This is a genomic window from Flavihumibacter petaseus NBRC 106054 (assembly GCF_000974785.1).
In the GTDB taxonomy this organism is placed as follows: domain Bacteria; phylum Bacteroidota; class Bacteroidia; order Chitinophagales; family Chitinophagaceae; genus Flavihumibacter; species Flavihumibacter petaseus.
Map to the genome: position 1 here is coordinate 1,842,315 of NZ_BBWV01000001.1, position 461,373 is coordinate 2,303,687.

General features: G+C 49.4%; 348 protein-coding genes, 4 tRNA genes, 2 pseudogenes and 1 riboswitch (2 of these 355 running past the window's edge). Of the genes and pseudogenes, 202 read left to right on the plus strand and 152 right to left on the minus strand.

Annotation, left to right across the window (positions count from 1 at the left end; genetic code table 11):
- Window positions 1–895, plus strand: partial view of a M61 family metallopeptidase gene (locus tag FPE01S_RS07825; RefSeq protein WP_052955590.1) — the end only. The gene continues 1,067 nt to the left of window position 1, outside the view; only the last 895 of its 1,962 coding nucleotides appear in the window; its start codon lies off the left edge, out of view; the stop codon is at window positions 893–895.
- 327 nt (window positions 896–1,222) lie between these two features.
- Complete coding sequence (locus tag FPE01S_RS07835; RefSeq protein WP_046368193.1) at window positions 1,223–1,627, plus strand: GNAT family N-acetyltransferase; 405 nt, start codon at window positions 1,223–1,225, stop codon at window positions 1,625–1,627.
- A gap of 27 nt (window positions 1,628–1,654) precedes the next feature.
- On the opposite strand, the gene FPE01S_RS07840 is transcribed toward FPE01S_RS07835, so the two are convergent.
- On the minus strand, window positions 1,655–2,572 hold the full coding sequence (locus FPE01S_RS07840; RefSeq protein WP_157473928.1) for a hypothetical protein: 918 nt from the start codon (window positions 2,570–2,572) through the stop codon (window positions 1,655–1,657).
- A 391-nt stretch (window positions 2,573–2,963) separates the two neighbouring features.
- Between FPE01S_RS07840 and FPE01S_RS07845 the strand changes: the two genes are divergently transcribed.
- The 3 genes from FPE01S_RS07845 (at window position 2,964) to FPE01S_RS07855 (ending at window position 5,312) form a co-directional block, all read left to right on the plus strand.
- Window positions 2,964–3,662: a hypothetical protein gene (locus FPE01S_RS07845; protein ID WP_046368195.1), complete on the plus strand. Its 699-nt coding sequence runs from the start codon at window positions 2,964–2,966 to the stop codon at window positions 3,660–3,662.
- A 61-nt stretch (window positions 3,663–3,723) separates the two neighbouring features.
- Complete coding sequence (locus FPE01S_RS07850) at window positions 3,724–4,365, plus strand: vWA domain-containing protein (protein ID WP_046368776.1); 642 nt, start codon at window positions 3,724–3,726, stop codon at window positions 4,363–4,365.
- Between the two features lie 383 nt (window positions 4,366–4,748).
- Entirely contained in the window at window positions 4,749–5,312 is a 564-nt protein-coding gene (locus FPE01S_RS07855; protein WP_046368196.1) for a hypothetical protein, read from the plus strand.
- 47 nt (window positions 5,313–5,359) lie between these two features.
- On the opposite strand, the gene FPE01S_RS25855 is transcribed toward FPE01S_RS07855, so the two are convergent.
- From FPE01S_RS25855 to FPE01S_RS24705, 4 genes are all read right to left on the minus strand, one after another.
- Complete coding sequence (locus tag FPE01S_RS25855) at window positions 5,360–5,512, minus strand: hypothetical protein (RefSeq protein WP_157473929.1); 153 nt, start codon at window positions 5,510–5,512, stop codon at window positions 5,360–5,362.
- A gap of 17 nt (window positions 5,513–5,529) precedes the next feature.
- Entirely contained in the window at window positions 5,530–6,786 is a 1,257-nt protein-coding gene (locus tag FPE01S_RS07865; RefSeq protein WP_046368198.1) for a tetratricopeptide repeat protein, read from the minus strand.
- Between the two features lies 1 nt (window position 6,787).
- A complete protein-coding gene (locus tag FPE01S_RS07870) occupies window positions 6,788–8,137 on the minus strand; it encodes an AAA family ATPase (protein ID WP_245623961.1) in 1,350 nt (449 codons plus the stop codon).
- Window positions 8,138–8,556: 419 nt separating this feature from the next.
- Window positions 8,557–9,903 carry a hypothetical protein gene (locus FPE01S_RS24705; RefSeq protein ID WP_052955592.1) on the minus strand — a complete coding sequence of 449 codons (1,347 nt, stop codon included), beginning with the start codon at window positions 9,901–9,903 and terminating at the stop codon, window positions 8,557–8,559.
- 132 nt (window positions 9,904–10,035) lie between these two features.
- Between FPE01S_RS24705 and FPE01S_RS07880 the strand changes: the two genes are divergently transcribed.
- Window positions 10,036–10,710, plus strand: coding sequence for a TIGR02117 family protein (locus tag FPE01S_RS07880; protein WP_046368200.1), 675 nt, complete (start codon window positions 10,036–10,038; stop codon window positions 10,708–10,710).
- A 21-nt stretch (window positions 10,711–10,731) separates the two neighbouring features.
- On the opposite strand, the gene FPE01S_RS07885 is transcribed toward FPE01S_RS07880, so the two are convergent.
- On the minus strand, window positions 10,732–11,241 hold the full coding sequence (locus FPE01S_RS07885) for an RICIN domain-containing protein (RefSeq protein ID WP_052955593.1): 510 nt from the start codon (window positions 11,239–11,241) through the stop codon (window positions 10,732–10,734).
- Window positions 11,242–11,317: 76 nt separating this feature from the next.
- Between FPE01S_RS07885 and FPE01S_RS07890 the strand changes: the two genes are divergently transcribed.
- On the plus strand, window positions 11,318–12,052 hold the full coding sequence (locus FPE01S_RS07890; protein WP_046368202.1) for a hypothetical protein: 735 nt from the start codon (window positions 11,318–11,320) through the stop codon (window positions 12,050–12,052).
- Between the two features lie 22 nt (window positions 12,053–12,074).
- On the opposite strand, the gene FPE01S_RS07895 is transcribed toward FPE01S_RS07890, so the two are convergent.
- The 5 genes from FPE01S_RS07895 to FPE01S_RS07915 form a co-directional block, all read right to left on the minus strand.
- The gene (locus FPE01S_RS07895; RefSeq protein ID WP_052955594.1) at window positions 12,075–13,880 is read right to left on the minus strand and encodes an adenylate/guanylate cyclase domain-containing protein; all 1,806 of its coding nucleotides are present in this window, start codon (window positions 13,878–13,880) and stop codon (window positions 12,075–12,077) included.
- The gene (locus FPE01S_RS07900) at window positions 13,880–14,260 is read right to left on the minus strand and encodes a response regulator transcription factor (RefSeq protein WP_046368203.1); all 381 of its coding nucleotides are present in this window, start codon (window positions 14,258–14,260) and stop codon (window positions 13,880–13,882) included. The genes FPE01S_RS07895 and FPE01S_RS07900 overlap by 1 nt, the downstream gene beginning before the upstream one ends.
- Before the next feature lie 86 nt (window positions 14,261–14,346).
- The gene (locus tag FPE01S_RS07905) at window positions 14,347–19,299 is read right to left on the minus strand and encodes a response regulator (RefSeq protein WP_169749139.1); all 4,953 of its coding nucleotides are present in this window, start codon (window positions 19,297–19,299) and stop codon (window positions 14,347–14,349) included.
- Window positions 19,300–19,421: 122 nt separating this feature from the next.
- Window positions 19,422–19,889 carry a CYTH domain-containing protein gene (locus tag FPE01S_RS07910; protein WP_046368204.1) on the minus strand — a complete coding sequence of 156 codons (468 nt, stop codon included), beginning with the start codon at window positions 19,887–19,889 and terminating at the stop codon, window positions 19,422–19,424.
- 131 nt (window positions 19,890–20,020) lie between these two features.
- Window positions 20,021–20,476 carry a type II toxin-antitoxin system RatA family toxin gene (locus FPE01S_RS07915; RefSeq protein ID WP_046368205.1) on the minus strand — a complete coding sequence of 152 codons (456 nt, stop codon included), beginning with the start codon at window positions 20,474–20,476 and terminating at the stop codon, window positions 20,021–20,023.
- Between the two features lie 100 nt (window positions 20,477–20,576).
- Between FPE01S_RS07915 and FPE01S_RS07920 the strand changes: the two genes are divergently transcribed.
- Together FPE01S_RS07920 and FPE01S_RS07925 are read left to right on the plus strand one after the other, a co-directional pair.
- The gene (locus FPE01S_RS07920; RefSeq protein WP_046368206.1) at window positions 20,577–22,175 is read left to right on the plus strand and encodes a M60 family metallopeptidase; all 1,599 of its coding nucleotides are present in this window, start codon (window positions 20,577–20,579) and stop codon (window positions 22,173–22,175) included.
- 3 nt (window positions 22,176–22,178) lie between these two features.
- A complete protein-coding gene (locus FPE01S_RS07925; RefSeq protein ID WP_052955596.1) occupies window positions 22,179–22,514 on the plus strand; it encodes an EF-Tu C-terminal domain-related protein in 336 nt (111 codons plus the stop codon).
- Between the two features lie 479 nt (window positions 22,515–22,993).
- Here the strand turns inward: FPE01S_RS07925 and FPE01S_RS07930 are convergent, their stop codons facing one another.
- Both FPE01S_RS07930 and FPE01S_RS07935 read right to left on the minus strand, forming a co-directional pair.
- On the minus strand, window positions 22,994–24,064 hold the full coding sequence (locus FPE01S_RS07930; protein ID WP_046368781.1) for an IS110 family RNA-guided transposase: 1,071 nt from the start codon (window positions 24,062–24,064) through the stop codon (window positions 22,994–22,996).
- A 170-nt stretch (window positions 24,065–24,234) separates the two neighbouring features.
- Window positions 24,235–29,658: an alpha-2-macroglobulin family protein gene (locus FPE01S_RS07935; protein WP_046368207.1), complete on the minus strand. Its 5,424-nt coding sequence runs from the start codon at window positions 29,656–29,658 to the stop codon at window positions 24,235–24,237.
- 33 nt (window positions 29,659–29,691) lie between these two features.
- Here FPE01S_RS07935 and pbpC point away from each other — a divergent pair, with 33 nt between their 5' ends.
- Window positions 29,692–32,052: a penicillin-binding protein 1C gene (gene pbpC / locus FPE01S_RS07940; protein WP_046368208.1), complete on the plus strand. Its 2,361-nt coding sequence runs from the start codon at window positions 29,692–29,694 to the stop codon at window positions 32,050–32,052.
- Window positions 32,053–32,095: 43 nt separating this feature from the next.
- On the opposite strand, the gene FPE01S_RS07945 is transcribed toward pbpC, so the two are convergent.
- The 3 genes from FPE01S_RS07945 to FPE01S_RS24710 form a co-directional block, all read right to left on the minus strand.
- Window positions 32,096–32,584, minus strand: a complete 489-nt coding sequence (locus tag FPE01S_RS07945) for a hypothetical protein (protein ID WP_046368209.1) — start codon at window positions 32,582–32,584, stop codon at window positions 32,096–32,098.
- Window positions 32,585–32,920: 336 nt separating this feature from the next.
- Complete coding sequence (locus FPE01S_RS07950; RefSeq protein WP_046368210.1) at window positions 32,921–33,673, minus strand: LytR/AlgR family response regulator transcription factor; 753 nt, start codon at window positions 33,671–33,673, stop codon at window positions 32,921–32,923.
- Window positions 33,670–35,790 (minus strand): tetratricopeptide repeat-containing sensor histidine kinase, encoded by a 2,121-nt coding sequence (locus FPE01S_RS24710; RefSeq protein WP_052955598.1) that lies wholly within the window; start codon window positions 35,788–35,790, stop codon window positions 33,670–33,672. Before FPE01S_RS24710 ends, FPE01S_RS07950 begins: the two co-directional genes overlap by 4 nt.
- 206 nt (window positions 35,791–35,996) lie before the next feature.
- Between FPE01S_RS24710 and FPE01S_RS07960 the strand changes: the two genes are divergently transcribed.
- Window positions 35,997–37,295 (plus strand): metal-dependent hydrolase family protein, encoded by a 1,299-nt coding sequence (locus FPE01S_RS07960; RefSeq protein ID WP_083990166.1) that lies wholly within the window; start codon window positions 35,997–35,999, stop codon window positions 37,293–37,295.
- A 408-nt stretch (window positions 37,296–37,703) separates the two neighbouring features.
- Here the strand turns inward: FPE01S_RS07960 and FPE01S_RS07965 are convergent, their stop codons facing one another.
- From FPE01S_RS07965 to FPE01S_RS07985, 5 genes are all read right to left on the minus strand, one after another.
- The gene (locus FPE01S_RS07965; RefSeq protein ID WP_046368211.1) at window positions 37,704–38,630 is read right to left on the minus strand and encodes a glycoside hydrolase family 5 protein; all 927 of its coding nucleotides are present in this window, start codon (window positions 38,628–38,630) and stop codon (window positions 37,704–37,706) included.
- 66 nt (window positions 38,631–38,696) lie between these two features.
- A complete protein-coding gene (locus FPE01S_RS07970) occupies window positions 38,697–39,353 on the minus strand; it encodes a YdcF family protein (protein WP_046368212.1) in 657 nt (218 codons plus the stop codon).
- Between the two features lie 33 nt (window positions 39,354–39,386).
- Entirely contained in the window at window positions 39,387–40,154 is a 768-nt protein-coding gene (locus FPE01S_RS07975) for a LytR/AlgR family response regulator transcription factor (RefSeq protein WP_046368213.1), read from the minus strand.
- Window positions 40,151–43,204: a ligand-binding sensor domain-containing protein gene (locus tag FPE01S_RS07980; RefSeq protein ID WP_046368214.1), complete on the minus strand. Its 3,054-nt coding sequence runs from the start codon at window positions 43,202–43,204 to the stop codon at window positions 40,151–40,153. The genes FPE01S_RS07975 and FPE01S_RS07980 overlap by 4 nt, the downstream gene beginning before the upstream one ends.
- A 26-nt stretch (window positions 43,205–43,230) precedes the next feature.
- Window positions 43,231–43,680, minus strand: coding sequence for a globin domain-containing protein (locus FPE01S_RS07985; protein WP_052955599.1), 450 nt, complete (start codon window positions 43,678–43,680; stop codon window positions 43,231–43,233).
- 241 nt (window positions 43,681–43,921) lie between these two features.
- Between FPE01S_RS07985 and FPE01S_RS07990 the strand changes: the two genes are divergently transcribed.
- Together FPE01S_RS07990 and FPE01S_RS07995 are read left to right on the plus strand one after the other, a co-directional pair.
- Window positions 43,922–44,365, plus strand: coding sequence for a hypothetical protein (locus tag FPE01S_RS07990; protein ID WP_046368216.1), 444 nt, complete (start codon window positions 43,922–43,924; stop codon window positions 44,363–44,365).
- A 31-nt stretch (window positions 44,366–44,396) separates the two neighbouring features.
- Window positions 44,397–45,149 carry a hypothetical protein gene (locus FPE01S_RS07995; RefSeq protein WP_046368217.1) on the plus strand — a complete coding sequence of 251 codons (753 nt, stop codon included), beginning with the start codon at window positions 44,397–44,399 and terminating at the stop codon, window positions 45,147–45,149.
- A 548-nt stretch (window positions 45,150–45,697) separates the two neighbouring features.
- On the opposite strand, the gene FPE01S_RS08000 is transcribed toward FPE01S_RS07995, so the two are convergent.
- The gene (locus FPE01S_RS08000; RefSeq protein ID WP_052955600.1) at window positions 45,698–47,302 is read right to left on the minus strand and encodes a M1 family metallopeptidase; all 1,605 of its coding nucleotides are present in this window, start codon (window positions 47,300–47,302) and stop codon (window positions 45,698–45,700) included.
- Between the two features lie 115 nt (window positions 47,303–47,417).
- On the opposite strand from FPE01S_RS08000, the gene FPE01S_RS08005 reads away from it, so the two are divergent.
- The 4 genes from FPE01S_RS08005 to FPE01S_RS08020 all read left to right on the plus strand — a co-directional run bounded on the left by FPE01S_RS08005 (window position 47,418) and on the right by FPE01S_RS08020 (window position 50,956).
- The gene (locus FPE01S_RS08005) at window positions 47,418–49,028 is read left to right on the plus strand and encodes an OmpA family protein (protein ID WP_052955601.1); all 1,611 of its coding nucleotides are present in this window, start codon (window positions 47,418–47,420) and stop codon (window positions 49,026–49,028) included.
- Window positions 49,029–49,058: 30 nt separating this feature from the next.
- Complete coding sequence (locus FPE01S_RS08010) at window positions 49,059–49,742, plus strand: DUF4412 domain-containing protein (RefSeq protein ID WP_046368218.1); 684 nt, start codon at window positions 49,059–49,061, stop codon at window positions 49,740–49,742.
- A gap of 61 nt (window positions 49,743–49,803) precedes the next feature.
- Window positions 49,804–50,289 carry an RNA polymerase sigma factor gene (locus FPE01S_RS08015; RefSeq protein WP_217998177.1) on the plus strand — a complete coding sequence of 162 codons (486 nt, stop codon included), beginning with the start codon at window positions 49,804–49,806 and terminating at the stop codon, window positions 50,287–50,289.
- A complete protein-coding gene (locus tag FPE01S_RS08020; RefSeq protein ID WP_046368220.1) occupies window positions 50,276–50,956 on the plus strand; it encodes a hypothetical protein in 681 nt (226 codons plus the stop codon). The genes FPE01S_RS08015 and FPE01S_RS08020 overlap by 14 nt, the downstream gene beginning before the upstream one ends.
- A 58-nt stretch (window positions 50,957–51,014) precedes the next feature.
- Here FPE01S_RS08020 and FPE01S_RS08025 read toward each other — a convergent pair whose 3' ends face one another.
- The 7 genes from FPE01S_RS08025 to FPE01S_RS08055 form a co-directional block, all read right to left on the minus strand.
- A complete protein-coding gene (locus FPE01S_RS08025) occupies window positions 51,015–52,322 on the minus strand; it encodes a RagB/SusD family nutrient uptake outer membrane protein (RefSeq protein WP_046368221.1) in 1,308 nt (435 codons plus the stop codon).
- Between the two features lie 19 nt (window positions 52,323–52,341).
- Entirely contained in the window at window positions 52,342–55,290 is a 2,949-nt protein-coding gene (locus tag FPE01S_RS08030) for a SusC/RagA family TonB-linked outer membrane protein (RefSeq protein WP_046368222.1), read from the minus strand.
- A gap of 25 nt (window positions 55,291–55,315) precedes the next feature.
- Complete coding sequence (locus tag FPE01S_RS08035; RefSeq protein ID WP_046368223.1) at window positions 55,316–55,867, minus strand: carboxymuconolactone decarboxylase family protein; 552 nt, start codon at window positions 55,865–55,867, stop codon at window positions 55,316–55,318.
- 17 nt (window positions 55,868–55,884) lie between these two features.
- Window positions 55,885–56,430, minus strand: coding sequence for a carboxymuconolactone decarboxylase family protein (locus tag FPE01S_RS08040; protein ID WP_046368224.1), 546 nt, complete (start codon window positions 56,428–56,430; stop codon window positions 55,885–55,887).
- A complete protein-coding gene (locus tag FPE01S_RS08045) occupies window positions 56,417–57,664 on the minus strand; it encodes an MFS transporter (protein ID WP_046368225.1) in 1,248 nt (415 codons plus the stop codon). The genes FPE01S_RS08040 and FPE01S_RS08045 overlap by 14 nt, the downstream gene beginning before the upstream one ends.
- Window positions 57,651–58,226 carry a carboxymuconolactone decarboxylase family protein gene (locus tag FPE01S_RS08050; protein WP_046368226.1) on the minus strand — a complete coding sequence of 192 codons (576 nt, stop codon included), beginning with the start codon at window positions 58,224–58,226 and terminating at the stop codon, window positions 57,651–57,653. Before FPE01S_RS08050 ends, FPE01S_RS08045 begins: the two co-directional genes overlap by 14 nt.
- Window positions 58,227–58,298: 72 nt before the next feature.
- Window positions 58,299–58,844: a hypothetical protein gene (locus FPE01S_RS08055; RefSeq protein ID WP_046368227.1), complete on the minus strand. Its 546-nt coding sequence runs from the start codon at window positions 58,842–58,844 to the stop codon at window positions 58,299–58,301.
- 103 nt (window positions 58,845–58,947) lie between these two features.
- On the opposite strand from FPE01S_RS08055, the gene FPE01S_RS08060 reads away from it, so the two are divergent.
- The 11 genes from FPE01S_RS08060 to FPE01S_RS08110 all read left to right on the plus strand — a co-directional run bounded on the left by FPE01S_RS08060 (window position 58,948) and on the right by FPE01S_RS08110 (window position 76,507).
- Window positions 58,948–59,340 (plus strand): hypothetical protein, encoded by a 393-nt coding sequence (locus tag FPE01S_RS08060; protein WP_046368228.1) that lies wholly within the window; start codon window positions 58,948–58,950, stop codon window positions 59,338–59,340.
- 32 nt (window positions 59,341–59,372) lie between these two features.
- Entirely contained in the window at window positions 59,373–61,904 is a 2,532-nt protein-coding gene (locus tag FPE01S_RS08065) for a Kelch repeat-containing protein (protein ID WP_046368229.1), read from the plus strand.
- Window positions 61,905–62,033: 129 nt separating this feature from the next.
- The gene (locus FPE01S_RS08070; RefSeq protein ID WP_046368230.1) at window positions 62,034–64,274 is read left to right on the plus strand and encodes a GH92 family glycosyl hydrolase; all 2,241 of its coding nucleotides are present in this window, start codon (window positions 62,034–62,036) and stop codon (window positions 64,272–64,274) included.
- Window positions 64,275–64,408: 134 nt separating this feature from the next.
- Window positions 64,409–67,573, plus strand: a complete 3,165-nt coding sequence (locus tag FPE01S_RS08075) for a SusC/RagA family TonB-linked outer membrane protein (protein ID WP_046368231.1) — start codon at window positions 64,409–64,411, stop codon at window positions 67,571–67,573.
- A 10-nt stretch (window positions 67,574–67,583) separates the two neighbouring features.
- Window positions 67,584–69,422 carry a RagB/SusD family nutrient uptake outer membrane protein gene (locus tag FPE01S_RS08080; protein ID WP_046368232.1) on the plus strand — a complete coding sequence of 613 codons (1,839 nt, stop codon included), beginning with the start codon at window positions 67,584–67,586 and terminating at the stop codon, window positions 69,420–69,422.
- 18 nt (window positions 69,423–69,440) lie between these two features.
- The gene (locus FPE01S_RS08085; RefSeq protein ID WP_083990167.1) at window positions 69,441–70,148 is read left to right on the plus strand and encodes a DUF3823 domain-containing protein; all 708 of its coding nucleotides are present in this window, start codon (window positions 69,441–69,443) and stop codon (window positions 70,146–70,148) included.
- Entirely contained in the window at window positions 70,145–71,458 is a 1,314-nt protein-coding gene (locus FPE01S_RS08090; RefSeq protein WP_052955602.1) for a glycoside hydrolase family 99 protein, read from the plus strand. Before FPE01S_RS08085 ends, FPE01S_RS08090 begins: the two co-directional genes overlap by 4 nt.
- A 61-nt stretch (window positions 71,459–71,519) precedes the next feature.
- Complete coding sequence (locus FPE01S_RS08095; protein WP_157473930.1) at window positions 71,520–73,190, plus strand: hypothetical protein; 1,671 nt, start codon at window positions 71,520–71,522, stop codon at window positions 73,188–73,190.
- A gap of 68 nt (window positions 73,191–73,258) precedes the next feature.
- Window positions 73,259–74,245: a family 43 glycosylhydrolase gene (locus FPE01S_RS08100; RefSeq protein ID WP_046368235.1), complete on the plus strand. Its 987-nt coding sequence runs from the start codon at window positions 73,259–73,261 to the stop codon at window positions 74,243–74,245.
- Window positions 74,246–74,247: 2 nt separating this feature from the next.
- Window positions 74,248–75,225 (plus strand): family 43 glycosylhydrolase, encoded by a 978-nt coding sequence (locus FPE01S_RS08105; RefSeq protein WP_083990168.1) that lies wholly within the window; start codon window positions 74,248–74,250, stop codon window positions 75,223–75,225.
- 1 nt (window position 75,226) lies between these two features.
- Window positions 75,227–76,507, plus strand: coding sequence for a glycoside hydrolase family 99 protein (locus FPE01S_RS08110; RefSeq protein WP_245623962.1), 1,281 nt, complete (start codon window positions 75,227–75,229; stop codon window positions 76,505–76,507).
- A gap of 126 nt (window positions 76,508–76,633) precedes the next feature.
- Here FPE01S_RS08110 and FPE01S_RS08115 read toward each other — a convergent pair whose 3' ends face one another.
- The 4 genes from FPE01S_RS08115 to FPE01S_RS08130 form a co-directional block, all read right to left on the minus strand.
- Window positions 76,634–77,944: a GntP family permease gene (locus FPE01S_RS08115; protein ID WP_046368236.1), complete on the minus strand. Its 1,311-nt coding sequence runs from the start codon at window positions 77,942–77,944 to the stop codon at window positions 76,634–76,636.
- Window positions 77,945–78,020: 76 nt separating this feature from the next.
- Window positions 78,021–78,524: a hypothetical protein gene (locus FPE01S_RS08120; RefSeq protein ID WP_046368237.1), complete on the minus strand. Its 504-nt coding sequence runs from the start codon at window positions 78,522–78,524 to the stop codon at window positions 78,021–78,023.
- A gap of 90 nt (window positions 78,525–78,614) precedes the next feature.
- A complete protein-coding gene (locus FPE01S_RS08125; RefSeq protein ID WP_046368238.1) occupies window positions 78,615–79,355 on the minus strand; it encodes a LytR/AlgR family response regulator transcription factor in 741 nt (246 codons plus the stop codon).
- Window positions 79,348–82,386, minus strand: a complete 3,039-nt coding sequence (locus FPE01S_RS08130) for a ligand-binding sensor domain-containing protein (RefSeq protein WP_169749140.1) — start codon at window positions 82,384–82,386, stop codon at window positions 79,348–79,350. Before FPE01S_RS08130 ends, FPE01S_RS08125 begins: the two co-directional genes overlap by 8 nt.
- Window positions 82,387–82,548: 162 nt before the next feature.
- On the opposite strand from FPE01S_RS08130, the gene FPE01S_RS08135 reads away from it, so the two are divergent.
- The 16 genes from FPE01S_RS08135 (at window position 82,549) to FPE01S_RS08210 (ending at window position 113,703) form a co-directional block, all read left to right on the plus strand.
- Window positions 82,549–82,818 (plus strand): hypothetical protein, encoded by a 270-nt coding sequence (locus FPE01S_RS08135; protein WP_046368240.1) that lies wholly within the window; start codon window positions 82,549–82,551, stop codon window positions 82,816–82,818.
- A gap of 84 nt (window positions 82,819–82,902) precedes the next feature.
- Window positions 82,903–83,433: an RNA polymerase sigma factor gene (locus FPE01S_RS08140; protein WP_157473932.1), complete on the plus strand. Its 531-nt coding sequence runs from the start codon at window positions 82,903–82,905 to the stop codon at window positions 83,431–83,433.
- Window positions 83,434–83,496: 63 nt separating this feature from the next.
- A complete protein-coding gene (locus FPE01S_RS08145; RefSeq protein ID WP_046368242.1) occupies window positions 83,497–84,687 on the plus strand; it encodes a FecR family protein in 1,191 nt (396 codons plus the stop codon).
- Window positions 84,688–84,947: 260 nt separating this feature from the next.
- Window positions 84,948–92,360, plus strand: coding sequence for an Ig-like domain-containing protein (locus FPE01S_RS08150; protein WP_169749141.1), 7,413 nt, complete (start codon window positions 84,948–84,950; stop codon window positions 92,358–92,360).
- A gap of 16 nt (window positions 92,361–92,376) precedes the next feature.
- Entirely contained in the window at window positions 92,377–96,528 is a 4,152-nt protein-coding gene (locus FPE01S_RS08155) for a gliding motility-associated C-terminal domain-containing protein (RefSeq protein WP_169749142.1), read from the plus strand.
- Window positions 96,529–96,565: 37 nt separating this feature from the next.
- Window positions 96,566–99,862 (plus strand): T9SS type B sorting domain-containing protein, encoded by a 3,297-nt coding sequence (locus FPE01S_RS08160; protein WP_169749143.1) that lies wholly within the window; start codon window positions 96,566–96,568, stop codon window positions 99,860–99,862.
- 37 nt (window positions 99,863–99,899) lie between these two features.
- Entirely contained in the window at window positions 99,900–100,904 is a 1,005-nt protein-coding gene (locus FPE01S_RS08165; RefSeq protein ID WP_046368246.1) for a PorP/SprF family type IX secretion system membrane protein, read from the plus strand.
- Window positions 100,905–100,912: 8 nt separating this feature from the next.
- Window positions 100,913–102,892 carry an OmpA family protein gene (locus tag FPE01S_RS08170; protein WP_046368247.1) on the plus strand — a complete coding sequence of 660 codons (1,980 nt, stop codon included), beginning with the start codon at window positions 100,913–100,915 and terminating at the stop codon, window positions 102,890–102,892.
- A gap of 3 nt (window positions 102,893–102,895) precedes the next feature.
- Window positions 102,896–103,915, plus strand: coding sequence for a PorP/SprF family type IX secretion system membrane protein (locus FPE01S_RS08175; protein ID WP_046368248.1), 1,020 nt, complete (start codon window positions 102,896–102,898; stop codon window positions 103,913–103,915).
- A 60-nt stretch (window positions 103,916–103,975) separates the two neighbouring features.
- Window positions 103,976–107,608: a SusC/RagA family TonB-linked outer membrane protein gene (locus tag FPE01S_RS08180; protein ID WP_046368249.1), complete on the plus strand. Its 3,633-nt coding sequence runs from the start codon at window positions 103,976–103,978 to the stop codon at window positions 107,606–107,608.
- A gap of 10 nt (window positions 107,609–107,618) precedes the next feature.
- Window positions 107,619–109,088, plus strand: coding sequence for a RagB/SusD family nutrient uptake outer membrane protein (locus FPE01S_RS08185; protein ID WP_046368250.1), 1,470 nt, complete (start codon window positions 107,619–107,621; stop codon window positions 109,086–109,088).
- 11 nt (window positions 109,089–109,099) lie between these two features.
- On the plus strand, window positions 109,100–110,029 hold the full coding sequence (locus tag FPE01S_RS08190) for a zinc-binding metallopeptidase (RefSeq protein ID WP_046368251.1): 930 nt from the start codon (window positions 109,100–109,102) through the stop codon (window positions 110,027–110,029).
- A 2-nt stretch (window positions 110,030–110,031) separates the two neighbouring features.
- Window positions 110,032–111,351 carry a DUF4302 domain-containing protein gene (locus FPE01S_RS08195; RefSeq protein WP_046368252.1) on the plus strand — a complete coding sequence of 440 codons (1,320 nt, stop codon included), beginning with the start codon at window positions 110,032–110,034 and terminating at the stop codon, window positions 111,349–111,351.
- 41 nt (window positions 111,352–111,392) lie between these two features.
- Window positions 111,393–111,947 (plus strand): collagen-like triple helix repeat-containing protein, encoded by a 555-nt coding sequence (locus FPE01S_RS08200; RefSeq protein WP_046368253.1) that lies wholly within the window; start codon window positions 111,393–111,395, stop codon window positions 111,945–111,947.
- 256 nt (window positions 111,948–112,203) lie between these two features.
- Window positions 112,204–113,109 carry a hypothetical protein gene (locus FPE01S_RS08205; protein WP_046368254.1) on the plus strand — a complete coding sequence of 302 codons (906 nt, stop codon included), beginning with the start codon at window positions 112,204–112,206 and terminating at the stop codon, window positions 113,107–113,109.
- Between the two features lie 60 nt (window positions 113,110–113,169).
- Window positions 113,170–113,703, plus strand: coding sequence for a hypothetical protein (locus FPE01S_RS08210; protein WP_046368255.1), 534 nt, complete (start codon window positions 113,170–113,172; stop codon window positions 113,701–113,703).
- 1 nt (window position 113,704) lies between these two features.
- Here FPE01S_RS08210 and FPE01S_RS08215 read toward each other — a convergent pair.
- Window positions 113,705–113,777 (minus strand) — tRNA-Gly (locus FPE01S_RS08215).
- A gap of 197 nt (window positions 113,778–113,974) precedes the next feature.
- Between FPE01S_RS08215 and FPE01S_RS24715 the strand changes: the two genes are divergently transcribed.
- The 9 genes from FPE01S_RS24715 to FPE01S_RS08260 all read left to right on the plus strand — a co-directional run bounded on the left by FPE01S_RS24715 (window position 113,975) and on the right by FPE01S_RS08260 (window position 125,680).
- The gene (locus tag FPE01S_RS24715; protein WP_052955603.1) at window positions 113,975–115,456 is read left to right on the plus strand and encodes an OmpA family protein; all 1,482 of its coding nucleotides are present in this window, start codon (window positions 113,975–113,977) and stop codon (window positions 115,454–115,456) included.
- A 70-nt stretch (window positions 115,457–115,526) separates the two neighbouring features.
- Window positions 115,527–117,878 carry a ChbG/HpnK family deacetylase gene (locus FPE01S_RS24720; RefSeq protein ID WP_052955604.1) on the plus strand — a complete coding sequence of 784 codons (2,352 nt, stop codon included), beginning with the start codon at window positions 115,527–115,529 and terminating at the stop codon, window positions 117,876–117,878.
- Window positions 117,865–119,703 carry a cellulase family glycosylhydrolase gene (locus FPE01S_RS08230; RefSeq protein ID WP_052955605.1) on the plus strand — a complete coding sequence of 613 codons (1,839 nt, stop codon included), beginning with the start codon at window positions 117,865–117,867 and terminating at the stop codon, window positions 119,701–119,703. Before FPE01S_RS24720 ends, FPE01S_RS08230 begins: the two co-directional genes overlap by 14 nt.
- 23 nt (window positions 119,704–119,726) lie before the next feature.
- Window positions 119,727–121,163 (plus strand): glycoside hydrolase family 30 protein, encoded by a 1,437-nt coding sequence (locus FPE01S_RS08235; RefSeq protein WP_046368256.1) that lies wholly within the window; start codon window positions 119,727–119,729, stop codon window positions 121,161–121,163.
- A 15-nt stretch (window positions 121,164–121,178) separates the two neighbouring features.
- On the plus strand, window positions 121,179–122,114 hold the full coding sequence (locus FPE01S_RS25620) for an SRPBCC family protein (protein WP_083990171.1): 936 nt from the start codon (window positions 121,179–121,181) through the stop codon (window positions 122,112–122,114).
- A 55-nt stretch (window positions 122,115–122,169) separates the two neighbouring features.
- Window positions 122,170–122,763, plus strand: a complete 594-nt coding sequence (locus FPE01S_RS08245; protein ID WP_046368257.1) for a DUF502 domain-containing protein — start codon at window positions 122,170–122,172, stop codon at window positions 122,761–122,763.
- A gap of 147 nt (window positions 122,764–122,910) precedes the next feature.
- Window positions 122,911–123,666, plus strand: a complete 756-nt coding sequence (locus FPE01S_RS24725) for an OmpA/MotB family protein (protein ID WP_052955606.1) — start codon at window positions 122,911–122,913, stop codon at window positions 123,664–123,666.
- A gap of 29 nt (window positions 123,667–123,695) precedes the next feature.
- Window positions 123,696–124,664 (plus strand): DUF6515 family protein, encoded by a 969-nt coding sequence (locus FPE01S_RS08255; RefSeq protein ID WP_046368258.1) that lies wholly within the window; start codon window positions 123,696–123,698, stop codon window positions 124,662–124,664.
- Window positions 124,665–124,885: 221 nt separating this feature from the next.
- The gene (locus FPE01S_RS08260; protein WP_046368259.1) at window positions 124,886–125,680 is read left to right on the plus strand and encodes an SDR family NAD(P)-dependent oxidoreductase; all 795 of its coding nucleotides are present in this window, start codon (window positions 124,886–124,888) and stop codon (window positions 125,678–125,680) included.
- Here FPE01S_RS08260 and FPE01S_RS08265 read toward each other — a convergent pair.
- From FPE01S_RS08265 to FPE01S_RS08285, 5 genes are all read right to left on the minus strand, one after another.
- The gene (locus FPE01S_RS08265; RefSeq protein ID WP_245623963.1) at window positions 125,661–126,335 is read right to left on the minus strand and encodes an HD domain-containing protein; all 675 of its coding nucleotides are present in this window, start codon (window positions 126,333–126,335) and stop codon (window positions 125,661–125,663) included. The two genes, FPE01S_RS08260 and FPE01S_RS08265, sit on opposite strands and share 20 nt — an antisense overlap.
- A 25-nt stretch (window positions 126,336–126,360) precedes the next feature.
- Window positions 126,361–127,560, minus strand: coding sequence for an AI-2E family transporter (locus tag FPE01S_RS08270; RefSeq protein ID WP_072053960.1), 1,200 nt, complete (start codon window positions 127,558–127,560; stop codon window positions 126,361–126,363).
- Between the two features lie 21 nt (window positions 127,561–127,581).
- A complete protein-coding gene (locus FPE01S_RS24730; protein WP_052955607.1) occupies window positions 127,582–128,196 on the minus strand; it encodes a COG3650 family protein in 615 nt (204 codons plus the stop codon).
- On the minus strand, window positions 128,180–130,627 hold the full coding sequence (locus tag FPE01S_RS08280; RefSeq protein WP_169749144.1) for a mechanosensitive ion channel domain-containing protein: 2,448 nt from the start codon (window positions 130,625–130,627) through the stop codon (window positions 128,180–128,182). Before FPE01S_RS08280 ends, FPE01S_RS24730 begins: the two co-directional genes overlap by 17 nt.
- 158 nt (window positions 130,628–130,785) lie before the next feature.
- Window positions 130,786–131,607, minus strand: coding sequence for a M57 family metalloprotease (locus tag FPE01S_RS08285; RefSeq protein ID WP_046368260.1), 822 nt, complete (start codon window positions 131,605–131,607; stop codon window positions 130,786–130,788).
- 162 nt (window positions 131,608–131,769) lie between these two features.
- Here FPE01S_RS08285 and FPE01S_RS08290 point away from each other — a divergent pair, with 162 nt between their 5' ends.
- The 5 genes from FPE01S_RS08290 to FPE01S_RS08310 all read left to right on the plus strand — a co-directional run bounded on the left by FPE01S_RS08290 (window position 131,770) and on the right by FPE01S_RS08310 (window position 139,997).
- On the plus strand, window positions 131,770–134,298 hold the full coding sequence (locus FPE01S_RS08290) for a S8 family peptidase (protein WP_046368261.1): 2,529 nt from the start codon (window positions 131,770–131,772) through the stop codon (window positions 134,296–134,298).
- Window positions 134,299–134,354: 56 nt separating this feature from the next.
- Window positions 134,355–135,458, plus strand: coding sequence for a Gfo/Idh/MocA family protein (locus FPE01S_RS08295; protein WP_046368262.1), 1,104 nt, complete (start codon window positions 134,355–134,357; stop codon window positions 135,456–135,458).
- 109 nt (window positions 135,459–135,567) lie between these two features.
- A complete protein-coding gene (locus tag FPE01S_RS08300; RefSeq protein ID WP_046368263.1) occupies window positions 135,568–137,286 on the plus strand; it encodes a hypothetical protein in 1,719 nt (572 codons plus the stop codon).
- 19 nt (window positions 137,287–137,305) lie between these two features.
- Window positions 137,306–138,883, plus strand: coding sequence for a carboxylesterase/lipase family protein (locus FPE01S_RS08305; protein WP_046368264.1), 1,578 nt, complete (start codon window positions 137,306–137,308; stop codon window positions 138,881–138,883).
- Window positions 138,873–139,997, plus strand: a complete 1,125-nt coding sequence (locus tag FPE01S_RS08310; RefSeq protein ID WP_046368265.1) for an acyltransferase family protein — start codon at window positions 138,873–138,875, stop codon at window positions 139,995–139,997. Before FPE01S_RS08305 ends, FPE01S_RS08310 begins: the two co-directional genes overlap by 11 nt.
- On the opposite strand, the gene FPE01S_RS08315 is transcribed toward FPE01S_RS08310, so the two are convergent.
- Together FPE01S_RS08315 and FPE01S_RS08320 are read right to left on the minus strand one after the other, a co-directional pair.
- Window positions 139,987–140,802 (minus strand): NAD(P)H-binding protein, encoded by an 816-nt coding sequence (locus FPE01S_RS08315; RefSeq protein WP_046368266.1) that lies wholly within the window; start codon window positions 140,800–140,802, stop codon window positions 139,987–139,989. The two genes, FPE01S_RS08310 and FPE01S_RS08315, sit on opposite strands and share 11 nt — an antisense overlap.
- 66 nt (window positions 140,803–140,868) lie before the next feature.
- Window positions 140,869–141,645: a helix-turn-helix domain-containing protein gene (locus tag FPE01S_RS08320; RefSeq protein ID WP_046368267.1), complete on the minus strand. Its 777-nt coding sequence runs from the start codon at window positions 141,643–141,645 to the stop codon at window positions 140,869–140,871.
- A gap of 44 nt (window positions 141,646–141,689) precedes the next feature.
- On the opposite strand from FPE01S_RS08320, the gene FPE01S_RS08325 reads away from it, so the two are divergent.
- Both FPE01S_RS08325 and FPE01S_RS08330 read left to right on the plus strand, forming a co-directional pair.
- Complete coding sequence (locus tag FPE01S_RS08325; RefSeq protein WP_046368268.1) at window positions 141,690–142,418, plus strand: outer membrane beta-barrel protein; 729 nt, start codon at window positions 141,690–141,692, stop codon at window positions 142,416–142,418.
- Window positions 142,419–142,616: 198 nt separating this feature from the next.
- A complete protein-coding gene (locus tag FPE01S_RS08330) occupies window positions 142,617–143,195 on the plus strand; it encodes a porin family protein (RefSeq protein ID WP_046368269.1) in 579 nt (192 codons plus the stop codon).
- 67 nt (window positions 143,196–143,262) lie between these two features.
- Here the strand turns inward: FPE01S_RS08330 and FPE01S_RS08335 are convergent, their stop codons facing one another.
- Together FPE01S_RS08335 and FPE01S_RS08340 are read right to left on the minus strand one after the other, a co-directional pair.
- Window positions 143,263–144,552, minus strand: a complete 1,290-nt coding sequence (locus FPE01S_RS08335; RefSeq protein WP_046368270.1) for a Xaa-Pro dipeptidase — start codon at window positions 144,550–144,552, stop codon at window positions 143,263–143,265.
- Window positions 144,553–144,579: 27 nt separating this feature from the next.
- On the minus strand, window positions 144,580–145,860 hold the full coding sequence (locus FPE01S_RS08340) for an NAD(P)/FAD-dependent oxidoreductase (RefSeq protein WP_046368271.1): 1,281 nt from the start codon (window positions 145,858–145,860) through the stop codon (window positions 144,580–144,582).
- Between the two features lie 130 nt (window positions 145,861–145,990).
- Between FPE01S_RS08340 and FPE01S_RS08345 the strand changes: the two genes are divergently transcribed.
- A complete protein-coding gene (locus tag FPE01S_RS08345) occupies window positions 145,991–147,718 on the plus strand; it encodes a hypothetical protein (protein WP_052955609.1) in 1,728 nt (575 codons plus the stop codon).
- Between the two features lie 35 nt (window positions 147,719–147,753).
- Window positions 147,754–148,956: an exo-beta-N-acetylmuramidase NamZ family protein gene (locus tag FPE01S_RS08350; RefSeq protein WP_046368272.1), complete on the plus strand. Its 1,203-nt coding sequence runs from the start codon at window positions 147,754–147,756 to the stop codon at window positions 148,954–148,956.
- A 13-nt stretch (window positions 148,957–148,969) separates the two neighbouring features.
- Here FPE01S_RS08350 and FPE01S_RS25400 read toward each other — a convergent pair whose 3' ends face one another.
- Window positions 148,970–150,397: a hypothetical protein gene (locus FPE01S_RS25400; RefSeq protein ID WP_072053961.1), complete on the minus strand. Its 1,428-nt coding sequence runs from the start codon at window positions 150,395–150,397 to the stop codon at window positions 148,970–148,972.
- A 43-nt stretch (window positions 150,398–150,440) separates the two neighbouring features.
- A tRNA-Lys gene (locus FPE01S_RS08360) sits at window positions 150,441–150,513 on the minus strand.
- 44 nt (window positions 150,514–150,557) lie between these two features.
- On the opposite strand from FPE01S_RS08360, the gene FPE01S_RS08365 reads away from it, so the two are divergent.
- From FPE01S_RS08365 to FPE01S_RS08390, 6 genes are all read left to right on the plus strand, one after another.
- On the plus strand, window positions 150,558–153,230 hold the full coding sequence (locus tag FPE01S_RS08365; protein WP_046368274.1) for a glycoside hydrolase family 2 protein: 2,673 nt from the start codon (window positions 150,558–150,560) through the stop codon (window positions 153,228–153,230).
- A gap of 17 nt (window positions 153,231–153,247) precedes the next feature.
- Entirely contained in the window at window positions 153,248–153,757 is a 510-nt protein-coding gene (locus FPE01S_RS08370; protein WP_046368275.1) for a YdeI/OmpD-associated family protein, read from the plus strand.
- Between the two features lie 39 nt (window positions 153,758–153,796).
- On the plus strand, window positions 153,797–154,474 hold the full coding sequence (locus FPE01S_RS08375) for a response regulator transcription factor (protein ID WP_046368276.1): 678 nt from the start codon (window positions 153,797–153,799) through the stop codon (window positions 154,472–154,474).
- A gap of 9 nt (window positions 154,475–154,483) precedes the next feature.
- The gene (locus FPE01S_RS08380; protein WP_046368799.1) at window positions 154,484–155,770 is read left to right on the plus strand and encodes a sensor histidine kinase; all 1,287 of its coding nucleotides are present in this window, start codon (window positions 154,484–154,486) and stop codon (window positions 155,768–155,770) included.
- A gap of 56 nt (window positions 155,771–155,826) precedes the next feature.
- Window positions 155,827–157,812 carry an LTA synthase family protein gene (locus FPE01S_RS08385; protein ID WP_046368277.1) on the plus strand — a complete coding sequence of 662 codons (1,986 nt, stop codon included), beginning with the start codon at window positions 155,827–155,829 and terminating at the stop codon, window positions 157,810–157,812.
- A gap of 78 nt (window positions 157,813–157,890) precedes the next feature.
- Window positions 157,891–160,299 (plus strand): TonB-dependent receptor, encoded by a 2,409-nt coding sequence (locus tag FPE01S_RS08390; RefSeq protein ID WP_046368278.1) that lies wholly within the window; start codon window positions 157,891–157,893, stop codon window positions 160,297–160,299.
- 19 nt (window positions 160,300–160,318) lie between these two features.
- On the opposite strand, the gene FPE01S_RS08395 is transcribed toward FPE01S_RS08390, so the two are convergent.
- Window positions 160,319–160,744, minus strand: a complete 426-nt coding sequence (locus FPE01S_RS08395) for a lipocalin-like domain-containing protein (RefSeq protein ID WP_046368279.1) — start codon at window positions 160,742–160,744, stop codon at window positions 160,319–160,321.
- Between the two features lie 229 nt (window positions 160,745–160,973).
- Between FPE01S_RS08395 and FPE01S_RS08400 the strand changes: the two genes are divergently transcribed.
- A complete protein-coding gene (locus FPE01S_RS08400) occupies window positions 160,974–162,077 on the plus strand; it encodes a DmpA family aminopeptidase (RefSeq protein WP_046368280.1) in 1,104 nt (367 codons plus the stop codon).
- A gap of 68 nt (window positions 162,078–162,145) precedes the next feature.
- Here FPE01S_RS08400 and FPE01S_RS24735 read toward each other — a convergent pair whose 3' ends face one another.
- A complete protein-coding gene (locus FPE01S_RS24735) occupies window positions 162,146–162,928 on the minus strand; it encodes a class I SAM-dependent methyltransferase (protein ID WP_052955610.1) in 783 nt (260 codons plus the stop codon).
- A gap of 116 nt (window positions 162,929–163,044) precedes the next feature.
- On the minus strand, window positions 163,045–163,923 hold the full coding sequence (locus tag FPE01S_RS24740) for a helix-turn-helix domain-containing protein (protein ID WP_052955611.1): 879 nt from the start codon (window positions 163,921–163,923) through the stop codon (window positions 163,045–163,047).
- A 101-nt stretch (window positions 163,924–164,024) separates the two neighbouring features.
- Between FPE01S_RS24740 and FPE01S_RS08415 the strand changes: the two genes are divergently transcribed.
- Window positions 164,025–165,503: a pyridoxal phosphate-dependent decarboxylase family protein gene (locus FPE01S_RS08415; RefSeq protein ID WP_046368281.1), complete on the plus strand. Its 1,479-nt coding sequence runs from the start codon at window positions 164,025–164,027 to the stop codon at window positions 165,501–165,503.
- 417 nt (window positions 165,504–165,920) lie between these two features.
- On the opposite strand, the gene FPE01S_RS08420 is transcribed toward FPE01S_RS08415, so the two are convergent.
- The 4 genes from FPE01S_RS08420 to FPE01S_RS08435 form a co-directional block, all read right to left on the minus strand.
- On the minus strand, window positions 165,921–166,571 hold the full coding sequence (locus FPE01S_RS08420) for a hypothetical protein (RefSeq protein WP_046368282.1): 651 nt from the start codon (window positions 166,569–166,571) through the stop codon (window positions 165,921–165,923).
- A gap of 4 nt (window positions 166,572–166,575) precedes the next feature.
- Window positions 166,576–166,845: a hypothetical protein gene (locus FPE01S_RS08425; RefSeq protein ID WP_157473934.1), complete on the minus strand. Its 270-nt coding sequence runs from the start codon at window positions 166,843–166,845 to the stop codon at window positions 166,576–166,578.
- A 218-nt stretch (window positions 166,846–167,063) separates the two neighbouring features.
- The gene (locus FPE01S_RS08430; RefSeq protein ID WP_083990175.1) at window positions 167,064–170,411 is read right to left on the minus strand and encodes a VCBS repeat-containing protein; all 3,348 of its coding nucleotides are present in this window, start codon (window positions 170,409–170,411) and stop codon (window positions 167,064–167,066) included.
- The gene (locus FPE01S_RS08435) at window positions 170,411–171,442 is read right to left on the minus strand and encodes a LacI family DNA-binding transcriptional regulator (protein ID WP_046368284.1); all 1,032 of its coding nucleotides are present in this window, start codon (window positions 171,440–171,442) and stop codon (window positions 170,411–170,413) included. The genes FPE01S_RS08430 and FPE01S_RS08435 overlap by 1 nt, the downstream gene beginning before the upstream one ends.
- A gap of 577 nt (window positions 171,443–172,019) precedes the next feature.
- Here FPE01S_RS08435 and FPE01S_RS08440 point away from each other — a divergent pair.
- The 5 genes from FPE01S_RS08440 to FPE01S_RS08460 all read left to right on the plus strand — a co-directional run bounded on the left by FPE01S_RS08440 (window position 172,020) and on the right by FPE01S_RS08460 (window position 180,577).
- A complete protein-coding gene (locus tag FPE01S_RS08440; RefSeq protein WP_052955612.1) occupies window positions 172,020–175,163 on the plus strand; it encodes a SusC/RagA family TonB-linked outer membrane protein in 3,144 nt (1,047 codons plus the stop codon).
- Window positions 175,164–175,194: 31 nt separating this feature from the next.
- Complete coding sequence (locus FPE01S_RS08445; protein ID WP_046368285.1) at window positions 175,195–176,712, plus strand: RagB/SusD family nutrient uptake outer membrane protein; 1,518 nt, start codon at window positions 175,195–175,197, stop codon at window positions 176,710–176,712.
- 61 nt (window positions 176,713–176,773) lie between these two features.
- Entirely contained in the window at window positions 176,774–179,005 is a 2,232-nt protein-coding gene (locus tag FPE01S_RS08450; RefSeq protein WP_046368286.1) for an FG-GAP-like repeat-containing protein, read from the plus strand.
- Window positions 179,005–180,123, plus strand: a complete 1,119-nt coding sequence (locus FPE01S_RS08455; RefSeq protein WP_046368287.1) for an alpha/beta hydrolase-fold protein — start codon at window positions 179,005–179,007, stop codon at window positions 180,121–180,123. The genes FPE01S_RS08450 and FPE01S_RS08455 overlap by 1 nt, the downstream gene beginning before the upstream one ends.
- Before the next feature lie 160 nt (window positions 180,124–180,283).
- The gene (locus FPE01S_RS08460) at window positions 180,284–180,577 is read left to right on the plus strand and encodes an NIPSNAP family protein (RefSeq protein ID WP_046368288.1); all 294 of its coding nucleotides are present in this window, start codon (window positions 180,284–180,286) and stop codon (window positions 180,575–180,577) included.
- A gap of 4 nt (window positions 180,578–180,581) precedes the next feature.
- Here FPE01S_RS08460 and FPE01S_RS08465 read toward each other — a convergent pair whose 3' ends face one another.
- Window positions 180,582–182,000 (minus strand): DHA2 family efflux MFS transporter permease subunit, encoded by a 1,419-nt coding sequence (locus FPE01S_RS08465; RefSeq protein ID WP_046368289.1) that lies wholly within the window; start codon window positions 181,998–182,000, stop codon window positions 180,582–180,584.
- 55 nt (window positions 182,001–182,055) lie between these two features.
- Window positions 182,056–182,151, minus strand: a riboswitch (TPP riboswitch).
- Window positions 182,152–182,516: 365 nt separating this feature from the next.
- On the opposite strand from FPE01S_RS08465, the gene FPE01S_RS24745 reads away from it, so the two are divergent.
- The 4 genes from FPE01S_RS24745 to FPE01S_RS08485 are packed head-to-tail and all read left to right on the plus strand — an operon-like array spanning window position 182,517 to window position 186,383.
- Window positions 182,517–183,260 carry an energy transducer TonB gene (locus FPE01S_RS24745; protein WP_052955613.1) on the plus strand — a complete coding sequence of 248 codons (744 nt, stop codon included), beginning with the start codon at window positions 182,517–182,519 and terminating at the stop codon, window positions 183,258–183,260.
- Between the two features lie 19 nt (window positions 183,261–183,279).
- Complete coding sequence (locus tag FPE01S_RS24750) at window positions 183,280–184,026, plus strand: energy transducer TonB (protein ID WP_052955614.1); 747 nt, start codon at window positions 183,280–183,282, stop codon at window positions 184,024–184,026.
- 27 nt (window positions 184,027–184,053) lie between these two features.
- A complete protein-coding gene (locus tag FPE01S_RS08480; protein WP_046368290.1) occupies window positions 184,054–184,704 on the plus strand; it encodes an alpha/beta hydrolase family protein in 651 nt (216 codons plus the stop codon).
- 56 nt (window positions 184,705–184,760) lie between these two features.
- Complete coding sequence (locus FPE01S_RS08485) at window positions 184,761–186,383, plus strand: GH35 family beta-galactosidase (RefSeq protein ID WP_046368291.1); 1,623 nt, start codon at window positions 184,761–184,763, stop codon at window positions 186,381–186,383.
- Here the strand turns inward: FPE01S_RS08485 and FPE01S_RS08490 are convergent.
- The 4 genes from FPE01S_RS08490 to FPE01S_RS08505 are packed head-to-tail and all read right to left on the minus strand — an operon-like array spanning window position 186,377 to window position 193,340.
- On the minus strand, window positions 186,377–187,759 hold the full coding sequence (locus tag FPE01S_RS08490; RefSeq protein WP_046368292.1) for a glucuronyl esterase domain-containing protein: 1,383 nt from the start codon (window positions 187,757–187,759) through the stop codon (window positions 186,377–186,379). The two genes, FPE01S_RS08485 and FPE01S_RS08490, sit on opposite strands and share 7 nt — an antisense overlap.
- The gene (locus FPE01S_RS08495; RefSeq protein WP_046368293.1) at window positions 187,756–189,738 is read right to left on the minus strand and encodes a sialate O-acetylesterase; all 1,983 of its coding nucleotides are present in this window, start codon (window positions 189,736–189,738) and stop codon (window positions 187,756–187,758) included. The genes FPE01S_RS08490 and FPE01S_RS08495 overlap by 4 nt, the downstream gene beginning before the upstream one ends.
- Window positions 189,707–190,795 (minus strand): glycoside hydrolase family 43 protein, encoded by a 1,089-nt coding sequence (locus FPE01S_RS08500; protein ID WP_046368294.1) that lies wholly within the window; start codon window positions 190,793–190,795, stop codon window positions 189,707–189,709. The genes FPE01S_RS08495 and FPE01S_RS08500 overlap by 32 nt, the downstream gene beginning before the upstream one ends.
- 19 nt (window positions 190,796–190,814) lie before the next feature.
- Window positions 190,815–193,340, minus strand: a complete 2,526-nt coding sequence (locus FPE01S_RS08505; protein WP_052955681.1) for a glycosyl hydrolase 115 family protein — start codon at window positions 193,338–193,340, stop codon at window positions 190,815–190,817.
- Between the two features lie 87 nt (window positions 193,341–193,427).
- On the opposite strand from FPE01S_RS08505, the gene FPE01S_RS08510 reads away from it, so the two are divergent.
- Window positions 193,428–194,477, plus strand: a complete 1,050-nt coding sequence (locus FPE01S_RS08510; RefSeq protein WP_046368295.1) for a LacI family DNA-binding transcriptional regulator — start codon at window positions 193,428–193,430, stop codon at window positions 194,475–194,477.
- Here the strand turns inward: FPE01S_RS08510 and FPE01S_RS08515 are convergent.
- The 4 genes from FPE01S_RS08515 to FPE01S_RS08530 form a co-directional block, all read right to left on the minus strand.
- The gene (locus tag FPE01S_RS08515; protein WP_046368296.1) at window positions 194,461–195,492 is read right to left on the minus strand and encodes a LacI family DNA-binding transcriptional regulator; all 1,032 of its coding nucleotides are present in this window, start codon (window positions 195,490–195,492) and stop codon (window positions 194,461–194,463) included. The genes FPE01S_RS08510 and FPE01S_RS08515 overlap by 17 nt on opposite strands.
- A 125-nt stretch (window positions 195,493–195,617) precedes the next feature.
- A complete protein-coding gene (locus tag FPE01S_RS08520) occupies window positions 195,618–196,844 on the minus strand; it encodes a hypothetical protein (RefSeq protein ID WP_046368297.1) in 1,227 nt (408 codons plus the stop codon).
- Window positions 196,841–197,290, minus strand: a complete 450-nt coding sequence (locus FPE01S_RS08525; RefSeq protein WP_046368298.1) for a Rieske (2Fe-2S) protein — start codon at window positions 197,288–197,290, stop codon at window positions 196,841–196,843. Before FPE01S_RS08525 ends, FPE01S_RS08520 begins: the two co-directional genes overlap by 4 nt.
- Before the next feature lie 21 nt (window positions 197,291–197,311).
- Window positions 197,312–198,514, minus strand: a complete 1,203-nt coding sequence (locus FPE01S_RS08530; protein WP_157473935.1) for a di-heme oxidoredictase family protein — start codon at window positions 198,512–198,514, stop codon at window positions 197,312–197,314.
- A gap of 133 nt (window positions 198,515–198,647) precedes the next feature.
- Between FPE01S_RS08530 and FPE01S_RS08535 the strand changes: the two genes are divergently transcribed.
- Complete coding sequence (locus FPE01S_RS08535; RefSeq protein ID WP_046368299.1) at window positions 198,648–199,310, plus strand: metal-dependent transcriptional regulator; 663 nt, start codon at window positions 198,648–198,650, stop codon at window positions 199,308–199,310.
- Window positions 199,311–199,328: 18 nt separating this feature from the next.
- Here the strand turns inward: FPE01S_RS08535 and FPE01S_RS08540 are convergent, their stop codons facing one another.
- Complete coding sequence (locus tag FPE01S_RS08540) at window positions 199,329–201,809, minus strand: heavy metal translocating P-type ATPase (RefSeq protein ID WP_046368300.1); 2,481 nt, start codon at window positions 201,807–201,809, stop codon at window positions 199,329–199,331.
- Window positions 201,810–201,963: 154 nt separating this feature from the next.
- Between FPE01S_RS08540 and FPE01S_RS08545 the strand changes: the two genes are divergently transcribed.
- Window positions 201,964–202,713 (plus strand): carboxypeptidase-like regulatory domain-containing protein, encoded by a 750-nt coding sequence (locus FPE01S_RS08545; RefSeq protein ID WP_052955616.1) that lies wholly within the window; start codon window positions 201,964–201,966, stop codon window positions 202,711–202,713.
- Window positions 202,714–202,716: 3 nt separating this feature from the next.
- On the opposite strand, the gene FPE01S_RS08550 is transcribed toward FPE01S_RS08545, so the two are convergent.
- Window positions 202,717–203,373 (minus strand): hypothetical protein, encoded by a 657-nt coding sequence (locus FPE01S_RS08550; RefSeq protein WP_046368301.1) that lies wholly within the window; start codon window positions 203,371–203,373, stop codon window positions 202,717–202,719.
- Window positions 203,374–203,376: 3 nt separating this feature from the next.
- Window positions 203,377–203,754: a hypothetical protein gene (locus FPE01S_RS24755; RefSeq protein ID WP_052955617.1), complete on the minus strand. Its 378-nt coding sequence runs from the start codon at window positions 203,752–203,754 to the stop codon at window positions 203,377–203,379.
- A 102-nt stretch (window positions 203,755–203,856) separates the two neighbouring features.
- On the opposite strand from FPE01S_RS24755, the gene FPE01S_RS08560 reads away from it, so the two are divergent.
- The gene (locus tag FPE01S_RS08560; protein WP_046368302.1) at window positions 203,857–204,909 is read left to right on the plus strand and encodes a sialidase family protein; all 1,053 of its coding nucleotides are present in this window, start codon (window positions 203,857–203,859) and stop codon (window positions 204,907–204,909) included.
- Here FPE01S_RS08560 and FPE01S_RS08565 read toward each other — a convergent pair.
- Window positions 204,863–205,891: a helix-turn-helix transcriptional regulator gene (locus FPE01S_RS08565; RefSeq protein ID WP_046368303.1), complete on the minus strand. Its 1,029-nt coding sequence runs from the start codon at window positions 205,889–205,891 to the stop codon at window positions 204,863–204,865. The two genes, FPE01S_RS08560 and FPE01S_RS08565, sit on opposite strands and share 47 nt — an antisense overlap.
- A 223-nt stretch (window positions 205,892–206,114) precedes the next feature.
- On the opposite strand from FPE01S_RS08565, the gene FPE01S_RS08570 reads away from it, so the two are divergent.
- From FPE01S_RS08570 to FPE01S_RS08590, 5 genes are all read left to right on the plus strand, one after another.
- A complete protein-coding gene (locus tag FPE01S_RS08570; protein ID WP_046368304.1) occupies window positions 206,115–207,533 on the plus strand; it encodes an RtcB family protein in 1,419 nt (472 codons plus the stop codon).
- 118 nt (window positions 207,534–207,651) lie between these two features.
- Window positions 207,652–208,446, plus strand: a complete 795-nt coding sequence (locus FPE01S_RS08575) for a glycerophosphodiester phosphodiesterase (RefSeq protein ID WP_217998178.1) — start codon at window positions 207,652–207,654, stop codon at window positions 208,444–208,446.
- A 67-nt stretch (window positions 208,447–208,513) separates the two neighbouring features.
- Window positions 208,514–211,543: a ligand-binding sensor domain-containing protein gene (locus tag FPE01S_RS08580; protein ID WP_046368305.1), complete on the plus strand. Its 3,030-nt coding sequence runs from the start codon at window positions 208,514–208,516 to the stop codon at window positions 211,541–211,543.
- A 55-nt stretch (window positions 211,544–211,598) separates the two neighbouring features.
- On the plus strand, window positions 211,599–212,228 hold the full coding sequence (locus tag FPE01S_RS08585; RefSeq protein ID WP_046368306.1) for a response regulator transcription factor: 630 nt from the start codon (window positions 211,599–211,601) through the stop codon (window positions 212,226–212,228).
- 93 nt (window positions 212,229–212,321) lie between these two features.
- Entirely contained in the window at window positions 212,322–213,863 is a 1,542-nt protein-coding gene (locus FPE01S_RS08590) for a hypothetical protein (protein ID WP_046368307.1), read from the plus strand.
- Between the two features lie 79 nt (window positions 213,864–213,942).
- On the opposite strand, the gene FPE01S_RS08595 is transcribed toward FPE01S_RS08590, so the two are convergent.
- Both FPE01S_RS08595 and FPE01S_RS08600 read right to left on the minus strand, forming a co-directional pair.
- The gene (locus FPE01S_RS08595) at window positions 213,943–215,103 is read right to left on the minus strand and encodes an FAD-dependent oxidoreductase (RefSeq protein WP_046368308.1); all 1,161 of its coding nucleotides are present in this window, start codon (window positions 215,101–215,103) and stop codon (window positions 213,943–213,945) included.
- 9 nt (window positions 215,104–215,112) lie between these two features.
- Window positions 215,113–215,856 carry a helix-turn-helix domain-containing protein gene (locus tag FPE01S_RS08600; protein WP_046368309.1) on the minus strand — a complete coding sequence of 248 codons (744 nt, stop codon included), beginning with the start codon at window positions 215,854–215,856 and terminating at the stop codon, window positions 215,113–215,115.
- Window positions 215,857–216,025: 169 nt separating this feature from the next.
- On the opposite strand from FPE01S_RS08600, the gene FPE01S_RS08605 reads away from it, so the two are divergent.
- From FPE01S_RS08605 to FPE01S_RS08620, 4 genes are all read left to right on the plus strand, one after another.
- A complete protein-coding gene (locus tag FPE01S_RS08605; RefSeq protein ID WP_046368310.1) occupies window positions 216,026–219,277 on the plus strand; it encodes a SusC/RagA family TonB-linked outer membrane protein in 3,252 nt (1,083 codons plus the stop codon).
- Window positions 219,278–219,303: 26 nt separating this feature from the next.
- Window positions 219,304–221,052 carry a RagB/SusD family nutrient uptake outer membrane protein gene (locus FPE01S_RS08610; protein ID WP_046368311.1) on the plus strand — a complete coding sequence of 583 codons (1,749 nt, stop codon included), beginning with the start codon at window positions 219,304–219,306 and terminating at the stop codon, window positions 221,050–221,052.
- A 75-nt stretch (window positions 221,053–221,127) separates the two neighbouring features.
- Entirely contained in the window at window positions 221,128–224,703 is a 3,576-nt protein-coding gene (locus FPE01S_RS08615; protein WP_046368312.1) for a VCBS repeat-containing protein, read from the plus strand.
- Window positions 224,704–224,761: 58 nt separating this feature from the next.
- Complete coding sequence (locus FPE01S_RS08620; protein WP_046368313.1) at window positions 224,762–225,892, plus strand: NAD(P)/FAD-dependent oxidoreductase; 1,131 nt, start codon at window positions 224,762–224,764, stop codon at window positions 225,890–225,892.
- Here the strand turns inward: FPE01S_RS08620 and FPE01S_RS26425 are convergent.
- Genes FPE01S_RS26425 through FPE01S_RS08645 form a run of 5 tightly spaced genes read right to left on the minus strand, consistent with a single transcriptional unit; the run spans window position 225,860 to window position 230,268 of the window.
- Complete coding sequence (locus tag FPE01S_RS26425; RefSeq protein WP_052955618.1) at window positions 225,860–226,966, minus strand: DUF6688 domain-containing protein; 1,107 nt, start codon at window positions 226,964–226,966, stop codon at window positions 225,860–225,862. The two genes, FPE01S_RS08620 and FPE01S_RS26425, sit on opposite strands and share 33 nt — an antisense overlap.
- Before the next feature lie 30 nt (window positions 226,967–226,996).
- Window positions 226,997–227,578: a hypothetical protein gene (locus FPE01S_RS08630; RefSeq protein WP_046368314.1), complete on the minus strand. Its 582-nt coding sequence runs from the start codon at window positions 227,576–227,578 to the stop codon at window positions 226,997–226,999.
- Entirely contained in the window at window positions 227,579–227,971 is a 393-nt protein-coding gene (locus FPE01S_RS08635) for a putative quinol monooxygenase (protein WP_072053962.1), read from the minus strand. It abuts the gene before it with no gap.
- 15 nt (window positions 227,972–227,986) lie between these two features.
- On the minus strand, window positions 227,987–229,507 hold the full coding sequence (locus FPE01S_RS08640; RefSeq protein WP_046368316.1) for an ArnT family glycosyltransferase: 1,521 nt from the start codon (window positions 229,505–229,507) through the stop codon (window positions 227,987–227,989).
- Between the two features lie 17 nt (window positions 229,508–229,524).
- A complete protein-coding gene (locus FPE01S_RS08645; protein ID WP_046368317.1) occupies window positions 229,525–230,268 on the minus strand; it encodes a hypothetical protein in 744 nt (247 codons plus the stop codon).
- A 598-nt stretch (window positions 230,269–230,866) separates the two neighbouring features.
- Between FPE01S_RS08645 and FPE01S_RS08650 the strand changes: the two genes are divergently transcribed.
- Window positions 230,867–231,757, plus strand: a complete 891-nt coding sequence (locus FPE01S_RS08650) for an SDR family oxidoreductase (protein ID WP_046368318.1) — start codon at window positions 230,867–230,869, stop codon at window positions 231,755–231,757.
- Between the two features lie 101 nt (window positions 231,758–231,858).
- Here FPE01S_RS08650 and FPE01S_RS08655 read toward each other — a convergent pair whose 3' ends face one another.
- The 3 genes from FPE01S_RS08655 to FPE01S_RS08665 all read right to left on the minus strand — a co-directional run bounded on the left by FPE01S_RS08655 (window position 231,859) and on the right by FPE01S_RS08665 (window position 235,265).
- Window positions 231,859–234,315, minus strand: a complete 2,457-nt coding sequence (locus FPE01S_RS08655) for an arylsulfatase (protein ID WP_245623964.1) — start codon at window positions 234,313–234,315, stop codon at window positions 231,859–231,861.
- 160 nt (window positions 234,316–234,475) lie between these two features.
- Window positions 234,476–234,856: a nuclear transport factor 2 family protein gene (locus FPE01S_RS08660; RefSeq protein WP_046368319.1), complete on the minus strand. Its 381-nt coding sequence runs from the start codon at window positions 234,854–234,856 to the stop codon at window positions 234,476–234,478.
- A gap of 76 nt (window positions 234,857–234,932) precedes the next feature.
- Window positions 234,933–235,265: a YegP family protein gene (locus FPE01S_RS08665; RefSeq protein ID WP_046368320.1), complete on the minus strand. Its 333-nt coding sequence runs from the start codon at window positions 235,263–235,265 to the stop codon at window positions 234,933–234,935.
- A gap of 162 nt (window positions 235,266–235,427) precedes the next feature.
- Between FPE01S_RS08665 and FPE01S_RS08670 the strand changes: the two genes are divergently transcribed.
- The 8 genes from FPE01S_RS08670 (at window position 235,428) to FPE01S_RS08705 (ending at window position 245,236) form a co-directional block, all read left to right on the plus strand.
- Entirely contained in the window at window positions 235,428–237,914 is a 2,487-nt protein-coding gene (locus tag FPE01S_RS08670) for a bifunctional YncE family protein/alkaline phosphatase family protein (RefSeq protein ID WP_046368321.1), read from the plus strand.
- A gap of 91 nt (window positions 237,915–238,005) precedes the next feature.
- Window positions 238,006–238,581, plus strand: a complete 576-nt coding sequence (locus FPE01S_RS08675; RefSeq protein ID WP_046368322.1) for a DUF4136 domain-containing protein — start codon at window positions 238,006–238,008, stop codon at window positions 238,579–238,581.
- 335 nt (window positions 238,582–238,916) lie between these two features.
- Window positions 238,917–239,399, plus strand: a complete 483-nt coding sequence (locus tag FPE01S_RS08680) for a c-type cytochrome (RefSeq protein WP_046368813.1) — start codon at window positions 238,917–238,919, stop codon at window positions 239,397–239,399.
- A 19-nt stretch (window positions 239,400–239,418) separates the two neighbouring features.
- A complete protein-coding gene (nosZ, locus tag FPE01S_RS08685) occupies window positions 239,419–241,437 on the plus strand; it encodes a Sec-dependent nitrous-oxide reductase (protein ID WP_046368323.1) in 2,019 nt (672 codons plus the stop codon).
- Window positions 241,434–242,465, plus strand: a complete 1,032-nt coding sequence (locus tag FPE01S_RS25865) for a nitrous oxide reductase accessory protein NosL (RefSeq protein WP_046368324.1) — start codon at window positions 241,434–241,436, stop codon at window positions 242,463–242,465. Before nosZ ends, FPE01S_RS25865 begins: the two co-directional genes overlap by 4 nt.
- Window positions 242,462–243,694: a nitrous oxide reductase family maturation protein NosD gene (gene nosD, locus FPE01S_RS08695; RefSeq protein WP_046368325.1), complete on the plus strand. Its 1,233-nt coding sequence runs from the start codon at window positions 242,462–242,464 to the stop codon at window positions 243,692–243,694. The genes FPE01S_RS25865 and nosD overlap by 4 nt, the downstream gene beginning before the upstream one ends.
- Window positions 243,691–244,458, plus strand: a complete 768-nt coding sequence (locus FPE01S_RS08700; RefSeq protein ID WP_046368326.1) for an ABC transporter ATP-binding protein — start codon at window positions 243,691–243,693, stop codon at window positions 244,456–244,458. Before nosD ends, FPE01S_RS08700 begins: the two co-directional genes overlap by 4 nt.
- Before the next feature lie 10 nt (window positions 244,459–244,468).
- Window positions 244,469–245,236, plus strand: coding sequence for an ABC transporter permease subunit (locus FPE01S_RS08705; protein ID WP_046368327.1), 768 nt, complete (start codon window positions 244,469–244,471; stop codon window positions 245,234–245,236).
- Here the strand turns inward: FPE01S_RS08705 and FPE01S_RS08710 are convergent.
- Window positions 245,166–246,410 carry a hypothetical protein gene (locus FPE01S_RS08710; RefSeq protein ID WP_046368328.1) on the minus strand — a complete coding sequence of 415 codons (1,245 nt, stop codon included), beginning with the start codon at window positions 246,408–246,410 and terminating at the stop codon, window positions 245,166–245,168. The two genes, FPE01S_RS08705 and FPE01S_RS08710, sit on opposite strands and share 71 nt — an antisense overlap.
- Before the next feature lie 128 nt (window positions 246,411–246,538).
- On the opposite strand from FPE01S_RS08710, the gene FPE01S_RS08715 reads away from it, so the two are divergent.
- The 6 genes from FPE01S_RS08715 (at window position 246,539) to FPE01S_RS08740 (ending at window position 252,826) form a co-directional block, all read left to right on the plus strand.
- Entirely contained in the window at window positions 246,539–248,902 is a 2,364-nt protein-coding gene (locus tag FPE01S_RS08715) for a TonB-dependent receptor (RefSeq protein ID WP_046368329.1), read from the plus strand.
- A 130-nt stretch (window positions 248,903–249,032) separates the two neighbouring features.
- The gene (gene ric, locus FPE01S_RS08720) at window positions 249,033–250,019 is read left to right on the plus strand and encodes an iron-sulfur cluster repair di-iron protein (protein ID WP_046368330.1); all 987 of its coding nucleotides are present in this window, start codon (window positions 249,033–249,035) and stop codon (window positions 250,017–250,019) included.
- Window positions 250,019–250,831, plus strand: a complete 813-nt coding sequence (locus FPE01S_RS08725) for a DUF2249 domain-containing protein (RefSeq protein ID WP_046368331.1) — start codon at window positions 250,019–250,021, stop codon at window positions 250,829–250,831. Before ric ends, FPE01S_RS08725 begins: the two co-directional genes overlap by 1 nt.
- The gene (locus FPE01S_RS08730) at window positions 250,828–252,087 is read left to right on the plus strand and encodes a hypothetical protein (RefSeq protein WP_046368332.1); all 1,260 of its coding nucleotides are present in this window, start codon (window positions 250,828–250,830) and stop codon (window positions 252,085–252,087) included. Before FPE01S_RS08725 ends, FPE01S_RS08730 begins: the two co-directional genes overlap by 4 nt.
- On the plus strand, window positions 252,068–252,391 hold the full coding sequence (locus tag FPE01S_RS08735) for a metal-sulfur cluster assembly factor (protein WP_046368333.1): 324 nt from the start codon (window positions 252,068–252,070) through the stop codon (window positions 252,389–252,391). Before FPE01S_RS08730 ends, FPE01S_RS08735 begins: the two co-directional genes overlap by 20 nt.
- A 3-nt stretch (window positions 252,392–252,394) precedes the next feature.
- Entirely contained in the window at window positions 252,395–252,826 is a 432-nt protein-coding gene (locus FPE01S_RS08740) for an RrF2 family transcriptional regulator (RefSeq protein WP_046368334.1), read from the plus strand.
- A 1-nt stretch (window position 252,827) separates the two neighbouring features.
- On the opposite strand, the gene FPE01S_RS08745 is transcribed toward FPE01S_RS08740, so the two are convergent.
- The gene (locus FPE01S_RS08745; protein ID WP_046368335.1) at window positions 252,828–254,408 is read right to left on the minus strand and encodes a receptor L domain-containing protein; all 1,581 of its coding nucleotides are present in this window, start codon (window positions 254,406–254,408) and stop codon (window positions 252,828–252,830) included.
- Window positions 254,409–254,488: 80 nt separating this feature from the next.
- Between FPE01S_RS08745 and FPE01S_RS08750 the strand changes: the two genes are divergently transcribed.
- Window positions 254,489–255,451 carry a hypothetical protein gene (locus tag FPE01S_RS08750; RefSeq protein ID WP_052955619.1) on the plus strand — a complete coding sequence of 321 codons (963 nt, stop codon included), beginning with the start codon at window positions 254,489–254,491 and terminating at the stop codon, window positions 255,449–255,451.
- Window positions 255,452–255,456: 5 nt separating this feature from the next.
- Here the strand turns inward: FPE01S_RS08750 and FPE01S_RS08755 are convergent, their stop codons facing one another.
- The 4 genes from FPE01S_RS08755 to FPE01S_RS08770 form a co-directional block, all read right to left on the minus strand.
- Window positions 255,457–257,079: a glycoside hydrolase family 16 protein gene (locus tag FPE01S_RS08755; protein ID WP_052955620.1), complete on the minus strand. Its 1,623-nt coding sequence runs from the start codon at window positions 257,077–257,079 to the stop codon at window positions 255,457–255,459.
- A gap of 86 nt (window positions 257,080–257,165) precedes the next feature.
- Entirely contained in the window at window positions 257,166–258,683 is a 1,518-nt protein-coding gene (locus FPE01S_RS08760) for a RagB/SusD family nutrient uptake outer membrane protein (RefSeq protein WP_083990178.1), read from the minus strand.
- Window positions 258,684–258,702: 19 nt separating this feature from the next.
- Window positions 258,703–262,113: a TonB-dependent receptor gene (locus FPE01S_RS08765; protein ID WP_169749145.1), complete on the minus strand. Its 3,411-nt coding sequence runs from the start codon at window positions 262,111–262,113 to the stop codon at window positions 258,703–258,705.
- Window positions 262,114–262,330: 217 nt separating this feature from the next.
- Window positions 262,331–263,563, minus strand: coding sequence for a FecR family protein (locus FPE01S_RS08770; protein ID WP_052955621.1), 1,233 nt, complete (start codon window positions 263,561–263,563; stop codon window positions 262,331–262,333).
- Between the two features lie 132 nt (window positions 263,564–263,695).
- Here FPE01S_RS08770 and FPE01S_RS08775 point away from each other — a divergent pair, with 132 nt between their 5' ends.
- On the plus strand, window positions 263,696–264,316 hold the full coding sequence (locus tag FPE01S_RS08775; protein ID WP_046368337.1) for an RNA polymerase sigma factor: 621 nt from the start codon (window positions 263,696–263,698) through the stop codon (window positions 264,314–264,316).
- Window positions 264,317–264,394: 78 nt separating this feature from the next.
- Here the strand turns inward: FPE01S_RS08775 and FPE01S_RS08780 are convergent, their stop codons facing one another.
- Window positions 264,395–266,749 (minus strand): ABC transporter permease, encoded by a 2,355-nt coding sequence (locus FPE01S_RS08780; RefSeq protein ID WP_046368338.1) that lies wholly within the window; start codon window positions 266,747–266,749, stop codon window positions 264,395–264,397.
- Window positions 266,750–266,926: 177 nt separating this feature from the next.
- Here FPE01S_RS08780 and FPE01S_RS08785 point away from each other — a divergent pair, with 177 nt between their 5' ends.
- Window positions 266,927–267,979, plus strand: coding sequence for an NAD(P)H-dependent flavin oxidoreductase (locus tag FPE01S_RS08785; RefSeq protein ID WP_052955622.1), 1,053 nt, complete (start codon window positions 266,927–266,929; stop codon window positions 267,977–267,979).
- A 78-nt stretch (window positions 267,980–268,057) separates the two neighbouring features.
- Here the strand turns inward: FPE01S_RS08785 and FPE01S_RS08790 are convergent, their stop codons facing one another.
- Complete coding sequence (locus FPE01S_RS08790; RefSeq protein WP_046368339.1) at window positions 268,058–269,389, minus strand: alpha-L-fucosidase; 1,332 nt, start codon at window positions 269,387–269,389, stop codon at window positions 268,058–268,060.
- A gap of 80 nt (window positions 269,390–269,469) precedes the next feature.
- Window positions 269,470–270,321 carry a PIG-L deacetylase family protein gene (locus FPE01S_RS08795; protein WP_052955623.1) on the minus strand — a complete coding sequence of 284 codons (852 nt, stop codon included), beginning with the start codon at window positions 270,319–270,321 and terminating at the stop codon, window positions 269,470–269,472.
- A 320-nt stretch (window positions 270,322–270,641) separates the two neighbouring features.
- Here FPE01S_RS08795 and FPE01S_RS08800 point away from each other — a divergent pair, with 320 nt between their 5' ends.
- Window positions 270,642–270,905 carry a CBU_0592 family membrane protein gene (locus FPE01S_RS08800; RefSeq protein ID WP_157473938.1) on the plus strand — a complete coding sequence of 88 codons (264 nt, stop codon included), beginning with the start codon at window positions 270,642–270,644 and terminating at the stop codon, window positions 270,903–270,905.
- Here the strand turns inward: FPE01S_RS08800 and FPE01S_RS08805 are convergent.
- Window positions 270,891–271,484 (minus strand): TetR family transcriptional regulator, encoded by a 594-nt coding sequence (locus tag FPE01S_RS08805; RefSeq protein WP_046368341.1) that lies wholly within the window; start codon window positions 271,482–271,484, stop codon window positions 270,891–270,893. The two genes, FPE01S_RS08800 and FPE01S_RS08805, sit on opposite strands and share 15 nt — an antisense overlap.
- Before the next feature lie 288 nt (window positions 271,485–271,772).
- On the opposite strand from FPE01S_RS08805, the gene FPE01S_RS08810 reads away from it, so the two are divergent.
- Genes FPE01S_RS08810 through FPE01S_RS08825 form a run of 4 tightly spaced genes read left to right on the plus strand, consistent with a single transcriptional unit; the run spans window position 271,773 to window position 279,008 of the window.
- Window positions 271,773–274,997 (plus strand): SusC/RagA family TonB-linked outer membrane protein, encoded by a 3,225-nt coding sequence (locus tag FPE01S_RS08810; RefSeq protein ID WP_046368342.1) that lies wholly within the window; start codon window positions 271,773–271,775, stop codon window positions 274,995–274,997.
- Between the two features lie 10 nt (window positions 274,998–275,007).
- Complete coding sequence (locus tag FPE01S_RS08815; protein ID WP_046368343.1) at window positions 275,008–276,813, plus strand: RagB/SusD family nutrient uptake outer membrane protein; 1,806 nt, start codon at window positions 275,008–275,010, stop codon at window positions 276,811–276,813.
- Window positions 276,804–277,742, plus strand: a complete 939-nt coding sequence (locus tag FPE01S_RS08820; RefSeq protein ID WP_083990181.1) for a metallophosphoesterase family protein — start codon at window positions 276,804–276,806, stop codon at window positions 277,740–277,742. Before FPE01S_RS08815 ends, FPE01S_RS08820 begins: the two co-directional genes overlap by 10 nt.
- 9 nt (window positions 277,743–277,751) lie before the next feature.
- A complete protein-coding gene (locus FPE01S_RS08825) occupies window positions 277,752–279,008 on the plus strand; it encodes an alkaline phosphatase family protein (protein ID WP_083990182.1) in 1,257 nt (418 codons plus the stop codon).
- 115 nt (window positions 279,009–279,123) lie between these two features.
- On the opposite strand, the gene FPE01S_RS08830 is transcribed toward FPE01S_RS08825, so the two are convergent.
- The 4 genes from FPE01S_RS08830 to FPE01S_RS08845 all read right to left on the minus strand — a co-directional run bounded on the left by FPE01S_RS08830 (window position 279,124) and on the right by FPE01S_RS08845 (window position 282,772).
- A complete protein-coding gene (locus FPE01S_RS08830; protein WP_157473940.1) occupies window positions 279,124–279,882 on the minus strand; it encodes a hypothetical protein in 759 nt (252 codons plus the stop codon).
- Window positions 279,883–279,919: 37 nt separating this feature from the next.
- A complete protein-coding gene (locus tag FPE01S_RS08835) occupies window positions 279,920–280,528 on the minus strand; it encodes a hypothetical protein (RefSeq protein ID WP_046368345.1) in 609 nt (202 codons plus the stop codon).
- Window positions 280,529–280,742: 214 nt separating this feature from the next.
- Window positions 280,743–281,906: an AraC family transcriptional regulator gene (locus tag FPE01S_RS08840; RefSeq protein ID WP_046368346.1), complete on the minus strand. Its 1,164-nt coding sequence runs from the start codon at window positions 281,904–281,906 to the stop codon at window positions 280,743–280,745.
- Window positions 281,907–281,938: 32 nt separating this feature from the next.
- Window positions 281,939–282,772 (minus strand): ROK family protein, encoded by an 834-nt coding sequence (locus FPE01S_RS08845; protein ID WP_046368347.1) that lies wholly within the window; start codon window positions 282,770–282,772, stop codon window positions 281,939–281,941.
- A 224-nt stretch (window positions 282,773–282,996) separates the two neighbouring features.
- On the opposite strand from FPE01S_RS08845, the gene FPE01S_RS08850 reads away from it, so the two are divergent.
- The 3 genes from FPE01S_RS08850 to FPE01S_RS08860 all read left to right on the plus strand — a co-directional run bounded on the left by FPE01S_RS08850 (window position 282,997) and on the right by FPE01S_RS08860 (window position 288,018).
- Window positions 282,997–286,050 carry a SusC/RagA family TonB-linked outer membrane protein gene (locus FPE01S_RS08850; protein WP_072053963.1) on the plus strand — a complete coding sequence of 1,018 codons (3,054 nt, stop codon included), beginning with the start codon at window positions 282,997–282,999 and terminating at the stop codon, window positions 286,048–286,050.
- Window positions 286,051–286,070: 20 nt separating this feature from the next.
- A complete protein-coding gene (locus FPE01S_RS08855) occupies window positions 286,071–287,516 on the plus strand; it encodes a RagB/SusD family nutrient uptake outer membrane protein (RefSeq protein WP_046368348.1) in 1,446 nt (481 codons plus the stop codon).
- A 94-nt stretch (window positions 287,517–287,610) separates the two neighbouring features.
- Window positions 287,611–288,018, plus strand: a complete 408-nt coding sequence (locus tag FPE01S_RS08860) for a hypothetical protein (protein WP_046368349.1) — start codon at window positions 287,611–287,613, stop codon at window positions 288,016–288,018.
- 11 nt (window positions 288,019–288,029) lie between these two features.
- Here the strand turns inward: FPE01S_RS08860 and FPE01S_RS08865 are convergent, their stop codons facing one another.
- Window positions 288,030–291,527 (minus strand): VCBS repeat-containing protein, encoded by a 3,498-nt coding sequence (locus FPE01S_RS08865; RefSeq protein WP_052955626.1) that lies wholly within the window; start codon window positions 291,525–291,527, stop codon window positions 288,030–288,032.
- A gap of 170 nt (window positions 291,528–291,697) precedes the next feature.
- On the opposite strand from FPE01S_RS08865, the gene FPE01S_RS08870 reads away from it, so the two are divergent.
- Entirely contained in the window at window positions 291,698–293,338 is a 1,641-nt protein-coding gene (locus tag FPE01S_RS08870; RefSeq protein WP_046368350.1) for an MGH1-like glycoside hydrolase domain-containing protein, read from the plus strand.
- Window positions 293,339–293,345: 7 nt separating this feature from the next.
- Here the strand turns inward: FPE01S_RS08870 and FPE01S_RS08875 are convergent, their stop codons facing one another.
- Complete coding sequence (locus FPE01S_RS08875) at window positions 293,346–293,630, minus strand: hypothetical protein (protein WP_046368351.1); 285 nt, start codon at window positions 293,628–293,630, stop codon at window positions 293,346–293,348.
- Between the two features lie 10 nt (window positions 293,631–293,640).
- On the minus strand, window positions 293,641–294,036 hold the full coding sequence (locus FPE01S_RS08880; protein ID WP_046368352.1) for a VOC family protein: 396 nt from the start codon (window positions 294,034–294,036) through the stop codon (window positions 293,641–293,643).
- 258 nt (window positions 294,037–294,294) lie between these two features.
- Between FPE01S_RS08880 and FPE01S_RS08885 the strand changes: the two genes are divergently transcribed.
- The 5 genes from FPE01S_RS08885 (at window position 294,295) to FPE01S_RS08905 (ending at window position 302,693) form a co-directional block, all read left to right on the plus strand.
- Window positions 294,295–294,885: an RNA polymerase sigma factor gene (locus FPE01S_RS08885; protein ID WP_046368353.1), complete on the plus strand. Its 591-nt coding sequence runs from the start codon at window positions 294,295–294,297 to the stop codon at window positions 294,883–294,885.
- Window positions 294,886–294,965: 80 nt separating this feature from the next.
- Complete coding sequence (locus FPE01S_RS08890; RefSeq protein ID WP_046368354.1) at window positions 294,966–296,174, plus strand: FecR family protein; 1,209 nt, start codon at window positions 294,966–294,968, stop codon at window positions 296,172–296,174.
- A gap of 125 nt (window positions 296,175–296,299) precedes the next feature.
- Window positions 296,300–299,638: a TonB-dependent receptor gene (locus tag FPE01S_RS08895; protein ID WP_052955627.1), complete on the plus strand. Its 3,339-nt coding sequence runs from the start codon at window positions 296,300–296,302 to the stop codon at window positions 299,636–299,638.
- A gap of 23 nt (window positions 299,639–299,661) precedes the next feature.
- On the plus strand, window positions 299,662–301,296 hold the full coding sequence (locus tag FPE01S_RS08900) for a RagB/SusD family nutrient uptake outer membrane protein (RefSeq protein WP_046368355.1): 1,635 nt from the start codon (window positions 299,662–299,664) through the stop codon (window positions 301,294–301,296).
- Between the two features lie 134 nt (window positions 301,297–301,430).
- Entirely contained in the window at window positions 301,431–302,693 is a 1,263-nt protein-coding gene (locus tag FPE01S_RS08905; protein ID WP_169749146.1) for an aryl-sulfate sulfotransferase, read from the plus strand.
- Here the strand turns inward: FPE01S_RS08905 and FPE01S_RS08910 are convergent.
- From FPE01S_RS08910 to FPE01S_RS08920, 3 genes are all read right to left on the minus strand, one after another.
- Window positions 302,653–302,946 (minus strand): hypothetical protein, encoded by a 294-nt coding sequence (locus FPE01S_RS08910; protein WP_046368356.1) that lies wholly within the window; start codon window positions 302,944–302,946, stop codon window positions 302,653–302,655. The genes FPE01S_RS08905 and FPE01S_RS08910 overlap by 41 nt on opposite strands.
- 144 nt (window positions 302,947–303,090) lie before the next feature.
- Window positions 303,091–303,645: a GNAT family N-acetyltransferase gene (locus FPE01S_RS08915; protein WP_046368357.1), complete on the minus strand. Its 555-nt coding sequence runs from the start codon at window positions 303,643–303,645 to the stop codon at window positions 303,091–303,093.
- Between the two features lie 10 nt (window positions 303,646–303,655).
- Window positions 303,656–303,967 carry a hypothetical protein gene (locus FPE01S_RS08920; protein ID WP_157473941.1) on the minus strand — a complete coding sequence of 104 codons (312 nt, stop codon included), beginning with the start codon at window positions 303,965–303,967 and terminating at the stop codon, window positions 303,656–303,658.
- 162 nt (window positions 303,968–304,129) lie between these two features.
- Here FPE01S_RS08920 and FPE01S_RS08925 point away from each other — a divergent pair, with 162 nt between their 5' ends.
- The gene (locus FPE01S_RS08925; protein WP_217998179.1) at window positions 304,130–306,406 is read left to right on the plus strand and encodes a hypothetical protein; all 2,277 of its coding nucleotides are present in this window, start codon (window positions 304,130–304,132) and stop codon (window positions 306,404–306,406) included.
- Window positions 306,328–308,748 (plus strand): hypothetical protein, encoded by a 2,421-nt coding sequence (locus FPE01S_RS08930; protein ID WP_157473942.1) that lies wholly within the window; start codon window positions 306,328–306,330, stop codon window positions 308,746–308,748. The genes FPE01S_RS08925 and FPE01S_RS08930 overlap by 79 nt, the downstream gene beginning before the upstream one ends.
- Here the strand turns inward: FPE01S_RS08930 and FPE01S_RS08935 are convergent.
- The 4 genes and pseudogenes from FPE01S_RS08935 to FPE01S_RS08950 all read right to left on the minus strand — a co-directional run.
- A pseudogene (locus tag FPE01S_RS08935) lies at window positions 308,745–309,506 on the minus strand (Fic family protein); the annotation flags it as partial. The gene FPE01S_RS08930 and the pseudogene FPE01S_RS08935 sit on opposite strands and share 4 nt — an antisense overlap.
- Before the next feature lie 48 nt (window positions 309,507–309,554).
- Window positions 309,555–311,129 carry an ATP-binding protein gene (locus tag FPE01S_RS24775; protein ID WP_052955630.1) on the minus strand — a complete coding sequence of 525 codons (1,575 nt, stop codon included), beginning with the start codon at window positions 311,127–311,129 and terminating at the stop codon, window positions 309,555–309,557.
- Window positions 311,130–311,137: 8 nt separating this feature from the next.
- Window positions 311,138–312,370: an FIST signal transduction protein gene (locus tag FPE01S_RS08945; protein ID WP_046368360.1), complete on the minus strand. Its 1,233-nt coding sequence runs from the start codon at window positions 312,368–312,370 to the stop codon at window positions 311,138–311,140.
- A 110-nt stretch (window positions 312,371–312,480) separates the two neighbouring features.
- Window positions 312,481–312,972, minus strand: coding sequence for a lipocalin-like domain-containing protein (locus FPE01S_RS08950; protein ID WP_046368361.1), 492 nt, complete (start codon window positions 312,970–312,972; stop codon window positions 312,481–312,483).
- Window positions 312,973–313,030: 58 nt separating this feature from the next.
- On the opposite strand from FPE01S_RS08950, the gene FPE01S_RS08955 reads away from it, so the two are divergent.
- Both FPE01S_RS08955 and FPE01S_RS24780 read left to right on the plus strand, forming a co-directional pair.
- Window positions 313,031–314,044 (plus strand): nucleoside hydrolase, encoded by a 1,014-nt coding sequence (locus FPE01S_RS08955; protein WP_052955631.1) that lies wholly within the window; start codon window positions 313,031–313,033, stop codon window positions 314,042–314,044.
- Window positions 314,045–314,072: 28 nt separating this feature from the next.
- Window positions 314,073–314,801, plus strand: a complete 729-nt coding sequence (locus FPE01S_RS24780) for an MliC family protein (RefSeq protein ID WP_052955632.1) — start codon at window positions 314,073–314,075, stop codon at window positions 314,799–314,801.
- A gap of 27 nt (window positions 314,802–314,828) precedes the next feature.
- Here FPE01S_RS24780 and FPE01S_RS08970 read toward each other — a convergent pair whose 3' ends face one another.
- A complete protein-coding gene (locus tag FPE01S_RS08970; RefSeq protein ID WP_046368362.1) occupies window positions 314,829–315,893 on the minus strand; it encodes a T9SS type A sorting domain-containing protein in 1,065 nt (354 codons plus the stop codon).
- 83 nt (window positions 315,894–315,976) lie between these two features.
- Window positions 315,977–316,444 (minus strand): hypothetical protein, encoded by a 468-nt coding sequence (locus FPE01S_RS08975; RefSeq protein WP_157473943.1) that lies wholly within the window; start codon window positions 316,442–316,444, stop codon window positions 315,977–315,979.
- Window positions 316,445–316,613: 169 nt separating this feature from the next.
- Between FPE01S_RS08975 and FPE01S_RS08980 the strand changes: the two genes are divergently transcribed.
- The 4 genes from FPE01S_RS08980 to FPE01S_RS08995 all read left to right on the plus strand — a co-directional run bounded on the left by FPE01S_RS08980 (window position 316,614) and on the right by FPE01S_RS08995 (window position 323,147).
- A complete protein-coding gene (locus FPE01S_RS08980; RefSeq protein ID WP_157473944.1) occupies window positions 316,614–317,498 on the plus strand; it encodes a hypothetical protein in 885 nt (294 codons plus the stop codon).
- 101 nt (window positions 317,499–317,599) lie between these two features.
- Complete coding sequence (locus FPE01S_RS08985; RefSeq protein ID WP_169749147.1) at window positions 317,600–319,930, plus strand: PDZ domain-containing protein; 2,331 nt, start codon at window positions 317,600–317,602, stop codon at window positions 319,928–319,930.
- Window positions 319,931–319,967: 37 nt separating this feature from the next.
- Entirely contained in the window at window positions 319,968–320,693 is a 726-nt protein-coding gene (locus tag FPE01S_RS26230; RefSeq protein WP_046368364.1) for a cupin domain-containing protein, read from the plus strand.
- Window positions 320,694–320,807: 114 nt separating this feature from the next.
- Window positions 320,808–323,147: a hypothetical protein gene (locus FPE01S_RS08995; protein WP_046368365.1), complete on the plus strand. Its 2,340-nt coding sequence runs from the start codon at window positions 320,808–320,810 to the stop codon at window positions 323,145–323,147.
- Window positions 323,148–323,176: 29 nt separating this feature from the next.
- Here the strand turns inward: FPE01S_RS08995 and FPE01S_RS09000 are convergent, their stop codons facing one another.
- Window positions 323,177–323,923 (minus strand): hypothetical protein, encoded by a 747-nt coding sequence (locus FPE01S_RS09000; protein WP_052955635.1) that lies wholly within the window; start codon window positions 323,921–323,923, stop codon window positions 323,177–323,179.
- Window positions 323,924–324,337: 414 nt separating this feature from the next.
- Here FPE01S_RS09000 and FPE01S_RS09005 point away from each other — a divergent pair, with 414 nt between their 5' ends.
- Window positions 324,338–324,664, plus strand: coding sequence for a LytTR family DNA-binding domain-containing protein (locus FPE01S_RS09005; protein ID WP_046368366.1), 327 nt, complete (start codon window positions 324,338–324,340; stop codon window positions 324,662–324,664).
- Between the two features lie 42 nt (window positions 324,665–324,706).
- Here FPE01S_RS09005 and FPE01S_RS09010 read toward each other — a convergent pair whose 3' ends face one another.
- Window positions 324,707–325,126: a MarR family winged helix-turn-helix transcriptional regulator gene (locus tag FPE01S_RS09010; RefSeq protein ID WP_052955636.1), complete on the minus strand. Its 420-nt coding sequence runs from the start codon at window positions 325,124–325,126 to the stop codon at window positions 324,707–324,709.
- 84 nt (window positions 325,127–325,210) lie between these two features.
- Between FPE01S_RS09010 and FPE01S_RS09015 the strand changes: the two genes are divergently transcribed.
- On the plus strand, window positions 325,211–325,690 hold the full coding sequence (locus FPE01S_RS09015; RefSeq protein WP_052955637.1) for a quercetin 2,3-dioxygenase: 480 nt from the start codon (window positions 325,211–325,213) through the stop codon (window positions 325,688–325,690).
- Window positions 325,691–326,027: 337 nt separating this feature from the next.
- Here the strand turns inward: FPE01S_RS09015 and FPE01S_RS09020 are convergent, their stop codons facing one another.
- The 9 genes from FPE01S_RS09020 to FPE01S_RS09060 form a co-directional block, all read right to left on the minus strand.
- Window positions 326,028–326,450 carry a VOC family protein gene (locus FPE01S_RS09020; RefSeq protein ID WP_046368837.1) on the minus strand — a complete coding sequence of 141 codons (423 nt, stop codon included), beginning with the start codon at window positions 326,448–326,450 and terminating at the stop codon, window positions 326,028–326,030.
- A 31-nt stretch (window positions 326,451–326,481) separates the two neighbouring features.
- Entirely contained in the window at window positions 326,482–326,691 is a 210-nt protein-coding gene (locus FPE01S_RS09025; protein ID WP_046368367.1) for a hypothetical protein, read from the minus strand.
- The gene (locus tag FPE01S_RS09030; protein ID WP_046368368.1) at window positions 326,688–327,185 is read right to left on the minus strand and encodes an SRPBCC family protein; all 498 of its coding nucleotides are present in this window, start codon (window positions 327,183–327,185) and stop codon (window positions 326,688–326,690) included. The genes FPE01S_RS09025 and FPE01S_RS09030 overlap by 4 nt, the downstream gene beginning before the upstream one ends.
- Window positions 327,182–327,499, minus strand: a complete 318-nt coding sequence (locus FPE01S_RS09035; protein ID WP_046368369.1) for an ArsR/SmtB family transcription factor — start codon at window positions 327,497–327,499, stop codon at window positions 327,182–327,184. Before FPE01S_RS09035 ends, FPE01S_RS09030 begins: the two co-directional genes overlap by 4 nt.
- A 136-nt stretch (window positions 327,500–327,635) precedes the next feature.
- Window positions 327,636–328,175, minus strand: a complete 540-nt coding sequence (locus FPE01S_RS09040) for an ORF6N domain-containing protein (RefSeq protein WP_046368370.1) — start codon at window positions 328,173–328,175, stop codon at window positions 327,636–327,638.
- Window positions 328,176–328,259: 84 nt separating this feature from the next.
- Window positions 328,260–329,249, minus strand: a complete 990-nt coding sequence (locus FPE01S_RS09045) for a HupE/UreJ family protein (RefSeq protein ID WP_046368371.1) — start codon at window positions 329,247–329,249, stop codon at window positions 328,260–328,262.
- On the minus strand, window positions 329,246–330,091 hold the full coding sequence (locus FPE01S_RS09050; protein ID WP_046368372.1) for a peptidylprolyl isomerase: 846 nt from the start codon (window positions 330,089–330,091) through the stop codon (window positions 329,246–329,248). The genes FPE01S_RS09045 and FPE01S_RS09050 overlap by 4 nt, the downstream gene beginning before the upstream one ends.
- Window positions 330,092–330,109: 18 nt before the next feature.
- Entirely contained in the window at window positions 330,110–331,987 is a 1,878-nt protein-coding gene (locus FPE01S_RS09055; RefSeq protein ID WP_052955638.1) for a DUF3604 domain-containing protein, read from the minus strand.
- A 55-nt stretch (window positions 331,988–332,042) separates the two neighbouring features.
- Window positions 332,043–334,460: an ABC transporter permease gene (locus FPE01S_RS09060; protein ID WP_046368373.1), complete on the minus strand. Its 2,418-nt coding sequence runs from the start codon at window positions 334,458–334,460 to the stop codon at window positions 332,043–332,045.
- 230 nt (window positions 334,461–334,690) lie between these two features.
- Between FPE01S_RS09060 and FPE01S_RS09065 the strand changes: the two genes are divergently transcribed.
- Both FPE01S_RS09065 and FPE01S_RS09070 read left to right on the plus strand, forming a co-directional pair.
- Complete coding sequence (locus tag FPE01S_RS09065) at window positions 334,691–335,011, plus strand: hypothetical protein (RefSeq protein ID WP_046368374.1); 321 nt, start codon at window positions 334,691–334,693, stop codon at window positions 335,009–335,011.
- 39 nt (window positions 335,012–335,050) lie between these two features.
- On the plus strand, window positions 335,051–335,911 hold the full coding sequence (locus FPE01S_RS09070) for a sigma-70 family RNA polymerase sigma factor (RefSeq protein WP_046368375.1): 861 nt from the start codon (window positions 335,051–335,053) through the stop codon (window positions 335,909–335,911).
- Window positions 335,912–336,064: 153 nt separating this feature from the next.
- On the opposite strand, the gene FPE01S_RS09075 is transcribed toward FPE01S_RS09070, so the two are convergent.
- Window positions 336,065–336,138, minus strand: a tRNA-Asn gene (locus FPE01S_RS09075).
- 245 nt (window positions 336,139–336,383) lie between these two features.
- On the opposite strand from FPE01S_RS09075, the gene FPE01S_RS25420 reads away from it, so the two are divergent.
- A complete protein-coding gene (locus FPE01S_RS25420) occupies window positions 336,384–337,880 on the plus strand; it encodes an arylsulfatase (RefSeq protein WP_046368376.1) in 1,497 nt (498 codons plus the stop codon).
- A 1,254-nt stretch (window positions 337,881–339,134) separates the two neighbouring features.
- Here the strand turns inward: FPE01S_RS25420 and FPE01S_RS26235 are convergent.
- A pseudogene (locus tag FPE01S_RS26235) lies at window positions 339,135–339,755 on the minus strand (ArnT family glycosyltransferase); the annotation flags it as partial.
- Window positions 339,689–340,306 (minus strand): phosphatase PAP2 family protein, encoded by a 618-nt coding sequence (locus tag FPE01S_RS09090; RefSeq protein ID WP_052955642.1) that lies wholly within the window; start codon window positions 340,304–340,306, stop codon window positions 339,689–339,691. The gene FPE01S_RS09090 and the pseudogene FPE01S_RS26235, both read right to left, overlap by 67 nt.
- Window positions 340,307–340,505: 199 nt before the next feature.
- On the opposite strand from FPE01S_RS09090, the gene FPE01S_RS09095 reads away from it, so the two are divergent.
- On the plus strand, window positions 340,506–343,376 hold the full coding sequence (locus FPE01S_RS09095) for a TIM-barrel domain-containing protein (RefSeq protein WP_046368377.1): 2,871 nt from the start codon (window positions 340,506–340,508) through the stop codon (window positions 343,374–343,376).
- A gap of 358 nt (window positions 343,377–343,734) precedes the next feature.
- Here FPE01S_RS09095 and FPE01S_RS09100 read toward each other — a convergent pair whose 3' ends face one another.
- The 6 genes from FPE01S_RS09100 to FPE01S_RS24795 form a co-directional block, all read right to left on the minus strand.
- Window positions 343,735–344,049 carry a Rieske (2Fe-2S) protein gene (locus tag FPE01S_RS09100; protein ID WP_046368378.1) on the minus strand — a complete coding sequence of 105 codons (315 nt, stop codon included), beginning with the start codon at window positions 344,047–344,049 and terminating at the stop codon, window positions 343,735–343,737.
- Between the two features lie 12 nt (window positions 344,050–344,061).
- Window positions 344,062–345,285: a GTPase HflX gene (hflX, locus tag FPE01S_RS09105; protein WP_083990185.1), complete on the minus strand. Its 1,224-nt coding sequence runs from the start codon at window positions 345,283–345,285 to the stop codon at window positions 344,062–344,064.
- A 142-nt stretch (window positions 345,286–345,427) separates the two neighbouring features.
- On the minus strand, window positions 345,428–346,207 hold the full coding sequence (locus tag FPE01S_RS09110; RefSeq protein ID WP_046368379.1) for an outer membrane beta-barrel protein: 780 nt from the start codon (window positions 346,205–346,207) through the stop codon (window positions 345,428–345,430).
- A 413-nt stretch (window positions 346,208–346,620) separates the two neighbouring features.
- Window positions 346,621–346,992 carry a response regulator gene (locus tag FPE01S_RS09115; protein WP_052955644.1) on the minus strand — a complete coding sequence of 124 codons (372 nt, stop codon included), beginning with the start codon at window positions 346,990–346,992 and terminating at the stop codon, window positions 346,621–346,623.
- A 69-nt stretch (window positions 346,993–347,061) separates the two neighbouring features.
- Complete coding sequence (locus FPE01S_RS09120; protein ID WP_046368380.1) at window positions 347,062–347,700, minus strand: response regulator; 639 nt, start codon at window positions 347,698–347,700, stop codon at window positions 347,062–347,064.
- Window positions 347,697–350,588: a PAS domain-containing sensor histidine kinase gene (locus FPE01S_RS24795; protein ID WP_083990186.1), complete on the minus strand. Its 2,892-nt coding sequence runs from the start codon at window positions 350,586–350,588 to the stop codon at window positions 347,697–347,699. The genes FPE01S_RS09120 and FPE01S_RS24795 overlap by 4 nt, the downstream gene beginning before the upstream one ends.
- Window positions 350,589–350,795: 207 nt before the next feature.
- Here FPE01S_RS24795 and FPE01S_RS09130 point away from each other — a divergent pair, with 207 nt between their 5' ends.
- The gene (locus tag FPE01S_RS09130; protein ID WP_046368381.1) at window positions 350,796–352,382 is read left to right on the plus strand and encodes a T9SS type B sorting domain-containing protein; all 1,587 of its coding nucleotides are present in this window, start codon (window positions 350,796–350,798) and stop codon (window positions 352,380–352,382) included.
- 435 nt (window positions 352,383–352,817) lie between these two features.
- Here the strand turns inward: FPE01S_RS09130 and FPE01S_RS09140 are convergent.
- A tRNA-Ile gene (locus FPE01S_RS09140) sits at window positions 352,818–352,891 on the minus strand.
- Between the two features lie 193 nt (window positions 352,892–353,084).
- Between FPE01S_RS09140 and FPE01S_RS09145 the strand changes: the two genes are divergently transcribed.
- The 12 genes from FPE01S_RS09145 to bglX all read left to right on the plus strand — a co-directional run bounded on the left by FPE01S_RS09145 (window position 353,085) and on the right by bglX (window position 375,613).
- Window positions 353,085–353,669 (plus strand): RNA polymerase sigma-70 factor, encoded by a 585-nt coding sequence (locus tag FPE01S_RS09145; protein ID WP_046368383.1) that lies wholly within the window; start codon window positions 353,085–353,087, stop codon window positions 353,667–353,669.
- A 71-nt stretch (window positions 353,670–353,740) separates the two neighbouring features.
- The gene (locus FPE01S_RS24800; RefSeq protein ID WP_052955646.1) at window positions 353,741–354,910 is read left to right on the plus strand and encodes a FecR family protein; all 1,170 of its coding nucleotides are present in this window, start codon (window positions 353,741–353,743) and stop codon (window positions 354,908–354,910) included.
- Between the two features lie 216 nt (window positions 354,911–355,126).
- On the plus strand, window positions 355,127–358,465 hold the full coding sequence (locus tag FPE01S_RS09155; protein WP_052955647.1) for a TonB-dependent receptor: 3,339 nt from the start codon (window positions 355,127–355,129) through the stop codon (window positions 358,463–358,465).
- Between the two features lie 26 nt (window positions 358,466–358,491).
- Window positions 358,492–360,018, plus strand: a complete 1,527-nt coding sequence (locus FPE01S_RS09160) for a RagB/SusD family nutrient uptake outer membrane protein (protein ID WP_046368384.1) — start codon at window positions 358,492–358,494, stop codon at window positions 360,016–360,018.
- A gap of 20 nt (window positions 360,019–360,038) precedes the next feature.
- The gene (locus FPE01S_RS09165) at window positions 360,039–360,881 is read left to right on the plus strand and encodes a LamG-like jellyroll fold domain-containing protein (protein WP_046368385.1); all 843 of its coding nucleotides are present in this window, start codon (window positions 360,039–360,041) and stop codon (window positions 360,879–360,881) included.
- A gap of 73 nt (window positions 360,882–360,954) precedes the next feature.
- Window positions 360,955–364,239 (plus strand): VCBS repeat-containing protein, encoded by a 3,285-nt coding sequence (locus FPE01S_RS09170; protein WP_046368386.1) that lies wholly within the window; start codon window positions 360,955–360,957, stop codon window positions 364,237–364,239.
- Window positions 364,240–364,247: 8 nt separating this feature from the next.
- A complete protein-coding gene (locus tag FPE01S_RS09175) occupies window positions 364,248–365,693 on the plus strand; it encodes a glycoside hydrolase family 30 protein (RefSeq protein WP_245623965.1) in 1,446 nt (481 codons plus the stop codon).
- Window positions 365,693–367,360, plus strand: a complete 1,668-nt coding sequence (locus FPE01S_RS09180; protein ID WP_046368388.1) for a glucoamylase family protein — start codon at window positions 365,693–365,695, stop codon at window positions 367,358–367,360. Before FPE01S_RS09175 ends, FPE01S_RS09180 begins: the two co-directional genes overlap by 1 nt.
- Window positions 367,361–367,385: 25 nt before the next feature.
- Complete coding sequence (locus FPE01S_RS09185; protein ID WP_083990189.1) at window positions 367,386–368,807, plus strand: glucoamylase family protein; 1,422 nt, start codon at window positions 367,386–367,388, stop codon at window positions 368,805–368,807.
- A gap of 11 nt (window positions 368,808–368,818) precedes the next feature.
- Complete coding sequence (locus FPE01S_RS09190) at window positions 368,819–370,513, plus strand: GMC oxidoreductase (RefSeq protein ID WP_046368389.1); 1,695 nt, start codon at window positions 368,819–368,821, stop codon at window positions 370,511–370,513.
- Complete coding sequence (locus FPE01S_RS09195) at window positions 370,510–372,717, plus strand: family 43 glycosylhydrolase (RefSeq protein WP_083990190.1); 2,208 nt, start codon at window positions 370,510–370,512, stop codon at window positions 372,715–372,717. The genes FPE01S_RS09190 and FPE01S_RS09195 overlap by 4 nt, the downstream gene beginning before the upstream one ends.
- Window positions 372,718–372,745: 28 nt before the next feature.
- Window positions 372,746–375,613: a beta-glucosidase BglX gene (gene bglX, locus FPE01S_RS26135; RefSeq protein WP_169749148.1), complete on the plus strand. Its 2,868-nt coding sequence runs from the start codon at window positions 372,746–372,748 to the stop codon at window positions 375,611–375,613.
- Between the two features lie 65 nt (window positions 375,614–375,678).
- On the opposite strand, the gene FPE01S_RS09205 is transcribed toward bglX, so the two are convergent.
- Complete coding sequence (locus FPE01S_RS09205; RefSeq protein ID WP_046368390.1) at window positions 375,679–376,551, minus strand: AraC family transcriptional regulator; 873 nt, start codon at window positions 376,549–376,551, stop codon at window positions 375,679–375,681.
- A 216-nt stretch (window positions 376,552–376,767) separates the two neighbouring features.
- Here FPE01S_RS09205 and FPE01S_RS09210 point away from each other — a divergent pair, with 216 nt between their 5' ends.
- From FPE01S_RS09210 to FPE01S_RS09255, 10 genes are all read left to right on the plus strand, one after another.
- Complete coding sequence (locus FPE01S_RS09210; protein WP_083990192.1) at window positions 376,768–379,824, plus strand: SusC/RagA family TonB-linked outer membrane protein; 3,057 nt, start codon at window positions 376,768–376,770, stop codon at window positions 379,822–379,824.
- A gap of 19 nt (window positions 379,825–379,843) precedes the next feature.
- Window positions 379,844–381,502: a RagB/SusD family nutrient uptake outer membrane protein gene (locus FPE01S_RS09215; RefSeq protein WP_046368391.1), complete on the plus strand. Its 1,659-nt coding sequence runs from the start codon at window positions 379,844–379,846 to the stop codon at window positions 381,500–381,502.
- Between the two features lie 110 nt (window positions 381,503–381,612).
- Window positions 381,613–382,392 carry an SDR family NAD(P)-dependent oxidoreductase gene (locus FPE01S_RS09220; RefSeq protein ID WP_046368850.1) on the plus strand — a complete coding sequence of 260 codons (780 nt, stop codon included), beginning with the start codon at window positions 381,613–381,615 and terminating at the stop codon, window positions 382,390–382,392.
- Window positions 382,393–382,412: 20 nt separating this feature from the next.
- Window positions 382,413–383,639, plus strand: coding sequence for an enolase C-terminal domain-like protein (locus FPE01S_RS09225; protein ID WP_046368392.1), 1,227 nt, complete (start codon window positions 382,413–382,415; stop codon window positions 383,637–383,639).
- The gene (locus FPE01S_RS09230; RefSeq protein ID WP_046368393.1) at window positions 383,636–385,288 is read left to right on the plus strand and encodes a sodium:solute symporter; all 1,653 of its coding nucleotides are present in this window, start codon (window positions 383,636–383,638) and stop codon (window positions 385,286–385,288) included. Before FPE01S_RS09225 ends, FPE01S_RS09230 begins: the two co-directional genes overlap by 4 nt.
- Window positions 385,289–385,301: 13 nt before the next feature.
- Window positions 385,302–386,612: an alpha-L-fucosidase gene (locus tag FPE01S_RS09235; protein ID WP_046368394.1), complete on the plus strand. Its 1,311-nt coding sequence runs from the start codon at window positions 385,302–385,304 to the stop codon at window positions 386,610–386,612.
- Window positions 386,613–386,621: 9 nt separating this feature from the next.
- On the plus strand, window positions 386,622–387,050 hold the full coding sequence (locus tag FPE01S_RS09240; RefSeq protein WP_083990193.1) for an L-rhamnose mutarotase: 429 nt from the start codon (window positions 386,622–386,624) through the stop codon (window positions 387,048–387,050).
- Between the two features lie 16 nt (window positions 387,051–387,066).
- A complete protein-coding gene (locus FPE01S_RS09245; protein ID WP_046368395.1) occupies window positions 387,067–388,569 on the plus strand; it encodes a crotonobetainyl-CoA--carnitine CoA-transferase in 1,503 nt (500 codons plus the stop codon).
- 74 nt (window positions 388,570–388,643) lie between these two features.
- Window positions 388,644–389,450, plus strand: a complete 807-nt coding sequence (locus FPE01S_RS09250) for a 3-keto-disaccharide hydrolase (RefSeq protein ID WP_245623966.1) — start codon at window positions 388,644–388,646, stop codon at window positions 389,448–389,450.
- A 542-nt stretch (window positions 389,451–389,992) separates the two neighbouring features.
- Window positions 389,993–390,598: an HAD family hydrolase gene (locus FPE01S_RS09255; RefSeq protein WP_169749149.1), complete on the plus strand. Its 606-nt coding sequence runs from the start codon at window positions 389,993–389,995 to the stop codon at window positions 390,596–390,598.
- Here the strand turns inward: FPE01S_RS09255 and FPE01S_RS09260 are convergent.
- Window positions 390,595–390,858, minus strand: a complete 264-nt coding sequence (locus tag FPE01S_RS09260; protein WP_046368397.1) for a hypothetical protein — start codon at window positions 390,856–390,858, stop codon at window positions 390,595–390,597. The two genes, FPE01S_RS09255 and FPE01S_RS09260, sit on opposite strands and share 4 nt — an antisense overlap.
- Before the next feature lie 212 nt (window positions 390,859–391,070).
- On the opposite strand from FPE01S_RS09260, the gene FPE01S_RS09265 reads away from it, so the two are divergent.
- The 8 genes from FPE01S_RS09265 to FPE01S_RS09300 all read left to right on the plus strand — a co-directional run bounded on the left by FPE01S_RS09265 (window position 391,071) and on the right by FPE01S_RS09300 (window position 404,746).
- Complete coding sequence (locus tag FPE01S_RS09265) at window positions 391,071–391,541, plus strand: LSm family protein (RefSeq protein ID WP_046368398.1); 471 nt, start codon at window positions 391,071–391,073, stop codon at window positions 391,539–391,541.
- Between the two features lie 11 nt (window positions 391,542–391,552).
- The gene (gene nusA / locus FPE01S_RS09270; protein WP_046368399.1) at window positions 391,553–392,800 is read left to right on the plus strand and encodes a transcription termination factor NusA; all 1,248 of its coding nucleotides are present in this window, start codon (window positions 391,553–391,555) and stop codon (window positions 392,798–392,800) included.
- Between the two features lie 51 nt (window positions 392,801–392,851).
- A complete protein-coding gene (infB, locus tag FPE01S_RS09275; RefSeq protein ID WP_245623967.1) occupies window positions 392,852–395,857 on the plus strand; it encodes a translation initiation factor IF-2 in 3,006 nt (1,001 codons plus the stop codon).
- Window positions 395,858–395,949: 92 nt separating this feature from the next.
- A complete protein-coding gene (locus tag FPE01S_RS09280; protein ID WP_245623968.1) occupies window positions 395,950–397,404 on the plus strand; it encodes a peptidylprolyl isomerase in 1,455 nt (484 codons plus the stop codon).
- 98 nt (window positions 397,405–397,502) lie between these two features.
- Window positions 397,503–401,756 carry a PAS domain S-box protein gene (locus FPE01S_RS09285; RefSeq protein ID WP_046368401.1) on the plus strand — a complete coding sequence of 1,418 codons (4,254 nt, stop codon included), beginning with the start codon at window positions 397,503–397,505 and terminating at the stop codon, window positions 401,754–401,756.
- 1 nt (window position 401,757) lies between these two features.
- Window positions 401,758–402,399 carry a response regulator gene (locus FPE01S_RS09290; RefSeq protein WP_046368402.1) on the plus strand — a complete coding sequence of 214 codons (642 nt, stop codon included), beginning with the start codon at window positions 401,758–401,760 and terminating at the stop codon, window positions 402,397–402,399.
- A gap of 150 nt (window positions 402,400–402,549) precedes the next feature.
- Complete coding sequence (locus tag FPE01S_RS09295; RefSeq protein WP_046368403.1) at window positions 402,550–403,977, plus strand: MATE family efflux transporter; 1,428 nt, start codon at window positions 402,550–402,552, stop codon at window positions 403,975–403,977.
- A 58-nt stretch (window positions 403,978–404,035) separates the two neighbouring features.
- On the plus strand, window positions 404,036–404,746 hold the full coding sequence (locus FPE01S_RS09300) for a murein L,D-transpeptidase catalytic domain family protein (protein WP_046368404.1): 711 nt from the start codon (window positions 404,036–404,038) through the stop codon (window positions 404,744–404,746).
- A gap of 12 nt (window positions 404,747–404,758) precedes the next feature.
- On the opposite strand, the gene FPE01S_RS09305 is transcribed toward FPE01S_RS09300, so the two are convergent.
- Window positions 404,759–405,403: a hypothetical protein gene (locus FPE01S_RS09305; protein WP_052955648.1), complete on the minus strand. Its 645-nt coding sequence runs from the start codon at window positions 405,401–405,403 to the stop codon at window positions 404,759–404,761.
- Window positions 405,400–406,884: an RNA polymerase factor sigma-54 gene (gene rpoN / locus FPE01S_RS09310; protein WP_046368405.1), complete on the minus strand. Its 1,485-nt coding sequence runs from the start codon at window positions 406,882–406,884 to the stop codon at window positions 405,400–405,402. Before rpoN ends, FPE01S_RS09305 begins: the two co-directional genes overlap by 4 nt.
- 111 nt (window positions 406,885–406,995) lie before the next feature.
- Here rpoN and FPE01S_RS09315 point away from each other — a divergent pair, with 111 nt between their 5' ends.
- On the plus strand, window positions 406,996–407,310 hold the full coding sequence (locus tag FPE01S_RS09315) for a hypothetical protein (RefSeq protein ID WP_157473946.1): 315 nt from the start codon (window positions 406,996–406,998) through the stop codon (window positions 407,308–407,310).
- A gap of 3 nt (window positions 407,311–407,313) precedes the next feature.
- On the opposite strand, the gene FPE01S_RS09320 is transcribed toward FPE01S_RS09315, so the two are convergent.
- The 5 genes from FPE01S_RS09320 to FPE01S_RS09340 form a co-directional block, all read right to left on the minus strand.
- Window positions 407,314–407,910: a carboxymuconolactone decarboxylase family protein gene (locus FPE01S_RS09320; RefSeq protein ID WP_046368407.1), complete on the minus strand. Its 597-nt coding sequence runs from the start codon at window positions 407,908–407,910 to the stop codon at window positions 407,314–407,316.
- Window positions 407,911–407,929: 19 nt separating this feature from the next.
- Complete coding sequence (locus tag FPE01S_RS09325) at window positions 407,930–408,484, minus strand: peroxiredoxin (protein ID WP_046368855.1); 555 nt, start codon at window positions 408,482–408,484, stop codon at window positions 407,930–407,932.
- A gap of 193 nt (window positions 408,485–408,677) precedes the next feature.
- Complete coding sequence (locus tag FPE01S_RS09330) at window positions 408,678–409,970, minus strand: glycoside hydrolase family 10-like protein (protein WP_072053966.1); 1,293 nt, start codon at window positions 409,968–409,970, stop codon at window positions 408,678–408,680.
- Between the two features lie 10 nt (window positions 409,971–409,980).
- Window positions 409,981–410,436, minus strand: coding sequence for a MarR family winged helix-turn-helix transcriptional regulator (locus tag FPE01S_RS09335; RefSeq protein WP_046368408.1), 456 nt, complete (start codon window positions 410,434–410,436; stop codon window positions 409,981–409,983).
- Window positions 410,437–410,493: 57 nt separating this feature from the next.
- Window positions 410,494–411,516, minus strand: a complete 1,023-nt coding sequence (locus FPE01S_RS09340) for an SPASM domain-containing protein (RefSeq protein ID WP_046368409.1) — start codon at window positions 411,514–411,516, stop codon at window positions 410,494–410,496.
- Window positions 411,517–411,550: 34 nt separating this feature from the next.
- Here FPE01S_RS09340 and FPE01S_RS09345 point away from each other — a divergent pair, with 34 nt between their 5' ends.
- A complete protein-coding gene (locus tag FPE01S_RS09345; RefSeq protein ID WP_046368410.1) occupies window positions 411,551–412,318 on the plus strand; it encodes a glycoside hydrolase family 25 protein in 768 nt (255 codons plus the stop codon).
- Window positions 412,319–412,330: 12 nt separating this feature from the next.
- Complete coding sequence (locus tag FPE01S_RS09350; RefSeq protein WP_046368411.1) at window positions 412,331–412,567, plus strand: hypothetical protein; 237 nt, start codon at window positions 412,331–412,333, stop codon at window positions 412,565–412,567.
- Here the strand turns inward: FPE01S_RS09350 and FPE01S_RS09355 are convergent.
- Window positions 412,554–414,131, minus strand: a complete 1,578-nt coding sequence (locus tag FPE01S_RS09355) for a hypothetical protein (protein WP_245623969.1) — start codon at window positions 414,129–414,131, stop codon at window positions 412,554–412,556. The two genes, FPE01S_RS09350 and FPE01S_RS09355, sit on opposite strands and share 14 nt — an antisense overlap.
- Window positions 414,132–414,805: 674 nt before the next feature.
- Here FPE01S_RS09355 and FPE01S_RS25870 point away from each other — a divergent pair.
- From FPE01S_RS25870 to FPE01S_RS09370, 4 genes are all read left to right on the plus strand, one after another.
- Complete coding sequence (locus tag FPE01S_RS25870) at window positions 414,806–414,961, plus strand: hypothetical protein (RefSeq protein WP_157473947.1); 156 nt, start codon at window positions 414,806–414,808, stop codon at window positions 414,959–414,961.
- 88 nt (window positions 414,962–415,049) lie between these two features.
- The gene (locus FPE01S_RS09360) at window positions 415,050–416,135 is read left to right on the plus strand and encodes a DNA topoisomerase IB (RefSeq protein ID WP_046368412.1); all 1,086 of its coding nucleotides are present in this window, start codon (window positions 415,050–415,052) and stop codon (window positions 416,133–416,135) included.
- A 46-nt stretch (window positions 416,136–416,181) separates the two neighbouring features.
- Window positions 416,182–418,524 (plus strand): ATP-dependent helicase, encoded by a 2,343-nt coding sequence (locus FPE01S_RS09365; RefSeq protein ID WP_046368858.1) that lies wholly within the window; start codon window positions 416,182–416,184, stop codon window positions 418,522–418,524.
- A 27-nt stretch (window positions 418,525–418,551) separates the two neighbouring features.
- Entirely contained in the window at window positions 418,552–418,992 is a 441-nt protein-coding gene (locus FPE01S_RS09370) for a nuclear transport factor 2 family protein (RefSeq protein ID WP_046368413.1), read from the plus strand.
- On the opposite strand, the gene FPE01S_RS09375 is transcribed toward FPE01S_RS09370, so the two are convergent.
- Window positions 418,993–419,226, minus strand: coding sequence for a hypothetical protein (locus FPE01S_RS09375; RefSeq protein WP_046368414.1), 234 nt, complete (start codon window positions 419,224–419,226; stop codon window positions 418,993–418,995).
- A 160-nt stretch (window positions 419,227–419,386) separates the two neighbouring features.
- Here FPE01S_RS09375 and FPE01S_RS09380 point away from each other — a divergent pair, with 160 nt between their 5' ends.
- Window positions 419,387–419,827, plus strand: coding sequence for a hypothetical protein (locus FPE01S_RS09380; RefSeq protein WP_046368415.1), 441 nt, complete (start codon window positions 419,387–419,389; stop codon window positions 419,825–419,827).
- A gap of 33 nt (window positions 419,828–419,860) precedes the next feature.
- Window positions 419,861–422,017 (plus strand): hypothetical protein, encoded by a 2,157-nt coding sequence (locus tag FPE01S_RS09385; RefSeq protein WP_046368416.1) that lies wholly within the window; start codon window positions 419,861–419,863, stop codon window positions 422,015–422,017.
- Window positions 422,018–422,022: 5 nt separating this feature from the next.
- On the opposite strand, the gene FPE01S_RS09390 is transcribed toward FPE01S_RS09385, so the two are convergent.
- A complete protein-coding gene (locus tag FPE01S_RS09390) occupies window positions 422,023–422,388 on the minus strand; it encodes an arsenate reductase family protein (protein ID WP_046368417.1) in 366 nt (121 codons plus the stop codon).
- Between the two features lie 28 nt (window positions 422,389–422,416).
- On the opposite strand from FPE01S_RS09390, the gene FPE01S_RS09395 reads away from it, so the two are divergent.
- The 3 genes from FPE01S_RS09395 to FPE01S_RS09405 are packed head-to-tail and all read left to right on the plus strand — an operon-like array spanning window position 422,417 to window position 423,983.
- Window positions 422,417–422,839: a YybH family protein gene (locus FPE01S_RS09395; RefSeq protein ID WP_046368418.1), complete on the plus strand. Its 423-nt coding sequence runs from the start codon at window positions 422,417–422,419 to the stop codon at window positions 422,837–422,839.
- Window positions 422,840–422,890: 51 nt separating this feature from the next.
- Complete coding sequence (locus FPE01S_RS09400; protein WP_046368419.1) at window positions 422,891–423,379, plus strand: RNA polymerase sigma factor; 489 nt, start codon at window positions 422,891–422,893, stop codon at window positions 423,377–423,379.
- On the plus strand, window positions 423,372–423,983 hold the full coding sequence (locus tag FPE01S_RS09405; RefSeq protein WP_046368420.1) for a hypothetical protein: 612 nt from the start codon (window positions 423,372–423,374) through the stop codon (window positions 423,981–423,983). The genes FPE01S_RS09400 and FPE01S_RS09405 overlap by 8 nt, the downstream gene beginning before the upstream one ends.
- Window positions 423,984–424,061: 78 nt before the next feature.
- On the opposite strand, the gene FPE01S_RS09410 is transcribed toward FPE01S_RS09405, so the two are convergent.
- On the minus strand, window positions 424,062–426,359 hold the full coding sequence (locus tag FPE01S_RS09410; protein WP_169749150.1) for a T9SS type A sorting domain-containing protein: 2,298 nt from the start codon (window positions 426,357–426,359) through the stop codon (window positions 424,062–424,064).
- Window positions 426,360–426,582: 223 nt separating this feature from the next.
- On the opposite strand from FPE01S_RS09410, the gene FPE01S_RS09415 reads away from it, so the two are divergent.
- Window positions 426,583–427,677, plus strand: coding sequence for a glycoside hydrolase family 18 protein (locus FPE01S_RS09415; protein WP_046368422.1), 1,095 nt, complete (start codon window positions 426,583–426,585; stop codon window positions 427,675–427,677).
- 67 nt (window positions 427,678–427,744) lie between these two features.
- Here FPE01S_RS09415 and FPE01S_RS09420 read toward each other — a convergent pair whose 3' ends face one another.
- Genes FPE01S_RS09420 through FPE01S_RS09440 form a run of 5 tightly spaced genes read right to left on the minus strand, consistent with a single transcriptional unit; the run spans window position 427,745 to window position 434,204 of the window.
- Window positions 427,745–428,617 carry an OmpA/MotB family protein gene (locus FPE01S_RS09420; protein ID WP_046368423.1) on the minus strand — a complete coding sequence of 291 codons (873 nt, stop codon included), beginning with the start codon at window positions 428,615–428,617 and terminating at the stop codon, window positions 427,745–427,747.
- A gap of 50 nt (window positions 428,618–428,667) precedes the next feature.
- Window positions 428,668–429,261, minus strand: a complete 594-nt coding sequence (locus tag FPE01S_RS09425) for a 1-acyl-sn-glycerol-3-phosphate acyltransferase (RefSeq protein WP_046368424.1) — start codon at window positions 429,259–429,261, stop codon at window positions 428,668–428,670.
- Between the two features lie 6 nt (window positions 429,262–429,267).
- Window positions 429,268–430,431 carry a copper resistance protein NlpE N-terminal domain-containing protein gene (locus FPE01S_RS24805; protein WP_052955649.1) on the minus strand — a complete coding sequence of 388 codons (1,164 nt, stop codon included), beginning with the start codon at window positions 430,429–430,431 and terminating at the stop codon, window positions 429,268–429,270.
- 50 nt (window positions 430,432–430,481) lie between these two features.
- On the minus strand, window positions 430,482–430,946 hold the full coding sequence (locus FPE01S_RS09435; protein WP_046368425.1) for a DUF4920 domain-containing protein: 465 nt from the start codon (window positions 430,944–430,946) through the stop codon (window positions 430,482–430,484).
- Window positions 430,947–430,982: 36 nt separating this feature from the next.
- The gene (locus tag FPE01S_RS09440) at window positions 430,983–434,204 is read right to left on the minus strand and encodes a S41 family peptidase (protein ID WP_046368426.1); all 3,222 of its coding nucleotides are present in this window, start codon (window positions 434,202–434,204) and stop codon (window positions 430,983–430,985) included.
- A 172-nt stretch (window positions 434,205–434,376) separates the two neighbouring features.
- Here FPE01S_RS09440 and recA point away from each other — a divergent pair, with 172 nt between their 5' ends.
- Entirely contained in the window at window positions 434,377–435,378 is a 1,002-nt protein-coding gene (recA, locus tag FPE01S_RS09445; RefSeq protein WP_046368427.1) for a recombinase RecA, read from the plus strand.
- A 77-nt stretch (window positions 435,379–435,455) separates the two neighbouring features.
- Here the strand turns inward: recA and FPE01S_RS09450 are convergent, their stop codons facing one another.
- From FPE01S_RS09450 to FPE01S_RS09465, 4 genes are read right to left on the minus strand one after another with little or no spacing between them, the layout of a single operon-like run.
- The gene (locus tag FPE01S_RS09450; protein WP_046368428.1) at window positions 435,456–436,742 is read right to left on the minus strand and encodes a hemolysin family protein; all 1,287 of its coding nucleotides are present in this window, start codon (window positions 436,740–436,742) and stop codon (window positions 435,456–435,458) included.
- Between the two features lie 30 nt (window positions 436,743–436,772).
- On the minus strand, window positions 436,773–437,354 hold the full coding sequence (gene gmk / locus FPE01S_RS09455) for a guanylate kinase (RefSeq protein ID WP_046368429.1): 582 nt from the start codon (window positions 437,352–437,354) through the stop codon (window positions 436,773–436,775).
- A complete protein-coding gene (gene murA / locus FPE01S_RS09460) occupies window positions 437,354–438,658 on the minus strand; it encodes a UDP-N-acetylglucosamine 1-carboxyvinyltransferase (protein WP_046368430.1) in 1,305 nt (434 codons plus the stop codon). Before murA ends, gmk begins: the two co-directional genes overlap by 1 nt.
- Window positions 438,655–439,383: a DUF4290 domain-containing protein gene (locus FPE01S_RS09465; RefSeq protein WP_046368431.1), complete on the minus strand. Its 729-nt coding sequence runs from the start codon at window positions 439,381–439,383 to the stop codon at window positions 438,655–438,657. The genes murA and FPE01S_RS09465 overlap by 4 nt, the downstream gene beginning before the upstream one ends.
- 81 nt (window positions 439,384–439,464) lie before the next feature.
- Between FPE01S_RS09465 and FPE01S_RS09470 the strand changes: the two genes are divergently transcribed.
- From FPE01S_RS09470 to murI, 14 genes are all read left to right on the plus strand, one after another.
- Complete coding sequence (locus FPE01S_RS09470; protein ID WP_046368432.1) at window positions 439,465–440,556, plus strand: glycosyltransferase; 1,092 nt, start codon at window positions 439,465–439,467, stop codon at window positions 440,554–440,556.
- Window positions 440,557–440,579: 23 nt separating this feature from the next.
- Complete coding sequence (gene gldC / locus FPE01S_RS09475; protein WP_046368433.1) at window positions 440,580–440,930, plus strand: gliding motility protein GldC; 351 nt, start codon at window positions 440,580–440,582, stop codon at window positions 440,928–440,930.
- Between the two features lie 18 nt (window positions 440,931–440,948).
- Window positions 440,949–441,398, plus strand: coding sequence for a GatB/YqeY domain-containing protein (locus FPE01S_RS09480; RefSeq protein ID WP_046368434.1), 450 nt, complete (start codon window positions 440,949–440,951; stop codon window positions 441,396–441,398).
- 2 nt (window positions 441,399–441,400) lie between these two features.
- Entirely contained in the window at window positions 441,401–441,922 is a 522-nt protein-coding gene (locus tag FPE01S_RS09485; protein ID WP_046368435.1) for a CvpA family protein, read from the plus strand.
- 32 nt (window positions 441,923–441,954) lie between these two features.
- A complete protein-coding gene (locus FPE01S_RS09490; protein WP_046368436.1) occupies window positions 441,955–442,731 on the plus strand; it encodes an alpha/beta fold hydrolase in 777 nt (258 codons plus the stop codon).
- A 39-nt stretch (window positions 442,732–442,770) separates the two neighbouring features.
- Window positions 442,771–443,433 carry a CBS domain-containing protein gene (locus FPE01S_RS09495; protein WP_046368437.1) on the plus strand — a complete coding sequence of 221 codons (663 nt, stop codon included), beginning with the start codon at window positions 442,771–442,773 and terminating at the stop codon, window positions 443,431–443,433.
- A gap of 61 nt (window positions 443,434–443,494) precedes the next feature.
- Window positions 443,495–444,982, plus strand: coding sequence for a BamA/TamA family outer membrane protein (locus FPE01S_RS09500; RefSeq protein ID WP_046368438.1), 1,488 nt, complete (start codon window positions 443,495–443,497; stop codon window positions 444,980–444,982).
- 32 nt (window positions 444,983–445,014) lie between these two features.
- Complete coding sequence (locus FPE01S_RS09505) at window positions 445,015–445,896, plus strand: NAD kinase (RefSeq protein WP_046368439.1); 882 nt, start codon at window positions 445,015–445,017, stop codon at window positions 445,894–445,896.
- 66 nt (window positions 445,897–445,962) lie between these two features.
- A complete protein-coding gene (gene porG / locus FPE01S_RS09510; RefSeq protein ID WP_046368440.1) occupies window positions 445,963–446,817 on the plus strand; it encodes a type IX secretion system protein PorG in 855 nt (284 codons plus the stop codon).
- A gap of 53 nt (window positions 446,818–446,870) precedes the next feature.
- Window positions 446,871–447,626: an undecaprenyl pyrophosphate synthase gene (gene uppS, locus FPE01S_RS09515; protein WP_046368441.1), complete on the plus strand. Its 756-nt coding sequence runs from the start codon at window positions 446,871–446,873 to the stop codon at window positions 447,624–447,626.
- Window positions 447,627–447,678: 52 nt separating this feature from the next.
- The gene (locus tag FPE01S_RS09520; RefSeq protein WP_046368442.1) at window positions 447,679–450,399 is read left to right on the plus strand and encodes a BamA/OMP85 family outer membrane protein; all 2,721 of its coding nucleotides are present in this window, start codon (window positions 447,679–447,681) and stop codon (window positions 450,397–450,399) included.
- 30 nt (window positions 450,400–450,429) lie between these two features.
- Window positions 450,430–450,942, plus strand: a complete 513-nt coding sequence (locus tag FPE01S_RS09525) for an OmpH/Skp family outer membrane protein (protein WP_046368443.1) — start codon at window positions 450,430–450,432, stop codon at window positions 450,940–450,942.
- Window positions 450,943–451,011: 69 nt separating this feature from the next.
- Entirely contained in the window at window positions 451,012–451,518 is a 507-nt protein-coding gene (locus tag FPE01S_RS24810) for an OmpH/Skp family outer membrane protein (RefSeq protein ID WP_052955650.1), read from the plus strand.
- A 63-nt stretch (window positions 451,519–451,581) separates the two neighbouring features.
- Window positions 451,582–452,409 carry a glutamate racemase gene (gene murI / locus FPE01S_RS09535; RefSeq protein ID WP_046368444.1) on the plus strand — a complete coding sequence of 276 codons (828 nt, stop codon included), beginning with the start codon at window positions 451,582–451,584 and terminating at the stop codon, window positions 452,407–452,409.
- A 10-nt stretch (window positions 452,410–452,419) separates the two neighbouring features.
- On the opposite strand, the gene yidD is transcribed toward murI, so the two are convergent.
- From yidD to dusB, 8 genes are all read right to left on the minus strand, one after another.
- Window positions 452,420–452,650 (minus strand): membrane protein insertion efficiency factor YidD, encoded by a 231-nt coding sequence (yidD, locus tag FPE01S_RS09540; protein WP_046368445.1) that lies wholly within the window; start codon window positions 452,648–452,650, stop codon window positions 452,420–452,422.
- Window positions 452,647–453,060 (minus strand): ribonuclease P protein component, encoded by a 414-nt coding sequence (rnpA, locus tag FPE01S_RS09545; RefSeq protein ID WP_052955651.1) that lies wholly within the window; start codon window positions 453,058–453,060, stop codon window positions 452,647–452,649. The genes yidD and rnpA overlap by 4 nt, the downstream gene beginning before the upstream one ends.
- A gap of 72 nt (window positions 453,061–453,132) precedes the next feature.
- Complete coding sequence (gene rpmH, locus FPE01S_RS09550; RefSeq protein ID WP_046368446.1) at window positions 453,133–453,288, minus strand: 50S ribosomal protein L34; 156 nt, start codon at window positions 453,286–453,288, stop codon at window positions 453,133–453,135.
- Between the two features lie 136 nt (window positions 453,289–453,424).
- Entirely contained in the window at window positions 453,425–454,012 is a 588-nt protein-coding gene (locus FPE01S_RS09555) for a putative periplasmic lipoprotein (RefSeq protein ID WP_046368447.1), read from the minus strand.
- A gap of 56 nt (window positions 454,013–454,068) precedes the next feature.
- Entirely contained in the window at window positions 454,069–454,674 is a 606-nt protein-coding gene (locus FPE01S_RS09560) for a superoxide dismutase (protein WP_046368862.1), read from the minus strand.
- A 132-nt stretch (window positions 454,675–454,806) separates the two neighbouring features.
- On the minus strand, window positions 454,807–455,172 hold the full coding sequence (locus FPE01S_RS09565; RefSeq protein ID WP_046368448.1) for a hypothetical protein: 366 nt from the start codon (window positions 455,170–455,172) through the stop codon (window positions 454,807–454,809).
- Between the two features lie 67 nt (window positions 455,173–455,239).
- Entirely contained in the window at window positions 455,240–455,683 is a 444-nt protein-coding gene (locus FPE01S_RS09570) for a nucleoside deaminase (protein WP_281176193.1), read from the minus strand.
- Between the two features lie 44 nt (window positions 455,684–455,727).
- Window positions 455,728–456,762 (minus strand): tRNA dihydrouridine synthase DusB, encoded by a 1,035-nt coding sequence (dusB, locus tag FPE01S_RS09575; protein ID WP_046368449.1) that lies wholly within the window; start codon window positions 456,760–456,762, stop codon window positions 455,728–455,730.
- A gap of 11 nt (window positions 456,763–456,773) precedes the next feature.
- On the opposite strand from dusB, the gene FPE01S_RS24815 reads away from it, so the two are divergent.
- The 5 genes in view from FPE01S_RS24815 to FPE01S_RS09600 are tightly spaced (at most 42 nt apart) and all read left to right on the plus strand, a layout consistent with a single transcriptional unit that may run on beyond the window.
- Window positions 456,774–457,733: a CPBP family intramembrane glutamic endopeptidase gene (locus FPE01S_RS24815; RefSeq protein ID WP_052955652.1), complete on the plus strand. Its 960-nt coding sequence runs from the start codon at window positions 456,774–456,776 to the stop codon at window positions 457,731–457,733.
- 8 nt (window positions 457,734–457,741) lie between these two features.
- A complete protein-coding gene (locus tag FPE01S_RS09585) occupies window positions 457,742–458,563 on the plus strand; it encodes a phosphatidate cytidylyltransferase (protein WP_046368450.1) in 822 nt (273 codons plus the stop codon).
- Window positions 458,564–458,605: 42 nt separating this feature from the next.
- Window positions 458,606–459,637 carry a phenylalanine--tRNA ligase subunit alpha gene (gene pheS, locus FPE01S_RS09590; protein WP_046368451.1) on the plus strand — a complete coding sequence of 344 codons (1,032 nt, stop codon included), beginning with the start codon at window positions 458,606–458,608 and terminating at the stop codon, window positions 459,635–459,637.
- 17 nt (window positions 459,638–459,654) lie between these two features.
- Window positions 459,655–460,500: a 3-hydroxyacyl-CoA dehydrogenase family protein gene (locus FPE01S_RS09595; protein WP_046368452.1), complete on the plus strand. Its 846-nt coding sequence runs from the start codon at window positions 459,655–459,657 to the stop codon at window positions 460,498–460,500.
- Window positions 460,497–461,373, plus strand: partial view of an SDR family NAD(P)-dependent oxidoreductase gene (locus tag FPE01S_RS09600; protein ID WP_046368453.1) — the 5' portion only. The gene runs 125 nt beyond the window's last position; the window shows 877 of its 1,002 coding nt (coding positions 1–877); the start codon lies at window positions 460,497–460,499; the stop codon falls past the right edge of the window. Before FPE01S_RS09595 ends, FPE01S_RS09600 begins: the two co-directional genes overlap by 4 nt.

Sequence of the window (461,373 nt, forward strand, 5' to 3'; positions counted from 1 at the left end):
AGAAACATTCCTGGGTGAATTGGTGCGGAAAATAGTCATGTCGCGGAACCAGTTCAATGATAAACTTCCCTTTACGGTATTGAGTAAAGAGAGTGCCGGAAAATATGCTGACCAGTATGTGAATGTTTACCAGAAGGGCGCACTGATCGCTGCCTGCCTGGATTTGCAGCTGTTGCACCGTTCGCAGGGCCGGTATGGCCTGCGGGAGCTGGCACGCGACCTTGGTAATCGTTACGGGAAGGATAGCGCGTTTAATGATGCGGAATTGTTCGGGGAGATCGGGCGGCTTACCGGGCCGGAAACGGAAGCATTTCTGCAGCGGTATGTGGCAGGCGGGGAGCCCATCCCTTATGAATATTATTTGGGACTTGCGGGCGTAAAATATGCCGCAGAGGCCCGGGAAGAGGTGTATACGCTGGGTGGATTTGGTACCTATCAGGATGCCGGCGGATGGCTGTGGGTGGATGACACGTCGGAGCTGAATGCATTTGGTAAGAAGATGGGATACCAGCCGGGAGATAAGATCGTGTCGGTCAACGGTGAGCTGATGCGGGGCAACCAGGTGCCTTCCCGCCTGAGTAATGTCAAAAAGCAGTTGCACCTGGGTGATACCTTACGGGTAAGGGTGGTGCGTAAGAGTGATTCCATTTGGCTGGTACAGCCTGTTGAGAAAGTCACCGTCATCTACAAAAACCAGATCTCCCTGCAGGCCGATGCGTCCGCTGAAGCGCTGGTGGTGCAGCAGGCCTGGCTCAAGCCGGCGGCGTCATTTACAACAACCGGTTTTGTGCCACAGGATACAACCCAGGTGGGATCCACTGACGCGTATCCGGACAGTGGAGCCGCATTACCAGTTCCGGCTGATCTTAGGACTGAAGGCGAAATACATCGATGAGCAACCAGGAGGCTGGCATTAATCAGATTGCAGTTTTATCTGTTGATGAGTATCTGGTTCGTTGTGCTAGTTGTGAAAGTGACTCCCGGGCAGATGTGATGATTGTTTCCGAATACTGGCATATTTACTGGATCCCGATATTTCCCATCGGGAAGGAGGCCAATGTGATCTGCCAGGAATGCGGACTTAAACGCTGGGTCCAGGTATCGTCACCGTTGGTTCCTGTATATTGGCGGCGCAATTATCGCGGCTGTTGTTTTACTTGGCATATTGATTACGGCGATAACCTGATCCGGTGTTGGCTATATTTATGATCCAATCAGACTTATGAACATCAACTATTATTCAGACCGGATACCCGCAGCGGAACAGGTCATAGCGCTATACGATCTCGCCGGACTACCACGCCCGACCAACGATCCCGCACGCATACAAAGGATGATCGACAATTCAGACCTGATCGTCACTGCCTGGGATGGCGATTTACTGGTCGGTGTCTCCCGTGCCATCACTGATTGGGTATGGAGCTGTTACCTCGCCGATCTGGCGGTACACCCCCATTATCAGCAAAAAGGAATCGGCAAACAACTGGTAAATCTCACAAAAGAAAAAGTGAGCGAGCAGTCTATGGTGCTGTTGCTTTCCGTTCCTTCGGCTATGGAATATTATCCGAGGATCGGCATGGAAAAGTTGGACAATGCTTTCCTGATCAACCGTAAACCCTGGCAATAAGGCTCTCCGCTTCCAGGCAAAATTTTGCTATTTCAGTTTCTGACGGAGTTCCTCAATATTGTTTTCCATATAGGAGTAAGGGAGAATTGATAGCGGAAAACGTTCATCCATTTCCTTCAACAGTTTTTTCGCCTCAGCAGTTTTACCTTTTGACAGCAGGAACCCTATATTCGTGCAGTAAGTTGACCGATACAGGTTCAACAGCGAAACGGCATCCGGGGATCTTCTTATATCGCTTTTATTCAAGTATTTGATAGTATACGCCGACAAATTTTCTGATAGAATTGCCCTGGGATCATTGATGTCATTTTTGTCTGTAAGAACTAGGTCAACAAGGCCATCATCAACGATATAGTCAGTCAGGAAAAGATTAATAGAAGTATCCGCGCCACTTGAAAAATAAAGGTCTCTGTCAAACATGTTTTTCCTGAAAATATCCAGCAGAATCCTGTCTCCCCTGAGTACGTATTCGCCATAGTAGGTGGCGTTCATTGTCCAACTAACAGCTTTTCCCGCGAACCTGGGGTTGGGAATAGTGATCCGTTGAGGTGACCATAGCGCGTAACTCAGTGTATCAAGCTGATCATTGGCATACCCCATTTTGAGTTTCTTTTCCTGCTTCAGAAATTGCGGGTACCAGACAGTATTGAGTAAAGTCGCATCCACCACAGTTATATCCGTCCTGTATTGTTCAATTGTTTGCAGATACCAGGCGGGAAATGTGATGATATCGCCATAAGTAACCAGTATGGCATTCTTATGACAACTATTCAGTAACTGCCGGCTGATTGAAAGGACGGGTTCGATGAACCCGCCTCTTCTTTTGCCTTCGCGGAATGCCCATTTTGCTGAATCCGGCTGGCCCTTTGTCAGGTATGCCTGTGCGAGGCTTGCCCAGGTTGATGTGAGTTTGGAATAGGGGTCCAGCAAAATCCTTTCACCCATATATTCCGGTTCAAGCTGATTGACCAATTCAAACTGAGCACTTATCTTTTCTGCCCGTGATCTCGACGACAATGTGAGACCACGACCATCAAAAATGGTCATGCGATCCATTGCATAACCGAGAAAATAGTGTGCTTCAGCGTTTTGGGGATCCAGTTTTACTGCGCTATCCAACTGTAGAAAAGCACTACTATAGTCAGCGGTGTCCGTTCTTTGGGATTCGGCTTTAAACGCAGTAATACCACTTCTTAAGAGGGTCTGAAAGTTACTAATTTGAGAATAGGATAGCTGAAATGCAAGGACCAACAGAGCCGCAAAAAGGTTCTTTTTCATCATAAGGTGCGTGTAATATAGGGAAGATTCGAGTCAACTGATTTCCCTAAATTGCTGCATGCCCAAAAGCAAAGCATTTCACCGAAGAATCCAGGTGCTGGATCGTTGCCTGCGCCGCCGTCAGCGGTTGTGGACGGTCAATGCTTTGCTGGGGGCAACCAATGAACATCTCACGGAAAACGGCTACCCGGAAGTTTCCCTAAGAACCATCTATGACGACCTGCAATACCTGCAGTCGACGCTCGATGCCCCTGTAGAACGCTTTCAGCAGGGCAAATCAGTTTGTTACCGCTACAGCGACCCGACCTATACGCTGGTCAACTCGCCGTTGTCTCCTGGGGAGAAAGAAATGCTCCGGAAAATGCTGGCCTACCTGAAGGCAAACAACTTGCCGATGCAGGTTGAACTGGAAGGGCTGCTGGATCGGCTTGGCATGCTGGAGCTGGAGGAAGCAAAAGCAGATCAACGTGCTGCCCGCGAAATCAATCCTGATCTGGCTCCCGGACGCAGTCCATTTGAAGAACTTTCTGCTCCGCCAGCCGCCGCACCGGCTTCGTCAGAAGTACATTATTCTCTGCGAAAAAAATCGGAAAGTGCACCGGCAAAACCTGTAGCTGTTTCCGCGAAAATTGTCGTTGCAGTGCCTTCAATTGAGGAGCTGATCCTGAACCGGCTCGTCCTGCGTATGGAAGACGATAGCTATTCAGGCTTCTCAAAAGAATTCTGGCTTTGGCTGGAAGATGAATCTGACGATTAATTTGGTTTGCAGATAGGCTGCAAACATGCCTTTTAGGTTTGTATCAACAAAAACTGATACAATGCCAGCAATCAAAAAAATCTACAACCTCATTATCCTTGATGAAAGCGGTTCAATGGCTTCGATCCAGCAGCCTACCATGAACACGTTTAACGAACTGATCCAGTCCATCGTTGGCGAAACCACCCGTAAATCCGACCCGGAACAATGGATCAATTTCTTCAGTTTCAACGGAAATGGCATCAAGGAACAGATCCCGCTACAGAAGGTATCCAGCCTCAACCTGCTGAACGAAGACAATTACCGGCCGGATGCGTCAACCCCGCTGTTCGATGCCATCGGCCATGCTGCGGGGAAGCTCAGGCAGGTTGCCGAAAAGGAAAACGACTACGCTGTGTTGGTAACTATCCTGACAGACGGCGAGGAAAATGCTTCAAGGGAGTATTCAGGAGAGAAGATCAGTGCGCTCATTAAGGAGCTGAAGAAAAAGAACTGGGTATTCACTTACATCGGCACCAACCAGGATGTTGCCAGGGAAGCTGCAAAGATCAGCATCACCAACCACCTGTATTTCGCCGCACCCGAAATGGCCAGCAAGGCGGTGCTGTCAAAGGAGCTGAACGCAAGGAAAAGGTTTTACAAAAAGCTGGAGGAGAATCCCGGCAGTGCGATGCAGGACAGCTATTTTGATCCGGAGAGCTAGCATCGGCGGGCTTTTGTTGGTTGTCAATTCTACCCTATTGGTATCCTGATGCCACCCCAATGCATAGCTGTTGGTACCCCGGCCCTTAGCCAGAATTTACCCGGATTCTACCCGGTTTTCATAGGTAAAACGGGTCAATTCCGGGTAAAACCAGGGGTGCCAATGGGGTTCCAAAGACTTATCAACAGGGTAGTATTGTGGATGATGTAGAAAAAGATAAAGGTTCATCTTGCTTGTTTCATATTAAATGAAAATATAATTTTGCGGCCGGTTTTTGAAAAGTGGATGGTCGCAGGAACCATGGGAGTGCGACCCCATGTTCTTTCCGCCGCTCAGAAACCACGTCGGAAACAATATTTTTTAACCATTTAAATCCAATTTTTATGGCAACTGTAAATGACAGTGTTGTAACTAAAGGGTGGAAAGGCATGCTCAACAAGGAGGTCGTGCTCCGCAATTGGGATAACAAAACCGTGGTGTCTAAAGCACCGGGAGCGCGCGAGGGAGATCCTACACAACACCAGGTGCGGGTGCAGGACAGGTTCCAGATGGCTTCGCGGTATGGCAGGGCTATACTGGGCGATCCCGACCTCGCTGAAGCATACGCCAGGGTATTAAAACCCCGGCAGAATGTGTACAGCAGGGCAATGCAGGACTATCTCAACCCGCCCAAAGTCGTGGGGATCTCTACCAGGGATTACAACGGCAATGTGGGGGATCAGATCAGGATAAAAGCCTGGGATGATTTTCGGATTACGAATATGTATGTGGAAATATATGCACTCAATGGCGCCCTTCTGGAGAAGGGCAAAGCCTTGATCGATACGTTTACGTACGATTGGTACTATACCGCCAGGCAACCGAATATCGAGTTGCAGGGGATTAAGATCATCGCTATCGCAACCGACCTTCCCGGAAATGAAGGCATGCTTGAAATCACACTCTAAGGAGTTTGGACCACAGGTGCACCAGCATTGGTGCGCCTGTTTTTTCTTCAATCGAATTTGCGGGTCACTTCTATCCTGCCGACAATATTCGAATTGAACTCATCCAGTTCTTCTGCAGGAACCCAAAACTCATTGTGGATGGCCCCACCTACATTTTGGTTTACCGGCCTGTATAAAAAAGTTGTTTCTTTTGAAGTCATTCCAGGATTATTTAACTCTACGCTTTCCCCTCTTTGATCAGGAAAAAATTGCCGATCCACTGGAAGGCTATAAATGCAATAACAAATATGCCCGACCACATATTGAACAATTCACCGGTAGCAAAGGTGTCTATAATGGCCAGCACACCCACCGCCGCCATGGCAATCGTGTAAATGAATAGTACATTTTTTGGCTTTGTTGCAGAGAACATCACGCCGCCGGGCAGCATCATCGCAAAGCCGAAAACGGCAACCGCCAGGAAACGCGCATCTGACAATGCGAAATACAGCGCTACTCCTGCCAAAAATGTTCCCAGCGCAGCGGCCACCACATTGGAACTCATCCGCTCCTTCTTATCCAGCAGCAACTGCCCGTACCGGTTGAACCGCAGGAACAGGTTGCTGATCGGGGTCATGATCCAGGTGGAAAACGCCACCAACGCCACGGCGATGATCAGCGGTGCCAGGTAAGGCCGCAGGGTTTCGTTGGATTTGGCAATGCTTCTCAGCACCCGCATGGCTACATAGATCCCGATGATCACTCCCCACTGGTACCGCGACGTGAGATTGCTCATGAAGAAGGAATATTTCAGGAATAGCCGGTAGACGGGGTTAGAAGCCTTGATGGCTTCCAGCATACCGCTCTGCGCATAGGTGAAATTGGGATTGGTCTTCAGCGCCTCCCGGAAATGCTCCATGGCTTTTTTATGATCTCCCTTCTCCAGAAGTGCCCATCCATAATTCGCATGTGTATAGGCGTTATTCGGATCCTCCCGCAACGCACCCTCGATGGTAGTGAAAGATTCCTCTTTCCGGTTGAGTTTCAGCAATGCCGTGCTGCGTATATTCAGGCCAAGCAGGTTCTCGGGGTCGAGGCTCAGGGCCTCATCGGCCTGCTCCAATGCACCTTCGTAATCCTTTTTAGCCAGCCGTACATTGCCCAGCATAGCGAAATAGTCCGCATCGTATGGGTCAAGGGCGAGCGCCTGGCGCAGGGAACTTTCGGCCGAAGTATAGTCATCCTGCTGGATAAAAATCCGCGCCCGCAGATAATACAGGTGGGGAGAATCAGGCGATATCCCGATGGCGCGTGCGATGATCTCGCCGGCAACATCAAATTTATCCTGCTGCAGGTTGACTTCGGCCAGCAGGCCCAGGTATTGAATATTGTTAGCGTCTGTAGCCAGCAGGTCCCTCAGTTCTTTTTCGGCGTCTGCAAATCGTTGTTGTTGTAAAAGGATGTCAATCCGGGATAAGGTCAGGTCAGTGCTCATGTTATTTTTTGATTTTCATATAGGCCAGGATCTCGTCATACAGGCCGTTGTCATTGGCAAAAAGGGCAAAATTCCGCGCTGTCAGGAACCATTCCTGTGTACTGGGCTGATGTTTTTTCAGCGCTGCCAAAAGATCTTTAGTTTCAAGAGGTTTGGGAATGCCATCGGCAAATGCCGCTTCCAGCTTGCCTTCAATGGCGATGTCGATTACGGCATCTATATCGGCGCCGGAATAGTGTTCCGCTTTTTTGGCAATGCTGCTGACATCAATCGCTGAAGTCGGTTTGTTTTTCAGTTTGAGGCGGAAGATGGATTCGCGGCTGGGCAGATCCGGTGGCGGCACAAAGATGATGCGGTCAAAGCGGCCGGGACGGCGAAAGGCCGGATCCAGGTTCCAGGGGGTGTTGGTGGCGCCGAGCACCAGGATGCCTTCATTGCTGCTGTTGATCCCGTCCAGTTCCTGCAGGAACTGGTTGATCAGGTGTCTGCCGGAAGACTGTTTCATGTCGCTGCGGCTGGCGCCCAGGGCATCGATCTCGTCGATGAACAGCACACAGGGACTATTTGCCCGGGCCAGTTCAAAGATGTCGTGCAGGTTCTTTTCACTGTTGCCGATCCACATGTCGAGAATATTGGCCAGGCCCACATTGATGAATTTCGCATTGACCTGTCCCGCGGTGGCTTTGGCCAGGTAGGTCTTTCCGCAGCCGGGAGGGCCATACAACAGGATCCCGCCCCCGGTCTTTTTACCGTAGGCTTTATAGAGATCGGGATGCAGCAGCGGTTTGATAATCTTGAGTTCAATTTCCTTTTTTACGGCATCCATGCCGCCGACATCACTGAAATTGATCTCCGGTTTTTCCAGGAAACGGTTGTCGATCTCCTCGTCTTCTTCATCGACTGCCTCGAAAATATGCCGTACCCGAAGCTGGTCGTCCAGCTCGGGATCGCCGGCAGGATCAAGCAGGATGGCCTGCTTATAGGCTTCCCTCGCTTTGCCGATCGCGTTTTCACGGATCAGCGCTTTGGCATAAAGGATAAAGATCCCTGCATTGGCCCTGCCCTGTTCGATGGCAGCTTCCAGGATCACCACGCAGGCCGAGATATTGCCCTTGCGGAAAAAGATATCGGCCAGCGCGGCTTGTGTATCGGCATCGTTGGTGTATTTCAGGAGGATGGCATATTCTGTTTCTGCCTCGTCGAGCCGGTTGGCTGCCAGCAATGTTTCTGCCAGCAGGCGCCGGAGGGGTATATTGTCCGGGGAATGCTTCAGCGCTTCCCGGAGGCTATTGATGGTGGTTTCGTTCATGGTGTATACTGAGGTGAGCGGGCTTCCGTAAGGAAGAGACAAAAATGATATATGAAGAAATACTTCATGGAGGGGTATAGGGATAGCTACCAGGTAAGGTTTGCGTGCAAAATAAGGGAAAGTAGCCGACCGTGCAAGCGCACCGGAATGACACATTGAAACGCTCTGCCTATCCAGAATGATACTGTTTGTTATAGTCAGCTGAATGAGATGAAAACACTTTCGGCTGCAGCAACAGACAGTCTTACGGATATCCTCTATAATGTCGGATACAAAGGACCCGTGCAGTTTCGGAAAGTTGTTTGCCTATATAGAAATCTGTTTTCAGTGCAGTCGATACGAAACAAGCTCAGTACAGGCCAGCAAAACGAATACAGCAACAAGTGGTATTTTTCGCAGCACTTGTAAATGTAATATTTGCGTGACCGTGATTTACCTGAATTGTGTTGAAAGGTAACTGTCTACAATGACCGTATCGTCCTGAAACGGACCGTTAGCCTCTGCTTGTCGTACTGTTGGCAGCCGTCAGGCCCGATCCCTTTGCCAGTATAGAGCAGTCCACCGAATTCACCTTCCACGGGTTCGCCTATGCCACCCAGTTTGCGCAGCACCAGTGTTCCGCTGGAATAGGCAGCATGCGGCGTGGGATCACATTCCTGATACTGCGACCCAAAGCTGAAAGAGGTAGAGGGATTCAGGCTGTAATTGGCAGTGGTCATGCTGTTTCCGGGGATCGTCATATCGCCTGACGGAAATCCGGAATCGGTGGTGCCATTGGTTGTAAATCCAACGGAGATATTAGTGCCGTGAGCGGAGATGTTGATCTTGTCATTTACCACCAGTGCTGTCACATCACTGATGTTAATGTCAACTGGTCCGAAAGTGCCGATCATATACGTATTGGCTACCAGGTCGATCGGGGTTGTCAGGATCATCTGCTGAAATTCACGTTTGCCTCCCGGTGCCAGGGAGTCGGGGATGGTGATCTTTCCGTCTACAGCGACGGCGATCACCGCCTTACCGGGACCGTTTACGGGTACTGGGGCGTGATATTCCATTGCAGTGATGAAATTTCCGGATCCGGCGTTGCCATCTGCCATTCCCAGATTGCCGGGGCCTTCCCACACCTTCCAGTCCCGCACGGCTGAAATGTTGCCGCTCCAGCCCGACGGGCTAAGTACAGCCAGCAGGTCTTCGTCGTCGTGGTTCACCCCCATGATCATCACCCGGGAATGTTCCCCGGCGGCCAGGGCGTGATAAACAGAAGTGAGCCAGAGTTCACCCGTAAGCAGCCAGTCGGAAAAATGCGTAGTGGAAAGAGAAAGCGTGTGTGTGGTTTTATTCAATGCAGACGGAACTGCCTTCCAGGAGCCATCAGGTTGCTGCCAGGCAGCAACAAGCAGGTCTTCAGGGATGCGGTCCAGGTCCTGAGCATCGTAGTGAAAACTCAACTGCACCGGATGAGTGAAGGTTAGTCCCTCCGGCAAAAGGCGGTAGGCGGGTGCGGGCATATTGGTATCGAGTGTATTCCGGATCGGCTGGATGCTGAAGGTCGTATTGCCGCTGACCGCACCGGGCGGAACGGTCAGGGAGATCCGGCCATCGTCACTGGTCAATGAACCACCGGCAGCGCCAATGGTGGCGGTGACCGGTGACCCGGTTGCATTTCCTTTTGGGGTAATGATCGGAGATGGGCCAACAGGTGTTTCTCCCGGGTTTTTGCTGCAGCTGGTAAACAGGAAAGGAATTGAAAACAGTAGCAGGAGGATCAGGCGACGGTACTGGTTAACCGGAAATTGATGGCGCATGGTTGTAGATTGGTTCCTGCAAAGACAAAAACAAGTAAGGAGGGCCATGCTGTTCAGCATCTGAAATGACCGTTTTGCTTGCTGAAGTGGTACAATTGGTTACTTTAGTCGCCGAACCGTAAACCACCTGGATTGAAACGGATTTTGAAAATTATAGGATATGCCCTGCTGGGCTTCATTGCCTTCGTGGGCTGCTATCTTCTGATTGCCTTTACACTTTCCCGGATCACGATCGACCGGGAAGCCGGGGCAAACGGCGATGTAGCGATCTACATTATGACCAATGGCGTGCACACCGACCTGGTGGTTCCGGTAAAAAATGACCAGGTGGACTGGAGCAAAGAGATCCGGTTCGACAACACGACTTCAAAAGACTCAACGGCGCAATTTCTCGCTATGGGATGGGGGGATAAAGGTTTTTACCTGGAAACGCCGACCTGGGCCGACCTGAAATTCCGCACGGCCTACCGCGCGGCTTTTGGGCTGGGAAGTACAGCGATCCATGCGACTTTCTACAAAAACGTAACTGAAAATGCCAGTTGCCGGAAGATCATGGTGAGCCGGGATCAGTACGCCCGCCTGGCCACCTATATCACCAGCAGCCTGCAGCATGATGAAAATGGCCACGCTATTCCTATTAAGACCAATGCCAATTATGGCAAAACAGACAGTTTCTACGAAGCCAATGGCAGTTACAGCATGTTCAGAACCTGTAACAGCTGGGCCAACAGGGGACTGAAGGCCAGCGGACAAAAATGCTGTTTATGGACCGCGTTTGATACCGGCATCTTTCTCAAATACAAATAATGCCGGACCTGCTGGCGGTTATCATATTGTCGGATGCTGTTCGTGTAATGTCCAGAGTTGATTTTTCGTTTCGGTAAATGTTGCCAGGTAAACCGGGTCATTCGTGCCGGCACTGGCGCTCATGGTCATATACAGACCAGTATTCTTGTGCCGGATGCGATACTGGTCTTTTCCTGCCGGAATAAATTCATACAACTGGCTGGCACTGCCTTTTTGAACCTGCTGTTCAAAAAGTTCCTGTGCACTGGCTTGTTGCTTCGTGTGGTTACTGCCGGCAAGTCCCAGTGTCTTATGTGAAAAGAGGTTGACCAGCTGCCAGGTAGTTCCTGCATCAGGTTTTAATTCCCAGGTAACACATTTCCAGTTCACAGGATCATAGGCAACGATCGGTGTTCCTTCGGCGCTATTGGCATCTTTGATGCGCACATACATGCCGGTCTCCACATTTTTCAGGGCGAAAGTTCCGGGCTTTACCTGTGCGAGTGCATCGTTTGTTAAGAAGAGGAGGAAAGAAAATAGTATTGCTTTCATATACAGAATTTGTACAGACAGCAGCTATTCCAAGATACAGAATAAATGGGTACTTTAGTTACAAACCTGAACTCCTTTGAATTTCTGCGAAACCTTTCACAATCGTGTACGTGTATCACTGGTCACCCTTTTTGTAGCTCAATCGATTAGTGTCAATGCACAAGATTTCCGCCCGGTGGATAAAAAGGAATTTAAACAATGCCTGAAGGTGCTTGACCAATTCGACACCACCGATGTTTTCAAAAACTATTTTTGCGAAAACGCTTCAGAAAGGATTGGAGACTATTACCATGAAAAAGGTGATTTTCTCAAAGCAATCGCCTACTATGATTCTGCTGATAACAAGTACAGGAATGCAGCCCAATTCTGCGGAAATGGGGATTATATTTTTTTCGTACCCAGAAAATTCAAGGTTTCAAAATGTTATAAGCTTCTTGGAGATACGAAAGCGGCGCTTGCTGTGATAACTCCCCTTGTCTTTGATGAATTCATTTCAGGATATGTTGACAGTACAATGTTGGAATACTATGTCTCCTTGCTTTACAGCCAATTCACCCGGGAGGAGATCAGGAAGGAAATTCAGATTACCGTTAATCAGCTGGCTTATATCACTGAACCGGTTTCGTTGGGAGACGGCCCCAAAGATTATATTAAGATAAGCTGCACCCTGAAGTTTTTTGAATACAACCTGGAATTCGCCACGCATATTTTTAAGTCTTCGGCTGCCGGGAGTATGCCATTGCTCTTCACCCGAACCTATTACCTGGAACAGGTACCGAATTTGCCAATCTACAAGCGAATAATGGAATGATTTTCGGGCTGTTGGTCGCGAATTACTTCTCCCACATCTCTTCTACACCATCCCAGTCATCAGGCACACCCGTGCTGATGTATTTGGCTGTTTTTCCCAGGAAGAAATGTGCAGTGAGATCGTCGGGATTCTGTTCGATCACCTGCTGGAAGGAAAGGAAGGCATTGGTGAAGGAGCGATGCAGGTAACTGTTGATAGCATGATTGAACAACTCCAGGGTCGCCAACTTTTTCGGCTGGGCGATGTCGGTGCGCGTACCATTCGACGAAACGCCCGATGTTTCGGCAGGTGCGGTCGCTGAAGGGGGTTCAGGGTAACTGCTGCGTCTGGGTTGTTCAGCAATATGGGCGGAGGGTTCGGCGATAAAGCAATCAAAAATCCCGATGGATTCTTTTTTTCCTTTCACCTGTACCTTGCCCAGCGGCCGTAAATGGAATGGCGCGTCTGTTTCAATGCCACGGGCACAGGCTTCCGTCACCAGTATATCTGCTTTATAATACTTGGTCAGGCTCTCAATGCGGGAAGCCGTATTGACGGTGTCGGAGATCGTGGCGGCATCCAGGCGCTCGTCATCACCTGTAATTCCCATGATGAGCGGGCCAGTATGCATGCCAATGCCGATCTGGATATGCGGATAATTCTTTTCGTGCCGGCGGCTGTTCAGGTCGGCAACCGCCTGCTGCATTTCCAGCGCCGCTTCAATGGCGTCCTGTGGCACCAGCGGGAAGATCGCCATGATGGCATCGCCCAGGTACTGGTTGATAAAACCATTGTGCTTCCGGATGATCGGTCCCATCTTTTCATTGAAGGAACAGATAAACCCGAAATTGTCTTCCGGTGTCATCTTTTCCGAGAGCGTCGCGAAACTCCGGATATCCGTAAATAGAACGGTCACCACTTTCTCCACCTGGTCGCCCAGTTTCACATCCGTAATCCGTTCATGTCCGAGTGACCCGATAAAGGCATACGGCACAAATTTCTCGGCTGCCTGGTATACCCGCCGCATGGCCTGTTCCCGCTCCTGGGCCTCGCGGATGCTTTTCTCATACAACAATGAGTTTTCGATAGAGGCCGAACATTGCAGTGCGAAAGTCACCAGCAATTTGAGATCAGAAGCTGTAAAGGCGGGAGATTGATGTGCAGCCAGTATCACGGCGCCCATCACACGATGTTTCACTTTCAGGGCAGCGTACAAAATGGTTTGTACTTCCGGCGGCACCAGGTTGGCGCTCCACTCCGGATGGGAGCTGTCTATAATCTCAGACTGCCCGCTCTTAAAGATTCGCACCAGGGCATCGAGGTGCTGGTTGAGGTCTTCGCCTTCGGGAAAGAATTCACCTCTTCCGGCAGCCAGCTCCAGTTGCTGCGTGGTCTCGTTCCACAATACGATCGCTGCCCGGTCGTAAGGAATCACCCGTTGCGCTTCTTCCAGGGTTGTCATGGCAATGGCATTCAGACCGATGGACTGTGCCAGCTTCTCAGAAAAGTTAAAGATCTGGTTTACCTCCCTGTACAGGCTCAGCACCTCATTGCCCACTTTTTTCCGCTCCGCTTCCTTGTCCGCAAAAAGGCTGATCAGCGCTGCCACCAACTGTGCCTGCGGATTGCCGTTCACCCACCCGATCGTTTCTTCGTCGCAGCAGATGGGAAATCGACTGGTGTTGTCAGGAAAGGGTGTGCCACCAGGTAAAGGGTCGACAGCCAGCAGCGATGTACCGGCCAGATCCTCCACATTCACGGGAATGCCCATGCGCTCGATCAGCGAGAGCAGCTTCGCGGACGCGGCATGCCGCCGGTGGATGATATTTTTCAGCTGTATCGGTGCCATCACGATAATCCCAGTACAGAACGCGCTTTGCTGAGGATTACTTCGGGGTCAAAGGGTTTGGTCATGTAGATGTCCGCACCCACGTCCTGCCCTTTTTGGCGATCGAGTTCCTGCCCCTTTGCCGTCAGGAGGATGATGTACACATCAGTCAGCGATAATTCCTTTTTTACGCGGCGGCAAACCTCCATGCCATTGAGCTTCGGCATCATCACATCAAGAAAAACCAGCTGGGGTTGCTCCGCCTGGATAATCTCCAGCGCTTCTTCACCATTTGAAGCGGTGAAGAACAATACGCCGTCATCTTCCAGTTCTTCCAGGGTTTGCTCGATCAGCATCCGGATGTGTGGTTCATCGTCGACGATCAGTATTTTTTGGTCCATGCTTAATTTCAGTTTATAAGTTTAGCGGTTTAATTGATTCGCCCACCTACGCTAAAGCTTCGGTGGGTGATATATTGCAGAAGTGGTTATTGATAGACGAGGAAGAGTACGTTCTCCATGCCTTTTTCGAAGCGGAGCGACTGTACGATTTCCTGGTTGCCTGACAGCAGTGAATTGATGATCACAATATCGGGCTGTGCAGAAACAACTTTTTCGGCTAGTTCCTGCCCGTCGGATTCCACCACTACATATCCTTTCGCCTGCAATACTTCACTCAGTGTTTTGATGGCCGCACTGTCTTCATCTACCACCAATACTTTCTTCCTCGATTTACCCTGTTCGAGTAAGTGTCCCACTTCTGCAAACAGCTCAGCTGTATTGATCGGCTTGGTCAGGTAGCGGTCTACCCCGATGCGATACCCGCGGGCCTTGTCCTGCACGATAGACAATACAATGATCGGGATGTCCATGGTCTGCGGATCATTCTTCAGGATCGCGGCCACATCAAAGCCATTCATCTCGGGCATCATCACATCGAGGATCACAAGATCCGGCCGTTGTTTACGGATCGCGGCAATGGCTTCCTTACCATTAGTTGCAGCATCCACCTGGTAGCCGGCATCACTGAGCTCCTGCTGCAGTAATGACCGGATGGAATTGTCGTCATCCACCACGAGAATGGTTGCTGTGCCATTGTGCAGGGCAGTGGCGGCCATCTGTTCGCGGAGTTGCTGCAACAGTGAATCGAACTGCAGGGGCTTCCGGCTTCCGGCGGTCTCCTGGATCAACGGAAGCGAAAAGATGAAGGTACTGCCCTTGCCGATCTCGCTTTCCAACCAGATTTTACCACCGTGGTGTTCGATAATTTCTTTGCAGATGGGCAATCCCAGGCCGGTCCCTTTTGGCTTGTCGGTAAGCGTATCTCCGCCCACCTGCTTGAATTGTTCAAACACAGCGTCATGATCTTCCGGCGCAATACCGATACCCGTATCGTGCACACTCATTTCCAGGTGATCGCCATTCACCCTGGCACTGCAGGTAATCTTACCATCGCCGGTAAACTTAACAGCATTTGAAATCAGGTTTACTACCACCTGGATCAGTTTGTCGTGGTCGCCTGTCACGAAAGGCAAATCGGCCGGAATATCCTTTTCAAGGGGTAGTTTTTTCTGTTCAAAGAGAGAAGACGTTGCGGCAATAGCCCTTTCCATCACTTCGCCCATCGACACCTGTCCCATATTCCATTCCATCTTTCCGGCTTCAATCTTGGCCAGGTCCAGCACGTCATTGATGAGGTTGGTCAGCCGCTCGCCTTCAGAGATCACTACATCGAGGTTCTCGCTAACCTGTGCGGCAGTTTTACCGGTACGGGGATCAGACGCATCGATATTCGGGAACACTTTTTCTTCCAGGCGTTTCTTGATGATCTTGGCAAACCCCAGCACAGAAGTGAGGGGCGTGCGGAGTTCATGGCTGACGGTACTCAGGAAGGCGCTCTTGGCAGTATTGGCTTTTTCGGCGATCTGGCGGGCTTCTTCGGCCTCCAGCTTGGCAGATTGCACCTCATCAAAAAGTTTGGCTTTGCGGATCGCCATCCCTACCGATGCCGCGATCGTGGTGAGCAGCCGCTGGTCATCGGACGTGAACCGGTTGGCCTGGGAGGTGGACTGCACGCTGAGCACGCCGATCACTTCTTCCCCCACCGGAATGGGCACCCCGAGATAGGAAGCGGCAGGTATGCCCACCGGTGCAATACCCAGCCGGTCGCCGGCACGGGTCACATCGCCATTGATCAGGAGCGGTTCGCCGGAATTGATGATCCTGGAGGTCAGTCCTTCTCCGAGTCGCAACGGCGCCATATTATCCCCAACCTGGTACGGGAAGGAGATGATCTGGGTCTTTCTGTCGAGCAAAGCAATATAAACGATGTCGGCTTTGAAGAGTTCCAGCAGGTGATCACCCACCAGCTTGATGAGTCCGTCGAGACTAAGCTGCGACACGAGCGCTTTGCTAATATGGTTCACGGTGCTGAGCTCACTGGCGCGCTGGGTGGTTTCGGCAAAGAGCCTTGCATTCTGGAGGGCAACACTAAGGCTGTTGGCCAGGGTTTCCACCAGGCGGATATCCGGTTCCGTAAAGGCATTTTCCTTGTTGTGGTCGATGAGCCCGATATAGTGCGTGATGTTTTCTCCTGTGGTGAGCGGAATATAAAAGGCTGATTTAGGCGGGGTGGAGGATGCACTGAGCGATGCCGCACCTTGTGAACCGTTGGTGATCACTTTCTGGTTTTGCCGGAACAGGCTCGCCCTTTCGGGATCCAGCTTGCGGGGTTCCGGATAGATCCTTTTCCCGTTTTCGGCTGCATAGGCGAAGGATTCCCGGCTGGTTTGCGGGTCAATTTGTGCGATCACCACTTCCTGGTTACTAAATACCTCACGAAGGCGGTCGCCGACCAGTTCATAGATGTTCTGCACTTTCATTTCCCGCACGAGGGCTTCCTGTACGCTGTTGATCACGGCCAATTCTTCCACGCGCTGGCTGAGCTGGTAAGTGCGTTCAGATACGATCTTTTCCAGTTCCTTATGCTTATCACGCAGGTGCCGGGTGCGGTAACGAATCAGGCCATACAGAATACCGATCCCCACCAGTGCATAAAGGGCATATGCCCACCAGGTGCGCCACCAGGGTGGCAGGATGGTAAACGAATACACTGCTTCTTCACTCACTTTCCGGAATACGTTTTGGGCGCGTACATGGAAATGATAGGTCCCTTCCGGCAGGTTGGTGTATTCCTTGTAATAGGTATTGTCCCAGCTGCTCCATTCTGATTCAAAGCCTTCGAGCCAGCTCTGGTAAACCGTCTTGTCTTCTTTTTCATAAAACGGTGCGGCAAATTCAAAACGGAGGGCGTTATCCTTATACGGAAGAGAAATGGACTTCTCCTGTGCGGGACCTAGTTCAACCGGCTGGTTATTGGCGGTAACACGCCTGATCAGGGTGGAATATGACTGGTCAAAATCCTTTTGGATCTTGCTGTCGAACCGTACGATTCCGTCGGTGGTACAAAACCAGATGATGCCGTCCTTATCGGGATAGATCTTGGAAAGGGTGGACTGTTCAGCAATGGGCAACAGGGTGCGGCTGTCAAGTGCATACCGGCCATCTGCCTGTTTTGTGGCGATCACCGTTTCGGTACCGAACCTGATCCAGATCCGACCGGTCTCATCTTCCACCATTTCGAATTGTTCCAGGCCCTTTCCGCTCCATTTGCCGAAAAGGGTGTCTTTGTAAAATTTTTCAGTTTGCCGGTCAAACCGGTAGATGGCAGAATCTGCAGGAAAGAAGTTGTCACCCGCTACCCGCCAGACACCACCTAGCGCTGATTTTAGTCCCTGAGCCTCTCCGAACTGCCGGTAGGTGAATCTCCCCAGGTCGGGATAACCATTCTGATCAAAAGCCGGCATAATCATATAAGCGTTGCCGTTCTGGGAACCGGCCCAGAAGGTGCTGTCATTTTTACCGGCATGTTCTGCGAAAGTCCAGATCTGATCCTGCAGTTTGGGAACCCTGCCGATATATTTAAACACCTCCCCCGGCTTATCCCTTGCAAAGACCGCTACGCCGAAGGTGGATCCGGCCAGCATCATGTTCGGATACATTTGCGGATGGACGTTTCCCGTGATCTGCAGGTCGCCGCCATTGGATGCGGCGACTACTTTCACCTTGCCGTTTTCTATCATGAACATGCCATCTGAAGGCACATACAGTCTGTTGTCAGATTGCGTGAGATTGAAGGTCTGGTTTTGCGGAATGTCGTTGACTGGCTCGAAAAACCGGCGGGATGAATCGAACCTGATCAGTCCGTTGGTGGTTCCGACCCAGAGTGCTCCCTGGTAGCGGATCATGCCCAGTGTTGCAGTGACGACGCCGCTCTGGATATTAAAAGTGGAAAACGGGGAAGCCAGTTCCACTTTAGAAATTCCGTTGTCCAATGCCAGCCAGATATTGCCTTTGCTGTCGGGGTACATGGCATACACCGATTCATCCTGCATACCTGTAGCGCGGTTCAGCATCTGGATGATCTTTCCAGTACTGTCTACGATGGCCAGGCCCCTGCCTGTAGTGGAAAAGGCATAATTGCCATTGGCGAACTGTAGACCTTTGTACAGGGTTGAGTTAGTCACCAGGTCGTTAACGTCCGACCGGAAGGGCGTGAAAGTAGTTCCATCATAAAGATAGAGTCCGCTATAGAAGAGGCCGATAAGGTATTTGTCTTTTCCGTAAGGCACCATTACCTGCATGCGCTCCTTGCCGGCGAATTCACTGCCGGGGATCAGCTGGAGTTTGTCGTCGACCAGTTGCAGAATTCCAACGTTCTGTTCGTGAACGAAGAATTTACCATTTACATAAAAGGAATACATGAACCGGGTAGAAGGTGTCCAGGTTTTGACCTCATTTTTTGCATTGATGCGGAAGATGCGTTCGCGGCTCTGAAAATAGATGCCTTCGTCGGAGGTGTAAATGGACCAGACATCAAAGAAGTTGCGGAGCGAATCAGGTACCAGGTGCAACAGCGAGACAAGGCTTGTCTGGCCCACACTGTCTTTGTCGAGATACCCGAAATTGCCCAGGTCGCCGAAGTAGATCCGGCCGTTTTTGTCCTTTGCGAAGCAGCGGATAAGGCCGTTTCCGGTAGCGTTGGTAAAGGTTTTGCGCCAGCGGACCCCGTCGTATTCCAGCAGGTTGCTCTGTACGCCGAAGTACATGATGCCATCATTTCCCTCGATCACTGAAAAGCTCTGGGAGGATGCCTTATACGTTTTCGGATTGTAGTTGGTGATGAAGGGCAGGCCCTTTTCCGGGTTATTCTGTGCGCGGGCGGGAACCGGCAGCAGCGTAGTCAGGGTGGTCAGGCTGATCAGGATGATCGGGATGGTCAGACTGACAGCGATTCTTTTAACAGCAATACAGGTAGCGGTCAGAAATGCTTTTGCGGGCCGGCGGCAGGGCGATGGCAGCAACGGGCAGGGTTGTCCCATGGTGTAGGCGTTGGTTAACATACTGTCTGGAAGTGCAGGTGAAGTTTACCAGGGGACGAGCGCGTTTTCTCTATTTTACGCTAAAGCAGGGCGGCAGATAGGGTAAGTGAATATAAGTTTTTTTACCAGCTTTTAAAAGGCCTGCGGCTCAGGCTGGCATTGTAATATTTTTCTTCTTCGGTTACTTCGCGGCCGATCCAGCCTGGCAGTTCAAATTGCTCATTTTCATCGTCCAGTTCAATTTCCGCAACAATGAGGCCTTCGTTGTCCCCCAGGAAAACATCCACCTCCCATGTTTGCCTGGCGTGTTCAACCAGGTAGCGCCTTTTGGCGATGATATTGTCACAGAGGGTGTCCAGCAGAGTTTCCGCGTCTTCCCTGGGGATGGTGTATTCAAATTCAGCCCGGGCTGCACCCGTGGAAATGCCTTTAATGGTAAGAAAGCCTTCTTTTTCCGTTGCCCGCACGCGAACGATCCTTTTGGGATCAGCAGAAATATAACCCTGCCGGAGATAAGAAAATTCATTAGCCGCCAGCTGCCACCAGCGTGCGTCATCAACCAGGAATTTTCTTTCTATTTCTACGCCCATGTTATTCAGAAATTCTTGATGCCATCAGCAGGATATTCCAAAGTGCGAACAGATCGTTCCCTTTAGACGCGTGCAAGGTAGTGCTTTGGTCATCCATCCGACTAGTTATGGTATTCAAATTGCCCGGCTCGTCACTGTAGCGCTTCAAATGACGGTGCTTCCAGGGCTTTTTTCAGGTCTGCCAATCGTTGCTGCACATTCGCCTGAAGGTTTCTTTTGACTGGCGCGCTGATGAGATTTAAAGGAAAACGCAGGGCGAATGAATACAGGAAAACTACTTCCGTTTGTGCTGGTGTGATGGCTTTAAAATTCCAGGAGCCCAGGAACGATCTGAAAAACCAGGGCCCGGATGTCATTTTGATAGCAGTTTGTTTCGGCCTGTTGAAGGTGACATATTTAGTTACCATGCCGAGGCCGTTTTTAGCAACACAGTATGCTTTGACACCGATGCCGGCTGTAGTTACACCATCCATCAGGTCGGCGCGTTTCAGGAATGTGTCCCAGCTGAGCCGCCGGCTGTAGTCCTGAGTATAGTCGAAGGCGGTGACAGCACTGCAGTTGATGATGATTCGCTCCGTAAATTTCATGTGACTACATGGATTAGCAGCTGCAAGCTATCAAATTCATGCAATCGTTTGTACGCTCAACTGGGACACTGCGGGGTTATTTTCAGGAAAATATTGCTGCATGATCCGCTTCCGCCTGGTTGGCGCCCTGCTACTGTTCACCGCTGGCAGTTTCGCCCAATCTGCTTCTATAACGAGTGCTTCGCTTCCCGTTGACGCTGACGTTCAGCAGGACCTGAAAGTATTCCGTGACCCTCTTGCTACCCGGTTAAAATCAGGTATAACGGCTGCTACAGTAACGGCCATGAAAAATGAACAGCTGCGACGGGTAGCCCAACAGCTCCTCGACAAGAAGTATGCAACGCAATACCGGCTCGCGACCTATCATGCTTTTCTTTCCCCCACTACCCTGGGCGAACAACTTATGATCGGTGACGGCTACAGCAAATATGAAAACATTACCGGCATCTTTCTGCCTGCCGGCAGGCATGTGGTGCTGGTAGAAATGCCCAAGGGAAAAGATGTCGGCCTGCTCATCCCCAACTGGAACCGCCGCGCACCGGCCGGTATCGAACCCACGGAAGATCCCGCCGGTTGGGGGATTATCCGCCAGGAATTCAAACTGCATGCGGGCGTTAACGTGATCGAAGTGAAAGAAGCCGGTGGTCTGGCTTACCTCGATTACTATTCCGATCAGCCGAAAAAAGAAAAAGCCATCACGGTCCATTTTGTAAACGGTGCAGTCAATGGCTATTTTGACATTGCCAAAAACACCGACCAGGATTGGAACAACCTGATCGATCATGCGGTTTACCCGGTGATCGATGCCCGGGGAAAACATATCCAGATCGTTTATCCTGCTGCCGCCTGCAAACAATATGCGTACAACCGTGGTAAGGAACTGATCAGCAATTATGATTCACTGGTTTACCGGCAGCATCGCCTGCTGGGACTGATCAAATACAATAAGGTTCCGGAAAACCATATCCTCGCCCGCGTGAATTACAATTACTACATGTTCCGTGATGGCGATGGTGTTGCGTATATGGGCACACAGCCGGGCAATGCCATGCCGCTGGTAGTGGATCCCAGCCGTGTGATCAAAGGCGATCCCTGCTGGGGCTTCAGCCATGAAGTGGGCCATGTGCACCAGGTGCGCCCGGCACTGAACTGGGGCGGACTGGGTGAAGTGAGCAATAATATCTTCTCGCTTTACGTCACTACTTCCTTCGGCAACCGCAGCCGCGTATCGGAACAGAAGAATTACCAGAAATCCAAAGACAGCATCATCGCGCGCCGCATCTGTTACCTGCAGGACAAAGACGTATTCAACCGTGTGATTCCTTTCTGGCAACTGCAACTTTATTTTGCCGGTCCCGGTGCCTACGCCGATTTCTACCCCGATCTTTTTGAAGCCTTCCGTCGCCAGGGTGCAGCTGCTGAGAATGGCAAATCCGGCAAAGGCGGTTGGGGAGACAGGGGTGATAATCCTGCAGTATTTCAGCTCGAGTTTGTGAAAACGGTATGTGAAGTCAGCAAGACCGATCTTACTGAATTCTTTGAACAGTATGGATTCTTTTACACCGGTGAATTTCAGTACGACGACTACGGCGATTATCATTATAAGCTGACGCCGGAAATGGCTGAAGCCTGCAAGGCTTCCATCCGTGCGATGAATCTGCCCAAACCCAAAGTTGATCTCACCACCCTTAGCGATTAAGCCATGCACGACCTGATTACGATTACTGCCAGAATAGATTTGGTAGCCACCCGGGACGGTGGAAGACAGAAAGGTATCCGAAGTGGATACCGTCCGAACCACGTTTTTGAGAAGCCGCTGGTAGCCGGAAAACTGACCTCCTATCTCGGGGAGATAAAATTTGACGACAAAGAAACGCTTGAGCCCGGTCGCAGCCGGGTGGTGCGCGTGCAGTTCCTGAAAGTGCCCGCTGTAAAACGGTTTATGAAGCCGATGCGCCGCTGGTACCTGCATGAGGGAACGAAACTTGTGGGTTATGGAACGATTCTGGAAGTGAAGGGGGAGCAGGAAAGTAAATAACGGTTTGAGGTCTGAAGTTTGGGGTTTGAGGTTGGGTTTGAAGTTGACAATATCCAACCCACAAACAAAATCATACGGGTTTACCTTTTGCCCTGGCATGGCTTCTTCCTGCGGTCTCCCGGCCGCAGGCCGGTAAACTTTTCGGCTACTCGAAATACCACCTAATAAAACTAATCGGCACCTCCGCAACAAAACCAAATTCTTCTTTGCGCCTCCTATGTTTCATCTGATTGGGTTTTGCTTTTGGATAGGCTTTGTACTGCTGTAATAAATTCACTCTCCTATTGGCAGACAGGCAGTTGGCCGCTGCAGGATTTTGTTCAGGTTCATTAGAAGCTGCGCACTCTTTGCTAGGCAGACGATCCTTGTTGGTTGCTGCAGGCGCAAATTAACGTTGGCAGCTTTTTGGAAAATTTTATTTCGCAGCAAAAGTTTTAATCCGTTTCCCTATAAAACTAGATACCTATACTTTGGCGCCATCAGGATACAGTTTCAATCTGATAGGGTTGTTCATTGATCAGTACAAAGCGGACCCGGTTCAGTAGTTTTTTGGCGATCCTCAGAATCGCCTTATTGTAGTGCATACGCCCCTTGAGTTGGTAGTATGACTGAGTGAGCGCGGGGTCTTTTGATATAGCCATCCAGGCACATTCTACCATTGTTTCCCGAAGCAAATGATTGCAGTGATGGGTAATGCCCTTTACGCTGCTTTTTTCTGCTGAAGAGTAAATGTCGGGTTTAAAACCTACATAACTGGCCAGGTGATCAAAGTTTTTGAACCTTCTGATATCCTCAAGTTCGGTAAGGATGATTAATGCGCTTAGCCACCCAATGCCGGGGATGGTCATGAGTAAACCCATTTGCTTTTGATAGGCATCACTTTTCGCCAGGGTTTTGAGCGCCCGGTTTACCTCTAAGAGTTGACCGCGGATGGCCTCTAACATGCTGAGTTTCACTTTTAAGGCAGCTCTACTGTGCCCGGGTAAATCCAGTTGCTCCAGCCACTTCAGGAACGCCCGGCTAAAATGAGTGCTTTTGGTGAAGTTTTCAGGAACAGCAACCCCCATAAAATCCAAAAACGAGTGAATCCGGTTCTTATAGCGGGTCTGGTCCTTCACCAGTTGCTCGCGGCTGCGCACCAGACTACGGTTCTCTATGGTAATGGGCTGTGGAATATGAATAAAGTTTAAAGAGCCCTTACTTAATTCCCAGGCTAATTTACGGCAGTCTGCCGGATCGGTCTTAAAGCGTCGGTTCTTATCGGTCTGAGGCACATCGGAGGCATGCACAATCCGGCAGTCGAAGCCTCTGCCACTCAGCTTCTGTTGCGTCCAATAGCCACTAAAACCGGCCTCATATACCAGTTGAATGCTGGCCCCCGGATAGGACTTGTTAAGGCGATCCGATAGCAATTCCGGATCCGGATTTTGGGTGTAGCACTGAAGCTCCCGATCGGCAGTCCGCAGGCAAACGCTCCAGGACTTTTTGTGTACATCAATACCACAAAAAATCGACTGACCGCCTAAGTCCAATTTCTTACCTTGTGTCATGGCTTCTGTTTTTAAGTGTGATAGATTGATTTTGACAACCAAAAGTTACACCTAATACAGAAGCTTCTTTATTGCTAATGAAAGCATGAAATCTCTGCTCCTTTGCGAGCCCAGCGTGAAAAAAAAGGACCCCGAAGGGGTCCTTTAAAATTTATCAGCAACACTGCGAGCTACTGCTCCACGATGATCCTTCCCGCCCCGTGGTAGCTATGGTATTCGCCATTGTACATCGCATCGGCACTTGCCGGGCCCATCTGGAACACTCCGGGAGAAACTGCCCGTACCGCATAGTAGTAGACCTGGCGGGAATCGTGCGCGTTCACGAAGAAATGGATGCGGTCATCCCGTACATCAAAAGCTGTTGGCGTATCACCGTCTTTGATCCAATCCATTCCGGGAATTTCTTTGGTCCGCGGATTCTCAATCTCAAATCCAGCGGGCAACAGATCAGTAAGTACAACGTTTTCTATGGATCCGCTGTAAGATTTTTCCAGGGTCAGTTGCACGATGATCAGGTCATTCTGTTTGAAGAGGTTGCCGCTTACCGGCGATCCGTTCCGTGTGAAGAAACGGCGACGGATCTTCAGGTAATTATCTTCCTCCTTATAGGCGCCCGTAGCGCTGATGCCTTCACTCTGCCACCAATAGTACAGTGAAGCGGATCCAGTGTTGTTGATGGAAACATTGTTGCTGCCCAGCTGACCCTGATCCAGGCTGAGCGCATTGTTGTCGATTTTGGCAACGCTTTTGCCACCGGCGGTGATGTTTCCGGAGGCGTTGCCACGGTTGGAAATCTCTGCAAGTTTGCCCATCGCCAGGAAGGCAAAGGCGCTTTCCTGCGTACTGTACCAGTAACGTTGTTTCAGCTGATTGACCAGCGCGCGCGCCATGGAACCTACCTGCGGGTGTTGCGGATCAACTTCCAACAGCGCATTCAGCGCGATGGCCAGGTCACGCACCGGGGAGTAAAAGCTACCGCCAGTTTGTGCTACTGATTCCTCGCCGGAAAATGCCGAGGGCAACATTTCGCGGAAGCGACTCTTGTCGCCTCCCAGGGCAAAAGCGGCTGCCAGCAGGTATTTGCTGTCCAGCGCCAGCTGTTCGGGACGGCTCTTGTAATAGTTCATCGTGGCGATATTGGGCCTGCCCGCAATGGCCAGCACATACAGGGAATAGGCCACCTCTTTCGGCGCGATCTTTTTCTGCTGGTCGCGGTTGTACCAGTACGTGATCATGGTTTTATTGGCAAGCCGGCCATTGATGTAATTCAGCAGGCCATTCAGCAGGCCGTCTTCCACATCGAAGCCGGCTTTCTTTGCCTCCAGCAGGAAGTGCGCGGCATAGATGCTGGCCCACCAGTTCTCCGTATCGGCATTATCCCACATCGTAACAGCACCCGTATACAACTGCCGCATTTTGATCTTGCGGATAGCTTCCTGCACGTTTGCCGTAGACATGCTCGCGGGTTTGACGGTAGTGGATGCAGCCCGGCCACCGTTATCCAGGGCGGATCGCCTTGCCAGCGCTGCCAGGTCGGCGAAATACAATTGGGGCAGTGCCGCCGAAACCGTCTGCTCTGTACAACCATATGGATATTGCACCAGGTAACCCAGCTGGTTCCCGATCTCCAGTACGGGACTCTTGCTCACAACGATTTTGTATTTGCCACCCGGCAGAAAGTCAGAAGTGCCGATCGCCACCTGTTTGGCAGCACCTGCAGGCAGCACACCGCTGCCGGACAGCTGTTGCAAAGTAGAGGCGGGCCGCACCGTGATGTCGGTCTCGTCCTGGTACTTTCCGGATGCCGTCGACACCTCAATGGAAATTTTACCGGCACCGATACCCGGAGCTGCCACCACCCGGAACACCGCCCGGGCTTCTGCGTTTGCGGGCAGGGTCACAGTAGTAGCCGCTTCGCCGAGCACCTGCAGCGGTCCCTCTACCCGGATGGTAGCCGTAGCATTGCCGCCGTTAGCCGTTGTATTGGTCAGCGTTACAGGAACGCTGATGGTGTCGCGGGGACTCAGGAAGCGCGGTAATGCTGTGCTGAGTACGAGGGGATCCGCCACTTTCATGGTTTTCTCGGCGGCACCGAACTGGTTTCCTTTAAAGGCAACAGCCATCAGGCGCACTTCACCGGAAAACTGCGGGATCTCAATATTGAAGCTGGCTTCCCCATTGCCACCAACGGTACTGAGCCCGCTCCAGTAGCTGAGGATTTTGATGCGCTTGTTCTGCATGGGGTTCACCCGCTGGTCCATTTTCAGGTCAGCATCACCACCGGAACTGCTGCGTTTTGCAGCCAGCTCAGGGAAAAGGAAGGGATAGATGTCGTAAGCATTCACACCCAATGCCCGCTGGGAGTAGAACCAGGCATAGGGGTCGGGACTATTGAATCCTGATACCTGGAGGACGCCGTTATCTACCGCAGCAAGTGTAACACGGCTGCCGGCGGGAGCTTTTACGGAGATCTTTTGTGTGAGCCTTGACCTGCTGCTGGCAGGGGCAACAATTTCAGTGGCAAGGCGGCGTGACCCATCCTGCAGAGGTACGTTGATGAAGCCGTGCGCAACCGTCAGGGGAATCTCGCTGGTGGTATGCGGCTTGAACAGGGTAGCGGTGATGTACACATTCGGCAGGTGTGCTTCCGTGAGGGGAAGGTCGAGCGTAGCGGTGCGGTTGGCAACATCCACATATTGATAACTCAGTACCTGGTCTTGTTCCATCGTCACCAGCATCCGGCCGCTGAAAGGCGTCTTGAACAGCACTTTTACCTTCTCACCGGCAGCATATTTTTCTTTGTCGAGCGCCATATCAATTTCGCCTTCCGTATTCACTTCGAAATCGTTCTGACCGCCGCCCCAGTAACCGTAACTGTAAAATTCACGGGCAACATAAGAGGCACTACCGGGAATGGCCACCCGCAATTCATAGTTGCCTGGCGTTCGGGGTACAAAACTGAACGCGGCATTTTCACCGGAAACCGTTACCTGCTGCTGGGCAATATTTCTTTCTTCCTTTTGTGAATCATACCGGAAATAGCCACCCTCTTTTGTCAGAACGGTGTGGTATTCCGTTTTAATCACGGTGACAGTTGCTGCAGCACCGCTTAGCAGTTTTCCTGTTTTGTCGAGTGCGATCAGCGGAAAGCGGATGGCCTGGTTCAGGGGAAAATAGTCATAACCATTCTCGCCAATGCCGAAAAATTTATCCTGCGTATAAATGCTGGCGACAGATTTGCGGCTTACCGGACGACCAGTTTCATCAAATACCGTCGTATAAAAGCTGGCCTGCAGCAAGCCGATGTTTTTATAGAGCTCCGGCACTGTATAACCTTCTGATGACTGGCCATTCTCATTGGTGGTACCTTCGCGGAGGTCTTTATCAAAAAAGCTGGTCTGATTCTGCAGGCCAAAATTGTAATTGCGGTATTTAGCGGAAGTGAATTGTTGCTGTTTCACCTGGATCTCCGTTTCATACTTGCGGTTGGCCGCCGGTGGCCCGAAGAAATTCACCGCGGAAATCGACAACAACGTTTTCTGACTGGCGATGAGTGATTCCTGGTCGAGTTTGGTGGTCACTTTGATCCTGTCGGGCACGAATTCTTCAATCATGAAGGGCATGCTGGTCAGCAGCACATCGTTGCCCGAATAAGCTTCCAGGGTATAGGTGCCGGTGATGGCTGCTGCCGGGATATCAATGGAACCATCGGTTCCCCCTTCGGCATCAAGGGTCTTGCGGAAATTTTTCAGCTCCTTGCCATTTGGCAGCAGGAACTTGAATTTCACGGGGATTTCGCCCGGCTGCTGCCACTGGTAATTGCGGGCAATAAAAGCGAAGTGCACCTGTTCGCCGGGGCGGTAGATATCGCGTTCGCCATAGAGGTAAGCATCCAGGCCGGTGCTGTTAAGCCGTTTCCCGCCCACTTCAAACCTCGAGGTATTGACACCGCTCTGGCTGAACAACAGGTAGTTGAAATCTCCGGCTGTTTTGGCAATCACGAGGGCGGGCTTAAAGCCGGCAAAAGGTTTTCGGGTATACGGGATCGTGGCAACACCATCAGCGTCCGTAGTACCCATGCCCAGCAACTGGTTGTTGGCACCATAAACGGTCACCTTCACATCAGCCAGTGCTTTTGCTGTCTGGATGCTGTTGGCAAAAACGAAAAGTTTGTCACGGCCTTCTTTTGTGATCAGGCCGATATCAGACAGGGAAATAAAACGGCTGTCGTTGATCCAGTAATCTTCGGTAGAGCGGATCTTGATATGGTAGCTGCCTTTGTCGTCGGGAAGGCGGTCGGTAATATTGAACTGGAAGAGACGGGTGCCATTGGAAAGCGGCAGGGAACGGGTGTCGATCTCCTGTTCATAGATAATATCACCCAGGGTGGCATCACCACCACTTTCATATTCGTACTCCTCATTTTCCTGTCCGCGTTCGTCCGGGTAATATCCATAGCGCCTTGCTGCAATGAGATTGCTCTCATAGATCTTCGAGACGATCACCTTTACTTTGGCCACATTGGTGATGCGTACCGCAATATTCCGGTTGCCATTGGCGGACAGGTACAGGCCCTTGCTTCCTTCAAAGCTGATGGCTGGTTCGAGCTGACCAAAAGCGATGCTGTTTTTGTAGGATTCCCGCAGCGTACCGCCAAGGCGGCCGCGCAGTTTATTGTTGAGGCTGATCTCATAGGCGTCTTCCATTTTGAAAGCGTCCGAACTGATCACAAAACCGTCGTCAGTAGCTTCCGCAGAAAACTTCAGGGCCGGATCAAAGCGAACGGCACTATTAATCGTTGACGCTTCGACCGGTTGACTGGTAGTCACATAAACCTTGCCGACGGTTCCGTCATGTTCGGTGCGGAGGTCCTGGATCAACAACACAAACGGCGAGGGCAACAGTAATTCTGAAGCCTGGGCTTCCGTAGTGGGATTGGAACCACCCGGGGGGAGTAATCCTTTTTCGAGGGTTACCTTCAGCAGCACATCTTTGTCTGCGGGCGTTAGGGAAGGCAACCGTAACTGGATGTCTTCCGTAGTACCCGTGGTAACTGCCTGGTAGTCGACAGCCTTGCCATCTGCGGTGACAGATAGTTTGTCTCTCAGCTGTGCGGCATCCACGGCGTAATTGAAATGCAGGCTCACCTGCGCAACAGCGCGCCGGCTGCTTTCTTCTGCAACGGCCCAGGAAGCGAGGCTGGATTCAAGGGAAAGGCCGGGAGTAGAGAAGGTGATCTCATTTCCCTTGTCAAACCCGGAAAAGCTGGAATTCGCGAGCAGCGCTTTGGTAAATTGCGCCTTATAAGTGGTGGCAGGTTTTAAAGGCTGTGCAGGGGAAAAGACAAGCAGATCCGGACTTTCCCAGCGGAATCTGCCCCTGATTTCCGGTTCAAAGCGGATGTACGCTGTCGAGTCCCACCGGTTGAGCAGGGAGTCTTTTACTAAGGGATGGTTAAATCGGAAAGTAAGGTTCTGTAAAGGTTGTACAGGTTTTCCGGCATTTGTAAATTCAACGGAAACAGTGGAACGGTTACAGGACAAGGTGATTACTGCAAGGCATGCAAGCAGTAAACGCAACGGTTTGGTGAACATAAGAGGGGGAGAATTGTGCCCTAAAATTATTATATGGTTTCACGGAAACAAAATGAAAAGAGAATTGCAATCAATAATCCTTTGTTAAAGACAATTGCCATCCGGATTTTGGGTTGCTGCGCAGGGTTGATTTTGTTTTTCTTCCTGCTTACCCTGCTGTTTCCCCTGCCGCAACCGAAACTGTATTCCACTATTATTACTGATGATGAAGGAAAGGTGATTCATGCATTTCTGACAGCGGATGACAAGTGGCGCATGAAAACGGAGCTGGGAGAGATTTCTCCCCTGTTGCAGAAAGCCATTGTTGAAAAAGAAGATAAATGGTTTTACCGTCATCCGGGTCTGAATCCCGTGGCTATGGTCCGGGCATTTTTCAATAACCTCTTTACCGGAAGACGTACCTCCGGCGCAAGTACCATTACCATGCAGGTTGCCCGGGCGCTGGAACCCAAACAACGCACCTATGCGAACAAGTTCATTGAAATGTTCCGTGCGCTGCAATTGGAAATGCGGTACAGTAAGAAGGAGATCCTGCAGTTATATCTCAATACCGTCCCGTACGGAGGTAATATCGAAGGTGTGAAATCGGCAGCCGTGCTGTACTTCAGGAAGAATCCGGATCATCTTTCCCTGGCAGAGGTGGTGGCTTTGTCTGTTATTCCGAATCGGCCGAGTTCGCTGGTGATCGGAAAGACCAACAATGATATTATAGTAGAACGCAACCGGTGGCTGAAAAAATTTGAAGCCGAGGGTGTTTTCCCTGCAACAGAGATAAGGGATGCTATGGACGAACCACTTACAGCCACCAGGCTGGAAGCACCGAAAGAAGTACCGCATCTTTCCTGGAAGCTGAAATCCAGCGGTAATGATATCCAGCGCACCTGGATTAACCTGAATACACAATGGAAAGCGGAGAAGCTGGTAAAGGATTATGTAAGAACACTGCAGTTCAGGGATATTCACCAGGCTGCGGTGATGGTGGTGGACAACCGCAATCACCATGTGATCGCCTATGTCGGCTCAGCTGATTTTGCAGACACTACTGATGCCGGGCAGGTCAATGGTGCTGCTGCCATCCGCCAGCCAGGCAGCACCTTGAAGCCATTCCTGTATGGTAAATGCATTGACGCCGGTCTGCTTACCCCCAGGATGGTGCTGGCAGACGCGGCGGTTAACGTTAACGGGTATGCGCCGGAAAATTACGACCGGCAATTGAATGGATACGTCACCATGGAATACGCCCTGGAACATTCCCTTAATATTCCTGCGGTAAAGGCATTGAGAATGCTGGGGAAAGATGCGTTTGTTGAAGACCTGTCAGACGTTCATTTCCGGCAGATCCAGAAAGACCGCAGGAAACTGGGATTATCGCTGATCCTGGGCGGTTGTGGCGCAACACTCGAAGAGCTGACCGCCCTGTTTGCCGGATTATCACAGGAAGGAAAATACCAGTGGCCGGAATACACGCAACCCGGGCACGACCCGGACAAAAAGGCTAAAGCCGTTACACAGCAGATGCTGAGCCCCGCGGCTGCTTTCCTGGTGAACGATATTCTTTCAAAAGTGAATCGCCCGGATTTTCCATTGAGCTGGACCAGCACCGAAAAGATGCCCAAGATTGCCTGGAAGACCGGAACATCCTATGGTCGCCGCGATGCCTGGAGCATCGGGTATAATAAACACTTCACCATTGGCGTATGGGTGGGCAACTTTTCAGGAAAAGGCGTTCCTTCCCTGAGTGGCGCAGAAGTTGCGACGCCGCTGTTGTTCAGGTTGTTCAACACGATCGATTATGATTCCGGAAAGGATTGGTTTGAAGCACCGGCAAGTCTGTCCACCCGTTCAGTTTGTACTGCAACGGGATTGCCGCCGGGGCCGCATTGTACGGAAACTGTGAGCGACTGGTTTATTCCATTGGTTTCTTCCACCCAGACCTGCCAGCATATGCAGGAGATTGCAGTGAATCCCGAAGAAAGCATTTCCTATTGCAGGATCTGCCAGCCGCTGAACGGGTACAGGAAGAAGCTGTATGCGGTTATTGATCCTGATATGCAGGCCTGGATGCAGGACCACCATGTTGCGTACCAGCATATTCCCCCGCACAATCCTGATTGCGAATCGGTATTTCGTGGCGGGGCTCCCCGGATTGTTTCTCCTTCCAACGGCGGCGAATACCTGATCTACCGCAAGAACCCCGAGCCGCTGCAGCTGGTATGCCAGACAGGCAACGAAGTGGGTAAGGTATACTGGTATATCAACGATGCCTTTTATAAAACCGCCAGCGCAGGAAACAAGTTGTTCTTTCAGCCGGAGGAAGGTCCCGTCAAGATCTCCTGCACCGATGACAAAGGAAGGAACAGGGACATCTGGATAAGAGTCAGGATGGTGGATTAGCCAATAAAATTGCAGGCAGGGTCAGCAGCTTTTGCGGGACTGATCATTTTGAAACTTGAGCTTTTAAAGCATCTGCCATTTTTTTAAATGCTTCCCAGTTTTCCTGACGGGCGCTGATCAGGTAAGTTTCACCATGTTTAAAGATGAGGGACAGGCTCCCTATACCTGCTCCAATAGCCCCACCAAGGAGTATACCGCCTACGATGCCTTCGCCGGTGGTATATCCCAGAAAATCATCGGGATCAGCTGAAGCAGCTCCTGCGACCGCGCCGATCAGGGCACCGCTTGCCACGCCAATACCAATATTGTTGCCCGGGGAATGTTTGGTTTTGATTTTACCAATTTGCCGCAAAGGAATCTCAGCGGTATCCTTATTGGTCAATAGTAAAACGGAACTGTCCGTGGCCTGTAAGAGTTTACCTCTGGCGATCCTGACTTCCTGTATGTCGAATACGCGGATAAACAAGGATTTCTGGGCTGTAGTATAAAAGACAGACAGGCAGCAGGCGAGTGTGGCGAGAATTTTTGTCATGTTATGTGCGCTGTGGCACAGATAGCAGTTGTTCTACAGTATATTGGCGGGTGAGCGTTTCATTAAGCTACAACAACCCAGGCGGATTTCAAAGCGATGCCGGGTATTCTTCACCGTAAATCACCAAATGGAAACTGCCTCCAACAGGAGGCAGTTTCGGGGTTTAGGGGCTAAACTGCAGCGTTTAAAACTTATACGCCACACCAGCTACGAAGTTGATCTTTTTCTGTCGATTCACACTCCAGTAACCAATATAATATTGTTTGTTCATCAAATTATTTCCGTTGAGGGCTGTCCGAAAACCGGAAAACGTGTAAATCGCTGGTATTTTGCGGTCTAATGCTTATCGGGTTTCAGCCTGCGGAGCAGCGTATCTTTCCGGCTACGGCTGACGTCAATGCTTGACCCATCGCTCATTACCAGGTAGCCACCCTCGCCCCGGACATACTTGTTTACTTCATTGAGGTTGATCACACTGGAATGATGCACGCGGATAAAATTGAATTCTTCCAGCATTTCTTCCACCTCTTTCAGGGTTCTGCTGATCAGGATTTTCTGGTTGCCTTTCAGTGAAAAGAGCGTGTAGTTACTTTCCGAACCGCAACTGATAATAGAATCCACTGCTATCATCTGGAGGCCTTCCAGGGTAGGCAGGGCGATTTTGTAAAAAGGCATTGAATGCGGATGGAGGTTTTTCAGGAGAATATCGAGCTGATCCAATGCGTTGTGTGGCCTGGCCTGTACGCATTTTTTTACGGCAGCCTGTAGTTCATCGCGGTCAATTGGTTTGAGCAGGTAGTCGAGGGCGCTGAAACGGATGGCCTTGATGGCATACTGGTCGAAACTCGTGGTAAAGATCAGGTGAAAATTAAAATCTCCTATCCGTTTGAGCAGTTCAAATCCATTCATTTGCGGCATCTCAATGTCAAGGAATAGTATATCCGGCGGCTTTTCGTGTATCACTCGCAGGGCCTCCTTGCCGGAATGGCAAATATGGGTTACTGTTATTTCAGGACAATATCGTTCGATCAGCAGTTGAAGGGCTTCACAACAATACGGTTCGTCGTCTACCAGTATGGCGCTATTCATGACATTCTGTTTACGGGGTGAAAGTCATTTTCAGCATAAGCAACAGTAAGTGTCACCTTCGTGCCGGACGGATTGCCGTGCATATCGTAGAGGTCATCTACATCAACACTGGCCTGCTGCATATTGCGGTTGAGCAATTCAATGCGGCCGGTGGTGATGTGCATCCCCATGGATTTTTGTTTTTCCGTGGATTTACTGTTCAATTTCCGCGCCATGGCGCGGCCGATGCCATCATCGGTAATGGTGCAGGTCAGGATATGGCCCACCAGGCGGATTGCAATTTCGAGATGGCCTTTTTCCTCCTTGTGCATGAGGCCGTGCCAGATGGCATTTTCTGCAAACGGCTGGATGAGTAACGGTGGCAGGTATATTGCGGCAGTGTTGAAACGGTTGTGAAAACAGATGGAGTAGTCGAATGCATTGCGGAACCGGAGTTTTTCCAGGTCGAGGTACAATTTCAGGGTTTCCAGTTCGTCTTCGAGCAGGATGGCACTGCGTTGCGAGTGATTCAACACCATCCGGATCAGGCGCGAAAATTTGGTAAGGTAGCCGGAGGCATCGTCGGATTCATTTTTCAGAATGAAACGGTTGATGGAATTCAGGCAGTTAAAAATGAAATGCGGGTTCATCTGGCTGCGCAACGCCTGCATTTTCAGTTCGGTTGCCTGTTGCTGCAATTCAGCCTGTGATTTTTTGGCTTCTATGGATTGTATTTCCAGTTCATGCGAAAGCCGCATTTTTTCGTTCCGCCTTTTCAGCTCCGCAATTCTCACAGAGATCATGCCGAGCATCAGCACGAGTGCCAGACCTCCCAGCAATGCATTGCGCATCAGTGACGCGCGGTCCAGGGCCGACTGCTGGATAGTATTGGTTTGCCTGAGCATTTCGATCTGGCGTTCATAATCATAGGCGGCGAGTTTCCCCTTCAGTACGTCATCGGCCACGGATTCTTTCTGCACCACATACTGCCGGTAATAATGATAGGCGCTGTCTGGCTGTTTCTTCCGGTCGTAAATACTATAAAGCAGCTGATAGGCGTCGCGGATGCGCTGGCGCGCGTGGGTATTGCCGGCAAGGGAAAGCGCTTTCCTCGTGATGAACAATGCTTCCGGAAGTGAATCCGTATTGAGGTACGCATTGGCGATGTCTGTCAGCAATCGCAATTCGACCGTGATGTCATGTGCCTGCTTTGCCAGTGGCAGTGCCGGAAGCAGATAATCCAACGCTTTATGGTCCTCGTGCCGGGAGAGCAGGAATTCTCCCATACTGGTGAGATAAAAGCGACGGTCATGGGTGGTCAGTGCGGAAGAATCGATCAGATTGTAATAGTGCCTGGCTGAGTCGGACTGACCGTTCAGAAAAAACAGTTCCGGAAAACATACCCGAAACCATATGTTTTCGTGACTCAGCGTAGCCGGGTTTACAACTTTGCGGTAGTATTGGAGCGCTTTTTCATAATTGCCAAGACACCTGTTCAGTTCTGCAAGCAGGTAGTTTTCGAGCCAGGGAGAGAATTCCCGGTTATTTTGTTTCTGGAAGTATTTAAAGCTTCGCAGCCATTCAAAGCACCGGGCATATTCACCGGCATCCCGTAAGGGCTCATATCTCGCTCCCAGCGCATTTTCCATCCAGGCAGTGTCTTTGTACAGCCTTGCCCAGCCGAAAGCTTTGTCATAATACTGGAGTGCTTCCTTCCATTGATTGCGCCGGGCTTTGGCAATTCCCAGCTGGAAGAACGCGACTTCAATTCCTTTTTTGTTGGTGACCTTTCCAAACCAGTAGAGTGCCTTCCAGGTGCTGGCTTCAGACTCTTCCACCGGCCTTTCCGTAAAGTTGTACAGCGATGCCCAACACAACCAGGTTAACGCAATGCCCCTAGTATACCCGCATTGTTCTGATATCTCCTGCATTTGCCGGATATAGTGCCGCGCTGAATCCGTGTTGTCTGAAAATTCGTAACAGATGTTGATTCCAAACAGGTAGTCTACCCTGGCTGAGTCCCGCAATGTACGGGACACGCTATAGAGACTATCCAGATTCCGTGCCTGGCAAATGCATGCAAGGGCGAACATGGTCAGACACAGAAAGAGGGCCTTATGGTAAAGCCACTTTATCATGTCCTTAATTTATTACGGGTATGCGAATAATCGGGCCGGAATGAGCCGTTGACCGGTTAAGTCTGTCAATTGGTAAACTGGTCGGTACAACCAGTGGACGGAGTAGTCGGAATTGCACCAATAAATTACGCTTTATCGGCAAGAAAACAATGCTTCGATTATGAAATCGGCGGCCAAACTTTTATCTTTTATCCAAATATTAATGCATGCGTCTGCTTGTAAGTATTCTTCTCCTGACCGGTGGACTGCCGCTCCTGTCTGCCATTACTGTTTCCCGCAAGGTTCCGCAGCCTGCAGTAACCGCTGCCGATGCCTACCTGCTGCTGGCAGCAAGGGTTTTTGACGGCGAGGAAATGCATCCAAACTGGGCAGTGCTGGTAGAGCAGGAAAAAATCACTGCAGTTGGTCCCGTTTCAGGGATAAAAGCACCAAAAGGCGCTACCCGGATCGACTTTGGCGATGCGACCCTGATGCCCGGTTTGATTGAAGGTCATGGGCATCTTTTTCTCTATCCCTACAATATCCGCTCCTGGGACGACCAGGTGCTGAAAGAAACGGATGCTTTCCGTACTATCAGGGCAGTACAACATGCGAAAGCCACGCTGCAGGCAGGGTTTACCACTTTGCGGGACCTGGGGACAGAGGGCGCGGGTTATGCCGATGTTGCACTCCGTGATGCCATCAGCCAGGGACTCGCCGAAGGCCCGCGGCTGCTCGTTGCCGGCCGGGCTATAGTAGCTACCGGCGCCTACGGGCCAAAGGGTTATGATGACGACAGTCATATCATGCTGGGCGCTGAAGAAGCGGATGGCAACAACGTGATCAAAGTGGTGCGCGGTCAGATGGGACATGGTACTGACGTGGTGAAAGTATATGCCGATTATTTCTGGGGTCCCCAAAAGGAGGATCTGCCCACTTTTTCAGAGGAAGAGCTCCGCCTGATGGCCGTAACTGCAAAGAGCGGCGGCCGGCCCCTTGTCGCCCATGCAGGAACCAATGAAGGTATGCGCCGGGCTGTGGAAGCCGGCGTGGAGACCATCGAACACGGCGATGAAATGGATGAAACAACGGCTGCTTTACTCAAAGCACACGGCGTATACTATTTCCCGACGCTGGCGGCTACAGAGGCAGTCGCCCAATACCGTGGCTGGAGAAAAGGTGCCGGTGAGAATGTGGCGGTGAATGGCAAGAAAAAGAGTTTTGCAATAGCCCGCAAAGCCGGCGTGCGGATAGGCATGGGCGGTGATGTAGGGGTATATGGACACGGCACTAATGTGATCGAAATGGAGCTCATGGCAGAATATGGAATGGCCCCGCTCGAAGTTCTGAAAGCAGCCACCAGTGTGAACGCCGATGCCTTTCACCTGGAGAAGCTGTGCGGCCGCATCAAACCGGGGCTCATGGCGGATCTCATTGTGGTGAAAGGTGACCCTTCGAAACAGGTAAGTGACTGCCGCCGCGTCAGTTTTGTAATGAAAGGCGGGATTGTTTTCCGAAAAGATTAGTTGCTACCGGGGTTGTTTCCTCCCGGAAAAGCAGGAGGTATTAAATTTTCAAAGTGGGACAATTTATAAAACTTAGTGAAATGAGCCACCAGGCTGGGTTTTATAAGCGTATGTGTATTAGGCGTTTCCATCATCGTTTTTAAACGAATAATTTATTCTGCCCCAACTGAAGAATCTGTATTTGCCATATCAGCAAAGTATGCCAATGCTTGTGTTGACACCATTACCAGGTAAAGTACTATAGGTATAAAAACGTTTAAGTCTGTGAAATGTAGTGTGGTGGCTCATTTCACCGAATTCCACAAATTACCCATTTTCAAGAAAACAACTCCCACCTACGCTAAAGCTTCTGTCCTTCGCTGCGCTTCGGCAGACAAAGACGGTGGGCAAAATCAAAAACAGTAGCCGCTACCTTGTTGTTGCCCTGTTGTAATACTTCAGATAGTCTCTTGCTTTGATACCCGACTCCTTGATGTCGCGAGTACTCCAGTTGCCGGAGGAGTCTGCACTGGGTTTCAGTACGGAACAGGTTTCATCCTTATCTGATACGCTCCACGTGACCCAGCTGATGTTTCTGCCTTCCGCCCATTCGATCCAACGCTGCCATTCGGCTTCATCGATCGGGCCATTTCCGGAAGCTTCCATTCCTGCACACTCGGAGATAAAAAGCGGAATGCCCTTATTAAGGGCATAGTCGCCACGGTCGCGCAGCCCTTGTTTGTGGGTGGCTGCATAGTAATGCAGGGTGTACATGATATTGGTGAAACCTTTCAGCGGATCGTTGGCAACAACATGAAGGTCCTGGTCCCAGTGTGGGGAACCAACCAGGATGATGTTGTCAGGATCATTTGCACGGATGGCTTTGATAATTTCAGCAGAATAGGTTTTTACATCTGCCCAGGTTTCCTGGTCAGGCTCATTGAAGATCTCATAAATGATGTGGGGATACTTCCCGTAGGCAGCTGAAATCTCGGTGAAAAAGGCTTTGGCTTCAGCCGTATTGATGTTGTGACTGTGCCAGTCAACAATAACATAAATATTGTCTTTGATCGCCTGGTCGATCACTGCACGGATCTTTTCTTTTGACCAGTCAGGTTTTTTGAGGTAGCTGTCCGGTCCCAGTTCGATACCCATGGCGGCCCGCACTACCGACACGTTCCAGTCCGTCGTGAGCCAGTGTACGCTGCCGGCATTATAGAAGCGTGGCCAGAGGCAATGCCAGCCATAGCTCATGCCCCGTAGCACTACAGGTTTGCCTCTCTCATTCACGAGCTGCGTTCCTGATACAGCGAGTTTGCCGTTGTCTGAAACCGGTTGTGCGTGCAATGCCTGCATGGGAAATAATTGCAAAAACAACAATTGTGGGGCCAAGACTAATCTGAGCAGGTTCATAGGTCTACTTTAATCTTTTATGAGGTGTTTGTTGAAACCCAGGGCAACCAGCTGTTCCCACGCTGACCAGACATCATCCGGTATTTCCTGGGGGATCTGAAAACCTTTGTCCGGGTAAACTTTGATCCGCTGCAGGTCGCCGACCATAATGTTGATCACCCTTTCCATCGGGATCTCATCACTAGGGTATTCTTCAAGACTGAGCTGCGGTGAAGTGACGAGCAGTTCCTTTTCCGGCCACCAGTTCATAAAAGTGGCATAGCTGCGTCTTTCCATATAGGGTTTCTGCACCACGATGAAAGAAAGAGGATCCATACCGTTTTCCTTCAGCAGTTGCTGGGTGAACATGATATTTTCACCAGTGTTGGTTGATTTGTTTTCCACGAGAATGGCACTATCGGGAACGCCTGAACGCTTCGCGATGGCGGCAAACTGGTCGGCTTCGGGAACTGTCCACATATCCTGGGTTAAATTTCCCAGTCCGCCGGAAAAGACCACCAGCGGCGCATATCCCTGCAGGTAAAGTGTTGCTGCACGATCTGCCACGCGGAGATCATGGCTGCCGAGGGCAAGGATGCAATCGACAGGTTTCAGCACATGCTTCATTAAATGAAAGTCCCATAGCTGCCTGGCAAGTGACAGTACGGTATCTGAAAGTTCCGGCATGCGACGAAATTAATGCCTGCAATGGTCAATGCATCATCTTTCAAACCATTTTTTGAAACCCGGTGCTTTTTCACGGCTGATATCCGCTTCGATTTTCAGGGGAGCTTTCAGGGTGAGTGTGAGTTTCTGATTTTCATGCGGCTTAACACTCTGTATGGCATCAATGTGCACGATGTACTGCCGGTTGGCGCGATAATAAACGCGGGGATCAAGCAGTTCCTCAATCTCTTCCAATGTGGTATAATCGAGAATGTACTTGTCGCCACTGAAAGTGTGGAGGTAATTCAGGTTGTCGCGGTAGAAGCAGGCGATATCACGGGTAGGAACAGGTATCCAGTTGTTGCGCACATTAACGATGAATTTCTCTTTGAACTGCGCGGCAGCTGCCGGATGTTGCATGTATTGCAGGAGTTCCTTCAGGGAGTCGCTTTGCGGCGTAGGGCTGGCAATGCGCTTCCGGCTTTTTTCGATTGCCCTTTCCAGGTCACGTATATCTACCGGTTTAAGCAGGTAGTCGATGCTGTTCACCCGAAATGCCTGTATGGCATATTCGTCATAGGCAGTTGTAAAAATAATGGGGCACTCGATCTGAAACGCTTCCAGGATCTCAAAGCTGGTGCCGTCACTCAGCTGGATGTCCATAAAGATCAGATCGGGTTCGGCATTGGCAAGGAACCATTTCCGTGCCATCTTGAGACTCGAAATGGTTTCAATAATCCGGATATCCGGCGCTACCTGGCTGATTTTCCTGGCCAGCTCGCGTGCGATCAGCGATTCATCTTCCACGATGACTGCATTCATATCAGGGGAATTTTTACGGTGAAATGGGTAGCGGATTCTTCCACCACCAGCGGGCGCGGACTCAGGTATTGATACAAGGAAACCATGCTTTTCAAACCTTGTTTGTTGCTGGTTTCCACAAAACTTTTTTTCTGAAGGTTGTTCCTGACCACCAGGTAATCATCTTCCACAAACAATTGTATCTCCAAAGGTATTTCGTCGTCGATGCGATTGTGTTTGATGGCGTTTTCCATCAGGTTCTGCAGGGTGACCGGTGCGATTTTCCGGTGAAGTGCCTCTTCGCAGATATTGAATCCGACTACCAGCCCGGATTCGAAACGGGTTTTTTGCAACTGGATATAGGTCTCCGCAAATTTCACTTCATCCGACAACAGCACCAGTTCTTTGTCCTTGCTTTTCAGAATGTAGCGGTAGATCTTGCTCATCTGTTCCAGGAAATCTGCTGCAAGCTGCTGATCGAGGGTGATCAGGCTGCCCAGTGAGGTCAGGGAATTGAAAAGGAAATGCGGGTTGAGATGCTGGATCAGGTTTTCATACATCACCTGGGTCTTTTCTTTTTCGAGTACCTGTGCGCGGTTCTGTAGGAGGAGGATCTGGCGCTGTTTTTCCAGTCGGAAACGATAGAATCCATACATTGCCAGGGCCAGGAAACCGAGTACCAGGGTTACAAACCACCATGTCTTGTAAAACGGTGGGTGAACGAACAGGGGAATCGTCATGGGCACACGGCTCCATTCGTCGCTGTTGTCGGTCGCCTTCACCTTGAACGTATAGGCGCCACCGGGTAGATTGGTATAACTTACAAACCGGCGGCTGCCCGAATAGATCCAGTCTTTATCAAATCCTTCCAGCATGTAGGCATATTGCTGCTTGTCTGGCCGGTCAAAATCGAGGGCTGCAAATTCAAAGGAGAATATGTTTTCGTCCGGCTGCAGTTCCAATACCGATTTGCTTGTGCCGGGGTCCGGGATACTGCGGTCGTGGTCATTTACGCGGAAGGCGGACAAAACGAGCGGTGCGGCTTTCCGGCGGGACAGCACGGAGTCGGGGTTAAACTGAAAATAGCCGGCCTGGGAACAGAGGATAATATCCCCGTTCGCCGCCAGGGTGCTTTTTTCAATGATCTGGTTCTTGAAAAGACCATCCTGTTTGCCGTATTGTGCGATCTGGCCGATGGCAGGTTGCAGCATCACCAGGTTTTCCATGGTGGTGCACCAGATGCGGCCGCGGGGATCTTCCAGTATGGAAAAGGTGATATCACTCCGGATACCATCCCGGGCAGTATATAGTTTTGTCGCAGTGGGGGTTGCCGTGTCGGAACGGATCTGTTCCAGTCCCCGGTCGGTGCCGGCCCAGATATTTCCCTTCCGGTCTGCCGCAAGCGAAAACACACGGTCATACTGGAATGCTTTGAAGGGACTGCCCTGCGATTCGAAGTAGCCCAGCATGCCACGGCTGCCGCCGATCCAGATCCGTTTCCTGGCATCCATGGCCATGGGGCCGGTCACATTACTGGAAAGTTTTGCGGTTGCGGTGTTGAAGTGCCGGAACGTGTTTGACTGAGGGTTATAACAGAATACGCCGTTGCGCCGGGAGCTGATCCAGATATTGCCAGCAGCGTCTTCGAGCAGTTTTTCAAAATAGTTCGAAGGGCGATCGGGGGCATAGACCGGAAAGCTGGTGGTAGGTTGAAGGGTGAGCTGCTGCGGATCAAGGCGGTAGAGATAGTCGCGGCTGAGCACCCAGATATTGCCTTTCCGGTCTTTGAGGATATCATGCAGCACCTGGTAAGGTTCTTCGCCCTGTAGGATCTCTACCGGCAAGATCTTTTCTTTTCCCGTTGATTTGTTCACCACGTGGAGGCCATCGGCCAGGGTGGTGGCGATATACTGGCGATCCGGTTCATCCAGCACGGCAGTCACTTCATAATACTGCTGGTTGTCGGAACGTTGCACTTCGATTCCTTTATAGCGGAACCGCTTCGGCCGCATTTTGAGAAGGGTGATGCCGTTCTCATGCTGAATCCACAGACCATTGTCACGATCGGTGATAACGTTCGTGCACATGTTGTTCGGGAGACCTTTGTGAAACTGGTCGTTGAATAACATGAATTTTTTGTAGGCAGTATTGAAAAGGACAAGACCCTGGTCTTGCGTGGCGAGCCAGAGTTGCTGGTCTTTGAGTGGTGTGATGCCCTGAACAATATTGGTGGTGCCCAGGTTGGTTTTCACGGAATCATAGAGGTAACGGGTAAACTTTCCGTCTTTGAAGTCATAAAACTGGAGGCCCCCTCCCCAGGCGCCGAGCCACAATCCGGTTGACGTCGGATAGATGACTTTATACAGGTCGTTGCGGAAACCTCCATTGCGAACAGGGCTCATCCGGACCGGCTCCAATTGACGGTTGGCAGGATCAAAACGGTACAGGCCATCGTGGGTAGCCAGCCAGCAGCGGCCCTGCCGGTCCTCCGCCATGTGGTAAACATTATTGTAAACGGACCTGAATTCCGGCGAATAGTGACTCGTTGTGTCGGGAACGATATCGAGGTGATCGGCGATCCTTCCTCTTTCGTCGATGCGGAACAGGCCACGCTGGTGAACACCGATCCAGAGCCGGCCTTTCGCATCAAAGTGCAGCATATTGATGGTCGGTATGGCGCCGGTTCTGGCAATTTCCTTCAACGGGTAGTTGGTGAACTTACCTGTCGCAGGGTCATAACAGCTGATCCCGCCACGTTGAAAACCCATCCAGATACGGTTCCGGCGATCTTCTACCAAACGGGTCACATGGCTGTTGCGGATACTGTTGCTGTCGGCGGGATCGTTGCGGAACGTTTTATAACTATACCCGTCAAAGCGGCTGACGCCGTCGGCTGTAGCAAACCAGAGAAATCCCTGGTGATCCTGCAGCATGTCTGCGATAGCGTGACTGGGCAGCCCTTGCGTTTCATCAAAATGTTTGATGCTGAATTCCACTGCCTGTTGAGCGGAGACCATGTTGTGGCTGCCTATGCAGCAAATCATGCAGAGCAGGAACAGGCAGCGGGGCATTAACAGGGGTTTATTTTACAATTTAATCAATTCCTTTCGCTGCCGGTATCCAGGTGAAAGGGCCAGATATAATTTCCCTGTCCCTGCATCATGGCTTCGAAGACGATGGTGAGAAAATCAATCCATGCCGCTTTTGTTGCGCCGGTCCATTTTTCACCGAGTTGTTGCTCAAGGGTTGCTATAAGAGATTCACCGACGATGGCGTAGTATTCCGGTTTCACTTTATACTGGTTGTGGCGCTGACCGAGCCGGTGTAGGTCGCCGCGCACATCCTCCAGGCGGTCGAGGTGGCTGATGATATGGGTGAACATCTGGGTAAGCTTGCAGGCCTGTTCTTTAATGTCAGTTTTGAAAAGGTGTTTTACAAGGGGTTCGGCAGTGAAGAGTTTGCGGTAAAAGGCTTCACCAAGGGTCTGGGAAACCGGTATCACGGTCACCCACGTTTGCTGTACTAATCGGATAGCTTCTTTTGTCATGATGCGTTGCTGTTCTCTTACGAAAGTAGGCAGCAGGGCGGGTCACAGGCAATTTTTCCGGACGAACCGGGGCAAAATCAAAATGAAGCGTTCTGCGATACGGAAATGCGGCTGAATCAGTAAAACCTACATTTCAATAAGTATTTACCCCTATACACCCTGAAGGGTTTGTATGGCGGTCTGCCGCGATGCAACTTTGTGGAGCAAATCAGAAATGCATTAACCATTAACCTTAATTTTTATGAAAAAGTTTCTCTTCATCGCTGCGCTGCTGATCAGTGGAATCTGCCTTGGCGCTGCTACCCGCCCTGTAAGCAGGGAAATCCTGGCATCTTTTAACACCGATTTCAAAGGCAACCAGAATGCGCAATGGACCTACCTTTCTGAAAGCGGCCTGTACCAGGTCAACTTCACGTACCAACAGGAAAACCTGAACGCCTTTTATGATGAAAGCGGACAAATGATCGCCATTATCCGCGAGATCGGGGAAGACCGCCTGCCGATGGCTGTGTTGTTTGAAGTAAAGCGGAAATATCCCGGAGACAGCATCACAAGGGTGCTTGAATCCACCCTCCAGGGCGAAACCAAATATTTCGTTACCGTTTCCAACGCCCAGGGCAGCATCCTGCTGCAGAGTACAGTAAGCGGTGACATCAGCATTTTCAAAAAATCAGGAAACAGGTAAACTGTAACCACCAAAACCTTCATCTACGTTTATGAATCAGTCATTAACAGGAGCAGCATACTCCTTCAGGAAACCTTTTGCCTTCAGCGCAATGATCACCTTCGCCCTCTATGTGTATTTCCGTTTGTTCTTCAGGGAGTTCGGGCTGAACCTTATCGAGGAAGTAGCCTATTTCGCCGGATTCAACCTGCTGGGCCTTTCCCTTCTCATGTTTTTCTTCATCCTTGCGGAATATGGCAGCAACAAGGTTTTCCGCCTGGAGATGAACCGCAGGGCAAAGAATTTCCGCCCGGGACGCAGCTGGCTGCCCCTCCTGCTGGCGATCATGGTTGCTTTTGGCTCTTGTAAACATAAAACCATCGCGGGCTTCAAAAAGGATGCAGGTACGGGTGTCTTCACCAAGTACGCCAACCTTGAACCTGAGGATGTATTGATCGTGATGAACGGGGAAGTGATCAATCACAACACCGTTCCGTTGGGTCAGGATTTCATTCTCATCAACAAAAATGTGCAGGGATTCGAAGTGCGTGACAATAAGATCTCTATTGGTTGTTCGCTGCAGATCAGGGACGAACAGGGAAAGCTGATCATGGATGAAGCCGACCTGTTCAAAGGCAAATCAGAGTTTGATCCTACAGATGCGGGATTGCTGAAATGCCATGTGAATACCGGTCAGCCGATGGAATGGCAGAAGCAGTACCGTGTGAGTGTGCGCTTCTGGGATAAATATGGCGACGGAAAGATCGAGAATGATTTTACCATCGACATACAGGACGAAGGATAGGTTTGGTCAGGTTTAATAGGTCAGAAGGCCGTCCCGGGAGGGGCGGCTTTTGATTGTTTGATTGTTTGGGAGTTTGGGAGTTTGGTTGTTTAGAAGTTGGCATCTCAGGTGCGGAAGAGAGATCAGGACTGAAGTTTGAAGTCTGGAGGTAACGCATAGGCGGGAGGTATCTATTTTCAAAATAGTGCAATTCATAAAACTGAGTGAAATGAGCCACCACATTGAGTCTCAGAAGCGTATGCGTATACTTGTTTAAATTCCTTTTTCCTAAAAGGGTAAATTGTCAAAAGGAAAAATATTAGCGTTTACGAGTTCCCGCGTTGGCACATAACACGCTTTTGCAAAAACCATATACAAGCGTTTCGTTTTGTGAAATGCAGTGTGGTGGCTCATTTCACTCAGTTTTATGAATTGCCCACATTCAAAAAAGTAAACGCCTCCTTCGCTATAACTTCGGAGGGCAAAGTCGGGCGGGAAAAGTCCAGAAAGCCATTGGCTTATCAGTGATTTTTTCCCGGACAACAACAACCCGGAACCTCAGACATTCCTTACTCATACGACACTGTCTTCAGATAAAAGCCCGTCCTGTCCACTTCAGGCAGCGTTGTGCTGCTCACCTCCACACCTTTGGCATCCAGGAGCATCGTCTTTGTGCCGGTGCTGGTGAGAATTTCCATCGGCAGGGCCTGCTCGAAATTGGTAAGGCTGACCTGGTATTTGTCATCGGACTTGCGTTTGACTGAGATGGCGAACTTATTGGTGGTACGCAGGTAAAAATCAAAAAAGGGCTTAAGAGTTTTACCGGAAGCCTGGCTGAACAGGGCTTCCACCTGGTCGGTGTTAACCATATTGTCGTAAGTATAGGCCGGATCAGTGGCAAGTTTTTTCAGGGTCGGAAAAAAGATGCTGTCGCCGATGAGATACCGTAGGCTATGCATGAAGAAAGCTCCCTTGCCATAGATATCGCCGGTATATGCGAGGTCCGAATCCACCACATCTCCCATCATCACCGGCTTGCCACTGAGGTGCCGCATTGTATTGCGCATGCGGGCCTGGTAAGCTGCCTCGCCATCCATATCCCGGATATATAATGCGTCACCATAGGAACAAATGCCTTCCTGGATCCACATATGCGCCCAGTCTGAATTGGTCACCTTATTGGCCCACCATTCGTGGCCGAATTCGTGGTTCAGCAGCCAGTCGAAATCGTATCCCCCCGCTTTTGTATACCGGAATTTGTTGCCGTAAGCTACCATGCTCTGGTGCTCCATACCCAGGTGCGGCGTTTCTACCAGGCCGATCTTTTCGTTTGCCCATGGATATTCGCCAAAATATTTTTCCAGCACATGACAGGTCCTTTCCATCATTTCCAGGAGGTGCGGTCCTTTTTCAGCATGCTCCCGCAATACATAAAACTCCATCGGGATCTGTTTTCCGGTTTCGCTCGTATAGGTTCGGGTAACCTTCGCGTAGTCGCCCACGTTGGGAATAATACAATAGTTGCTGATGGTATATTTCGTCCGCCAGTGCCAGGTAGTTTTATTGCCCTTTGACTTTGAACTGATCAGCAGCCCGGGTCCGGCGCCAACAAGTCCCTTCGGAACGGTGATCAGCAGATCAGCGCCTTCGTTGGGTTCATCACTGGGATGGTCTTTACAGGGAAAGAAGATCTTGCCGCCCTCGCCCTGGCATGTAACAGCGATCCAGGGGTGACCTGTAGAATCCTTTTCCCACTGGAATCCGCCTTTCCATGGCGCGCGGGGAGAAACATAAGGTTTGCCGCCATAATAGATACGCACTTTGGTTTTTCCTGCCGGCCAGTTTTGCTGAGCGGGTATTCGAATCATGTCGTCAGTATGGGTGTATGCTGTCTTTTTTCCATTGACCTGCACTTGTTTTACGGTCAGCACATTGGTCAGGTCGAAAAGCAAGGTTGGTGCAGCTTCTTTAAGGAGAAGGTCGATTTCTGTATAGCCATCAATTGCCTGGCTGTCGGGCATGATGTCGAGGGCCAGCGTATAATGCCGGATATCCATATTGGCCTGTTCGGGTTTGAGCGGGCCACCGGATTTGAGGTCCTGCGCGGAAACATTGACAGCCACCAGGAGGCAGAGGGACAGTATTACCGGTAGTTTTGCGATGAAATGACGCATGAAACGGGGTTTGTTGGTAAAAATGCAAGTTTATCTGACTTGGCCGGACTTTTTTTTACCACTCATGTAATGATCACCCCGGGAATGGCGTTTTAAGGGAGTAAAATCCAAACTGTTGAAAGCTTTTATATCCCTGATCCTGGCTACAGCCTCTGTGGTACCCGTTTTGGCGCAGCCTTTGAACGACTCGTTGCCGAAGCTGGTGCAGCAAAAGGACAATATCATTACCGCCAATACGATCATCAAGATCGAAAATATGGGTCCGAACATCAATTCCGAATTTGCGGAGTTGCGGCCCACGATTTCCCCTGATGGCACCCTGTTGTTTTTCGTGTGTGAGAATCATCCCTCCAATACCAAGTACAATTCAGTTCCCAATTCCCAGGATATCTGGTTTGCGGAAAAAGACACTGTAACCGGCAAATGGATGGAAGCGCATCACCTGCCCTATCCCCTGAATACAGTGCACTACAATGCGGTGTATTGGGTGTCGCCGGATAACCTGCGGATCCTGATCCGCGGGGCATTTTACAATGGCGCTTATAACGGGCGCGGGGTAAGTATGTGCACGCTCCAGGAAAACGGAAGGTTCAGCGAGCCGGAAGCATTGAGGATCAAAAATTATGAGAAGTATGATCGCGGGCGTCAAAGCGGCGCTACCATGGGCCAGGATGGGAAGACCCTGTTGCTGTATATGACACCGGAACAGGGCGGGGCTGCGAATGACATTTTCGTGTGTTTCCTGCAACCCGACAGAACCTGGTCTGAACCGAAATCACTTGGCAAGAAAATTAACCTGCCGGATTTTGATGAGATGACACCATACCTGAGTGCTGACGGAGTAACACTCTACTTCAGCAGTAACCGGCCCGGTGGCCTGGGTGACAACGATATTTACCGGACCCGCCGCCTTGATAACAGCTGGCAGAAATGGTCTGATCCGGTTAACCTCGGTGCGCCCATCAACACTGAGAACTGGGATGCCTTTTTTACTCTTGATGCCGGTGGTGAATATGCCTACCTGACCAATTCCGAGAATACTTTGGGAGAAAGTGACATCGTTCGCGTGCGGTTAATGGAACAGGAAAAGCCTGACCCGGTAGTAATGCTTACGGGTAATGTATATAACAAGAAGACCGGACTGCCGATCAGTGCCAACCTGGTATATGAAACACTGCCAGACGGCAATGTTGCAGGTAACGGACTGAGCAGTCCGTTCGACGGCGCCTTCAAGATGGTATTGCCCTACGACAAAAACTACAGCATCCGGGCAACTGCGGATCATTTCTTTGCCATTTCCGAAAACCTGAATCTTGACTCTCTGGTGAAACAGGGCTTTAAGGAAATTCACAAAGATCTCTACCTTGTACCGATCGAGATCGGTTCGGTCGTGCGCCTGAATAACGTCTTCTTTGATTTCGATAAATGGGCACTTCGTCCGGAAAGTTTCCTGGAGCTGGACCGGGTCGTGAAACTGCTGGAAGAAAATCCCACCATCGAGATCGAACTCAGCGCACATACAGACAGTCATGGTTCAGACGAATACAATTTCAAGCTTAGTGATAACCGGGCCAGGTCGGTCATGGAATATATTCTTAGCAAAGGAATTGCGAAGAGCCGCCTGACTTCACAGGGTTATGGTGAAGGCAAACCGATCGTTCCCAATGATACGGATGAGAACCGCCAGCTGAACCGCCGTGTTGAATTCAAAATCGTGAAGAATTGAGTACCTTACCGGACAGCTAATTCAGAAATCATGGTCAAATCATTGTTGTGCTGCCTGATCCTTGCCTGTACTGGCGGGCTGCTGCTTGCGCAGTCCAAAACCCCCGCTCCCGAATATATTTTCAAGCTTGGTGTTGCTTATGAAATGAAGTCCGGTGATGGCCGTACCAACCAGATGAATGTATGGTTTTCCAACAGCGACTATTCCGGCATAGGCACGGGAGAAATGAAGGGCATGACCATGGTCTATGACCTGGGCAGAAAAATTGCCGTCACTTTTATGGAGGCACAGAAGATGTACATGGTGATGGATCTTGACAAAATGAAGCAACAGGCAGAAGCAAAACAGAAAACGGAGACCCCGAAATCTGATCCTGCAAAAGATGTTAAGATTACAAAAACCGGCAAAACCGAAACCATTCTTGGTTATAAATGTGATCAGTACCAGGTAATTAATAAAACTACTACCATGCTGATCTGGGTTACTGCTGCCCTTGGCTCCGGGTACAGCAACTTCCTGCAAAGTCTGAGCTCCATGAAGGGTGGTTTTAACATCCCGGAGGCAAAAGGACTCGGTTCGGGGGTGGTGATGAAAATGGACGTTTCCGATACTGCAGAAAAAAGCAAACTGTCACTGCTGGCCACTTCGGTCAATAAAGACGGTATGGTCATAAAGACGGCGGGATACAAGGGCATGAATGTACCCGGCCAGTAATTTTTGGTGCGCCTGTAATTTTCTGTAATAATTTTCTCCCTGGTGCATCCAAAGAAAGCATTTGGACCAGCAATTCACGGCATTATATCAGCAACATAGTCCCGGCATATATAAAGTCTGCCTCGGGTACACCGGCGATATTTCCCTCGCGCAGGACCTGCTGCAGGAAACTTTCCTGTCGGCCTGGCGGCACCGCCACCAGTACCGGGGTGAAGCACAATGGAGCACCTGGATCTACCGGATTGCAGTAAACACCTGCCTGGGTCACCTGCGTAAAAAAAAGGACCGGGTCACTGACCCGGAAGTGCTGGCGGCACTGCCTATGATGGCGGAGAGTAATGAAAAAGAGCAACAGGTGCAGCTGCTCTACCGGTGTATCAGCCAGCTTCCTGAGGCGGACAGGCTGATCATTACCCTTGTGTTGGACGACAAGCCCTATGCAGAGATCGCAGGAATTACCGGTATTACGGAAAATAACCTCAGGGTCAGGATTCACCGGATAAAAAAACAGCTCACGGAAATATATAACCGATATGAACAGCTTTGACGACCTGAAAGAAATCTGGCAGTCATCGGATGAGCCAGGACTGATCCCGCTGCATGAAGGCATGCAGGAGCTGGCGCCACTGCCGGCGGAAACAACCTGGCCTGTTGTTCCGGTTCTGCCCAGGCGCGGGAAGTCCGCCTTTCCCTCGCGGAATAAGCTGGAACGGCAACTGAAGTTTGGAGCTGCTTCACTTTTCATAACCGGGTTATTCGTGTTCTGGCTGGGCTATTTTTCCGGGATACCGTTTCAAAGCAAGGTGACTTATGCAGGCGTCGTTGTTATCGGGCTGGTCTGCTGGGCACAATCGGTGCTATTATTGTTTACCTGGCTCCGGTTGCATGGCATTGATGAAACTGCCCTGCCTGCTGTGCACCTTCAACAGTGGGAAGCCTATTACCGCTTCCGCAGGAAACAGGCAGCCTGGAATGTACCCCTGTATTTTATCGCACTGAACCTTGGCATGGGATTATACTGTATTGAGATTTTTAGTGGCCGTAAGCCGTTGAACGTCGCGCTTTTCCTGCTCATTTATGGTGCCTGGATGATTATTGCCTATTTCGTGATCGGGAAGCGGAACCTGAGAAATGAAGATGCACGGCTAAAAAGCATCCTGGACAATGTGCGCGATCTCAAACAGCAGTTTGATAAAGAAGAAGTCCCGGTGTAGACACACCGGGACTAAAGTTAAAGGCTCTGATTAGTAGCTATATCGACAGAAGACCTTATCAGCCCTCAGTATTCGGCAACGGAAATTGAATCCAGATATCATCATCAGTGCGGTCTTTCGGCAGCTCGTTAGTGCGGTCATAACGGCGGAGATCGATCCAGCGGTGTCCTTCATAGAACAGCGAGTATCGACGCTGATACAACAGTTCGTTTAACAGTGCAGACTGTGTTACACCGCCAGCATAAGGCGTCATGTTGTGTTTTCCTCGGATCACATTAAGCGCAACGATGGCATCGGGCAAAGCATTCTGCTGAATTTTGCTTTCAGCATAGATCAGGATCAATTCTTCATTCCGGATCATCGGCAAAGAAGCAGTGCTTGAAGTATACACCCAAACATCGCGGTTGCTGCTCAGTCCCTGCAGGGAAGCTGTGCTGGTGCGGAGCGTGGCTTTGCTGATGCGATCATCTCCCGGAACAATGTCAGTTGCAAAGCTCGGGTGAGCAGGCCTGATCTCGCCATTCTGATTCTGCGGAATAAACATACCGTTCAGCTGGTCGCCTGATCCGGTGCTGTATTCATGCGTAACGCCCGTGTTGAGGTCTCCGTTGAGATCAAAGAAAGACTCATTGAGATTGCTGAGTGAAGCAGTATAGTTCTTCTGGTATAACGCTACCCTTGCTGCCAGTGCGCGGTTGAATTTGATGAGTCCGGCAGCATCATTGAATCCGCTGAAGCCGGAGCTGAGCGGAAACGACACGGTCGCGCCGGTAAGGTCGGTCTTACCTGCATCGAGCAGGCTGATGATCGCGGCCAGGCCATTGTCGTAGGATACGATCGGACCCAGATTATTGGGATCAGATACGTCCACGCGGATACCATTCTGATAGGTGAGGTTCAATGCCAGGAGCAATTGATACGCCCGGATGGTTTTGGCGAATCCTGAGTATCCTTTTTTCTGTTCAGCCGTGATCTGTGTACTCCGGTTAGCGGACGCTTCCAATACATCGCAGTTCTTGATCACGCGGTACCTGGCCGCCCAGGGGTTGGTCGTATAGAATGCATTATTGGTCAGCTGTGCTTCGTTGGCACCGAGCAGGTCGGTCACATAGCGTGGTTCTGAACCAGAGAAACGATATCCTTCCCGGCCAATGGTGGCAACATCATCGAGGTAGAGCGTGATTTCATTCCGCATGCCGGATTCCGTACCACTCACGAGATTGTTAAGCTGACTTTGTGTGGCGTCTTTGAGAAAGTCCTCCACTGTGGGACTATTCAGGTTGCCATATTCTTTTTTGCAGGCGCCCAGGAACATTACAGATCCCAGCAACAGCAAAGCTATTTTAAGGAGCATATTGTGTTTCATATCAAATGTCTTTGTTGAATTAGAAGTCGATGGAAATATGGAAAGTAGCGCGCTTGCTGGCGGGGTAAGGCAATACATCGATACCACTGGAGAAGCCGGTACCGAAGTTGGATACTTCAGGATCGTAGGCCTTGTAGTTGGTGATCGTGATGTAGTTGTTCAGTGAAGCGCCAACACGGAGACCCTTTACAAACTTGATCGAAGGGATAGTGCCGAAGTTGTAATACAACGCAATTTCACGCACCCGGAAATAGCTGGCATCTTTTACGAAAACTTCAGCTGTGGAACCTACCTGCATGATGCGGTAAACACCGTCAGGCAGACCCTTGTCGTTGGTAACATCATCATAGTCTGCACTGGTGCCACCGAAATCGTTCTGCATGGAAGTAAGGTTCACGTTTTCGCCACCTTTTTTCCAATGCAGGAGGAAACGCAGGCTGAGTTTGTTGAAGAAAGTCACCTCGTTGTAGCTGTTCATCTGGAAGTCAGGCTCTGCATCACCCAGCACGCCTACGCCCTGTCCATTCAGACCCACCAACTGTGTGGCAGATTTGCCTTCTTCGATCTGGTAAGTTCCGAGGACGTAACCGAAAGAACCCAAAGGCGTAGAAGGCACAGTCAGTTTCGTCACTTTGCTGCGGTTCAGCCAGAAATTGACGGAGGTATTCCAATTCACCTTGCGGTTGCTTACCGGTTTGGCATTGATGCCGATTTCCACACCCTGGTTCTGGAGGTCACCTGCGTTGGTCCACTGTGTGCTGAATCCAGAGGATGCGGGAAGGCCAGCCAGCATCAGGAAGTCGTAAATTTTCTTGTTGTAATATGTGGCGCTGAGTCCCAGTTTGCCACCCAGGAAGGCGATGTCAAATCCGGTTTCCAGCTCTGTCTGCTTTTCCGGTTTGATATCAGGATTACCGCGCTGGATATTGACCAGTGAACCGGGATAGCCCTGGATATTGGAAACTACCATGGAAGTGAACTTACTGCCATAAGCAGGGGTATTGTTGGCCTGGCCGTAAGCAGCACGCAATTTGAAATCTTCCACCACACCCTGTTTGATCACATTCAGGCGGGTGAGGTTAACGGAAAGCCCGGCTTTCGGGTAGGCATAGTATTTCGACGCGTCACCATTGTTGGAGGACTGGTCGAACCGGACTCCGCCGGTGACGGTGATCCCATCGCGGATCAATGCTTCTTCCTGGATAAAGAAACCGCTGTTCTGGAATTTGGTGCGGAACTGTGTGGCAGAAAGTGCACCGGCCTGGCTCACATTAGATTGGTCGGTAATTACCTGGGTAGCCACATTGAGCAGGTTGTTGTAGTCGCCTTTTTCCTGCGTGATCCCTGCAGATGTGGTGAGGTTGAGCTGCTCACCTGCGCGGAACTGGTTCACCAGCGACAGGATGAAGTTGGTATTGAGATTTTGGGTGTTGCCCTGCATGCTGGTTCCCTTATTCACTGTCTGGAACTGAAGCTCGGCGGGGAAGAGTGCATTGGTTTCGAGCTGGTAGAAGTCGAAGCCGCCCCTTCCAATAAAACGTGTTGTGCTGCGGTCAGATTTCTGCAGGGTGGCATCGAGGGTAAGACCCGTCAGAAAACGGTTTACAGACTCGTTGTTGCGCATCAGCGCTACTGTTTGCAGCGGGTTGGAAGCAGCAAAAGTGTTGTTGGGATACTTGCCGTTTTCGTCTGGATGCAGTTCTGCAAAGCCCGGAGTGGAGGACAGGGCGATACCCAGGGTCACACCGGCATTATCGTTGCCGGTGAGGGAACGGTCTGCTGAAGAATTGATGTAGTTCGTTGCGATGCCGATTTTGATATTGTCTGTCAGTTTGTGGTCGAGGTTGAGGCGCAGGCTGGTGTTGCGGTATCCGGTACGTTTCACGATGCCATCCTCTGCTTTCTGGGAGGCTGAAAAGAAGAAGCCGGTCTTTTCACTGCCGCCGTTGAGGCTGAGGGTAGTGTTGCGCGCGAAGCCCTTGTTGCCGTAAACTTCTTTTTCATAATCATAGATCTTTCCGGCGGCTTCTGCAGCAATGAATTGCTGGCGGAGTGCTTCGCTGGTAGCAGGGTCAGAAGAAAGGCTGGCTGCTTTGTCGGCATCGAATTTTCTTACGCCGAGCAGCTTCCGGGCTGAGATCACCCCCAGATCCTGGGAGATATTGACCCTGGTGCGTCCCTGCTTGCCACGTTTGGTGGTGATGATGATCACCCCGCCGGCGGCTTTTGATCCGTAAATGGCAGCTGCGGAAGCGCCTTTCAGGATCTCGACGTTTTCGATGTCTTCGGCACGGATATCGGCGATCCGGCTGGAGGGGTTATCCTGGGTGGACGTAGCGCCGGTGGAAGCGGCACCGGTAACGGTGTTGATCCCTGCACTGGTTGCGGTGTTGTCTACGAAAACGCCATCCACTACATAAAGCGGTTGTGTATTACCGTAAACAGAAGTAACGCCACGGAGTTTTACAGAAAGGCCGCCACCGGGGGCGCCGGTATTGGCATTGATATAGGCACCGGGAATCTTTCCATTAAGGGCAGCATCAAAGGTCTGGGCGGGCGCCACACCATTGAGTTCATTACTGGAAATGGAAACCACCGCGTTGGCAAGGTTGCGGCGCTTCAGGCTGGTGGCAAGACCGGTAACGACCACTTCGTCCAGCTTCGCAACATCTTCCACGAGGGTGACCTGGCTGCCGCTGGCCAGTTTTGCTGCCGGAATAACCTGGTTGCGGAAGCCCGTGTAACTGATGACCAGGTTGCTGTTCTCCGGAACTTCCAGGCTGAACTGTCCGGCCGCATCCGTCATAGTTCCGCGGTTTGTTTTTTCAACAGTCACCGTGGCATTGGGAATCGGGTTTCCTTTATTGTCAGTAACCTTGCCCGAGATGGTTTTTTGCTGGGCAAGAAGCGAGGGTACCCACAGCCAGCTGAACAACAGGGCTGCAAGGTAGGGGAGCAATTTTTTCATTTGAAGCTTTTGGTTTTGGTGTCAATCATTTGTATAAATCAAAATTGAGGTAGCCTTCGGCAGCCCTGCGGGGACCGCGATCTACATAGATCTGCCGGTCGCGCGGCGCTTCTGTTGCGAGGCCATCCACGTAGCGGTTGAACATGCAGAATGCGGCGGCGATAAGTACAGTGTCATGTATTTCCTTGTCGGTTGCTCCGTTGGCTTTGGCAGCATCCACCTGTTCAGTAGTTACATATTTACCGCCTTTCTGTACGCTGCCGGCGATCTCCAGCAATGCTTTCAGTTTATCGCTGAGGGGCATGGACCGGAAATCAGCTTTTACCTGGTCGATAAAATTGATGTCGCATTGCAGGTAATGCTGTGCAATACCGCCGTGCGCATTCTGGCAGAAAAAGCAATCATTCAGTGCGGAAACATAAGTTCCGATCAGTTCGCGGTCACCGCGTGAAAGGGAGTTGTTGTCGTCGCGCAGCAGGATCTCTGCCAGCTCATTGAGTGGCTTGGCGGTTTCGGGGCTGAACGCCATTGGACCGCGTATACCGGGAAGTCCCTCCGGAAGTTTGATGTGTGGCATATTGCAGGTTGGTTTTTTCAGGGCTTTTTGGGTGGATTGTAACCGTGTTCCGCCAGACGTTTACCCATGGCGGCGTAGGTTTCGGGATCGGTAGGGGTAAGCGTGGCGAGGCCGTCAACATACCGGTTGAACATGCTGAAGGTTGCGGCGATCAGCACGGTGTCATGGATAGCGCGGTCATCCGCACCTGCGGCTCTTGCTTTTTCAACATCAACGGGCAATACCTGTTTGCCGAGGATCTGCACTTTCCCGGCAATGTTCAGGAGCGCATCCAGTTTTTCACTGATGGGTGCATGTGAAACATCTTCCAGAACTGCATCAACCGTTCCGGCTTCGTCCCCGAACAGGCATCGTGCAGCCGCAGCATGACTGCTCATGCAAAAGACACAATTGTTACGGGAGGAAACATAGGCGGCGATCAGTTCGCGTTCTGCCGGTGACAGTGTTGAGGGGCCACGAAGCAGCACTTCAGCAAGTGCATAGAGGGGGCCGGCAGTTTCAGGCCGGAACAAAGCGAGGCTGCGGATACCGGGCACGCCGGCTTCCAGTTCAATATGTGCCATTTTCAGCAGGTTTTGGTGTGGTGAATAGAAGTGTAAAGAGACCGATGAGAAATACCATGGAAAAAACGAAAAGTGAATTGCCATAACCGCCCAGTTCGGTAACGAGTACGCCAACGAAAAGCACGGCTGTGGCGGTCACCAGGCGGCCTGCATTAAAACAGAAGCCTGTGGCGGTGCCCCTGATGGCAACAGGAAACAATTGCGGAATATAAACAGAAAGAACACCCTGGCTGGCACCGAAAAAGAGTGCAATCACCAGGATCTCAGCATAGATCACAGCGCTGAAAACAGTATTGGTCTTGAACAGTATAAATGAAAGAATGGTGCAGGCGGTGAAACAAAGCACCATCGATTTGCGTACACCGATACCATTCATGAGCCAGCCCGACAAAAATCCGCCAGCCAGTCCACCTATGCCCAGCATCATCATGCTGATACCTCTTTCCTGCTGGCCATCGCCTTCAGTAATCAAAGTCTGGATCCAGGTAGGGATCCAGGAGAATATTGCCCACAGACCGATCAGCATCGAACCAAAAATTACTGAGCCGGACAGCAGGTCGCGACCATGGTTACCCGAAAAGATACTTTCGCTGGCCGAAATGTCTCCGGGGCCTCCTGAAACAGCTGGTTTTGACCTGTTTTCCAGCCAGGAACGGGATTCCCTGAGCAGTTTTACGGAAACCAGTGACAGCACAAGGGGGAGGTAACCTACATTGAATCCTTCCCGCCAGGAATGGAAGATATATTGGGTTACGCCGGCTGAAAAGATGCCGATGGGAATGGAGATGGAAAGGATCCCAAGGAAGATCGCCCTCGATTTTGCAGGCCATTCTTCCATAATAATTGTCGTGGTGGTGACGAGAACTGCGCCCAGGCCAAATCCGCTGAAAAAGCGGCAGATCAGCACGCCTGTCCAGTATTGCATGTGGCCGGTAGCGATCGTGAAAATGGCGTAACTCGCAATGGAAATGATCACTGCAGGTTTGCGGCCGAAGCGGTCGCTGATCCAGCCGCAGGCAAAACCGCCGAAAGCACCGCCGAAAATAAAGATGGCACTGATGTAGGCACTGATGCGGTTGAGCGCAGCATCATCCTGGGTTCCTAACAGGTCTCTGACGGCAACCGGCAGGTAAACGGACATAAGGGTTGATATGGTTCCTGCGAATGCAGTGCCGAGAAAACAGATGGTAAACAGCACCCAGTGATAAGGGGTGATGCGGTCATTGTTGCTCATGTTGCTTTTTTAGATGGTCATAGCCCTGGGGCAGGCGATTGTAGCCATTGTCTTTCAGGCGTTGCCCCAGTGACTGGTAAAAATTCGGATCCTGGGGAGTAACGGTGGCGAGTCCGTCAACATAGCGGTTGTACAGGCAAAACAATGCGGCGATCAGCACCGTATCATGGATCTCAGTATCAGAGGCACCGGCAACCTTTGCCGCCAGCACAGCGTCATCCGTTACTGATTTGCCGGACTCCTGAACCATTGAAGCAATCGTAAGCAGAGCCTTCATTTTTGCGCTCACGGGAGCAGTGGTGATATCCTGTTTGATCCGCGTTGTGGTATTGGATTCACCCAGCAGGATATCTGCTGCTGCTGTGTGGGCAGTGGCGCAAAAGTGGCACAGGTTGCGGTGGGACACGATGGTGGCGATCAGCTCTCGTTCACCCTCAGTTAATGTGTTAGGGCCGCGGAGGAGGAACTGTGTAAGTTCCCGGATAGGCTCCGCAGTGTCTTTACGGTACTCGAGCAGGCCGGTAATGCCCGGCAGGTGCTCTTCCAGTGGAATGTATGGCATAGATGGATTTGTGAACAGCATAGTATGGCAACGCAAGCTTAGCCGCCAGTTGCCGGAATGTAAAAGTGCTTATCAGCCTACCGCTGGGGGGTGAAGCAGTTGCAGGCTATAGCCATTACAGGGAAGTTCTGACAGCAATGCGAAATGCAGCTGATCAGGTAGTATAACCGGTTGCGTTACCTGGAGGGAGTGGCTTTCATTGTACTCAAATCCGAAACCGCCTTTTTTGGAGGTGTCATGTTGTTTTTTGCCGGCAGGCAGATCATTGGCAGTATTGACGAAACGGGTTTTATCTTTTACCAATCTTGATTTCTGCGCATTGGGCTTGCACTTCAGGTATAACGTATCGTTGGAGATGCGTTTTTTTACGTAACTGTAATGAATGTCGTTGATGACAATTTCTCCTTCTACCGTTTCGAATTCGGGTTGATCCGTATAATAAGGAAGGTTAAGCGCCACTTTTAGTTCGGTAAGGTCCGATTCGTCGAACAGCTGGTTGTCTCTCGCCTGGGCAAAATGCCAATCGGCCTTTTCTATCAGGTAATTAAATACCAGATTATATCCCACCAGGTTAAACAGGAAGGCAGTTAGCAGGAATATGGCGAAAACACGTTTCAACCTGTTAAATATAGGGGAATTTCCAATTCCGGGAATAGGATGACCGGTAACCGGCCTGATGCAACCTTTTTTCTTTTCAGGAGGTCAACCCGAAAAAGGCTTTATGAAATATATGGTTGGCAATATAGCGGGTAGCAGATGGCTGATCCTGCTGGTGGCATGCCTTTCATTCGCCCTGGCTTCCTGCAAAAAAGATGAAGCAGCACCGGCTGCCGATGTAAATGGGGCATATATAGAACTGTCACCCATTCCAGGCCGGATGATCATCAACTTTACCGGTGAAAACCAGATGAGCATCCAGGCCGCCGGCAGTGACCATGCCGATGTCTTTTATTATGAGATCACCGGAGACTCGATCCGGCTTACACCGGTATCAGATCAATACGGAATTACAGTAGTGTATTTTAAATGGCTGACGGATGTGAAATTCGAGATTGGCAACCTCCTTCCTTCGATACCGGAACTCCCTGCGGTAAATATGGTTTTCAGCAAATAGGTTCCTATTTTAGCGGTTGTCTTTTCCGCCGTATGATAAGATACCTGCTTAGTCTCTCCCTTTTGCTGCTGTCTGCTGCTTACCTGAATGCCCAATCATACGGACTGGCGTTCAACAGTCATGCTGTGGTACAGGAGAACCGTACGGCACTTGATCTTTCTCCCAATGACTCCCTGTGTTTCGGATCTGTTATGCAAATGGATTTCGACCTCAATTTCCTTTCGGGCCAGCAGATCTATTTCGGGTATATCGTCCGGTTGGTGAACAGCAATCAGAACATCGACCTGGTCTGTACGCAGAATACGTTTAAAGTGGTGGTTGGCCAGCAGCTGACCAGTATCGTATTTAGTCTTGATTCAGCGGCACTGTTCAAGAACTGGAGTCACTTCAGTTTTACCGTTGATGCAGGGAAGCAAACCATCTCACTGAAGGTGAACGGAGAGGACAGGGGCAGTCAACAGGTTGCTATTAAAGGCAATTGCTATAAGATCCTGTGGGGCGCCAATGACCATTACCGGTTCAATACCCGTGACCTTCCGCCCATGCAGGTAAAGGATATCCGCCTGCTGGACGAAGGAAAGGAAAAATATTTCTGGAGCCTGGCAGATACCAGCGGTGTGAGCAGTACAGATCGCTGGGGAAACAGGGTGGCAGCGGTTAAGCATCCGGTGTGGATCAAACCCAGACACCAGTACTGGGAAGAATGGGGAAGTTTTGTAGTGGGCGGAAATGCCGCCATTGCCTATAATGTTCAGGCTGACCGGTTGTATATCGCCGGTAGTGATTCCCTGGGAGTGGTCAATCCTGCTATACGCAACAATGTGGAGTGGTTGGTGTCCGGTCATCCGAATTTCCAGCTGGGCAACCAGGCGGTATTCGATCCCCTCACTAATAGGATCTATGATTTCTCCGTCGACCAGCGCCGGGTAATTTCTCTCGACCCGGCTGATCATTCCTGGTCGGGGGCGATGCATGATTCAATTCTGACCGAATTCTGGCACGCGAACAAATTCGTATCACCCATTGACACCGCTTTATATATGGTAGGCGGTTACGGCCAGCTCAAATACAAGAACTCCATATACCGATACGGACTGACCGATCACCGATGGGAAAAGGTTGCCGTATCAGGTGATGCATTCACACCCAGGTACCTGGCTGCACTGGGAACAAACCCGACTGGCGATACAGCATTTATCCTTGGCGGCTATGGAAGTCCCACAGGAGACCAGATGCTGAACCCGGGTAATTATTACGATATGTTTGCATACGATGTACGGCAGCGGAAGTTCAGAAAGCTTTTTGCAATTGACAGCGCCAACCCCCATCATGTTTTTGCAAACAGCCTGGTAATGGACCCGGATAACAAAAGTTACTACGCACTGATATTCGAAAATGGCAGCTTTGATACGCATTTGCAGCTGGTAAAAGGGGGGTTGGATGGCAGTGCACTGGTTCACCTGGGCAACCCGATTCCTTATGCATTTTATGATATCCAGTCGTTTGCCGACCTGTATTTCTCTCCCCGGAGCAGCAAACTGATCGCTGTTACGCTGTTTTCTTCTCCTGAAACGGAAAAAAACAAAACCACGCGGGTCCGGATCTATACCATCGATTTTCCCGCGGAAGCCATCATGGCTGGTGCAAAGGGAGTGGATGGAAGTACGGGGAAAGAGAAGTTCTGGTGGGTGGCTGGCGCCCTGGTACTCGCAGCACTTTTTGGATTATGGTGGAGGGAACGGGCCCGGCAGCAACAGAAAGTAGCGGTAATGCCTGGACAGCGCGAAGAAATCAAACATGAAGAAACACGGGTAGCCGAAATGGTGGCGCCAGCAGACCCGGCGAGTAGAGTTCAGCTGTTCGGTCAGTTCCTGGTAACCGACAGTGAAGGTAATGATATCACCAAGTCGTTTACCCCGTTATTAAAGGAACTGTTCCTGCTGATCCTGATCTATACTTACCGGAATGGCAAGGGAATATCTGCTGACGCGTTGACGGAAATGCTCTGGCACGACAAATCTCAGAAGGACGCCAAAAACAACCGCTCGGTGAACCTGGCCAAGCTGAAGACCGTTCTGGAAAAAACCGGACATGGCATTTTCAACCGGGAAGGGGGATACTGGCAGTTTGTTGCCGGAACAGCAGGCAATGTGGATTATCAGCAATTCACCCGGCTGCAGAAGGAAAATCAGGTTATAGATAATAGTTATATGAGCCGGTTGCTTTCCATTGCAGAACACGGACCTTTTTTACAGCAGACGGAGTACAACTGGCTGGACGATATAAAATCTGACGTGTCCAACCAGGTGATTGATGACAGCCTCCGTTATATCCGCCAGGTTAACCTGGCCGAGGAAGCTGAGCCGGTAATTGAGATTTGCAACTGTATTTTTCAGTTTGACCGATTGAACGAAGATGCCCTTGAGTACAAATGCAAGGGCCTGATCCAGCTGAAGCGTCATGCTTTGGCCAATACGACCTACGTTAAATTCACCAAAGAGTACAAGGAGATCTATGGTGAGGATTTTGCCAAAAGCTTCAATGAAGTAGTCAGGAACGCCTGATTTTTCCTTTTTTCCTGTTTTTTTTCAAAAAAATCGATATTAATACGGCCATTAAGGGGTTTGTTAGGGGGTTTGTTAAGGCTTCAAGGGTTTATTGCAGTGTTATTTTTCGTAAACCTTTGCTTGCGTATGAGAAGACAATTGACCTTTGTCGGGTTCCTGGTAGCGATTGCCTTTCCGGCCCTTTCACAGAAATCCGTTCCTGCCTCCAACCTTGAATGGGTTGACCCCGTCATCGGAAATGTGGGGCAACTCCTGGAGCCTACACTTCCTGTGGTTCATCTGCCGAACCAGATGATCCGGGTGAGTCCCCAACGTAAAGATTACCTGGACCAGTATATCAGTAGTTTTCCCCTGAACATTGTTTCCCATCGCCTTGGCCAGGTATTTTCACTGAAACCGGCTGTTGGTGATATTACTGCAGCATCCTGGGACAACCGGATGCGGTTTGACCATGATCTTGAGGAGCGGCATCCCTGGTGGTATTCCACCTGGCTGCTGGATGATGAAGTAGGGGTTGAGTTCGCGCCTGGCGAAAAAACCGGTGTTTACCGGTTCAGCTTTCCGGAAGGCGCGTCAAAAAGCCTGTTGTTTTCCACCTATAATGATGGACCAGCCAGTTTTCAGTTTACGGAAGGCAGGGTCTTCCGGGGAATGGAGACGTATCATGGAGACATCGCTGTTTATACCTATGGAGAATTCAGTGTAGCCGGCAAACCCGGTGTGCTGAAGGGGGGGCAGGTAAGTGAGTCGGATGCCATAACGGGGCAATCCCCACGCGCGCTGATCCGCTTCGAACCCGCCATCAAAAAGGTAGAATTCCGGTATGCGATCAGTTATATCAGTGCAGAACAGGCCAAAAGGAACTTTGATAAGGGGGTACGTGCAAAATCTTTTACGGATGTGCAGGCCCATGCAAAAAGGGAATGGGCCACCCGGCTGGATCAGATCCAGGTAGAAGGGGGAACCCCTGCCCAGAAGCGGGCTTTCTTTACCGCGCTCTACCGTACCATGGAAAGAATGGTGAACATCACCGAAGACGGCCAGTATTACAGCGGCTTTGATAAAAAGATCCATCAGGACAATCGCCCTTTTTATGTGGATGACTGGACCTGGGACACCTACCTGGCCCATCACCCCCTGAGGATGATCCTGGATCCTGCCCAGGAGTCGGACATGCTGCAATCCTTTGTGCGCATGTATGAGCAGGGCGGTTGGATGCCAACATTCCCGGTTCTCTTTGGAGACCATGCCTGCATGAATGGCTTCCATTCCTCCATCGTTTTCCTGGATGCATACAGGAAAGGTTTGAAGGAGGTGGATTTTGCCAAAGCCTATGAAGGCATGCGGAAAAATGCCACCGATGCTACGATGATTCCATGGGTAAATGGTCCCAAAACTTCACTGGACGATTATTATCAGACCAATGGCTATTTTCCGGCGCTTGCGCCAGGCGAAAAGGAAACTGTCCCCGCTGTGCATCATTTTGAGCGCCGCCAGGCCGTTGCTGTTACCCTTGGGCACAGTTATGACGACTGGGCGGTTGCCGAAATGGCCAGGGAACTGTCAAAAGCAGATGACTGGAAAAAATTTGAACCCCGTTCCCGCAACTACAAGAACCTGTGGCAGGAAAAGAACCAGTTTTTTATGCCCCGGAATGATAAAGGTGAGTGGATTGGCATCGATCCATTGTTTGACGGCGGAAAAGGTGGCCGCGATTACTATGATGAAAACAATGGCTACACCTATCTCTGGCAGGTGCAGCAGGACATTCCCGGGCTCATCAACCTTATGGGCGGCAGGAAAGCCTTTGAAAAGCGGCTCGACCAGTTATTTTCTACCGGGCTGGGCCGTTCGAAGTATGAGTTCTGGAATGAGTTTCCGGATGCCACCGGACTGGTGGGTCAGTATTCTATGGGTAATGAGCCCAGTTTTCATATTCCGTACCTGTACAACTTCACTGAGGCGCCATGGAAGACACAGCAAAAAGTACGTTTCCTGCTGGATGTTTGGTTCAAGGATAATATTTTCGGTATTCCGGGAGACGAAGATGGCGGTGGCATGACGGCATTTGTGGTGTTCTCCAGCATGGGTTTTTATCCCATTACTCCGGGGTTACCCCTTTACACCATCGGCAGCCCATTGTTCAGCAAGGTCAGCATCCGCTTACCTAACGGGAAGAGCTTTATCCTCAATGCAAAAAACTGTTCAGTTAAGAACAAGTATATCCAATCGGCAACGATCAACGGCAAACCACTTGACGGGCCATGGTTCACGCATGAGCAACTCATGCAGGGCGGCAGGGTTGACCTGCAGATGGGACCATACCCGAACAAGAAATGGGGTACCGCGGGACGTGCCGGTTTCTAACGATTTAATTAACCAAAATACCACTGCTATGCCATTCTGCCATCTACTACCACCATGAACAATCGTTCCGGCAGCGGTCTGCTGCCCGGCGATATCAGCCCATTATTTCATTCATTCCTACTAACAAAAAAATTATGAGAATCATACGTCACCTGTTGATGCTGATCTGCGTGCTCCCCGCATGCCTGATGGCACAGCAGAAAACGATTATCGGAAAAATTACCAATGCCACGAATGGGGAACCACTTGCCGGCGTTACCGTAACTGTTTCCGGTTCTACCACCATCACTGCATCCACCAATCCGGAAGGTCGATACTCTATTACCGTTCCGGATGCTTCGACAAGGATCGTTTTCACCCATGTGGGTATGAAAACAGTATCAGAAGAGATCAAGGGAAGAACTGCCATCAACATTGCCATGGCGGGTAATGAGCAAAGCCTCGACAATGTGGTGGTAGTGGGTTATGGTACCCAGAAGAAGACGACGCTCACCGGCGCAGTTTCACAGATCACCAGCAAAGAACTGACGGTGACCAAGAACGAGAACGTTGCCAACATGCTGACCGGTAAGATCCCGGGTTTGCGGATGGTACAGCGGACTGCTGAACCTGGCGCGTATGAAAACAGTTTCGATATCCGCGGTTATGGCGGTTCGCCGTTAGTTGTAATTGATGGTGTTCCCAGGGGAGGATTCGAGCGGATGGATCCCAATGAGATTGAAAGCATTTCAGTGCTGAAGGATGCTGCTGCAGCAATCTATGGTAACCGTGGTTCCAACGGGGTGATCCTGATCACCACCAAAAAAGGTTCAGCACGTGCCAACAAGTTCGACATCACCTACTCCTTCAACCAGGGCTGGCAACAGTTTCTTGGAATGCCGGATGGCGTTGGGCCGGTTGACTACATGATGCTGACCAATGAAAAAATGAAACGGGATTTTGCGAACAATTTTGTGTCGAATGCTCCACCTGCCTATTCGTATGAGGATATCAAGCCCTGGATGGATGGAACCTACCAGGGCGCTGACTGGATCGGTGCAGCTTTCAATACGGTAACACCCCAGCAGCAGCATAACCTGAGCATTTCTGGTGGTACAGACAAAGTAACCACCTTCCTGAGTCTGGGTTATATGAAGCAGGATGGTCTGATGAAGTCCAACGACATGGACTACAGCCGGTGGAACCTGCGTTCCAACACCACCGTGAAGATCAATGACCGCCTTCGTGCAGGATTGTTGCTTTCCGGTGTGATGGATGAAAAGAACCAACCCTACCAGGATTTGTGGACCATCTTCAAATATACCTGGAACCAGATCCCCATCAACCAGATTTACGCGAACAACAATCCTGAGTACCTGAATGTGATGCCGGACAATGCCAACCCTGTTGCCATCTCCAATTCAGACTATGTGGGTTTCCGCAAGCGTACGCAGAAAAACCTGCAGGCACAAGCCAACCTGGAATACGATATCCCTTTCGTGAAAGGACTGAAGGCGCGGGGTATGTTCAACTATGGCTATACCGTTGACGACAATTCAGATTACAAGAAGGCCTATAATCTTTATACCTATGATGCCAATACCGATAAGTACCTGGTGTCTAACGTAAACGGACCCTCTAACCTGGGCCGCACATATGGAACGGGTTTTCAGACGCTCAGTCAATTGGCGCTGACCTATAACAACACATTCAGCGGTAAGCACAATGTAACGGCAGTTGCGTTGCTGGAGGAGAACCATACCAAAAGCGATAACTTCTTTGCATCCCGGAATATGTCTATTCCAATGGATTACTTATTTGGCGGGGATGATGCAGGTCAAATCGGCAATACTTCTTCAGGCGGCGTTAGGGAAATTACCATGCGCTCCTGGGTTGGCCGGGCTACCTATGACTACCTCGGCAAATATCTCTTCGAAGCGACAGTACGTTATGATGCCAGCAATAAATATAGTCCAACCAACAAAAGCAGGTGGGGCCTCTTTCCAGCCTTCATGGCAGGCTGGCGGATCAGCGAGGAACCATTTTTCAAGAAACTGGTACCATCGAGAATTATCTCCAACCTGAAGCTCCGTGGCAGCTATGGCGAACTGGGTAACGACGCCATATTTGAATTTGCTTATGTTTCGGGTTACAACTATCCCACCATCAATCCAAACGACAATTCTATTTGGGGATATATTTTCAATGGTGGGTTCATCGGCGGTGCTGAAAATCGCGGTGTTGCCAATCCGAATGCGACCTGGAGTGTTTCCAAAACCAAAAACATCGGCCTTGATTTTGGTTTATTTGATGGAGCGCTGGAAGGCGTCGTGGAATTATATCGGCGGGACCAGACCGGATTACCGGGAACCAAATCAGTGACGTTGCCAGGAACTGTGGGGGTCGAAATTCAGCCGGAAAACCTGCAAAGTGACCGGGTACAGGGTTGGGAGCTGCAATTGACTCATAGAAACCGGTTCCGGGATGTTGGGGTGCTTATCAGTGGGAACGTTTCTTACGCACGTCGGCTATACAGTGATAGGATACAGGGTGCTTTTGGAAATGAGTATGACCAATGGAGGAATAGACAGCAAGATCGGAATATGAATATCTGGTGGGGTGTTGACTATGGCGGACAATTCCAGAATTACCAGGAGATCTATACTGCCAAGACCAATAATGGCGGAGGAAACAACAATATCGTTCCTGGAGATTATTACATGCAAGACTGGAACGAAGATGGCGTGATCAATGGAGATGATTATCATCCCATCGCTACCTATGATCTGCCATTGATCAACTATGGCTTCAATATCAGCCTCAATTACAAGGGATTTGACCTGAGTGCCCTGTTTGCAGGTGCCACTGGTGTATGGGTGCAATACGCGGAACAATATGCTGAACCCCTCATGTATGGTCGCAGTTCATTGACCAAGTTCCTGGACAGCTGGCATACTGTCAATCCCGACGACAATGTTTTCGATCCCAACACACAATGGGTTTCCGGAAAATACCCGGCGATGGGCTACAACTATGGATTGATCAACAATTCTACCAAAGCAGTGATGGATGCATCCTACCTGCGTTGTAAAACACTGGAATTTGGCTACAGCTTCCCCCGTATGTGGATCAGCCGTATCGGGATGAAAAATGCCAGGCTCTATGTAAACAGTTATAACCTGTTTACTATCAGTGGCCTGAAGGACAGTGATCCGGAACACCCCGGACAAATTCCAGGCGCCAGCTTCGACTACGGCCTGGGCGGTTATAAGTATCCACTCAACCGCACATTTAATGTGGGCGCTTCAGTTACCTTCTAAAATTTATTGCATGAAAACTATTAACAGAATAAGCATCTTCTTGATAACGGGTATCCTGGTAATAATGGGATCCTGTCAGAAGCTGGATGTTGTGCCGAATAACTTGTTGTCAGACGATCAGATTTTCAGCAGCGAAGCGGGAATCAATGTATACCTGGCACAAGTGTACCGCAAGCTGCCGATTGAAGACTTTACCTACCGCCCTGCGGGCCGTGACGGACAGTCGGGTTTTAATCTCCACCATGAATGGGAACATTTCTGGCACTCCGGCGCTGCCTGCGGTGAAATGGTAGGTCCATGGGGCGGAATGGATATTGGCGGTGGCTTCGGCTACTGGCCATACAAGGATATCCGCGCAGTGAACTATTTTATCGAAACGCTTCCCAAGTACTCCGCCAATTTTGCCGGCAATAAAGTAAATGAACTCCTGGGTGAAGCGTATTTCCTGAGAGCGTATTATTATTTCGCACTGGCAAAACGCTATGGCGGTGTTCCCCTGATTGCCGTTACCCAAAACTACCCGGATCAATCCATTGAAGAACTGCAAGTGCCCCGCAACACGGAGGAAGATACCTGGAATTTTATCGGGAACGATTGTGACCAGGCTATTGCCATGCTTCCTGAAACCAATGTTGCGGAAAGGGCTAACAAATATGCCGCCGCTGCTTTGAAATCAAGGGCCATGCTGTATGCAGGAAGTATTGCTAAGTATGGTTCCCAGAACTTTGTAGATGGTGATGCACGTGCCATGGGTTTTGTTGGTATTGCAGCAGAAAAGGCTGACGGATTTTTCCAGAAAGCTATTGAAGCAGCAAAACAACTGGAAGGCAAATACTCATTGTACAGCGCAAACACCAACAAGGAACAAAACTATGCGGATGCTTTTCTCGATGACAAAAGCCCGGAAAACATCCTCGTACGCAACTACTCTATTCCGAGCCGCACGGCGCACAGCTGGGACGCAACTTTCTCCCCGCGTTTTATGACAGCCAATGCGCTGAGCCGCGCATATCCTACGCTGGAATTTGTTGAGCGTTCCGGTGCGCTGAATGTTACCAATGGTGATGGCACGCCTACGCGTTACACCAACCTGGCTGACGCATTCCAGGGGCTGGAACCACGTCTCCGTGGCACCATCTATTTCCCGGGTGATGTTCTGCGTGACCGCAGGTTCGATGTGCAGCGTGGTCTCTATCCTTCTTTCAGCGGTACTGCCGCTGATGAGGTAGCCAAAGATCCCAATTCCCGGAAATACATGTTGTCCGGAGATCCGAATACCACGTTCGAAGGGAAGACCATAATCGGACAAACCGGTATCAGCACGTCCGGCGACGACAAAACCCGCACCGGTTTCTATGTACGCAAATACATCGACTACCGCCGCCCGCAGGCAGATGTTGACCTCTTCACCAGCACCACGCACTGGATCGAATTCCGGTATGCTGAAGTATTGCTGAACCGTGCCGAGGCAGATATAGAGACTGGCCAGCTGGACGATGCGCTGGCTGCGCTGAACCTGATCCGCAACCGCGCAGGTGCCACACCGCTTACCATGGCCGATATGACTGTGGATGTTGTACGCAACGAACGTTGCATGGAGCTTGCTTTCGAAAATCACTACTGGTGGGATCTTAAGCGCTGGCGCACTGCTGATGTGGTATTGAACAATGCCCGCTTCAAGGGACTGATGCCTTACTTCGTGATGAACGAAGGCAAATACATCTTCCTGAAAGAGCCGGAGACGTTCGGGCGCAACTACAATTTCGAAAAGCGGTTTTATTACGAGCCCATCCCGGGCGGCGAGTTGGGCAAGAATCCGAATCTCTATCCCAATAACCCCAATTACTAGTCATAAAAATTCAAAGTCATGAAACTAAGAATGGGTAAACTTTTGCTGGGCGCCTGCATCCTGCTGGCAGCATCCTGTGTGAAGCCCGACAACTATGATGGTCCGGATGCTTCTTTTGAAGGCAGTGTGCTGAACGAAGGATTCAAACAGAATCTTCAGACCTGTACCGGCAACTTCGCGATCCGCCTGGAACAATTGAGCTGGAGTGAAACACCATCCCCCCAGGATATACCAATCAAGTATGATGGCACTTTCAAGAATTCCAAACTGTTCTCCGGACATTACCGGGTATCGCTGAAAGGCGGCGCTTTCTGGCCGATCCCGCCGGTTGAGCTCGATATCAGCAAAGGCACCACCTACGATTTCCAGGTGACACCCTACCTGAACGTGGAAAATTTCACGTATGAGCTGGACGGTACTACGCTGACATTGCACTTCAATGTGTCGGCTCCAATTGATGGCATTCCTAATGTGATCGAGGTGCAGCCTTATGTGAATACTACTGAGATCGTTGGACCAGGTGCTTCCATCTATGATTTTTCCGATGTGTTCCGGAAGACCGTGAACAAGGCCTATACCGACCTCAGTGAAGAAGACAGGACAATCACGATCGAAGATCTCATTCCCGGCCGCACATTTTTTGTGCGGGTAGGTGTAAGATTCGATAACAGTGACAAGAGTTCCAATCTTTCCGAAATCATCAAAATAGAAGTGCCGCAGCAATGATAACCACGATCTATAAGATGCTCACCGGTGCGCTGCTGTGCATGGCTTGTTCCCGCGGATCAGACGGTCCTTCCGGACCGGTGGATCCACCCGGCAATGACTATGTGTATGATACAGTCGGCCTGTTGTACAAGTCATACTCCGGACTCGTAATGGCAGGTTACCAGGGATGGTTTGCGGCAGAAGGAGACGGTTCAAACCGCGGCTGGTATCACTACCAGGGCCATGGCGGTTTCTATCCGGGAAACACCAACGTAGATTTCTGGCCGGATATCACCGAATACACCAAACGGTATAAGTCCCCTTTCAAATTTGCCGATGGATCAGATGCTTACCTCTACAGCCCCTATGACGAGGAGAGTGTAGACCTCCATTTCAAATGGATGAAAGACTATGGCATCGACGGCGTACATATGCAGCGGTTTGTTGGTGAAGTGAAATCCACCAACCCCTCCGGTAAAAGGCATTTCAATAAAGTGCTCGCCAACGCACTCAAAGCTGCAAAGAAATACGGCCGTGCCATCAGTGTGATGTATGACCTCAGTGGTTGCACCAGCGGCGATCTTGATTACCTGGAAGCAGACTGGAAGGAACTGCAGACTTTGTTTAAGCTTTCAGACAACAAAGAAAATCCCACGTACCTGTACCATGGTGGCAAACCGCTGGTAACGATCTGGGGAGTTGGCTTCAACGACAACAGGAAGTATACCATCGACGACGTCAACAGGCTTGTGGACAAGCTGAAGGGATCTGATAACCGCTATGCGATCATGCTTGGTGTTCCCTATTACTGGAGAACGCTCGGCTCAGATACTGAAAAGAACCCGGCCCTGCATGAACTTATCAAAAAGTGCGATATCGTGATGCCCTGGGCGGTTGGCCGCTACAGTTCCACCAATTATGAGCCGCGTAATGTGTATGATGATCAGCAGTGGTGTAAAACCAACAAGGTGACCTACGTGCCGCTGGTATTTCCGGGATTCAGCTGGGGCAATATGCATAAGGATGCCTCCATTTACAATGCCATTCCCCGGCTTAAAGGAGATTTTCTCTGGCAGCAGGTGGCAGGTGCCAAAGGCGCCGGAGCGCAATCCCTGTATGTGGCCATGTTTGACGAAATCGATGAAGGCACCGCCATTTTCAAGACTGCGAATCAGTCCAATACTCCCGTTAACGGTACAGAAGGATTGCGTTTCGTAGGCATCGAAGACGGCCTGCCCACCGATACCTATCTCTGGTTAACCGGTCAGGCAGCCAGCTGGTTCCATGGCGCTACCGGGTATGGACGGGCGAAACCTGTCCGCGATTAGGCAATTTGCCTGAAGGGACCAACCAAAACAAATTGTAACGACTCATTTTAAAACAATGACAATGAAATTGATCACTTCCATCCTGCTGAGCACCTGCATTGTGGTGTTGCTTGGCCTGGCCGGTTGCCAGAAGGAAACGTACACCTCCCGGGATACCAGTGGATTGAAGCCCACGCCGGTTGATCCGCCGGATCCACCAGATCCCACACTGGTTTCCTTTGATCCTGCCGATGCCATGGATGACTGGGAAATTGCGGGCCCCGGGCCAAAGAATGCAGAAAAAGTAGGCGCCAAGGAAGGTGAAGCCTGGTTGAAATCTGCGATCAAAAACGGAGAAGACTATATCCACTTTATCAAACGCCGGCCTGCTGTGGTTGATGCGAAGCTTTCTGAGGAGGATGGCCAGTTTGTATTCTGGTTTTATTGTGCTGATGTGACCCAGTTGAAAGCAGACGGGCAGATTGAGATGACCAGTTCGGGCGAATCCGACAAGAAAGAGTATTCCTGGAACCTGGCAGGAATCATCCCGACCCTTAAGAACGGCTGGAATGAGATTGCCCTGAATTTCAGTGATGCTGCAAAATCTGACGGTGATGGCGGCCCGGATATCCATGCCTTTAATTTCTTCAGAATGTACTTCTGGACCAATGGCAAGGATCACGCTGACCTGGATGTGGGTGTCGATGATCTGCGTTTCCGCAAGAAACCTGCAACGCCGGTTAATCCCGCTATCCTTTTTGATGCAGCCGACAAACTCCTGGATTGGGAGATCGCCGGACCAGGGGCAAAAACAGAGGAAAAAGCCGGTAAAAAGGAAGGAGAAGCATGGCTGAAATCAGCGATCATGTCGGGAGAAGATTATATCCATTTCATCAAACGCAGGCCAACGCCTGTGGATCCCAACCTCACTGAACAGAATGGCCAGTTCGTATTCTGGTTTTATGTTGCCGATGTCGCTTCCCTGAAAGAAGACGGACAAATCGAGCTGACGAGCTCGGGAGAATCCGATAAAAAAGAATACTCCTGGAATATTGCGCCGTTGATCCCATCCCTGAAAAACGGATGGAATGAGATCCGCCTGAACTTCAATGCTGCTGCCAAATCCGATGGCGATGGCGGTCCGGACATCCATGCATTCAATTTCTTCCGGATGTATTTCTGGACAAAAGATAAAGCGCATGCGGATATGGAAGTGGGTGTAGACGGTCTTCGTTTTGAAGAGCGCCAGATCGTTTCCGTTTCATTCGATAACTGTGACCTCATCGACAACTGGGAGACAGCCGGCGGAAAAGGCACTATCGAAAAGCCCGGAAAAAAAGAAGGCGAAGGCTGGTTGTCTGCGCCAATTACCAACGGCGAGGACTATATGCACTTCATCAAGCGTCGTCCTGAAACGCTCAATCCCAATCTGACCAAAGCCACCGGCGCGCTGAAGTTCTGGTTTTATGTAGAGGATGTGAGCAAGATCAAGGATGATGGCCAGTTTGAGCTGACCAGCTCGGGTGAATCAGATAAAAATGAATACTCCTGGAATCTTGGCCCCATGCTTCCCAATCTGAAAAATGGCTGGAATGAGCTGACCCTGAACTTCAGCGACGCAGCCGAATCCAGCGGTGATGGCGGTCCGGATGTAACCAAGTTCAATTTCTTCAGGTTGTACATGTGGACATCGGGTAAGGATCATCCGGATGTGAAGATTGGCCTGGATGACCTCCGCATCGTTGAAAAATAAGTACCTAAGATTAACCATAACAGGAAGGCAGCCAGTCGCTGCCTTCCTTCACCTGGAAAGAAAGTGGAATGAAAACAAAAACGATCAATTTTACAGCCCTGCTGTTGGCGGCTGTTTCGTGTTTTCCGGTTGCGGCGAATTCGCAGGAAAATAAGGCAGCTGAACCCGTGGGTAATCCTTTTATCCGTACCATGTACACTGCCGACCCCTCTGCGCATGTGTGGGCTGATGGCCGGCTGTATGTTTATGCTTCCCATGACATCGCACCGCCACGCGGTTGTGACCTGATGGATCAGTACCATGTATTTTCGACGGATGATATGATCCACTGGAAGGATCATGGGGAAATATTGCGTTCCAGCCAGGTGCCCTGGGGCCGCAGGGAAGGCGGATTTATGTGGGCGCCGGATTGTGCCTATAAAAACGGCACCTATTATTTCTATTTCCCGCACCCAAGTGGCACAGAATGGAATGCCACCTGGAAAATCGGTGTCGCCACCAGCAAGCAACCAGCCAGCGGATTCACAGTACAGGGATACATCAACGGTTTGGAATCCATGATTGATCCCTGTGTTTTTGTCGATGATGATGGCCAGGCATATTTCTATTATGGCGGTGGTGGTACCTGTAAGGCCGGCAAGCTGAAGGACAATATGATGGAAATTGATGGCGAGTTGAAGAAGATGGAGGGCCTTGAAGATTTCCATGAAGCTACCTGGGTACACAAAAAGAACGGGCTGTATTATCTTTCCTATTCCGACAACCACGATAAAGACGGAAAGCATAACCGCATGAACTATGCCGTTAGCAAAAGTCCCCTGGGGCCATGGACCTACAAGGGGATCTACATGGAACCCACGGACAGTTACACCAACCATGGCTCGATCGTGCAGTTCAAAGGCAAGTGGTATTCTTTTTATCATAACAGCGCGCTTTCCAATCACGATTGGCTGCGATCCGTCTGTGTAGACAAGCTTGAATACAATGCTGACGGCACCATCAAGATGGTTCAACCTTCCCCTGGTATTAATCTTCAACCCGTTGCCGGTAACTGATCATGAGTCGTCATCAATATTTATTACTGGCAGTGTTATTCCTGTCGGTTGCAGGCTGCAGTTCCCATAAGGATGAACCGGTGCCCGAACCTGAAAAGCCGGATCTTTTTGATACGGAACATCGTAATCCTTTTGTGACCAGCCTGTATACTGCTGATCCGTCTGCCCATGTATGGGCGGATGGCCGGCTGTATGTTTATCCTTCACATGATATTGACCCGCCGAGGGGATGTGACCTGATGGACCAGTACCATGTATTCTCTACGGATGATATGGTGCACTGGACGGATCATGGTGAAATCCTGCGCGCTGCTGATGTGCCCTGGGGAACACCGGATGGGAATTTCATGTGGGCACCGGATTGCGCTTACAAAAACGGCACTTACTATTTTTATTTTCCGCACCCGGATGGAACGCCATGGAACCAGCACTGGAAAATTGGTGTAGCCACGAGTTCAAAACCGGCTAGTGACTTCACCGTGCAGGGATATATTGAAGGGCTGGAATCATTGATTGACCCCTGCGTGTTTGTTGATGATGATGGGCAGGCATATTTCTATTACGGAGGCGGCGGTATTTGCAAAGGTGGCAAGCTGAAGGACAATATGATGGAAATTGACGGGACGGTGCAGCCGATGACCGGGTTGATCGATTTTCATGAGGCCACGTGGGTGCACAAAAGGAACGGACTTTACTATATGTCCTACGCCGACAACCATGATGCAAACGGAAAACACAACCAGCTCCGCTATGCGGTCAGTGAAAGTCCGCTTGGACCCTGGCGGTATAAAGGAATTTATATGGATCCTACTGACAGTTACACCAATCACGGTTCCATTGTGGAGTATAAGGGCCAATGGTATGCTTTCTACCACAGTTCCAATTTATCGGGTGGCCACGACTGGCTGCGGTCTATTGCAGTAGACAAGCTTTTCTATACAGCTGATGGAACAATTAAAAAAGTTATCCAAACCAAATAACATGTTCAAAGACATTTTTCGATCCTGGTACCTGCAGGCTGGCGGTTTAGCCTTGTGTGCGGCAATGGCCCTGGCAGGTTGCTCCAAAAACAGCGACGGCCCACCGGATGATGGTGATGAAGAGCCGGTGGTTCAATGGCCTTCCCCGCCGGGAGACGTGGTGGGGAAGATCACCGTTGGCTACCAGGGGTGGTTTGCCTGCAAGAATGATGGCAGTCCTATCAATATGTGGTGGCACTGGACGCAGGACTGGGGAAAGACGCCTTCTCCCACGAACAAGGGCATGAAGTCGTGGCCTGATGTGCGGGACTATACCGAGACATTTGCCACTGATTTTCAGGCACTCGGAAATGGTGATGCGGCAACAGTATTTTCGTCATTCAGTGATCAGACCGTTGATGTTCAGTTTTCCTGGATGAAACAGTACAATCTTGATGTTGCGGCACTGCAACGGTTCAACCCGAACGGTATTGAGGGACCTGTGCGGGATGCGATCACCGCCAAGGTCAAAACCGCTGCCGAGAAACATGGGCGGAAATTCTACATCATGTATGACGTGAGTGGCTGGACCAACATGCAATCGGAGATAAAGTCTGACTGGACTAACAAAATGAAGAAGTATGTCGCTTCTGCCGCATATGCAAAGCAGAACGGCAAACCTGTGGTGTGCATCTGGGGATTCGGTTTCAATGATGGTAATCATCCCTGGAATGTGAATACCTGCCTTGAAGTGATCACCTGGTTCAAAGAACAGGGTGTTTACCTGATCGGTGGCGTTCCGACGCACTGGTTGAATCAGAACAGCGATTCCAGGCCGGGATTTCTGCCGGTTTACAAGGCGTTTAATATGCTTTCTCCCTGGATGGTTGGACGTATCGGACGGGCGGTGGATTCTGACAATTTTTTCGCCAGTGTCAATACACCGGATATCAACTATTGCAAGCAGAACGGCATCGACTATCAGCCCTGTGTATTGCCCGGCGATCTGCAGGAACGTCAACGGGCACACGGGGACTTCATGTGGCGGCAGTTTTACAACATGGTCAGGCTGGGTAGCCAGGGCATCTATGTTTCTATGTTTGATGAATACAATGAAGCCAACCAGATTGCCAAAACCGCGGAGGATCAGAGTATGGTTCCCGCGGGTGGAGGCTTCCAGACGCTGGATGAGGATGGCACCAAATGTTCCTCGGATTATTACATGCGTCTGAGCGGAGACGGTGGCAAGATGCTCAAGGGGCAGCTTCCGCTGACAACGGTTCGTCCCACACCGACTCAGTAGGGGACAACAAAATCGTCATTGCAGTCAAAATACCATATAGCAGCAGTACGACTATGGTACCAATCCCACCCCCCCTGTGTCTACAGGGGGGCGGATTGGATTTTTCGTTTTCACTATTAGGTATTTTCAGTGAAGCAGCATCCTGAGCAATAACAATACAGTAAAGGCAGTGATACCCATAAAAAAAGTGGCAACAGTGTAGACCCTGAACATAGTTTTCATGTCGATTTCACTGAAACGGGCAATCACCCAGAAATAGGCATCATTGGCATGCGAGAGGAACATAGATCCGGCGCCCATTGCCAGTACTGCCAGTAATGGTCCGTCGTTACCGGCCAGCCCCAGGCCAGGCAACAGGGGCGCCGTGATGGTAGCTGCAGTGATAATGGCCACTGTTGAGGAACCCTGGGCAGTTTTAAGTAAAGCCGTGATCAGGAACGGCAGCCATAAGCCCCATTGGCCGAGATCAATTGACCGGCTGACCTGTTCACCCAGCCCGGATTTGGCGAGTATGGCACCGAAAGCGCCACCTGCACCGATGATCACCAGTATACCGCCGGCTTTTTCCGCAGCCTCCTGTAATAGTGTTCCGGTTTTGATGGTACTATGGGTAGGAGTTTTAATATGTCGGAATAGCGCAACCAGAATCCCGGCAGTGAGGGCGATAACCGGATCGCCCAGGAACCGGCCGGGAGTTCCTTCTGGCGTGAAGGAGTGGAGGCTGATCATTGCAATCGGTAAAATAATGGGTAGAAAAACAGCGATCCCCGGCTGTTCTGACGCAGCTACCTGTTCTCCTGTTTCCTGCTGATGCGGGGCATCGTGTTTACCGGAGAATCTTACCCAGCACCAGCCCGCGATGCTTGCCGGAACGGCAATAATGATCCCGTACAGCACCAGCCGTCCAATCTCAACGCCCAGTATCCCTGCAGCGGCTGCGGCGCCGGGATGGGGAGGAATCATGCAGTGAACGGCATACAACCCACAGGCGAGTGAGCCTGCCACAACTGCCATCGGCATTCCGGAGCGCCGTGACAATGAGTTTCCCAAACCACTTAATACGATGTAGCCGGAATCACAGAATATGGGCAAGCCAACGATCAGGCCGGTGAGGTTCATGGCGGCACTGACATTGTTGTGGCCGATCCTGTTCAGGATATAATTTGCCATCAGGGCAGTACTGCCACTTTTTTCCAGGATCACGCCCAGGCAGGTGCCCAGTACAATGATCAGGCCTAATGCAGACATGATATGTCCAAATCCATCTTTTACAGTGGCGATGATCGTCTCAACCGGCATACCCAGCCCTGTTCCCATCACGAAACTGCAGATCAGTAAGGCAAAGAATGGGTGCAGGCGGTAGCGGGCTGTCAGGACGACCATGATGAGGATGGCAACAGACAGGCATAGTAATATGCGCCAGAGGGAAACTTCCATCCCATAATTTACAAGGTATGGTGCAAAATAAAAAAAGGGGTGCCGTCTACACCCCTTCCTCTTTTTTTATTGACCCTCATTTTGCATAGACCTCTAACTCATCTATGTCCTGGTCGCTTACGCGGAGAGTCTTCCAGGAAGTCTTGTCTTCTATTTTCACGAGATAAATGGTTTCTTTTCGTGGAATTTGAAGTTCCTGAACCAGAAATATATTGTAGTCAAGATATTCAGAACGAACGCGGAGACGTACTTCAGTCGGCAGTTGTTGTTCACTATAGGTGCGGATAAGTTGTAAAAATGTTCCCGAATTGGTATAGTCAGCCATACAACTGACACCATTCTTTACAAATTTTATGCGCTGACCATCCCTTGTGCTGTACCATTTTTCTTCGGAGACATCGCCGAACTTCTTTTTAAAACTTCTGGCTGCACGGGTATCGGCAAAGTACATGGCGTCTGATGAACCGGGTACGGCCGTTTCTGCCGTGTTTTCCGCAATCATACGCGGACCCTGCTGCGCTGATACATTACCGATAGTTGCTGCAATCACTGTCAACGTGGTGAATATTGCTCTTTTCATGGCGATAGGTTTTAAACAAAACTACTTGCATGCTGTAGGCAAATCCAGTGCTGTTGAGCAATCTGCGGGATTAACCGGGTAATTGGTCTGTTAAAACCATTTTAACAGCGATTCTTTCCGGCTGCGGGACACATTTACCGTTGATCCATCGCTCATGGAAAGATAACCGCCCTCACCACGGGTATACTTGACAATTTCGTTGAGGTTTACAAGAAAGGAGTGGTGTACACGCAGGAAGCAGGAGAATGGTTTCAGTTGTTCTTCGATATCTTTTAACGTTCTGCTGGCAACTACTTTTTTGTTGTTCCGTAGAAACAGGTAGGTGTAATTGTCATCTGCCTCACAGCGTATAATGTCATTGGCAGGGATAAGTTCAAAGCCGTCTGTTGTGGGAACGGCCAGTTTTGTAAATGGATTATTCCTGCCATTTACCTGTTCGAGGAGAAACCGCAACTGTTCTGCTGCAACGGTCGGGCGCTGCTGGTAATATTTTTTAACAGCCGATTCCAATTCGCGGGGATCAACCGGTTTCAGCAGGTAATCAAGGGCGCTGTACCGGATCGCGCGGATGGCGTATTGATCATAGCTCGTGGTGAAAATGACGGAGAAATTAAAATCGCCCAGTTGTTCCAGCATCCGGAAACCATTCATGTTCGGCATTTCCACATCAAGAAATACCAGCTCGGGTTGAAATTGCCGGAGGGCTTCAAATCCCTGTGCTGCGGAGCGGCAGGTGGCCAGGAGCGTCACTTCGGGACAATATTCCTGGAGCAGCAAAGACAATGTTTCCAGGCAACGGCCCTCATCGTCTATGGCAATAGCTTTAATCATATCTCAATGGTATTTGAAGAATGACCTCTGTACCACCGGAAGAGCCGTCGGCCAGGGTCAGGTCATTAATGTAAATGCTGGAAGCCTGCGGATTTTCGCCTTTGAGCAGTTCAATGCGTCCTGCTGTGATGTGCATACCCATTGACTTATGTGTGTTTGCAGACTTGCTTTTCAGGGCCGCAGCTTGTTGTCGTCCGATGCCGTCATCCCTGATTACACAAAAGAGGAATTTGCCTTTTTTGTAGAGTTCAATTTCCAGGAGTCCGCGTTCTTCCTTGTGCATCAGTCCATGCCAGATGGCATTCTCCGCATATGGCTGAATAATAAGCGGAGGTACAAGTATCGATCCCGGATCAAGGAAGGGATCTACCCGTATCGTATAGGAAAAATGATGATCAAACCGGACTGCTTCCAGCTCGAGGTAGAGCTCCAGTGATTGCAGTTCCTTATCGAGTGTTATCTGCTGTTGTTCCGAATTCTGGAGGATAAACCGGATCAGTCTGGAGAATTTGGTAAGGTATTCAGAGGCCTGGGCCTTGTTGTTTTGCAGGATGAAGCGGTTGATGGAATTGAGGGAATTGAAGATGAAATGAGGATTCATTTGTGAACGCAGTGCCTGCATTTCCAGTTCAGATGACCGGCGTTTGAGCTCTGACAGTTGTTTTTCGGTTTGTGATTTTTCCAGTTGGCGTTTGAATTGTTGTTTTGTGCGCCACCGGATAAAGGCATATAGCAACAGGACAAGCAGGGCTGAGGCCGTTATCCTGAACAAGGACGTTGTCCACCATGCCGGTACTATCTCAATTGGAATGGAATGTTCGGACCAGATGTCTTCATTGTTGGCCACTTTAACGCGAAAAGTATATTTGCCCGGCGGCACATTAAAGTAATAGGCAGTTCGTTCAGCTCCGGCTTTTCTCCAGTCGGGGTCATAGCCTTCCAGTTTATAGAGGTGGGTATTCTCACCGGGATTACTGAAATGAATGCCTGCAAATCCAATGGAGAAAATATCCTGGTCATGGTTCAGCCTGATGGATTTCTTATTGTCCAGCTGAACAACGAGCTGACCTGCAACCGTAAGGTCTCTCAGAATGATCTGGGGTGCCACCGTCTGAAAGGCATCATCCTTCGGAACAAAGGAATAAAAACCATTTTTTGAACCGACCATGATCCGGCCGTCTGTGGTGCGGTAAATTGCCTGTGTCAGGGTGCTGGGGTTGACACCCTGGTTAAAACCATATCCGCGGATCCGGGTTCTTTCTTTGTTGATCTGGAAAATACCGGAACGGGTGCTGACCCAGAGCAGTCCGTTTTCGTCTTCCTGCAATCCATTGATATCTGTACTGCCTATCGGACTGCCCTGTTTCCAGAAGGGCTCAAAATCCTTGTTGGGATCAGGTTGCCAGATAAGGCCGTTGGGAGTGCCCGCCCAGAATCTGCCATTTTTATCCTGATAAATAGTATTGATAGACCGACCCTTTGCGAAAGTGCCCGCCGTATTTCCGTTTGCCAGCCTGACCAGGCCTTCCTCGTTCATGCCCCCAACCCAGGTATTTCCCTGTCCATCGCGATAAAGGGCAGACACACTCATGGGCGGCGTACTGACTTTTTTCTTTTCTGCATTATCCGGATTGAACTCGTACAACCCAGAGGCGGTTGTCATCAGATATTGTGATTTGTTCAGGGGAATTACCTGGTGGATCAGATCGGAATCTGAAAAAATTGCATTGATCCTCTGGCTGGCGAAGTCAAACCGATAGAGCCTGCCCCCCAGCAATACCATGTCTTTACCGGGTTCAACGGGAAAGAACCTGCTTTGCCTGGAAAACGTAAAACTTTTAAAAGGCTGATCTCCGACGGTCAGGTATTTGGGCTTGCCCAGGTCGTTCATCTGGTAGATCCCTGTATTAGTGCTGAACCAGATATCTCCCCGGCCGTTCTCCTGTATACCCATCAGGTCACCATCTACGTTATGCATGAAATGAAATGTCTTTTTCAGGGGATCCATGCGGTACAGGTTCGACGACTGGGTGCTGAACCACAACACTCCTTCTCTTGAAGTAAAAGCCTGCCAGCCGCTATTGTCCAGCAGTCCCTGTCCGTTCCCGAACCTGGTAATAACCCGATTGGTTGGGTCCATCCTGACTATTCCCGACTCAAAAGTGCCGATCCAGATTGCTCCCGCACCGTCTTCCTGAATAAAAGTGATATGATCAACCGGACTTGAGGGCTCGGGCATCATGTCCTGCTCTTCAAACCCATCAGTTTGTTTATTGTAGAGAAATAATTTATTGCCGAGGGCACCTACCCAGAGGTTCCCGTGGCTGTCTTCGCGGATCGCCCTGATCTTGTGATTACCCAGGTAATGGGTAAAGTCCTGCGTTTCCGGGCGGAACCGATTCAGCCCGCCAGCTATATTACCTTCCCAGGGAATGCCTGTTCCAGCCCACAGGTTTCCCTGCTGGTCTATGCACAGGCTTCTGACATTATTCCCCCAGAGAGAGCTGCCGTCATGGGGGTTATAGCGGAAATGCTGAATTCCGCCGGATTCAGGATCAATAACATCGAGCCCATTGTGGGTGCCTACCCATAATTTTCCGCTCCGGTCCATCACCATCACATTGACGGTGTCGCTGCTGATGGTATTCGGATCGTCTTTGCGGTGCCGGTAGTGCTGGAAAATTTCCGTGCGGGAATTAAACCGGTCAAGCCCCATTCCATAATATCCAACCCAGATGTATCCTTTTGCGTCAGCATATACTGTTTCGGGATAAGATCCGCCCGGGCCTCCCGGGTTGGCCGCATCATACCGGTAACTTTTCATCGAATAGCCATCAAAGCGGGTAAGCGCATTTTTGTCCTGGTCGGTAAACCACATATATCCCTGAGGATCCTGGGTAATACCGGTGATCTTGCCCAGTGAGATCTCGCCCACGCTTTCCACCAGGTTAAATCTGATTTGCTCCTGCTGGGCGGTTGCCAGCAAACTGCACAACATTGCTGAAAGCAGCAAAAGGGAGCTTTTGCGCATGAGGAAGGTTTGGCTAAAGTTACCCATAATAAAAAGGTTCGTGATGCCGCTGGTAAAATAGCTTTCTGCCGGGTATTTGTCATTTAGCAATGAGCAGCCGGCGCCAATGATTGGTATTTGGAAGAAATTCACACTATATTGTGAGTCTAAACCTTATCCCGGATGGTACAATTTCTGAAAAGACAATCCCTCAGTCTTGCTGCCCTGGCTGCCTGCTGTACATTGGGCACTTACCTATTTCTTGGAGAGTCGGCAATGCTCACTGCAATGAGCATCATTTCGGTGGCGATGCTGCTGCTCGTTATCCGATATAATGTAATTGATGGTAAATCATTGAGAGTCCGTAAAAGTGAGGTCGATTTCCGGGCTGCAGCATCGGTGGCAGTAGCGGGTGCAGCGATTATATTTTTTCTGGCTTTGCTGGGGAACTGATAATGTATTGTCGCATCTGCTTTTTTCGTTCCATCTTTTCCTTTAATTTAGGCCGTTTAGACGTGTACCCATTTGCAGGAAGAGATGGAAGATCAGGAAATTCTCAGCCTCATTCAGTTAAATGATATTGCAGGGTTCAAGGCCGCTTTTGATAAGTACTATAAGCCGCTTTGCACCCAGGCATTTCTTTTGCTGCGGGACGAAGACCAGGCGCAGGACCTGGTACAGGAGCTGTTCATACAGTTATGGCAGAAGGGCCGGCTGGCACAGGTGCAGCAATCACTTTATGGCTATCTGAGCATTTCCGTCAGGAATAATTGCCTGAATGCATTAAAAAAACAGCAGCAACAGCAGGAAAAGGAGACGGCGTTTCTGGCCGGGACTAGCTGGTTTGAAGAGAAGAATGCCCTGGAGTTGGCAGAACTGTCTAAAGAACTGGAAAGTGCTGTAGGAGAATTGCCGGACAAATGCCGCCAGATTTTTCAGATGGTTTTTGTAGAAAATAAAAAATACCAGGAAGCGGCAGATGAAGCAGGAGTGTCGATCAATACGGTAAAGACACAACTGAAGCGCGGGCTGGTGAAGTTACGGGAGCAGCTTGGTAAAATAAGATAGTTGGGGTGCTTGTCACCTGATTGAACGATTTTTTTGTCATATAAGAATAAGGAGCTTTTCCCCATGGAGCACCAGTTGGACCATATTGAAGAACTGGCCATCAGAAAGCTGGCGGGAGACCTTTCGCCCGCTGAAGATGCCAGGTTCCTTGAATTAATTAATGCAGACGCAACCGCTGCGGCAACCTGGTATTCCCTGGAAAGGGCACACCGGATGCTGCAAGGGGCAAAATTTGCTGAAAAGATTGATGCTGGTGTGGCCTGGCAGGCAATAGCTTCCCGTTTGTCAGCAGACCGGCAGAACGCACTGGCTGAGGAAAACGGAGCGACTGTCATATCCCTGGAAAAAAGGAAGCGCCGCACAGCCTGGTGGTGGGCTGCCGCAATCGCCCTGCCCCTGATGGCTGGAGGCGTTTATTGGTGGCAGCAGGCGCGGGATACCTCACCCGCTGATGGCGTTGCAAGTTCTTCTGAAATAAGTATCACCACTGCCGACGGCAAAACGATCAGCCTTCAAAAGGAAAAGGAACTACTGGTGGATGGTGAAAAGTCTGCATTAAAAACTGCAAAAGGAGAAATATTATACAATGTTGGGAACCATGCTTCGGTGGTAACTGCCATGAATACGCTGACTGTTCCCACAGGAAAGGATTATCACCTTGTGTTATCGGATGGTACGGAAGTTTGGCTCAACGCGGCTTCCAATCTGCATTTCCCCACTGCCTTCAATGAGGTTAACCGCGAAGTGGCGCTGGAAGGCGAAGCCTTTTTCAAGGTCACCAAAAATCCGCAGCATCCTTTCCTTGTAAAGACAAACGGAATGACCGTCCAGGTACTGGGCACCTCGTTCAATGTAAAGGCATACCCGCAGGAAAAAATCCAGACTTCCCTGGTTGAAGGGAGCGTTGCGATTGATGCAGGCGCCGGGAAACTGGAATTGCATCCGGGTGAAGCTGCTATTATGGAAACAGCCGGTGCTGCTCCGGTTAAGGAACAATTCGATGAAACGGAAATTCTTGCCTGGATGAAGGGGTTGTATTATTTCAAGAATGAACAGCTTAGGGATATCCTACCGGTTCTGCAACGCTGGTACCAGATGGAATTTGTACTGAGTGACCCGGCCCTTGGTGCGATCCGTTATTCCGGCGCACTGAACAGGCATAACACCGCTACTTATTTTCTTGATATTCTGCAGTCCTCGTCTGGTATAACTTACCGGCAGGAAGGTAATAAGGTGATCATTTCCAGTCAGTAAAACTCACATCCTTTTTATTGCTATCTGTAACGCGCTGGGTTAACCGCCGGCGTGATGAAATCATTGTGACAATCACAAAGGTTTTTTGATCGTTCGTCCTTGAAAAAGATCAGTTCGTCCTTAACTACTCTAAGGTTGTGAAAAACCCGGGTCCATCGGTCACCCGTAACCGAAAATCAGGTGTCATAAAAAGGTATACTTGCGCCTAACCAAACACTGATGCCAAAACACAACCTGTAATGAGAAAATCATGCCCCCCTGTGCAATGCAGGACTCTCATCTTACTTTGTCTTACTGCCATTTTTTCTTTGGTCAACGCTGTTGCTACTGCACAGACCGATTATAAGATCGGTTCCGGTACCGGAAGCAACGGTGCTTACGATTATCCCTGCCCGTTGCCGGATCTGAATGGCAGCCGGGCACAATACCTGATACGGGCCAGTGAAATGACGGCTGCTGGTATGACAGCGGGAGGGATCACTGCGCTCAAACTGAATATAACTGGTCAGAATGGAGCAGGACAACTCGACAATATCCGTTTTCAGATCGGCCATACCGGCATCAACGCAATCAATACAACCCAGTGGGCGACATTTACCGGTACACCGGTAGAAATTCCTGCGGCCAATTATACGCTCGCAGATGGAATAAATACGTTTACGCTTCCCTCGATGTTCCTTTGGGATGGTGTAAGCAATATCATGATCGAAATGTGCAGCGGTACGGATATGCCGTGGCAGACCTCAGAGAATCCCAGTGTGGAATGGACTACCGGGCTCCCTTTTAATGCACAGCATACTGCAACAGTCGGAAGTTGGTTCGGCGGCAACGGGTGTGGGTTGAACGATGCCTTTAACTCCGGCAATGCCCGGACGCGCCCAAATTTTACTTTAACGTGGCAAACTGTTCCAGCTTGTTCCGGCCAGCCTGTTCCCGGAACCGTGGTATCAGATAAGACATCCACCTGCGGGTCTGAGGTATTCCATCTCACCCTCAGCGGGAATGCGGTAGCTACCGGGCTGAGTTATCAGTGGCAGATTTCAGCTGACAACACTACTTGGAACAATATTCCTGATGCAACGAACCCGGCTTATGCAGGAAGCCAGCTGAGCGGCAATTATTACAGGGTTGCTGTTACATGTGCCAATGGCGGACAGTCAGCGAATTCTGCAGCTGTCCATATTACTGCAACCCCGACCGTGTCCGGAACTTTCAGCATCGACAATTCAGTTCCGGCATCAGGTAGTGGTACTTTCAAAACGTTCAATGAGGCATATGACTTCATAAAATGCGGCATTGGCGGCCCGGTTATTTTCAACGTAAAAAATACCGGTGTTGATTACAACGAGCAGCTGATCATGAAAGATATTCCCGGTGCGTCAGCAACCAATACAGTGACGTTCAACGGGAACGGGGCGACGATCTCCTGGCAGGCAAGTGATGAAAGCCGCAGCATTATCAAACTCGATGGTGCTGACTATGTGACCATTGACAGCCTGGTCATCAAATCGTTGGGATCCGACGAATGGGCAGACTATGGATATGGTGTTGTATTAAACAATGATGCAGATTTCAATACCATTAAGCGATGTCATATTAACGTGTTCAGTATCGGTACAAACGGAAATTTCCTGGGTATTGCCATTACACCGCAGGAATCCTGGATTTCCTCCGGCATTACCAATTGCGACAACAACACATTTGATCACAATACGATCACCGGTGGCTACTATGGCATCGCGATCGCCGGAGATGACAATGTGCCTGTAGCCAATAACAAGATCACCAATAACAAGATCATTGATTTTTATTACCAGGGTATTTATGCGACCGGAACTTACAATACGCTTGTAGAACACAATGACATTTCCCGTCCGATGCGTACTGCAAGCAGTTATACCGTTTCCGGTATTATATTCGAACAGGTGAACGTAGGAGCGAAAGTGATCGGCAACCGCGTGCACAATCTTTATGATTCGCATACCACCAATACAGACCGGAGCAATGGCATCATCTTCAGCAATGCCGATGCTGCAGAAGGTGCTGAAAACCTGATCGCCAACAACATTATCTATAATATATATGGACTGGGAGAGCAGTATGGTATCGTTGTTAGCGGCACCTCCTATACCCAGGTATATCATAATACTATCTCTTTTGACGAAACCTCCAGTGTTTCATCCAAACCCACCTATGCACTCTACGGCGGATGGTCCGAAGCTTTCCTTGATGTAAAAAACAATATCTATTCCATACATAAAGGAGGTACGGGCGAGAAGTTTGCCGAATATTTCTCTACGCCGCTACAGGCCGGAAGCGTTAACTATAACAACTTTTTCCTGGCCGATCATGGTACGATCAGTGCAGGGTACTACAATGCCAAAGCCTACCAGACGCTGGCGGAATGGAAAAAAATCATTGACAACGCAAATGATACCAGTTCACTGGATATTGATCCCGGATTTAAGGACCCTGCCAATGGAAATTTTGAACCCAACTCTGCGCTCCTGGCAGATAAAGGTTTACCAGTGGCTTCAGTAACTGCGGATATCAACAATATTGCCCGCAGTACGACTAAGCCAGACATCGGCGCATATGAATACACCCTGCCCGGATGTCTAACCTCCTTTACGGCAGGCGATGCGTATTCCAGCGTGGGACTCGTTACCTGTCCCGGTAAGAAGACCACCCTCAACCTGAAGAACAACGACGTAGGTATGGGGATGACCTATATCTGGGAAAGTGCCCCCTCTTCAACGGGTCCTTGGACAGCAATCTCCACAGCGCTTCAGGCAGCGCCTTTCAACTATGTACTGGGAGACCAGCCGTTGTATTACCGCGCTGCGGTGAGCTGTAATGGCGGTACGGCAGTCTATTCGACTGCAATCCAGATCAATGTTGGCGGAGCATTCCCGGCGGGTACCTACACCATTGATAAAACTCAACCTTCTGATCCTTCAGGCACGAAGAACTTCAACAGCTTCAGTGAAGCGGTAGCTGCCCTGAATTGCGGTGTAGCCGGTCCGGTTATCTTCAATGTTAAGGAGAACACCTACGAAGAGCAGATCCGTATCGGTGACATCAGGGGTACTTCTGCTGCCAATACGGTAACCTTCCAGAGCGAAAGCGGCAATGCCACGGGAACCATTCTGACCTTTAATGGTACAGATGTGACCAAAAACTATACCCTGCGCCTGGACAGTGCCAGTCACTTCATCTTCCGCAACCTCACCCTGGCCGCAACCAGCGATAATGCGGGACGCGTGCTGGAAATACTCAGCATGAGTAAGGGAGACAGCATTGTTAACAACATCATTACTGCGCCTGAAGTAACCGGGTACTACGACACTTACAATAATCCCATGCAGTCTGCCGGCATCATCATGAATGCCAAACTGACTGGCGGTGACCACGTAATCTCTGGCAATACTATCACTGGTGGTGTGAAGGGAGTTCACCTGGAAGGCCGCGCTCAGGCCACACCGAGCACCAATAATGAAATCAGCAGCAATATTTTCAGCAAACAAATACTGCACAGTATATATGCAGCCAATGCTGCGGGCATTAAAGTCCGGAACAACACGATCGACTTCAATGCGACCCAGATGGTTTGGGGGAATGGAGCTTCTGCCGGGATCTACATTACTGCAAGTGACAGCAGCATCGCAGTAGATGGCAACACCGTTACGATTGGCAACTGGGCAGGTGGAAATACCGCGGCCATCAGCGTAAACAACAGTGACGCACCGGTGCATAAGCGCGCTTCCTTTAAAAACAATACGATTACAGCCAATGATGTGGCCAACAGTTCTCCTGTTGCCGGTATGGATTTCGCCGGTGTCCGGAATTTTGATGTCTTCAACAATACAGTAGTAGTTGGTTCTGCGTCTTCCGGTTCCTACAGCGGAGAAGCTACTAACGCGCTGGCATCCAACAATGCTTTTGGAACACATTACTACAACAACAGTTTAGTAAGCTATGCGACAGTTGCTGAAGCATATAACGCAACGGCATATTTTGATCACCAGTATTACCAGGACGGTGGCGAAGCAGAAGCGTATAACAACATTATCAGCAATGCTGGTGGCGGCCCGGCAGTATTTCACAACTATAGCCCTGCTTTTGTTCGAAGTGACTACAACCTGTTCCATACCAGTGGAGCCACGCTGATTAAGGTTGGCCCTCCGAACTATATGCTGGAAAAGGATTTTACCTCGCTTGATACATGGATCAAGGCGTTCAGCATCGACCTGAACAGTATAGTATATGAGCCGGCATTTGTAAGCGCTTCGGACCTGCATCCTGATGCCTCCAAAGCTGCTTCATGGGCCATGCAGGGCAGAGGAGTACAAATTGCCGGTAACGACAAGGACAAAGAAGGTAATGATCGTGCGGTAACCCTTACCACCGGCGTTCCGGACCTTGGCGCCTTCGAATTCCAGCCAACCGTAGCACCTCCTGTACTAACCGGAATACCAGCAACACCTGCAGCAGGCACAACACAGCATTTCCTGATGGGCAGCGATACCGTTGCGTCAATCATCTGGGCTCCGGGTGCGCCTGTGCCATCGGCCCTCACGCTACGCCGGTATTCCGGTGTATTACCAGACGGATTGAGCGCCGCGGATAAATCCATGTATTATTATGTTGCTGCACAACCTGGCACCAACGGAAATTTCAACTTCCACATCCGCCAGCACTATGTGGGCAGCTGGATGCGGAACCTTTCTCCTGAATCAACGGTTAAACTGGGTCGCACCGATGCTGCCCAGGTTTGGACAGCCAGCGGTACCGCGGTAATTGATTCACTGGCCAATGTAATGATCGATTCTTCACTTTCATTCCTGGATAAGTTCACGGGAATGACAGATGGAAAATTCCCGGACAAGCCAGTATTTACCACAACTGCTGACAGCTCCAACAAGGGAACACGTTTCTGGGCACCCTATGCGCTGAATACAAGTTTCTTCCAGGGCAATGACCAGGAAATGCTTTTCCGTATCGCTGCAGACCAGTCTTCAACTGTTACCGTAAAGGTGAACGGAACCAGTTACAGCAAAACCTATAGTGTCGCCGCAGGAACCGTATTGAAAACCGATCCCCTTCCCAAAGTTGGTGCGCATGACGCCCGTATTACTGATGAAGGAAAATATGTGACCGGTGTGAGTATCGAAAGCGATAGGCCTGTTGCCATTACAGCAGTTACAACGGGCTTCCAGGATACCTACGCCATGCTGCTCCCGACAGGAACTTATGGTTATGAATACGCCGCATTGGGATACCGCCAGAAATCTTCCTACAACCCTGCAATATTTAAAACTTCGGCAACAGTAAACGTAATTGCAGATCATGACAACACCGTGGTTGAGATTACACCATCTGTAGATACAAAAGGTGGACAGAAAGCAGGTGTTCCCTTCCAGGTGACCCTTCAAAGAGGTGAAGTGTATCAGGTTCTAGGTGCGGATAAAGGCCAGTCGATTGTAGATGGTTATGATCGCTACTATTTCGGAACAGACCTTACCGGTACAACCGTTAAGGCAATCGCCAACCCTGCGGGCGAGTGTTATCCGGTTGCTGTCTTCTCCGGAAGCGCCAGCACAGGATTTGATTGCAAAGAGAACGAACTGGAAGGAACTGCAGACGAGTTCTTCATCCAGCAAAACCTTCCGGCACCGGCATGGGGCAAGCACTATCTGACAGCCGGCAACACAACTTCGGATGGAACAGAACCGGTGTATTATGTATACCGTATCCAGGTGAACAATGCGCAAACCATTGTGAAGCGTAATGGCACTGTAATGACAGGCCTGGACAATAAGGTTTATGAATTCACCAGCAACCAGCCGGAGTATATTGAAGCAGATCAACCTGTTCAGGTCGCTCAGTTCGGCGCAGCAATGATGAGTTGCGGCAATGAAGCCTGGTTTGGCAAAGGTCGATTCAACTCTGTGGTTTACCTTACACCGCTTGGACACGGCATCAAAGACGCGAAATACCTGCGTGAAACAGAGCAATACCCGCAGACCGAAACTTATAATGACCTGCAGGTCTTAATACCGGATGCCGGATTAGCATCTCTCAAAGTCAACGGTCAGAATGATTTTACGGTGACAGCGCATCCCGGCATGCCCGGATACAGCATTGCCATGAAGCGCTGGCCAATGAATGAAGAACTGATGCATGTTTCAAGCGATACAACGTTCTATGCCATCAGCAATACCATTATTGCTCCGGGAATCGGAACAAGATTCAATCTCGGAATGACCATCCCCCGGATTGAAGTGAAAGACCCTGCCGTCAGAAATACACTGAATATAGCAACTGAACAGAATGCCTACACCTGTGACAGTACGCCATTCCGTGCCACAATCATGTTGCCGGTTGCCGCAAAATCCATCATATGGGCATTGAGCCAGGTAACCGGTGCGCAGCCAGCTGGTGATATCATTGAAAACAACCCGACACCGGTAGACACCGTTGAAGTAGATTTCACGGATTACTATGTATATCGAATATCTCAAGACATCCGCATTGACGGTACTGGTGTGTTCCAGATCCCTGTAACCATTACCTACGGCGGAAGTGGTCTTGGTTGCGACAAATCGATCACTGATTCCTTCGCAGTAGAAGTGATCGAAGCTCCTGTAGTGAATTATACCACAAACTACAACCATTGTGTGAACGGTACCGCCACCTTTGAAGCGTCCGGTTCAGCACAACGGGGAGCGATCGTTGACCGCTGGAACTGGAACTTCGGTGACAATACAACCAGCGATATCCAGAGACCCACGAAAAAATGGAACACAGCTGGGAATTACCTGGTAGCGCTAGAAGGTATTGCCAATGACGGTTGCGTCGGCTACCATAACGAGACAGTAACAGTAAACCCGCTACCGGTTGTTGCTGTGAAGAAAGACACCGTCCGGATCTGTAAAGATGATGTGGTGACCTTTGAAATCAGCAACCCTGATGCAAATACTACTTACGAATGGTTTACAGCAGCAACAGGTGGTAGCCCGATCTTTACAGGTACTACCTTCACCAGTGGTGCACTTAATGGGGATTCAGCCTTCTATATCGGTGCAACTGCCAACGGATGCGGACCCGATCAAAGACTGAAAGTGGTCGCTGCAATCAAGATCACTCCGGAAGCACCGGTAGTAACAGTTGATTCTGTAACGACCAATATGATCCGCTTCGAATGGAATGCTGTTGCCAATGCAACCGGCTATGAGATGTCCACTGACGGTGGCAGCACCTGGAGTGCTCCATCATCCGGAAGCAATGGTACCTACCATATGATCACCAACCTGCGTCCGTCAACCACTATTACTATCCAGGTTCGTGCGACAGGTGGTTGTGAGTTTGAGGTATCCTCACCTGTATCTGCAACGACGCTCACAGACAATGTGTTCATCCCGAACAGCTTTGTGCCCGGCGGTATCAGTCCGACCTTCAGGGTGTATGCTAATAACGTGAAAGAGATGAAGATGATGGTGTTCAACCAGTGGGGACAGAAAGTGTTCGAAACATCTTCAATGGGTAGCGGATGGGATGGTCGCTTCAATGGCAAGGATCAGCCGAGTGGAGTATACGTATATGTGTGCCGGATCATATTGAACACCGGCGAAGAAATCAATAAGAAAGGCAGCGTAAACCTGATTCGTTAAAATGTTCAGAAAAACCATGACAACCATAATCCTGGCAGCTTGTCTATTGACGGGCTGCCAGCTTTATGCCCAGAATATATCCAACCGCGGAAAGGAATTCTGGGCGGGATTTGGTCATCATGGGAATATGGAATGGCCTCAGAATTCACTTTTCCCTGATGAATGGCCTGCCATGAAGCTGTTCTTCAGTGCAGAAGAAAAGGCGCATGTTGTTGTTACTGTAGAAGGTACTGCTTACAGGAAAGAATATGATGTACCGGCCAATTCCGTTATTACATCCGACTTTATTCCGAGTGGCACCGGCGGGCCAAATCCAGACCCCCAGTTTATTGATGCGCGGTTATGGACCAGAACCTCCGCTTTTGGCGGCAACAATTCTGAAGGTCTGTTCCAGAACAAGGGTATTCATATAGTCAGTGATGTGCCCATTGTTGCCTATGCCTTTGAGTACGCCGCTTTTACACAGGCCGCTTCCATGCTCCTGCCCGTAGAATCCTGGGGATATGGTTACCGGGTGCTTACGGCAAAACAAGATGCTAACGGCAGCGATGTGTACAACTATTCCTGGGTTTTTGTAGTTGCCGCAGAAAACGATACCCGCCTTCAGGTCACTCCTTCTGTTAAAACCAGGAATGGGCGGCTGGCAAATGTACCCTTCGAGGTGACGCTTCAGAAGGGAGAGATCTATCAACTGTTGGGTGGTGGCACGAACAATTCAAGTATGGGAGAAATGTCGGGTACTTCAATCCGTTCCTTGCCGAACAGTTCAGGGAAATGCCTGCCTTTCGCCACTTTCACAGGAAGCAGCGGTACGTATGTTGCCTGCGACGATTATGGTGTTTCTCCGTTTCCACCGGAAGAATGCCTGTACCAGCAATTGTTCCCAGTCCAGGCGTGGGGGCGCGCGTATCTTACAACGCCATCGCAGGTAGATACAGATCCGAAAAAGCACAACAACAACATCTTCAGGGTGATGGTTTCTGATCCTTCAGGGGTTGTAAAAAGAAATGGAGTTCCGCTTACCGGGATGACTACGCGCAACTTCTACGAGTTTACCAGCAAAACTGCTGACTATATCGAAAGTAACGTGCCCATTCAGGTGTTGCAGATCTTTCCGTCGATGGGATATTGTGACACGGAAGGCAGCGGTGATCCAGAGATGATTGTGCTGAGCCCGGTCGAACAGGGTATTAAGCGGGTGGGTCTCTACCGGAATGAAAAAACAGTGATCGACTGGAATTTCGTTGCATTGACTATTCCGACAGAGGGCCTGAATTCCCTGACCATTGATGGCGGTAAAACATTTGATTATTCTTATCCACACCCCTATAAAACCGGATATTCAGTAGTCATCAAACGCTGGCGTACACTTGCTGCGCCAAAAGCACCTGCGCAAGCCATTATCCAGAGTGATTCCGCATTTACACTAATTACCTATGGACTGGGCAGTGCTGAAAACTACGGGTATAACGGCGGGGCATACCTGAAAAACCTGAACGGTTTTCCTGAATTGCACAACCAGTACAATACCTCCGATACTGCTAATTCCTTCACCTGTGCCAAAACGCCGGTGAAATTGTCGGTGTTGTTGCGGTACAAACCCAGCAAGCTTGACTGGCGCCTCAGCCAGATGGCCGACAATATTTCTCCCGCCGTTGATGTGATCATGAACAATCCGGCAGAAGACGGAATTGAGTATCGTAATGGTCTTCCCTATTACCGGTACAGCCTTACAGGCTATTATACCTTTAAGCATGCGGGGTTGGACACTGTCCCGGTATTTGCTTCCAGTGTAGTAGTGGAGAACTGTTCGCAGGAAGAACCCATTTTTTATGAGATCGATGTGCACGACGCAAAAATTGCTGACTTCGATATTGAAATGATTCCCTGTAAACCGACTGAGCCGGTTAAGTTTATTGGAGATGAAAAATTCACTGATCAGACTGATGTAAAACGCTGGATCTGGACATTTGATAACGGTGGTGCCATCAGCAACGCAGAAGGCAAGGATCAATCCCTCATATTCAAATCCGGCAATAACAGTGCAAAAATGATCGGAGTGGACGAACACGGTTGTATTGTGGATACCACCAAAACTTTCATGGTGGCAGATGCATTCGGCAAACCTGATTTTTCTGTAGTGGGTAGTGCATGCGAGGGAAGTACGGTAACATTCAGGGCAACCGTACCTCAGCCGGATGCCTTGTCGTGGTACTGGGATTTTGGGGATGGCACCACCAGAACAATAACAGACAATGGCGATGAGCAGATCAATACTTATAAAAAGGCTGGTACCTATGAGGTAAGACATGCCGTGAAATACAATGCCGGTTGTGCCAGCGATACAACAACCAAGACAATTGTTGTATATGCAAATCCGTTGCTGACAGTTGACTATCCGCTTGGCTGTCTGCCTTCGGATGGCAGAATTAATTTCAATGGCGGTGTTACCGTGCCGGATAGTCAGCCTGTTGAAGCACGCAGTTATGCCTGGAACTTTGGCGATGTGAATGCTACACCGGCAAACCCCAATACAGCCAATACACTTAATGCCAGTCATCGCTATACCACTGCCGGCAGCTATACCATCCAGTTCAAAGCAGCTACCGTAAACGGCTGCACTGCAGCGCTGGAAGTAGAAGCATCTTTAAACCTGAAACCTGTCATCAGTTTTCCTGCACTTACGGCGGTGTGCGAAAGTGCTACCGGTGTTACCGTGGCAAAAGCGACTGTTACCAATGGAGTCGGTGGAACGGGGGTATACAAGGGCACCGGCGTAGACGCCAACGGGATTTTACACCCTGACATTGCCAAAGCCGGAACACATACTGTGTGGTATCTTTTCACTACAACCGAAGGTTGCCAGGATTCCGCATCACAAACCATTACAATACTTCCGCAACCTGGTGCAGATTTTACTGCGACGCCGGATGTTTGTCTCGATCAGGCCACTAATATCAGCTTCACTGTTGCGGGCGGACCGATGGTAACGCGCTGGGAATGGGATTTCGGTAATAATATCACAGATACCCGCCTCAACGGTAGTCCTTTTACTGTTACCTATGTAAAGACCGGCACCTATACAATCACCCTGACGACTACCGGCAACAACGGATGCAGTAGCGCTCCGGTAACCAAAGTGGTAAATGTGAATGCCAATCCGACGGCAGCATTTACTGCTCCATCGGCCATATGCCTGCCTTCTGGGGTAGCTGCCTTTACGAATACCTCAACCATCGCTGATGGCAGTGTGCTGAATTACACATGGAACTTTGGCGACAATAACCAATCGACAGTAGCTAGTCCGAACCATACCTATGCCGGACCGGGCAATTACACTGTTGTGCTGAAAGCGACAAGTGCCAAGGGATGTTCCGCTACTGCGAGCCAGGTGCTGAATAAATTCCTGACACAACCTGTCGCAGGGTTTGACATGAACAGTACAGAAGTTTGCCAGGGAGCGGTGATCAGTTTCACCGACAAGAGCACGGCTTCTGGAAGCGGTGTGGATAAATGGACCTGGAATTTCGGAGATGGTACCACGTCTGTTGAGAGAAATCCTGAAAAAACCTTTTCCCAGGCTGGACAGTTCACCATTTCGCTGATGGTAACGAGCAAAGATGGATGTCCGTCGGCGCCAGTGCAGAAAACAGTAACAGCTTACCTGCAGCCGGTCATCAATGCCGGGCCCGATTTCGCTGTGCCAGAAGGGAGTGTGATCCGTTTCCAGGCAACAGCCAATTCAACTAACCTGCAATTCCGCTGGAGTCCGTCAGCGGGTCTGAGTGACCAGGCTGCGTTGCAGCCCACGCTAACTGTTCAGAACGACGGTCAGTATATGTTGACGGCAACGGGTGAACACAATTGTCAGGCAACCGATATGTTGAATGTACTGGTTCAACGACCCGTCGGCGTTCCGAATGTATTCAGCCCGAACGGTGATGGCGTTAATGACACCTGGCAGATAAAAAATATTCAGCTCTACCCCTCCGCGATAATAGAAGTATTCAACCGGTACGGCAAGGTTGTTTTCAGCTCGCATGGCTACTCAAGGCCGTGGGACGGAAAAATGAATGGGGCGCCCCTTCCGGTTGGTACGTACTATTATCTGATAAGGCTGGGTAACGGCGATGCACCGCTGAAAGGATCCGTAACCATTTTACGATGAACGGGCAATGGGAATGGTGAAAAAAATAATAGGGTTAATGTTACTGATAAATGCACATAACGTTTTGGCTCAGGACCTTTCCAACAAGGGGAAAGAGTTCTGGGTAGGTTATGGCCATCACCAGTACATGGAACCCGGGCACAGTGGTTCTGCGCCTGTGAACAGCCAGGAAATGGTATTGTATTTCAGTGCAGAAGATCAACCGGCTACTGTTCGGGTGACCATTCGGGGTACCGCATATGAAGAAATTTACCAGGTGCCCGCGAATACCGTCATTAGCAGCAAACCCATTCCCAAGGGTGGAAACGGAAACATAGATGCCCGGCTGTTTACGCTTCCGGGAGGTGCAGGCACATCATCAGAGCAGCTGTTCAGCAACAACGGAATTCATATTGAAAGCAATACGCCCGTAGTGGCCTATGCGCATATCTATGGGCAGGAGTCCAGCGGTGCTGCGATGCTGCTTCCCGTTGAAACCTGGGGCCATGCTTATGTTTCGCTGACTACACGCCAGTATTATAACTCCAACCGTGATTGTTTCAGCTGGATCTGTATCATTGCCAGTGAAGATGGCACCAGGGTTCGTATAGTTCCCACCGTCAACACCCGTCGCGGAAGGAAGAAGAATATTCCATTTGAGATAGAATTACAGCAGGGCGAGGTGTACCAGCTTCTCGGCGAGTCGATCAACAGCTATGAGAGTGCCGAGCTTACCGGAACTTCTGTTACGGCAATAGAAGGCGCAGACGGAAAATGTCATCCCATTGCGGTATTTACCGGCAGCAGCCGGACAGGAATTTCCTGTGCGGATGAAGATGGTTCCGGAGATAACCTGATCCAGCAGATGATGCCCTTCAAAGCCTGGGGCAAGCGATACCTGACAGCGCCTACCAGTGTGCTGACAGCTCCCCAGCAGGCTAACATGAACGTGTATCGGATTGCTGTAAGGGATCCGAATACGATTGTCAAAAAGAACGGCCAGCAATTGTATGGCATCAACGGATTTTACTACGAATATCAAAGCAATACTGCCGATATTATCGAGGCAGACCAGCCTGTTATGGTTGCACAGTTCCTGCCTTCTTCCAATAGCTGCGGTTATATTGGCGAAGGGGACCCCGAACTGATCTATCTGAGTCCGCTGGAACAGGCAGTGACCCGCACCGGTTTCTATCGTAATGACCTGCAAAAAATTGATGCAAATTTCGTGACACTGATCATACCCGATTCCGGACTTGCAACACTGCTGATCGATGGAGCAGCCAATGCATGGAATCACAGGTATACACACCCCCAATTGTCCGGTTACAGTGTGGTGGTGAAGCGCTGGAAATCCGCCCGGGCCCAATGCATCGTCAGCAGCCGGGCACCATTCACAGCAATCACCTACGGTCTCGGCGTGGCGGAAAGCTATGGATACAATGCAGGCACAAAGTTGAACAGCCTCAATGGATTGCCCTGGTACCGCAACAGCTTCGCGCCGGATAATCAACCTGGGTCGTATACCTGCGTAAACAGCCCGCTTGAATTTTCCATACTCCTGCGTTTTCAACCGGTAAAATTAACCTGGCACCTTAGTGAACTGAATGGTAACCTTGATCAGCCGGCAGACCAGGTACAACTAAATCCGGTTGCTAGCGGAACGCAGACCATCAACGGCATTTCCTATTTTCAATATACCCTGCCGGGAACATTCCGTTTCATGGCTGCAGGCTTGCAACAATTCCATGTAACAGCAACAGGTACGGGAGTGGAAAACTGCGATCGGACAGAAACTTTGGCTTATCCCGTTGACGTAAGGCCTGCATTGTCTATTGCATATACAACTGAATTTGAGCATTGTGTTCAGAAAGCGCCGGTAGCCTTTGATGCTGCCACCACTGCTGGTGACGGCTCGACAATTACCGGCTGGAAATGGACAACGCTGAACCACGATGGCTCATTCCATTCGGGTGCGTCGGGCAGAACCTGGCAGCAGGAATTCACTGCCGGAAAGTACAGTGTTCAGTTACAGGCAAATGATGCCAATGGCTGCGTTGCAGATACAACAACGCTGTTCGAACTGGCGGCAAAACCGGAAACACCTTATTTCAACCTGGTTAACCCAGTCGCATGCGCGAACAGGAAACTCCTGTTGATCGAGAACAGTCCGAATGCAGGTGTTCAACGATGGTACTGGGACCTGGGCAACGGTGATACCGTTTCGCTGTTCAGTGAAGGTCAGCAATATGCAGCCAGCAGCAAGTTGCCGGATACGCTGATCATCAAGCATGTAACAGCATACAGCAACACCTGTGTAAGCGATACTGCAGTTGCAAAAATTGTTGTTTACGCAAATCCGGTTACTTCAACAACAGTACCTGTAACCTGTTTCCGAACGAACGACCCCATTCCTTTTGAGACAAAAGTATCTTTTGAGGATGATCAGCAGCTGAAGGAGGTTTCGTGGACTTTTGGCGATGGTTCCAGTGCGCACACGCTTTCGGGGCATCACAGCTGGCCGGCACCGGGAAGCTATCCTGTTTCTTTAACCGTAACCGGAGAAAGCGGTTGCGTTTCAACAGTGGACTACCACCAGGCTGTACACCAGGAGCCGACCATCAGCTTTCCGCTAATGGAACCTGTATGTTCAGCTGCTGGAATAATACCCATTGCAAATGCAAGTATTACCAATGGTGTTGCCGGCAGGGGATGGTACGGAGGGGATGGGGTTACAGCGAATGGAAGCTTCGACCCCGCCAAAGCCGGACCAGGCAGCCATGAGATCTTGTTTGTATATGAGAGTGGTGAAGCCTGCCGGGATACGGCACGCAACAGTATCACGGTTTTTCCAAGCCCCACGCTAACCATGCCGGCACCGGTTTATGCGATTGCCGGAACGGTGATCATCCTGGAACCGAAAGTGAATAGTTTGCCGGATCTGCAATATTCATGGACGCCGCCAACCGGATTGTCAAGTGCTTTGGTATTGAAGCCTCAACTGACTGTCGATCGGGACCAGGAATACCGCTTCGAAGTAAAAACCCCGCATTGCAGTGTGACGGGAATGACGGCGGTGCATGTGCTTAAGGCAGTAAAAGTGCCGAATGTGTTTTCTCCAAACGGAGACAATATCCACGACCGCTGGGAAATTGAGAACCTTGCCGGATATCCGGGTTGCTTAGTGGAAGTATATAACCGTTACGGGCAAATGATCTGGAGGAAGACCGGGTACGAAACACCCTGGGACGGCCGGGTGAATGGCAATCCGGTTCCCGTGGGAACATACTATTATATCATCGACAGGAAGAACGGCTACAGCCGCCTCAGCGGATCTGTTACCATCATTAAATAACCTAACAAGAGAACTAAAACCAAAGCGAAACAGCAAAATGAGAAAATCTGCATGGATGACTGCCCTGGCGCTGGTAGTGCTGGGACTGGCAAAGGAGGTGAAGGCGCAGGATCCGCACTACACCCAGTATTATGTGTATCCCTCGTGGCTGAACCCTTCACTCACCGGTGTTTTTAACGGTGATTACCGGGTGGCAGGAATATACCGCAACCAGTGGGGGAATATCACGACACCATTTTCGACCCCGGGTGTTTCGGTGGATGTCAATACCGGAAAGAATGCAAGTTTTGGTATCAGCGCATTGCGGCAGAAGGCAGGCAATGGCGGTTACTATTATACTACCGCTTATGCGAGCATGTCATACAGCGGGGTTCGTTTCGGAGCAGATGGAAATCATCACCTGAACATGGGTTTTCAGCTGGGAATGATCCAGCGCGGATTCGATATGTCAAAGATGACATTTGGTGATCAGTGGAATCCGGTGACTGGTTATAATCCCTCGCAGGTAACATCGGAATCGCTTACGCGTACCAAGTCCACCAGTTTTGATGCCGGTGTAGGAATCCTCTATTTTGATGCAACACCCGGAAAGAAGGCTAATATATTCGCTGGCGTATCTGCTGCGCATATCAACAGGCCCACAGATCAGTTCTCCACAGACGGGGATGCCAAACTCCCCGTGCGGTATAATTTTCATGCAGGCGTGCGCCTGATGCTGAACGAAGTATTCAGCCTGACACCCAATGCATTGTACATGCGGCAGGGGTCTGCAGAAGAAAAGATGATCGGTGCTTATGGCCAGTTGAAAGTAAACGAGGAAACTGATTTCCTGCTTGGTGTAAACTACAGGATCCAGGATGCTGTGTCTCCCTTCGTTGGGGTCTATTTTAAGAACATGACACTGGGATGCAGTTATGATGTAAATACTTCAGATCTCAGTAAGATGGCCAGGGGATCCAACAGCTTTGAGATCTCACTCACTTTTATCGGCCGTAAAAAGACAGCCACACCGGAAACAGAATTCATCTGCCCAAGATTATAACCCACCACATGAAAAAGATCTTGCTATCCGCCGCGCTGATGGCGGCATTCCATCTCTCCCACGCACAGGTCAGCTTTGACTATCTGCGTGCTGCCGATGCTTATTACCGGAAGGGAGATTACGCATCTGCTGCTGAATATTATGAGAAATATCTGCAGGGTAACGGAAAAGGAAAAAAGACGCAATACGATCCCTATTCGGTGCAGTCGTTGAGTAAAAATCAACAACTGCAGCTTTCAAGCCGTCAGCAGTCTGTTTACCGGCTGGCGGAAGCTTATCGCCTGCTGCACTATCCTGCAAAAGCAGCACCTTATTATGAACAGGCGATCACATTTGACCCGGCAGCTTACCCGCTGGCTGGCTTTCATTATGCGAATACATTGAAAGCGCTCAGCCAGTTTGATGCAGCAGAAAAGCAATACCAGGCCTTTCTCGACAGCTACAAAAAAGATGACGGGTACACACGTGCTGCAAAAAGGGAGCTACAGAATATTGTTTTCCTGAAAGAACAACTGCGGCGTAAGGATACGGTGCTGTATACACTCGACAAAGCGAATTTCAATGCGCCCGGAGCGAGTTATGCTCCTGTCTGGATCAATGATCAGACGCTTTGGTTTACTTCTACCCGCAAAGAAGAGGCTGCTGCAAAAGACGGCCATACCAATCGGGTATACCAGGCTGCATTCCAGAACAATACCGCAAGCGGTGTCAGCAGGGTTGACCTGCCCCAGGGAAAGGGTATTGAACAGGGTGCCGTCAGCATTACTCCTGATGGTCAAACGATCTTCCTCACCCGCTGGAGTGATAACGGCAATAAGAAAGCCGCAGGTATTTTCAGCAGCCGTAAGGAAGGAAGTGGCTGGTCGGAACCCGTTTCAATTGGCGATCAGATCAATACCCCGGGTGGCAACAGCCAGCAGCCGGTGGTAACACCTGATGGCCGTTTCCTGATCTACTCAAGCGACCGCTCCGGTGGCCAGGGAGGTTTCGATCTTTGGTATACTCCACTTGATAAGGGCAAAACTGGTACGCCGGTCAATATGGGTTCCGTGATCAACACTGCCGGTGATGAACAGGCGCCTTATTTCCATGCCGCCTCAAATACACTGGTCTTTGCAAGCAATGGTCGTGTAGGCCTGGGCGGATTCGATCTTTACACCAGCCAGGGCGGTTTTGAACAATGGAATGAACCGAAGAACCTCGGCTATCCTGTGAACTCAGTAAAAGATGATATGTATTTCGCAAGCAGGGGGGATGCTAAAAATATGCTGGCGGATGTGTTGTTGAGTTCCGATCGTGCTTCTGAATGCTGTTTTGATCTTTTTGTGCTGCATAAAAAATTGCCGCTGAAAAATATCCGTGGCCAGGTTCGTGATTGCGGTGATCAGCGTCCGCTTGGTGGAGTGGCACTGGCAGTTGTGGGTGCTGACAACAAAACCATAGTTACCCATCGTACAGATGGAGAAGGTCGATATAGTTTTGAACTGGAGGAATGGCAGGCGCTCACCCTGCAATCCAGCATTGCCGGTTATCAGGCAGGAAGCCTGCAATTCGGTAAAGGACTGCCGGAAGACCAGCTTGATCTGGACAATCCTGTACTCTGCCTGAACAGGATCCCGGATGTAGGCGGCAAGACGGTAGTCAACAACATGTATTATGAATTGAACAAGGCAAATATCCTTGATGAGTCCAGGCCAGCTCTGGACGACCTCGCTCGCACACTTGCCGATAGTCCAAACCTCGTGGTGGAAATCAGCGGTCATACCGACAATACTGGATCACCAGTATACAACCAGCAACTTTCCGAGCGCAGGGCCCGCAACGTGAAAGCATACCTCGTTTCCAAAGGCATTGATTCATCGAGAATCAGTACCGTGGGTTACGGTGATACACAGCCGGTTGAACCGAATGTTAATGCGGATGGCAGCGACAATGCGGAAGGCCGCCAGAAGAACAGGCGTACTGAAATGAAAGTGCTTAAAAAATAAATTATGCGTAAACAGGTTTTTTGTCTGTTATGTGTAGCGATGGTGTTGTGTGCGAGCGGGCAGCAAAAACCTCACTATACCCAGTATCTGCTGAATCAGTATATAATCAATCCTGCACTGACCGGTATTGAAAACTATATTGATCTGAAGATGAGCCATCGTCAGCAGTGGGCAGGCCTTCAGGATGCACCGGTCACTACTTACCTGACGGTACATGGCGCTTTGAATAAAAAAGATTACCGAACAACAGCGACATCCTTTGATGTGCCGGGTGAAAACCCGAGGGGCAACAGCTACTGGGAATCCTACCAGGCTGCTGCCCCGCATCACGGGATCGGGCTGCAGGTGATCAATGACAAGACTGGTCCGATCAACCGGTTCAATGCGAACATTACCTATGCCTATCACCTTGGCCTGACCCCCAAGACCAGTCTGGCCATGGGTTTCGGCGCCGGGATCTTCAATGTGTCTCTGGATGCTTCCAAGCTGGATTTCGGCAACACCCAGGTGGACCCTGCAGTATATGGAAATGGTAATATCAATTCCATAAAACCCGATTTCAATGCGGGCATTTACATGTACAGTGCAACCTATTTCGTGGGCCTTTCTGCCCAGCAGATCATTCCACAGACCATTGATTTTTCAGATAATGTAGTAGCGCCTGTAGACGGTAAAACCGTGCCGCATCTTTTTGCGACTGCCGGTTATCGATTCGGACTGGGTGACGATTTCAACCTGATTCCATCCGTGATGGTCAAATACGTGAAACCTGCGCCGGTACAGGTTGATCTGAATGCGAAGCTGCAGTATCGCGATCTGCTTTGGCTCGGCACCGGCTACCGGCTGGATGACGGCTTCAATGCGATGGTCGGCATGCATCTTTTCAACACCTTCAACTTCGGTTATTCTTACGATTATACCATTACGAGGATGAACCTGGTAAGCAAGGGAACCCATGAAATCGTAATTGGTTTTATGCTGGGAAACAAGTATGATGATTCCTGTCCTAAAAATATCTGGTGAATAGTTCACCCGTTTTCATCTGATCGATGTCTTTTAATTGAATCCTAAACGAACTGATTTATGAGCGGATCAAGGCTAAAGAAGCTTTGGAATGGTTTGGCTGTAGCATTACTGATTGTAGCGGACTTGTCAATCTCCTATCCTCTGTTTGCCAATCAAGAAAACACAGTTTCACTGCGCGTCCAGAATGCTCCATTGCATAGCGTTTTCACAGAAATACGCAAGCAGACGGGGTTGATCGTTTTTTACAATAACCAGGTATTGAACGATAAAGATCGTGTGAGCGTAAACGTTGTGAATGAAAGAATTGAAAAGGTGATGCATCAGTTGTTGCGGGGCAAATCCGTTTCATTCCGAATCGACAATGAATACATTATTATTTCCAGGCAGGAAGCGGAGAAACCAGCTGAAAAAACTTTGGTTGCGGATACGATACCTGGCCGTACCGTGGTGGGTAAAGTGGTGTCCAAAGAAGATGGAAGTCCGCTGCTTAATGTAACTGTCATGATTCCATCTAGCGGCAGGGGGACAGCCACCGACGCTAAAGGTCAGTTTCGCCTGGTTGCCGAACCCGGCGATTCGATCCGCTTTTCATATGTGGGCCGTTCTCCGGTTACCGTGCTGTACAGCGGGCAACCGATGATGTCTATTCTCATGGAATCCGGAAGTGAAAACATGCTGAATGATGTAGTGGTTACAGGCTTTCAAAATATTGATAAAAAAAAGTTTTCGGGTGCTGCCACCCGTATAAAGGCAGATGATGCGAAACTAAATGGCGTTGTGGATGTTAGCCGTATGCTGGAAGGAAGGGCGGCCGGTGTCTCTGTACAGAACGTGTCAGGCACCTTTGGTACGGCACCTAAAGTGCGGGTGCGGGGCGCCACCTCCATCAACGGCGACAATAAACCGCTTTGGGTGGTGGATGGCGTTGTGCTGGAAGATATCGTCAACATCTCCAATGACCAGCTGACCAGTGGTGATCCTACAACCTTGCTGGGGTCTGCTGTTGCCGGTCTGAATGCCAATGATATTGAAAGCTTTGAAATTCTGAAAGATGCTGCTGCAACAGCGCTCTACGGTGCCAGGGCAATGAACGGCGTGGTGGTAATCACGACCAAGCGTGGAAAGGCCGGTAAACCTGTAATCACCTACACCGGTAATTTCAGCACCTACCTTAAGCCACAGTATGCTGATTACAACATCATGAATTCCGGCAAGCAGATGTCTGTTCTTGCTGAACTGGAAAGGAAAGGGTTGCTTACCTCAGATATACTTTCACGCGGTGACGTTGGTGTGTACGGAAAGTATTTCGACCTGTTGAATGATTACAGTGAATCCGGCTTCCCGGTTGAAAATACGCCGGAGGCCAAACAGGAATTTTTGCTGCGCTATGCAAAAGCTAATACCAACTGGTATGACCTGCTCTTTCAGAACAATTTCATGCAGGAACATTCGGTCAGTGTTTCTACCGGAACTGATAAATCACAGTCCTATTTCTCCACCAGTTATTATGGTGACAACGGTTGGACCATCGCGGATAAGGTTAGCCGGTATACCCTGAACTTCAGGAACAACTATAAATTTTCCGATAAAGTTTCAACGGGATTTTCAACGCTGGCCAGCATGCGCCGTCAAAAGGCCCCTGGCTCACTTTCCCGGAACAGCAATCCTGTCGAAGGCCAGTATGACCGTGAATTCGACATCAATCCCTTTAGCTATGCGCTTAATACGAGCCGTACGCTGACCGCCTATGACGAACACGGAAACCTGGAATATTTCCGCCGGAACTTTGCACCTTTTAATATTATCAACGAACTGGAGAACAATTATATTGACCTCAATATTCTTGATGCAAGGCTGCAGGGCGACCTGAGTTGGAAGATCAACAGAAACCTGCGTTATGAATTTGTTGGCGCCCTTCGTTTTGTCAAGTCCTCCCGGGAACACCAGATTACAGAGAAGTCGAATATGGCGAATGCCTACCGGGCCAATGAAAATGCAACCATCGCCCAGAACAACAAATTCCTCTACAGGGATCCGGAGAATCCTAATGCAGAGCCCCAGGTAGTGTTGCCTTATGGCGGTTTCTATAACCGAACCGAAGACCAGATGTTCAACTACGATATCCGGAATAACCTGAATTTCAACAAGACTTTTAACGAAGTACACAATATTAATGTACTCGTAGGGCATCAGGTGAAGTACACTGACAGACAGAATGCCTCCAACACGGGATACGGCTATCAATATGGTAATGGCGGAAATCCCTTCATTGATTACCGGATACTGAAGCAGACCATTGAGAGCAATTTCCCCTATTACAGCATGATGAAGGATTATGATCGTTTCGGTGCATTTTATGCAGACGCTCATTACACCTTCAACAACAAGTACAATATCGGTGGAACGGTGCGTTATGAGGGATCCAACAAACTGGGAGAATCTGAGAGTGCCCGTTGGTTGCCCACCTGGAGTGTTTCCGGCTCATGGAATGTGGACCAGGAGAAATTCATGCGGAATGCAGACTGGCTGGATTACCTGACTGTTAGAGGCAGTTATGGATTGACAGCGAGTATGGGACCAGCTACCAACTCTGGTGTTGTGTTGCAGAATGCCAATACCAACCGGACCCATCTTAATGAAAGAGAATCTGTAATCAAACTCATGAACTTGCAGAATGATGATCTTACCTGGGAAAAGTTGTATGCGGGTAATATCGGATTTGATGCAGGATTCCTGAAACGCCGCCTGACGCTGACGCTGGACCTATACGACAGGAAGAGCTTTGACCTGATCAGCATCATCAAGACCTCCGGTATCGGTGGGGAAATGTATAAGGCGGCCAACTACGCCGATATGAGCTCTAAAGGACTCGAAGTAATGATAGGCGGGGAAATCATCAGGAAGAAGGACTGGGGCTGGCGTGCGAACTTCACCATGGGATATAATACCAATAAGATCACTACAGCCAAAAACATTCCCACCATCTTTGACCTGGTTGGAGCTGAAGGCGGTAATAAGGAAGGTTACCCTGTTCGCAGCCTGTTTTCCATTCAATATAAGGGCCTTGATCCGAACAGTGGATACCCGCTGTTTCTGAACGAAAAAGGTGAGATCAGTCCCAGTGTTTACCTGCAGGATGACTCGACGCAGTTCCTGAAATATGAGGGGCCTGTGGATCCTCCCTATACCGGGGGCCTTAACAATACTTTCCGGTACAAAAACCTTTCGCTCAACATCTTCCTTACCTACCAGTTTGGCAACAGGATCAGGCTGTACCCTGCGTTTCGTACGGCTTATACTGATTTCGATGCCATGCCCAATGAGTTTTTTGACCGCTGGGTGCAGAAGGGTGAGGAGGCGCAAACTAGTGTGCCATCCATCGTGGATGCCTTTGAGCAATTGCTGATCTCAGGTGCTTATCCATACAACAACTACAATTATTCAGATGCGCGTACGGCCAGTGGAGCATTTGTGCGGCTGAAGTCTGTATCGCTTTCTTATTTGTTGCCCAACCGGCTGATGGGACGTACAGGGATCAACAATGTATCATTTGCCCTGTCGGCAAATAATCTCTGGCTGATCTATGCAGACAAGAAGCTGAACGGACAGGACCCCGAGTTCTTCAATACGGGTGGCGTTGCACAGCCTATCCAGCGGCAGATCACATTTTCCGTAAAAATGGCGCTCTAAACTAACTATAATGAACAGACGTATATTATTCCTGCTCCTCGTAACAGTCATGATGGCTGCCGGTGGGTGTAAAAAATTCCTGGATCAGGCTCCGGACAGCACGAGGACGCAGCTTGACTCGCCGGAGAAGGTGGCGCAATTACTTGGTACGGCATATCCGCAGTCGAATTATATCACTTTTGCAGAAGCGATGAGTGATAACGTAGCGGACAAGGGACCCGACAAAGGCATCCTGACGCTGGTAAACCGGGATCCTTTTTATTTTGAAGATGTAAAAGACAACCAGCAGGATTCCCCCGAAGCTTACTGGGCGGCCTGTTACACGGCTATAGCCGCGGCTAACCAGGCATTGGAAGCCTGTGAGAAGGCAACAAATCCGGAAGCGTATGCTGCACAACGTGGTGAGGCGCTGGTGGCCCGTGCCTATTCCCATTTTATGCTGGTTAATTTCTTTTCGAAATTCTATGATTCCACCACGGCGGCGACTGATCCCGGCATTCCGTATGTGACTGTTCCTGAAACCGTGGTATTTAAACCCTATGATCGTGGTACTGTGAAGCAGGTCTATGACCTGGTGGAGAAAGATCTTCTGGAAGGAATGACCATGCTGCGTGACGACGAATACGCCGTTCCCAGGTACCATTTTACACAAACCGCGGCCCATGCATTTGCAAGCCGGTTCTACCTCTACAAAAGAAATTACCAGAAAGTGCTGGAGCACGCGGAGAAATCGATCATGGGCAATACCATCAGTGAATATCTGCGTCCCTGGAATACCAAATACAGCACGATGACCTACGAGGAGTTGTGGGACCTGTATACCAGTGCGGAGGAGCCTGCCAATCTCCTTCTTGTGGAAACATTATCCGAATATGGACGTTCCTGCCCGTTGTTCCGTTATGGAATGGACTATGCCCGTCAGCAGGAGATTTTCAGCTCAGCGCAGCTGACCAATGCAAGTGCCACCTGGGCCTATTCGATTCTCTACTATGGTGAGCCCAATTACTTCGTTCCGAAGTTCCTGGAGTATTTTGTGAAGACCTCGGTGAATGCCAATATTGGTTATCCCCATATCATGATGCCGTTATTTACCGCAGAGGAGGTTCTTTTCAATCGTGCGGAGGCCAATACCTTTTTAGGCAATACCAGCCAGGCCATCAGTGATCTGAATCTTTTTGCCAGCAAGCGGATCAGGAATTACAGCACAGCCAGTCACACGATCACCACTACCAAGCTTAAAAACTACTACGGTACCAGCGATATAAAATTGGCGACGCTGGTTGCAATCCTCGATTTCCGCCGTTCGGAATATGTTCAGGAAGGGATGCGGTGGTTCGATATCCTGCGTTATAAACTTCCTGTAGAGCACCGGGACCGCGAAGGTGAGGTCGTCGCTTCACTGGCCTCAGATGACTTACGTAAAGTGTTGCAGATGCCTGAGTCAGTGAAAACCTCAGGTCTTCCTATGAACCCCAGATAATTTAAAAGAGCATGAAAAAGATTTCAGGAATACGCAGATGGTTCCCTGCTTTGACACTGATCATTACGTCACTTGTTTTGTTCAGTTCCTGTGCAAAGGAAGACGCCGTGACTACCGATGACATTCTCGGCCTTGGTGGCGACACCTGGACGAAAACGGGCCTTGACCAATGGTTATACGATACCCTGGTCGTTCCCTATAATATTCAGGTTAAATACAAATGGGATCAGTTTGAATTTGAACTGGATAAAACGCTGGTTCCACCCCGTGAAGATGTGGTCAAACCCGTGATGCAAAGCATCAAAAAGGTGTGGATGGATACCTATATCAATGCTGCCGGCCTTACTTTTTTTAACACGTACAGCCCCAAGTTCTTTGTGCTGTCAGGAAGCGCCGCATATAATGACAACGGAAGCATTACGCTCGGTACTGCCGAGGGTGGCCGAAAAGTGGTCCTGTACAAGCTGAATGACTTCAAAACAATGCAGACACCGGGATATGTACCTGCTGATTCCGCGGTTCTGAAAGAAATGTTCCATGTAATCGAACACGAGTTCACCCATATCCTTCATCAGAATATTATGTATCCCTATGCGTTCAAACAGATCACACCCGGACTTTACCGCGCCGACTGGACAAACGTGGCGGAAATGGAAGCAAGAATGGATGGTTTTGTGTCGGCTTATGCAATGTCGGGCTATGATGAAGATTTTGCTGAAATGGTATCACTGATGTTTGTGGAAGGCAGTGATGGATTTGATGCCATTGTGAACAGTATTCCCGATGGAACCAGTATCAATGGTACCGACAAGGCAACTGCCCAAGCCAGGCTTCGGAAGAAAGAAGCCATTGTGGCGGATTATTTCAAACAAGCTTATAAAATTGATTTCTACCAGTTGCAGGCCAGCAAACGTGCAGCGATTGAATCCTTAATTCAGTAATCATGAAACAGCGAATATTACTTTTTGCCCTGCTGACCGCCTTGCTGGCTTCCTGTAACAAACAAAAGGATCCGGTTTTTGACGAGTCACCAGACAAGCGGCTCCAGGAGACACTTGACAAGTTTCAAAGCACGCTGGAAGGAGCTCCCTTCGGATGGAAGGCACTCTTAAAACCAGCAGGGTTGCCCAACGGTATTTATAGTTTTTATTTTAAATTCAAAGGCGGAAACCGGGTGGATATGTTCTCCGATTTCAACGCTGCATCCGCCGCCACAGAGATGGAAAGCAGCTATCGTTTCAAAGCCCTCCAGCAACCCTCATTAATTTTCGACACTTATTCCTATCTGCACGTTCTTGCTGATCCGGATGCATCAAAAAACGGTGGCACCTACGGCAGGGGGCTTGGATCAGATTTTGAATTTGCAATGGAAGGCATCAGTAACGACAGTGTGTTTCTTAAAGGCCGGTTTAATGGTACCCGGGTGACACTGGTCAAAGCAACACAAGAAGAAGCTGATGCATATTACAACGGTGACTACCGCAACCGAGCCTTTGAACACATCAGCGACTACCTCACCTACTTCAAGAAGCTCCAGTATGCTAATCAGCAGTACGATATCACCGCCAACATTCAGGCACATACCCTGATCTTCAACTGGAAAGATGGAGCAGGAAATCCTTTTTCGGATACTACCGGTTTTTATTTCTCGACAGACGGGATAATTATCGAACCTGCTTTCCGGGATGGGAACACGGTTATTTCCAGCCTCGATGAAATGGAATGGAATGCCACTGTCCGCAAACTTACGTTTACTATTAACGGCAACAGCAGCAGTATCCTGGAGTCCGTTAAGCCGGTGTATGTTGATAAAAATGCCGCAAGAACCTGGTGGAACCTGGCAGCCGCAAATGGTTTTGTGTGGAGATCATGGAAAGGTTTTCATGTAGATGGAGTCGATGATGCTTATGGCATTACAAAAACAGCTGACTTTAACAGCCTGATATTCATTCCGCAGTTTGATGCTCAGGACAATATCACCTACGATCTCCTAGGTGGGGTGATAGAGCAGTCGGGAGCATTAGGGTTGAGTTACGGCCTGGCTACACAGCCGCCGCGTTTCCTAAATGACGGACGCGTGGTGTTTCCTGAGTTCGGCGTTCTGGGTGAGATCCCGGAAGCGGATGCTGCTGCTATTGAGAATACGTTCGTGGCTTTCCTGGAAAGCGAAGGTTTTTATGTTATGGCCACCGGAGAAAATACTGCTGACCTGGTCAGTGCAAAGGATGCCCGTTCCTGGATATCATTCGTAGTGTGGTACTGATGTTCTTGAGTCAATCAATTTCTAATCGTAAAAAAACAACAATGAAACTGTTTAACACATCAAAGGTTCTGAGTCTGGCTATGGCAGCCATGGTATTGTTTACAGCATGTTCAAAAGATGGTGACCAGGGGCCGCAGGGCGAAACTGGTACAACTGGGCCCCAGGGTCCTGCTGGCCCTGCTGGTGAGTCCGGCATTACGGACGTTTATTATTCTGACTGGAAAGATGTAACGTTCCAGGCTATTGATCAGAACGGGGATGAGCAGCCGGAAGCGTTTATCTCCCTGATTGATGTGCCCGAAATTACTGAAGATATCATCGGCGGCGGCGAAATCAAGGTATATATCAACGTAGGGTCTGATACAGAACCTGAAATCATGGCATTACCCTATCTCGATCAGATCATCCCAACTTTTTCTCTGGGAAGCATTAACCTGGTTGCCTTTGGAAACTATGGCACTTTTGAAGAGGAAGGTCAAACCTTCAATCAATACCGGTATGTAATCATTCCTGGTACGGTGAAACTGGCGTTGGAGAACAAAAAAATTGACATCAACAACTACCAGCAGGTAGCGTCAGCCCTGCACCTGCAATAATTTTTCTCATGTGTGTACGCGATTGCGCAGCCGCCTCTCGGTTGTTGCAATCGCTTTTATTTGTTGTCTGACGCTTGTGCATACACGGCAGCAAACAAAAAATATCATAATTAACAATATATGTATGTGTATTGCATTTGTTATAAGTGATATAAGTAAACAATGTATTAAATATGGCGGCAAGCGTCAGTGATCCACGTTAAAGCGGGTGTTCAATATGCAATAGGGACTTACCTTATGCCGTTATCCGGTAACTATGAAAATCTCCCACCTACTGGCGCTCCTTACCTCTATTGTTACTGCAGGGAGCGCTGTCTTCGCCCAGTCAGTCCCGCCGGCTGTTCGGACTGTTTCGGATACTGTAATTACCATCGACGGGAAATCCGAAATGAAGTTGTACTACCAATTCACGAAAGGTGACCGGATTATTTATCATTTCGAAGAAACCAATGGCAAAACACTGAAAGAGGTGGAGATAAGTGAAAATGCGGATATCACCCGTTTCCTTGAATATGACAGCAAGGAACTCGACAAAGTGCTGGACGTAAGCCGCAAGGTCATTTTTCATTTCCGGTTCAGGAATACAACAGGCGGCAAACGAACCTGCCATCTGCAGATCGGACGGGTGCCTTCCTCCGCAGCAACAACCGATTTTGTGACCGCCGTTGAACCGTGGATGCTGGGCGATACTACGAATCATGCAAAGAACAATGCCTTGCTGCTTCAGAAAACCAGGAAAAAGATCCTACTCATGTCTCCAACGAACTATGTGCTAAGCAGCACAAGTAACAGCGTATTGAAGGGATGGAAGTCAAAAATCGCGGTGCCAATTGAATTACCCTTGCATACAGTTGAGTGGTATTACAGGTTTTCTGTCGGTTCAGCTAATGACAGCACATTTTCCGGTACCAGCTTTACCGGAGGCGAAACCTGTGATATTTACCTGATTGACAAACAAAACCTCACCAGCTTCGAAACGGATCCTGCTTTCCCGTTTTATGAAAGCGGAATCCAGGTGGATGCGCACGAGGGACTTGTAAAAATGGAACCTTTTCAGAAACACCAGCTGCTTATCGGCCTGATCAACCCAAATAATATAAAAGGCATAACCGTTCGTCTGGAAGTGGTCGCCTTTGTGGAAGAATCCGCAGGAACGCAATAAGGGAAGTTGCAGGTATGAAAAATTTATTGCATATTAGCGGTAGCAACCAATCCAGAAGATATGTTTGTGGAATTTCGTACCCGAGTGATCGTAGGGGCGATGCTATGCGTATTTGCCTCCTGCCATAAGGATATTCAATTCGATCCCATTCCTCCTGAAATAAGTCCCCATCTAACCGCATTTATCGACCAGGACAGTATCAGTTTTCCGACCGGAATGAGCGCCAGTATTGTAAAGGAAGGCTCTAATTATACCCTGCGGATAAAGGGCAGGCAGGCGAAAATAAGTATTGAGCTTGAAGCCATTTCCTATATGGACAATTTCTGGCCCGGAAAGAAATTCACAGAAAACAACGTCGCAGGGATTCCTCCCAGCAGTATTACCCTCGTGATGAATACTGAGAGTGATTCCATTCCCTTTTCAAGTTATTACGAACCCTCACCCGGATATGTAGACGAAAGAATGGAGATCATCATTACGGAAAGAACGGAGGAATATATCGAAGGCATTTTTTGTGGTGATCTCTACGAAGAAACATTTCCTTACTACCATATAAAGGTAGTTTCTAACGGCACTTTCAAGGCGCAGTTCTGAGAGCGGAAGACGGGACTCGAACCCGCTGCCTACAGCTTGGGAAGCTGTCGCTCTACCAGGTGAGCTACTTCCGCTTAGCCTGAATTTAATGCATTTTTTATGGTTAACCCCTCTCTTTATTAAAGATGGCCCGTTAATTGCAAACGGTTCGTTAAGAAGGGTAAACATATTTGCAATAAATTTGCGTTAGTCCCTTCCCCAGGCGACACCGCCTTTAATACAACTGTTAGTGTTCTGATGGTAGCACGTTTTGAAACTTAAAAACAATTGTATGAAAAGATGCTTATTCCTGCTCCTCTCCCTCTGTTCCGGAATTATGGGTTTCTCGCAGGATACTACCATGACCACTGCAGCAGCTGGTACTGCAGCTGCCACCAATTCACAAACACTTCCCCCTCTCAAAATCGTTAAAGAGCATTATACCGTTTCTGGTGGTATACTGGGTGCATGGAATTATAACCGTTTCCGTACAGACGGTGACAATCCCAGCAACATCGATTTCGACTGGAAAAGCGGCTGGTCAGCAGGTCTTTGGGTAAATTTCCCACTCGGTAAGGTGATTTCCATTGAGCCGCAGGCCATGTACAGTTCTTACCCGATCAGTCCCAAAACCAATACTGCGGGCATCCTGAACGGAGACATGGACTATATCTCCGTTCCTTTGCTCGTAAAATTCCATCTTGGACCCAAATTCGCGATCACTGCCGGTCCGCAGTTCGACTTCCTGACCAGGGTGAAAGACGACAACAACAGCGGCCTGGATAAAGACGATTTCAAAAAAACCAGCACAGCGATTACGGGTGGTATCGAAATCCTGCCGCATGCGCGCGTAGTGGTTTTCGCGAGGTACATCCATGGCCTGACCGACATGAACGAGGCACAATTACCCGGAAACCAGAACATCAAATTTTACACCCAAACGATACAGGCGGGCTTGAAGCTGAGGTTATTTGGACGTCTCGTACCAGCTGATTCTGATGGTGATGGAGTGATCGACAAAGAAGACAGCTGTGCTTCCGTTCCGGGTTTTGCGCGTTACAAAGGCTGCCCGATCCCTGATACTGACGGTGATGGTATTAATGACGAACTCGATAAATGTCCCACCGTTGCCGGTACCCAGAAGTATGAAGGCTGTCCGATTCCCGACCGTGATAAGGATGGTGTAAATGACGAAGAAGATAAATGTCCTGATACACCAGGTCTTGCCAAATACAATGGCTGCCCCATTCCAGATACGGATAAAGATGGTATCAATGATGAAGAAGATAAATGTCCCAACGAGCCGGGTGTAGCCAAATACAATGGCTGTCCGATTCCGGATAAGGATGGTGACGGTGTGAATGATGATGAGGACCGTTGCCCGGATATTGCCGGACCTGCAGACAACGGTGGTTGCCCGAAACTGGAAACTTCCAAATTCAATGCATCCAATGTTCAGTTCGTAACAGGCAGTGCCACACTGACCGCTGCGGCGAAAAAAGAACTGGATAAAGCAGCGAGGATCCTGAATGAACAGTATCCGCAACTGAAAATGGAAATTGCCGGGCATACCGACAATACCGGCAAGGCAGACAAGAACATGACGTTGAGCCAGAAACGCGCAGATGCCGTGAAAGCTTACCTCGTGAAGAAAAAAGTAGATGAAAGCAGGTTGACCGCTACCGGTTACGGTCAGGAACAACCGATAGCAGATAATGCTACTAAGGAAGGCAAAGCGCAGAACCGCCGGGTTGAGTTCAAAGTAAGCCAGTAAGACAGCAACAATACAGATACAACCGAAGCAGGCCGTAAGGCCTGCTTCTTTTTTTGAAATATATTTAAGTATGAAATACCTGATGATTGCCATTGCCGTTCTGGGCAATATTTCGCTGCTTTCCGCACAGACCTCCCTTCCACGTAGCACGCCGGAAGCCGAAGGTGTGGCCTCTGCCGACATCAGCCGCCTGCTGGATGCTATGGAAGGCAGCACCCACCAGTTTCATAGCCTGATGATCCTTCGACATGGAAAAGTGATTACCGAAGGTTGGTGGAAACCCTATGATAAAGACCTGGTGCATACCATGTACTCGGTCAGCAAAAGTTTTACAGCGACGGCCATTGGATTCCTGGTGGCTGAAAAGAAAATTACCGTGGATGACAAGGTGATCAGCTTTTTTCCGGATGACCTTCCCGATACCGTATCAGTTAACCTGAAATCCCTTCGTATCCGTGACTTGCTGACCATGAGTGTTGGTCATGCCACTGAGCCCACCTTTGCAACGGTGAGCAATGACAATTGGGTAAAAGCTTTCCTGGCGTGGCCGGTACAGTATATGCCGGGTTCAAAGTTTCTTTATAATTCACTCGCCACCTATATGCTGAGCGCCATCGTTCAGAAAGTGACGCGAGAGCAGTTACTGACCTATCTGCAGCCCAGGCTATTCACGCCCCTGGGTATCACCGGTATAGACTGGGAAACAGATTCGCGCGGTATCAATACCGGTGGCTGGGGTTTACGACTTAAAACGGAAGATATGGCCAAATTCGGCCAGCTTTTTCTCCAGAAGGGCCAATGGCAGGGCAAACAAATTCTTCCTGTTTCGTGGGTTACGGAAGCGACCACCCGAAAGATCTGGCAGGATCCGGATGCGCCATCTTCCAGGAAAGACTCCAGCGACTGGCTTCAGGGTTACTGTTACCAGATGTGGCGTGGCAGGCACAACAGTTTCCGGGGAGATGGTGCTTTTGGTCAGTATATTCTGCTGTTGCCTGATCAGGATGCTGTGGTGATCATTACTTCCGAAACGGCAAATATGCAGGGAGAACTCAACCTCATCTGGCAATACCTGCTGCCGGCCTTCCGGGAAGGGAAATTAAAACCGGCTAAAAAGGAGCATCAGGCATTGCAAAAAAGATTGCAACATCTTTCGGTAAAAGCCGAGGGGATAACTGGCACTGATGGCAATGAAACAGAAAAGCGTATCAACGGAAAGCAGTTCGGCATTATCAGTGCTCAGCGGGGGTTCGACAGCATTTCGATCTCGTTCTCCGGAAACCGCTGTTTGGTGAGGTTCTGCACTGACAGCGCTGTTCATCCGGTTATTTTCGGGAAAGACTCCTGGGAGAAAGGTGCCACTACCCGCAGGGGGCCATATCTCGTGGAACATGCCAGAAACAACCGGGCAGCTTATCCCCCCATGCGGATCGCAGGGAACTATCACTGGCAGTCGGCAAACACGCTCGATCTTAATATACTCTATTACGAATCCCCGCATACGGAAACGATCAGGTGTCACTTTCAGGGTGATGACCTGGTACTGGAAGATATTTCTTCGTTCGACAAGCAGCATCCAAAAAACCTGACAGCTATAGCCATCACGCGGCGTACCAACCCTCCCCGGCTCATCATCCGGGGTGATGATATGGGTTACTCCCACAGCGGCAATCTTGCCTTGATGCAGTGTTATGAAAAAGGAGTGGAAACGAGCATTGAAGTGATCGCTGCATCGCCCTGGTTTCCCGAGGCTGCACGCATGCTTTCAGCCCAACCCAATGTGGAAGTTGGCCTGCACTTTGCGATTACCAGTGAATGGGATAATGTGAAATGGCGGCCGCTGACCACAGCCGCAAGCCTGAGGGACGAAGACGGCTATTTTTATCCCATGCTCTGGACGAACAAGAATTATCCCGGTCAGGCGGTAAAAGATAATCCCTGGAAACTTGAAGATGTAGAAAAGGAGTTGCGTGCGCAGATCGAACTGGTAAAGAAATATGTGCCGCGCGTGAATCATATTTCCGGCCATATGGGCAGTCAGAACCTCAGCACAGATGTTGCCCGGGTAGTGAAAAAGCTGGCCGCTGAATATGGGCTTGATGCTGCTGATTTTCCTGTAAACAAACCATTGCTGTACTTTCCTGCTGACCTTGGTGGGCTCCGCGGCGATGCAAAGATCGACGCTTTTCTGAAAGGCCTTGATGCACTGGAAGAGGGCAGGACGTACCTGTTTGTTGAGCACCCCGGACTCGACAATGAAGAGTTGAGAGCAATTCACCATATCGGCTATGAAGACGTCGCTGCAGATCGCCAGGGCATTACAGATCTCTATACAGACCCGCGTGTAAAAAAAGCGATCGTGCAAAAAGGGATTCTTTTGACGGGTTACCTCCCCAAAAAACAGGCATATGAAGCGAAATAGGTGGCAGAGGAACCTGGTGGCCGCAGTACTTGCAGTCGCTTCCGCCAAGGTGAGCGGACAGGTGGCTTTTGATCATAGTGCTACCGTTCATCCGCAAGCCAAAGGCTTTGTGCATGCTATGGGGCAAAAGATCGTTGATGGCAGTGGTAATGATCTTTTGATCCGGTCCATCGGCCTGGGGGGCTGGATGTTGCAGGAGGGCTATATGTTGCGGCTCCGACAGGAGGGGCAACAATACAAGATACGGGAGCGGATCGAAAAGCTTGTGGGTGAAGAAAAAGCTGAGCTATTTTATCAGGCATGGCGTGACAATCACTGTACGCGTACTGATGTCGATTCACTGAAATCATGGGGTTTCAATGCCGTGCGGCTTCCTATGCATTTTGCGCTATATACGCTGCCCGTTGAAAAGGAACCTGTAGCCGGAAAACAAACCTGGCTGGAAGAAGGTTTCCGTAGAACCGATAGTCTCCTTGCCTGGTGCCGCGCCAGCGGGATCTACCTGATCCTTGACCTGCATGCCGCGCCAGGGGGGCAGGGGAATGACCTGAATATAGCAGACCGCAATCCGGATCTGCCTTCCTTGTGGCAATCTGCGGCCAACCGTGAAAAAACAGTTGCCCTCTGGAAAAAACTTGCGGAACGATACCGTGATGAAACCTGGATAGGTGCCTATGACATTATCAATGAGCCAAATTGGGGATTCACCGACCCTGAGCGTGACAAGAATGGCACACAGGAACCAAATAATGCACCGCTGCGGGAGTTGCTGGTGAATATCACGAACGCCATCCGGTCGGTCGACAGAAATCATATGATTATCATCGAGGGAAATGGCTGGGGAAACAATTATCGTGGTGTTTTTCCGCCTTGGGATAAGAATCTCGCGGTGAGCTTTCACAAATACTGGAATTATAATGACCTGAATGCAATCAGGAATATGCTGGAGACCCGAAGTCGCTACGATGTGCCTGTATGGGTCGGTGAAACAGGGGAGAATTCCAATGTCTGGTTCCGTGATGCGGTCAAATTGCTCGAATCGCAACAGATCGGGTGGGCGTGGTGGCCCCTGAAAAAACTGGGAACCAATAACCCGTTGGAAGTACCGGCACCAACGGGTTATGAACAACTGCTGAAACACTGGCAGAAAAATGCACCGGCACCGGATGACTCATGGACCATTCTGAAGGCGCTTGCGACCAATACCAGGATCGACAAAAATCTGTTGCACTACGATGTGCTGGATGCGCTGTTCCGGCAACAGCATGATCCAACGGCAAGGTCATTTCAGGTGCATGCTCCGCAGCAATTCCGGCTGGCGGCTGATGCCCTGAAAAGTTCTGCCCCGATCACCATACCCGCAGTGGCATATGATCTTGGGCCGTCGGGAGTCGCCTATTTCGATCTTGATTCCGCTGACTACCATGTTTCTCAGACCAACAGCAAAGGAGGAAACCTGGGCCGCCAGTATAGGAATGATGGTGTGGATGTTTACCGTGACAGTACCAGCGGCTATTTTTATGTCGGGCATACCGAAGTGGGTGAATGGCTTCAGTATACCTTTCAGGTACCTGCGGCCGGGAAGTACAGAATAAGTTTTTTGGCAGCGGCGCCGGAGCCGGGAACAAGTTTCCGCCTGGCAATAAATGGAAAACCTGCTGCGGAAATGTTTAGTGTTGCGGCAACGGGGTCGGAAACCAGCTGGAAAGAACTGCCCGGAGAAGTGCTGACATTACCTGCGGGGGAAGCGAAGCTTCGCCTGACGACAGTAAGCGGGGGCTACCAACTGGCTGCGATCATGCTTCAACCCGTTAAGAAACAATAATCGAAACATAAATCTTGCAACATATGTCATCCATAAAAATCTACAGCGGCCTGTTTAGTTGCCTGCTGATGACGACGACTTTACAGGTGATGTCGCAAAATTCGGCAACCGTGTATACCACGGCAAAAGGCACCCCGATGCGGCTTGCAGAAAGCGGGAAACTGGAATTCAAGCCCTTCGGACAACCGGTAGAAACACAGATTTGCATTTTTGTGGATGATGACCGCTCCTTCCAGACATTTATGGGAATTGGTGGTGCGTTGACTGATGCCTCTGCTGAGGTCTATGCCAAACTGCCGACTGATAAACAACGCGAGCTGATCAAAGCTTATTATGATCCGGTCAACGGAATAGGTTACCGGCTGGCCAGGACAAATATTGCCAGTTGCGATTTTTCCAGCGGGAGCTACACTTATGTTTCGGAGAAAGACGCAGAACTGAAAAGTTTTAACATACAGCATGACCGGCAATACAAGATTCCACTCATTAAGGCGGCGACACAGGCAGCCGGAGGTAAACTTCCGCTTTATGTGAGTCCATGGAGCCCTCCTGCATGGATGAAAGACAACAATAGCCTTATCCAGGGCGGAAAATTACTGCCGCAATACAGGCAGGCCTGGGCCAATCATTACGTAAAGTTCATCCAGTCTTATGAGGCGGAGGGCATGCCGGTGTGGGGACTTTCCGTTCAGAATGAGCCGATGGCGAAGCAACGATGGGAAAGCTGTATTTATACAGCAGAGGAGGAGCGGGATTTTATCCGGGACTATCTTGGACCTACCCTGGAACGGTCAGGAATGGGAGAGAAAAAGCTAATTGCCTGGGACCATAACCGCGACCTGCTTTACCAGCGGGCCAGCACTTTGCTGAAAGACGCAGCCGCCGCGCGGTATGTTTGGGGAATAGGTTTTCACTGGTATGAAACCTGGACCGGCAGTGCCATGCAGTTTGAGAATCTGAAACGCGTACAGGAGTCTTTTCCCGACAAGAACCTGATTTTTACGGAAGGCTGCGTTGAAAAGTTCGATTTCAAGCGCGTGAATGACTGGACATTGGGTGAACGTTATGGATTGTCGATGATCGGTGATTTCAATGCCGGCACCGTAGCCTGGACAGACTGGAATATTCTGCTTGATGAAAACGGAGGACCCAACCATGTCGGGAATTTCTGTTTTGCCCCGGTAATCGCAGATACCCGCAATGGAAGCCTTATCTATACCAACGCTTATTACTATATCGGCCACTTTTCGAAGTTCCTGCAACCGGGCGCGAAAAGGATTGTGGCATCCAGCAACCGGGACCTGCTGCAAACCACAGCTTTCCGGAACCCTGATGGCACCCTGGTTGTTGTAGTGATGAATACAAGTGATAATACGCTTGATTTTCAGCTCTGGAAAAATGGCAACGCTGCTCCTGCGAAAAGCCTTCCGCATTCTATGATGACGTTTCTGATACGTTAATCTAAAACAAGTACCATGTTAGGTCAGATTATAAAAACTTCCGAAAGCGACTGGCAGGTGCGCTATGAAAGAATCTTACCACATCCAATTCATGACGTTTGGACCACTATCACACATCCGGACCTGATGCAATACTGGTTCACAGACATTGATATGGATTTCCGCGAAGGCGGCACCATAAAGATTTACTTCCGCGATCAGGATAAAACGCTATCTACTGCAACGATCCTGAATATCCAGGCACCCAATCAATTCAGTTATAATTGGGAAGGGGAGCAGGCTGTGTGGGACCTGGTGCAGATCGATTCCGCAACTACGCAACTGACTTTGACCTATTCCAAATTGTCAACGGAAATGGTTAAACGTGTGCCTGCAGGCTGGCATGCGTTGCTGGATCGACTGGATGCAACGCTGAACGGGCAACGAATGCGTTATCCCTTTGGTGCGGAGCAGGACAATGCGGTATTGCAGCAGTTGCAGGTTCGATATGCCAATCAGCTTTCCGAACAATATCCGGACCAGGAAAGCGGAAAATCGGTAGTGCTGGAGAAAGTATTTGACGCGGCACCCGGAAAAATCTGGAAAGCATTGACAGATAAGGGGGAAATGAGGAAATGGTATTTTGACCTTAGTGATTTCAGGGCGGAGCCGGGATTTCAATTTAGTTTTCCCGGTCAGGGGGCGAAAGGTGAACAATACATGCATCGCTGTGAAGTACTGGAAGCAGTGCCTGAGCGAAGGCTCCGGTATAGTTGGGCTTACGATGGGCATCGCGGCTATTCGGTTTTAACTTTCCTGCTGAAGCCGGAGGGTGGGGGCACACGTTTGAGGCTGACACACCGTGGCCTCGAAACATTCCCCGATGGTCCTGATTTTCAAAGAGAAAGTTTTCAGGCAGGTTGGACCGAATTGATTACCAAACATCTCGATATTTATCTGAAGGAGAATTAATAAATTCGACGTGAGTCCGGCCCGGAAACTGCTTTTTTCTCCTTAAATCAACACCATGAAAAGCATCGGCCAGTTTGTTAAGAACACCATTATCGGAGGTCTGTTGCTGATGATCCCCCTGGTTTGCGTTATTCTCGTGGGTGGTAAAGCCCTCCAATTGGTGAGGAAACTTATCTCCCCGATTACAAACAGGCTGCAGGATAGAAACATTGCCGGCGTTGGGCTGGGTTTTATTCTGACGGCTGTGGTTTTGATATTCCTTTGTTTCATCGCAGGGCTGCTGATGAAAACACCTACTGCGAAAAAATTCAAACAATTCCTGGAGAACCAGGTGCTGGTGTATATCCCGGGCTATTTTTACATACAGGCGATATCCAATGAGAAGCTGGATACGGCGGCAACAAGCAACTGGAAACCAGCTGTTTTTATAGCAGATGAAAATGAAACCATTTGTTTTGTAACGGACGAATCACCCGGACACTATTCGATTTATATACCGGCTTGTCCTTCGCCTTCAACAGGCTCAGTTGTGTCGCGGAAAAAAGAAGACGTGCGTTTGCTGCCAATTACGGTGCCGGAAGCCCTCAGTATGATCAGGCAATTTGGCAAGGGTGCCGCTACTGCCGTAGAAAAGCGGATGCCGAACTAATCTTTTTTTCCAAAATTAATTGAGCTATATTTAAGCAGGTTTTCATCCCCTGTTACTCCGTACTATTCCTTCCCCCCTTTGTCTCTGAGTAGCAATAACCAGTAAATGGTTAGGTGTTTTGCGATGCATTATTGAAAATCGATTCATATGAGAAAGTTCACCGTATGGGTAGTGCCACCCGTATTGGCCCTGTTGTCTTGCGGTACCAGCAAGAAACTTGAAAAAGCGATGGCTGACAATGCGCAGCTTCAATCGCAGGTTACGGCGTTGAATCAGAAGGTAACCACTTACGAAGCCGATATCACCCGTCTGAAAGAGGAAAATCTACAGTATGGTAAGGAGGCGCAGGAATGCCGGGAAGTACAAGCGGCGATCGAGCGCAATCTTCAGCAAATGAACGACGCACTTGCAGCGAATTCCTCAACATTCCGGAAGATCAGGGATCGGGCTGAGGCTGACCTCGAACAGCTTGGAAATGCGGGCGCAACAGTTACGTATGACCAGGGATTGGTACGGATTTCCATGAATGACCGGCTGCTATTCAAAAGCGGCAGTGCCGTATTAAGTAAGGATGGTATTGATGCCTTGCAGGTAATTGCCAATATACTCAATGAATATCCAAAACTGAAAACATACGTAGTAGGTAATACGGACGATGTTTCGGTTCGGTCAGGATTCAAAGATAACTGGTCGCTCAGCACGGAAAGAGCAAATTCCATTGTTCGCATTCTCCGTGATAAATACCAGGTAGATCCTTCTCGGCTGGTATCCGGAGGAATGGGGAAATACAATCCGGTTGCTGATAACAGTACGCCCGAAGGAAAGGCTTTGAACCGGAGGACAGATTTTGTATTGAATCCCGATTTTTCCCGTCTCTGGGAAGTCGCCCAGGAACAACAGTAAACCTTTTCAATTATCGTAAACCAACCATTATGATCCGTCATCAAAAAACCTTAGCCGGTCTCAGTTTGCTGCTGGTGATCTGGACCTTTATGCCGGTAATGGCAGATGCTCAGCATCGCCGTCCGGCTGGCGGCGGAGGCGGTGCCCGGCCTCATCCGGCCCCGGCCAATAACAGACCATCGCATAATAGCCGCCCGGCCACCAACAACCGGCCAGCCAATAATTCCCGTCCGGCTAATAACAGTGGCACGCGCAATAATAATTCCGTTAATAACAATGCCTCCCGCGAGGTAAACAAGAACAAAAACAATATCAACAACAACAGCGGTAACCGCAACAGCGGAAACACCAATATCAGTGGTAATACGCGGAACGTTGACAAGAGCCGTGATGTAAATATCAATATCGATAACAGTAAAACCTTTAACAACTACAATCAGCGCAACACCGTGGTGCGGCCACGCCCGGTAAGCTATTATCCAAGACCACCATATTATTGGGGTGGCAGGCGGTATTACTGTTATCACCCTTATGTGTACAGGCCATTTGTGCCTTATGCTGCCTGGGGACCGGCCTGGCATCCCTGGGGCTTTTTTGTAGCCGCACTTGCCACTACGGCAATTATCGTCGCCGTTGCAGATGCCCAGTATCACTATGATCAGGGCGTGTGGTATGCTGAAAGCAATGGTGGATATACTGCAGTGGCAGCGCCTGTAGGCGGAACAGTCACGACGATTCCTGCGAATCATGAAACGGTTGTGGTCAACAATGTGACCAACTATTACTACGCGGGAACTTACTATGAAAAGGATGGTCAGAAATATACCGTTGTACCACCACCTGCAGGTGCCGTAGTGGAGAAACTGCCTGAAGGCGGCACTGAGGTCAAGGTAGGTGATCAGACTTATGTGAAGGTGGGTGAAACTTATTATGCACCGGTTCAGGACGATGGCAAGAATAAATATGAGGTGGTACAGGTGGAGGAAGAAAAGAAGTAGAAAGGAAAGTTTGAAGTTTGGGGTTCGTGGTTTGAAGTTGGTGATACAGTTTATGGTTTGAAGTTCTTTAGGGTCAACTTCAAACCTGACCTCAAACGATTTTTACTCCTATCTGTTTGCCAAAGTTTTTCCATGGTGGGGATCGGTCGCTGAAGTGGTAAAATGGACAATTGCAACAATCTCCTGCCATCGTTGTTAACTACTTTCTTTAATAGTTACCTATGGATTTACAACTGGAGGGCAAGAAAGCATTTGTCAGCGGATCAACGGCAGGTATTGGTTATGCGATTGCGGAGCAGTTGCTCGGGGAAGGCGTGGCGGTAACCATTAATGGACGTACAGATAAATCAGTGCAGGAAGCCGTGGCCGCATTGCAGAAAGACTTCCCGGGCAGGGAGGTGAACGGTATTGCAGCTGACTTTGCCAATGCCGGCGACGTTTCCCGATTGATCAGCCAGCTTACCGATATTGATATTCTCATCAACAATGCGGGCATATTTGAACCGAAACCTTTTACGGAAATACCGGATGAAGACTGGTTCCGGTTTTTTGAAGTAAATGTAATGAGCGGTGTAAGGCTGTCCCGCCATGTATTCCCTAAGCTTCTCGAAAAGAACTGGGGACGGATCATATTTATCAGCAGCGAATCGGCTGTTTTTATTCCGGATGAGATGATCCACTATGGTATGACAAAAACGGCACAGCTGGCGATCAGCAGGGGGCTGGCAGAATTGACGCGCGGAACGGGCGTAACTGTGAATTCGATTCTGCCAGGGCCGACACGTTCAAAAGGAGTTGGTGGATTTCTGGATGATCTTGCGCGAGCCGGCAATCAAACTGCAGCTACTGTGGAAGAGGACTTCTTTAAAAACATGCGGCCAACTTCACTACTACAGCGTTTTGCAGACGTGAAGGAGGTAGCGGCTACCGTTGTCTACTATTGCAGCCCGCTGGCATCCGCCACTAATGGGGCATCGATCAGGGTTGAAGGTGGGCTTATCCGTTCAATCCTGTAGGTAGCTTTCCTTCCCATTCGCGGTAGAACTGATTGAGGAACTGCTCCATGAACTGATGGCGTTCCTGTGCCATAGCGCGACCAGTTGCAGTATTCATTTTGTCTTTTAACAGCAACAGCTTTTCGTAGAAATGGTTGATAGTTGGTGCATCACTGTTGCGGTATGCCGTAGCATCTGCATAATCAGCCGGAGGCACTGAGGGATCGTAAAGTTTACGGTTTTTGAAACCGCCGTAATGGAAAGCACGCGCGATTCCTATTGCACCAATGGCGTCAAGCCGGTCAGCATCCTGTATGATATCAAGTTCGATTGGGCGGTGTGGTGTAGTAGATTTTCCGCCTTTGAAGGAGATGTGTTCAATGATGAAACGGATTTTCTCGATAGTAGCTGCCGGAACGCCCTGAGTTACCAGGAAGTCACCCGCAATTCGCGGGCCGATTGATTCATCTCCGTCATAAAATTTCGCGTCAGCAATATCGTGCAGCAGCGCGGCCAGTTCGATTACCAGCTGATCGGCATATTCGTTTTCCGCCATAGTGCGAGCTGTTTTCCAGACGCGCTCGGTGTGAAACCAGTCGTGTCCTGCTTCTGCGTTCTCCAGCGTCTGTCTCACAAATGAGACGGTATTGTTGATAACGGTTCCCGTGTGCATCATAAAGTTGCAGTGATACATTAAGTAATCAGGCTGATGTCTGGGTGGGCATGGAGCTGGCATCCTGTACTTCCGTAACCTGATCCTGGTCAGGCGTTGGTTCCTGTACTTTCAGGGTGAAATGATCATCCATATTGGTGCCAAGAAGCCTGCCCCAGGGTTGCAATATTTCGATCCGGTCAAATATTATCTTGCAAGTGGCAATGAAGGGGATCGACAGGAACATGCCAGGAACCCCCCATAAAGCGCCGCCCAGTAAAACAACAACAATTGAAGCAAACGCATTCACCTCAACTTTTGACGAAACAATTTTCGGCACCAGGATATTATTGTCAATAAACTGGATCAGCAAATAACTACCGATTACCAGCAATGGAGTAGTCAGGCTACCGTCGCCCGTGATGACGGCCATGAGTACCGGAAGTGTAATCGCTATGATACCACCGATATAGGGAATAAGGTTCAGGATGGCACCGAGCGCGCCGATCAGTACGGCATATTTTACACCCAGCAACAACAATGCTACTGAGTTCATGATGGCGACGATCACAGTTTCAATGAGCAACCCAACGATATAACTCTGAACAGCTGATTTGGATTCATTTAGTACCTCTGTGACTTTTCCTTCATGTTTGTCGTCGATCACATCATAAAAAAAGCGGAGGAGAAGCGGTTTGTAGTAGAGCAAGAGGAAAGTGTAAATCGGCAAAAGCACTACCACACCCAATACCCCCATCAATGTGCTTAAAGTTTGCCCCAGGTATGCCTGGCCATTCTGGAGCGCATCATCCAGCATTTTCTGTTGTTTCCTGATCGGAACATTGAACGTAGACTTAATCCAGTTCATGGCTTCTTGAAGCAATTTGGCGCCACGTTCCCGGAATTGCGGGGCGAGCTCCGAAAAACTTGCCAGTTGCGAAGAAATAAAGATCACTATGGCCGCCACAAAAATGGCTGCAATCAGGATGGATAAGATGATGGCTACCGGCCGCGGAACTTTCAACAGGATCAGCCGGTTGGTGAGGGGATTAATTAAAATGCCGATAAGTGCTGCAAAACAAATGGGCACCAGAATGTCTCTGAGCAGCACCAGGATGTCAAACAGCAGGAATAATCCCAGCAGTATCATCGTCGCTTTAAAATAGAATGGCCGGTTATCAAGCGACGGTGTTTCCAGGCTTGTCACGGGGGATTTCCGGGTAGATTTTCTGATCAGGTTTCCAAACATGGAAAATAAATTATTTACGGACTAAAACAGGGGTTTGACTTTGGAGTGGTCCGGATCCAACGCGCGGGTTAGCGTTGCGGCCGGTGCTTCTTTGGCAACGGGCAACACGCTTGGATTGGAAGGATATTTTTTCCCGTCATATCTGGCAAGATGCCATTTGCCACGGCTTTGTAGGAAAAGATCTTTCCAGCCATTAGTGTTGGTGCTGGCAATGATCAATGGTGGTTCTGTGACAGTAATCGTACTGATCGGCTTTCCTTCGGATGATAACACGAGGATGGTACAGCCTCCTGATCCGCAGAAGTAAGATCCGGATAATCCTACCAGAATCTCAGATTTTCCATCGTTGTTCAGATCAGTTTCAAAAATGCTGAAGGTCCTGCTCGCAGAATCAATCAGTCCCTTTTTAAGGTCATCTGCATAAATCATCCGCAATGCAGCCTGCGTGGCAACGATAGCGCCTGTGTTGCTATAGGCGGAATCAGGCATTGTTGCGGAATCAGCAACAGTCGCCTGTTCTGTTGCAGACGGTGAGGAGTCGCCGGCATGCTGCTGATCGGTTTCGCCGGGCTGTCCGCATGAAGCATACACTGAAATGCCCATGGAAACAAGAGCAATGTTAATCAGCCTTTTCATCAGAATGGTTTTGTGTAAATAAATCTTTGGGATAAGTACGCAGGTGAAGATCTGTTTGCGGGAAGGGGATGACGATCCCGGCTTCATGAAAAGCCCGGTGAACCTGGTTGATAACATCGCTTTTGATCTGAAAACTCAGGGCGAAGTCATTGGCCCAGAACAATAGTACAAAGTCTACTGAACTGGTATTGAAGGCGGTGTTGAGCACGCGGTACGACGGATTTTTAAGTATCCGGGTGTCTGCTTCAAGAATGCCCTGCAATATTGCCTTTGCATTATCAAGGTCGGTGCCATAGGCAACGCCAACGGTTACTTCGAGCCGCCGTAAATTCCGGTTCATGCTCCAGTTTACCATATGCTGACCCAGCAGGTCGCCATTGGGAATAACAAGGCTTGACCCGTCTTTCAGGGTGATAATGCTGCTGCGGAAGCCAATGGACTTCATTGTTCCTGTCATGCCCTTGATTTCTATGAGGTCACCTACGTTCACCGGTTTCTCGAATGCAATGATCAGGCCGCTTACAAGGTTGTTTACAAGTCCCTGTAAACCAAGACCGATACCGACACTCAGCGCGCCAAAAATAATGGTCAGCCGATCCAGCGGAATGCCGGCAGCTGCGAATGCCAGGAACAGGCCGCCACTGATAACAACGATGCGGACGAGCAGCATCCAACTGCCGATGGTCGCCCTGGGTTTTGCGTTTGGATCTGTTGCAGCGAGTGCTTCGGGCTCATCTGTAAAGAAGGAAATGACTCTTGATAGTATCATGGCGCCCAGCAGGATGACGATAAAGATCAAAATTCCCTTTATAGTAAAGCTGTAACTGCCTACCGTTACAGGGTCGTCCAGAAACTGATTGACCGGATCCGTCAATTGCCGGAAAGCATAGAAATTTCGACCAACCTGAACCAGCCAGCCGATCACCATGAGGAAATAAAAAAATGAGGGTACTCTGTCACCGATCTTTTCAAAATTAATATAAAACAACTTCTTGCTGCTGAGCCGGTAGACCCGGGAGGAGAGTGCAAGTGCCTCATTGCTTAACCTGATCGTCCACAGGAAAAGTAGTGCAATCACAAGGCCGAAAAAGCCGGCCATGAAAAGTGCCTTACTGAGATTGTACCTGCCGGCAATGTTGAAAAAGAAGGCAACGGTTTCGCAAAAAACCATAAACAGTACAAAATATTTTGTGCGCACTTCTTTTAAGGCGGCAGCATGTTTTCCGGAGAGTAAGGAAATGCCATAGATGGCGCCGGCCAGAGAAATTATCAGCAGATACCAACGTTCGGTCCTTGAAGCCTGCAATATGATGTCTGCTGTCACAGCCAGCAAATAAAAAGTAAGAATAATCCAGCAAAAGCGAAGCCAGAAAGCGGAGATATATCCACGGAGAATCAGGGTAAGGGAAATCATGGCGACCAGCCAGAGACAGCAATCGAACAGGATGGGCGGATTAATAAAGATAAACTGGAAGATCGAAAAGATCAGCACAATGGCAGACAGTAATGGATACCGGATAACCAGTTGACCTTTATAATCATCGGTGGTAAGTTGTCCTTCTTCACGCATTCGCTTCTTGAGAATATACAGCATCAGTGCGTCCAGCAAAACAAGGCAAATCAGGATAGCTATTTTTCCTGCATTCTCTTCAATATAGTATTTAAGGGCAGTAGTTGTTTTGGCAAGTGAAAACCAGGCAATTTCCTTGAAAGGACGTTTATGCAGGGGCTTGTTCCAGAGATCCGGGGCTTCTTTATTGAACAGGTTACGGGTGTTCTCCTTTTGAAGTTTTTCAAGGTCATCCACAATCAGTCGGACATCGTTCTGCAGTATTTCGATTTTGGCAGTATAGGTCTCTAGATGCTGGATATGCTGGTTCAGGGCCGTGTCAAGCGGGGAAATGGTTTTCGATGTAGAAAGCAACTGATGGAAATAGGACAGCATTTTCAGGGAATCCCTGGGGAAAGAATAGACCGCTGAATCTGTTCCCAGCGAGTCAAGTTTGTCGCGGTAGCCGTCAAGGCGGGCGAGATAGGCGTCAACCTTTGCATGCAGGCTGGAAATGCGGTTGTATAATTCAATAGCGAGTGAATTACTTACTGCCAGATTCCGCGAAGTTTGTGGTATGCCCTCATGAATAAAAATGCCATCCTTGATCACTTCGAGGTTTTCCCTTCCTCTATGAAGTTCCCGGGTAATGGCAGCGGTGTCTATGCCGGAATGCATGGCGGCTTTAGCATCCTGTGCTGTTTTCACACTGGCCTGTATGATCTGCCGTTGCCTTAGCGCTATCCGGCCTTCGCGGTATTTGTCGATGCTTTTCTGGTGCTCCCTGGATATGAGGCTTTGCATCCGGTCAAATGTGCTGTCGCTGAAACTGCGGGCAAAAACCGGTAATTGTGTAGAATCCCTCCGGTTTTGCGCATTCAAGGTTAGCTGGGATAGGGCGAAATACAGCAGTAAAACAGGAAGCAAACAGTTATGGTAGTGGTTGTGCGGTCGCATCAGTTTTAAAACTAAGCAAAATGCTGAAATAAAAAGGCTGCATCACAGGGATGCAGCCGTACCAATATGCGACAATATTTTGACTAGTACAGATAGTTCAATGCTATGATATCGTTCGCATTGAAAGTTCGGTTGCTGCCATTTGAACAGGCGAGCATAAAACTGTTGGCATCCGGACCGCTTGGGGTGCCCGGAATCAGCACCGCGCCAAGTCCGCTTTTGGGTTTCTCTTCATTCACTCTTCTTCCACCGCAGCTATAGGAGCGATCCATATAATCGGTATGGCGGAAGCCAATGCAATGGCCAATCTCGTGTTGCAGTACGCTGGCTACATAATTGAGGTTTGGATTGCTGCCATAGGCAGCTTCATTGGTATTCATCTTGACCTGGTTGTAGGGATTTCCGCTGGAAGTCGGAAATCCTGATGAACCGAGTGTAATATAACCGCCACTGGGTCCCTGGTTGAATCCGATAATATCTATAGCTCCACCGGATTGAACGCGCTGGAAAGTGAGTTGCAGTCCAAGCGTGTTGTAACGGCGGATCGCTTCATTGGTGGCATCACTGTAAACCGTTGGAAGATTGGTAACTGATATAGTAATTACCCTGGGCAAACCTGTCACCAGGTTAAAGGTTCGGTACTGTTCTGTTTCAGCGATACGCAAAACCGGTGAAGAGACCAGTTCATCCAGCCGGCTTTCTGACAAGAATATGTCTCCTTCGATGAGGTAACCTCCTTCTGCTTTCTGCATCCATCCGGCATCGAGACCAAGGGCGCTTACTTTGGCTTTTACATCGGCACTGATTTCATCAGGCGGAGTAGTGGTTTTACCATTTTTACTACAGGAGGTAAGAATAGTAGCTGCAGCAAATACTGCAAGTGTCGCACGTTTCAAATGACTCATGTGTGTAGGTTAATTGTTGGTTAGTGGAATTAACTGCCGCAATAATTGGGTTGTTTAATTTAAAGCATTTTTCTGAAATTGGGAGTTATGAGAGCTGCCTTTTCGTTTATTGTCTTCCTTTGGTGCTTAAGCGCGGCAGCACAAGTTGTATCTGATCCATGGATGGGAAAAATTTCCCTGGAACTTCGTCGGTTACCCGCTGAACAGCTGCATCAATCAGCTGATTTTCTGGTGGCTGTTAAGGACACATCTGCGGTATTAAAGCATTTGAGGCAAAAAGGTATCTGGGTAAAATACAGTTACGCTTCCGGAAAATTGATGGTGGTTCATGCGAATTTCCAGCAGTTGCAGGAAACTATTCCAGCGGAGAATATAATCGCGACAAGCAGGTTGAGAACGGCGAAAGAAGAATTGGCACTCAGTAATTTTGACTTGTCGGTCAATGGCGGAAATGCAGCGCACCGCGTTTACCCGGGTATTACAGGGGAAGGAATTAATGTCTCGGTCAAAGAACAACTCCCCGATACCGCGGATATCGATATTAAAGGCAGATGGCGCACCACGTCCGGCGCTCCCACCATCTTCAGTACGCATGCCACCAACATGGCGACAATTATTGCCGGTGCGGGTAACAGTTTTTATGAAGGGTATGGTGTGGCGCGAGGGGCTATGGTCAGCGCAGCTGATTTTAACCGCCTGATTCCTGAGGAGGACGCCTTTTACAGGCGGTATGGCATCTCTGTTCAGAATCATTCTTACGGAACAGGATTAGAAAATTACTACGGAGCAGATGCTGCGGCATATGATGCCAGTGTTGTGGCTAATCCATCACTTTTTCATGTTTTTTCAGTGGGAAACAGTGGCGGAGAAACCGATACGATCGGTACCTATGCCGGTGTTCCGGGCATGGCCAATATTACCGGCAGTTTCAAGCAATCTAAAAACAGCCTTGCGGTGGGGCACCTCGATTCTTTTTACCACGTGTTGCCGGCCAGCTCACGGGGACCTGCATATGACGGTAGGATAAAGCCTGAACTTGTTGCGTTTGCTACTGATGGCAGTTCAGGGGCAGCCGCTTTGGTATCCGGTGCGGCTGCCCTGCTGCAACAAAAGTATTTTATACAGGAGGGGGTGCTGCCGGATGCTGCGCTGGTAAAGGTTTTACTGATCAACAGCGCTGCTGATGCCGGAAAGCCAGGTCCTGATTATCACTCCGGCTTCGGTAACCTGCAAGTGCTGCGGGCATTACAAAACCTTGATCACAAACAATATTTTTCCGGCACAATTGCAGGGGCACAAACGAAAGTCTTCCGGCTGACAGTTCCTGAAGGGATATCGGCATTGAAATTAACATTAAGCTGGACGGATCCGCCGGCTGCTCCGCTGGCAGCCAGGGCTATCGTGAATGACCTGGATCTGTCTGTGTCCTATGGCGGATCAGAAGAGACCTGGTTGCCCTGGGTTCTTGACAGCCATCCTGATGCAGATCTGCTGAACGCAGATGCTGTAAGGGGAAGAGATTCCCTGAATACCTGTGAGCAGGTTACCATTTCATTTCCCCGCGCCGGGGAATATGCAGTGCAGATAAATGGAAATGTAGTTCGCGAAAACGCACCGCAATCTTTTTTTATTAGCTACCAGTTTGATACAGCGAATATTATCCGCTGGACTTTTCCGGTGGCAGAGGATGCATTGCACAGCGGTCAGGCTGAAGTGCTGCGGTGGTATTCTGGGTTCGGCACAGCGATCGGCCGTCTTTCATTCAGCAGGGATTCAGGCAGCAGCTGGGTGGATGAGCCTAATATCGTTGAGCTGTCGAAGGGGTATTACACCTGGATCACACCTGCCGGAAACGGGCCGTTGCTGCTGAAAATAACTGCTGGTAACCGTGAATTCATTTCGGATCAGGTTGCACTGTCACAGCCACCGGCATTAAAAGTCGGCTTTGACTGCCCCGACTCTGTTTTGCTTTACTGGCAACGGCAACCAGGTGCAGATGCTTACAGGTTGTTCCACCTGGGTGATAAGTATATGAATGGGATTTTGACAACAGCAGATACAGTTGTGGTCATGGCCAAAGACGAACTCGTTTCAAATCATTTTGCCGTACAGCCGGTTTTTGCCGGAAATGCAGGCTTCCGGTCTTTTGCAATTGACTACACGCAACAGGGGGTAGCCTGTTACTTCCGTCAATTGTTGGCGGGGGTCAACGGTGACTTAGTGAAACTGGAGTTGACGCTGGGTACATTATACGGGCTGGATTCAATTATCTGGGAGAAACGGCGTAACGGAAGGTTCGAACCTATCGGCAGACAACCGGCAACTTCTGTGGAGCAAAGTTTCACAGACGATCAACCTGTAAATGGTGCCAATATTTACCGTGTGCGCCTCGTGTTGCATTCCGGAAAGCGGATCGTCAGCGAGCCGGTAACAGCGTGGGTAGTGGCGACGGCATCCTACCTGATTTATCCCAATCCGGTTGTTCAGGGAAGCAACGTTACCATTCTGAGCAAGGAATGGCCGGCGGCTGAACTTGCTCTGTATGATGCCATGGGCAGACAGGTTCTGGTTCAGGAACTGAATTCGCAGCATACCATATTTTCTACAGCCCGCCTCCGAAATGGCGTATATTATCTGATCATCCGCCAAAGCGGAAAAGAAACCACCCGGCTGAAACTGGTTGTTTTGTAAACTACCGGCAGTTCACCGGGAGTATACAATTTGTAACTTTCAGGAAACGATTGGTCATGAGCAAGCTATCCAGGAGGCAGGTCATCAAATCGCTCGCCCTGAGTACCGGTGCGATTGCGTTTTCGGCAAACCCATTGTTGTCGTGTACTTTCCGGCAACCCAAAAAGCTGGGCGTTGCGCTGGTTGGTCTGGGGTATTACAGTACAGACTTGTTAGGACCGGCCTTACAACAAACAAGGAACTGTTACCTGGCAGGCATTGTGACAGGTACACCTTCTAAGGCGGATGCCTGGCAAAAGAAATACCAGATCCCTGACGGGAATATTTACAACTACAATAATTTCGACAGTATTGCCAATAACAAAAATATCGATGTAGTGTATGTGGTACTACCGCCTTCAATGCATGAAGAATATGTTGTGCGGGCTGCTGCCGCCGGTAAACATGTGTGGTGCGAAAAGCCGATGGCCATGACCGTCAGTGCCTGTCAGCATATGATTGATGCCTGCCGTTCGGCTAAACGCTCGCTTGCTATTGGCTATCGCCTTCAGCATGAACCCAATACGCAGGAATGGCGGGGTATCATCCATGACAAAAAACTTGGCGCCGTAAAGCAGGTCAATTGCGCAGCAGGATATCGTGACAACCGCATTGATCACTGGAAGCAAAAAAGAGAAATGGGAGGAGGCGTGCTGCTTGATATGGGCGTATACGCCATCCAGGGGGCAAGGCTGGGTACAGGTAAGGAACCTGAATTCATAGTTAAAGCTGTCACTTCCACCACACGACCGGAGATCTACAAAGACGGGTTGGACGAAACGGTAGTGGCTACACTGGAGTTTCCGGGAGGTGTGATCGCGGACATTAAAACCAGCTTCGGAGAAAACATCAATTTTCTGGATATTACCTGCGCACAGGGAAAGATCCATATGGACCCTTACTCCGGATATGCAGGTGTGCAGGGTGAAAGCCCGCTCGGCAGGATCAACCATCCTTATGCGGTGCCCTGGCAACAGGCAAACCAGATGGATGATGATGCCCTTGCCATCATGCAAAGCAAACCGATGCTCGTGCCGGGGGAGGAAGGACTCCGGGATATCCGGGTCGTAGAGGCAATTTATGCAGCTGCACGTGCTGGAGGAAGCGTGAGGATCAGCTGATCAATTCCTGTTCATTCCACTTATTGCACAATTCGTTACGGCTTTGGTTTATAAGGTTATCTCCCATTGTTAGTATTGCGTCGTCATTGAACTAACAACAACCTTATTTATGAAACGAATCAACCGGTGGTTCAGCGTAATGCTGTTCACTATTCTCTTTTCCTGTTCCAAAACTGATCAACCGGAACCTGTTAGCAATACCCCGCTCATTACGTTGCCAGGCCAGCCGGATGGACCATCAGTAACGAAATCCATCGGAACCGCCGGTGGCACAATCAGCACTGCAGATGGACGCATTCGACTGGAAATCCCCGCAGGAGCGCTCGCTGAAGAAAGAACGATCTCTATACAGCCCGTGTCCAATCAACTGCCCTCCGGATATGGCAAAGCCTACCGGCTTGAACCACATGATATCCAATTTCAGCAGCCGGCAAGAGTTACTTTTCATTACGACACGGCAGCCATCAGAAACACCGTGCCTGACCTTCTGGGTATCGCTTACCAGGACAGTTCGGGGTCCTGGCTGCTTGCGGGTGAGCCGGAATTAGACAGGGAGCTGCATACGCTGTCAGTTAATACCACACATTTCAGCGACTGGGGTTTCTTTCCCTTTGTATATATCGATCCCTGGGAGGCTACCATCGATCCCGGCGGCCAGCTTGACCTTCGGGTTATGTGTACACTTCCGGAAGATTATCCCGAAATCATCATACCGGGACAAACCCCCGTAAACGAGCCCGCCCCTGTTAAAAGCCGGTTCCTGGGAGCATGGGATTATTCCGGGGATGGCATACTTGAAGGTGAAGGTGGCAGAAGGCACTATACTGCTCCCAACCAGGCTCCTAGAATAAACCCTGAAGCCATAAGTGTTGAAGTAAAAATGAAGCGGAAAGCGCAATTGATGCTGGTGTCCAATATTACTATCCGCACCGAGTTTCATATCGACTATATGCAGGTAGATGAAACGGAAATGAATCACCCTCAGGCAACCTATCCCGGGCGGTTATGGATCTACGGCAGTTTCGGCGATGATCCGGGTGTTGCAAAACGCTCCGTGAAGGTTAATAACGAGGCCCTGAATGTTGTGTTCTGGACAGCAGGTATGATCCTTTGCGATATACCTTCCGTCGGCACATCAGCTTCCGGCCCGGTTGTGGTTGAATCGACATCCGGCAGTGACAGCAAAGTACTCAATGAATGGATTGTAAACATGCACTACGACAAAGTGGAAAGCCCGGGTGGAAGTCTGACTAAAAAAGTAGCGCTTTACCTGAGGTTTCGCGCTGATGCGGATGGTTGGTTCAAGATAGGACAGCAGCCAATGCTGGAGGAAACAGACCTGAATGACAGGAGTAAAGGAATCATTGCCATGCCTGATGGCAGCTATACCAGCCATGTTACCGTAGACGCCTGTGGTGATTATACCGTCAAATGGAGCCGGATACCGGAGTACCTGGAGCCTCGCCGCAAAAATTCAGAAGGGGAAGGCCTGCGAGGTTGGGTCGTTTATAAATCAAACGGCATCGATCTTAAACTTGCATTTGTTTCGGAAGATATCCTGGTAACCAGGCGTATTTTCAAAGATTGCCATTCGGGTGGATCCGACATGGAGGTAAAGGACAACATTGAGATCATGGGATTTCATGAATCAATTATTCCGCTTCGGTTTTCCAAAAGAGGGAAGGACGCGTCTATACTGGGTGGAGAAATGCCGCTGCAAACCGGAACGGGTGTTGCATCTGGTTTGTTTTTTGATCCGCAGGATATAAACAACGATATGTATACAACCCGGTTGAGGTGGGATGCAGCTGAGCCGAAGTATCGTTGAATACATTAGATTTGGAAACATGAAAATTCGTTTCCGGCTTATCTTTTTATGCTGCGGCATAACCTTATCCGGGTCCAACCTGATTGCTGCAACACCGGTTGCTGACACCGGACTGGTTGTGAAAACCAGGTCAGGTTTAGTGGAGGGCACCTACGAATCAGGGCTCCGGGTTTTTAAAGGAATACCCTTTGCTGCGCCACCTGTAGGGCAGTTACGCTGGCGGGAGCCGCAACCAGTGCAACCATGGTCAGGCATCAGAAAGGCACTGGCATTCGGACCCCGTGCCATGCAGCCGCCGATCTTTGGTGATATGATGTTTCGTTCCAACGGCATGAGTGAAGATTGCCTCTACCTGAACGTCTGGTCGCCGGCTGCAAAACCTGACGAGAAATTGCCGGTGCTGGTTTATTTCTATGGCGGTGGATTGGTGGCCGGAGACGGTTCTGAGTTCCGTTATGACGGTGCAGCCATGGCCAGAAGGGGAATCGTCACCCTGACGGTGAACTATCGGCTGGGCGTATTCGGTTTCCTGTGTTTGCCCGAATTGACCAAAACATCTCCCCTGCATGCCTCAGGAAATTATGGGTTGCTTGATCAGGCAGCAGCTTTACGATGGGTAAAAGACAATATCAGTGCTTTTGGCGGTGACCCCGGAAGAGTTACGATTGCCGGCGAATCTGCAGGATCTATTTCAGTCAGTGCACAGATGGCGTCCCCGGTTTCCCGGAACCTTTTTGCAGGTGCCATCGGAGAAAGCGGTGCAGTAATGGGCAGCCTTGAAGCGATGCCTCTGGCGGCCAGGGAAGAGCAGGGAAAACAATTTATGACCAGTGTCAAAGCCAAGGACCTCGCTGCACTCCGGCAGATGGATGCCAATGCTGTTATGGAAGCTGCACGGGCCCACCAATGGGAGTGGTTTGGTATAGCTGTTGACGGTTATTTCCTGCCGGAACCGGCGGATAAAATATTTGCATCAGGAAAACAGGCGAATGTGCCCTTGCTGGCCGGGTGGAATTCAGAAGAATCCGGCAGCGCTGCAGTGCTTGGAAATGCTGCGCCGACCCGCGCCAATTTTGAGAAAGCGGTAGGCAGATTATATGGCAACCTGGCCGGAAAAGTGATGGAAGTTTATGCACCGCCGACAGACTCAGGCGTAGCTGAAGCGGCCCGTGACCTGGCTGGTGACCGGTTCATTTCTTTCGGCACCTGGAAATGGATAGATATGCATGCCTCCTATAGTATTCAGCCGGTTTACCGGTACCGGTACGACAGGCCGCGCCCGGCAACAAGAGACGGAAAAGAGCCGGCCGGGAAAGGTGCCTCACATTCTGCCGAAATTGAATATGCTCTTGGCAATCTCCCATCTAACCGGGTATTTGACTGGCAGCCGGAGGATTATACCGTTTCGCTCATCCTCCAGGAATATTTTGCCAATTTTGTTAAGACCGGCAATCCCAATGGCATTGCATTGCCCTTATGGAAACCGGTTGTAGCCAGGCAACCTGCACCGGTAATGATCATCGATGTTCGGACCCGTCTTGAAACAGAAACAACAAGAAATCGTTACCTACTGCTCAATCAGATCCATGGCCGTTAATCTGAACGTCTATCAGCGACTTGCATCCCTTGATTTTCTCAGGGGACTGATCATGTTATTGCTGGCATTTGATGCAACAGGCATTTATGAATGGCTGGACCACCAGACTGAAGGCCATATAACGAATTACCTGGCGCGGCAGTTTGTGCATCATCCCTGGAACGGACTCCGCTTGTGGGACCTGGTGCAGCCGGCATTTATGTTCATGGCAGGCACAGCCATGGCCTTTTCATTAAAGAAGCAATGGGAGGCAGGTGTTTCCTGGACGGCTACTTTCAGAAAAGCCTTGAAAAGATCCGGCTGGCTTTTTTTCTGGGGCGTACTGGATTATGCGGTACGGCCGGAAGGATTATCGTTTGAGCTCTGGGACGTCCTGACCCAGTTGTCGTTTACCACATTGATCGCTTTCCTGATCTTTCGCTGGTCCGTAACGGCCCAGATCAGCGTTTGTGCCGGACTCCTCCTGCTGACGGAATGCCTTTACCGGTTTACCCATGTACCCGGATTCGATCAGCCGTTTACGGATCAGCATAATTTCGGCAACTATATTGACCTGCTTCTGATGAACAAGATCAACAGCGGCGGATGGGTGGCCATTAATTGCATTCCGACCGCCGTTCATACGATCGGCGGGGCGCTGGCCGGTAAGCTCCTGCAGCAGCACATGACTGGCAATGCCCAAAGTTCCCGCAAATTGTTGCAGCAACTGTTTATGTGGGGTGCGGCTGTTATGATACTTGGTTACGGGCTTGACCTGGCTGGTATTACCCCCATCATTAAACGTATTGCTACCAGTTCTTTTACCCTGGCTTCCCTCGGCTGGTGCCTGTGGTTCCTGGCAATCTCCTATTGGTGGGTCGACCTGTTGCAGCACCGCAAGGGATTACTGATCGTGAATGTGTTCGGGATGAACGCCATTTTCATTTACCTCTTCTTTGAGATCGTTGGTCATGGATGGTTCAACGGTTACATAACGGCAATAACCAACGGCGTACTGGATTGGTTTAATGCGGGAGAAGACTTCAAAGTGGTGATTGCGGCAGTGGCCATTGTGGCACTTGAGTGGTTACTTTGCCTGTTCCTTTACCGGCGTAAAATTTTCTTCAAGTTGTAACCGGGAGCAGTGAATTCCTGACAAAGCTTTCAAAACTCCGGGGTGGATGGCCCGTCAGTTTCTGAATATCCTGCGTGACGCTTTCATTGCGGCCATCAAGCACCTCTGAAAAAAGATAGCTGATCAGTTGAATGTAATCCTCCGGAAGTCCGGCTGCTTCTAATTGTCCACGGAAAGCTTCCATGGAAATATCATGATAACGGATTGGCTGCCTGGTTATATTGGTGATGATTGCCGTTGCATCCCTGAAATGAAGCAGTTCCGGACCAGTAAGGGACCAGGTCTTCAGATGGTGGGTTTTATGAAGCAGCACTTCGACAACGGCGTCCGCGAGATCCTCTGCGTCAACAAAAGGTTCGCGTGCCAGCCCTTCCGGAAGCTCGAGTATACCTGAAGCAAGGGAGCCAGCGAGAAAACCTTCGCTGAAATTCTGCATAAACCAACTGGCGCGCAGGATCGTCCAGTCGATTCCGGAAGCCTGCAGTACTTCCTCACAGTTTTCGGCTTCCTTTTCGCCCCTTCCGGATAATAAAACCGCGTGCTCTACACCCGCTGCTTTCATTTGCCTGGCGAATTCCGCGATGATCTCCGAAGCTCCGGGAACGGCAAGGTCAGGTTGAAAACAGATGTACACCTGCGAAATGTCTTGTAATGCTTCGGGCCATGTGGCGGGATCATACCAATCGAAGGAAGGATTACTTTTCCTGGAACCAATGCGATGGGGAATTCCATTTTCCTGTAATCGTTGACTTACCCTTTGGCCGGTCTTTCCGCTTCCACCGGCTAACAGAATGTTGTGTTTCATGATGATGAGTTGAAGACACAAAGCTATCGTTGCTGTCACGGGCGAAATTGAACAAACCCGACAATCCTAGTTGTCAGTTTTTCTCATTAGCCGGGAGGGAATATGGCCGGTATATTTCCTGAATCTGCGGATAAAATGTGACTGATCCGCATAGCCGTTTTCAAATACAATGTCGGTCAGCCGGGGTGCAGGGGAAGCTATAACCTGTTGAAAGGATAGGTCAAACTGCACGATCTGTGCGAACTGTTTGGGGGAGATTCCGATCTGGTCCTCAAAAAGCCGCTGGACGGTGCGCTCGGTAAGGTGGAGTTTATAGCAAAGCTCGCTGACAGAAAGCTGTCCGCCACTTTCCAGGAGCAGGTGAAGGGCAAGCCTGATCTGTTCCTGCGGGCTGGTGGATGTTGTCTTTAGCCGGGCGGCAAGGAAGGTCGCCATGAGCACCGGATAGTCATCACTGTTCCCGGAAGCTTTCAGAGCAGCCAGCAGTTCCACAACTGCCGGCCCGGTAGCAGCCAGGTCGTAACAGTCATCATTAAGCGTTTTTGGATGGATGCCGAAGAAAGTCCTCGCCGCGAAAGGATACAACTGGAACACAAGCATTTGATAAGCTCCCACAAAAGAGAGTTCAATGGGGTGGATGGTTTGTCCATACACAAATAGAGTGGACAGTGTTTTTTTGTCCGGCAGCCTTATGGCGTTAAGGCCACCTGTCTGATAAATGATGCCCGGGCAACCATCGGCATAAAAAGGCAGTACCGTATGGCTGTCTGTTACTTTTTCCTCGAAGAAATAGATATTCTTAACGTAATTATCAAGACCGTATGTATGAAGAATGGTTTCCACATGACTAAAATAACGTATAATTGCCGTGACAAATGTTAACAGCTATGAAACGGTTTTTCCCCCTTCTGGTAATCGCTGTTTTTTCTCAACTTTCCCTTTCTGCACAGCAGACCACGCATCCACCACGTTTTTATGTTGAACTGTCTACCGGCCCATCTTTTCCGATTGGCAATTTCAAGGTGAAAGACAATATTGCATTAAGTGACTATGATGAGGGCAAGTTATCGGGAGGCGCGCTGCCGGGGTTGCAGGGCAACCTTAAAGTCGGCGCATGGCTGGATGGTAATTGGAAGCTGTTTATCCAGGGAGGTTATAGCTATCACCAGCAGGACGAGGACGCTGTGACCGAGACATTGAACGATCCCAATATTCAGGATGCATCAGTTGCGGTAGATATTAAGACAGATAAATGGCGTTCTTACCAGGGTTTGGGTGGTGTGACCTATCATGCGCCGTTTTATGAAGGGTCAAGGCTTGCATATGAAGCGACCATGGCCATTGGTATCGACCGTTCCATCCGACCGGCGGTTTCTTTTACAGCGGTAGACCAATACGGAACCAGGACCCCGGTAAATTATGCAGAAACCAAAATGCCCGCAGCTTTTGCCTGGGACGTCGCTTTTGGAATTAGTTACCGGGTGGCATACAATATTGACATACTGGGCAACATCAACTACTATAACGCGTACCCCAAACGAAAAAGTGGAGAGCCCGAACAGAAATATGAAATGGCAGTTCTACAAGTACTGCTGGGTCTCGGATTCAGCTTTTAACGCTACAAAAAAATAGTCGGCGATACACTTTTATACGGCGTTTAAACATCGCTTCTGATGCATTGAAAGACAAATCATTCGCGGACAAGGGCTCCGGGAAATAGCGCCCAGCCTCGCTTTCAAGGCATTAGTTATACGGCATGCGAAGGATTGATGGTATTTCTGCAATATTTTTGCAGGAACCATTAAACTATTATTATGAAGAACATTGTAACCTTTGCGTTGGCCTTTGCCTGCTTAGTTACTGTGAGTCGGGCACAAATGGTCATTAAGCCTGCAGTAGGCATTAATTTCACTGATTTCTCCAAAGACGCCAGTACGGGGAAGTATGAATCAAAAGTTGGTTATCAGATAGGAGGATCTATTGCGTTTGGCAATAAATGGTATATAGAGCCTGGGATTTTTTATGTGATGAAGAGCACAAAATATGTAAATGAAGGCTCAACGGGGGAGGATATTGACTTCGAGGTTGGTGGTATCCGTATCCCGGTTAATATTGGTGTAAAGTTGTTGGGTGATTCAAGTGGTGGTTTTGGCCTCCGGGCATTCGGTGGTGTATCCAGTTTTATCCTTACCAATGTAAAAGATTTCGACATAGATGATTTCAAAAAAGCCCAATGGGGCCTTCAGGCAGGCGTTGGACTTGATTTTTCCATCCTGTTCATTGAAGGGGCTTATGAGTGGTCGCTTACTGACGTCTCCAGTGACCTGGATGATGTTGATGTAGGAAAATCCCGTTCAATTTTTGTTCAGGCGGGTGTCAGGCTCAGGCTTTAGCAGGCAAAGAAGACCTCAAAGGCCGGAAGCAATATATGTCTCCGGCCTTTTGATATGCTATATGTGGTTATTGTACTGTTTCGTTTTTGATCACAAGACCACCCTTCATTACAAACTGTATTTTTTCCAACACCCGGATGTCTTTCAGTGGATCAGCAGAAACGGCAATGATATCCGCCAGTTTACCGGCACTGATCGATCCTATCCGCTCCTGCCAGCCCAGGAGTTCCGCCGCATTGGATGTTGCGGACTGAATAGCCTGCATCGGACTCAGCCCATATTTCACCATGTAAAAGAATTGCTTACCATTCCAGCCATGCGGGTAAACGCCGGCATCGGTACCATAGGCAATTTTTACTCCGGCTTTCACCGCTTTGGCAAAATTTTCCCTTTGCGTGCGACCCACCAGCCTTTCCTTTTCAATAATCTTTTGCGGGTAGCCGAGTTTTGCATATTCACTCATGATATAGTCGTCGTTGTAAATATCCGCTACAAGGAAAGTTCCCTTTGTTTTCATGAGTTCAATCCCTTCGTCATCAAGGAAGCTGCCATGCTCAACAGAAGCAACGCCAGCCTTCACTGCCATTTTAATGGCTTCAGCACCATGTGCGTGGGCGCAGGTTTTCCTGCCCCATGTCCTGGCTTCATCTACGATAGCGTTCATTTCTTCCTGGGTGTATTGTGGTGCACCCACGCTTTCTTCCTCCGTCAGCACGCCTGCACTTGCACCAAACTTGATCACATCGGCTCCGTATTTGACGTTATACCTTACCTGCTTCCGCACGCCTTCAATGCCATTGGCAACGCCGGACATTTGCTCAGGATAATGGAATTCCAGGAAAGGAGAGAAACCGTTGAGGTCTCCATGACTGCCAGTGGAACCGATAAAAAGTGTTGCACAGACCATCCGCGGACCAGCCACCTCGCCATTGTTGATCGCGTTCCTCAGGGCAACATCCACAAAGGCCGGTGCGCCTACATCCCGAATGGTGGTGAAACCCGCTTCGAGAGTGCGTTTTGCATAAACATGCGCAGTAACAGCGAAATCTACCGGCGTTTTCCGGAATATGTCTGCATAATAGTCCCCACCAGGCTGGCCGGTAATATGCGTATGACAGTCAACCAGTCCTGGCAAAACCGTCGCTTTGGAAAGGTCAATGATGGTAGCGTTTCGGGGGATTGCCAGATTTGGACCGACTGACCGGATCGTGTCGTTCTCGATCAGGATGACCTGGTTATCCAGTACTTTGCCGGATTCCGTATCAATCAGGTGTCCGGCTTTGATGACCGTTATTTTCGTTTGTGCCTGGAGGGTAGTTACTGCGCCAATGAGCAGCAATCCGAGCCATCGCTTCATGTGGTAAATTTTGCTGAAAATAGGAAATCATTCCAGCTTGCCGTCTTCTCCTTTTGGCCTGATGATCATGCGAAGCGACTGGTCACGCCGGAAGTAGGCAAGCATCCAGTTGAACAGTGTTTTGAGCCGGTTGCGGTAGTTGATGAGCCCGGCCAGGTGAACAAAGATCCAGATGAACCAGGCAATGAAACCTTTCAGGTGGAAGGTGGGATGGTTCAGGTCTGCTACTGCTTTGTTTCGTCCGATAATGGCGAGGCTGCCCTTGTCGGTATAAATAAAGGGTTGCTGTGGTTGTCCTTTTTCGCGGGCGGCGAGGTTTTTGGCAAGCAGTTTTCCCTGTTGGATAGCAACCTGTGCCAATTGCGGGTGGCCCTGGGGGAAAGCGGGATCCGAGGTCTGGATACAGGTGTCGCCAATGGCGTAAATATCTGTCTGTCCATTGATCACATTAAAAGCATCTACCTGCATGCGTTTGGCCCTTCCGGCTACTTCCGGCGCGATGCCTTTCGGTAACACCGCCGTCACACCTGCCGCCCAGATCAATGATTTTGTAGGGATGTTCTGGCCATTGCTCAGGATGACTGTTTCGTTCACAAAGTCTTTTACTGTTACGCCGAGAATCAGCTCAACGCCCATTTCGACCAGTTTATCGTGTGTGTATTGCTGGGAGGCAACGCTCATCGGACTCAGCACTTTACCCGAGCCATCTACCAGAATAATGTGGGAGGGATATCCTTTTCCTGACAATTCCGGGTAGTCTTTCGGCACCACCTCTTTTCTGAGCTCAGCCATCATCCCTGCGAGTTCCACTCCTGTGGGACCGCCACCAGCCACGACAATCGTGAGGAGTTTATCCCTTTCCGCCGGATCAGTGGTCAGCGTAGCAGCTTCGAGATGCTGCAGAAAATGATTGCGCAGTTCTATCGCGTCATTGATGGTTTTCATCGGCAGCGAGTGATGCTGAACATTCTGCATACCAAAGAAATTCGAAGCCGCGCCTGTACTGAAAACCAGGTAATCGTAGGTCAGTGTGCCGGTACTGAGGATTACTTTCTTTTCAGCCGGAATAACTTCATGGAATTCTCCCAGCCGAAAGTTGACGTTAGTATACTGCCGGAATAGTTTACGGAATGGATAACTGATATTGCTGACGTCCAGGAATCCGGTGGCCACCTGGTAAAGAAGGGGCGGAAAGAAATTATAATTATTGCGATCGACCAGTGTGACTTCAAATTGCCTGGATTTTCCCAGTGCTTCGGCAAGGTTGACTCCTGCAAAGCCACCGCCGATGATGACCACATGTTTCATATGTTAAAATAACAGAAATCACGGCAAAGGGTTGTCCTTTTCCAATAGAAATGCCCACGTATGATGGCTTATCGGAAAATTTTTACTATGTTGGTGAGGAACGTCCCGTTTACCACTAAAATTTACCGGAATGAAGCTGATAGGCACTTTCGGAATCCTGCCCCTGCTCATGGGGATTTTTTATTGGTGGCATTTTCATCCCAATGATATGGTTAGCCGCCATAGCGCTGCTTTTCCTGAAGATCGCCAGAACATTTCCTGCAGCCCGTCGGATCCCGATTTTATCTGGATGGCAGGAAATAAATTCATGATTCCCCTGCCGGGTACCGGAAATCATCACTACCCGGTTTCAACTACAAACGATAGCACCCAGTTTTATTTTAACCAGGGTCTGACTATGTATTATAGCTACCATTTCCCTGAAGCGCGGGGTTCTTTCCGCGAAGCGGCGAGGTTTGATTCAACTGCGATCATGGCCTGGTGGGGCCGGGCGCTGGTTGCTGGTCCCGGTTATAATTTTGTTTATTCCTATCGCATTCAACCCGCCATTAAACCGGTACTTGAAAAAATGAACAGCCTGCTGGATCAGGCAGCTCCCAAAGAAAAGGCACTGGTGTGGGCGTTGAACCAGCGTTACCAGAAATTACCTGACCATGATTCGGTAGCTTACTTCCCTGCCGAATATACTGCTGCGATGAAAAAACTGTCCGCTGACTATCCGGATGATGCCGATATACAGTTTTTGTATGTGGATGCCGTGATGCTGGAACATCCCTGGAATTTCTGGAGAAATGATGGTCAGCCCCAATCGTGGACCGAAGCGGTTGTCGCTGTATGTGAGCGGGCGATGAAGATGTCTCCGGAGCATCCGGCTGGCTTGCACTATTATATCCATTTAACAGAAGCTTCGCGTCAGCCGGAAGTAGCATTGACGGCAGCGGACAAACTCAGGCTGGCTTACCCGGGTATCGCGCATATGGTTCACATGTCGAGCCATGAATATGAGAGGAACGGCGACTATTCGCAGGGGGTTGAGGTCAATAAACTTGCCGATCGGAACCTGGTGATGTATGACTCATTGTTCCCGGGATTCTTCCGCGTAAAACATGCTTCCCATTACTGGGCGGTCCAAAGCTATTGCGCTATGAGCGGTGCGATGCACCGGGAGGCGATGGATGCCGCCATGTTCACCCGAACCCTTTTACAGCTGTCACATGACAATACCTACGATCAATATCTTTTCATGCTTCCTTCTTTTGCGCAGGTGCGCGCCGGCAGGTGGGCAGCGCTGATTTCAGATACCTCAGTAGTCCAGGCGGACTGGTCTTATGCCAAAATCCTTCAGGCCTTTGCAAAGGGGTTGGCATTTGCCCATACCGGTGAATTACGGAAAGCACGGGGATTACTGGACACCTGTTACCGGTACCAGCAGGACAGCATTCTCTATGTAACCGACGACCCCACGAATAACCTGCCCATCTATGGGGCAAGGGTAGCTTCCGGGATCCTGGAAGCGGAAATACTCTGGGCAGGAGGAAAACGCAATGCGGCCGTGGCAGCGATCAGACGGGCAGTTGCGACGGAAGACTCCATGACCTATCTCGAGCCCAAAGAATGGCTGTTGCCGGCAAGACAATACCTGGGACATTACCTGATGGTGCAAAAAAAGTTTGCGGAAGCGGCAGCTGTTTACCGCGAAGACCTGCAGATGAATCCCGGAAACGGATGGTCCGCTCTTGGCCTTAGTCAGGCCCTCACAGCAAGGGGTGATCGTGCAGGCTCAGACAGCGCAAAGGTCATCTCGATGCGTTCCTTCGGCAAAGCCGACCACCAGCCGCCGGGTTCGGTATATCCCTGATCATCGTATCTTTCTGCTTCATTTGCTGATATTTTATGAAACTACTGATTACTACCTGCCTGATCGCGTTGTTGAGTTGTTCTGTAATGTCTGGTCAGAAAGGAAATTCAACCACGATAGTTACCGGTGCAGAACAAACGCAACAGTATGTGCCTCTGCTGAAAGGAAAGCGTGTTGCCATACTGGCCAATCAGACAACCATAATTGGCAGGCAACACCTGGTGGACAGCTTATTGAAGCTCCAGGTCAATATTGTGAAGATATTCGGGCCGGAACATGGTTTCCGGGGGAATGCCAGTAACGGCGCCAAAGTGAAGGACGAACAGGATGCAAAGACCGGATTGAAACTGCTGAGTTTGTATGGTGCAAAACGAAAGCCGACAAAGGAAGACCTGGCCGATGTAGACATTGTCATTTTCGACATTCAGGATGTTGGTTGCAGGTTTTATACCTACATCAACGTATTGCGGGATGTGATGGAAGCCTGTGCTGAAAACGGCAAGCCAATGCTGGTGCTGGACCGTCCCAATCCTAACGGTTACCTGGTAGATGGACCCATTCTCGATATGTCATTAAAATCAGGAATCGGGCAGTTTCCAATTCCCATCGCTCATGGGATGACAATCGGTGAGTTTGCCAACATGATCAACGGAGAAGGTTGGTTGCCCAATCAACTGCATTGCGACGTGAAAGTTATAGCCCTCAAAAACTACCGGCATGAAATGTCCTACACCCTCCCGGTTCCGCCATCCCCCAACCTGAATACGCAACAGAGTATTATGCTGTATCCTTCAATTTGTCTTTTTGAAGGTACAATAGTGAGCCAGGGCCGGGGAACCGATTCTTCCTTTACCATCCTGGGAAGTCCGGCGCTGAAGGGCAAATATGCATTTCATTTCACACCACGGAGCCTGCCGGGAAAGAGTGAAACGCCGCTGCATATGAATGAAACCTGTTATGGTTTGAATCTGTACCAATTTGACGTTACGCCGCTGGTGCGTTCTGGAAAGATCAATATCCAGTGGATGATGGAACTCTATAAAGCCTATCCGGAAAAAGAGAGATTTTTTGACCGGTCCCAAAGCAAACAAATAAATGATATTGACAAACTGGCCGGTACCAAAATGTTCCGCCAGCAGATCATTGACGGTGCTTCAGAAAATGACATCCGAGCGAGCTGGGAGCCGGGACTTACAACCTACAAGACCATGCGGAAAAAGTACCTGCTCTACCCATGATGGTTGAAAGGCGTCAGAATTTTCGGAAACTGTAAGTATACCCTAATAAAAATCCGAAGCTGGAATATTTAGCCTCGGTGATGGTAGTTTCGCCCTGTAACAGGTTGCTTTCACTGGGTTTACTCAGATTGCCGCTCTGTTCGCGGTTGCCATCCTTTCCGTTACTGATGGCGAGCCCAACACTGAGCTCGCTTCTGTTTTTCCGTATAGTACCGCCAACAGTGAAATGATGGATATCCCAGCTGCTCAGGTCAGGTTTGATACCACGCATATCGTTCAGGTCGGTGTCGAAATAGGTCTGATCATTCCTGTAACTGATGTCCAGTGTGACTTTTGGATTCAGGATGTACTCATAACCGAAGGCAAAATTGAACACCGGCCGCGCAGCAGTTCTGACCCTCAGGAATTCATCACTCGTCAACTCCGGGTAAGCGTCCGGAGGACGCGCAAAAGCGGCGGCCTTCGCACGGATAATATCATACATAGCCACCTTGCCGTACCAGGCAACCGTTCCATTGATCTGGGATCTTCCAAAACTGTAAGCAGCGCCACCAGAAACTGAAAACGGTGATTTGAAGGTGGTTTTTAGTTTTTCCTGGCGATCGTTGGCAAGAAAATCGATGCGGGTATCGCCTGAAGGCGGCAGAATATTGGTGCCTGTTGCATCAGCAGCAACGGTGCCTTTTCCAAAAAGTGCGATGGATGGGGCGGTAATGGTCAGTCCCAGATCCCACTGACCCTTGCGCCAGGCTACTCCCAGCTTGGGAATGAACCTCACATGGTAATAGTTCAGGTTCTGGATCAGGTTGCCGGTTACCAGTTCCTCCCCGGGATTCAGGTAAAAACGGGCAAGGAGGGTTCGGCTATAGACCTGCGAGCGGACGCCGATGAAACCGGTAATGCCAATGCTCCAGTTTTCGTTCAGCTGTCTGCCGGCACCAAAGCCGCCTAACATTTCGGTGACCCGGGTGCTGAGGTCTGCCTGTGCAATCAGGGATTCCTGCCCCGGACTTTCATTGTCATTAACAATAGCGAAGTTGCCATCGAGTCTTGCTGTAGATTTGAAATTGAAATCGACAGGTGCCATCAGGCCGTAACTGAATCGCCAGGCATTTTTCCGGTTGGGGATCATTCCGCCAAACAATAACGGAACCGTGGAAACCTGGCTGCTGCGGAAATCTGCTTTATTCCCGGCAGCATTGAAGATGCGGATATTTTCAATGCCATAAATATTGGCATTGATCGACAATGAGCCGGTATCAATGAACCCGAGTGCGCCCGGATTATAGTAGAGGGCAGTGTTGTCGTTCACGCTGCCAACGATTGAACCACCGAGCAGAGCCGACCTGGTTCCGAACTGCTGGGTCCAGTATTGTGTATCCTGTGAAGATGAATGGAAATAGTGCAGAAAGGCATACAGGCCCAGGCAAAACTTTCTCATACCGGAAGTTTTCAGATAATTAATACCAAAGCCTGTACCCGGGTGACCCTGTAGGGACTCGAACCCTAGACCCGCTGATTAAGAGTCAGCTGCTCTACCAACTGAGCTACAGAGTCAAACAACTGCACTTAAGGTACAACGAAATCGTATACTTGCAGCTATGAAATATTGGTGGAGTTTATTGATCACTTGCAGCGGTTTTCTCCCGCTGGCTGCCCAGCAGCGTTATGAATTGAATTCCGGATGGACCGCTGCACCTGCATCGGCGGTAACCATTTCAGGGGAAACACTTTCTTTACCGGGAAAACCCGGCCTCCCTGGAGAAGCCGCCATGCCGGCCGTGGTACCCGGCACTGTGCTCACTACCCTGCTTGATAATAAAAAAGTGCCTGATCCATTTTACGGAATGAACAACAAGCAGATCCCTGACATCTATTTTACGGGACCAGCTGCTTATACCTATTGGTTTGTGAAGGATTTTAAGGAAAAGGCGGAACCTGGCGGTGAGGTTTGGCTGCAGTTCAGGGGCATCAATTATTCCGCTGAAATTTTTCTGAACGGCAAGCGGCTCGACCCGTCGCCGATCAAAGGCATGTTTCTGCGGAAAATCTATAACATTTCGCAATTGCTCGCTAAGGATGGCAAAAACCGGCTTGCCGTGCTGGTTCATCCCCCGGATCATGTGGGAAATCCGAACGGTGGACAGGGCGGAGATGGCCGGATCGCCCGAGATCTCACACACCAGTATGTAGCGGGCTGGGACTGGATACAGCCTATCCCCGACCGAAACACCGGCATCTGGGATAAGGTGTTGATTGAGAAGACGCGGGGAGTCCGGTTGCATGATCCCCACATAGTGACCATTGTTCCCGGGAAACGGTATCCCGGCAATCCACAGGCGCCTGCTACTGTGCGTATCCATGCAACACTTCAGAATCCGACCAGCAGGGTCATTAACGGCACACTCAAATTTGAAGCGGACGGGAAAACGCTCACAAAATCCGTAACCATACCCCCCAACAGTGACCGGGAATATAGTCTCGGTGAAATGACCATTGCCCAGCCGCGGCTCTGGTGGCCTAACGGTTATGGAAGTCCGGAGCTGTACACTGGCATTACCAGTTTTATCACCTCATCGGGTGTAACAGACAATGATACCCTGAAATTTGGCATTCGTCAGGTTGACAACCAATGGAATGCGCATACCCGCAGCATGCAGGCTTATGTAAACGGACAGCCAGTCTTTATCAAAGGCGGAAACTGGATCATTTCGGACGCCATGCTCCGGTTCAGCAGGGAACGCTACGATGCTGAAGTGCGCTTTCACCGGGACATGAACCTGAATCTGATCAGGATCTGGGGCGGAGCGCTGACCGAAAGACCGGAGTTCTATGAAGCCTGTGATAAATACGGAATGCTGGTTTTCCAGGATTTCTGGTTCAGTGGTGACTGCAACGGCCGATGGATTGACCCGATGAAAACGGATGATCAATGGATGCGCAGGAGTTACCCGGATAACCATAAGCTCGTACTGGAAGCCATGGGTGATCAGATCAGGATGATCCGCAATCACCCAAGCCTGGCTTTCTGGTGTGGCGGCAACGAAATAACACCACCTGCGGATATCCTGTCGGCACTCAAAGATTCATTGCTGCCTGCCCTGGACGGCACCAGGCAACTTTTCGATTATTCCAACAGCGATAGCATGTCGTTGAATACTTTGGGCGGCAACGGCGATGGGCCTTATGGTATACAGGAAAACGGCTATTTCTGGCAACACCGGACGTTTCCCTATAACAGCGAAATCGGCTCCGTCGGGGTGGGCGACTATGCTTCCCTGAAGAAATTTATTCCTGCTGAGAACCTGGTGCCACCGGTAGAAGGCAGAGGCAAAGACAATCAGGTGGATTCAGTTTGGCATTACCATAAATACATCGGGTATAACGACCAGGTCAGTCGCTATGGCCCGGTGAAAGATGTCAGGGATTTTGCGATGAAAGCCCAGCTGGTCAACTATGACCAGTATCGTGCGCTGGCAGAAGGATTTACCGCCCGTATGTGGGATTGGTATACCGGTGTGATGATCTGGAAAACCCAGAATCCCTGGACGGCGTTACGCGGTCAGATGTATGACTATTATCTCGATGTGAATGCCTGTTTATATGGACTCCGTTCAGGCAGCCGGCCTTTGCATATCATGTTCAATCCCTCCGACAGCACTGTTTGGATAGCAAACAACGGATTTTCAACTGTCCGCGACCTGATGCTGCGGGTAAGCGTAGTGGATATTGCAACTGGAAAAGACTCTCTGTATTCAATGGTATTTAATGAGATCGGGGCCAGTTCGGCGAAATATTATTTCGGTATGGATGGCTTCCTGCAGAAGCTCAACAAAACTGAAGGTTGCCTGGTAAAGCTGCAGCTTTCTGATGCTGGTCAACATTTATTAGACGAAAATATCTACTGGTTGCCAGGAAGGAATGGAAAATATGATGCGCTTTCCCGCCTTCCGCCATCAAAGCTGACCGTTAAAGTGGATCGCCTTGCAGAACACCAGCCAGGCGGAAATGCAACTTCAGAGGAAACACTGAATGTGACCCTGACCAATCCGGAAAACGCGCCCGTTGCATTTTTTAATCGCGTGGCATTGGTACGGAAGTCTACTGGTCAACGGATTTTGCCAACCTTTTTCGACGACAATTATATTACCGTGATGCCGGGAACCAGCAAAACGATCAGGGTGACCTATCCTGCGGGCAGCGTAAAAGGAGAACAGCTTGCAATCGAGATCTATGGCTGGAACCTGGAACATCGTATTGTACCCGTTCCCTGACCTACATTTACCATCAGATGGCGATAAAGAAAAAAAAGCCTGATTTCGTGATCAATGGCGATTTTCTGCTGCGACGCATGGCGGGAAAGGGCGGCTGGACTTACGCCGCTATTCCTGACCCGTTGCCGAAAGGCGATCGGCCTTTCGGGTACAAGAGGGTTAGTGGTACGGTGGATGGGCATACGGTTACAGGCTGCAGCCTGATGCCGATGCAGGGGGGCGGACTGTTTCTGCCGGTAAATGCCTCCCTGCGTAAAGCAATTGGCAAAAAAGCAGGTGATACGGTCCGGATAGCGTTGTATCCGGACGAGGCGCCCATCGGTCTGCCGGAGGATTTTGCCGCATGTCTGGAAGATGCGCCGGGTGCATTGGAAATATTTCGTTCGTTCACCCATTCCCAACAGAAATATTTTCTGGTCTGGATTGATGGCGCCAGGCGGGAGGAGACACGGGTAAACAGAATTGCGAAAAGTATTTCCAAGATCTTGCGGGGAGAAACCCTGTATGACCAGTGGGGAAGGATCTGATTCAAAATTTCTTCGAAATTCAACTGCTAGTTTTGGCGTATGAAAGTCCTTATAGTCGAAGATGAGCCTGATCTGGCCAGAAGTATAGATGAATATCTTTCATCAGAGCACTATCTGTGTGAGCATGCGCCGACATTTGGTGAAGCGATGGACAAGATTGCCGTGTTTGACTATGACTGCATCCTGCTGGATATTTCCCTTCCTGACGGCAATGGCCTGAAGCTCCTGGAAACGCTCCGGAAAGAAAACAAGCAGGACGGTGTGATCATCATTTCAGCGAAAAATGACCTGAAAGATAAAGTGCTGGGACTGCAGATCGGTGCAGATGACTACCTCACCAAGCCTTTCCACCTGCCAGAACTCACTGCGAGGGTTTTTTCAATTATCCGGAGAAAACAATTCAGCAATTCAAATATTATCAGGCAGGGAGAACTGGAAGTAGATCTGCTGGCGAAGACTGTTATGGTTCAAAACAAGCCAGTCACCCTTACCAAAAAGGAATTTGATCTCCTGATCTATTTCATCGGAAATAAAAACAGGGTGCTGTCCAAGAGTACCCTTGCCGAATACCTGTCCGGCGACTTTGCAGATATGCTGGACAATCATGATTTTGTGTATGCCCATGTCAAGAACCTGAAGAAGAAACTGAGTGATGCGGGGTGTGAACCATACCTGAAAACTGTTTATGGAACAGGATATAAATGGGAGGGCAACTAAATGAGCAGGATGCGCCCCTTACTATATAAAACCACAAGACCTTTCCTGATCTATGTACTGGTTGTGCTGGTGATCAGCGTGCCGGTTTATTACCTGGTAGTGGATGCGATCTGGCGAAACGAACTGGACGAGCACAACGAAATCATTGCCGGTCAGACGGCTTTCGAGATTAACCGGTTAAAATTTCCGGAAGACAAACTGCAACAAAGCATAAAACTCTGGAATGATATCCAGCCGGGAACAAATATCAGGCCCGTGGAAGCCGGAGACAGATTAACTGACAGCACGTTTACTATCGATAAGGCCAGGTCTTCGGCAGATTCGGTAATTGTTGATCGCTTCAGGTGTCTTTCTGCTGTTATTTACCTGAACGGCAAGCCATATCGCTTTACTGTAGAGACCAATATTGAAGAAACCCGTGAGACCATTGCCCTGATCGCCGCTACAACCATCTTCTTTTTCCTGCTGATCGTTGCAGGCCTGCTGTATCTCACGAGGAAACTTTCAGATACTGTCTGGAAGCCATTCCACAATACGTTAAACAAACTCAAGGTGTTTAACCTGAACAGCAATACCAATATTGAATTCAACCGTTCCGACACCATGGAATTTGAGGAATTGAATCTGTCATTGCGCAAACTGATCGATCATTCGGTAACTGTCTACAAAAGCCAGAAAGAATTCACAGAAAATGCTTCGCACGAACTACAAACACCGCTTGCTATCCTGAAAAGCAAGCTCGATCTGTTGATGCAAAGTGAAAACCTCACCGAACAACAATACCTTATTGCGGAAGACATGAACCGCGCTTTGATCAGGAGCTCGCGGATCAACAAAAATCTTCTGTTACTGGCCAAAATTGAGAACAGCCAGTTTGAAACCGTCGAAACGGTAGATTTCAGCCAGCTGGTTCGCCAAAACATCAACCTGCTCAGTGAACACTTCACGCAAAAGAATATTGTTGAAAGCGACAGTGTACAGGAAGACGTGCAGGTGAAAGGGAATAGTGGGCTGATCGAGGTACTAATCCAGAACCTCGTGCTCAATGCTATCCGGCATTCCAAAGAGAATGGTGATATACAGATAATTTTAACAAAGCAATTTTTTGAAGTAGCCAACTCCGGGACGCATCCTCTGAATACTGATAACCTGTTCGGACGTTTCATAAAAGCTACTTCCGACAATGGCGGAAGCGGATTGGGATTGTCAATTGTGCAGGAGGTATGCAAATACCACGGCTGGAGAATACATTACAGTTTTGAAGATGCGTTCCATCGGTTCACCGTGACGTTCTGAATTCTAAATTTCTTCTAAATTGGGTCGGTACTTTACTCGTTTTAACGAGTAAGTCTATGAATACCAGGGTTGGTTGGTTAAGGCCGGTTGAAAAACTATTGAACGGCAGGTTCGCTGCACTATTTGCTGTATTAGCGATTTATATTATGCTTTCAGGTCTGGTAAGGATCACCTTCCTGGCCTGGAGTGTTGGCGATCTTGACTTCAACCTCCTCTTCCTGACGAAGGCTTTTGTGATGGGCTTTTTGTTTGACCTGGCAACAGGCATTTGTTTTCTGCTGCTTTACTGTGTCTATCTTTTGATTTTTCCGAAGGCCTGGATCGGTTCAATCGCAGACAGGATAATCACCAGCACCTACTTCGCGATTGTACTGCTGATAATTTACTTCAGCCTGCTGGCGGAAATTCCTTTCTGGAGTGAGTTTGGGGCCAGGTTCAATTTTATTGCAGTCGATTACCTGATTTACACCTATGAAGTAATCGCGAATATCAACCAATCCTATCCGCTTCCTCTCATCATCACGGTTTTGATTACGCTGGTGATCCTGACATTCGTTTTGCTTCATAAAAAAGGTGTATTCCGTTCGACCTACTCAAACGCAATGCCCATCGGGTCCAGGGTGAAATATGCAATGCCTTTGATCATTCTTGGAGTTTCCCTGCTTGTCCTGCTGAGAAACAAGCAGGCTGACTTCAGCGGTAACCGGGTGATCAATGAGTTGGGGAAAAATGGTGTGTTTTCTTTTATAGCAGCATTCCGTGCCAATGAGCTGGACTATGATGTGTATTACCCAAAGCTCGCTGAAAAGGAAGCTTATCATATTCTGAAAGAAAACCTCTTGCAGAAAAACCAGCAGTTTGTTTCGGGACAGTGGGACAATATCATACGCGGTACTACAGATTCATTGGAAATCAGACCAAATATTGTCCTGATAGCAATAGAAAGCTTTAGCGCTGATTTTCTGAAATCATTTGGCAATACCGCTAACCTGACTCCGTTTTACGACAGCCTGGCGGTCAAAAGCGTTTTCTTCACCAATCTCTATGCAACCGGAACAAGAACGGTACGGGGTATGGAGGCGCTTACATTGTCTGTACCTCCTACTCCTGGCAACAGTATTGTCAGGCGGCCGGATAATCAGCATGTTTTCTCCATTGGGACCGTGCTGAAACAAAAGCATTACCACCCTTATTTCATCTACGGTGGCGACGGCTATTTTGACAACATGAACAATTTCTTTGGTGGCCAGGGTTTCGATATTGTAGACAGAGACAGGGGCAATCCATTGTCGGACCATATTGCTACCCGGCGGATGAATATTCCAACGAATGAAGTCTCATTTGAAAACGCATGGGGTGTTTGCGATGAAGACCTGTACCGGCAATCGATTAAGTATGCCGATTCGGAAGCAGTGGAGGGTAGTCCTTTTTTCCAGTTTATCATGACAACCTCCAACCACAAGCCGTATACTTTCCCTGGCGGACGAATCGATCTTCCACAGGGAGAACGAAATGCTGCAGTAAAATATACCGACTTTGCCCTGAAGAAATATATTGAAGATGCTCAGAAGAAGCCATGGTTCAGGAATACTGTGTTTGTTGTGGTTGCCGATCATTGCGCCAACAGTGCTGGCAAATGGGAGATCAATATCGACAAGCATCATATTCCGGCTATTTTCTTCAACCTTCCCCACGCACCGGAACGAATTGACCGGCTGACCTCCCAGATCGACATTATGCCTACACTTTTCGGTTACCTTCACTGGAACTATCATACCGCCCTGTATGGTCAGGACATCAACCAGGTCAATTCGGGAGAAGAAAGAGCATTTATCGGAAATTACCGGACACTGGGTGAATTGAAAGGCGATGTTTTCACACAGATCGATGACCGTAAAAATGTTAAACAATTCCGTGTGTCTGAAAAGGACAGGTCGATGGAAGTGGTAAAGAAACAGAATTCGGCACTGGTATCTGAAACGATAGCCTATTATCAGACGGCTAGTGAAAGATTTGCGAGCGGCAAAATGAAAGAGCGCTGAATTCATGTGAGGTTAATTCTCCCTTCAGGAAATATTCTAAATCAGGGCGCAATATTGTTTTTCATTTAATAGTGGAAAATGATAAGACAGCTATTGTGTGGAATTGTTTTAATCTTTTTTGCTTCAGTAGTGCTGGCCCAGGCAACCTCAGTAACTGTTTCAGGAAGCGTACGAAGCAACCGGGAAAAGACCGCGGTTTCCTATGTCAATATTACGGTAACGACTACGAAGGATTCAGCCATTCTTGCCGGCACCATAACAGATGCATCAGGAAAATTTTCCCTCACCGGTATTAAACCCGGAAATTATCTTTTAGATATTTCCTCTGTTGGATTTACCCGCAAATCGGTTTCCCTGTATGTGGGAAGCGTTTCAGCATTTCTGGCAATTCCTGTGATTGAACTGGATGAGGAGGCTGTGTCCCTGGACAATGTAACGGTTACGGCAGGCGGAAGTGGCCAGGGGAATGTCCGGGAGAAAAAAGTATACCTGGTTTCCGGAAATATCAGTCAGTCAGGCGGTTCGGTTCTTCAGAACCTGCAGGCAGCTGCGGGCGTCACCGTTCAGGATGGAAAAGTTTTGTTGAGGGGCAGCGACAAGGTAACCGTTTTGATTGACGGGAAGCTTTCCGCATTAACCGGATATGGCAGCCAGTCCGGACTTGATAACATTCCGTCATCGGCTGTAGACAGAATTGAGATTATTAACAATCCGCCATCCCGCTATGAATCCAACGGTAGTGCAGGGATAATCAATATTATCCTGAAAAAGGAAAAACAGGATGGATTTAACGGCAGAGCCGGCATCGCGTTGGGTGCAGGTTCGCTCTGGGTGAGAAAAGAAAATCTTCCCGGTATGACGCCGCAGTATACGGTCACGCCAAAGATCAACCCGTCTGTTTCTGCAAATTACCGGAAGGGAGATGTCAATCTTTTTCTACAGGCAGATAATCTCTATACCCACACTTTAAATAAGAATGAGTTTGTAGAACGAACTTACGATGACGGTACAGTGATAAAATCGCAGTTGAAAAGAAACCGGAATACCAACTTTTTTACCAGCAAGGTGGGTGTAGATTGGGATCTCAATAAGCAGGACCGGCTGACAATTTCAGGAATGTATGGGAGCGAAAAGATTGTAGACAATGGCGAACAGCCGTTTTATGGAACCGAGTCGTCGAAGCCCCAGCGTATGTGGACTTTCCGCGAGGATGAAATAAAAACAACGGCAATCGGATCGGTTGATTTTCTGCACCGGTTCAGCCGGGCCGGGCAGGTGCTGAGGGCAGGAGCTAATTTTAACTTTCACCAGGAAGATGAACAATACCACTATATCAACACCCTTCCTTCATCTTCAGGTAATGATGCCTTTAAATTGCTGTCGACAGAAAAGATCATTGATGTGAACCTTGATTATGTACAGCCGCTACGGTATGGAAGATTTGAAGCCGGAGTTAAGATGCGGTACAGGGTAATACCAACCGATATGGATTTCAGGCCGGGCGTCAATTCTGTTCTGGACAGCAGTGCCGGCGGATGGGCCAGGTACAGGGAAGTGATACCTGCCGGCTATGGAAACTATTACTATGAAAATCAACGGTGGGAGCTGGAAATGGGGTTACGCCTGGAATATGCACAGGTTTCCTATGATGTGGATCCCAACCATAATACTTATAAAAGTAACGGATACCACTACCTGCAACCATTTCCGAATTTCAGGTTCGGGTACAAATTGGATGACGATCACCGGATAACATTGTCCTACACGCGGAGGATCGATCGGCCCAATGAAGTGGATATCCGGATTTTTCCCAAGTATGATGATGCGGAAATCATCAAGGTGGGCAATCCTGCCTTGCGGCCGCAGTATACCAATAACATTGAAGCGGAATATCGCAACAACCGCAACCGCGGTGGATTCCAGGTGGCCCTGTACCATCGGTTTGCATCGGGAACCATTACCAGGATAGCCAGTATCGTACCGGGAAGTACGCTGGTTTATGCCGTATCCCAGAATGCCGGTACCAGTTTCAGTACCGGCCTGGAGGCGGTTTTTTCGCAGAAAGTATCAAAAGTTTATAAGTTCGAGGTTAACGGCAATATTTACCGGAACCAGATCAATGCCTTTGAAGTGCAAAACCTTTATCCGCAGCCTTCTGTATTTCAGTCAGCAGAGCAGCAACAATGGTCAGGTAACATCAAGCTGAATAACCAGTTCAGTTTCACAGGCGGATGGCAGGCACAGACCCTTTTAGCTTTTATGGCACCCGATATTATTCCCCAGGGTAAGATCCTGGCGAGGTATTCCCTGGATGCAGGGGTAAAGAAAACCATTCAGAAAGGCAAGGGTGAGGTATTTGTGAACGTAACAGATCTGTTCAACACAATGGTCATCAGGAAGGAAATCCGGGGTACCGGATTTCGCTATACCAGTGATGACTATTACGAAACCCAGGTTGTCAGGGCCGGATATACTTTCAAGTTCTAGGCGGATGCTACGTTTGATCCTAACGCTTGTTAAAGGTCAAGGTAGAGCGGTCGCCGGTAACGTAGGTGTCATGAAATTCAAGCACCAGTTGTTTGCAGTCAAACTTTTTCACAGGAACGGTTTCGTCATCGAGGATGAGGTTGTTTCCTGAAAGCGACCAGGAACCGTCCACTGATTCCGGTCCGTCGCATAGTACGCCGGCATCTTCGAAGAGGTATTGACCGTTGCTGTTAAAGGTGAAGGTGTCATCCCGTTCACAGGGTTCTGTATCGGGCATCTGGTCTACTTCGGGAGAGGAACTGGATTCTTTGTAGAGATAACTCGAAATGGTGTAGGTGCCGGATACGGAGCTGACATTGAGGGTGCATTCAGGTTTGTCGTCGTCATCTTTTTTGCAGGAAGCGAGGCTGGAAAAGAGAAAAACAGCCATTAGTAACTGTTTCATATTTGGAGGTTTAGGTAGCTGGGGAAATTCACCTTCCTCTTTCACAGATCTGATATCAAAATAACAACAAGTTTCAGGCATTGTCAATGGGGGATTTTCCCATTCCCCACGTTATTTTACCCGGCTTCCTTAAATTAGGTGTTGTTATAACGTTTTAACTATGCGTCTTCAAATTGCTTGTGCTTCAACCCTCTTCGCAGGGGTAGTAATAATTTGCTTTTTACCTGGCATGGCGTTCAGCCAGGTTGGCGACAAAAAGCAGGAACGTCAGCGGCCGCGGCAGTTTGGTATCGTGATTGGCGTATTGCCAACCGGTAGACTGAACAGCATAACCGATGTGTTCGGGGTTAAAGTCGGCCAGGTAACGCTGATCAAAGGTGATTCTGTAAGAACAGGTGTAACAGCGATCCTTCCGCATGGTGGCAATATATTCCAGGAAAAAGTTCCCGGTGCAGTTTTCGTGGGTAACGGATTTGGCAAACTCGCCGGAAGCACCCAGGTGGAAGAACTGGGAAATATTGAATCGCCGATCGTGCTCACCAATACGCTGAATGTTCCTTCAGCGGCTACCGGTATCATTCAGTATACATTACAGCAGGCAGGCAACGATAAAGTAGCTTCCGTAAATGCCCTTGTGGGTGAAACGAATGATGGATGGCTGAATAATATACGGGCGCAATACGTACAAATCGCTGATGTGATGCAGGCTATCCGGACAGCTGGTACGGAACAGGTACTGGAAGGAAATGTCGGTGCCGGAACAGGCACGGTATGCTTCGGATTTAAAGGCGGTATCGGAACGGCATCCCGCAAACTGCCTGCTTCATTGGGGGGATATACGGTGGGCGTACTGGTTCAGACAAATTTTGGGGGCGTCCTGCAGGTTGACGGGGTGCCGGTGGGGGAAGAACTCCGGAAATTTTCTTTCAGCCAGGAAATCCTGCAGGATGTAGATGGTTCCTGTATGATGGTCGTTGCCACGGATGCCCCGATTGATGCCAGGAATCTGAAACGCCTGGCAAAAAGGGCCTTCCTGGGGCTTGGCCGCACAGGCGGTATCGCTTCCAATGGAAGCGGCGATTACGTGATCGCTTTTTCCACGGCACCTGGACTGCGCATACCACATGAGAGCAAAAGCAGTCTGCAAAACCAGCAGACTCTTACCAATGACGCCATGTCTCCCCTGTTTATGGCAGCGATCGAAGCAACAGAAGAAGCGATCATCAATTCCCTGTTCATGGCTACCGACATGCAGGGGTTTGGCGGGCATACTGTGCAGGCGCTTCCGCTGGAGGAAACCCTGAAGATCATCCGCAAATACAACCGGCGCTGAAAGCCGCAAAAAAGCCCTCCCGGTCGGGGAGGGCGAGGATAAGGCTGAACAGGTTGAAATAGGAGTATCTATTTTTCTGCGACGAACAGCAGGAAGCTGTTTTGCAGGTGATGCATTCCGTCTGCCACGGCATAAGGCTCCATTGCTTTTGCAATCGTCGTTACTACTGTTTCCCTGCTGACCTGGTTCAGTGCCAGCGCTGCAGGGCCGGTACCCATAAAGCTTTGAACAGCATCTTCCAGGGAATAATACAGGAAGGGACAGGCGACTTTCGTGCGGCTCACCAGGCGAATGCCAATCTCTTCGAAAACAGCTTCTACCTTACCGTCTTCTGACAAAGCAAACGGTCCCGGAGTTCCCGGAGGCGGTGGCGGCAGTAAGGTCCCGATGGCTTTCAGGATATTAGTGGCTTCACTGGCCTCGGGTTTATCCCACAGACCAATTACCAGTTTGCCGCCGGGACGCAATACACGGACAGCTTCACGGAGTGCATTGGCAAAGTCGCCGGCATACTGGAAAGAATTAAAACCGGTTACCACATCAAAATAATTGGCTGCGAAAGGCATTGATTCAAGATCTTCTTCAAGGATATTGATCCCCGGATTTCTTTCGCGGGCCAGTTTCAGTAAGCCAGGTGCTGCATCGATTCCAATCACACTGGCGCCCGCTTTAAAAGCAAGATGAAGAAACAGCCCGGAACCGCAACCCGCGTCAAGCAGTGCTGTTTCATTTGTTAACGGAATCTGCCTGAAGGCAGTTTTGTACAAAGGCAGAAAATGCGGTTCAAAATGTTTGGACCAGTAGGTGGGCGCTACGCTCCACAGTTTGCCCTGGATTTCTTTGGTAGGCATGTGAACAAGGTTAAATGGTTAAGAAAAATTTGAGTTGTAAAACTATTCTTAGCCATCGCACTGCACATTTCTCAGCAGTTCATTGATTTTTCTGTACAGTCCAGATTTGATTGACTTCAGTCCTGCCGGATAGCCTTGGCCCCGGATGGCGCGACACCGAAGCGTTGTTTAAATGCCCTGCTGAAATGAGAATTGTTTTCAAACCCACTTTCGAAAGCTGCCTCACTGATTGATTTTCCGTGGTTGTTTAACAGGTTTTTGGCATGCAGCAGTCGTTTTTCCATCAACCATTTTCCCGGGGCCTGCCCGAAAGCCTGTTGAAAGTCGCGTTTAAACGCGGAGAGGCTGCGGTTGCAAAGGCGTGCATAGGCTTCCAGTTTGAGGTTGAAGCAGTAGTTGTCTTCCATCACCCTTTGCAGGGATAAAGAGCGGGGCTCATGTAACAGGGAGCAGAAATAGGATAAGAGTTGTGCATTTCGCGGGTTGTCTGCAATTGTCAGGATGAGTTCGCGGAATTTCAGTTCCAGCAGGGAAGGGTCTGGGTCGTTGGTTTCAGCAAAATAGGAGGACATCGAATGAAAAAAGGCTGCCAGCGTTTCGCTGTTGTTCAGAAACATCAGTGGATCATAATGCTTAGGATAATCAGCCAGTGGCCTGGACCTGGCTTTAAGGGTATCGCAGATGAATTCGTCTGGAATAAAAAATAACACTACGCAAAATCCTACATCAAACATCTGCTCCAGGATGAATGCGCCTTTCCGAACAAAAACACAGGTGTTTTTCTGCAGGTCATGACTGCCCTGGGCAGTGTGCCAGATCTTACGGCCGTCTATCACATAAAAGAGGCAATTGTATTGCGTCCAGAGATCAGCGAACTGTGTCTTCATCAACCGCGCGTCGAGTGGGCAATTGAATGCGGTGATCAGGCTGTTGTTACACGTGAACTGCCTGTAGAAATTGGGGTTTTGCAATACACGTTCGAAAAAGTTTACCATTAGTTTCTGTTGACAATTATGGGCTGCGGGGATACGGGGTTGGACTTTCCAGCAAAACGGAACAATGCGGGTTCTGCTAATTTCGTGTTTTATTATTTTATATGACAACGAATAAGATAGACATGACCCCTGCTGAATTCCGGCAGGCCGGTTACGTCCTCGTGGATCGCATTGCTGATTTCCTCGGCCGGATACGGCAGATGCCCGTGACCCGGGGCGAGCAACCCAGTCAATTACGGGTATTGCTGGGTCAGGAGGGCCTTCCCATTGAAGGAAAGTCTCCTGGAGAATTGCTGGAACATGCAGCGGATCTTGTTCTGGAACATTCTTTATTGAACGGGCATCCGCAATTTTATGGATATATCACTGCTTCCGCGGCTCCAATCGGGGCACTGGCGGATTTGCTGGCCGCAGCTGTTAATCCCAATGTAGGTGCGCAGGTGCTTAGCCCCGTTGCAACTGAGATCGAAAGGCAAACCATACTATGGCTGGCGCAATTCATTGGGTTACCAACCACCTGGGGTGGTCTTCTTGTAAGTGGAGGGAATATGGCCAATTTAACCGGATTTCTTACCGGCTGGCAGGTAAAGAACAATCAGGCGGGTGGAAATAAAAAGTGGAAAATATATTGTTCACATCGTACGCATATCTGGATTGAAAAAGCCGTACTGCTTTGCGGTACCGGGAAAGCTTCACTCCAAATGATTTCCACAGGCAATGATGGCAGGATAGATATCGGCGTTCTTGAATCAACTATCCGGGAGGATGTTGAAAACGGATTTGCCCCTTTGATGATTATCGGGTCGGCAGGTGATGTAAGCACCGGTGCGGTAGATGATCTGGCGGCACTGGGTACGGTTGCTGCAACGTACAGTGCATGGTATCATATTGACGGTGCTTATGGAATGCCCGCGGCTTGTCTTCCTGGACTGCAAAATATGTTCCGTGGCCGGGAATCCGCCGATTCAATTGCGCTCGATCCGCACAAATGGCTGTACAGCGCTCTTGAAGCAGGTTGCACCCTGGTGAAGGATCCCCGCCACCTGGTTCAGACGTTCAGTTCGCATCCTTCCTATTTCAATTTTGAGGGAAATGGGGAAGAACAGCCGGTTAATTATTATGAATACGGATTACAGAATTCGCGGGGTTTCCGCGCGCTGAAGGTCTGGTTAGGGTTACAACAGGCTGGATTGAATGGTTATCGTACTATGATAGCCGAAAACATCAGGTTATCCCGTCTCATGTTTCAGCTGGCTGATAGTGAATCTGCGCTTGAGGCTGTTACACAAAACCTGAGCATCACTACCTTCAGGTTTATTCCCGCTGGTACAGAAGTGTCTGGTGCCGATCCACAAATACAGGAACAGCTAAACCGGTTCAACGAAAAATTGCTGAATCAGTTGCAACAGGAAGGCAATATTTTTCTTTCGCATGGACTGATTGACGATAAGTACTGTCTTCGCGCCTGTGTCGTGAATTTCCGGACAACCGAGGAAGATATCCGGGCAATGATCGCGACCGTTGTAATGCAGGGAAACCTGCTCCTCAAAACTTTTCCATTAGAGGGCCTGGCGAAGTAATATTTCCACCTCCCGGTTAAACATGCTTTAACCCAGTTTCATCCTTGCTTCATCCCTGCAATGGCGGGTTGCTTGTTGTTGCAGGGGTAAATAAGCCGGGTATCATTGAAGAACAGAGGAAGCAAGGATGAAGCCATGAAGATATAAGGTTGGGCCTGAGCTAACCCTGAGCTAACCCTGAGCTAACCCTGAGCTAACCCTAAGGTGACCCTAAGCTGACCCTAAGGTGACCCTAAGGTGACCCTTAGCTGAACCCACAGAGCATTGATAATAAATCGGTTATGTCTCTTGAATGAAGATCTGTAATATGTATAAAATTTCGATAACCAATATTTTAGCTGGTATCGGGTTCTGCAGACGTTGAAATTGTGGTGGAGGCCTGATAGCTAACCAACCACACAGGCGGGAGCGCAGAATTCACTTCTTTTTTCGCCAGGCTTTTCCAAAAAAGAGATTGACCTGGAAGCCTGCTGAAGTCTGGAGGCTGTTGAACTGTGTGAACACGCCGGCACCCAGTCCCATAAAGGTGGCAAATGCCCATTTTGCATCTGCTTTCAGTACCCCGCCTACAGTCGTTTTGTTATCGCGCAGAACACCATAGTTAGATGAACTTTCGAATAACCCGCCTGTTACTTGCTGTGGCGTGAAGGTCAATTCTTCGCCAAAGACCAGGGAAAGTCCGGCTTCAGTTGTAAACCAGAATTTCCGGCCCAGATCAAAAATTCTTCCCCCGGTAAAACTGATACAGTTCAGGTTAGCATATAACTTTCGTTCCTCGGTCATAAAAGGCATCGTCTCTACATATGCGGGTTTGTAATCTGCCGGCAGGTTTTTCGGTTCGTATTTTATATTCTGATAGGTGAGTCCGGCTGTCCAGTTGCTTTTGAACACACCGGTCAAACCAAGCACGGTATTGTAACCGCCGGGTGTGGCCGGGCCCAACCCGAACTGACCGTAGAATTTCCTGAAAACTGTGTCCTGTTCCTGGGCGGATATCGTTGGCTGAAAATAGAACAGGAAGCACATGAAGATCACGGCCGCGCGAAGCAGCAGATGGAATGTTTTCATAAAATCATTTTAATGCCTGGATGCCATCTTCTACCAACTGGAAAACGCCGTTGCTTTTGAAATGGTAACTGTTGTCTCTTTCACAAGGTTCAGCATCCGGAAGCTGATCGACTGGTGTCGAGGTGCTGGTTAGCTTGTAAGAGACACTGGTGACGGAGTAGACGCCGATTACAGCGGCTTCATTGAGCACGCATTCGGTTTTTTTGTCATCATCATCCTTGTTGCAGGTAGTAAGGCTGGCAGAGAGTAAAACAGCCCTGAGCAACTGTTTCATATGCGGAGGTTTAGGTATCGGGGAATACGCACCTTCCACTTTCACAGATCTGATAACAAAGTAACTGTAAGTTTCAGGCATTGTCAATGGGTGATTTTCCCGTACACGCCGATATTTTACCCGGTCTTCCTTAATCCGGGGGCGTCATTGCCCAACTGTCATGCTTCGACGTTTTATATGATCAAGAGTACTGCCTTCCAGGTGCGGTTTGGATTATGCTATTGGGGCAAAAGGTAAGTTTGTAATGCTCCGTTATTTACTGCCACCAGGAGCATTCGTTGCCGGGCTTTGTTCCGGATGACTGCCATACTTTTTACATCCCCGTTTATGCGCAATCCTGATGATCCCGCGGGAAGAGCCTTGAAATTTCCACCGCGGCCGCCTTTCAATAAAAGGCCATAAGAAGCATCATACCGACCGCTCATTACCTCTCCCTGGTATTCATTTCCGGCAAGGATAAGATCTTTTATGCCATCTCCGTCGATGTCTTCGCAAACAATGGCATTCACCGGCGCAAATTGTGCTTCGATGGGAAACGCATGAAACCTGAATTTCCCATTTCCCAGGTTTTCGCACCAACCCGACGCAGCCTGGCTGCATTGCAGTCTAATCAGGTTACTGGTATCGGGAAATATATCGGCAAATCGGGCGCCTGCATATTTTTGGTGACTGAGAAACCGCTTTTTGATGGCGGGTACCTGTTCAGCCAGCGGATCCCGGTTAATGGCAGGAATCAGGCGGCGTACAGTATCTTCTGTTTTGATCCAGTAGAAAGGTATTGGGTCGAGGCTGCCGTTTTTGTCGATGTCCTTGGCGAAAAGCATCATAGGATATTGTGCTGAAATCTTATACCGGTTATTTAGTCCCATATTGCCCGCCACAAAATCAATATCGCCGTCGTTGTCGATATCCGAGGCAAGCAGGCTTCGCCACATGCCGTCAGCGGGTGATGGCATAGCAGAATCGGTATATTCCCGCATAATAGTTTTCTTGTTGCTGAAGAAACGTATGGGCATCCATTCGCCAGCAAGTACCAATTCAGGATACTGGTCGCCGTTGAGGTCCGCCCATTGGGCGCCGGTTATCATGCCCGCTCTCTGGAGCTCCGGACAGATTTTTTCTGTTATATCAGTGAACAGTCCATTGTTGTTTTGTAAAAGGAAGCTCCGCGGAGAGGTGGGATAGCGACCGGCAACGCGCCCACCGATAAAAATATCATTGTCCCCATCCCGATCAAAATCAGCAATTGCAACCGCGCCTGCAATGCAACGCACGGCTGACGGGATTGCGAAGGAATCGGGTTGGAAATTTCCTTTTCCGTCATTGAGGTAAAGCGTTGGCCGAAGATGGATCGAGGTGTCGGCGAAGCGGTAATCGCCGCGGGTAACCAGCAAATCCTGGTCGCCGTCTTTATCTGCGTCGAAGAAGACCGCCTGCATGTCTTCTTCCCATTTATTAAAACCGGGAAGATTACTACGTTGAAAACTGCCATTGGGTTGCTGCTTCAGTAATGCCCCGGGAAACTGGGTGGCGCCGCCAATGAAGATGTCAGTGAGCTGGTCGCCCTGGATATCTCCCGTGGCAATAAAGGGTCCCTGTTGTGAAAATTTTTGAGGGATCAGCCGGTTAAAGGCAAAGTCGTTGAAAGAATTATCAGTATGGAAATAGGTGAGCCCTGCGCTATCGCTGATATTTGTTAATAGGGTATGGCTGATTATAGCCGGCAACCCGGCAGGCGAAACGGCATTTTTCTCTGAAATGGTATAGAGCGAATCAGCCTTTAATGCATGTATTGTTTGCGTTTTGCCACCCGGCCAGGTAACCAGAAGAGAATCGACTTGCCTGCTTTTACCCGTACCAAATAGCAACCGGTTGTCAACCGAAGAACAATAGCCGCGCACAGGCCATTGCTCCTGTAACTGTTGACTGCCGTTAGTGTATATCGTGATACGGGCACCTAAGCCCTGCTGGTTTCCTGGAGCTCCTTCGAATTGAAAGCAAATAAAATGACTGCTGTCGGGTACATTCTGGCGCACCTGATTCAGGAAAATAAATGGCTCGCTGTTGATATTGTTAACAATGAGGTCAAGGTCTCCGTCGTTGTCAAGATCGGCGTAGGCACAGCCAGTCGACAATGACGGTTCGTTTATCCCCATGCTTTCCGATACATTAATAAATCCAAGGTTATGATTATTCTGGTAGCAATAGTTGGGCAGGTTGATATAGTTGAGCGAACGTAGTTTTTTATTCAGCAGTTCACGTTGCTTTTCCGGGGCAAATTCGTTGTCGAGTTCCTGGCCGAACTGGATGAAATCAGCATTGACAAAATCACGACCGATCCCATTGGTAATGTGAATGTCTTTCCATCCATCGTTGTTGACGTCAGCGAATAAAATGCTCCAGCTCCAGTCTGTTTCAGATATGCCGGCCAGTTGGCCTATTTCGCTGAAATAGGGAATGATCGTGTCGCCATGGTGGTAATAGCCCTGGTTGAGTTGCAGCATATTGCGCATGAACTCGGGCGAATAGCCATTATTGCGTTCGGCTTCATAGCGGTCGTAGTTCATGAAAGAGTGCGTGAGTTTTTTTCGTTCGTTGTCTTCCGGCATCATGTCAAGTGTGGCAAAATCGATGAGGCCGTCATTATTGATGTCGGCTGCATCTGATCCCATACTCGAATAACTCTGGTGACGGGTGGCTTGATCAAGTTTGTTGCTGAAAGTACCATTTCCATTGTTGATCCAGAAGTCGTCATTTGATAAAAAATCATTGGCCACAAATATATCCGGCCATCCGTCGCCGTTAAAATCGCTTACCGATACACCGAGTCCGTAACCGTCTTCCCTGATGCCAGCTTCCATACTTACATCAGTGAAATGTGGTTGTCTGGAACCATTGGCAGCACCATCGTTGCGGTACAGTTTGTCATTGGCAGGAGAGTGGCCGCTTTCGTTTTTGGGAAAAATCGAATTGGCGTTCGGGCCGTTAAAGCGGTAATTAACCAGGTACATATCCAGATCGCCATCAAGGTCATAGTCAAGGAATGCAGCCTGGGTACTGAAGGAAGTATCAGCGAGCCCATAAATGGCGGCCTCCTCTTTGAAACTACCGTTTTGCTGGTTGATAAAAAGCTGGTTGGCGGCGGGTTTGGAAAGAGACTTGCCATAATTGCAGATATAAATATCATCCCAGCCATCTGCATTAACATCGGCAATGCTTACACCAGTACACCAATTGGTAGTTGTAATCCCGGCTTTCTCTGTAATATCTTCAAACCGGTTGGCTCCCCTGTTCAGGTAAAGCCGGCTGCTTACCTGGTTGCCGCAAAAGAAAATATCTTTTAAGCCGTCCTTATTGAAATCGCCAATACCGACTCCGCTGCCCATATAGGCGAATTCATTCAGTGCTTCTTTCTCAAACTTGCTTTCGTCGATCTGGTTGTTGAATTTTATCCCTGACTCATTCGCAGAAAGTTGCAGGAACTGCGTTGCCGGCCGATGCTGCCGGCAGGCTGTCATAAGCGCCAGGAAGGAGGTGACCAGGAGCAGGCGGGTATAAACTGACATCAGGAAATCTGTTTAAGCGAAGATTCTCTTATAATAAGCTCTGAATGTAAAATGATGGTGTTGGTGGTATTGATATTGGATGTTCCCTTGAGATGGCTTATGATTTGCCTGGCGGCAATTTGGCCCATTTCATATCCTGGATAGTCAATGGTTGTCAGTTTGGGTGAGATCACTTTACTGATAGCATCATTGTTGAAGCCGACAATCGCCATATCCTCCGGAATATGGATGCCGGCATCTTTCAGTACCTGCATCACCACCGCGGCGCAGAAGTCGTTTGTAATAAATATGCCATCGGGCAAAGGGGATAATTTCAGGATACGTTTGGCTGAATAGGCTGCATGCTCTTCTGCAAGTCCATCGACAATCACCATCCGTTCATCAAAAGCAATTCCATTGTCGGCCAGCGCTGCTTTGTAGCCACGTAAACGTTCACTATATACATTTCTGTTCAGGCTCGACGTAATATGTGCAATACGTTCACAACCCTGCCTGATAAGGTGCTGGGTGGCATCGTATCCGGCTTTGAAATTATTAATGATGACTTTGGCCCCGAGATCCTGTTCAAATACCCGGTCGAAAAACACCACCGGCAGGCTTTTGTCAACAAAGCTTTTGAAATGATGCAGGTTACTGGTATCTGAGGCAAGTGAAGCAATCAGGCCGTCGACCCTTTTGTGAAAGAGGTTATTCGCGTTGGCTCTTTCTTTTTTTGCATTTTCTGAAGAGTGGGCGATGATCAGGTCATAATTGGTTTCAGCGGCAACATTCTCTATACCTGATAGTACGGAGGTGATGAAGTTGCTTCGGAGCTCGTGTACCATCACACCCAGGGTATTACTGCGTTGTTTTCTGAGGTTGGAAGCGAATGTATTGGTTTGGTATCCCAGCTCACGGGCGGTGGCCAGGATCTTTTTACGGGTGGCGTTGCCAACGGCATTGGTATTCTTCAAAGCCCTGCTTACTGTTGAAGGGGAAACGCCAAGCTGGGTAGCGATATCGTAGATGGTAATGTCTTTATCCCGGGCCATTTTTGCAATCGGTTACCCGCTGGGACGGGTGGTTTTGGCAATGATTATCACGATTTTACAAGAGTAAATTATGGATTTTATAGAAAATGTAAAATAAGTGGATAAGTTTTTCAGAAAAATAATGCAATCGGTTGCACTGTAAATTTTTTTTATTAGTTTAGACGTCAGAACCCGGAATTGAACAGCCGGGACACGATTGACTGATGCCTGTTGCTATTTATATAACTGCATTTCCGTTTGACAATATTGCAAGCGCTCTAGGGGGGTCCTGTTGGGATTCTCCTTTTTTGCGTAGGTAGACGATGAGATAGACCGCCCCTGAAAACTGGAACTGCTTTCTGAATGGTTTCGGGCCTGATCACCATATAAAACTGCTGCCAATGCTCTTGTCTAACACACCAGTGCCGGTTTCGGATGCGTCCCGAATCGCCTTGGGTCTTCCCGTCTTCCATTACATGCCGTTGAAATACTATGCGAACGACTCGTAGCATTGACCTGTACCCCTGAAGCTTATTATCTATGCAATAAATAAATGTTCAGCGCTAATAATTGAAGATTAATATCAAAACTATCTGTTATGACTGTAAGAATTTTTAATCAGATAACGGGGTTGTTTTCATTTATACAAAAACAATCAGCAATTGTACTGCTATTGGTTATTGTTGTGCCACTGCAGATCATGGCCCAGTCACCCACGTACACCGGCACAGTAAAAGACGGAGCCGGTAAACCTATATCCGGCGTTTCTGTAGTGGTGAAAGGAACATCCCGCGGTACAACCACCGATAATAATGGCCGGTTCAGCATTTCTGCAGAGGCGGGCTCCGCCATCGTGTTGAGCTCGATGGGTTTCGAAAACAGGGAGCTGGTGCTGGGAAAAGACACTGATCTGTCCGTATCTCTGGCTACGCTCAACCAGAACCTGGAAGATGTAATTGTGGTGGGCTATGGCACCCAGAAAAGAACCGCTGTAACGGGCGCTATTTCTACCTTAAACAGTAAGACCATTAACGAGATTCCTGTTGTCAGTGTACAGTCTGCCCTGCAGGGCCGTGTACCTGGTGTAAACGTAGTTGGTAATGGTAGTCCAGGTACTGAACCCATCGTAACCATCCGGGGTATCAGTTCCATCTCCTATGCTTCCAATCCCCTGTATGTGGTTGATGGATTTCCGACAGGCGATCTGTCAGCCATCGACACGAGAGACATTGAATCAGTTGACGTGCTGAAAGATGCTTCTGCAGCTGCCATCTATGGTTCAAGAGCCACCAACGGCGTGATCATGATAACCACTAAAAAGGGCAAAAGAGAGGGCAAACTCCGGGTCGATCTGAACTCTTATTATGGTATTCAAAATGTAAACAATCGTCTCGATATTCTCAATCCTGAACAATTCGACAAATATGCGCTTGCATACAGGGGCAGCCTTGTACCAAGAAGAACTGATCCTGCCTGGGTGAATACACCGATCTATCCGGGTGCATCAACCACTTATGGAAACAATGTTACCGACTGGCAGGATGAATATTTCAGGCAAGGGTCGATGACGCAAACGCATATTGGTTTGAGTGGAGGTAATGATGCGTCACGCTTTTACGCTTCCGGTAGTTTCTTTGACCAGCAAGGCACCGCACCCGGGGTGGCATACCGTCGCTATAATTTCCGGATCAATTCCGATCACCGTATCAGCAAGACATTCTCCTTCGGTGAGAACATCTATATTGCTTACGGGGACCAAAACTATGACAACAACGAGACCGGCACCCGTTCTAACCTGGTAAACGTCATCAAGATGATGCCCTATATGCCGGTTTACGATCCTACCACCAATGGTGGCTACAGGGGTGTTAACTCAGTGTTGGATGGCGGCGACCCTACCAATCCCATCGAAGATGCGGAACTTAAAAATCCCGGTAACAGGACAACGGTAAAAGTTCTTGGAACTATTTTCGCCGAAGTGAATCTTACCAGTTGGCTGAAGTTCCGTTCCACTTTCGGTGTGGATTATGCAAACGGTCTTGACTACCGTTTCTCTCCCATATTTAATGACGGTGGTACTGTTGCCGGTTCCAGCGCCATCCAGGCTACAGTTACCAACAACAGAACGCTCTCGGCCGTGCAATTATATACCCAGCAATTTACCTTTGACAAAAGCTTTGGAAATCATCATGTCAACGCAATTGCGGTATATGAATACCAGGGACAACGGGTGAAAAATGAAAACGCCAGCGGTAACCAGCCGTCAAATGATTTGAAAACGCTGAATAATGCCAGCAATATATCCGCTCAAACCCTGATTGCGGACTACAATATCGTATCGTATATCGGCCGGGTGGCATATGATTATAAAGGTAAGTACCTAGTCAATGCAGCACTTCGCCGCGATGGAGGTTCATACTGGGCACCCGGAAAAAAATGGCAGACGTTTCCGTCTGCTTCTGTGGGCTGGCGCATAGACCAGGAAGAATTCATGAATAACATCGACGCGATATCTGAATTGAAACTTAGAGCGGGTTGGGGTATTACCGGTTTGAATGGCGCCGTATTGGGTAGTTCGCCCTGGCAGGTATATGTAAATGCAAATAGTTCATATTATCCTTTTGGCAATGCTTTGACCAGTGGTCCTGCTTCTTCGATTCAGCGCCTGGGTAATACCAACCTGGAATGGGAAACAACCGAGCAGACGAACATCGGCCTGGATCTTGGTTTGTTCCATAACTCATTGACGCTATCTGCGGAGTATTATCAGCGGAAAACAGACAACCTGATCATGGCGGTGCCACTTTCACCAAGTATGGGATACCTTTCCTCTACCGTTATCACCAATGCCGCCGGTATGAAGAATACGGGTTTTGAGTTCCAGGTGGGCTACAGTAAGAGAAGGGGCGATTTTTCATACAATGCCACCGGCATCTTCAGCACCATCAAAAACGAAGTGCTGAAACTGGCTGACGGGGTACCGAATATTGAAGCCGGGTCAGATGTTGACCTGACCGAAGGCTACAATGTAACCAATACAATGGCGGGAGAAGCAGTTCAGTCGTTCTACGGCTGGCAGACTGAAGGCATATTCCAAACTGCCGACGAGGTTTTGAAACATGCTAAACAAACCGCTTCTACAGCACCGGGTGATATTAAGTTCAAAGACCTCAACAATGATGGTGTAATCGATAACCTCGACCGTACTGTACTCGGTAGTTTTATCCCTAAGTTTACCTACTCTCTGAATCTTGGTGCCAACTATAAAGGATTCGGTCTTACTTTATTCTTCCAGGGTGTTCAGGGAAATAAGATCTACAACGCCCTGCGCACTACCACCGAAGGCATGGTTCGTTTCTTCAACGCAGGCACAAGAGTACTGGATGCATGGACGCCCACCAATACCAATACTGACGTGCCCCGCGCCATATCTGCTGATCCTAACCAGAATGCGCGTCCGTCGGACCGCTTCCTCGAAGATGGTTCATACTTCCGACTGAAAAATATTATGTTGAACTACAATGTTCCCGACCGCTTCCTGCAGTCCGCAACAAAAGGAGTAGTGAAGAATTTCAACATATATATATCGGCCCAGAACCTATTCACTGTAACGAACTACACCGGATTAGATCCCGAAGTAGGAAGGAGAGACCCGAATGCCTCATCACTGACCAATGGTATTGACTATGCCGTTTATCCTCAACCCAAAGGATTCCAGATCGGCATCAGCACCAGTTTTTAAATAAAGTCAGAATCACTTAAAAACTAATTGTATGAATCGAAATATCAAGTTACTGGCAGTAGCGACCGGGTTGGGAATTGTTGTTGTTGTTGCGTGTAATAAAAAGCTGGACGTGACAGATCAAAACAACCCTACCACTGAAAGTTATTTTAAAACGGCCATCGAGTTGCAAAACGGGGTCAATGCTGTTTATTCAAGTTTGCGCGCAGGTAACCTCGTCGGACGGGAATGGTTTTTTACCCACGACATGCGCGGGGCAGAAACTGCATCCGGTGGTGACCAGCTGGAAGCGCCGCGGGCTGAATTGATGAAAGAGCCATCACCTTCGCCGTCCAACTCAGTGATGACCAGCGTTTGGAACGGCACTTACCAAATGATCAACAGGGCCAACCTCGTTATATCGAAAGGACCTGGAGTCACCGACGATGTAGAACTTCGCGATATTGTCGTTGGCGAAGCTGAATTTCTGCGCGCCTGGGCTTACTTCGAACTCGTGTCAATGTGGGGCGATGTGCCCATGTACACTGAGCCGGTTGCATCAGCATCTGACTTCAAGGCCAAATCGCCCGCCGCAGATATCTATGCACAGATCATAAGCGACCTGACTGATGCTGCATCAAAATTGCCTGAAACCCCGTCGCAGCAGGGCAGGGCAACGAAAGGAGCAGCCTATGCGCTATTGGGACGTGTGCAAATGCAGAATGGAGACTACGCTGCTGCCAAAGCCGCACTCATGAATGTGTACGGCAAATATAGCCTGGTTCCTTTCCTGCATAATTTTGACGGCGATATTAAACTGGGAAGCACTACCCTGGCCACAGGCAATGAATTCAATGCGGAGTCAATCTTCGAGGTTGTATTCGTAGACAAGGGCGATAACAATTTCAATTGGGGATACACCGGGGAAGGCGCTACTGCGAATGCCACAATCATGCGCAGCCAGGAATATGGTATCGTCTGGGGAAACGTAGTGCCATCCAACCTGGTACTGAACGAATTTGAAGCCGGCGATCCGCGCTACGAATACACAATTTATGAGTCAGGTGATAAGATTATGACCATGGGCGGTACTGAACCCGGAAAAGCGCTTACCGAAGATGGCATGAATGTGAAGCCGAGTACCCGTAACGGTGTAACGAAAAAAAGAATCTATCGCAAGTATTCTATCCTCGACTGGACTGACGACGGGTTTCACCCTGATGGTATCAACCAGCGCATGATCCGCTATGCTGATGTGCTGCTGATGCTGGCCGAGTGCGAAGCAGAAACAGGCTCACCTGCCAATGCAGCGAAGTACATCAACGAGGTTCGCGCACGGCCCGGTGTGAATATGCCGGCTATTGCCGCCGCTTCCAAGGAACAGGCTATTGCTGCAGTAATGCACGAAAGAACTGTTGAGCTGGCAGGCGAAGAGCTGAGCAACATTGATATCATGCGTTGGCGGAAAAAAGGCTATTATCCTTCTATCAAGCCAGATCCAAAACCCGGACAGGTGGATGCGTTCCCCATTCCGGCCAGCGAAACTTCTACCAATCCATTGGTGAAATAATGATTGATTGATTGATTTACAAACAGCAAAGGCTACACCGTAGCCTTTGCTGTTTTATACCATGGACAACATGAACCAGAACCGGCATTTTATCATGTTTTTGTTGCTCGCGATGCTATCCTTTTCGTGCAAACACCATCCTGTTCCCAACCAGGAAATGGTCGACCTGCTGAAAAACTGGGAAAAATATTACGACAGTCCGAAGAATATTTTTGCCGCCAGAGCCATTGTGAAATCCTGCGATTCTTTATTGGACGCGTCAGCCGATAGAGAGCGCATCGATTCTGCCCTCAATAAAAAGGCAAACGCATTGCTGCAATTGGGGGAAGAACAGAAAGCTATCAAGATTTTCGAAGAACTGCTGGAGAAAATATCGCCCATTGATGCGGACAGAAGGCTGGCGGTGATGAAAGACCTGGCCGTTTCTTATCTTCGGCTGGGAGAAAGGACCAATTGTATCCGGAATCACAGTGCCGAATCCTGCATATTTCCAATCTCCGGTACAGGTGTGCACCAGGATAAAACAGGCTCCCAAAAGGCTATCGAAATATTCCAGCGTATCCTTGCCGCCAATCCGGGTGATCCCGAAGCAAAATGGCTGCTGAATATTGCGTACATGACCACTGGCGGCTGGCCAGGGCAGGTGCCACCACAGTTTCTGCTGCCGGTTTCCAATGATGATTCGACCGGCGTGGTAAAACCTTTTGCCGATATTGCCGCTAACCTCGGATTGAACTATAAATGCATGGCCGGGGGGTGTATTGTAGAAGATTTTGATGGTGATGATTACTTCGATATTGTTATCAGCAGCTGGGATCCGTCGGAACGCATGCATTATTACCGGAATAACGCCGATGGAACATTTACAGAAAGATCGGATTCATCCGGACTGGAAAACCTTACGGGCGGTTTACACATGATGCAGATAGATTACAACAACGACGGGCACAAAGACATTTTTGTCTTACGTGGCGGATGGATGGGTGAGTTTGGAGAGGCACCCAATTCGTTGCTGAAGAATAATGGCAACGGAACATTTACCGACGTAACAAAAGAAAGCGGTCTGCTTTCCTTTCATCCGACGCAAACCGCTACCTGGGCCGATTTTGACAATGATGGCTGGCTTGATGTATTCATCGGCAATGAAACATCGCCAGGAGGCAAGGTGCATCCTTCCGAATTATACCGGAACAACCGAAATGGAACCTTTACTGAGATTGCTGCGAAGGCAGGTTGTGCGGTTACTGCATTTGTAAAAGGGGTAACATCTGGTGACTACAACAACGACGGACGAACGGACATTTTCATCTCAACGCTGAATGGAAACAAGATTTTATTAAAGAACAACACCCCTCAGAACGGAGCTGTACAATTTACGGATGTCAGCAAAGAAGCCGGCTTTGCCAATAACAGGATTCGGACCTTTCCGACCTGGTTCTGGGATTATGACAACGATGGCTGGCCCGATATTCTGGTTTGCGGATATGAATTTACCGAGTCATTGTCGTATTATGCCGGTGCAGAGGCAATGAATTTGCCGGTAAACAATGCAGGGAAAGTTTTTCTCTTCCATAATAAACAAGACGGAACATTTGAAGAAGCAACTGCGAAAGTTGGCCTGAATAAAGTAGCTTTTGCAATGGGCGCTAATTTCGGCGATATCGACAACGACGGTTACCTCGATTTCTATTTAGGTACCGGGAATCCGCAAGTTAAATCTGCCATACCTAACAAGTTGTTTAAGAATGTTGGCGGTAAGAAATTTATGGACATCACTACTGCCGCCCGTGTTGGTAACCTGCAAAAGGGGCATGCCGTTTCCTTTGCAGATATGGACAATGATGGCGATGAAGATATTTATATAAAAATGGGAGGGGCTTACACGGGCGATGCCTATGAAAATGCCTTCTACTTAAATCCCGGTCAGAATAGCAACCACAGCCTTACGCTTATGTTAACCGGGACTGTTTCCAATAAAGCTGCCATAGGGGCAAAAATTAAGGTGACCTTCAAAGAAGCAGACAGCCTGCGGTCAGTGTACCGGGAAGTGAATACCGGTGGGAGTTTTGGATCGAATCCAATAAGACAGCACATAGGCGTTGGGTCGGCTGCCACCATTGACAAGGTAGAGATCACCTGGCCAGTAACGGGTAAAACCCAGGTTTATAAAGATCTGCCTGTCGACACCTGTGTCCGGATAACAGAAGGTGATACAGGGTTGGTGAAATATAAGCTGGAGAGGCTGGACTTTCCCGGTGAAAACCCGCATTCTTCACATAAACATCACCTTTAATGAAGTATCAAATTTCTGCACTTGTAGTAATGCTTGTGATTTCAGCTGGTATTTGTCGGGCGCAATCCAATACCATTCTCGAAGACTTCACACCCGCTGTAACCAATCAACCGGGTCAGGCTTACCCGCAAGTAAACTCACAAGGCTATGCCCGGTTTCGCATACATGCACCACAGGCCGACAGTGTTATTGTGAGCCTGGGTTTGGGAGGAAGAGGGGGTACCAGGCTGGTAGGAGGTGAAGACGGCTTTTGGACCGGCACAACAGAAGGTCCCATGGATGAAGGGTTTCATTATTATCACCTTACTATTAACGGCGCTTTATTCAATGATCCTGGTGCATTGAACTATTATGGTTCGACCCGCTGGGAAAGTGGGATTGAGATACCCGCACACGACGAAGAATTTTACGCCTTGAGTGATGTTCCGCATGGACAGTTGGTGCAGGTTTATTTTCCATCGAAGGCAACAGGCACTGTACGTCAGGCATTCGTATATACGCCGCCTGGTTACGAGAAAAGTGCAACTACCCGTTATCCGGTTTTATACCTGCAGCACGGATGGGGAGAAAATGAAACAGCCTGGCCAAAGCAGGGCCGTGTAAACCTGATTATGGACAATCTCCTGGGAGGGGGAAAAGCACAGCCTTTTATAATAGTCATGACTTACGGGATGACCAATGAAATAAAATGGGGTCATATCGGGGAGTTCAAAATTGACACCTTTCAGACTGTACTTACACAGGAGTTGATACCTTATATTGATTCGCATTTCCGAACCGTTAACAACCGTTTGGGGCGGGCTATGGCAGGTTTGTCAATGGGGGGCATGGAAACCCACATGATAACACTGGCGAAACCTGATTTATTTTCAAAGTTTGCACTCTTGAGTGGTGGTTTGTACACTCCGGAAGAGCTTAGCGGAAAAGTCAAACCTGATCTGATTTTCCTGAGCTGTGGTAGCCGGGAGAATCCAGGCCGGGTGAAGGAGGCTGCCACAAAATTGAAAGCAGCAGGCTTTAACGCGGTTTCCTATGTTTCGGACAATACCGGGCATGAATTTCAGACATGGAGGAGAAGCTTTTACCACCTGGCGACTCTCCTGTTTGTTAACAGGTGAGGCAGGCGGATGTTACTCGGGGAGCACTTCCCTGGTACTTCTTTAGAATACCTATGCAGCACGATAAGTTTAGCCAAACTCCAAACCCCAAACCCCAAACCTCAAACCTATTCCTCACTACCTTTGTCTCCCCACTATTGATCATTGCAAAACTTGTTGTATGCTTATTGTTCACGACATTTTCGTTTGCAAGCCGGGCAATGCCTCCAAACTTGCCAAAAGATTCAAGGAAACCATGGCTCTCGGTAATCAACCGGTCACCGTTATGACCGATATGACCGGCCAGTTTAACCGGGTCATCATGGTCTCACAGTATGACAGCCTTTCCGCCTACGAAAAAAGCTGGGAAGACATGCAGAAAGATCCGGAAACCATGAAAAAAATGGAAGAAGCCATGAAGGGTTATACCGACATGTATCTTACCGGATCAAGGGAGATCTACAGGGTGTGGTAAAAATCTATCCGAGTACCTCTTTACTTTTCAACCGTTTCCGGGTACGTTGGGGTAGCCTGAAAGCAGGTACCAACGCCAGGAGAATTATGCCCGCAGTCACCAGGAAACCATCCATCAGGGAGAAGTGTTCTGCAAGCCGCGTTGCGAGCCCGCGCTCCAGATAATGTGCCAGGAGGTGTGTATGGAGGGCACTACTGATCGCAATGCCAATTGACCCCCCCAACTGAAGCATCAGGGTGTTCAGCGAGGTAGCGGTTGGCGTCTGTTCTGCAGTTACTGCATTAAGCATAGCAGTTGAAACCGGGGCGATCAGGAAACTGATACCCAAACCACGAATGATCATGGCTGTTATAATAAAAGCTACCGCCGTGCCCTGGTCGATTCTTGAAAAAAACACGAAAGACAGGGAGAGCAGCAGGATTCCCATGATAGAGATATTCCTGATCAGGCCTCTGTCCGCCAACCTCCCGGAAACAGGGCGGGTAACGAGCATGATCAAGGCGTTGGGCAGAAGGAGTAATGCACTTTCCATTTCGGTGTAACCCAGGTATCCCTGTAACAAAAAGGGAAGAAAGAACATGCCCCCGAACAGCGCCAGGGATCGTATTCCGACTATGGTAAAACACCGGTTAAATCCCGCTATCCGGAAGATGGAGAGATCCATCAGCGGATCGGGCCTTTTTGCTGATCGCAGGTATAGCAGGAATGCGGTTACGGTGATGGCCAGTGATCCCAGGAATTGCCAGGAAAGGACACCAAACCGTGAAGCAAAGGGAATGATGGTTGCCTGGAGCAGTAGGATAAAACCTGCCAGTAACAGGTAACCTGTTGTGTCGAAACGCGGTCTGGTTGTGGGATAAGTCTTCAGAAATGAAAGGTTTTTCCGGGCCATCGACAAAGTAATTATACCGATGGGAACATTGACATAGAATATTGATTCCCAACCCAGGTATTGTGTAAGAACGCCACCCAGCGTCGGACCCAGGGCCGGCCCCATTACGTTACCGATTCCCCACCAGCCGATCGCACTACCTCTTTCCTCCTTCGGAAAGCTGTCACTCAGAATTGCCAGGGATGTAGGTGCTATGGCTCCGCCACCGACCGCCTGCAGTACTCTCGCCAGGATGAGAAATGTCAGGCTTGTGGAGAGGCTGCAAAGCAATGATCCGATTGTAAAAATACAAATGCTTCCCATGTACAGCCAGTAATAACCGATGCGGTTTTTTAGCCAGCTGGTGAGCGGAATGAAAAGACTGTAGGTGATCATGTAGGCCGTTACAACAAGCGCAACTGCATCGAGCAGCACATCGAACTGTTTCTGAATAACCGGCAGGGAAACATTCACGATGCTGCTGTCAATGGCAGCCATTGAAGTTCCGATCATCAGCGTTACCAGTACCATCGTGCGGTTGGAAGCCTGCATACCCCGAATCTACTGCATAGTGGTCAAAAAGAAAGGCTTCGGATGGAAGTCCGAAGCCCTCGAAGTTTCCTTTTCCTACGCTGGCATTATCCAGATCAGGTGATTTGGGTATGTTCTCAGATTTCCGAAGAAACCACCCCAATTGAGGAAACAATCTGAATGTATTCATTCAATCAGCATGCCAGAAACAATTTACGGCCACTGCTCACGTGATGTCCGGGAGTATCGTGATCCCGGAAGCAATAGTTTCTACAAACTGTAGAAAGAGCGCTGAACATTCACCCCTACTGTTGCACGGATTCCTGAAAAGGTATTTATGAAAAACGTGCAGCCAAATCGGAGTAAACCTCCACGTAAGGATCAGCAGAAAACGCCTGGGCCGGAAAACAAAGATAAGCTGGATAGTCGCGAAGGGGAAGAGCAATTAATCAAGGGGGACGATCGGACACACAACGCGAATTCAGTTTGCAATAATTCGTTCCCCGTTGTATCTTATGGCCAAGAACTTAAGTTGCCATGCATAAGATTTTCCTGGTATTATTTGGTCTGATTACTGGTGTTTCTGCCATTGCCCAGCAAAATGAAACGATCGAGGTGTTTGATTCCAAATGGAGAAGCTCCTCCGAAAAAAAGGCCCAGTATCTCAGGCGATCCTACAAGCTTGGCGATTCCTGTTATGTTTGGGAATATTACCAGTACAAAGGTCCGATGATCCGGTCAGAACGTACAGCCGACAGTGAAGGGAAAGTATTCCATGGAGCGTCATACCATTATAACGAAGCCGGATTTCTGGATTCCATGGGGACTTTCAGACAAGGAAAGAAACATGGAGAATTCGTCCGCCTGAAACCAGACAAATTCGCCTACGATGTGATTTATACTTATTCAAATGACAGCCTTGTGAATATTGAACTGGTTAAGCCCAAGCCCAAAGCTGATCTGGCAGGGAATGCCCTTGAACAGGAATCCGACTATCCGGGGGGAGCGGGTGCCTGGCAGCGGTTTCTAAATCAAAACCTCAGGTATCCTGAAAGATCAATCAACCTCAGGGCAATGGGTACGGCGATTGTTGCTTTCGCCGTTGATGAAACCGGTGGCGTGACCGGGCCTTTCCTGGTCAGATCAGTTGAATTGGGAATTGACAGTGAGTCGTTACGTATGATCAAAAAATCGGGAAAATGGACCCCCGCAGTGCGGAATGGAGAGCCGGTGAAGTCTTTTAAATTACAGCCATTGACTTTCCGCCTCGAAAAAGGCTGAGTATTCCTATTTTGCAGGGATGAGACACCTTATCCTTGCCCTCCTCAGCCCGCTATTCCTTGCCACTTCAGGTAATGCACAGAAATTAAAGGACGAAAATTTCTATGTTTTTGACGCTAACTGGAAGGGGGCTGAAATTGAACAGGCTGTTTATATGCTGCGAACCTATAAGGTCAACGATACTTGTTACCAGTGGGAGTTTTACAACTTTAAAGGGCCAATTCTTCGTTCGGAACAATCCCGCGACAAGGATGGGGATATCATGCACGGCGTTTGTTATCATTACGACGGGAATGGTATATTGGATTCTATATCCCGTTTTTACCAGGGAAAAAAACATGGGGAATCAGCTCGTCTTAAAACGGACAGTTTTCGATATGACATCGTATATACCTATGAAAATGATCAACTTGTAAAAACGGAGAAGGCCGGAGAACATCAAAAACGTGAGGATCTGCAATTTGATTTGGGGATTGAGTCGGAATATCCCGGAGGAGTAGGTGCCTGGAGTAACTATCTGACAAAAACCCTGGTATATCCTCAACGCGCTGTACAACTGGAGAAGCAGGGCACCGTTCGGGTAGCATTTATTGTTGATAAGGAAGGGAATGTTACGGAACCGTTTATATGGAAATCGGTTGAATACACAATTGATGCTGAGTCTGTTCGTATTATCCGGAAATCGGGGAAATGGAAGCCGGCAATTCAAAATGGCCGCACAGTCAAATCTTATAAAGTTCAACCCATAACCTTCCGGTTACAGTAGGTGAACCGGTATTGTTAATTTAGGAGTATGAAAACAAAGAAGAGCATCCTGGCCGTTCCGGATGCAGGTAAGGTTTCCGGAGAATATTTTGTTCCGGCGGACGCTATTTCTTTGCTGGTGTTGGCGCACGGTGCAGGAGCGGGTATGCACCACGTTTTTATGGTAACGCTTGCGGAAAGACTGGCAGCAGCAGGTATTGCGACATTAAGGTTTAATTTTCCTTTTTCGGAGAACGGAAAGGGAAGGCCGGATACTCCCAAAGTTGCGCACCAGACGATTTCAACAGCATTAAAACATGCGGCGAAGTCTTTTCCGGAGCTTCCCTTGTTCGCCGGGGGAAAATCATTCGGGGGGCGGATGACTTCTCAGTACCTGTCAGAGCATCCTGATGAAGCAGTAAAGGGAATCGTTTTTTACGGATTCCCGTTGCATCCGGCAGGCAAACCATCAACAGAAAGGGCGGCACATCTCAAAGCAGTAACGAAGCCAATGCTTTTTTTACAGGGCAGTAAAGATACATTGGCGGAATGGTCACTCATAGAGCCGGTGTGTGCAGCGCTACCATTGGCCACACTGGTTCGCCTTGAAGGCGCCGATCATTCCTTCAAGGCAGGTAAGCAGGATACTATAGCTGTACTAACGGAAGCAACAAAAAACTGGATCAACAGTCACCTGTAATCGCACTGAAAATTGTAACTTATACACTTATTGTATTTTGTTCCAATTGCTGCTTTATGGTTATATTGAGACGACTGCCACTGCTAAGTTCCGGTTTGTTTTTTCTCCTTCAATTTTATTCCACCATCTGCTATGCCCAGGGTCAGCCCGCTATTCCCCGGCTGGTGCAGCGTTCCGGCAGAATGCAACTGGAGGTGAATGGTCAGCCCTTTCTGATTTTGGGTGGAGAACTGGGTAATTCGAACGCTTCCGAGATGGCTTACATGCAGCCTTACTGGGCGAAGTTCGACACGATGCACCTGAATACTGTTCTTGCACCTGTTTACTGGGAATTGCTGGAGCCGGAAGAGGGCAGGTATGATTTCGCATTGGTGGACAGCCTGCTTCAAACAGCAAACAGGAAGCATCTGAAACTGGTACTGCTGTGGTTTGGCACATGGAAAAACAGTATGAGTTGCTATGCGCCTGGCTGGGTAAAGAAGGATACCCGCCGATTCGCGAGGGCTGTAAATGATAAAGGGGCAACGATGGAAATACTCTCCGCATTCTCCCCGGCAAACCGGGATGCAGACCGGAAGGCCTTTGTTGCGCTGATGGAACATCTCCGTCAATATGATTCGCAGCGCTCGGTGTTGATGATACAGGTGGAAAATGAAATTGGCATGCTGGAAGCTGCGCGGGAAAAATCGCCGGCCGCCGATAAAGCTTTTGAAGGGGAGGTACCTGCTGCGCTGATAAAGTATCTGACCAGTAATAAAGACGTGCTGATGCCGGAATTTCGGGAACGCTGGGCAGCGGCCGGCTTCCGCACCGTTGGGAACTGGGAAACAGTTTTCGGGAAAGGTTTAGATACGGATGAGATCTTTCAGGCCTGGCACTACGCAAAATATGCTGGCGATATTGCCGCTGCAGGAAAAAAGGCTTATCCTTTGCCCATGTTTGTGAACGCTGCACTGAATCACCGGAATGTATTGCCCGGTCAGTATCCGAGTGCAGGCCCCCTGCCACAAGTAATGGATATCTGGAAGGCCGCAGCTCCTGCGATCGATCTGCTTTCCCCGGATTTTTATAATCCAAGGTTCCGGTATTATTCCGACCTGTATATCCGTGGAAACAATACCCTGTTCATTCCGGAGATCTGGATGCATCCTGACAACGGAGCAAAAGCTTTTTATGCATTCGGGCATTATCATGCGCTCGGTTTCTCACCATTTTCGATAGAATCGACCAATAGCGCTGGCAGCGAATCCATCGGCAAAAGCTATGCGGTACTGGAGCAACTTGTGCCGGTGCTGGCTGCCATTCCCAACGACCGCGTGGAGGGCATTCTGCTGGATACCGCCACTAAAAAACAAAGTGTGCATTTTGGGGGAAATACCATGCAGGTAAATCACGATTATACGCTTAACTGGAGCCGGGAGGCATCCTTGCCCAACTGGCCTGAGGGCGGCGTGATGATCGTTCAGTTGGATAAGGACGAGTATATTTTTGCAGGAACAGGGTTTGTCATAACTTTTCCACCATCAGTGGGAATACTGCAGGCGGACGAAGGAAAATTTGTAAATGGTCAATGGAAACCAGGCCGCAGGCTGAATGGTGATCAGACACACCAGGGTCGGCACATCAGGATTCCGGTTGGCAAATGGGGTATTCAGCGGGTGAAGTTGTATTCCTACTGATGCTTTGATTTCTCCCAGTATTTGTTTACAAAAACCAGAAAGGCTGACCAGTTCGGTAGGTTGGTATGTCCGCCAAAATGCTGACGGAATGCAATATCGCCATCGTCGAGCAAAGTCCCCAATGGCGGCAGGTTTTCGCGTGATGGTGTAACAAGACCCCTTGCATGCAATATGTCATATACCGGAGACGCATAGACTGCTGCGAGATATAACCCTTTGGCATCAATCCAGTTGCCTTCCACCGCCGGATTTCCCACACCAATAAAAATCGGACGTGGTGCAGCCAGCGCCACCAGTTCATGTGCGTCCACTGGAAGATCTGCTGGCGTCAATGGGCCGGCATAACGGATGAAATTGCCCGCAAACCAATGGTATTCTGCAGCCGAACAAAGGTTTTCAACCTGTTCGCCGAATTGCCGCCTGAGTATTTTTCCGCCGCCGGCTCCGGATGAGCCAATAAAGCCCGCTGAAAACCGCCGGTCATATGCCATCGTTACCAGTGCAGCCTTCCCGTAACGGGACAATCCCTCAATGGCAACCTTGTCAGCTGCAACTGCGGGGTATTTTTCGAGGTAATCGAGAACACGCGATGCTCCCCATGCCCATGCCCGGAGTGTGCCCCAATCCCCAGGTTTGCGATAATCACCCTTATTCATCAATCCGATAATTCCCGATCGCAGCCCGGCTCCGTTATCGGCCTGGTAACTCGCCGGAATCAGTACAATAAAGCCATAGCCGGCCCGAATGCACTGCTCTTTCCAGTCCAGTGCGGGCTCCCCTGATGGTTGTTCCGGGAATTGCATACCTGGCGGTAATCTGAACCCGTAGTGTATGATGACGGGAACCGGATGCGCAGATTTTTGCGGCAGCACGAGCGTCATTTCAATATTGACATCGATCCGGGGACATCTGCTGTTGTCTACATGCCCGGTAATCTCCTGTACGATTACTGGTAAGCCGCCTATCACAGAGTCGGTGCTTTTTATAATTCTCCAATTGACAGCAGGTGTATTGTCAGGCATAACACCATAAATCTCTTTATCAAAAAGCTGTATCAGTTCCTTGCGGCGACTTTGCCATTGATGCTGGTTTGTGACCCGGGCACCATTGACAAATTGCAGGGGATCGGGAAGGTGGTCGTATGCCGTTGCCCTGGATTCATCGCTGTTCGCAGCATTGGGTGCTTTAGGATCGCCCGATGGACCGGGGCGCAGTCCGGTTATACCGAGTTGTGAAAGCATTTGCTGGTGATCAGCTGCCGATGTCTTCTGAATGATTTCCATTTTATTTCTCCACGCTGAGTCAAGCGGCTGAGCAGCCAGACCAGCAGAGATCAGCAGGCAACAGAAGCAGGCAAGCAGCGCATTTGTTTTCATTTGCTTTTCGTGGTGTTTAGAAAGAATGGCGTTGCCGGTAAGCCTGCTTTATTGGTGAGGTTTACCGGTGGGTTGTCTGACCAGGCATATCTTACATATCGTATATCGGATACATCGCCTTTATCCTGTTTCTCGAGTATGATTTCGTTACCGTTTATCCTGGCTATAGCCGGCCGGAATGATTTATCGCTTCCGGCAATCTCAAAGCATCGCGGGGGGAGACCATCAGCAGAGACCAGCCCTGTGTGCAGTTTTTCAAATAGAATTCGAATTTTTTTCCCCGCTACTATGACAGTTGAGGCTCTCGGTCCTGTGAAAACTGTATTTTTCCCATAGGTGATATTCAGCGCGGCCAGTGCGAGCCGCTCTCCCACAGTTGATTTGTTCAGCGGATGCAGATCATTTGAATCGCCGGCATCAATAGTAGTTATCATTGCAGTTCGCGGCAGGCTAAGAGCAGCTGCCTGTGCAGCCCTTAATTCTGCCCAGGCATTCGTTTCCGGAGCGGCGTAGGCATCCCGGTAGTTTGGCAGTTGTACATAGACAAAGGGCAACAGGGAATCATGCCATTGTTGTCGCCAGCTGGTGATCATTGCCGGAAAGAGATTCCGGTAGGTGTCTGCTTTTCCGACATTGGATTCTCCCTGGTACCACAGGAAACCGCGGACCGGCCAATTCCCCAGCGGTGCAATCAAGCCATTGTACAAAGCAGCGGGCTGATATTGCGGACGGACCGGATCAGGAATCAGTTCAGTCGCGGAAAACCGGAGCGCAATTTTGTACTTCCAGGCTCCTTCCAGCCTTATACTGTCTTTCCCGGCCAGCAGGTAATATGACTTTCCTGGTGCAAATCCACCTTTTAACTGGTGGTTAGTGATCCTGACGCAGATTGAGTTGGTGCCTGACTGCAGCAGTCCTGCGGGGATAGTATATCTCCGTGGCGGATATTGATACCCGGTACTTCCAACAAGTGTTCCATTCACCCACACTTCATCAGCATCTACAATGCGTCCCAGGTAAAGCTTAGCCGGCAGGTCAGCCTGTTCCTGGGGTAGCATCAGGTCTTTACGGAACCAGATGACACCATCCGTAGCGGGTATGCCCAGATCTTCCCAGAAACCGGGAACCTGGATGGATGCCCATCCTGAATCAGCAATGGAAGGCATAAACCAGGGTTGGCTTCCCGAAAGGCCGCTGTCAGTAGCGCGGCGCTGTTGTTCCTGCAATGCCGTCTTTTCCTGAATTGACCGGATTTGCTGGAATAGCGTTGAGGTATCCAGGTTGTCAGAAATCTGTTTTGCCGCATCGGGAAATGCGGTGAGCGATGTTGCCGGCATCCAGGCTTCGATCGGTGTACCGCCCACTGCCGTGATGATAACGCCGACGGGTATGTTCAGTTTTTTAAACAGAGTCCTGGAAAAAAAATATGCCGTTGCAGATAATGAAGGGATGTTGGAACGATTGACCACCTTCCAGGAGGCGGCGGGAAGTTCAGGCATCGGACCAGTCAGGCCAGCCTGTATGGGCACAGTGTAAAACCTGATCAAAGGCCATGAAGCACCTTCAAGCTCATCGGGATACATTTCGCGCACGCGATCCATGGGCAATACCATGTTGGATTGCCCGGCACAGATCCAGACTTCACCGATAAGGATATCGTGAAAAGTTAATGACGCCTGTCCGGAAGTTCCGGATGTTACGGTGAGCGTATAAGGACCTCCTGAGGCAGATGCCGGGAGCGTGAGGCTGAACTTTCCGTTTTCACCACTTTTTGTTTTATAGGAATTGCCGCGCCAGGTGATTCCGATGGATTCACCCGGGCGACCGCTGCCGCTGATGATGATCGGTTTGTCGCGCTGCAGCACCATGCTGTCCGCCCAGGGGGCATTCAGCCGGATTTGTCCGAAACAAGAAACGACAAACAGGAGCAGGACGGAAAATAGTAAACTATTTCGCGTGGATCGGTTGAATAGAGCCATCTGCATTATAGTATAAAGGCGCTACCTTAACGTTCCTCAGATGCGTTTTACCACTTTGCTGCACGTCATGGTAAAAGATATACCACTGATTGCCTACGGGCAATATGGAATGGTGGTTGGTCCATCCTTCCACAGGGTACAATATAATTCCGCGATAGGTAAACGGACCGGTCGGACTGTTACTGGTTGCATAGCAGATATTGTGCGTATCGCCTGTGGAATAGCTGAAATAATATTTCCCCTGGTATTTATGCATCCAGGCGGCTTCAAAGAAACGCTTGTCATTATTTTTCTCGAGGAAGGGTTTCCCCTTTTCGTCCACTAACTGCAGTTCTTTTACGGGTCCGTCAAATTGCTTCATGTTTTTGCTGAGTCTGGCAAAGCGGGGAAGTATGGCTGCTTCATCAGGTTTGCGGAGCGGCGCAGTGGAATCGTAGTGGTTGTTGTTCCAGCGTTGTAACTGTCCTCCCCAAATGCCCCCGAAATACATATAACTGGTGCCGTCTTCATCCGTAAACACACAGGGATCAATGCTGTAGCTGCCTGGAATGGGCTGCTGTTCAGCTTTAAAGGGACCTTGTGGTTGCGTGCTGGTGGCGACACCGATACGGAACACGTCCTTTTTGTCTTTAACTGGAAAATAGAGATAATAGGTACCATTGGCATAGGCGGCATCGGGCGCCCAAAGTTGACGGCCAGCCCAGGGAACATCGTTGATGGAAAGTGCAACGCCGTGATCAGTTACTTTTCCTCCGATACTATCCATAGACAGGATATGATAGTCCATCATGTTGAAGTGATCTCCATTGTCATTTTCTGGCGTTCCCGTGGCAGTATCATGCGAAGGATAAACATACACCCGGCCATTGAATACATGGGCTGATGGATCGGCGGTAAAGATGTAAGAAACAAGCGGTGGATTTTGCGGTGGCTGTTTTGCGGTTTCCGTTACGGACGAATCCTGTGTCGGAGTTTCCTTGTTGTCAGAGGAAGAAGGTGAACCGCAGGCAAAGTAAAGGCATGCGAAGGCAGAAAGCAGGCTGAGATGGCGCATCATATGTGTTAAGATTTGTTTTTTATTGAGGTGGCGAAGGCGGTGCACCCATAAGGCTCGGCGGAACTGTGCCGGGGTGGATGATCACCTTTTGCAGGAGGATGCCCGGATCGAGCGGACGGTATCGGAACGTGTGTTTCCCTTTTCGCATCTTACCGAGTGGAAATTCATTGCGGATAATGTTTTCGGCTACCCATCTCTCCCATTCCTGCTGCGGCACCGGATGTGGATTGAAGACCAGTTGCCGCTCAGGGCCGCCGTCAACTGAAACGGCATAACGGAGTCCGCCGCGGTCCGGGAAATCAAGCGTTGGCGAAAAATATAGTGTTGCTGTCAGGCTGTCAGCGGGTGCGGCCGTAAAATTATATTCCAGCCAGCAACTGTCATCAGCTGGTGAAATGGTAACGGGGAATGTTGTCATGGCTGCTCCCTCGCGGCCGATACCGTCTATTTTTTTCCAGTGAACGCGCTTGCCATTTTTCTGCAGGTTGAACCGGGCTGCAAGAAAGCTGTATTGATCAGGAGCAGGCAAAGATGATGCAGTCATCACCGGTCTGCTGACAGGAATCCCGGTAGTATTGATGGAAACCTGCGGCATACTGTTGGCTTCAGGCTGTTGCCAGTAGGTGTATCCGATATGGGTCTGATCCATGAAGTGATCCCATTTGCCACCATTCAGCGCGTGATAACTGCGCGTAAGGAGTGAATCCTCGCGATAGTACCATCTGACACTGTCTGCCATCTGGTTTACCCGCTGATCGTTGGTGGCGGCGTATAGTTGGTTCAACGCAACCGCGTGGTACATCTCCTGGAGATTACACCTGGCCTCAATGGGGTGTAATACGAGTTGAAAGTAAGCGCTGGAGGTTTCTTTCGGCAACAGGAGTGCGATGGTTCTTGCCTGGCTACGGATATTGCGCCAGGCCTGCAGCACGCGTTCGGCCTCGCTGTAATGAAGGAGGCTATAAGTGCCTGCATGAAGTAGTTCCGGTTTGGGATGTGCAGATAGTATGCTATAGTGCCACAGCAGATCTCCAACATCCTTGCCATGTTCCCTGCCAAATATTGATGATGCCCATTGCTGCGCATGACCACGCAGGTCATCGGCGTCAATTGCAGGTGGATCCCAGGCGTAATCCAGGAAGAACTGGATGGGATATTCCATTGGCTTCAGATCTCCGACATTTACAATCCAGATCTGCCTGGCCTGGTATTCCCACGCGAGATGCATCTGTTCCCACACCTTGGCGATATTGTTGGTGTTCAGCCATTTATAGTTCCTGGGGTCACCTACGTAATCGAAATGATAATAAATGCCATAGCCGCCTTTTCGGGAAGCCGTTCCGGCTGGCGGAAGCCTGCGGATGTTTCCCCAGTTATCGTCACACAATAAGAGTGTGATATCATCGGGAACCCGCATGCCTTTATCGTAATAGGCCTGGACCTCCTTGTACAATGCCCAGAGTTGCGGGGTTTCTGACGCCTGTTTGCCGGTAGCTGCAGATATGATTTCCCGCTGGTCTGCAACAATTCTTTCCAGCAGAGCAATTGCTGTTCCCTGCGTCATCGGTTCATCACCGTCGCCACGCATGCCTACGGTTACGATTTTTTCATTGGTGGCGCGTTCCATGCCAGCTTTCCAGAACATTTTCAGACGAGCGGCATTGCTGTCATAATTCCACGCGCCTTTCCCGAAACGACGCCATTCATCATGTGCGCGCATCAGGGGCTCGTGGTGCGATGTTCCGATTACCATGGCAAATTTTTCCGCTGCGCGTATATTTTCGGGATCATCTGCATAAAATGCATTGCCCCACATGGCTGGCCAGATATAGTTTCCTCTTAGCCGGAGAATAAGTTCAAATACCTTTTCATACAACCGGTGATTAAAGCCGCCGAAAGTTTTGCGCGTCCAGTTGGCCAGCGCAGGTGCTTCATCATTTAGAAAGATTCCCCTGTAGCGCACGCGCGGAGCATCCGCTTTAAACCATCTGCTGTTCAGGTATAGCTGGTCCTGCCGCTTGACGGGCACGTCCGCCCACCAGTACCAGGGAGAAACTCCGCATGCCTTAGATAGTTCGAAAATGCCATAAGCTGTTCCGCGGCGATCATTTCCGGTTATTACCAGTGCTTTTTCCAGGCCGGGAACAGGATGGTCCACCGTGCAAATGAGATATCCCTCCCATTTACCAGTGAGGCTGTCGAGCCTGAGTTTGCCTGTTCTGATCAGCATGGCTATCAGGGCCGATTTATCGGCAGAACCGATAATTACTGCAAAACGACCGGGGGGTGGCGAAGATAGGGAACGGGAAAGAACTGGCTCACGGCCACTGACATACCTGAGATCATTATTAAGAAGTTCAGTGGCGGTGGTGACGACTTCATGGTCGTTACTGTCTGCCCAGATGGCTGCCGGCAGGGTTTTGTCAAAAAGCGGATAGTGGCCTTCAGCAGGCGAGGAAGCGACAAGATTACCTTGTGCAATAGCAGGCACCCAAATCGAAAAAGTTAACAGGATAGTCAAAATGACCTTGGGCAATCGCTTCATGCTCCTGAATTTACGAAAGTAATCCAGATATGCAACCGATTGCAGAGATTTTGGCGGCAGAACTGCAAATTTCACCAACTTGCAGGAATGAGCGGAGAAGTTACCATCTATGATATTGCGGAGAAGCTTGGTTTATCAGCTGCCACGGTAAGCAGGGCGCTTAAAGACAATCCTGCCATCAACAGCAATACCAAAAAGAAGATCAGGGCTGCGGCAGAGGCTATGGGTTACCGGTCCAACAGGTTTGCCAGCAACCTGAGAAAACGAACCACTAATACCATCGGCGTAGTGGTTCCCCGGCTGAATAGTAATTTCATGTCGACCGCTATTTCCGCCATGGAAAAAATGGCTTCTGATGCCGGGTATTCCCTTATTATTGTGCAGTCACTTGAATCTCCGGCAAAGGAGATTGCCAATATCAGGACGCTTTTCAATTCCCGCGTGGATGGTTTGATGGCTGCGTTGTCATCCGAACAGGAAACTGATATTGATTTCAGGATCCTGACCGATCGGGGCATCCCGGTGGTCTTTTTTGATCAGGTTCCTTCAGGTTCTAGTCAACCCTGCATCATCATAGATAATGCGCAGGCTGCCCATGCGATCACGATGCATCTCATCGGGCAGGGCTGTAAAAGGATTGTTCATCTGACCGGTAATGTAAAACGATTTGTTTACCGTGAACGGCTAAGCGGCTATAAGATGGCATTGCTCGAAGCAGGTATTCCATTTGATGAGGAACTCGTGTTGCATAGCGACCTGACGGAACTATCGGCTCCGGATATTGCCAATCGTATACTGGAAATGGACGGGAGGCCGGATGCACTATTTGCAGCAAACGATATGAGTGCTGCAGCCTGTTTAACGGCTTTCCGGGAACGGGGACTATCAATTCCCGGTGATATTGCGGTTGCAGGCTTTAACAACGACCCCATATCGCGATTGATGCAGCCCAATATTACGACTATCAATTACCCCGCTTACCAGATAGGGGCAACGGCCGCCACCTACCTGTTAAATCACCTTACCGGAAAATCGAGCCTGCAGGCGACCAACAAGGTGATCCTGCATGCTGACTTGCTGGTCAGGGAATCGACAATGCGTCTTCCTCACAATGATCAGCTCAGGTCTGTTTTTTGAGGGAAGAGCCTCTGATCACGAGCTCCGAGTTGATGATAATGGTATTTGTCATGTTGATGTCTGTGATACCCTGAAGATGGTGAATGATCTGTCTTGCTGCAACCTGCCCGATCTGGAAGCCCGGATAATCGATCGTACTTAGTTTTGGATTGGTGACTTTACCGATCATATCGTTATTAAAACCAATGATCGCAATGTCTTCAGGGATGCGCAACCCGGCTTCTTTTATCACTTGCATGACGACAGCAGCACACATATCGTTGGTGATAAAAACAGCATCAACAGCCGGACTGATGGCCAGTATGGCATTGGCAGACCGTACCGCAGCTTCTTCCGACAGGCTGTCCACTACAAGGAGATTATCTTCATATGGAATATTGTTTTCCCTTAGTGCAGCGCTGTATCCCCTGAAGCGTTCGGAATATACATTTCGGCTAAGCGAGGAAGTTATATGGGCGATGCGGCGGCACCCCTGTTCAATGAGATGGGAGGTTGCGTTATATCCTGCCCTGTAGTTGTCGATAATTACTTTTGTTCCCTCACCCTGTTCAAATACACGGTCAAAAAATATGACAGGCAATCCTTTATCGAAAAATTTGCGGAAATGATTAAGGTCTTTTGTATCAAATGACAGCGAAGCGATAAGGCCGTCTACTCTTTTGTGAAAAAGGTTTTCCGCGTTTGCGGCTTCTTTTGCGGCGTTTTCGGAGGAGTGGGTAATAATCAGATCATAATTGGTTTCTGCTGCGATGTTTTCAATACCTGACAGAACAGAAGTAATAAAACTACTGCGCAGTTCGTGAACCATAATGCCCAGGGTGTTCGTCCGCTGGCGGCGGAGGTTGCTGGCAAAAGTATTTGCCCGGTATCCGAGATCATGAGCCGCAGCAAGAATCTTTTTACGGGTTGCACTGCCAATGGATGTGTGATTTTTCAGGGCCCGGCTGACAGTCGATGGGGAGACGCCCAGCTTATCGGCAATATCATAGATCGTAATGTCTTTTTCCAATCCCATAGTCTGTGTTTCGCAATCGGTTACTTTCATTAAAGTAATGGAAAATTCCGATAACTGGCCAGGCGATTATTTATGCCTTTAACAACTCTACACACGCTTCCCTGCTTATTCAGGTTATGAATTGATCAGAAATAGGTGGAGAAGCCAACCTGGAATGCTGCAAGATGCGAGGGCGGATTACCCAGCAGGTCATGCTGCCAGTTATACCGGTAATTGATCCGGAATACCGTTTGAGGGGTAGGCCGCCAGCTGATGGCCGGCACCAGGGAAAAGAGGTCGTCTGCTATATTACCTCCGGTTGACTTAAATGTTCCTTTATTCCAGTCAACGTATTCAACTCTCAAAGCTGCATTCAGAACGGCCTGCTCAAAACCGAACATCGGCCTTTTGACGACCGGTTGTACGAAGTCCACAAAACCGCCCTGTTGCTTCCTTCCAAACTGTTCCGTATAGTTGTCCGGCATGTCAACGTTCACCCAGGCCCACTCGCCGGTTATCACTGTATTCAGTCGGGGAAGGGTTGAGTTGAAATCAACTGCAAAAACATTCAGCTTTCTTTTTTTGTCGAGTGTGATGCCTTCGTCACGGAATTTATTATAGACGCCGCCCATATACGAAATGCCCAGTTCTCCTATCTTCCTGTTCTTGATGGCAACCTTGCCGGTAAAGAGCGGAATGCCGTTAAAGCTTTCTTCAAAGCGATCCCGGTTCATTTTGGTTGCCGGCAGAAAGGTCCGGTTTTCACTGTTGGAGATAATCTTGTCATCAAACCCATTGGTCAGGTAGAGTTCATACCCGTACACCCAGTTTTTATTGTATTTTTTGCCATAAATGCCGAAGCCGACATTACTCCAGGTGGCAGGCAGCATTTGTGTTGCAGCAATCGGCCGGTCAACAAATTCCCATTTGGGGCCGTCATGATTCTGATTGAAAGCGCCGATCGGATTCATTACAACGCCTCCGCGCAGGTTCAGCAATGGAACGATTTCCAGGTCAACTGATGCAAACTCAATATTGATCTCCTTGGTGCCATCTTCAAACTCTATCTCCGTAAGGAATTTGATCCGTTTCGAAATCGTGGAGGAAACAAAAAACGTTAGCCGGCGCATCTGGAACTGGTGACCTTCTGACACACCATTCTCATTCAGGTATTGATAGTTCGCCTCGATATACCCCCCCAGCGCTACGGGGAGTTTTCCCAGCTGCATGAACGGCCGGCTGTACACCGCATCCATATTCATCCTGACTGAATCGGTTTTAGTCTGCGGATTACGCAGCAGTTCCGGATCAATCTGGGCTTTTGCCTTACTGGTGATCAGGAAGATAGTAGTTGCTATGAGAAAATTTTTCATCTTTTCCGGAGGTCAATGAAGAGTTGATTGCTGGATACGGAAACGGGAAACGTCCTGAGATTGGTCTCTGCCGGGCCATTGGTAACGCGGCCGCGGTTGTCGTATTCACTGCCGTGAGCGGGACAATGCAAATAGTCTCCAGCTACCTGCACCTCAGCTCCCTGGTGGGCGCATTGCATCCACAGGGCACTGTAGTCGTTTTCGCTGAAGCGGTAGATGCAGACAGGAAATTTGAGTGCCTCATTTCTGACGACGATATAGGCGCGCCATGCGGTTGTTTTCCCGTTCTGCACAATCCGGAAGGCATCTGTGTCCACCAGCAGTCCATTTTCTTCCAGCCTTCCTGAAACATTTGACATCGGCGCGCAGGAAGCGAGCATACTGCCGATACCCCCTGCAGCGAGGCACGCAGCGCATCCTCTGGATAAAAATTTTCTTCTGTTCATGAATTGCGAAAAAGGTTTGATTTATAGTGACTCAAGAAATTTCAGTAAACGGGCCTTTGATGTGGCATCAAGGGCAATGAATGCCGACCTGCTTGCGGCAGCTTCCCCGCCGTGTGCCGTGATGGCTGTCTCAATACTTTGCGCGCGCCCGTCATGCAGCAGGAAATACTGTCCGCCCTGGGCTTTTTTCGACAGGCCCAGTCCCCATAAAGGAGGTGTTCGCCATTCGGCGGTGGCCGCACTACCTTCGGTGTACCCGTCATCAAGGTCGGGTCCCATATCGTGCATCAACAGATCTGAATAAGGCGCAAAAGTTTTCTGCGAAAGCGCTGCAATGGGAGATGTGCCTGTTTTGAGTTCCGGCGTATGGCACTTTCCGCAGCCGAGGTCAATAAAGATCTTTTTCCCGGCCTGTACTTCGGGATGTTGCGGATCCCGTTGTATGGGTGCCTTCAGCATGGCGAGGTAAGCGACCACATCCAGTACCGTCTGGTTGCTGATTTCCGGGTCTATTTCCTGGTGATGATAGGTATCGTAAGGCTCGTAGGAGGAACAAATCCCGATATCCTGGTTGTACGCCAGCACCGTCTGGTGAAGCAGGTCATGCGCTGCTGCTTTTTTACCGAAACGACCGATGTATTTGTTAGCCCGGGTAATGCTGCCGGGTTTTGGCTGGATATAAGCAGGAACATGGATCCAGTTCGGGCGGCCGGAAATGCCATCGCCATCGGCATCGTCGGGGTCAGCCAGTGCCAGGAGATCAGCATCTGAAACCGCATTCAGAAAACCCAACCCTGTATTGGCGGGCGGGGTAAATCTGGAAAAGGTAGCGCCTTCCGGCAGCGATTCAGGCTGATAATTAATAATTGCTCGTTGTTGTAATTGTGGTCCGCCATGGCCCAGGAACTGGTTCCCGGTGCTGTCTTTCTGACCAAAACGTGTAAGGGTGGTAAAAGGATGGCCCTTTCCATCACCGGCATGACAGGTGCCACAGGAAGTAGCGACAAAAAGCGGTCCCAGCCCGGTCTCCGGGGTAAAGATCTCGTCGTTGAACGCAAAATCACCGCGAATGAATTGTGCGGATTGTTCCGGCGACAGGCCTTCAACCGGCCCATCCAGGATGCTGTCATCAGCAGGAACGCCCGGCATCAGTTTATCGCAGGCGGCTATCCCTGTGATCAGCACCAGTAAGACACAGGCAATGCGTATTGGTATTTTTTCCATATTACCCTGTTCGAATAAGACATACAAATCTAATACAAAAGTTAGATAAGCCTAACTTGATTTTTAGTTTTCCATAAATCCGGTCCTTCGCAGTGCATGGTTTCAAAAACCTACCTTAGCGCAAAACAGGGCGATGCAGCTTAGTCAGACTGAAGAAAACTATATTAAGGCGATCTATGCACTCTCGGAACGCAGTCCTTCTTTTGATACTTCCACCAACGAGATTGCCGTACGGATCAATACCAAGCCGCCCAGCGTGTCTGACATGCTCAGGAAACTCACTGTTAAAAAGCTGGTTACCTATCAGAAATACAAACGCGTAACGCTGACCAAAACCGGCCGCCAGGTTGCCATCCAGATCATCCGGAAGCACCGGTTATGGGAGGTCTTTCTGCATGATAAACTCCAGTTTACCTGGGATGAAGTGCATGAGGTTGCGGAACAGCTGGAACATATACAATCTGAAAAGCTCACGGAAAGACTGGAAAAATACCTGGGGTATCCTAAGTACGACCCGCACGGTGACCCTATTCCATCAGCTACCGGTGAGCTGAAGGAAGCCAAACGGCTGATGTTGTCTGAAATGGAAATGGGTGTAACCTGCCAGGTGGTCGGCGTAAAGGATTCCTCCTCTGAGTTCCTGCAATACCTTCACCAGATTGATGTCGGGATCGGTACTAAGATCAAAGTGCTGGAACAAATCGCCTTTGACCATTCACTGATCGTAAGTTTTAAGAAAGGACATCAGACGACTGTTTCGAAGAAGTTTGCGGATAATGTGCTCGTTACTTCGTGAGTGTAAAATCAAGGATCATTAAACAGACTCCTGTTTGTAAGCGAGCAGGCGCAAGGCATTCAAAACCACTACCAGCGTAGATCCCTCATGTCCCAATACTGCCGGCCCCAGGGACGCAATTCCTGATAATGTCAGTGGGATCAGGATAACCACCATGCCCATGCTGATCACCAGGTTCTGTTTGATAATGCGGCTGGCTTTCCGGCTCAGACCGATAGCGAAAGGGAGTAAGGAAAGTTTGTCGCCCATCAGGGCGATATCTGCAGTTTCAAGGGCCACCTGTGATCCCGCCGCACCCATGGCTATTCCAACCGTGCTGTTCGCCATTGCCGGAGCATCGTTCACGCCATCGCCTACCATGGCAACAGCTTTTAATTCATCTTTAAGCTGCCTGACAGCTGCTACTTTTTGTTCCGGCAGCAGGCTCCCCATAACCTGTGTGATGCCGATTTCCTTCCCGACTGCTTCAGCTACTTGCTGATTGTCCCCCGAAAGCATCACCATTTTCTTGATGCCGGCTTTTCGCAGTTCGGCCAATGCGTTTTTGGCTTCCGGACGGGGAGTATCCATAACGGCGAGCACGCCGTCATAGCGATCATTTTTTCGCAAGAGCATCGTGGTATTGCCCTGCTGCTCCAGCTCGCGAACTGTGCTCACCACTTCCGATGAAGGATGGATTCCATCCATAGACTCGAACAGGGCGAGGTTGCCCATGTAAACATTGTCGCCCTGCCATGACGCCTTAACTCCCTTGCCCAATACTGCCTCCAGGTCGGTTGCTTCAGGAACCGGCAATCCGTTCAGTTTTGATTTCCCGTCTCTGACCACTGCTTTAGCAATCGGATGATCACTTAACGCCTCTACTGCTACAGCAGCCTGTAATAAAGCTGTCTCCCCGTTGCCATTGAAAGAAACCACAGCAGTCAGGTGGGGTTTGCCTTCTGTCAGCGTACCGGTTTTATCAAATGCCATGGCAGAAAGATTTCCGAGATCTTCCAGGGGCTTGCCGCCCTTGATGAGCACGCCCGCTCTCGCAGCCCTGGCAACGCCGCTGAGAACGGCACTCGGGGTTGAAATCGCCAGTGCGCAGGGAGACGCTGCCACAAGCACCGCCATTGCCCGGTAAAAACTCGCACTGAATGGTTCGTTCACTACCAGGAATGCAAAACAGAGCACAACCACCAGGATCAGGATGATCGGCACATAATACTTTTCCAGCTTGTCCGCGAATTGCTGGGTAGGCGATTTTTGCGTCTGCGCTTCATTGACCATCCTGACCAGGCGGGCCAGGGTTGAGTCTCCGGAGTTGCGGGTAACCCTGATCTCGAGTAATTCATTGCCATTGATAGTACCTGCGAACACTTTGAACCGGTCCTCCAGTTTTGCAGCCATTTCCGGTGTAACTGAAGCATCATGAAATGCTTCCTTGTCGACCGGGATGCTTTCACCGGTAATCGGGGCCTGATTCACACTGCTGTTGCCGCCAATGACAATACCGTCAGCGGCAACGCGGGTATGCGGGCGGACAATGATCACATTGCCTGGCTGAAGGGAATCGATATTCACTTCGCTGGTATGGCCATCCACTTTGAGCAGGGCGGTTTTTGGAGCAAGCTCGGTCAGTGCAGCAATGGATTTCCTGGCCTTCTCCATGGCAAAATGTTCCAGCGCGTGGCCCAGGCTGAAAAGGAACAGCAATAACGCCCCTTCGGCCCAATTGCCCAGGATCGCTGAACCCAGGGCTGCTACCAGCATCAGGAAATCAATTTCAAACCCACCATGACGGATCGCATGCCAGGCTTCACCTGCAGTATAATACCCACCGAAAAAATAAGCAGTTGCGTACAATGCCACGGGAATCCATCCGGGAAGGCCGGAAATGAAACCAATGCCAAATCCCACTGCCAGCAACATGCCGCAAAGTATGCTGAAAATAAGTTCGGAATGCTTCCCGAAAGCACCGCTATGACCATGCTGATGTTCATGGGGATGATCATGTTTATGAGGATGATCATATGCAGGTTCCGGTTTGCCGTTCCGGTGGGCATCTTCTACTGACAGGATGTTCAATCCTTCAGCCCCGATCAGTTGACGGACCCTGTCCGCCCCGATGATCTGACGGTCATATTCGATCATGATCATGCCACTGCCAGACGCAGACACCGCCAGGATACCGCGAGTTCTTTTCAAAGCCATTTCGACGGGACGGGTCTGGCGCTGATGCCTGATGCCCTCCACTTCTACCAGCAGGTGATGAAACCGGTCAGTGATCTTTGCGCCTGCCTGGCGGGCGAGCGCCTGTACTTTCTCTACTGTAATGACAGCAGGATTATAATGAAAACACAACCTTGCCCCTGAGGTATCGTCCGGTTCCACAATATGAACGGCATCTATGCCCTGCCGTCCCTGCAGCTCGTCAATTATCCGCTGTACACAGGCGTCCTTTTCATCCGGAATGTCCGGTAAGAGGATATCCAGGTTGATTTTGATTTTTTCCATCCTTGTATTTCAATTTATGCAGTTCTTTTTAAACCCGGAAAGCGAAATACAGCAGCGTTTAACGGCAGTTCAGCTAACGCAGCAGGCATTTCCGTACCGGTCAGGGGCAATGAGATTCCTGTGTAAATATTTTTATCCGTACTAAATCAAAGTTATGTCTGTTAATTGTAAGCTGTTGCTCGCTACGGCTATTGCTGCATTGCCGCTGTTCTATGGATGTGAAAAAGATGAAGAAAAGCCGTCGGATGCTGAAGAGAAGGGTTTTGTAAAAGGACAGGTTTATGATACAAAAGGAAATCCACTGTCGCAGGTGGAGATCGTAATCGACAATACCTATCTGCCAAACTCCTATATCCAATCGGTGACGGATGACCAGGGTAAATATTCCGTGAGCCTGTCTTTCGGCGCATGGATGGCCTATGCAATCTTGCATAAGACCTATAATAACAAGGAATATGACCTGTACCTCGATTCCGATACCCCGGAAGGTTTTACCCAGGAAGGGGGAGTCAGGAATTTTCACTGGAAACTGTCCGGTGCCAGGAAAGCGCCACTTACAGGTAATTATGGCGGAACGATATTGCTGACAAGGGCTGTCGGCAGCAGTTTATTCGATTCAGAAAATATTGAATACACCCTTACGCCCGACGGGCCCTTAATTGATGGCTCACAGGGCGCTGTGATTGTGATCCATGAGGTCGCCAATACTTATAAACTGCCCGACATTCCGATTGGCCGTTATACAATTACAGCAGTGTACAAGGCACCTGGCGGAGGAAGTGAACCCGTTATGCTGAAAAACCGGTACGCCGGCGGGGCCTTTTCTTCAGGCATCACCGTAAATTTTGAGCCTTCGTCTGAAGACGGAAATAACATGGCTTCCATTGAGTACAAGGAACAATAAGGTTTAAAAGCGGAGTGAATAGGGCTGTTTTTTCCGCATCCAGACCAGGGCATAAGCAAACACGATATTGGTAAAGATGTTGATCAGGTCGTGGATCACATATACTTTCTTCCTGAAGGCGGCGGTATTGTTCAGCCCATAAACCCAGAAGGCTTCCACAAGTATTTTCATCATGAAATAAAGGATGAACGCAATGCAAAGCAGGAATACAGGATTTTCCAGTAATCTGTCATGCGCGGAAAGCAACAGGCGGTTCAGGCAGGTGATGGCTACCAGGACGATAATGAAGCTGTAGTAGATCCGGTAATAGGAAAAGATCCTTCCCAGGGTTCCCACGTATAGCCAATCCAGCGCCCAGGCCAGTACGATGCTGCCCAGCAGGATGGCAAATCCCTTTTCCCATCGGCGGAACAATTGCCAACGCTGGAATTGCCACAACAGTAAACAGCCTTCCAGCAACACATACAGGTTGGTGTTATAATTCATGTTGGTGCCGCTATGACTTAAAACCTCACTATACAATTCATTGACTACACCTGCCAGCAGGCAGAACAAAAAGGGATAGTGCTCTGCCTGTATCCGGGTGCACAGGATCAACCCGGTAATAGCAGGCACTACCACGCTATAGGAAGAGATCTCGTTGATGATGAAAGTGTTCAAAGCTTATGGGTATAATAGTGAGGGAGGCCAGCATAGATCAGGGCATCGTTTGGCGTCTTCGGCAATGCCGGCAGTGGAAAGTTCTGCCTGGTCGCCTGTAGGAAGCATGTCTTCTTCCTTTTCATTTACGCCAACCAGGATCTGATGGACCAGCATGTTTTCGTCCATGCCGTAATAGGTGCGTAATCCGATACAGCCCGGCTGATCAAGAATAGCCATGACAACTTCTTTCCTGAATGTTTCCCTGATGGGCAACACTTTCTTCTCCGCAAAATCACGGGTAAGAACTTCCGGCATGTGTTTGCGATAACGCTCCGTCATTTCAATAGCGGTTTTCAACGTAATGTCCCGGTTAAATTCGGACAGGGGTTTGTCGATCATAGTCTGAAGGGTTTAGGTTCGCCAATATCGGCGCGGTAATTTGCATCAAATTTCAGAAAATGTCATCCGTATTTTTACTGAAGGCATCGATAACTTTAACGCATGACTTCAAGAATAGCCTGCCTGGGAGTTGCCCTTATATGTTTTTTTAATGGATTTGGCCAGCCGGGATGGAAGGTGGAACGTTCCGAACTGATGCTGCACCAGGCACCCTTTCAGAGCTGCCATGCCTCAACGCTGGTGGAAACCGGGACCGGCGAATTATTGTTTTCCTGTTTTGGGGGAACGGGTGAAGGGAAGCCTGATGTAGCGATCTGGACCTGGCGCCAAATGAAAAAAGGTTACACTGCTCCTGAAAAAGTTGCCGATGGAAAAGTGAATGACTCATTGCGATTTCCCACCTGGAATCCTGTCCTGTTCCGGGATCAGTCAGGCATGATTTATCTTTTTTATAAGGTTGGGCCCAACCCGCGCGAATGGTGGGGTTATGGTTTGCAGTCCGCCAATGGAGGAAAAGCCTGGAGCAGGCCAATTCGTTTACCCGAAGGCGTCCTGGGACCCATCAAGAACAAGCCGGTACAATTGGAAAACGGCGTGATTCTTTCGCCCTCAAGCACTGAGTCTAAAGATGACCGGTGGCGCATTCACCTCGAAATTTCCAAAGATACCTGCCGCACCTGGACCATCCTGCCTATCGATCCGCAAAGCAGTTTCGACGTCATTCAGCCAAGCATTCTAAAACATAAAGATGGTACACTGCAACTCTTGTGCAGGAGTAAACAGGGCGCTGTAGTGCAGAGCTGGTCCAATGACAATGGCGTTACCTGGAGCCCCCTTGAAAAATCAAATCTGCTGAATCCGAATTCGGGTACTGATGCCATCACGCTCCTGGACGGGCGGCAGCTGATCGTTTATAACCCTGATATACCCGGTAAAGAATGGTGGGAGGGCAGAACAAAACTGCGGGTAGCGGTTGCCGTTGACGGGAGAAACTGGAACGATGTTGCCGTTCTGGAAGACCAGGCCACCGGCGAATTCAGTTATCCTTCGGTGATCCAGACGCGCGATGGTAAAGTACATATCACTTACACCTATAACCGGTCGAACATCAGGCATGTGGTACTGGTGGCGCATAACACTTCGCCATTGCGGTAATTCTCTTACGGATCCTTGACTGCAGTATCCGGGGTGCAAGTACTTTGATGCTTTCTCCGAAACCCAGTATTTCTCTTTCCAGCTCAAAATTGAGCACAACATCGAGGCGGATGATCATCCCGCCGGCGTCTTCCCTTTCCACGCGTTGCGAAGCGTGAAGCGGCTTGGTCTTTATATAAGGTGCGTTACTGGCATCCACTTCAAGGATCACCCGGAAAGGTCGGTCTCTTTCTGACTTGGTCACACCAATGAGGTCACTGTAATACCGGTCAAAGGGAATTCCTTCGTATGCCTGGAAAGGTTCGTAAGGCAATTCCTGGAATGTAATGATCCTGTCCAATGCCAGTGTTATCAGTTGTGTTGATTTTTTCGTCCGGCAGATCAGGAACCAGCGGTTCCGGTACTCTTTCAGCAGGTAGGGGAAATAGATCTGTTGCTGTGGAATCGTTGCCTTGAAAGACTGGTATTCCAGCAGCAACGCCCTTTTATGAAAGACAGCCTGGTACAGTGGATTGAGGTGCGTCAGGCCCCGGAGCAGTTGATTGTACTCAAACTGGATGCAGTCTGTACTGCTGGCGGCTGTTTTATTCACATGGTTCTCCAGGCGGGTAACCAGCTCATTGAATTCGTTGAAATAGTTGAATCCGGAAAATTGTTTCAGCAGCCCCACGATTTCCTTCATCTTGCTGACATCCGCTTTGTTCACAGGGTTTTTCACGATCGTGAAAGCCGGGTCATCATAACAATAGTACTTTTTATCCTGTACAATGATCGGCGCATTGTAACCCAGTTTGCTGCTGCGCATCACCTGGATATCCGCCTGGATGGTCCGCCGGCTGATACCATTTTCGATACCTTCTGCATCATATATCACCTGGCTTACTTTGCTGACCAGGTCCTCAAGGGTCCATTTACGGATTCTATTCCGGAAGCATTCATCAAGGGTCTTGTATCGGATCAGCGCCAGTTTGTGGATAGCCATTTCAGCCAGGGTTAAGGTTCAGGGTTTGAATTTAGGGCAAATTGGATTGTTACTGCGCAATAGATCTGCGCAGTTCATTTTCAGTTAGTTCAAGGCTGCCGAAATGGTTGTGTAACACGCAGATTATCAGCATGTAAAAATTGTTTTATTTTTTTATCCAACTGCGCAGATCACGTGCATACTTCCAGAACAATATTTGTATATCGATATCAATCTTATAATAATGGAAAAGAAAGTAAACGGAGAAGCCCTGAAAGCAATTGGTTTTACCGAAGGAAAAATAATCGGAATGATCCTGACGCAGGCAGCGAGTGTTACAACAGATGCAGCGACCTTGCTGGGCCTGCTGACCAAACTGAATGAGTATCCTGAAAGCTTCCTGGATGATCCGGAATGGAAATCAGTTGCGCAGGCCATGGTGGAAGCGGCGAATGCCGCCGTGGACACGACCATTCCCCTGGTCGGCAATCCGGATGCGTTTGCTGTATACGGACCGGAATTTATTGAAGCCGGTGCGACCACCCAGATGACTACCGCCATGAAATTGCCTATCACCATTGCGGGAGCTTTGATGCCTGATGCGCACCAGGGCTATGGACTTCCCATCGGTGGCGTGCTCGCTACACGGAATGCAGTTATTCCCTATGGTGTTGGGGTAGACATCGGTTGCAGAATGGCATTGTCCATCACGGATATACCGGTTGAGTTTTTCCGTGCCAACGAAGCCAGATTCAAAAGGGAACTGATCGCACAAACCAAATTCGGAGCTGGAAATGGGTTCAAAGGCCGTGAAAAGATTGACCACGCGGTGCTTGAGAATGAAACCTTCCAGATCACCGGATTGCTCCGGGGCCTGAAAGAGCGGGCAGCAGCGCAGCTGGGAACTTCCGGTGGTGGAAACCACTTTGCCGAATGGGGTGTAATTGATTTTGCTGAAAGCGATGCGGAGCTGGGAATCGAAAAAGGGCAATACCTGGCCTTTCTGACCCATTCAGGATCAAGAGGTCTGGGTGCTACCATTGCCGGACATTATACCCGGCTGGCAAAATCGATCTGTCCGCTGCCGCCTGAGGCAGCAAACCTGGCCTGGCTAGACCTGGACAGCGAAGCCGGACAGGAATACTGGCTCGCCATGAACCTGGCGGGTGACTATGCTTCCGCCTGCCATGCCGTGATTCACCGGAAAATGTTGCAGTCCGTCGGTGCCGGCCTCTTGGGAAAGGTGGAAAACCACCACAATTTCGCCTGGAAGGAAATACTGAACGGTGAGGAGGTGATCGTTCACCGGAAAGGCGCCACCCCCGCAGGAAAAGGCGTGATGGGTATCATTCCCGGAAGCATGACAGCTCCAGGCTTCCTGGTGCGCGGAAAAGGAGAGGCTGCGGCCATCAACTCTGCTTCTCACGGAGCAGGCCGCCAGATGAGCCGGACACAAGCGGTCAAAAAAATTACCCGTGAAGCGATGCGTGCCGAACTAAAAGCCAATGAGGTGACGCTGATCGGTGCGGGAACAGATGAAGCACCGATGGCATATAAAGATATCCGCCAGGTAATGTCAGCGCAAACTGACCTGGTCGACACTATCGCTATGTTCACGCCTAAAATGGTCAGAATGGCGGGTGATGGTAGCCGTGAGGACTAATAAAATGCTGAAACAGGATGCATGCCGGGGTGAGTGCCGTCTTACCCCGGCAAAAAGCAATTTCTTAATGAAGGGGTAAATGGATTGCATTTACTTTTGCTGCGTCTAAACAGGTAATATGTTTACATCCATCCGGATCCTCCTTTTATCGCTCAGCTTTTTACATTTGGGAAATGAACCAACGGTTATGCCAGACGATGCAAAATGGGCTGATAATCCCGTGATCGCCCATCGCGGCGCCTGGAAGAAAAATGCTTTGCCGGAAAACTCCATTGCCTCCCTCCGGGAAGCGATCAGGCTGGGTTGTTTCGGTTCGGAGTTCGATGTACACCTTACGAAGGACGATATGATCGTCGTAAACCATGATCCTAAATTCATGGGGATGGATATAGCCGCCAGTAACTACCCCGAATTACTCGCTCAGAAACTGCCGAATGGTGAATCGATCCCCACAGCAGAGGCATACCTGCGTGAGGGCATTACCCAGAAGAAAACAAAGCTGATTTACGAGATCAAAGCATCTTCCGCAGGAAAAGAACGTACACTTGAACTGACGAAGCGATCCGTTGAGCTTGTAAAATCATTACACGCCGGCAAGTGGGTGGACTATATCTCCTTTGATTATGACGCGTGCAAACTTGTCCGCCAGCTTGATCCGAAAGCAAGTGTTAGTTACCTAACGGGAGATAAATCCCCCGAACAGCTGAAAGCCGACGGCATCAGCGGGTTTGATTACCATTTCTCCGTTCTGGAAAAACAACCCGGCTGGATAGCCGCAGCCCGGCAAATGAAACTATCCACCAATGCCTGGACGGTTAATGATTCTACCGTGATGCGGTCACTGCTCGAACAGAAAATTGATTACATCACGACCAACGAACCTGAACTGCTTTTTTCATTGATTCAGCCCTGACGCTAACCGGTAATGCCCGCATGTTCATGTGACCAGGCAATAGGTAAAATCAGTTAATTTTAGAAGCATGGCGTTCCGCTGTCTGCTACTGCTCATCTGCGCACTGCTTTGTGTTTCGGCTCCGCGCGCCCAGGATTATATATTTAACCGGCTCTCTACCAACGATGGTCTTCTTTCCAACAATATCCTCTGCCTGTGGCAGGATCCGGCCGGCTATTTATGGCTCGGCTCGGAAAGAGGATTGCAGCGATACGATGGCTTTGCGTTCCGGACAATCCTGGCGAACAGGGTGGATCAGATTGTTGCTGATTGCAGTAAAAGGGTATGGATAAGATCCGGGAAAACCATTTCAAGTTTCGACCCGGTAAGCTTTTCCGTGCGGAACATCCCTTTTGAAAACAGGGAGCCCGGCCTGGATGCTGGTCTGTTCCGGCTCAATAAGGATGCCTCAGGACGGGTATTCCTGGTAATCAACGGGCGTTCTTTCCAGTATTTTGACGAAACATCGCAAACATTCAATTTGCGTGGCAATCCTTTTACATTGCCGGATTCTGTGCGGATTATCAATGTGATCAGAGACCCCGAAAAACAACGGTACTGGATAGCTGCTTACAATGGACTGGGTTATTGGGATTCCAAAACCGGGAAATACTATACAACCGCTTACAACCCCCAAAAAGATCCTCTCCTGGCTTCCGGTAAACTTCCTACTTTGATTGCTCACTTTTTTATTGATCCTTTCAACAGATACTGGATCCAGGGTTGGGATAAATCAGCAACGAGTTTTCTCTGTTTCGATGGCAGGAACAACCAGTTCACCGGTGATACGGCTGGGCTCGCCAATGCAGGTAATGGCAGCTATTATGAAATATATGATTTCACGCGTTATGCCGACAGCACCACGATCGTTTACGGATTGAACTGCCTCCGGATCCGTGAAGGCAAGTCATTCCGTGAACTGAGAGATCCCAGGAACAATCCTTTCGGCATATATTTTAATACCGTCTCCGCAGTACTGGAAGACCGTGAGGCCTTACTGTGGTTCGCAACCGATAACGGGCTTTATTATACATCGGGCAACCGGTTCAAAAATATTCACCTGATCCTGAGCCAGGACAAAACACGCGGAACGTTTAACCGGGTATTCCAGGACAGCAGGCAACGGCTTTGGGTCGGCACCTGGGGGCGCGGCGTTTTCCTGATGGATCCCCGCGAGGATGCGGATCCGGGAATTGTTCCGGTTGAGGTTGGCCATCTTCAGGATCATTTCACCCGCATGGCCTGGTCTGTGACAGAAGATAAGCATTCTGGTAATATCTGGTTCGGTTGCCAGGAAGGACGATTAATGGTCTGGAATGCCCGTACTCAAAAAGTCAGCCTTCACCGTCCCGCAATGCTTAGGAACAGTACCATCAGGCAGATGCTGACTGATAGCAACGGTGCAATCTGGATGGGGCTGCAGAATGGTGACCTGTTCGCCTGGCGTCAGCCTGCCTCCGGACAAATGGACAGCGGCTTCCGGAAGGTCGCCTCATTCGGAGGATATATTACACGCATGGTTGCGGCAGAAGGGGGCAAGCTGTGGATAGCTGTTCAGAGCAAAGGGGTGTACTGCCTCGACAGTCGTTCTGAAAAGATGCTTCAGGCCTATGAAACAGGCAGGCATGGTGGCAATATCGCCGGCGTTAAAGACCTTCTTGTATGGAACGATTCGACCCTGCTGCTGGCATCAGATACCACCGCAATGCTGAATACCCGGACCGGAAAAATCATGCTGCCGGCTGCCCTGGAACATTCCGGTGCCGGCCCTTCGATGACATTGCAGAAGGACAAGTTTGGCAATTGCTGGATCGGCACCATCCGCGGGATATTCAAATTCAATCCCCAAACAAATATTGTTACGCGTTATTCTCAACGTGACGGCCTCATCACCATACACAACAATAGTTATATACCCGAAACCAGTTTTCGCCTGACCGATAACCGCCTGGTATTTGCAGGAAACCAGCACCTGATCATATTCGATCCTGCGCAATACGGTGCTGATGAAATTCCGCCCGATGTGATCATCACAGGGTTCCAGCTGAATCAGCAATATCTCCGGGCCGATTCACTGCAGCAGTTGCCGGTCATCAACATTCCCTTTCACTATGGTGCCCTCACTATCGAATTTGCCGCACTGAGTTTTATGCAACAGGATAAACTGACCTACGAATATCAGCTGGAAGGCCTGGAAGACGGATGGACAACAATTAAAACAACCCAAAGCGTTCAGTACAATTTTTTGCCCCATGGCAGGTACCGCTTCCTGGTGCGGACAAAAAATGAAGCCGGGCAATATTCACATTCCACCACTGCGCTGCAACTGCATATCGTGCCCCCCTTCTGGAAAACCTTATGGTTTTATGCGCTCATTGCACTGTTTACCGGCGCGCTGCTATTTTACCTGCACCGGCTCCGGCTGCACCGGTTATTGCAAATTGAAAAAGTGAGAAGTCGCCTGGCGCGGGACCTCCACGACGATATGGGTTCTACACTCAGTACAATCAATATTCTCAGCAATATTGCCCTGCAGCAGACGCCGCTTGATGAGCGCTCCGGCAAAGAGTATATGAGTACAATCAACTCGAGTACCACGCAAATGATGGAGGCTATGGACGATATCGTGTGGAGCATCAACCCGGTGAACGACCATATGGGAAAAGTGCTGGCAAGGATGAAGGAAATTGCAGGAGCTATACTGGAGCCACAGCACATTGACTATCTGTTTGAAGCCGACCCGGCGGTTATGGAACTTCATATATCCATGGAGGGCCGCCGCGAAATCTTCCTCATCTTCAAGGAAGCGCTGAACAATATCATCAAATATGCTTCCTGCACTATCGTCACCTTTCAGCTACAGAAACAGGCCAACAGGCTGCAGGTAACCATCAGCGACAACGGAAAGGGTTTTGCTGCAGCCGGAGGTGCCACCGTTACCCGGGGAAACGGCCTGCGGAACATGCGGCAGCGTGCGGAACAGGCCGGCGGGTCCCTTGCCATCGTTTCAGCACCCGGAAAGGGCACCCGGATTATTCTTACCGTACCCCTCGCATGAATATGCGTTGGTGGTATGCCCCTGGGGGTAGTATATTTGATATATCAATTAAATAATGATCAAGGTACTGTTATACGACGACGCAGAGCAGCTCCGGAAAACGGTAGCCCTGTTACTGAGCAAGACGGAGGGATTTGAGGTGGTCGGACAATTCGGCAACTGTGAGACTGCTGCGGAGGATATCAGCCTGCTGCAACCGGATGTGGTATTGATGGATATCGATATGCCTGGAAAATCAGGTATCGAGGGCGTAAGGATCATCCGGGAGAAGCACCAGGAAGTGAAGATCATCATGCTCACCGTATTCGACGACAACAGGAATGTTTATGATGCCATCCGTTTTGGCGCCAACGGGTATGTGCTGAAAAAGAGCTCGCCGGAAAATATCATCAATGCCATCAGGGATGTTCATGCGGGTGGTGCGCCGATGAATGCATCCATCGCCACACAGGTGTTGAAAATGTTTGCCGGTATGTCGGGCAGCACAAAGACCTATGATTTGTCTGACCGTGAAAAAGAAGTTCTACAGTCGCTTGTGGATGGCAACAGTTATAAAATGGTTGCCGCCGCTTTGAAAATATCGATCGATACCGTACGCACACACATCAGAAGTATTTACGAAAAACTGCAGGTGAATTCTAAAAGTGAGGCAGTGGCAAAAGCCCTGAAGGACCGCATCGTCTGACCTCACCTAACAAGATTCCTGAATTATCAACAACCAAATTTTTACGGCTGCTGCCGTACAGAAATCGTCATGTCTAAACCATAAACCTGGAATATGAAAAAGTATGCATTTTATGTTGCCGGCATTTTGCTGACCTTCCTCCTTGCCTGTAACAAGGATAATGATCTCCCGCTTCCTCCCGGAGAACCCACGGATCCGTCGCTGCAGCGAACCTTCCGCCTGGTATTTGACGCCATCCCTGATGCGGGAGGTGTGATCCACGACCTGAAGGCAATGATAACCATCCGCAATGTGCGTAATGAAGTGGTGGTGGCCGACAAGGAAGTGGCAATTGAACACAACGGGACGTACAGGACATTGCCCATTACGCTCGGGAAAGGTGAGTACCGCATATCGGCGTTGATGATCAGGCAGGCAAACCTTGGGGTGCGTTTCGCCAGTCCCGTCGCGGGTTCCGAAAAAGCCACACAGGTTGCGCACCCCTTAAGCGTCAGCATTGTACTCAGTGAGAAGACAGAAAAACTGGTGGCAATGGATGTTCTGCCGGTCGCAGCAACGGATCAGCCGCAAAGTTTCGGGTACCCCGAAGGAAGTTTTGGCGATCGTCAGCAGGATCCCGGCGCTGGTGAAAGACACATCTTTATTCGCCCGCTTATTAAAATCGGTGACATTGTTTACGACAGTGTTCCGGTACAATTGGTGCTGCGCAGCTGGGATAGCCAGAACGAAATGACGTACCAGGCATTATATCTCCCCGCAGGGCTCCAGGCAGTTACCCTTCCCGCCAACGCCGTCCGCTATCAGCTTTCTGTTTCCAAATGGAATACTTACGATGAGATCATGCTGGAAAAAAGGGATGTTGAAGAAGGGGCAATCTATTCTATTGGCGGTGCGGCAGCTGCGAAAAAACTGAAAAGTGCGATTGAAAGCAAGATTGTCAGCGGTGTTTCAACAGCGGTTTCCAAAACGGATTTTGTATACGATGGAGACGGAAATCTTAAAGAAAAACTGTTTTGGCTGAAAAGGAATGACGGTACTCCCTACATTTCAAACCGGGATGAATTTACAGTTGAGAACGGAAAGCTGGCTGGCCAGAAAACATACAACGAGCAAAATGCGCTGATCAGTCTACGGTCATTTCAATACAACACTTCCGGAAAAGTTAACCGGATGTTTGAATCCAAAGATGGCCAGACGACCACTGCAATTGTCTCGTATATTCCGCTGGAAACCCAATCAGGGATCACACAGGACTATCGTGCCGAAATAGAGTATCAGCATTCGGCCTATGGTAAACCTTATTATTATAGTAAGACGATGCGCGGTGGATCAGTTTTGGAAGATGTACTCCGGGCGGTGAATGGAGGTGTAGAGGAAGCTAATTTTGCCTATGACTTTGAAATCAACCCCTATGTACACCTGGGCCTACCGGATTTTCAGCTGAGTAATGAGCCAAGGCACAACATGAAGGTTCAGCGGAAACATTTTTATGGAGCAGCATGGGCTGAGGCAGTGGCCTATGACTTCAGTTATAAATATGACGGGGACGGATACCCGACAGAAGTTATTGCAAAATACTGGTCGTATGATACCAAGCAGGATTTGTATTCGATCAGGACAGTTTTTAAATATTAAGATGGTTGGATGGTTTCGATGGTTTTCTAAGGTTCAATGATGGATATTCCCCCGCTTATGCGGGGGATTTCCGATTTTATTATGACGCAGTTCCGAAAGCTTGCAGCATATACTGAAGTGCGTCAGCCCCATGAAGAAGGTCGGTTTGTTCAAGGGTAATGGCAGTGACCGAAGCTGCCCGTTTCAGCATCGCTTTCTCGTAGGCGCTTATTGCGGGCTGTAGGTTCTCCCCGGATGTCGCGAGCTGCTCACTCAGTTCGAGGGCATCCAGCATAGCCATATTTACCCCTTCCCCGGCATAGGGCGGCATCACGTGGGCTGCGTCACCAATGAGCGTCAGGTTACTTTGGGAATCCCACTGTTGGTCTAGCGGAAAATGATACATCGGCCGGGGGATCACTTTAAGGTTGTCACCTGTAATAAGCTCCTGCCAGAGCGGGTCCCATTCCGAAAATGTTTCGCTGAACCAACGCCTCACCTGTTCCCGGTCGCTGAAATCAATCCCGCTGGCTGCCGGCCAGTTTTCTGCCTCCCTGCAACCGGTATAGAAAGACAACGCTCCATCCCCTTTTGCGCTGAGGATCAGTGACTTTTCACCCCCGAAGGCAAAAAGCTTTCCTCCCTCCACCAGCCGGAACAGTTTCGGGGCGCTGGTAGCCGCATTATATACATTTCCCTCTATTACCGTGATGCCTGAGTATACCGGGCGGATCGGTGTCAGCCAGGGCCTTACCTTGGAGTAAGCGCCATCCGCGCCGATGACAAGGTCGGCAAAGAAGGTGTTTCCATTCCTGAACAGTATTTCCCAGCCGCTGCCTGCGGGTTTCATAGATTCAAATGCAGCATCCCAGGTAACGGTGCCCGGTTGAAGCCAATCGTTCAGTAAGTCCCGGAGGGGGCCGCGATCGATTTCGGGACGATAATGCGGGTTTTCAAAATCCTCTGCCCGGGGCATATCGTGGTCGCTGTGAAAAACTGTGCCGTGCTGATCGGTTATTTTAATGCGATCCGCCCCCGGCCGGTAGTGCTGCTGAAAATTCCCCAGCAGACCTGCCGCGCGTAACGCCTTAAGGCCGGAATCGGCATGGAGATCCAGGGTTGCCCCCTGTTGTCGTACATGACGGTGTGCATCTTTTTCAAAGACGGTCACCCGAAAGCCCTGGAGCTGCAGCAGCCGGGCCAGGGTCAATCCACCCGGACCGCCCCCGATGATGGCAATGTTTATTGAAGAACTGATCATGAGGCAAAGCTATTTTGCCTTGAGTGCAGAGAATTGTATAAATCGGTCGTTTTCATTCCGGAACAATTCGCGGGGGCTTACACCGGACAGTTTCCTCACCTCCCTGATAAAATGTGGCTGGTCGTAAAAGTATTCCTCCGGGAAAAATTTGCCTTCACTAATCGGCCTGAAAGTGTTCCTGAAGCGCTGAATACCACGATAAGTCTTAAGAGAGAGGCCAAACCACTCCTGGAAATAGCGGTTGATCTGGCGGCTGCTCCAGAAGCAGCGCGCTGATAATTCTTTAATGGTGGGAATCAGTGGTTCAGTGTAGAGGCTGTCAAACAGCAGTTGTTTCCTGTTGTCAAAGACAGCAGGAATCTTTTGCAGGAGGATACTGGTTGCCTTATTGCAGAAGCGGTCAAAGCTCCGGGTGTCGTCTTCTGTGAATTCCCAGAAATTGTCAGGTAGCGATGTGGCGGAGTTCAGGAGGGGAGCGATGCTGCGATGCAGCAGGATTTCTGCAGCGGGCAACCGGAAACTGATGGCCAAAAGGGTATTTCGGGCGGCAAAACTGACCTTGTCAGGGGCTGTGGATAGTCCGGTAAGTATCATTCGGAATGGAGAAGTGGATAAAATAATATCAATATTGCCATCCGGCAGTATCACCAGGTCTTGGGGCTCAGTTGATGTATTGGAAAGCATCCAGAAACTGTCTGCATACCGGGCAATTGCCTCTGGGGGTGGACAATACTTTATGAAGGATTGCTGCATGCTATTTTAATGATTTACCCTTGACAGACAGAACATTTGTCATTTTGACTATTATTCTCGTAAGGGACTTTTTTTGCATAAATAATACCAACATATGATGGATTTCGTCTGGTTTCGCCTTGGCCCCTGAAGTACCTTTATATCACCTTTTTTATAAACTACATTGCTTATGCCTACCAGTCAACTGCTGTCTGTTGGAGGCCGGGATGTCTATTGTATCAAACCCCGGCTAAAAAACATCAGTATCCTGCTACAGCGATCGCTTTTTCTCCTGTTAGCATTCCTTTTTTCAAACTCCCTCCTTTACGCCCAGACGACTACCGTACAAGGTACAGTAACCAGCGCAGAGGGGCCGGCAGCGAATGTTACCGTTATGGTGAAAGGCCAGAAGACCGCCACCGTAACGGACAATAACGGCAAATTTGTGATTGCCGTTCCTCCCAATGCCACACTTGTTTTCAGCAGCGTGAATTTTACCAGTAAAGAAGTTGTTGTCGGAAGTCAGACCGACTTTGCGGTAACCCTCGAGTCTTCCACCAAGCAGCTGGAACAGGTTGTTGTGGTAGGTTATGGTACTGCCAAGCGACGCGACCTGACCGGTGCGGTCAGCAGCGTCACCGCTGACCAGATTGCCGCTGTTCCGGTTACCACCGTGGACCAGGCCCTCCAGGGCCGTGCAGCCGGTGTTCAGGTAGTGAACAACGATGCGGCACCCGGCGGAAATACGTCAATTCTGATCCGCGGTATTGGTAGTCTCGCTCCTGGTGGAAACACACCATTATATGTTATAGATGGTTATCCCACCAGTAGCGGTCTTAACAATATCAATCCTAATGATATCGCATCAATAGATGTTTTGAAAGATGCCTCTGCAACTGCTATTTACGGTGTCCGTGCCGCTAACGGTGTGGTGATCATCACCACCAAGAAAGGCTCCCGGAATAAGACACAGGTAAATGTGGATGCTTACTTCTCCGTACAGAGTCCCCCTAAAAAATATGATATCCTGAATGCCCAGGGATTCGCCAACCTGTCAAATTATGTAGAAGCATCTGACTCCACCCATACGTATCACGGCCTGCCCATCTGGAAAACTCCTGAAGCGCTCCACAGCGTTGACTGGCAGGATGCATTGTACCGCACTGGTATTACCCAGAATTACAGTATCGGTATTCGCGGTGGCAGCGAAAAAGTGCAGACTTCCGCATCGTTCGGATACTATGATCAGAAAGGTATCGTGCTTGGATCTTTCTTTAAAAGATTCACGGCAGGCCTGAACCTCGACTATCAACCGGTTAAATGGCTCAAATCTTCTACCAACATCAGGTACGCTTACCAGGATGCCAACAACCCGCTGGGTACCGGTTCACTCTTCCAGTTGCTGGTAAACCCGCCAACACTGGACAGTGGTAACAGAAAAACGTACCAGATAAAAGATGGCAACGGCAATTACGGTTTCTATAATCCACAAAATTCAAACGTATTCAAATTCAATAACCCGGTTTACCAGGTTGAAACCAGTGAAGCAAAGAACATCACCCACTACATCCTGGCCAACACCTCTCTCGAAGCGACAATTCTTGAGGGCCTGCGTATCAAAACCAACGCGGGTGTAAACATCAACAATTTCTCCGGGTCATTCTTTTCTCCCGAAGACAACAGGGCCAACCAGCAATATCCCGGCTCAATTGTAACACCTGCCAACTACCACCAGAATATCAATACCATGTTTGAGTGGTTGTGGGAAAATACCATTGCCTACGACAGGACTTTCGGTGACCATTCCATCAGTTTCGTCGGCGGTGTTTCGGCGCAGAAAAACACCATCAATATGATGGGTGCGGGCGGCATTCCACCCAACAATACCATCCGTGACCTGGGGCAGGTAACAAACCTGAAATTTGATGCATTCGGAAACGGAGAGAATATTTCTACACTATCGTCTGAATTCGCCCGGCTCACTTATAAGTACGCAGACAAATACATGATCACCGGTACCATTCGTCGTGACGGATCTTCGAAATTTGACAATGGTCACAAGTATGGAACCTTTCCGTCAGTTGCTGTAGCCTGGCGGGCTAAGGAAGAAAGCTTCCTTAAAAATGTAAATTGGTTATATGACCTTAAACTGCGCGGAAGCTATGGTCTGGTAGGAAACCAGGCAACTATCCCGTTGTTCCAATACCAGGCACTATATGCCGGTAACTACCCCGCCAATTATAACGGTAACGCAAATAATGACGGTGTAAACGTAGATAACCTCGGTTACCCTTTCAATAGTATCTACCAGAATGGAATTGCCCAATCCCAGCCAGCCAATCCTGATCTGAAATGGGAAACGGATTACATGACGAATATCGGTCTGGATGCCGCCTTCCTTAATGGCGCATTGACCTTGACAGTAGACTGGTTCAACAGAAGGTCAAAAGACTTTTTGTTGCGCATACCCTCTCCTGCACAAACAGGGTATTTGTTTATCACCCGGAACGTAGGAGAGATGACGAACAAAGGTTTCGAATTTGCCCTTAACTACAACGGAAACAGAAGCAACAGGGCGTTCAACTATAATATCGGACTGACAGTCACCACCATCAAAAATGAGCTGACTTCATTAACCTCCGGAACGGATGCAGTATCCAATTTCGGTGGATTGACACTGACCGGACAAGGCTGGAACGAGTTTTCCCGTTCAAAAGTGGGTGGTCCTGTCGGAGAGTTTTTTGGTTATCGCTCTCTGGGGATCTTCCAGACCCAGGCTCAGATTGATGCACTCAACGCCAAGGCTCCGGGTGGTGTATATTATCGGGCGGCTACCAAGCCTGGTGATCGTTATTTTGCCGACGTTACCGGAGATGGCGTAGTGAATGCTGACGACCGCGTTGCTATCGGTAACCCGCAGCCTAAATTCTATGGTGGCCTCAACTTTGATGCTACGTATAAAAACTTCGACTTTAACGTGTATTTCTATGGAGTTGCAGGAAACAAGATTCTCAACTTCATCGAAAGCAACCTGGAAAGTTTCCAGAAACGCGGCTCAGAAGGTGTGGAAAATGTAAGCACGGAGTATTACAACAATTTCTGGAAGCCTGACCGTCCATCTGACCGTTATGCTAGGGCGCTTGCCAATGATGACAATACCCTCAACAACATTCCTTCCGATGTGTGGGTGGAAAACGGCAGCTTCCTGCGGCTGAAAAACCTGACAGTGGGCTATTCCTTACAAAGTAATATTACGAACAGACTGAAATTGCAAAGGATCAGGTTCTACCTCTCTACACAGAACCTGTTTACGATCACCAACTATTCCGGTGCAGATCCTGAGATCGGTATGCAGGGTGGCAGTGCCACGCAGAACGGTGTGGACAATGGCATCTATCCCGCTTCCCGGTTCTTCACATTTGGTTTGAACGTAACCCTTTAAAATCCGAAAGCTTAAAATATTACAAAATGAAAAGAAGGAATTTATATATAGGCATAATCACGCTCCTGATCGGCGCTGCCGTGCCTTCGGGTTGCAGTGAGAAATTTCTGGAACAGGAAAGCAGCTTTCTTGGTACAGCGGACGCCACTTTCAACAAACCACAGGATGTCATCTCGCTGGTAAACGCCATCTATGATACTTACCAAAACAGTGACCTTCTGAAAAAATGTATCTGGTACCGGGCCAACTTCAGTACGCACGATGCATTTAACTGGGGTGGTGACGTTTTCTGGAACAACTATGAGATTCCTGCCACATTTGGTGGTCTCATTACCTTCTGGAACCAATCGTACATCGGGATTTCCCGAGCCAACGCTGCCTTCGTGGTTATTGATAAAACCCTCGAAAAAGGGGTTATTGATGAAGCGCTCGCCAACCGCCTGAAGGGAGAAGCCTATTTCCTCAGGGGCATGACCTATTATTACCTCGCCTCTTCATTCGGTGGCGTTCCGCTCGAATTGAGCGCTGTAACCGATGGGCTTACACCACGGTCATCACGCGACTCTGTTTTTCAGCAGGTAATACTGGATATGCAGGCTGCGGAAGGGTTGCTGCTGTCCAAAACAGCACTTTCCGAAGCTGACCTCGGCCGCGCCACAAAGGGTGCTGCCTATGCGTATGAGGGTGCTGCACAGATGTGGCTGAAAAATTATGACGCTGCACTCGCAGCGTTCAATAGCACTGAACTCACCACCAATTATCACCTGATGTCCAATTTTGCAGATGTACATGAGTACAGTAAGCAAAACAACGACGAATCACTCTTTGAGGTGCAGTTTGCACTCAAAGCCGGTGATCCGCAGGATTGGGGTGGTAGCTGGAATCCGCCCGGCGGTGAAATTGCCTGGATCGACAGCTTCGGGTGGCCCCAGGAACTTACCGGTCAAGGGTATGACTATTGTAACCCTGCACTCTGGAGTTCTTACCAGGAAGGTGACCAGCGCAAGCTGCTGACCATTGTAGGTCCTGGCGATCCGCTGGTGAGCCCGGGCATCCTGGCAGCATATGGCGGCCTGAAAGGTTACAACCAGGTGATCCAGGGTTTCAAGAACGGTAACCCCGTATATACCGGTGATGACGGTAAGATCCTCAATACTGTTGGTACCCTTACCCGTCCCTGGTATGGTGACGACAAAGGCCGCACCGGTTATGTATATTCCAAGAAATGGCGTGATCCAAACCTTACAGGTGGTAACTCCAATGCAGAAGGAAAGAGCAACCTCTTTGGCGATCAGAACCAGATCCTGATGCGTTATGCTGAAGTAATCCTCAGCCGTGCGGAATGTAAAGTACGCCTTGGTGATGTAACTGGTGCACAGGCTGACCTGAAACTGGTACGCGACCGCGCATGGGGTGGTACCGCTCCGGCAATTATGAAAGACAGTGCAAATTGGGATGGTACCCCCGGAGCTGAGATTACAGATCCATTGCAACAGGTTCTGAGTGAATACAGGCATGAACTGTCCGGCGAGTATTCCCTGTTCTATCTCCTTTGCCGTGCTGGTACAGATGAAGCCATCAATTTCATTCGCGCTGCCAATGGCACCAAGCCTAATAGCTTTGAACCCATCACTAACCCCGCTCCTGGTCCCACGCACGATGGCCAAAAACATGGCCTCTACAACACGGAACTGACTGCAGAGAAAACACTGTTGCCTATTCCGCAGGGAGCCATTGCACTTAACCCGAACCTGACCCAGAACCCTGGATATTAATAAATAGATTCACTCATGTAAAAAGGCTTTCTGTTGCCGGAAAGCCTTTTTATTTTTATGGCCGACTTACCTTTTATGAGATCACTACTGCTATTGTCACTTGCCGCTGCCTTTGCCTTCACCGCCTGCCGCCATCAGGAGACAGGCATATTCCGCCAGTTGTCCTCCTCTCATACCGGAATACATTTTTCCAATAAGATCAGTGAAAGCGACTCCATCAATCCCATGAATGTGGTCAACATATACAATGGTGGCGGTGTTGGGATTGGCGATTTTAACGGCGATGGCCTGGCCGATATGTACTTCACGGGCAATATGGTACCCAACAAGCTTTACCTGAACAAAGGGAACCTGGCCTTTGAAGATGTCACGGAAAAAGCCGGCGTTGACGGAATGGGCCGCTGGGCAAGAGGCGTATCTGTGGTAGATATCAATAACGACGGCAAACTCGATATCTACGTGTGCAACACGATCTATAAAGATTCTCTCCGCCGCAGAAATATCCTGTATGTCAACCAGGGAAATGATGCCGGTGGTATCCCCCGGTTCAAAGATGACGCGGCTGCCTGGGGGCTGGATATTAACGTACAGTCAACTATGGCGCAGTTCTTCGACTACGACAATGACGGGGACCTTGACATGTACCTGACCGTGAATGAGGCTGCCAACGGTATTGCCTATACGGCATTCAGTGAACGCAACGGCAATGCTACTCACAGTGAAGGACGTCTTTACCGCAACGAAACCGACAGTGCTTCCCATCACCCCGTATATCGTGACGTCTCCCTGCAGGCAGGTATCACGCTGGCAGGGTTCGGACATTCTGCCACCATCTGTGATATCAATGCAGACGGGTGGAAGGATATCTATGTAGCCAATGATTTCATCTCGAGCAATATCCTGTACATCAATAATCATGATGGCACTTTTTCCGACAGGGCAAAAGACTATTTCAAGCACACTTCCCTGAACGCCATGGGCAGCGATGTGGTCGACATCAACAACGATGGCCTCGTGGATGTGGTGGAACTGGACATGAACCCCGAAGACAACTTCCGTAAGAAGATGATGATGAATGCGGGCAACTATAATACGATCCAGAATTTTGAGCTGTTTAAATACCAGTTGCAGTATATCCGCAATACGTTCCAGCTGAACCAGGGTCCGCGTTTACTGGAAGGGGATTCCATCGGTGCACCGGTATTCAGCGAGATCGCCTTCATGAGTGGCATGTCACAGACGGACTGGAGCTGGACCCCGCTGGTGGCGGACTTTGACAACGACGGTTTCCGCGACATGATTATCACCAACGGATTCCCTAAGGATGTAACAGACCATGACTTTATTGCGTACCGCGAAAAAAGCAATGGACTCGAGCCGCCACTGCAAATGATGGGCAGAATCCCCGTGGTCAAGATCAGCAATTACGCTTACCGCAATACCAATGGCGTTCAGTTTGAAGATATGACCAAAGCCTGGGGGTTCACCCGGCCCGGTTTCTCCAACGGTGCGGTATATGCTGACCTCGATAATGACGGCGATATGGATATCGTGATCAACAACATCGACGATGAAGCGTTCGTTTACGAAAACCGCTCCCGGCAGGCAGGGGATACTGCGAGCCACTACCTCCAGGTCGCATTCCGCGGATCACCGGCCAACATCAACGGACTGGGCGCATCAGCGGATATCTATTACGACCACGGAAAACACCAGCTGTATGAGAATCTTCCCGTGCGGGGCTACCTGTCCACCAACCAGGGCATTGCACATTTCGGATTGGGTAAAACAACTGTAGTTGATTCGGTAGTGATTACCTGGCCGGAGAACAAAAAACAGGTATTTCAGCAGGTTAAAGCCGACCAGCTATTAAAAGCTGATCTGGCCAATGCTGCGATCCCGGCACCGGTTAACCCGCAACAACTGCAGTCAGTGCCCATCTTCCGCGAGATCACCCGGCTCACCGGCCTGGGGGCAAAACATACTGATTTTGATTTTATCGATTTCAATGTTCAGACCACGCTGCCACACAAGTTCTCCCAATACTGTCCCGCGCTTGCCGCCGGCGATATCAACGGCGACGGGCTGGACGATATCATCATGGGCGGAAATAATATTTATCCGGCCAAGGTCCTGCTGCAGCAGCCCAACGGAAAATTCCGCGAGCAGCAGATGGATGAGAAAGCCGGAAGCACGAATGTGAATTTCAAAGACGAAGGCATCGTGCTATTCGATGCAGATGGCGATGGCTTTAACGATGTTTATGTTGCCAGTGGTGGATTCAACTATGCAGCAGGTGACGCAGCTTACCAGGACCGGCTCTACCTCAATAACGGCAAGGGAAGCTTTAGTATCGCTGCCGGCGCATTGCCCGATAACCATATCAGCAAGCTTTGTGTGCGTGTGCAGGATATTGATCATGATGGAAAACCCGACCTTTTCGTATCCGGAAGGGTCGAGCCTGGCAAATACCCTCGCCCTGTAAGCAGCTTTATCTTCAAGAACATCTCGGAAAAAGGAAAGCCAAAGTTCATTGATATCACATCGCAGGTGGCTCCGGAACTGGAAAATGTGGGACTGGTATGTGATGCCCTGTTCACTGATTTTGACAATGATAACCAGGCTGACCTGATCCTGGCAGGGGAATGGATGCCTGTAACCTTCTTAAAGAATACCGGCGGGAAATTTAAAAATGTTACTGCTTCAACTGGTATTGCAGGCAATACAGGCTGGTGGAATTCCATTGCTGCCGGTGATTTCCGGCATACCGGCCGTACCGATTATATCGTTGGCAATGTGGGGCTGAATACCTATTTCCAGGCGAGCGACCAGCGGCCTGTATTTGTAACTGCAAAAGACTTTGACAAGAACGGCAGCTATGTTCCCATCCTGTCACAATACCTGCCGGCAACCGATGGAACAAAAAAGGAATTCCCGGCCTTTGGCAGGGATGAGATGATCGAGCGGATTCCCACCTTGAAAAAGCGGTACGACAACTATGGCAAATTCGCGGGGTCCACTATGGAGGAGATCATTACTCCGGAAATGCGCAAAGATGCACAACGCCTCCAGGCCACTATGCTGCAGTCCTGCTTTCTACGGAATGATGGCAATGGCAAATTCACCATTATTCCGCTGCCGTTGCCGGCACAATATTCCGTTGTTAACGGCATGCTGGCCGATGATTTTGATGGGGACGGAAACCTTGACGTGCTTATCAACGGCAATGATTTCGGAACCGAAGTGGCCACCGGTCGCTATAACGCGCTCAACGGCCTGTTGCTGAAAGGTAAAGGGGATGGGTCGTTCCAGCCACTCACTATTCTCGAGAGCGGTATCTATCTGCCTGGCGATGGCAAGGCGCTGGTTCAGCTGAAGGGGGCCGACGGCAAATACCTGGTTGCAGCCAGCCAGAACCGCGGACCACTAAAGCTGTATGCATTACGTAGTAATACCAGGAGACTTGTGCCAGTGAATAGCAATGATGAATCAGCGGTGCTCCATTATAAAAACGGCAACAGCCGTAAACAGGAATTCTATAACGGCTCCGGCTTCCTGTCACAGTCTGCGCGCTATTGTGCCACCGATAGTTCCGTGGTAGCGGTTGAGATCCGGAACAACAAAGGGGAAGTGAGGAAAATTGCTCCCTGATCCCCATTGATAAGCCATTCCTGGAAAGCCGGTCGTAACTTCAGAGAAATCTTATGTCATGAAGTTTCGGGTAACTGTTTTGGGCGCCGGCTTCGGCGGACTGGAATTGAGCACGTTGTTGTCTGAAGCATTGGGTGACCGCCTTGACCTCACCCTGATCGATCAGCACGACAGTTTCTATTTCGGGTTCTCCAAACTTGATGTGATGTTCGGTCATCAGCAGGCTGATGCCGTAAAGATTCCCTATCGTCATATCAATAAACCCGGGGTGAAGTTCAGGCAGGAAAAGGTTACTTCGATCGATCCCAACACCCGTAAAGTCACCACTGATAAAGCTGAGTACGAATCCGACATCCTGGTCGTTGCCCTCGGCGCAAACTATGATATTGCGGCTACACCCGGCCTGACGCAATTTGGCAATGAATATTACAGTTTCGAAGGCGCAGAAAAGCTGCGGGATATACTTCCGTCCTTCAAACAGGGGCATGCAGTGGTAGGTGTTTGCGGGGCACCGTTCAAGTGTCCGCCAGCACCAAGCGAAGGCGCCCTCATGTTGCACGATTACCTGGTCGAAAGAGGGCTGCGGGATGCCTGCACCATCAGTCTCGTCATACCTTTCGGTTTGCCCATTCCCCCTTCTCCTGATTCCTCGAAAGCCTTACTGAAAGCCTTTGAAGAACGGAATATCCGGTTCATTCCCCAACGTAAGATCAGCAGTGTTACAGCCGACAAAAAAGTTCTGTTGGATGATGGCACCGAATTGCCCTGCGACCTGTTGCTTGGTATACCCAAACACGTTGCCCCGCCAGTGGTGCTGGAAAGCGGTCTTGCAGAAAATGGCTGGATCCCTGTGGAAAGGGCTAACCTTCGTACTAAATATCCCGGCGTTTATGCGATTGGTGATGTGACCAGTGTCGGTACGCCCAAGGCCGGTGTGTTTGCTGAGGGTGCTGCCGTTTACGCGGCTAAATCCATCATTGCAGATTATCACGGAAAGGAAGAAGCAGCAGCGTACACCGGTGCCGGCTCCTGTTATATTGAATTCGGGAAAGGCACTGTCGCACGCGTGGACGTGGATTTTTTCTCCGGCCCGAAACCATCTGGCATTCACCAGGAAGCATCAGCCGACCTGGTGGCCGATAAAAAGCTGTTTGGATCAAGCCGGAAAGCAAGGTGGTTTGGATTCTGATTGACGAATCAGGTCACGATCTTTCCTGCTGAGGTATTGGCGGGCGATCCTGTTCTCCGGTTTCCTGTCGAATGTATATAAGGTTAACAGGAAAAGCCATTCGAGGGGTTTCATCAATATATAGACAATATCTGCTACGACACGGATGTTGAAGATTCCGTAGTACCGGTGAATTACATCACCCACTTTATTGTAGTGGTGGCGAATAGGCCGATGAAGAAACGGCAGTTTTTCCTGGATCAGCTCTTCGAAAGCATTGGAAATAAGTAGCTGCCGGTTGCACAGGATCGGGTTGCCATTCCTGACACCCCGACGTACTGGCTTCACAATTCCCGGATGTCCCTTGGCTGCAACGGAACATAAGTAATGCCCTCCGCATTCGACATTGTCACACTGATAATCCCACTGAGAGAGCCCGTGTTTATAGGTATCGGTAAACGCCCGGATGAATGAGTCGGGTTGTTGACCGAAGAGTAACAAGAGCATTGTAACTAACAGCAGCAGTGGTAAACAACAAGCAAAAAGCAAAGGAAATTTTAGTATAGGCTTCGCCGAAAGGAATTTCCAGGCTAGTTCTTCTGGTTTGTAACCAGATCGTGAAGGTGTATGCTGAGCCAGAAATAACCTTTGATTTTCGCCCAGCATCATAATGCCGCAAATTATCACCGGCAGAATGCCGAGAAAAAAGTATGTGTTGTCCTTTACGTGAAAAGAAACAACAATACTGAAAGCAATTCCCGCAACAATAAACAGGTTAACCAGTATTTCTGTAATTGGTGCTGCAATCCTCGATCGTAACCGGGAATAAAGGTAAGCGCAAAGGCAAAGGATCATCAGCACTTTTATCGATAGCTGGTGCGCCGGATGAAACGCAGCGGTTTCAGTTTCTTCCTCACAACAAAGATTGGTTTTTCCAAATCCGGCATAAACGAAAGGAAGAAAAACCATTACATATAAATCAATAACAAATAGTGCGATTTTCCCCAGAAAAAGCTTTCTGTTGTAGAGGAAAGCAATAAAGTTTGCGTAAACAATCAGGGCTGGGACGCCGAAAGTAATCAGGACAAGTGCCAAGGGTAAGGTTTGAAGCTAAAATAGTCAATTTTAAAGGCGATCCACCACACGGTAACGGTATTGGCTTTCCGTTATGACCCAGGTCACTTCAGCCTCCTCAGTTTCCTTACCTGGCAAACCTGCCCTGCGGAGATAGATATACAACCTCCTGTTGTCGGCCGATAACCAGGCCTTCCAGACAGCAGTGCTATATGACTTTCGTTTTCCATCACCTGTTGAGGTGCAGGTACTGTTGGCGGCTATACCGGATGTTGCCTCCCTGTTTATCCTTACCCAAAAATGGGAATGTGTGACCAGGAATATGGAATCCAGCTTTGATGCGGAAGATGACTTGTCAAAGTAGATATGCAGGTAGATGTCTTTTTTTGGCAAAGAGAAGTGGATCTCTGAATCCGAACATTTTCCGGTAACCAGTGCTTTCAGGCCATGTGCAGAAGGAGAGGGTTCTGTACCTGACCCGCTCAGGCGCTTCCTGCCGGCAATGGTAAATGCCGACAAATCGTACTTCACCAGTGAGTCTTCCAGGCTGGTGTATTGCTGATCCTGCTGAGCATGCACGCCCGGTGAAAATGAAAAGAGGAACAAAAGTGCAGTTAAAAATTTCCACGACATCTATTTCGGTTTTTTGGTTTCATATATCACCGGTATCACATCTACCAGTTCCAGCGATTTCACCATGGATTGTGTACCGGATTTGTACACTTTAAAATGCGGTGTCTGAATATGCGCTTCATAGGCCGCTTTGCTGGCATATGTTTCCATGATTGTGATGTGGGTTGGCGCCTTGAGGTCCTGCACCGCATACATGGTCAACACGCCGGGTTCCACGCGGACCGCAGTTTCAATTCCCGTTTTGAGAATGGATTTATAGGCATCCAGTTGCGCCGAATCCACCACGATCCTGGCGATCCGTACAAATGGTTCCCTGTTTTGTGCCTTGCCTGTGTTCATCAACAGCAGGTTGAAAAGAAGAAAGACCAGCGATCTCGCCAATAGTTTATTCATGGCTTGTTATTTATTTTATCTTGATTTCACTTCCTTTATTTCTGCTGCAATTCGTGCATTTACATCAATATGAGCCTGTTCAAAACGATAAATGCGTGTCCGGAATTCCCGCGCATGAGGATTGGCAATGGAATCTGCGAGGGCTGCTTTTGCAAAGAATTTTGCCGTCTCCTCCATTTCGGTGTCGGGCCCCTCAAAGGTTTTGATGCGCACCAGGTTCACATAAGGCCTACTGAGATCAAACCAGTTGATATAGTCTGCATTGAAAGTTACCGCCCTTATGCCGCGTTTTGAATAATAATTGATGGCGCCGGCCTGGCCATAATTGTCACAAAGCACCAGCGTGTTGCCACTTCGGGCAAGCGTTGCGTGAACGCTGTCAACTTTATTGGCAAGTTCACTCCAGCCAAGCATATCCGCAAAATCCTGTGGAAGGGGATGGTCTTTCCCGTCTTCCCATCGCAGTAACCCGAATTTCTGATAGCGATCCTGGTGGTTAATGATGTATTCCGGCGTACGATTGGGAAAAGCGACCTGGTACAGAGGCAAAAACACCAATATGGGAACTGCCACCAATACAGGAGCGGCGATCATCCGCCAGCGTGGCCGCAACAAATGCGACAGATAAACGGTTCCGAAAGCCAGGAAAACGGGGTAGAGACCGATAGCATAGTATCCCTTGGCTTTGAAGTACGCAAATATTGCCAGCGTGAACACCAGCGCATAACCGAAGAGCCGGTAAGGCGCAAATGGTTTGTAAAAAAATAACGCATAGAGGGCCAGCAACAGCAGGTGTATTGACCCAATGAAATACAGGAGCTGTTCTTTCAGGAAATCTGCCCGGTTCACATTCACCAATTGTGAGGCAGCCAGTTCTTTCATGTGACCGATCACCGGAAATCCATTGCTGTATTGCCACCACAGGTTTGGTAATACCAGGAGCAGCCCCAATAGCAGTGCTCCATACAGGGCTTTCCTGCTGAGCATCTGGCGGTGTTCGGTCAGCAGGATCGCCGGCAACAATCCCAGCAGCAGAAAGCCAATGTTGTATTTATTGTAGAAGGCAAGTGCGAAAATAACTGCGCCGGCATACAACCAGCGTGGTTCCTTCGAATTGATATACCGGATCAGGATATAATACAGTAGTGTCCAGCACAGCACATCAAAAGAGTTGGGCTGAAAAAGCTGGTTTAGTCGGAGCAGCACAGACAACAGTACACCGAGTGCGCCAAGCATCAGTGCCAGGCGGTCGCCTTTCAGGGCTTCGGTCGTTTTCCAGACAACAAGCAAGGTTAGCGCACCCCATAATGAAGGGAAGAACCGGACCCAGAAAATATCATTGCCCAGTTCCCGGATCAGCAGCGCCACCCATGAGGTAAAAGGCGGAACGGACTGGAATCCCCAGGCCAGGTGATTTGCCTGGTCAAGATGCAGGTATTCGTCACGATGGAGATCATATTCAGGAAGGACCAGGCAATACTGCAGGAGAAATTTCAACAACATAAACCCCAGCAGGATCAGGGTATTCTTTCGCATTCCTAATAATACACCGATCAATCCATATTTGGAAAAGGAAAACGGTACGACAGCGCATATTTCTCACCGTTGATCTGAACGGCCTGCCTTGTTTTGAGCCCCCGCAAAAGTTTGATAAAGTCCGCGAAATACTTTTTGTCCAGGTAAATGCTGTACAGTTCATCACTACGCTGCACCGTGGTTTTGCTATGCAGATCACTCCATTCCTTATTCCAGGCCAGCGGAGTTTCGGGTGACAGATCATACTTGCTCGCCATTACCTCCACGGTATCGGGCACCCAGGGTTTTGCAGCAGGGTCATCAAATTTGAGAATGTTGTCAAAGACGGTCAGAAAGGATTTAGGTGTTTTGGACCGCGCGTCACTTTCAGGATCCCGGAGGTTACCGTATACACCGATCTGCTGCAGGGTATCAAAATTGAGGAGGAGGATATTTGCGGGTTGTTCGGCGCGATCAGAGGCTTCCGTGGATTCTCCCAGCCGGGAAACACCATCATCCAGGTCCAGTGATTTCATAATGGACCTTACCCTGATGCTGTCGTATTTGACCTCAAAATACTGGTACCGTTTGTTCACTACTTTCCGGTAAATGATCTGCCCCTTTTCGTAAAGTGCAAAACAAGGTACATCCGATCCGATCACCATCAGCCACGGATCTGTCACCACCAATACGACAAGCGGCTTGCCGTATTGCGATTTGAATTGCTGGGCAAATGAGGTAAGGCAGCAAAAAAGGAACAGGGTGGTTAAAAACTGTTTCATAGCAGGTTTGCCTTTGGCGCGGACGTATAAGCTACATCAAATATGGCAGAAAAGCAACAAGTGTTTACTGGTAAAACAGGCTGATAAAATGCTTTTGTTGCCAGTTGTAGTATACCCGCGTTGTTGATTTATTTGCCACCTTTCAACCCTTGTGCCAGAACCATTCGTTTCCTTTTCCCGGGACGATCCATTATCCATTTCTATTTAATCCCTGATGCGCCCCTGTTGATAAGCCTTTGGAACCCTATTGGTTCCCCGGGTTTTACCCGGAAATGACCCGATTTCCCTATGAAAACCGGGTAGAATCCGGGTAAAATCTGGCTACATGTGGGGTTACCAAAGGATAAACAAAGGATAAACAAAGTAGTGGCAATAGGGTATCATTATGGCTGATTCCCATAGCCATCCTTCGATTAAAATACGTTTGTCCATAGGCAAACCCACCCCTTTGCACAGGGTTAATCGAAGGATCATCGAAATTCGGCTATGATAAAGAGCATTTTCCGGCCTTTCAAAATGCTCCGCATGGCATAATTTCTGAATCCCCGCTAAACCCCCCGCCCGATAATATGCCGTATCATCTTTAAAACTCATCACTATGGCACGTACATCACACGATACAGAAGACCCGGTAAAAAAGTACCCGCGGCCGCCCTTCCCCGAACAGCAGCAGGAACTCCCCGGCTCCGACAGGAAGCTCAACCCAAAAGCAGATCATGGCGAGAAATCCTACAAAGGATCGGGCAAACTGGAAGGGAAAAAAGCCATCATTACCGGTGGCGATTCCGGCATTGGCAGGGCGGTAGCGATTGCTTTCGCCCGCGAAGGGGCAGATATCCTGATCTCATACCTCAATGAAGAAGAGGACGCAAAGGAAACCGCGAAATGGGTGAGAGAAGCTGGCCGGAAAGTGGAACTGGTGCCAGGAGACATCAGTGACGAACAGCACTGTAAGGAGATTATTCAGCGGGCCATGGACACATTCGGACAGATCGATATCCTCGTCAATAATGCCGCCTACCAGATGTCACACAAATCACTGCAGGAAATTTCCGCAGAGGAACTGGAGTACACCTTCCGAACCAACATTTTTTCGATGTTCTATCTCTGCAAGGCTGCTGAGCAATACCTGAAGCCTGGCAGCACCGTGATCAACACCTCGTCGGTGAATGCCTATAAGCCCAACCCCGTATTGTTACACTATGCAACCACCAAAGGGGCTATCCAGAATTTTACAGCAGGGCTCGCGCAGCTCTGGGCGGAAAAAGGCATTCGGGTGAACTGTGTGGCACCGGGCCCTGTATGGACACCGTTGATCCCCTCCACCTTTCCTCCGGAAGATGTTGCTGAATTCGGAAAAAATACCCCCCTTAAACGCGCGGGACAGCCTGCTGAACTTGCAGCGGCATACGTGCTGCTTGCTTCAGCGGATTCCAGCTATATGCTGGGTGCCACCATCCAGGTGACAGGTGGCACACCCACGATATAACTGAAAAACCAACCGGCTGAACCGGAAGTGCCGGAATTAAAAAAGCCCGGCTGTGTAAACAACAGCCGGGCCTTTCAACTATTAATTCCTGGCTAAAAACACTAATCGCGCGATAATGCCCTTGCGGCATCTTTCTGCAGGTCAAGGTATTGTTCCTTGGCAACAGACACTCCCACGCCGAGCAGGTTGCCACCCTTGAATGTGCCAGGTGTCTTATATTCACCCGTCACTGCATCACCACTGTCGAATCCGACACAGAGACCATCACCCGCCAGCGTAAACTTGCCTGGCTGTGTTTTCATCGGACCCTGGGCCACCGCCTTGTCGTTGATATACAGTATGGCATGTCCGATCTGTTCACCAAGCTTTCCTGTTGAGTCACGCACAAATTCCATACCCAGCGTATACTTACCGGGAGAAAGCGTAGTGGAACTCACCAGCTTTTGCTCCGGTTTGATGCCAAGGAAATTGTAGACATAATAGAGCTTACGGTTCTTGATAAAAAGCGAATGTCCGCCAAACCTGGAACCATGGGCGAACAGTACCCCCGACGCATTAGGATCCTTGATCTCCACATCCGCGATGATTTTGAAAGACCGCCCACGCACATTCACTGCAACACCTTCAGGCACTGCTGATGTTCCCGGATAGTAAACATAGCGTTCCCGCGGCGCCTCTTCAGCCGGGCGTTCTATACCCAATAATTCAACTGCAGACCGGTCATCCAGCGGAAGTACGAGGTTTTTGGCAGCTTCGTCATTCCAGGCTGCAATCAGCTCTTTTAATTTCTCCGGATTTTCTTTCGCAAGGTTTTTTGATTCAGAACGATCAACATCCACATGGTACAATTCCCAATCGTCTTTGTCGAAATTCCCCTTACTGGTCAGCGCTCCATGTACGGCTGAAGCTTTCCAGCCGTCTTTCCAGATGGCCCTGGTGCCGAGCATCGCGTAGTATTGGATCTTTTTCTGAGTTGGTGCATCCGGAGCGGCATCAAATGTATACCGCATCGATACCCCCGACAGCGGGAATTGTGCAGCACCATTGAACACAGCTGGCATTTTAAGTCCGCAGATATCCAGTATTGTTGGTACGATATCGGTGGAGTGATGATACTGGTTCCGTATTTCTCCCCTTGCCTTAATCCCTTTCGGCCACGAAATCACCAGCGCATCAGCAGTACCACCTGCATATTCACTGTATCGTTTGAACATTTTAAATGGTGCAGAAAATGCAGCTGCCCAACCCGTCGGATAATGCTCATAGGTATCCGGGCTACCTAGTTTATCAATGTATTTGAGGTTTTCTGACAGTTCATCCGGATAACCGTTAAAGAATTTGTTTTCGTTTACGGAACCATTGGGAGATCCTTCTCCCGAAGCGCCATTGTCCGCTGCATACATTATCACCGTATTTTCCAGTTGTCCGCTTTTTTCAAGGTAATCGACGATACGGCCGATCTGGGCATCGGTATATTCGGAGAAGCCGGCATAGACTTCTGCCAGTTTGGAGAAGAGTTTTTTCTCTTCTGGTTTCAGTTCATCCCAGGGACGTACATAGTCGCCCGGATTGGCAACATTCGGCGGCATTGGGTTGAAGTCGGTCAGGTTAGTTCCTTTGGGAATGATTCCTTTTTCGATCATGCGGGGCACCACCCATTTGCGGTAGGCGTCATATCCCTCGTCGAATTTGCCTTTGTATTTGGCAATATAGTCTGCCGGTGCCTGGTGCGGTGCGTGATTGGCGCCGGGACAAAACCACATGTACCATGGCTTGGATGGATTGGTTGCCTGCTGGTCACGCAGGTATTCGATCGCCTTGTCTGCCAGCCCTGCGGAAAGGTGGTAGCCTTTTTCCGGCCCGTAAGGAGGCTCTACAAAGTGGTTATCTTCCACGAGGTCGGGGTACCACTGGTTGGTTTCACCTCCGAGGAAGCCATAATAACGGTCGAATCCCTTTTGCAGCGGCCATTGTTTGCGGCTTGCGCCGGAAGAAACATCCTGTTCCGGCACGTTGTGGTTCTTTCCAATCCAGAAAGTGCTCCACCCGTTGGACTGAAGAACTTCTCCAATGGTGGCGCACTGGTCAGGGATTCTTCCGTGAGCGCCGGGGAAACCGTTAGCGGCCTCTGTGATAGCGGCATTACCTGTAAGATGATGGTTTCGGCCGGTAAGTAAAGTGGAACGCGTTGGAGAGCAGAGTGCTGTGGTATGCCATTGCGTGTAAGTCAGGCCGTTTTTAGCAAGACGATCGAGGGTAGGCATATTGATCGCTCCACCATATGTAGACCAGGCGGCGAGCCCGGTATCGTCGTATAGTATAAACAAAACATTGGGTGAACCAGCCGGAGCTTTCCTGGGCGTGAACGCGGCCCAGTCCGCTTTGGAATTGCGAACGTCCAGTTCAATATCACCTTTGAAATGATCTTTCATAAACTGCTGGGGATCTGCCCAGCCAGTGGAGTCGCTGGTTCCGGCTGCCGTGGTGGCCGGTCCGGCTGGTTGCTGGCAGGCAGCCAGCAGTGCAAGTGTGGCTACCAGGGGAATTTTACGTATCATGAATACAGTTTGTATTTCATGACTAGACAGGGGCGATCTCGTTCGTTCGCCACGGTTCCCGGGAATATTTCAGCGATTTAACTGTTAATTCCCGGCTCAGGAAGCTACTGTCCCGGCAGGTAAACACCCCCGCTGCGGGCAGGGGTGTTAATAATCAATTTTAATAGAAAAACTGCTCTGAAACAATCTGGCCATCCCGAACCTCATACAGCATGATCTCATTGATCTGGATCCTGCCGTGGTCTTTGTGTGTCAGATCCATTTCCCGGCCAACGGCAATATAGTTACCGCAAACCAGCGGCGCAGTGGTATGGGCCCTGTGAACGGTTTTGATCTTTGCCACAAAGTCCGCGCCTTTCCCGCGAACGGCTGACTTGCCTTCCGCGTAACCCATATATGGTGAGCCTTCCGGATCAATGCTTTTTACTGATTCAGCAAAAAACTCTTCCTGGATCTCAAACCATTTTTCCTGTTGCGCCAGTTCGTGAAATCTTGCGGCAATCTCCTGGATGCCCGTCAGGTTTCTGGTTGCTGTTGTCATGGTATTTTATTTACCACAAACTTAGAACGTGCAACTGCCAATGCCAGGGTGCAAAATGGACTTTATGACGGGGCGATCAGGCCGGTTCCATTTCCACTTTGGCGCCGGGTGCATTTTCTTTCACGGAGGCAATGCCGCCACTTCTGCCGGATTCGTCAGCATACATCTGGCTGGTGCCGATCACCTGCCCGTTACCCGCTTTCAGGTTAAAATAGAACTTCCCGTCTTTAGCGGTGACGAGTTCATACAGGTTGTCGTTTTTGGCATTGGTCCGAACCGATTCTATACCATTCTCGCAGTTGGCTTTGGAGGAATACCCTTCACTGGTCAGGATGACCTTTCCATTGTCTGCTTTCAGGTTAAACTGATGGTCGCCGTTGGTCCTTTTGGAAATGATAAAAGTGCCCATAGTGTGCTGTTATTTGAATTTGATACAAAGCTTCGGTGGGCCTTAACCAGTAGTTGTTCAGGGCAGGAGGGGCTACAAATGTAATTATTCTCCGAAAGATGAAAACCGGTATTAAGGAATTATAAACCGCTTGTGCTTCACGGCATCGGTGTAATTTTAAAGATGAAAAAAATCGGTTTATCCGCACTGATCGGTGCCCTGGCTGGAATCGTTACCCTTTTTGCCCCTGCCCTTGAAGCCGGTGCCCAATCCGTTGCCGGTGACACCAGGCCACTGGAAACCGCCCTCAGCAACAACCGCGTTCGGCTGCCCAATGGCTGGCACCTTTCACCCGCGGGAACCGCCCTGCCGCTGGGTGATCTGCCGCTTAATATGGCACTTTCCTCCTCGAAGAAACTCCTCGCAGTTACCAACAACGGTCAAAGCGTGCAAAGCATCCAGCTGATCGATGCCCGCGCAGAAAAGATTCTCGATAATGTGGTAGTGCCCAAATCGTGGTATGGACTGAAATTCAGTGCAGATGAAAAGACGCTTTACGCTTCCGGGGGCAATGACAACCGGGTCCTCATCTTCAATGTGCGCGATGGCAAATTGCTGCCTGCCGATTCGATCGTACTGGGCAAGCCATGGCCGGTCAGGATTTCGCCTGCGGGACTGGATATAGATGACAAGGCAAAACGGCTCTATGTCGTCACCAAAGAAGATAATGCGCTTTATGTGATCGACCTCGGCAGCAAAAGCATAACGAAAAAGCTAGACCTCGGAAAGGAGGGCTATGCCTGCCTGCTGAGCCGCGACAAAAAAGAATTGTATATCTCTGTTTGGGGTGGAGATAAGGTGCTGGTGGTTGATACCCGGACCCTCACTGTATCGGCTGCGATACCAGTAGGTGACAATCCCAATGAGCTCCTGCTCACGGCAAAGGGCAACCGGCTGTTCGTGGCCAATGCCAATGACAACAGTGTATCGGTGATTGACATCAAAAACCGGAAGGTAACGGAAGTGCTGAATGCTGCCCTTTTCCCGGATGCACCGGCGGGAACCACCTCCAACGGGCTGGCCCTCTCGGCCGATGAGAAAACGCTCTATGTGGCGAATGCCGACAACAACTGCCTTGCACTGTTTGACGTGAGCAAGGCGGATGCCACCCGATCCAAAGGATTTATTCCGACGGGATGGTATCCCACCAATATCAAAGTAGTCGGAAAAAAGATCTTTGTAACCAACGGGAAAGGGTTTTCCTCTTTCCCGAATCCCGATGGACCCAACCCGACGAAACCTGGCGCTATTGCGCCACGACACCAGGGTGATTCTTCGGCTACCAAAAAGGTGGAATATATCGGTGGACTGATGAAAGGAACGCTTTCTATTATTGGCACGCCGGATGAAGCGTCGCTGGAAGTGTATTCCAGGGCCGTTTATACCAACACCCCTTATTCGAAGGAAGGAGAACTGACTGCAGCAGTGGAAGCGGGTAACCCTGTTCCGGGAAAAGTTGGCGAGCCATCGCCCATCAAATACGTGTTTTACATCATCAAGGAGAATCGCACCTATGACCAGGTGCTAAGTGATCTGCCAGGCGGTAACGGCGATACGAGTATCCTGCTGTTTGGCCGCCATATCACGCCCAACCAGCATAAACTGGCGGAAGAGTTTGTATTGCTGGATAATTTTTATGCCGATGGTGAAGTTAGTGCAGACGGTCATAACTGGAGTACTTCTGCGCACGCAACTGATTTCCTGGAGAAGAACTGGCCCAGCAGCTATGGCGGACGGGGCGGCGATTATCCGGGGGAAGGCAAGCGTGAAACTGCCAATCCGAAAAAGGGATTCATCTGGGATTATTGCCAGCGGGCCGGCGTAAGCTATCGCACTTACGGCGAATTCGCAGATGATGGGAAAGCCAATATTCCCGTACTGGAAAACCATTTTTGTCCCTATTATACTGACTATAACCTGGCTGTTCGTGATACCACCCGTTTCGGACAATGGAAGCGGGAATTCGATTCACTGGTCACTGTGAATGCGGTACCAGCCCTGAATACGATGCGGTTCGGCAATGATCATACAGAAGGGATGCGGCGCGGCCGCCCGACGCCATTTGCGCATGTGGCGGACAATGACCTGGCAGTGGGCATGTTTGTGGAATATCTTTCAAAAAGCCCGATCTGGAAAGAATCGGTAGTGTTCATCGTGGAAGATGACGCACAAAACGGCCCCGATCATGTGGATGCACACCGTACCACGGCCTATGTTGCAGGGCCCTTTGTAAGGCGGAAGTTTGCCGACCATACGATGTATTCCACATCCTCTATGCTGCGTACCATTGAACTGATCCTTGGCCTGCCACCCATGAGCCAGTACGATGCTGCAGCAACGCCGATGTGGCGGAGTTTTATGGCATCTCCTGACCTGGCCGGATTTACGGCCCTGCCGGCAAATATCTCCCTGGATGATAAAAATGGGGTGGACAATGCTACTGCCAGGCTGAGTGAAACCCTCGATTTCAGCAAGGAGGACCGCGTTCCCGATCTCTTATTCAGCCAGATCATCTGGAAGGCGGTGAAGGGCGAACACCGCGTTATGCCGGCGCCGCGCCGGAGTTCTTTTGTGAAGACGGTGGCCGGGGAAGATGAGGAAGATGACTGACCGCAATGTCGTTTTACCGTAAAACGCCATTCTTTTATCCCAGAGCCGCGGGAACGCAATATTATTGTTTGCATAATCAAGCATCAATAACATGAAAACATATTCCCTTTCACTCCTGGTTATGGTGGCAATAGTAGCACTGTTCTCCTGTACGTCACAGGTTAAAGTAACAACAGACTACAACCGGTCAGTAGATTTTTCCAAGTACAAGACATTTGCATTTTACCAGCTGTCAGATCATGGACCGGGCCTGAGCCAGCTGAACCAGGAACGTATCATCAATGCGATCAAGAGCCAGCTGTTGACAATGGGCTTTACAGAAAACAAGGAAAATCCTGATCTATGGGTGAATGCTACGGCAATCGTAAAGGAGAAAACCCAGGTGACGGCAAATTCCAACTACTACGGCTATGGTGGCTACTATCGTCCATACGGATGGGGACCGGGCTTTAATGGCACTACTACCTATAATACTTATGAGTACAAGGATGGTTCATTAATCATTGACCTGATTGACGCCGCTTCTAAAACACTGGTATGGCAGGGAACAGGTAACAAGGAGATTGATAAGCCTTCCAAGGACCCTGATGCAGCGATCAAAGCTGCCGTTGCCAAAATAATGGAAAGCTATCCGCCTGGTGGGGATAAGAAGACCGCGAAGAACTGAAAATCTGATTGCCCTGTTGTAACAGTTAAATACAGTGAAATCTGATTTTGTAAGGGAACGATAATCAATCGTTCCCTTATTATTTTCCGATTAAAGTTCATAAAGGAGTTTGAACATTAATCTGAGAACACCTGAAATATTTGTAAATTAATCACTACTCCGCATTCCCTTATACGTGCCTGACTACATTGCACAGGTCATAATAAATTGCCAGTGTAATGACCAGTATCATTGCCCTGATTGATGAAGATCAGAATCGTGCGCTCAGCTTAAGAATACATTTGTTCCAGATAAAAGGCATTCAAATACTTTTATTTAAATCAAAACTTCCAATCATGAGGTGCAAATTTACCTTCGCTGCAATGGCAATCGCCGGTACCATTTTCGTTTATGCCTGCGGCGGATCAGAACCAAAGTCCGAAGACAAAACCGCTGCATCAACCGAACAGCCGGCACAGCCGGAAGCCCAGGCTGAAGTGCACGGCACTGAAGTAAAAGCCGGGGACATCAAACTTGACCATCCGCTGAACGCTGAATGGGTTGCTTCCGGAAAAGGCATCTATGATATGAAATGCATGGCTTGCCACAAATTAACAGATGAAAGACTGGTTGGTCCGGGCTGGGCTGGCGTTACCAAAAGGCGTCAACCTGAATGGATCATCAATATGATCACTAATGTTGACATGATGCTGGAAAAAGACCCTGAAGCCCAGAAACTCCTGGAGCAGTGTCTTGTGCGTATGCCTAATCAGAATATCAGCCAGGATGATGCCCGGCATATCCTGGAATATATGCGCCAGAACGACGGCGAAAAATAACCCTCTAATCATATATATTATGTCACGCTACCTGAACAGAGCTTTCTTTTCTGTCGGAGTGCTGGGTATTGCCCTGGGCGCTCTCCAGGGATGTAAGCCCAACACCAACACCACCGCCGCAGCCACCGGTGACGCGTCCAAATCTTTTGTAGCCCCCGGCAAATACGATGAATTCTATAACGTTGTTTCCGGAGGATTCAATGGCCAGATCGGCATCTATGGAATTCCATCAGGCCGGTTGTTCCGCATTGTTCCTGTTTTTTCCCAATCTGCCGAAAGCGGATATGGTTTCAGTGAAGAGACCAAGCCCATGTTAAATACATCGCATGGATTTGTTCCCTGGGATGACCTTCACCACATTGCGCTCTCTCAAACCAAAGGGGAACATGATGGTCGCTGGGCATTTGCGAACGGAAACAATACACCACGCCTCGCCCGCATCGATCTGAACACTTTTCGCACTGCCGAGATCCTGGAGATTCCGAACAGCGCCGGTAACCACGCTTCACCTTTTATTACTGAGAATTCGGAATATGTGGTTGCTGCAACCCGCTTCAGTGTACCGCTTGATGACCAGAACGGCGATGTTCCCATCAATACTTACAAGCAGAATTTCAAAGGGTCTATCAGTTTTGTGGCTGTAGATCCTGGCTCCGGCAAGATGAGTATTGCCTTCCAGATCAGGACTCCGGGTGTCAATTTCGATTTGTCCCGCGCCGGAAAAGGAAAATCCAACGGCTGGTTCTTCTTCAGCTGCTACAATTCCGAACAGGCGAATACCCTGCTGGAAGTAAATGCCTCTGCTAAAGACAAGGACTTTGTTCTGGCGCTTAACTGGAAAAAAGCGGAAGAGTATGTAAAGGCAGGCAAGGGCAAAAAACAGGCTGTAAAATACGCACACAACGTCTATAGCGATGCTAACCATTCTGCCACTTCGGAAATGATCACAGAAGTACTGGAACTTGATCCGGCAGATTGTCCCGATATGTTGTATTTCATCCCCTGTCCCAAATCGCCCCACGGAACCGATGTGGATCCTACCGGTGAATATATAGTGGCATCGGGTAAACTCGCGGCAAGCATCCCGGTTTTCTCTTTCGACAAGATTCAGAAAGCGATCGCAGACAAAGCATTTGATGGTGACTACAGCGGTATTCCCGTGATCAAATATGAAGCTGCCTTGAAAGGTGAGGTACAAAAACCGGGTCTCGGACCACTGCACACCGAATTCGACGGAAAGGGTAATGCCTATACCTCTATGTTTGTATCATCCGAAATTGTAAAGTGGAGCCTTGATAACCTCCAGGTGCTGGATCGCGTACCGACCTATTATTCCATCGGTCACCTTTCCATTCCCGGCGGGCCAACTGCCAAGCCGCATGGAAAGTACATGATCGCGTATAACAAGATCACTAAAGACAGGTACCTGCCAACCGGGCCTGAACTTACCCAGAGTGCACAGCTGTATGATATCAGTGGCGAAAAGATGAAGCTGATCCTCGATTTCCCCACAACAGGCGAGCCACACTATGCGGAAGCGATCCCTGCAGCGCTGATCAAAGACAAGCAGGTGAAGATCTTCAAGATTGAAGAGAACGCGCACCCCTACGCAGCCAAAGGTGAAGGCCAGGCAAAAGTGGAAAGAAAAGGGAACGAAGTGCATGTATGGATGACTGCCATCCGCTCGCACCTGACACCTGACAATATCGAAGGCGTAAAGCTTGGTGATAACGTTTATTTCCATGTTACAAACCTTGAGCAGGACTGGGACGTACCGCATGGCTTTGCGATCAAAGGCGCCAATAACGCCGAGATCCTGATCATGCCCGGGGAGACCCAGACCCTCCAGTGGAAGGCCGACAGGGTAGGGATCTTTCCCTTCTACTGTACCGATTTCTGTTCTGCACTGCACCAGGAGATGCAGGGCTACCTGAGGGTTTCGCCGACAGTGAGCAACACTCCGCTGACTTTCAGCACCGGCACCAATAAACCTGCTGTAACACCAACTGAAGGCGCTGACAAATCTTCATCAAAATGAGCAACATCTCCAGGGTACTGATCGCTGTCGGGGCACTTGTCCTGATCGCTGTATACTTTGTTCCGGTCTGGTCAATTTACCTGATTGCGCCGCAGTACCCTGAAGGTTTGTCGATGCAGATCTGGTTAAACAAGATTACCGGCCAGGTAGATATTATCAACGGGCTCAACCACTATATCGGCATGAAGCACATTACGGTTGAGATGTTCCCCGAGTTTACCTACCTGGTTTACATTTTAGGTTTTTTCATTCTGTTTGTTCTTTTGGTATCCATCACCGGAAAGACCAGGTTGCTTTTTGCTTACCTGGTTCTTTCCGTAGTTGGTGGGATAGCTGCACTGGTTGATTTTTATATGTGGGGATATGACTATGGCCATAACCTCGACAGCAGTGCTGCTATCCGCGTACCCGGACTGTCATACCAGCCACCGCTCATCGGCCACAAAAAGCTCCTCAATTTTGATGCTTATTCCTATCCGGATACAGGGGCCTGGATCATCGTTGCCGTAACGGCAATGCTCTTTGTGATATGGTTCCTGGAATGGCGCCGTGAGAAAAAAATCAACTTCATGAAACTTCAGACTTCCAAAGCATCAGCAGTTGTTTTACTTTTCCTGGTCGTTTTCCTGGGTGCCTGCACACCGAAACCGGAGAAGATTGCCTACGGAAAAGACAGCTGCTCGGAATGTAAAATGACTATCGTCGATCCGAAATTCGGGGCAGAAATCATTACCAAAAAAGGGAAGGTGTACAAATTCGACGATACGCATTGTATTGCAGCCTTCCTGGAGCAACGCCGTATTGAGTTGGGCGACATCCATCAGACCCTGTTTGTATTGTATGATCAACCGGGTGAGTTTGTGAGCGTGAAATCAGTGGAGTTTGTAGTCAGTACTGAGTTGAAAAGTCCTATGGGCGGAAACGCAGCGGCTTTTGCCGGCACTGATGCCGCAAAAAAGAAATCCGGTGAAATCGAAGGAAGTAAAACCACCAACTGGGCTACCCTTTACAATATTCTCGTCAAATGAGAATGCTGCTGACCATATTGAATTTATGTATCGTGGTGATGCTGTCAGCCAACACCATTGAAGTAGGGAAAGACAGGAGGGGCGGCACCTTGCGGCAGGCCGTCAGTTTGGCGAAAAGTGGTGATACCATACTGCTCTATCCGGGTGTTTATAACGAAGGGAATATCATTATATCCAGGTCGCTTCATCTGCTTGGCATCGGAAGCCCGGTACTGGATGGCGAACTGAAAAATGAACTGCTTACCCTGTCTGGGCATGGTATAGTGGTGAAAGGGATAACCTTTAGAAATGCTGGTTATTCTTCCATGAATGACTTTGCAGCCATTAAGGTAATTGACGCAACCGGCGTACGGATCGAAAACAATACCATAGAGAATTCTTCCTTTGCCATTCATTTTGCCAACTCCACCTTAAGTGTTATCCGCGGTAATACCATCCGGGGGAACAACAAGTCCGAACATTCCTCGGGGAATGGCATTCACCTTTGGAAGTGCAGCCAGATGCTGGTGGAAAACAATTCCATTGAAGGGCACCGGGATGGCATTTATTTTGAGTTTGTCACCTTCTCTGTTATTGTACAGAACCGGAGTGAGCGGAATATCCGGTATGGTCTGCATTTCATGTTTTCCAACGATGATCATTATGAAGCGAATGTATTCCGCAATAACGGTGCCGGCGTGGCCGTCATGTTTTCCAAAAAAGTGACGATGGTGAACAATCATTTTGAAGAAAACTGGGGTGCTGCAGCCTATGGTATATTACTGAAGGAGATCAAAGAGGGCACCATCATCCGCAATACCTTTCTGAAAAACACAGTGGGTATATTCATGGAAGGGAGCAGCCGGTTGCTGATTGAAAAGAACAACTTCCGGAACAACGGATGGGCCGTAAAAGTGCAGGCCAGCTGCGATGAAAATGATTTCGGATTCAATAATTTTTTCGGGAACAGTTTTGATATTTCCACCAATGGCACAATGATGCTGAACCGGTTCTACAGCAATTACTGGGACCGCTATGAAGGATATGACCTGGACCGCGATGGTGTGGGCGATGTGCCTTTTCATCCTGTGAGTATGTACGGCATGATCATCGAAAACAATCCCACTACGCTTATCCTGTTGCGGAGCTTTATGGTGTCGCTGCTGGATAAGGCAGAAAAGGCAATACCCAGCCTTACCCCCGAAAATCTTATTGACGATAAACCAGTCATAAAGCCGAACAGATTATGATCAGGGTAGAAAGTCTCAGGAAGAAATTCAAAAAGCTGCAGGCGCTGGATGATATCAGTGCTGTATTCAGCAGCGGTCAGGTGATCTCGCTGATCGGGCCCAACGGGTCTGGCAAAACAACACTGATCAAAACCATACTCGGGATGGTGCGCGCCGACAGCGGCCACATCTATGTGAATGCCAAACCGATTGATGGTGATCCCGGCTACCGGAGCAAAATTGGCTATATGCCGCAGATCGGCAGATATCCCGACAATATGAAAGTGGGTCACCTGTTCAGCATGATGAAGAATATCCGCACGATGCCCGATGCGGAACTGGATACCGACCTGCTTGTCCGCTTCAACCTCGTATCCATTTTTGACAAACCCATGCGCACGCTGAGCGGCGGAACCCGCCAGAAAGTGAGTGCCGCTCTGGCTTTCTATTTTAACCCCGACATCCTGATCCTGGATGAACCAACAGCGGGACTAGATCCGTTGTCGTCTGAGATCCTTAAAGAAAAGATCCTCCAGGAAAAGAAAAAGAACAAACTGATCCTGATCACTTCTCATATTCTGAGTGACCTGGATGAACTCACCACCCATATCATGTACCTGCAGGAAGGGAAAATGATCTTCCTGAAAGATATTAATACCCTCCGCAGGGAAACCGGTGAGGATCGCCTGGTGAAGGCTATTGCCGGCATCATGCGGACGGATAAGAAGAATGCCTTGTGGATCGATGAAGTACTGGCGATGAAGGCCGGCAAAGAACACCCTTAAACTCCCCGCCATGTTAAAGTTAACCCGGTACGTACTGTACGATATAATCCGCAGCAGGGTAGTGCTTGCCTACGCTGTATTCCTGCTGCTGGTATCACTGAGCTTATTCAACCTTGAGGATAATCCGAGCAAGGCAATTCTTAGCCTGCTCAATATTGTGTTGATCGTAGTGCCTTTGATCAGCATGATCTTTACTACTATTCATTATTATAATTCTTACGAGTTCATTGAACTCATGTTGTCACAGCCGCTCAGCCGCACACGCATCCTGCTGAGTGAATACGCCGGCGTAGCCATTTCCATGATCACCGCATTCCTTATCGGTATTGGTATTCCGGTTTTAATCTATGTTCCTGATGCAGTTGGTGCCACCCTGGTGCTGACCGGATGCGGACTGACACTGGTATTCACTTCGATTGCTTTTTTAGCTTCCGTAAAAGCGAGGGACAAGGCGAGGGGAATCGGCTCGGTGTTGTTGTTGTGGTTTTATTTTTCCCTGATCTACGACGGACTGGTATTGCTGATTCTTTTCTCGCTCAGTGATTACCCGATGGAAAAATTCACCCTGCTGCTGGCTGCACTCAACCCGGTGGATCTTGGCCGGATCTCCATTATGCTGAAACTGGATGTAAGCGCACTGATGGGATATACCGGCGCACTCTACAAGGAGTTTTTCGGCAGCAATGCCGGTGTGTTGTTCACCTCTGCTATGATGGTGTTGTGGACTGCCGTTCCGCTCTGGACTGCCCTGCTGGTATTCCGGAAAAAGGATCTTTAACACCAGCCGCTATCCGCATTAATATTATACTCACAGGAATGAGCGCCGAGACTCCCAGCATTATTGCCGGGTCAGGTGATGGCTGCAAAACCAGCATTAATTCTGTTGTTATAAAGCCTGAAAGGAAGATAACAGTTGCGGGGAGCAGCCGGACGGCGCCACGAGGTGACCGTTGCGAAATACTGTCAGACATTGCGGACACGATAAAAGTGCTGATAAAGCCCAGCAATACCAGGTGCAGGTAACCGATGATATAATTCCTGTTCAGTGCTGCGATCCGGGCAATCACGGGAAACGCGCTGCACACCTGCAGTATATTTTTCAGTACGAAAGCCGCAATGGATGTAGTAAGTAGCCAGTTGCCGGAAAGTGTTTCCCATCGCAGGCGATTCAAATCCATTACAACAAATCCTGCTGCAGTTAATTGAAGCAGTGCAGCTGCTCCGCCGATAATGTTGAAAGCAAGCGAAGGAGAATTCCACAGCACGGAAAGCGAATAGGCCGGAATGCAGGCGGCAGTCATTAGCAGGTATACATACTTTCCATATTTCAGGTCACCGGACTTTTCCAATAGTTTATACAAAGCAGCGAGAACAACAAAGGTGAAAAAGCCATTGTATTGAAAATGCAGGTAGAAATAGATGGCATTGTGGTACAGTGGCGTTCCGGATTTTCCCAGGGCACTTATGGGGCCCAGGGCTAGTGGGCCCAATGAAGAAATGAAACAGAAAATAATACCAGCCTTTAAAAACCGGATCGGTAGGGTATATGCTTTTCTCGACTGCCTCAGGATCATTATTCCGAAATAGAAGGAAGCAACAAGGGATAGCGCAGACAGTATAATGCTGACGGGTCCATATCCCTGCAGAAAGAAGCTGACCAGCATGCCGTAAGCAGAGATCATGATCAGTACAAGGATATTTCTCCAGTGCCTGCTGTCGATCTGGGTTGTTATCTCGGGAAAATATTTCAGTGTGAGAAAGATCAATGCCGGAAGTACCCATCCGCCAAAGGCAAAATGTGAATGTGCGTGAAGCAGGTTGGTGTATGACCAGGGAAAGTGCAGTAACGGAAATGCCCGTAGCAGTAGACCCGCGAGCGACAATACGAGAAAGTTGGACAGGGAAAGCCGGATCCACTTATGCTGCTGTCGCCTTTGTAAATCGCTTTTCATGAGGAGAACAAAGAAACGGCAGATAGTCAGCAATAGTTATGATGAAGATCATCCCGTGCACTGACCACTGCACTGCAACGCGCGACCACCGCGGATTACATTTGACTATCCGTTAGAAAATATCTTTTATGTTCAACATATTCAGGATCGCAGCCGTCACCCTGTTGACACTCTTCGCTGCAGTCCGACTCTCCGCCCAAACCTCCCTTAAAGGAAAGATCATCGATTCCTCCACCAAGGAACCTGTAACAGGAGCAACCGTTCAATGCACTGCCGGGTGCGCGTGTGGTTGTGCAACCACTGCGCTGGGTGAATTTGAGCTGAAGCATATGGGCAGCTGTTGTAAGTCTTTCAGGGTTTCCAGTATCGGTTACCAGGCCCTTGTATTTGACGCAGGAAATGCTGCCGGGTCACCGGTTACCGTGATACAGTTGCAACAGGAGAACAATGCGTTGCAGTCGGTAGTGGTGACCGCCAACAGGGAAGGGGTTAAACGTTCGCTTGCTCCGGTTGCAGTGAGTACTGTGTCATCCCGGATGATCCAGGAGACCAAACCCGTTACTGTTGACCAGGTGCTGAATAAAGTAAGCGGTGTATATATGGTAAACCTGGGTAATGAACAACACAGCATGAGTATCCGGCAGCCGATGACCACCAAAAGTCTTTTCCTTTACCTGGAGGACGGCATTCCCATTCGTACAGTGGGACTTTTCAATCACAACGCATTGTTGGAAATGAACATGGCATCTGTCAAAAGCATAGAAGTGATCAAAGGCCCATCGTCATCGCTTTATGGAAGTGAGGCAATTGGTGGCGTGGTGAACTTTATTACCGCAGCGCCGCCTGTAATACCTGTTGCAAAAATTTCGGTTCAGGGCAACAGCATTGGCTATAAGCGCACCGATCTTCAAACCGGCTCCACCTCCGGCAAATGGGGATTTGCATTTAATGGGTATTATGCCGACAAGCGGAACAGTTTTATGGAGTATACCGACTTTCATAAGGGTGCAGTAACTGCAAGGGTTGATTACAATTTCAGCAGCAGAACAACATTGTCGAACAGTTACACCTACCTTGATTATTACAGCGATATGACCGGCGGCATCGACAGCGCTATGTACGGAAATAAATCCTTTAACAGCAAACATACCTTTACCTACCGGAAGGTTAATGCACAGCGGTTGCGGTCAACCCTGAACCATACCTGGAATGATCATAGCAAATCAACTGCTGCTATCGTGTATCGAAACAATAGTATCGGGCAGAACCCGGCTTATGCCGTAAAGGATGACTACCGGCGTACTTCAAGCGGCGAGTGGAAGGGGCAAAAGGATCTCGCGCATGGCGAGATCAACGAAGCATCGTTCAATAGTTATGCAATGATCCTGCAGCATAAACAGAAATTGAACTGGCACCAGACAGCTCTGATCGGCGGAGTCAGCGCCGATTTCAGTCCTTCTGCCTATACTGCCGGATACATTGGCATCAACAGGGACAGTGTTTCAGGAAAGTACACCGGGTATGCAGCAAGTGACAGCATGTTGACCCACTACAACAGCGACGTCAATAACTATGCGGCCTTCATGCATGTTGAAACCAGTCCTTTTGAAGAGCTCCGGCTGGTCGCTTCGCTCCGCTATGATCGCTTTAATTACCGGTTCAACAATTTTCTTCCGCCCTCCGCCTATAGTGGTGCGCCCGATTCCCGGAACAATTTTAGCCGGGTAAGTCCGAAGGTTGGCTTCATCTGGAATTTTTCGCAGCGCACCGGCATCTATACCAATTACAGCGAGGGATTTGTGCCACCGCAGGTCACCGAGATGTACAAGGGGGTAAAGGTGCCTGACCTTGTGCCTTCCGTATTCCGGAACTATGAGGTTGGCGGATGGGCAGAATTGATCAGGGGTAAATTATCCGCTGATGTCAGCCTGTACAGGATGAGGGGATCTGATGAAATTGTTTCCATGATGATGGACGACGGAAGTTACCAGAACCGGAATGCCGGTGAAACCCTGCACCAGGGCGTTGAACTCGGTGTTACTGCTAATCCACTGAAGAGCCTGAGTTTCCGTTTCAGCGGAGCACTGAGCAAACACCGGTTCGAAACATTTGAAGAAAAGGGGGTTGCCTATGACGGAAAGGAAATGAACGGTGCGCCGCGCTGGATGCACAATGCCGAAGCCTGGTACCGCCCGGCTTACATAAATGGCCTGAGGGTAGGCATAGAATGGCAAAAGATCGGCAGGTACTTCCTGGATCCAGTTAATACCGTGAAATTCAGCGGGTATGATGTGTTCCATTTCCGGGCGGGCTATTCGTGGAAAGCAATGGAGGTCTGGATGAATGTGATGAATGCCGGCGACAGTTATTATGCCTACACTGCCAGCAAAAGCAATTACGGATATAGCTATACTCCCGGTGAACCGAGAAACCTGACCCTTGGCGTGAGCTATGATCTCGGGAGTTTATTCCGGAAGGGCAGGGCGGACTGACCTTTGTCAGTGATCTCATGAAGGACGATATGATTCTCGTCAGGGAAGGGAAATTAGTCCGCAATAAAAGTATAGCGATACTTCTAATAAGGTACCTTTAGGTCAATACATTAATGCTAAAACCTTTTATATGCCAACTGTTTCACAAGAGAATTTTCTGAACGTAACGCTCCTGGAGCCAAGAGAAAAGCATCCTGCCATTTTCCGTTATTTCGACGGACTGCCTGATGGTGAGACGCTTACAATTTATAATGATCATGACCCCAAGCCTTTATATTACCAGTTGCTGGGAGAGCGGGGAAATGTTTTTACCTGGGAATACCTGGAACAGGGGCCGCAGTGGTGGACGGTTAATATTACCCGGAGGATGCCAGCTGCAAATGAGGAGACATTGGGTCAGATTGCGGCGAGGGATCTGCGCAAGGCTGAGGTCTTCAGAAAATACGGACTGGATTTTTGCTGCGGCGGCAGGAAAACAGTGAAAGAAGCCTGTGCCGAAAAGGGACTGGATGTGGTGAAGATTGAACAGGAACTGCAACATACTGATAAATACCCTGCCGGAGGTGCTTTGGCTTATGATGAGTGGCCATTGGATTTCCTGGCTGACTATATTGTAAATACCCATCATAAATATGTGAGGAAGACGCTGCCTGAGTTGACCAGGCTGGCCGCAAAAGTTGCCGGGGTGCATGGCAACAGCCATCCTGAACTGCAGGGGATCAATACACTGGTGACAGAAATAAATGAGGAGCTGTCTGCCCACCTGATCAAGGAAGAGCGGGTGTTGTTCCCATATATCAAGGGATTGGTTCAGGCAGAGGCGAAAGGAGAAGCTTTGCTGGTGGCTCCTTTCAATTCGGTGCAGCAACCCATCAGCCTGATGGAAATGGAACACGAGCTCGCAGGAAAGCACCTGGAAACGATCCGGACAATTTCCCGCAACTATGCAGTTCCGGAAGATGCCTGTGCAAGCTACAGTTTACTGTTCAGGTTGCTGGAGGAATTCGAAGCTGATCTGCATATCCATATCCACCTGGAGAACAATATTCTTTTTCCGAAAGCACTTCAGCTTGAGAAGAACAACAGTAAAAGTGCCACAAATAGTTGCAGGTTGTGATGACGATCAATGGCCAAACCAGGATTGCTGCTTTGCTGCGAATGCATCCGGAAGCGCTTGAGGCGATCGTCAGTATTCACCCGAGACTGGAGAAACTCCGGAACCCGGTACTGAGAAAGCTGATGGCGGGAAGAACGACCATTGCCATGGCCAGCAAAGTAGCTGGTTGCCATCCTGATGCGTTCTTTGAAAAACTCCGGCCATTGGGTTTTGAACATGCAGCTGACGGTGCTACTGAAGTGATTGCTGAGGATGTCATCCCGCTGTTCGTGCATCATATTTCGCCAGAGCAGGTAATCACACTTGACGTAAGACCGTTGATCGCTGCAGGCAATGATCCCTTGAACCTGATCGTCAGGCATACCAGGAGTCTCAAGAGCGGGCAGTTGCTGAAGATTGTGAACAGTTTTTACCCTGGCCCGCTGGTGCAGTTGCTGGAAAAACAGGGATTCGGCTCTTTTACAAAAGAAGCCGGGTATGACCTTGTTGAGACATTCTTCTATCTCCGGGATGCTGCAGCAACAGGCTCTATGGAGCAGGCAGAAGCCGCATTCGGATCGGACGACAATTGGGACGATATTTTAGTAGCATATGCAGGACACATGAAAACGGTCGATGTCAGGCATCTTGAAATGCCGCTACCTATGATGACCATCCTGGAATCACTGGACCGGCTGGCTGCGGATGAAGCACTTTTTGTGTATCATAAGCGGCTGCCGGTTTTCCTTTTGCCCGAACTGGCATCGAGGAAGTTCAGGTACGTTGTGAATAGAGTGAACGAGGAACAACTTAATATGCTGATCTTCCGGTGAAACACACTCCCCATACAGTAGTCCTGCCTTTTTATGGCTATGCCGCCATAGCATTACTGGCGGCCACGATCCTGCTTGCCTGCTCTACCGGTGCTATGACCGGTCACTATTTTCAGCCGCATGTACTGGCGATCACCCACGCTATGGCACTGGGTTGGGGAACTATGATCATACTTGGCGCAAGTCATCAATTGATACCAGTGCTGATTGAAGGCAGGTTATATAGCAATACGCTGGCTATGCTGTGTTTTGTACTGGCCGCCATGGGCATTCCGCTGCTGGTATACGGATTTTATGTTTTTGATCTTGGCTGGCCCGCTAAAGCCGGGGGCATCCTGATCAATGTCGCGGTGTCACTTTATGTAGTGAATGTTGTGCTGAGTGTGCAGAAAAGCGGAAAGGAGAGCATTCAGGCTGTATTTGTACTCACGGCTGCCTGCTGGTTGTTATTAACCACAGGCGTGGGCCTGCTGCTGTTGTATAATTTCACCGATCCTTTTCTTTCCCGGGATTCCCTGGCTTTCCTGTCGCTCCACATGCACCTTGGTGTGATTGGCTGGTTCCTGTTGCTGGTAGCAGGTGTGGGTTCAAGGCTGGTCCCGATGTTCCTGTTGAGTAAGTATTCCAATACTTCACAGTTGTGGTGGATGTATGCGCTGATCAATGGCGGACTGTTGTTATTTGTATTCCTTTTTGTCCGGTTTCCGGAATCGGGATGGCATAAGATCGCTATCCTGCCTCTCGCCATGGCTCTCCTGATTTTTGGGGTGTATTGCTTCCGGGTATATCAATCCAGGATTCGTAAGAGAGTGGATGGCCAGATGCGGTTATCGATTCTTTCCATCCTGATGGCATTTCTTCCGCTGTTTATAATAGCCGTGATTTCCATTGGTTCGGCCGTTGTAGGGAACAGCCCCGTTCTCCCCCTGGTTTATGGCTTTGCCATCTTTTTCGGCTGGCTGACAAGCATCATATTGGGAATGACCTTCAAGACCCTGCCCTTTATTGTGTGGAGCAAGGTGTACGAGCACCAGGCCGGTCTGAAAAAAACGCCCCAGCCGGCTGATCTTTTCAGTCACCGGCTTTTCAGGCTGATGGCGCTGACTTACCTGGCAGGCTTCCTGCTTTTTGCTACGGGACTGGCCTGGAAAAACATAATAGTGCTGAATTTTTCCGCCCCGCTACTAGTCACTGCAGCCTTTTGTTACAACCTGAATGTTTTTAAACTGGTGTTTCATGGACGTCATCACCAATAATACGCTCCGCTGTACCATTGCACTGGCAGCGTTGGAGTCAGTGGTCGATCCTGAACTCGGTCTGAATGTGGTGGATCTCGGGCTAATCTGCCAGGTTGATTTTGATGACGCGGCAGGGAAGATCTTTGTGCAGATGATGCTCACTGCCCGATTTTGTCCTATGGGAGAGTCATTGATCAATGCTATTGCCCGCGTTATGGAAGCAACATTTCCATTCGCAGGTATCACTGTTTTACAGACATTTGATCCACCCTGGGACCATTCGCGGATCTCTCCCGAAGGGAAAAGATTCTTAAATCGTTGAAGTATGCTGAGTCTGACCTGCAAGAATGCTATCAAGGCCGTCATCTACCTGGCTTCAAAATATGATTCGGATACGAAGGCCGGAATCAAGGAGATCGCCGAATATATCAATGCCAGTGACCACACGGTGGGTAAGTTGCTGCAAACACTAGTGAAGCATGAGATCATCAACAGCCTTAAAGGCCCTTCCGGTGGTTTCTATATTTCCCGCGACCAGTTGAAGCAACCCGTGATCAATATTGTTCAGGCGATAGATGGCGATGAAGTGTTTCGTGAGTGCGGACTCGGCCTGAAGAAATGTTCGGCCAAACACCCCTGTCCACTGCATGACCAGTACAAAGAGGCCCGCGATATACTTGAAAAAATGTTCCGGAAAAATTCGGTTAAAGACCTCAGTGAATCTGTGAACGACGGGCTGGCTTACCTGACGGGCTGACCTATTGGCAATTGTTTGCGATTTCCTGGATTCCTGGGTTAGTGTTATTCCCTTCAAGGATAAATGCCCCATTCCATCCGGTCAGCGCTAAAGTTTTAAGCGCACAGAAGTTGTTTAATAATGGATTGAATCCCATATATATCTGACCATCCACATTTTTCAGTTTTTCAAGGCCGTCAAGGCTCTCGAGTTGATCATTCCTTGAGACAATAACAGTTGATCCATACCCCGGTGCTGACGTAAAGCCATTTAATCCCTGGAGATTTTTCAGCTTTTCGTTGAAGATTATTTCGAGCCTGGATGCTTGAGCCAGGTTTTCCAGACCTGCAAGGCTTGTCACGCCGGTATTCGCGATCGTGATTCCCCTGCTCAGTTTTTTTATATTCTGGAGCCCGTTCAGAGAATACAGGCCCGGGCTTTCCCTGATTACAATGTCAGGTGTTTCCTTAAGATTTTTCAGACCGGTAAGGTCCCTGAGCGCTTCATTACCTGTGAGCAAGATGCCATTATCAACTGAGTCTATATTGATAAGTCCGCTAATATCAGCAAGAACCGCATTGCCGGAGATTTCCAGGCCATCTAATTTGTGGAGCCCTTCGAAGCCATGGAGATCAGGGAGTGCCGGATTTCCGTAGATCCTGATATTCCAGGTTACCACGCTGAGGTTGCCAAATGCGGAAATGTCAGTTAAGTTTGGATTGTCTGAGATCAATATACCTCCATCAAGCCAATTTAGTTTTTCAAGACCGTGCAGCGACGTTAATTTCTCGCAAAGCTGGATATCTATATTGCCAAACGAATTGTAGGTGATGTTGTCAAATCCTGAGAGATCAGTAAGCTCATCATTGTTCACAATAATCAGCGGACCATTATTGCTGGTAAGATTTTTCAGTGCATTCAATTCCTTCAGCGCAGTATTGTTTTCAAAGCGCATGCCATGGAAAAAGCCAGCAGCTCCAACAGCCATAATGCTATCCATTCCATTTAGCGTTGTCAGCTGATTCGTGTTTGTTACTTCCAACGCATAGTCAATTATGGCGAGGTCTTTCAATGGAGCCAAATCTGTTATTGATCCGGTCAGGAATAGCGACCCGTTGATTGTGGTGTAATGTCCTCTTCCAAATTCAATTACTTCCTGTTGTGTCGACAGGGTAATACTACCGAAATACACTTTCTCAGCAAGGGAGCTGAACGTGATTTCATTGCCGTATGCGACGCCTTTGTTGTTTCTGGCATAAGCACGCAGGTAATATTTTTTCCCGGCCGGGATATTGGTGATAATTACCTGCATTTTGCCATAAGAGTCTGTTGGCCTTACTAAAATGTTCAGGTTTTTTTCAAGGGTTGGCGCGGCAAAAGTATCAACGACAAATCCGGTTTCAATGATCTTTGATGATCCTGAATCCTTTAACGTACCATTGACAGTAATTGAGAAACGGGTAAAATCCGAATAGGGATCTGTAATAATTGTGGGTAGTTCCGTTTTGGTATCGGGATTGGGATCCGGGTTATCGATAACGGAATCTTTGTTACAGCTAAATAATATAACAACGCAAAAAAGTGAGGTTATTAACTGCTTCATGGATAAGGTTGTTAAGGAATCAGCAGAAAGATAACCGGTATTGTCGAATTGTCCTATTTTTACAGATTTTAAAATATTATATGCGTTTGTATGTTATCGTGGCTGTAGTCGGCACCGCCCTGGCTTTCTCCGGTTGTTCCAAATCCGGAGAAACCGACAATCCCCCAGGACCTCCGCCCCCGGATACTGTTCCCACTGCGGCTTACGATCTCACCCAGCTGGAAATATCACCACTTTTTTCTCCTGATCCACTAACGGTTCCATTCCAGCAGCAGGACAATGCCGAGCTTTCCGGAATTGCAGCAAGCATCTCTAATCCAGGCATTCTGTATATGCATAATGACAACATGAATGAGCCGGTCATCATCACCAATGCAAATGGAGAAGACCTGGGCATAATTGTGCTGGATGGCATTAGTACCTTGAATCCTGAAGATATCAGTGTTGGTCCCGGTCCTGTTCCAGGAAAGAGTTATATCTATTTTGCCGATATCGGGGATAACTACAAGCTGCGCAGCAGTATCGTGATCTATCGTTTCGAAGAGCCCGAACTATCCAGTGTTTCGGCGACAACTGAAATACATATCAATAATGTTGACCGGTTGGTTCTGAAATACCCCGGTGGTCCATACGATGCGGAGACAATGCTGATCGACCCGCTGACCAGGGATATTTTTGTTGCAACAAAAGAAGGGGGAAAGTCAACCCTCTATAAGGCTGCCTGGCCACAATCTACCAGTGAAATTACTGCACTGACCCCTGTTCTCAACACACCGTTTGACCTGCTTACTGCCGGCGATATCAGCAAGGATGGAAAGGAAATATTACTGCGCAATAAGTCAAATATCTGGTACTGGCAAAGGACAATCAACAGCAGTATTACAGTGGCCCTGGAGAAAGCGCCGGAAATCGCTCCGTATGCCGGAAACGAACCAATTGGTGAGGGCGTAGGATTCGCGCGTGACGGTAGTGGTTATTTCACCAACTCAGAGGTAAGCACTCCGGCGGTTTCAACAAAGCTTTCGTTTTATAAGAAAAAGTAGCGGGATTATTTATTTCCGGGGTTTTGTACTTTACTAAGTGTTATGTCATCCAGGTGAATGGATTTATTGCCAGTGTTGGTGAAAATGATGCGGACTGTTTTTTTGTTTCTTTCGGGCTCGGTGTTCGTGCGAAAACCAAGTGATGTTGGTTGAAACCTGGATGAAGGGTAGTTCACTTTCGGAATGTTGTCTTCAAATACCCCGGTAACCGGAGTAATATTGTTGCATTCAGTTTTAAGTTCACCGCCGCCCCGGCTCCAGTAGCTCAGTTGATAGCTCGTGGAATGATCCAGGTACACATATTGTTCCAGTGTGTCGCCGGGTTGTAACAGAAACCCGGAATTGCCGCTTCTTTTCGCCTCCTGCGAAATGGCTCCATTTCCTTCCCACGGAACGATTTCCCTGCTGTACTCCGCACCGCCATTGGGCAGTTCGTTATTTCCTTCCAGTGGCCATTGGTAGGCACGGATATAGTCCACTTCCATACTCACGGAACCACCGCCACCATAACTCCCCAGGAAAACATTCATGAAATGGTTGGGGGAATAGAGCTGGTGTTTGTCTGTGTACGCTTTTATCAGGGTTCCGTTGATGTAATGCTTTACTGTGGTTGGCGTCCACAGAATACCATGCACTACCCAGTTGTCGCGGTGGGTAAACCCTTCTGCAACATGGGTAGCAAGATTGTGAATGAAGCGGCCGTTTGTGTCAACATTTCCGTGTAAAACAAACTGTGCATTGATGTATTCAAAAACATCGATCTCAAATACCTGTCCGTGTGGCCGGATGCCTTTTATGCCATTCAGTTCGGTGCCTTTTTCCAGGTAATATTTCAGGTCAGGTCCGGGAGAATCAAACCAGAAGGCGGTATTCAGCCCGCGCGGCTGACCAGTGCTGCTCCTTTTCACCCGCACTTCAAAATAACCGCCGCGACTGTTGTCGAGCAGGTTTTCATGGGTAGCCCAGTCATAGGTCTGGATGGAGGAAATCTTCTTGTTGTTTTTTTTGTCATAAACTTCTTTTGGGAGTGAATCATTGGTGAAAAGAGTGATGGTAGATCCGTTCAGACGATAGGCGGGCTGCGGTAAAGTATTTGTTTTGAGTTCCGCAGCATTAACACCATACAGGTAGTCGATATTGGAATAATAGTTGGTCGACCACTTGTTGCGGTTAAGCAGTGAATCGTTGAATTCATCATGCCACCACAACTGCATTCCGGCAGGCACTGCCGGGCTACTGGTAATATCCAGGTGCTGAGCTTCTTTCGGGTCAATATTCCAGGTGGCAGTAGTGGTTACTTTACTGTAATACGCAGGACCTTTGGGCGACTGATGTGCCTTGGTTAACCAGATATAATAGTCGGTCGCAGGCCGGACATTTCGGATATAATATCGGTCGGCTTTGCTGTTGATGATCACTCCGGGTTGGGAAGGACGAACACTGTCCGTCGACCAGTAAATCGCCAGCTCGCGTCCTTTCTGACATTCACCCCATTGCACACGAATCCAGCTTCTTGTTCCCAATAGATCGGGTTTGCATTTGTTTCTGCCGCCTGGCTGTGCCATCAGGTAGCTGAAGGGGACCAGAAGGCAGAGGCAGAGGGTAAGTTTGCGCAATATGTTTTTCATCTTTTTACAAATTCGGAACGCATTAAAAAAATAAAGGGGCACCCCGGAAGAGGCACCCCCCATCATTAAGACCAGATTGAGAGCGTTTAATTATATCCTTCGTTTTGAGCGATTATGCCATTGCTTTGGGTCACCACAGACCTGGGTAGTGGCAAAAGAACCTTATAGCTTTCGGCGGTGGTGGAACCGTCATCGATTGCCCGTTGAATGAATTTATTCCAGCGGATCAGATCATCCTTCCTCCAGCCCTCACCCCACAATTCAAACAGGCGCTCGTTTTGCAGGTGCTCCAGGAACACATCGTGTGAAAGCCCGTCCGGCAGATCGGCCAATCCGGCTCTTTCGCGTACCGCATTAATTGCAGCATATGCTTCAGCGGTTGGCGCACCATTGGCTTCGTTGATGCTTTCCGCCAGCATCAGCAGTACATCTGAATAGCGATAAATAGGAAAGTCTACTGCGCTGTTCTGCGAATTGGCTTTGGAAGGGTCCGGTGAAAACTTCATGGGAACGGCTCCCATATCGCCGCCTGTACGGGCGTTGCGGTATTTGATGGAACCGTCGGCATTCTTACCGTTGGGATAGGATTCCATCAGCATTTTCAGCCGCTTGTCAGTGTGATCAAATTTGTCAAAGGATGTCCACCGCATCTTGTAACCGCCCCAGGCAGTAAGTGGAATGCCGGAGGGATCAACATAGTCGGAAGGCAATGAATGCGCGAGCCACATATTCGTGTACTGGTCACCGGAAGTAGGGGAACAAACCACGGCGAGGATCACTTCCGGAGAATTACCACCTTTGTTTTGTATGCTGAAATTGTCTTCATAATTGTCAGCCAGTGAATAGCCGAGCGTTTGCAGCTGTTGACCGGTGGATACGGCTTTGCTCCAGTTCTTCTCGTGCATATACAGTTTCATCAGTCCGGTCAGCGCGGCTGCCTTTGAGAACCGGCCGTAATCCTGCCCGGTGAATTTGTCGGGCAGGCTTGCTGCAGCTTCGGTATAATCCTTTTCAATCTGTGCGGCTACATCAGCTGAAGCCGGACGCGGCTGGAATGGTGCCTTAGGATCGGCTGCTACAGCCGGGTCGGTCACAATGGTAATGGGGCCATAGTTGAAATACAATAATTGTGCGTAGTGCGCACGGAGCGCTTTAAGTTCCCCGACATAACGGTTCTTCAGGTCATCGCTGATGGCCGCTTTCTGAATACCGTCGATCGCGATGGCAATCCGTGAAATATAAGGCATGTACCGGTTGTAGTTGTGGGTTACCCAGTCGAAATCCGGATTGTAATTCAGGGTATGCATAATGGGCCAGTTGCCACCCCAGGCACATACGCCTTCGTCGGTGGTCATCATCGCCTGGGTGCGCCAGGCATAGGTGCCGGAAGTCCATCCACCCTGCCAGTCACTTCCACCTGCCAACCCGGTATAGGCTGCATTAACTGCGGCAACCGCACCTTCAGGTGTATTCACCACATCGGAGAGATCACCATAGCTCTGGTATTCCAGCCCCTTTTCGCAGGAGGTGCCCAGCAACATTCCTGTTATCACAGCCGCTGCCAGCAAGACACGGCTGCCTGATATATTGATTGATAAATTCATTTGATGTTTGTTTTACTTGTTAGAAACCAACGTTGAGTCCGAATACATAACTCTTGATCAGCGGGTAAAAATTGTCAGTATTCAGTTCCGGATCGAGGCCGGGATAGCTGGTGAATGTGAATGGGTTTTGAACATCGAAGGAGAGGCGGACATTGGTAAACAGCTTTTGTTTCGCCATCAGCGTCCGCGGCATTGTATACCCCAGGGTGATATTTCTGCAACGCAGGAAGGAGCCATCCACCAGCCAGTAATCCGCGCTGTTCTGGTATCCTACATATTTAGAATCAGACAATGCAGTAGGAAAGTTTCCGTCAGGATTGGCGAAGGTCCATCGTGTGGAAGACACCGGCATGGCATTAAAGCCGAACGAATTGGTGGTGTTTTCCTGTGCGCGGCCATTTGCATAAGGCGACCATTTTTTCTGTACCAGACCGGACATGAAGATATTCAGGTCAAAGTTCTTAAATGTGAACTGGTTGCCGAATCCGAAGTTGAACCGGGGATCGCCATTGCCGAGATAGGTCATGTCGGCGGCAGTGATAGCACCATCGGGGCCTGTCAGGTTGCCAGAAGCATCATAGCCGTGAATGTCCCGCAGAATAATTCCGCCGGGCAGCATGCCTGCCATTTGTCCGGGCTCCTTGCCTGTGCCGCCTTTGAAAATGCCCTCTGAGCCGATCCCGAAGATGGGATTGAAGAGGGCATCCCTTCCGCTGGCAACTTCGTATTTGTTCAGCACTGCCAGCGCCTCAGGGGAACGCTCCACCCAGTAATTGAGATAATGAGAAAAGTTGATGGTGGTTGACCAGGTGAGTCCGCCTGATTTTTTTGCGACAATGTTTTTTGATTGCAGGGCGATATCATATCCTGTCGATCTTGTTTTCCCCGAATTCCGGTACACACCATTGATGATGAATCCGGAGGGATAGGGAACGAAAGTGATCAGGTTGCGGATGGTTTTGTTGAAATAGTCAACAGAGGCGCTGAGCCGGTTATTGAAGAAACCAAGGTCAAGACCGATATTCAGTTCGCCCGCAGTTTCCCAGGTGAGGTTGGGATTCGCATCGCGGGTAAGGATCAGGCCGGAATTTACAGCACCCGTACCAAAAAGGGGGCTTTGTGCAGTACCGTATTGCTGAAAGGCAGATGCGCCGAATTCACTGTTGCCGGTTTCTCCGTATCCTGCACGGAGTTTAAGGAAGGAAACTGCATTCAGGTTGGGCATGAAGGATTCATCAGAAAGAACCCAGCCGGCAGATACGCCGGGGAAGTAACCCCATTTTTTGTTGTCAGCGAAAACGGAAGAACCGTCTCTCCGGATGGAAGCCTGCAGGGTGATATTACCATTATAGGTATAAATGGCACGGGCGAAATAAGACGCCCAGGTTGTTTGTGCCCGGCTTGACCCCACGGTCGGACGTAAAGCCTGCCCGGATCCGAGATTGTAATACAGCACCACATCAGAAAGGAAATTCTGGTTAGCGGCATTAAAGCCTTCCCAGTTGGTTTGCTGGTAGTTGTATCCTGCTACAGCGCTGATGTTGTGGCTTGTGCCAATTGCTTTGTCATAAGAGAAAGTATACTCCAGCAATTTGGATTTGGCTTCCGATTCCGCGATGCTTGCAGCGCCGTTAGCCTGTTGCCCGTAATAGAAAGTCCGCGGGAAATAGGTAGAGCGTTTTGAAGAAGAATGATCATAACTGAACTTGGCCCTGGCTTTGAGCCCGGTTATGATCTTCCATTCTCCATATGCGCTCGCCAGGGAACGGTTGGATGCTGTTTTATCGGTAACGGTACCGTAGGAGATCGGGTTCGGGATATTGGGATAATAGGGGCTCAGCGGATAAGAGCCGTCCGGATTCTGCAAGGGAATATTGGGTGCCCAGTAGATCGCTGCTGTGACGATACCGCCGTTTTCATTCTGTCCTCCGGTAATGGTATTGTCAGCGTTGGAATTCGAAAGGATCACACTTGCGCCGAGTTTGATCTTCTCGGATACGACCTGGTCGATATTGATGCGACCATTATAACGCTGGTAACCGGTGCCGATGATCACACCTTTCTGGTCAAAGTAGTTGCCGGAAGCGAAGTAGGAGGTCTTTCCGTTTCCGCCAGATAACGAAAGGTTGTGTTGTTGGGTATATCCGGATTGGGTAATGGCTTCGGTAGCTGTTTTGTCTGCATTGCTGGCAGCATCAATTTCTGCCTGGCTGTAGACCGGCGTATAGGGATTGACGGTGCCGGCATCCACGGTGCCGTAGAAGGGTGCGATCTTGTTATCGCGGTACCACATTTCTTCTCTTAACAGGTTGCGTTGCGTCATGTAGTCTTTTGCACCGTATACGGGATACATTTTGTCCACGCGCTGGATACCGTAGCTGCCCATATAATCGATCTTCGCTTTTCCTTCAACGCCTTTTTTGGTGGTGATCAGTACTACACCGGCACCCGCCCGCGCACCATAAATGGAAGCGGCACTGGCGTCTTTCAGGATTTCAATAGAAGCGATATCATTGGGATTGATGAAGTTCAGGGGTGATTTATCTACCCCGCCATAACCATATTTTGAGCCGCCGACATTGCCGCCCATGCTGGGCTGACCGGCTGCATCATTCACAGGAACACCGTCTATTACATAAAGTACACCGGCATTTGCAGCAGAGGGGTTGCTGCGGATTTGCACACGCACTCCTGCGCCCGGCTGGCCGGTTGGTTGAATCACCTGTACACCGGCAGCCTTTCCCTGCAATGCCTGCTGGAAATTTGCATTCACGCTGGTGTTCATGTCTTTGCTCTTGATACTGGAAACAGCACCGGTAAGGTTGCGCTGCTTTACAGCACCATAACCGATCACTACGATCTCTTCAGCGGCAGAGATTTTCCGCTGCAGCACAATCCGGTCAAGTGGACTGTTCATGGGGATTTCTACCTGTTCATAACCGACAAAGGAAATGACCAGTGTGCCTTCCCTGCGGGTTACAGTAAGGGAGAACCTTCCGTCGGCATCGGTAGCCGTACCGATATCGGTTCCTTTCACTTTGACTGAAGCGCCTGCGAGTCCGTTCTGGTTTTCATCAACGATCCGGCCGGTAAGCTCGAGCGGAATGACGGCAACCAGTGCAGGCGGGGTAGCTGCTGGTTTGTTCCTGATCACGATGGTCTTATCTACGATCGTGTATTCGAAAGGCAGGTTGGTAAGACATTTGTTTAGGGCTTCATTCAGTGGCAGGTTGTTCAGGTCGATATTGATCCTTGGCGCATCCTGGATGCTTTTGATCTCATACCAGAAATAAAAGCCGGTCTGCTTCTCGATCTTTTTGAAGACCGATTCCAGTTTTGCGTTTTTTTCCTTCAGGGACACCGTCTGGGAATATCCGGCGGCCCTGGCCTGAAGCATGGTGACGATAAGCAGTAAAATGGTTAGCCTCATTACTAACAGTGTTTTGGTGAGGAGCGTCCCTGGGCCCTGGTGCTGGGCCAGAGGACTCCCTGTAGCAATAAATTGCATAGTTTTGATTGTTTGGGTGAGTTAAAGACGGTTCGCGATGTTCTGTCGGCAAGCCCAGATATTGCCGGATTCCAGGCCAATGGAATCCGGTTTCTTATGTGCTGCGGGGGGGATTTTTACAATGTCATGGCAGTGGGGTTTATGGTTTTACTACAATCGTTCTGTTTTCCACTTCGAAATGAATATTACTCTGTTCGAGAATCTTTAAAACGTTGGACAGGTTGGTGTTCCGGGTGATCTTACCCGCAAACTGGCGTTGCGGTACAGTTCCTTTAAAAACCACTTCAAGGTCATACCAGCGCGCAATCTGTCGCATGATGGTCTGGATATCGGCATTGCTGAAATCGAAACGGCCATTCTTCCAGGCCATGACCTCTTCCACGTCGACATCGCTCAACAGCTCCGGCTTGCCGGTATTGCTGCCGCTGCCGTTTTCGCCGGCGAACCTGGCCTGCTGACCCGGCACGAGGACTATAGGATTAGCCATGCTTTTGTTCCTGATGGCTACACTTCCTTCCAGGAGGGTGATCTTAAACTGTGGTTCGTCAGCGTAGGTGTTCACATTGAAATGGGTGCCCAATACCCTGATTTCCAGGCCATCTTTCTCCACGACAAATGGCATCCGGTTATTCATTTTGGCTACTTCAAAATAAACCTCACCGGTAACAGTTACACGTCGCTCCCTGCCGGTGAAAGCGGTGGGGTATTTCAGCGAGGATGCGGCATTCAGCCAGACACCAGTGCCGTCGGGGAGTACCAGTTTGTATTGTCCGCCTTTTGGCGTCAGGATGGTATTAAATCCGATGGAGGCGGACGAAGCTGCTGTTTCATACCGGATCTGGTCATTGGGCAACTTGATGATGCGGCTGTTGCCCTGGCTCGCAATCTCGCCGTTGGCGGCACTGTCGAGTACTACGCTGGAGCCATCGGCAAGCACCAGGGTGGCGATATTACTGCCAGGCATTGCATCTGATTCCGCCGGCTTGCTTTTGGTGATCGATTGCTCGGGTTGGGGCTGTTCTGTTTTGTCTTTCATCAACAATCGCATGCCGCCCCCAGCTACTGCCAGCAGTATTATTGCAGCGGCGATGCGGGTCCAGGGTTGGCGCAAAAGGTTTCTGTTTTTGTAAAGGGGTATTGCAGCGGGAGGCAACAAGGTTTTAAATGATCGGGTAGCTGCGCCGGCGTCGGTCAGTTCTGCTTTCACCAGGTTATGGAGGCGCTTTGCTTCTGCAGCGACCTCGCGCAAGGCGGGATCCAGCTGTAGCTGCTGTTCCCAGATTGCCGTTGCCTTTTCATCACCTGAGCAGTACAAAAGAAAGGACTCATCTGCCAGCAGATCGGCTGCGGACTTCGGTGCGTATTCGTTCATGAACCTGTTTTTAGATATGGCTTCGATATAAGAAGGGAAAATGCGCCAGGATTTCCCAAAGCCCGGAGCGGATTTTTACGAAATAGCGCAATCGTTTGCGGAAAGAAAAGCATATTAAACTCGTGGAAATTCATGCCGCAACACCACCAATTGACTGCAGCTGAACATCAGGATTTATCCGTCTTATGGAACGGGATGATAGCGGGCGATGCCGATGCATTGCTTGCCTTATATGAGTACAGCTATAAAGACCTGCTGAGTTATGGGGTTCAGCTTACCGGCAGCCTGGATGCGGCAAAAGATGCCATTAATGATGTGTTTCTTAATATCTGGGAGCGCCATAGCCGGCTGAAGCCGGTAAAAAATGTGCGGGCTTATCTTTTTGCCTGCATTCGCCGGAATATCTTCCATACGAAGGAGCAGCCACGCCAGGTGATCATGGTGGAAGATCCGGAGGTCTATTCATCTTCCGAAACTTCCTATGAAGAGATCCTGATCGCTATGCAGCAATCAGATGAAACCAGGAGGAAAGTGCAGGCCGCGTTATCGAAGCTGACCGACCGACAGAAGGAACTTATTGAACTGAAATTCTATCAGAACAAAGATTACCGCGAGATCGAAGAAATCACCGGCATGACCGTAAAGACGGCTTATAACACCATCTATAACGCTATCAAAGTACTCGCTGTTGACCTGCGGGATGTAATCACATCACTGATCGTGTGGGCTGTCATTTCGGATTTCATTTCCTGACACATCACAGTATACTACGTGACGTTTCATTACCGGGCACCAACAACTAAACAACTAAACTTCTAAACCCCTAAACATTCATTCCGTTCTCAGCGACTCCACGGGATTTGCCAGTGCCGACTTTATTGTCTGAAAGCCCGTCACTGCCAGGGTTATCAATGCTACCGCAACACCTGCAACCAGGAATATCATTGGCGTAATGCTGATCCTATAAGCATACCCAAGTAACCACTGCTGCATGATCCACCACGATACCGGGAAAGCAATCAGCATCGCAATACCCACCAGTTTCAGGAAGTCTTTCGACAACATGGCTGCCAGTTCCGCAGAAGAGGCACCGATCACTTTCCGGATGCCGATCTCTTTTCTTCTTTTTTGCGCCATAAATGCAGTCAATCCGAACAATCCCAGGCAGGAAATGACGATGGCCAAACCAGCAAAATAACGGGACAATACAGCCGTACGCGTTTCTGAGGCATATTGTTTCTGATAGGCCTCATCCAGGAAACTATAGGTGAACGGAAAATCCGGGTTGTACTTTTTATAAAGCTGCTCAATGGCTGCAATAGTCTCCTGCTGGTTGTTCCCGCTTATCCGGGCGATCACAGAACCTTCACCTTTCCACAAGGTTAGGAATGCAGGCTTGATCGACTCATGCATCGATTCAAAATGAAAATCCTTCACCACCCCGATGATTTGCCGGTTGCTTCCATGGAACTGAACTACAGCACCGATCGGATCTTTCAGCCCCATGGCCTTTACGGCCGCTTCGTTGATCACAATGTTCAGCGAATCCATGCCGAAATCAGGTGAGAATCCCCGGCCGGTCTGAACCTGCATCTCCATAGTCTTTATAAAATTCTGGCTCACATTAAAGACCTCAAAGTATACATCCTGTTCGGGATCCTTCCCCGGCCAGTTCAGTCCGTCGCTGTATTTGCGGCCTACGATGCTGTGAAATGTGGTCGCTGCATTCACCACCCCGGGCGTTTCCTGGATGGCGGCAAGGAAAGCGGCTTCGTTTTTCAGGATACTGCCTTCTGCACTGAAACGGACAATATTTTCCTTATTATAGCCAAGGTTGATATTGCGGATATGCATGATTTGCTGATATACCACCGTCACTGCCACAATCAGGATGGTTGACAGGGCAAACTGGAAGATCACCAACCCTTTGCGGGAAAGCAGCTCCGCAAGCGGTGTGTTCAGCTTGCCTTTTAGGATAGTGATAGGCTTAAAGCCGGACAGGTACAGCGCGGGGTAACTACCTGCGAAGAATCCTGTGATCACGCCGATGATAACAATGCCGGTCGCAAGCGCGGGGGTAAACTGCAGTTGTATTTGTTTACCGGTAGCCTGGTTGAATTGCGGTAAGAGGAATACAGCCAGCATAACCGCCAGCAGCATCGACAATACTGTGAGCAGAAAGGATTCCGACAGGAACTGCAAAACCAGCTGTCCGCGCCGTACGCCAACGATCTTTTTGATACCCACTTCTTTCAGCCGCCGGCTGGCTTTCGCTGTTGAAAGGTTCATGAAATTGATACAGGCGATCAGCAATACAAATCCCGCCAGCAGGGCAAATAATTTTACGTAGGCGATCCTGCCGCCGGTTTGGGACGTGTCATTGTCATAACGATACAGGTAGCCGTCGGAAAATTTTTCGGCACGGACTTTACGGTCATCACTGCCCGAGTTCTTACCGATAATGTTCTCAATTTTTTTATTGAACGCAGTGAGATCTGCACCTTTTTTCAACAGGACAAAATTCTGGGGCCCTCTCGCGTTCCAGCTGGTTACCCAATCTTTTACCGACTTGAAATAGTCAAACGAGAGCACAAAGTCGAACTGCTGGGAAGACTGTGCGGGAACTTTCCGGAAAACACCCGACACGTAGAACGTCGTGTCATGGTCGAAGCGGACCGGCTTGCCGATGATATCATCGGTTGTTGCAAATAGTTTCATGGCCAGTTCATCTGAGAGTACGATCGCATTTTTACTGGCGAGTACTGAATTGCTGTTTCCCTGGAGCAGGGTGAAAGAAAAAATATTGAAATAGTCGCGCTCAGCATACTGGCCATTGGCTTTGATGTTCCTGTCACCTGCCGTCAGGGTATTCTGGGCAAACCATTTTGCAGGGGCAATTGCTGCTGCATATTCCACCTCAGGAGCGCTCATTTTGACCGCTTCGCTTAATCTGCCGGTAGATTCTTCGGAGTAAACGACATCGCCGTGACCGACCGTTCCTTCCAGCAGGGAATACAAACGATCGTCGTTGACAAAGAACCGGTCAAATCCCATTTCATCGGTCACCCAGAGAAAGATCAGTAAGACACTTGCCAGCCCTGCCGACAGTCCAAATACATTGAGAAACGTGAATTGCTTGTCTCTCCAGAGACTTCTCCAGGCGATCTTGAAGTGATTCTTGAACATGCGATGACGGGTTTGAATAGACATGCCGTCAAAAACATGCCAGCTTATAACCTGTTGATAACGTTAAGATTAAATGAGAAAATTATTGGGTCCTGTTCGGTATTGGTACAATTGCTGAATGAATGTGATACAACAAAACCGGACCTTTGTGAACATTTATTTCATAGACAACTTATCATGATGAATCTCACCCGGCTCCTCAATATTGAACATCCTGTTGTTCAGGCGCCCATGTATGGCGTTACGACTCCTGAAATGGTAACCGCGGCCAGCAATACCGGATGTCTCGGATCACTTCCCCTGGGTGACCTGCCCGCAGAAAAATGCCGCGAAATAATCAGGACCACGAAACAGTTATCGGGTCGTCCATTTGCTACCAATCTATTTGTGAATGAAGTTCCCGAACTGACTATTGAACTGAGAGAAAAATACGCGCTCACAAAACTTTTTATTGAAGGATTGGCAAAGCAATATGACATGGAGGTGGCACTTCCGGGAATCGATGAGCTGGAGATTGGTACTTACCATGATCAGATTGACGCTGTTCTTGATTCAGATTGTAAAATCGTGAGCTTCACGTTCGGTAATCTCGATAAGCCCGCTATCCGGAAATTCAAAAGCAACAATGTTGTCCTTATCGGAACCTGCACTTCAGTGGCAGAAGCTGTATTGCTGGAGCAATCCGGCATTGATGTAATCTGTGTGCAGGGCATTGAAGCAGGTGGTCACCGGGGAGCATTCGGATCAGACTACATTCCGCAGATCGGAGGACTGTCATTGCTGGCGCAGGTGTCCGGGACTGTAAAAGTGCCCCTCATCTATGCAGGCGGCATTTATAACGCCAAAACATTTCAGGCTGCAAAGGCACTGGGTGCCCAGGCGGTTCAGGTAGGAAGCATGCTGATCGGGTCAGCTGAAAGCGCATTAAAGGATTTTGAGAAGCAAAGATTAACGACTGTGAAGGAAACTGATATCGTGCTGACTAGGAGCTTCTCGGGTCGCTATGCCAGGGGAATTAAAAATTTCTTCACGGAGTCGCTGGACAATTCCGATTATATACTTCCCTATCCCTACCAGAATAAACTCACCGGCGAATTGCGGAAATTGGCAAAGGCGAGAGCGAATGTTGATTTTGTAAGCATCTGGCTGGGGCAATCCATCACCGGGTACAGCCGCCGCTCTACGAGCGAAATACTTACCGGATTGATCAACGAAATCGGGAACGTGTGATTTAAAGCAGGAGACGGCCGAATGCACCTGAAGATGCCTAACAAGATATTGTTCCCAGTTCCTGGGCACTTAGTTCAATCATTTCAGCAGCAATTCAACCACAGTATCCGGGCCCTGTATATCTACGCCATCTACCGAAACAATCAATCCTTCTTTGTAGGATTGCACTTTGACTGCCTTGTCGGTTCCCATCAGGCGGGTGGACTGCACTTTTTCTGTAAAGCCCGGCAGCAGGATCATTCTTCCCGTGGGCGCCTGGAACAGGTGAATGAAAATGCGTTTATCCTTGCGGGTGGATACACCCCATGGTTGCGGAGCGATCGGGCCGCCCCTGGTGCCATAAATACTTTCGCCGTATTGCTGCATCCATTTTCCGGCAATGGCCAGGGAGTCAACAAATTCGCGCTGGATCAGTCCTGTCGGCATTGGCCCTACATTCAGCAGCAGGTTCGTATTGCGGCCGGCAGCGCCCGCCAGCAGCCGAATCACCTGGGTGGGTGTTTTGAAATGCCGGTCGGTGATATTATAGCCCCAGGATCCGTTGATGGTCTCGCAGGTTTCCACGGGAACCTCAGTAGAGGCTTTCTGAAAGCTCAGGCCAGATTTGTTTTCACCAGGAAGATCTCTTTCAAACATCTGGAAATCCTCTCCCGGGATTGGGCTCAGGTGGTGATTGTTGCCGATCATGCACTGCGGTTGCAACTGATGGATCAGGCCGTAGATCTCGTTGTATTTCCAGTCGATTCGTGATGTCCGGTCTTCACTGCCCTCCGGGTTTGTCTGATCCCAGTGGCCGTCAAACCAGATGGACATGATGTCGCCATAATTGGTAAGTAATTCTGTCAGCTGGTTTTTCATGAACTGCAGGTAGGAAGCATAGTCTCCTTTTTCAGAGCGACCTGCCTTCTGTCCTGTTCTGCCGGTCTCATGAGGGTAGTCTTCGCGGGACCAATCCAGCGTTGAATAGTATAACCCCAGTTTGATACCCTGTTTTTTACACTCGTCCGCCAGTTGCCGGAGAACGTCCTTTCCATAGGGTGTGTTGGTGATCTTCCAGTCTGAATATTTGGTATCCCAGTTGGAGAATCCGTCGTGGTGCCGGGTGATAAAGACGATGTATTTCATCCCGGCATTCCTGGCGGTGGACACCCATTGCGCAGCGCTAAAATCGGCGGGATAAAATGCATGGAGCAACCTCTTGTAATCCTCCACCCTGATATCGCGGTTGTTCATCACCCATTCGCCATCCGCCAGCATGCTCGATAATCCCCAATGAATGAACATCCCATATTTATTGTCCTGGAACTGTTGGCGGGCTGCTATATTTTCTTTGGACGGAACATATTCCTGGGCGAAGCTGCCGGATCCGAATGCGAATAAGGAAGCGGCGAAAAGGAGGGACTTTCTCATGATTATTTTAAAGGAAGCTTAAGTTGGGTAATTCGGGTGCTAATTTAGGGATATGCATGTGATAAACGCATTCATAAGCATCATTTGCCGGGAAGCATCGGGAACATCTCCCTCATTTCAGATGCCTTAAGCTGCCTGCCGAATTCGGCTATTTCAAATGCTTCTGCATATTTGACGGATGCTGTCTGCGACCCGTACCACTTCGCGAGGGCCGGCATATTGATATTGGTTACACTGCTGAAAGGGTAGGTGTTTTCTTCAACCAGTTTTTTCTGTTTTTCAGGGCTGGCCTTCACTTCTTCCAGTATGCCCATTTTGTAGGGGATGGCTTCATTCACCTGCGATTTCTGCGCAGCACAGGCGGCGAGTTTTGTTTGCCAGACGGCATCAATGCCAACTGCAAAATCCGGAATATAGGAAAAGTTGATGGTGTGAAAATCGCGGATGTACACGAACACGGGCGTTTTGGCCATTTGCAGCCGTGGTGCCGCTTCCCGAACAATGTAACCTGCAGTCATATTATCGGGATGTCCGCCATCTGCCGGGTAATAGGTAAACACGATATCCGCATTCCATTCCCGGATGCTTTTGATCACTTTGTCCTGCACCTCCCTGGTATTTTTCAGGAATTTATCGTGATAGTCGAGTACCTCGTAATCACCGAGGGAAAGGATTTTTTTTGATTCCATTGCTTCCTGGTAACGCATCTTCGCCAGGTCAGCAGGTTTCATGGAATGATGCCCGGCATCGCCATTGGTCAGCGACATGAATTTTACCTGGTGCCCCATTTTCGTATACAGTGCGGTTACACCTCCTGTATAGATTTCGCCTTCGTCAGGGTGAGCGAAGATAACCATCACTTTAAGGGATTTCTGGGAAACTGCCGGGGCAGTCAACAGGATGAAGGAAAGCAGGACGAGCAATCTGTTCATGATGTCTAAAATAGCGTATAGCCAGTAACTTGGAACAAAATATCTAATGCCGCAAGGGAAATTGATGAGGCATTATCCGTGATGCACCCGGAAGTTCAGTGGCCCAAAGCTTTCGAAGGGGATATGTAATTGGAGGTGATTGTTCAGCAAAAGATAAAAGATCTCCAGGGAAATATCATTTATGACGAAATTGTTAACCATATCTATACGCTGAAAGACAACCTGTTACATAGAACGGATCTTGAATAGTTCCCATACACAATCGTTTGCGTTGGCCGTTATTGGGAACCTCCGCTATATTAGCGTAAAGGGGTTATCATATGAACAATAGTATGTTGATGGCAGGATTGGGCTGGCTGGGAACCATCGCCTATTTAACGGGGTATATCCTGCTTTGCTTCGGTCATATCAAACCATCACAGCGGCTTTACCACCTGTTGAACATTATTGGGGGATTGGGATTGATAGGGCATGCCTGGTACCTGCAGGATACTTCCAATATCCTGGTGAATGGCGTTTGGGCGGCAGTAGCAGTGTTTGCCTTGCTGAGGGGTAACGGAATGAAACGGTCAAAGATGGAGTAGATCCAGCGCGTAGCGTTTGTACAACTGCAACCGCTTCGCATATTCCTCCTTACTGCTGGTAAGGCTCAGGTAATAATATGCCCCGTCTACCAGTACAAAAATCATATCTGCAATGGCAGCCGGATTAGCGCAGGTGATCCTTTTCTCCGCTACACATTGTACAATCAGGCCTTCCAGTGTATTGCGCAACTGATCCAGCACGTCTTTATACTTCGATTTGATGGTCTTGTCCCGGAATACCAGCGCATAACAACTATAGGATACGCCATCGTCAAACAGCGCATTCCATTTATTGGAGAACAGATTATCTATCACCGTTACCAACTGGTTCCGGCAATTTCCGTCTGCCTGTTCCGGTACCTTAAAGATGATCAGGTATTTGTCGAGAATAAATTCCACCAGTGCATAGAGCAGGTGTTCTCTCGTTTTGAAGTAATGCATGATCAGGCCGGGACTTACGCCCATCAGCTCTGCAACTTTTGCAATGGATGCATTTTCCAATCCTTCTTTCTTGGAAAGCTTATAGAAAGCTTTGACGATTTCCTTCTGGCGGGGTTCTTTTAAACTGGTTCTTCCCATGAATGTTAGTTTGCAAATGCAGCGTCGCAATGCTACATCTTTTTTCTTGATGCAATCGGTTTAGGAGAGAAATTTTCGCCTTCCGGATGGTAATATCCATATTTTATTTTGAAATAATCATTGTGATTATATAATTTTAAATTGAATGAACATTCAATCAAACTAATTAACGATTTGGTAATGCGTCAAATCGGGTTTGTGCGCCGCCTTGCTGCTAGTTTTGGCACCGATTAAGGCGGTTAGTACACGCCCGGAGCGTAACTGCCACCTGTCATTAAAATGAGAAAGATGAAACTGAAACTAATCTTATGGGCATTGCTATGCCTGTGCGGGACCGTTTCCGTATCCGGCCAGGAACTTCGGAAAGAAGTATCCGGACGCATACTGGACAGCCTCGGCGTTCCACTGTCAAAAGCCTCCGTTACCAACCTCAAATCAGGCACCAAAGTGCTCTCCGGTAACGAGGGCCAGTTTACTATTGCTGTACAAGCCGGTGAAACCATAGAAGTGAGTTTTGTAGGCTACCGCACCACCCGTCTTGCCGATTTTACCGGGGGGGATATCGCCCTCAAACAGGAACTCAGCAGCCTGGAGGATGTAGTGGTAGTGGGATTTGCAACGCAGAAGAAAAAAGACCTCACCGGTGCCATCGATCATATCTCGGGGGCAAAGCTTGCCGAACGTCCCATTGCCAACGTGTTCCAGGGATTGCAGGGGGTGAGTCCCGGTCTTAATATTACCTACAATGGCGGTCAACCCGGTTCTACTCCGCAACTGAATATCCGCGGTTTTGCATCCATTAATGATAACAACGGCTCGCCCCTTATTATCATAGATGGCATCGCGGCTACTACGGATGACCTGCTGCGCATCAATGCTGCTGACATCTCTTCTATTTCTGTTTTGCGCGATGCATCCTCCGCCGCGATCTATGGTGCAAGAGCGGCATTCGGCGTTATCCTGCTCACCACCAAGCAGGGCGGTAAGCAACGCCAGAGCATGAGCTACAATAACTATTTCGCCTGGTCGAAACGCACTGTGCTTCCTGATCCGGTGACGGATCCCTATATCTACATGAAAGTGCTGGAGACCTCTACCAACAATACCCCCTGGGATTATGTGAATTACGAATCCTGGCAGTATGACTGGGCCAAACAACGCTCTGATGATCCTTCGTCCGCGCCGGAGTCGATGGTGAATCCCAATGATCCCACCAAATGGGCTTATATGGGTAACTCCAACCTGAATGATTATTTTTTCAACAAGTCCAGCTTTTCTCAGTACCATACGCTCAGTTTCAGCGGCGCTGCCAGCACCGCCAGCAAACGCCCCATCAGCTACCTGCTCTCTGCTGACTACACCAATGAGAACGGTCTGATCGCCATCGCCCGCGACGACTGGAAGCGCTATGGGCTGCGGGGAAAACTCGACTTCTCGCCACTATCGTGGCTTAAGATCAGCAACAACCTCAACGTTTACCAGCTGGAACGCAACCAGCCTACTTACAACGTTACCGACGTTTACTATACCCAGCCCACCGACGTAGTGAAGAACCCCGACGGCACCTGGGGCAACAATACTGCCGGTTTCCTCGCTTCGAAGCTCGTTGACGGCGGCCGGAATGTGCAGACCCGTTTCGGATTCCAGAACATCCTCCGGGGTGTTGCGACCTTCCTCAATGGTGACCTCCAGGTTACCGCTGATGCGAGCTTCAAAAGGGAATTGTGGAACTACAGCACACAATACCTTCCGTACAATATCGGGTACGGTCCCAATGATGTAAGGGCTGAAGGCGGTACGAGCTCCGTGGCGGAAACCAACGCCACGGTTAAGCAATACGTGTACGATTTCTACGCCAACTACAACAAACAACTCGGAGATCATGCGATCAAAGTAACTGCGGGATACAACCAGGAAGAATATGAGTGGGATCCGGTTTATGTAAGCCGTGCCAACCTCATCTCTTCTTCTGTTCCCTATATCGGCCTGGCCACAGGCGACATGCAGGTGAATACAACCGCATATGAAGGCTATTATTCTTATGCTATCCGCAGTCTGTTCGGCCGGATCAATTATGCCTACAAGGGCCGTTATATCCTGGAAGCAAACGGCCGTATGGATGGCTCCTCCCGTTTCCCGTCTACTGACCGCTGGGGCTTCTTTCCCTCTGTATCCGGTGCATGGATCGTAAGCGAAGAAAATTTCTGGAGGCCAATATCTCCGGTGATCTCTTCCCTGAAAGTACGCGCCTCCCACGGATGGCTGGGTAACCAGTCTGTAGCTTATTACGGCTATATTCAGTCACTCGCCGTTTCCCAGTCTTCCTATCTCATAGACGGTACGCGCCCCAATGTATTGGGAACAGCGCCCTCTCTGCAGGTGGATCCTAACAACTATACCTGGGAGAAAGTGGGTACCAGCAATATCGGTTTTGATCTTGGTGTACTCGATAACAAGATCACTGCCGGCTTCGACTATTTTGTACGCAACACTACCGGCATGCTGGCCCCAAGTCAGGAACTGCCCGCTGTACTGGGTACAACCGCACCCCGCCAGAATGCTGCTGACCTGCAGACTAAAGGATGGGAACTGTCTGTTGCCTATACCAATACCTTCCGGGTGGCTTCCAAACCATTAACATTGAATGTAAAGGCAATTCTTTCGGATTCAAAAAGCAAAATCACGAAATACGACAACCAGTCGAAGACTTTCTCTGCTGCTTTCTACGAGGGTCAGACACTGGGAGAAGTATGGGGCCTGACCAACGACGGTTTGTTTAAAAACCAGGATGAGATCAACGCCCTGGATGAATCGGCCATTGTACCCTGGGGTGCGCTGGAAATCGTTCCCGGCTGGCCGAAATATGTAGACTATAACAAAGACAACAAGATTGAACTGGGTACTTCCGCAATGGAACCCAAAGACCTCAAGATCATTGGCAATACCAGTCCCCGGTACCGCGTTGGTTTCAACCTCAATGCCAGCTGGAGCAATTTCGACTTCTCTCTCTTCCTGCAGGGCGTACTGAAGCAGGACTTCTATCCCCATCACTACCTCTACTGGGGACCCTACCAGCAGCCCTATGCGAATGTGTATCCCTGGAACCTCGATTTCTACCGCGGTACGGCGGAGAGCGATGACGAACGTGCTCACAACTCCAAATCCTATAACGATGCCGGACTCGCAGATGCCAACACCAATGCCCACTTCCCTGTAATGCAGGCATGGCTGGCAGATAACAACTACGGATCTGGTCTCGATATCCCGCAAACGCAATACATGCTGAATGCAGCTTACCTGCGCGTTAAGAACCTGACGGTAGGATATTCTCTTCCCGAAGGCCTTACCCGGAAAATGCATGTGAACAGGCTGCGGTTCTTCTTCAGTGGTGAAAACCTGTATGAATTCTCTTCGATCAAACAATACCTGGATCCTGAATCTGTGTCAGATGGATATGGTTGGGAATATCCTTACCAGCGGAAATTTTCCTTCGGTATAAACCTTGACTTCTAAAATGCAACCAATGAGAAACATCACAATAGCCGCAATACTCATCGCAGGAACCTTTGCTTCCTGTAAAAAAGAATTCCTCGACAGGTATCCGCAGACGACGATCTCGCCGGAGGTCTTTTTCAAGACTGAAACGGATCTGTCTCTTTATGTAAACGGCCTGATGAGCCAGGCGGGTGCGGACAATTACCTGTCTGATCAGAGCAGCGACAACGTGGCGACCACGGGCAACGTGGAGATCAAGAACATGATGACCGGTGAGCCAAGTTCACAAACACTGACTGACGGATGGAGCTGGGGGCGCCTGAGAAATATCAATTATTTCCTGGAGAACTATGACCGGGCTAATGTGGCCCAGGATGTCAAAGACCACTATGCCGGTCTCGCGAGATATTATCGTGCTAATTTTTATCTCGGCATGGTTCAGCGGTATTCAGATGTACCGTGGTATGGCACAACCCTTAATCCTGACGATTCTGCTTCCCTGTACATGGCTGCTACGCCAAGGGCGCAGGTAATGGACAGTGTAATGGCTGACCTGCTGTATGCCAGCAGTATGGTTCGGGAAGATGTGCCGTCCGGCACGCCGGACAAATGGGCGGCGATGGCGATCTACGCCAGGGCAGCTTTGTACGAAGGTACCTACCGCAAATACCATCCCGAACTGAACCTGCAGAGCTCCGCAGATAAATTTTTGGATACCGCCATTGCTGTTTCGGGAAGAATCATTGCATCCGGAAATTTTGAGATCCATTCTACCGGGAAACCCAATGCTGACTATGCTTCCCTGTTCAACAGCGGTAGCCTTTCAGGTAACCGCGAGGTGATCCTGAATACACCGTACGACCTTTCAGTGAGCGGTGCGCAAAGCTCCAACAGGAACGGCACTCTGTTCGGCGACTATGAGCAGTCTCCTTCGCGTGACCTGGTACAAACCTACCTGATGAAGGACGGTTCCCGCTTTACGGAGCAGCCCGGTTATCAGGAGTTCATGTTCGTAAAAGAGTTTGAGAACCGCGATCCCCGGATGGCGCAGACCCTGGCTTATCCTGGTTTCAAAAGAGCGCAGGATGCGGCGCCCTATGTACAGCGACTCAATAAAAACTTTACGGGGTATCACCAACTGAAAGGGTTCATCAACTCGACCGACAATATCGTGATCGGCAGTACCGATTTCCCGGCGATCCGCTACGCGGAAGTGTTGCTGATCGCTGCTGAAGCGGCTGCTGAAAGAGGAACACTCACACAAGCTGACCTGGAGAATACGGTCAACCAGTTGAGAAATAGGGCGGGTATGCCGGGTCTTGACATGGGCATGGCCAATGCCAACCCTGACGCGGTACTGGCAGCTAAATATCCCAATGTGTCCGGTGCGAATAAGGGCGTGCTGCTGGAAATCCGCAGGGAACGCCGTGTTGAACTGGCGCTTGAAGGTTACCGTTATGATGACCTGATGCGCTGGGAAGGCGGACAGATCCTGACCGTAATCCCGGTAGGCATGTATTTCCCTGGACTGGGTCAGTATGACCTGACTGGTGATGCCATTGCCGATATCATCCTGGTGGATAAGGATGCGACGATTCCAACACGCGATGAAGACAAGATCAAAAATTCACTGGGTGTCACCCTGGTGTATTATAAGGCCGGAAGCTTTGGCGAGAACGTTACCGTCTACCTGGAAAACGGGAATGACGGTGGGGTGACCGTAACGGAAATCAGGCCCCGTGAGTTCATCGATCCCAAGTATTACTATCGCCCGATTCCTTACCTGCAAACACAATTGAATAAGAACCTGAAACAGATATTCGGATGGGAATAAAGAGACGTGAGCTGATTAAAACCGCTGCATTGCTGTCGGCGGGAATGGGTGCAGCGGCAAAAGTATTTTCGCAACCGGAAAAACATGAACCTTCCACGGCAGCGAAAGACGACCGAAAAGATAAGCCCGTTTTTACCGTGGCCCACATCACTGATGTACACATTACAGATGGCAACGGTGTGCCGGAGCGGTTTAAGAAATGCCTGGGCCATATTGTGCAAACCCACCAGCCTGATTTTTTCCTGAACGGTGGCGACGCCGTAATGGATGTTTCCTATGACAATGTGCCCCGGGAGCAGGTGACAAGACTCTGGAAGACCTGGGATGACTGTATCCAGGGCGCTGTGCCCAAACATGAGATCTATTCCTGTATCGGGAATCACGATTGCTGGTGGAAAGCGCCTTCAACCGACGATTCCATGTATGGCAAGGCTTATGCGGCATCCAGGCTGAAAATCCCTGCGCGGTATTACAGCTTCACCAAGAAAAACTGGCACTTTGTTATTCTGGATGGCAACAACAAAGACATTTCGTTGGACGAAGAGCAGATGCTGTGGCTGAAGAAAGACCTGGCAGGCCTGCCTGCCGGTCACTTTGCAGTGGTGATGTCGCATTTCCCCATCCTGGGTATAACACCTATCCTGGTAGGCGGCGGTCATGCTGACAAGAAGGAGCTGAAAGACCTGTTCTACCAGCACCGCGACAAAGTGAGGATTTGTTTGTCCGGCCACAACCACCTGATGGATAATACCATTTACAACGATGTAAAGTATTGCTGTAATGGGGCTGTGTCAGGATTCTGGTGGGGGAAAGGAGATGGCGAATCAAAGGGTAACGGTTTTTATCTCGAAACACCACCCGGTTATGCTATCCTTAAGTTGTATGCCGATGGCAGGGTAGACAACGACTATTACCCGCATGAATTTTAACCCAAAAGAATGAAAACAGGAAGACAAATTAAAGCTGGATTTCCGCTGCTGGTCGCTGGCCTGCTGTTGTCGATGGCGGCGGCAGCGCAGAAAGTAGTATTCGTCATAGCCGACGGCATTCCGGCAGATGTGCTCGAGAATACCAACACGCCTAATATTGATAAGATCAAAGCCCAGGGGTCATATGTACGGGCGCATGTAGGCGGAGGAAGGGGGACCTACTCCCAGACGCCGACCATCTCTGCGGTAGGTTATAACAGCCTGATCACTGGCACCTGGGTCAACAAGCATAATGTATGGGACAATGATATCGCGGCACCCAATTACAGTTATCCGACGATTTTCAGGGTGTTCAAGGAGCAGTTCCCAGACAAGAAAACAGCCATCTTCAGCAGCTGGCTGGATAACCGCACCAAACTGGTAGGAGAAGGGATGGTCCAGACCAATAAGGTGAAAGTGGACATTCATGCCGATGGCTATGAGCTGGATACTGTTCAGTTCCCCAACCAGGGCACTGAACACCGGATGCATCGCATCGATGAGCAAGTGATTACGGAGGCTGAGGCTTCGATCCGCAGGGATGCGCCGGATCTTTCGTGGGTATACCTGGAATACACCGATGACATGGGACATGAATTTGGTGATAGTCCCCAGCAGCGCGATGCCATCGAAAAGCTGGATCGCCAGATGGGAAAACTATGGGAAGCGATTAAATACCGCCAGCAGCATTTCAAAGAGCAGTGGCTAATCCTGATCACCACTGATCATGGGCGGACGGAAAAGGATGGGAGAGGCCATGGCGGACAATCAGACCGGCAGCGGTCCACCTGGATCGTGTCAAACCTAAAGCTCAATACCTACGCGGAGAATTTTAATCCGGGAATCGTGGACCTGATGCCAACTATCGCGGAGTATCTCAAAGTGAAGATGCCGGAGTCAGTGAGGCGGGAAGTGGACGGCGTTTCGCTGATCGGCAAGACGTCACTGGCCGATCCGGTAGTGAACCTGTTCCAGCGAAAGCTGGATATTACCTGGAAAACCATTATTCCGGAAGGTGAAGTACAGGTCTGGATCAGCACCACCAATAATTACAAGACAGGCGGCCAGGATAAATATGAATTGGTGAAGACGGTAGCGGCTGCTCAACGCCATGTCACCCTCGATGTAAGTAAATATCCTTCTGACTTTTACAAGGTGTTGCTGGTGGGCAAATACAACCAGGTAAACCGTTGGGTAAAAGCGGAAGAAAAGAAATCAACACTGTAGTTTCCCGTAGTAGTCTTGTAGTTTCCCGTAGTAGTCTTAATGTGAAATAAAAATCTCCGCATGTATTTGCGGGGATTTTTTATTTTAAGTAGTAAAGAAAAGGTGGCGGATTTGGCTAATCTTTGATCCGTTTCCAATCCCGGTCATACAATTCCCTGAGCTGTCTCTTGAAATCAGCCGTAAATACTTCTTGTGGCTCCATTCCCCTATTGAAGTCGACTTCAAAAGTGGTTACCTCTTCGTTCTCTTCAAACCTGGTATTCCTGTTAGTGTCTTTCCTGGCTGCAATGATTATTTTATTGACAGACGGGATAAATTTCCATTTCTGAATGTCATAGTTTGAAGGTGAAATCTGTTTGAAGTTCCTCCCTTCTTTATCTGAGACAAAAAGGTAGGTTGGATCTTCGCTGGTTAGTTTTTTATCTTTGTTGTAGTCATCTGAAGTTACTGTGTAGAACAGGAATTTGTCTGATTTATTTATAGTGGTTCTATATGAAGTGTTGTAATCGCCACTGTTGTAGAATTCATAATCCCTGATCACTATTTTTTTATCACTCAACAGGTGATATTCATTCGTCCTGAGGTTGAGGAAGATCATATTCCAGCAACTGCTGACAGGTATTGATTTGTAATAAAGACCTCCTGATTCATCAGGAGACTCACCCATGGTTAGTGGCAACATTAATATCCCGGAACTGTCAATTTCCGTAAAATTTTTTGTTTGAATATTCAGATAGTTCTTAGGGTTGTCGGAAATAGCGATGGAATCAGTCACAATGCTATCAGCAGCCTCCCGGCTTTGCCGGTTACCGCTTCCATGACTGCAGGAAATCAATGTGATTACTGAGAAAAGACAAGCGAGGTGTCGAATCATGGTTATTTATTTAGGATTCTGCTTAACTCCTGTACCATCATTGCCGCCAGGCCGCCAGGAACTGCCGCGGCCAGAATTTGTGCGGCACTACGACTGCCACCATCGGTGATTCGTTCAGGTATAAGATCGGCAACAGGGAGTTTGTTATGATTCTATCCGGCAAGTGTCTTCTTTGAAACAGTACTGTGGATACCCTGAGGTTCAGCCCATCCGTCAAGCGCTGTGGCACCTTTATGCCATAGGCCCTGGTAAGTTCGTTTTCGAGGTATTCTGCAAAATCTCTTTCCTCGTTATTGGTAAACTCCTTTGAATTGCCCTTCATTTGAAACAAGTTTCCAGCAATTGATTCGAAGCGATCTGCATCGAACTGTTCCGGGTCATCTCTCCAGATCAGCACCTCACCCGGACAATCAATTGTTCCTTCTGAAAACATCATGGAGTTTACCTGTATGATATGCCCCCACGAAAGCCTGCCCCTGGTAAACGTGTCTTTCCAGAGATATACGCTATTGCTGATGGCATCATCTTGCCAATCCCATTGCGGAATGTCCTGTTTAAACCAGGTTAGCCTGTCGATGAGGTTAAAGCTTCTGGGTTCATTACCCAGTTTTGACCCGATATTTTTTAGTATTGACTGGAAATTCATTGGTTTGATGTAGAAGTTATGATGATTACCAGATCTTCCGCCACGGTTAGCTTAAAAGCTTCGCCCACCCCACTCACGGGCCCGGGAGGCCCTGAACAGAATAAGGTTTAGTAGAAATTAAGCGGATATAAGAATAATCATTTCTACCTGTTCCTGCAAGCGGGCATATCCTATAGAAGTTGTTAAAAAGCGTCTGATTTTAAAAGGAGATGTCTTATTTCCGGGGAAGATGCCGTTTCCGGTACTCGCCTGGCGTACATCCGTGGATCTGCTTGAACTGCCGGGAAATATTGTTGGTTAGCGTAAACCCCGCCTCAAGCGCGATCTCAGATATGCGTTTGTCCGTCTCCAGCAGCCGCTGGGAAAACCGCTGCATCCTGAGCTTGAAAATGTATTTATAGATGCTGGTTCCGGTTACTTCCAGGAACCGTTTCTCCAATGAACGTCTTGAGATCGGCACCTGCTCCAGTACATCTCCCACATTGATGTCATTCTCCAGGTTTTTATGAATGAAATTGAGCACCGTGGCAATATGCTCATCGCTCGCAGCGGCAATATCCGTCGACTGCCGGGTGACGATATAGGTTGGCATCACCATTACATTCTGCGGCTTTTTGACCTTTCCCTGGATCATCAGGTCCATCAGCCTGGCCGCCTCATAACCGCCCTTTTCCGTATCCAGGTTTACGCTGGACAATGGCGGATCGGAGAGATTGCAGGTCATCTCGTCATTGTCCACACCCAATACGATCACGTCGTCGGGGATCCTGATGTTGTGATGCTTGCAGGCTTCGGTAATATGCTGCCCCCGCGCATCATCGCAGGCCATGATAGCGATGGGCTTCGGCAAAGACTGCAACCACTTGCTCACTACCGAGGGCTTGTAAAACCACAAATCTGTAGTATGTAGTTCCTCATGCTCGAAGTTGTATACATCAAACCCCCGCTCATGCAGGTAGGCTTCGAACCCTTCCGCCCGCTCCCGCGACCACACGATGTTGCGGAACCCATAGAAGGCAAAGTGCTTGAATCCTTTTTTTACAAAATATTCCGCCCCCATCCGACCGGCCTCATAATAGCCGCCGGTGATATTGGGAAACTCATCAAATCGTTCCTTGAAATCTTCCAGGATCAGGTGAATGCCTGACTCAGCGATTTTTTTTACATGCCGGTTGTTGTCCAGTTGACCGATAATCCCCTGGGCCCCCCATTCTTTTGCAAACTTGAGTATGCCTTTAATGCCGATTGCCTCGCGATAGTAGATGGGCATCCTGCAAAAAAGCGCCGGCCCATGTTCTTTGTAGTATTGAACAATCCCGGTCAGGAGGTCTTGTCCATATTTTTCGGAAATATCGAATAGCAGGATGATCTTGTTCATAGCAGTCGTACTGGAACTGCCCAAACTTAATGCTATTTGTTGGAACCCACCAAAGCCGCAGCACCCACGATGGCAATATTCTCCAGGGAGGAGCAAAGGATTTTAACTTCGCTTAGTGTAGATTGAAAAAGGAAGTCCTTCATGCTGTCATACATTGCGTTCTCAAAAAAACGGAATGCATTGGATAACCCGCCGCCTATAATAATCGCTTCGGGAGCATAGGTGTATAATACTATTTTCATGACTTCTCCCAGGTGACGGCCATAGGAAGCCCATTGTTCCAGGGCAGCTGCATCACCATTTACGGCAGACAGGTAAGCCTGATGGGCTGACGTACCAGGCCCTTCAAAATACATCCCGCTTCCATAATACTCCAGGTTTTTGTCAAGGTAAGGGATATAGCCGATCTCTCCGGCCCCACAGTAAAGGCCGGAATGCAGTTTGTTATCGATCACAATGGCTGCGCCAAGTCCCGTGCCGATGCCAATGGTGACAAATGATTTGAATGGTGCCGCCTGCCCAAACATTTTTTCTCCCATCGCCAGGCAATTCACGTCATTGTTTACATAAACCGGCCGCCCAAAGCGGTCTTCGAGGATCTTTTTCAGCTCCACTTTTTTCCAGGAAGGAATATTCACCACATCGTATACGATACCCCGTTCCACATCCACTACTGACGGCACCCCGATTCCTATCCCTTCAATGTCATGCCGGCTCAGTGGTTCAATCACGGAAAATAATTGTTCCAGTGTATCATCCAGCGAAGTTTTATTGGAAAGTACTGCCTGCTCTGTTTGCAGGATCCTGCCATTGTCTACCAGTCCCGCCCTTGCATTGGTGCCACCGAGATCAACTCCTATAATCATAGCAACAAATCTATTTCCGGCTCGTCATAATAAAACAGTCATTTGCGCAGTATTTTCTTCTAATTGCGCAGGCGTGTTAACTTTCAGTTCATACGCATTATGAGGATTAATATACGCATTTGCGCATTACTCAGATAAACAGTCCGTATACCTTTAGGCTGTATTGCGCATCATTTTCAGCCATATTTACTGCCCAGGCAGTGTAACCGACTAATTTGAGATTTATGAAACGCTCTTGTCTGCTCAGGACTTCTCTTTCACTATTTTTAATCACCGCTCTCTGCTCTATCGCAACTGCACAACGTTCCATTACTGGTAAGATAACGGATGACCGCGCAGGTCAGGCAATTGCCAATGTAAATGTTACCGTGAAGGGTAGCACACGTGGAGCGGTTTCCGGCGCCGATGGGGTTTATTCCATATCGGTAATGCAGGATGACTCAATTCTTGTATTCTCCAGTACGGGCTATTCCACGCTTGAAGTGCCAATCAACGGAAGATCCACCATCGATGTAACGATGGCGATCGGATCCGCTAAACTGGCCGAAGTGGTAGTGGTGGGTTATGGCACCCAGTCTAAGCGGGATGTTACAGGCGCCGTGGCCTCCATCAAAGGCGATGAATTCCGTGATCTTCCTGTTTCCAGCCCTGTGCAGGCTTTACAGGGAAGAACGGCCGGCGTTAACGTTGTCAGAAACGGTGGCAGCCCCGGCAATACCGGGTCCATCCGGATCCGTGGTACAGGCACCATCAACAATGCAGACCCATTGATCGTGATCGATGGAGTGCCCGCCGGTAACCTGAATTCTGTGAACCCTAATGACATTGCTTCCATGGAGATCCTGAAAGACGCTTCGGCTTCCGCGATCTATGGTACGCGTGCAGCTAACGGCGTAGTGATCGTTACCACCAAAAGAGGTGGCTTTGAACAACCCAACACGGTTTCTCTCAATGCCTATACCGGGATTTCCAATGTTCACAAAACGATCGACATGCTTGACGCGCCGACGCTGGTAACCCTGAAAAAGGAAAGATATACCAACGACGGCATTGCGATCAACCCGGTTTGGGAAGACCCATCCAACCAGGTGCAGCGCACCAACTGGCAGGATGAACTTTTCCAGCAGGGGAAAGTAAACAATATCGACCTTTCCCTCGGCGGCGGTTCCGCAAAATCTTCCTACATGTTATCCGCCGGTTATTACGATGAACAGGGTGTTATTACGAATTCCTATTTTAAAAGATTCAGCCTGCGCATCAATTCCGACCATAAGGTGGGAAAGCGCCTGAAGATCGGTGAAAGCCTCCAGCTCACCCGCACAGTAGACAATGCCCTCAATACTACCTCAGCTCAGGACGGCCTTATCTGGAGCGCGATCCGTTTCATGCCCTTCATCCCCGTAAAGAATGACGATGGTACCTGGGGCAGTTCAAAAGCTTCCAATGAATACGGTGACATCAACAATCCCGTATTCACCGCCAATACCAACGATGCCTCGAATACCAACACCCGCCTTCTCGGAAACCTTAACCTGGAATACCAGATTGTGAAGGGACTGAAGCTGCGGGTAAACCTCGGTCTCGACGGCAACCATTACAGTGGCCGGAACTTCAGCATCATTGTTACAGACCAGACCCGTACCACCAATAACAACTCGCTCACCAAGAGCTTCAGTGAGTCCTACTCCCTGCTTGGTGAATATTTCCTGTCTTACAGCAATATCTTTGCCGGTAAACATAAGGTGGATGTGGTGGCAGGGTATACCGCCCAGACTTTCGACGGCGATAACTTCTCTGCCGCTAAACGCGATTTCCTGAACGAAGACCCCCATCAGCGTTATTTTGATGCGGGTCAAACATTAAATAGCATTTCGGGTAACCGCTACTATGACGCCCTGCAGTCCATGTTCGGTCGCGTAAACTATGATTACGACAAGCGTTACCTGTTTACGGCCACTTTCCGTGCGGACGGTTCTTCAAAATTTGCAGAGGGCAATAAATGGGGTTATTTCCCGGCCTTCTCTGCAGGCTGGAGAATTTCACAGGAAAAATTCTTTAAAGTACGTTTCATCGACGACCTGAAACTCACTGCAGGATGGGGACAGCTCGGTAACCAGAATGTTACGGGCTTGCAATACCTCGCCCTGATCGGTAATGGCGGCCGCTATTCCTTCAATGACAATACCGTGGTTGGCGCCGCACAACAGCGCCTTCCGAATAAGAATATTTCCTGGGAGACTGCCGAAATGAGCAACATAGGACTGACCGCTGGCTTATTGGACAACCGCCTGCAGGTTTCCCTGAACTATTTCAACAAAACCACCCGCGACATGTTGCTGGCTCCGCCCACTATCGGAACGGTCGGAACACTGACAATCCCGGACCAGAACGTTGGCGTGCTGAAAAACAGCGGCCTCGAAATCGATCTCGGCTACCGTGTGCAGCAAGGCGATTTCTCCTGGGGTGTGAGTGGCAATGCTTCCTTTATCAAGAACAAGGTGGAGAAACTGTATGACGGCAATTTCATCGCCTCACAAACCTATGGTCGCCCCAATGAAGAGATCTCGCGTACCTATGAAGGAGAGCCGCTCGGAATCTTCTGGGGCTGGAAGACCAACGGCCTGTACCAGACAACCGAAGACATCAACAGCGATCCCAATATTGCCAAAGACCAGCGGAGACTTGATGGCCTCATCGAACCGGGTGATGTAAGGTTCATCGATACCAATGGCGATGGCCGGATCGACGACAACGACCGCGTTAAGCTGGGCAGCCCGCATCCCGCTGTCGTTTATGGTCTGAATGCAGATTTCGGTTACAAGGGATTTGACCTTTCGTTGTTCTTCCTCGGCAACGCCGGACTTGAAATTTACAACGCCGATCGTATGCAGGGTCTCGATCCGACCTACTCCTTCAATATGTATGCGGAAACTGCTAACCGCTGGACCGGTCCAAATACGAGCAATTCCATTCCAAGGATGACCACCAAACGCAATAACCGGAACTACCGTACTTCCGATATGTTCATCGAGAAAGGTGATTTCTTCCGCCTGAAGAATCTGGTGATCGGTTACACACTTAAGGAGACACTGACCCGTAAGGCCGGCATGAGCCGCGTACGGTTCTATGTTACCGGCCAGAACGTGTTTACCGTTACTGGTTACTCCGGGCTGGACCCTGAGCTGGGCTACACTGATGGCAACAAACAGATCAATGTGGACTATGCCCAGTATCCCCAGTCACGCACCTGGATCTTCGGCGCCAACATCACTTTTTAACTGCTAAAGAAAGAATTATCATGAAACATATAGTTGTAAAAACCGGACTTATCCTGCTGGCAGCGGCCACTATCCAGGGTTGCAAAAAGAACCTGCTTGATTCTGTCCCCTACGGCCAGTCCACTTCCGCTGATTTCTGGCGCAATGGAGATGATGCCATCGCGGCTTCCAATGCGCTCTATTCTTTTCTCGGGGATGAATATATGTTCGCCCACACGGAACAAACCTGGGATATCTGCTCCGATGACCAGTGGCGCGCAGGTGACCACCCGGAAGACCAGGCCATTGAAGAGTTTACTTACGAGCCCAGCAACCCGCAGCTAAACGACAGCTGGGCCAGGAAATATGAAGTGATCTCACGCGCCAATGCCGTGCTCATCAATGTGCCGGGCATCAACATGGATGAGGCATTGAAAGCAAGAATCCTGGGAGAGGCGCACTTTATGCGTGGTCTCATGTACTGGTATTTTTACCGTATCTACGGCCAGGTTCCCATCATCAAAGAAGAGAATGTAACCAGCAATAACTATAACGTTCCGAAAGGCACTACCGAGGAAATGAATGCCATTATTGAATCGGACCTCCTGGCTGCGGCAGACGCTTTACCGCTGGAATATGATGACGCCAACATCGGCCGGGCCACCAAAGGCGCCGCATGGGGTTACCTGACCAAATTCTACGTGTACCAGGAGAACTGGAGCAAAGCCATTGAGACCGGTGAAAAAGTGATCAATGGACCATATGCACTGGCTCCCAGCTTCGGCGACAATTTCAAGCCGGCCACAAAGAACAACAGCGAAATGCTGTTCGCCATACAGTGTACCGATGGGTGGACGGAAAATGTGACGTCGATCTATTCTGCACCAAGACCATGGGGCGGGTGGGGCTTTAACGAACCCATCAAGGACCTCGCCGATGAATTCGAACCCAACGACGAAAGATTAACCTATACCATGGCAAAAGTGGGTGACGTGATCGATCCGGGAGAATCCAACGGAGGACCCCAGGAAGTACCGCCCGGCCTCACCAATACCGGTTATTTCTTCCGAAAATATGTGAACTGGAGACCCGATGGCGGACTTGACAATAACATGAATATCGTCATGCTGCGGGCATCCGATGTGTACCTGCTGGTTGCGGAAGCAAAGATCAGATCCGGCGCCAACGGTGATGCTGAGATCAACGCTGTTCGCGGCAGGAACGGGCTGGGCGACGTCAGCAATGCCACCATGACTGAACTGATCCACGAAAGAAGGGTAGAACTGGCTGGTGAGAACGAACGCCACCAGGACCTGATGCGATGGGATCGTGCAGGCATCATCGATCTGAAAGCCCATTATGCGAAAGACCGCGGGCAGTGGAAGCCTGGAAGGAATTTTACCCGTCCGAAAAACTACCTGTTCCCGATACCACAGCGCCAGATCGATCTGAGCAACGGCGTATTGATACAGAACCCGAATTTCTGACAGCAATAAATTGCTCTACCAGAATCCCGGCATCCTGCTTTAATTTTAAAGCGATGCCGGGATTATTGTCTGCTCAAACTGTTCGTTGTGCTTTATGAAGAAATCATTTATCGCTGCCTTTATATTTTGTTCGCTGCTTTCTAGTGCTTCCTGCGGACACCCTGCTGAAGTAAATATTACCGGGAACTGGCGGCTCGACTCCATCTATGATTATTACAATGGCTTCTCCTTCACCAATAAAAATCCATCACCGCAGGAAGTTTACGAATACCGGGATAACAATACCGTTTTGCGGAAGGGAATGGGCGAGCAGCTGGAATACAGGTACCATCGTAATGATTCAATCCTTTCTCTGTCTGACCAGACAGGGAGGCCTGCAGACGAATTTGTCATTCTTCATGTTGACGACAACCTGATGGCGCTGAAGAAAAACAAGTCGCCGCTCTTTGGTGGTAAAAACCAGCGCCGCTATGAAGTGCGTTATTTCAGCCGGGTACAGTGAAAGCCTTCCCCTTATAATTTCCGGCTCCTCCCGTTCGCGTCATATAGTTCAACTGTTGTTGCCTCCGCCGGTATAGCCAGATACCTCCCCGGCGCGGAAAGATAGCCCGAACCGTAATAGAATTCCCGCCGCAATTTTTTGCCGTTGGCCATTGTAAGGATCGCGTGAGTTTCATCAGCCCGTGGTTTCACCACCCGTGTGGCAGGCTTTTCTGCCACCAATGCAATAAGGCTGTCATTGTTCTGTGCGGCAAGCAGGAGCGGGAACTTGTTTTTCACCATCACTTTCGCCAGTCCCTTTCCGTCTCCCTCAACCCTGAATCCATTATCTTTTTCACTGAAGCTGCCATCACCCTTACCCCGCAGGTACAGTCCCCTGAAAGCATCATACTGACCGTTGATCACTTCGGCCCCATAGAAATTGCCGCTCAGCACCACGTCATCGATCCCGTCGCCATCAAAGTCATCCACCAGTATACCAAAGACTGGCGAAAACTGTGCCGTTGTGCCCAGGGGTTTGAGCGTCCATGGCTGGTTGCCATTGTTCAGCAGGACAGATGTCTGAAAGGTATTCGCCTTTATCGTTCTTGCCTGCTGTAATAATTCAGCAGGAAACAGGTCGGCCATGGTTGCTTTTGCATAGTCCGCAAAAAGCGGGAACTTCTTCCTGAGGCCGGGCAGTTGCATCATCAGGTCCTCACGGGGGTGGATGGGATAACTGGTACCATTTACGGAATAGGTAATGACGGGATTGTTGTTCCCCATTTTGCCAAAATCATTTACCCAGATGCTGAGCGGATCTGTGGCTGTAGTGATATAGCGGCTGTTGGTGCCCAGGTTTCCTGCAATGAAATCAGTTTTACCATCGGCATTGAAGTCTCCCGCCTGGATACTGTTCCACCAGCCAACGGTGCTGTCGAGGCCCAGCAATTTTGTTTGGTTCGTGAATTGCCCATGGCTGTTCACAAATACCGTAATGGGCATCCATTCACCCACCACCACCAGGTCTGGTGCTGCATCATTATTGATGTCTGACCAGATGGCCGCATTCACCATGCCGGCATTTTTCAGTCCCGGCGCAAGTTTATCTGTGACATCCATGAACCGGCCTCCGTTATTTTCAAGCAGAAAGCTTTTACCGCCATCGGGGTAGTGCTGCGGGGTGATCTTTCCGCCGACAAAGAGATCAAGGTCACCATCCGTATCAAAATCAACAGCTACCACACAGGAGCCGCTTTCCCGTTCCGGCGGCAATGCAGTTGTATCGATCCTGAAATTCCCCCGGCCGTCATTCCTGTAAAGGCGGTCCTGGTAAAACCTAGATCCTGCTGAAAATTCATTTCCGCCACTCACGATATACAAGTCAAGGTCCTGGTCATTGTCTGCATCGAAAAACAATACACCCAGGTCTTCTTCCTGCTTTTTCCCGGCCTCCAATGGTTTTGAAACAAAAGCGCCGCTGGCTTGCTGAACGAAAAGTTGTCCGGACTGATGGTAGGCTCCGCCGACAAAGAAATCATCGAACCCATCTCCGTTGATATCGCCTACCGCGATGCCCGGACCACTTTGCGAAAATTTATGCGGCAGCAAAGGCTGGATATTGAAATCGGTATAGGGAGTTTCCTGGTGTTTAAAACGAATCCCATACAGGTAGTTCGCCGGCGAAAAAGCCTGCGACTGGTGGTCGTTATTGCTGCCTGCCGTATTCCCGGCTGCTGACCAGGCCAGCTGCTTTCGCTGATCTGCAACAAGGTTAGTCAGCCTGGAGATTTTCCCGTCGGGCCAGGTTACTACCACTGAATCTGCTTTTGTGTTTTTTCCCAGACCAAAATGAATGACCGGATCTACGGCGGACTGATATCCACGTACAGGAGCGCATTCCTGGAATAGTTGCAGGTTGCCCGCATACACAATGATCTTCGTTCCAAAACCATTGATATTTCCTGCAGGCCCCGCCAGTGAAAATTCGAGGTAATGGTTCTTTACCAGGGAGTCAGCATTGTTCCTGTAAATACTGGCTGGTGCACCGGTATTCACGAGCACGAGGTCCAGGTCACCGTCATTGTCCAGGTCAGCATAAGCCGCACCGCTGGAATATGCGCTGGTCGTTAGTCCCCACTCAGCTGATACATCGTTGAAATGAAGGTCTCCCTGGTTCCGGAAAGCAAAGCTGTGCAATAAAGCGCCATCGAGTTGCTGCAATGCTGCGAAAGCTTTTTGTGACAGCTTTTGACCGGCATGTTCCTGCATCAGTTCCTGCGCCCGGTAATTGATAAAGTCGCGGTTGGTAATATCCCTCGGATAGCCGTTGGTGATTACAAGGTCTTTCCAGCCATCATTATCGAGATCTGCGAACAGGGGACTCCAGCTCCAGTCTGTTGCCGCTACCCCCGCCAATTGCCCGATCTCACTGAAACCCGGCACACCGGTGCCATGATCACCACGGTTCAGCTGCAGGGTATTGCGCATGAATTGCGGGGAGTACCCATACTGGAGTTCCGAACGGTAGCGATCATGGTTCGTGGCGCCCAGCATCAGTTTTTTCCTGTAGTTGTCAGGCGGCAGCATGTCCACTTCGATAAGATCGGGCATGCCGTCATTGTTCATATCGGCAACATCGTTACCCATCGCCGAATAACTGGTATGTTTAAACGCCGTTGCTGCCATATCCGTAAAATGACCGTTCCGGTCATTGATATACAACAGGTCATTGGAGAGATAGTCGTTGGAAACGACAACATCCGGCCAGCCGTCTGCATTAATGTCTGAAATGGCTACGCCCAGGCCATACCCTTCGTGTGTAATGCCGGCTTCCCGCGAAACATTGGTGAAAGTGCTGTTCCCGTTGTTGCGGTACAGCCGGTCGGTATTGGCCATTTCGCTGTTATTGCGTTTCGGCCGGATGATATTGGGACCCATTTCATCTGTGATGTTCGTCAGCAGGTATAGGTCAAGGTCGCCGTCCCTGTCGTAGTCGAAAAAAGCCGCCTGCACGCTATGCCCGGTGTCGGCAAGGCCGTATGCAGTCGCCCTGTCGGTAAAGGTATTGTTGCCGTTATTGATGTACAGCGCATTGGCTCTTTTTGATGCGTCATGAGGCCCCGCAAAACAGAGATAGATATCGGCGAACCCATCCTGGTTGATATCCGCTACAGATACTCCCGTCGCCCATTTGCCTGCAGTTTTGATTCCCGATGTTTCGGTAACATCATTGAAAGAAAAATTTCCCTGGTTCAGGTACAGCCGTGATTTGCCCATATTGGAACTGAAGAAAAGATCCTGGAGGCCGTCTTTGTTAAAATCGCCTATGCCAACACCGGCACCGTTGTAGAAATATTCAAAGGTGAGGATGTTGAGTTGTTCATCTTCCCTGATCTCATTGCTGAAAGCAACCCCTGTTTTTTCCGGAGAAAGCAGTTCCAGCATTGCAAGCTTTTTATGGTTTTCACCACAGCCATGGAAGGTGAAAACAAAAATGCAACAGGTAACATAAAGCAGGAGATAGCGCATGACAGGCAGATAAAGATTCAGCAGGTCAATTTAGCGCATTCCTGTTGGATTTCGTTTCATCTTTCATAGTAAGCTTCATGCGTAAATTGAAGAACATTTTACGCAATTGCGCAAGGATGGTGTAATGTTACTGTCTAAATAAACAGTAATTTTCTCCCTCAAACTGCTATATGGATTCGCGCCGGAAATTTTTGCGCAACACTGCGCTGATTGCTGCCTCTGCCACTGTTCCCAATGCTGCTTTACGGGCCGGAGAAAAAACACCCGGGAAGCTTCCCGAAGGAGATGACATTCAGTCCACCTACAAGAACACCTACATCAAAAACATCTTCGTAACGGAAAATGAGTTCCGCAATGCGAAACCTACCCTTGTCGCCGCACCGGCCTTTCAGCAGGCACGGGAGATCCTGCCTTCGCCCGTCTGGAAAGGAAATGACCTGGCGATAGACATGTACTGGAAGGCATGGGAAATCGCTTTCCGGAATATCAAGGATCCTGCACCAACTTCCGGCTTTACCTGTTCCTATATTGATACTGCATACAATGGCAATATTTTCATGTGGGACTCCACCTTTATTACCATGTTCGCCCGCTACGGTACAAGGGCGTATCCTTTCCAGCAGACCCTCAATAATTTTTATGCAAAACAGCATCCCGACGGATTCATCTGCCGTGAGATCTGGGGACAATCCGGGCTCGATTGCTTTCACCGGTATGATCCGACCAGCACAGGTCCCAACCTGATCCCCTGGAGTGAACTGGAATATTTTCAGCAGTTTGGCGATCTCAACCGCCTGCACAAGATCTTCCCGGTGCTTTGCGCCTATTATCAATGGCTTCAGCTGAACCGCAGGTGGCAGGATGGTTCCTATTGGTCGAGTGGCTGGGGTACGGGGATGGACAACCAACCGCGGGTGCAAAAGCAGTACAATCCTATTTATTCAAATGGATTCATGACCTGGCTCGATACCTGTCTTCAGCAACTGTATATCGGGAAGATCCTCGTTGAATTCGGATTCCATACAGAACGCTGGCAGGAGATCGAAGACATTGAAGAAGAAACCAAATTTCTGAAAAAGTATATTCGGGAAAAGCTTTGGGACCCCAAAACCGCATTTTTATATGACCGTTACGCCGATGGCTCCCTGGGCACATTGAAGAGCATCGGTGCCTACTGGGCATTGTGGACGGATATCCTGGAACCAGCTGAGCTGAAACGGTTTGTGGCACACCTGAATGATCCGAAAACCTTCGCCAGAAAGCATCCTATTCCTTCTATGCCTGCGGATCACGAGAAATACCAGGCGGACGGTCGCTACTGGCAGGGCGGTGTCTGGGCGCCAACGAACTACATGGTGATCAGCGGACTAAGAAAGAAGAATTTCCGTGCGGAAGCATTCGAACTTGCCAGGAAACACCATGATCAGGTGATGCAGGTGTTTAAGGAGACCGGCACCTTCTTCGAATATTATGCCCCCGAAACGACCAGTCCGGGTTTCCTGGCGCGCCCGGATTTTATTGGCTGGACTGGCCTGGTGCCGATATCGATCCTCTTCGAAAGCATCTTCGGCATCACGGGTAACCTGCAGCAGAACACGATCGAATGGGATGTGCGGTTAGTGGAAGAGCATGGCATTGACCGCTATCCGATTGGTACCGAAGGGCTATTGTCGCTCCGTTGTGCGGCGCGCAGTAACAATAAGCAGAGACCCCAGTTGGTTATTGAATCCAATGTTGCCATGAAACTGAAACTGAACTGGAATGGCGGAGCGGAAACACTTCAGATAAAACCAGGTTCAAATAAATTTTAAGAAGGCGCTACCCGTTGTGGATTTTGAAAGCCTGTTCTACCTCAGCAGGATCCAGCTGCTGCAACATTTCAATCAATGCTTCCACCGGAAGGGTGTCATCAAAATAATTGGAATAAACTGCCGGCATCGACTTTCCCGGTACGGAAACGGTTGTGGCCTGGTACACATAGTCATCCCAAAGGAAATCTTCAACCAGGTCGTTTACCAGGGTATCCTCAACAACCAGGCAATACCGGCCTGAGTCAAGTCGGACCAGTTTGACGTGAGGGATATTAAACAATACTTTTTCCATAGATCTGTACTTAGTCTTGCAGTATGTACCCTATCTCCCAGGTGTGGCCGAAAGGGTCTTTCAGTTTTCCGATCCGCCAGTAATCTTCCGTTGTCATCGGGCAGATCTGTGACGCACCCTGTTGAACCGCCAGTTCAAACAATTCGTCTGCTTTTTGTGTCTGCAGGATAATCCTGACGGGACTGTTTGAATGCGCATCCGGACCAGTATTGCCAAACTGCGGTTCCTCGTCACCCACAAAGAATAGGGCACCTTCAATACTGATTTCTGAGGTCAGTTTTCCACCCGGCATAGGATGCCGTTTAAGTTCCGTTGCCCCGAAAGCCGCAATATAAAACGCTACAGCTTTCTGGCCATCATTCACGGTCAGGAAAGGTGTAACTGTGGTTCTGTGTTGTGCTGCCATAGACTAACAGTTGACTTTGCGCCAAAAATAAACAATGTCACCGGTTACATTACTATGCCAGCCGCGTCGCCCTGGCTAATAGCATCTATATATAGCTGTACGATTGCAATCGGTAACATTGTTCCCTGCTTCCCGGGATAGCTCCAGCAACTACACAACAATCAAAGTGGCAACAAATGATCCGGTAAAATTCAGGAAGGAAACTTTCTTTTTGCATAGTACACACATCGCAAAAAGAACTTATTTTGGCTGATCGATATGCTGCTGCTTGCTGCCCATTCCAGAGATACGGAACTGTTCCGACGCATCAGCGTGGGAGACGAGCAGGCATTCAGGCAATACTTCGAGCTGCACCGGGAAGAGCTGTTCAAAGTCGTTTTCCGCCTCACTAAATCACAGGCTATTACGGAAGAGATTATCCAGGAGATTTTCATCGGCCTGTGGATCAGCCGGCAACACCTGGCGACCGTCGAAGCCCCCGAATCCTACCTCTACCGCATCCTGCTGAACAAGACTGCAGCATACCTGAAAAAAGAAGCCAACCAGGACCGGATCGTCAGGCTCGCAGCACAGCATTTTCAGCCTCCGGCCGATAATACGCTTGAAAAGTCCCTTGATGCCCGGGAAAGCCTCCGCTGGGTCGAAAAGGCCCTTGATCAACTTCCGCCCCAGCAAAGACTGGTGTATATCCTCAGCCGCCAGAAGGGTCTCACCAATGATGAGATCGCCACGCAGCTCCATATTTCCACCCACACCGTGCGAAGCCACCTGGCCAAAGCCGTCGGCTTCCTGCGATCTTACCTCAGGGACATCGCCGTTGTTGTCGCCATCCTCGCAGATCGTTCATAGTGACCAATCTGAAATTTTTTTTCATCCGGGCTAATCAATTATTTAAGATCACCACTCTATAGAAGGAGAACCGATTGCTTATGCCCCCGAAAGAAAGGTTATTACAGCTGTTGAAGCAGTATGCCGGCAATACCGCCAGCGAAGCTGACATAAAGGAAATGCTCCAGTTGCTGAAACAGGATGCCGGCGACGAAAGTCTCGAGGCTTTTATCACTACCCTGCGACAGGAGACTGCAACCGAAACAATGCATCAGCAGGTGGACTGGGAGAAAATGTGGTCTGCCATCAGCGAAACGGCCATCGAACCCGCTCTACACCAGCCCGTAACGCCGGTCAGAAAACTGTACGGCTGGCGTGTGGCGGCAGCAGCGATCATTCTCATCACGATCGGCTCCTTCTGGTGGTTGAACCAACGGCAACAGACGATCCCGGCAGCCACACCACCAATAACAATAAAAGAGGCGGAAAAAGAAATTCAGCCAGGTGGCGACCGCGCCATCCTCACCCTGGCTGACGGCTCACAGATTCTGCTCGACAGTTCAGCCGATGGCAAACTGGCCACGCAGGGAAATTCCGAAGTCGTGAAACTCGCAAATGGTCAACTCGCCTATAAAGGAACGGGGCGCATAAGCAATGTAGTACTGTACAATACGATGAGTACACCCCGTGGCGGGCAATACCGTTTGATTCTTCCCGATGGCAGTAAGGTTTGGTTAAATGCCACTTCATCTATTCGCTACCCCACCTCGTTTGAGGGAGGGGTGCGAAAGGTGGAGATCACCGGCGAAGCTTATTTCGAAGTGGCAAAAGACGCCCTCCATCCTTTCAGTGTTGCCGTTCATCGCAATAATGGCAATGCCCAGGAAGTAGAAGTGCTCGGCACCCATTTCAACATCAACGCCTATAACGACGAGTCCACCACCAACACCACTTTACTGGAAGGCAGTGTAAAAGTTAAAACGACAGCCGGTAACGCGCTCCTGCTTCCGGACCAGCAGGCACAACTGGATGAAAACGGTAAGCTCAAAATAAACAGCAGTGTCAACATCGCAGAAGTTATGGCCTGGAAAGACGGCTATTTCATCTTCCGCGAAGCCGACATCAAAACCATCATGCGGCAGGTGATGCGCTGGTACGACGTGGAAGTAAAATATGAAGGCGATATACCCGCCCGCTATTTTACGGCGGACATATCTATGAACAAAACCTTACAAGGCGTCTTAAAAATTTTAGAACTCAGCAATATTCATTTCAGGCTGGAAGGAAGAACCATCATTGTCACTTCCTGACCCGGCAAAAGATGACCCACATAAAAAAAACCGCTCCGGGGTCGAGACCGGAGCGGCAATACGTGAGGGTCATCAGAAAAACAATCGGAAAACTGCTTATTCATTAACCCAAACAAAGCAAAGTTATGCATTTGAAGGCACTCTTTGTCCCTCCCCCAAAGGGATTAACCAAAACCAGCCTGCCGGCGAGGCAGGTGCTCCTGATTATGAAGTTTACTGCAATTCTGCTCTTTACGGTCTGTATGCAGGTAAGCGCCGGTGGGTATTCACAGACGGTTACGCTTTCCGGGAAGAATATCTCCCTGGAAAAAGTATTCAAAGAGATTAAAAAACAAACGGGTTACGATTTCTGGTATGAAGGCAAACTCATCCGCCAGGCAAAAAAGGTGGATATCCAGGCGGTTAACGGCAAACTGGAAGACGTGCTGAATACCTGCTTTCAGAACCAGCAATTGACCTATGCCATCATCGAAAAGACTGTGGTGGTTAAATCCAAACCCATACCGGTCACAGAAGCTCCGCTGCCGGTTCTTGACATCAAAGGAACAGTAACGGGCGAAGGCGGCAAACCATTGGATGGCGCGTCGGTAAAATTGTCCGGCACCGACAAAGGCACCGTCACGGATGCAAAGGGAAATTTCAGCTTACAGATCTCTGATAACGGCGGACTACTCGTGATTTCCTATGTGGGATATGAGACGATTTCCATGCGAGTGTCCAAAACAGGCGCGCTGGACATCAAAATGAAACTCGCTGATACCAAAACGGAAGAGATCGTGGTAGTAGGTTACGGCACACAGAAGCGGAAAGAAGTATCGGGTGCAGTGGCTTCTGTCAAAGTGAATGAGTTAAGTGCCAATGCCAGCAACAACCTGACTTCCGCCCTGCAGGGCCGCGTTGCCGGCGTTTCCGTGGAATCCAGTGGCGGCGCTCCCGGATCAGGCCTTTCTATTACCGTACGCGGCTCCGGCACCTTAGGCAACAATAGTCCGTTGGTGGTGATTGACGGTATTCCCTTCGGCAGTCTCGACGGACTCAACCCCTCTGACATCCAGAGCATCGACATCCTGAAAGACGCTTCGGCAGCCAATATATATGGCGCCCGCGCAGCAGGTGGCGTCATCATGGTGACCACCAAAAACGGCCGCAGGAATACTTCTCCAAGAATCCAGTTCAACGCGGTATACGGACAAAACAGCATCCCGAAAAGGTTGGGCGTGATGAATAGCGACCAGATCACCAAAACCTTCAACGATAACGGTGGTGCCTACCCGCCGGGAAATGGCGTAAACACGAACTGGCAGGATGAAATTTTTACCACTGCCCCCAATTACAAAGCGAATGTTGATGTTACCGGCGGCTCTGAAAACTTTCTTTACAGCCTGTCCGGCAGCTACCTGAAACAGGAAGGCGCCGTGATCCACTCCGATTATACCAATGCCAACTTCCGGATTAAATCTGTATATGAAAAAGGACGGGTGAAAGTGGGCGAAACTTTCATCTACAACTATGCCGGCGGCCGTGACTACGCAGGTGGTAGCGCCGATCAGACACACAGTTCCATCATCACTTCACTGGTGGCATCACCCACTGTACCTGTTTATGATCCCAATAATCCCAACGGCGGATGGGGCATGCGCCCACCCGCTCTGAAGAACCTCACCAATATTGTGGCGTTCCTAAGCTCCACCCAGAACAAGAGCAATAATGCCAGCATTATCGTGGATGCCTTCGCCGAGGTCCGGCTCATCGATCAGCTGAAATACCGCCTCAACGTAGGCTATTCCAACTACCGCGGTTATCAGAACAATTACCAGTATCCCTATTCCGATGGCAGCACCACCATCAACGAGCCGCAGACCAGCATGGGCTCTTCACTGGGTACGCAATGGCTGGTTGAAAATATCCTGAGCTACGAAAAAACCATCGGTGTGCACCACTTTTCTGCGATGGCTGGTTACTCCGCGCAGCGGGATAGTTCCAATGGTTTTGGGGTAACGGCATATTACCCGGCGCTGGGGCTTTATGGTATTTCTGCTGCAACCTCCTGGAACAAACCCAACGGCTCCTCCAGTGCCAGCACGCGTACCTCTCAGTTCGGAAGGGTTACCTACACTTTCGATAACCGCTATTCCCTGTATGGATCGCTGCGCCAGGATGCTTCTTCCATCTTTGATCCCGAACACAACAAAGGCCTGTTTTATGGTTTGTCGGCTGCGTGGAACGTGACCAACGAGGGCTTCTTCCGGCATTCTTCCCTGAATAAAGTGATCGATTTCCTCAAGATCCGCGGTGGCATTGGTACCCTCGGTAACGATCGCATTTCCCTTTACACTACCCAGGCGCTGCTCAGTACCAACATGAACTTCCTCACCAACGGCGGTATGGTAATCGGCAGCATCCCCAGCGGTTCACAGTCGCCAAAGGACCTTACGTGGGAAAAGTCGAATACCACCAATATCGGCTTCGATGCGAACCTTTTCGCCGGCCGGCTCAGCATCGTGTTTGACTGGTTTAAAAAACAATCAGAAGGTGTTTTACTCAGCGTTCCCATTCCCTTGAGTACGGGTATCAACGGCGCCCCTCCTGTTAATGCCGGCAATATCAACAACAGCGGCGTCGAACTGAGCATCAATTACGGCGATAAGAAAAAAGACTGGTCTTATAATATCGGCTGGAACATGACGGCCATCAAGAATAAAATGGATGCCGTGACCATCGGCAGTGGCAACCAGCAATTCGGTGACATCCAGCGCGGTATCGTTGGCTATGCGCTGGGTAGCTTCTTCCTGATCAAAAACCAGGGCACTTTCAAGACCCAGCAGGAGATTGATGCCTATACCGGTCACAGCGGAAATAAGATCCAGCCGAACGCGCAGCCGGGTGACCTGAAGTTTGAAGACTTCAACAAGGATGGCATTATCGACAATAACGACCAGCAATATGTTGGGTCGCCCATCCCAACTTTCGAAACCGGCCTCAGTGGCAATGCCTCCTACAAAAGCTTCGACATCAACATCCTGTTCCAGGGTGTATTCGGCAACAAGATCTATAACGGTCCCCGGTACTGGATGGAAAAGATGAATGAATACACGAACTTTTCGAGCGACGCCCTGAACGCGTGGACGCCCACCAACAACACATCCAACTTCCCTCGCTTTATCCTCGCTGACCCCAACCTCAATGCAAGGCAGAACAGTGACCGCTGGCTGGAAGATGGTTCCTATGTACGCCTGAAACGTCTTGAATTGGGCTACACCATCGCGCAGCAGTTCACAAAGAATAAATTGGGTATGGAGCGGATCAGGTTCTATCTCTCCGGTGAAAACCTGTTTACGATCACCAGCTACAGTGGCTTTAATCCTGACCTGGGCAATGGCGGCAGTCCGCTCAGCAGGGGTAACGACTGGGGCGGGTATCCGATTCAGCGGGCGATCATGATCGGCGTTACCGCTTCTTTCTAATCTTCATCATCAACGACATCAACATGAACAAAATATTCAAGCGATCCTTCATCACCTTATCGGCAACGGTAGCCTTAGTGGTGGGATGTAAAAAAAGCTTCCTGGAAACGAGCAACCCCAACCAGCTCACGGAAGATAAATTCTGGAAAAATGAAGCGGATGTGAAGTCGGCCATTGCCTCCGTATACAGTCCCATGCGACTGCCGCTCAGTGGCTACTTCGGTGCTTTCCGCGGCTACCAGGATATCAATGCCCTTGGCGACGATGTACTCACCATTCCCGGTGGCGAACCGTCTACCATCCAGGTGGCCAATTTTATCAACGATGCGAAGAACGGCGATACACAGGATATTTTCGCCAAGCTGTACAGTGCGATTTATCGCGCCAATCTCGTTATTGAGAATGCAGATAAAGCTGGGATGGATGAGGCTTTGACACGCAGCTACCAGGCAGAAGCAAAATTCCTGCGGGGGCTGAGTTTTTTCCTGCTGGCTTCCAATTTCGGGGATGTGCCGCTGAAGACCAGTGTTGCACAGTCTTCAGACGACGCGTTCCTTCCGGCATCACCGGAAGCAGAGATCTACCAGCAGGCAATTGCAGATTTTGATGCCTCCGCCGCCGACCTTCCGGTATCAAGGCCGGATGCCGATAAAGGCAGGGTGACACAGGGCGCAGCGCTGGCCTTTCTTGGGAAAGCTTATTTGTATACCAAAGATTATGCTAATGCAGAGGTCGCTTTGGGCAAACTGCTGACGGCGCCGTTCAGTTATGAGCTGATCAGCAACTACGAGGACAATTTCACGGACAAGACTGAATTTAATTCCGAGTCCGTGCTGGAATGGGTGTATGGTCCTTTTAACAGTCAGTATAGTCCCTGGAATGAAGAGAGTGGTGGCAATGCGATGTACAACTATCGTCCCCAGCTGACCGGTAGTCCTGCCAGCGGCGGTTGGTTCAAATACATTCCATCCCAGTTCCTCGCGAAAGAATTCAAAAAGGAGTTAAGGCCCGGAGGATCAGATACCAAATTCGACAAGCGCATGTATGCGACGTTGATGTGGAAGTATTCCGATTTTGGCGAAACCGATGCCACGTGGTATGACGACAAATCTTTTGACGAGTTGTGGGCTGCAGCATCTACCAGCATCGACCGTTTCGAGCCGGTTTACAAGGATTTTTCTGAAGGTAAATTCCTGAACAAGAAATTTACCAGTGCCTGGCGTAATGTGGGCGGTGCAGACAATTACTGGTCAGCAGTTCCTTCAACAGCGAATGTGGAAGTGATGCGGTTTGCCGAAGTGCTGTTGCTGCATGCAGAGGCAGCATTGATGAATAGCCATAGTGATGCCGCGCTTACCGATATCAATCGCATCAGGCAGCGCGCGGGGCTGACAGCCAAAACAGCAGCCGATTTCCCAACTACTGCCGACCTGATGAAAGAGTTGCAGCACCAGAAGTTGCTGGAGTTGTATTTCGAGCAGAACCGCTGGAACGATCTGAAAAGATGGTATCCGACAGCGGCAGAACTTAAAGCTTATATGGCGGGCAACCTGAAACAGGGTGCGGACAAGATAGAAGCAAAGCACTATATCTTCCCGATACCAGCGGCAGAGTTGCAGACCAACAACAAGCTTTCCCAAAACGCCCTATGGAAATAAACATACCAAGTAGTCTACGGATACTGCAATTAATCCTTGCAGTATCCTTTTTCTTTTTTGCAGGCGGTTGCCGTTCGGCATGTGATGTTGAACTGGAGTCCTTCGGCGAGTTACCTGCTTCGGGCAATGTACTGATGAAAAAGATTGCCGTGGTGAGCAGTGATGCCGCCGATCTGCTGATCCGGTACCAGGAAGAAGCAAACCCCTTAAAGAACTGGACAACACCAGTTTCGGGTGGCAAAAAGGAACATCTGTTTACCTTGTTGTACCTGAGACCCTCCTGTACTTATCTCTATGACATTGTATGCCGGCAGAAAGAAGGGAAGGACGTCGTGCTCGCTGACGGAAAGTTTACCACGAACGAACTTCCCGCCGGTATGCAGGATATCATCTTTCCTGTTGATATCCGGCCGTTGCTGTCGGAAACTTTTGAAAAAGGGGCGGTGCTCCTTGCACGGCGAGACATTCCCGGACAAGCATACCTGGCCAACGCAAAGGGTGATATCATCTGGTATCATACGATCGCTGATGCGGGATTCAAAGTAGCACACTTTACAGGAAAGTCTACCATCCTGTCCATCGTTGCACCCTTGTCCTATCCGACAAGCTATGGCAATGAGATTTTGGAATTATCGCTTGCCGGAGATACTCTGTTTCACTTAAAAAAAGGGGAAAGAGGTTTTGATCGGACGATCCATCACGAGATTTTTTACAATGACGCGCAACAACTGGTCACCCTTACCCAGGAAAAGAAAATAATGGATCTGCGTCGCGCGGGTGGCACTGCAGCGGATACCATCACAGGCGATGGCATCCTGGTGCTCGATTCAGTGGGCAATAAAGTTTGGGAGTGGACAGTGTTTGATGTGATGGATCCCCTGACCGATCCACAAATAAAACAAAACAGAACCGACTGGCTGCATGCCAATAGCCTGAGCCTGGATACCGATGGTAACTACCTGGTGTCTTTCTATCTCAGCGGACAAATCTGGAAAGTTGATGCGAAATCGGGAAAGTTGCTCTGGAAGCTGGGTCGGAATGGTGATTTTGTGTTCCGCAACTGCAATTCTTTTTCAGAAGTGCATGCCGTTCACCGCACTGCCAATAACCAGTTGCTGTTATTTGAGAACGGAATTGATCAGCAGCATTCCGCGGTGAGGGAGTATGTACTGGATGAAAAAAATCATACTGCTGATGCGAGCCTGGCAATCGGCCTGCCATCTTATCTCTACAGCGAGCGGATGGGAAGTGTTTACCGGGTGGGAGATACCAGCCTGCTGGTTTGCAGCGCCCAGGCGAACGCCGTGAGCCTGATCAATAAAAGTGGTGATATTCTCTGGCGGATAAGAACGGGATTTATTCCTTACCGGGCGGAGTTTGTATCGATTGATCATTAATCTCCCTGTTGTTATTGTTAAGGGATGCTGCAAATATCTTAAGCGTTAACTCATCGACGCCGTAGTAAAATGAGGTATTGTCAATTTTTTCTATCAGGGCAGGATCGTATGTTTTTTTAATTCTTATATTTTTTAGGTAATCAGAGCAAATAATTATTGTTATTCTCCTACCACTTTTTCTTGGCAAACCAAACACGGGAATATTCTCGTGTCCCATTCCTCCATATTGAGGAAGCAGATATACCTTCGCCATGTAAGTGTTTATCAATGATGTTTCCAACAAGTATCAATCGAAAATTCGTTACCGGCCTGGTTATTTTATCACCAATGATTCCTGTCTTTACATATACAATGGAATGGGCATCCATATTTAATTAGTTTTTAAGGCCAGAGAGTTCTATACTTCGGATTGCTGTTGTTGACGTTTCTGCCAATCTTCTCTTTCAATACAATATACGAAATTGAGCTTCGGCGCCTCCCCATAATAGGCCACTTCCTGTTCGCCGACCTTCATTGCCCCCAAACGGCCAATAGCAACCTGTGAGCGGATATTATGGGACCCGATATGAAAATACACCCGCGGGACATACTGAAAGAGATAATTCAACAACAAAGCTTTTGCCGCAGGGTTCAGGCCCTTGCCCCAGAATTCAGTGCCAATAAAAGTGTAACCAATGAGGATACTGTTGCCTTCCTCATTATAGTCATAGATGCGGGTGCTTCCGGCCAGCTTGCCACTGGATTTGTCAATTATTTTAAACGCACCGCCGCTCTGCATCGCGCCTTCAAAGTAATTTCGGAATACGTCCTCCTTCCACCGATCCTTATTGGGATGCTGTTCCCAGATGCGGGGATCAGATGCTACACCATACAACGATTCGAAATCTGGTTCCTGAAGCGGCACCAGCATTACTATTTCATCTTCCAGTACTGGCTGTATGCTAAAGTTCATATAGGCAATATTACTTTATTGCCTCCACTTCTATGTAGTTAACATACGGGTGATAGAGGTCACACGTTATTTGAAAATTGCCTGTTCCGGTGCAATTGTTCACTTCATGAAAAATGACTTCCACACTGGTGTTTCCGGTAAATGAAGCTACACTTTCAGCATTACAGATCTTGTAGTCTTTGTCTTTCCACCGTAGGTAGGCTCCGGTGCAGTCTCTGTGAAATTCAGCGGTTTCATACGTTCCGGTGGGCTTCGCATCCTTTTTGCAGGCAAAAGCCATCGGAAGTGAAATAGCAAGCGTAAATAAGGATTGGAACTTCATGGCAAGGTTTTGTTGGTTAATCGGAAGAGTCCCGCTGACGTTGACAGAATTGCAAATGAATCTGTTGCATCTGCAAAGCGTGAAAATTCAGGTAGAAAAGCGCATATCGCAAAACATCTCCTTCACGGAAACAATCTATTTTGGCAGAACATTCAGCATCAGATGATACTTTCTATTCGTAGCCGATTGCTCTTGCTGGCCTTACTGGCAGCCCCTGCTTTGCACGCCCAGTCAGACTTCAGAACCCGATACTTCTCCATGCGCGTCAACAACAAAGGGTATATCACCAGCATGAAGAATACCACGGTCAGCCCGAACCGTGAATTTAGTCCTGCCGATAAACCATCGCCGCTACTGAGTCTTTACCTCACAAAAGACCACCGCTATTTCGAGCCCGTAAAAGCGGCGTATAACAAGCAGGATAAGACCATCCTGTTGACCTATCCGAACGGGTCCGTGGCAAGGGTTTCCATCCAGCCGCGCGATAAATATTTCAAACTGACCCTGCTCTCCCTTTCTCCCCGCAACGGCATCGACGCCATCCAGTGGGGACCATATCACACCAACATCACCAACCTGTTCGGTGAGATTATCGGCGTCAGCCGAGACACCAGCGCTTCCGTGAACTACGCCATCGGTATGCTGGCCCTGAATGACAACACCCTGGGCGGTACAGCTTCAACGGTTGCCGATGCCGCACCATTTGAATACATCATTCATAGTCCTGACGCGAAACGCTTTCCGTTACCGGATAGTCTCCACGAGGGACAGGCTTTTTCCCTGGGCGGCGATGGCATCAGTGATGTCGCCTTCTATGCGCATAAGGAACCCTGGTACCGGATCCTGTATGGCAATGCCGCAGGCGTAGATCAGCAGGGAAGAATTTCAATTGCTTACCAGAGCCGCGACCGGACCACCCAACGGGAAGTGTTTTATTCGCTGATCCCGCACATGACTGCCAACAAACCCAATCACATCGAGGTGGAACCCCTGCCGGGAGTTGATTTTATCGGTTCGTCGGTAGCTCTATGGGGAAGCCCCGACAGCACGGCCCTGATGGATGTGATACAGGATATTGTCCTGAAAGAAAAACTGCCTTATCCCACCATCAACGGCAAATGGGTGAAAGATCCTGCCGCATATGTTCCTGATGCCATCACCAGCGGTGGCATCTACGACAGTATCATTTCCTATACCACAAGACTTGGTTTTAGAACGATCAGCCTGTATGATCAGAGTTTTCTCCGCCCGGACCGCGGCAACGAAGGTTATATCGACGGCAAGCATTTTGAGAAGAAACCATTAAAGCTGACTTCAGGAAACCTGTCGCATATGGAATTTGCTGCCCTGGCAGCAAAGCGGGGCATCACGATCGGCAGAACGCCGATCACCAATGCCCTCGCTCCCGGTACAAAAGATGCAAGTCCCATTCCCAGTGATAGTTTGTGTTATCAGCAAAGACGCCTGCTGGTCAATTCTATTGGTGCCGCAGATACCATCATCGAAGTAAATGATCCGCGACACCTCCAGGAGATCGCCAGCTGGGAAGGCCATGTCGCGGATCTCAATATGATCAAAATCGGAAAGGAACTGATTCATTATTTCGGCGTCTCTGAACAACCACCGTATCGGTTACTAAAAGTAAAACGCGGCTATTGGGGCACCACGCCCGCCAGCCATCAGCGATCAGATACCATCTATAAACTCCAGGTGACCATCAACTACGGCTATGATGGCATCATTCCCAATATGGCTTTGCAGGACAAGATCGCAGACTGGTATGCGGATGTCTGCGCCATCAACGGCCTCCGGTATTACGATTTCGACGGACAGGAATTTCTGTTCAACAACGGTCATGGCTACTATTCAGCAAAGCGTTTCTTCCGCAGGATGTTTGCGCGTGCAAAAGCGCAGGGAGTTGATTATATCCGGTTTACAGGGGCGACGTTGTCTGAAGGCTCCTGGCATTACCAAAGTATCTGGAATGTAGGCGGTGGAAAAAACCTGTATGATGTAGATACAAGAGAGTGGGGCAGCACGACAAGTCAGGGAAAAGACCTGCGCGACGTAACCTATGCGAATTTCTTCCCGGTAGGAATGGGCGGCAACTTTCCGATCAAAGCTGAATCAACGGTTGAGCAGTACGAACACATTCAGGCGATCTCTATTGGTTTTGGTACCACCTACAGTTTGTACCTCAATCAGAAAGATGTGGAAAGCTGCCCGCAGAAGGAAGCGATCTTCACCACCATCCGCACCTGGGAGCAGGCAAGGGCAGCCAATGCCTTTCCGCTTTGGGTGAAGGAGATACTCCGGGATCCATCCAAATCATTTCGTCTCGAACAACTCAATCACGACACGTGGAATCTGTACATCATCACCGGCAAGGGAACCGGCAAGCAATTGCTGACAAAATTATCCAGGGCCAAAGGCTATTGACATTACTGACGATTTTATTGTTTTGCAGTTTACCGGTTTCCGCGCAGCAAGGCGTTGAAGCGGTGAGTCAGGCTTTGAGTGGCTTGAAAGGTAGCTTGTCTTTTGAAGTCTGGAAATACGATGGGAACAAAGTGAAAGAAAAACTCGCCTTTGCCGGCGGTAAAGATGGCCTGCTGAAAACTGCCACTGCAAACTGGAAATACCGCATTGCATCTCTCCGCAACACAGGCGATGGAGCGCTTCAGCTGGAGATCGATTTCTCCGTGGAAAAAGGGGAAGAGAAAAACGCCGCAGTAGCAATCAGTTTTGGATTTGCGGACTGGTCAGTCGATAATTATGTGCTCATCCCCGGTGCTGTTTATAATGGCAACCGTTTTCCGGTCATTAAAGGAGGCTACATGCCGCCTTATCCGCCGGAAATGTATTTTAATTCTGCTTTGCCGCTTACTTTTTCTGACAACCCCAGGCTGGCCTTAAAGCACAATGAACCGTCAAAAATCGAACTGCTTACCTGGAGTACTGCTACGCCGGCGATGAGTTTTTATTCGAAGCAACAGCAACGCGGGTTTGTTGTATTGACAGAACCGAATACAAAGTCTGGAACCACCGGGTTGATCATAGAAGAGAACGCAGACCGTTCCCGGGCAACCTTTTCACTCACGGCCCCGGGCATAAGAGAATATGTTGCCGGGTTCGGCGATTTCAGCAAAAGCCAGGACAAACCCCAAGACTGGAAATCGGGCGAGACAATCCGGATGCGCTGTTATATTTATTCCTTTCCTGCTAAAAGTATTCCTGCCTTCCTGGAAACCTGGATGGACAAACGGAAAGCCCTGCTTGGCGAAATGCCGCAATATTATGTGGCGCCGATGAATGCCGTTTCCGATTATACCCGTCAGCAGGTGGAGAAGAATCGCTTTCACAACAGCTCCTTCGCATCTATTTATTTTCCCGAAAATAGTTTCACGCGTTTTCAGCTTGGCTGGATCGGTGGCATGATGAATACTTACCCGATGCTGTCGCTGAATGATTCGCTGCACATCACCCGGGTTTCCAATACCATCGACTTTGTGATCAACCACATGCAGGGGAAGAGCGGCTATTTTTATGGCATAATCGATGACGGCAAAACACTCGCCGGAGAAAGAGAATTGCCTCCTTCGCTGAAAGTTGCCCACCCCCATATCGTCTCCTCCGCGATGGTCCGCAAGAATGCAGATGCCCTGTTCTGGTTGTGCAAGCAACTGATGCTGTTCAAAGCATTGAACCAAGCCAACAAAATAGATCCCGCCTGGGAAACTGCCGCCAGGAACTTGTCAGCTGCATTCGCCCGAACCTGGAAGCAACACGGCGACCTCGGCCAGTACGTGGATCCAGAATCAGGAGAAGTGCTGGTATTCAATTCCACCGCGGCCTCCGTCGCACCGGCCGGCCTGGCGCTGGCAGCGCAGTATTTTCATGAGCCTTCCTGGCTCGATTGTGCTAAAGCCGTCGCCGAAAGTTATTATCACCGCTTCACTGCCACACTGGGACTGACCGGTGGTAACTGCGGCGACATCAGCCAGGATGCTGATTCAGAATCCACCTTCGGCTTGCTTGAATCCTTTATGGCATTGTATTGGGCTACTGGTGATGCACAATGGTTATCCAAAGCAAAAGTGCAGGCAGCCCTCGGTTCCACCTGGACGCTGTCTTACAACTACGAATTCCCGCAGGGCTCCGACCTGGCCAGTTTCAATGCGCATTCCGCCGGCGGCGTCTGGGCCAGTACCCAGAACAAGCATGCAGCTCCTGGTATATGTACCTCCTCAGGCGATTACCTTTTCAAATTGTTCCGGGCAACCGGCGAAACCAAATACGCACAACTGTTGCGCGACATTATCAACGGTCATACCGAACAGGTGGAACTTCCCGGAAGGCCCACCGTATCTGCCGGATTGAATCCCCATGACAGTACGCGCGGTACAAAGTGGGGCAGTTCCATGGAGCGCATCCAGACCTCGGATGCAGAAGGTTATGGTGTAATCGGAAAATTGTACAATGGCTCCAACGGGTGGACCGAACTCAACGGCATGCTGATGGCAATGGAAGTGCCTGGTATTTACATACAAACCGACCAGGACAAAATCTTTGTATTTGACCAGGTAATAGCCGGGATCAAAAAAAACAAACAGGGCGCACGCGTGCTCACCATTAAAAATCCCACACCCTATACAGCCGAAATTTCCTACTTTACAGAAACGGCTGCACAGGCAAAGAAGCCATTGGGCTATATGGAGTTCTTAAAATGGAGAAAAGTAAAGGTGGTTGCCGGAAAGACCGTTGATGTAAAACTGAATTAATTTATCCGCCGCAGGTCATAGGAGGTACTCCTGCCACCACCAGTTTCCTTTTCCAGCACGTCCTTATCCACCAGGTCCTGGATATCACGTAACGCAGTATCCTGTGATGTCTTGGTGATCTTCGCCCACTTGGAAGAATTGAGTTTGCCTTCAAACCCATCCAGCAGCTTATTCACCATGAGCCGTTGGCGTTCATTCATCCCCGTGCGTGAATGAAATTCCCAAAACACCGCCTTATATAACACAGCATCCAGCAGGAAAACGGTGGCATCAATAGACCTGTTCAGGCACTCCAGGAACCAACTGATCCATGAGGTGATATCCAGGCTACCTTTCTGGGTCGATTCGAGAACAGCATAGTATTCCTTTCGTTCTTTCCGGATCTGGGCACTCATGCTGTAAAATCTTTTGGAAGTGCCATCCGCCCTTGCCAATTGTTTGTCAGTCACTGCGCGTGCAATTCTTCCATTGCCATCATCGAACGGATGGATAGTGACCAGCCATAAATGCGTTATCGCTGCTTTGATCACGGGATCAGTAGTCAAATCTTCATTAAACCAACGGATAAAGCTGTTCATCTCTGCGGGTAATCGCACCGCATCAGGGGCTTCGAAATGGACAATTTCCCTGCCGGAGGCACCAGAAACTACCCGCATGGGATCTTCCGGCGAATGTTTCCGCCAGGCGCCCACCAAGATGGAATACGTTCCGCTTTTGCCTGTCGGGAAAAGGGATGCGTGCCAGTCTTGCAGGCGTTCAGCTGTAAGCGGATCATTCGGTGATAAGGCGCAGTATTCTCCGCAAACCTATCCATTGTCTACAATCCCCTCTTCTTCTCCCTGCGCGTCAGCATCCAGTGCCCTTGCATGCAACCCCTGCGTGAAACCTGCCTGCCCCACCGGTAACCGAACGACGAACTCCGCATACTCCCCCTCTTTACTTTGCACGAACAATTCACCGCCATGGCCTTTGGTGATGATGTCATAACTCAGCGACAACCCGAGACCTGTTCCGACACCGGTCGGTTTCGTCGTAAAGAAGGGCTGAAAGATTTTGTTCAGGATTGCTGAAGAAACACCGGTGCCGTTGTCCCATACACTAATCCGGATTGCATCCTTTTCATATTGGGTCCTGACGCTAACTGCAGGCGTGTAAGCAGCATGCCCGTTCAATTGTTTCTGGCAGACCGCGTAAAAAGCATTGTTCAGCAGGTTCAGCAACACCCGCCGGATATCCTGTGCTACCATCTCCACATCCCCAATGCTATCATCCAATGCAGTCTCCAATGATACATGGCAGTTTTTTTCTTTCGCCCGGAAACCGTGATAGCTCAATTGCAGGCATTCCGCCAGCAACGCATTGATATCGGTCGGTTTTCTTTCGCCGGCACCCTGGCGGCTATGCTCCAGCATTCCTTTGACGATGCCATCCGCTCTTTTGCCATGATGCAGGATCTTCTCCTCATTACGAAGTATATCTTCTGCGAGCGAAGCCACTTCAATCATGTCGCCCGCAGCCACAGCTTCCTTCAACTCAGACATCAGATCCGCATTGACTTCAGAGAAGTTGTTGACAAAATTCAATGGGTTCTGAATTTCATGAGCGATGCCCGCCGTCAGTTCTCCCAGGGAGGCCATCTTTTCTCTTTGGATCAGCTGTGCCTGCGTTGCTCTCAACTCATCCAGGATTTTACGGATCACTTCATTCTCCTGCATCTTTTCTTCCATCTGCAACCGGAGGGCAAGCATGTTTTTATTCTGGACGGTCTGGCTGATCAGGGCGGCAATCGCCTGGATGGTGTCCACATCACTTTTGTTCAGTGGCGCATTGAACGGGATCTTTTCAAACTGCCTGCCGGTGATCATAAAGGCCAGGGGCCGGTGGTCAACCAGTACCGGCAAACCGACAAAATAATTGACCTCCAGTTGCTGCCGGATCTGCCGGATCGTATCATCTTCCGTTGCTTTCTGATGAAACAGGCAATGTCCGCCAGCCTGCAACAGTTGAGGGGGCAATACAACCGCTGCTTTTTCCAGCTGGCTGGAGGCAGTGTCCGGATAACCAGACCAGTATTTTGCGCTGAAGGTATCACCTGTGCCCGCAGTTTCATCCGGCAACAGGATCAGCGTGCGGTCCATTCCCAGCTGTAGATTGATCGCTTTTACGACTGTCCGGAAAATAGTTTCCAGCGGCGTTGTGACAGTAAAAGCCTGTTGCAGGTGAGAGAGGATAGCGAAAGCCTCCTGCTTTTGTTTCATTTCATGACGGAGCGAAGAAAGTGCAAAGTCAGACCGGATCGCTTCTCCCGACAACTGGTCCAGCTGCCTTTTGTAATAAGCCAGTTCCTGTTGCAGGCGATCGGTCGGGTTATTCATTTCCATAAGAACTTTTATGCTTCGCTGAACAGGCACAAGACGCCCGTCCAGTCGAGGGCTTTGGCCGCCTCACCCACATTGGCGATCTCTACGCCCGACATGATGCCAAAGAAAGGGATGTCACCCAGCCATCGGGCCACTTCCAGTGATTCTTCTTCCGGTAATCCCGAGAAGCCGCTCACCCTGCCGAGGCAATCGATATAAAAAGCCAGCAGTGGTTTTCGTCCGGCTGCTTTCGCCAGCAGTTTCTCCACCTGGGGGCGGATATAGGCAAAATCGATATTCCTGCGCATCAGCTGCACCTCGGTGCCTTCTACCAGGTCGGTCTCAAACATGATCAGTGATTTCTGTTCCCGGTCAATGGCGAAGCAAAGCCTGCTGGCATAATCCTCTTCTTTAAAGTCACCGAATTTATCGCCGTTGTTCACCCCCAGTGTAACGAGCAGGGGAAACTCTTCCCAGGAAATGGTTCCCCCCATGATCTTATGAATAATGTCCAGTGCCGGCTGATGGTCTATTTCATAAACGATGTTCCTGTCTGCCCGTGTGATGGTATGATAGCCGCCAATGGGACGGGTGCCGTGCATGATGATGGTATCCATGCGGATGGGGCCACCGATTGTTACCGCGGCAAGGCCGTGCCGCCGGATGCTTTCACCCGCCCAGACAGCGCAGGGGTTGGTGATATTCATATCACTCCAGGCACCAATCCCCGCCATGGTAGGCCAGTGGTTAAGCCCGGCGAAGATTCCTTCGAGGATGGGCGTGGCAAGATTTAGTTCCGGCTGTCCTTCCAGTGCGGTTACCTTGATGGAATCATAGAACAGCAACACTGCAGCGTCAGGAGGTGTAGTTGCTTCCTGTAACTGGCGGGCTAGACTTTTACCACTGTCAAACTCCCTGTCGCGGATACTGTTTTCGCTGAACAGCGTAAAGAATTTGCTATCGCTGGAAATGAATGCGCCACCGGCAACATTGCCGGAATAGTCAATAAAACCGTGGCTGACCATGCCGACAGTAGTGCATCCCAGGAATTGCGGCCAATCTCCCGTGACTGACCGGATACCGGCCATCAACTGATCTGTTTTGTAATGCGGGGTGGCAAACAAGAGGAAAAGCGTTTCAGCTGAAAGCGTAGCACCAGCCATTGCTTTCCGGGCGATGTCAGCGCCAGCCTGAAATGAATCTTCTGATCGGGTGACCCCTACGCCGCTCCGGGCGGTGGTCAGTACAGTTGAGGAGTTCATGGTTAAGGTATTGCTGAATTATCGGGAGTTGCCATAAGTCAGGACTATCTTAACTACTTCTAATCTAATATTTTTTCCCCGCTTTTCCCTGCCGGTTCAGCATTTATCCGTTAATCGGCTTTTACCAGTACCCGTTTCCAGGTCTTATTGTCACCAATGATAAGCGTGTCCCCCCTTATGATAAACGGGCGCGGCTGATCAGTATCAATATACCAGGGAAGGGAGCCGCCGGTTACATGGTGTGTTACAACGGATCGCTTCGTGTCGAGGGTATAGGTACCGAAATATCCCAATGCATTGCTGTCCGTCCATTGCCGCAGGTTGATGGTGTAGTGGCTGGCTGAATCCTGCGAAATCTTCAGCGGTGTTTCCGAACTGATGTTCAGGTTGACTATGCCAGTTTTGGTATAGGTGAAATATCCTTTCGGGTGTTTGCCATAGGCGTAAGTCCAGGCGGAAGTGGCCGGATCGATATCGGCAAATTCAATCAGCCGCCAGGTGCCGACGAGTTGACTTTCGCGTGGCACTGATTTGCCTTGTCCCGATACTGTGGAGATCGTTACCAATAAGAAGATCAGAGTAAGGCGGGACCCGTAACTCATGGTATGTTCATTTGTCTTAAATTAAGTTATCAACCGGTTATAAAAAAAATCCATCAACATGCTCCGCCTGGCTGTACTAACGATCTTGTGCTGGCTCACCACGGCTTGCCGCGCCATAAGAACGCCCCAGGGGGAAGTTCCCCTGCCCGTCATCTTCGACACCGACGTGGGTAACGATATCGACGACGTACTTGCCCTGCAAATGCTGTTCAATTATGAGCAACAGCAAAAGATCCGCTTGCTCGGCATCACCATCAGTAAAGCCTATCCGCGGGTAGTGGATTATATCGACGGCTATGCACGGCTGAATAAGAGAGGAAATATTCCGATTGGTTACGCCTACAATGGTCCCAATCCCGAACCGGGCCGTTATGTAAACGTTACCCTTGATACCCTGATCAACGGCCGGCACATTTTACTGCCGCAGCGGTCCCTTGGCCAATCCATACCCGAAGGATTTAAACTGATGCGGAAACTGCTGGCCAGGCAAAGCGACGGTTCTGTGGTGCTGATAGCTGTTGGCCCCGAAACCAACCTGGGCCGCCTGCTGGAGTCGCCACCCGACGAATTCAGCAAACTGAACGGCGTCGACCTCGTCAGGAAAAAAGTAAAACTGGTATCGTTGATGGGTGGCCGCTATACCCACGAATATGATTTTGCCGAGTGGAATATCCTGCAGGATCTCCCGGCTGCAAGAACCGTTTTCGAAAAATGCCCGGTACCGGTTATTTCCAGCGGTGTGGAGGTAGGGTATAAAATTTTATATCCTGCATCGAGTATTGAACACGACTTTCCGGGCAACGGCGCTCATCCCCTCGTGGTATCCTATAAGGTCTATGAGAAATTTCCCTATGATCGACCCTCGTGGGACCTTACAGCTGTATTACAGGCTATAGAGCCGGGCAATATGCTTTTCGCCCTGAGCCCTGCAGGCAATATCAGCGTTGATACCACCGGCAATACTAATTATTCCCCCGAAGCAGATGGGCGGCACCGGTACCTGACCATCTCCGCGAAACCGAATGCCATCGTTGACACGCTGGTTTACCGCACTACCGGCATAAGTCGGTAAATTTACAAGCAGTACAAACCTGAAGTGTATGAAAAGAATACTCGTTGCGATAGGCGCTTTCACGGCCATACTTGCCATAGCTTGCCAAAACAATACCACGTCAAAGGAACCGGACCCTGTATTCAGCCCAAAAGATAACAATATCGTGAAGAGTACAGTGAAAGACAGCAGCGGCACTCCCCTGGATATGACCTTCGATAACGGGAAGAGCACGGTAATAATTGAACTCAGGGGAGAAAGCGCCGAGCTCTCCCAGGAAAGAGCTGCGTCGGGCATCTGGTATAAAAATGACCATTACGAGTTAAGGGGAAAGGGCGAAGACCTCACACTGACCAAAGATGGTCAGGTGATTTTTCGTTCCATAGCGACGCAGGATACAGACAGCAGTAAAAAAGCGCTGGCCTTCCACCTCGTAAGAAACTATTTCTTTAAAAACAACCATCAATCATTGCCGGACCCGAAGATTGAGTCCGAAACAACTTTCCAGGAGTATTTCGGCCCGGCAGCTACCATGGGAAAAGAAGGTGCTCCCACAAAAATTGATTTCAGCAATCAATATGTCATAGCAGTGGTATTGCCGGAGACAGACACTGCCATAAAAGTTTTTCCGGTGCGCCTTGAAAAAGGATCCGGCGACGAAATAGTTTTGTCTTACCAGAAGGTAGTGGGGCAAAAGCAGTCATTCCGGACCGTGCCGCAATGCCTGATCGTAGTCAGTAAAAGGAATACAGGGAAAGTTGTATTGAATGAACTGTGAGCACTGCCATTGGTGCAGTGTTACTAGTCATTTTGAAAGGATAAACCTGGCGGTTTCGAATTTCTTATTTCCGTTATAGGCCCTGACAGTAAATACACCATCGGCAAGGTTACCAATATTTTTTTTCCAGGTAGTCCCGGAAAAGTTATCTGAAAGTATCAATGAGCCGCTAGTGTTGAAAATCTGGATAGCATACTGATCATCCTTTTCAAACCTAATTGCCAGGTTGCCGGTTGTTGGGTTTGGGTACAACATTGAAATGACTTTACCTTTCTCGAAATTTACTGCCTCAGCGGCAATTTCCTCAGAAAAGAGGTAAGGCATGACGACAATCGGGTAGAAGTTCATCTTGATGTTGTCAGCAGTAGCTTTTTCGATTACATCTGCGAGGGTAAAATCACTCAGTGGCTTTTCCAGGGGTGGAGCATCGCCGATTAACAGAATCATCCGTTTGCTGGAAGACCGCCAAAAACCGGTCTCACAACTCTTAAAGAAACCGTCATAAACAGATTCCGGATAGTCATCCCCACTCGTAACAGATATGTCGTGGATAAATCTGTATACCGCCTGATAATCGTTCCCGAAGTTCTTAAAGGAGAACCAATTCGGACCGTCGGTATTTTTATCACCATATAATGCCACAGCAAGCTGAATGTGATGGTAGTGATTGATGGCGTCAATTACCTGCTTTAGTCCCTGCTTCACATTTTCAATGTCATCGATCATGCTCCCGGTTTTATCAATAAGGAACAGGATATCGGCATTGTTTTCTGCGTGGGAATTAATTATGTCAACAATTTCATTGGTGACCATTTTTGAATTAACCAGCAATTTCACTTCACCATCTGTGGCTTTTGCCAGTTCAAAAAATTTGTTCACGGTTGCAGAGTCAAATGTGCCTGGGTTGTAAAGTGGCGGAAGATTAAAGCCGATTTCTGAAAGGGAATCCAGCTCAATCATTAGCGAATCATTATTCAGTTTGATCAGGTCCTTCACCTCTCGGGTAGAGAGTGGCCTGTCGTTGTGGAGGTTACAGGACAACACCGTCAGCAATAGTAAAATTGCGCTGAGCGGCAGGAACTTGAGGGGCATGGTGGAAAAGGTTTCGATATTCAATATATCGATTCTTCGGAATAATCTGGCGCGTTGTGTAAAAAATCACTGTAACGCGTATTTCAATCAAATACGCTCAGGCGAATTGAGTTGGTTTTCCGCTCAAGTTTCACGTAAACAATACCGTGATACCAGGCAGACACAGGGGATTCTGTAGCACCCGGCTGCCAACTGCAGGATGTCCGGATCAGCGCGTTTTTTATTTCTGAAGTCAACACACTCCATTTTGAACTGACGGAAATGTCGCTCATCTCAGCATTCCTGGAAATGACAAACTTTACCTTGACGGAATCCTCCATGGAAGGGTAATCAGGAAGGGAGGCGTATATTTTTTCAAGATCCATGCTTCCGGAAAGAATCATGCTTAACTCCCTGTTTCCGTGTTTGTATTTGGGAAGGGAAGATGCTTCCGTCAGCGTCGCGGCGCTGTTACCGATGGTTTCGCGATAGCAGGGATTTTTATGTTTCGATTGCCCGGCCGCGGCCAGGACAAGTGACAGGAACAGAAGGCCCAGAACAGATTTTTTCATGACCATGACGGGAGGATGATGGATTGAATATACGCAAATAGACAATAGGTAGGATTTCAGTATGTTTGAGTTCGGGCGAATAATGAGCCTGTTTGAACCACCTATGGGATTTATTAAGAAACTTCTTAGCAGAGCGGCTAAGGACAACACTGCAATTGTCCAATCATCCATGCGGGCGCGCTACCTGGAAATGACCAATCCCGAATTTGAACAATTCCTGTCTGGAAATCTGAAAGGATTGACTCCCGATGCCCTCGGGGTAATTAAGGAAGAGATTATAAGACGAAATCTTGATCCCGGTGTTTTTGACAGCGTGTTGGCACAACAGCAGGCAGAGGAACCTCCATTCAGGGTATATGACGAAGAGGCTTGTCCGGTTGACGAAGACGTGAGGATCTGGATAGAGCGTTACTTCCAGGTGCTGCTGGAAATCTTCGGCAAAGAGAATACTCTGGGGAGAAAGGTTTTGGTTCCCAGGAGGTCGGACTTTCCGATCAGGTATGACGGGTCAGAAAGAGCGGCCCATGAAACGCTCAGCATCGTGGCTACTCAGATGGAAGTACCGGTTGAGCAGATAACGCTTGATTTTTTTGAGGATCACCTGGGTGCGATTACAGAAGGTAGTCCGGGGGGATTGTATTGGGGGAAAGGAGAGGAGGGTAAATTTGAGATCTCATTGGTTAGAAGAAAACTCGATGATCCCGAAGGAATGGTGGCGATGCTTGCCCATGAAATCGCCCACATCAAGTTGCTGGGTGAAAACAGGATCGAAGAAAATGATGAGCTGCTCACAGATTTGGCAACAATTTTTTTTGGCCTGGGTGTATTCAGTGCAAACGCAGCATTTAAAGCATACTACGACTACAAATACTATGGGTGGTCGCAGGCAGGATACCTGACACAGATGGAGTGGGGCTATGCCCTTGCCCTGTTTGCCTATATAAGAGGAGAATCACAGCCGTTTTGGGCAAATCATTTATGTGATAATGTTAAGGCGGACTTTATCCAGGGGCAAAACTTTATCGCAAACAATGAGGAGATAATATTGGTATAATCAGCCAGAATATCTGCGGTAAATAAGGATAAGGTATTGGTAAATGTGTAGAAAGACCTGCAGGCTGCCAACTGTACCTTCATTGGATGAAAATGAAACGCTTGTCACTGCTTTTGCTTGGCAGTATTACCATGCTGTCCGCGGCGGCACAAACGACCTATCGGGTTACTGATGCGAAATCATTGCAGCAGGCGATCAGCAAAGCCATTGGCAGAACCGGTGAGAAGGTTGTCATTCAACTCCAGGCTGGCCGCTATGAACTGGACAGCACACTTATCATTCCATACAGCCTGGCGGCTTCCCTCACCATCACCGGCAGCGGACAGGCGGCTTCCATCATCGCCGGTGACAAACAGGTCAAACTGACCTGGAACCCTGCCGGCAACGGCATGTTCACTGCGCCTTACGATGCAAAGGGCAAAAACCCCGACCGCCTTTTTCTTGATGGCAAACCTTTGACCATGGCGCGCTACCCCGACCTGGATACCACTGAAAGGCACTATAATGGCGCTGCTGCAGATGCCATCAGCGACGAAAGAGTCGCCACCTGGAAAAATCCCAATGGAGCCTATATACATGCACTGCACGAAGGAGAGTGGGGTGGCTTTCATTATGTCGTCACAGGAAGAGATGCTTCCGGCAAACTGGTATACGAAGGTGGCTGGCAAAACAACCGGCCTGCACCGATGCACAACCGGTACCGGATGGTCGAAAATGTTTATGAAGAACTCAACACACCGGGTGAATGGTTTTATGATGCAGAGAAGAAGCTGATCTTCCTGATCCCACCCAAGGGAACTAACCTGAACAAAGCTGTTTTTTCTGTCAGCCGCATAACAGACCTCATCCGGATCGGGGGGAATGCCGCAATGCCGGTCAGGAATATCGTACTGCAACAGCTTGCCTTCAGCAACAACAACCGCAGCTTCATGCTCACCAGGGAGCCCCTCCTGCGCAGCGACTGGACCATCTACCGCGGCGGCGCCATCCTGCTGGAACAAACAGAGAACATAACGATCCGGGATTGCAGTTTTTCCGGCCTTGGCGGCAATGCTGTCTTTCTCAGCGGGTACAACAAACAAGACACTATCAGCGGCAACCTGATCGAACAGATCGGCGCCAGCGGCATCCTGTTTGTCGGCCGCCCGGAAGCCGTGCGGTCACCCGCCTTCCGGTACGGAGAATCCGTTCCCTGGAACGTAATGGATCTGACCCCCGGCCCCAAATCCAATGCCTATCCACAGGAATGCGTGGCCTCGGACAACCTGATCCGTTATATCGGCCAGGTGGAAAAACAGGTGGCAGGCATTACGATCGACATGGCAGCCTTTATCACTGCCGATCACAACACGATCTATCACACCCCCCGCGCCGGCATCAATATAGGGGACGGCTGCTGGGGTGGTCACCTGGTCAGTTTCAATGATGTTTTCGAAACGGTGCTGGAAACAGGAGACCATGGTGCCTACAATTCCTGGGGAAGGGATCGCTTCTGGAGCCCGGACAGAAAAATTACTGACAGCATCGTGCCCGCGCAAAAGGGCATCGAATACCTCGATGTTCAATATCCCATCACGCTGAAGAATAACCGCTTTCAATGTGACCATGGCTGGGACATTGACCTCGATGACGGCAGCAGCAACTATGTAATTGTTGACAATATTTGCCTCAACGGGGGACTGAAACTGCGGGAGGGCTATCATCGCACCGTTTCCAACAATATCATCATCAACAACAGCTTTCATCCGCATGTCTGGCAAAAGAACAGTGGCGACCGTTTTACCCATAACCTGGTTACTACGCCCTATGCACCCATCCAGATGAAAGACTGGGGCGATGTAGTAGATTCGAATTTCTTCGTGCAGGCTGATGGTCTTCGGCAGGCAAGGGCATTGGACCTGGATGAGCATAGCACTACCGGCGATCCGCTTTTTGTGGATGCGGCGTCAGGCAATTACACCCTGCAGCAATTGTCGCCGGTATTCGCCATCGGTTTTCACCAGGTGGATCTGAACATTGGCGTACAGTCCCCCAGGCTCAAAAAACTCGCCGCCGCACCAGTGATCCGGCCTTTAGCCCTGCAACAAAAAGAGCAGAGCGCGCAGCAAACTGAGGAAAGTCATCAGAAGCCGGAAAGCAAAAAGATCCAATGGCTGGGCGCTACACTGAAAACCGTGGAAACGATGGCCGAACGCTCCGCTGCAGGATTACACGAAACCCGTGGCGTATTGGTGCTGGTTTGTCCGCCGGGCTCGGTTGCTGCGAACCAGGGCCTGCAGGTGGGCGATGTGATCCTGGAAATAGCGAATCTCGCCATCAATGATACTGCGATGATGCGGGAGGCCCTGGAAAAAGGAAAGTCCGCCAATCGTTTACCCTTTACCATCCAGCGTAACCAGTCCACCCGTAAAATCGACATCGCTATCCGGTAGTTTGTCTAATTTCAGGTTCCGGTAAAACTTATCAGACATGACACTACAGGAAAATTATGGCACCCTCTCACAAACTGTCAATGGTCTCGCGGCCGCAGGATATACGACGGATTTCAACATCCGCGAAGACTGCCTGGTATGCCAGCACACCAACACCGTGTTGTCTCCACAGGAATTCAATATCGATAAAGTGTATCGTTTTGAAGGTGCCAGTGATCCCGATGATCAGGCCGTTGTGTACGCCATCTCCTCTCCGAAATTCGGCATGAAAGGTGTGCTGGTAAATGGCTACGGCATTTTTGCTGATGAGGCATCTTCAAAGCTGGTTGATAAACTGAAAACGCACACACCGGCCAGGGGCAGCGTTCCGGTAACCATCGATGCTACACCGCAACGACCGGAAGGCAAAAGGATCATAGACGGACCACTGGTAGAGATCAACCTTCCCGGGCTGATCTCGGAAATAAAGGCGGAGTCCACCTGGAAAGAAAGCGCACACAATGCCATCACAGTGTTCAAATCCAGTAGTATGCGCATTGTGCTGATGGGCCTTCACCGGAAGGCTGAACTGAAGCCTCACCAGGCTAATGGCGTGATCAGTGTGCAGGTGTTGGAAGGAAGCATTCAATTCACTACAGGTGATCAGGCAGTAATCGTAAAAGCAGGACAGCTCATCGCGCTGGAAGAAAACCTTACCCATAGTGTCGTGGCACTGGAAGAGTCCTTCTTTCTGCTGACGCTGGCGTTAACGGTGACCACCTGACCGGAGGGACCGGCTACCCTTCCGGAGCAGCAATGGATAAAATCAAGGAACCTGTTCGGGCAAGTGCAAATCAGCGCCGGACTTAACTTTGAGTTACAAAATCGCTTGCCGAAGATGAAATACCTGCTGCTCCTGCTTGCTGCCGCCTTTTCCGGCCACTGTGTTCTTGCCCAACAGATCAAAACCGACAATTTCACCGTCACTTTCAATGAGAAAGGCGGCATATCCTCGCTCCTGCTAAAAGGCAATGCTACTGACTACGCCGTACCCGGCAATGGCGGCTATTTACTGCAGCTGGTGGACAGCCTCACACCGGTTCCGCCCACAGGTGTTTCTGTCAACAAAAACACGATCACGTTGACCTACCCCGGCAACAGGAAGGCTGTGGTAAAGCTTACCGCGAAGAAAAGCTACCTGCGCTTTGACCTGGCAGACATCAGCGAAAATGTTGATGCCATTACCTGGGGTCCGTTCAACAGCAGCATCAGCGATACAATCGGATCCTATATCGGCGTGGTTCGTAATAAGGACATCGCCTTCGGCATACAGGGACTGAATACCAAAACATCCGGCGGAGAACTGATCAACCAGGAAGGTGCCATCTTTGAAAGAGGCACCACGGCAGTTGCCAAACCATTTGGTTCTTCCCTGCAGGCCTTTACGGTAAACCGGTTACATGACCGTGTCATCAAAGTGTGGGACCGCTGGCCCGCAGTTCCCGTGAAAGGGATTCCCGAAGGCGGACTCAAAGGTTCTGCAATTGCCCTCTTTGTCTGTCCACCGGCAATGGCCATGACCCTGCTGCACGATATCACCAAAAACGAAGGCATGCCCTATGACCGCTGGAAGAATGAATGGGTGAAGACCTCTCCCGAAAGCGGCCGGCCGTACATGATCACGAATTTCAACGTGAACAATATCGATACCTTCATCAACTATGCCCTGCGCATGGGCATGGCCGGGATCTATCATGAAGACCCCTTCGAAACCTGGGGTCACTTCGTGCTCAAGTCTTCCACTTTTCCGAATGGTATAAAGGATTTCAAAACCTGCGTGGACAAAGCCCACGCGAAGGGCCTGCGGCTGGGCTTTCATACCCTGACCACTTTCCTCACCACCAATGATGCCTATGTAACACCCGTGCCCGATCCGGGACTGGCGAAGGCCGGTACTGATAAGATCACAGCGTCCATCGATGCGGCCGCAACGGAGATTCCTGTTGCGACCAGCACTTACTTCACCATGCGGAGCGACCTGAACTGTGTGCAGATCGGCGATGAGCTGATTCGCTTTATGCAGGTGAGTAAAGAAGCACCGTATAAACTGACGGGTTGTGTACGCGGGGCATTCGGTACAAAAGCAGCGGCGCATGCTTCAGGCGTTGCCATCAGCCGCCTGGTGGATCATGGCTATAAAGTGTTGTTCCCCGACTGGAATCTCCAGAAAAAAGTGGCAGCAAATATCGCGCAGTTCATCAACCAGACTGGCGCGGACCAGATGGATTTTGACGGGCATGAAGGCACTTATGCCAATGGCATGGGTGATCTGAGTTTCAATGATTTTGCGGAGACCGTATTTAAGCTGGCCGATCACCCCGTGGTGTTTGGGTCAAGCCGGTCCAATCATTATTTCTGGCGCATTAACAATTACCTGAACTGGGGCGAGCCATGGTATGGCGCTTTCCGGGAGAGCCAGTCAGATCTCCGGATCCAGAACCAGAAATATCACGAGGAGAATTACATGCCGAATATGCTGGGCTGGTTCCTGATCACGGCGCAGACCAACCCGGATGATATCGACTGGATGCTGGCGCGCGCTGCGGGGTACAATGCAGGCTATGCGCTGGTGGTTCGCCGCGAGGCCCTCGCAAATCCCCGCATGGAAGAGATCATCACCCTGATCAATAACTGGACAGACGCACAGCGGTCGGGAAGGTTCACCACGGAGCAGAAGAACTGGATGCGGAATCCGGCCAATGAAGCGAGGCTGACCAGTTCCGGCAAAGACCTTTTCCTGAACCGCTACAGCACCTTCAAATTCGAATACCAGGCGAAGCGCCTGCAACCCGGCGAGCCGAATACGGCGCGGTATAATTTCACATCCGGCAGCAGTGCCCAGCCGCAGCAGCCGCAACTCGTATTGCTGGCCAAAGGCGAATCCGGCAGCATTGTAAACCCCGTGATCGAACTCGACAATGCCTTCCACCTGGAGATTCCCGTAACCCTTGAAGCGGGACAAACGCTGGTGATCCACGGCAAGGAAGCTGTTGCAGCATTGTACAATGCCAGGGGGCAGTTCGTAAAGAATATTGCCATCAGTCAGCCGTTGCCACCGCTAAGCGCCGGCGCCCACGAACTGGCTTTCGAAGCCACCATGGATCCGGATCAACCGGTAAAAGCGCTGATCACTGTTAGCCTGTTGGACAAGACAGAAAAGCTACCTGCCGGAAAATAGTTCTGTCAGAATCCGGACTGCGGCTTTTATTAACAGCGAAGCGGTGTAAGCCTTGCAGCTTTGAATAACAGGCCTTGCATTTCGATGTCCACATTACAGTTGGCGCAGCTGGAGTCAGGCCGCACAGCTTCACTCCGCCTGACTTCTGATGTTTTTGCGGGCGCCTGCGATATACTTCCCTGCGGTTCAACGATTTTAGCCTTTTCAGGTGCCTTAACAATGGTTACCGAAAGCGTCCCTTCATTGTTGGGAATGTCCATGGCATAGGCAGTCACTTTCGTGCCCGCCAGGTCCTGGTTGTCTGCCTTTGCCGTATAGGTCCACACCAGGCCGCTGGGTTGCACCGCGGCGTCACCGCGTTCTACCAATACGCCGCCGGATGACCAGATGTCCACCTGCACGTAGGCGACATGGAAGTCATCCTGGGCGCGGATCTCGATGGTGTCACCGGGTCGGCCCGCATAGCCGTTCACGTTGATGTCCGTTACCTCCGGCGCCGTCAGGAAATCCTGCAGTGCACGGCTGCAAACGTTCTGCCGGGGTGCTCGTTTCCGGTAATACGCATCTTTCATATCGGCGTCCTGGTTCATCCTGACGCCATATGCCATGCCCTGTTTAAACTTGTTGTTCTGCACTGCCATGGCGCGGGTGGGCTTGGTTTTCCGCTTCCCGGGTGCTTTCTGAACGATCATTTTTCCTTCCCAGTTGCGGAACACGAGCTCATGTCCGATCATTCCGCTGAGCATACTGGCAAGAAGCCCTGTAGCTGTTGCCATAGGATAGTGATTTTAATATTTAACGCCTGCAATAGCGCAGGTCAGGGGATAGCAACAAACGGGATACCGGATTTGCCGGAATTTCAGTGAAACCTAACGGGCTTCTCCGGAAAATCTAATGGGCTTCTCTAAAAAATCTCATGAAAGCCGTTTTTACCGGAATGATACTGGAATGAAACTCCAATGAATCTTCAATACCAGGGGAAAACCTGTCCGGAATCCACGAACGAATTGACCAGGAATCGCGGTTGCATTAAGGTTGAATCGACATTGAACATAGGGTGAACCGGGGATGAACAGGCCGGGAAGCGGGGTAGTATGAGGCATGCCCACGCTTCCGGCGGTCCGGACCAGGGCTAGAAAAAAAGAAAAAATTGCTATTTTAAGCTATCAGTAAACCTTAAACTATGGAAAATGACCGTCAATAGACTCATCTATTTCTGGGTGGACAGAGAACTCATCGGTGTGGACCCTGCACATATTATAGTGCTCCAGGCAGATAAAGCTTATACGATAGTGCATTTAATCAGTAATACCTCCTTTCAGGCCAATGGCACGCTGAACACCGTTCTGAATAAACTTCCCCCAGACGTCTTTATCCGTGTTCACCGTTCCTTCGCAGTTGCGCTTCCCTACATTCTTAAAGTCAATAAGAAATTCGTAACCATGGGCAAAACGGATATCGCCGTAGGAGCGCAATACTATCCGGATCTTGTGAGTAAGCTAGCGATCATTGTCTGACTAACTGACCGGCCTCATCGTTTCACTGAAGTTCAACAGTGGTCACCCTTCACATAACGTCGCGAGCAGCTGCCGCAACACGCTATAGTCTTTTTCGCCGAGACTGTCTTTCCACCGCTCTTCAAATTTATAGTTGATCTGCTGGCCAATCGCTTTTACCTTCTTTCCTTTTGCCGTCAGCACCAGGATCCAGGCCCGTTTGTCATTGGGATCGGGCAACTTTTTTACATAACCACCGGTTTCCAGCTGGGCAACCAGTACACTCATACTCTGCTTGGTGATCCTGGCTTTGGCGGCCAGGTCAGTGATGCGGCTGCCTTCTTCCCCGGTATTGTAAAAAATCCAGCCATGAGAAGGGGATATGTCTTCATACCCATTCTCCTTTAACTGTGATTCCATATTGTACCGGAGCTCATCCCATAAAATGCGCAGGTAAACTCCGGTATTGATATAGGCAGCCATAAAAAATAATTGAAATATTATTTGGCGAAGATAGTCAGTTTATCTTACCTTTATGGTCAGTAAAACTGACTAAATAGAAATTATATGAAACCGAGTCCTTTTCTCAGCAACGGCACCCCCGAAAATTCAAGGGCCATCCCAGGTGCCCTCTTCCATTTCCTGGCTACTGGTGAACAAACAGACGGCCAGTTCTCCCTCATGTATATTGAAGTGCATAAAGGCAATGAGCCTCCGCCCCATACCCATAAAAATGAAGATGAATGCTATTATATCATCGAGGGACAGATCCGCTTCTGGATCGGTAATGAAGTCTTCGACGCCAAAGCCGGGGATTTTGTCAACCTCCCGAAAAACGTCCCCCACCGCTTTGAATTGCAGTCGGATTATGTAAAGGAATTGATGTGGATCACCCCGGCCGGACTGGAAAAGTGGTTCTGGGACAATAGTGCCCCTTCCCCGGAGATGAAAGCACTCCCCGTCATGACGGAGCCGCCGCCGGCTGAACTGATCGCCCACTTTGTGCAATCCTTATCGGAATATGGTGTTGAAATGGTAAAGCCCTGACCGATGAAAATCATACTCGCGATAGCCTGCTTCATTATAGTGCTGGTATTTTTCACCTGTTACAAGGGCATACCTTAATTACTAATGGCAAACCAGTAGAAGTACGAGCCGCAACAAGGCGAAAATACCCCCCGCATCCGTTCTAAATGCCCTTTCACAGGTATCAATATTTGTGCAATTTGCAACTGATACCGGCATCCGCCGAGTAGAATCGGCAAAGAATTCCCACAACAGATCATGATATTCTGACAGGGACGGTTGGAATCATTAAATAGCCTGCGGTTAAAGATCCGCGGGCTTCTCGTTGGTACTGTTATCGTGGTTTCGCGGATCTATATCAGGCTTCATAGGCCACCATCCACTCGACGCCATATTTGTCTGTAAACATGCCAAAGTAGGCGCCGAATGGTCCGTCTGCTATGGGCATTTCCACTTTACCTCCTGCTGAAAGTCCGTGGAAGAGTTTGTCCGCCTCTTCACGGCTGTCGGCATTGATCGAGATGGTATTCCGGTTATCGTTTTCCGTTACTTTTCCCATCATCTCCATCACATCGCTGCCCATCAGGGAACTGTTTCCTGCAATAGGCAGTACGATATGCATTACCCGGTTGGCATCGTTTTCAGGTACCTGGTACCCGGGGCCGGTCAGGTCTTTGTAACGCATGAGCCTCGTGAATTCGCCTCCAAATATGGATTTGTAGAAGGTAAATGCATCCTCTGCATTTCCGTTGAAATGGATGTAAGGATTGAGCTGTGCCATGGTATTTGTTTTTTTGGTGTTCAGGTGATTATTATTCCAGTTCTTCACATACGAACAGGTGATCCTGCAAGAGGCCGGTGATTTCCGTAACGATATCTTCATCACTATCAATCCGCAGGATCCTGTCACAATCCTGCAGATCGAAGTTCCATTTCTCACCCGGTAACAGTTGATTGATTGCAGGCCTGAGTTGCTTCACCTGGTTTTTTGTTCTGACGGAAGTTTTAAAAATGTAAATCATTTTGCGGATAATTTCGCCAGCAGCTCTTCCAGGTTTTTCAGGGTCATCGTGAATCCTGCACGGAAGCCATCCATCAGGCGTTCCATACGTTCGAAGGATTCATTGTAGATCCTGATGAATACCGTGGTGATGCCGTCTTTTTCGCTGAAGTTGTAATCCCATTCCGAACCTGGTAATTCCGGGTTCTCATGTTCGTCAGCGAAAGCGTTGTGCATTTTGAAATTGGACTTCGGCGTGATGGAAGTGTATTGCTGGATGGCCCACTTTTCCATGCCATCCGGGCCGATCATGGCATAGAATCTTTTACCACCCACTACAAAGTTCATATACTTTGTCCGGGCTTTCATTGGTGCCGGTGCCATCCACTGGTCCAGGAGTTCCTGTTTGGTGAAAGCGTCCCATACGAGCGACAGCTCAGCGTCGAATTCCCTGGTGATACTTACCGTCTGGGCAGCTTTGTCAACGGTAAAGTCGAATAACAGTTCGTTTGTCATTTTTTCTTTTTTAGTGTTGATAAAATATTGTCGAGTGTATTGAACCGGCTTTCCCAGATCTTCCGGTACTGGTCCAGCCATTTGTCTATTTCCTTCATTTTTTCAATTTGAAGTGAATAATAAATTTCCCTGCCCTGGTATTCCTGTTTCACCAGGTCACATTCGGTCAGGATGCGCAGGTGCTTCGATACCGCCTGCCGGGTGGTGTTGAAATTCTCGGCAATGGCATTAGGGGTCATTGCCTGTAGTGCGATCAGGGCGATGATCGCCCGCCTGGTGGGATCTGCGATTCCCTGGAATACATCTCTCCGCATAAGGTTTTGCTTTATTAAGAAACCGTTCGGTTGCAAATATACATGCAACTATTCGGTTTCGCAAATTTCAGGGTGTTTATTTAAGGGGGCAGGCGCGACAATGATGGGGTGTAAAATTGACGCTTGTATTCCGCATTCAGTTTTTAAAACCTATCCTTTCCCGCTGCTCCCAGCTGCGTTGGGAAACTTTTTCGTCCAATAGGTTTTCCAGTCCATCGTATAGTCCATTAAGTTGAACGTCATGTTCAGCAAGCCTCTCCTTAATCTGCTTAAATTGCTCAGTTACATCATTTTCTCTTATGACAATCCGTTTTATTTCAACAAAAGCCCTCATGATGGCGATGTTCATAGCGATGGCATGATCGCTCTTGAGTACGCCACTTAACATAGCAATTCCCTGCTCTGTGAAGGCAAACGGGAGGTATTTAAGGTTGTACCCTCTTCCTGATTTCAAGGTCACAATTTGTGACCTTGAAGATTCTTTGATAAGGGATTCATATTCTTCCCATTTAATCTGAAACATGAAATCAGGCGGAAAGCGTTTGGCATTTCTTTTTACTGCCTGATTAAATACTTTTGTTTCCACTCCATAAATAATGGCAATATCCCGGTCAAGCATTACACGCTCACCTCTTATTGTATAAATGTGGTTTTGGATATTTTGAATGACTTCCATGTAGTTACCATAATCGCTGAAAATTAGTGCGTTAACGTGATGGAAATTACTGTTTAAAAGAAACAGGGTGTAAAAACGGTGCGTTTACCCCAATAGTGCCATTACCCTTTCCACAAACCAATACATCGCAAGGGTGCCGATAAAGTAGCCGGGAATTTCGTTTACCCAGGCTGGTAAGGACAGCTGTAACCGTCTGACACCAGCGAGAATCAGGAGCATGACTGCCACAAAGGCCAGTTGCCCGATCTCTACGCCAACGTTGAACAGCAATAGTGCCAGGGGAATATTGTTTTCGGGCAGCCCTACCTCACTGAGTGCGCCGGCAAAACCCAACCCGTGCAACAAGCCAAAGAGGAAAGAAACCAGCCAAGGATAACGATAGGTAAGGCCATCATTGCCATTGTAATGGTTCACCAGTTCCACCGCTAAAAAGGCAATGCTCAGGGCAATGGCGGCTTCTGTAAAGGATGGCGATATGGTGATGATATGCAGTGTGGCCAGGGCCAGTGTGATACTGTGCGCGATGGTAAAGGCTGTGATGGTCCACACCAGCCGGGAAGTTTTTTTCACCAGCAACAACAGGCCAAATACAAAGAGCAGGTGATCAAAGCCGCTCCATATATGGTAAATGCCCAACTGGATGTATTGCCAGACCGGTGGTGCCTGTGGCCGCGACAGGTTCAGGGTTACATAGGGTTGCACCGGTTTGAGCAGAAAAGTGAAGGAGCCGTTAGTGGCCGTTGTTACCTGCACCAGGGCATCCGTAATCGTTCTTTCCAGCCCCCTGATACGGACGGACTGCTGATCCAGGCTGGCGTGGTCCGGAGGGATCTGCCAGCGTTTGATCAGGTAGGCTTCCGTATAGGAGTTTTCAGCCAGTGAATCATTCAGCCACCCGGCACTGATTTCGGGAAATAAGGGGACGCCAACTTCTCCCATTATGGGCTGCTTCCAGGTGATTTGCAGGGAGTGGTCTGCATTTTCCCTGATTTCGAGATAGGCCGGTCTTATCTCGTGTGCAGATGCAGCACCCGCTACCGTTAAAAGTGCTATGATTAAGATAAGGCGGTTCATTTCTCCTCCAGGTAGTTTCTTCTGATGATATATTTTTTGCTCAGTTGCTCGAAAGCCTGCCTGTTTTGCTTTTCTTTTTCTGCTTCCAGGTATTTTGTTTTCACCGCTTCTTTTACCGCCTCATAGGGCAGCAGGGTATGCTCATTACGATTTGAAATATACACCAGGTGCCATCCGTAGCCGGATTGAACGGGCCCCAGCCATGTGCCTGTTTTCCCTTTGAACAGGGAGTCAGCGATCGGCTTGTCGCCGAAATTGGATTTGATGTCAACCAGCGACTGATCCGTATAATCATATTGAAGCGGAAAGCGATCTCCCTTCTCCGGCGCGCGTTGTTTTCCGCTGGTGGTCAACTCCTGCAAAACAGTCAATGCCTGGCGCCTGACGATCGTGTCGGGCCGGTTATCCGAATTGAAGTAAATATGGGAAAAGGTGACCGTCGTTTCAGCACTGAACAGTTCGGGGTTGTTCTTGTAGAATGCCTGTAGCTGTTCCTCCGTCGGTGACGGTATTTCTTCCAGGTCCGATTGCAAAAATTCAAATTTCTGTGACAGCCTTCGCCTCACGATTTCATCATCTTTATCCAGTCCGAGTTTTTTGGCTTCGCGGTAAGTGATCTCTTCCCTGATATAGGCATTGATCAGGTCCTCCAGTTGTTGGTTGGTGGGAAGAACACCCAACTGGGTTTGGTATCCCGTTATCAGCGAGGCAACGCGTTCCCTGCTGATATCGATCTCGCGCGACGCGCTTTCCGTACGCGAACGGATGAAGGTTACGGATACATAGAGGATTACACCCAGTATAAAGAACTGGAACAGGGGTTCGGACAGTATTTTCTTCATGATGCTTTTCCGCGTAGTTTATTTGGAAGGCGTGTACCACACGGGACTAGTCCACGCTCTTTCCTGGATCGTGGTGGGAACCAGTTTGCTTACCGGCAACCCATGTTTTGCGGCCAGGTAGGTGCTCCACCGGGGTGTCGGGATTTCCAATACACGGGCATAGTAGGTGCTATAGGCCTGCGGATCAAAGTCAGTGTCTTCCCAGTAACCGATCAATTCGGCTGACCCGATATTTTCGGTATAGGTAGCTTTCGCCACATCCACGGTATTGCCGATGGCTGGCAGTTTGCCTTTTGCATCCACTTTCCGGTCACCACTCCAGACAACATTGTAGATCTTCTCCGTTGACTTGCCATTTTTGGTCGACACCTTGATGATCTGGATCCTGTCAAGATTCCCTGAATTGGGGTCCTTGAGCGCCTGTACCAGGAATTTCGGTTTGCCGGTACCGGCAGGAAGGTCAGCACCCATGGGCACACCACCGGCATAAGCCTGTTTCACCCAGTCACCCTGTTTCGTCATCTCCCCGTTATAATTCCAGCCGGCAAAAAGCCTCACTTTGATCCGGCCTCCGGAAGTCGCAAAACATTCCTTTCTTTTCAAAGCATCAAAGATGGCTTCCCGGGTATTGCTTTCTGCCCATACACCGGTGATGGAAGATGCTGACAGTTTAATAGGCGCTTCCCCGCCAATAGATGTTTTCTGGACAAGCAGTTCTTTGAAATTTTTGGCGAGATCATCCTGGGTGGCATGTGAACCGGGATAATTATTTTCTTCCGAAGTGGTAATGCCGGAATGATAATCTGTACCTCCTTCCACACCCATTTTGAACGGATTGGCGCCGAGTTTTTCCTGGAGTTCCTGACCTGTACCCCAGGCCTGCCGCACATAGCTGCCGGAACTGGTTTTTCCCCTGATGGTACTATTCAGCAGCGTTTCCATCACTTCATAGTTGGCGAATTCGTCGTTGGGACTTAAAGTGGGACTGGTTTCACTTTCGCCTTTACCCTGTGCCATTTCAGTAAGTGGTTCATTAGCCATTCTCCGAACGGCGTATTCTTTGGTGAGCGGTTTGCCGGAGAGGGTTTTCGTATCAAACATCAAACCGTTGCTCAGGTTGCTGTTGTGCGGAACAGCCAGCACATCGCTGCCGGCAGTACGGGCATTTTCCAGGTAGGTCCAGAGATTTTCGGGGTCGTTCGAATCAAAGGAAGAGAAAGGAAGTTCAGGTACCTTGTCTCCCTTAAAGATGACGCAACGGTGCAGGTTTTGAGAACCACCATTGGCAGCTGACGGCATGGAGGTCCATTCGTATCCGACAAACGTGGTGAACTTACCGGGCCGGTAATATTTAGCAGCCGCCAGCTGTAAAATATCCCACCCTTTGATGATCGCTTCTTTTTTATTTAAGGCCGTATCCGGGGTATTGGTTTTAACTCCGTGGATAAACTGGCCGAAGGTTTTTGCAATTGTATCCTGGTTGGTACTCGACCATTGCCGTTGCATGGCCGTTCCTGCCCAGAGCCCGTTGGGGTCTTTTACCTGGTCTACAACGCCGAGGTATTCCGAGTGGTCGGTCACTGCGAGGAAATCAAGTGGTGCGATACGTTTGACAGGGTTTCCGAGATAAGTTACCGTTTCCCCCAGGGCATATTTATAGGAATCTTCCGGCATCAGTGTTGACCCCATGATATTGGCGTCAGGGGATAACGCAGTGTGCAGGTGCAGGTCTCCGAAATAGCAGTTCTTTAACGGGTTGGTTTCAATCGCTGCCACTGCCGTATCTGCAGTTTTTGCGGCGGTTGAATCAGTGGCTGCAGTATTGTTACTGTTGTTTCCGCAGGCGGCTATGGCAAGGGTGCCGAGAATAATAAATCCGGACAGAAGAAGTCTCATAATATGGCGATTAATGTTGACGGGCCGGACTTAATGAATTTAAATAAAAAATCCCTTACTCCGTCTTCAGGCTTTTCACAGGATTGGAAATTGCCGCTTTGACAGCCTGCGAACCAATGGTAAACAGTGATATCGTCAGTGCGATGGCGGTGGCTGCAAGGAACACCCACCAGTCGATGGAGATCCGGTAGGTAAAGTCGTTCAGCCAGCGATGCATTGCCCACCAGCCAACCGGAAAGGCAAGGACGGAAGCAACGGCAACCAATACCAGAAATCGTTTTGAAATCATCACGGCGATCCTGAGGGGATTTGCCCCCAGCACTTTCCTGATCCCGATCTCTTTTTTTCTTTGTTCAACACTGAAGGCTGCGAGTCCAAACAGTCCCATACAGCCAACAAAAATGGCCATTGCTGCGAAGATCCAGAGCAGCTTACTTAGTTTTTCTTCATGCTGATACATTTTTCCATAACTGTCATCCATAAACTTATACTCCAGGGGATAACCCGGTGAAAATTCATTCCACAGGTTGCTGATAGAACCGATTGTAGTGCTGATATCTGCAGTTTTGAGTTTGGCTGCAACGGTATAGGTTTCCTGCGGATAGAGCTGAATGGCACAGGCAGTAATTTTTTCATGCAGGCTCTTGTAGTGGAAGTCCTGTACAACGCCGATCACCTTGCCTTTTTTGACAGGCTGCAATGTATCCGCGGGTGCCCATTCCTCCCAGCTAATCTGCCGGCCTAAAGCTTTTTCAGGCGTGCCGAATCCGAATTCCCTTACCGCCGTTTCATTAATCAGGAAAGCTTCTTTTACATCTGTCTGCATCTGCCTGGAAAAGTCTCTTCCCGCCACGATACGCAGCCCCAGGGTCTTAACATAGTGTTCATCCCCGATAAACACGTTCGACGCATATTCTTTGCCGTCAATTTTTACACCATCACCGGCAAACTGGTCACCCGGCAGGCCATAGCCTGAAGTAACCGAAACAATCCCGGCGGACTGTCTCAGTTTGGTTTTAAAGGTTTCCAGCAACCCGGCATTGCTTACCAGGCTATCCCGCACTTCAAAATAAAGTACCTGTTCCTTGTTAAAGCCGAGATCTTTATTGTTCAGGTACCTGGTCTGCCGGTATACGATAAGTGTTGAAACGATCAGCAAAACGGAAAGTGCAAACTGAACGACTACCAGGGTTTGCCGCAACCATACACCACCCGAACCGTTGCCCCCGCTCAAATTCTTGAAAGCCCGAATGGGCTGAAATCCGGAAAGCACCAACGCAGGATAGATGCCAGCAAGCAGGCCGGTAATTATTCCGGCCAGCAGGATAATCAGCGCAAGTACCGGATTATGGATGAGGTTAAAAGAAATTGCTTTTCCGGTGAACTGGTTGAGCAGGGGTATAATCACTGCTGTGGCAATAGCGGCGATGATCATAGACAGCAGGGAAAGCAGCATCGTTTCGCCGAGGAACTGAAAGATCAGCTGCCGGCGCCCTGCCCCGATAACTTTTCTTACACCGATCTCTTTTGCTCTCCTGATGGATCTTGCCGTTGCGAGATTGATAAAATTGAAACAGGCGATGACGAGTACAAAGATGGCGATGATGGTGAGGGCGTTGACATAGGTCTCGTTGCCACGGATGGCATTGTCATAAACAAAATCAGCAGACTGCAGGTGCACAGCTGCCAGCGGCTGAAAAAAAGGCAGGAAAGTGTTGCCCTGGCGGAGGGTCGGATAGATTTCCTTTTTGATATGCGCCTGGAAATGATGCTGCAGCTGATCAACGTTTGCTGCAGGGCTTAGTTTCACATAGGTGTAAAACTGTGTCCAGGTCCATGCCGCCATACGTTCTTTGGGGATGCCTGCTGCAGGGAGCGCCATGAGGTAGTGAAAGTCGAGATGGAAATGTTGAGGCAATTCAGCCAGAACGCCGGTTACCTGGAAATTGCTTTTGTCGATCAGTATCGTTTTGCCAACCGGGTTATCCCCGCCAAAATATTTCCGGGCAAGTGTAGTGGAAATAACCACCGCAGTGGGGGAGTTGAGTGCTGTAGCGGGGGCGCCGGCTGCAAAACTCAGCCGGAACACTTTAAAGAAGGAAGAGTCGGCAAAGCAGCCTTTCTCCTCATAATTCTTTTTATTGTCCACTTCCATAAGGAATTTGTCCTTGCTCATCAGGATCCTGGTGGCAGCTTCCACCTGCGGGTATTCTTGTTTCAGGAAAGTGGCGTAGGCGGGCGCTACCGGTGCCATATGGCTGGTGTTGCCATTTTGATTTTGCCAGTGGTTATAGATGCGGTAGACATTCGCATGATCGGGAATGTTCTTGTCAAATTGCCATTCATCCCATACAAACAGGCCGATAACAAAACAGCCCACCATGCCGATGGTCAGGCTGATCACATTAATGGCCGAAAAGCTCTTGTAGTTCAACAGCATTCTGAGTGCTGTTTTTATATAGCTCCTGATCATAGGTTGCTAACCTGGATTTTCGGGCAGGCTGATCAATTTTACAGTAAGAAATATGCCAGTAAATAAAGGTGTGATAGTCAATGTAAAAGAGGCGGTTGTGTGTACGAAAGTGTTCGGAAGTGATACAGCAGGTGTTCTTTTTTGGATTTTCCTGTCACGTTTTGATTTCCTGCCTTGTTATTCTATTACCAAACATTAAAAGCAGGTAAATCAACTAAAAAAATAACACAATGATCACCGTAAAAGTAAGTTACACCGTCGACCAGGCATTCGTTGAAGAGAACCAACATAACATCAGTGTTTTTATGGAGGACTTCAGGAAGGTTAGCAGCGCTGAATTTCGATATGACGTTTATTTATTGGAGGACGGGGTGACTTTTCTTCACCTGTCTCATTACCTGAATGAAAGTGTGCAAAAGCAGGTACTGGCTATTCCATCTTTTAAGGTTTTCCAGGAAAAGCGGGACGCAAGTGGCATTGGCAATTCCCATAAACTGGAGGTGATGAAGTTCGTGGGCACTACCGATGACTTATTTTTTTCTCAGCGTTAGGAGCTGCAAATTTGTCGTCCTTATTAATCTGAGGGATAGATGGAGATATTGAACAACTACCAGGGAAGACTTTTCCCTTATGCCTACAATATTTTGGGGTCTGCTGCTGATGCGATGGATGCTGTGCAGGATGTCATGATGAAGTATGTTGCTGTGCCCCGGTCTGAAATGGAAAATGAAACAGGATACCTGGTTAAAGGGGTCATCAACCAGTCGATCAATATCAGGAAAAGGAACAGGAGATCGGTGGGAGATGCAGTCTGGCTTCCGGAACCCATCGCTACGGAAAACGCGGACCAGGCAATCAACAGGAATGAAATAATATCGTATTCCATGATGGTTCTGCTGGAATATCTCGATCCCAAAGAACGGGCGGTGTTTATCTTAAAGGAGGCGTTTGATTATTCGCATGAGGAAATAGCAGCTATACTTTCTCTTTCAGTGGAGAACTCAAGGAAGGTCCTGAGCAGGGCGAAGCGTACACTGAAAGGCAGACGTGAAAATTTCAAACCGGCAGCGGGAAGTACAGAAGTGTTACAGCGTTATATTGAAACAATCCGGAATGGTGATACAGAAGCTTTGGAGAAAATTCTGGCTAAGGATATTGCGGTAAAAACGGATGGCGGTGCTATTAAGATTGTGGCTCCTGTTGTGACAGGGCAGCAAGCGGTGATTGATCTTTTAAGCTATGTGTATAAAACCTACCACCATTCGCTTTCTGTTAAAGTCCGGTTGGTAAATCACCAGCCAGCGTTGTTGTTTTTCAAAGAAGATCTTCTGGTCAATTGCCAGGTTTTTGATATTGAAGATGATTCAGTTAAGGGTATATATTCTATTGTTGACCCCGAAAAACTGAAAGACCGGTGGCATTTGTATTGCATGAGTCTTTTGGGACCTTAAGCATGCTGGAACAGGGACTATCAATTTCCTATCCAAATCGCATCAATATCCAGCCCCGGTATGGCACCGGGGCTTTTTTTATCATATTCCAACATCCCCTGGTAAACCAGGCTCGAAACATAAAAAAAGCGCTGAATCTTCAGCGCTTTTTTGCTCCCCCTGCTGGACTTGAACCAGCGACCCTCTGATTAACAGTCAGATGCTCTAACCAACTGAGCTAAGGAGGAATATGGTTTCCCTACCGGCGAAAAGCAAGCTGTCCGCGTTTGGGGAGTGCAAAAATAGGGATTTTCAGATTCCACCCAAGTCAATTTCCTGATTTTTTTGAAGTTGCTGCCAACGGATTCAAACGTTTTGTCATTTGTATTGATAAGCTTAGGAGGGTTTCACCTTCCTCCCGCGCGCAACCGTTTGTTTGTTAGCCGAATGCCCCGATTGCCTACATTTATCCACAACATCGATAATCGTTACCATGAGGAAGGCGCTGTATTTTTTGACACTATTCACCGGAGCCCAGTTGTGTGCTGCCATAGCGATGGCACAACAAAAGCCGAATATCATCTACATCTATGCCGACGATCTCGGTATCGGGGAGATCGGCCCATATGGTCAGAAAAAGATCAAAACGCCCAACCTCGACCGGTTGGCGAAAGAAGGTATGCGTTTTACACAGCACTACTCCGGTGCACCGGTCTGCGCGCCTTCCCGCTGCATGCTGATGACCGGTAAACACGGCGGACATTCCTACGTGCGCGGCAATTATGAAATGGGCGGCTTCCGCGATGAAACAGAAGGCGGACAAATGCCGCTGCCCTATGGGACCTTCACCATCGCCAAACTAATGAAACAGGCTGGCTATACCACCGGTGCTTCCGGCAAATGGGGCCTTGGTATTACTGGTTCTGCAGGCGCTCCCAACAAGCAGGGCTTCGACTATTTCTATGGTCTGCTCGACCAGAAGCAGGCGCACAATTTCTACCCCACCCACCTTTGGGAGAACGACCATAAAGACAGTCTCCGCAATCCTTTTATTGATGTTCACCGCAAAGTCGATTCAACCCATTTCACGCAGGCGGATTTCGATTATTATAAAGGGAAAGACTATGCGATCGATAAGATGACCGAACATGCCCTGGCCTTCCTCGATAAGAATAAATCCCGCCGCTTCTTCCTGTACGTACCGTTCACCCTGCCGCATTTGTCGCTCCAGGTGCCGGACGCATGGGTAGAAAAATACAAGGGCCAGTTCCCCGAAAGCCCTTACTATTCTACCGAAGGTTATGCAGCAGTGCAGTATCCGAAGTCCACCTACGCCGCCATGATCAGTTATCTTGATCAACAGGTGGGCATCCTGATGGAAAAGATCAAAGCAATGGGGCTGGACAACAATACCATTATCATGTTCTCGAGCGACAATGGTGCTACCTTCCTGAAACATCCGGGAACCGAATACTTCGACAGCCATATGGGGCTGCGTGGTTACAAGATGGACCTCTATGAAGGAGGCATCCGCGCACCATTCATCGTCCGCTGGCCAGGGAAAGTGAAAGCGGGAAGCGAATCCGCGCTGATCTCCGCGCAGTTCGATATGATGGCAACGCTCGCAGAACTTACCGGACAATCCCTTGCAACCGGCACTACAGACGGCATCTCCTTTCTTCCCGAATTACTGGGGCAACCAGGACGGCAGCAAAAACATGAGTACCTCTATTTTGAATATCCCGAAAATGGCGGACAGGTGGCCATTCGTTACGGCAACTGGAAAGGCGTGCGTACGGGACTGCTGAAAGATCCCAAAGCGCCCTGGCAGCTATTCGACCTGGGTACTGATCCCGCGGAGACCAGCAATGTGGCCGCGGCGCATCCTGACATCATTGCCCGTTTTGACCAGTGGCAGCGGGCTTCCCATGAACATCCCCAGATCCGCGAGTGGGAAATCATCGATCCCAAATTTGAACGGGGGAAATAATGGATAACCTGCCGGGCTGCAGGGGCTTCCTGCAACCGGTCCCTGCAACAGGCTCGGAGCCGTTACCCAGGCTACCATTCGTTCCTGCAGATATTTCGGCCTTTTGGATGGCAACAGGAAACCGATCTGCAGCCTCGATACGTGGAAATGGGCAAATCGCTGTACCACCTGAACCCGGCAGCGGCGATCCTGGAGGCTGTCGAAGGTCTCCGGCGAGCTGTACACCAGCATCGGGTTCAGGCGGGCCTTGACGATGAGCGAATCAAAATCATCGTACTCTACCGGGGCCTTGTGGTAAAAGTCAAGCGAATAAGATACCGGATCCAGGATGTGGATGGTTTCATCCGGCAGGTTCTGGTTCAGCCAGGCCGCTGCCTGTGTGCCGCTCTGGTAGCGGAGGAGCACCGGGTAGAAATACATGTTGAGGAAGCCATAGAGCGTGATGGCGGCCATATATGTGCCAAGTACCAGGCGGCCCAGGTTCCGGGGAAGGGCCAGGTCCGTCAGGCTGTTGTCGAGGTAACCGTAAAAACAAAGCCATACCAGCCAGGCACCCAGCAGGATCCAGCCGATCACCCACCAGTTTCCGTCTGCATGCATCAGGGACCATAATACCGCTGCCGCGAGCAGCATCACCACAATCACCACAACCTGTAAGCGGCGCAGGATGGCCCAGAGCCTGTTGCTGCCCCAATTACCTATAGAACCTGCCGCCCCGGGCTGCATCGCTTCCGCCAGCCATTGCGCCACCAGCAGGGCAAAAAACGGGAAAACGATATTCATATAATGGGGCAGCTGGAATTTCGACGCTGAAAACAGTACAAAACCTGCCAGTCCGACGCCCATGCAAAGTGTGTCAAGCCGGCGGCGGCGGCCAAACCACTGGCCGATGGCCACATACAGCCAGATTGACCAGGGGAGGAAAGCCCATAATAAAGTATGCGCGAAAAAGAACGGGTCGCCCTTGCCCTTGATGGGACCGTTATTCATGAAACGCCCGAACTGGCTGTCCCAGAAAAAGAAGCGAATACCGCTGACATCGGAACGGCCGAAGATGATCTTTTCCGGATGGGCATCAAACTGTTTCCAGAGACACCAGATTTCCGGGAAGATAAAAATGGCGGTCAGCACAGGAACTGCCCACCACCTCCGGCGCCGGATCTGCTGGATGATGCCCCACCATCCCCTGCCTGCGGCTGCGCCCCGAAGCCGGGAGGCATTTGGCTGGTCACTGCCCATGAACCAAAACACAAAAAAGCCCAGTCCGGCCAGCACAGCAATAAAAATGCCTTTGGTCATGATGGCCAGCGCCAGCCAGAAAGCACCCACCACCACCTGCCACCAGGCGTCTTTCATGGCCCGCCGGAAATGGTAAACGCACCCGATCAGCATACCGGTGAGGTAGGGCTCAGCCCTCACATCGTTGTTGGAGATCAGGAGATGCAGGGCGCTGAGGTAAATCAGCAGGGCAAGTTTGGCGATGGTACTGTTGTGAAATCGGTTACCATACCGCCAAACGTACCAGCCACCGATTGCCCAGAAGATCAGGGCGGGCAGCTTGTAAGCAAAACTGTTGATGCCGAAAACTGTAAAAGATGCTGCGGCAGCCCAGAACGGGAAATGTGGTTTGTCGAGCCAGTCGGCTCCCTCAGCATAGAGGTTAACCCAGTCGTTGCGCAGTACCATGGTTTTGGCGATGCTGGCATACAGGGCTCCATCCGGCTCCATGATCGTACTGCCGATCGCACATACGTTGACCAGCACCCCGAGGAAGAGGCAGAAGCGAAATATGGTAAAAGGTCGATCCATCAAAGGGGCGGGAGAGAAGTCTTGCCCGTAACGGGCTGCCGCCGGAGCTGTCTGTAATGCCACCATTCGAACAATTTGGCCATCCAGGTGCCGATCATCAGTCCCAGGAAGCCGCCTGCCAGTACATCCAGCGGGTAATGTTTGCCTACGTACACCTGGGCATAACTGATCCCGAAAGCCCAGGCGAACAGCCACCACCACTTCTGTCCCTTAATAATAAAGATCGACCAATACCAGAAACATGCCAAGGCGAAGTGATTGGCCGCATGGGAGCTCGGAAATCCATATTGACCACCACAGCCGACCAGGCTCCGGGCCAGTTCGGCGAGGTCATCGGCATAACAGGGCCGGGGTCTCTCAATGAGTGGTTTAAAGATCGAAGCACTGCTGTAATCAGCCAGTCCGAACGCCATTACCGTGCACACGATGAACATGGCTGCCGTTTTCCAGTGGGCGTTCCTGGCAACCCAGATCAACATAAAAGCATACAGGGGGATCCAGACGGCGGGGGTGCGCAGCGCCATCATCAAATGATCCATGATGCCGGTAGCACCGGTCTCCTGTATGAAAAGGAAGATTTCGCGGTCGGCTTCGAGCAGCCATTTCAGTATATCCATAATCGGTATCCGTAATCGGTTGGCTGCGTAAAGTTTGCCCGGCAGGGTTAAGTCAATATTAAAGGGGAATTATACTTGTGTGTCTTTTTGCGCAGAAAATGTTGCGGGTGAACATTTGTACACCTAATTATGATGATTTCCGCCACCCCATCCCTTTTATACCTTCCTAGTTTTGGGGTTCAACTTTAATGAGATTTTCATGATTGCTTCCCTCAAAAAATGTGTTGCTCCCATCCTTACCGTGTTGCTGGCCTGTACCTTGTTCTTTTCCGTTGCTGCCCAGGATTCCGGCCCCGGATACCGCGTTACAGCTAAAGGTGTTACCGTTATACCGGCGCGCCAGCAGGGAGGCGTCAGTGAAGTGCAACTGGAAGTGATTACAGAAAAGATCATCCGGGTGGTGGCGAAACCGAGGCAGCAGCTCCCGGAACGGCCCACTCTGTCGGTGCTGGAGAATCTGCCTGCAACCCCGGCTTTTCAGACGGAAAACTCCGATGCTGTCGTGAAGCTCAAAACGGCATCCCTGATTGCGGCTGTTGACAAGAACAGCGGACAGGTCTCCTTTACGGATCTGAACGGAAAAACCATACTGGCCGAGGACCCTGCCGGTCGGCAAATTCAGCCGGCTGTTTTTGAGGGGCAGCCCCTGTATAGCGTAACGCAAACCTTTCTCAGCCAACCTGCCGAAGGGTATTATGGCCTCGGTCAGCACCAGGACGACCTGTTCGACTACCGCAATCAACAGGTGAAACTTTGGCAGAACAATACGGAAGTAGCAGTTCCCTTCCTGGTCAGCAGCAACCGCTATGGCATTCTGTGGGATAATTATTCCCTGACGACAGCCGGGAATCTACGGGCCTATCAGCCGCTGTCTGCCCTGCAACTGACTGCTAAAACGGGGGAGAAAGGCTGGCTGACGGCTTCTTATGCCAATAACCGGAACCATCCGGATCAGGTTGCTTTGACAAGGGCCGAATCCGTGATTGATATTCCCTACCTGAACGATTCCAAACGGATTCTTCCGGCGGATTTCAAAGTGGCCGAAGGCCAGGTGGCCTGGGAAGGGAAGATCAGCACTGCAATGGAAGGAATGCAGCAGCTCCGGTTCACCTATGCCGGGTATATCAAATGTTATATTGACGGACAGCTGATGCTGGACCGCTGGCGCCAGGCGTGGAATCCGGGCAGCGGTGTGGTGGATCTCGACTGGAAAAAAGACAGTCAGCACGACATCCGGATCGAATGGATTCCCGATGGCGGCGAATCTTACCTGACCTGCCGCTGGCTGCCACCCACCACGGCGCAAGCACCCAGCACATTCGGGTTCAGCTCCGAAGCCGGCCGCCAGCTCGACTACTATTTCGTGTATGGCAGCTCAATCGACGAAGTGATCGGTGGCTACCGACTGCTGACCGGCAAGGCACCCATCGTACCCCGCTGGGCACTGGGTTTCTGGCAAAGCCGCGAGCGTTACAAGACCCAGGACGAAATTCTTAGTACTGTAAAGACTTTCCGGGAGAAGAAAATCCCGCTTGATAATATAGTGTTGGACTGGAGTTACTGGAAACAGGCCGATTGGGGCAGCCAGGAATTTGATGCGAGCCGTTTCCCGAATCCGGATTCGATGATCAAAGTATTGCACCAGCAGTACAAGACCCGGTTCATGATCTCTGTGTGGCCCAAGTTTTACGAAGGGATCAAAGCCTACGAGGATTTCCGGGCGAAGGGATGGCTGTATCCCCGGAACATTGCCGACCGTCAGCGGGACTGGATCGCGCAGGGCTATATCTCCACCTTTTATGATGCTTTTAATCCGGCCGCCCGCCAGGGTTTCTGGAACCTCATCCACGATAAACTGTACACGAAAGGAGTAGACGCCTGGTGGATGGATGCCAGTGAACCCGATATCCTTTCCAATGTTGACCCTGGCCGCCGGAAAGACCAGATGGTCGGCGTGCACCTGGGCACCGCTGCTGAGTTCCTCAACGCGTACCCGCTGCAGAATGCGAAAGGTATTTATGAAGGGCAGCGGGGAGTCGATCCCGACAAGCGCGTATTCCTGCTGACCCGTTCGGGTTTCCTCGGATCACAGCGGTATGGTGCCACCATCTGGAGCGGTGATATTGCCAGCCGGTGGACAGACATGAAGGCGCAGATTAGCGCCGGACTGAATTTCTCGCTCAGCGGATTGCCCTACTGGACGATGGATATTGGCGGTTTCAGCGTGGAGAAACGTTTTGAGCAACCCAATGCGACCGATAAAAAGGAGTGGCAGGAACTGATGACCCGTTGGTTCCAGTTCGGTGCCTTCGCGCCCCTGTTCCGCTCACACGGACAATTTCCCTATCGCGAGATTTATAACACCGCCAATGAGGGAGAGCCTGCCTACAACAGCATGCTGTATTACAATAAGCTGCGCTATCGCCTGCTGCCCTATATCTATAGCCTCGCGGGCGAGGCCTGGCTGCATGACAAAACACTGATGCGGGCTCTCGTCATGGACTTCCCCGATGATGAAACGGCGCGTCAGGTTGGTGACCAGTTCCTGTTGGGACCGAGCCTGCTCGTGAATCCGGTGTATACCTATGGTGCCACAGAACGGAATGTGTACCTGCCTTCCGGAGGTTGGTTTGAACTGGAAACCGGTAAATTTCTTACCGGCGGACAAACAATTAAAGCGGCTGCACCTTATGAGCGGTTACCCCTCTATGTGAGGGCGGGCAGCATTCTGCCTACCGGCCCTGCGCTGTTGTACAGCGATGAGAAAAAAGCAGATCCGGTTACCCTGAATATCTATGCCGGGGCAGATGCCGATTTCACGCTTTATGAAGATGATGGATTGCACTATCAGTATGAGAAAGGCGCTTATACGACGATCAGCTTTCATTATGACGAGGCTTCGCGAACACTGACCATCGGTGACCGTAATGGGAGCTTCCCGGAAATGCTGAAGAACCGCATTTTCAGGATCCGTGTAACCCGGCCCGATCAGCCGAAACCACTGGTTTTTGATGACGCATCCGACCGGTCAGTGCGTTATTCCGGCAAGCAGCAAACCATAAAACTGTAGCATGAATTTTCTCTGAATCATTGTTGTATGGCCGTTCACTGGGCCGGAAATCAATAGCTACCGGTAAGGAGTTCACGCAGTTTTTTTGCTTGTCTGGATGAGTCGCTGGCGCTCCTTCCCGCAATGGTTTATTTTTTTCTCGCCAAGACGCGAAGGTGCAAAGGCGCATTGAATTTATAGTTTTGGAAAAAATATGCTGCTGCCAGGTGGCAATTTCGACTTTCACAGATTTGATATTTAAAAATGCGAGGTTGCCGCAAAATTAAACTTCATATCAGCTCTGCGCCTTTGCACCTTTGCGTCTTGGCGTGAAATAAAACAGCGCGCAGCGCTGACACATTTGCGTGAAACAGACTGCTCAGAGTTGCACAAACACTCCCTCTTCGCTTACCCGCAACGGCCAGCGCTTCAGGAAATACCCTTCGCCGCTTACATTCCGGCCATTGGCCATACAGAACTTATACCGGTGCACCGGGCAAACGACGTTGCCGAGCGCATCTACATACCCTTCTGCGAGAAATCCGCCGGCATGCGGGCATTTATGTGCGAATGCAAAGGCTTCATCACGGAAGATGCCAATGCAGATGGCTTTGCCATTAGCATCAGCTGCAGCAACTCCATTCCGGAAATCAAGCTCGGCGAGGCTTTCGGCCACTTTGATCCATCCCTCCATTAACCGGAGAATTTAAATGAATTCAGCAGCATCTTCGTCGTCCAGTGAGATTCCGAAAAATTCTGTCTTGTAGGGATAACGTTCCCGGTAGAGGCGGCGGACCCGGTTGAGGATCGTGGCGCGCAGTCCTTCCAGGTTTCTTTTCTCCAGCGCTGATATGAACACACAGTTGCCCAGCGTGTCATTCTCCCAGCGTTCGCGGAGTTCTTCCAGGATCTGGGTTTTTACTTCTTCGTTCAGCCACTCATCAAAAGTATTCTTCTCGTACTGGTCCAGTTTGTTGAAGATGGTGATCACCGGCTTTTCCGTCACCTTGAGTTCCTGTAGTGTTTTGTTGACCACATTGAACTGGTCTTCATAGGCGGGGTGCGAAAGGTCCACCACATGCAGCAGGATGTCTGCTTCGCGTACTTCATCGAGGGTGCTCTTGAAGCTTTCCACCAGGTGGTGGGGCAGTTTGCGGATAAAACCTACCGTATCGGACAACAGGAAAGGGGTCGCATCAAAGACCACTTTGCGGGTGGTTGTGTCCAGTGTCGCAAAGAGTTTGTTTTCAGCAAATACCTCGCTTTTGGCCAGGATATTCATGATGGTGCTCTTGCCTACATTTGTGTAACCAACCAGGGCAACACGGATGAATTCTCCCCGGTCTTTCCGTTGCGTATAGGCCTGTTTGTCGATCTCGGCGAGACGGCGGCGTAACAGGGCGATCTTTTCCTTGACGATACGACGGTCCGTTTCGATTTCGGTTTCCCCCGGTCCGCGGGTACCGATACCACCACCCTGTCTTTCCAGGTGTTTCCACATGCCCTTGAGGCGGGGAAGCAGGTACTGGTATTGAGCCAGCTCCACTTGTGTTTTGGCCTGCGCCGTCTTTGCGCGGCGGGCGAAAATATCGAGAATGAGGTCGCTTCGGTCGATAGTCTTGACCCCGAGTGCCTTTTCAATATTGATGATCTGGGAGCCGGTCAGTTCATCGTCAAAGATGACGAGGTTGATATCACGGCCGGTAAGATAATCCCTGATCTCTTCCAGTTTACCTTTACCGACAAAGGTCTTGCTGTCGGGGTGAGCGAGTTTCTGCGTGAACTTCCTGGCTGTGATGGCGCCGGCAGTTTCGGCCAGGAATGCCAGTTCATCAAGGTATTCCTTTACCTGCAGTTCGGTCTGGTCCTTCTGAACGACACCTACCAACACACATTTCTCAGCCTCCAGTATTTGTTTCTTTTCGATCAATCCGCTTCTGATTAAGGCAGCAAAAATAAGCAAGAACTCAAAGGGAGCAGCGCGAATCCCGAATTACCGTGATTTCGCCCTGCTCCCTTAAATATTCTACTTTAAACTTTTGTATTTCAGCGGATATGATATCCTGACCCCCCTACAGGCCGCTGATCTGGAGCCCAATCGACCACGGATGCACCTGCGGGCCAACGTTTTCCTTGATCAGGCTGTTGATCTGATACGCACCATAGAGGGAGAATGGACCGTACCCTACCCGGCCGGTAGCAGCAAACCGAAGGTTATTGAAGTAACGCTTGCTGTTTTCCTTCATGATATAGTTGTTGATCGTATTCCCCGCGCTGTTCTGCAGGTTCTTGCCCTTCGTGTGGGCATTGATCATGGTGCCGATCTTCATCCCGATAGCCGCTTTGAAGCTTTTGTTCGGATGAACCGGGTCGGCCACATACCGGAATTCGATAGGTGCTTCCACCCAGGAGTTGCTGAGTTTGTATTTTTTGAAGTGGGTGGTGTCTTTTACGTCTTTGAATTCCAGCTGGGTAGTGGTGCCGGCGATCTGGGGCTCCATCTTGTCGAAATAGATATTACTGGAACCGATACCTGCACCCAGGCCTACGCTGAAGCGGGGATCACTCTTGAAAGGGAAATCGAGCATGAGGTACATGTTCAGGAAACGGCTGAATCCTTTGGTGCGGATATCATCCGGTTTGCCACCCCAGCCATCGTAGCCCATCTGGATCATGAAATGGTCGTTGGCGCGGCCTGCGATGCTCACTTTGCTCCAGTCTTTTTTCTTTGATTTCTTAGGGGAGGAAGTGGAGGGGCCGATCAATCCGGGTACAGTGGAGGTCGTATCTGTTTGCGCCTGAACCGCCATTGCCAGCAGGATTCCGGTCATGGCCACTAAAAATTTTCTCATAATAATCTGTAAAGGACAAATCTATCGGTCCGCCCTTTAGGGGCAATTGAGGGACCTGTTAATGTTAATCAAAATCGTCGGCAAAGCTAATGCAAAAAAGGCTGCATGGCAGCCTTTTTTAAGCAATCTGAGCTCAACCGGTCATTCGTTGACAGGTAGTTTTGGGTACGAAGCGACTGTCAGCAGCAAACCTCAGCCTGGTTTATAGGGATCAGGGGAGACGGCAGGGTATAGGGGCCCTTTCAGCGCCTTGGTTTTCCAATAGGGATAAATATCTTCAACGGCTTAGGATCTGGGGGAGTCGGATATTGGAGCACTGGATATTGGCACATTCGTTAAAGGACAACACAAATGTAGACCGGTTATCATGCGTCGCAAATAGTACCAACGTGGATTAAAATGTAGTATTTACACTACATGGGGTCGTGCAGGATCTGTCTGATCAGTACGGCCAGCCTGGTGCTTACCAGGTCTTTGGACAGGAAGAAGTCGGCACCGCTTTTCAGGGTCCAGTCTTCGTACGCTTCATTTGAATGGGTGCTGATGACAACGATCGGAAGGTCCGGTTTCTCGTGTTTGATCTGCTTGATGGCAGGTATGGCGCCGCCCCCCGGCATGACCAGGTCGGTCACGATCAGGTTCCAGTTTTCCTGAAGGGATATATTGATCAGGGCAGTGGTGTCAGCGGCTTCGCCGATTTCGGCGTCAGGATAGTATTCCCGAATCAGCTGCAACAGGCCCTGGCGCACGGCAAAATGGTCGTCCGCCACCAGAATTCGGAACATGCACACAAACTACTATACGCAAATTGCTGGAATTGTAGGCGTTCCCACTTAAATCCTGTAGTAAGTTTACTACAACTGATCGAACAGCCGGTGTTCGAGAGCATATTTAATGAGGGCAGCATTATTGGTTAGCTGCAGTTTTTGCAGGATCCTGCTCCGGTAGGTACTCACGGTAGTAACGCCGAGGCTCAGCTGATCAGCAATTTCACTTACACTTTTACCTGCAGCCAATCCTTTGAACACGTCAAATTCACGGTCAGACAGGGATTCGTGTGGAGCATCCTGTTGGGACTTTCCCTGAACGGCATCTGCAAGTTTTTCAGCCGCTTCAGCCGAGATATACTTTTTTCCTTTGAGCACCTGGCGGAGCGCAGCCGGTAGTTCCTCATGAAGGGAGTCCTTGCCCAGGTAGCCGGAGGCGCCGGCCTTGATCACCCTTACTGCATACTGCTCCTGCGGATAAACGCTCATGATCAGCACGGGGAGTTGCGGTGCGATCTGCCGGATCTGGCTGAGCGCATCCAGTCCGCTGCGGCCAGGCATGTTCATATCGCAGATCACCAGCTGCCAGTCTTTTGTTACCACTTCCGACAACAGTGCTTCCGTATTCGCTACCTCTTCCACCTGGGCATGCGGATAGGACTCGAGGATCAGGAGTTTTAACCCCTTCCTGACAACGGCATGATCATCTGCAATCAGGATCTTCATATTAAGTAGCTTACTTCAACCCGGGTTCCCTTCCCTGGTTTGCTGTGAATGTCAAATTCCGCACCGATCATATTTGCACGTTCCTTCATACCCAACACACCAAGCGTCTTGTTGCTCCTGTCTTCGGGATCAAATCCCCTACCATTGTCAGCAATGCTCAGTACCACACGGTTATCGCTATACGAAAAATTCACTTCGACCGCGGTGGCTCCTGAATGGCGGGCAACATTGGTCAATGCTTCCTGCAATATCCTGAAAAGGTTTGTTTTTACAGCATCTGAAAAAGGCGCGTCTTCATCAGGGAAATCACCTGTTGCTGCGATACCGGTGCGTTTGCTGAATTCCGAGAGATGCCATTCCATCGCTGCCACCAGCCCGATATCATCCAGCAGGCTTGGTCGCAGCTCTGAAGCAATCTTGCGGATGGTTGTTACAGCCATATCGATCATTCCTGAGAATTCAGTCAGTTTCGCATTGTTCTCTTCAACGGTGATCTTTCCCAGCTGCTTTTTTAACCAGGCAAGATCCATTTTCAATACAGTCATCTGCTGTCCGAGTTCGTCATGAATCTCCCGGGCGATATGTACCCGCTCAGCTTCCCGCACTTCCTGCAGGTGGTTGCCCAGCCGCCGCAATTCTTCATTCAGTCGCAACAATTCCTGTTCCGATTTTTTCCGCTCGCTGATATTTCGCATAAAAGCGAGGTAGGTACCATCAGAAAGTTTGATGGCCGAAGTCTCCACTTCAACAAGTGTACCGTCCTTTTTAACCATTGTCCTTTCCGCAATCAGTGGCTTGCCGGATTCCAGGAGTGGCAGCAGGCTTTCTGTATCCCTGGGCAGCAACTGCTGCGGTTTTACGTTCAGCAGTTCGTTCAGGTCGTACCCGAGCATTTCAGCGGCTTTCCGGTTGGCGTCGGTGTAGCGGCCAGCTTTCGGGGAGTATACCATGATGGCGTCCACGGCTTCTTCCACAAAGGTTTTGTACCGTTCAATACTTTGTTTGAGGGCATGTTCCACCTTTCTTTTTCCTGTAATATCCCGTACAAATATGGTCAGGCCATCAGGAGAAGGGTAAATATGCGATTCATGATAAAGCTCAAGGGGAGCGAAATAATCAATCACCGTGGTGAACAACTGGTTATCGCGGGCAGCAACCATTGCTTTATAAACTTCTGTAGTTTCCAGTCCATCGAACACCTCCGTTACCTTTCTGCCCAACAATAATTCCGCGGGCTGCCGGGTCAGCTGGGTTGCCCTTTTATTCAGGTAAACAAAACGCAGGTCATTATCCAGGCCGATAAAACCATCGGTGAGGCGTTCCAGCACATCCTGGAGTTCCCGGGTCTTATTGATCACCTGCTGGCTAAGCGCTTCATTAAAGGCGCGCAGGGTGGCTTCGTATTCCTTTCTTTCTGTGATATCCAGCACCACGGCTGAATACAAGGTGCCGTCTTCGGAATGAAAGGGAGAAAAGCGGATCTCGGCGCTGAACAGCGAGCCATCTTTTTTCCGAAGCTGGTTCTCCACTATTTTTTCCTCAACAGCCCGGATTGCGTCAAAATCAATGCCCAGCAGCAGGTCGGCTTGTTGTTCTTCCAGTTCGATCGCACTGAAACCAAGCAGGTTGACCATGGCTGCATTGCTGTACTGGATTATGCCGTCACCATTGGTGATGATGGTGGCGTAGGGCGCGGATTCGAACAAACCGGTAAACTTCTGTTCCGCCACTTTTTTCTTTCGCTCTTCTGCTTTCTGTGCGGTAATATCCCGGATGAATCCTACAAAATAGGTTTCTTCAAAAAGGCGGTACGGTGCGATTCGGATGGAGATCTCCGTTAGCCCGTGATCTTTCCGCCAGGCCTGGATCTCTATTGTCTTGCCGATGATCCTGCTCTCGCCGGTCTGCAGGTATCGTTCCATGCCGCGGGTATGCGCATCACGCCATTGCGGCGGAATAATGGTTTCTCCCAGCGGGTGTCCCCTGATCTCTGCAGCAGTCCAGCCAAAAAGTTGTTCCGCTGCGTGATTCCATCGTACAATAAGGCCTTTTGAATCGATCACCACTACAGCATCGGGTGCGTTGTTGAAGATGGCCTCGAGTTCCTGCTCACGGGCTTCCAGCGATTCGGATACCTGTTTCCGTTGTAATTCGCGGCGGTTGATCAGTAAGGCGGTATACCAGATGGCAGCCATCGTGAGCAGCATTACGCACAGCACAAATATGGATGTTGCCAGGCGGCTGTTCAGGATGCCGGCCTGGGTAAGCCAGATCCTGCCCAAACCAAGCAATACCGGAGTAAGAAAGGCAGCAGGCATCAGGGCCCGCAATACCTGACCGCCGGTAAACGGGCTAAGGATCGTGCCGATATATCCCTGCCAGGGTTCCTCCAGCTGGATGAGCACACTGATTGAGAGCAATGCAATTGAAGTGGCAGGTGCCATATAGGTATAGGCGATCTTTCCTTCTTCAGGATTTACATTGAAGAGGTATCCCAGAATGCTGAACGTACAGGCTGTGCCGACAACAAATGCCACCATCTGTGAGGCCGCGCCCGCCCATTTCTCGCGAAGCAGCAGTATGGCTGTCGCGACGCCAAGGGTCATGAAATACCAGCCGGTATGGTGGTCTCTTTTGATAAAATCACTGTCAAGCCGTTCGCGGAAGATCAATGGTACAAGCAGCAGGATTACGCTGATCGTTATGCGCCGGGCGGTCTTTAGTTTTTGCGGAAAGAAGAGCAACAACAGATTGAGCAACACGAGCCACCCGTTGATGAAAGGGTTTTTGTCAAAAAAGTTGGTGGATGGAAAGAAAAAAGATGACAGTGTCAACAATAAGGTGACAATATTTAAGGCGATTGCAAAAGGTCTTGGTCTGAGGAGCATTAGTTACTTTATAACGAACCGGTAAGTGGTGTCGTATTAAAAGGACCGCCAGCTAAACGGATTGTAACCGGAAATTTCCGGAATAAACTTAAATATGCGGTTACTTCTTTTGTTTTTACCATTACCGGGAATTAAAATTTACAATCGCCGATCTACGGTGGGTAATTGAGGCAACGATCGTCAGTTCAGGCCGGTCACATTTTCCGCATGCGCATTTTGCTGACTTTCCTCCTGACAGTGCTAACGGTGATCCCTACGCTTTCTGTACTTGCCCAGCAGGTGGATCCTGCTGGCTTGCAGCTTCATCTTGAATTCAATGGTAATGCCAGCGATCGCAGTGGAAATGGTTACCATGGTACCACGCGCAACATTACCTATGTACCGGGAACGGATGGCACACCGGCATCGGCGGCATTATTTAACGGCACCGACAGCAAAGTGGAAGTGCCCGGCATGACCAGTGTTTCCGGGAAAAAAAGTCAGTTCACGATCCTTAGCCGCATCTGGGTGGATGATGTCAGCTACCGGCCGGATGTCGCCCAACCCTATATTGCTTTATACGGCCTGTTCTGGTGGCATGGCGTGATGCAGGATAGTATGATGTCTTATATACGGTCACGGGTACGCGGTGTTTTTTCGTCCGACGACCAGGGAAATGGTGGAACGACTGCATTCTACAGCTACAATATGGATTGGTGCACGGCAGGTATTGGTAGTGCGAGTGCAGCGCAAACCTCCATTCAGGAAATGACGGGCCGGTGGATCACCTTCTCGATGATTTATGATAAAGGAAGTGTTTCCATCTATGTGGACTGTGACCGGATCTACCAGATGATAAATGTGCTGCCGGTTTTCAGCGATCATTGTTATGGCAGTCCGGATGCACTGACTATGGGGCTTGTGCCCGAATCAGTTTATTTTATGGGTTTCCGGTATTTCAAAGGGAAAGTGGATGACTTCAGGATTTATGACCGGGCGTTGACGGAAGAAGAAGTGTTGACCTACGCCAATCCTACCTGTATAGTACCAAAACTCTCACTGGAAGTGATTGTACCAGACCCATGCTTTCCCGAAAAAATTGTTCTGCGGGATAACACCGTTGCTACTGCCCCTTTTGTTGATCGTACCTGGCTGGTGGACGGTGTTCCTGCGGGACAATTACAGGAGCAGGAGATCATCCTGTTGCGGCCGGGGAGTCAGGCCGTTACCCTGCAATACCGTAATACGCTGGGCGAATGGACAAAAGATGCTGTTTATTATTTCGCCGGACCTGGTCCGGTGCGTTTTCTGAGCAGTCCCCGGCAGCAATTCAGGCTATGTGAGGGGCAGGGGGTCACTTTGCAGGGCAATGGAGCAGCACGGTATGCGTGGTCACCCTGTCCGGCAGGTGCTGTATGCACAACCGCTGTTGTCAGCCAGCACCCAGCGACCACCGGGACTTATCGACTGTACGGCTGGGATGCGGCAGGCTGCGCGGATTCCCTTGATTTCCAGGTAGAAGTATTGGTGGATACTATAAAAGTGTGGGTGCCGACAGCTTTCACACCCAACCACGATGGTCGAAATGACCAGTTTACCTGGATTTCCCGGACGCCGCTGGCCGGGACGGAGCTGCGGGTCTATAATCGTTGGGGACAGGAAGTTTTCCATTCGTCATCACAGACGGCGGGCTGGGATGGTCGGTTCGGAGGAAAGGATCAGGAGCAGGGAACTTATATTTGGAGGTTGAAGTACAGTAGTGGGGAGGGGTGCCCCATTAAGCAGGCACGGGGAGTTGTTGAATTAGTCAGGTGACGAACCAGGCGCAGACAGGCCTGATACCTGTTTTCTACTATTTCATGGGCTGATTTTTCAGCTTCCGACTGACAATAACGCCGGGAAAAATGGTAGTGGGAGCATACTAAAAACAAGAAAAGTTGTTAATCGCTGGTAAAACCCGACGAAAATCGGGTTAGTTTCAGATTTTCCTATTATTTTGTGGCTTTCATAGGATAAGGTTTAATGGCCCGGCAGTTCTCTGCAGGGCTCTTTTTTTTGCATGAAAGCCATTTGATATGGTGGGTGGGGAGAATTCAACTCGCTGTAAATCAGCCTAAAAGAAGTCTAAAGGTTGCTTCATCCTTACTTAAACCTTGCTTCGGCAGTATGGTTCTCAGTTTAAAACAACTCACGCTACAGCGTAATACAGGATTAAAAAATAATAAAGCCACCTGATGGTGGCTTTGTCTGTGGGCCCTGCCGGGATCGAACCAGCGACCCGCTGATTATGAGTCAGCTGCTCTAACCGACTGAGCTAAGGGCCCGTGCCGAAGCACAAGGGCGCAAAAATAAGTATTACGCTGCACCAACCCAAATGAAGGTTTCGCAATCCTAAGCAGCCAATTTCCGAAGTGATCTGTCTTTTTCGTGGTAGTTTGTTTGTTCTTGGTACTTATTGTCCAATTCGTACATTTACTAACGATTGCTCCATTGATTGCTGCTGCTAAAGGATGAACCATGATTGCTGACGCCAGAATTCAGTTCCTCAATGAACGTATTGCCCGTTTCAATGACCAGACGGCTTACAATGAACTATTTACGGCGTTCTATCCCAACCTGCTGACCTTTGCCATGGGATTCATCAAGTCAAGGCAACCTGCTGAAGAGATCGTTTCCGATGTGTTTATCAATATCTGGCAGAAAAGGTCCCGGCTGGAACATGTCAGCAACCTTAAACTTTACCTCTACACCGCAACCAGGAATACAGCCTTAAATTATTTGTCCCGTCACAACCGGGTAATGATCACCGAACTGAGTGAGATTCCCGTTGAATTAAGTACCCTTCCCCTGAATCCGGAAAGGATGATGATCACGGCAGAAATGAAAAAAATGATCCAGGAAGCGGTAGACCGCTTGCCGGCGCGTTGCCGCCTGGTGTTTAAGCTGGTCAGGGAAGATGAGCTCAAATACAGAGAAGTGGCGGAATTGCTGAAAATATCCCAGAAAACCGTGGAAGCCCAGATGACGATCGCTTTAAAAAGGATCGGGGAAGTCGTGAAATTCGATATCCACAAAACCCAGATCGCCAGCCCGAAAAAATAATTGATTTTTTTTCGGGACGCTTTAGGGGTAAGCATTCATTTTTAATGTCTTAGGCTGTACAACCAGCACTAATGACGCAAGACAGGCTTTGGGAATTACTGGCCAAGAAATTATCAGGCGAAGCCACGCTCCCCGAGCTGGAAGAATTACAGCAGTTGTTGCGCAAGTCTCCGGACATGCACTATCCGCTGCAGACCATTTCTGATCTCTGGTTCCTTACACCCAACCAACCTGAAGATACACAAGCCGCTTACGAGCGCCATTTGAATCGCCTTAAAACCCAACTGGGGGAAGACTGGTCCGGAACAGGCAGCGAACCTGACAGGGAAGCTGACAGTATACCGGAAATCAGTAAAGCAACCGAAGACGACACCGAGAATTTCCGGCAGATCCAGCGCCGTCGCAAACGCCGGCTGGGCTGGGCTGGTTTAGGCATTGCTGCAATTATCGGCAGCGCGATTTATTTTGCCAGCCCGCTGCAAACGCCGCAAGGCGTTCCGGCCAGCGACAGCCGCTTTATCGCCGAGGTTTCTACCCGCAACGGCTCCAAATCGAAGATCCAGTTGCCGGACGGTACCCAGGTGTGGCTCAACAGTGGCAGCAAACTGACATACGGTAAAGAATTCAACGGCACACAGAGAGAAGTGAATCTGACCGGTGAAGCTTTTTTTGATGTTGTGAAGGATTCGCTTAAACCCTTTATCATACATGCGCGTAATGTAAATATCAGGGTGGTCGGAACAGCATTCAACGTGAAATCCTATCCGGGTGACAAGACAACGGAGACCAGCCTGATCAGGGGTATCATCGAAGTAAATATCAATAACCGGCCCGCAGAGAAAATCATTCTGAAACCCAATGAAAAGCTGGTAGTGGCTTCAGATGACAGCCTTGTAGCTGCTCAGCCAACGAGCAATGGTAAAGTGAAGGAGAAGAAAATGAGTCCGCAGGTGGTGATCGACAATATCAGTTACCTGCCGTCCGACAGCACGGTGATAGAAACTTCCTGGATGGAGAACAAGCTCATTTTTACCGATGAGAGTTTCCGGGAGTTGGCCAACAGGATGGAGAGATGGTTCGGTGTAGTGATCAGGTTTGAAAAACCGGAGCTGGAACAGATCAGGCTGACCGGAACTTTCCAGGGGGAAACCTTGCAACAGGCCCTCCGCGCGTTGACGATCACGGCACCCTTCAGCTATTCCATCAATAAGGATAAAGTGACTATATCAACAAAACCCTGATAAAATATGACCTATTCGAACCCTGACAGCAGTTGATAAAAAAAACGGGAAATGCGCCAACATTTCCCGACAAAAACAGACATACCGTTTTCTGTAACGCTAATTGCTCAAAATATGAAAAAAACTTCACTTGGTGGGGCTTCCCGGCCGCACCCTGGATTGTTAAAGTTTGCCAGAATCATGAAATTGACCGCTCTGTGTTTACTTGTCGCCTGTATGCAAGTTTCAGCCGGAGTTTATTCCCAGACCAGGATCAGTCTGAAGTTGGAGGGGGTAAATATCAAAAAAGCGCTCTCCAGCATTGAAAAAAAGTCCAGCTACCGTTTTTTGTATAACCAGGCACTGCTGAGTGACAACGCTAAAGTTGAAGTAAATGCTGTGGATGAGGAGGTTGTGAACATTCTCGACCACATTTTACACAATACTACGCTGAGTTACGAAGTGCTGGACAATTACCTGGTGGTGATTAAGCTCAGGGGGGCTGTAGTTGACCAGACCAGGGTAACTGGTAAGGTTACGGGGCCTAATGGTGAGCCGCTTCCCGGTGCTTCCGTGAAGATCAAGGGCAGTACCGTGGGTACTTCCGCTGATGCCAGCGGCAGTTTCGCCCTGACCGTTCCGGATAATGCCGTCCTGGTGATTTCCAGTGTTGGCTATGATGAAGTGGAAGTGGCAGTGAATGGCCGCACGTCGATTGATGTGCAGTTGAAACCTTCTACCAAGGTGCAGGACGAAGTGGTGGTAATCGGATATGGTACTGCCAGCAAGCGGGACCTGACAGGTTCTATTGCCAAAGTAAAAGGTGAAACGATTGCCTCTCTCCCCAATACCAACCCGGTGGCATCCCTTCAGGGTCGTGTAGCTGGTCTGAATATCGTGAACAGCGCCATTCCGGGTGCTACACCCGACGTAAGGATCAGGGGTACAATCTCTATCGGTTCTGTGAATCCGGTTTACATTATCGATGGAATTTTTGCGGATAACATGGACTTTGTTAACCCGAATGAGATCGAAAGCATTGAAGTGTTGAAAGATCCTTCCTCACTCGCTGTGTTTGGGGTGAAAGGTGCGGCAGGTGCCATCGTGGTGACTACTAAAAAAGCGAAGGCAGGTCAACTCAATATCAATTTCAATGCTTCTTATGGCCTGAAGAACCTGGTTGATAAGATCAAATTGGCGAATGGTAATGAATTTCGCAGTCTCCTGACTTCTGAGGCCAACAATCAGATTGCAGACGATCCTTCTGCTGTATCACTCTTCAATTTTGTGAATGACGTGGGTACACCGGGTATGTCTGCCTATACAGGCAACACTGACTGGATTGATGCGGTAACGCAAACTGCCAATTTCGCCAGCACCAGCCTGGGTATAGATGGCAGTACTGACAAGAACAGGTTCCATATGGGCATCGGGTATATGTATGATGAGGGACTGGTAAAACACGTGCGTTATGACCGGATAAACGTGAACATCAATGACGAATACCGGATTAACAAGTCCTGGAAAGTGGGATTCAATATTATCGGGTCGAAGGAAAGGCTGCCGTACGGCAGTGACGCCCTGGAGAATGCCCGGCGGGCATTGCCGATCATTCCAGGCAATACAAAGCCATTCTATACCAAGAATCCTTATGGTGTGGATTCCGGCACTTATAATCTGTACGCAACGCCGCCCGTGATCCAGAATTCTGAGACCAATCCTATGGCGACGCTGGAGTATAATTATAACAAGAAAATAGATGACAAATACCGGATTGTCGGTAATGTATTTGTGGATGTGAATGTGTTTAAGGACTTGAATCTGCGGGCCACCTGGTATGCTGACCTGAGCTGGCGTGACAACAGGGAATATACTCCTCTGTATGATCTGTATAATCCGGCACAGCCTGAAGAAAGCCAGCCCTTTGGAAAAAATATCCTGACTGCAGTAAAACAGGAACAAACCAATATCAGGACGTTCCAGCAGGACTATATCGCAACGTATAAAAAGAAGTTTGGCGATCATAGCCTGACAGCAACTGCAGGTTTCACCACTTATTATTATTACTATGAGCCTACTGCTGCGACTGTCAGCCAGTCTAATGTGGGGGTTAATATTATTCCGAACGACGAGCGTTTCTGGTACATTAATACCGGTTTCGGGGACACGAAAAGTGTTATCAATCCAAACCCCTTACAGTATGAATATGCCACAGTTTCTTACCTGGCGCGTGCGTTATATAATTACAAGGGCAAATATTATCTGAACGGAAGTTTTCGTCGCGATGGTGCCAGCCAGATCAATAAAGTATACAGTAACAAGTGGCAGGATTTCTGGGCCGTTGGTGCTGCGTGGGAAATCACACGTGAAGACTTCATGGAAAACCAGAATATCTTCCAGTTCCTGAAACTGAAAGGATCGCATGGAGTTTTGGGTAACTTTAACCCGCTGGGGGAACAGTATCCGGCCTATCCTAACGTATCGACAACAACTTCCGCGGTTTTTGGTACTAACCTGGTGCCTGTTTATACGCCTGATTACCTGGCTGATCCAAACCTGCACTGGGAAACCGTGCATTCTTCCGAAATCGGGATTGAGGGCACTTCTCTTGGCAACCGACTCCACTATGAAGTGAACTATTACTACAAGAAGACGAAGGATCTCCTGGTGATGTTGCGTCCATCAGGTATTCTGCCCCGCCTTACAAATGCAGGGTCGATTGAAAACAAAGGCTTTGAATTTTCGGCTGACTGGAACCAACGGATCAATGATGATCTTGCCATCGTAATCGGTGGTAACCTGACGACGTACAAGAATAAGGTGTTGTCGATGGAATATCCTTTCAACACAACCATTTCATCCAGTGAGCAGACAGCCAGCCAGTCTGAAGCCGGTTATCCCATTGGCTATTTCTACGGCCTGGTGGTAGAAGGGATTTATCAGTCTTATGCCGACATCCTGGCGTCTCCGGCCAGTACCATTAATGGCGGTAATGCGAAGCCGGGTGATCTGAAATACCGGGACCTGGATGGTAACGGTGTGGTAAACCAGGATGACCGCACCCAGATCGGCAACCCAACCCCCGATTTCACCTATGGTTTCAATCTGGGTGCTAGTTACCGTAACTGGTCTTTGGCGGCAGATTTTGCTGGTACTTATGGCAATGAAATCTACCGGGTTTGGGGTACATCAGAGCAGAAAAACTCCGTGTACAACTATCCCCAATATTACACAGAAGGTTGGACAGCAAAAGGCACGAGCAACTGGGTTCCGATTGTGAACCAGGCTCACCTCATCAACCGTGCTCCTTCTACCTACGGTATCGAAGACGGTAGTTATTTCCGGATCAGGAATATCAACCTGGCCTACAATTTTGGCAAATTGGGAAGAGCGGTTAAAGGGCTGAAGCTTTATGCTAACGTCCAGAACCTGAAGACCTGGAAAAACAATTTAGGGTACAGTCCTGAATTTGCTGGCGCAACTAATGCTCAGGCTACTTCGTTTGGAAATGATTATGGAAGTGCTGGTAGTGCGCTTCCCAGAGTCATCACATTTGGTGTTAATGCCAATTTCTAATTGTTGAACGTTTAAAAACTTACATTATGGTAAGGACTAAAAATATTCTCAGAACGGCCGTTATTGTGTTGGGATTTTCTGCCACACTTGCTGGTTGTAAAAAGTTTCTCGACCGGGCACCTTTATCCGTTACGGTGGATGATATTAAAGTCGGCGCCCTGGAAGGCAAAGTGTTGGGGTTATATGGAGCTGTGCGCAATTCCAAAAGCGATCCGTATTGCGGTGATGGCTTTGAAGGGATCGCATGGATCGGTATGAATGGATTCCGCTCAGACGACGCAGAAATAGTGGCCGACCCGGGTGCAACCGCCTGGCACCAGACTTATGACAACTTCCAATACACCAAGGATGATTGGGGTGCTGGATTGTATTGGGATAAGCACTTTGTTTTCGTTGGCTTGTGCAATGATGCATTGGACGAAGCGGAGAAGGGAGGATACAGTGACCCAGCTTCCCTGATCAACATCGCAGAAGCGAAATTTTTCCGGGCATATGCCTATTTTGACCTGGTCAGGACTTATGGAGCTGTGCCGTTGATCGACTTTAAGATCAATGACCCCAAGGATGGACAAGTTGAAAAAAGTGATACAGCAGCCGTTTATGACCTCATACGTGCTGATTTGACCGAAGCGGCAGCCGTGCTTCCCCTTGTTTGGGAAGCGAAATACATTGGAAGACTGACCTCCGGCGCAGCTAAAACTTTCCTTGCCAAAGTGGATCTTTATCAGAAGCAATATGATATGGCATTATCACTTTGTCGGGAGGTGATTAATTCCGGCCAATACAGGCTGCATAAACCCTATTATGAGATTTTCAGAACGCAGGGTGAATTGAACGATGAATCCATTTTCGAAATCCAGGCTTATAAAGTGGCTGGTGATGGTGATACTTATTGGAGCCGGTTGGGCCAGGCACAAGGCATTCGCGGCGCATCAGGCGGTCCATGGGACCTCGGCTGGGGATGGAATACACCCACAGAAGCATTGGTAGCCAGCTATGAGAAAGACGATGCAAGAAAGGCTGCTACCATTCTTGAGTCTGGTAAATCTGATGGTGGTCCTTCAACAGGTGGTTATGGACAGACATTGCCTGTGATGAGTAACGCGAAATATTGGAACAAGAAGGTTTATAACCAATACAGCGATTATCTGGCAGCTGGTCTGGGTACTCCCAACAATGAAGCGCAAAATACATGGGTGAACCACCGGGTATTCCGTTATGCAGATGTGTTGCTGATGGCAGCGGAAGCGGCTACCATTATTGGCGGAGATGCGAATTTAGCTGAAGCACTCGGGTATGTCAATCAGGTGCGTGATCGCGCTGACCTTCCTGAACTTGGACCACTTACGCAGTCAGACCTGCTAAAGGCGGTCAAACAGGAACGCCGTGTGGAATTCGCGATGGAATTTGAAAGATTCTTTGACCTCGTCCGTTGGGGCGATGCACAAACAGTATTGGGAAATAATGGGTATACAAACAAGCATCGCTACTACCCGATTCCCGTTTCGGCAATGAATGCCAATCCTAACCTGACCCAGAATCCTGAATGGTAACAACAAAAAACTGCACAACTATGATGCAAGCTTTTAAAACATATGGTTCTTTGGTGGCGCTGCTTATAGCTATCGGCGCCTGCCAGAAAATGGATGAGCCCGCACTCGGCTCTTACCCCGAAGATGCTGTTTCTCCCGGTGGTACCCTTTCTTTTTATGCTGCCATGGATGGTACAGGATCCGACGCGCTTCGGAATGCTGTCGATTCCATGCGGGCAATGTTTCCCGCCAGCAACTCGCTGACGTCAGTTGAAGGAGTCAGTGGCAAAGCCATGCAGGGTGGCACCGGAACAGCAATTGTATATCCTTCTACCAATGATTTTGTAAAGGCCACGAGCATTACGGTTTCGCTATGGTTAAAACATACAGAATCCGGTAAAACAGAATTTTTATACGGGCTAGTGGACGACACCTATAGCGGCTGGAGCCACAGCGGCCTTTTCCTAATGATGGAACATGGATCTCCCACTGAAGCTGTGGTTAAAATGGGTATTATGGATCAATGGATGGAATGGCCTGATTCACACAAGTTCCCGTACCCCATTATGGACGGCAACTGGCATCACCTGGCGGCGGCCTATGATGAAACTACCAGTAAGCTTTCCTGGTATTTCGATGGTGAATTTGTTCCTGATGCGCCTGCTTCAGCCACAGATGTGAAAAAAGATGGCGCGGCGCGTGGTCCGCTCAACTTTACCGCGGCTAAAAAATTCATCGTCGGCGGCTGGAACAAACAGGGCGGTGCCGATGGTCCCAAAGATGACTGGATAAATTCTTTCAGTGGATCAATCGACCAGTTCAGGTTATACAATGCAGCATTGACAGCTGATGAAATTCATGACCTGTTTGTAAACAAACAATAAAAGGAACGCTACCAATAGCTGTAAAAAAGGGCTGAACTTGTTTCAGCCCTTTTCTTCAAAAGCCATCGCGAACATGCGCCATATCCAGATTTGCCTTATTATTATAGGGGTCACCGCACTGGTCTCCTGTTCCGGAGGCCGTTCCGGTAATCTCTTCGAAAAAGTTGATGCATCGGTCACGGGGATAAGTTTTCAGAACAATACCCCGGAGCAAGACGGGCTCAACATTCTTTATTATCTCTATTTCTACAATGGCGGTGGTGTTGCCACCGGCGACATCAACAATGACGGCCTGCCGGATATTTATTTTACTGCCAACCAGCCCGGCAGCAACAAGCTGTACCTGAATAAAGGTGACTTCAAATTTGAAGATATCACTGAAAAGGCCGGTGTTGCAGGAACAGCAGACTGGTCCAGCGGGGTTACGATGGCCGATGTAAATGGTGACGGGAAGCTGGATATCTATGTTTGCGCCAGTGCCAATCACCACGGACTGAAAGGCCATAATGAACTTTTTCTCAACAACGGGAACAATACTTTCAGTCCTGTTGCCGCTGCATACGGGCTGGACTTCAGCGGATTCGGCACACAGGCAGCCTTCTTTGATTTTGATCACGATGGTGATCTTGATTGTTACCTGCTGAATCATTCCCAGAAGCCACATGCCAATATTGCTGACACCAGCTATCGTCATCGGTTCAGTGCAGAATCCGGCGACAGGCTGATGCGAAATGACCTGGACGCTACCGGAAAATTCACGGATGTTTCTGCTGCTGCAGGCATTTACCAGAGCGCGCTCGGCTATGGCCTCGGCATTGCAATAGCCGATTTCAACCACGACGGCTGGGAAGATATTTATGTGGGCAACGATTTTCATGAGAACGATTACTATTACCTCAACCAGGGCAACGGCACCTTTAAAGAATCAGGTGCTCAGCACTTTGGCCACTACAGCCGCTTCAGTATGGGCAACGATGTCGGTGACATCAACCATGACGGACAACCGGATATCGTTACCGTTGACATGCTTCCGCCCGATGAAAAGGTGTTGAAGACTTATGGCAGTGATGAGAATCCCGATACCTACCAGGTAAAACTGACCCGTAACGGTTACCAGGATCAGTATTCCAGGAACTGCCTGCAGGTGAATAACGGCAAAGGTTCCAGCTATTCAGAAACAGGCCTGATCAGTGGAATTTCCGCGACCGACTGGAGCTGGTCTCCCTTGTTTGCGGATTTTAACAATGATGGAAACCAGGACCTGTTTATTTCCAGCGGAATTGTGAAACGCCCGGTTGACCTGGACTATATCCGCTTTGTTTCTGACCTCGTGCTGAAAATGGATCAGAGCAAAGACATGAAAGAATATGATGCGGAGGCTATCAAACACATGCCGGACGGTGCGTCTCATGCTTATTTTTTCTCGGGTACCGGAACCCTGAAATTTGAAGACAGTACCGATACCTGGGGTATCCCGGAAAAGAAGGGTTATTTCAACGGTGCATCGTATGCAGATCTTGATGGCGATGGCGATCTCGACATGGTGGTGAATTGCCTCCAGTCACCTGCCGTGCTGCTCCGCAACAATGCTTCCGACCGGCCAGGTACCAACGCAATACGCATTGCCTTTAAAGGCGAAGGGAAAAATCCCGCCGGCATTGGCACGAAAGTCTGGATGTTCTCCGGCGGCAAAATGATGTACAATCAACTCAGTACAAGTCGCGGGTTCCAGTCGGGTACCGAACCTGTTCTTCATTTTGGAATCGGCTCTGCGGTTACAGCAGATAGCCTGCTGGTCGTTTGGCCGGATCTGCGTTTCCAGGTCTTCCGGAATGTACCAGCTACCGGTGGCAAACCAATGCTGCTGAAACAGGTTGAAGCGGCCAACGGATTCGAATACGACAAATATTTCCCCGAAGAATTACCGTTGTTGCAGGACGCAACGGCTGAGGTTAATAATAGCTGGAAACATAAGGAGAATCTATTTTATGATCAGAACAGGCAATACCTGATTCCCCATAGCCTTTCTGCCCTGGGTCCGCATATGGCAGTTGCCGATGCCAATGGCGATGGTCTTGAGGACATATATATATGCGGCGCCAGCGGCCAGCCTGGCCAGTTGCTTTTTCAGGATAAATCCGGATTCGGACGGTCCGATTCTTCGGATTTTGCCGGCGCCAGGGAAAGTGAAGAAAATGATGCAGTGTTTTTTGATGCCGATGGTGACGGGTTCAGGGATCTTTTGGTGGTTAGCGGCGGAAACGAATTTTTTAATGGTGACCCCAAGCTGTCCGATCACCTGTATTTGAATGACGGTAAAGGCAGATTCGCACTGACACAAGGTATGATGCCCGCCCTGCTCACCAATAAGAGCTGCGTGAAAACAGCAGATGTGGATAAGGATGGCGACGAGGATGTTTTTATCGGCGGCCTGGCCGACGCTAAGACTTACGGCATCCCGCAATCGTCTTTTCTGCTGATCAATGACGGGAAGGCCAATTTTTCACCGGCTCCGCAGGCTATGATTCAGCTGGATTCCATCGGAATGGTCAGAGCGGCAGCTTTTGCCGACCTGGATAAGGACGGCTGGCCTGACCTTGTCGTTACGGGAGAATGGATGCCCATCCGGATCTGGATGAACCGTAAGGGGAAATTTGAGCCGCTAACCCTGCCTGCTTCAACGGGACTCTGGCAATCGATCCTGGTGACCGATGTCAACAAAGACGGTTATCCGGATATTGTTGGTGGCAACTGGGGCGAAAACTGCAAGCTGGTTGCAGGGAAAGAGCGCCCGGTTAAACTGTTCATCAAGGACTTTGACAGAAATGGCTCAATTGAGCAGATTCTGACCTATCGTGAGAAGGGGGAAGACTATACCTTTCTTGCCAAAGATGAACTCGAGCGGGCCTTGCCGGTGCTGAAGAAGGCATACCTGCAGTACAACGAGGTGGCCGGTAAAACGGTACAGTATATGTTCTATGACCTGTTCACGGGTTACCGGGAGCTCCAGGCTGAAACGCTGGCCTCTGCTATGTTTATAAATGACGGCAAAGGTGGTTTTTCGCGCCGGGAATTACCCGCAGGAGTACAGCTGGCCCCAGTGTTCAGCCTTGCTGAAATTCCTGGTGGAATGCTGGCTTCCGGCAATTTTTCGGGAACCATTCCCTATGAAGGAAAATATGATGCCCTGCTGCCTACGGGTATCGGCTTCGGAAACGATCAATATCCTGTGACCGGGCATTTACCACTTCCCTTCCGTGAAGTGCGTGATGCGCAATGGGTTAAGGGACAGGGCCGCAGATGGCTTGTTCTGGCGACGAATAACGGAAAGCTTTCTTTTTATACGGACAAACAATGATGATGAATATGCGAAAGATTAATGCCCGGCTGCTGGCCATCGGAATGGTGCTGGCCGCCGTACAGTGTTCCAAGAAATCCAGTGGCGGAGATGGCGGAACACCTGAACCCCCTCCTGTTACGCCACCCGGTGTGGTGGAAGTGTGGTTGACCAAAGGCGATCAGTCAGTATTGCTGCAAAAGCAATCCAAGCTGCTGGCCTTTGATAACGGTGTGGCCAATGCAGCCAATATTGAAGTGGACAGTACCTCAAAATTTCAGTCGGTTGACGGATTTGGTTATACCCTCACCGGCGGCAGTGCTCAGCTGATCAACCAGTTGCCGGTAGATAAAAAAAATAACCTGCTCCAGGAGTTGTTTGCCCGGGGAGATAATTCCATCGGTATAAGCTATCTCCGCATCAGCATCGGGGCCAGCGACCTGGATGATGCCGTGTTCAGTTACAATGATCTTCCTGCGGGGCAAACCGATCCTTCCCAATCAAAATTCGACCTGGGCAGGGATAAGACCAACCTGATCCCGCTGTTAAAACAGATCCTGGCCATTAATCCGAATATTAAAATCCTGGGGTCACCGTGGAGTCCGCCTGTCTGGATGAAGGATAATGGAAATTCTGTCGGTGGCAGCCTGATCCCGGCAATGTACAGTTCCTACGCCACCTATTTTGTAAAATATATTCAGGCCATGAAAGCTGAAGGTGTGCCGGTCGATGCGATCACCATTCAGAATGAACCACAGCACGGTGGTAACAATCCCAGTATGGTCATGAGCGCAGTGCAACAGGCCGACTTCATCAAAAATCATCTCGGACCTGCCTTCGCAGCGGCAGCCCTTTCAACCAAGATCATTATCTGGGACCACAATTGCAACAATCCTGATTATCCCAAGACCATACTTGCCGATCCCGATGCTGCAAAATATGTGAACGGTTCTGCGTTCCATCTTTATGAAGGTGACATCAGCGCACTCAGCAATGTACACGACGCCTACCCCGACAAAGCTTTGTATTTTACCGAGCAATGGACGTCATCCGAAGGACAGTTTTCCGGCGACCTGGTATGGCATGTTAAAAATGTGATCATCGGATCTATGCGCAACTGGAGCCGCGTTGCCCTGGAATGGAATCTCGCCAATGATCCTTCCTTCGGTCCGCATACACCGGGAGGCTGCACGCAATGTAAAGGCGCTTTGACAATCTCCGGTGCCAACTTTACCAGGAATGTGAGTTATTATATCATTGCACATGCTGCCAAATTCATTCCTCCCGGCGCTGTCAGGATCAGTAGTACCACCACGGGAAACCTGCCTTCGGCCGCATTCTTACTGCCTGACGGCCGGAAAGTGCTGATCGTTGCCAATGCCGGGAATGATGCTGTCGGTTTCAATATCAAATTCAAGGGGAAATCAGCATTCACGTCACTGGCCGTTGGATCAGTGGCAACATATACCTGGTAATGAAAAACCTGCTTGCGATAATTGGCATATGCTGTGCTGCAGCCTGCAGCAAGTCGGACAGTAATGAGCCTGATCCGCCGTTGCCACCTGCGTCCTTCAGCATGACTTCAATCACCATCGACAATACAGCCATGCGTGACAGCAGCTTTGGCGTAAAGCCGCTGCCGCAGATCGCTGCAGTGTTCAGTACTTCGGTGGATGAGGCAACTGTCGGAAAGGCGGTAAAATTGACCAATACAGCCAACCAGGAGCAGGCAGTGACCCTCGATCTTTCACCAGACGGAAAGACACTCACCATACAACCCGCGGCATCGCTTACAGCGCTGTCGAAATACAAGTTGGGTATCAGCAACCAGCTTAAATCTGCTGCGGGTGGCAATTTCAGCAGTATCGTCAGCAAGATGTTGTTCACGGCAGTTGACCCCACACCCAAAATGCCGGCTATCAGCGATCAGGCATTACTGGATCGGTTGCAGCAGCAGACCTTCCGGTATTTCTGGGAAGGTGCCCATCCGGTAAGTGGTCTTGCCCGTGAAAGAAGCAATTCGGGAGATGTGGTGACATCGGGCGGTTCGGGGTTTGGCATCATGGCTATCCTGGCTGCCATCGACCGGGGTTTCATTACCCGGGCAGAGGGGTTGCAAAGACTCCAAACCATTACCGGGTTCCTGGCGGAAAAGGCTGTCCGTTATCACGGTGCTTTTCCGCATTGGCTGAATGGTGCTACCGGTGCGACTGTTCCCTTCAGCGCGAAAGACAATGGTGCAGACCTGGTGGAGACCTCTTACCTGGTAATGGGCCTGTTGAGTGCCCGGCAGTATTTCGACCAGGCAGCTGCAGCAGAGGCTGACCTGCGCACGACCATCAATGCTTTATGCGACGCTGTGGACTGGAACTTTTTCAGGAAAGACAATGGTAATGTGCTGTACTGGCACTGGAGCCCCGATTATGCGTGGGAGATGAATATGCCAATAAGGGGCTGGAATGAATGCCTGATTACCTATGTGCTGGCAGCGGCTTCCCGTACGCATGCTATCCCGGCATCCGCTTATACTGAAGGATGGGCCCAGAATGGCAGCAACGGATTCGTCAATGGCAAAAGTTTTTACGGTATTACCTTACCGCTTGGTCCGGATTATGGCGGACCGCTGTTCTTTTCACAATATTCTTTTCTGGGACTCGATCCCAACGGACTTTCTGATGCCTGGGCTGCTTACGATGTGCAGAATGAGGCACATTCGCAGATCAATCAGCTATATTGTGACAATAATCCCCGCGGATACTATGGTTACAGTGATTCTGTATGGGGACTTACGGCAAGTGATATTCCCGGCGGGTATACTGCATCATCGCCGACCAATGATGTCGGCGTGATTGCGCCTACAGCTGCATTGTCTGCATTCCCGTATACACCAACCGCTTCTATGAAAGCGCTGAAATATTTTTATTATACTTTGGGAGATAAGATCTGGAAAGACTATGGGTTCGTTGATGCCTTCCGGCTGCATGATCCCTGGTTTGCTGATAGTTTCCTGGCCATTGACCAGGGACCAATTATCATTATGGTGGAAAATTATCGTTCCGGCTTGTTGTGGCGGATGTTTACCAGTGCGCCTGAAGTGAAGGCCGGCCTGAAGAAACTGGGTTTCAACGCACCATATCTTTAATAGCAGGTTACTGACAAGCTTGACCATGAAAAAACGCCATCAATATTATGCGCTGCAGCTCGCAGGAGTTACCCTGATTTGCTGCCTGCTGGCTTACACACCTGTAAACGCCCAGGGTAAAAAGAAGCCGGTTGCTGCCACCACAGCCAAAGGTGCTTCACCTGCTTCGATACCTGTTGAACCTGCAGGAAAAGATCTCAATGATTCAGCATTACTGGACCTTGTGCAAAGGCAGACATTGCGCTATTTCTGGGATTTTGCCCACCCGGTATCGGGTATGGCACGCGAACGCAGTAACGTCGCCTTTAACTACGGCAGTGAGGTGGTTACTACGGGAGGAACAGGTTTTGGTGTGATGGCAATCATTGCCGGGGTAGATCGTAAATGGATCGCCCGTGATACGGCTGCGAAGATGCTGCTGAAGATGGTCAACTTCCTGTTGAAGGCAGATGCCTATCACGGTGTATTTCCACACTGGCTCAATGGCGCCACCGGGAAAACCATTCCATTCAGCCGGAAAGATGACGGTGCAGATCTCGTCGAATCATCTTTTTTGTTCCAGGGACTGCTTTGTGTAAGGCAGTATTTCGATGGCGATGATCCTGTTGAAAGGGAATTGCGCAACCGCATCAACTGGATGTGGAATGATATTGAATGGAACTGGTTCACCCGCGAAGGGCGCGATGTGCTCTACTGGCACTGGAGCCCCAATAATGGCTGGGCCATGGATTTTGCCGTGCACGGTTTCAACGAATGCCTGATCATGTATGTACTGGCAGCGAGTGCAGGTGACCGTTATGGGGTTAGTCCCGCAGTATATCACCGGGGCTGGGCGGAAAGTAATTTTTTCAAAAACGGAAAGTCTTTCTATGATATCACCCTGCCGCTTGGCTTTGACTATGGTGGACCGTTGTTTTTTTCCCACTATTCTTTCCTGGGATTAAATCCCCGTGGACTAAAAGACCGTTATGCTGATTATTGGGAACAGAACCGTAACCATACATTGATCAACAGGGAGCATTGTGTACGCAATCCGAATAAATTCAAGGGATATGGAGCGGATTGCTGGGGACTGACAGCCAGTGATACCTACAATGGCTATGATGCGCATTCTCCCACCAATGATAATGGTACGATTACCCCTACTGCAGCTTTATCGGCCTTTCCTTACACTCCCGAATACAGTATGCAGGCCTTGCGGCATTTTTACAAAGACCTGGGTACACAGATCTGGAGCCCCTATGGTTTTGTGGATGCGTTCAATCAAAGCCAGCACTGGGTGGCACAAAGCCACCTGGCAATAGACCAGGGACCGATTGTGGTGATGATCGAAAACTACCGCAGCGGACTGCTGTGGCGGCTCTTTATGAGTTGTCCGGAAGTGCAGCGGGGGCTGATGCGGCTCGACTTTGATTTCCCCGGACGGCCTGCAGCTCCGGGACGATAAAAACTACTACCATGCGTTACGATGCGATTGTTATTGGAAGCGGAATAAGTGGCGGCTGGGCAGCAAAGGAACTTTGTGAAAAGGGACTGAAGACACTGGTGTTGGAAAGAGGCCGCAACATTGAGCACATCAAGGATTACCCGGGATATGCCAATGATCCCTGGGACTATACGCATCGCGGACAGCTATCCCGGGCTCAGCTGAAGGAAAATCCATTGATCAGTAAGGCAGCAGGATATGCAGAAGACACCGCGCATTTTTTCGTGAAGGATGCAGATCATCCCTATGTGCAGGAAAAGCCTTTTGACTGGATCAGGGGATACCAGGTGGGCGGTAAATCGCTGACCTGGGGCCGGAGTTGCCAGCGATGGAGCGATTTCGAATTCAACGGCCCGAAAGAAAATGGTTATGCGGTTGACTGGCCCATACGTTACAAGGATATCGCACCCTGGTACAGCCATGTGGAGAAATTCAGTGGTATCTGTGGCACGGCCGAAAATATACCTTCCATGCCCGACGGAGAGTTTCTTCCGGGTTATGAGTTCAATTGCGTGGAGCAACATCTCCGGGATTCCATTAAGAAGAATTTTAACCGGCATTATATCACCGGCCGTTGGGCGCATTTAAGTGAGCCAGCGCCCATTCACCGGGAACAGGGAAGGGGCCAATGCCAGAACCGGAATCTTTGTATGCGGGGCTGCCCTTTTGGTGGCTATTTCAGTTCCGTAACGGCAACGCTGCCCTGGGCAATAAAGACGGGCAACCTGACCATCAGGCCGTATTCAGTGGTACATTCTGTTTTGTATGACGAGAAAACAGGAAAAGCATCAGGAGTTCGGGTGATCGATGCTGTTAGCAAGGAAACGATCGATTTTGAAGCGCGGATCATTTTTGTGAATGCATCTGCGCTGAATACCAACCTGATCCTGCTGAATTCAACATCATCACGTTTTCCCAATGGCCTGGGCAATGATAGCGGCGTTTTGGGCAAGTACATCTGCTTTCACAATTACCGGGGAAGTATGGGTGGGATAATGCCTGGTTTTGAAGACAAGTACTACGAAGTGCGTAAGCCGGTGGAGTCTGTTATTCCTAATTTCAGGAACCTCGGAAAACAGGATACTGATTTTCTTGGTGGTTATGTCATTTTCAGTGGGGCAGGCCGAGGACGAGGCAGCGCTGCCATCCCGGGTCAGACGGAAGGGGATGAAGGAATAGGAGCGTCCCTGAAAAAATCGCTTTCAGAACCAGGCCCCTGGTGGGTGTATATGTATATGCAGGGGGAGACAATTCCGAAGGAGACCAATCATGTGCGCCTGCACGAGGAAAAGAAAGACCAGTGGGGAATCCCGCTGCTGGTAACTTCTGTGGGTTACGATGATAATGACGACCGTATGGTCAAAGACTTTCTCGAGCAGGGAGAAGCGATGCTGAAAGCTGCCGGGGTAATCAATATCCGGACGCTCGATACGCATCAGCCGCCAGGCCTGGATATTCATGAAATGGGCGGTGTGCGGATGGGCCTTGATCCCAAAACTTCGATGCTGAATGCCTTCAACCAGGTGCATGGTTGTCCGAATGTGTTTGTGACCGATGGCGCCTGCATGACAAGCACTGGTAACCAGAGCCCGTCAATACTGTATATGGCATTTACGGCGAGAGCAGTGGATCATGCCGTTAACGAAATGAAAAAGGGAGATTTATGAAACAGTTCCTTTCCCCTTCCTATAAGATCTGGTTTGAGCCGGGAATGGCGCTGATCAGGATCGTGACCGGGCTTTTCATGGTGTATCATGGCTGGGAGATCTTTGATCCGCAGAAGATCCAGGACTATACCAAATGGCTGACAGAATTAAAATTTCCGGCACCGGCAACGCTGGCATATCTCGGCAAGTTTGCAGAGTTGCTGGCAGGCATTTGTATCACATTGGGATTGTTTACCAGGATCATGGTATGGCCATTGATCATCACGATGCTGGTGATCGTTTTCGGCATGGGAAAGGGAAATGTTTTTTATGACGATCAGCATCCGTTCATGTTTGTATTGCTTGGCCTGGTACTTTTCTTCAATGGTTCCGGAAAATACAGTCTCGATCAGAAACTCTTCGGTAAGCCATTCGCTACCACGATCCTCTTTCTTCTGTTCACAACCTTGCAAACTAACGGGCAAACCCCAAACCCAACCTCAAACTCCCTGCCTACGCTGAAGCTTCGGCAGGCAAAGCAAACTTCAACCTTAACCTACTGCAATCCCCTGAACCTCGACTACGGTTACTGCCCGATCCCCAATTTCACCACCTGGGGAAAGCATCGTGCAACAGCCGATCCGGTAATTGTTCGCTATAAAGACGAATACTATCTTTTCAGCACCAACCAGTGGGGGTACTGGTGGAGCGCAGATCTGTCAGACTGGCATTTCGTACCGCGGAAATTTCTCAAATCCTACCACCATGTATACGACGAGCTTTGCGCGCCGGCAGTATGGGTGATGGGTGATACGCTGCTTGTTTTCGGTTCTACCTATACAAAAGATTTTCCCATCTGGATGAGCACCAACCCTAAAGGCAATGAATGGAAGGAAGCGATAGATTCCCTCGGGATCGGCGGATGGGATCCTGCATTTTTCCTGGATGATGACGGCCGGCTGTACATGTACAACGGGAGTTCCAACCGCTACCCTTTGTATGGTGTGGAGATGAACAGGAAAACCTTCCAGCCGATCGGTACCCGGAAGGAAATGTACCTGCTGGAGGACTGGCGGTATGGCTGGCAGCGCTTCGGGGAGAATATGGACAATACATTCCTGGATCCTTTTATCGAAGGCGCCTGGATGACCAAACACGGCGGTAAGTATTACCTGCAGTACGGCGCACCGGGAACTGAAATGAGCGGTTATGCTGACGGGGTGGTGGTGGGTAATTCGCCGCTGGGACCTTTTACAGCGCAATCAGATCCCCTGAGCTTCAAGCCGGGTGGCTTTATCAGGGGTGCCGGGCATGGTGCCACCTTCCAGGACAAGTGGAACAATTACTGGCATGTATCTACCATGAACATCACGGTGAAAAATACTTTTGAAAGGAGGAACGGCATGTGGCCGGCGGGATTTGATGCTGATGGTGTGATGTATTGCAATACCGCCTTCGGAGATTATCCGCAATATCTGCCTGATGGTGCCGCCGATCACCTGAAATCAAGGTTCACCGGTTGGATGCTGCTGAACTATAAAAAACCAGTTACCGTATCTTCCACGCTGGGTGCATATCATGCCAACAATGCCGTTGATGAATCGGTAAAAACGTACTGGAGCGCCGCCACGGGGAATAAGGGAGAATGGATCCAGAGCGACCTTGGTGAGCTGAGCACCATCAATGCCATTCAGATCAACTATGCTGATCAGGATGCAGCATTCCTCGGTAAACAGGAAAGGATATTCCATCAATATATCCTCTCTGTATCAGATGACGGGAAGAAGTGGCGTGTGGTAATGGATAAAAGCAAAAATGACCGGGATGTTCCACATGATTATGTGACTTTTGCCACACCGGTCAGGGCGCGGTTCGTGAGGCTGGAAAACATCAAAGTGCCGACCGGTAAGTTTGCGATCAGCGGTTTACGGATATTCGGAAAGGGCAACGGGCAGCCGCCCGGAGGTGTACAGGAATTTATCGTGTTGCGCACTGAAAAGGATAAGCGCAGTGCACTGATCAAATGGCAGCCTGACGACAACGCCTATGCGTACAATATTTACTACGGCACTTCTCCGGATAAACTGTATTCCTGCATTATGGTACATGATGCCAATGAGTACTATTTCAAGGGAATGGACAGTCAGAGAAAATACTATTTCACCATAGAAGCCATCAATGAAAATGGCATTTCCCCGCGGTATAAAACTATTACTGCAGAATGACCACGGCGTCGATAAAACCGGAACAAACATGAAAATACGCGCACTGTTTCTCCTTGGCCTGCTCGCCTTTGCGATAGCAGGTTTTGCACAGCAACCCCCTTTCTATGCGGATATCCAGGCATTCAAGCAGCTGGACCGGGAAAGAAAACCGGAAAAGAACGGCATCCTGTTGATCGGCAGTTCCTCTTTCACTTACTGGAAAGACGTGAACAGTTATTTTCCGGGCTATCCGATCACGAACCGTGGTTTCGGCGGCTCCTCCCTTCCTGATCTGATCCGCTACGCAGATGATATCGTTGACCCTTATGCGCCGGAGCAGATCCTGATCTATTGCGGGGAGAATGACTTTGCAGGAGCAACAGATACACTGAAGGCAGCAACGGTGGTCAACCGGTTTAAAACCTTATATGGGATACTGCGTGCCAAAGCTCCCCAGGCCTCCATCGTCTATGTGTCGATGAAGGCGAGTCCGAGCCGGCGGAAATATTTCCCAAAGATCAAAGCCGCAAATAAGGCTATTGCAGATTTTCTGAAAACAGAAAAGAATACCGGCTTCATTGATGTTTTTCCCATCATGCTGAACGCGAACGGACAACCGAAACCGGAGATCTTCCGTGCCGACAGCCTGCATATGAATGAGAAGGGATACGCCATCTGGCAGAAAGTTTTCCAGCCGGTGCTGCTGCAAACGCCGCAGGTGAAATTCATCAATGACCTGCTGGGAAAGATGACAATTGAAGAAAAGATCGGGCAGCTGAACCTGGTCGTGGGTGGCGAAGCAACTACAGGCTCCGTGGTAAGCACCGGTGTGGAAGAAAAAATCAAAAAGGGGGCCGTAGGAGGGATCTTCAGTGTTACCAGTCCCGATCGCGTACGGAAGATCCAGGAAATCGCCATGAACAATACACGCCTGAAAATTCCCATCATTTTCGGCCTGGATGTAATCCATGGGTACAAGACCATTTTCCCGATTCCGCTGGGTCTTTCCTGCAGCTGGGATATGGCGTTGATTGAATCAACCGCTCGCACGGCAGCGCAGGAAGCCAGTGCTGATGGATTGAACTGGACATTTTCTCCGATGGTGGATATCGCCCGCGATCCCCGCTGGGGCCGTATTGCAGAGGGTTCCGGCGAAGATCCGTTCCTGGGATCTGCCATTGCCCGTGCGATGGTGAAAGGTTACCAGGGGGATGATCTGCAAGCCAATAATACCCTGATGGCTTGTGTGAAACACTATGCCCTTTATGGTGCAGCAGAAGGCGGCCGTGATTACAATACGGTAGACATGAGTCATGCGCGGATGTTCAATGATTACTTCCCGCCGTATAAAGCTGCTGTTGATGCCGGCGTGGGTACCGTGATGGCATCCTTCAATGATATTGATGGTATTCCCGCTACAGCCAACAAATGGCTGCTGACTGATGTGTTGCGGAATCAGTGGGGCTTTAATGGCCTGGTAGTTTCCGACTATACCGGTGTCAGTGAAATGATCGCCCACGGAATAGGTGATCTGCAGCATGTTTCTGCGCAGGCGCTGAAAGCCGGACTGGATATGGATATGGTCAGTGAAGGATTCCTGACTACGCTGGGTGTTTCCCTTAAGTCCGGAAAGGTGACTGAGGCGGAGATTACTGAAGCCTGCAGAAGGGTACTGGAGATGAAGTATCGCCTGGGCTTGTTCCAGGATCCTTATAAATACTGTGATCCGAACAGGGCGAAGACGGAGATTTTCACGCATACGAACCGGGCGCTTGCCCGTGCAGCGGCAGCCCGGTCATCTGTTCTGCTGAAGAACAACAGGAGCGTGTTGCCACTGGCGAAAAAGGGACGGATCGCCCTGGTGGGCCCACTGGCCAACAGCCGTGAGAACCTGGTTGGTACCTGGGCAGTGAGCGCCGATTATGCGCACCCTCCTGTATCGCTGTATACCGCTTTGCAAAGTGCGGCTGGCAGTGCAGGCTTGCTATATGCAAAGGGGGCGAATATTTCTGAAGATTCTGCTTATGAAGCAAGGGTCAGCATTTTCGGAAAGAAGATGGAAAGAGATACCCGTTCCGCTGCCGTGATGATCGACGAAGCTGTGAAAGCTGCGGCACAGGCGGATGTGGTGATTGCTGCCCTGGGAGAGACTGCGGAAATGACCGGCGAGTCTTCCAGTCGTTCGCTGATCGGCATTCCTGAAAGCCAGCTGGCCTTGTTGCGTGCCCTGAAAAAAACAGGCAAGCCTGTGGTAGTGGTATTGTTTACCGGCCGCCCGCTCGTGCTTACCGAACTGGAGCCCAACGCAGATGCTATTCTCAATGTATGGTTCGGTGGTTCGGAAGCGGCTCCGGCAATTGCTGACCTGCTTTTCGGTGATGCCAATCCATCCGGTAAGCTCACTACTTCGTTTCCGCGCAATGAGGGTCAGATACCCATTTACTATGCCCACAGGAATACCGGCCGGCCGCTGGAAGGCGAAGGGTTTCAGAAATTCAGGTCCAATTACCTGGATGTTTCCAATGAACCCCTGTATCCCTTTGGTTATGGCCTGAGCTATAGCAATTTTACCTATGGCGAGGTTGAACTGAGCAGTAAGTCACTTCGCGGTGATCAGACACTGACGGCAACAGTAACGGTGACCAATACCGGTAAAGTGGTGGGAGAAGAAGTGGTTCAGCTTTACCTGCGGGATGTGGTGGCCAGCAATACCAGGCCGTTGAAAGAGCTGAAAGGATTTAAAAAGATCAGTTTGGCTCCGGGGGCCTCTCAAAAGGTGAGTTTTACCCTGACCACACAAGACCTGAAGTTCTACAACAACGAATTGAAATATGACTGGGAAGCGGGAGCGTTTGTCATTTTTATTGGCGGTGATTCGAAATCGGCAAAAGGGGTTTCAGTACAGTGGGAAAAATAGACTGTCGAAAAAATAGATTTGAGCTGTTCATAGCCCCGGTGTTTGCGCACCGGGGCTTTTTTGTTTTAGGCAGACAGTGATTTTTTGTATTCTCTTGGCGTAACGCCTCGTGATTCCCTGAAGATCCTGTTGAAGTTTGAAAGGCTGTTAAAGCCGCAGTCGTAAGCGAGGCTGGCAATGGGCTGTTCGCCTTCCGATAACAGTTTGCATGCCTGGCTGATCCTTACTTCATTGACGAAATGCACGAATGTTTTTTGGGTGCGGCTTTTGAAGTAACGGCAGAAGGCTTGTTTGTTCATGTTTACCAGGGAGCATACTTCATCGAGTGCAATTTCACGGCTGAAATTATCGAATACATATTTGAATACTTTGTGGATGCGGTCATTGTCGGTGGACTGATAGGTGTTGATATAGCCTTCACTTGCCAGCAGCTCATAATCAGGCGTATGGCTGATGGTGTGCAGGATAGCGATCAGGCAGCTCAGGCGTTCCAGCTCTTTTAATGCTGCCATATTGAACAGGAGATCGCGTAATCTCTCTTTTGCGGTGCCTTTGAATTTCATGCCGCGGCGAGCTTGTTGCAGCGTTAATTCGAGGTGTTTCAGCGGTGTCAGCGGGGCGAGCGCGCCGAGCAGCTTTTCCGGATCAAAAAACAAGGCGATTGATCGTGCATGTTTTTCCAGTCCACCGGTTTCAAAATACTGTTTGTCATTGTGCCAGACGTGTGGAATATCCGGCCCCAGCAGGATCAGTTCATCACTGTAAAAGCTCTCCACACTATCGCCTATGATCCGTCGGCCGTCACTTTCCACTACATATACCAGCTGGCATTCCTTGTGGAAATGGAATTCCGTTGAAAAGTATGGCAGGTCTATCTCGCGAAGTGCAAATGCTTCGCGGCTTAGGTCCTCCGGTATCCTGGCAAATACTGGCTTCATATTAGCTGATTCGGGCTTATCATCTGAATGGCCAAATTATGGATAAAAGTGCTGTAAATGCTTTGTTGTTATATGTTTCAAATACATAAGTACTGTTACACAATCGTTTGCGTTAAATATCCGAATGCTAATATATCGTCAGTAGTGGTCAAACCACCGTTAGTCCCCCCATAGCCTTAACAATAGCTTTACCATGAATTCTAATCAAAAAATATTATGAGAAAACTTGGTTTAGCGCTCTTTGTAATACTCTCCTGTTTGCAACTGCTGGCTCAGGAAGTAAAGACAAGGACAGCCCGAAGTGGGCATGTAGCGACTGCTAATGGCGAGCCATTGCCGGCAACCATCAAAAACCGTAGCACTAAAGTTTCGGTTTCTGCCGATATCAAAGGCGATTTTAGTATTGCAGCATCTGATGGCGATGTTTTGGAGATCTCTTCGGTTGGTTATGTTACGCAACAGGTTTCAGTATCCGGCACAACACACATTTCAATTGTATTGAAAGCCGGAGATGGCAAGATGGACGAGGTGGTCGTGGTGGGTTACGGATCACAGAAAAAAGTAAATCTTTCCGGTGCAGTGAATACAGTAAAGGTGAGTAACCTCACCAACCGGCCCATTAACTCGCTAACCAAATCTCTCCAGGGCCAGGTGCCAGGCGTTACCGTAATTGCCCGTCCCGGTGACGTGGGTAATGATATGGGCAGCATCAATATCCGTGGTCGGGGTAATCTGGGTACATCCGAACCTTTTTATGTTATTGATGGTGTTCCGGTTTCTTCCGGTGATTTCGCACGCATTAATCCTGCGGATATTGAGTCTATGTCCATTCTCAAAGATGCTGCCGCATCTGCGATCTATGGTTCACGGGCAGCATTTGGCGTTGTACTTGTTACTACCAAGAAAGGTAAGGAGGGTAAGATGCAGGTGGATCTGAATGCATATTATGGTTCGCAGAAAGCTGTGGTGCTTCCGGATGTACTTGGTTCACCAGACTATGCCACCCTCATGAATGAAGCCTATACCAATGCGGGCAGATCGCCAGTGTATACAGATGAACAGATTCAAAAATTCCGTGACGGATCTGATCCTGATCTTTATCCGAATACAGACTGGTATGCGGCAACCCTGAAGAAATCAGCACCTATATGGCAGACCGACCTTAGTGTAATGGGTGGCGGGAAAACCCGCTATTATATGGGCGCCAGTGTGATGAAGCAAGGCTCGCTGATTCCGGGTAAGGATCTGACAAGGTACTCCCTGCGTGCTAATACAGAATCCCAGATCAGTGAAATATTCAAAATAGGAACTAACCTCTCTTATATCCGTGACGGATTTAACAACGAAGGAGGAAGTTTTAGTCTTACCTCGCTGGCCAGGATGGTTCCTGCTACTGTCAACAAACAAAGCGATGGAAGTTGGGGTACCATGACTGGTGGTACCGTAAATGCCGGTAATGGCGGAAATAACCCGTTGCGTTCTATTGCAGAGGGCGGCAGGCAGTCCTATGAAACGGATCGCTTTATCGGTTCACTCAATGCCAACCTGCGACCAGTTAAAGGGCTCAGCCTTGACGGTATGTTTTCCTATAATGCCTATGGTTCAAGAACGAGTACATTCGTTAGTGAAATGCAGCCTTTGATAAACTGGCTGACCAAAGAACCTATTGAATCAACCAGGCGATTTCCAAATCGGTTGGACGAAGCCTGGGTAAAGCAGTCCACCCTACTGGCGCAATTTTTTGCGACCTATGATTACCAGCTGAAAGATCATGGTTTCAGGCTCATGGGGGGTGCGTCCTATGAAAACTATAATTATCGCACACTTGGTGCTTTCCGCCGTGATTTCATCAATAACGAGCTCAATGCCATTAATGCCGGTTCTCCTGGTATCGCAGCATCTGACCTCGGCAACAATGGCGATATTCAGCAGAATGCTTTCCAAAGCTATTTTGGCCGCTTCAACTACAATTTCGCAGAGAAATATTTTCTGGAGGCGAATATCCGGTTTGACGCCTCTTCCAAGTTTGCGCCAGGGCACCGTTGGGGGAATTTTCCTTCCCTATCTGCAGCCTGGCGGATTTCCAAAGAGGATTTCTTCAATGTAAGCTGGGTGGACGAGCTGAAGCTCCGTGGCTCCTGGGGTAAACTCGGTAACGTGAACAACGTAGGTAACTACGATTTCTATGATGGTATGTCAACCGGAACGGTGGGGATTCTTGACAATGCATTCCTGACAGGTATTTACCAGACCAGGCTTGCCAACCCAAACCTGACCTGGGAGAAAGTAGATATGACCAACCTTGGACTGGATGCGAATCTGTTCCATAACAAACTAACAGTTCAGGTAGACGCATTCAAGAAAACTACCAACGACATCCTGCTTCAAATGCCTATTCCTTTTGAATGGGGGGTGCCTGGTAACACCCAACCAAACAATGCCGGCATTGTGGAAAATAAAGGGATTGAATTGTCGTTGGGTCACAACAACCATATTGGAGACTTCACTTACAGCATCAGCGGTAACCTGTCGAAGATCTGGAACAGTATCACTTACCTGGCCGGGCAAGACAACCAGGTTACCGGTGACTACTACGTCTATCGGCAGGGACAAGCTATCGGCTCATTCTATATGTACCAGGCGGATGGTTTGTTTGTGAGTGATGAAGAAGTCGCGAATCATGCTTCACAAAGCTCTTCGACCAAGGCCGGTGATATCAAATTTGTTGATCAGAATAAGGACAACATCATCAATGGCGATGACCGCGTAATTGTGGGAAATGATGTTCCGTATTTCAACTATGGAATCAATTTATCTGCTGGCTATAAAGGATTTGACCTGAATATCATGGGGCAAGGCGTTAGCGGCGTTTCCCTATACCTGCCGCTTGAAGCTTCCTGGGCTTTCTTTAACGGAGCCGGTGTACGGGAATATAACCTGCATCGCTGGACCAAAGAAAATCCCGATCCCAATGCGGCCTATCCGCGTCTGCTGATGTCTGCTGACAATACTCAGAATCAAGTGAACAACAGTTTTTGGTTGTACGACGGGGATTATTTCCGCATTAAAGTGTTATCACTTGGCTATAGCCTTCCTTCAAGCGTGATAAAAAAGCTGAAGATGCAAAGGATCCGGTTCTACCTGTCTTCCAATAACCTCTTTACGATCCGTGCAGAAAAACGCATGAAGGATTTCGATCCCGAGATGGCATCACAGCGGGCAACCTATCCGCAGCTAAAGACTTTCTCTGCCGGATTGAATGTTACTTTTTAAGCAATTAAACGATAAAAAAATGAAACACTTAAAACATATAGCTGGAGCTGGCCTGATTGCACTCCTGGTGGCTGGTTGTTCGAAAGACAAGCTGGATAAATTGCCCCAGGGAGAAGTGTCACAGGAAACTTTCTGGACCACCGAAAAGGAAGCCCGTCTCGCGCTGAATGCCTGTTATAATTTTGTGGATGGCACTTCATATAATGCATGGTACAATGATGGTTTTGCAGACAATGCCTATTGCCAATATCCCTGGGAGAGCAATGCGACAGCGGTGTCAGCAGGAAATATTAATGCAGCAACGATTGATATGGGTTACGATTTTACCGTTATCACCCGTTGTAATAACTTTCTGACCAATATCGGTAAAGTGTCGATGGATGAGGATCTGAAAAAGCGTTACATAGCAGAGGCGCGTGCGTTGAGGGCATACCGTTATTTTCTCATGTCACAATATTTCGGAGCCATGCCGCTGGTTACCGAAACAGCACCCGATCCGTCGACACTGGATATTTCTCCAAAATCTCAGGAAGAGCTCTTCAGCTTTATTACTACTGAGCTGGGTGAATCAAGTACCGATCTGCCCGAATCGTATCCCGGTGGGGCTGGTACCGAAGTAGGCCGGGTAACCAGGTGGGCAGCGCTGGCATTGAAAGCTCGTGCACATTTGTACCACGGCGACTGGTCGGACGCAGCTGCTACAGCAAAGCTGATCATGGAGAGTAATCAATTCAAATTGTTCCGGATTGATGCCCTTACCGCCGAGGATATGAATGACGACTATTCCGGATTCGTAAATTTTGCTGACGACGCGGCGAAAACCAGATTCTACAAAGGTCTCCGCAGTTATGAAAAACAATTCTGGGCAGCAAACGAGAATAATCCTGAAGTAATCCTTGATGCCGGGTATATCCTCAACGACGAATATTATTATTCCAACGGCCTTCAGTTGTTGAATCCACCTGCCTACCTGGGCGGCTGGAGTTCAATTGAACCCACGCAAGACCTGGTAGACGCTTATTGGGAAGTTGACGGAACGCCCTTTACACCGCCATCTGCAGATACCCGTGCTGCCAATTTCAACAGCGGAGATCCAAACCCGGCTTATTACAACGAATTCAAAAACCGTGATACCCGCCTCTATGCTTCCATATTGTTTCCCGGTAACCCATGGAATTATGGAAAAATAAGTACTGTGGGATATTGGGACCAGGATGTTACCAAAACCGGCTACAATTTCCGTAAACTGGTGGATCCGAATTATGTAGTGGCCTGGACTTCTCCCCAGAACTTTCAGCTGATCCGTTATGCTGAAGTGTTGCTCACATTTGCCGAGGCCCAGAATGAAGCAGTGGGCCCGGACAGCGATGTTTTTGCCGCGCTGAATGATATTCGTGACCGTGTGGGTATGCCCGCTGTAGATGCCAGCCTGGGAAAGGATGCCCTTCGTGAAGTAATTCGTAACGAACGTCGTATTGAACTGGCAGAAGAAGGATTCAGGTATGATGATATGCGCCGCTGGAACCTGCTCAACAATATGCATGACCTGCACAATATCAATAACCAGCTTGTACAGGAAAGAAAATGGGTAGAGAAATATAAACTATTGCCTTATCCCCAGGCAGCGGTTGACCGCAACCCGCTGCTGAAGGATGCCCAGGCTGCCAAGGGGTACTAGTAGTCAATTCGCAAACAACCCTTGTTAGTTTGGTTAAGATGGATGGGAGGCCATCCTTGTCTAAGAATGGCCTCCTCCCATTATTTGCCGATTTTTGTAATATGACCAATATGCCCCCTTCAACCATTCTCTCACAAAAAGTTATCCTGCTCACGGGCGGGGCTGATGGCATCGGTTGGGAATGCGCCAAAGCCTATGCCCGGGCCGGCGCCCATGTAATCATTGCCGATATCAGTGCCGGCGGACAGGAAAAGCTGGCGGAGCTTGAAGGCGATTACCACAGTTACTTTGTAACAGACCTGACCAGTGAGCAATCTGTGAAGGAGCTGTTTTCGGCTATTGAAAAACGGTATGAAAGGCTGGATGCAATACATAATAATGCCGGTCTTGCTCATCCATCCCTGGCACTTCATGAAACGACTGAAACCGAATGGGATAAGTTAATGTCCGTCAACCTGAAGGCAATTTTCTGGACAACGAAATATGGTATAAACCTGCTGAAAGTTTCAAGGGGTTGTATACTACATACCAGCTCGCTGGTAGGGGAGATCGGGCAGCATAACCATGCTGCTTATGTAGCCACCAAAGGAGCCGTCAATGCGCTGACCAAAGCCATGGCCCTGGATTACGCAGCATTTGGCATCCGCGTAAATGCCATCGCACCTGCTGCAGTAAATACCCCGATGCTGCGTGCCTGGAGCCTGGAACAGGAAAATTCGCCTGCTATCCGGGAATACCTCGACAAACTTCACCCGCTCGGAAAAATGCCAGATGGAGATGTGATCGCTGATGCGGCTACTTTCCTCCTGAGTGATGCTGCCCGGTTCATCACCGGCTGTATCCTCCCCGTAAGCGGAGGCGCAGAGCTGGGTTATCGTTTTACCAACTAAAAGCAACTATCAAACCTGAAATGATTCTTAGAACAGCAACTGAAGACAGAAGATTTCCCTTACTGAATGGTGCAGGCAGTGATGCTGTACATAAGAACCCGCAATATGCTTATGCCGTCACCAGGCTTATGGATGATAGCGGCATCAGCGGAACAGGCCTCGCATTCACCCTGGGAGAAGGCAATGAGCTGGTCTGCAAAGCCATTCAGTTCTACGCCGAACAACTGGTGGGGAAAGACATTGAAGAGATCATGGCGGATTTCGGAACAACGTTCAGGTGTTTCGCCAATGCACAGCAATTCCGCTGGCTGGGCCCGCACAAAGGTGTGGTACACCTCGCACTCGCTTCAGTAACCAATGCCTGTTTTGATCTCTGGGCAAAGAAACGCGGCGTTCCCCTGTGGAAGCTGCTGGTTGACCTTTCACCCGAAGCTATTATCAACCTGTTGGATTTTTCGTATCTCGATGAGGTTCTTACTCCTTCCGATGCACTGGCAATGTTGCAGCGGGAACAGGCACAACGCGAAAACCGGCAAGCCATTCTCCGTGAAGGGTACACTGCCTATGATACTTCAGTAGGCTGGTTCAACTATTCAGATGAGGAAGTGGTGCGGAACTGCCGCATTGCAGTAGACAAGGGCTTTCGTGCCTTGAAGCTTAAGGTGGGCTCTCCTGATGAAGACCGTGACGTTCGCCGCGCCATGCTCGTGCGGGAAGCTGCCGGCAATACCATAAAAGTGATGCTGGACGCTAATCAGCAATGGAGCCTTCCGCAGGCGATCAGGATGTGTAATCGCCTTCGCGACATGAATCCCTATTGGATCGAAGAGCCTACTCACCCTGACGATATTCTTGCGCACGAGGTGCTGGCTGACTCCATCAAACCCTTTAAGCTGGCGCTGGGGGAGCATGTGCCCAATAGCATAATATTCAAGAACTACCTCCAGACCGGTTGTGCAGGATTTATCCAGGTCGACGCCGTGCGCGTGGGGGGTGTAAGCGAATTCCTGCTGGTCAGTTTGCTTTGCCGGAAATTTGGTGTTCCTGTTGTACCCCATGTTGGCGATATGGGCCAGTTGCACCAACACCTTGTATTGGCGAATCATATCGTGATGGGGCATGAAGCACTGTTCCTTGAACATATTCCCCATCTCAAACAATATTTTGTGCATCCCGTTAACATTGAGCATGGTGTTTATCGCACCCCTCAGGAAGCGGGCAGCAGTTGTGATCTGTTACCCTTATGATCGGACGTCTTGATACCTGGATCGCCGTTGGCTATATTGTCGCCATCGTAGCCGTCGGCCTCTTTGCCGGACTGAACAAAAAAGCCGCCGGCAGTCAGGGTGAGCCAGGAGGCTACTTCCTTGCCGGCAGGAGCCTGCGCTGGCCTATGATCGGCCTGGCTTTATTCGCCACCAATATTTCCTGCCTTCACCTTGTCAGCCTTGCCCAGAGTGGTTTCGATACCGGATTGCTGAACGGCAATTTTGAATGGATGGCAGCTTTTACACTCATCCTGCTCGCACTTTTCTTTGTTCCCTTCTATATCCGTTCCGGCATTTCCACTTTGCCGGACTTCCTGGAAAAACGATACAACCGTGCCTGCCGCGACTGGCTGGCTTTCATTTCGATCATATCCGCCATCATCATCCATATTGCTTTTTCCTTTGTGGCCGGCGGTATTGTGCTCGAAACGTTATTTGGCATCAATATGTATACGGCGATCATTGTGATTGCCCTGCTGACCGGTGCGTATACCATCATTGGCGGGTTGAAGGCAGTGGTGGTCACCGAATCGATCCAAAGCATTGTATTGATCGGCGGGGCGATCATTATCACCTGTTTCTGCTGGAACAAGGTGGGCGGTTGGGAGCAAATGAAATCTACTCTTGCCGCCCACCAGGCGCTGGACAAGATCGATATGCTGCGGCCTGCGGGTGATCCCGGTGGGATGTCATGGGTGGCAGTTTTTCTCGGGTACCCGGTGCTGGGCATCTGGTATTGGTGTGCCGATCAGACGATCGTTCAGCGGACACTCGGGGCGAAGGATGAAAATCATGCACGGGTAGGCGCACTGTTCTGCGGGTTTATTAAAATATTACCGGTTTTCATTTTTGTTCTTCCGGGACTTTGTGCCTTTGCGTTGTATAAGACGCATGCGCTCGACCTGAGCAGTTTGCAACAGTTGGCACCAGATGGAACAACACAGCTGAATTCCAAAGGCATCTATACGTTGATGATCACGCAGCTGTTGCCACCCGGACTGGTAGGGATCCTGGTGGCCGCATTGCTGTCCGGGCTCATGAGCCAGATCGCCGGAGCATTGAATTCAATTGCAACGCTCGGCAGCTATGATCTATATAAAAGGTTTCGGCCCGATACACCTGAAAAGCAATTGGTGAAAGTCGGCCGCTGGACAGCCGGAATTGCATTGCTGCTGTCAATCGCATTGCTTCCTTTGCTCAACCGGTATGAAAGCTTGTTTGCAGGAATCAATGATGTTATCGCCCATATCGCACCGCCCATCACCTGTGTGTTCCTGTTAGGTATATTCTGGAAGAAAGCTTCCGGGAAAGCCGCTGCCTGTACCTTGTGGATTGGTTCTGCACTGGGTGCACTGGTCTTTGCTATCGGTAAACTGGCGCCTGAAACGGCATTGGCTAAAATCTCCTTTATGATCATGGCTTTTTACCTTTTCATCACCTGTGTACTGATCCAGGTAGTGTTATCATTTGTTTTTCCTGTTCAGCATACTGCAGACAGCGAAACCTTATACTGGAAATCATTTCGCGAACCGCTTTCAGCAAAGGGATGGCCCGGGCCGGGTAACTATAAATTCCTGTCGTTTTTACTGCTCGCAATCATGGCAGTATTGTACTGGATATTTCAATAATTCATTTTTGTATATGATCAACAGAATTAAGCAGCATTTAGTGGTGGGTGTCCTTGCCCTGCTGGCTCTTTCCGCCGCAGCACAGGAAAAAACGCCTGCTGCTGTTATCAGGGACTTTCAGAACAGGAAGTTCGGTATGTTCATTCACTGGGGGCCGGTAAGCCTGCGCGGTACTGAAATTGGATGGTCCCGCGGGGACCAGGTTCCGGCTGCTGAATATGATTCACTCTATAAAGAGTTCGATCCGGTTCTTTTTGATGCTGATGCCATAGCCGCACTCGCTGCATCTGCTGGAATGAAATACCTTACCATAACAGCAAGGCACCATGATGGTTTCTGCCTCTGGCCAACGGCATTCACTTCCTACAATATCAAGAATACTCCTTACAAAAAGGATATTGTCGGTGCACTGGCGAAAGCCTGCCGGAAAAGGGGACTCAAATTCTGTATTTATTATTCCGTGCTCGATTGGTATCATCCCGATTACCCGATGCACAGCCCTTCCCAGAAAGCACCGGATACCAACTCGGATATGAGCCGGTATGTGCTGTTCATGAAAAATCAGTTGAAAGAACTGATCACGCAATACGATCCCTACATGTTGTGGTTTGATGGCGCGTGGGAGTCACCCTGGACGGAAGCGATGGGGCGCGACATGTATGCCTATCTTAAAAAACTCAAGCCGGATGTGATCACCAACAACAGGCTGGGTAAGGTAATGGCAGGAATGTCAAATGAAAAGATTGACCTGTCTAGAATGGTGGGCGATTACGACACGCCGGAACAAATAGTGGGGAAGCTTAATATGGAAACACCCTGGGAAAGCAGTTTTACCATCTGCAAACAATGGGCCTGGAAACCAAACGATCCAATGAAATCACTGAACCAATGCCTGTCCATCATTGCGCAAACGGTAGGCGGCAACGGCAACCTGTTGCTGAATATCGGTCCCATGCCAGACGGCCGGGTGGAGGCAAGGCAGGCGACAAGACTTCGCGAGATCGGAGCCTGGCTGAAACAAAACGGGGAAGCGGTATACAATACCCTCGGCGGTCCTTATGAACCCAATGAGGTGTATGCAACAACAAGAAAAGGCAATACCATATTTCTTTTTGTTTTGAAAACCGATACGGCTTCATTGGTCCTGAAGCCAATTCCTGGCCGGGCGGTAAAAAATGCTTCCATTATTGGTGGTGGTTCGTTGACTATCGGAGTAAATGGTGCCGGAATAGCTGTGCCACTTCCTGACCGGACGGACCGGTTACCCTATGTGATCCGGCTCGAGCTGGATGGCTCTGCTGAAAATCTTCCGTTAATACCTTAATTCCAGTACATGCGATTTGCTTCATTGTCTGAAAAAATATTATTGCTGGTGTGCTGTCTGTCCATCTTGTCGTCTTCCTGCAGGAATGCAGAAGTGACGGCAGTCCGGTATGGAATGGTCACGGGTATAAAGGCTGATAAGATCGGTAAGTATAAAGTGCTGCACGATAGTATCTGGCCTGGAGTGGTCAGCAAAATTCAAGATTGTAATATCCGCAATTATTCGATTTACCAGAAGGAGATTGGTGGGCAGTATTATCTCTTCAGTTATTTTGAATATACCGGTAAAGATTTTAAAGCCGATATGATGAAAATGGCGGCAGACAGCACCACCCAATTATGGTGGAAAGAAACTGCGCCCCTGCAGCAGCCGCTTCCCGAAGCCGCTTTGAAAAATGAAACATGGACAACCATGGAGGAAGTATTTTATCTGAAATAAAAATGAATTATCTGATATGAATAAACGACTATGGATCATGGCGTTGTTTGCCCTGATCGCTACAAAAGGATTTACACAAATTCAGGAGCCCGGTACCAAACCCAATGCGGCACAGGCCGCAATGATCAAAAGAGGCTATGGCATGTTTATGCACTTTGGCCTCAATACGTTTACTGATGATGAATGGTCTGATGGCACCACTCCGGTTGAAAAGTACAATCCCACCCACCTTGATCCGGATCAGTGGGTACGCACAGCAAGGGACGCAGGTTTCCGGTATGTCTTACTGATCACCAAACACCATGATGGCTTCTGCCTCTGGGACAGTAAATACACTACCTATGATGTGGGGTCGGCTCCCGTTAAGACAGATGTGGTGAAAGCGGTTTCCGAAGCCTGCAAAAAGTATGGTCTTCAGTTCGCCATTTATTATTCCCTGTGGGACCGGCATGAGCCTTCCTATAAGGAGAAGGACCCACAGCAGTATATCAATTATATGCTGAACCAGCTGACCGAGCTGTTCACCAACTATGGTACCATTTGTGAGCTTTGGCTGGATGGCGGTTGGGACAGAAAGCCCGGCGACTGGGGCGTTGACCAGGTATACAAGCTCGTTAAAAAATACAATCCCGCCTGTGCGGTCAGTGTGAACCATACGATTGTTAATGAAGAGGGACAACGGCACTTTACCGTTCCCTCCAATATGACGGAAGACAATAAATATTTCTTCCAGTATTTTCCCAGCGACTTCCGGCTTTGGGATCCCAAGCTCATTACAAAATTCGACAAGAAGCAATACCTGCACCAGGGCAAATCGTACTATATGCCATTTGAGCACACGATCTGCCTCAGCAAGCGCTGGAACTGGTTTCAGAAATCCGTTCAGCAGCCCGTGCGCGACCAGGATGAGCTGGAAGAACTGTTTTACTGGTGTACCGACAATGACAACAGTCTCGTGGTAAATGTGCCACCGGATGCTTCCGGCAGGATAAGGGAATATGAAGCCAACGCTGTCATTGAGCTTGGTAAGAGACTTGGTCTTGCGCTGAAAAAACCGCTTCCTAAAAACGGAAGATTTATTTCTTTCAACCAGCCGGTAACGGCCAGCAGTAGCGGAAAAGGAGAAAAACGCCCATTTGAGGCGGGCGCCATCAATGACGGAAAACTTGACAGCCGCTGGGAAGCAGCAGCGACGGATAGTACTGCGTCGTTGGTGATGAACCTGGATCCTTCGGAGACCTTTAATAAGATCAGCATATTCGAATACCAGGATTTCAGAGATCTGCCCGATGGGTTTTCCAATATCCGCGTTCCGCGAATACAGGAATATGCAGTCGATATTGAAGTTAACGGCGGATGGGAAACAATCTTTCTCGGCGACCAGCCAATGGGTGACTGCAAGGTGATCCGCCTGCCGCGCAGCTACGCGACCGGAAAACTTCGCTTCAGGGTCATCAGAACTAATGGCACGCCCTCCATCAATGAGATCTGTGTAATTAACACCCTGAAGAAAAAATAGGTGTCGGATAAATGGGAATGCCGTCAACAAAGCCTACTTTGTTGCGGCATTTTTTATTGACTAAACCGACGACTGTGGCTTTTAATCTGACGCCCCGCTGGGCACTGGTGCTGATCGTTTCAGCCTGCTCATTTGCCCCGCATCTGAAACCCGATGCCAATCCGTGGATTGAATTATTTAACGGTAAGGACATCAGGGACTGGATCGTCAAGATCAATCATCATCCGGCCGGAGTTAATTTCGGGAACACCTTTCGTGTGGAAGACGGGATGATCAAAGTGCGTTATGACCAGTATGGGGACTTTAACGATCAGTTCGGGCACCTGTACTATAAAACACCCTATTCCTACTATCATCTTAAAGTGGATTACCGCATTACCGGTGAGTTTCTTAAATCCGCACCAGAATATGCTATCCGCAACAGTGGCGTGATGATGCATTCTCAGGATCCGCGGACCATGAAAGTTGACCAGGACTGGCCGATTTCCGTGGAATTACAGTTCCTTGCCGGGCTTGACGACGGAGCGCCAAGGCCGACCGGGTGTATGTGTTCGCCGGGGACAGATGTAGTATACGAGGGAAAAATTGACCCCCGCCATTGTATCACGTCCTCCGCCAAAACTTACAAGTTAAATGAGTGGGTGCATGCCGAAGCCATTGTACTGGGCGATTCCATGATCACGCATATCATAAATGGGGATACTGTGTTGCGGTATTATAAACCACAGATTGGTGGCGGGGTGGTGCATAATTACGATCCGGCAATCAAGAAGGACGGCCAGTTGTTACACAGCGGCTTCATTGCACTTCAGAGTGAAGGGCAGCCGGTGGATTTCAGAAGAGTGGCGATCCGCGAACTGCCTGTGCCGAAAGGTAAATGAACCCTTCGTCGGATAATGGTTGAAGCAGGGAAGGTGCAAGGTTGGTACTTCGAATAGCGGCAGACAAACGGCAGAAAAACGGCAGACAAACGGCAGACGGTGTTTTGAAAATGACCTCCAAATAATAGTTCCCCGCAATAGAAGCTTCGGTGACGAAGACACGGTCGAGACCAGGGAATGAGCGGTAACTCGCCCCGGATACTAATAATCCCTTTGTGGATAAGGGTTTCAGGCGATTCTGAAAATTGCCTCCATTTTGGAAAAGAGCATTTCCGGTTGATCAGCAATACCGGGCACGGGCCGGGCCGGAAAAACCAATAGGCTCAAATTGCCCGAATAATAGGCTCATTGGCCATAATAATGGGCTCATAAGGCAAAATAATGGGCTCACCTCCTGAAATAAAGAACAGCTGAAATTGCGTCCCACGACCGAAATACCGTCAGCGCAATGCTCTTCCTTAATTCCCGAAAGTGGGTGAAGGTAACCCTCCAATAGTACCCAAATCCGCGGTTGCTTATATTTGAATGATAATCTTACAGTTTTGATCAAGAATGTAATACTCGACCTCGGCGGCGTACTGCTGAACCTCAGCTTTCCCAGAACGGAAGCTGCTTTTACAGCGATCGGCCTGCCTGACTTTAACAGCCATTTTTCCCAGTTTAAGGCATCACCGCTTTTCGAGGAGCTGGAAACCGGGAAACTGGACAAGGAAAGTTTTCTCAGGCATTTCCGGAAAGAAACCGGCCTGACCCGTTCAGATGCGGAAATCGTTGCGGCATGGAACGCCATGTTGCTGGATTTTCCTGCAGAAAGAGTCAGCTGGCTGGAGAAATTATCGGATCGCTACCGCATATTCCTCTATAGTAATACCAATGCTTTCCACCACGATGCCTTCCAGGTGACATTCAATAATGAATTTCCGGGGCGTCCGTTCGACAGTTACTTTGAAAAAGCCTATTATTCGCATGTATTCGGAAGGCGGAAGCCCTATCCGCAATCTTATACAGATCTCCTGGAAGATGCAGGTTTGCTGGCGGAAGAAACAGTATTTATTGATGATACGCTGCCGAATGTGGAAGGAGCAAGGGCTGCCGGCCTTCATGGTATACACCTGACCAGTGAAGTGACGGGGCTGAAAGGGTTTTAGTCCCTGATTTCTTCAAAATCGATATAGTCTTTTTTTATTTCCCTGGCGGAACCCTGCTGATTGGCGGAACCATTGGCGTTTACCTGGGTTTCCCCGGGTTGGTAACCCTGTTGCGCCCGCATTTGTTCCTCCATCTGTTCCTGGGCTGCTTTGAACTGGCGGCGAACATTCCGGGTGGCCTTCGTTACGGGAACAACGAAACCAAAAATGAAGCGGTAGGCGATATAGGCCAGCAAAACAAGAAGAAAGGTTTTCAACATAGCCATGCAAAGATACGTTCGCGGTACCCGGTCTACCGAACTGTCGGCGACTTTTCGGTGAAAACCAGGCGATTTTAACAGCCTGTTTGCCTGATGGCACCAGGCATTCATACCGGGGGGAAAGAATTTGGAAGCAATCTTTCTATACCGTACATTTGCGTCGGTTAAAGAATCAACGGAAGGGAACGGAAGCGTTCCCTTCTTCTATTTCCATGACAAACGAGACACTGATTAAGGAAGTCAGCCAGTTCCTGGAGGAATTGCTGAAAGAGGAGCCGGAATATTTCCTGGTGGAACTCCGTGTGAAGCCAACCAACAACATCAAAGTGTTCCTGGACGCTGATAATGGGGTGAGCATCGCCCGGTGTGCCTACTATAACCGTGCCCTTTACAAAAAGATCGAAGAAGCCGGCTGGTTTCCGGAGGGGGATTTTTCTCTTGAAGTTTCCTCGCCGGGGCTGGATGAGCCATTGAAAATGTGGCGCCAGTACAAGAAAAACCAGGGCAGGATGGCCGAGGTGACCCTCCATGACGGCGCGAAACTATCGGGCCTGCTCCAGGAAATCACGGAGGATGGTATCGTTCTGGAAGAAACCAGGGGCAAAAACAAAAAGAAGGAAGTGGTAAATCACTCTTTATTATTTGATAATATCAAACAGACTAAAATTCAGGTAGTTTTCTAAATAGTTCTACAATGGCAAGTATCAATCTGATCGAAGCATTCCAGGATTTCAAAGAGGCGGAGAACATTGACCGCCCCACGATGATGAAAGTGGTGGAGGATGTGTTCAAGACCCTGCTCCGGAAAAAATATGGCGCCGACGACAACTTCGACGTTATCGTGAATGCGGAAAAAGGTGACCTCGAGATCGTGCGCAGGCGGACCATCGTGGAAGATGGCGCTGTTGAAGATCCGCTTGCGGAGATTGCCTACAGTGAAGCCAGGAAGATCGAGCCTGATTATGAAGTGGGTGAAGAGCTGTATGAAGAAGTTGAGATCCTTGATTTTGGCCGCAGGGCGATCCTGGCAGCCAAGCAGACACTTGCCAGCCGGATCAGCGACCTGAAAAAGAACGTACTGGTGAAGAAATACGGCGACCGTGTGGGAGAAATCACCAACGCTGAAGTTTACCAGGTCTGGAAAAAGGAAATCCTCCTGCTGGATGAGGAAGGCAATGAGCTGATCCTCCCGAAAAGCGAGCAGATTCCCCAGGACTATTTCAAGAAAGGAGAGACCATCCGCGCCGTGGTGAAGAAGGTGGAGTTAAAAAATAATTCCCCTGTGATCATTTTATCTCGCACCAGTCCGTCTTTCTTGGCTAAATTGCTTGAAATTGAAGTACCTGAGATCTTCGACGGTCTGATCGTGATCAAAAAAATCGTTCGCGAACCCGGTGAGCGTGCCAAAGTTGCTGTTGAATCTTATGATGACCGGATCGATCCCGTTGGTGCCTGCGTTGGAATGAAGGGCAGCCGGATTCACGGTATCGTACGCGAGCTGAAGAATGAAAACATCGACGTGATCAACTGGACCAACAACCAGCAATTGCTGATCCAGCGTTCGCTTACTCCCGCCAAGATCACCAGTATGGAACTGGATACTGAGAAGCGCCACGTCAACGTATTCCTTAAACCCGACCAGGTTAGCCTTGCCATCGGCCGTAAAGGGGTCAATATCAAACTGGCCCAGGAATTAACCGATCTGACGATCGATGTATTCCGCGACAATGAAGGTGAAGCCGAAGAGTATGATATCGACCTCGACGAATTCAGCGACGAGATCGATACATGGATCATTGATGAGCTGAAACGTATTGGTTGTGATACTGCACGCAGCGTTTTGGACCTTACAGTTGACGAATTAGAGAGAAGAACTGATCTCGAGCGTGAAACCATCGAAGAAGTGAAGCGCGTGGTGAAGGCCGAGTTTGAAAAAGAATAATATCTGTTTACTCAGAAAAATTAAATGGCAGAAACAACAACACCCAGATTAATGGCAGCCGCCAAGGAGTTCAACATCGGCAAGGATACGCTGGTGGACTTTTTGGCAAGCAAAGGTTTTGATCGTGAGGATCTGAAGCCCACGTCGAAGCTCACGGAGGACATGTACAATGCCCTCCAGCGTGAGTTTCAGGGAGACAAGGTGGCGAAGATCAAAAGCGATCAGATTGACCTGCCTAAAGGTTCACAGGAAAAGAAGAAACGCGAAGACGAAGAAGTGCTGTTCCGGAAGGAAGTGAAAAAGGTAGAGACGGCTAAAGAAGAAAAGCCTGTTGTAGTTGAAGCGCCGCGCCCCGAACCTGTGGAGGCGCCCGCACCTGAGCCCGAACCCGTTATTGAAAAGGCACCTGAACCACCGGTAGTGGCAGAGGTTCCCAAACCAGAAGCTCCTGCTCCGAAGGAAGAACCGGCGCCTGTTGAAATCAAAAAAGTGGAGCCAGTTTTACCGACCGGCCCGAAAATCATAGATAAGATTGACCTCTCGGCAATCGACTCTTCTACACGTCCGAAAAAGACATTCAAAAAAGTGGAAGAACCGGTTGCGCCCGAGGTTCAGCCCGAAAAGGCTGAAAAGGCTGAAACACCCCCGCCTCCGCCGGTCGAAGCGCCCGCTCCGCCACCTGTCGTTGCAGCGGAGGCACCGGCTCCGCCGGCCGCTCCGGAAGAGCCTTCAGCGCCCGTTGTTGAAAATATCCAGGCAGAACGCCTTACCGGCCCGAAAATCATGGGTAAAATCCAGCTGCCGGTTGATAGCGATACACGTCCCAAGCCCGGTGCAACGGCACAACAGGGTCAGGGCCAGGGTGCAGGCGCTGCTGACACGAAGCGCCAGCGGAAACGCATTCCGATAGACAAGAAGGGTGAGAATATCACCCGCCAGCAGGCTAGTGGTCACCAACAGGGTGGTTTCCGCGGCCCGGGACAGCAGGGTCAGCAGGGTGGTTTCCGCGGTCCCGGCCAACAGGGCCAGGGTGGTGGCAACCGCTTCCAGCGCCCCGGTGGTCAGCAGGGTGGCGGTCATGGACCTAACCGCGGACCTAACCGTGGTGGAGGCCGTCCCGCACCGCGTGAGGTCAAGGAGATTGATCAGAAAGAGATCCAGGAAAAGATCCGGCAGACACAGGCCAAGATGGCCGGTGGCAGCGGAAAAGGCCGCAGCGTGAAATCCCGTCGCCTTCGCGAGAAGCGCCAGGGTATGGCAGAACAGGAAGGCAACGAAATGCAGGATACTACACTGCAGGTAACTGAATTCATCAGCGTAAGCGAACTCGCCAGCCTGATGGATGTAGGCTATGCCGATGTTATCTCGAAGTGTATGAACCTGGGTATGATGGTGTCCATCAACCAGCGCCTTGATGCGGAAGTAATCGAACTGGTTGCCAGTGAATTCGGATTTAATGTTGAATTCATCGGCATCGACGATATGGAAGACATGGAAGACGAAGAAGTGGTGGATAGTCCGGAAGACCTGAAACCAAGGTCTCCGATCGTAACCATCATGGGTCACGTTGACCATGGTAAAACATCTTTGCTCGATTATATCCGGAGTGCCAACGTAGTTGCCGGTGAGGCCGGTGGTATCACCCAGCACATCGGTGCTTACACGGTGGACCTTCCGAACGAAAAGAAAATCACCTTCCTCGATACTCCTGGTCACGAAGCGTTTACGGCGATGCGTGCCCGTGGTGCCAAAATAACCGATATCGCGGTGATCGTGATCGCGGCTGACGATGCCGTGATGCCACAGACCAAGGAAGCCATCAGCCACGCACAGGCTGCCGGTGTTCCCATGATCTTTGCCATCAACAAAATTGATAAAGACGGGGCGAACCCGCAGAAAATATACGAGCAACTCTCCCAGATGAATATCCTGGTGGAAGAGTGGGGTGGTAAATTCCAAAGCCAGGAACTGAGTGCCAAAAAAGGCCTCAATGTTGACCTGCTCCTGGAAAAGATCCTCCTGGAAGCTGAATTGCTTGACCTGAAAGCTAATCCCGACCGCGAAGCCAATGGCTCGATCATTGAAGCGACCCTCGACAAGGGACGCGGCTATGTGACCACTGTGCTGGTTCAGAACGGAACACTCCAACAGGGTGACCTGGTGGTATCCGGTCAGTTCTATGGCCGGGTGAAAGCGATGTTCAACGAACGGAACAAACGACTTGATGATGCACCACCATCCACCCCGGTACTGATCCTGGGTCTCAGCGGTGCACCGCAGGCAGGTGAAACCTTCCGCGTATTTGAGGATGAAAGCGAAGCGAAAGAAGTCGCCGGCCGCAGGGCTCAGATCCTCCGCGAACAGGGTATCCGTACGAAGAAACACATCACGCTGGATGAAATTGGCCGCCGTCTGGCGCTGGGCAACTTCAAACAGCTTAACCTGATCATCAAGGGTGACGTGGACGGTTCCGTAGAAGCGTTGTCCGACTCCCTGATCAAGCAAAGTACCCAGGAGATCGCGGTAAGCGTTGTGCATAAAGCCGTGGGTGCCATCACTGAAAGTGACGTGCTTCTGGCCACAGCTTCCGATGCCATTGTGATCGGCTTTAACGTAAGGGCATCCAACCAGGCCGCCCGGATTGCCGAAAACGAAGGCGTACAGATCAAGACTTATAGCATCATCTATAACGCTATCGAAGAGATCCGTAGCGCGATGGAGGGCATGCTTGAGCCGAAAGTTCAGGAAAAAGAAGTGGCTACCGTGGAGATCCGTGAAGTGTACAAGTTTGACAAGGCTACCGTTGCGGGATGTTTCGTTACAGAAGGCAAGATCAAGCGCGACAGCAAGATCCGTCTCTTCCGCGATGGCGTACTCATCTACCCCCGTACAGAAGGTGCTTTTGCTGAACTGGGCAGCCTGAAGCGTTTTAAAGACGATGTGAAGGAAGTGAACAACAACTATGAGTGCGGTCTCACGATCAAGAATTTCGCCGATATCCAGGTGGGTGACACCATCGTGGCCATCGAGGAAGAAGAAGTGAAGAGAACCCTCTGATCGGTAACAGGTCTATCTTTTTGTTAAAACCATCATCAATAGAAACAGGAGCGCGTCTCCTGTTTTAATTTGGTGCCTGCGATAACCCCAATATGAAGCGATTTTTATCCATTTACTCCCTGGCTTCGGCATTGCTGACCATGACTGCCTTCTGCCTGAATGCCTCCTCCGCAACTGCGCAGGATACTACGGCAAAAACCAGTACAGATACTGCCGCCGTTGCTGCCACAGGTTCCGTTCACAAAGTGGTTGCCGATAAAATCATTGGCGTGGTGGGGGATAAGATCATCCTGCAGTCTGATATCAATAACGCTATACTTGACGCGCAACGGCAACAGCAACAAAACCAGGGACAGGTACGCGTACCGACTTCCTGTGACGTGATGGAAGCTGCCCTGGCCCAGAAAGCCCTGGTGCTGCAGTCTGAAAAGGATTCCATTCCCATCAGCGAGGAAGAGATAGAAGCACTTCTTGACAACCAGATCAGGGGCTTCATCCAGATGTATGGCAGCAAAGATGCCCTGGAGCAGATTGCCGGCCGTACAGTATACCAGATCAAGGAAGATTTCCGTACCTCCTTTAAAGAACGCAAGCAGGCAGAGGAAATGCGTAAGAAAATCGTCTCTACGGTCAAAATAACCCCAACGGAAGTGAAGGATTATTTTGAAAAGATCCCCGTGGACAAACTGCCTTTTTACGAGATGGAGATCGAGGTAGGGGAGATCGTCGCTTATCCGAAAGCGAGCCGTGACCTTGAATTACTGGCTATTGAAGAGCTAAACGATTTCAAAAAACAGGTAGAAAGCGGTTCGAAGAAATTTGAGACCCTGGCAAGCCTCTATACAGATGACCCCGGCAGTAAACAGACAGGCGGCATGTACAATATTAACCGTACGGAAAAAGCCTGGGACCCTGCATTTATCGCCAATGCCTTCCGGCTGAAGGAGGGGCAGGTTTCACCGGTATTCAAATCAAAATTCGGTTACCACATTATTCAGATGGTCAGCCGTGCCGGAGATGATGCTACCGTGCGGCATATCCTGAAAATCCCCCAGATTACTGATACCGAAACCAATGAAGTGATCGCCAAGCTGGATTCCGTCCGGAGCCGCCTGACGAGCGGAACACTGACTTTCGGGGAGGCAGTATCCCGGTACAGTGATGCCGACGAAGCTAAATTCACCGGTGGTATGCGGCAATGTGGCAATGGTTCAACTTGTACGATCGATCAGCTGGACAAAGACCTGGTGCTTGGCCTGAAAGATCTGAAACCGGGCGAATTTTCCGCCCCCCGGGCCTTTACTGACGAACGGGGAAAAAAATCGGTAAGGATCATTTACCTGAAAAGCCGTACTGAACCTCACCGCGAAAACCTGAAGGACGACTATAACAAGATTGCTGAACGGGCCCTGGATATCAAGCAGGCCGAGGCAGTGGAAAAGTGGTTCAACAGCAAAATCCCGACATTTTATCTCCAGATTGATAGTGATTTCAATAGTTGCCCGCAACTGAACACCTGGATGCAGAACATTACGAAAAACCAGTAATTCATCACTCCTTTCGAAATAACCAAAGCCGCCACCGGGCGGCTTTTCCATTTGCCGGAGGCGCTCGATAAACCGCAAAACTTTGATTATATTGAGCAATGATCGCCACGAGCCAGTCTGCTATCAAGAAAGACCAGCACATCCCTTACCGTTTTGTATCGGATGAAAGTTCGCTCGTATTGCAATGCTCTGATACACTCATCCAGCTATCCGGTCATGATCCCTCATCACGGAAGACTCCCATCGATTCATTGGTTCATCTTGATTCCAATGCCAGCAAAGCATTGAGGATCGCAACCCGGTTCAGGGAACCCGTCTGTTTTCGCGCTTCTGTCAGGATCCGGGAAGAAAGCCTGCTCCCTGTATACTGGACAGTGATCCCGGAGGAAGGTCAATACCAATGGTACGGTTTTCCTGCATCAGAAAAAGACAGGGTGGAAGGCCGGCTAAAGGAACTCGAACTGATCGTCGCGTCCTTTCATGATATCGTATTCGAACTTGACCGTCATGGCAACTGCCTGAACTTCTGGGTGCGTGATCCTTCGAAATTATATGTGCAGCCATCAGCATTTCTCGGTAAGGATATCCGCATCACCATCCGGAATTATTTCACGCCATTGGCAGACCTCCTGCTGGGTGGAGTGGAGGATTGTTTCAACGGAAAACAGAATGGCCAGGTAGAATACCAGTTACCGGGAACCATGCAATGGTTTGCCTGCCGCTTTACACCGGTATTATCCCCGGACAGCGAGATCGTCGGTATGCTCATCATCATCACGGATATTACCAGCCAGCGGAAGCTGGAGAACAGTCTCCGGGAAAGTGAGCAGCAATACCGCGATCTGTTTGAGAATGCCAATGATATTATTTACATCGTGGAGCTGAACAGCAATATCATCTCCATGAACAGGATGGCTGAAGCCTTACTGGAATATAATGAAGAAGAAATGCTTGGACGCTCCTCCCACCTCTTCTTTGCCCCTGAAAAACTGGGCGAAGCGATCAAACAGGGAAGGCTGAAAGCGGAACGGCATACCAATACGACGATATACGAATCAGAATTCATCTCCCGCAGTGGTAAAAGAATCGCAGTTGAGATCAGCTCGCGCCTGATCGTTAAGGAGGGTGTACCGGTTGGTATCCACGTTACCGCAAGAGACATTACGCATCAGAAGATCTCGCAGCAGGAGCTGGCAAAAAGTGAAGCGCGATTCCGCTTCCTGTCGGAATATGCCCGCGACATGATCTGCCTTCACCGCCCCAACGGCGATTATGTGTATGTTTCTCCGGCCTCAAAAAGCCTGTTGGGGTACGAGCCGGAAGAACTCGTTAACCGCTCGCCTTACGAGTACTTTCACCCTGATGATTCTGCCATTTCGCTTCGTGACACCCTTCAGCTGATCCTCCTGGGCATTGAATCGCCTTCTACCCAATACCGCTTCAGGCATAAGGATGGCTCCTGGGTGTGGCTGGAGTCTGTTGCCAAACCGATCATGGATCATGGCGAGGTGATGTATATCCAGACCAATTCAAGAGATATCTCGGAAAGGAAGCGTTCAGAACAGTTACTGGTAGAAAAGGACCGACTCTCATCGGCACTGGCCCATGCCTCACGGTTACTGTTACGCGAAATTCCGATGGAGCAGGTGCTGGACCAGTCCTTCCCCGTAATGGGCGATGCTATGCAGGTCGAAAGTCTGTTTTATTTCAGTGAAGATGGTGCGCATGCGCACCAGTTCCATATCTGGTGCAGAAACAAAGTGCTTACCCCGCAGGAGAAATCAGTGCTGTGTGAAGGCGCCGCTGCCCTGCTGACTGGTCAGGTGGCCGAATACCATATCAGCACCGAAAATAATACGCGCCGTAAACAATGGATGTCATCCGTAGGATATAAATCCCTGCTGGTGGCACCTATCTCAACACCAGATGGCAGCTGGGGTATTATTGGTTGCGGACACAAACAGGAAGAGAAGCGCTGGAGCATGAACGTCCGCAACTCGCTCATCACTTTCGCATCTTCCATCAGCAGTGTGGTGGAGAAAAACCGGCATGATGTGCAGCTGCGCCAAAGCGAGGAATGGTTCCGCACACTCTTTCGTAACTCGCTCGACATTGTTTTCCTGGTGGATTCCAGCGGAAGACTGACCTATGCCACCCCAAGCCTTGAAGCCAACCTGGGCTACAAGGAAGCAGATCTGTTGGGGGAGTTCTGCCGCACGATCATTCATCCCGAAGAAAAGAAGTCATTCAATAACGCCATCAGGAAACTGGCTGCCGATCCTGTACATGAACTCGTGTTACCCCTGCGGGTACTGCACTCCAACGGGCGATGGTGCTGGATGGAAATGAAAGGGCAGAGTAAACTCAATGATCCAAATATCAGGGGGATACTGCTCAGCCTGCGCGATATCACCGAATATATTGAAATTGAAAACACACTGAAGCAATACAGCGATAAGATCACCAGTATGCTGCATAGCATTACTGACGGATTTATCGCCCTTGGTCCCGATTTCCGGATTACCATGTTCAATAATGTGGCGCAGGACATGCTACACCAGGTCAACGGGCTGCGAGTGGGTGAAAGCGCCTGGGAACTATTTCCTGATGCGACCACATCCGACAGCTTCTACTACCTAAATAAAGCGGTCACAGAAAATCGTACGATACGCTACGAGCAGTATGTTGAATCGCTCCACCGGTGGTTTGACGTGAGTGCATTCCCATATGAAGACGGCCTCTTTATCTATTTCAAAGATGCGACGGATAAAAAACACCAGGAAAGCCTGTTGCAGATTGAAAAAGAAGTGCTTGAAATGCATGCCGGGTCAGAGGCGGACCTGGCGGATATTGCAGATCATCTTTTGCGCCGGCTGGAAGAGCTTTGCCGGCATATGCTGGGTGCCATCTGTCTCGTAAAACACAATGGCAGGGAGTCTGTTTTCCTGGCTGCGCCCAGTATGCCTCCCGGTTTCAAAGACTGGATTAACACTACGCCCCTTGATCCTGCGCTGACTACCTGTGGCAGGGCCATGATTCAACGGCAGCCCGTCGAAATACATGATATGGCATCCAGTGACCTTGCCGAAGATACCAGGATGTCTGCAGCAGCCATGGGCATCAAGGCAACCTGGTCAATTCCCATCATCAGCAGTTCAAGTGAGGTACTCGGTATCCTGAGCCTGTATTTCAAGCAGGCGCGTGCACCACTTCCTGATGAAAAATGGATTATCACCCGCGCCCTTCATACATTCACCATGATCATGGAAAACAGGCAGGCAGCAGAAAGGCTCCGGATCAGCAATGAACGGTACCTGCTGGCTACAAGGGCCGCCAATGAAGCGATCTGGGACTGGGATGCGGAACAGCAAGTGTCTTTCTGGGGCGAGGGATTTAAAACACTTTTCGGTTATCCGTCTGAGTTTTATCCAGGCTCCTCCATGAACTGGGAAAACAAAATACACCCTGACGACCGGGAACGCGTACTGGCGAATATTACCCAATATACTTCAGGAGGGAAGAAGGGGTTGTTCACGGCTGAATACCGCTTCCTGAAAGCTGATGGCACTTATGCTCAGGTGATTGACAAGGGTTATTGCCTGTACGATCAACATGGTAAAGTGATCAGGATGATCGGTTCCTGCGAAGATGTCACCGAACGGAAAACGATGGAGGAGCAACTGCTTCAGCAGGAAATTCACAAACAGCAACAGATCGCGCAGGCGGTGGTGGACGTTCAGGAATCAGAAAGGGCCGAGATCGGGAAAGAACTGCATGACAATGTCAACCAGTTGCTGAGTACTGCCAAATTGTTCCTTGAGGTGGCGGAAAATGATAATTCCATTCAACGTCAGATGATCCGCCGGAGTTCGGATACAATTATGAGCGCGATTAACGAAATCCGAAAAATCAGCCGTTCGCTCATGCCGGCGAGTGTCAGTGACCTGGGACTGATCTCTTCCGTAAATGATCTTGTACAGAATATCCACCTGACCAAACAGCTGGAAATAAGTTTTAAATACGATCCGAACCTCGACCTCCTGTTACACCCCAAGCAAAAACTGATGCTGTTCCGCATCATACAGGAACAGGCGAATAATGTGCTCAAGCACGCAAGGGCTACCCAACTTATTATTGCTATCTTCCCACAGCCCAAAATAATCCGGTTGGAGATAACAGATAATGGAATAGGTTTCGATTTAACCACTGCTAAACTAAAAGATGGCGTAGGTTTGTCGAATATTCTCAGCCGGGCGGCCATCTTTAACGGCGAGGTTCAGGTAAATACCGCCCCGGGAAAAGGCTGCCAGCTGATTATTGATTTGCCCGTGACCCTAACAAAAGCAGAGTAACATGAGTAAGGTATCCATCATGATTGTTGATGATCATAAACTGATCCGGGAAACCTGGAGTTTTATTCTGGGCAGCGATCCGCGCTTTGAGGTGATCGCCGAATGCGGCGATCCGGAAGAAGCTATTGAAATGGCCAAAATGCGACAACCTCATATCGTGCTGATGGATATCAATATGTCGCCAATCAGCGGTTTCGATGCAACAGAGCAGATCCGGCGGTTTTCACCTGAAACCAAGGTTATCGGTGTCTCCATGCATTCGCAACCTGCCTATGCCCGGAAGATGCTTCAGGTAGGGGCACAGGGTTATGTGACCAAGAACAGCAGTAAAGATGAGATGGTTAAAGCGATCCTGGAAGTGGATAAGGGCAATAAATACATTTGTGACGAGATCCGGCATATCATTTCAGGCCAGCTGAATGACGCGGAGAATGAAGGACCGGATATCCAGAGCCTCACGGAACGCGAGATCCAGATCATCCATTTTATCAAGGCTGGCAATTCGTCCAAAGAAATCGCCCAGCAATTGGATATTTCTCTGAAAACTGTTGAAGTTCACCGGCATAACATTCTCAAAAAACTGAAGCTGAAAAATGCCGCTGCCCTTGTAAATTTTATCAACAGCAACCCCAGTTTGTACTAAATATTATCTATTTTCGCCATCTCAACTGTCGGAATATGATTTTCTAATTCTGGCGGTAGGCTCAGGCCTCCGTTTTTTCGTCCTCCCCGGACCTTGCCGGTATCCTCATGGGTAACGGGTTTTTTATTTTTCACCTTTTTTCTTTTTCAAATGACTGTTAAGGAATCATCTGCCGTAACTGTTGGCAGTATCTATAATTTAATCAGATCGTCGCTGCGCGGTGAGGCGCAGGACTATACCCAGGGGAGTATTCGCCGTGCGGTATTCATGCTCGCAATTCCCATGATTCTCGAAATGGGAATGGAGAGCGTATTTGCTGTGGTTGACCTCTATTTTGTAGGCCGTTTGCCCGACAGCAGCCATAATATCCAGACTGTCGGCCTTACCGAATCGGTATTGTCATTGATCTATTCCCTGGCGATAGGCATCAGTATGGCGGCTACAGCAATGGTTGCAAGGCGGGTGGGTGAAAAGGATGCGAAAGCAGCTGCCCATGCGGCGATGCAGGCACTTTGGCTGTCTGCCGCAATAACCGTGGTGATCAGTATCATCGGTTTGTGGCTGGCGCCGGATATTCTCCGGTGGATGGGAGCAGACCCGGAGACTGTCCGTCGCGGTACCCCGTATACCCGTCTCATGATGGGCGGTAGCCTGGTGATCATGCTGCTTTTCCTGATCAATGGAATCTTCCGGGGGGCCGGTGATGCATCCATGGCGATGAAGAGCCTTTGGATCGCCAATATATGCAACATCATCTTCTGCCCGCTGTTCATCCTGGGTTGGGGGCCGTTCCCGGCGCTTGGCCTTTTCGGTGCGGCAGTAGCGACAACGCTTGGGCGTGGGATCGGGGTGGCATACCAACTGTATCACTTGCTGGGCGGCCGTTCACAGATCAAACTAGACCTGCGGCATGACTGGAAGCCTGATTTTAAAGTGATCCGTTCACTGGTCAATATTGCCGCTCCGGGTACTTTGCAATTCATAATCGGTTCCTGCAGCTGGATCTTCCTGGCCAGGCTGGTTGCGGAAACCGGGCATGCGGAAGCATCTGCAGGTTATCAGACCGCCATACGGATCCTGATTTTTTTTCTGCTTCCTGCCTGGGGCATGTCCAATGCTGCCGCTACGCTGGTAGGGCAGAACCTGGGCGCAAAACAGCCTGACCGGGCTGCCCGTTCTGTAATGGTCACGGCACGGTACAACACGATCTTTATGGCGGTTGTCATGCTGTTTTTTCTGGTTGCGGCAGACTGGGTAGTCGGTTTTTTCGCGCGTGACCCGGCTATCAGGAGTATTGGTGTTCAGGCTTTGCGGGTTATCAGCGCCGGCTATATTTTCTATGGCATTGGCATGGTGATGGCAAATGCATTCAATGGCGCAGGTGACACAAAAACGCCAACCTGGATTAACCTTTTCGGATTCTGGCTGTTCCAGATCCCTTTGGCTTATTTGCTGGCGAAATACCTGAACTGGGGTCCGCTAGGCGTATTTGTGGCAATTCCGGTAGCCGAAACGGCGATTTCCCTGGCCGCCTGGTATCTTTTCCGGAAGGGCAAATGGAAAACGGTTAGCATTTAAGCCGTAGATATACTAAATTCAGGAAGTAAACGTTACATCCTGGAAAGGTAGATGGCCTATGAAGACGCTGACAACTGTTTTGAAATCCCTGCTGGTAATCCTGGCTTTTAACCTGCCTGTTTACACCAAAGGCAATCCCGTTATCTGGAACCGGCAACTCGCGCTGGAAGGTGATTCGATATACCGCAGCCTGGATCTTTCCGGCGAAGGGTTGTCGAAAAAAGCCTTTCAACTGGCGTGGAAAGGCTATTGTGTACTACGTAAAAAGGGCATGCTGGAACGGACAGATATCCTCACGATCTGCGATTTCAGCCAATCTTCCCGCAATAAACGGCTATATATAATTGACCTGATGAATGGTGAACTGCTGATGCGCACCTATGTGGCGCATGGCCGGAACTCTGGCGGTGAATTTGCCCGCCGGTTTTCCAACCGGGCTGAATCCCATCAGAGCAGTCTCGGATTTTATGTTACCCGACAGACCTATGTAGGGGAACATGGACTTTCCCTGCGGATTAATGGCCTTGAAAAAGGATTCAATGATCGGGCATTGCGCCGCAATATTGTAGTTCATGGTTCGGGGTATACTGGTCCGGATTTCCTGGAAAACAATAAATTCTGCGGTCGGAGTTATGGCTGCCCGGCTGTACCGGAGCTGGAGTCGCAGGCCGTTATTGACATGATCAAAGACGGTACCTGCCTGTTTATTTATCACCCGACTTCGAAATACCTTACCTCGTCCCGGATTCTCAACACCAAAAAGGTTTGAGTATTTACGTGGCTAAACTGCTGCGACATAACCGATCAGCATGGATAGGATTCCCGTGCTGAAACCGATCAGCAATTCTTTCACAGTATGTGCCTGTACCATCAGCCTTGCAGTGCCGGTGAGCCCAGCGATGAGGAGCGCTAAAGCAAGGGGCATTCCCATCGGAATCAGACTTTGCCAGGCCATGATGGTAAAGAAGGTAACAAGGATGCCCATGGCAATGCCATGAAGGCTCAGTTTCATGAAGTTGTTCAGGGTCAAGGCAATAATACTGGAAACGAATACTGCACATAGCATCTGGGTCAGTTCAGGCGGATTATCACCCTGCTTCCGGATAACATAAAAGACCCAGAAATAGAAAACCATGGAAGCCACGATCGGTATTATCCTGTCTCGCATGGTTGGTAGCCGGATACTGCTGATAAAACCGAGCTGTTTCAGCAGCATAACAGTAAATGCCGGAAAAAAACAGGTGCTGATCACCACCTGCAGCAACTTCAATATTTTGAAACCTGCCGAGGCACCGACAAATGCAAAAGGATGCACATACAACAGGAATGCTGTAATGTAACCGGGAATAAAAAGGGGATGAAAAATAATGGAGATGAATTCTCCCAGAATCTTATCGAATGGCCTGATGGCGGTGTCGGTCATCATAATTCCTTTCTCAAGCGGGCAACGGGAATATTTAATTGTTCCCTGTATTTCGCAACGGTCCTTCTTGCAATGTTATAACCTTTTTCCTGTAATAGCTCTGTAAGTCTTTCATCGCTGAGCGGTTTCCGTTTGTTTTCACCGCCTACCATATCACTGAGGATCTTTTTTACCTCCCGGGTCGACACCTCTTCGCCACTTTCCGTGCTCAGGCTTTCACTGAAAAAGAATTTCAGCCGGTACGTGCCAAACTCGGTCTGCACGAATTTGCTGTTCGCAACACGGCTTACGGTCGAGATGTCCAGACCGGTGCGTTCAGCAATGTCCTTCAGGATCATGGGCCGCATGGTCGTCTCGTCACCGGTGAGGAAAAATTCCTGCTGGTAGTCGAGTATGGTTTGCATGGTCATCATCAGGGTTTGCTGCCGCTGCTTTATAGCATCAATGAACCATTTGGCTGCATCAATTTTCTGTTTGATAAAGAGGACAGCTTCTTTCTGGCGCTTGTCTTTTTTGCTGCTTTTATCATACTCCTTCAGCATGTCACGATACCCTTCGCTGATGCGGAGATCCGGGGCGTTTTTACTGTTGAGTGTCAGTTCCAGCTTACCGGCATTATTGAAGATGAAGAAGTCAGGGATCACATAGCTTTCGGCTTTGTTCACTTCGCCAACATTGCCACCGGGTTTGGGATTCAGCTTAATGATCTGCTGAATGATGTCGCGCAGTTCCTCGTCATTGATGTTCAGTCCGCGCTGGATCTTGTCGTAATGCTTTTTAGTGAACTCGTCGAAATAGCGGGTAAGAATTTCAATGGCCTGTTGCACTGTGTGGCCTTCATTGCGTCTTCTGTCAAGCTGCAGCAGGAGGCACTCCTGGAGGTCACGTGCAGCAACGCCCGGAGGATCAAAATGCTGGATCAGCTGGATCAGTTCTTCAATTTCCCCTTCGCTGGCTTCGATATTCTGGCGGAAAGCGAGATCGTCCTGGATGGATGCTGTCTCCCTGCGGAGATAGCCATCATCATCAATGCTGCCAACGATCTGTTCGGCAATCTTTCTTTTGCGTTCATCCAGGGTGAGCATACCAAGCTGGTCGGCCAGCATGTCGTGCAGGGTGGATTCTACTTTAAAGGGCATTACCTGTTTGTCGTCCAGCTCGGGATAATTATCATCACGCATACGATAATCGGCAATTTCATCATCTCCATCATGCACATATTCGCTGATGTCTATTTTATCGTAATCTTCTTCAGAACCTTCCGCTTCATAGTCCTCTTCTCCTGATTCAAATTCATCCCGTGGTTCATCGAAGCCATCGTCACTGTCTTCGTCGCTTTGCTCCAATGCCGGATTTTCTTCGAGCTCCTCCTTTATCCTTTCCTCCAGGTTAGCAGTTGGTACCTGCAGCAGCTTCATGAGTTGAATCTGCTGGGGTGACAGCTTCTGCAGTAACTTCTGTTGTAAACTTTGACTTAATGCCATTTGTTAGGGTTTATGGCAGTCCCGCCAGCAGTGCGGGTCGCCCAATCCACAAAAATCAGGCCGTAATTTACTAAATCAGGGCTAATGGGGGCTAAAGGATTTCTTAAAATAATGGTAACGCTAGGGGGAGTATTGTTGTTTTCCAGCGTAAATGCCCAATGGATAAGAGATTCCGTGGGTAAAAAAAAATTCCTGCTACAGCAGGAAAAAGTGCCTGTTTGTGGAAAATCCCTTAGCTTTTCAACCCTTCAAGATAAGTTTAGTGTAGTGCGGCTTGTTCCGGAAAGGCTGGTTGCAACCAATCAGTCGATGGTTTACTGGGGCTTTTTCTGCAGGTCGGAGTGGGCCCTGGAAAAAAGAACAGGGATCCCGCTGCGTTTCAGGCTGGGATCCCTGGATTATGTCAACCGGCTGGAAGGTAAATGAGTTCTACACCAACACCGACAAACTTCTTAATACAGCTGCGAGCCTTACGGCGTCATGAATGCGCTGTTTGTCTGTTCCATGCTGTACCAGATTCTTCTCATGGCTGGTCACACACATTTCGCAGCCATTCACGGCACTGACGGCAATGCTTACCAGCTCGAAGAATTCTTTTCCGATAACAGGATTTACCATAATACTCATCCGGATACCGGCCTGCGCATTGTTGTAGAAATCTTCATGCATGAAATGCCGGAACCGGTAATACACGTTGTTGGCTGCCATCAGGCTGGCGCAGCTGATCACCTCTGCGATTTCCTTATCGGTTGCTCCTGCGCCTTCGGCCAACCGGCTGAATGCGTCCTGCAGCAGGCTGTTTTTTTCATTCACCATAATGGCGACAGCCAGCAGATAAGCTTCTTTTGACGATAACGTTGCTGCGGTCAGCGAGTTATTGATATTGATCTTCAGATCACGCAGGTATTTTGCGTCAACTGCCGCCAGGGCACTCAGGTTGCTGGTCACTGCTTCCGCGGGCAAGCCGAGGTCGCGGAACAGGGCAACTGCATTATCTGTTGACGTTGGAGTTGTTCCGAATTGCATAAAATTATTTTTTTGTGGATCAGGCGGTCAGCGTGGCTTCGCCTTTCTGCCAGTTACAGGGGCACAGTTCGTCGGTCTGCAGGGCATCCAGCACGCGCAGTACTTCTTTTACATTGCGGCCAACATTGAGGTCGTAAAGGCTAACCCAACGGATGATACCCTGGGGATCTACGATGAACGTTGCACGGTAAGCGATCTTTTCGCTTTCCTCAAGGATGCCAAGTTCCTCTGCAAGCGTCTTGGAGGTGTCCGCCAGCATAGGAAATTGCAGTCCGCGGAGATCATCGTGATTATTTCTCCAGGCCAGGTGAACGAACTCGCTGTCAGTAGAGGCACCAACCAAAACTGTATCGCGATCTACAAAGTCATTATAGTGTTTGTTGAATTCGGCAATTTCCGTGGGACAAACAAACGTGAAATCTTTCGGCCACCAGAACATCACCAGCCACTTACCTGCATTTTTGATCTCATCATAGCTCAGGTCATAAAACTCTTTGCCTTTCTCGATAGACACTACAGACTTCTTGTTGAACGCCGGAAATTCAGCTCCCAGCGACAGTACTACATTTTTCATATTCATATCCTTTTTTGATTGCTTGCGGCCGCAAATTTCCAGCGTTTCTTTCTTCGGTCAAAAAAGAATACACCAACAAAGTTGATCTGCTTTGAATATGTTCGTGATGTGCAGCGTGTATCCATTGCCTGGAGCGCATCGCAGGGGCGGATAAAAAATATCTATGAAGTATAGAGAAAGCTGATGTTATGTTTCAGTTTGCTGAAATTCCGGGAGCATTGTTTGGTTTTGTACCCGGAGGCTTCGGCAGCCAGGGCATTTCCGGTATTGGCGCAGGAAGCCGGTAAAGGTCCAGTCTCAGGCTGTCGGACCATCCATTCGGATTGTTGACAAAGCTTTTGCTGCTGAAATAGATTTGCCCCTGCACGTTGGGTGTTTCGCGGCTTGCCCTGACCTGCCTGGGGAGCTGCGTTTTGTCCTTCCAGGCAGCATTTACATTAGCCTTGTAAATTCCGAGTCCGATATAGCAATGGCGGCCATAGCTGTGCTCGCTCCACCATTTCAGCAGCGTGGCATAGTCGGCTGCCTTATGTCCGAATTCAAAATAGATCTGGGGCGCCACATAATCGATCCAGCCTTCCCTCAGCCAAAGCAGGATATCAGCATAAAGATCATCATAGTTGGTTTGTCCACCCCTGGTATTACTGCCAAGGGAGTCCTGGTCTTTATTCCTCCAGATGCCAAAGGGGCTGATGCCAAACTTTACCCACGGCTTTTCCTGCTTGATGGCACGAGATAATTGTACGATAATGGAGTCGACATTACTCCGGCGCCAGTCTGCACGGGTCATTCCGGCTCCGTAGGCGATATATGATCTGCCATCAGGGAATTCCTTTCCTGCGATGCGATAGGGATAGAAATAGTCATCGAAATGAATGGCATCTACATCATATCTTTTTACAATATCCTGCACCACTTTTACCACAAACTGTTGTGCGGCTTTATTTCCCGGGTCGAAATATTTTTTGTCGCCATAATTCAGGAACCATTCGGGGTTCGCACGGGTAACATGGTCGGCAGCCGGTAAGGTTTGTTTCAGGTTGAAGATGGCGCGGTAGGGGTTCAGCCATGCATGGAATTCCAGTTTACGGGCATGCGCTTCTGCAATCATGAACTGCAACGGATCATAATAAGGAGCCGGTGGTCTGCCCTGGCGGCCGGTAAGCCATTCGCTCCACGGCTCATAGGGAGAAGGGTAAAAGGCGTCTGCGGCGGGACGAATCTGCACGATCACGGCATTCATACCGTTGCGCACGTGCATATCCAGTAATTTGATATACTGTGCCCGCTGTTGTGCGGGGTCAGTAGTGCCGCGGTCGGGCCAGTCGATATTGTCTACGGTGGCGATCCAGACGGCCCTGAATTCAGCCGGTGCCATTTCGACAACTGCTGAGGGGGCAGGCGATGGAATAGTATCCTGCATTTGGGCGGATGCGAAGTGGAAAAAGGTACAGATCAGTGCAAGCGTGCAAGCGGTTTTCTTCATCTCGTTATTTTCAGTCCAGCGAGTTGCGCAATTTATCCAGCAACCCGTTGAGTTGAGAAGCTTCTGTTTCGTCAATATGTAATAAGAGTTGTTCCCACTCGCTTTCGTGTTCGTCGAGAATGGTGAGCAACTCTCGTCCTTTATCTGATATGGTTACATCCACCAGCCGCCTGTCGGAGGGGCACACAACTTTCTGTACCAGTTCTTTTTTGACCAGACGGTCCACAATGCGTGAAGTGTCACTCATCTTGTCAAGCATCCGCTGTCGGATCTGCAGGGTGCTTAATGGTTCACCCGCGCCGCGCAGGATGCGAAGGATGTTGAACTGTTGATTTGTCAGGTCATACTGGTCGAGGTAACGACGTGTGTTCTCCATCAGCCAGTTGTAAGAATAGATCAGGTTGATCATTGCCTTCTGGTGTTCATTTCTGAACTTAGGCTGATTGATGTCCGTGTTGAGGCTCATAGAAAGTGGTTCAACTTTAAAATTACAGAAAATGGCCAATGCATCGGCAGGATTGTGTCATCCCCACACTTTGGTACCCTCAGAGCAGTTTGCGCAAATATCGATATTGGCACGGCTTTCGAGCACGCCCGCCCGAAAATCGCGGTAGGCTTTCTCCTGCCAGATTTCCTTGAAAGGTTTCCCTTTCAGGTCGCCGAGCCGGTGTTGGGCGTCTTTATCAAAACAACATGGTACCACCAGTCCATCCCAGGTGATCACGGGTGAATGCCAGGCCCGCCAGCAATGATTGCTCAATCCGTTTTTTAGCTGCATATTGCCTTTCTGGTCGCGGCGATACCGGCTGAACCGGTCAAGTGTCGGGATCAGACCATTTGGATCAGCGGCATAATCGTAAACCTGTGCAGTCTTGTACCAGATATCATCCACTCCGATCTCGTTGGCCAGTGCCCTGGCAGTTTCGATCTGGTGCTCATTCGGTTTGACCACCAGGAACTGAAAAACCACAAAAGGCGTATTGCTTTTCAGTTCATTTTTCCACCGTACAATGTTTCTGGCGCCTTCCAGTACTTTTTCCAGCTTGCCGCCGACGCGGTATTGCTGATAGACTTCCTGAGTAGTTCCATCTATCGAGATGATCAGGCGATCAAGGCCGCTTTCAACTGTTTTTCGCGCATTCGTATCTGTCAGGTAGTGGGCATTTGTGGAGGTAGCAGTATATATTCCTTTAGCCGACGCATATTTTACCATTTCCAGGAAATCCGGGTTGAGATAAGGCTCTCCCTGAAAATAAAATACCAGATAGATGAGTTCTTTGTACAGCTGATCAATGGTATCACGAAAGAAGTTGCGCTGCAACATCCCGGTTGGCCGGGTAAAGGCTCTGAGACCGCTCGGGCATTCCGGGCAACGAAGGTTGCAGGACGTGGTCGGTTCAATTGCTATGGAGATCGGAAACCCCCATTGTACGGGCTTTCTGGTGAATTTGCTGAAGTAATAGCTGGCCAGAACTTTTCCGGCATTCCATGCACGACGAAGGGTGAGCTTTCGCAGGAGATTGAATGAATCGGAAATTTGAGGCATATGCAAATATAAGTTACTCTATTTTTGGAGCCTGATGCCTAAAAAGAAAACCTCGCTTGTTCCGGGCCCTAAATCGCTGCTGTCGCTTCTGATCCTGGCCGTTATAGGATTCGGCACCTGGTGGTGGTACAAATCCACCCTTCCGGATTTTGTACGGTATGATGCATTCGGCATAGATATTCCAACCGAATTTTCTATTCACGGCATCGATGTATCGAAATATCAGGATCGCATCAACTGGGAAGCAGTAAAGGAAATGGAGGTGGAAGATGTCCGGATCGGGTTCGTATTTATCAAGGCAACAGAGGGGTTAGGGAATATGGACGCCTGTTTTCGCCGGAACTGGGAAAAATCGGCTGAAGCCGGTCTTCCCCGTGGCGCTTACCATTTTTTCCTGGCTCCGAAAAGTGGCGCAGAACAGGCAGAGAATTTCATCCGCCGCGTGGAATTGAAACGGGGAGATCTGCCTCCTGTGATCGATGTGGAACAGAGCTACGGCGTATCGGGCGACAAACTGCGCACAGAAGTAAAAGCATTTCTCGATCGGGTAGAAGCGCATTATGGGGTCAAGCCCATCATCTATACGAATGTTGATTTTTACAACCGTTACCTGAAAGACCAGTTTGATCAGTATCCGCTTTGGGTGGCGCATTATCTCCGGAAAGACCGCCCCCGTATTGCCCGCAATTGGGCTTTCTGGCAATACAGTGAAAGCGGTAATGTAAATGGCATCCGGCCCCGGGTGGACTTTAATGTATTCAATGGAGATTCAACGGATTTCTATAACCTGCTGATGGAGTAGTAAATTTGCGGCATGAGTAATATGGAACAGGATGCCAAAGACCTGCTTAGCCGCACTATCCTGACAATTTCGGTAGGGTCGCTCTGGTTGTTGATCAATTCCACTTTCGGTCTGGGCTTCGGATGGTTTTTCTTTGACCGTCGTCCAACACTCGGTAATTATATTTTCTACGTATGGTTCCTTGTCACCGGCGTTTTCCTGGTGCTGTTTTTTATCAGGATCTGGAAGAAGAAATTCAAGGTTGACTAGGTTGCCGTGACCGTTTTTTCAACTGTGCCTGATACTTATCGTAAATCACGCGGCTCATTGGTTTTTCATACACTTTGCTTTCTACCCACGATATAATATCAAGATAAGCGAAAGCCCTTGTTTCGAAACGGCTCTTTTCGAGGTGCTTGATTTTGTGCAGGAAGTTTTCCAGTTCGGGTTTCATCTTGCGGGGGGATACGCCGAAGGAATGCCGGATAAACCGGAACATCTCCTCTTCCACAACAGTAAGATTTTTCATCTTGGCCATAAAGCGGTACACCGATTTGATCAAAGATTCTATGATATCGTCGTTCCCCAGCTCGTAGTGGGCCAGCATATGCATGAGCCGGGCGTAACACTGCAGGTCAATGCGCAGGTCTGCTGAAGTATCATAAATGATCTTCTGCAGATAGTCGATGCACGTGTTGTAATCTCCGCTGCCGAAATAGAGCGTAGCGAATTTATAATTGAATACCACGATGCGGTGGGGGTCAACGTAAAGCCGGTACTCTTCGAGATTGGCGGCAATGGTGTCAACCAGTTTAAGTCCCTCTTTGAACATTCCGGTCATCAGGTGCCAGTTCAGGCGCGCACTGTTGATATAGATGTCGGTATGGATCCGGAAATTGTCGTGCTGTGCAGCTATAGGCGTCGTAGCGAATTCCTCAAATTGCTTCAGTACGACTTCGAATGGGCCGAAATTCCGCAGGTCGAAATGAGCATTCAACAGATTGTGCATCCCCTTGATGTAGTGTCCGATCTCCACTTTCTTCATCACTTCATTGCCATCAAATATGTCGACCCATTTCTGCGCATAACGGTAATACATGAGGAAATCCTGCCGGATAAAGGCGTACCAGGTGTAACTCTGATAGAGGTAAAGCTTTTCATAAAAATCTGTCAGCTGGAAAGCGTCTGCGGGAAGTTGTTCCCGGAAGTACTGGCGGATACCGGCTTCATCTTTTTCGTTACGGGCATGGCCGTTCTTCACATACCAGCCATAAAGCTGCAATGCGAGGTTAGATAACCTGGTAACCCGTTCTATATGGCTGCTGATCTCTGATGCTTCCTGGGTAAGCTTTTCAGTCTTTTCCTGGATGGTCCGTGTAATATGCAGGGTTTCGATCTTTTTTTCCAGGGAGATCACCTGCGCCAAATAATTGAATTTACCATTGGCCTTTGCCTGTTCTCGCGCCCTTTCCAGGATCTTCAGTGCCTGGTGTTTCAGGCCCTTATGATAGAGGATCCGGGCATTATCGAGCTGTTCCGAGAGTTGCAGTTCCAGCGTATCTGTGCTCTTGAGGTCGCGCAGACTGGCCAGCAACTGCTTGTAAAGGTGGGTTTTGATATTGTTAAGCTGCGGTTTCTGGATGGAGGGCAGTTTCTTCAGCAGGATCTTCTCATCATAATCCTCCAACTTGTCCAGTGTATCGAATAGTTCTACAATTTTCAGGTCCTCTTTTGCTGAACTACGCTTGATGTAAAGCTTAAAATGCCGCTTTTCCGCCTTATGAAGAGATTTTATTAATTGAAATAATGCGTCGGTGGATCTGTTGGGCATCATAAGAGTTTTTTCCGGAAACGCTTGTTAGGCAACGTTTTAGACGCAAAAGTACCCCTTTTGGAGTAATAAAAACCGGTCAAATATGATTTGACCGGCGCAAATTCCTGGAATACTTTTACATCAGAGTTCAGGGAAAAAGAAAAAATACAGCAAGCAATCGCTAAAGAGGCAAAGAATCGTAGAGGTCTGAAAAACAACTGAACTTTAAAAAAGCCCTCCCAGTAAAGGTTTCAAAGGCAGGGCTTCTAAAAAGATCTAAGCTTTTTTTTATATGGCAAGCAATCGTTAGAGGTCGACTGTGTCTACAGTGGACCTTCTTTTTTTCTGTAAACGGGAGTGAAGATAACAGCCGCCTACTATTTCTCCAAAATTATTTTCATAATTTTTTAACAGTATTTTTTTAAGGGAAACATGTAAAAACCTTGTTAAGGGAAATGATTTTGAAGTCAATTAATTGATAAGGTCACCAGCGGGTTTGCCTTCCGTTCTTTCTTCCTGGACTTTACTTCAACCTCAATTCATATTCCGGTTCTGCACGATTTTTCGGCCCGAGTAAACACCCGGATAGGGTCCGGAATTGGAAGTAGCATTAACGACCTATCTTATATGGTTTTAACATGGGTTTTGCTCATCACCACGGCCAAAACCCTATTTTTAGCAAACAATTGTAACCCATGTCATTACTGAACAACAACAAGAACGCCAAAGACAAAAAGAAAGGTACAGCTAACCAGAAATCAGGATTTGCCGCCAACATAAAGGGAAAGACCAATACAAAAGCGGCTTCCCGCCAAACGAAACTGACCGGTGGGGCGCAGCGCGGTTCCTGATGAACGCGTAATATTTTCCCCTTCCTATGACGGGGCCCGCCTGTAATTTTCTGGCACCGCGTTTTTATAGGCTGAACAAAATACTGTCATGGAAGTCTTGCCTCGGTTACAACACCGGAAATGGGCTAAACTACATACCGACACCATCGCGGCAGCCAAAGCAATTCAGCTGGTATATGTTAAAGACAATACTGACGGCATCCGGCGCCAGCGTACCGGCAAAGGTTTCAGTTACCGTTACAAGGATGCTGCAATCAGGGACAAGGATATTTTACAGCGTATCCGGCAGCTTGCTATTCCTCCAGCGTGGGAAAACGTCTGGATCTGCTGGCTCCCCAACGGTCATATCCAGGCAACGGGTATCGATGCCCGAAAGCGCAAACAATACCGCTACCATCCGCAATGGAATGATCTGAGAAGGGAAACTAAATTCCATCACCTGCTCGAATTCGGAAAATGCCTGCCGCAATTAAGATTGCAAGTGGAAAAGGATCTGGCAAAAAAAGAGCAGACAGAAGATAAAGTTATTGCGGCTGTGATCAGCCTGATGGAACGCACTTATATCCGGATCGGTAATGGGCAATATGAAAAAGACAACGGTTCCTACGGTCTCAGTACCATGAAGGACCAGCATGTAGCCGTTAACGGTAATACCATCCGGTTCGCTTTCAAGGGAAAGAAAGGCATCTTTCATGATGTAACTATCCGCAACAGGCAACTGGCAAAGATTGTAAAAGCCTGCCGGGATATTCCGGGCCGGGAATTGTTCCAGTACTACAATGAAGCGGGTGAACGATGTGCCGTTGACAGCGGTGCCGTTAACCGTTATATCAAGCAATTCGGGGGAGAACCCTTTTCAGCAAAAGATTTCCGGACCTGGGCGGGCTCGTTGGGCATGTTGAGGGCCTTTCGTGCCATGGATGAAGCTATATTGCAAAAAGAAAAGAAAAGTAATGTGTTGAACGCGCTTGACCAGGTAAGCACCCTTCTTGGTAACACGAGAACCGTCTGTAAGAAATACTACGTACATCCGGCAATCATCGAAAAATATGAGTCTGATGCTTTGTCCGGTTATCTTGATTCCCTCGACAATATTGAAAAAAATGATGGTAAAGCCGGCCTCACGCCGGAAGAGCAGATTTTGATGCGACTTCTGACTGCAGTACGGCAATAGTCGGTATTTTTCGGGATATTTGCCGTTTCAAGAACCGGGATTGTTTATGCATGAATATTTATCTGGACTCAATGAGCGGCAAAAGCAGGCCGTACTGCACAAGGATGGTCCGATCATGATCGTGGCTGGCGCAGGAAGCGGCAAAACAAAAGTTCTTACCACACGTATTGCGCACCTGATGGCTTTCCACCGGGTGGATGCTTTTAATATTCTCGCGCTGACCTTCACCAACAAGGCAGCACGCGAAATGAAGGAACGGATTGAAAAAATCCTGGGAAACGCCGATGCTCGAAACCTTTATGTGGGAACCTTCCACAGTGTATTTGCACGTATCCTAAGGGGAGAAGCTCACCGGCTGGGCTATCCCAACAGTTTTACCATCTATGATACCGATGATGCAAAGGGGGTTCTGAAAACAGTGATCAACGAGATGAATCTCGACGATAAACTGTATAAACCCAATGTTGTTTATAACCGGATCTCCAGTGCCAAGAACGCACTGGTGAACCCGGCCGAATATGCAGTTGATTATTATATTCAGCAGGAAGATGCGCGGAGCAACCGGCCGGCAATTGCCCAGATCTATGACGCATATGCCAAGCGTTGTTTCAAGAACGGAGCGATGGACTTTGACGATCTGCTGATCAAAATGTATGAATTGCTGAAGAACTTCCCGGAATCACTGCATAAGTTTCAGCATAAATTCAAATACATCCTCATTGACGAATATCAGGATACCAACCCCGCACAATATGAGGTCATCAAGCTGCTCGCAGCCGCCCACGAGAATGTTTGTGTAGTTGGAGATGATGCACAAAGTATCTACTCCTTCAGAGGGGCGACCATCCAGAATATCCTGCAGTTTCAAAAAGACTATGAGGATGTGACTGTTATCAAACTGGAACAGAACTATCGCAGTACCCAGAATATCCTCAATGTAGCCAACGAGATCATTTCCAATAACAAGAATCAGATCCCGAAAGAACTTTGGACGGAAAATGCCGAAGGAGAAAAGATCCGCCTGGTACGTACGATGTCCGACAACGAAGAAGGTAAGTTTGTTGCAGACACCATCCAGGAACAAAAACTGCGGAATCATTTTTCCAACCGCGATTTCGCCATTCTCTACCGGACCAATGCCCAGAGCCGCGCCTTTGAAGAAAGCCTCCGGCGAATGGGAATAGCCTATACAATGTTCGGTGGTGTAAGCTTTTATTCAAGGAAGGAAATCAAGGATTTTGTAGCCTATCTCCGCGTGGTCGTCAATACCCGTGATGAGGAGGCTTTGAAAAGGATCATTAATTACCCCGTCAGAGGTATTGGTAAAACAACCATCGACAAATGCGTGCTATTTGCAAATACCCACAATATTTCCATGTGGGAAGTGCTGGAACAGGCCCCACGTTTTGGTTTCAAGGGCGGCACACTGGAATCCATAGAAAACTTTGTGGTTTTCATCAAAGGATGCCAGAGCATGCTGCAACTGAAAAACGCTTATGAAGTGGCGTTTCATGTCGGGAAACAGACCAATATCGTAAAAGAACTTTTCAATGATAAGACAACAGAAGGGTTGCAACGTTATGAAAACGTGCAGGAATTGCTGAACAGTATCAAAGAGTTCACGGAAACACCCAGTAACGATGACGGAGAAGTAGGTGATAAGGGACTTTCCGCTTATCTGCAGCAAATCACGCTGTTGACCGATGCTGATGAAAAAGATCCTAACGCGGATACGGTGAAACTAATGACTATCCACGCGGCAAAAGGCCTGGAGTTTCCAGTTGTTTTTGCAGCAGGTCTGGAAGAAATGCTTTTCCCTAATGCCATGAGCATCAATACCCGGGAAGAGCTGGAAGAAGAGCGGCGCCTGTTTTATGTGGTGATTACCCGGGCAAAATCGAAACTCTGGATCACGTATGCGAACAGCCGTTATAAATTCGGACAGCTGGTTCAGAATGAACCCAGCCGTTTTATAGAAGAAATTCCCCAGCAATATCTCGACAGAAGCTTTGCCGGAGGCGGAATCCGCAACCAGGGAACCAGTTTTGCCCAAGGCTCTGCGTTTGATCGCATGCGTGGCTTCGGGGCATCGGAGCAGGCTGAAAAGCTATACGGCCCGCCACCTTCAAAACGTAAAGACACTGTTCCTGCCTATGTGCCGCCGAAATCAGCTCCCAAAGTAGTAGAGCATAAGCCATCGCAGGACTTTGTTCCCAGCGACACCAGCAACCTGCAGGCGGGACAAAAGGTGGAGCACCAGAAATTTGGATTCGGTACCGTAAGCAAAATGGAGGGGAGCACGCATAATCCGGTTGCAACTGTACTTTTTGACCTCAATGGCGAAAAGAAGATCATGTTGAATTATGCAAAACTGCGGATAGTGGAGTAAATTTGTTATATAAACCTTGCTCCACACATGAGGAGAATTCTACTTCCCGCCTTTTTATTGACCAGCTATTTTCTTTCGGCACAATACCGTCAGGATTCAACGGCTGTTGTCAACCTGTTGAAAGCCGATTACGCCACCTTGGCAAGTTTTGATAGTGTACGTCACAAGCAGAACGTGACATACGATTACCTGTTGGTTGAGGAAGGGGAAGTCTGGAGTCTTGCGCGGGAGCTGGAGTATTTCAGGGAAAAGGCCATCAAAAAACAACAACGCGCTGATGAATTCTCCATACATTCTGTAAGGGTCAGCGGAGCAACAGCATATGCTGTTTATGATCTTAAATCAGTGATTAAGACAAATGATAAATCCAGAAATTATCATTGGCTGGAGACAGCCATTTTCAGGAAAGTGGGCAATCAATGGAAGATTGCGCTGATCCATTCTACCGAAGTTATGCCACATCAATAATCAATTCAGTACGGGGATAGCACCACCGTTTTTCTTTTTAAACAGGCTGTATTGTTTTTTGAACAATTCCGCTTTGTTGTAATGAACGGGTAAAACCCGGGAATTTCCGGCGAGTGTACGTTCGTTCACGTTAATAATGCCTGATGCCGGCGGCTTCGATTGTTGCAGCATCTTCCCACCGGCAAACAATGTGGCTGCCAGTAGCGGAATTGCGATGAAGTAAAATGATTTCATGGAATAAAGTTTATGCCCGCAAACCTACTGCGCGGATACTTCAGATCGATGCCCATCGTGAATGAATCGTTAAAAAAGGTGGTTGAATTGTAATTCTTTTTAATGCAACGTTTTATTGCCCGGATATTGTCAGGAAGGTGAACTATTAAACCTGTCCACGATGAGATTCTACCTTTTCCTTTTGGGACTTGCCTGCCTGCTGGCCGGCAGTTGCAGCAAATCCGCCGAGCCACCGGCCGACTCCCCTTCTCCTCAGGATAAGGAGATCCTGATGCGCGTCTTTACGGCGCCCGGGGGCCTACGCGATCCGGAAACCACTCAGGCAAGTCTTAAGATTACTATCCTGAAAGCCAGTAACAGTAATGTTCATACGGAAGTGGTATACGACACCCTGGTACGAATGCGTAAACTGCATGAATTCCCCGGTCCCAAAGAGCCAATGGAACTCGGAACCTCCATCCGGCTAAAAGTACCCGGGCATGATCTGTTGTCTATAAGCTATCAGATATTTTATCAGGGAGGGCAAAAGTGGGAAACCATATCAGGAAATGCAGCTGTGCCGGCAAGTAATAGTCCCTTTCACTATGACATTAAGTTGTAGGATGGTCGTATCTTAAAGGTACAATTTCACTGCATGCCGAAATACCCGAAGTTATTCTGGATGGCTGCATTTTATTTTATGCCTGTTGCCGTTAAAGCACAGGCAAATGCATCAGAAGCAAACCTCCTGCTGGATGCGGAGCAAATGCAGTTTCCAACCTACCTGCAAAAATTGAACATTGAACCCGGACTGAAAGATTCCCTGGCCTATTTTGCAAGATTTGGCACGGATACCCTTCAGACCTACTTCAATGCCGCTACCGGAAAAACCGATGCTGAAAAGAGGATGGCGCTGACTGCTGCCCGTTACTGTCTCCAATTGGTAAGGGCATCACTCGAACAGGAGCGTATTGTTCAGTACGATATTCCCAGCATTCTGCATACTTATCCGCGTCTCGCGAAAGCGATTTTCAATCACCGCGATATTCGCGGGTATACGGCCAATTTTGGTGCAAGGAGGACCCAGTTGATGGCGGATATCTTTCGCCAGTATGATGAAGGCAAGGCATTGCAGCAATTGGCTGATGTGCGAAGGGTGGGTGTGAGTACCGGCAATATTTTTCCCTTTCTCGAAAGAACTCCGGATTTCCGTTACATGGATACTGTGCTGATCTATATCGCTGAAAATGAACCCATGCTGATGGTAGACTACCTGAACCGCAACAGCAACCCAATTACAGAAAAGATCGCAGGAATGAATCACCCGGTGTTAAACCAGCTGGTATTACTGAAGGGTGACCGCAATGCTATGGAAATGGCCCCGCTGGCAGCTGAAATGGCGGACGGTGACCTTACCAGGGAACAGATTCTCAATCTCCGTACCAATGATGTACCAGGCTACTATCAGTTGCTGGTAAACACCGTTCAGGAAAATCGCACAAAAAGGCTGAACGGAGGACCCGCCGGGATGCAGCCCTCTCTTAGGGATGCGCTACATCAGAAAGCAACGGCATTCTTCATCAATCCGATCAATAAACTGCATGAAGCAAAGGATGCCGTGCGATTCAAAAGCCTTCAACGACTGAGAACCATAGACCTCTATTACCTGCTTGTGTCTGATGAGGACGAATTATATACATCGAGTTTTTTGGGAGTTTATAAGCGAATGATGGAAGCGTTGCCGGAGGGGCACTCAGACTCGCTGCTGTATACTGTTCAGTTTGATCAGTTCAGAAAATTCATTCGAGGCTGTTCCCATTATAATGTACTGAGCGATTACCTGAACAATATGCCCGCAGCATCACGGCAGTCACTATTGAAAAACTTCATTTCCAATGTTGATTCCAGTTATGAAACAGGTATCGAAGATGCCATGGATGTAGCCGATGCCTTTGTCGGCCTGGCGCCTGATCCGGTTTATGGTGAACTGGTCGCGGATCTGTTACAGGAGAATATCCGCCGTTGCCAGACATCGGGATCCTATTACGGAACAAGGTTATACACAATCCTGCGCGAAGTTTACCAGATGGCCAGGTATCCGGAACAGGCCAATGCTATATTCCGCAAACTGGGCAATTATGAAACGCTGTCTGTTGATTCACTTCGCGAAGGGGATACTTCGGTAAACCAACTGGTTGTTTTTTATGGCGACGAAGATGGTAAAGCTTCTTTCCGGAGTTTCATGAGTCTCTTTAAAGACAAAAAACTCTGGGAAGTGGTACAACAGGATCAATGGACAGAAATCCGTTCACTTGCCATGCAGCAACCCATCAGGATATTTGCCAACCAGCCAAAAAGTTCGGAGGATGGTTCGGATGAACGTGCACAGGTCGCATTGCTGTCATACCTGCAGGAACAAAAGATCCGGCCCGGTATTATCATTCACCGCGGGCATAGCTATCACCTGCCGACAACACTGGAATACCTTCAGCCGTACATGAAACTGGCCATACTCGGATCCTGCGGGGGCTATAAGAATATTCTTACAGTGGCTGCAAAAAGCCCGGCTGCACAAATTATAGCCACCAAACAGGTAGGCTCCATGCTTATTAACGATCCGATGATTCAGGAGGTCAATAATCTGCTGGGTAGCCATGAAGACATTCACTGGCCGGAATTCTGGGCAAAAATGGAAACCCAGTTCAGCAAATCGTCGTTTACGCACGACCTTTTTGCTGAATATATTCCGCCTTATCGCAACCTGAGCCTGTTTGTGATCCGCCTGTATAACCAGGATTCAGGAGGTTTCTGACCGGCTCAGCGTTTAGCAGCTGCCAGTGCCTCTTTTAATGCGACCACAACGCCTTTGGTGTTGCCGATAAAAATTTTGTCATTTACGATGGCAACAGGACGTTTGAGGAAGGTGTACTCTTCCAGGATCCATTTGCGGTAATCTTTTTCCGACAACTTCTTTTCGTGTAGTCCAAGCCCCCTGTATTTCAAGGCCCGCCGGCTGAAAAGCGCTTCATAGCTCCCGGCCATTTGCTTCATTTCATCCAGCTGGTCCGCCGTTATTTTTTCCGTTTTGATCTCTTGTAGAACGGCACCGGATTTCACCGCATTCACCTCTGTAAGGATTGCCTGGCAGGTGTCGCAGTTACCTAAATGATATATCTTTTTCATAATTTGCTCAGCCTGCAAATTTATCATCATGAGATACTTCGCGTTATTTTCTTTTTTACTGATAAGCCTGGCAATTTCGGCCCAGGGAAATGCTGATCAACAGATCCGGAAATTACTGGCTGAGCAGGAAGCTGCCTGGAATCGCGGAGATATAGCTGCTTTTATGAAAGGCTATTGGGAGTCTGACTCCCTGATGTTTATTGGCTCGAAAGGCGTCACATATGGTTATAAGGCAACATATAATCGTTACATGACTACCTATGACAGTCCGGAAAAGATGGGCCAGCTCAAATTTACCCTGTTGCATGTTAACCCACTTGCGAAAGGGGTATACCAGGTAGTGGGAAAATGGCAGTTAACGCGAACAGTCGGCGATATTGGCGGTTACTATACCCTTTTATTTAGATTTATAGGCGGGCGATGGGTAATCATCTGTGACCATACCAGTTAATATTGTAATAAAAATCGATTTTTTGCTACCAATACCTGACAAGCTAGTTTTTTGGAAGAGAAAACATTTCTGAAGCTTATCCGGGAAAATCAGGGAATTATTTTCAAGGTGGTGTCTTTTTATGCCGCAGATGCGGAAGAAAAAAAAGATCTCTACCAGGAAATCTTATTGCAGAGCTGGAAAGGCATTAACAGTTTCCGGGGCGATGCGCAGTTCAGCACCTGGCTTTACAGGGTCTGTCTGAATACTGTGTTCACCAGCCGGCGTAAACGGGTCCCATATGTATTTACGGATGTTATTCCTGAAACAGGGACTGCTACAACTCCGGCAGCTTTCGAAAAGGAAGATATCCAGGCGCTTCACCATGCACTGCGGCGTCTGTCCGACGTTGACCGGGCCATTGCGCTACTTCATCTCGATGGTTATGGTGTATCCGAAATCGCCGGTATGCTTGGGATCTCCCCCAATCATCTTAGCGTAAAATGGTATCGTATCCGCCAGCAACTGGCTAAAATTCTAAAACCTGCCCATCATGAATAATCAACAGCACTGGAACGACTGGCAACCGGTGGATGATGATCTGGACAGGCTTCTGCAACCGGGCTTCACCAGGCGTACCCAACCGCAGCAACCACTTCTGAAGCTGAAAAAGGCACTTCGTAATAATTTATTCTGGAGTTTGGGAATTACCCTGATGTATATAATTCTGATGGTATACTTTCAGTTCTGGGAGATACAACTCGCACTTTTTGTCACATCCTTATTTAACGGCTGGCTGATGTGGAGCGCCTGGAAACTATACCGTCAGATCGATAAGACGATCGAATCGCAGGCGCCACTGCTGGAGACGCTTAAAATGCATCATAGTGAAATCAGCCGGTGGGGACGCGTGCAATTGAAACTGGCACTATTGGTATACCCTTTTTCCGTTGCCGGTGGTTATCTGCTGGGGGGTATTGTCGCAACCGGGTTGCCAGTAGACGCGCTGATGTCACAAAAACGTTTTTTTTGGGCACTGCCTGTTACGATCATTGTATTGGTACCTGTGAGCTATCTTTTGGCCAGATGGTTGTTCCGGGCAGCGTTCGGCGTACATCTCGACCGGCTATCCGAAAATATCCGGGAACTCGAATCTGAGGAATAGGACGCTATCTGCGCTTACTAGTAAAAAGTCCCGCCACCAGGCGGGACTTTAGTTTCTATCAGGTGCAATCAGTTACCGTTATTTTCCGCCGACCAGGAATTTGCGGGTTGTCATTGTGCCATCACCACTTCTGATCTGCAACAGGTAGGATCCGGGTGCCAGCTGACTTACAGGAATTCTGAAAAGGTTATTGCCGCTCACTGCAGATTGTTTTTGCAGCAGCAATTCACGGCCTGTCAGATCAAACACTTTCAATTGCAGGTCATCCTTACGTGCAGCCGGATAGCTGACAAACAGGATCTGGCTGGCAGGGTTCGGATAGGTGGCCAGTTTTGTGATCAGCAACTGTTGCTGTTCATCTGCAATGGTCTCCCTGCTGTTTGCGTTGACACTGTTTGTTGTAGCTGCCAGGTTATTGCTGGCCGCCTGACTGCTCACACGACTCGTACTATACGGCGGTGAAGTGAGGGAGATCGGCTGGGATTTGGTCTCTATCCGCAAGCTATAACAGTGGTCAGGATCAAAAGTGCCATCATTGCTTACAATCTTCAGCCTGTAATAGGTGTCATCGGCGCCGCCGTTGTAGACAAGCACCCGTGAGGTACTGTTGTATACGGTAGATGTGGCTAGCTGGTTGCCAAATTCATCATACAGGTAGATGTCATAGTTGGCGGTAAGTCCCCAGATGCTTATCCGGATATAGTGCCATGGCGCCCAGGTCCTGAAGCGGAACCAATCTTCGTCGGTTGCGCTGCCTATATTGGCTGTGTATGTCTTGTCACCAGTGATGCCCTTGTACTGGGTAAATGCATTGTTTGGTTCATAGATATCTGTACAGGCCGGTGGTGGTGGTGGCGGTGTAGCGGTTTCCGGAAGCGCAAGCCTGTCAAAATGGATCAATGCGAGACCCGCACTATTGACGATTACTGGTGCGGCAACATTGTCATGGCTACGATAGCTCACATGAGTGGGATTCGTAGTTGTGCCGGCGTTTCGGCTGAAGCTCACCAGGATGTTTCTGCCACTGATGGCTGTGCTGGTCACAGTAAAGCTGCCACCGTCCAGGCGAAACAGGCCGGAACAATCGCCATTCTGGGAAAAGGTGGTTGATTGATCCTTGAGCGTTATACTGATCTGGTTTGGTTCTCCTGTGGGGAGGAACCCACTGAAAGTGGTGGATTCCGGTTCGGGAGAATTAATGGTAGCGGGAAGGCTGTTTTCATTGTAGAGATCCCTGCGCATCAGTTTGGATACCCAGTCGCCCATGTTTTTGTAGCCGTCATAGAAATTGTAGTGGCAATAGTTAATGGTGCCACCGTCAAAAAGCTGATTGGTATTGCTTACTGATAATGTCTGTACGTCCGCTGCATCCAGGTCCAGCTGCCGCTGGGCTTCCTGAATTTTGAGGCAATTGTCTGCAGTAGACATTCCGCAACCAAAACGGATCTGGAAGATATAATAATTGGTGAGGCCCGGGTAATCCTCTTTCCAGTCTGCCTTCAGATTGTTGAAAGCAGTCTTGTATTGATCCGTGGTGAGCGCAGAGGAACTGAGCGACCCGACTATGTCAGATTCTCCCTGGAACCAGATAATGCCCCTGATGGAATTTGCGAGTCCGGCTTCCTGAATTCGTGCCAGCAGCCGCCCGTAATTGGTGGACGCATCGGTGTGATTGCCGTCGTTTCGCTGGAAGAACCACATAGCCTGACCCGGTGCCGATCCATTGAAGAGGGCGATAGGAATGTTTTTGGATCCGGCAAGGTTTGACGCCATCCGCATGCCCCACTGGCCGCATTGGCCATCCTGGTCATAATAGGAGTTTCCTTTACCGATGAACCAACCATGAGTATAGTTGCTGGTAGCACTGCCGTTTCCGTATACGCGAACCCAGTTGCGGTTCGGTGCGTTGGAAGGATCGTCAGCATTATTGGCTGTGCTGTAGGTGCCGCGCAGATTTGCAGTTGCATTGGACTGCCCCTGGATAATGTAGGCATCGCCTGCAACAACGTTGTTCACCGTGGCAATCTGTGTTTCCTTAAAGTTCTTGTACCCGTAAAGCACAAATTTGTAAGTGTGCAGTTCCGCAGTGATTTCCGGGGAAAAAGAAAAAGTTGTTGTGGGCCCGAGGTAAAACAACGTGTAGTTCGTTGTTGACTGCAGGTTGCCGTCCCTGTACTTCTTTAACCTGATCTGGGTATAGTTGGTGGAAGCGCTTACCGTACCGGTAATATCAACAACTGCTTTGTTGGTATTGAGGTCGCGCGGATAAAGCTGATAGTCCTTGGGGAATTTGGTGAGGGTGACCTGCGCCGTTAAACCAGAAGAGACTACCGACAAAACCAGGAAACAGAAAGTAACAGGCAGCACCTTGCGCATGCTGCAAGTGTAAAAATGCTTCATTTACGTTAGGATCAACGATTAATAATGTTGGTTCAATAAATGGTTTGGACTTGGATGCTAGCCAATGAGAATAACCAATAACGGATTAAAAGGGTAAAACGTAAATCTGGTCCGGTCGTAGTGCTATAAAGGTAGAATAAATTTGTACATATATCATTTTCTTTGCTATAAATTTTGCACACGAAACTGTTTTTCAACGATGAAAAATATTATCGCCTTTCTGATATTCATTCTACCCGCTTACCTGTATGCGCAGCCCTCGCCTTCCCGGAAAACCGCTGTTATTGCCTATTTCATGGGCAATGCAGCGGAGGCCAAAAAATATCCGCTGGATAAACTCACGCATATTATCTATAGTTTCACAAGGCTGGATGGAGATACGATCGCATTTCATTACCCCAATCAGGACAAGGATTTCAGGGATCTGATTGCGCTTAAAAAACAGTATGCCAACCTTCGGGTAATGGTGTCACTGGGCGGATGGGGTGGTTGTGAGCCATGTTCGCCTCAGTTTGCAAAACCCGCTACCAGAGCCGCTTTTGCTGCAAGTGTGAAGCGTTTTATGGAGCGTTACGGTGCAGATGGACTGGATCTTGACTGGGAATATCCCGGAATTCCCGGTCATCCCGGACACCCATGGATGCGCGAAGATGTAGAGAATTTTACCGCACTCGTGGCCAACCTGAGATCGGTCATGGGTGGGCGTTATGAACTGAGCTTTGCTGCCGGTGGATTTGGCAAGGCACTGGACTCCTCCATTAACTGGAAAGCGGTTATGCCTTTAGTGGACCGGGTAAACCTGATGACTTATGACCTGACGAACGGTTATAGCAAGGTGACAGGTCATCACACGCCGCTACACATCAGTGGTGAGCAGAAAGATGGTACGGACCGCTGTGTGGATTATTTACTCACTCTGGGCATTCCCTCAGAGAAGATTGTGATTGGTGCCGCATTTTATGCGCGCGTTTGGAAAGATGTGCCGGCAACGGGAAATGGGCTCTATCAGCCGGGCGTATTCAAAAGCATGGTGAATTATAAGGACTTTGACCGCGAGTTTTCAACAGCCAATGGTTTCAAGGTTTTCTGGGATGAAGAATGCATGGCTCCCTGGAGTTACAGTGCAGTTACAAAGGAATTCGCAACTTATGACGATAAACAATCAATGCGGGCGAAAGTGACTTACTTAAAATCGAAAAAACTTGGTGGAATCATGTTCTGGGAGCTTGGGGGCGACACTTATCGGAACGGCTTGCTGGATGAAATCGCCAGGACATTGGAAACTGGCAAATAGGTAATCCGGAAACGACATAAAAAAACCGCGGCTGTAAAGACGCGGTTTTTTTAATAGTGTTAGGTGATTAGCTCTTCTTCTCGAGCAGTTTGTAGAACTGGTCGAGTTGAGGCAGGATCACGATTCGGGTGCGACGGTTGGCAGCACGACCCTCTGCGGTTGTGTTGTCAGCGATGGGTTTGTACTCACCACGACCGGCAGCAGCCATTTTCATGGGATCCATTCCATAAGTCTTCTGCAGGATTTTAACTACAGCAGTTGCACGGAATACGCTGAGATCCCAGTTGTCTTTCAATGGTCCGATATTGCCCTTCAGCTCTTTGTTGTCTGTGTGGCCTTCTACCATGAACTCGAGGTCTGGTTGCGCTTTCAGTACAGTAGCTACTTTGCCGAGTACTTCTTTGGCGCGGGGAGTGATAGAATAGGAACCGCTGTTAAACAACAATTTGTCGGAAATGTCTACGAAAACTACGCCTTTTTCAACCTTGATATTGATATCCTGGTCGTCCAGGTTACCAATTGCACCCTTCAGGTTCATTACGAGAGCCATGTTCAGGCTGTCTTTTTTAGCCATCTGGGTTTGCAGATCCTGGATATAAGCGTCTTTCAGACCCAGATTGTCCATGGATTTTTTGATGCTTTCAGCTTGCTGAGAACTGATAACGGAAAGATCCTGCAGTTGCTTGATCGCTGAAGTATTGTTTTCTTTAAGCAGATCGATTTGCTTGTTCAGGTTAGCTACGTCGGTCTCGAGGCCCGCCCTTTTTCTTGCTTCTTCTGCTTTAGCATCATCGCAGGCTTTCAGGTCGTTCGTCAATTGGCCATTTTTTCCGGTCAGGTCAGCGACTTTCGCCTGTTCTGCTTTGAATTTCTTGGAGCTTACACAGGAAACCATGGAAAGGCTTGCGCAAGCAGCAAGGACTAAGTAAGAAACTTTCATTGGTTATTGTTTTAGTGAATGTTTGTGCAAAGGTAGCGCTTCGTTTACAACTACTGTGCCTGATTTTGTAAATGTGCCAATCCATTTTCAGGATGTTTCCCCTCCATGGCAGCAAAAAACCTGATGATTTTCGGCCAATCGTGCTCGGGAGTGTCGCCTGGCACAAATGGTTCGGAAAAATGAAGCAATTTGTGTTTGAAATCCAGACCTGCCAAAACGATGGGAACCTGGGCTAGTTTCGCGATGTGCCAGAATCCGGTTTTTAACCGGTCCACCCTTTTCCGTGTACCTTCCGGCGACAGCGCCAGAACGAAATCGGAGTTTGTTTTGAAGTGTTCGACCACCTGGTCCACCAGGTTGGTGCTGGCGCCACGGTCTACCGGAACGCCGCCGCTGGCCTTGAAAAACCAGCCGAATGGTCCATCGAATAATTCTTTCTTAGCCAGGTAATGTGCATTGGGTATTGGCATCACGGCACGGGCAGCCATGCCCGTCACTACATCCCAGCCACTGGTGTGCGGTGCAACGGCAATAATCGCCTGTCGAAGTGTTCCTGGCCACGCGTCCTTCGGCACCTGCCATGCAGTTTTAACTTTCCAGCCGGCAAGCTTCCAGTATAATTTCCAAAACGCTCTGCTGAACATAAAAAATTATAGTTTTTTCCATCGCAGCAACACGCGATTATCCTGGTACATCAGGAGTTCGTCGGCTATACACCGGAAGCCATTCACTTTCTTAAAAGCGGCAAGGAAAACAGTTTCACCTTCTCCAGCACAAGCCATCCTGGTCATTGCAAGTTGTGCGGCGTTAAATGGCAGTTCAGAACCGTTCATCCAGGCGCCGTTGAACCTGTTGCATGAAGTTGAACCCGATAATTTCCGGGCGATTGTATCGATCAGAAGGGTGGGGGTCTTTTGACTGAACAGCGATTGTAAACTTTTTCCCGGTTCCAGGATATCCTGTAAGACCCAGCTTCCTCCGGCACTGTTTCCTGAAATAGCTCCCCTTAGCGCGACACCTGTGCCTGATAATTTTTTTCCATTTGTTTCAAAGGTTGTCCGATAACGGTATATCCGGTCACTCATGCCGTCTGAACTGAATTCAGTATAGATAGCCAGCCGGAATAGCTGTCCGTCAAGCTCGCCGGTGTAAGTCCAGCCGGTACCTCCGGCTTTCTCCAATTGCACGGGAATGCGGCTGGAATCTCTTTTGTCAGGGGTCTGAAAGATCAACCATTGCCCTTCTCTCAGCGATACATTCCAGAAAGGTTCTGTACCCATAGCAATAAAATCGATGCCATTAGCAGCTTGTGCTTTCCATTTTTCAGGATTGGCCAGTAGCTGACGATGAAGGACGTATTTTGAAGTCAGTGCGCCGGTTACAGGTTTTCCATCCTGGTCAAGAACAATGAGGCTGTTGTCTTGTACCATATACCTGCCGGCATCGCCGCGGTTATCTGTCAGCGTGATCTGATTTCCTTCCCTGCGGAAGGTGCCCTGGCTTACAAAAGTGGCCTCCATTCTTTCCGCATAGCTCCGTTGCAAATGGTATGTACCACCGGTTTTGAATTGAAGATATTCCGTTATGCCCGGACAATCCGCACAGGGAAGCAATCCTGAAAAAATCCCATCCGTCAGGGACTGCTCAGAAACGACCGGTGCGTCACTCCTCCCTGTATCCGGGGTCGCCCCTGGCATACTGTATGTGCCTTTGGTTTTTCCCGTTGTCGAATTGTTGCAGGAAAACATAAAAATGGCAGCAACCGCCATGAGCATCTGCAATGCAGGACGAAAATTTGTATTATTTGCTTTCATGCAGGCCAAAAAAAGCCGGCTTGATGCCGGCTTAAATTTTATCAAAGGAATTACAACACCAGAACACCTTTTGCAATAAACTGTGTTTCTTTTTTTGGTGCCTTGATCTTGTCAATCTCAGCCTTGGTCTTTCCGGCGTCCTGTGCATAGTGTTTTTGCTGTTTCACCGAAACCTCTTTTACAACAGCTTCGCCATCCAAAACTACATCGTGCCCAACAATATCTTTCGGCATGAAAAAGCCATAATCCTTGAACTTGACCATCATGGCTTCGCCATTTGACTTCTCCAGTTTCATCCAACACCCTCTTTCCTGGCAAACTTCAGTTACTTTTCCGGAGATTTTTCCGGAAAACTGGTCATTGCTCATTTTGGCAGAAAGCTCGGTTACGGGAACGGCGCCTTCTTCAGTGGTGGTTGTACCATATGTAACACCCTTGGCAGCGGGAGTGGGGCCCTGGGCAAAGGCACTTCCTGCCAGTGTTGCCACCAAAACCATTGTTGCAAGTATTTTCATGTACGTTTCTTTATTTGTCCAAAGATAGGAATACACTTACTTTTTGCTGGTATCCGGCTGTTTTTTAAGGTCCTCTAACAGAGTTTTAACAGCAACCTCCAACTGCTGGTCTTTTCCTTCAGCCAGCTGGTCTGCATCATTCCAAACCGCAATATCAGGTGCTGTCTGGGCATTTTCCAGGTAGGTACCCTGCATTGTTTTTACCCCTAACGGCGGTACCCCCCAACGCACGGCGTTGTCCTGCAGCACTTCCCAACCTGCGAAAGTACAGGTTCCGGGTACCGGTTGACCGACCAGTTTGCCGATCTGCAGGTATTGATAGGAATAGGCATAACAATGGCCGTCACTGTAATTGGATTCATTGGCAAGACTGATACTGGGCTTCGTCCATCGAAATGAAGGCTCGTAACCATTGCTCCTGGTGTCTGTACTGTAATCCAGAAACTGCTTGCCGCTCAGGAACATCGCGAGATCCGCTACAAGGTCCCCTCCGCCATTGTTCCGGGTATCTACGACCATGGCTTTCCGATTAAAAAACTTGCCCATGATTTCCTCATAGGTATCCCGGTAGGCAGCATCATTCATACCCGGAATGTGTACATAGCCCAGTTCCCCGTTACTGAGCCGCTCCACCTCTTTTTCATTCCTGCGGACCCAACGTCTGTAAAGCAGGCCACTCTGTTCACCCTGGGTAATGGGTTTTACCCTGTAATACTTTGTTGCCGTACCGCGCTGCACCGTCAGCAATGTGAATTTGCCGGCTTTCCGGTTGAGAAATGCCGCATAATCCCTGTCTGCAGTAAGCGTATCGTTGTCGATGGCAAGCAGAATGTCGCCAGCCTGAATGGAAATATCTGATTTGTCCAGCGGACCACCCTCCAGTATTTCAGCGATTTTTACGCCATTGCCCGGATAGGCGGGATCGGGAAATATACCCAGGGAAGCAGTAGCATCCGTTCCGGTACCGGTATTTACAAAACTGGAACCACTGTGCGATACATTCAGCTCGCCCAGCATCTCGCTAAGCATCTCGCTGAACTCCTGGTTGTTGCTGATATGGGGCAGGTAAGCTTCATAATCCCTGCGGTAACTGTTCCAGTCCACACCGTGCATACTTCTTGTGTAAAAGCTGGCCTGGGTCCGGCGCCATACATGTTCGAACATACACCGGCGCTCCCGGTCGGTGTCGATTGACATTTCACCATTAATGGCGATGTTTTCCTGTTTGCCGCTCAGCGGCTCGATCTTAATCAGTTTTCCATCAGCATTCAGGAATATGTTCTTTTGATCCTTATCCCACTGCAGACTTCCGTTTCCACTGTTTAATGTTGCCAGTATCTTCGTTTCCCTGGTTCTGAGATTGGTTGTCCAGAGATTATAGCCTTTTTCAAATCTTGCGAGATAGTAGAGGTTTTCGCCATCTTTACTTACCAGCGCATCAGAAAGACTGGCACTATGAATGGTTAGCCGCGATTTGCGGAAGGGGAGGTTCTCCAGGTCAAACTTCAGGAGAGTGTCTTTTCTGGAAGTTGATTTTTTGGTGCTGTCTGCTTTTGCCTTGTCGTCAGTTTCTTTCTGAAGCGCTGCATCTTCCTTACTGAGTCGAAACCTGTCCCAGGCATCCTGGTCAAGAAAAGCTGCATATACATCTGTCTGGGAACCTCCACTGTTGGCTTTTGCATTCATGCCATCGCGGTTACTGAACCATGTGATTGCTTTGCCACCCAGGATCCAGCGGGCATTGCCTTCCGAAAAACCACTTTGTGAAAGGTTGCGGATTGTTTTTCCATCCAGCGATACCAATCCGACTTCGCCATAGGCGCTTCCGGGTACCGCATAATCAAACAACAACCATTTGCTGTCGGGACTCCAGTCGACATACTGGTCGTTGTCCCGCATGGAAGCCAATTGTGCTGAATTCAGCAGCGAGCGCGACTGGCGGCTGGACAATGTCAGTACTTTTAACGTAGTCCGGTCTTCAATATATGCCAGTTGATTGCCGTCGGGGGAAATAAGTGGTTGGTAATTGTCATGCTCATTTACAACCAGCGGGGATTCCTCAAGAACAGTGGCTGCATAGAAGAATGATTCATCCGGGCGGCGAAGCCTTGTTTGATAGATTTTCCAGCGGTTGCCCCGCTCACTTGCATAGAACAGGCTTTTACCGTCGGGGGAGAACCCGACGGATTTCTCAGCGTCGGGAGTGAATGTGATGCGTTTGGTAACGCCACCTTCCACCGACGTTACAAAAACATCACCACGAAAGAGAAATGCCACTTCTTTTCCATTGGGGGAAACTGCAAGTTCGCGCGCACCGCCGTTTACTGTCAGGATCTGTTCGTTATTCTTTTTAAGATCCGTGTGGATTGAAACCTTAACCAGCTGCGGTGCAGCCGCGGGCAGCATGGTATACAGGTGGCCATCATAACCGAAACAGAGCCTGCCATTATCTGCTATGGAAAGAAAACGCACCGGATGTTTGGTGAATTGTGTTATCGCTTTCGGAACATCGCTTTTCAGGGAGCTGCTGTAAACGTTGAAACTTCCGCCCATCTCACTGAGGTAATAAAAAGTATCAGTTCCTTTCTGCAGTACCGGGTTTCTGTCTTCTCCCTTGTTCATCGTCAGTCGCTGATGTTTCCCGGTTTTGGGATCATATAACCAGCAATCGCGGGTCACGGAAGAGGTATGGTGCTTTCGCCATTCATTTTCGCCCCCTTTTTTGTCCTGGTACAACAACCGTCCGTCGGGCAAAACCTTCACCAGTTCAGCGGGGGTAGTGAGTACCTGCCGAACGCGGCCACCTGTAGCAGCAACCTGGTAAAGTTCCGGAAGGTAACCGGCGGGGTATTGTCGGTTGGTTGCCAGGTCCATGCGGGAACCGCCGAAAAGAATCGCCGAATTGTCGGTTGAAAAGTCATAGGGGTATTCTGCTGCCGAATGAAAAGTAAGCCGCTGCGGCGTGCCGCCCGCTGCGGAAATGCAGAAAATATCATAGTTGCCATAACGGTCGCTGGCAAAAGCAATTTTTTTACCGTCATGACTCCAGACAGGCATAAGGTCATTGGCCTCATGCTGGGTGAGCTGGCGGGCTTCACCGCCGCCGGCAGCCACAAGATAGATATCGCCGCGGTAAGAGAACGCAATGGTGTTCCCGTCAGGTGAAATCGCCGGGTAGCGCATCCAGGAGGGTTCATCCTGGGCAATACCGGAAAAAGATGCTGCAACCAGCAGTGTGGTAAGGAATAGATTTCTCATTCGGGAAAAATAGGGAAAAGCATAATCAGAACCTCACCGTTTATCCGGCAAGGGTTTTTTAGCGGTAAAATATTTAGTGAAATAATGCTAAACAATTTAGTGTTGGTAATTAATTCCGCTCTATCTTTGTGTCACTAATAATTTTGACTCCCATAACGCTAAAACAACAGACATGTCTAACGCAGAAAAACTCAAGGCGCTTAAACTGACTATCGATAAGATCGACAAGGATTTCGGGAAGGGTTCAGTGATGATGATGAATGAGAAGACGAACAATGGCCAGGAAGTTGTTTCCACGGGATCGCTGGGCCTGGATGTTGCCCTGGGTATTGGCGGACTTCCCAAGGGCAGGATAATCGAAATTTATGGTCCTGAAGCATCCGGTAAAACTACCGTTGCCATACATGTTATTGCAGAAGCTCAGAAAAAGGGTGGTATCTGTGCCATCATTGATGCGGAACATGCTTTTGACAGTTCCTATGCTCAGAAGCTGGGTGTTGATGTTGACAGCCTCCTGATCTCTCAGCCGGATTATGGCGAACAGGGTCTTGAAATTGCTGACCGGCTGATCCTTTCCGGAGCAATTGATGTTGTGGTGATTGATTCCGTTGCTGCCCTTGTTCCCAAAGGTGAGCTGGAAGGTGAAATGGGCGACAGTAAGATGGGGCTACAGGCAAGACTCATGAGCCAGGCGCTCCGCAAACTGACGGCAACTATTAACAAGACCAATACCGTCTGCATCTTTATCAACCAGCTTCGTGAGAAGATCGGGGTGATGTTCGGTAACCCGGAAACGACCACTGGTGGTAACGCACTTAAATTTTACTCTTCTGTCCGCCTTGATATCCGCAGGATCAGCCAGATTAAAGATGGTGATGAAGCTGTAGGCAACCGTGTTAAGGTAAAAGTGGTAAAGAATAAGGTTGCTCCTCCTTTCCGGGCAGCTGAGTTCGATATCATTTTCGGCGAAGGTGTTTCAAAGGTGGGCGAAATCATAGATATGGGAGTTGACCTCGCGATTGTGCAGAAAAGCGGATCCTGGTTCAGCTATAATGGCGACAAACTGGGTCAGGGAAGAGATGCAGTTAAAAACTTGTTGCGTGACAACCCGGAATTGCAGGCGGAAATCGAGGCCAAGATAAGGGCCAAGATAACCGAAATGCAGGCCGGCTGATATTTTAAAATAAACGGGAAAAAGAACGGGGACCAGCGGTCCCCGTTCTTTTTCCCGTTCCTGATATCCCAGTTGCATCAGAATTTCAAAACCTTCATTCTCACCATTTCAATCCGCGTATCTGAAACGCCCATCACCTCAAATTCATAGTCGCCGATAATAATCCTTTCGCGGATCTTGGGGATGGTTTCATGATAATGTATAATGTAGCCGGATAACGTTTCCAGCTCCTCCTGTTCAAAAGTAAAACCGTATTTATCCTGCAGATAATCCAATTCAAGCCTGCCTGAAAAAATAAATTCAGAATCACTGATCTTTTTTTCTTCCAATTCTTCTGTGTCGTGTTCATCCTGTATTTCGCCGAATATCTCTTCCAGAAGATCTTCCATGGTAATGATGCCGGATGTGCCGCCGAATTCATCCACCACCCACGCCATGCTTTTTCTCTCCCGGGTGAACTTGTTGATCAGGTCTGTAGCATTCATACTTTCGGGAACTGCCGGAATCGGCAGCATGATCGACCGGACATCCACAGGTTGTTTAAACATATCCAGTTGATGCAGGTAACCGAGGATATGATCGATATTGCCTTCATAAACTACCAGCTTGCTCAGCTGGGTTTCAGAAAATTTCTGCAGCACCTTATCTATCGGTGTGTTGACTTCCACACCCTCAATTTCTTTGCGGGGTATAAGACACTGCCTCACCTTCACGGTTGGTAAGGACAGGGCGTTTTCAAACAGGTTTGCATTTCCATCTGCAGCATCACCATCCTTCTCGCTGCTGTTCTGCTGGTAGAAAGCCTCCAGGTCGGCCCGCACAAAAGCTTCCCGCTTCTCGCTCAGGCGAATGTTGAACAGATACTTAAGGATCCATTCGGCTATGGACACAAACAATGTGGCAATAGGTTGCAGCAGCTGGCTGAAGAAATTCAGGATACTGGCTACGACGCTGCTGAGGAGCCATTCATTCCGTGCGCGCCAGATGGCTCTTGGTATAAATTCACCAAGTACGAGAAAGATGGTGGTTGCCAGCGTGATTTCCACAAAAAGGTGAAGAAGGTCGGCGTATGCCTCAGGAACACCATGTTTTTCGACCCAGAGCCAAACCGGTTCCAGGAAGGCGCCGATCATCAGTCCGTAAACAACCAGAAAAATATTGAAACCGATCAACACCACCCCGATAAACTGGGACGGTTTGTCGAGGAACTGGCTGATCAGGATTCCGCCTGTGCGGCCCTGCTTCTTCCTGAGCTCCACTGACAATCTGCTGATAGCGGAAAAGGCTGCTTCGATGCCGGCAAAAAAACCGACCAGCAACAGGAAGAAAATGATCAATCCAAAGGAATTGAGATTCGGTAACATATTATACGAATATAATAGATTTTGACCCCGTTAGTCCTTTCCGGACAGAAAATTGAGGATCAGTGATTCCGCCTGGAGACAGGCAGTTTCCAGGTTATCATTGACAATGGTAAAATCAAAATGCTGTTTGAAGGAGATCTCGTAAGAGGCTTTGTTGACGCGCGCCTGAAGGCTTTCCGCGGATTCTGTTCCACGGCTCTCGAGCCGCTTGCGTAGTTCGTCTACGCTTGGAGGTTCAATAAACAGGGACAGTGTACTGTGGGGATACTGTTGCTGAACGTGAATCGCTCCTTTGACATCTATATCAAGGATGGGAACCTGGTGATTGCTCCAGATACGTTCCATTTCGGCTTTGAGCGTTCCATAATATTTTCCTTCATACACCATTTCCCATTCCATGAAGTCGTTATTCCTGATATGGTTACGGAATTCCGGTTCACTCATGAAATAGTAATCCACACCATGCTTTTCAGGCCCCCTTGGCAAACGGGTAGCAGCACTGATGGAAAACGCCAGTTGCGGATTTCTGGCCAGCAGGTAACGGGTTATGGATGTTTTTCCCGCACCGGAAGGTGCCGTGATTATAATTATCTTTTTGTGGCTGTATGACATTAGATCCTTTTAATATCGGCGCCAAGGGCAATCAGGCGCTTGTCGATATACTGATATCCGCGATCGATCTGTTCTATGTTCTGGATGGTGCTTTTGCCTTCCGCACTCAATGCAGCGATCAGCAGAGATACACCAGCCCGGATATCAGGGCTGCTCATGGTGATTCCCCTGAGCTGCTGTTCCCTCGCAAGGCCAATCACTGCTGCACGGTGCGGATCGCACAATATAATCTGAGCACCCATGTCGATCAGTTTATCAACAAAGAACAACCGGCTCTCAAACATTTTTTGATGGATGAGTACTGATCCGCGGGCCTGTGTTGCAACCACCAGTACGATGCTCAGAAGGTCTGGTGTGAATCCCGGCCATGGATGATCGTAGATGGTCAGTACCGAGCCGTCGAGGAAAGTCTGAATTTCATAAATGTCCTGTTCCGGAATAACGATGTCATCTCCCTGGATATCGAGCCGGATGCCCAGCTGCTTGAATTTCTCCGGGATAACTCCAAGATGTTCAACGCCCGCACCCTGTATTCGGATGCCGCTCTTTGTCATGGCGGCTAGGCCGATAAAGCTGCCCACTTCAATCATATCCGGAAGCATGCTATGGGTAGTGCCACCGAGATAATCCACACCTTCGATGGTCAGCAGGTTACTGCCTACACCGCTGATTTTTGCGCCCATTCTGTTCAGCATCTTACAGAGCTGTTGCAGGTAAGGCTCGCAGGCTGCGTTGTAAATCGTTGTTTTCCCCTTTGCCATGACAGCTGCCATCACAATATTGGCCGTGCCTGTCACGGATGGCTCGTCCAAAAGCATATCGGTACCCCGCAGGTTGGAGGCATCCAGGTGAAAATAGCCGTCTTCAGGATGATAGTTAAAAGTGGCGCCCAGTTTTTCGAAACCGATAATGTGGGTGTCCAGACGCCGCCGGCCGATTTTGTCGCCTCCCGGTTTCGGAATAAATGCTTTTTTGAAGCGGGCCAGCAGAGGTCCGGCCAACATCACGGAACCTCGCAAACGGCCGCTTTTTTTGCGGAAGGCATCACTGTTCAGGTAGTCAATGTTGACATTGTCAGCCCTGAAAGTTGCCGTATGGCGTTCCTGGCGGTCGATAGAAACGCCAAGGTCAGCTAACAGTTCTATCAGCAGGTTAACATCGAGAATATCCGGAATATTACCCAGCGTTACAGGTTCCGGACTTAACAGGACTGCAGAAATGATTTGAAGCGCTTCGTTTTTCGCACCCTGCGGAATGATGGTGCCGGAGAGTTTTTTTCCGCCTATTACTTCGAAACTGTTCACTTGAAGCGCTTCTTATTGAATTTGTTGTTTCCCCGGTTCCCGTTATTGCGATCATTGTTCCGGTTGTCGTTATTTCCCCGGTTATCGTTCTGACGGTTTCCTCCGTTGTTCCTTTGCTGGAATTTTTGAGGCCGCTTGCCACCACCGCCACGATAATCCCGGTCCCGCTGGTTGTTATCGTTGGGGCGAAAGGCCTTAACGAATGGAGAATTGGTGAATTCGAGTTGACCTCCTGTAATATTGCTAAGCTCCCCCTGGATGGCATCGTCATGAACAACTTCTTTATGCCAGTTCGCATAAACCAGTTTCATATAATAGGCAATGGCATTGGCATAACCCTGCCGCTTTTCAGGGTTTTCCTCGTTCAGTGCTTTGTTGATAACAGTTTCGATATTCCGGCCGATATGGGAATACCTGGGATATCCCTTGGGGTAACGTAGCGGTGAAGGTTTAGCCTTAAGCGTTTCTTTGGTGGGAATAGGATAAGGGGATTCCACCTCAAGTTTGAAATCAGAGATCAGGAATAAGTGATCCCATAACATATGGCGGAAATCCTCCACGTTCTTAAGGTGGGGGTTAAGAAAACCCATCAGTTCGATCACGGTCCGGGCATTCTTTTGCCTTCTGTCGTTATCTTCAACTGACATGGTATACTCGATCATGCGCTGGATGTGACGGCCATATTCCCGCATAACGAGGTGATTTCTCGTGGTATTATATTCCATTCGAACGTTTTGTCTTATTGCAAATGTAAGTGATGGCATTCAGGAAAAAGAAGCAATTTGCACCCGTCAGGAAAATACCGTATGCCGAAAGTCGCCTATTATATTGATCCACTGCTGGAATATACCGTGAACCATGCGGAACAGTCCATCCTGGGCGCTATTCCTGATCTGGTTTCAGCTTTGCTGCCGGCAGAACAGGTCGCGCTGACCCTGGATCCGGAACTGACCATGGAAAGTCACGAAGGATTGGAGCTGGTTCATCTGCCCGTGCCGAAAATTACGTGGCGGTCCAGGGAACGCAGCCGGGTGGCAGTTTTCGAAGCCTGGAACAAAAAATCACCCGGTACAGTCCTGGTGCAGTTCTCCCCGGGCAGATTCATCCCGGCACAAGGCAATCCTACAGTCCTGTTTACCACTTCGGAAGCGATACTTGCCGCACCACGTGCAGCACAATGGGCTGCAGCCCATACTATTGTACTGCCATCGGCGGCAGCGGTGGAAAAAATCCGTTCAGCTTTCCCCCGGTGCACGTCGCGGATTATTTCCCGGCAGCCTTTGCTGGAACAACCGGCTGAGACGCTTGGCTGGGCGGGTCAGGAACAGGTTAAACTGAAATATACCAACGGCAGGGATTATTGCCTTTACGCCGGCTCGCTGTCTGCATCACAGGGCGCTATGCCTGCTCTGAAGGCCTATTCCCTCTTCAAAAAATGGCTGATGACCGGCATGCCGCTGGTGCTTGCCGGACGAAGTACCGAAGAAACGGCGGATCTTGAAAGACTCCTGACAACCTATAAATACAAGGCAGATGTATTGCTTTATCCCGACCCCGAGGAAGAAGACTGGAGAAACCTGGTAGCAGGGGCCTATATGCTCGTCCACACACAAACTACCGGTGACCATTATCCGCTGGAATGGGCATTGTCGGCCGGAACACCTGCTGCCTGCGTGCAGTCCCAGGACCTGGGCGAATGGCCCGGAGACGCCGTTTTGTGGGCGGCGGCAGACGACCATGATCAGCTGGCGCATGCACTTATGCTCCTGTATAAGGACGAGGGCCAGCGGAACACACTGATTGAAAAAGGCAAGAAACTCGCCATGGAATACAACCGGGAACATACCTTAAAAGCATGGGCAGGCATCATTAATGACCGTCTGGCAGAGATTGGCTAATTTTGCCTCCTCAAAATACCCTTATGACGGATTCAACGATCAGGATCGACGTTCAGCTCGATCATGACAAAATACCTTCTCAGATCTTCTGGCAGGCAGCTGGCAGTACTGCCGATGAACCACAAAAAGCCAAAGCCATGCTACTGGCCTTTTGGGACGGCGCAGATAAAACTGCAATGCGGGTCGATCTGTGGACAAAAGAGATGATGGTAGATGAAATGGCAGATTTTTATTATCAGACCCTGATGACCATGGCGGATACCTATCAGCGCGCAACCCGCAATGAAGTGCTGGTAAATGATATGAAACAGTTTGCCCGTGACTTTTATAACAAATTCAAGGACCAGCAAATGAAAGAGAACGCCGTTAAATAAAACATTAAAAAAAAGTATATGTCACTGGAAGAAAAAGTCATGACGGAAATGAAGGACGCCATGAAGTCAAAAAATGAAGCCGCCTTGCGAAGTCTGCGTGCAATCAAGGCGGAGATCATTAAAGCGAAAACAGAACCCGGGGCTAACGGGCAGGTGACGGCGGAAGGCGAACTCAAATTGCTTCAGAAGATGGTTAAGCAACGCCGGGATTCGCTCGAAATTTTTGAGCAACAACAACGTACTGATCTCGCCAACAAAGAGAAGGAAGAAATATCCGTTATAGAAAAATTCCTGCCAGCCCAGCTGGATCCGTCCGCCCTGAAAACCGCGCTGGAAACGATTATCAGTCAGACCGGAGCAGGTCCGGCTGATCTCGGGAAAGTAATGGGTATTGCGACCAAACAACTGGCGGGCCAGGCAGATGGCAAAGCCATCAGCGCCATGGTAAAATCACTGTTGAATCCCTGATTGTGCTGATCGATGCCATTACATTGCTGATCCTGGTGCTGGCGGTTTTCAAAGGCTGGCGGCAAGGCCTGGTAGTGGCATTGTTTTCCTTCTTTGCTATGATCCTGGGGCTGGCCGCTGCAATGAAATTCAGTGTGGCTACCGCCCATTGGCTGGAGGGTTCAGTTAACGTTTCTGCCAGATGGTTACCTGTATTATCATTTTTACTGGTGTTCATCGCCGTGGTGCTCCTGGTCAACCTGGTAGCCCGTCTGATCGAGCAGACGATTGAATTGGCCATGCTGGGTGTGCTGAACAAAGCGGGCGGAATTTTATTGTATATAGTAATATATCTGTTAACCTGGAGCATCCTGTTGTTTTACCTGGGGAAAACCCAATTGCTGTCGGCAAAAACAATGGAGCAGTCAAATACTTATCCTATTATTGCTCCCTGGGGCCCCAAGGTGATAGATGTACTTGGTGAAGTCATGCCTTTTTTCAAGAACATGTTTGAAGAACTCAGTCGATTTTTTGGCCTATTTTAGCAATTAATTGGAAGTATTATTTTAGAGAACAGATGCAATACGAGATCAAACAGCTGGATAAATTCAGGTACATAGAGGAAGGAGAAGGCGAACCATTGGTGCTGTTGCACGGATTATTCGGCGCCCTCAGCAATTTCCAGGACCTGATCGAATACTTCCGCCACCACTATAAAGTTGTGGTGCCGATGCTGCCGCTGTTTGAACTCGATATACTACATACTTCCGTTGGCGGCCTGCAGAAGTTCGTCCATAAATTCATTGAAGCCAAAGATTACCGGCAGGTACACCTCCTCGGTAACTCCCTCGGCGGCCACGTTGCTCTGGTGCATGTCCTGAAACATCCGGAAAGGATCCGGAGTCTGACCCTGACCGGTAGTTCAGGCCTTTTTGAAAATGGTATGGGGGATACCTATCCGAAACGCGGTGATTATGAGTATATCCGCAAAAAGACCGAACTCACCTTTTACGATCCCAAAATGGCTACCAAAGAACTGGTGGACGAGGTCTATGAGATCACGACCAGCCGGTTGAAAGTGATAAAAATCATTGCGCTGGCTAAAAGCGCCATCCGGAATAATCTTGGAGAAGAACTCAGCCAGATCAAACAACCCACACTACTGGTGTGGGGCAACAACGATACTGTTACACCGCCATTCGTCGGACGCGAGTTTAACCGCCTTATTCCTAACAGTGAACTGCATTTTATCGATCACTGTGGTCATGCGCCGATGATGGAGGTACCGGAAGAATTCAACCGGATCCTTCATAAATTTCTTACAAAACTCAATGAGCCGGCAGCGGTAGCCTGAGTTTTGACGTCTATACAGGTAATACCTAAATCTTTCTCTGTGATTAACAAGGAACTCATATCTGCGTCCCTGCCTGTGCTGTCACCCAAAGATCCCGTTTACCGGGCACTTCAGCTGATGGACGACTGCCATGTTAGTCAGCTGCCGATTGTTGATGACGAAAAATATATCGGCTTGTTATCAGAAGCTGATCTGCTCAATGCGGCAGACGACAACCTTCTTCTGGAAACCCTGACCCCACTCATCAGCAAGATAAGGGTATCACCGAATAACCATTTCACAGAAGCCATTCAGCTGGCGAACGAATATGGGCTGGACATTGTGCCGGTTACAGAAACAGACCTTACCTGGGTGGGCGCCATCGCCGCCAGCGATCTTTTGAAATATACCGGCCATATGATCGGGGCCGACGAGCCTGGCGGCATCATCGTGCTGGAAATGGAAAAACGTGATTTCGCGTTTTCTGAAATTTATAAATTGGTGGAAACCAATGATGCACAGATCACCCAGCTGAATACTTACTACGATAACAACCTTGGTCTCCTCTTTGTGACCATGAAACTCAACAAGTTCGAATTATCCGATATCGTTGCCACCTTCCAGCGGTATGAATATCAGGTCAGGTATTATTTCGGAGAAGAACAGTATGAAAATGAACTCCGGAACAATTATGATCATCTGATGAATTACCTTAATCTCTGAAATATTTTCCGGCTTCCTGGCATTCTTCTCGCTAATCCTGTATATTCATTGCCCGTCGAGAATGAGCAAGGAGCGGAACTATATCACCCTATTGATTGCAACCCTGACCCTGATATTGTCAGAAACAAGAGCGCAATCAGTATCGCCTATGGGTGCCGATAAAGCCATCATTTCATTCTTACATCCCGAAGCAGTTGCCCCACCAGTTTCCGACAGTACTCGCAAGCCATTTATAGTCAGCGCTATATATATAAGTGGAAACCGAAAAACTAAAGATTACATCATTAAACGGGAGTTGCCTTTCCAGGAAGGTGACTCGGTGAGGCTGAACGAGCTGGTCGAAAAATTCCGGGTCGGTAAGCAGCAACTGGTCAATACGCGCCTGTTCAACGATGTTATCATATCACTGAAAAGCTTCCGGGGATATTTTGTGGAAGTACAGATCGATGTGAAAGAAAGGTGGTATATTTTTCCCATTCCGTATTTCAAACCGGTCGACCGGAACCTTCAGACCTGGGCAGATAAGGGATACAGCCTGAACCGGATCAACTATGGAGCAAAGTTTACCTATTACAATACAACCGGCAGGAATGACCGCCTCCGGCTTTGGCTGATAACCGGTTACTCCCGCCAGATCCAGGCAAGCTATGACCAGCCCTTTGCAGATAAATCATTGAAATACGGATACGGGGTAAATTTCCTGTATGCCGGACAGAAAGAAGTCAACCCCATTACCGTTGACAACAAACAATTTTTTATCAAAGCGGATTCATTACCCAAGGCCGGGAAATTCCTGGAAGAGGTGCTGGGCGGCGCCATCTCACTGAGTTACCGGCCGCATTTACGCACCCGGCATTCTCTAAGACTGGGCTTCGTAAGCGACAAAATTGACAGTGCCGTACTTCAGGTTAACCCTGAATACCTGACTACAACGGGTAAAACCAAAACCTGGTATCCCGAGCTATCCTACACGGTAAACTATGTGAACACTGACTACGCTCCTTATCCCCTTCGCGGCAGAATGGGAGAACTCAGCCTCTCCCGTATCGGATTCGGCCAGGACCTTGGCGTATGGTCCCTCAATTTCAGGGGTACACAGGCCTGGGAGCTGAAATGGAAAAGTTCCTATACCCTCCAGGTGGGAGGTACGGTTCGCCTTCCTTTTGATCAACCCTATACGCAGCATAAAATGCTGGGTTATGGTGACTTCTACCTTCGGGGCCTGGAGAAATATGTGGTTGACGGGGTTGCAGGAATGCTGGTGCGTAATACCGTGCGGCGGGAACTGTTCAATTTTTATATGCGTCTTCCCGTAAAGAGCAAAAGCCATGACCGCATCCCCTTCCGGATTTTTGCCAAGACCTATGCCGACATGGGGTATTCCTACAACAAAAACTATCCCGACAATTCCCTGGTCAACCGGATGCTGTACACGACAGGTGCCGGCGTGGATGTTGTAACGCTCTATGATGTGGTGATGCGCTTTGAATACAGCTTCAACCAGATGGGTGAAAGTGGCTTCTTTTTTCACTTCAAGAATGATTTTTAATGCCCTATCTTACAGCGGCCAAACATTGAATCATGAGAGTGGCTATCTACAGCCGGGAGATAGATCCGGATTCGCATATTGAAGTGCAGGGCCTGTTCCGGGAATTGGAGGCCCATCATATCGAACCGGTCATTTACCGACCATTTTTTGAACAGATTAAAGAAACAGTCCGATTTCCGGGTCCGGAAGTGCGGACTTTCAGTGAATCCTCCCAACTGGACGAATCGATAGAGTTTATCATCAGCCTTGGTGGGGATGGAACTTTGCTGGACACCGTAACCCTGGTACGCAACAAAATGATTCCGATACTGGGGATCAATTTCGGCCGCCTGGGCTTCCTGGCCAGCATCGGCCGGGAAGAGCTGAAAATAGCTGTCGCTTCGCTCGTAGACAGAAGTTTTGTTATTGACAGCCGGTCCCTTATCCACCTCGATGCGGATAAACTATTGTTTGGGGATACCCCCTACGCGCTGAATGAATTCGCGATTCATAAAACGGATATTTCCCCGATGATCAAGATCCACACTTACCTTAACGGGGAATTTCTTAATACCTATTGGGCGGACGGATTGATTGTGGGCACGCCAACGGGGTCAACCGGCTATTCCCTGAGTTGTGGCGGACCCATCATTTTCCCCGAATCGGGCAGTTTTGTGATCACGCCGGTAGCGCCGCACAACCTGAACGTGAGACCGATTGTGGTTCCGGACGATAATATCATCTCTTTTGAAGTGGAAGGACGGGCCGATAGTTTTATCTGTGCGCTTGACAGCAGGAGAGAATTGGTGCCGAAAAGCATTCAGCTGGCCGTTAAAAGGGAGAAATTTGACGTCAGCATCCTTCGGCTTAATGAGAACAATTTCCTCACAACTTTACGCAAAAAGCTTTCCTGGGGCCTCGATACACGTAATTAGCATTTCTTTTGTACGACAGAACACGGACTGGCGTTTATCTTTAACCATTAGCCTTATATTGCAACCATGAAGAAGACAATCTTGTTGCTTTGCCTCTTTTTGACCTACCATTTGTCCGGTAAAGCCCAGATGGAATCTATCGTTCATTCAGGGGAAATCGGCTTGTCGGTTGGTGCAGCCCATTATTTCGGTGATCTGAACCCGAGCGCCCATATCAACCGGCCTAAACTGGCTGTTGCAGCATTTTTCAGAAAGCAGTTCGGCAATTATATAGCAGTCAGGGTCCAGGGACAGTTTGCCCAGGTAGGGTATGCAGATAAGTACTATAGTGACAATGATTTTCAATACCATCGTAATCTTAGTTTCAATTCCAGTATCTGGGAACTGGGGTTAATGGGTGATTTTAACTTTTTCAAATTTGTTCCGGGTACTGCCGATCACCGGTTTACCCCATATGTGACCCTGGGCGTCAGTGCATTCAGCTATGACCCTTACGCTTACCTGAACGGAACCAAGTATTTCCTTCGGCCACTCGGTACGGAAGGGCAGGGAACTGCGGCCTATCCCGACAGAAAACCCTATGGCAGTATGGCTTTCGCCATTCCGCTGGGGGTTGGGGTAAAATATAATGTGAATGAAAAGATCAATGTCGGATTTGAGGTGTTGTACCGCTTCACAAATACTGATTATCTTGATGATGTGAGTACTACATATGTAGGTATTGATAAATTTCCTCCTTTGCCAGATAATAGTCCATCCGCCGCAGCATTGTTGCAGGATCGCAGTTATGAGGTTGGCGATCCGATCGGCATTGAAGGCCGTCAGCGCGGATATGCAAAACAAAAAGATCAGTTTGTAACAGCCCAGTTTACGGTGAGTTTCAACCTGACTTCCTATCGTTGTCCCTCGGCCAAACTCTGACAGGTGGCTCAACTCCTGAATTTTCGTACCTTCGCCCCCTGAAATTTGCGACTATGAGTTCGCTCAAAGCGAAAATCGACATGAAGAAACTGCCCAGGCATATTGCCATCATTATGGATGGGAATGGCCGATGGGCACAGGAAAAGGGGCAGGACCGCCTCTATGGTCATTATCATGCCGTTGAAAGTGTTCGCGATATTGTGGAAGGATGTGCTGAACTCGGTGTCGAATACCTGACCCTTTACGCTTTCAGTACAGAGAACTGGGATCGGCCTGCCAGTGAAGTCCAGGGGTTAATGGAACTTCTCGTTGATACTATCCGCAAGGAAGTGGAGACTTTGAACAAGAATAATATCAAGCTTCATGTTATCGGTGACATCAATATGTTACCGGAAACGCCGCGCCGCGAATTGCGGGAAGCCATAGACCTTACCTGCAACAATACCGGACTCAACCTCGTGATCGCACTCAGCTACAGCAGTCGCTGGGAGCTGGTGGAGGCCGTCAAGAAGATCGGCCAGGATGTTCAGGCGGGAAAGGTCGACCCTTTGCTGATCACACAGGATACTTTGCAGCAATACCTGTGTACCAGTGATTTTCCGGACCCGGAACTGATGATCAGAACAAGCGGGGAGTACCGGATCAGCAATTTTTTACTATACCAGCTTGCATACGCTGAGCTATATTTTACCAATGTACGATGGCCGGATTTCAGGAAGGAAAATCTTCATGAGGCGATTCTCGATTTTCAACAACGGGAAAGGCGGTTTGGGAAAACCAGCGCTCAGGTCAAGGAAGTCTCCCTTTAACAAAGCTTTTCGAACTAACCCCCTTAATTTGCCTACTTTATAAAACCAACTGATGTTTCGAAGATTACCCGTTGTTGCCCTACTGCTGCTTGTGATAGGATTGGAAGCAAAGGCGCAGCAACCTGATACTACTCGTCCCACGGCAATTGATCCCGAACTCGAAGCATTGGTCAATGCAAAAACTCCCAAAGAATATATCATCGCCGGTATCCAGGTTACCGGAACCAAATACAGGGATCAGTCCCTTTTACTTTCAGTTTCCGGTCTCGCTGTTGGAGACAAACTGGTAATTCCGGGCGGCGACAATATCAGCAAAGCGATCCTGAACTTATGGAAACAAAACCTGTTCTCTGATGTTCAGATCTTCTACACAAAAATTCAGGATAATAATATCTGGCTGGAGATACAGGTTGCGGAGCGCCCGAGTCTGAGTAGTTATACGTTTAAGGGTGTACGTAAGTCAGAGCAGGAAGACCTCGACAAGAAAACCGGACTAGTCAAGGGGCGGGTGATCACTGAGAACATGAAAAGAACTGCAGTTCAGAACATTGAAAAATATTACGTAGAAAAAGGATTCAGGGGTGCCAGAGTGGTCATTGATGAGAAACCGGATCCCGCATTCGCCAATACCACACAACTGGTTTTCAACATTACCAAAGGCAACAAGGTCCGCATCAACGATGTAAGTTTTTATGGTGATGAAAAGGTAAGCGAACTGAAGTTGAAAAAGCAGATGAAGGGCACCAAGGAAACCAGCCGTCTGACGCTTTACCCCAGCGTGGATTCCAGCAGCTACGGATCGAAGAAACGGATGTCTTACAGTGAATACATGAACGACTGGGGATTCCTGTCGCCCACCAAAACACTGAATTACCTCGATCCTTATTTCCGTTTCAAGCTATTCAGCTCAGCTAAATACAACGAGACCAAATACCAGGAAGACAAGGAAAAGGTGGTTGAATATTACAACTCACTTGGTTATCGCGATGCTGGTATCATCAGTGATACCATGTATTATACCGACAAGGGAAACCTCAATATTGACATCAAGGTGGACGAGGGGCGCCGTTATTATTTCGGTGACATTTCCTGGAAAGGCAATACAAAATACAGTGACTCCGTACTGACCCTGATGCTGGGTATCAAAAAAGGCGATATCTATAACCTCGAGACGCTGAACAAGAAACTGAAGATGTCTCAGGAAGGGGGCGATATCAGCGGATACTATATGGATGATGGTTATCTCTTCTTCTCCGTCGAACCGGTGGAAACGCGGGTGTATAACGACACCATCGATTTTGAAATCAGGCTCCGCGAAGGTCCCCAGGCGACCATTAAAAACGTGAACATCTCCGGTAACGATAAAACCAAGGAGTATGTGATCCGCCGCGAATTGAGAACAGTGCCGGGGGAGAAATTCAGCCGCAGCGATCTTATCCGTTCCAACCGTGAAATTGCCAACCTGGGATATTTCAACCAGGAGAAAATTGACATCAACCCGGTTCCCAACCCGGATGATGGTACCGTGGACATCAACTATAAAGTGGAGGAGAAATCGAATGACCAGCTGGAACTTTCAGCAGGCTGGGGTGGAGGGATTGGTCTTACCGGTACACTGGGTGTTACATTCAACAACTTTTCCATCCGCAATATCTTCCGGAAAGAAACCTGGGATCCGCTGCCCACCGGCGACGGACAAAAACTGAGCCTGCGCGTGCAGAGTAATGGCCGGCAATTCAGGTCCTATAACTTTTCCTTTACAGAACCGTGGCTCGGCGGAAAGAAGCGGAACTCATTTACGGTGAGCTATTACAATACGCGTTTCACCAACTCGTATAACCCGTATACCGGCACCTATGACCGTAAGGCAGGAGATACTTCCTATTTGCGTACACAGGGTATTTCCCTGGCACTCGGAAAACAGCTCAACTGGCCCGACAACTATTTTACGCTGGTTTACACACTGAGCTTTACACAGTATAAGCTGAGGAATTACCCCAACCTGTTCCCGGGACTGAACAACACTACTGCGCATAACGTAAGTCTGAAACTTGCACTGAACCGTTCATCCATTGATCAACCGATCTTCCCGAGAAGCGGTTCCAACTTCCTGGCAAGCGTACAGCTGACTCCTCCATATTCCCTGTTCGACCCAAGCCGGGTGACTTCTGCCAACCCGTATGAATTGCCGGAGTTCCACAAATGGCGCTTCACGGGCGAATGGTATGTTCCGATCGGTAAACCCATGGGCGCAGACCGCAGCAAACAGTTCGTGTTCAAAGCGGCAGCGAAGTTTGGATTTATGGGTCGCTACAATAAGGATCTCGACTATTCTCCGTTTGAAAGATTCCAGCTCGGAGACGCTGGTCTGACGAATAACTTCGGCCTGTTGGGTTATGATATCATTGCACACAGGGGTTATCCGATCTACGATAATTCGGATCCCACAATTAACCCCGATAAGTCACAGGCGAGCCAATTCTTTACTATATTCAACAAGTATACGATGGAGCTGCGGTATCCGTTCTCCACGAATCCCAACAGTACCATATTTGGTCTGGCCTTTTTCGAGGCTGCCAACGGATGGTACAATTACCAGGATTACAACCCCTTCCGGCTGCGCCGCAGCGCCGGTTTGGGTATGCGATTCTTCCTGCCGATGTTTGGTTTGCTGGGCTTTGACTATGGTATCGGATTCGACCGGATAACGCCGAACGGAAAACTGCGGGATGCCGCCAAGTTTACCTTCATGCTGGGCTTTGAACCGGAATAATGAACCGATAACGTATTTAAAAAATAAGTGATGAAAAAGATATTTCTCCTGTCCTGTTTCGTGCTGGCAGCCACTTTTGCGGTGAACGCGCAGCGTTACGCCATCGTGGATACAAAATATATCCTGGATAAGATCCCGGAATATAAGGAAGCCCAGGTGAAACTGGACCAGTTCAGCGAGCAATGGCAAAAGGAAATCGATACCAAACAGTCAGCGCTGGACAAGATGTATAAAGACTATGAGGCTGAACAGGTAATGTTGAGCGAAGATCTCCGTAAGAAGCGCGAGGATGAGATATTTGTTCGGGAAAAGGAAGTGCGGGATCTTCAGCGTAAGCGTTTCGGCTTTGAGGGAGACCTTTTCAAAAAGCGTCAGGAGCTCGTAAAACCAGTACAGGACAAGGTTTATGCGGCTATTCAGAAAATTGCGGTTGCCCGGATGTACGACTTTATTTTGGATAAAAGTGAAGGAATTACAGTTATATTTGCCGACCCCAAACTCGACAAGAGTGAGGATGTGCTGAAGGAGCTGGGTGTTAAATAAAAATAAAAACAGATTCCCTTAGACAACTGAAACCAAACTGAAAACAACTTTTAAGTAACAAACAAAAGCATGAAAAAAGGTTTAACTATTCTGGTAGTGGCTCTTGGTCTGGTAGCGCTGGGCAACAAGGCAAGCGCACAAACTAAAATTGGCTGCATCAGCTTCAACGAAATTGTTGCTGCTATGCCTGAAGCCAAAAAAGCTGACTCCGTTTTGTCACAATTCCGTGAAGCATTGATCGCCAGTGCACAGGATAAAGAAACAGCGCTGAATGAAGCCATTCAGAAATTCAATGCTGACTCTTCTAAAATGACTACTGCAGTGAAAGATGTTAAGCGTAAAGACCTGCAGGCTAAACTGACTGAATTGCAGGGCGAAGAGCAGCGTATTCAGCAGGAGCTCCAGAAAAAGCAGGAAGAGCTGAGCGGTCCTATCCAGAAGAAAGCAATGGATGCAGTGACTGCAGTTGCTAAAGAAGCTGGTTACACACACGTGTTCCCCAAAGAATACATGATCGTTTCTCCTCCCGCAGATGATCTGCTTCCCCTGGTTAAAAAGAAACTCGGGTTGAAATAAAAACTTTTCACAGGCTCTAAATGAACGCCGGGATAGCATCCTGGCGTTTGTTATTTTTGGCTCATGGCAACCAACTGTCCCATAGGAATTTTTGACTCCGGCTATGGCGGTCTTACCGTGATGAAGGAAATTGTGAAAAGACTTCCTGACTACGATTATATCTATCTGGGTGATAACGCCCGGACCCCGTATGGAAACAGAAGCTTTGACACCGTTTACCGGTACACCCTGCAGGCAGTCCAATGGTTTTTTGAACGGGGTTGCCCGCTCGTGGTGCTTGCCTGTAATACTGCTTCGGCAAAGGCATTACGGACCATCCAGCAAAATGACCTGCCAAGGATCGCACCTGACAGGAGGGTGCTGGGTGTCATCCGTCCGACTACCGAGGTGGTCGGCGAATACTCAAAAAGCGGGAAAGTCGGCGTAATGGCAACCAATGGCACGGTCCAGTCCGGCTCCTATCTGATTGAGATTGAAAAGTTCTTTCCGCAACTGGACGTTGAACAGGAAGCCTGTCCGATGTGGGTTCCGTTGGTGGAAAATGGCGAATACGATCATCCCGGCGCAGACTATTTCATCCGGCAGCATGTAAACCGCCTGCTCGGCAGGAGCCCGGAAATAGATACCATTCTGCTGGCCTGTACCCATTATCCGCTGCTTTCCCAAAAGATCCGAGCCTGTTTGCCGGATAAAGTGAAATTGATTTCACAGGGACCTCTGGTAGCTGCCAGTCTGGAGGAATATCTAGCCAGGCACCCGGAGATGGATCAACGCCTCACCCGCGGCGCATCCCGAAACTTCTTCACCACTGACGATACTACTGCCTTCAATCAACAGGCAAGAGTGTTTCTTGGAGAACCTATTCAATCACAGCGTGCCGACCTGGTCTGAACAGCAATCGTTAGGGTACCGGATCATAGCCGCTTCCGCCCCAGGGATGGCATCGCCCGATCCGCTTTATCGCCAGCCAGCCTCCTTTCCACAACCCGTACTTGCGAAGTGCCTGAAGGGCATAATGGGAACACGTCGGCGTATAACGGCACTTCGGCCCCAGCAAAGGCGAAATCCCCCATTGATAAATCCTGATGAGCAGAATAAACGGGGCAGCCAGTATGCGTTTAAAGGAACTCATGTAGGAGAATTGGAAATTTTCTTCAGTGCAGCCTGTACAGCGACATGACAGGATTCTTGTTCAGGCATCTCCCTCGCAGTGTAAATAAAAAACACCTGGAGCTGCATATTGTTCAGTTTCAAGTGATTAATTAAATCAAGCTGTTGCCGGCGAAAAGCTTCCCTGCAAATCCTTTTAATCCTGTTCCGGTCGACGGCACGTTTGAAGTAGCGTTTGCCAACACCAGTTCCGAAAAGTGCTCCCGCTTCTGCAGCAGGCACTTCTTTTCTCAGTAGAAAATAGACCCGGTAAGGTGTAACGTTAAATCGCACCCCCTTTTCAAATAGGGAATCGATCAGTTTCCGGTGTTTAAGCCTTTGGGATCTTCCAAGTGTCAGGCGGTTGATGGGAATAAGTTTGGTGTAAAACAAAATTAGCTCCAAACCGCTGACGGCCGGAGCTAATGTATTTTTATCGGATTCTCCCTTATGTGGGGATACCGGTTATTTCAGCTTCTTCTCTGAAGAAATGGTCAGCTTTTTACGACCCTTTGCACGACGGCTAGCCAATACTTTACGGCCATTGGCAGTTTGCATGCGCTTGCGGAAACCGTGAACGGTTTTGCGGCGGCGGCGGTGCGGTTGAAATGTTCTTTTCATTTTACTGTTTTTTTAGCCCTCAAAAAATGCCACCCGTGAGAAGCCAGGTGGTAAAATTCGCTGCACTTCGGGTCACCATACCCGCCGTGTCGTGAAAGGGACGGCAAAGGTAGGTAAAACTAAAGATTCAGGCAAATTACTGCTTAAGCATTTTTTCGAGCTTATCCAGCGTCTGGCGGGCATCATCCACGGTAATAAACTTGTATACTTCCGGCACATTTCCTTTACTATCAGGACTCAACGAAGCAGGCATGCCCCTGAAAGGGCCTACGATTATGGTGTTATCGTCACTGGTAATTTTTTTGAGGGAATTCGGCGCCAGGAAATGGTTTTTGCGGGCCGGGGTCACATTTGCTCCCTGGATCAGCTGTTTCAGGCTATCCATCCTTTCCATAAGCAGTTCCTGGGTGATATTTCCCTCCCGGGTAGCTTCACCGCCATAATTCTGAACACTGCCGATCAGGGTGTCTTTCTGAAGGTTCAGTAACCAGGATCCCGTTTCCGGTACCGGGTATTCTTTGCTGTCGTTGCCGCTTTTTACAGTGATTTTATCACCCGTAATGGTAAGTGTCGCTTCATTATGTTGTGTACCCGGTTCAAACTGCACTACATCACCGTTGGGAGTGATCTTGCCACTGGCCATCACAACAACTTTTTTGGTGGCAGGAGTGGAGCAGGCTGCCAGGAAGGCCACAGCAGCAGTGAAATAGAAGATTTTTTTCATGATATGGTGGTAATAAAAGATCCCGCTTACGCGGGATCCAGGTATTAAAGCAAAGGTTATTTTGCAGAAGAGAGACGCTCTGCCACTTTTGTCCAGTTAACAACGTTCCAGAAAGCTGCCAGGTAATCGGCGCGCTTGTTCTGGTATTTCAGGTAGTAGGCATGCTCCCATACATCAACGCCGAGGATCGGTGTACCCTTCACCTCTGCAACATCCATCAGGGGATTGTCCTGGTTTGGCGTTGAACTGATTTCCAGTTTCCCGTCCTTTACTAACAACCATGCCCAGCCGCTGCCGAAGCGGGTCATGCCTGCATTCGCGAATTTTTCCCTGAAAGCATCAAATGAACCGAATGCGCCATTGATAGCATCGGCAAGCGCGCCCGTCGGCTGGCCACCGGCTTTCGGTGCGAGACTTTCCCAGAAGAAGGTATGGTTCCAGTGTCCGCCGCCATTATTTCTGACTGCAGGGGAGATGCTGCCGGCTGCAGCTACGAGTTCTTCGATAGTCTTATTCTCATTGGGAGTGCCGGCTATCGCTTTATTCAGGTTATCTACGTATGCCTGATGATGTTTGCCATGATGGATCTGCATGGTCAGCGTGTCGATATGCGGTTCCAGTGCATCGTGTGCATATGGAAGCGCAGGAAGCGTGAATGCCATAAGATTTAATTTAAATGATATCCTGATTTGGAGTTCAAATGTATTATAAACACCGCGTTCCTCTAAAAGTTTTCCGGCTTCCGGAAATTGAACAAACTCCGGGCAGGCATTCATGCAAAGGTCAGACCACGCTTAAGGATGGCTGCAGAACCAGTTGATCTGGTCTATGGCATCATACCAGGTCAGCCAGTATTCACGTACATCAGCCTGTATCAGGGTGCCGGCGGAACGGTTGTAGAAAGTTTGTGTGCCATAACGGTTCAGGTCGCCGTAGAGGACGTCTCCCTGCAACGGGGTGTAACCCGACCAGATACGCAACACGGAATAGCCGTAATAGGTTTCCACTACAAAATAATCACAGTACCCGTCACTGTAGCGGACGCCACCCTTTTCGCGCGACAGCCAGTAAGATTCGTCTATCGCAGGGGAGGTGTATTCGCGCCGGCAGGAAGCAAGCAACAGCAAAGCGGGAAGCAGGAGGAGTAATATTTTTTTCATAACGGTTCGTTTTCCGTTGTATGACAGAAAGAATCCCTCCCGGATTAATAATGGATTGTTAATAGGGTCACCCCCTCCTGGCACGGAAAAAGTCTTTCATCAGTGCCGCACATTCCGCAGCCAGGATGCCTTTGGAGATGGTTGCTTTGGGATGAAAGGGCCAGTTATTGCCGGTGATCCTGGCATGACCGTTCTTTTCATCGTCGGCCCCCCAAACGATACGACTCAGTTTGCTCCAGTAAATGGCGCCTGCACACATCAGGCAGGGTTCAACAGTTACATAAAGACTGGCATCAGGAAGGTATTTGGCACCCAGAAAATTGAATGCGGAAGTCAATGCAATAATTTCAGCATGTGCAGTAGGATCGCTCAGTTTTTCCACCTGGTTATAACCCCTGGAAATAATCTTTCCGCCGGTAACTACAACAGCACCCACCGGCACTTCACCTTCTGCATAAGCTTTCTCAGCTTCCCGGAGCGCCTGTTGCATGTAATATTCATCCGACATCATGATGCCAAAAGTAAATATTTGAATTTTCTCAGCATACTGAACGGTCAGCCGCAGGTATAAGCCAGGTTGTCCATGTCTACACCCCGCGGTTCAAACGCATAACCTGCATAGGTGGCAACAATCTCGTCAAGCACTGCATCGATGCTTTCCAGGGTTTTTTCCGTCACCAGCTTTGCACGGAATTCCTTGATGTTAGGAAGGCCTTTCAGGTAGTTGTTGTAGTGCCTCCGCATTTCATTGATACCGGGCACAAGACCCTTCCAGGCAACAGACTGGTGGAGGTGCTTTCGGATTACCACCACCCTTTCTTCAATGGAGGGAGGAGCATGCATTTCACCGGTAGCGATGAAATGTTTTATCTCCCGGAATATCCAGGGATAACCGATGGCTGCCCTGCCGATCATGATGCCGTCTACCCCATATTTCTTTTTGTAGGCAACGGCTTTCTGAGGTGAGTCAATGTCACCATTGCCGAAAATCGGGATGTTAATACGGGGATTATCTTTTACCCTTGCGATCGGATCCCAGTTGGCTTCCCCTTTGTACAACTGGCTTCTCGTACGGCCATGTATGGCCAGTGCATGGATACCGACATCCTGAAGCCGTTCTGCAACTTCCATGATGTTGATGGAGTCATGGTCCCAGCCAAGCCTTGTTTTGACAGTAACGGGAAGCCTGGTAGACCGTACACAGGCTTTGGTTAACCGGACCATCTGGTCAATGTCTTTGAGAACAGCAGCACCTGCTCCCTTTGTTACAACCTTTTTTACCGGACAACCGAAATTGATATCCAGGAGATCAGGGTTAACGGTGTCGACTATCTGTGCGCTGAGCGCCATCGCTTCTTCGTCACCCCCGAAAATCTGGATGCCTACCGGGCGTTCTTCTTCGAAGATATCCAGTTTCTGGCGGCTTTTTATGGCATCCCGGATGAGTCCCTCGCTAGAGATGAATTCTGTATACATGAGATCGGCTCCGTTATCTTTGCAGACTGCCCTGAATGGGGGATCGCTGACATCTTCCATCGGAGCCAGCAACAGGGGAAAATCGGGCAGGGAAACGGAGCCAATTTTGATCATGCGCAAAGATAATGCATCTTGCAACAGTGATTACCTATTTGAAATACAAGCCGGCATGGCTTCAATTGGTGATTTTCGGCCTGATTACCTGTGGCACGACCATTATCGGTTCCAGTATTCTGGAGATGGTGGTTAATAGTATCTATGGGTTGAAGTCCACAGATTTTATCGAACCGGACCTGAAAAACATGCGGATCATTGCTGCATTACGGGCCAAACAGGCGTTCGGGACAATTTTCGTTTTCCTGGTTTCTTCCCTGCTTTTCGCCTATAAAAGTGATGAGCGCCCGCTGCAATACCTGGGCATACGGAAACCACAGCGGCCAAGATTCTGGCTGGTTGCGATATTGTTAATGCTTGCCGCACTGCCGCTCGCCAGCTGGCTCAATGATGTCAGCCACCAGCTCCATTTTCCAGCTTCGTGGCAATCCACCGAAAACGCTATCCGGTCGTTTGAAAAGAAGCTGATGGAAACGGTTAAGGCCATGTTGCATATGAAGGGACCCGGTGAATTTATGCTGATGCTCGTGATCGTTGCTGTCATTCCTGCTATATGTGAAGAGATCTTTTTCAGGGGTGTATTGCAACGGTTACTCATACAGGTTACGAAGCGGCCGGTCTGGGGAATAGTGATCACAGCATGCATGTTCTCGCTGTTTCACGGCGAAGTATTCGGATTTGCCGCCCGGGCATTTCTCGGCATCCTCCTGGGTGCATTATACTGGTACAGCGGTAGCATCTGGCCGGCTATAATCGGCCATTTTCTGCACAACGCCTTGCAGGTCACCCTGTTTTATATTAACAGCAATCTGGCTGACAAGGATTTCGACCTCCAGCCAGGCGTTATCATCGTCAGCGCAGTGGCGGTAGGTGCAGGTATCTGGTACATGAGAAGAATTTCTCATACACATTATGGCGAGATCTATGATACCGACGATGACCTTGTTTTACCCTCACCAAAAGACGAATAAGGGATATTATGGCCTTTAATTGGAAATCATTCTGGACACGAGCCCTGACGGCTTTGATTTTTGTTGCGGTGATGATGGGCGGTCTGCTGTGGAATGCAGAAGCTTTTTTTGTTCTTTTTTCCATTATCCATTTCGGCTGCTGGGCGGAATACCAGCGACTGATCAGCAGCATTGATGCCCGTTACAGGGAAATAACATCCTTTCACCGGTATGGCGTTATGCTCGCAGGCTGGAGCTTTATGATCTACTGCAGCCAGCTGTCCTTTCATGCATTTGGCTGGTGGCTGTGTCTGCTGTTCCTCTTTGTTCTGCCCATCACGGAGCTGCTGTTTGCAAAACAGATCGAACTGCGGCTGATCCGGTACTCCGCACTGGGTCTGGCTTATATTTCCCTGCCTGTCGGACTTTTATTATTGCTGCGCAACCACCACATATATGGTTATCAGCTGCCACTGGCGGTGATCTTTTCTATCTGGACAAACGACACGATGGCGTATCTCGTAGGATCCATGATTGGTAAAACTCCCCTCTCTTCCATCTCCCCCAAAAAAACCTGGGAAGGAACAATCGGTGGAATTGTATGTGCAGTGGGTGCAATGGCCGGCCTCGCCGCATGGCTGCATTTTCCCATTATCCATACAGCAGCCCTCGCAGCTATTGTAGCCATAACAGGAACATTCGGCGATCTGCTGGAAAGTAAACTTAAAAGAATGGCAGGCGTAAAGGATAGCGGACAGATCATGCCCGGACACGGCGGATTTCTTGACCGTTTTGATTCTTTGCTGATAGCCACACCTTTCGCATGGCTCTATACCGTAATCTTCCTCTGACCTTTTTGCGGAAGGCCACCAGCTGTTTAGTATCTTTGCCGAATGGAAAATCTGCTGGAACAAATCAAAGGATACAAAGAGGAAATAGCAGCAACACAGCAAAACGGCGCCGCAGCCCTGGAAACTTTCAGGATACGGTTTCTCGGAACCAAGGGAATTGTTAAAACCCTTTTTGCCGAAATGAAAAATGTGCCTGCTGAAGAGAAGAAGGCATTTGGTGCGATCCTCAATGAATTCAAGCAGTTTGCTGAAGACAAATACGAACAATGGAAGGCCGGTCTGGAATCTACGGAAGTCGAATCCGGCACGGCATTCGACTATACACTGCCGGGAGACCCTGCCCCGATGGGCTCAAGACATCCTATCAGCCTCGTAAAGAACGATATCATTGCTATCTTTCGCAGGCTTGGATTTTCGGTAGCGGAAGGCCCTGAAATCGAAGATGATTTTCACAACTTTACCGCACTCAACCTGCCGGAACACCATCCTGCAAGAGATATGCAGGATACTTTTTACCTCCACCAAAACCCCGACTGGCTATTGCGAACGCATACAAGCAACGTTCAGGTAAGGGAAATGGAAAAGGGAAAACTTCCCATCCGCGTGATCTGCCCCGGCCGGGTTTACCGCAATGAGACGATTTCCGCGAGAGCACACTGCTTTTTTCACCAGGTGGAGGGACTGTATATAGACGAGCATGTTTCCTTTGCTGACCTTAAACAGACACTTTATTTCTTCGTGCAGGAGCTTTTCGGCAATAACATCAGGATCCGCTTCAGACCATCCTACTTTCCATTTACTGAACCCAGTGCGGAGATGGACATCAGTTGCCTGCTGTGTCACGGGAAAGGATGTAATGTATGCAAGCATACCGGCTGGGTGGAAATCCTCGGATGCGGAATGGTTCATCCGCAGGTATTGGAAAATTGCGGCATCGATTCAAACAAGTACACCGGATTCGCTTTCGGTATGGGTATCGAACGCATCGCCATGCTGAAATATCAGATTAACGACCTTCGCCTTTTCAGCGAAAATGACATTCGGTTCCTCCAGCAATTCACCGGCAGTTTTTAACTAACCAAGCCTGCACCATGATCAGAACGATTTGTGTTTGCGGAGCGGGAACAATGGGGTCTGGAATAGCGCAGACCGCCATACAGCATGGATTCGAAGTGATCCTTTACGATCCCGATCCCCGTGCACTGGAGCGGGCCGGTGATCAGATCCGTCAGCAACTGCAGCAACTGGTTGACCGGGCGAAAATTTCTGACAGTGCACGGCATGGTATGCTGCATCACCTGCGCTTCGCCGATGATATAGCTGATTGTAAAGCTGATCTGATCATTGAAGCAATTGTAGAAATTGCTGAGGCCAAGGTTGATCTTTTCCTCAAACTGTATGCACGCAACGCTCCCGAAACCATCTTTGCGAGCAATACGTCATCATTGTCGATCGCGGCAATAGCAGCGCAGCTTCCGGATGCCTCGCGCTTTATGGGCCTCCATTTTTTTAACCCTGCAACGCACATGAAGCTGGTGGAAGTAGTGCGGCTGAAAGAAAGCAATGAAGGTACAGTGGCTAAGCTGCTTCAACTGGCGCGGGATCTCGGAAAAACGCCGGTCACCTGTTTTGATGCACCTGGCTTTATCGTCAACAGGGTGGCCAGGCCGTATTATATCGAAGCCCTGCGGCTGGCTGAAGAAGGTGTCGATCCGGAAACCATCGATCTGCTGATGGAAGCTGCCGGATTCAGGATGGGACCTTTCCGGCTGATGGACCTTATAGGCAATGACATCAATTACGCAGTTAGTTGCAGCGTTTACCAGCAACTCGGCGAACCTTCCCGCCTGCAACCTTCATTTATTCAGCAAGCCCTGGTCAATGAGGGGAAACTCGGCCGTAAATCAGGTGCCGGGTTCTATACTTATCATTCATGAATAACCCGATCATACTAGTTACCGGCGGTACGGGTTTTCTCGGAACCTATATTATCCGGGAACTCCTCCGTAAAGGATATACGGTAAGGGCAATTAAACGAGCATCATCAAAGTTGCCGGCATTCATCGATACGGCATCCTGGGAAGGGGTGGACTGGCACGAAGCAGATCTGCTGGATGTTGTTTCCCTGCAGGATGCTTTCGCTGGTGTTGATGCTGTCATCCATGCAGGAGCAGTAGTTTCTTTCAAGCCTGAAGATCGACGGAACATGTACGCCGTAAATGTAACCGGCACCGCCAACGTGGTCAATGTAGCCCTGCAGGAAAATGTCAGAAGACTGGTACACATCAGTTCTGTTGCGGCATTGGGAAGAACAGCAAACGGTGAAGTGGTGAACGAAACAAAAAGCTGGACGGAGAACAAACTGAATACCCATTACGCCATCAGCAAATTTCATGGTGAACTGGAGGCATGGAGAGGATTTGCTGAAGGCCTTGAGGGTGTTGTGCTCAACCCGAGCACAGTGCTGGGATATGGCGACTGGAACACCAGCAGTTGTGCGATTTTCCGGCAGGCCTACCAGGGAATGCCCTGGTACACCGAAGGGGTGAACGGATTCGTTGGCGTGGAAGACCTTGCCCGGGCAACCGTAGCGATGCTGGAGTCGCAGCAATCAATGGAGAGATTCGTGGTCAGTGCTGAAAACCTGCCATTCAGAACACTGATGACCTCCATAGGCAGGGAATTTGGCCAGCGACCGCCATGGCGGAAAGCTTCACCCGCAATGGGTGGCATCGCCTGGCGCCTTGAAAAACTACGATCGTTGTTTAACGGTCATACACCACTTCTGAGCAGGGAGACAGCCAGGATCG

What these genes read in the sequence shown, in the direction of transcription:
- FPE01S_RS07835 (WP_046368193.1), top strand. Translation starts at nt 1,223, where the DNA reads ATGAACATCAACTATTATTCAGACCGGATACCCGCAGCGGAACAGGTC.
- FPE01S_RS07840 (WP_157473928.1), bottom strand. Translation starts at nt 2,572, where the DNA reads ATGGGTGAAAGGATTTTGCTGGACCCCTATTCCAAACTCACATCAACC.
- FPE01S_RS07845 (WP_046368195.1), top strand. Translation starts at nt 2,964, where the DNA reads ATGCCCAAAAGCAAAGCATTTCACCGAAGAATCCAGGTGCTGGATCGT.
- FPE01S_RS07850 (WP_046368776.1), top strand. Translation starts at nt 3,724, where the DNA reads ATGCCAGCAATCAAAAAAATCTACAACCTCATTATCCTTGATGAAAGC.
- FPE01S_RS07855 (WP_046368196.1), top strand. Translation starts at nt 4,749, where the DNA reads ATGGCAACTGTAAATGACAGTGTTGTAACTAAAGGGTGGAAAGGCATG.
- FPE01S_RS25855 (WP_157473929.1), bottom strand. Translation starts at nt 5,512, where the DNA reads ATGACTTCAAAAGAAACAACTTTTTTATACAGGCCGGTAAACCAAAAT.
- FPE01S_RS07865 (WP_046368198.1), bottom strand. Translation starts at nt 6,786, where the DNA reads ATGAGCACTGACCTGACCTTATCCCGGATTGACATCCTTTTACAACAA.
- FPE01S_RS24705 (WP_052955592.1), bottom strand. Translation starts at nt 9,903, where the DNA reads ATGCGCCATCAATTTCCGGTTAACCAGTACCGTCGCCTGATCCTCCTG.
- FPE01S_RS07885 (WP_052955593.1), bottom strand. Translation starts at nt 11,241, where the DNA reads ATGAAAGCAATACTATTTTCTTTCCTCCTCTTCTTAACAAACGATGCA.
- FPE01S_RS07895 (WP_052955594.1), bottom strand. Translation starts at nt 13,880, where the DNA reads ATGGCACCGATACAGCTGAAAAATATCATCCACCGGCGGCATGCCGCG.
- FPE01S_RS07900 (WP_046368203.1), bottom strand. Translation starts at nt 14,260, where the DNA reads ATGGACCAAAAAATACTGATCGTCGACGATGAACCACACATCCGGATG.
- FPE01S_RS07905 (WP_169749139.1), bottom strand. Translation starts at nt 19,299, where the DNA reads ATGGGACAACCCTGCCCGTTGCTGCCATCGCCCTGCCGCCGGCCCGCA.
- FPE01S_RS07910 (WP_046368204.1), bottom strand. Translation starts at nt 19,889, where the DNA reads ATGGGCGTAGAAATAGAAAGAAAATTCCTGGTTGATGACGCACGCTGG.
- FPE01S_RS07915 (WP_046368205.1), bottom strand. Translation starts at nt 20,476, where the DNA reads ATGAAATTTACGGAGCGAATCATCATCAACTGCAGTGCTGTCACCGCC.
- FPE01S_RS07920 (WP_046368206.1), top strand. Translation starts at nt 20,577, where the DNA reads ATGATCCGCTTCCGCCTGGTTGGCGCCCTGCTACTGTTCACCGCTGGC.
- FPE01S_RS07925 (WP_052955596.1), top strand. Translation starts at nt 22,179, where the DNA reads ATGCACGACCTGATTACGATTACTGCCAGAATAGATTTGGTAGCCACC.
- FPE01S_RS07930 (WP_046368781.1), bottom strand. Translation starts at nt 24,064, where the DNA reads ATGACACAAGGTAAGAAATTGGACTTAGGCGGTCAGTCGATTTTTTGT.
- FPE01S_RS07935 (WP_046368207.1), bottom strand. Translation starts at nt 29,658, where the DNA reads ATGTTCACCAAACCGTTGCGTTTACTGCTTGCATGCCTTGCAGTAATC.
- pbpC (WP_046368208.1), top strand. Translation starts at nt 29,692, where the DNA reads ATGGTTTCACGGAAACAAAATGAAAAGAGAATTGCAATCAATAATCCT.
- FPE01S_RS07945 (WP_046368209.1), bottom strand. Translation starts at nt 32,584, where the DNA reads ATGACAAAAATTCTCGCCACACTCGCCTGCTGCCTGTCTGTCTTTTAT.
- FPE01S_RS07950 (WP_046368210.1), bottom strand. Translation starts at nt 33,673, where the DNA reads ATGAATAGCGCCATACTGGTAGACGACGAACCGTATTGTTGTGAAGCC.
- FPE01S_RS24710 (WP_052955598.1), bottom strand. Translation starts at nt 35,790, where the DNA reads ATGATAAAGTGGCTTTACCATAAGGCCCTCTTTCTGTGTCTGACCATG.
- FPE01S_RS07960 (WP_083990166.1), top strand. Translation starts at nt 35,997, where the DNA reads ATGCGTCTGCTTGTAAGTATTCTTCTCCTGACCGGTGGACTGCCGCTC.
- FPE01S_RS07965 (WP_046368211.1), bottom strand. Translation starts at nt 38,630, where the DNA reads ATGCAGGCATTGCACGCACAACCGGTTTCAGACAACGGCAAACTCGCT.
- FPE01S_RS07970 (WP_046368212.1), bottom strand. Translation starts at nt 39,353, where the DNA reads ATGCCGGAACTTTCAGATACCGTACTGTCACTTGCCAGGCAGCTATGG.
- FPE01S_RS07975 (WP_046368213.1), bottom strand. Translation starts at nt 40,154, where the DNA reads ATGAATGCAGTCATCGTGGAAGATGAATCGCTGATCGCACGCGAGCTG.
- FPE01S_RS07980 (WP_046368214.1), bottom strand. Translation starts at nt 43,204, where the DNA reads ATGCCCCGCTGCCTGTTCCTGCTCTGCATGATTTGCTGCATAGGCAGC.
- FPE01S_RS07985 (WP_052955599.1), bottom strand. Translation starts at nt 43,680, where the DNA reads ATGACAAAAGAAGCTATCCGATTAGTACAGCAAACGTGGGTGACCGTG.
- FPE01S_RS07990 (WP_046368216.1), top strand. Translation starts at nt 43,922, where the DNA reads ATGAAAAAGTTTCTCTTCATCGCTGCGCTGCTGATCAGTGGAATCTGC.
- FPE01S_RS07995 (WP_046368217.1), top strand. Translation starts at nt 44,397, where the DNA reads ATGAATCAGTCATTAACAGGAGCAGCATACTCCTTCAGGAAACCTTTT.
- FPE01S_RS08000 (WP_052955600.1), bottom strand. Translation starts at nt 47,302, where the DNA reads ATGCGTCATTTCATCGCAAAACTACCGGTAATACTGTCCCTCTGCCTC.
- FPE01S_RS08010 (WP_046368218.1), top strand. Translation starts at nt 49,059, where the DNA reads ATGGTCAAATCATTGTTGTGCTGCCTGATCCTTGCCTGTACTGGCGGG.
- FPE01S_RS08020 (WP_046368220.1), top strand. Translation starts at nt 50,276, where the DNA reads ATGAACAGCTTTGACGACCTGAAAGAAATCTGGCAGTCATCGGATGAG.
- FPE01S_RS08025 (WP_046368221.1), bottom strand. Translation starts at nt 52,322, where the DNA reads ATGAAACACAATATGCTCCTTAAAATAGCTTTGCTGTTGCTGGGATCT.
- FPE01S_RS08030 (WP_046368222.1), bottom strand. Translation starts at nt 55,290, where the DNA reads ATGAAAAAATTGCTCCCCTACCTTGCAGCCCTGTTGTTCAGCTGGCTG.
- FPE01S_RS08035 (WP_046368223.1), bottom strand. Translation starts at nt 55,867, where the DNA reads ATGCCACACATCAAACTTCCGGAGGGACTTCCCGGTATACGCGGTCCA.
- FPE01S_RS08040 (WP_046368224.1), bottom strand. Translation starts at nt 56,430, where the DNA reads ATGGCACATATTGAACTGGAAGCCGGCGTGCCCGGTATCCGCAGCCTC.
- FPE01S_RS08045 (WP_046368225.1), bottom strand. Translation starts at nt 57,664, where the DNA reads ATGAGCAACAATGACCGCATCACCCCTTATCACTGGGTGCTGTTTACC.
- FPE01S_RS08050 (WP_046368226.1), bottom strand. Translation starts at nt 58,226, where the DNA reads ATGCCATACATTCCACTGGAAGAGCACCTGCCGGGCATTACCGGCCTG.
- FPE01S_RS08060 (WP_046368228.1), top strand. Translation starts at nt 58,948, where the DNA reads ATGAAATATATGGTTGGCAATATAGCGGGTAGCAGATGGCTGATCCTG.
- FPE01S_RS08065 (WP_046368229.1), top strand. Translation starts at nt 59,373, where the DNA reads ATGATAAGATACCTGCTTAGTCTCTCCCTTTTGCTGCTGTCTGCTGCT.
- FPE01S_RS08070 (WP_046368230.1), top strand. Translation starts at nt 62,034, where the DNA reads ATGAGAAGACAATTGACCTTTGTCGGGTTCCTGGTAGCGATTGCCTTT.
- FPE01S_RS08075 (WP_046368231.1), top strand. Translation starts at nt 64,409, where the DNA reads ATGAGAATCATACGTCACCTGTTGATGCTGATCTGCGTGCTCCCCGCA.
- FPE01S_RS08080 (WP_046368232.1), top strand. Translation starts at nt 67,584, where the DNA reads ATGAAAACTATTAACAGAATAAGCATCTTCTTGATAACGGGTATCCTG.
- FPE01S_RS08085 (WP_083990167.1), top strand. Translation starts at nt 69,441, where the DNA reads ATGAAACTAAGAATGGGTAAACTTTTGCTGGGCGCCTGCATCCTGCTG.
- FPE01S_RS08090 (WP_052955602.1), top strand. Translation starts at nt 70,145, where the DNA reads ATGATAACCACGATCTATAAGATGCTCACCGGTGCGCTGCTGTGCATG.
- FPE01S_RS08095 (WP_157473930.1), top strand. Translation starts at nt 71,520, where the DNA reads ATGAAATTGATCACTTCCATCCTGCTGAGCACCTGCATTGTGGTGTTG.
- FPE01S_RS08100 (WP_046368235.1), top strand. Translation starts at nt 73,259, where the DNA reads ATGAAAACAAAAACGATCAATTTTACAGCCCTGCTGTTGGCGGCTGTT.
- FPE01S_RS08105 (WP_083990168.1), top strand. Translation starts at nt 74,248, where the DNA reads ATGAGTCGTCATCAATATTTATTACTGGCAGTGTTATTCCTGTCGGTT.
- FPE01S_RS08110 (WP_245623962.1), top strand. Translation starts at nt 75,227, where the DNA reads ATGTTCAAAGACATTTTTCGATCCTGGTACCTGCAGGCTGGCGGTTTA.
- FPE01S_RS08115 (WP_046368236.1), bottom strand. Translation starts at nt 77,944, where the DNA reads ATGGAAGTTTCCCTCTGGCGCATATTACTATGCCTGTCTGTTGCCATC.
- FPE01S_RS08120 (WP_046368237.1), bottom strand. Translation starts at nt 78,524, where the DNA reads ATGAAAAGAGCAATATTCACCACGTTGACAGTGATTGCAGCAACTATC.
- FPE01S_RS08125 (WP_046368238.1), bottom strand. Translation starts at nt 79,355, where the DNA reads ATGATTAAAGCTATTGCCATAGACGATGAGGGCCGTTGCCTGGAAACA.
- FPE01S_RS08130 (WP_169749140.1), bottom strand. Translation starts at nt 82,386, where the DNA reads ATGCGCAAAAGCTCCCTTTTGCTGCTTTCAGCAATGTTGTGCAGTTTG.
- FPE01S_RS08135 (WP_046368240.1), top strand. Translation starts at nt 82,549, where the DNA reads ATGGTACAATTTCTGAAAAGACAATCCCTCAGTCTTGCTGCCCTGGCT.
- FPE01S_RS08140 (WP_157473932.1), top strand. Translation starts at nt 82,903, where the DNA reads ATGGAAGATCAGGAAATTCTCAGCCTCATTCAGTTAAATGATATTGCA.
- FPE01S_RS08145 (WP_046368242.1), top strand. Translation starts at nt 83,497, where the DNA reads ATGGAGCACCAGTTGGACCATATTGAAGAACTGGCCATCAGAAAGCTG.
- FPE01S_RS08155 (WP_169749142.1), top strand. Translation starts at nt 92,377, where the DNA reads ATGACAACCATAATCCTGGCAGCTTGTCTATTGACGGGCTGCCAGCTT.
- FPE01S_RS08160 (WP_169749143.1), top strand. Translation starts at nt 96,566, where the DNA reads ATGTTACTGATAAATGCACATAACGTTTTGGCTCAGGACCTTTCCAAC.
- FPE01S_RS08165 (WP_046368246.1), top strand. Translation starts at nt 99,900, where the DNA reads ATGAGAAAATCTGCATGGATGACTGCCCTGGCGCTGGTAGTGCTGGGA.
- FPE01S_RS08170 (WP_046368247.1), top strand. Translation starts at nt 100,913, where the DNA reads ATGAAAAAGATCTTGCTATCCGCCGCGCTGATGGCGGCATTCCATCTC.
- FPE01S_RS08175 (WP_046368248.1), top strand. Translation starts at nt 102,896, where the DNA reads ATGCGTAAACAGGTTTTTTGTCTGTTATGTGTAGCGATGGTGTTGTGT.
- FPE01S_RS08180 (WP_046368249.1), top strand. Translation starts at nt 103,976, where the DNA reads ATGAGCGGATCAAGGCTAAAGAAGCTTTGGAATGGTTTGGCTGTAGCA.
- FPE01S_RS08185 (WP_046368250.1), top strand. Translation starts at nt 107,619, where the DNA reads ATGAACAGACGTATATTATTCCTGCTCCTCGTAACAGTCATGATGGCT.
- FPE01S_RS08190 (WP_046368251.1), top strand. Translation starts at nt 109,100, where the DNA reads ATGAAAAAGATTTCAGGAATACGCAGATGGTTCCCTGCTTTGACACTG.
- FPE01S_RS08195 (WP_046368252.1), top strand. Translation starts at nt 110,032, where the DNA reads ATGAAACAGCGAATATTACTTTTTGCCCTGCTGACCGCCTTGCTGGCT.
- FPE01S_RS08200 (WP_046368253.1), top strand. Translation starts at nt 111,393, where the DNA reads ATGAAACTGTTTAACACATCAAAGGTTCTGAGTCTGGCTATGGCAGCC.
- FPE01S_RS08205 (WP_046368254.1), top strand. Translation starts at nt 112,204, where the DNA reads ATGAAAATCTCCCACCTACTGGCGCTCCTTACCTCTATTGTTACTGCA.
- FPE01S_RS08210 (WP_046368255.1), top strand. Translation starts at nt 113,170, where the DNA reads ATGTTTGTGGAATTTCGTACCCGAGTGATCGTAGGGGCGATGCTATGC.
- FPE01S_RS24715 (WP_052955603.1), top strand. Translation starts at nt 113,975, where the DNA reads ATGAAAAGATGCTTATTCCTGCTCCTCTCCCTCTGTTCCGGAATTATG.
- FPE01S_RS24720 (WP_052955604.1), top strand. Translation starts at nt 115,527, where the DNA reads ATGAAATACCTGATGATTGCCATTGCCGTTCTGGGCAATATTTCGCTG.
- FPE01S_RS08230 (WP_052955605.1), top strand. Translation starts at nt 117,865, where the DNA reads ATGAAGCGAAATAGGTGGCAGAGGAACCTGGTGGCCGCAGTACTTGCA.
- FPE01S_RS08235 (WP_046368256.1), top strand. Translation starts at nt 119,727, where the DNA reads ATGTCATCCATAAAAATCTACAGCGGCCTGTTTAGTTGCCTGCTGATG.
- FPE01S_RS25620 (WP_083990171.1), top strand. Translation starts at nt 121,179, where the DNA reads ATGTTAGGTCAGATTATAAAAACTTCCGAAAGCGACTGGCAGGTGCGC.
- FPE01S_RS08245 (WP_046368257.1), top strand. Translation starts at nt 122,170, where the DNA reads ATGAAAAGCATCGGCCAGTTTGTTAAGAACACCATTATCGGAGGTCTG.
- FPE01S_RS24725 (WP_052955606.1), top strand. Translation starts at nt 122,911, where the DNA reads ATGAGAAAGTTCACCGTATGGGTAGTGCCACCCGTATTGGCCCTGTTG.
- FPE01S_RS08255 (WP_046368258.1), top strand. Translation starts at nt 123,696, where the DNA reads ATGATCCGTCATCAAAAAACCTTAGCCGGTCTCAGTTTGCTGCTGGTG.
- FPE01S_RS08260 (WP_046368259.1), top strand. Translation starts at nt 124,886, where the DNA reads ATGGATTTACAACTGGAGGGCAAGAAAGCATTTGTCAGCGGATCAACG.
- FPE01S_RS08265 (WP_245623963.1), bottom strand. Translation starts at nt 126,335, where the DNA reads ATGATGCACACGGGAACCGTTATCAACAATACCGTCTCATTTGTGAGA.
- FPE01S_RS08270 (WP_072053960.1), bottom strand. Translation starts at nt 127,560, where the DNA reads ATGTTTGGAAACCTGATCAGAAAATCTACCCGGAAATCCCCCGTGACA.
- FPE01S_RS24730 (WP_052955607.1), bottom strand. Translation starts at nt 128,196, where the DNA reads ATGAAAAGGCTGATTAACATTGCTCTTGTTTCCATGGGCATTTCAGTG.
- FPE01S_RS08285 (WP_046368260.1), bottom strand. Translation starts at nt 131,607, where the DNA reads ATGAGTCATTTGAAACGTGCGACACTTGCAGTATTTGCTGCAGCTACT.
- FPE01S_RS08290 (WP_046368261.1), top strand. Translation starts at nt 131,770, where the DNA reads ATGGGAAAAATTTCCCTGGAACTTCGTCGGTTACCCGCTGAACAGCTG.
- FPE01S_RS08295 (WP_046368262.1), top strand. Translation starts at nt 134,355, where the DNA reads ATGAGCAAGCTATCCAGGAGGCAGGTCATCAAATCGCTCGCCCTGAGT.
- FPE01S_RS08300 (WP_046368263.1), top strand. Translation starts at nt 135,568, where the DNA reads ATGAAACGAATCAACCGGTGGTTCAGCGTAATGCTGTTCACTATTCTC.
- FPE01S_RS08305 (WP_046368264.1), top strand. Translation starts at nt 137,306, where the DNA reads ATGAAAATTCGTTTCCGGCTTATCTTTTTATGCTGCGGCATAACCTTA.
- FPE01S_RS08310 (WP_046368265.1), top strand. Translation starts at nt 138,873, where the DNA reads ATGGCCGTTAATCTGAACGTCTATCAGCGACTTGCATCCCTTGATTTT.
- FPE01S_RS08315 (WP_046368266.1), bottom strand. Translation starts at nt 140,802, where the DNA reads ATGAAACACAACATTCTGTTAGCCGGTGGAAGCGGAAAGACCGGCCAA.
- FPE01S_RS08325 (WP_046368268.1), top strand. Translation starts at nt 141,690, where the DNA reads ATGAAACGGTTTTTCCCCCTTCTGGTAATCGCTGTTTTTTCTCAACTT.
- FPE01S_RS08330 (WP_046368269.1), top strand. Translation starts at nt 142,617, where the DNA reads ATGAAGAACATTGTAACCTTTGCGTTGGCCTTTGCCTGCTTAGTTACT.
- FPE01S_RS08335 (WP_046368270.1), bottom strand. Translation starts at nt 144,552, where the DNA reads ATGAAGCGATGGCTCGGATTGCTGCTCATTGGCGCAGTAACTACCCTC.
- FPE01S_RS08340 (WP_046368271.1), bottom strand. Translation starts at nt 145,860, where the DNA reads ATGAAACATGTGGTCATCATCGGCGGTGGCTTTGCAGGAGTCAACCTT.
- FPE01S_RS08345 (WP_052955609.1), top strand. Translation starts at nt 145,991, where the DNA reads ATGAAGCTGATAGGCACTTTCGGAATCCTGCCCCTGCTCATGGGGATT.
- FPE01S_RS08350 (WP_046368272.1), top strand. Translation starts at nt 147,754, where the DNA reads ATGAAACTACTGATTACTACCTGCCTGATCGCGTTGTTGAGTTGTTCT.
- FPE01S_RS25400 (WP_072053961.1), bottom strand. Translation starts at nt 150,397, where the DNA reads ATGAGAAAGTTTTGCCTGGGCCTGTATGCCTTTCTGCACTATTTCCAT.
- FPE01S_RS08365 (WP_046368274.1), top strand. Translation starts at nt 150,558, where the DNA reads ATGAAATATTGGTGGAGTTTATTGATCACTTGCAGCGGTTTTCTCCCG.
- FPE01S_RS08370 (WP_046368275.1), top strand. Translation starts at nt 153,248, where the DNA reads ATGGCGATAAAGAAAAAAAAGCCTGATTTCGTGATCAATGGCGATTTT.
- FPE01S_RS08375 (WP_046368276.1), top strand. Translation starts at nt 153,797, where the DNA reads ATGAAAGTCCTTATAGTCGAAGATGAGCCTGATCTGGCCAGAAGTATA.
- FPE01S_RS08380 (WP_046368799.1), top strand. Translation starts at nt 154,484, where the DNA reads ATGCGCCCCTTACTATATAAAACCACAAGACCTTTCCTGATCTATGTA.
- FPE01S_RS08385 (WP_046368277.1), top strand. Translation starts at nt 155,827, where the DNA reads ATGAATACCAGGGTTGGTTGGTTAAGGCCGGTTGAAAAACTATTGAAC.
- FPE01S_RS08390 (WP_046368278.1), top strand. Translation starts at nt 157,891, where the DNA reads ATGATAAGACAGCTATTGTGTGGAATTGTTTTAATCTTTTTTGCTTCA.
- FPE01S_RS08395 (WP_046368279.1), bottom strand. Translation starts at nt 160,744, where the DNA reads ATGAAACAGTTACTAATGGCTGTTTTTCTCTTTTCCAGCCTCGCTTCC.
- FPE01S_RS08400 (WP_046368280.1), top strand. Translation starts at nt 160,974, where the DNA reads ATGGCGTTCAGCCAGGTTGGCGACAAAAAGCAGGAACGTCAGCGGCCG.
- FPE01S_RS24735 (WP_052955610.1), bottom strand. Translation starts at nt 162,928, where the DNA reads ATGCCTACCAAAGAAATCCAGGGCAAACTGTGGAGCGTAGCGCCCACC.
- FPE01S_RS24740 (WP_052955611.1), bottom strand. Translation starts at nt 163,923, where the DNA reads ATGGTAAACTTTTTCGAACGTGTATTGCAAAACCCCAATTTCTACAGG.
- FPE01S_RS08415 (WP_046368281.1), top strand. Translation starts at nt 164,025, where the DNA reads ATGACAACGAATAAGATAGACATGACCCCTGCTGAATTCCGGCAGGCC.
- FPE01S_RS08420 (WP_046368282.1), bottom strand. Translation starts at nt 166,571, where the DNA reads ATGAAAACATTCCATCTGCTGCTTCGCGCGGCCGTGATCTTCATGTGC.
- FPE01S_RS08425 (WP_157473934.1), bottom strand. Translation starts at nt 166,845, where the DNA reads ATGAAACAGTTGCTCAGGGCTGTTTTACTCTCTGCCAGCCTTACTACC.
- FPE01S_RS08430 (WP_083990175.1), bottom strand. Translation starts at nt 170,411, where the DNA reads ATGTCAGTTTATACCCGCCTGCTCCTGGTCACCTCCTTCCTGGCGCTT.
- FPE01S_RS08435 (WP_046368284.1), bottom strand. Translation starts at nt 171,442, where the DNA reads ATGGCCCGGGATAAAGACATTACCATCTACGATATCGCTACCCAGCTT.
- FPE01S_RS08440 (WP_052955612.1), top strand. Translation starts at nt 172,020, where the DNA reads ATGACTGTAAGAATTTTTAATCAGATAACGGGGTTGTTTTCATTTATA.
- FPE01S_RS08445 (WP_046368285.1), top strand. Translation starts at nt 175,195, where the DNA reads ATGAATCGAAATATCAAGTTACTGGCAGTAGCGACCGGGTTGGGAATT.
- FPE01S_RS08450 (WP_046368286.1), top strand. Translation starts at nt 176,774, where the DNA reads ATGGACAACATGAACCAGAACCGGCATTTTATCATGTTTTTGTTGCTC.
- FPE01S_RS08455 (WP_046368287.1), top strand. Translation starts at nt 179,005, where the DNA reads ATGAAGTATCAAATTTCTGCACTTGTAGTAATGCTTGTGATTTCAGCT.
- FPE01S_RS08460 (WP_046368288.1), top strand. Translation starts at nt 180,284, where the DNA reads ATGCTTATTGTTCACGACATTTTCGTTTGCAAGCCGGGCAATGCCTCC.
- FPE01S_RS08465 (WP_046368289.1), bottom strand. Translation starts at nt 182,000, where the DNA reads ATGCAGGCTTCCAACCGCACGATGGTACTGGTAACGCTGATGATCGGA.
- FPE01S_RS24745 (WP_052955613.1), top strand. Translation starts at nt 182,517, where the DNA reads ATGCATAAGATTTTCCTGGTATTATTTGGTCTGATTACTGGTGTTTCT.
- FPE01S_RS24750 (WP_052955614.1), top strand. Translation starts at nt 183,280, where the DNA reads ATGAGACACCTTATCCTTGCCCTCCTCAGCCCGCTATTCCTTGCCACT.
- FPE01S_RS08480 (WP_046368290.1), top strand. Translation starts at nt 184,054, where the DNA reads ATGAAAACAAAGAAGAGCATCCTGGCCGTTCCGGATGCAGGTAAGGTT.
- FPE01S_RS08485 (WP_046368291.1), top strand. Translation starts at nt 184,761, where the DNA reads ATGGTTATATTGAGACGACTGCCACTGCTAAGTTCCGGTTTGTTTTTT.
- FPE01S_RS08490 (WP_046368292.1), bottom strand. Translation starts at nt 187,759, where the DNA reads ATGAAAACAAATGCGCTGCTTGCCTGCTTCTGTTGCCTGCTGATCTCT.
- FPE01S_RS08495 (WP_046368293.1), bottom strand. Translation starts at nt 189,738, where the DNA reads ATGGCTCTATTCAACCGATCCACGCGAAATAGTTTACTATTTTCCGTC.
- FPE01S_RS08500 (WP_046368294.1), bottom strand. Translation starts at nt 190,795, where the DNA reads ATGATGCGCCATCTCAGCCTGCTTTCTGCCTTCGCATGCCTTTACTTT.
- FPE01S_RS08505 (WP_052955681.1), bottom strand. Translation starts at nt 193,340, where the DNA reads ATGAAGCGATTGCCCAAGGTCATTTTGACTATCCTGTTAACTTTTTCG.
- FPE01S_RS08510 (WP_046368295.1), top strand. Translation starts at nt 193,428, where the DNA reads ATGAGCGGAGAAGTTACCATCTATGATATTGCGGAGAAGCTTGGTTTA.
- FPE01S_RS08515 (WP_046368296.1), bottom strand. Translation starts at nt 195,492, where the DNA reads ATGGGATTGGAAAAAGACATTACGATCTATGATATTGCCGATAAGCTG.
- FPE01S_RS08520 (WP_046368297.1), bottom strand. Translation starts at nt 196,844, where the DNA reads ATGAAAAATTTTCTCATAGCAACTACTATCTTCCTGATCACCAGTAAG.
- FPE01S_RS08525 (WP_046368298.1), bottom strand. Translation starts at nt 197,290, where the DNA reads ATGAACAGAAGAAAATTTTTATCCAGAGGATGCGCTGCGTGCCTCGCT.
- FPE01S_RS08530 (WP_157473935.1), bottom strand. Translation starts at nt 198,514, where the DNA reads ATGGAAAAAATACCAATACGCATTGCCTGTGTCTTACTGGTGCTGATC.
- FPE01S_RS08535 (WP_046368299.1), top strand. Translation starts at nt 198,648, where the DNA reads ATGCAGCTTAGTCAGACTGAAGAAAACTATATTAAGGCGATCTATGCA.
- FPE01S_RS08540 (WP_046368300.1), bottom strand. Translation starts at nt 201,809, where the DNA reads ATGGAAAAAATCAAAATCAACCTGGATATCCTCTTACCGGACATTCCG.
- FPE01S_RS08545 (WP_052955616.1), top strand. Translation starts at nt 201,964, where the DNA reads ATGTCTGTTAATTGTAAGCTGTTGCTCGCTACGGCTATTGCTGCATTG.
- FPE01S_RS24755 (WP_052955617.1), bottom strand. Translation starts at nt 203,754, where the DNA reads ATGATCGACAAACCCCTGTCCGAATTTAACCGGGACATTACGTTGAAA.
- FPE01S_RS08560 (WP_046368302.1), top strand. Translation starts at nt 203,857, where the DNA reads ATGACTTCAAGAATAGCCTGCCTGGGAGTTGCCCTTATATGTTTTTTT.
- FPE01S_RS08565 (WP_046368303.1), bottom strand. Translation starts at nt 205,891, where the DNA reads ATGGCTATCCACAAACTGGCGCTGATCCGATACAAGACCCTTGATGAA.
- FPE01S_RS08570 (WP_046368304.1), top strand. Translation starts at nt 206,115, where the DNA reads ATGGAAAAGAAAGTAAACGGAGAAGCCCTGAAAGCAATTGGTTTTACC.
- FPE01S_RS08575 (WP_217998178.1), top strand. Translation starts at nt 207,652, where the DNA reads ATGTTTACATCCATCCGGATCCTCCTTTTATCGCTCAGCTTTTTACAT.
- FPE01S_RS08580 (WP_046368305.1), top strand. Translation starts at nt 208,514, where the DNA reads ATGGCGTTCCGCTGTCTGCTACTGCTCATCTGCGCACTGCTTTGTGTT.
- FPE01S_RS08585 (WP_046368306.1), top strand. Translation starts at nt 211,599, where the DNA reads ATGATCAAGGTACTGTTATACGACGACGCAGAGCAGCTCCGGAAAACG.
- FPE01S_RS08590 (WP_046368307.1), top strand. Translation starts at nt 212,322, where the DNA reads ATGAAAAAGTATGCATTTTATGTTGCCGGCATTTTGCTGACCTTCCTC.
- FPE01S_RS08595 (WP_046368308.1), bottom strand. Translation starts at nt 215,103, where the DNA reads ATGATCAGTTCTTCAATAAACATTGCCATCATCGGGGGCGGTCCGGGT.
- FPE01S_RS08600 (WP_046368309.1), bottom strand. Translation starts at nt 215,856, where the DNA reads ATGCAGCAATCCTTCATAAAGTATTGTCCACCCCCAGAGGCAATTGCC.
- FPE01S_RS08605 (WP_046368310.1), top strand. Translation starts at nt 216,026, where the DNA reads ATGCCTACCAGTCAACTGCTGTCTGTTGGAGGCCGGGATGTCTATTGT.
- FPE01S_RS08610 (WP_046368311.1), top strand. Translation starts at nt 219,304, where the DNA reads ATGAAAAGAAGGAATTTATATATAGGCATAATCACGCTCCTGATCGGC.
- FPE01S_RS08615 (WP_046368312.1), top strand. Translation starts at nt 221,128, where the DNA reads ATGAGATCACTACTGCTATTGTCACTTGCCGCTGCCTTTGCCTTCACC.
- FPE01S_RS08620 (WP_046368313.1), top strand. Translation starts at nt 224,762, where the DNA reads ATGAAGTTTCGGGTAACTGTTTTGGGCGCCGGCTTCGGCGGACTGGAA.
- FPE01S_RS08630 (WP_046368314.1), bottom strand. Translation starts at nt 227,578, where the DNA reads ATGTCGTGGAAATTTTTAACTGCACTTTTGTTCCTCTTTTCATTTTCA.
- FPE01S_RS08635 (WP_072053962.1), bottom strand. Translation starts at nt 227,971, where the DNA reads ATGAATAAACTATTGGCGAGATCGCTGGTCTTTCTTCTTTTCAACCTG.
- FPE01S_RS08640 (WP_046368316.1), bottom strand. Translation starts at nt 229,507, where the DNA reads ATGCGAAAGAATACCCTGATCCTGCTGGGGTTTATGTTGTTGAAATTT.
- FPE01S_RS08645 (WP_046368317.1), bottom strand. Translation starts at nt 230,268, where the DNA reads ATGAAACAGTTTTTAACCACCCTGTTCCTTTTTTGCTGCCTTACCTCA.
- FPE01S_RS08650 (WP_046368318.1), top strand. Translation starts at nt 230,867, where the DNA reads ATGGCACGTACATCACACGATACAGAAGACCCGGTAAAAAAGTACCCG.
- FPE01S_RS08655 (WP_245623964.1), bottom strand. Translation starts at nt 234,315, where the DNA reads ATGATACGTAAAATTCCCCTGGTAGCCACACTTGCACTGCTGGCTGCC.
- FPE01S_RS08660 (WP_046368319.1), bottom strand. Translation starts at nt 234,856, where the DNA reads ATGACAACAGCAACCAGAAACCTGACGGGCATCCAGGAGATTGCCGCA.
- FPE01S_RS08665 (WP_046368320.1), bottom strand. Translation starts at nt 235,265, where the DNA reads ATGGGCACTTTTATCATTTCCAAAAGGACCAACGGCGACCATCAGTTT.
- FPE01S_RS08670 (WP_046368321.1), top strand. Translation starts at nt 235,428, where the DNA reads ATGAAAAAAATCGGTTTATCCGCACTGATCGGTGCCCTGGCTGGAATC.
- FPE01S_RS08675 (WP_046368322.1), top strand. Translation starts at nt 238,006, where the DNA reads ATGAAAACATATTCCCTTTCACTCCTGGTTATGGTGGCAATAGTAGCA.
- FPE01S_RS08680 (WP_046368813.1), top strand. Translation starts at nt 238,917, where the DNA reads ATGAGGTGCAAATTTACCTTCGCTGCAATGGCAATCGCCGGTACCATT.
- nosZ (WP_046368323.1), top strand. Translation starts at nt 239,419, where the DNA reads ATGTCACGCTACCTGAACAGAGCTTTCTTTTCTGTCGGAGTGCTGGGT.
- FPE01S_RS25865 (WP_046368324.1), top strand. Translation starts at nt 241,434, where the DNA reads ATGAGCAACATCTCCAGGGTACTGATCGCTGTCGGGGCACTTGTCCTG.
- nosD (WP_046368325.1), top strand. Translation starts at nt 242,462, where the DNA reads ATGAGAATGCTGCTGACCATATTGAATTTATGTATCGTGGTGATGCTG.
- FPE01S_RS08700 (WP_046368326.1), top strand. Translation starts at nt 243,691, where the DNA reads ATGATCAGGGTAGAAAGTCTCAGGAAGAAATTCAAAAAGCTGCAGGCG.
- FPE01S_RS08705 (WP_046368327.1), top strand. Translation starts at nt 244,469, where the DNA reads ATGTTAAAGTTAACCCGGTACGTACTGTACGATATAATCCGCAGCAGG.
- FPE01S_RS08710 (WP_046368328.1), bottom strand. Translation starts at nt 246,410, where the DNA reads ATGAAAAGCGATTTACAAAGGCGACAGCAGCATAAGTGGATCCGGCTT.
- FPE01S_RS08715 (WP_046368329.1), top strand. Translation starts at nt 246,539, where the DNA reads ATGTTCAACATATTCAGGATCGCAGCCGTCACCCTGTTGACACTCTTC.
- ric (WP_046368330.1), top strand. Translation starts at nt 249,033, where the DNA reads ATGCCAACTGTTTCACAAGAGAATTTTCTGAACGTAACGCTCCTGGAG.
- FPE01S_RS08725 (WP_046368331.1), top strand. Translation starts at nt 250,019, where the DNA reads ATGACGATCAATGGCCAAACCAGGATTGCTGCTTTGCTGCGAATGCAT.
- FPE01S_RS08735 (WP_046368333.1), top strand. Translation starts at nt 252,068, where the DNA reads ATGGACGTCATCACCAATAATACGCTCCGCTGTACCATTGCACTGGCA.
- FPE01S_RS08740 (WP_046368334.1), top strand. Translation starts at nt 252,395, where the DNA reads ATGCTGAGTCTGACCTGCAAGAATGCTATCAAGGCCGTCATCTACCTG.
- FPE01S_RS08745 (WP_046368335.1), bottom strand. Translation starts at nt 254,408, where the DNA reads ATGAAGCAGTTAATAACCTCACTTTTTTGCGTTGTTATATTATTTAGC.
- FPE01S_RS08750 (WP_052955619.1), top strand. Translation starts at nt 254,489, where the DNA reads ATGCGTTTGTATGTTATCGTGGCTGTAGTCGGCACCGCCCTGGCTTTC.
- FPE01S_RS08755 (WP_052955620.1), bottom strand. Translation starts at nt 257,079, where the DNA reads ATGAAAAACATATTGCGCAAACTTACCCTCTGCCTCTGCCTTCTGGTC.
- FPE01S_RS08760 (WP_083990178.1), bottom strand. Translation starts at nt 258,683, where the DNA reads ATGAATTTATCAATCAATATATCAGGCAGCCGTGTCTTGCTGGCAGCG.
- FPE01S_RS08765 (WP_169749145.1), bottom strand. Translation starts at nt 262,113, where the DNA reads ATGAGGCTAACCATTTTACTGCTTATCGTCACCATGCTTCAGGCCAGG.
- FPE01S_RS08770 (WP_052955621.1), bottom strand. Translation starts at nt 263,563, where the DNA reads ATGAACGAATACGCACCGAAGTCCGCAGCCGATCTGCTGGCAGATGAG.
- FPE01S_RS08775 (WP_046368337.1), top strand. Translation starts at nt 263,696, where the DNA reads ATGCCGCAACACCACCAATTGACTGCAGCTGAACATCAGGATTTATCC.
- FPE01S_RS08780 (WP_046368338.1), bottom strand. Translation starts at nt 266,749, where the DNA reads ATGTTCAAGAATCACTTCAAGATCGCCTGGAGAAGTCTCTGGAGAGAC.
- FPE01S_RS08785 (WP_052955622.1), top strand. Translation starts at nt 266,927, where the DNA reads ATGATGAATCTCACCCGGCTCCTCAATATTGAACATCCTGTTGTTCAG.
- FPE01S_RS08790 (WP_046368339.1), bottom strand. Translation starts at nt 269,389, where the DNA reads ATGAGAAAGTCCCTCCTTTTCGCCGCTTCCTTATTCGCATTCGGATCC.
- FPE01S_RS08795 (WP_052955623.1), bottom strand. Translation starts at nt 270,321, where the DNA reads ATGAACAGATTGCTCGTCCTGCTTTCCTTCATCCTGTTGACTGCCCCG.
- FPE01S_RS08800 (WP_157473938.1), top strand. Translation starts at nt 270,642, where the DNA reads ATGAACAATAGTATGTTGATGGCAGGATTGGGCTGGCTGGGAACCATC.
- FPE01S_RS08805 (WP_046368341.1), bottom strand. Translation starts at nt 271,484, where the DNA reads ATGGGAAGAACCAGTTTAAAAGAACCCCGCCAGAAGGAAATCGTCAAA.
- FPE01S_RS08810 (WP_046368342.1), top strand. Translation starts at nt 271,773, where the DNA reads ATGAAACTGAAACTAATCTTATGGGCATTGCTATGCCTGTGCGGGACC.
- FPE01S_RS08815 (WP_046368343.1), top strand. Translation starts at nt 275,008, where the DNA reads ATGAGAAACATCACAATAGCCGCAATACTCATCGCAGGAACCTTTGCT.
- FPE01S_RS08820 (WP_083990181.1), top strand. Translation starts at nt 276,804, where the DNA reads ATGGGAATAAAGAGACGTGAGCTGATTAAAACCGCTGCATTGCTGTCG.
- FPE01S_RS08825 (WP_083990182.1), top strand. Translation starts at nt 277,752, where the DNA reads ATGAAAACAGGAAGACAAATTAAAGCTGGATTTCCGCTGCTGGTCGCT.
- FPE01S_RS08830 (WP_157473940.1), bottom strand. Translation starts at nt 279,882, where the DNA reads ATGATTCGACACCTCGCTTGTCTTTTCTCAGTAATCACATTGATTTCC.
- FPE01S_RS08835 (WP_046368345.1), bottom strand. Translation starts at nt 280,528, where the DNA reads ATGAATTTCCAGTCAATACTAAAAAATATCGGGTCAAAACTGGGTAAT.
- FPE01S_RS08840 (WP_046368346.1), bottom strand. Translation starts at nt 281,906, where the DNA reads ATGAACAAGATCATCCTGCTATTCGATATTTCCGAAAAATATGGACAA.
- FPE01S_RS08845 (WP_046368347.1), bottom strand. Translation starts at nt 282,772, where the DNA reads ATGATTATAGGAGTTGATCTCGGTGGCACCAATGCAAGGGCGGGACTG.
- FPE01S_RS08850 (WP_072053963.1), top strand. Translation starts at nt 282,997, where the DNA reads ATGAAACGCTCTTGTCTGCTCAGGACTTCTCTTTCACTATTTTTAATC.
- FPE01S_RS08855 (WP_046368348.1), top strand. Translation starts at nt 286,071, where the DNA reads ATGAAACATATAGTTGTAAAAACCGGACTTATCCTGCTGGCAGCGGCC.
- FPE01S_RS08860 (WP_046368349.1), top strand. Translation starts at nt 287,611, where the DNA reads ATGAAGAAATCATTTATCGCTGCCTTTATATTTTGTTCGCTGCTTTCT.
- FPE01S_RS08865 (WP_052955626.1), bottom strand. Translation starts at nt 291,527, where the DNA reads ATGCGCTATCTCCTGCTTTATGTTACCTGTTGCATTTTTGTTTTCACC.
- FPE01S_RS08870 (WP_046368350.1), top strand. Translation starts at nt 291,698, where the DNA reads ATGGATTCGCGCCGGAAATTTTTGCGCAACACTGCGCTGATTGCTGCC.
- FPE01S_RS08875 (WP_046368351.1), bottom strand. Translation starts at nt 293,630, where the DNA reads ATGGAAAAAGTATTGTTTAATATCCCTCACGTCAAACTGGTCCGACTT.
- FPE01S_RS08880 (WP_046368352.1), bottom strand. Translation starts at nt 294,036, where the DNA reads ATGGCAGCACAACACAGAACCACAGTTACACCTTTCCTGACCGTGAAT.
- FPE01S_RS08885 (WP_046368353.1), top strand. Translation starts at nt 294,295, where the DNA reads ATGCTGCTGCTTGCTGCCCATTCCAGAGATACGGAACTGTTCCGACGC.
- FPE01S_RS08890 (WP_046368354.1), top strand. Translation starts at nt 294,966, where the DNA reads ATGCCCCCGAAAGAAAGGTTATTACAGCTGTTGAAGCAGTATGCCGGC.
- FPE01S_RS08895 (WP_052955627.1), top strand. Translation starts at nt 296,300, where the DNA reads ATGCATTTGAAGGCACTCTTTGTCCCTCCCCCAAAGGGATTAACCAAA.
- FPE01S_RS08900 (WP_046368355.1), top strand. Translation starts at nt 299,662, where the DNA reads ATGAACAAAATATTCAAGCGATCCTTCATCACCTTATCGGCAACGGTA.
- FPE01S_RS08905 (WP_169749146.1), top strand. Translation starts at nt 301,431, where the DNA reads ATGAAAAAGATTGCCGTGGTGAGCAGTGATGCCGCCGATCTGCTGATC.
- FPE01S_RS08910 (WP_046368356.1), bottom strand. Translation starts at nt 302,946, where the DNA reads ATGGCGAAGGTATATCTGCTTCCTCAATATGGAGGAATGGGACACGAG.
- FPE01S_RS08915 (WP_046368357.1), bottom strand. Translation starts at nt 303,645, where the DNA reads ATGAACTTTAGCATACAGCCAGTACTGGAAGATGAAATAGTAATGCTG.
- FPE01S_RS08920 (WP_157473941.1), bottom strand. Translation starts at nt 303,967, where the DNA reads ATGAAGTTCCAATCCTTATTTACGCTTGCTATTTCACTTCCGATGGCT.
- FPE01S_RS08925 (WP_217998179.1), top strand. Translation starts at nt 304,130, where the DNA reads ATGATACTTTCTATTCGTAGCCGATTGCTCTTGCTGGCCTTACTGGCA.
- FPE01S_RS24775 (WP_052955630.1), bottom strand. Translation starts at nt 311,129, where the DNA reads ATGGAAATGAATAACCCGACCGATCGCCTGCAACAGGAACTGGCTTAT.
- FPE01S_RS08945 (WP_046368360.1), bottom strand. Translation starts at nt 312,370, where the DNA reads ATGAACTCCTCAACTGTACTGACCACCGCCCGGAGCGGCGTAGGGGTC.
- FPE01S_RS08950 (WP_046368361.1), bottom strand. Translation starts at nt 312,972, where the DNA reads ATGAGTTACGGGTCCCGCCTTACTCTGATCTTCTTATTGGTAACGATC.
- FPE01S_RS08955 (WP_052955631.1), top strand. Translation starts at nt 313,031, where the DNA reads ATGCTCCGCCTGGCTGTACTAACGATCTTGTGCTGGCTCACCACGGCT.
- FPE01S_RS24780 (WP_052955632.1), top strand. Translation starts at nt 314,073, where the DNA reads ATGAAAAGAATACTCGTTGCGATAGGCGCTTTCACGGCCATACTTGCC.
- FPE01S_RS08970 (WP_046368362.1), bottom strand. Translation starts at nt 315,893, where the DNA reads ATGCCCCTCAAGTTCCTGCCGCTCAGCGCAATTTTACTATTGCTGACG.
- FPE01S_RS08975 (WP_157473943.1), bottom strand. Translation starts at nt 316,444, where the DNA reads ATGAAAAAATCTGTTCTGGGCCTTCTGTTCCTGTCACTTGTCCTGGCC.
- FPE01S_RS08980 (WP_157473944.1), top strand. Translation starts at nt 316,614, where the DNA reads ATGCGGGCGCGCTACCTGGAAATGACCAATCCCGAATTTGAACAATTC.
- FPE01S_RS26230 (WP_046368364.1), top strand. Translation starts at nt 319,968, where the DNA reads ATGACACTACAGGAAAATTATGGCACCCTCTCACAAACTGTCAATGGT.
- FPE01S_RS08995 (WP_046368365.1), top strand. Translation starts at nt 320,808, where the DNA reads ATGAAATACCTGCTGCTCCTGCTTGCTGCCGCCTTTTCCGGCCACTGT.
- FPE01S_RS09000 (WP_052955635.1), bottom strand. Translation starts at nt 323,923, where the DNA reads ATGGCAACAGCTACAGGGCTTCTTGCCAGTATGCTCAGCGGAATGATC.
- FPE01S_RS09005 (WP_046368366.1), top strand. Translation starts at nt 324,338, where the DNA reads ATGACCGTCAATAGACTCATCTATTTCTGGGTGGACAGAGAACTCATC.
- FPE01S_RS09010 (WP_052955636.1), bottom strand. Translation starts at nt 325,126, where the DNA reads ATGGCTGCCTATATCAATACCGGAGTTTACCTGCGCATTTTATGGGAT.
- FPE01S_RS09015 (WP_052955637.1), top strand. Translation starts at nt 325,211, where the DNA reads ATGAAACCGAGTCCTTTTCTCAGCAACGGCACCCCCGAAAATTCAAGG.
- FPE01S_RS09020 (WP_046368837.1), bottom strand. Translation starts at nt 326,450, where the DNA reads ATGGCACAGCTCAATCCTTACATCCATTTCAACGGAAATGCAGAGGAT.
- FPE01S_RS09025 (WP_046368367.1), bottom strand. Translation starts at nt 326,691, where the DNA reads ATGATTTACATTTTTAAAACTTCCGTCAGAACAAAAAACCAGGTGAAG.
- FPE01S_RS09030 (WP_046368368.1), bottom strand. Translation starts at nt 327,185, where the DNA reads ATGACAAACGAACTGTTATTCGACTTTACCGTTGACAAAGCTGCCCAG.
- FPE01S_RS09035 (WP_046368369.1), bottom strand. Translation starts at nt 327,499, where the DNA reads ATGCGGAGAGATGTATTCCAGGGAATCGCAGATCCCACCAGGCGGGCG.
- FPE01S_RS09040 (WP_046368370.1), bottom strand. Translation starts at nt 328,175, where the DNA reads ATGGAAGTCATTCAAAATATCCAAAACCACATTTATACAATAAGAGGT.
- FPE01S_RS09045 (WP_046368371.1), bottom strand. Translation starts at nt 329,249, where the DNA reads ATGAACCGCCTTATCTTAATCATAGCACTTTTAACGGTAGCGGGTGCT.
- FPE01S_RS09050 (WP_046368372.1), bottom strand. Translation starts at nt 330,091, where the DNA reads ATGAAGAAAATACTGTCCGAACCCCTGTTCCAGTTCTTTATACTGGGT.
- FPE01S_RS09055 (WP_052955638.1), bottom strand. Translation starts at nt 331,987, where the DNA reads ATGAGACTTCTTCTGTCCGGATTTATTATTCTCGGCACCCTTGCCATA.
- FPE01S_RS09060 (WP_046368373.1), bottom strand. Translation starts at nt 334,460, where the DNA reads ATGATCAGGAGCTATATAAAAACAGCACTCAGAATGCTGTTGAACTAC.
- FPE01S_RS09065 (WP_046368374.1), top strand. Translation starts at nt 334,691, where the DNA reads ATGATCACCGTAAAAGTAAGTTACACCGTCGACCAGGCATTCGTTGAA.
- FPE01S_RS09070 (WP_046368375.1), top strand. Translation starts at nt 335,051, where the DNA reads ATGGAGATATTGAACAACTACCAGGGAAGACTTTTCCCTTATGCCTAC.
- FPE01S_RS25420 (WP_046368376.1), top strand. Translation starts at nt 336,384, where the DNA reads ATGAGGAAGGCGCTGTATTTTTTGACACTATTCACCGGAGCCCAGTTG.
- FPE01S_RS09090 (WP_052955642.1), bottom strand. Translation starts at nt 340,306, where the DNA reads ATGGATATACTGAAATGGCTGCTCGAAGCCGACCGCGAAATCTTCCTT.
- FPE01S_RS09095 (WP_046368377.1), top strand. Translation starts at nt 340,506, where the DNA reads ATGATTGCTTCCCTCAAAAAATGTGTTGCTCCCATCCTTACCGTGTTG.
- FPE01S_RS09100 (WP_046368378.1), bottom strand. Translation starts at nt 344,049, where the DNA reads ATGGAGGGATGGATCAAAGTGGCCGAAAGCCTCGCCGAGCTTGATTTC.
- FPE01S_RS09110 (WP_046368379.1), bottom strand. Translation starts at nt 346,207, where the DNA reads ATGAGAAAATTTTTAGTGGCCATGACCGGAATCCTGCTGGCAATGGCG.
- FPE01S_RS09115 (WP_052955644.1), bottom strand. Translation starts at nt 346,992, where the DNA reads ATGTTCCGAATTCTGGTGGCGGACGACCATTTTGCCGTGCGCCAGGGC.
- FPE01S_RS09120 (WP_046368380.1), bottom strand. Translation starts at nt 347,700, where the DNA reads ATGAAGATCCTGATTGCAGATGATCATGCCGTTGTCAGGAAGGGGTTA.
- FPE01S_RS24795 (WP_083990186.1), bottom strand. Translation starts at nt 350,588, where the DNA reads ATGCTCCTCAGACCAAGACCTTTTGCAATCGCCTTAAATATTGTCACC.
- FPE01S_RS09130 (WP_046368381.1), top strand. Translation starts at nt 350,796, where the DNA reads ATGCGCATTTTGCTGACTTTCCTCCTGACAGTGCTAACGGTGATCCCT.
- FPE01S_RS09145 (WP_046368383.1), top strand. Translation starts at nt 353,085, where the DNA reads ATGATTGCTGACGCCAGAATTCAGTTCCTCAATGAACGTATTGCCCGT.
- FPE01S_RS24800 (WP_052955646.1), top strand. Translation starts at nt 353,741, where the DNA reads ATGACGCAAGACAGGCTTTGGGAATTACTGGCCAAGAAATTATCAGGC.
- FPE01S_RS09155 (WP_052955647.1), top strand. Translation starts at nt 355,127, where the DNA reads ATGCAAGTTTCAGCCGGAGTTTATTCCCAGACCAGGATCAGTCTGAAG.
- FPE01S_RS09160 (WP_046368384.1), top strand. Translation starts at nt 358,492, where the DNA reads ATGGTAAGGACTAAAAATATTCTCAGAACGGCCGTTATTGTGTTGGGA.
- FPE01S_RS09165 (WP_046368385.1), top strand. Translation starts at nt 360,039, where the DNA reads ATGATGCAAGCTTTTAAAACATATGGTTCTTTGGTGGCGCTGCTTATA.
- FPE01S_RS09170 (WP_046368386.1), top strand. Translation starts at nt 360,955, where the DNA reads ATGCGCCATATCCAGATTTGCCTTATTATTATAGGGGTCACCGCACTG.
- FPE01S_RS09175 (WP_245623965.1), top strand. Translation starts at nt 364,248, where the DNA reads ATGCGAAAGATTAATGCCCGGCTGCTGGCCATCGGAATGGTGCTGGCC.
- FPE01S_RS09180 (WP_046368388.1), top strand. Translation starts at nt 365,693, where the DNA reads ATGAAAAACCTGCTTGCGATAATTGGCATATGCTGTGCTGCAGCCTGC.
- FPE01S_RS09185 (WP_083990189.1), top strand. Translation starts at nt 367,386, where the DNA reads ATGAAAAAACGCCATCAATATTATGCGCTGCAGCTCGCAGGAGTTACC.
- FPE01S_RS09190 (WP_046368389.1), top strand. Translation starts at nt 368,819, where the DNA reads ATGCGTTACGATGCGATTGTTATTGGAAGCGGAATAAGTGGCGGCTGG.
- FPE01S_RS09195 (WP_083990190.1), top strand. Translation starts at nt 370,510, where the DNA reads ATGAAACAGTTCCTTTCCCCTTCCTATAAGATCTGGTTTGAGCCGGGA.
- bglX (WP_169749148.1), top strand. Translation starts at nt 372,746, where the DNA reads ATGAAAATACGCGCACTGTTTCTCCTTGGCCTGCTCGCCTTTGCGATA.
- FPE01S_RS09205 (WP_046368390.1), bottom strand. Translation starts at nt 376,551, where the DNA reads ATGAAGCCAGTATTTGCCAGGATACCGGAGGACCTAAGCCGCGAAGCA.
- FPE01S_RS09210 (WP_083990192.1), top strand. Translation starts at nt 376,768, where the DNA reads ATGAGAAAACTTGGTTTAGCGCTCTTTGTAATACTCTCCTGTTTGCAA.
- FPE01S_RS09215 (WP_046368391.1), top strand. Translation starts at nt 379,844, where the DNA reads ATGAAACACTTAAAACATATAGCTGGAGCTGGCCTGATTGCACTCCTG.
- FPE01S_RS09220 (WP_046368850.1), top strand. Translation starts at nt 381,613, where the DNA reads ATGCCCCCTTCAACCATTCTCTCACAAAAAGTTATCCTGCTCACGGGC.
- FPE01S_RS09225 (WP_046368392.1), top strand. Translation starts at nt 382,413, where the DNA reads ATGATTCTTAGAACAGCAACTGAAGACAGAAGATTTCCCTTACTGAAT.
- FPE01S_RS09230 (WP_046368393.1), top strand. Translation starts at nt 383,636, where the DNA reads ATGATCGGACGTCTTGATACCTGGATCGCCGTTGGCTATATTGTCGCC.
- FPE01S_RS09235 (WP_046368394.1), top strand. Translation starts at nt 385,302, where the DNA reads ATGATCAACAGAATTAAGCAGCATTTAGTGGTGGGTGTCCTTGCCCTG.
- FPE01S_RS09240 (WP_083990193.1), top strand. Translation starts at nt 386,622, where the DNA reads ATGCGATTTGCTTCATTGTCTGAAAAAATATTATTGCTGGTGTGCTGT.
- FPE01S_RS09245 (WP_046368395.1), top strand. Translation starts at nt 387,067, where the DNA reads ATGAATAAACGACTATGGATCATGGCGTTGTTTGCCCTGATCGCTACA.
- FPE01S_RS09260 (WP_046368397.1), bottom strand. Translation starts at nt 390,858, where the DNA reads ATGTTGAAAACCTTTCTTCTTGTTTTGCTGGCCTATATCGCCTACCGC.
- FPE01S_RS09265 (WP_046368398.1), top strand. Translation starts at nt 391,071, where the DNA reads ATGACAAACGAGACACTGATTAAGGAAGTCAGCCAGTTCCTGGAGGAA.
- nusA (WP_046368399.1), top strand. Translation starts at nt 391,553, where the DNA reads ATGGCAAGTATCAATCTGATCGAAGCATTCCAGGATTTCAAAGAGGCG.
- infB (WP_245623967.1), top strand. Translation starts at nt 392,852, where the DNA reads ATGGCAGCCGCCAAGGAGTTCAACATCGGCAAGGATACGCTGGTGGAC.
- FPE01S_RS09280 (WP_245623968.1), top strand. Translation starts at nt 395,950, where the DNA reads ATGAAGCGATTTTTATCCATTTACTCCCTGGCTTCGGCATTGCTGACC.
- FPE01S_RS09285 (WP_046368401.1), top strand. Translation starts at nt 397,503, where the DNA reads ATGATCGCCACGAGCCAGTCTGCTATCAAGAAAGACCAGCACATCCCT.
- FPE01S_RS09290 (WP_046368402.1), top strand. Translation starts at nt 401,758, where the DNA reads ATGAGTAAGGTATCCATCATGATTGTTGATGATCATAAACTGATCCGG.
- FPE01S_RS09295 (WP_046368403.1), top strand. Translation starts at nt 402,550, where the DNA reads ATGACTGTTAAGGAATCATCTGCCGTAACTGTTGGCAGTATCTATAAT.
- FPE01S_RS09300 (WP_046368404.1), top strand. Translation starts at nt 404,036, where the DNA reads ATGAAGACGCTGACAACTGTTTTGAAATCCCTGCTGGTAATCCTGGCT.
- FPE01S_RS09305 (WP_052955648.1), bottom strand. Translation starts at nt 405,403, where the DNA reads ATGATGACCGACACCGCCATCAGGCCATTCGATAAGATTCTGGGAGAA.
- rpoN (WP_046368405.1), bottom strand. Translation starts at nt 406,884, where the DNA reads ATGGCATTAAGTCAAAGTTTACAACAGAAGTTACTGCAGAAGCTGTCA.
- FPE01S_RS09315 (WP_157473946.1), top strand. Translation starts at nt 406,996, where the DNA reads ATGGTAACGCTAGGGGGAGTATTGTTGTTTTCCAGCGTAAATGCCCAA.
- FPE01S_RS09320 (WP_046368407.1), bottom strand. Translation starts at nt 407,910, where the DNA reads ATGCAATTCGGAACAACTCCAACGTCAACAGATAATGCAGTTGCCCTG.
- FPE01S_RS09325 (WP_046368855.1), bottom strand. Translation starts at nt 408,484, where the DNA reads ATGAAAAATGTAGTACTGTCGCTGGGAGCTGAATTTCCGGCGTTCAAC.
- FPE01S_RS09330 (WP_072053966.1), bottom strand. Translation starts at nt 409,970, where the DNA reads ATGAAGAAAACCGCTTGCACGCTTGCACTGATCTGTACCTTTTTCCAC.
- FPE01S_RS09335 (WP_046368408.1), bottom strand. Translation starts at nt 410,436, where the DNA reads ATGAGCCTCAACACGGACATCAATCAGCCTAAGTTCAGAAATGAACAC.
- FPE01S_RS09340 (WP_046368409.1), bottom strand. Translation starts at nt 411,516, where the DNA reads ATGCCTCAAATTTCCGATTCATTCAATCTCCTGCGAAAGCTCACCCTT.
- FPE01S_RS09345 (WP_046368410.1), top strand. Translation starts at nt 411,551, where the DNA reads ATGCCTAAAAAGAAAACCTCGCTTGTTCCGGGCCCTAAATCGCTGCTG.
- FPE01S_RS09350 (WP_046368411.1), top strand. Translation starts at nt 412,331, where the DNA reads ATGAGTAATATGGAACAGGATGCCAAAGACCTGCTTAGCCGCACTATC.
- FPE01S_RS09355 (WP_245623969.1), bottom strand. Translation starts at nt 414,131, where the DNA reads ATGATGCCCAACAGATCCACCGACGCATTATTTCAATTAATAAAATCT.
- FPE01S_RS25870 (WP_157473947.1), top strand. Translation starts at nt 414,806, where the DNA reads ATGTCATTACTGAACAACAACAAGAACGCCAAAGACAAAAAGAAAGGT.
- FPE01S_RS09360 (WP_046368412.1), top strand. Translation starts at nt 415,050, where the DNA reads ATGGAAGTCTTGCCTCGGTTACAACACCGGAAATGGGCTAAACTACAT.
- FPE01S_RS09365 (WP_046368858.1), top strand. Translation starts at nt 416,182, where the DNA reads ATGCATGAATATTTATCTGGACTCAATGAGCGGCAAAAGCAGGCCGTA.
- FPE01S_RS09370 (WP_046368413.1), top strand. Translation starts at nt 418,552, where the DNA reads ATGAGGAGAATTCTACTTCCCGCCTTTTTATTGACCAGCTATTTTCTT.
- FPE01S_RS09375 (WP_046368414.1), bottom strand. Translation starts at nt 419,226, where the DNA reads ATGAAATCATTTTACTTCATCGCAATTCCGCTACTGGCAGCCACATTG.
- FPE01S_RS09380 (WP_046368415.1), top strand. Translation starts at nt 419,387, where the DNA reads ATGAGATTCTACCTTTTCCTTTTGGGACTTGCCTGCCTGCTGGCCGGC.
- FPE01S_RS09385 (WP_046368416.1), top strand. Translation starts at nt 419,861, where the DNA reads ATGCCGAAATACCCGAAGTTATTCTGGATGGCTGCATTTTATTTTATG.
- FPE01S_RS09390 (WP_046368417.1), bottom strand. Translation starts at nt 422,388, where the DNA reads ATGAAAAAGATATATCATTTAGGTAACTGCGACACCTGCCAGGCAATC.
- FPE01S_RS09395 (WP_046368418.1), top strand. Translation starts at nt 422,417, where the DNA reads ATGAGATACTTCGCGTTATTTTCTTTTTTACTGATAAGCCTGGCAATT.
- FPE01S_RS09405 (WP_046368420.1), top strand. Translation starts at nt 423,372, where the DNA reads ATGAATAATCAACAGCACTGGAACGACTGGCAACCGGTGGATGATGAT.
- FPE01S_RS09410 (WP_169749150.1), bottom strand. Translation starts at nt 426,359, where the DNA reads ATGCGCAAGGTGCTGCCTGTTACTTTCTGTTTCCTGGTTTTGTCGGTA.
- FPE01S_RS09415 (WP_046368422.1), top strand. Translation starts at nt 426,583, where the DNA reads ATGAAAAATATTATCGCCTTTCTGATATTCATTCTACCCGCTTACCTG.
- FPE01S_RS09420 (WP_046368423.1), bottom strand. Translation starts at nt 428,617, where the DNA reads ATGAAAGTTTCTTACTTAGTCCTTGCTGCTTGCGCAAGCCTTTCCATG.
- FPE01S_RS09425 (WP_046368424.1), bottom strand. Translation starts at nt 429,261, where the DNA reads ATGTTCAGCAGAGCGTTTTGGAAATTATACTGGAAGCTTGCCGGCTGG.
- FPE01S_RS24805 (WP_052955649.1), bottom strand. Translation starts at nt 430,431, where the DNA reads ATGAAAGCAAATAATACAAATTTTCGTCCTGCATTGCAGATGCTCATG.
- FPE01S_RS09435 (WP_046368425.1), bottom strand. Translation starts at nt 430,946, where the DNA reads ATGAAAATACTTGCAACAATGGTTTTGGTGGCAACACTGGCAGGAAGT.
- FPE01S_RS09440 (WP_046368426.1), bottom strand. Translation starts at nt 434,204, where the DNA reads ATGAGAAATCTATTCCTTACCACACTGCTGGTTGCAGCATCTTTTTCC.
- recA (WP_046368427.1), top strand. Translation starts at nt 434,377, where the DNA reads ATGTCTAACGCAGAAAAACTCAAGGCGCTTAAACTGACTATCGATAAG.
- FPE01S_RS09450 (WP_046368428.1), bottom strand. Translation starts at nt 436,742, where the DNA reads ATGTTACCGAATCTCAATTCCTTTGGATTGATCATTTTCTTCCTGTTG.
- gmk (WP_046368429.1), bottom strand. Translation starts at nt 437,354, where the DNA reads ATGTCATACAGCCACAAAAAGATAATTATAATCACGGCACCTTCCGGT.
- FPE01S_RS09465 (WP_046368431.1), bottom strand. Translation starts at nt 439,383, where the DNA reads ATGGAATATAATACCACGAGAAATCACCTCGTTATGCGGGAATATGGC.
- FPE01S_RS09470 (WP_046368432.1), top strand. Translation starts at nt 439,465, where the DNA reads ATGCCGAAAGTCGCCTATTATATTGATCCACTGCTGGAATATACCGTG.
- gldC (WP_046368433.1), top strand. Translation starts at nt 440,580, where the DNA reads ATGACGGATTCAACGATCAGGATCGACGTTCAGCTCGATCATGACAAA.
- FPE01S_RS09480 (WP_046368434.1), top strand. Translation starts at nt 440,949, where the DNA reads ATGTCACTGGAAGAAAAAGTCATGACGGAAATGAAGGACGCCATGAAG.
- FPE01S_RS09490 (WP_046368436.1), top strand. Translation starts at nt 441,955, where the DNA reads ATGCAATACGAGATCAAACAGCTGGATAAATTCAGGTACATAGAGGAA.
- FPE01S_RS09500 (WP_046368438.1), top strand. Translation starts at nt 443,495, where the DNA reads ATGAGCAAGGAGCGGAACTATATCACCCTATTGATTGCAACCCTGACC.
- FPE01S_RS09505 (WP_046368439.1), top strand. Translation starts at nt 445,015, where the DNA reads ATGAGAGTGGCTATCTACAGCCGGGAGATAGATCCGGATTCGCATATT.
- porG (WP_046368440.1), top strand. Translation starts at nt 445,963, where the DNA reads ATGAAGAAGACAATCTTGTTGCTTTGCCTCTTTTTGACCTACCATTTG.
- uppS (WP_046368441.1), top strand. Translation starts at nt 446,871, where the DNA reads ATGAGTTCGCTCAAAGCGAAAATCGACATGAAGAAACTGCCCAGGCAT.
- FPE01S_RS09520 (WP_046368442.1), top strand. Translation starts at nt 447,679, where the DNA reads ATGTTTCGAAGATTACCCGTTGTTGCCCTACTGCTGCTTGTGATAGGA.
- FPE01S_RS09525 (WP_046368443.1), top strand. Translation starts at nt 450,430, where the DNA reads ATGAAAAAGATATTTCTCCTGTCCTGTTTCGTGCTGGCAGCCACTTTT.
- FPE01S_RS24810 (WP_052955650.1), top strand. Translation starts at nt 451,012, where the DNA reads ATGAAAAAAGGTTTAACTATTCTGGTAGTGGCTCTTGGTCTGGTAGCG.
- murI (WP_046368444.1), top strand. Translation starts at nt 451,582, where the DNA reads ATGGCAACCAACTGTCCCATAGGAATTTTTGACTCCGGCTATGGCGGT.
- yidD (WP_046368445.1), bottom strand. Translation starts at nt 452,650, where the DNA reads ATGAGTTCCTTTAAACGCATACTGGCTGCCCCGTTTATTCTGCTCATC.
- rpmH (WP_046368446.1), bottom strand. Translation starts at nt 453,288, where the DNA reads ATGAAAAGAACATTTCAACCGCACCGCCGCCGCCGCAAAACCGTTCAC.
- FPE01S_RS09555 (WP_046368447.1), bottom strand. Translation starts at nt 454,012, where the DNA reads ATGAAAAAAATCTTCTATTTCACTGCTGCTGTGGCCTTCCTGGCAGCC.
- FPE01S_RS09560 (WP_046368862.1), bottom strand. Translation starts at nt 454,674, where the DNA reads ATGGCATTCACGCTTCCTGCGCTTCCATATGCACACGATGCACTGGAA.
- FPE01S_RS09565 (WP_046368448.1), bottom strand. Translation starts at nt 455,172, where the DNA reads ATGAAAAAAATATTACTCCTCCTGCTTCCCGCTTTGCTGTTGCTTGCT.
- FPE01S_RS09570 (WP_281176193.1), bottom strand. Translation starts at nt 455,683, where the DNA reads ATGATGTCGGATGAATATTACATGCAACAGGCGCTCCGGGAAGCTGAG.
- dusB (WP_046368449.1), bottom strand. Translation starts at nt 456,762, where the DNA reads ATGATCAAAATTGGCTCCGTTTCCCTGCCCGATTTTCCCCTGTTGCTG.
- FPE01S_RS24815 (WP_052955652.1), top strand. Translation starts at nt 456,774, where the DNA reads ATGCATCTTGCAACAGTGATTACCTATTTGAAATACAAGCCGGCATGG.
- FPE01S_RS09585 (WP_046368450.1), top strand. Translation starts at nt 457,742, where the DNA reads ATGGCCTTTAATTGGAAATCATTCTGGACACGAGCCCTGACGGCTTTG.
- pheS (WP_046368451.1), top strand. Translation starts at nt 458,606, where the DNA reads ATGGAAAATCTGCTGGAACAAATCAAAGGATACAAAGAGGAAATAGCA.
- FPE01S_RS09595 (WP_046368452.1), top strand. Translation starts at nt 459,655, where the DNA reads ATGATCAGAACGATTTGTGTTTGCGGAGCGGGAACAATGGGGTCTGGA.